Origin of the sequence: Mucilaginibacter sabulilitoris, assembly GCF_034262375.1 — a bacterium.
GTDB lineage: Bacteria > Bacteroidota > Bacteroidia > Sphingobacteriales > Sphingobacteriaceae > Mucilaginibacter > Mucilaginibacter sabulilitoris.
Window position 1 is genome coordinate 1903159 of sequence record NZ_CP139558.1, and the last position, 461373, is coordinate 2364531.

Consider the following 461373-nt stretch of genomic DNA (forward strand, 5'->3'; position numbering starts at 1 on the left):
CATGGTATCAATGTAAACCCCGAAGAGGACGACAAGCAGAATAGATCAAACAAACGCAGCAAACTGCGTGGCTACGTTTATATAGATAAAGTTAATAACCAAATAAGCGGCTACAACCCCGACAGGACAGCCTATAATTTAGGGCCCGAACTCCCCAATTTTAAAGGTTATTTTATCATTAGGTTCGATAAAGCTATTATAGATTATGGCACCTGGAGCGAGGATACTATTTCTAAAGGGTCAGTAAGCCAGTATGGTAAAAATATAGGTGGGTATATCAGCTTCGCTACAAAAAAAAACGAAGTTGTTACAGTAAAAATAGCTACCTCTTTTATCAGTTTAAAGCAAGCCAAACAAAACTTAGATAACGAAATACCCGAGTGGGATTTTGACCGGGTTGTACAAGATACTCGCAGCAAATGGCAAAAAAACCTGGAAAGGATCAAAATAGATGGCGTTACCGATGATCAGAAAGCTATCTTTTATACGGCCATGTATCATACCATGCTGTTTCCGCGCGAATTTTCAGAGTATGGCAAATACTACAGCGCTTTTGATGATAAAATACACAAAGGTGTTTCTTATAACGATTATTCACTGTGGGACACCTTCCGCGCATTACACCCTTTACTCATATTTACACAGCCAGGTCGTGTCAACGATATGATTACATCTATGCTGCAGATGTATAAGGAAGGCGGCTGGCTACCTATGTGGCCAAATCCCGCCGAAACAAACATCATGATAGGCACCCATGCCGACGCCGTAATTGCCGACGCTTACGTAAAGAGTTTTAGGGGATATGATGTAAACCTTGCATACAGCGCCATGCGTAAAAACGCGATGATACCACCGGATAGCGATACCGGCAGACTGGGAGGCGACAGGGATGAATGGCTGGGTTTTGAAGGAAGGATAGGCTTAACCTATTATCATAACTTGGGTTATGTACCGTCGGACAAAGCTAAAGAATCTGTCTCCCGCACCCTGGAATATGCTTTGGATGATTATTGCATAGCACAGGTGGCTAAAAGCTTGGGTAAACGTAATGATTATGATGAACTAATTAAATGGTCTGAAAACTACAAAAACCTGTACAACAAGGAAACCGGCTTTATGACCCCCCGGAAACGTGACGGACAATGGGGCGGGGATATGAAATTCAGTTTTACCGAGGGCAGCCCCTGGACCTACCTGTTTTGCGTGATGCAGGATGTCCCGGGGATGATAAAAATGATGGGTGGCAATGAAAAATTTGCAGCCAAACTCGATCAGAATTTTATAGAGGGGCATTATTCCCATAATAACGAGCCAGGGCATCACTATGTGTATTTATACAACTATTGCGGGCAGCCATGGAAAACGCAGGAATTAGTGAGGCAACAAACACGTAATAACTATTTTAACAGGCCGCAGGGCATTAACGGTAATGACGATTGCGGGCAAATGTCGGCATGGTATATTTTTAGTGTTATGGGCTTTTATCCCGTGACACCGGCATCTGGTATTTATGCCATTGGCGCACCACAGTTTCCTAAAGTTATCATAACCATCAATATAGATCCTCAACCTAAAACCCTTGAAATTATTGCAAACAATATCTCTGAAGCAAATAAATACGTACAATCAGTTACATTTAACGGTAAAGTGTTAAGCGATTTTTTTATTAGTCATAATGAATTAATTAAAGGAGGGAAGCTGGTTTTTTTAATGACGGATAAACCAACAGGTAAAAATGGTAATTGATGGAAGGCAATAACGCAACATGGTATCTGAAAAAGCATGAAAAGTAAACTTCGCTGGATAATTTTAATATTGGTTTTTATTGCCACAGGGTTAAACTTTCTGGACAGACAAGTACTGTCTATTACCATCATAAAAATTCAGAAGGAATTTAACCTGAACAACGTGCAGTACGGCATGATCAACACCAGCTTTCTGATCAGCTACGCGCTCATGTTTACCATAGCGGGCAGGTTAACAGAATTGTATGGCGGTAAGATTGGCCTGGGCTTTTCGGTACTTATATGGTCGGTTGCCAGCAGTTTGCATGGGGTAATAGGTGGCTTTTACCAACTCATTATCGTCAGGTTTTTATTGGGTATGGGCGAGGGAGGCTGCTTCCCCGGTGCAGCCAAAACAGTAAGCGAACTATTCGGCGAAAAAGACAGGGCCTTTGCCAATGGTATAGCCATAGGCGGCTCGGCAATGGGGGCGGTTTTGGCCCCACCGTTAACCATATTAATTTCAAACAGTTTAGGCTGGCGATGGAGTTTTATTATACCGGGCATTATTGGCATTACATGGGTTATAACCTGGGTGTTGATTCCCTGGAAGAATGCGAAGATCGAAACCGCGCCGCTTATTATTAAAGAAAAAGCTTTTTCGTTTGTAGAGATCCTTAAAAACAGAACGGCACAGATCTTTATACTGATGCGATTTTTGCTCGATCCGGTCTTTTATTTTGTCATGTTCTGGATCCCCAAATATCTGAATGAACAACGGAGTGTCTCTTTCGAGGAAATAGGCCATTTGTTATGGATCCCATTTTTGGCGCTGGGGGTATCTAATATGCTCGGCGGCTGGATCTCTGACAGGCTGATTAGGAACCGCATATCCTTAAATAAGGCCCGTAAAGTGGTAATGGGTGTAGCCGCAGCGTTAACGATTTCTGCTGTGTTGGTGCAAAATGTTTCTTCTGTGGCTTTGGCTATCGGTTTAATGAGTGTGCTTTTGTTTGCGCATGGTTTCTGGATCACCAATTACATTACAGCAATAGCAGATGTATTTGGTGCAAGGGGAACCTCGACTGTTGTTGGTCTATCAGGCACCGCAGGCGCTCTTTCCGGCCTGATCATTAATCCATTTATTGGGTGGGTAGTGCAGCATTACTCCTATAGCCCGCTGTGGATCATCTGTGGCCTGTTGTACCCTTTGGCGTTTGTTATCTTTATTGTTTTTGTCCCTAAAATAAGCTCGTTGAAGCTGGCTTCATAAGCCGCCTTTAATTGCGATGTAATAAGAGTTATTGAATATTAAAGTTAGTGCGTTAATAAGTTAAAAATACATTAAACTGAATTATGAGTGAAATAGATAAGCAATTGCTTGCAGAGCCGGTAAAAAATGGCCAGGTGCTTCCCGTTATTAAACGCCGTGTTGAAACCATACCCCGGATAGGTGTATTTGGTGTGGGATATTTTAAATACTGGGCCCAGTTTGAAGGGCTTTATGATCAGTTGATGGAAAAGCAGCATATATTTCTGAAAAAAGTAAGTAAGAATAAAGTAGAGATGATTGACTTTGGTATGGTTGACGATGTATCAGGCGCGTATGAGTTGTTGCCCAAATTAAAGGCCGCCAACCTTGATCTTGTTTTTTGCGACATGCTAACCTATGCCACCTCAAGCACTTTTGGGGTGATCATCAAAAATTTAGACGTACCGATAGTGCTGGTGGCTTTGCAGCCAGACAAAGCCCTTGATTATAGCAATGCTTCGACTCACCTGCAATTATATAACGATGATATTTGCGCCCTGCCTGAGTTTGCAGGCGTAGCGGTACGGATGGGCAAAAAGGTGCCTGAGATGATCATTGGTACGCTGCATGATGACCCGCAGGCCGAAAAAGAAATTGCAGAATATTGCGCCATTGCCCGGGTTTTGCACGACCTTAAAACGGCCCGGATAGGGCATGTAGGGCACCCAATAGAAGCTATGTTGGATATGCATTCGGATGCTACCATGCTCACCGCACATTTTGGTTTGCATATAGTACAATGCGAGGCAAACGAAATTGTGACTAAATATGTCGAAGCAGATCAGGAAGACGTGGAAGCAGAAAAAAGGCGTATCCTTGATTTCTTTGACACACCCGACCCGGTATCTGACCCTATCTCAGAAAAACTAAAACCAGCCGACCTGGAAGTAGCAGCCCGCGTTTCGGTAGCACTGGAAAGCTTTGTTGAAGCGAAAAAGCTGAACGGCTTGGCGTATTACTACGAAGGTGAAGATAACAGCGATATTCGTAAAGTAATGACCAATTTAATTGTGGGTAATTCATTGCTCACGGGCGCAGGTTTCCCTATGTGCGGCGAGTCTGATCTGAAATGCTGTATAGCCATGTTTATTATGGATCGCCTGAGTATCGGTGGCAGTTTTGCCGAGTTTCATCCGGTTGATTTTAACGGGAATTTTATACTGGTTGGACATGATGGGCCGCATAATATTACCATTGCACAGGGAAAACCCGTATTAAGAAGTTTGAAAAAATATCACGGTAAGCCCGGCTTCGGCGCAGGTGTGGAGTTTAAGATAAAAGAAGGCCCTATCACCATGTTAAGCATCACTTCTACTTACGAGGGTAAATTCAAGTTTGTTATTACCGAGGGGGAATCTGTTGAGGGGCCCATCCCACCAACCGGGAATACCAACACCAGGGGCTTTTTTCAACCCGATGTGCGCACATTCCTGAAAAAATGGGTAAAAGAAGGCCCTACGCATCACTTCGCACTGGGTGTAGGTCACCATGCAGAAACGATAAAGAAAATTGGAGATTATCTTAACATTGAATCGGTAATTGTTAAGTAGATCGAATAATTTGCAATAACTTAATTCCTTTGATGTGAGGAACAGAATAATGATGGATAAATTAAAAAGATATATTGTTGCAGGCATATTATGCCTGGCGGTTTTTATTTGCCACAGCCTTAAAGCTCAGGAACTTTCACCGCAGACAGGGATTGATGCTTTAAAAGGAAAGCCTTTTAACAATATAACGCTCGAAGCATCTTTAAAGCCATTTAAAAAAAATGATAAGACTTATATAAAAAGTGTAGTCAAAGAGATGTTTACTCAATGGTATTCGCTGTTAAAACATACCGATACCGTTTCTATAATGCTTTGGACATCTGACGGTTCGGAGATACTGGATTATACGGGCAAGCTACAGCAACCTTTAGAGTGGGCTAAGTATATGGGTAACCCTAATACAAAAAATGCTGTTGGGTCGTTACCGAAAAATCTGTCGCTGCATGAAAGGGCTTACCTTTATATTAATAACCCACCCAATTTCTCATACGGCGATCTTAAGTTCATCGTAAAAATATTAAAAGAGGTAGGCACACACATAACCGGTAAGCCCGTAAGGGTGGGCACCACTTTTGACCCGGGACCGGAGTTTGCCAAATCGGATTTTAAGTATAAAAAGCATCCCGAAATTTTAGCCGGCAGCGCCATGGGCGGGAAATCTTTTGTGAGTTGTTATTCTGTATTAAATGCCGATAATGGACAGTATGCGGGTTTCCCTAAAGGCATCCCGGGCGGTACGCCGTTCGGGACTTTCTTCGGCAGGCAAAGCCAGCACTATTTAAAAGATATTGGTTTTGATTATTTGTGGTTAAGCAACGGGATTGGCTTCGGGATAGAGGGCTGGGCGTCTACAGGGGCCACCTTTGACGGGAAAGCATTTAAATCCGAAGAAATGGCCGGCGTAAAATCAAAGAACCTGAATTTCTGGAAACTGTTTCGTGCCGAATGCCCCACATTTCAAATACAAACCAGGGGTACTAATCTGTCAACCGGTACTGATCTTGCCCGCGACGGTGTAGACCTGCGGGCTATTTACAAGGGGGGCTTTAATATGCTCCCTCCCTGTAATTCGCCATGGGCAGCACTCGATGGAGATTTTGGTATGGAATTGGTTGGTTACATGTCCAGGATCTCCGAGTTGCCCGATTACAGGTACCTCTTCAGGTACTACGTACACGACCCATGGTGGGTAAACAGCCCATGGTTTGATAGGTATGGCGGCGAACCACACGATATCTATATGCCGATGTCTGTTAGCCGGATAGATTCCGCAGGCCATATTACCTTGCCAACCCAACTAAATTTATTAAGTATTGATAACTCTTATGGCAATATGCCAAAAGAAGCGCCTGACGAGGTAATTCCTCATTTGCTAAAAGCGCGTTACGATTCCCCCTCCGCCCCCGGTCCGTTTGTATGGGTTTATCCCTTTGATGAATATCACGATTGGGCTTTAGGACAAACAGACAGGTTGCAGGAAGTGTATTTTGGCGATTGGTTTATCAGGCAGGCCATTAACAATGGCTTCCCGTTAAATACGGTTATATCTACCACATCTTTTAGCCGGTTAATAAAAAATAGACAGGACTATTTTAAGCAATCGGTATTAGTAACTGTTTTCCCTGCGGCTGGCTCCGCGCTCGAAAAACAACTCATCAGTTTTGTAAAAAATGGGGGTAAACTGGTAATATACGGCCCGGCCGATCACGCAGGGAAAGATTTTATAGAACTGCTTAATCTGCAGAACTTAACACCTGTAACCGGCGAATTTCAAATACAATCCGGCCTGCTTAATGATAAACTGGAGCAACCCTATCCGCTGAAGGTGATGCACCAGGCATTGTATTCGGGCGGTGGCATAAGCACGGTTGTGAAAAACAAAGAGAATGTATCTACCCACATATTGGTAAGCTATAAGCAAGGCGAAACCAACCGGGATGTTGCCTGGAGCGTAGCCAACCCAGATTGGAAAAGTGGAAAGGTGGTTTATATCAGGGGAACAAATTCCAGCAGTTTTAAAGGTGGTAAACTACTTACACCCGATGATCCTTCTGTCTGGGCAACGGGGGGTATCTACCTGCGTTATGCGTTGCAGGATCTTGGCTACATGTACCTTCTTGAAAAACAGGATCCCGCCATAACAAGCCCGGTTTTAACCATAGCCCGCAGCAACAACGGTTATTATTTTTCAGGATATGTTCCGTCTACTACGGTAAAGCAACTGTTCAAATTTCCGCAGGGCGCACCTTTGTTAACCGGGTACGAAACTAAAATAGAGGATGGTTACAGTACCTATAATTTGCCTACGGCCTGGCATAAGGAATGCCGTATTTTTGTGGAGCAGAACCGCGGTATAGTATCCGTGAAGGAAGTATATTCCGGCGATAAGGACATCAGCAGAAGGGTTGTGATAAAGGGATTGAAAAATGCGGTATTAAGGGTGTTTCCTGACGAACGTATAACACAGGATCTGTTCAGAGCTTACCTAAATTCGGCCTACCCCTGGAAAACAGGCCAAGTGGTTTTTGAGCGCGGCGAAGAAAAATTCGGGAATAATTACATCATCAAAAACGTAACGGGTACGGTATCGGTTGCTTGGTAATACGCGTCTGTCAACATGAAAAAACTAAGCTTAATAATTTTACTTGCGCTGTGGGCATATAACCTATGCCACGCTCAAATGGCTGATTCGGCCACTTATCTTGGTAATATAAAAACAGAGTTAAACAAAGTGTGGCCAAAAAACAGAACGATTAACCTGGTTTTTCACGGGCATTCGGTACCTGCGGGCTACGCGGCCAACCATGAAGTGCATACGCTGGATGCGTATCCCACTCTGCTGTTGCAGAAACTAAAAGCACAATACCCGTATGCAGTTATAAATATTATTGTAACCGCCGTTGGCGGCGAAACTTCAGTAACCGGGCAAACCCGCTTTGATGCCGACGTATTACCCCATAAACCTGATGTGCTATTTATTGATTACGCGTTGAATGATCGTACCATTGGTCTGGATGCCGCAAAAGCAGCCTGGGAGAAAATGATACAGGAGGCATTAAAACATAACATCAAAGTTATTTTACTGACGTCTAATCCTGATACCAGGGTTAATATTATGGCAACCGATAGCAAAAGTTTATACGCGTATGCGCAACAAATTAGGGCATTAGCAGCTAAATATCATATTGGACTGGCCGATCCGTTTATGGATTTTCAGAAAATATATAAAGAGGCAGGATCAATAAACGATTATATGTTATGGGTTAACCATCCCAATAAAAAAGGCCACACCGTTATTGCTGATGAAATTTTTAAATGGTTTAGTAAATAACCCCGCGACAGCGACTACAGAAAGCTTGTTGCCAGATGGCTATATTGATCTTGACCGATAAGATAATACTCCTAACCTTGTTACGTATGGGGCCGGGCATAATATTGATTTATTCGCCCGGTTTTTTTGAAAAGAACTTTATGTGAATTTTTTATTAGAATAGTATTAATTTCGGTATTCTTCCTACGAGTTATGGAGTAGTTAAAAGTATTAAATCATGGAACCCAAATTTATCAGCATCAGCGATGGTATTATAGAACGGATTAAAAAAGGAGAGCTGCTTCCCGGTGATAAGGTGCCATCAGAAAACGAATTGATCAGTACTTATAAAATAAGTAATACTACCGCGCGAAAATGTCTCTTAGAAATTGAATCAAAAGGTTGGGCCCGCCGGATAAAAGGCAAAGGTACATTTGTGCTTAACCGGACGGTTGAACACCAGTTGTTAAGAACCCTCGGATCGATCGATTCTACCAGGAAGGGTTTTGACGAGAGTTTACGCGCCGAAGGCTTTACCCCTAAAACCGTAATTATAGAAAAAATTATACTTGATGATGGTATTTCTTCAAATATTATGGGGAAGCACTATATTATTGAAGGCCCCGTATTAAAAATTCACCAGCTTAGGTATGCCGATGATATATTAATGAAGGACGAAACCCGGTATATCTCTTTAAAGTTGTGCCCTAAAATTGACAGGCTCCCTTCAGATATCTCTTTTTTTAAAGTATATGAAGATCAATACAAGATCAAGATAACCGATATAAAGCAGACCCTAAGTGTAGATATACTTGACCCGCAACAGGAAATTAACAACTTTGAGATTGATAATCAAATCCCTGTTTTTATACTTGATGGCGTGGTTCTGTGCCAGTCAGAAAAGGTTATAGAGATAGAGCGATCATACTATAGAGGGGATAAATACAAATTCGCGATAATTGCAAACCCCGAATACAATAGTTCTTCATTTTTTGACCTGGATAAGAAATAAACTCCCCCCGTTTATTTAAATCCTTCACCCTTTGGGTCCTCACAATACTTTTATTTAAAGCAAACTGCTTCGTATATAAGCCTGTAAAACGGGCTGTATCCGAAGCGTTTTATTTTGATATCGCTTCACCCTTTTTTTAAGCGGGAAATCTCTGTAATATAACCAACTATAAACGATTACAGTTTTGAAAAAAATTATGAAGAAAAACTTATTAAAAAAGTATTCTGTTTTATCTGTTATTTTTCTGCTGACGTATACGGCCTCATGGGCTGGCACTGTACATTTATCTTGTTTAGCCAGGTTTTCGGCAAATATTAATGCAGATATTATTATAAAAGGTGCCGTTGTGGACGAAGCAGGCGTGGGTATACCCGGCGTTAGTGTGGCTATAAAAGGTACAATTAAGGGGGTGCAAACGGATGTTGCCGGGAAGTTTTCCATCCCGGTATCAGATACCAGTGGCTCAGTATTGGTATTCACTTTTATTGGATACGAGCGGCAGGAAGTAGCGGTGGCTGGCCGAACCAGCATAACCGTTAAGCTTAAACCTAATGTTAGGCAACTAAACGAGGTCGTTGCTATTGGATACGGAGCGATAAAAAGAAAAGACCTTACCGGGTCAGTAAGTTCTGTAAAAGCATCAGATCTCAGGGATATCCCAATTTCATCAGCTGCCGATGCCCTCGCCGGCCGTTTGGCTGGTGTGCAGGTTACCTCATCTGAAGGGGCACCCGGGGCAGAAACAAACATCGTAATACGCGGCGGCGGCTCTATCACGCAAAGTAATGCCCCTTTATATGTAATTGATGGTATCCAGGTTGAAAGCGGGCTTTCGGGATTATCACCGCAAGATATCGAGTCGATAGATGTATTGAAGGATGCCTCTTCAACAGCTATCTATGGCGCCAGGGGTGCCAACGGGGTAATTGTTGTAACCACCAAAGGTGGTAACATCATGAAAACGACTGTTACCTACAACGGAACTTTTGGTTTGAACAAGCTGACCAAGAGCCTGGACGTAATGAACCCATATGAGTTTGTTGTTTATCAATACGAACGGAGTCGCGGCAATCCTGCTGATGAGGAAAGCTTCGGGAACAATTACGGGCATAGTTTTGATACGCTTTCGGTATATCATGATTCGCCGGGGATAAATTGGCAGCACCAAATGTTTGGCCGCAACGCTTTAATGAAAACGCATAACCTGGCCATAACCGGCGGAACGGCGGCTACAAAATTTAACATCAGTCTCACAAAAAATACGCAGGATGGGATCATGTTAAACTCCAATTTCGACAGGAACATCGCCAACATAAAATTTGAACATACTGCCAACACAAAATTAACTACAGGCTTTACCCTTAGGGCATCAGACCAAGCCGTTTTGGGCAGCGGCACAAGCGCCGGCGGCTTTACACAAAGCTCCAGGCTGCGCCAAACTATCAGGTATAAACCTTTAATAAAAAACACACTCTCAATTGATGATTTTGACCAGGCTTATTATAATGAAACAAATGCATTGGGTAACGGCGTGTTTTTGATAAACCCACTTGCCTTAAGTAAGGCCGAATACCAAAACGCGGGCATTACAGCATTTAACCTAGGTGGGTATGTAACCTATAAAGTTATACCATCACTTTCCTTTACTTCAACAGCGAGTTTTGACAGCAATGTATCAGAGACTGATATTTTTGCTGACGTAAACACGCCGCTTTCCATCGGAAGTGGTTTAGGCTTGCCCATTGTCAGTATTTTAAATACCAACAAAAGAACAATTGATTTCTCTAACGTACTAACCTTTTCAAACTCAACCTTTAAAAAAAACGGGTTTAATAAAAACAATGCCTATAGTGTTTTATTAGGGCAGGAAATTTATGAGGTATCCTTACAGCAGGGTGGTAACATACTGCGGGAGTTTCCTGTTGGCATTACTGCCGATAAAGCCCTTGGCCAGTTAAACCTGGGCAAAACAATGTCTGGTTATCCAACCTCGCTAAGGTCAAAAAACCGCCTGCTTTCTTTTTTCTCAAGGCTTAATTATACCTATAAAAACAAATATTTAGCCTCGTTTACCTTAAGGGCGGACGGGTCTTCAAAATTTGCACAAGATCAGCGATGGGGGTATTTTCCGTCGGGTGCCCTTGCATGGCGATTATCTGAAGAGGATTTTATGAAGAAGATTAATTTCATCTCTGAAGCTAAACTCCGTTTAAGCTATGGCCAGTCCGGTAATAACAGGATAGGCGATTTTCTTTACCTGCAGTCGTTTGTAAGTAATGTATTCCCTTATGGGTTAAATGAAACCCTTGTTCCCGGCTATGTGGCTACACAATTAGCAAATGCCAAACTAAAATGGGAAACGACGATATCCAAAAACATTGGGTTAGATCTGGGTTTATTTGGTAACCGGCTCCAACTATCGGTTGATGCTTATCAGAATGATGTGAATGATCTTTTAATTCCGATCCCTATCCCATCAAACTCAGGTTATACTACGCAATTGCAAAACGTGGGAAGCACCCGTAATACCGGGATTGAATTCCAACTGTCAGGGCGTATAGTTTCTACTAAAGATTTTACCTGGAGCAGTAATTTCAACATAGCTTTCAATAAAAACACCATAAAATCTTTAAGCAACGGTATGGACTATTATCTGCAAGGCTCTGGTTGGGGTATTTCAGGGCAGCCCGCAGATTTTATAGTAAAAGTGGGCTCGCCGGTTGGAGCAATGTATGGGTACGTAACGGATGGGTTTTACAAGCCGGATGATTTTAATTACGACCCCGCAACAAAAATTTATAAACTGAAAGATGGTGTGGCAAATAACGCTGCCGTCGCGGGGATACCGCAACCCGGATCTATAAAATTTAAAGACCTCAATGGCGACAACTTGGTTGATTCAAAAAACGACCGGACAATTATTGGCAATAACACCCCGAAGTTTAGTGGGGGCTTAAACCAACAATTCAGGTATAAAAATTTTGATCTAAGCGTGTTTATGAACTTTGTGTATGGAAATAAAATAATGAATGCCAACAAAATTGAGTTTACAAACGGCTATTTACGCAACAATAATATGCTTAATATAATGACAGACCGCTGGCGCACAATTGATGATCAGGGTAATGTTATACAATCTACCACAACGGTAAATGGTGTTGGCGTTGCTACAGGTGAAGCGCCGGAGGTATTAGCGGCAGCAAATAAAGATGCAAAAATATGGCAGCCCATAAAAGGTACCGGTGCATATACCTTACACTCTTGGGCTATTGAAGACGGATCCTTTTTAAGGATCAATAACATCACTTTAGGGTATAGTTTTTCATCAAGGTTACTTGAACGCATCAAGATCAAAAAACTGAGGATCTACGGCACGCTCAATAACGTTGCAGTATTTACCAACTATACCGGTTACGACCCGGAAGTAAGTGTGATCAATAAAACACCGGTCACGCCAGGTGTAGATTATTCGGCTTATCCACGTAACAAGGCTTATTTAGTGGGAGTTAATTTAACACTATAAAATTACGAATATGAAAGTTAAATATATTTTAAAGCGTATCAGTCTGTCTATATTTCTTGTTTTACTAACAGGCCTATTTTCGTGCAAAAAGTATCTGGACCTTAAGCCGCAGTCATCATTTGATGAAAGCTACGTATTTAGTACCGTAACAACAGCTACCAGCGCGGTTATGGGTGTTTATGGCCATTTAGCCGGTCAGGAAGGCTACGGCTCCCGTTTATCAACCATGTACACGGTCGATCAGGACGAGTCGATGAGTTATTCGAACACTTCGGCCGGCGGGGGCGATGGCGGACAGAAGGCATTGGCCCGTTATAATGCTACATCTGAAAATGCAATACTTCTACCCCCGTATAATCAATTATATGCGGGCATTGAAGGAGCCAATATCTGTATAAAAAATATCCCCAAAATGGATACCTATATCAACGGTTCTGCAACAGATCAGGCCGCGTTAAAGCGTCTGTACGGTGAGGTACTAACATTAAGGGCTCAATTCTTTTTCGAACTGATCAGAAACTGGGGTGATGTGATTGCGCCGTTCATGCCATCGATAGACCAGCCTGATCTAACCCTGCCACAAACAAACCGGGACGAGATATATGACCATATTTTGGCCGATCTGAAAACTGCCGAAGACCTTGTGCCCTGGAGGAAAGAAGTAGGCGGAGCCGCAAACGAACGTATCACAAAAGGAGCTGTTAAGGCGATAAGGGCGAAGATAGCTTTATTTAGCGGTGGTTACTCCTTAAGACGCTCTCATACAATGGAGCGCAGGGCGAACTACCTTGATTATTACAAAATAGCCAGGGATGAGTGTGATGAAATAATTAAATCGGGCCAGCACGCTCTAAATCCAACCTTCGAATCGATTTTTAAAACGTACATGGATGCACACCTTATGGAGCCAAACGGCGAAATTTTGTTTGAAGTTGCCATGGCAGGTGGCTTGGGTGCTACAGATAGTCGCCTTACAACTACCGGCCCTACCGTAGGCGTAAACGCAAATGGGGCTTGCAGGATGCTTCCAACTTACTACTATGCGTTTGACTCTCTTGATACCCGCAAGGATGTAACAGTAACCGATTACAGTATTAATTCCAGTAATTTTAAAACCGCACATCCAACAGCAACCATCGGTGTGATCTATGCCGGTAAATTCAGGCAGGACTGGGTTACAAACCCCACAATTGACCCTAAAGTATCAACTTTATTAGCTGGGATAAACTGGCCGGTTATACGCTATTCAGATGTTTTACTCATGTTTGCCGAAGCCGATAACGAGATCAGTGGTGGCGCCTCCCCTGAAGCGGTATCGGCATTTGAAGCGGTGCGTAAGCGTGGCTTTAAAGGGAATGAAGCAAAAATAGGCCTAACCCCAACCGATAAAGATGGTTTCTTTAAGGCGATAATTAATGAAAGATGGCTTGAGTTTGGCGGCGAGGGAATACGTAAATACGACCTTATCCGTTGGAATTTATTGGGAACCAAAATTGCCGAGGCAAAAGCCAACTTATTAAAAATAGTAAATAAGGAAGCTCCTTACCAAAACTTGCCAACCATAAGGTATTACAAAACCTCTTCTACTACTATGGTGTGGTATAATTCTATGTATACGCCCGAGCCGGTACTTCCAACTCCGCCGGCCGGCTATACAAAGGTAAATTGGACAACGGGCCTTTCCCTGGCGTACATTAATACTGTAGCCGATTCATTTACACCCAACCGTGCCGAATTATTGCCATTTCCGTTGGCGGCAATAAACGCAAATCCTAAAATCATTCAAAATTATGGATATTAATTCGGGGTATAGTTGTGAGGTTGTAAACGGGGTGCTTATTTAACCTTTGTTTACTTTCTAAATCTTTCTTTCAATAATAAAACTACAATGCAGCTGATTACAAAAAATATAAGGTCTATGCTTCTCTTGCAAATAGTAGCCCTATCGTTCATTTCGATAACAACATACGGGCAGTTACAGGATACCACGGTCAAAATAATTGTAAATGCAGACCACCCGGATTGGGTATATAAAACAGGACAGGAAGTAACCTTTTCTATAGAGGGGTTCAAAGGGTCGGCCCATTTAAGCGGTACAAAAATTCATTACGAAATTGGCCCCGAGAAAATGGATCCTCAAATATCGGGCGATACCGTGTTTTCAGACGCCCCGATAAGAATTAAGGGCGGAACGATGATTACGCCAGGGTTTTTAAGGTGTACCGTTACAGCCGGAGTTGATGGGAAAAAATACAGTGGGCTGGCTACAGCCGGATTTGATCCTTTAAAGATCCAGGCTACAGCCAAGGCACCGGCAGGTTTTATGGAGTTTTGGAACAAAGCCAAAGCGGAGGCAGCCAAAGTGCCTATGGACGCACAAGTAACATTAATAAAAGAAAAATGTACCGATAAAATAAATGTTTATCTGGTTAATATTCAAAACTACCAGTTACGAACCCGGCTTTACGGAATTTTATGCGTACCTAAAAAAGCGGGTACGTTTCCGGCGGTTTTAGAAGTGCCTGGGGCTGGTGTAAGGGCTTATTCGGCGAATATAGCCATTGCCGAAAGAGATGTAATTAGTTTACAAATTGGGATACACGGTATACCGGTTAATATGAACGGCCCTGTTTACGATAACTTGGCTCAAGGTGCTTTAAGGGGCTATCAGACTTTCAATCTTGACGATAAGGATAACTATTACTACAAACGGGTTTATTTAGGCTGCATCAGGGCGGTAGATTTCATTTTTAGCCTCCCCAAATTCGACGGTAAAAATATAGCGGTATCAGGCGGCAGCCAGGGTGGTGCGCTTGCAATTGTAACGGCAGCTTTAGATAACAGGATTAAGTGCCTGGCTTCATTCTACCCTGCACTTTCAGACTTAACAGGATATTTTAGCAACAGGGCAAGCGGCTGGCCAAATATGTTTAACAAGAAAAACCCTGTTAATATTAAACCGGATAAAATAGAAACAGCATCCTATTATGATGTAGTAAACTTTGCCCGTTTTATAAAAGTCCCGGGGTTTTATTCATGGGGGTTTAATGATTTAACCTGTCCGCCAACATCTACTTATTCCTCCTATAATGTGATAACGGCTCCCAAGCAATTATTTATTGCGAAAGAGAACGGACATATTTCTAATGCGGAACAGCGCGATAAAAAAAACGAATGGATGTTGTCTATCCTATTTTCAAAAAACAAATAGGAATTTGATATCAACTTTCAAATTCATCACGACACCATGCTTAAAAAAAGCGGCCGCGTACAAATTATCAATAACGGATGTTGGAAAATTAGAAATTAGCAAATGAAACATATCAAACAGGTCGGCATCATTATACTATTAAGTATATCAGCATCGCTGAGTTACGCGCAAATTACTTATAATATATTAAACTATGGTGCAGTAAAAAATGATACAGGGAAGTTATCTACCAATGCGATAAACAAAGCTATCATGGTATGTAATGGTAAAGGAGGCGGCAGAGTTGTAATACCAGCTGGCAGTTACAGATCCGGAACTATAATGATGCTTAATAATGTTGAACTTTATTTAGAAAACGGGGCTATCCTGTATGCAAGTACAGATCATAAAGACTTTCCCAAACAAAAGCGACCGGCATACCGGTCTCAAAAAGATGCCGGAGGTTGGTATGCCTTGATATACGCCGAGAGCGCAAATCATATTTCCATTACAGGCAAAGGTACTATTGACGGACAGGGAGCAAGACAGTTGCCGCGCCCTAATCCATTAAACGGCGATTTGGACGGGCGGCCAAGGAGCATTTTATTTATCTCTTGCAATAATGTTACAGTTGAGGGGATAAATATGGTTAGTTCAGGAATATGGAATCAGCACTATTTAAATTGTGAGGATGTTAATGTAAAAGGTATTTATGTTTTTAACCATAGCACGCGTAATAATGACGGAATTGATATTGATGATTGCAGACGGTTCACCTTATCTGATTGTGTTATTGATTCTGACGATGACGGGATCGTTCTAAAAAGCACCGGCAGCGCAGGTTGTGAAGATATAACTATAAGCAACTGCATTGTCAGTAGTTTTTGTAATGCCATTAAATGCGGCACAGAATCAACCGGTGGGTTTAAAAACATCACCGTATCAAACTGTGTTATTAAGCCATCCAGGAATAAAGAAATGCCGCATTATGGGCAGGCTATGGGTGTATCAGGTATCTCGCTCATTATAGTTGATGGCGGTGTGATGAACGGGATCAACATCAATAATATTGTTATCGAAGGCACGCAATGCCCTATTTATGTTAGGCTGGGTAACCGGGCCCGTAAACACATTGATACTGCCCCGCTCCCGGGCATAGGTACCATGAAGAATATCCAAATATCCAATATCAATGCTTATAATACGGGCAATTACGGCTCCTCAATTACAGCGGTAAACGGTGCGGTAATTGAAAATATTACCCTTAATAATATCCAACTCAATAACCAGGGCGGGTTAGAACCGGGTACTTTTATTGAAAGCGCCGCTAATGTTAGCGAAGCCGCCGCTGGATACCCGCAGCCTACGGTATGGGGCAATTTGCCAGGTTATGGTTTATTTATCCGCAACGTGAAAAATATTAACCTTTCGGGGATAATCTTAACTTCATTAGCACCGGAGACCAGGACGCCTGTAATAGCTGTTAATGCTGACAATATCTGGATGAGTAACCTTAAAACAGACCGGTCAAAACAACAAACCGAACTTCAGTTTTCTGGTGTTACAAATTATAGATCAGACGTTGCCTACCAGGTTGAAACTTTACATTAATCAAAAGCCATCTTCAGACATATGCAGAATCGCAGAACTTTTTTAAAGCAGAGCGCGGTATACGTAGCCGCTTTAGGTTTGATCCCCGCATTAGCTAAAGCGGGGATATCGGGTAAGAAAACAATTTTGCTACGCTCATCATGGCAAACCTTTAACATAGGCGATATTGGGCACACTCCTGGTCTGTTGGCTATATTGGAAAAGTATTTGCCTGAGGTAGCGATAAGGTTATGGCCCGGTGATGTTGGCAATGGCGTGCGCGAAATTTTACAAAAGCGCTTTCCCAATGTTAAAATTGTAGAAACCGACCAGGATATTAAAACTGCCTTTAATGAATGCGATTTTCTGTTACATGGTTCAGGGCCGTCATTAGTGGGTAGGGCCGGCTTGAGCAAATGGTTGAAAGAAACCGGGAAGCCTTATGGTATATATAGTATAACCTTCCCCGGGATATACGCGGCAAAGGGCGTACAGGTTAAACCTTTGCCATTGGATGTTGAGTTGATGAATAAGGCGAACTTCGTTTTTTTTAGAGATTCGGTATCCTTAAAATTTGCAAAAGATAATGGCGTTACCTGCTCCATTATGGAATTTGCCCCGGATTCGACCTTTGGAGCCGATATACGTAACGACACGGCCGCAGTAGCTTTTTTAAAAGCTAACGGGTTAGAAGAAGGCAAATTTTTATGCTGCATACCCCGGTTTCGTTTTACTCAGGAATGGCTGGCCAAAGGCAAAAACCGACCGTTTGTGCAAGCGCAGGATGACTACAACGCGTTGATGAAAGAACATGATAACCTACCCTTACGGAAAGCGATAATCGCAGTTGTCCGCCAAACAGAAATGAAAGTTTTGGTTTGTCCCGAAGATGAAACGCAAGTGGCTATAGGTAAGGAAATGATCATAGACCGTTTGCCTGACGATGTAAAAGCTAGGGTGGTTTGGAGAAATAGGTATTGGTTAACGGACGAGGCATTAAGTACTTATACGCGATCGGCAGGATTATTTGGGTTAGAAATGCACTCGCCCATAATATGTATTGGCAATGGTATACCGGCTATTGTTTGTCGTTTTTATGAGCAAACCAGTAAGGGGTATATGTGGCGCGACATTGGCCTTGGCGACTGGCTTTTTGATATGGATATCCCAACCGAGGTTGAAAAAATTGTACCGGCAGTTTTAGCCCTTGCAAAAAAAAATGAAGCAGCCAAAGCCAAGGCAGAAAAGGCCCGTCGGTTTATACACAAATGGCAAAGCGAGACCATGCAAGTATTAAAAAAGAAAATCAATACACTTAAATAAAATAACGGGCACAATAATATAATGAAAGCAACAACGAAATCACAACTCTTTAGATTAGACCTTACGGTGCTTGCCGGCTTAACAATTCTTGTCATATGTTATTGCAGAAAAGATAGGTCACTTCCAAGTGATCAAAAAATAACAGACCAAAAAACGCTTAAGGAGGCTTATCAAAATTATTTCCCAATAGGGGCAGCGGTTGGATACGACGCTTTAATTAACAACCCGCAGGTTGCCTCTTTACTTACCGAACAATATGCAAGCATAACTCCCGAAAACGAATTAAAACCCTTAAGGCTGGAGGCAAAACAAGGTGTGTTTACCTGGGATAACGCAGACGCGATTGTTAACTACGCGGTAAGCCACAACATGAAAGTGCGTGGGCATACCCTGGTTTGGCCATATAAAATGCCGGGATGGATTTATAAGGATGACGATAAACTGGTAAGTAAGGAGGTTTTGCTAAGCAGGTTAAAAGAGTATATTCAAACCGTTGTTAAGCGCTATAAAGGGAAAACATATTGCTGGGATGTTGTAAACGAAGCAATATCTTATATACCACCCGATAAGCTCGACGCCAGAACAGATACCTTATATCAAATAGCAGGAGATGAGTATATTGAAAAAGCGTTTGTTTACGCCCATGAAGCCGACCCGCAGGCAAAGCTGTTTTATAATGATAATGGAGAAGAATGGTCAAAAAAAAGGCATAAGGTATATGCATTTTTGAAAAAAATGAAGCAGAAAGGTATCCCCATAAATGGCGTGGGCTTTCAGGCGCATTGGGGGATAGAAGGCTTGCCCGAGAGCTATTTACGGGAAACTATAAATATGTTTGCCAAAGCGGGATTGGAAGTACAGATCACCGAATTGGATATTTCTATATACCCTAAACGCATTGATGGGAAGATGGTAAGAGCGGCAGACCTTACAGGGTATAGCGACGAATACACCCAAGACTTGCAGCAAAAGCAAGCCGCCATGTTTGATATGATATTTAGGGTGTGCCGCGAAAGCAAGGGAAAGGTAACGGGTTTAACCCTTTGGAGTAGTTACGATTGGCCAAACTATCTTACCCGGACGTATAAAAAAAGGAATTATCCATACCTTTTTGATGACAAGCTTAAACCTAAACAAGCCTTTTATAGAGTAACCAATTTTTGAGGTTGATAAATTTGAAGCATAATTGAAAGTAGATTGTTAACCCTGGCCGAGTTTTCTTGTGGATTTTACATGAAAATAACGCTTTAAAAATGTTACAAAAATGTCTTGTAAAAGTTAATTACAACTTGTAATATTGTTATATATATAATTCTTAACGCTATAAGTGTTATATCATTTTAAGAAAATATATCTAAGGATATGTATAATTGTGCATGTCTTTTTTTATACTAAATTTAACTTAGTGCGTTAAGAATGTAAAATTTCCTTAAAGCATAATTGTAAAATATAAATAAACCTACTTATATAAATTATGAAAATCGAAGACGACGTATTACTGAAATTAATACAGGGAAAAGACAGACGAGCGTATACCCTTTTGTACGAAAAGTATTATAAAACCTTAACTAACCAAGCATCCTATATTTTAAAAGATAAGATGGAAGCAGAGGATCAGGTTCAAAATTTATTTATTGGGATAATTGACGGAAAAATAGGCGTAAACATTAATTCATGTCTAAAGGCATATCTTAAAACCTGCATATACCATAAATGCCTTATGGTTATCAATAAGGATAAAAGAGTGAAAAAACACATAGACTTATATGCAATTTCATGTAACAAAGAAATAGCTTATGACTATTTTCATATAACAGAAACACAGCAGTGTATGGATGAGCTATTGAAAGAACTACCCATGCAAAGGTTGGAAGCTTGTAAACTGGTATATTTGCATCAAAAAAAATACAAGGAAGCGGCTGTCGAAATGGGTATTACCGTAAATTCCGTAAAAACGCATCTACGACTGGCTGCTAAAGGTTTACGTCGTCAATTCGTTGGATCTAAAGAACAGGTAAAGAGCTTGCTTTATGCATAAATTTTTTTTGCATCAAAAAAACTTAGTGCGTTAAGTTATTTTGCTCTCCGATTTTGTTATGTTGAACTCGGTTTCCACTTTTTTATTCCGCGAAAATGGGACATTCTGAAGCTCATGTTATGTTTAATATCTCCTAGGTAACTTCTATTTCAACAGAGCGGCGCTTTGTTAATCTACCCCTTCTTTCTATATTCAGATTTTCTCTTGTCTTGGTAGGGATGTCTGTAGGGTAGTGCCTGATATCAGTACGGGAGATTTATAACCTGATTTTTACTGGGCCTTTTTACCGGTTTCAACCTTCCGTTCATCTAAATATAAGTTAACTTTTACTAACCCAGTTACTAGGATATCGAGCCGGCCAAAAAATAAGCGGCAGGCCGCATGCTTGAGATCGATGTACTTGATCACTCATTATAACCGATAACGGCTATTACGACTTTGATGACGAAGGGTGATTTGATTAAAATGTCAAAATTAGAAAGTCAAAAATCTTACCTATACCTTTTTCCTTTGGACTTTAACCTTTCAGCCTAAATCGTATCTTTGCCGATTATCATTTCTGACTAATGAAAATATCATATAACTGGCTTAAAGAATTTATTGATACAGATAAAACCCCGCAGGAAATTTCAATTATCCTTACCGGTACCGGTTTGGAGGTAGAGAGTTTGGAAAAAGTACAAGCTATCCCCGGTGGCCTTGAAGGATTGGTGATTGGCTATGTAAAAGAAAGTGTTGATCATGCCAATTCTGATCACCTGCATGTAACCAAAGTTGATGTTGGCGGTCCGGAAGATTTGCAGATTGTTTGCGGTGCTGCTAACGTAGCTGCCGGGCAAAAAGTGGTAGTTGCTGTTGTAGGTACTGCCGTTTATCCTGTAACTGGCGAACCTTTTGCCATTAAAAAATCTAAAATACGCGGCGAGGTGTCTGAAGGGATGATCTGCGCCGAAGACGAAATAGGTTTGGGTACCAGTCATGAAGGTATTATGGTACTTGATTCCGATGCTCCGGTTGGCGCTTTGGCTAAAGATTACTTTAAACTGAACGACGATTACATGTACGAGATTGGCTTAACACCAAACCGTGCCGATGCTGCGTCGCACCTGGGTACTGCCCGTGATGTGGCCGCGTTTTTGAAAATAAGTATCACCAAACCCGATGTAAGCGCGTTTAAAGTAGCCAACACCAGCAGAACCGTTGAAGTAATTGTAGAGAACGAACAGGCAAGTCCGCGTTATTCTGGTTTAACCATCAGCGGGCTCGAAGTAAAGGAATCTCCGCAATGTTTAAAGGAAAGACTGGCTGTAATTGGGGTGCGTTCAATCAATAACATTGTTGATGTTACCAATTATGTGCTACACGAGTTAGGACAACCCCTGCACGCCTTTGATGCCGACGAAATAAAAGGCAACAAGGTATTGGTTAAAAATTATCCGGAAGGAACGGTTTTCAAAACATTGGACGATGTAGACCGTACGCTGTCGGAATATGATCTGATGATAGGTAATGCTGAAGAGCCGATGTGTATTGCCGGTGTTTTTGGCGGTGCACAATCGGGTGTTAAGGCATCAACAAAAAGTATTTTCCTGGAGAGCGCTTATTTTAACTCCGTATCTGTTCGTAAAACAGCTAAAAGGCATGGATTAAAAACAGATGCGTCTTTTAGGTTTGAGCGTGGTACCGATCCGGATATGACCGTGTTTGCACTGAAACGTGCCGCGCTGTTAATTCAGCAAGTTGCGGGTGGCGAGGTATCGTCTGAAATAGTTGACATTTACCCAACTCCGGTTGAACCGTTTGCCTTTGACGTGAGTTATAAAAATATCCACAGACTAATAGGCAAGGAAATTCCGCATGCCGAAATCAAAGGCATTATTAAGGCTTTGGATATCCAGGTGGTTAACGAAACAGAAGAAGTACTGTCGCTGAAAGTGCCGCCTTATCGTGTTGATGTAACCCGCGAGGTGGACATTGTTGAAGAAATACTGCGCATTTATGGCTACAACAATATAGAGATACCTACACAGATCAGGGCCTCATTGAATAACTCGCAGCGGCCCGAGAAGGATTTGGTGCAAAACCAGCTTTCAGATCTGCTTACTGCTAACGGTTTTAACGAGATACTGTCGAACTCGTTAACTAAATCGGCTTATTCTGATAACCTGGATACAGCCGTGAAAATTCTGAACCCGCTGAGCAGCGATCTGGATGTGATGCGCCAGACAATGCTTTATTCCGGTCTTGAGGCTATTACCTACAACCAGAACCGTCGTGCCGCCGATTTGAAATTTTATGAGTTCGGCAAAGTTTACAGTGTAAAGGACGATAAGTATAGCGAAGTGCAGCGCTTTTCGATATTCCTTACGGGTGCTAATGCTGCCGAGCAATGGAATCAAAAGCAAAAACCGGTATCATTCTACAACATAAAGGCTATTGTTGATGGTATTCTGGAGCGCCTGAATATTACGGGTTATATATTGGAAGATGCTACCTGCAAAAAAATGGCGTTCGGGCTGCAGTATATGCTTAACGGCAAGCAGATGGTTAAATTTGGCGCGGTAGCAAGTACAGCCTTGAAAAAAGTTGATGTAGATAAAGAAGTATTTTATGCCGACTTTAATTTCGACATGGTATTGGCAGCAATTCGCAAAAATAAGATCGTTTACCAGGAGGTTTCTAAGTTCCCTGCAGTACGGCGCGACTTGTCTATGCTGATAGATAAGAGCATTTCATTTAGCCAGTTAAAGCAAATAGCACAAAGAACAGAACGCAAGTTACTGCAGGAGGTTAGTGTATTTGATGTGTACGAAGGCGACAAACTGCCTGCCGGTAAAAAATCATACGCGCTGAGCTTTATTATACAGGACGTGGAAAAAACGCTCACCGATAAAGCTATTGATGCCATTATGCAGAAATTAATTTATAATTTAGGAAAAGAAGCCGGAGCCGAGATCAGAAAATAATTTTTTATCCCCGGAGTTTGGAATTTCGATTTGGGATTTATTTTTAATTTAGAGTTTAGGATTTAGAAATTAGAGTTTAAAAGAAAATGCCTTCTGTAGCAGAACAGTTAAATAAGATTGTAGACAAGACCGAGCGGTTGATTGAACTTTGTGCTGCCTTACAGGAGGAAAATGATTTGTTAAAACTGGAAAGCGAGGCTTTAACCGTTGCCCTTGATGCCAGCAAAAACAAGACAAAAGAGCTGGAAGAAAAGCTTCGTGTATTGAAACTCGCGAAATCATTTTCGGAAACAAATGAAAAAAGTCTTGACATAAAGCAAAAAATTAACGACTTTGTGCAGGAAATAGATAAGTGTATTGTATTATTGAAGAAATAGTACAAAAAGTGAAAAGCTCAATGGGAGAAATCTCAATAAAAATAAATATTGCTGACAGAGTTTACCCTTTAAAGGTAAACATGGAGGAGGAAGAAATAATACGCAGGGCGGCTAAGCTGATTAATGACCGGATAAAAGAATATCAGGAAAATTACGCGGTGAGGGATAAACAGGATCTGCTTTCAATGGCGGTGTTGCATTATGCTACATCATCATTAAAAGCCGAAAAGAAAGTTACCGTTGAAGATACCGATATAGCCGAAAAAGTTTATCAGCTGGATCATTTGCTGTCTGAATTTTTCTCAAAGTAATAAACGTTCTTTACACATACAGAGCACATTTAAGATTTAGCCGCAGTTAAATTTTAGGTTTCACTATTAAAAACTTAACGCTTCAATATTAAGCGGATCAAAGAGGCATGCGTTACTCTGGTATTAACGTAACCATGGTCCCCAAATATCCGAAATGAGGTTTTTAAATACATGATACTTAAGAATTAGTTGCGGTTTTTTTATATACATAACCTTACACCCTAAAAAAAGAAGATGGACGTATTATTATACATTATTATCGGGCTGCTGGCAGGTGCCATTATTGGCATTGTCATTGGCCGCTTCCTGTTACGGAAGCTTTTTAAAGACCAGGAAACATCGGCACAAAATAAAGTGAAAAAGATATTAAAGGACGCTGAAAACAATGCTGAGATACTGAAAAAAAACAAATTACTCGAAGCCAGAGAGAAGTTTTTACAAATGAAAGCTGAACATGAGCAGGAAGTAAACAATAAAAACAATGCTATTAATCAGCGCGAAAACGGCGTTAAACAAAAGGAGCAGTCATTAAATCAGCGCCTGGAGAACATGAACCGTAAAGAAAGCGAACTGGATAACACCCGTAAAAACCTGGAGAAACAAACCGATATTGTTGTTAAAAAACAGGAGGAGGTTGAACATCTGAAAAATTCACATGTACAGCAACTGGAAACCATCGCTGGTTTATCTGCCGATGATGCCCGTAACCAGTTGGTTGATACCTTGCGTGAAGAGGCCCGTACCAAAGCCATGATCCAGATAAAGGATATTGTTGACGAGGCTAAACTTACCGCTACCAAAGAGGCTAAAAAGATAGTTATACAAACCATTCAACGTACGGCTACCGAAAGCGCTATTGAAAATACGGTTTCTATTTTCAACATCGAAAACGATGAGATCAAAGGCCGTATCATTGGCCGCGAGGGCAGGAATATCCGCGCGCTGGAAGCGGCAACTGGTATTGAAATTATTGTAGACGATACACCAGAGGCCATTATTCTTTCGGGCTTTGACCCGGTTAGGCGCGAAATTGCCCGTTTGGCCATGCACCGCCTTGTAACCGACGGTCGTATACACCCTGCCCGTATTGAGGAGGTTGTTGCCAAAACCAAGAAGCAGATTGAAGAAGAAATTGTAGAAATAGGTGAGCGCACCGTAATTGACCTGGGTATACATGGCTTACACCCTGAGCTGATCCGTATGGTTGGCCGTATGCGTTACCGTTCATCATACGGACAAAACCTGCTGCAGCACTCACGCGAGGTAGCCAATTTCTGCGCTACTATGGCTGCAGAACTTGGCCTGAATGTTAAAATGGCCAAACGCGCTGGGTTGTTACATGATATTGGCAAAGTGCCTGATGACAACCCTGAGTTGCCTCACGCCATTTTGGGTATGCAGCTGGCCGAAAAATATAAGGAGCATCCTGAAGTGTGCAACGCCATTGGCGCTCACCACGATGAAATAGAGATGACCTCTATGTTATCGCCAATTATTCAGGCTTGTGATGCTATTTCAGGTGCCCGTCCGGGAGCACGCCGCGAGGTGGTTGAAAGCTACATCAAACGTTTAAAAGAACTGGAAGAGCTGGCGCTTTCATACCCAGGTGTTGAAAAAACATTTGCTATACAGGCTGGCCGTGAGTTGCGTGTAGTGGTTGAAAGCGAAAAAATAACCGATGCGCAATCGGAGGTTTTAGCGGCAGATATATCAAACCGGATACAAACCGAAATGACCTATCCCGGCCAGATCAAGGTTACCGTGATCAGGGAAACCCGCTCGGTAGCATTTGCTAAATAATATATCAGAGAAAAAAATAACAAACCCTTTCTGTCTTAAAAAACAGAAAGGGTTTTTATATTTACATCAAAATGGCTGCAAATAAACAAACAGGCTCTATTCAAAGTAGTATGCCGTCAAAAAACGGTGGGGCTGGTGATGCCCGCCAGGTTGATGTTTATTTTGCCAAGTATGCCGAAAGCCATCAAAACCATACTAACGAGGCTATTCATTTCATTTGCATTCCGCTTATCGTGTTTAGCTTATTGGGTTTAGTTTGGTCTATTCCTTTTCCCAAACTTGATTTTTTAGGTTCATATGGTGATATGTTTAACTGGGCATCCTTCTTAATTGCCTTTAGTATTTATTACTACCTCAAGCTTTCACCGGTATTATCATACCTGATGTTGTTTATACTGTTTGGCTTTAGCTATGGTATTATTAAGCTGGACGATTGGCACAAAGCCGGCGGCCCGGCTTTATGGCTTGTTTGTTTACTTATATTCTTTATATCGTGGATAGGGCAATTTATCGGACATAAAATTGAAGGTAAAAAGCCATCGTTTTTGGATGATATTAAGTTTTTACTCATCGGACCAATCTACCTGCTCCACCTCATACTTAAAAAGTTAGCTGTTCGCTACTAATAACAGGTTTTACTTAATGTTAACATTGTGGGTTAAATATAATCCTGCGTTAACATGCTGTTAATATTGTAGCCGAACCTTTGTGTTACAAATAAACACACATGAAAAAGCTTTACTTTATCTTTCTCTCCATGCTAATTATTGGGGTTGCACAAGTTGCCAAAGCGCAAATTACAACCTCTTTAGTAAGCGGAAAAGTCACCGATCAAAAAGGCGTAACCCTGCCCGGAGTAACCGTAACCGTACTTAGTACAAGTACCGGAACACGCTACGGAGCACAAACAAACGCTGATGGTCGTTACACAATTGCAAACATTAACCCAGGCGGTCCTTACACCGTTTCTGCCTCTTTCGTTGGGTTTAAAAAAGACGAAAGAACAAACATTACCCTGAGTCTTGGTGCTACCACCTTTAATTTTGCTTTGGCCGATGAAACTACAGCCTTAAAGGAGGTGAAAGTTACAGCCAATGCAGGCGGTACTAAAACAGGTGCAAGTACCCGTATTAACCAAAACCAGATCCGCACTGCGCCTTCTATTAACCGCAGTTTACAGGATTTAACCAGGAACACCCCTCAAAGTAATAATAACTCATTCCAGGGAACAAACTACCGTTATAATAACGTAACCCTTGATGGTGCTATTAATAACGACGCGATTGGTTTTAGCCCATCATTAGGCGGCCAGAACAACGCATCTGGTCAGGTGGGTAGCAGTACCCGTACAAGCCCGGTATCGTTAGACGCGATTCAGGATATACAAGTATTGGTTGCCCCTTATGATATTAAAATTGGTAACGTATTGGGTGGTAGTATCAACGCAGTAACCCGTAGCGGTACCAATGACTTTACCGGTTCGGTATACGGATTTGGCCGTGGCGCGTTTTTGGTAGGTCCTAATAATGCTGCTGCTGCATCTGGTGGTGACGGTTCAAAATTACCATCTGACTTTCATGATTATCAAACCGGTATCCGTGTTGGTTTACCGATCATCAAAAACAAATTATTCTTCTTCACCAACGAGGAAATCGCCCGTCGTGTTGATCCGGTTATCGCAGGTGCTGGTACAAACGGATCATCAAAGATCCTAAGCTTACAGGATGCTCAGAATTTAGCGGCCGCGTTTACTAAATTTTCAGGTTTAGATCCGGGTACTTATAACAATACCACGATCTTCTCAAACTCTAACAAGTTTTTTAACCGTTTAGACTGGAATATCGACGATCACAACCAGTTAACTATTCGTAATAATACCATCACCTCAAAAGCTACTAACTTAGAGCGCGATCAGCAAAACTTCCGTTTTGGAGGTATTGATTATACCTCACATAATAACTCAACATCAACTGTGGCGGAGTTAAAATCAAGGTTTTCAAATAACGTGAGCAATAGCTTAGTATTAGGTTATTCAAACGTTCATGACTACCGCGATCCTAACTCGAACCCTGCTTTGCCGCAAATCGAGATCACAGGCCGTGCCCCTGGTACAACTATATTTATGGGTACCGACCGTGAGGCTGCCATATTTGATATGCACCAGAAAACAGCTGAGTTTACTGACAACTTAACCTGGACTAAAGGCAAACATACCTTTACTTTTGGTACGCACAATGAGTTTTATAATATTACCTACAACTTTGTAAACGCATGGAACGGAAGGCTTGCTTACAGCAGCATTGAAGATTTTATCAACAATAACCCTAACCGTGTGCGTGCTAACTTTAACTATACTGATAACACACGCGACTATATCTTAGCTAACCCATCGGCTCAGTTTAAAGTTAATCTGATGAGCTTATATGGTCAGGATGAAATTCAGTTAACTGATAATTTCAAATTGACCGTAGCATTACGTGCTGATTATGCTGGTGTACCAAACAAACAACCATTGAGCCCAAAAACTACCAATGCTCCGGTTGATCCTAACTATGGTACCACCTATACCTATACCAAACCAAGAGACATCAAACAAAACTATTTGAACAACGTAGAATTTAATCCGCGCGTATCATTTAACTATGATGTAAATGGTGATCAAAGCGTTATTTTACGCGGTGGTAGCGGCTTGTTTACCGGCCGTGTTCCGTTTGCATGGTTTGGTTACGCGTTTTACAACAATGGTGTTACTTATGGTGCTTATGATAACAAATCTTCGTCAAAAGCATTTGTGCCAGGAACAAATCCGGTACAAGCGCCTGCCAACGGTGGTTTAAACTTTGTTAATCAGCAAGGTTTCAATACAACACCCAATGGTTCTACCCAGGTGGATATGATTGACAATAACTTTAAAATGCCACAGGTATGGAGAAGCAGCTTAGCTGTTGATTATACTACTGACGACCAGTGGAAATTTACTGCCGAAGGTATCTATACCAAAGTTATTCATGACTTGAAGTTTCAGCAGGTAAATACTAAGGATAGCGTAACTTATTATCCTTATGATACCCAGCACCAGCAGCCTATATTTATAAACAAAGGTATTAACCCATCATATACCAATGCTTATTTACTGTCAAACACCAGCGAAGGTTACCGTTACAGCGCAACGGTACAGGTAGGTAAATTCACCCAGTTTGATCCAAAGAATGCTTTAAACTTTTCAGTTGCCTATACTTATGGACATTCTAAAGACGTTACCAACGGTATCCGTAACTCAATGGAATCAAACTGGCAGTTAAACCAGGCTTTAAACCCTAATAACCCGGGCCTGGCAAACTCAAACTTTGATATCCGTCACCGCATTGTTTCAAACGTGAACTTTAAGCACGATTGGGATGTGGAACATAACTACACAGCTAACTTTACATTCTTCTTTAGCGCTCAAAGTGGTAACCCATATACCTTTGATACTTACCCGAATGCTATTGACGGAACAGGACAGCAATTGAGCTTAGCTTATATCCCTAACAAAGGCGAAACTGCTAAATTTATTGTTGACCAGGTTGATAAAAAGACTGGTACAGTGATACAAACCGCCGCTCAACAAGTTGCTGCTTTTGACGCATTTATTGATAACAATAAATACTTAAGCAGCCGTCGTGGTCAGTTTACTGAGCGTAATGAAGCTTTTACTCCATGGAATAACCAGCTTGACTTCCGTTTTACTCAAGACTTTAAATTTGGTGGTAAACACAAACAGATGATCACCTTTACTTATGACATCATCAACCTTACCAACTTATTGAACAAAAAATGGGGTCAGTATTATTTCTCGGCCAATACATTTAACTCTTCAGCAAGCGTTGGTTTAACTCCGGTAAGCGCCTTGCCAGGAGCAAATGGCGGTCCTGCTTTTGTTAAGAATGGTAATGTTACAGCTTACCCAACTTACAATTTTACAAACCCAGGTTTACCGTACTCAGTTGATTTGTTTGCTTCGCGCTGGCAAATGCAGTTTGGTGTACGTTACAGCTGGTAATACCGAACAAAACTAAACTAAATACAGCCCTGCCAAATTAACTGGCAGGGCTTTTTATATTTTATAAAAAAGGATTTATTATTATAATTGTTTGTCACGAGGGGCTCCGTATTGCTTTCTAAAATACAGGTAAAAAGGTGCGCCGCTTAAAATAAGCAACAATCCAATCAATGAGGCCTTTGTCTGCGTAATTGCAGTATTGACGATAAGTGTAAGGCAAAATAATATGATAATGTACGGAACTACCGGATAGCCAATAACTTTTGAGGTGATAACTTTTTTTCTTTTCATCTTAACCAGACCCCATGCAGTAAGCGCAAAAAAGGCGTAAGAGGCAAAAATAACAAGATCGGTAATTTGATCAAACGTGCCACTGCACACCAATATGATGCTCCATATTGCAGTATAAAGCAGCGAAATATGCGGTGTGCGGAAGGTAGGATGCACCTGTGCTGCGCCTTTAAAAAAAACATTTTCCTGTGCCATGCGGAAGAACACCCGTGGATTGGAGATTATAGTACCGTTAAGCGCCCCAAAGGTTGATACCATGATCAATACTGCTATGATCACAGATCCGGCTTTACCCATTAAAACACCCGCGACTTCTGCAGCTGCTATTTTATTTGTTCCCAGCGCAGCCAGCCGCGATACAGGTAGCACGTTCATATAGGCGTAGTTAAGCAGCACATATAAAGTCATGGCTATGCCTACGCCTCCAATAATAGCCAGCGGGATATTACGCTTCGGATTTTTGATTTCGCCGGTTACAAACGTAATGTTTATCCACCCATCATAAGCCCAAAGAGCGCTGAGCATAGCGCCAAATAAACCGCTAAATAAGGCTGTACCGCCTGGCGGCAGCGTTTGTATGGTGTTAACGTTACTGTCAGCAACCGGATGATTTGAATACAATAAGCTGGCTATAATTAACAGCAGGATACCCACTATTTTGGCGCTGGTAACAATGTTATTCAAAATGCCGGCCTTGTTTACCCCAATATAGTTTACCCAGGTTAACAGGATTATAGCAAGTACCGCCACTATTTTGACACCCGAATCGGCAAAGGGGAAAACAGCGGTACCTATGCCGATATCCTTAAAGGCATATAAGGGTTCGTAAACAGGAAGCAGGGTATTAACCGATTGCGCAAATACAAAAGCCAGCGCGGCCACGGCTCCCGTGCCTACTATGGTAAAAGTAGTCCACCCGAATAAAAAGGCTATAAAATCACCATAGATCAATCGCAGATACTCGTAAACGCCACCAGTTTGGGTTGTCATGGTGGCCAGCCCAGCATAAGTAAATGCTCCAAGCATTGTAATAACACCCGCAATAATCCACGCCAGCAGAATGTACGTTTCATTATGCAGCGTTTGCGCCATGGGGACAACCTTTTTAAATACTCCCGAACCTATCATAATACCGGCCACCAATAAAATTGCGGTAGGCAAGCCAAGTACCTGCTTTAAATTCGGGGACCCTGTTTTTTTATCGGATAGGTTTTCTGTCATGTTGCGGGAGAATATTGTTACCGCAATATATTCAATTTCAAGCAAAAAGCCCTGCTGGTTTATGGAGGGCACTGAAAAAGTCCAATTAATATGTGAGGTAAAAAGGAGGGCTTAAAAAAATCAATTTGATACGTTGAGAATCGTTTATACGACTCGGCGATGAGACTTGTAGGCCTATAAGACAAGGAAAAGGGGGTGTTCGTGCTTATTGAACAACCCCTTCATTTTTGCCGGATTTTCCGGGACTTTTTCAGTGCCCTCGGTTTATGAGCAGGGCTTTCGCTTAAATGGATGTGGCACACGTTGTGTGTGGCGGGCCATTATTAAAGATTCTTGCCTAATTTTTCTAAAATATCCTGGGGAACTTTTTCAAGATCGAGCACCAGGAAACCATCCAGGCAATCGGCAAACTTAGGGTCGATGTTAAAGCTGATGATCTTGGCATTTAGCGCAATGTATTGGCGCAGCAGTACCGGAACTTTCATGTTACGGGTCTCTACTTCCGATATCAAGTTGTCCAACCCCTTAAAGGTATCTTCGCCGGCCATCAGCAGGTCGGTATCTATCTTGGCAAAATCAACCTTGAATTTTTTACGCGGTTTTACATACTGCGCCATTTCGTGGTCAAAATGATTGCGGTTAATGTAATCAACAATAAGCGATTTGGAGAACTTAGAGAACGAATTACTAATACTCACCGGCCCGATGAGATACCTGTACCTCGGGTTATCAATCAGAAACTTTAAAATACCTTTCCATAGCAAGAATAGCGGCAGGGGTTTGGTCTGGTATTCTTTACGTATCCAGGAACGGCCAAGTTCAAGGCTGCGGCGTAGCACCGGGGTAAACTGGCTTTTAAGCTTAAACAGTTCAGTAATGTAGAAGCCATTTTTACCTACACTGTAAAAAATTTCATCGCCAAGGCCAATTCTGTAAGCGCCTACTATCATTTTAGCTTCAAAATCCCAGATAAACAGGTGATGATAATAAATATCATACTCATCCAGATCAATAGCCTTATTAGTTCCCTCGCCAACCTCTCTGAAGGTTACCTCGCGCAGGCGACCAATTTCGCGTATCACATTGGGTATGGCAGATGTGGGCACTATGAATACTTCATAGTTCTTCTCTGTCCAAATTTTATAATTGTCACGAAGCGGGGCTATTTCCTTGTCCAATACGTCGGCACTAATTTCGGTAGCAACATTTTCCGGCAGCCGTTTTATCTTAAACAGGTTACGCGGACTAAACAATTTCTTTTCTTCCTCCAGCCCGGTGCCAAGCGCATAAGTACGGGCTCGTAAAAAATTGAGCAGTTTGGCGCTGTTGTTATGATCGGGGATATCCTCTACATTAATAGGCTTGCCAATACGAAGCTTAATGGTGTGCCCGTGCTTGTTAAACAATTCAGACGGTAGTTTAGCCGTGCGTAAGGCAGGGTGTATGAGGCTCAGTAAATTAAACAACAGGCCATTGTTGCCATGAAAATAAATAGGTACAACTGGCACCTTGGCCTTGGCTATTATTTTGCCTACCACAGGGTGCCAAAGGCGATCGGTTACCTGTTTTTGTTCAACCTTAAAGGTTGATACTTCACCGGCAGGGAAAATACCTATTGGCGTGCCGTTGTTTAAAAGCTCCAGCGTGTTTTTTAAACCGCTGATGCTTGATGAATGTTCAACGTTTTCAAATGGGTTTACGGCTATAAAGTAATCACTCAGATTGGGGATCTTTTTGAGCAGGAAGTTGGCCATCAGCTTGGCATCGGGCCTCACCATACACAGTATTTTTAACAGCACCATGCCCTCAATACCACCATAAGGGTGGTTGGCAATGGCAACAAAGCTACCGGTTTTAGGTATGTTTCTTAATTCGCGCTCGTCAAACTCAATATCAATACCGCAGCCTTCTAAAATAGCATCAACAAACTCGGGGCCCTGTTTTGGCTGTGCCTGGGCAAAAAGTTCGTTAACCTGGTTTATTTTCATTAGTTCCATCAATAAAGCGGCCAGGCCCGGCATCTTCAACTTATCCAGTTTGGTGGCTTTGGCAAACTCTTCGGTGGTTATTACTTTCATTTATAAAAAGGGTGTTTTAATTAACTTATAAATATCCTGAAATTTTCTTTATTTTAACAATTGATAAATGCTATAAATGAAGGCATATATAAAAAGCCACTTGTCTGTAACCAAAAAAGAATGGAACGGAATGGTAGTATTTATTATTTTAATTGCATTGGTTTTAGCAGCGCCTTACGTTTATCAAACGTTTCGCAAAGATAGGATAATAAACTTTAATGAGTTTGATAAAGCTCTTATCCTAAATAAACCACTTTAAGTGCCCCGGTTCGCATTCGCAAAAAGGCACCCTTGCCACACGAAGGTCATAGGATAAATTTCCATAAAGTCATACACAGCATACCACAATATCGAACCACCTATTAGATTAGGCGCCTAGTTTCAACGCGCTAGAGTACATTTGGTAATCCCTCAATGGGCGAAAATCGAATTGTCTTCTTTCGGTGGGCTGTATACCACATCCTATTCAGCAGTTTAGCACTACTGCATTTTGGCAAAAGAAACACAAGGTGATAAAGGCACTAATAGGTGGATAAATGAATGGATTAAAACATCAGTACAATAGTTTTATATTGTATTCAACGTTCACTACCCGTTAAAAGGTCTTTTAGTATAGAGAATTTACGAACAGAGACTTTGGTTTATGTATATTGTCAATTTAATGCATGTAAATTGTAAGTCTGCCTGTGATTTTATAAGGGCGCTTTGGGAGCCTATAGTTTATCTAATAGCAAAAAAGCCTATGTAGAGATCTCGAATAAAAATGCGAATGGAGCAACCGTGGCTAATGCGGTGCTTTTGTATCTATGAAATAGCTCTGCCTTTTACGCGAGGGCAGATCATCCCTGGTGGGTGCTAATCAATGCCTGCCGAAAGGCGGCATTGATTAGTATTAAGCAAAGACCATGACTTGCGATAGACCAGCTAAATAAATCTGGATAACCTCAATTAGGAACAATTTCTACGCACTACCGGCTAGCAGGGGCAGACGCTTTCCTATGGATTGTTTTCTGAAAGCGTAAGATTTTTATACCTAATACACCAGCTGTCCGGAGAGGTGAGCGTTGAGGCAGGGTTTGTGCGCTATTCGAATGTTTCCGCCGGTTATGCTGAAGAAAAGAACAAATTAACCCAACAACAAGAGTCAAGCGCAAGGCTGATCAACCGATGGGCCAAGTGCATGTACGGGAACAGTTAAGGAATGTACGATAATTTATAGCAGCCGGTCAGCGTTAAAAATCCCAATGCCACTTACCTGCACTGCCGGAGGCTGTATTCAACATATTTCCACGCTGGCTTCTCAATTTGTACACAATTAAGTATCAAAATAGATATTTAATAGTGGTTACGGCCGGTTTTTGATATCTTTTTGGCAATTTTAGCTATCATTCTTGCCAGATAGTGCGCTGGAAAATAATACATGATGAAAATCAGCCAGACAAAAAAAAATTTAAATATTGAAACACTTAGAGGCCTTGCTATAATTTTAATGGTATTAGGTCATGTTATAGGCGGCAGTTCACGTGATGGGCTAAAAGTTGTCGATAATTCGATATGGAGGTTTTCATATTATGCATTGCAATACATCCGAATGCCGTTGTTTACCGTTATTTCCGGCTTTGTTTATGCTTATAAGCCTGTTTCCAGATTTACCTCCAATTCCAAATTCATAGCGGGAAAAATCAATCGCTTATTGATACCCTTAGTTGTTGTGGCAACGCTTTTTTACCTATTGCAATACTTCACCCCCGGAACTAACTTCAAACCCCCACTAAGCCATATCTGGCGTATTTACGTTTACTCCTATGCTCATTTTTGGTATTTACAGGGCATGATGTGCGTATTTCTGGTTATTACCGTTCTTGAAAGCTGTCAAGTATTTAACACGTTAAAATCCGCAATGTTTTGTATGGTGATAGTAGCATTGATCTATATTTTGCTGCCCTGTAAAATTTACTATTTCAGTTTTAACAGGGTTCCATTTTTACTAACATTCTTTATCCTGGGTTTGTCGCTTAAAAGATTTTACGAGTTTATATTAAAAAAAGACATAATTACAATAGCAGCTGTAATATTTATTGTTGCTATAAGTTTTCAGTTGTATTTATTTAATGTGAACGCCGGTGTCAGCATTGCAAATTTTTTAACGTTCTGCGTTGGCTCGACGGCTTGTGTATTATTGATAAGCCTGGGTTATCAGAACAGCAAACTGATCTGGCTTGGCGATTTTTCTTATGCCATTTATCTGTTCCATATTTTGGGTGCTGTAACGGCAAGGGTAATACTGGCCAGGTTGTCAGTACATAATATGCCGATCCAGATCCTTACCGGGTTAATCGCTGCAATAAGCTTTCCAGTTTTGTTGCGGCTATTATGCGGTTCTAACAAGGTATTGTCTGTCGCATTTTTTGGAGATAAGATCAGCAGTAAAAAGAGTCCCCTGCCAAAAAGAAATCCGGAAAACGTACCCGCCAGTCGAATTTTCCCCTATTAAATTAATTTTATCAGACCGAGAAGAAATGTGTCGGATAATTTAACCGCAGTGCCGGGCATAGCATGTTAACAGCTTTAACGGTGTCCGGCAGAAGAAAGACAGGTCCTATTGTGTCTTGCAACCAATATTCGGATTGGCCGAATTTTATTGATGGGAAATTCACCCTTGTTATGATTTGTATCGTTAACGAGTCTGTCCGGGTGAATGCCATAAATAAACATTTTTCGAGTCTCTGCGCAATAATGCCCATTATTCAACAATAATTCGACTGAGTGTATTTGAATATTGTATATCTAAATGTGAAGATATTGTGCAATATATTATTATATTATTACATTACATTTGGTTGAATCTGTAATTAAAATAATAAACCTTGTAAAAAGGTTCGGCCCGATTTTCTGTGATGATGTCGGGCTATTAAAAGAAGAATCTGTTCTTACAGAAAAGTACTTTTATACTTATAATCGTATCCTTAGTTACCCCACAGTTGACACAACCAGCTTTTTAGTAATATGAAAGGCTTATCTAAATCAACTGCTCTGGATATATGAAATAAAGAACGTTATCTTCCAAATAAGGCTAAGCGCTTTATTCTAAATAATTATTTGTTAATGTGTAAAATACCTTGACCTGTTAATTCAATAAAAGTGAATGAAAAATATAACCCTGCACCTGTTTTATTTATCACTATTGTTTTTAGCGGAATTGCTTTATTTGCGCTTAGCAAGGAAGCTGAATATTCAAGCAATACCAAATGAGCGGAGCGCACATTCGCAAAGTACATTAGTTGGCGGAGGCATTATTGTGCCTTTAACGTGCATGCTATATTTTTTCACCTCCGGCTTTCAGTATCCATTTTTTATAACCGGTATTTTGCTGATAGCTACAGTATGCCTGATCGATGATGTAAAGGAAGTCTCTATCGGCTTGAGATTGCTTAGTCAGCTTATTGCTGTATCTCTTGTTTTTTTTCAGTTTAATTTATATATCAACAGCATCTGGTTATTAATAGTTGCCGGCTGTATCATGATCATCTCTCTTAACGCCTATAATTTTCTTGACGGGATTAATGGAACCACCTGCGCTTACAGCCTCATTCTACTGGCTAGTTTGTATTATATCGATCAGTTCAAAGTACATTACATTGATGGGCATTTGCTCGTGTTAACGGCTCTTGCTGTACTCGTTTTTACCTTTTTTAACTTTCGTGTCAGGGCAATTTGTTTTGCAGGTGATGTAGGCAGCGTCAGCATCGCGCTTATAGTTTGCGGTTGTATTTTTAAATTGATCGTGTTAACCCATAATTATATTTTCATCAGTCTTTTACTGGTTTATTACCTCGACGCGGGGAGTACATTTATATTCCGCTGGTTACAGGGGCATAATGTTTTTGAAGCACATAAAAAGCATTTTTATTTATACCTGGTGAACGATTTAAAGTGGCCTCATTTAAAGGTGGCTGGTTTATACGCTGCAGTTCAATTAGTTATAAATATTTTTGTAATAAATGTATTTGATATTAAAGGCAACCGTTCCAATCATTATCACTTGCACTATACCGGTTTGCTCATAGGACTTGCGGCACTGCTAGCAGTATCTATGCGTGTTAAACTGGAAGGAAGGCAGATATATATGAAAAAAAGTATTGACCCGGTAACATCCCGATAAAAAAACAAGCGGTTTAAATATTATTAAGTAAGTAATTATGAAAGTAGCCATTATCGGAGCCGGCCCTACGGGCCTTACTGTAGCGCATCAGCTTATTCGTAATAATATGGAGGTTGATATTTATGATAGTGCTAAAGATGTGGGGGGCTTTGCAAAATCAATCGAGCTTTGGGATCAAACCGTTGAAATCGGCCCCCATTTTTTAAGTATCGGCAAATTTCCGTCGGTCAAAGCGCTCATATTGGAGTCAATTAATGGCAACTATAAAGTGTATAAAAGAAAAACATTTATCCTTACCAAAAACAAAACGTTCATTTACCCTCCATCTGCCGGTGACATTATCAAAAAACTCCATGTTTTTCAACTATGTGCCGCTGCATGGGGCATACTTAAACAAAATCTCTTCCCCGTTAAGAATAACGGAACAGCAGAAACCTTTGTTAAAAATCACCTGGGGGGGTACTTATACAAATATTTTTTTGAAAACTTTTCTATTAAGCTTTGGGGTATGGGCGGAAGCCAGGTTTCAGATGTGTTTGCAAAATCCTTGTTGGGTTTTAAAGGCATTTCCCCAATAAAAACATTGTTCAGCAAAACACTTAAAACTACGGCGACTGAAGATCTCTATATCTATCCCAACGGCGGACTTTCTACCCTTTGGGACGCAATGAAAATGCAAATTGAAGAGCGGGGAGGGCGGTTCCTGCTTGCATCCCGGATAACGTCTTTGTCATGCAGTGAAACAGATCCTAATGTAATTTCACAAATCAATCTGTCAGACGGAACCGTGGCAGCGTATGATTACTTTATATCAACTATTCCGATCGTTCCTTTTTTAAAATATTTGAGTATCGGATTTATTAACAACCATCAGTCATTACCGATTCAATTCCGGAGTGATGTATTGCTTTATATGAAAGTAAAATATGATAGCGTAAAGGATGGTCAGTGCTTTTACATTTATGAAGACGATATTAAAATTACAAGGATTACTAATTTCAATAAGTTCGATGGCCGTAAGGAGGTTCCGTTCGCAATCATATTATTAGAATTCTGGTGCGGTAAGGAAGATAACGTTTGGAAAGCTGAAAAAGACGAATTACTGGATATTGCCAGGGTGCAGCTTGCAAAGACCGGCATTTTTACTGGATTGGAAATTTTAGATGTGCTTTTTAAAAAGATAGAAAGCGCGTTCCTGGTTCCCGATATGGGTTGTTTAAACAACAGGAACTATTTATTTGATCAGCTGTCGCCTTATAAAAACTTAACTGTAGCCGGTAGAACTACTTCTGTTAATTTTAATTATGGAATGGAAAACGCCATTGATGATGGAATTATTTTGGCTAAGGAGTTTATGGCTAGAAAACAACATACATCGGAGGTGGAGGAAATATGAATATTTTAACAATTGACCTGGAAGAATGGTTTCACGTTGTTTTTGAAGGAGACCCCGCGGGGTGGAAAAACAAGGAAAGCCGCGTGATGAAAAATACGGAATTTGTTTTGGATGAGCTTGTAAAAAACGACATAAAAGCCACTTTTTTTACAGTAGGATGGATAGCCAGGGAATATCCTGATTTGGTAAAAAAAATAAATAATGCCGGATTCGAAATAGGATCGCATTCAGATTTCCACAGGGTAGTATATAAGTTTTCAAAAAGCGGATTTAAAGCGGATGTTAAAAGGTCCGTAGAATCATTGGAGGCGCTTATCGGGAAAAAAGTTACAAGTTTTCGTGCACCGTACTTTTCACTTACCAATTCGGTTGCCGGTTATCTGGATACTTTGGTGGAGAATGGTATTGAGATAGACAGTTCTGTTTGTCCTGTTGTAACCAAATATGGCGGGTATAAAAACTTTCCCTCAAATGAACCTTGCCTTATTAAATCAGAACACTTTACAATTAAAGAATTTCCTCTAAGCAGTTACAGGATTTTTAGCAAGCAAATACTATACTCAGGCGGCGGATATTTCAGATTATTCCCTTTTGCACTGATCAAACTATTGTTTAAACAACAACAATATAACATGACCTATTTTCACCCCCACGACTTTGATGGCAGGCAGCCGGCGTTAAATCTTTCGTTAATAGCGGATACACGGCGAAAGATAGGGGCGGCAACTGCCGGTGATAAGTTCAAAAAACTATTGGCTTCGTTTAATTTTACAGATATCAGCGCATCGGATAAGTTAATTAACTGGGACCAGGTTCCGGTTGTGAATTTTTAAAGGATGATGAACAGCAAAATACCCAAAACGGCTATTGTACACGATCTCCTATTGGCTATGGGGGGCGCTGAGAACACGTTGGAATCCATATATAGGATACATCCATCACCAATATTTACGCTTGTTTTAAATAGAAACGGGATAAAGGATTCTTTATTAAGTAAAGCAACCATCATTACCTCATTTATACAGCGGTTTCCGCGTGTGTTAAAAGCATACCGAACCTATTTACCCTTTTACCCCTTAGCCATTGAGCAATTTGATTTGAGGCAATATGACATTATTTTATCATCGTCATTTATAGTTGCTAAAGGAGTTATAACTAATACCGAGCAATTACATATCTGTTACCTGCATAATCCGATAAGGCCTGCCTGGGAGCTATATCAACAATTTTTATCACAATCAAATAACGGTACGGGCCTGAAGGGGCTTTTAACCCGGTTGGTTTTTCATTATTTAAGGCAGTGGGACGTATTATCTGCAACTAGGGTAGATCATTTTATAGCCAATTCAAATTACACAGCCCGGCGAATCAAGAAGATATATAACCGGGATGCTGATGTTATTTATCCGCCGGTTAATGTTGATTTATTTGAGTTGGAAGAGTGCAAAGAAGCGTATTATGTAACAGCGTCAAGATTGGTGTATCATAAACGCATAGATCTGATTGTGAAGGCTTTTGCGCAAAATCCTGATAGAAAACTCATCGTTCTTGGTGATGGTCCGGAACTTAAGAAATTAAAATTAATTGCTACCCCAAATGTTGAACTGATGGGTTTCCAGCCAAAGCATGTGCTGATAAGTTGTCTTCAAAAGGCCAAGGCATTCGTGTTTGCAGCGCAGGAAGATTTCGGGATAGCACCCATAGAGGCCATGGCCTGTGGAACACCTGTGCTGGCTTTTGGAAAAGGCGGTACGCTTGAAACGGTAATACCTGGAGAAACCGGCCTTTTTTTTTATAAGCAAACGGTGGAAAGCATTTGCAATTGTATAGCAGATTTTGAGTCAGGATCGCACATGTTTAGTTCTACAGCGATAAGGGAACATGCTGCTAAATTTAGTGTGAAGCGGTTTGAGCAGGAGTTTACGGAATTAACCAGGCAAAAGATTAATGAGTTTTACGAAAAACAAATTGCCGAAAACCGTCGGCAACACCAAGATTATACCCTCCTTTAAATAAGTGTTATGAGTAATAAGATATGGCTTTCATCGCCTCACATGGGAGAGGCAGAAATTGATTTCATAAAAGGCGCATTCGAAAATAATTGGATAGCACCAGTTGGCCCTCATATAGATGCCTTTGAAAAAGATATTGAAAACTATATCGGAAATGATTGTCATGTAGCTGCTGTAAATAGCGGTACATCTGCTTTGCATTTGGCACTTATTCTGTTGGGGATTGGTCCGGGTGACGAAGTGTTATGTCAATCGATGACTTTTTCAGCGTCAGCCAATCCCATTGTTTATCAGGGCGCTAAAGCAGTGTTTGTTGATAGTGAAGAACAATCATGGAATATTTCACCGTTATTTCTTGAACAGGCGATAAAGGACCGTATCAAAAAGGGGAAGAAACCATCTGCAATAATTGTAGTGCATTTGTATGGCATGCCGGCGGCTATGGCCGAGATCGTCACCATTGCACAGAATTATGAAATACCCCTAATAGAAGATGCGGCGGAGGCTTTGGGCTCATGTTATAAAAAAAGGATGCTTGGAACTTTTGGCGATATGGGTATCTATTCTTTTAATGGCAATAAGATCATTACAACGTCGGCAGGAGGGGCCCTGGTATCAAAAAATAACGTATGGATAGACAGAGCCAAATTTTTAGCTACACAAGCAAAGGACAACTTACCATATTATCAACATTCAACCATCGGCTATAATTACAGGATGAGTAATATATGTGCGGGAATTGGCCGGGGGCAAATTACTAAGATTGAATTGCGCGTAATGCAAAGAAGGAACAATTTCGAATTTTATAAGAAACATCTTTCTGATATCCCTGAGATTAGCTTCCATAAAGAGCCTGATGCAGATTATCACTCAAACAGGTGGTTGAGTACTATTTTAATTGAGCCGGGAACGGTTACAAAAGAGCATATCATCGCCACACTCGCAAAACAAAATATTGAAGCCCGGTGTACCTGGAAACCCATGCATTTACAACCCGTTTTCAAAGATTGCCCATATTATGGCGAAGACATCGCCGAACATGTTTTTGAAAATGGTTTATGTCTCCCATCCGGATCTAATCTTACCGGAGAAGACCGGGAATTAATTGTGAGACAACTCAGAACATGCTTTTTGAATGTGTCAAATGCTGCATTTTATACGCATTATTGAGGGTTTAGGTGATGAAAAAATTATTCAATAATAACGAGATGCTCCCTAAGATGGTAGTCATGCTTATTGACTTAACAATTATCGTGCTGGCTTTTTCAATGTCATTTTTGCTCATACCTCCTGTTTGGCTTATAGAGCCCGAACAGAAGTATTTTCTCATCTACCTGGCATTATATACTGCTATTTCCTTTGTTGTGTTTTATAAGATGAAAATACCGAACAATATGATGCGCTATTCAAACATTCCGGACCTTTTCAAGCTATTTACCGCAGTTTTGATTACTTGTGCTTTCTTTGATGCAGTAGTGCAAGTAATTCTGCTGTTTTACAATATTCCTGCAATTGTTCAATCATTCCTTGTCATCAATATGGCCATATCAAGCATGGCCCTCATTATGTTTAGAATTGGTATAAAAGGTGTTTTTGCGCAGCTTAAAAAACTCCCTGAGGCAAGCGTTATTGGCAATGGTGGCGAAATATTGATTTTTGACATGGGCGAACCGGTAAAAATTATTGATCTCGTAAGAAAGATGATCTCTATGTCAGGAGCCGTCCCGGATCAGGACATCAAAATTATTTTTTCGGGATTAAGGCCAGGGGAAAAGCTATACGAGGAATTGCTAAAAAACGATGAATGTAGTGTTCCGTCCCCTCATGCAAAGATTAGAATCTCTTTAGCGGGGAAAAATCAATGGTACGGTATAAATGAACACATTGCCGACCTGACGCTTCTTGTCAAAGGGAGCGATATTGATATTGTAAGAAAGATCAAAGAGGCCGTCCCCGAGTTCATTAGCAACAATTCGGTTTATGAAGTGCTCGACGCTGAAAATAAAAACATACACACCATCCGTAAGCTCATTTTTAACGCATGAACAGGATATATGATATCATATTTGTGGGGGCAGGTATTTCCTGCACATATACTTTAGTGCATTTATTAAACCATTTCAATATTTCCGTAAAAAATGGCAATAAGCTGAAAATACTCATTGTTGATAAAGACAAAGAGTTTTGGACCGGTATACCATATGGAAACCGGTCCGGTAAAGATTCTTTAATTATAACTCCTTTAAAAGACTTTATTCCAAAAGCTGATAGCGCATTTTTTTTCTCCTGGTTGAAGCAAACCTTTACCAACATTTTGAAAAATGACGAACGGGATGCTTCGATGTTAATGAACATTTGGCTCCAAAAAAACCGAAATGCAATTGAAAGGAATAGCTGGGAGGATTTATATATCCCGAGATATTGGTTTGGACTTTTTATAAAGGAACGTATAACCGGTTTATTGGAGGAGGCCGTAAAAAAAGACCTTATCGAATATGATCTTTTAAATGCCACAATTGATGATATTCAAAAAAACGGTTCTTTTTACGAAGTGATTACTGACGACCCGATGTACGAAATCATTAATAAGTGTAAAAAAGTGGTTTTGTCAATAGGCAGTCCTCCCGAAAAGCTTTTTAATAACAGGGTTAATAATACAGACAAAAGACAACCGCCCATTTTTATCGAAAACATTTATGACAAAGGACTGCCGGCGGCGTTGAAACTTATTCGCGGCGTCTTAGCCGATAGTGATACTAAGCGAAAAAATGTACTCATAATAGGCTCAAACGCCAGTTCATTAGAGCTCATTTACAATCTTGGAGATGAAATTTTGAAGGAGGTCTATAACCTTTATGTTATTTCGTCATCTGGAAGATTTCCAGGCCGTATTAAAGAAGGGATATCCCAGCATGTTTTTATTCCTGAGCACTTAACATCATTAAAAAAACTGGAGGATTTAACTGCCGAACAATTGTTCGCATCCTTCCTCAATGATCTGAAAATTATAGAAAACTGTAAAGTAGATATCGAATATACCTATCTCCCTGTAAACGCTTTGATCGCAGAATTGGTCAATAAATTAAATTCCACTGAGCAGGACAAATTTGTAACAACATACGGTAGGGAGATAGGTAAGTATTATCGAAGGGCAGGAGGTGAATATTCAAACAAAGTGACGAAGTTGCAAAAGTGCCGGAAGATGAAATGTATTCAGGGCGAATTTATAAGCGCTAACGCATCAGGTGTCCAATATAAAAATATTACAGATGCAACAATAATAAACTTAATTCTGCCCTTAACTATTGTTATCAATTGTTCGGGTCCGGGTAATTTGGAAACAGAATCATCAACATCAGCACTTATCGATAACCTCATTAAAAGTGAACTTTGTAAGTTAAACTCATCAAAAAGAGGCTTCAGCGTTAATTCACAATTTGAAGCTGATAAAAACTTTTACGTAATGGGACCTTTATTAGCAGGCAACGTTATCGGTGTTCACAAAATTTGGCATGCTGAAAGTTGTAACCGCATTTTTAATTTAACATTTGATTTGGCCAACCAGTTATTAAAAACGGCATAAGGCTATTGTTAATTCAATTTGAGATGATGTGAAAATTCTTATAAATGGTTTGCTGTTAAACGAAAAGTCTTCCGGGATTCAATATGCTACACAAAATTTATTGCGTGCCCTGAGCGAGAATGATCGTTTGGAACATGATATTGAAGTTTTGGTTTCTGGCAATTATTCAAACTCATGGAAAGAAAGCAAACATTTTAAAACGCATAGATTGCCTTTTAATTCTACTAACAGAATGAAACGGGTTTTTTACGAACATTTTAACCTCGAACGTTATTTCAAAAAAACAAATTCAATCTTTATCACACCACAAACTGCATATTACCTTATTTTTCAGAAGCTCCCACTTTACTGACAGTCCATGATTTGGTAGCATTGGATTATCCCGAATTTTGTAAAAATGAAACCGCAGTTTATCATAAGTTATTTTTGCCGAATTCGATTGCTAAGGCAAAAAAAATAATTGCGGTATCTCATCAGGTCAAAGAAGACATCATAGCGAGATTTAATACCGACCCGTCAAAAATAGAAGTAGTTCACCATGGTGTTGGTAAAGAATTTACAGAGATCAAATCACCCCGAATATTACAAAAGGTAAGTCAAAAATATCAGCTCCCGGAAAAATATATATTATTTGTGGGAAACCTTGAGCCGCGGAAAAACATTGAAAATTTAATCGACGCATTCGTTGAACTTAAGAAGCATCTTGATATTGAACATAAACTCGTTATTGTCGGGGCAGAGGGTTGGAAATTCCACGGCATCTACACCAAGGTTGGGCAACGGAAAATAAATAATGAGATTATATTCACAGGTTATGCCGATCAGGAAGATATGCCAGCTTTGTATTCTTTAGCTGATTTGTTTGTTTTCCCCTCTTTGTATGAGGGTTTTGGATTACCCGTATTGGAAGCGCTGGCATGTAAAACTCCGGTGCTAATTTCAAATAGTGGAGCGCTTCCTGAAGTTGCCGGGAACGTTGTTCCTCAGGTAGACCGCTTAGATCCACGGGATGTCGCGGAAAAAATATTATTATTGATAACCAGTGACGAACTGAAAATAAGGATTGCCAATTATGGGATTGACAGAATAAAACAATTCACTTGGGAACAGTCAGCGCAAAAAACAATTACCGTTTATGATCAACTTTTAATGAATGGAGTTAGTGCTTAATAATTGCAGCGTAGCTTAATTCATGCCTGGATGGACATCATGTAGTTTGTAGTCTTCAGCCTTCAGCCAGCTTTCCTGGTGACTACAACAAAAATCGTTCAGCCAATAAACGGTTTTCATAAATTACCAATTTAATATGCAATATTTTACACATATTTATATACATATTTTACATGCATACTTTTAATGAATATTTTGCGCTTAATTTTAATTGAGATTTGTTCAGCCACTCTTCAAATAAATCAGCCCCCGGGTTTACGGTTGACCGTTAATTAATTATTAATCTATATTGCATTTTGACTTATGAAGCGCAAAACATGTTGTTTATTTATTTGCGGGCTGGTATTCCTGCAAATATTTGAAGGCTGCAAAAAGGATAGCCTGCAAACCCCGTCATCAATTGATGTCCAAAAAACCAGCATGGAAAACCACTCAGGTGCTCTGGCAGATAGCAGCGGGTATACGGTTAGCACCATGATCAGTAACGGGCCTGGTTTAAGGGGTATTTGCACGGCAGACGACGGAACCGTTTATTCCGCGGCAACCGACGATAATAAAATTTATAAAATAAGCCCGCAGGGAGTACTAACGCTGATCGTCAGTTTTCCGCCCAAAATATATCCGCTTGGCTTAAAACTGGCCGCGAACGGATATTTATATAGCATACTGGATAGTAGCAAGTTCTACCGTATTTTAAAAATGACCACAACCGGGGTGATCGTTGCCAAAATGGCCATACATAACGTCAAAGTACATACGCCGAGTGACCTGGCAGTAGGAGATGATGGGACGATCTATATCGCGGATGCAGGCGATCAGCGGATCGTAGCCATTACGCCAGACGGAAAGTCGGGGTCTGTGTTGGCAGGCAGGGCCGGATTCCACCAGGTGGTTGATGGTAAAGGCGATAAAGCCGGTTTAGATGGTTTAGTATCTATAAAATTTTTAAAAGATGGTTACCTAGTAGCAAGCGAACAATTCTCTTCCTACACCGGTTTACGGAAGATAACAAGGGACGGAAATGTAACGACCATTTTTAGTCTGCCTGGCGACGCCCAGAGACAAAGTTATATCAGCGATTTTTCGGCCTCACATCGGGACAAAAACATGAAGGTAACAGCCAAAGAAAACTTTTTTCTGCAAATGACCACATTCACAGCCGGTGAGATTAGAAATAACATCGTGCACCTGAGTGATAAAAATGTAATGACCAATATCACCGGCGAAAACGCAGAAGGAATCACAAACGGACCCGGTGAGAATGCACGATTTGCGAATTTCTTTGGAATGGCTATTTTTGGAACCACGCTTTATATAAGTTGCGGTTCAGTCGACAATCTTCGTAAAATAATCAAAAATTAATTTGTACAGGCGATCGTCACTACTAGTAGCAGGTGTTTTCTAAAAACGACACTTGGTTCCAAAGGATGATCTGCTCATAGAATTGGAACATAATTCCGCCGTTCAGGGTGAACAAATTCCTGACAAATTAGTAAAAAATAAATAATTAAGTCACAACACCGCGAACCTTTAACAGCTGACTCCGCAATATCGATATGCCAAAACCAACCACATCAAGCCAAAATATTTAAAATATCTTATTATTAATAAGTATAATTCTTTATTTCGCCTTATAACTTCGGATAAATTCCCTTATTAGGCTGTCTGTTCATGATAATTATTTACAGGAATTTATCCGAAAATCCTTTAAGATAACCTCATGATACCTGCCATAGTTAAATTTGAGTACTAATGGAAATTATGCTTGTATGGGCACAAAATTCAAAAATTTACAGAGTATTTAAAAGATCCTTTGAAATAAGGATAATTTCTAAAAATGTCGGGATGGTTTCGGTATATGCCAGATAAAGAATAATAACCCCGCTCCGCACACAGCGATAAACCTTTGATCAGGACATAGCTCAATTCCCCCGATACGGTGTGCAAAAAATAATGAGAAGGGTTTCCGTTTATGGTAGCCAGCCAGCCGCCCCTGTAATTGAGATCTAAATATAATTTGCTGCTCATATTAAATGCCGCACTGCCATTGATTCCCCAACCCATCGTGTAATCATAATCCCTGCCGTTCGGCGTAATATACTTATCAGGGGCGGCCCCGAGTATGACCGGGCCCATTCCGAGGGTGGTGTTGATCGTGAGTTTTTTACTCAGATCAAATTCCGATAAAAGGTTTATCCGTACGCTCTGGCCGCTATAGAAAAATGCCGTATTACGAATGTAATCATAGTTTGCAGATAGAACTGCTAAGTGCTCTACAGATCTTGTTGATTCAATTTCCCAACCCGCCAAAGACCCGTAAACACTGACAACGTTAACCTTACTGCTATCATCCTTTCCGATCTCTGTGTTGATCAAAATGTTACTGAACGGTGTTTGATAATCTTCAGTTGGATCGCCATAATAGATCTTTACATGCCCGTACCAGCCGCTATGATACTTGTTGTTTGATTCAATAGACCTGGTCCCCAGATTGAAATCCGCTACTATTTTTGCGGAATCCCGGAGTATCGTGTTCGCTGAAACTTCCCCCCATTTACCATTTAATATCCGTGAAAGCCCGTTCTGTGGATCAATCAAAAAACCCAACACCTCATTTATTTGCCTTTTAACCCCCATACTTTCATTATTAATGATCCGGTTAGACAGACGATATTCCATTTCTCCTAAAACGGTTCCTCCAAAACTGGTGTTGATGAAATCGTTTGGGGCTGGTGCCTGGTTCTCCGCATAAGTCTCCCAAACATAGCTGCCGGCAAAGGTTGCCGCCGCAGATTGCCAGAAATTATAGCCGTTTGCACGGAAAGAATTAAAGAACAGGCTGCCATGATAAGGGTGGCCGAATTGATTTGTTTGGAGCGGGTCGTTGTCGAACCTCCAGCTTCCCAGATTCAAGTTATGTCCGATCGTTTTAAACGATATCTGGGCATAGTCCTTTTTAGTGATATATTGATCAAAAGCCTGAGGGAGTAATTCGGCCAGACCAAACTGTAGTGCAGCATGGCCAAAGCTTTTCGTTCTCAGCAACATATCGGGCATATGAATCCGGGGACTATCTTGTAATGTTTGCTCAATAATGTGTATCTGGCAGTAAGAAACCAAAGTGCTGCTCAATAGGAAGTTGAAAATTAAAAGTGCCGTAAAGATTTTATTTTTAGTATTGAGTAGCCACATTGGATAAAATGTATGTCGGATAATTGTTGTAACATCCATTCAATAATTTGGTTTTCCCAAGGCCTCTTGTATTTGTGCCTGGAAACAATCATCATTCTTAACCGTTATTAGCGTGCTAAGGTGTATATGACAAAACGTTATTTATGGGTCGGGTTATCTATGATACTACTGGTAATATCCACCGGCTGTGGCTTTGTTAAACAACTGGGAAAAAAACCAAAAGGCGAAGCGCGTGCCCGGCTTGACACTTTGCTCAATTACAAAAACGGCAGTTTCGAAAACCTGGCGGAAGACTCAAACGCTTCAGTTAAACACAATCGCTGGCTTTTTCTTCGCAAGCGTCCTAAAACTGTCAGGCCCACTCGTGAGTTGCCGTGGGTTAAAACGGATCTGAAGACGCTTCAGGTTTCCGTACCAACAGTTGTTTGGTTTGGTCATTCCTCCTTGTTGATCAAAACCAGACAAAGCAATATACTAATTGATCCTATTTTCGGTAACCATGCTGGACCGGTACCTGAATTGCTTAAAGCGTTTAACGGGACGACACATTACCATGCTGAAGATATGCCGCCTATCGATGTACTAATCATTTCTCATGACCATTACGACCACCTTGATTATCGTACCCTGAAAAAATTAAAACCTTTTATTAGATTGGCTGTAGTCCCGAAGGGTGTCGGCTCGGATCTGATCTACTGGGGATTTGATCCTAAAAAGATTATTGAGCTCAACTGGAACCAATCGGCAATACTCCCCGGAGACATCCATATAACTGCTACACCTTCGCAACACAAGAGCAACCGCACATTTGGTGCAGAAAATAAAACGCTTTGGGCATCTTATGTAATACAAACGGGTGGGTACAGGTTATTTTACGGTGGGGATGGCGGCTACGGTCCTTATTTTAAAAAGATAGGAAAACATTACGGCCCTTTTGATATAGCTTTTTTAGAATGTGGTCAATACAGTCCGAATTGGCCATGGACACACCTCTGGTTCGGGCAGGCAGCCCAGGCCGCTGTCGATTTACATGCCCGTCTGCTACAACCCATTCACTGGGCCAAGTTCGTCGAGGCCGGTCAGCCCTGGAATGAACCTATCAAAAAATTGTTACCAGCTGCTGAAAAACTGGGTGTTGAGATAAATGTTCCGCGTATAGGAGAACCCTATACCTTAAAAGACCCGCCTAAAAAAGTAGTTTGGTGGGATTTTAAGTAAGAATTACTGGCGTTAGTTACCAATCCGAGGCTGGTGTCTGCTGCATGTCAAACCACAAGGAAGAATTTAGTCATAACCTTAAGCTTGTTACAAAATCTACGTAATATTTTGCCTTGTTCCAGTCCGGTCACAAACTATTTCTGGCTCTCCGCTTTAGAGCAACAGAACCTTATTTTTCTTCAATCTTGAATATGCTTTTTTAAAATGTCGGGACCCAAACTTGTCCTATCGATCTTGCTACTCCATTATGGAAGAGTAAACATTAACTTTTTATTAATAACTAACGGTTATAAGTCAAAGATTCAAACGCATAATTGTTCAGTAAAGTATTGCAAGCACTTAAGGAGGTTATCACAATGTTATAGAACCCTAAAGGCCCGTAAGGGCCACAGCCAATTTTAGAAGTTTCAGGAATTCTTCCGCTGAAATGTTTTCAAAGCCGTCTAGTTCTAATTCGTTCAGATCCTGATAGCATAGCGTCTCGTTTTTGCCAGTTTACTGAATCTAACTTAATTATCTTATTAGTATGCACTTCAATTTGACGAACGGTATCTTGCCCAATGAAATGTAAGTAATACCAAACCTGTGCGGAAGTGATGTCTGCAAACAGGTCAGGATATATAGCCAGCTTTTACTGGTGGCGCTATCCTGAACAGCGTTGCTGTCCTGCAAAAAGTATTTGGCGGAACGACCGAACAAAACCCAGGCGTGCCCTCCAGCTACCAGGACCTGCAGGCGACACCGGATAATGCATTGGTAATGAACCGGGGCTACCCTTCCATGGGAGAGGCTGCCACGGATGATTATTATTTGACGGGGCCCGATTATGACGCTGGTATTGGGACATGTTATAGGGGTACTTCACATGATGGACTAAAGGTTGCTGATGATTCGATATGGAGGTTTTCATATTATGCACTGCAATATATCTGGATGCCGTTATTCGCTGTTATTCCAGGCCTTGTTTATGCTTACAAGTCGGTTTCCAGATTTGCCTCCAATTCCAAATTCATAGCGGGAAAAATAAACCGCTTGTTAATACCATTAGTTGTTGTGACAACGCTTTTTTACCTGTTGCAATACACTTCACTTATGTTTTGTCTTCTGAAAATAAATTCCCCGTCGGTGCACTTATTTCCCACAGCTTATACAAAAGTTAAAAGAGTAACATTTTTGTTTCATTTATATAAAAGCAAGAAAAAATTTATCATAATATTAATGTTTTGTTAACTTAAGCAACTAAAACCTACCTTTTATGATAAAAAACTTACTACTATTAGGGATTCCCCTGTTTTTTTCAGCATCCAACCTATTCGCGCAACGTATAATTAAGGGACAAATAACTGACTCAAGAGATAAACAACCTTTACCTGGCGTATCTGTGTCTTTAAAGGGAACAACATCAGGAACAGTTACTAATAACAATGGCGATTACAACATTACGGTTAATATCGATAACCCTGTCCTGGTTTTTAAATTTGTAGGATACCTTACACAGGAAAAACCGGCAGACAGGGAATCTGTTATCAATGTTCAATTAAGCGAAGATAACAAGCAGCTTAATGAGGTAGTGGTCACCGCTCTTGGTATCAAAAGAGAGCAAAAATCATTAGGGTATTCTACTCAAACGGTAAAAGGTTCCGACTTAACTATAACTAAAGACCAGAATGTCATTGGCGATTTAGCAGGTAAAATTTCCGGAGCGCAGGTGACAGGTTCTTCGGGGGCAAATCTTGGTGGTACGGCAAAAATCAAATTAAGAGGGATTAATTCACTTGACGGTAGTGGTTCTCCTCTAATGGTAGTTGACGGAACTCCAGTTGCACAGGATAACTTTGGCGACGATGAAAATGGTGTAGACAGAGGGAATATTTCCCAGGACATTAACCCCGATGATATTGAAAGCGTAAGTGTTTTGAAAGGCCCGGCCGCCTCTGCCCTGTATGGTTTACGCGGGCAATATGGCGCTATCCTTATCACCACTAAAAAAGGCATTAAAGGAGCCAAAAACGTATCCGTTTCGGTAAACAGTGCTTTTTCTTTTGAGCGTATAGGTAACTTTCAGCCCTTACAAAACATTTATGGCGTAGGGAATAACCAAACCTTCTCCACGCTTGATAACGGTCAAAAATACATCAATGGCAATGACGAAAGCTGGGGCCCCAAGATGGATGGTACACCTGTGAGGATGTTTTACAGCTTTTATCCTGAAGATCTGCAATATGGGCAGCTGACACCATTTGTGCCTCATCCGGACAACATTAAAGATTATTATCAAACTGGCCTTAATATTAATAATGGGGTTACAGTTACCGGAGGCAGCGAAAATGCATCTTACCGCCTTAGCTATAATAATAATTATATTAAAGGCACCATGCCCAATACCTCGTTAACCCGCAACAACTTCGGTTTAAGTACTTCCTTAAACTTAAATGCCAAATTAACGCTGGGTGCAAACGTAAATTACGCCACTAACAGCGCCCAAAGACCAACACAGGGTTATCAGGGATCATTTACCGGCGCACAGCAATGGTTTCAGCGTAATTTAGATATTAATCGCCTGCGCAACTATAAATATTCCGATGGTACTATTCTGAACTGGAATGTGAACCCGAACTCGGCAGGTGTAATTACAAATAATAAACCAAGCGATTGGGATAATCCGTTTTTTGACGCTTACGAGGTTCTTAATAATGACAGCCGACAGCGCGTTTTTGGGGATGTGAACCTGACTTACCAGGTATTGCCCGGATTAAAATTAAGCGGTTTTGTAAGATCAGATTTTTATACCCAGGATATTACCAACAAAACCGCATTCGGCGGCCGTTTGGATGAGGGATATGCTGCAGGTAAATACCAGAATACTGAAAATAATTATGAGTTCTTAGGCCAGTATGATAAAAAATGGGATGATTTCTCATCTAACTTCCTGTTAGGAGCCAACCTGCTCACCCAAAACTACAGCCAGTTATATGCAGCAACTGTAGGTGGCCTGTCAAGTCCCGGAGATTATACCATAGGCGCGTCTGTCAGCAGGCCCATAAGTACTTCTTATCTCAGAAAAAAACAGGTAAGAAGCGCTTACGCAACTGGATCTTTTGGATACAAAGACATTTATTTTTTAGAGGCATCCTTACGTAACGATATATCATCGGCATTGCCGGCTAACAATAATTCTTACTGGTACTCATCAGTATCAGGTAGTTTTGTTTTTAGCGAACTGTTAAAATGGGAACCTTTATCGTTTGGTAAATTAAGAGCGGGATATGCCGTGGCCGGATCAGATCTTGCTCCATATCAAACCCAATATACTTATGAGCTGGGCACCGTTTACCCTGGCATCAACCCCATTACCGTTCCCGAATTATTAAACAATCCGAATATAAAACCGTCCTTTGCTAACTCACTGGAATTGGGTACCGATCTTAAATTTTTTAAGAATCGTTTAGGATTAGCTTTTACTTATTATAATCAGCAAAATAAGAATCAGATTATAAACTTATCCGTTTCCGGGGCGAGCGGCTACGACCAAACTGTTGTTAATGCCGGCTTGATAGAAAACAAAGGCATTGAGGTCTCGCTTACAGGCCGTCCGGTACAATCTAAATTATTTACCTGGGATGCCATATTGAACGTGGCACATAATACGAGTAAAATAAAGGAATTATACCCCGGTGTGAATACCTACCAGTTAGATGTACAAACCTACTCGAGCGTATCTGTTTATTTAAACGCTACGCTGAATAAAGGATTCGGCAATATCGTTGGCCAGGGTTATCAACGCGATCCGGCAACCGGAAAAATTCTGCTGGGTACCGATAATATGCCTCTTTATGATAACAATCATGACTTTGGCAGCGTACTACCAAAGTTTACAGGCGGTTTTCAAAACAATTTTCAGATATGGAAATTTAACCTGAGTGCCATGATCGACTTTCAGGACGGCGGAAAATTTTACAGTTGGTCACAAATGCTCTCTGTAAAATCGGGCCAGTCCGCAGAAACGGCAGTGCTTAATGATAAGGGAGTTAATGTTCGCGAACCGATAGCCAACGGCGGTGGTGTTAAGATAACTGGGATTTCAAAAGCCACCGGTCAGGAAGTTACGGCTTATGTAGATGCAAGAGGTTATTACCGCAATGTGCTGGGTACGCAGGTTACCGAAAACTGGATATATGATGCTTCTTATATTAAACTACGGGAAGTAAGCCTGGGGTATACTTTTGATAAGGGTTTATCAAGAAAATCGCCATTTAAAGCGATTAAAATCGCGCTCATCGCCCGAAATCCATGGATGATCTGGCAAAAAGCACCCAAAGGCGTTGATCCTTCCGAACTATCTTCAGGAAGTAACTCTATCAGTTGGATTGAAAAAGGCGAATTACCAACTGTACGCTCCTATGGCTTAAACTTAAATCTGACATTCTAAGAAATTACACTATGAAAAAGATATTTATTTATCACTGGTTATTGCTGAGTGTTGTTGTATTATTAAGCAATTGCAAAAAGTTCAGCGATTCAGTAACAAAAGACCCTAATAAACCTACGAAAGCCTCAGGTACACAGCTTATTGCCAATGCGGAGCTTACATTACCGACACTTAGTTCATCTCCTTATGGTGTGCATTATCCTCAATATCTGTCAAACACTTCGTTTACAGATAACAGCAGGTATACTACAGTAAATTTTAACTTTTACAGTTTTTATACAGGCCCGTTAAATGACCTGGAAAATGTATTAACTCAGCCACTTGATGCTACCCAGGGTCCAATAGCTAATCAGATAGCTATCGCTAAGATTTTAAAAGCCTACTTTTTCTGGCATATGACAGACCGGTGGGGGCCGCTCCCATATTCAGAGGCTTTAAAGGGCCGTATCAACTTTACACCCAAATATGACAGCCAGCAAGCTATTTATACTGCCGCTTTTAAATTACTTGATGAAGCAAATTCTGGAATAGTTACCACAAACGGCGATATCAAGAATGACATTGTTTATAACGGTGACATAACCAAGTGGAAAAAACTGGGCAACACCATACATCTGTTAATGGCCTTAAGATTATCGAAAGTTGATCCGGGTACCGGCAGTACCGAGTTTAATAAGGCATTAACTCGTGGCATCATGACGGTTAACACAGATAACCTGGCCTATCCGTCAGCAGCCGATCCTGATAATGAAAATTATTGGTATACCTCTTTTACCCGCTTGGGCAGAAACTGGTTTGCTTTAAGTAAACCATTGGTTGATTATATGCTTCCGTTAAATGATCCGCGTTTACCGGTGTTTGGAAATAAAAATAATGCCGGCAATTATGTTGGTTTGGAGTACGGTAAAGCTGTCCCCAATTCAGACGATATCAATAATGTGTCATTATTAGGTTCGTCCCTTCGTCAGCAAACTTCTCCGGTTTACCTAGTTACTTATGCACAGGCATTATTTGCCATGGCCGAAGCGGCTAAACTGGGATGGATAGGCGGCGGTGATGCAACTGCAAAAAACAATTATGACCTGGCCATACAAACTTCTATCGCGCAGTGGACGGGCAGTACAACCGGCGCGGATGCATATCTGGCACAAAGCCAGGTACAATATAATCCGGCAACAGCCATCATGCAGATTGCGTATCAGCGCTGGGTTCATTTGTTTTTACATGGGTATGAAGGTTGGGCCGAATGGAGAAGAACCGGATACCCTGTTCTGACAGCCGCTCCCGGTGCTAATGGCGACCGCATTCCGCGGAGAGAGGGTTACCCCACACAGGAACAGACAAACAACACCGGCAATTACCAGGCGGCTGTTTCGTCGTTTCCATATGGAGGCGCCGACGACTTAAACGCCCGTGTATGGTGGGATAAACAATAATGGCATTAAAAGCAATCATCCTGATCATACACCTTGCGATTAAAATAAACTATTCCGGTAAAATTATTTTACCGGAATAGTTTATGGCTCTAAAATTTCAATAATGAAATCAATAAAAACATGTTGAACGCTAAACGACGGTTTCTCAAATGGCCTGCACAAAAAACCACCATAGTTTTGTTATTGTTAAAAGTTTCTTTTAGCGTTCAGGCCACACCTACGGATAGTTTAACAGTACAACGCGCACAGCAAATTATATACGCGGTTAAGCAAAAGTTCGCGCCTGATAAACGGACAGAAGTTGCCAATATACAACTTATCAGCACCTCGCCTTTAATTTTTGGTGTGGAAACAACAAAACCATCTTTAATTAATGAAATCAGGACAGCCCTGGCAGATTCATCCGTTAATGCCGAAATAAAGGCGGATACCTTGCCGGACAAAGCTTTACATGGGAAAATTTATGGTCTCGCTAATCTGTCCGTTACCAATAACAGGGCAATGCCCGCAAATGCAGCCGAAATGGTGACGCAAATGCTGTTGGGAACCCCCGTTACTGTAATTAAAAAGCAGCGGGGTTACTACCTTGTCCGCACACCTGACGGCTACCTTTCATGGGTTGAAGGCAGCGGCGTGGCGCCAATGGATAAGGTTGCTTTTGAAACCTGGCAAAAGTCTCTCAAGATTATATATACAGCTCAGTATGGGCATGCGTTTGAACAACCAACCAGAGTGGCTTTACCGGTTTCTGATTTGGTGTCCGGCGACATTTTACAAGTAATTGACCAGCAAAAAGGCTTTTATAAGGTGATTTTTCCGGATCAACGGGAGGGTTTTGTCCTTAAAAAGGAAACCGAGAACTTTAATAAGTGGCTGCAGATGCCCAATCCTAATGCCGACCAAATACTGACCGCAGCTAAAACCCTGATCGGTGTCCCGTACTTATGGGGAGGTACCTCCATTAAAGGTGTTGATTGCAGTGGCTTTACCAAATCATGCTATTTTTTAAACGGGATTATTATTCCGCGTGATGCATCGCAGCAGGCTTTGGCAGGCGAAGAGGTTGATATTTATGACGCAGATACCGTGAGTATGGACAAGTGTTTGAAAAATTTAAAGCCCGGCGATCTGCTTTTCTTTTCATCGGGTATGAGCCAGGGTAAACAAGCCAAAATTACGCATACCGCAATTTACATGGATAATGGTCAATTTATACAATCGGCTGGGTTTGTTAAAATAAGCAGCCTTGTGCCGCAAGCTGCCAATAACGATGTGCACAGCCTGAAACGACTGGTAAAAGCCCGCAGAATGCTAACCACTATCGGGAAAGCAGATATATTCAGAGTAAGCAACAATAGCTATTATAATGTTTGTAAAAATTAATGAATTAAAGGCCACAATTTATTGGTCTCGAAAGGCCACTGACCGTTAGGTGACCGCGGCGGCAAAAGCGAAATTAAAAGTTTTAAAAGACGCCGGTATCGCATCTAAGCACCACAAATTGACTTGCACATACTTTTTATTATGATATTAACGTGCTGTTCCTGATGATCAATTCTGTTTTCAATACGTGGGTTACCGCCTTCCAGTCTTTCACGTCTCTTTTGATTTGGTCTATAAGTAGCTCTATTGCTTTGATACCAATTTTTTGAACAGGCTGGGACATGGTAGTCAGTGAGGGTTCAATTAATGAAGAAATGTAATCGTTACTAAATCCGGCAACAGCAATATCCTGTGGTATACGCAGGCCGGCTTTCTTAATAACTTGTATAGCCTCAATTGCAGTCGGATCATTTATTGCAAAAATAGCATTGGGTGGATTTTCTAAATTAAGCAGATGGTTAACATAAATGCTCACTTTGGGTATACTGAGATCATATGGAATGATCCATTGCTCGTTAATTGCGACCTGGTGTTTTTTTAACGCATCCAGATAACCACTTAGTCTTTTTACACTCATGGATAAAGAATCAGGCCCCGCAAGATGCGCAATCTTGTTTTTACCGATTGACAGCAGATGTTCTACTACTTTAAACGCACCATCATAATCATCCACTACAACTTTGGGCACTTTCATTTCATCGCACACTCTATTGAAAAAGACAATGGGGATACCTTTACGCTGGAAAACTTTGAAATGATCATAGTTTCTGGTTTCTTTAGTCATTGAGATCATGATACCGTCAACCTGATTTGCAAGCATGACCCGTGTATTAGCCACTTCTGTTTCGTAACTCTCGTTTGACTGACTGATGATGATATTGTATCCTGCGGCAGTTGCGGCGGTTTGAGCACCAATAATGATCTCGGGAAAGTAGGAACTCGTGAATTCAGGTACAATAACGCCCAATGTGCTGCTTTTTCTCGTGATGAGACTGATCGCATGCATATTGCGCTGATAGTCCATCTTCTCTGCGAGTTCCAGTACAGCCATACGTGTTGTGTGCTTGACATTAGGGTGCCCGATCAGTGCCCGTGATACCGTGCTTTTTGAGATCTTCAGTTCATGGGCTATATCAATAATGGTAGTTTGATGGCTTTTCACATTTATTGGTTTTATTCAAAGTTATGCTTTTTTTGAAAGCTGGGAACATTCCCATAAATTGGGAACGTTCCCAATTTATATATATGAGGTTCTGAGGCCGGGACCAAACCACAAAATATATTTTTGAACTGCCAATGAGCGCTAAACATCAATCTTTTCTGCGACATGAAGGTTGGTGGAATTGCGACAATTGATTCGGAACTGAACCGCTTCAACGCCTAATTAATGATAATACAACCAATTATTAACCTAAAACGTACGGTACACGATGTAAACCTTTATCAGAAAAAATTATGAGAAAAAAATTTTTACAATTAATTATAACCTTGTTTTTATTTGGAAATGCCTTTGCTAAAGATGGGGAAGCAGCCGAGACAACAAATAATAGAGAGGTTGAGACAAAAAATCTTATCAATACACCAGGCAATGTTTTTAAAGCATTCACGGATATCAATTTAACAACAAACGAGCTGAAGATATCCGGAAAGGTGACCGATGAAAAAGGCATACCGCTTCCTGGTGTTAACGTGAAGTTAAAGGGGACGGCCATCGGAGCAACAACAAATGCCGAAGGTATGTATACCTTAACGGTATCTGGACCAGATGCAGTTTTAGTATTCAGCTTCGTGGGATTTGAAACCCAGGAAAAATATGTCGGCAATACGGCCGCTATCAACGTAATTTTAAAAGAAACCAGCAATGGCTTAAATGAGGTTGTCGTTGTGGGTTACGGCACACAAAAACGGACAGACCTGGTAGGCGCGGTTTCAACGATAAGCGGCAAGGTGCTGGAAAGCAGACCACTAACCAACCCACTGGCGGGTTTGCAGGGGACCGCACCAGGACTGGTGATCACGCGAACCTCCGGACAGCCCGGTAAGGAAGGGTATTCGGCACAAATACGCGGTGCATCATCTGTGAACGGATCAAGCGTGCTGATATTGGTAGATGGGGTGGAGCAAACTTCTATTGCCAGCCTAAACCCAAGTGACATCGCGTCTGTTTCGGTTTTAAAGGATGCTTCTGCTGCTGCCATTTACGGTGCGCGCGCAGCGGGAGGGGTAATGCTCGTCACCACCAAAAAAGGAAAGGCCGGCAAAACAACCATTAGTTACAGCGGCATGTACACCCTTAACAAGCCATATAACATGCCTAAGCGCCTCCATTCTTATGAAGAAGCTCAAATGAGAAATGAGGCTAATGCCAATGCGTCAGCGAGTCCGGCTTATACTGACCAGCAAATAGAATGGCTGAAAGACCCCGGTGTGGAATACATGGTTAATGCCGCAACAGGGCAGTATGACTGGTATTATGATTTCAATCAGATCCCTTTCATGACCCGTTCGCTCACGGCTCAGCAAAACCATACGATAGCTGTAAACGGAGGAGATGAAAAAACGCAGTACCTGTTCTCGGGCGGATGGCTTAATCAGAATGGTTTATTTAAAGTTGGTCCCGATGGTACTGACCGTTATAATGCCCGCATCAACATAACTACAAATTTCAACAAATGGCTGAGCCTGGATGCCAGAGTGGGATATGTGCAGCGATCTACTTTATCACCGTCTATGGATGTGGGCGGAGGCAGCGGAATCCTATATAATCTGTACGAAATACGCAGTAATTATCCTATATTCTTTCCGGGGTCTGGTGATACCAAGTATGCTGATGGCGGATCACTTGCCTATCCCAATTTAAAGGACGGCGGCGCTACTAACGAAAGAACCGATGCCTTTAACGGGGTATTCACTTTACAAGCAAAAGACCTGGTTAAGGGCTTGCAGTTAAAAGCTATCTATGCACCATATCTGGATAATTATAACTATAACAGGACACTGCGAACAGTACCTTTATATCAGGTATCGGGCCTTACGACCAATCTTAACCCAACTAATGCGTATTATGTAACTAAGCAAGAAACCTATAGGAGTAATTATCAATTCCTTACCGATTATGACCTGACCATTGCAAATGATCATCATTTCCACGCCCTGGCAGGTTATCAGTTTGAAAATTACAGAATGACCAATGTGGCGGCATCAGCCAGAAATTTGTCATCAAATGACTTGTTTACACTGAATATCGGAGATCCCACCCAATATATCGCCAATGACCAGATTGATACATGGGCTACGCAATCTGTTTTCGGCAGGTTGAGTTATAACTATCGCGAAAAGTATTTTCTGGAAGGTACCGCGCGTAATGATGGCAGCTCGAGACTGGCTCCAGGTTACCGGTATAAATTTTTTCCTTCCCTGTCTGCCGGATGGCGGGTTGCCCAGGAACCCTGGTTTAAAAGAGCCGTGCCTTTTATCAACGAGTTTAAAATCAGAGGGTCCATCGGTAACCTGGGGAACTCGGATTTGAGCAATTTTGGTTATTATGATTATATCGCACTGATTTCACGTTCTACGGCTTATCCATTTAATAACCAGGTTAACTATGGTTATTACAATGCAACACTAGCCTCGCCCTATAAAACATGGGAAAAAATTAACACCAAAGATATCGGTCTGGATATGGCTTTTCTGTCTGACCGCCTAAATATATCCGGCGATTATTACGTCAAACGCAACAGCAATATGCTAGTCCAGGTGAAAACGACGGCCATGATCGGCATCGGTACCTCGCAGTACAATTATGCTGACCTGAAAAACTCGGGTTGGGAGCTCAGAGTTGGCTGGAAGGACCGTATCGGTACGAACTTCAGCTATTGGTTAAACGGCAATCTTTCCAATAACAAAAATGTCGTTACCGCCTACCAGGGCCGCTCCGTGATAGCCGAAGGAGTAAATTCAGTCGTGGAGGGCCTGCCTTTAAATACCATTTGGGGGTATAAAGCCACGGGGCTGTATTCCAATGCTGAAGAAGTGGCTGCGGGACCTTTTGTAAGTAATACCACAGGGCCGGGAGATATCAAATATGCCGATATCAATGGCGATGGCAAGATAAATGCAGGTAAAGGTACCAAGGAAGATCATGGTGATTTGGTTAACCTGGGCAGCACCACCCCGCGTTATACCTATGGATTTGATTTTGGGTTTTCCTTTAAAGGATTCGATTTCAGCGCCTTCTTTCAAGGTGTAGCGAAACGAGAGATGCTCATTAACTCGGCATTTATGCTGCCCTTTGTACAAAGTTGGCGCCAGCCAAATCAGGAACAAACTGATTACTGGACACCTACCCATATGGATGCCCGCTTCCCGCGACTGTATTCGGGCGGAAGTTCCAATACGCTCACTTCTTCCTGGTGGGTTCAAAACGCGGCTTACCTGCGGCTTAAGAATCTGCAGATCGGATACAATCTTCCGTCGAAATGGATACGTAAAGCAGGCCTGCAAGGTGTTCGGATCTATTTTTCCGGGCAGGACCTATGGGAAAACAGCAAAATGTGGCTCAAATATTATGACCCTGAAGAGCCTACCAATGCTTCTACCTCTTACCCTTTTTTCAGGTCCTACGCCATTGGTCTTAACGTGACATTATAAATCATACTTAAAACAAAATATATGATTGCTTTATATACCTTCTTAAAACGGGCAGCATTAAGCGCCCTGCTACTATCAGCACTCACCATAGGGATGGGGTGCAATAAAAAACTGGATCTGAGCCCGGAAACAGCACTTTCTGACGCTTCGTTCTGGAAAACACCCGCCGATTTGCTCAGTGCCTGTACTACATTATATAACTCGCTGCCGGGTATGGCTGCCAACTACCAGGACAACTATTCCGATATTTCCTTTGGTGCGGCCGCCAATACCGTGAGCGACGGTTCCCGCATAGCCCCTGCGACGGCTGCTGAGTGGGCCGATAATTATACCTTGATCAGAAGGAGCAATACCATACTTGAAAAATCTGCGGGTGTAAAAGGCGATGAGGTATTGATCAAAAAGGCTAAGGGTGAAGCCAGCTTTTTCCGGGCCTGGGCATATTTTGAGTTGGTAAAAAGATACGGCGATGTGCCGCTTATCCTCAGAACCTTCGATATACAGGATACACTTGCAACGGCCCACCGGACGCCGAGGGCCCAGGTGATTAAAGCCATTTACAGCGACCTGGACTTCGCAGCTGCTAATTGCCCTGATGCAGCCGCGCAACCGGCGGCCGAATACGGTCGCATTACTGCCGGTGCCGCACTGGCTTTTAAGTCGAGGGTCGCGCTGTTTGAGGGGACGCGGGAGAAGTTTTTTAATTATGGCACACCTACCTCCGATCTTACCATTGCAATTGATGCAGCCGGTAAAGTTATGGCTAATGCCAGATATGGGCTTTATCAGAATGCCTCAAAACCCGACAGCAGCTATTTTTACCTCTTTCAGCTAACAGCCGACGGCGCTGCAAATAAGGAGAATATCCTGGTGAGGTTATACGGACAAGACATGACCAACAGTATCTCCTACACGAATGTTTCCCGCGATCTGGAGCAGGCTTTAATTTCACCAACCCGCACTATGCTTGATTTGTACCTGTATAAAGACGGCTTGCCGATTGGTAAATCCCTTTTGCAACAGGAGCAGACCAACACGACATCTGAATTTGCGAACCGTGATCCACGTGCAGGTATAACCGTATTTAATAGAAGTCTTTGGTATATCTCGGGCAGGTATGTGCCTAATTTTGATTTTACCAAGACTGGCTATAAACTGGCTAAATGGTTTAAAGGAACTGATTGGAACAACAAACGCAGCTTCACTGATTTTGCCATTATCAGGTATGCGGAAGTTTTATTGAATTATGCCGAGGCCCGATATGAGTTAAATGGCTCCATAACCGATGATGATCTTAATCTTACCATCAATAGGATCAGAGCACGTAACGGCGCCGGCGCCATAGCCCCGCTTACCAATGTGTTTGTTAACTCAAACGGGCTTAATATGCGTGATGAGATCAGAAGGGAACGCAGTGTAGAACTGGCATTTGAGGGCTTTCGGTACTGGGACCTTTTAAGATGGAAAACAGCAGAGGTACAATTACCTGCGCAAGTATTGGGTATCAAATACTTCCCGGCAGAAATGAAGATTACTTCACCTTCATTAACAACAGATGGTTACCTGATTACGCAGCCTGCAGCCAAGCGGGCTTTTAATCCAGCTAAAGATTATTTATGGCCTATACCGACGTCGGAGTTGGGTTACAACCCTAATATGGTGCAAAATCCCGGATGGTAAATTATTGGACTTTATAAATTTTGCGGTTTGAGCATCAAAAAGAAAATATTCCTAAACCTTATCATTTTGATAAATACTTCCTTTTTAATGAAGGCTGTAGCTCAATCACCATATCTTATAAAAATAACCGAACAAGCTGTGATGCCTAAGGCCGGATTTTTAGAAATGGGGACTAATAAAGCCGCTAACGGAGATGTGCTTACTTACAATAGCAATTATCTCATCAAGAATAACCAGCCTTGGTACCCGGTGATGGGTGAAATGCATTTTGCCAGGTGCGCGGCCAAAGACTGGGAGGCGTCTATATTAAAAATGAAAAGTTGTGGTATCCATATCATATCCACCTATATCTTCTGGAACTATACTGAAGAAAAGGAGGGCGTTTTTAACTGGTCGGGCAACAATGACCTGAGCGCCTTTTTAGCGCTTTGTAAAAAGCACAATATGTATGTGTGGCTGCGCCCAGGGCCCTGGGTGCATGCGGAGTTACGTAATGGTGGATTTCCCGACTGGCTTTTGAAGAAAAAGATCGGATTGCGTAAAAACGATAGTGCTTACATCGCTTGTGTTAATCGTTTTTTTAAGCAGATAGCCCTGCAGTGCAGCGGTTACTGGTTTAAACGAAACGGAACAATCATAGGCGTTCAGATAGAGAATGAACTTGACTTTCGAAACCAGGAAGCATTTAAACACATGCTGATCTTAAAAAAACTGGCTATCGCGGCAGGCATGGATGTACCTTATTATTCGGCTTTTGGGCAGGGGCCTGATAATCAGACCGCTTTTATGTACATGATGGGCAGCTACCCGGACAGTCCATGGAGCCAGAACACAAAAAAGCTGATCAAACCTGTTTTTTTTATCAAGCCGCTGGAAGCAGACCGGGACATCGGGTCAGATCTTATAGGTAAGGTGGATGGAAAAGTACGGAATACCTACCCCAGACTGAGCGCTGAAATAGGAGGAGGGATGCAGGTAACCTATCACCGCCGCGTGGTGGTAAGTGCCGCTGATATTGCTGCCAACTCATTAACAAAAATTGCTGGTGGGCTCAACGGCATGGGATATTATATGTTCGCGGGCGGACTCAATCCAACGGGCGCAACCTCCATGCAGGAGTCAAGAAGTACTGATTATCCTAACGATGTACCCCTGATTAATTATGACTTTCAGGCACCCATTGGCAGCATGGGTATTCTTAACGACACTTATGATGAGCTGAGATTGCAGCACATGTTTATAAGCGATTTTGGTTCGACACTGGTCACAATGCCCACCTACTTTCCAGAGGGAAGGAAAAACCTGAGCATTTCAACAGATACCGTACAAAGCTCTGCAAGGGTAACCAACAATAGTGGGTTTATATTTCTTTCCAACTATCAGCGGCATGTAAACATGCCTGCAGTCGAAAACTTTAATATGGGGATCGAAGTGGAGCATCATATCAGTTATGTGCCCGAAAAATCGACGACATTTAAAGCAAATAGCTATGCTATATGGCCGTATAATTTAAAAATAGGAAACGCTGTGCTGCATTATGCCACTGCTCAGCCTTTATGCGTATTACATAATAACGGGCATTTAACTTATGTGTTCTTCAGCGAAGATCGTACGGAATTTGCATTTACCCGGGGCTCTGTGAAAAATATTGAACATGTTAATAATGGGATAAATCAAGAGGACAAGGTGTTTTGCCCAGGTAATGACCTTTCATTTTTTGATGTAACAGACGACGAGGGCACCGCTGCCAGGATTATCCTGCTAAGCAAATCCCAGGCGCTGCAATCCTACAAGGTAAAACTTAAACATAAGGAAGTACTGGTGATCAGTAACGGTAATGTGATTACAGATAATAACACGCTGAGTGTCGAAAAAACGGGCAGTGATATGTTGCAAATAAGAACATTCCCCAGTATCGGCCTCCAATCCAAATCTAAGTTATTCACCATAACGAAGGGCACAGACCGCATATTTTCTCACTATCGGCTGACTCCTGTGAAAACAGTAACCGGCAATGTATCCGTGTCGGAAAATAAAACTCTCTATGATACAATCGGAGCCTCGCTCTATAGGGATTCCTTGATACGGCAATACGCACGGCATAAAACTTTTAAGAAAACGCAGCCCGGGCCTTTATATCAATTACGCTTTCATGATTTGCCCGGGCAAAAGAGATATGATATGCAATTTAACGTGAACTATACAGACTTAGTAAGAGACTGGGAGGCGACAATCGCGTACGATGCTGATGTTATGGCCTTGTACAAGGAAAACCGGCTGGTGTATGACCAGTTTAACTACAATGATACCTGCAAAATGAGGTTGAGCCGTTTTACGCAGAAAAAAGCCGGAAAATTACAGGCTCAGCTGCTCCCGAGCCCTGATGGCGCTGATGTGTACGTAGAGGATCAAACGAAAGACGCGCAGGATAAGTTGTGGCAAATGCCTTTGTTAAAAAAGGTAACGCTTAAACCAGTTTACACCTATCAATTATTAATTAAATAATGATCTATAAATGATTGCAGTGACTTTTTATTTAACCTAAATATTATCACAATGAGGAAATTAACAATTTGTTTCGCTTTTATTTTGTCAATGATCGGCATTGTAAATGCCCAGTCTGTAGTTAATCCCGGTTTTGAAACAGGCGCTTTGTCGCCCTGGACGATATGGCAGCCTGCGGGTGGCGGTTTACCACAGCTCATTACAACTAATGTACACACGGGAACCTACGCTGCCCAGGTGGGTACTGGGCGTTGCAGCCTGGAACAGATTGTCACGGGACTAAAACCATGGACACAGTACACCTTGACAGCCTGGGTAAAAGTTTTGAACGTTGGCGACACGGTTACTGTTGGTGTTAAGCTTTTTAGGGGTACTACAGTTGTTGAAGCAAGGCCGTCAAGCACCAGTTATACCAAGTATACATTATCATTTATAACCGGCGGCAGCAATACGAAGGCAACCATTTATTTTTTTAATACAAAAGCTACAGGAACGGCATTTGGTGATGATTTTGAAATCACGGAGAATACGCCGCCTGCGAGAAGCAATTACTATATCGATAATATAAGTGGCAATGATAGCAATACAGGAAAAAGCCCCGTGCTGGCCTGGAAAACAATAACCAAAGTAAACGGCAAGATCTTTTCTCCGGGAGATAGCATATTATTCAAAAATGATGGTACCTGGACCGGTACTTTACATCCACAGGGGGAAGGTGCAACAGGAAAACCTATCGTTATCAGTAATTATGGTAGCGGGGCTGCAAAGCCGCTCTTTAACGGAAACGGCGCTGTAAGGACGGTATATCTAAGCAACCAGCAGTATTTTGAAATTACAAATCTGGAAGTAACGAATAGTGTGAACCCCGGTAGCTCAAAACGTGGTATCGAGGTTGAAAATATTAATCGCGGAAAATTAACACATATCAAAATTTTTAATAATAATGTACATGATGTTTTGGGGGATAATAACAGGGGCCAGGATGGCAGTATTGGCATCATGGTCGTGGTGAGAAAAGGAAGCTCAGGTTTTGTGCCATCCTGGTTTGATACCGTAGCCATTGAAAACAACATTGTTAAAAAAGTAAACCGGACAGCCATTGGTAGCAGCTCTGATTGGCGTTGCCAGGCACAATGGGGCTGTACAACCAACAGTGGTTATTACCCTACTACCAACATGGTGATCAGAAATAATTATGTGGAGGATGCAGGAGGTGACGGGATTGTGCCAATGGTTTGTTATGCAACATTGGTTGAACATAATATCGTGAACGGCGCAAACAAAAACTCAGGGACGGCAAATGCCGGTATGTGGTGCTATTCAGGCAATAAGAACCTCTTTCAATACAATGAAGCGTACAACGTGAAAACGGCCATAGATGGCGAAGGATACGATGTTGATTTCGCCCAGGACAGTACCATATTTCAATACAATTACAGTCATGATAATGATGGCGGGTTTATGTTATTGTGCACCAACATAGCGGGGGCTAATACCAATGCAACCGTACGGTATAATATAAGCCAGAATGACAAATACCGGATCATGATATTAAACGGTAATGTCCAAAATGCGAGGATCTATAACAACACCATGTACCTGCCTACGGGCTCTACTTCCCGGCCCATTGTGATTGACAACTGGGGAGGTGAGTTTCCGAAGGATATCTATATCCAGAATAATATTTTTCAGTTAACGGACGCTAACCAGTGGGTGGCTATGGATTCCATAAGCGGCACCAAAGTATTTGACTATAATATTATCTACGGTGTTCATACAACCGGTGAACCCACCGGCCCTCATAATATTTTTACTGACCCCTTATTAACCGCTCCCGGAACGGGAACAACAGGCGGTATGGTGAGCGGCACGTTAACGTTTGGAAATGTGGATGGATACAAATTACAGGCCGGTTCGCCGGCAATTGGCGCCGGTACAATAATCAGCGGAAACGGCGGTATGGATTACTGGGGGAATGCAGTTGGCACGAGCAGTGCGCCCAATATCGGGGCTTATAATGGGACGCCTGTCTCTCCGCAACTTCGGAAAAATAGCTTTAGAGGCGAGCCTGCATCCAAAAAAGTTCAACTAAACTGGCTTACAGATCATGAAGAGCAGATTTCACATTTTATTTTGGAGCGAAGCATTGATGGCTCGGTCTTTAAAGAACTGACAATGATCCCTGCAAAAGCACGCGCTTTTGATTACGAAAGTCTAGATTATAATCCAGTTGAAGGCAAGGTTTACTATAGACTAAATACTATTAGCAAAGAAAATAAAACGATTTATAGCGAAACGATCCCTGTTAATTATAAAAGCCAGCAATCGGGCTTGCTGTGTTTTCCTAATCCTATAAAAACAGGCCAGCAATTAAGTATATCCTACATATCGACGATATCCGGACCTGCAACTGTATACATCAGAAGCATAATGGGAAACAACATATACCAAAGTAAACTCAATGTTTCAAAAGGGAAAAACGATTCGCAAATTATATTGCCAAACATTCGCTCCGGTAATTATTTGGTACAGATAAGCAATGGAACGGATAAAATTATTGGAAAAGTAAATATAGTTGAATAGGCCCATATACAACATAAATATGAGAGATGTGATAAAGTATTTTCAACTGAGGAGCATTTTGTTGGTGATTTTTTCGCTGCCCTTTTTCAATAACCAGGCAACTGCTGCTGCCGTAGATGAACCTGGAAATATAGTGGCGAGAATAAATGGGGAACCTATTTATGAAGAGGAGTATGAATTTATAAAGCAAGGGTTGAGATCCGACTGCATAACATATTTCGTGAACAAATACGGAACATATGATAGAACAGATTTTTGGGAACATTCATTTAAAGGCGAAATACCAAGGCTCTGGTTAAAAGAGAAAATATTAGAGAAATGTAAGGATCAGAAAGCCCGCCTGAGCGTGATGAATCAGTATGGAATTTTAATAGGTTTTAATTATGAGGTATTTACGGCCAAGTGGAGACAGGAAAATATCGCTCGCGAAAGCGAGGTAAAAAAAGGAGGACTGGTTTATGGCACAATTGATTTTGATCAGCAAACTTATTATTCCTATATCATCAGCAAATCGATATTGGATACCGAGCGCGAAATTGTCAGAAGATCCAATTTTTCTGAAAAGCAATGGAGTGAGTATTATGAAACCATAAAAACAAAGAAGTTCAGAAAATTACCATCCAAAGAAATTGTACTGTACAGGAGAAGTAATGGGATGACTGATTCGTTAAACGTAAAGTTTGAAGCCTCTGGCAGCAAGACGGACGAATTGGAATGGGGTGAGATTTATTCCAGGGCTTTATCGCTTAACAAGGTAGGGCAGTTTAGTGACCGGTTCTGTGATGTTAACAGAAATGACTGCATCATCAAATGTATTTCGATTACAGATAATGGTTTTTTCCCATATCAGGAAGTGATAGACAATGTAAAAATGCTTTATGCAGAAGAGATCATTCACAATTTATCAAAAAGGATGAAAGAACAATGTACTGTTGAGGTTTATGATGAAAACGATAAGCTGAACCTGGTATCAACACATAAACAGCTATGAAAAAATGAGATTTTGTAACACGGTTAAATATATGCTTGGTATAATGGTCTTGAACATTGTTCCACTATTATTATATGCACAACAGGATACTGCTCAGGTAAAAATGAGGGAATTGATAGCCAATAATTTTTTGTTTGCTACGCGGCAATATAAGTTATTGATACGCAACGTGCCTCCCGAAGTTATGCCAAAAACCTATGATGTGCAGAAAAACAAGGTGATTGCAAGTGATATCAAATGGTGGTGTAGTGGTTTTTATCCGGGCACTCTACTGTATCTGTATGAATATTCCAGGGATACGGCTATCATGACCGAAGCTGTTAAACGGTTATCCATACTGGAAAAAGAGAAAACATATACCGGCAATCACGATCTGGGTTTTATGATGTACTGCAGCTTTGGCAATGCTTACCGCCTTACGGGCAATGCTTTGTATAAAGCGGTAATTATGACATCTGCCGGTTCGTTGGCTACCAGGTACCGCCCCTCAGTTAAGGCCATTCAGTCGTGGGATGCCTCCACCAATTTTAAATGCCCTGTGATTATTGATAACATGATGAACCTGGAATTGCTGGAATGGGCAGGCCATAACGGGGGCGATAAACGTTTTGAAGAGATAGCTGCCAACCATGCGAATACCACGCTCCGCAACCACTTCAGACCCAATTACAGTTGTTATCATGTTGTTGACTATGATCCGGCATCCGGGCAGGTAATCAAAAAAAGAACATGGCAGGGATATTCGGATTCATCGTCATGGAGCAGGGGACAAAGCTGGGCATTATATGGATATACTATGATGTACCGCTTCACCAAAAATAAAACCTACCTGCAGCAGGCAAAACAGGTAGCTGATTTTATTTTAAATAACCGCAATATGCCCGCAGATAAGGTGCCCGCGTGGGATTTTGATGCCCCCGATCAGCCTGAACAACCTAAAGATGCCTCAGCCGCCGCAATAATGGCTTCTGCGCTATTAGAACTTGGACAATATACCTACGGAAAAGAGAAGACCCGATACATCAATGTGGCGGAGAAAATGCTCCGCTCATTATCATCTTCAAAATACCGCGCGGCCTATGGCAGTAACGGAGGTTTTTTACTGATGCACAGCACAGGTGCATTGCCTTTTAAAAGTGAAGTAGATGTTCCGTTAACCTATGCTGATTATTACTTTCTGGAAGCCTTGCTTCGTTATCAAAAATGGTACTTATAATTTAATTCCAGTTCATAAATGAACCAATTGAAAAGAAACTTTTGCATTACGATTATATTCTTCACTATAGGAATTGGCTGGAGCGGTACTTTACTGGCTCAAACCAATAATACTGATATTTTTAAGCCGGTTAACCCAACCGGTTTAATGGACCGGCAATACCTGGTTAAATTACTGTATAAAATAGCATATCCGGTTATTCATAACCTGGCCAATAGTACCCTGAAAAAAAATATGCCTCTGGAAATATCGCAAGCCTATAACCTAAAGGCTGCAGAGGTGAGTTATTTAGAAGCAGTAGGCCGCACCGCGGCGGGTGTTGCACCTTGGCTGGCATTGCCTGATGATGGCACAGAGGAGGGAATACTCAGAAGCGGGTTACGTGCCGAGTTATTGAAAGGGTTCAAAAATGCCGTTGATCCTCAAAATGCCGATTATCTTAATTTCAGAAAAGGCAACCAGGCCATAGTTGATGCGGCGTACATGGCCCAGGCATTTCTACGCGCGCCCAAAGCGTTATGGGAACCTTTGGACAGTATAACCAAAAAACGTTTTATTAATGAATTCAAATCGCTGCGTACGCGTACGGGCGCCTATAATAACTGGCTGCTTTTTGCCGGTATTACCGAAGGTTTTCTGTTAAGCATAGGGGAGCAATATGACCCGGCAAGGTTAAATATTGCCTTATATAAAATGAAAGAATGGTATGTTGGGGATGGCTGGTACAGCGACGGGGAAAAATTCAGTATGGATTATTATAACGCTTATGTGATCCATCCGATGTTAGTGGATCTGTTGAGTATTACCAATGCCAGAAGGTTAACAAAAGAAAGTGAGTACGACCAGGCATTAAAAAGGATGGTGCGTTATGCCGAATTTTCTGAGCGGATCATATCCCCCGATGGGTACTATCCGCCAATCGGCCGTTCTGTGACCTATCGTACAGCAGCTTTTCAGGCGCTGGCACAAACTGCACTGATCCATGCATTACCGAAAGATATATCACCTGCCCAGGTGCGTTGTGCCCTCACCAAAGTAACGGATAGGCTATTCAGCGGTAAGCAAAATTTTGATGCCCGCGGCTGGTTGGTACTGGGTTTTAACGGGTCTCAGCGCATGGCGGCTGATGTATATACCTCTACCGGCAGTTTATACATGGCCAGCTTAAGTTTTATCACCCTTGGTTTACCCGCATCAGATCATTTCTGGACAGATCCGCCCACGCCATGGACGGCTGTTAAAGCCTGGAGCGGCATACCTTTGAAAAAAGATTATAAAGTAGAATATTAATCAGGCGATCTACCGGAAAATGATGAACAATTTAAGCATAATAGTAATAATCGTTTCAGCACATTTATTAACCCTGACCACCGTTCAGGCACAGTCTGCGAGCGCGTTTCAGCCGGGAAAAGAATGGCCGGATAATCATGGCATCCACATCAATGCACATGGCGGAGGTGTATTGTGGCACAATGGTAACTATTACTGGTTTGGCGAACACAAAGTGGCTGGTGAAAAAGGTAACAGAGCATATGTCGGTGTACACTGTTATACTTCAAAAGATCTTCATCATTGGGTAGACAGCGGGATTGTGCTTGCTGTCGACGGTGCCCAAAACAGCCCGATTGCCCCGGGAGCTATTATTGAACGGCCCAAGGTCATTTACAACAAAAAAAATAAGCAATTTATCATGTGGTTCCACCTGGAATTAAAAGATCAGGGTTATAAAGCTGCATTGTGCGGTGTTGCCACAAGTAAAAAAATAACTGGTCCTTATGTTTTTCATCATGCCGAAAGACCTGATAAAGGCACCCTGCCCATCAGCTATAAACCGGATACAAATAAAGGAGATAGTATTTTATTAAGGGATAAAGAAAAAGGGCAAATGTCAAGAGATATGAACCTCTTTGTGGATGAAGATAATTCGGCCTATCTTATCTATACATCTGAAGAAAACCGTACGGTACATATTAGTCAGTTATCTGACGATTACTTATCAACCAGAGGGCGATTTGCCCGAGTATTCCCGGATAGGTTTATGGAGGCTGCGGCTATTTTTAAAGCCAATGGGAAGTATTTTTTCGTAGCATCCGGCTGCACCGGATGGGCTCCAAATGCGGCTCGTTCAGCGGTAGCTACTCATATATTCGGCCCTTGGCAAGAGCTGGGTAACCCCTGCGAAGGACCTGATTCGGCACTCACTTTCCATGGACAGAGCACCTTCGTTTTGCCCGTTATGGGGACTAAAAATACATTCATTTTTATGGCGGATAAATGGAACCCGAAAAATGCTATTGATGGCCGGTATTTATGGCTGCCTGTAGTTTTTAAAGCGAATAAATTTAAAGTGATGTGGAGTGAAAGCTGGGAGTTAGAGGACCAAGCAAAACAGAAATCAATTAACAATGAATAAACTGGATTTTATAGTTATGGGCGTTTTTGCCCTTTTAATACTAAGCATTGGAATGGCTTTTACCCATATGGGCAGCAAAAATGGCAATTCCTATTTTGAGGCGGGCGGTGAAACGCCCTGGTGGATTAATGGTTTATCTTTGTTTATCAGCTACTTTTCTGCAGGTACATTTGTGGTATGGGGTTCAATTGCCTATAAGTACGGACTTGTTGCCAATGGCATTCAGCTTACCATGGTCATTGGTGGTTTATTAGTAGCCATATTTGTTGCTGCTAAATGGAAAAAAACAGGCGCGCTAACTGCTGCGGAATACATCGGGCAACGTTTTAATAATAAAACACAGCAGTTTTATACCATTTTAATTATGCTTTACAGCCTGTTATCAACTGCGGCGGTATTGTATCCCGTTGGTAAAATGGTTAATGTGGCAACCGGTCTTAATGTAAATACCTGTATATTAATTATCGGTGGCATCATTATTTTATATACCGCCGCGGGCGGCTTATGGGCGGTACTCGTAACCGACGTGGTTCAGTTTGTTATATTGACTGCTGCGGTTTTTATTGTTATTCCCCTGGCGTTTCGTGAAGTAGGTGGGATACATAATTTTACCGGCAAGGCTCCGGCAGATTTCTTTAAGTTTTTTAATTCCGAATATTCATTTGAGTTCTTCCTGGCTTTTTTGGCCTACCAAACCATTTATATTGGAGGTAACTGGGCTTATGTACAACGTTATACCAGTGTGTCAAACGTTAGAAATTCGCGTAGGGTAGCTTACCTCTTCGCGGGTTTATACCTGATAAGCCCTTTTATATGGATGCTGCCACCTATGATCTATAGGGTGCTGAATCCTGGCTTAACAGGGTTGCAGCCCGAGGGCGCCTATATGATGATTTGCAGCCGGGTTTTGCCTGCAGGTTTGATAGGCCTGGTATTATCAGGCATGATCTCGGCAACGGCCAGCAAAGCCAATACAACCATTAATTTGGTAGCCGTGGTTTTTGCCAATGATGTATTTAAAAAACTGATAAGGCCGGCGGCAACCGAACAGAACGTCATCAATTCGGCACGGATATTCACCGTTTTTTTTGGCATTTTAACTATCGGAATCGCCATGATGGTTCCGCTGGTTGGCGGAATAGTTGAAGTAGTGCTGAGTACGGCATCAATTGCGGGAGGTTCATTATTTGCACCAATTTTATGGTCGCTTTATTCAAAAAAGCAAAATGCGACATCGGTTATTGCTGCGTCTGTTAGTAGTTTGGTAGTCAGCTTGTTTTTTAAAACTATAGCACCGAGATTATTACACATTTCTCTTAATAGGGTTGAGGAAACCGCGTTAGGTGTTGGGCTTCCCGTGCTCGTCCTGCTTGCCGCCGAATTCATGCTGCCGGTTATCGCCGATATCTCTTTGCCGGACAGGCGGCTTGTTGCCGTCGGTACCAAAGAAGACGAGCGGCACCGAAATTCAGCTATCAGCCAGAATGTTTTTGGTATAAAAGTGATTGCCATATCTGTTGGAATTGTCGGTATTGGTGTGCTTGTTTTAGGCACTCTTGCAAAAAACGGCGGTATCGCCATGATCGTAGGAGCAGCTACTGCAGGTGTTTTTTTTCCTGTATGGCGGTCTGCCAGGCGATTACAGAAACAAATTACAGCTTGAAAAATAATATAAGATAAATAATGATAACAGAAAAAGCAGTTCAAAAACGTGTTAACCGTTTGGTTGCGATGTCGGCAGAGCTTGTTGTTGCCGGTGGCGGTATGGCAGGTTGCTGTGCTGCTATAACTGCAGCCAGGCAGGGAATAAAGGTGATATTGGTACAGGACCGTCCTGTATTGGGTGGAAACGCCAGCAGTGAAATCAGGTTGTGGATACTTGGGGCTACCTCACACATGGGGAATAATAATCGTTGGTCGAGAGAAGGTGGGGTAATAGATGAAATCCTGCTGGAGAACCTTTACCGTAACAAAGAAGGTAACACCCTGATACTCGATACCATATTGCTGGAAAAAGTGACGCTTGAACCTAATATTACTTTATTGCTGAATACGGCGGTATATGAGTTGAATAAAAACGACGAACGTAACATTGATCATGTTAAAGCATTTTGCAGTCAAAACTCAACCGACTATAAATTATCTGCAACCTTATTCTGCGATGCTACCGGGGACGGCTCAATAGGTTTTTTAAGCGGAGCATCTTTCAGGATAGGTGCAGAGAGTAAAACAGAATTTAACGAAAACCTTGCACCAGATGAGGCTTATGGCGAACTGTTGGGCCATTCTATTTATTTTTATAGCAAACGGACAAATCATCCTGTGAAATTTGTTCCCCCGGCCTTTGCTCTCAAAAACATCAATGAACTCCCTAAGTATAAAATTTTAAATCCTGAAGATCATGGGTGCAGGCTTTGGTGGATTGAATATGGGGGCAGAAAAGATACGGTTTATGAGACTGAGGAGATTAAGTGGGAGCTATGGAAAATTGTATATGGTATATGGGATTATATTAAAAATTCCGGACAATTTGAAGACGTTGCCAACTTGACCCTGGAATGGGTTGGTACGATTCCCGGTAAACGGGAAAGCAGGCGTTTTGAAGGATTATATATGCTATCGCAAACAGACGTTGTTGAACAAAAGCATTTTGAGGATGCGGTAGCCTTTGGCGGCTGGGCGCTGGATCTTCATCCCGCGGACGGCGTCTATAGTGAGTTACCAAGCTGTAACCAGTATCACAGTAAAGGAATTTATACGATACCGTACCGCTGCTATGTGAGCAAAGATATAGATAACCTGTTTTTTGCAGGGAGAATTATTAGTGCAACGCATGTGGCATTCAGTTCGTCAAGGGTAATGGCCACTTGCGCGCATGGCGCACAGGCAGTGGGTATGGCCGCTGCTTTGTGCATCAAACATAAAGTAAATCCCGCCGGAATCATGAACCCCTTTTTGATTACAGTGCTGCAACAGCAACTCAACCGAACCGGGCAAGGCCTGCCCGGTATTGCTATAAAACACCAATCAAGTATTGACATACCCACCATATATGCGACATCGACATTGGAATTATCCGAAATTTCTGCTGATGGCGACTGGAATATGTTATCGGAATCGGCAGCACAGTTGTTGCCATTAACAGCAGTATATTATCAATTCAGTTTGCCGGTGCTTGCATTACAAGACACCATCCTAAGGGCAGAATTGCGATACAGCCGGAAGGCAGATAACTACACCCCCGATGAAACCCTTGAACTTATTGAAATTCCCATGATGAAAGGGGAACAGCAAATACAACTAAACTTTACAAAGCAATTTCCCCGGACCCAGTATGGCTTTTTGATATTTCATAAAAACGACCGGGTAGCTGTTAAAACAAGCCGTCAATTATTTACCGGAATTACTGCACTTTTTAACGGTAAAAACAAAGCTGTATCTAACAACGGCAAACAGGAAGCGCCAAATGATTCCGGCGTTGAAAGCTTTGAATTCTGGATTCCTAAACGCAGACCCGAAAGACAAAATATAGCCATGAAAATACAACCTGCGTTAAAGGTGTATCAGGCTGAAAACATACTTAGCGGATTTACCCGTCCTTATATACAAACAAATGCCTGGTGCGCTGATCATCGTGATAAATCACCAGCACTTACCTTTAGATGGGGAAAGCCACAATTAATTAGTGCCCTCACTATTTTTTTTGATACTGATTATGATCATGCGCTCGAATCCTCTTTATTTGACCATCCCGAAAGCGTTATTCCTTTTTGCGTCCGGAATTATGCGTTATACGATGGGACTGGAAATATATTATTTGAAAAAACAGGCAATTACCAAACAGTTAACCAAATAAAGTTAATTCAACCTATCATGACCGATATGCTTATATTAAAAGTAAATCATCCATCAGAATATGTCAGTGCCGCGATTTATCACATTGATATCGTATAATTTATGAGTAAGCTCCTTAATGCCGTTATGAATAAGGTTAAGATGATCATATGCCCGCTTGTGCTAAGCTTGCTAATAAGTAGTTTCTGCTATGGCGATGAAGGAATTTTATATATTAAAAAGCATCATTATACCTTGATAATCCGTAAAAATAAATTTGCTTACGCTTTTAAGGATAGTACTGGGAAAATGGTCGCTGATTTCAGTCCAGAATCTGGCGTTAATTTTTCAAGATCAGGAAATAGCCTTTTGTCTTCCTGTGTTTTCGAAAAAACAATTGTTCTTAATGACACGCTTTTTTCCTGTATCCTTCATAATTCAAATGGTTTAAAAGCCAGGGCGAGTTTTCGTTTTTTTGATGATGTTATCAATTTGAAAATAGCAATTGATGATACTGAAGCAGAAAATAAGGAAAAAGATATGCAGTCAAAACCAGCTGGTAATTATACCATTGAAGCCTGTATTGCAGGCATTGGTCCGGCTTATGGACTTGGAGATCATGGCTCCTACGGTGAGGGGATTAATGTATTCGGTTATAGTAACAACAACTTTTTAAACTTGAGCGATGGTACGCGGTTTGTTTCCACATTTGCTATTTTTCCAAAACAGCAATTTGCCCAGGTGTTGTTCGATAATGGGAGTAAACGCGTAGCGATAAACAAACGGGGAACAAGGCTTGGTGCCAATAAGGTAAAGGCAATTAGTATTTATTATTTTTTTGGAACACCTCAAAAGATCTATAGCAACTATGCGTCGGTAAAAAAGAAAGTGGGATATCCTGATGCTAAGCCGAAATTTGATTTTTTTGATTTAGGTTATGAGGCCTTTGGTTCCTTGGGATGGAATGCTGCGCAGGCAACGGTTCAATCAGATGTACAAATGTACCTTGATAAGGGTTATCCTTTAAAATGGGTAGTAGTTGGCTCGGGATTTTGGAAAGGAGACCGAAGCCTGGCAACAGAAGGCGCAACAACAAGTTTCGGAATATGGGATAACTCATTACAGCCTGGCAGGAAGGACAAACTTGCAAATCCCAGGTATCCGGATGTTGCTGCGTTTAAAAAATATTTTTCTGACAGGAACCTCCATTTAATACTTGGCCTGAGGGTAAATTTTAAAGCCTTGCCCGAAAAAGGTGGATTTTACGATCCCGCCAATGATGGGGAATATTCCAGGGAAGGCGCGCAAAGAGGTTTCTTCCTGAAAGATATAAACAATAATCCTGCACTGTTTTCAGCTGTATTTCCTAAGGGGCCGACTTACGTGCTCGATGCTGATAATGTTTCCGCGCTTCAATGGTTCTACGCCGGTGTTAAAAAATGGGGAGTGCAGGGTTATAAAGAAGATACCATGTTGAAAGATGGGGAGAAATTAAACAACGATGCCAAGTGTAACAAGGTCAACGAGTTTCTAATGCAGAAAGGGTATTATGTCATGGTCAGGAATTCCGCCTATTCGGTTCCCGGGGATATCCTGCGGGTCGAAGATACGGAATATGGACATGGCCAGGACAGGCCTGTGATCAACGTACTGAATGATGCGGCCAGCGGAACCCCAAATACTTATCCAGATATCGTTGGAGGTAAATATCTTAAACCGCCACTAAAAGACGATCAGAAGCGTTATTTTCTTAAAAATGCATTTTTCGCAGCGGTATGCCCTGCCATGTCGATGGGTCTGGGCCCATGGCATATCGAAAACCCGGCATATGAAAATGCCATCAAAAAGGCTGCGATGTGGCATCATGAATTTGCGCCCTACCTGTATAGCGCAGCTGTAGAAAGCTATTATACGGGTTTCCCAACTACTATGACACCATTGCCCATCGCATTTCCCAATGATTCAAACACCTACAATATAGCTAATAAAACGAAAAGACAATATTGCTGGATGCTGGGGCCGTCTCTGTTGGCTACACCTATATACGGTGATGACTATGCAACGGCATCAACAAGAAACGTGTATTTACCAAAGGGTAAATGGATTGACTATGAAAGTGGAAGATGTTTTATGGGGCCCACTGTTTTAAATAATTATAAATTCCCTGATGGTAAGATCCCGGCATTTATCGGGGGGAAAGGCGTGCTGGTCAAAAAAAGCGAAGAGTCTGACACCTTTATAGCTACGGTTTATCCTATTAGTAAAGAACAGTCATCTTACAGATTTTATTATCCCGATGGTAAATCCTCCTCTATTATAACGATCATGAATGTAAACTGGGAACGATTAAATATTCAGGTAACGGATATTAATTCAAAAAAGAAGATAGATGCCATGTTTTCCAAAAGATTTCAATCTTACAGTTTCCCTTTGGTAAAGGGGCATAATTATACTGTTAAAAGTGATATCTAATATTAGATTTTTGATTGGTAGTTGGTTATAGATATAATATAAAATGAAATATTGGTTAATTGTAATTTATGCACTGTTTATAACAGCAGTAACGAATGCACAAACAGCATTAAAGCTATCTCCCTTGTTCAGCAATAATATGGTTATTCAGCAAGGCATTAATGCTGCCGTTTTTGGTGACGCAAATATTGGACAAAAAGTTTCCGTGACTTTAGCGGGGCATTATGCCGAAGCAGTCACGGATAGTGCCGGAAGGTGGATAGCAAAAATGCCGGTATTAAAAGCAGGAGGGCCTTACCGGATGAAAGTAAGGGCAGACGGAGTAGAAATTATCCTGAACAATATAATGATTGGAGAGGTGTGGGTTGCATCCGGGCAGTCAAACATGAACTTTAAAATGAACCGGCCGGTATTAAATAGTAAATATGAAATTGAAAAGGCCGATTATCCGAATATAAGGGAGTTTCATGTCGAAGAGTCGGTGAGTAGCACTCCTTTAAAAGATTTAAAAAAAGGAGAATGGAAAATTTGTACGCCAGGTAATGCCACCAATTTTTCTGCTGTAGCTTATTTTTTTGCACGTAAGCTCAGCGAGGTACAACATGTTGCTGTAGGAATTATACATACTTCCTATAGTGGAACACCCATACAGGCCTGGATAAGCGCGGATATGCTGGCTGCCCACCCTGATTTTAGCAAACGTATTCACGAAATCAGGAAAACTAATCCAAACTGGGCCGCTTTACAGGAAAAGGTCGACAGTGTGCGGCAGATTTATTTGAAGGCTGTGCGAACCGATAGTGCGGGCTATAAGCTTGGCGTTTATAAGGAGGTATATGACGACAGCCGATGGAAGAAAGTAAAATACCCGATCTTTGCGTCGAAATTAAATATCCCGGGATATCGCCTGATCTGGGTGCGTAAGGAGTTTAATGTGGGTGCTAAAACTCCGGCGCATGATCTTTATCTGTCATTGGGCGAGGTAAAAATGCAGGACATTACTTATGTGAATGGCATAGAAGTGGGGCGTGATAACAGGGAAGACCAAAGAGTTTACAGAATTCCTGCCAAACTAATAAAGAAGGGGAGGAATACTATTACTATTCGCTGGCTGTCCGAGTGGGGATATGGCAGAATTGGCAATCCTGGAGATCATCCGGCAGTATATTCTGCAGATCATAAATTTAATATTCCGTTAGAAGCAGAATGGGCTATTGATGAAAATATTGAGCCGCCTTTGATAACCTCAACCTCTTTTAGCGGCCAACCAACAAGCCTGTACAACGCCATGATTGCACCGATTGTTAATTATGGCATTAAAGGCATTTTATGGTATCAAGGAGAGGGCAATGCCGGTAATGCGGAACAATACAAATCGTTACTCCCATTGCTTTTGACGGATTGGCGAATCAGGTGGCAGCAAGGGAATCTCCCTTTCCTATTGGTGCAGTTGCCGAATTATAGCTATGGCGGAAATGGTTGGATAACACTTAGGGAAGCACAGTCGCAATTATTGAAATACCCCAATGTTGGCATGGTTATTACCACTGATGTTGGCGACTCGACAGATGTGCATCCCAAAAATAAAAAGCCAGTAGGTGAAAGGCTTTATTTAGCAAGTGCAAAAGTGGCATATGGGAAGGATATTGAATATTTAGGCCCAACCTTTGATGGTTTGGTGTGCCAGGGAGACAGTGCGATGATATCTTTCTCCAATATCAGTAATGGATTAATGGTTAAGGCACAAAGAGAGCTAAAGGGCTTTACAGTTGCGGCTGATGATAAGAAGTTTTATCCTGCAATTGCAAAATTAACTGGTGATCGGGTGATTGTTAGATCTGATTTTGTGAAAAAGCCGGTAGCAGTGCGTTATAACTGGAGCGCAAACCCCGGCGGTAATCTATATGATAAAAACGATCTTCCTGCCGGTCCCTTTAGGACAGATAATTGGTAGTTTAATGGAATTTATCTGTATTTTCTGCTCCCCTGGTATCTCCTTAAGACTCTTGATGATAGTTGTAATATGTCGCGGATTTTATCGCTCGATATTGTGGTTAACTTTAAAGGTCAGGTGCTTTGTCCAATGGCAGCCTGCCGATGTCAATCTGCATGGCTTTATATCCCCCATCTAAAAACGAGCGGTAGCAGTTCAGATCCTTTTTTATGACTACCCGTAAATGCATTTATAATTTTAACTCGTTTACTTTTGGTAAAGGTTAAAGTTTAGTAAACATAATTCACATTTCAAAAAGCTAGTCTAATATAAATAGAGCTTATACAAACAACTCGCTATACTTATATTTAAATACGTAAGGAAGACGGCTACTGGTGTCGGCAATCCCTTACAGCAAAACAATACCTGGCTGCTTATACGGCTTTCTATCGAAAATTAAGTCGGGACGAAGGTTGGCTGCTTCGGAAACTATCCTGTAATTCCCGCTTTACGAGGTTCATATCATTACCTAATATCTCATAAATAGCTTCATACTGCCCGCAAAGATCAAATATGCTTTGGTTATACAGGCCATAAAGTCCTTCCTTTTCTTCACCTTCTGCCTTCATAAGGCGGTCTGCGATATCCAAATTTTTCAGAAATAGTAAATGGGTCATGGTATTGACCGCAATAATATCGTTGCGGGAGAGGGTTACATCAAAGTAAAGCCCGATCAGGTTATGTTTCCAGTTCTCCTCGTTCAGTTTTTGCAGGTGCGTGTCCACTTTTTTGATCTCTTCGTTCAGAAATTTCAAACTTGATTCACTTCGTGCATCATTCCGGTTCTTTCGGTAATTGATATTCTTCTTTAAAATGGCCATCGTCTCCCCGGTCATGAAATAATAACTTTCCGCGATCTCAATTTTCTTACTCCTATATTGATTTTTGACCTCATTATCATATTTTCGTTTGTCACTGACATAAGTAAATAACCCGCTTAAAGCCTGGGTTAGTGTAGCACCTGCCAAACCGGAGAAGGCGCTAACAGCTAGGAGGGTGCTATTATCCGGCATAAAAAATCTTTCCCCAAATATAACGCTTTTGATTGTAAATTGCTAATTTTTTTAGTAAAATGTAAAACAGCATCAATTTAAGACCCAAATCTCGGCATAGAGCCGCTTAACCGATATGCCGGCAGATGTTGGCCATATCAAAAACAACTATGACGTGGTAAGCACGAGCTATGATTTTACCAACCAGCCGGACAGCACCACGGGTGACAAGCGATATCAGGATAAGACACATTTACCAAATGTAAATACAAAGGCGCCCCTCGTATCTGACGTTAAGCAAATAAATGCCATTCCTTAAAATACCATACCAGCAGCGCGATTGTGATTTGATAAATGATATGAGAAATATTACCTACTTGATGAAGGAATTTTGCGTAAAATTGCGCTTTATTTAGTTTTTAAATGATAACTAAGCAGATAAAATCGGCCATTCGTGATATTCCTGACTTTCCTAAGCCAGGGATTATTTTCAAAGACATTACACCTATACTTAAGTACCCGGTTTTGTGCACTAATATCATTGGTGCTTTTGTTGAACAATTAAAGGGTACGCAAATAGATATAATAGCCGGTATAGAAAGCCGCGGCTTTTTGTTCGGGCTTATGCTGGCTACTAAACTGGGTATTCCGTTTGTGCCTATACGCAAAGCGGGTAAGCTACCGTTTACCATAAAGCAAAAAGCGTATAAGCTCGAGTACGGGACAGCTATTATTGAATGCCATACCGATGCTTTTGAACCTGGCCAGCGTGTACTGATCCATGATGATTTGCTCGCTACCGGCGGTACCGTAACAGCAGCAAGTGAACTCATTGCCGAAATGGGGGGGATCATAGCCGGTTTCTCTTTTGTGGTAGAGCTTGGCTTTTTAAAAGGCCGCGAACGTATAGCCCCTATAAGTGATACTTTGGTGATATTAGCACAATACTAAGACGAGATTTTGGGTGTTCGTTTTTGAAGGGGCGAACGCCATCGAACGAGTGCTAACACGATAGTGTAATTAACAACCTGAAGGGAACGTAAAAAAAACATGTAACTGGCTCACTTTCAATATCAATATTTTGTTTTTTGCTCTTGTTAATAAGGCAGTAGAAACATACATAGCTGGACCGAAGAAGAAATTTAAGGTTGTGCTAAAGAATTGATTTGGAGGATTATAATTTAACTAGTGTTGGACTTCATTGAGTTAGGAGTTTAATTTACTGACCGTGTTTGTTTTGCCCCTGGCTCTTTCTTCGCTCAGGTTCCAAAGCTTTGACTGCATTTTTTTGACCGGTTGCAAGTTCGGCACCCTGTCCATCGCAGGTGATTGGCACATAAACATCAAATATTTACTTTTTTCATGTTAAACTGTGGAGATACGGTTCTGCCAATGAAAGCCAGGCTTAACCTGACCTTTGGGGAGGGCTGAATTACCTATTCGCTTTGATCCGGTGGATGACCTCAGCCAGCAGGTCCCTGTCAACAATGTCGCCGCTGGTGACTTCCCAGCTCTATCCGGGTGGCCGGTTCGTCGTTGACCAGTAAGATAAACTGGCCCCCCCATTTCCTCGATGCCGGTATGATAGGTTGTCTGGTTTTTGCCGTACCGGAAACGCAGGTCGATATCTTTTTGGGACGTTGCTGCTTTGGGCAAGGATACGGTTTTCGGTGATCAGGGTTTTGCCGGACATATAATCCTGGATGGAGTCAATGAGTTGCCAGACTTCTGTTTCGGTCAGCTGTTTGCTTGCATATTTCTATTCGAAAAAGCCGATGCCTTTGAAATGGAGCATGCCGAGATATCCTGGACGGTTCTCCCGCTGGGTTTCGAAGTGCTCCATATATTGGTCGCGCATCGCCTCCGCGTCATAGCGGTCGCTGTCTTCCATGGGGTATCCCTGGCAAAGGTGATAGGAGCCGGTCGGCATAAAGGCATCGCCCTGTTCCACTCATACAGGCATTACCTCGATCAGGTTCCAGGAATTATCCTGCCGTTTGATCTCGATGGTTACCGGGTTATTCATGGGGCAAAAATGTAAAAAATTGTTTGTTCTTAGGCTAACTTCTCGGCGTGGTCAAAAGTTTTACCATGGGGATAGGGGTGTGAAAAGGAACTGTCCGATGCTATTTTGAAAAGTCTGGTTAGTCAGGTATAATGCGCTTCAATATGATCGCAGATGCTTTCCAGCAGTTTCCTTCTAAGCGGGTCGCCGGATAATTGCTGCCAATGTCCGGCTTTGTTTTTGACCGTCGCGATCACGAGGCCATCCTGCTCAATGCCGAATTGGTGTTCATTTTCGGTGATGCGGTAGTGGTGCTTGATGCCTGAGATGATGGCATCATAAGGAAAGCTGTGCAGTTCCTCTTCCGGTTCCATACGATCTAAGCAGTTGTAACGGCTTAGTTGTTTGCGATGGTCGGCTGGTTTAAAGCTGGTTCCAGCAGCAGAAAGACCTCAGAGAGGCTTGCGGGTTGGTGATAAAAATGCGCCTTTGTCATTGAACTGCATATAGAAACGGAGCATATGGCCCTTATGCAGCACGTACATAGAGTCTTAAAAACAACTCTAGGGTCAAACATCGGCTAAAAACGGACGATAGCTGTTCGATTTTGATGCAATGCGAGGATTGAATTTTATTTAAGAAACTAATATTCAATGATTTATAAATTGGGCATAATATTTAGTAATATTGGTAATTAATGCCCTTGTAATCACTTATAACACTGGTTATGATCAAGAATTACCTAAAAATTGCCTTTCGTAACTTAAAGAAAGATAAGCAATTTACGCTATTGAATGTGCTTGGCCTCTCTGCGGGTTTAGCTTGTACCTTAATGATTTATTTATGGGTACATGATGAGTTAAGCTACGATAAGGTTTTCGAGGACGATAGCCGGATATATCAGGTTATGGAACACCGTAAAACAGGGGGAACAATAACTTTATCTGATGAATCGTCAGGACTGATGGGGGATGTGTTAAAAGTGCAGGTACCCGATATTGAGTATGCAGCAGCTGTTGCCCCGGCAGATTGGTGGCAAAAATTTACGCTCTCTGCCGGCAATAGAAACTTTAAGGCTACAGGGCAATATGCGGGTAAAGACTATTTTAATATTTTTTCATTTAAGCTGATAGATGGTGAAAAAGGAAGAGTGCTTAATGACAAAAATTCTATTGTTATTTCTGATGAGCTTGCCCGAAAATTATTTGGCACAGCAAACCATGTTATAGGCAAAGACATCCGGTTTCAGCATGATAAGGATTTTTTTGTTTCCGGTGTTTTTGAAAAGACGCCATCCCATTCTTCGCAACAGTTTGATTTTGTATTATCGTTTGAATATCTAGCAGATGTGCAAGGCTGGGTTAAAACCTGGGGCAATACCGGTCCACATACTTTTGTTAAGCTTAAAAAGGAAGCGGATGCTGATCTTGTAAATAAGAAAATCGCCAATATCATTAGGGCCAACAGCGGTGATACTACCCGCAGTGCTTATGCCATGCGTTTTTCTGATAATTACCTGAAAAATACATTCAATCATGGTTCACGAGTGGGCGGGCGGCTTGAATATGTAAAATTGTTTTCGCTCATTGCTATTTTTATATTGCTGATAGCATGTATTAACTTCATGAACCTGTCAACGGCAAAGGCATCCGGCAGGATGAAAGAAGTGGGGATCAAAAAAGTAGTTGGCGCCGCTCGCAGCCAATTGGTGTTGCAGTTCCTCACAGAGTCATTACTCATGGCGACAACCACCATGTTATTTGCTATAGCAATTGCATGGCTGCTGTTACCACAGTTTAATCAATTGACGGGTAAGGATATTGAGCTGACTTTCGACGCACCACTCATCCTGACGCTGGCAGGCATCACCCTCTTTACAGGGCTGGTTTCCGGGAGCTACCCGGCGCTGTACCTGTCGAAATTTAATCCGCTGGCTATTTTAAAAGGGAGGTTGGATTCATCATTCGGAGAGCTGGTCGCTCGTAAGGGCCTTGTGGTATTTCAATTTGGTCTCTCGGTCATACTTATTGTTTCCGTATTAGTAGTATATAAACAAGTACAATTTATACAAAGTACTATGCCTGGTTATAATAAAGATAATGTGATCTGGTTTAATTCAGAAGGCAAACTTGCCGGTAACGAAGAAACGTTTGCTGCCGAATTGAGAAAGGTACCAGGAGTGATAAACGCCAGCTTTACCCAGCATAATATGGTAGGGCGTACTTTTGGCACAAACAACATCAGCTGGGACGGCAAAAACAGCAGAGAATCTGTTTACTTTGAAGGTTTTTTTGGCGGGTTCAACTTTATTGAAACCATGGGAATGCGTATGGCCGCCGGCAGATCTTTTTCATCGGATTTTGGAGCAGAGGGTGGAAAAGCAATATTGAATGAAACAGCGGTTAAAGTCATGCATCTAAAAAATCCGGTAGGAAAAAACGTGAATTTTGGCGACAATAAGCTTCAAATAATTGGTGTAGTTAAGGATTTTCACTTTGAATCATTACATGAAACCGTAAAACCATCTTTCATTGTGTTCGCAAACGGCACAAGTCCATATTATAAAATGATGATCAAAATCAAAGGTGAACATCAAAAAGAAATTATTTCACAAATACAGCACCTTTATGAGGCGTATAACCCAGGGTTCCCTTTTGCCTATAATTTTTTAGATCAGGCTTATCAAAAACAATATGAAACTGAGGTTCGGGTAGCTGTTTTAGCCAAATATTTTTCCGCCCTGGCTATACTCATTTCGTGCCTGGGGCTTTTTGGTCTGGTTGCCTTTACTGCACAAAAACGACGAAAGGAAATAGGCATTCGTAAAGTAATTGGCGCGTCAGTCAACAATATCACGATCATGTTGACTAAAGATTTCCTGAAGCTTGTACTGATAGCCATCCTTATAGCATTCCCGATAGCATGGTTGATCATGAACCAATGGTTGCAAGGCTTTGCCTACCGGATTAGCATTGGGCCCGCTGTATTTTTGATCACATGTTCCTCAATTGTTTTAATAACGCTGGCAACCGTGAGCTTTCAGGCCATAAAAGCCGCTACCGCTAACCCGGTAAAGAGTTTAAGAAGTGAATAACGCCTTGTTCGGCGGTAATTTACTTTCTATTACGTCTGAGCCCACTAAGAATTGTAAGCAGTGGTACTAAAGCCGATTAATTTATTGGCAGTACTACACATGTATGATGGCCGGATATGCAGACGGGTGAGCTTGGACCATACAGAAATAAAACTATCAATTTACCTTGACCGAAAACCTGGCGATGGCCAAATCGCTATTTAAAGTTCCGTCCTTTATCCAGATAATTTTCGGGCACGCGTACCTGCATACCCGCTTTCAATATTTACGAAAGGATACAAAATCAACAGCAAAAGGAGCTAAATCATTGCAATTCAAATTGTTGTATTTTTTTGTGCTTAATACGCTATCGTATACATCGATTCACTACAAAAAGGTGAGTAATTCAGTGCCTACTAAAATGGAATCAATACATACAAAAAACACCTGCGATCAAATTGATTACCGGTGTTTCTTTAAGTTAAAGGATTATGGTCCTATAAATAAAAATCAGGTGCCTGCATATCGAAGTATCGTCTGCGGGCATAATATCGGGCTGGCTATAGGAGGATTAAATGTTTACTGCAACAGAAACGGACAGCGGGTGTTTGAATTTGTAGTTAAAGATTAGTTGTTCAAGCTCATCTCGAACTACTAATCTCTCAAATTAATAATTCACTCCTCAAACTTTTCACCGGGTTAGTCCATGCCGCTTTCACCGCCTGGACTTGCGCCGAAATGGTGTGGTCTCATTCATCATAATCTCCACCTAAAATTGCTCAACCGTAGGGAAAATAGTCAATTCCGGACGGGTCAAATCTATCCGGTTTTGATACAAAATAAAGCTGTGCACGTTCGGTTTCGATACAGTATAAAGGTTGGTTTTTATGTAATTTGTTAAAAATCAATAATTTAAATATTTGGCATGTATTTTACGCTATCAATTTAGTTTTCAAGGCTATTATATCTTATATGTAATACGTACAATATAATACTTATAATTATGCTTAAAAATTATTTCAAAACTGCATGGAGAAATTTATTGAGCAACAGAATTTTTTCTTTCATCAATATAATCGGACTGACTATTGGTTTGTCAAGTTTCCTGCTGATTGCACTTTATGTTTTTGATGAGCTAACTTTCGACCACTTTCATAAAAATACGGATAATATCTATCGTATAGTTGAACGTAAAACTTTTCCGGGCGGTAAAACGGAAAGAGCAACCGGTGCCGGTTTTCAGGTGTCGGAACGGGCAAAAACTGATCTTCCTGAAGTTAAAGATAAAGCACGCCTTGCCATGTGGGGCCGCGCCAATGTAACACCCGCAGATAACCAAGCAAATGTGTTTTATGAAGATTTTATTATAGGCAATCCCGGTTTTTTTACCGTCTTTAGTTTTCATTTATTGTATGGCGATCCCAACAGTGCTTTAACAGCACCCAATTCCGTCATTATTACAGAAGAATCGGCAAAAAAATATTTTGGCACATCAAATGTAGTCGGCAGATCATTGTTGATAGCCGACAGAGATTCTGTGCCTTTTAAAGTGACAGGTGTTTTAAAAAACTTTTCCGCCAATTCAAGTATCTCCTTTAACCTGATGGTGTCAGAAGCTTCTATCCTGAAAAATGAGCGCACGAAAAAATTTGTTGCCGATGACTGGATATCCGGTACTTTTTCAACTTATTTCCTTCTTAACGATAATGCCGAAATAGCCGCGTTAAATACAAAACTCGATCGCCTTATCGCAGCAAACCATAAAAGTTCTCCTGACTTCAAAAGCAATATACAATTACAGGCATTAAAGGATGTTCACTTTTATTCCACCGATATTGAAGGTTATACGGTAAAAAAAGGAAATATATCTTATATATATGTGTTTCTCATCGTTGCATGTTTTATAATTCTTATCGCATGCATCAATTATATGAACCTTTCTACCGCAAGATTCACCAGCAGAGGGAAAGAAATTGCTATACGCAAAATTGCAGGTGCCTCAAGATGGGGGCTTTCAAAACAATTTCTTATAGAAACATTGCTTGCAACTGTTCTTTCTGTGATTCTTGCTGTCGCGCTCGTCAATCTTGTATTACCTGCGTTTAATTTATTTACTGAAAAAGATTTGAGTATCAATCTGCATACTGATTATCGCATCTGGTTAGGTGTTGCAGGCATTATTATTGTTGTTACCCTGGTAGCGGGCCTTTATCCGGCTTTGTTCCAGTCTGGCCTTAACCCGTTATCGTTATTAAAAAGCAAAGTACAATTAAATCGTAGCCATATTTCGTTGCGCCGCGTACTTGTCGTTTTTCAGTTCACTGTTTCGATTATTTTTATTGCAGCTACCATAATTATTTACCGGCAAATGCAATACGTAAATAAAAAGGACATGGGTTTTGATAAAGACAGGTTAGTGGTGATCGATATAAACAGCGGAAAAGTGCGTGGCGCTGCCGAAACAATAAAAAATGAGTTTGAAAAGTTGGCACAGGTTAAATCGGTTACTGTAACTTCAAGAGTCCCGGGTGAGTGGAAAAATATTCCTTCGATAAAAGTTAGTGATAAAATAAATAATGCAGCTTCTGAAAATGATATGTATTTTTTGGGAATTGATAATCAGTTCCTCCCGACTTACAATATCAAATTATTAAAAGGAAGAAATTTCTTCGCACGAGGTAAGGTGGATTCTTCCGCAGTGCTTATTAATGAAACGGCTGCAAAAGAGCTTGGAATAATCAATGTTACAGGACAAACGATAAAGATCCCATTGGTGAGTAATGGCGGTGATTTTGATAAGCTTGATAAGCCTTACGTTGTTACAGTTATAGGCATTGTTAAGGATTTTAATTTTCAGTCATTACATGAGCCGCTTGCTCCAATGGTGCTCGGTTTTCAAAATAATCCAATTCAGAGTATAGATTATTTTACCGTCAAGCTTGCCGGTGGGAATATTGATGGCACAGTAAAACAATTAGATGCAATAATACATCACATAGATCAGGGGCACCTGTTTGAATATCATTTTCTCGACCAGCAATGGGACCTTCTTTACCATAATGATAAAATAAGGCAAACCATATTTTTTGTTATCTCCCTTTTGGCTATAGCGATTGCTGCATTGGGGTTGTTCGGCCTTACCACCTATACGGCAACACAACGTATTAAAGAGATAGGTATTCGTAAAGTGCTAGGAGCAAGTATCAGTACTATTGTAATGATGTTGTCAAAAGATTTCCTGAAGCTTATAATGGTCGCATCCGCAATCGCTTTTCCAATTGCATGGTTGGTGATGAATAAATGGCTGCAAAGCTTTGCCTATAGGATCGATATCAGTTGGTGGATATTTATTTTATCAGCAATGGCAGCGGTTACAATAGCAATGGCTACAATAAGTTTCCAGGCTATAAAAGCGGCGATAGCAAATCCTGTAAAATCATTACGATCCGAATAACAATATCGTATTGTTGAAAATAATTTCAAAAATTGCGTGGGGGAGTCTTGTGTAGATCAACCAAAACCATTGACCCCTGATCGCCAATTTTAGAATCTTTTGTTTTTAATTGATAATCAGAACCCAAAGTGGTCAATACAATTTTAGCAAGAGGGGGCAAGTTAACGCGGATTATCTAAAGTAACCATATTGTCCTGCCATCTAAGTTTTTGTTTGATATAAGGGATGTTTTCTGTCCCTTATCGCAGATGTAGATTTATTTAATAATTAAAAACAAGTATTAATTGCTAAAATTTTTAGAGACAGATCATTTAATAAGAGGAATAGTGGCAGTCTTTGTGTTATAAAAACTGCCACTATTCCGCCACAAAATTAGATTGATAAGCAGGGTTAATAAATTTAGAATTCTTATTAAAATATTGATTTTCAGATACTTAATTTAGTGTGCTATTTAAATCTATGAGGTATGGGGATTCGAAGCTAAAGTCCATAAAATAAACAAATAAATGGTTTTAATCAACTGATTGTCAATAATTTAAACAATATTGTTAAGCATAAAAAAACCGAACTGTTTTAGGTTCGGTTTTATCTCGTGGAGCCGGAGGGAGTTTTTAAACTCGAAACAGTTTGATATATAGTGTTTTACACTAATGATATTTTATAGGTCTCTGAATAGGTCTCTCAATAAAAAAGAAGCCAAAACGCTATGTTTTATATTACAAATATACTGAATTGTGAGATATAATAACTTTTAAGTAAAAAGTATTGTCTTAACACGCCCTTCACTTTTAAACAATAGTTGGCTTACCGATTACGCCGAACTCTGTAGTTATGATACCGAAGGCACCCATATCCATTATCTAGATAGATTTTTTCATATAGTTGTTAAATATTTGAATTTTTCTATGAATATGATTTTACATTTTATAAAACCATATAAATAAAAGTTATATCTATTAGTTTTTTGGCCCGACTCTACCTGTAAATGAGCTTTATCTATTTCTTTAAATGCAACGTATGGGAGATATGCGTCTTAACAACACCTTGTTCCAACAATTTGGCAAGTTCGGTCATATCCTCGCCGTTTGATGCTACCCACAAGCGAATCGTGTGAAGTTTTTAGCCGACGCTTTTTTGATAATATCAGCATTGTCAAAAGACGTGATCAGACTGATCAGCCGTCCTCCATTTTTTAAAAGTTTAATAGAGCGTTCAAGGTGGGCAGGGTCACGTAGGGCATCTATCACAACATCTGCATCGGAAACAAGGTCTTCAAAGATCTGATTTTCGTAGTCAATAAATTCATTCGCTCCCAATCCTAGTACAAAGTCTTTTATTTGCCGCAGATGCCATGCCGATGACATAGGCTCCGAAGTGTCTGGCGATCTGGACCGCGTAATGGCCAACGCCCCCGGCCGTGGCGGTGATAAGCACTTTTTCGCCAGCCTGAACCTTGGCATAGCTAATCAGCGACTGATATAAAAATAAGTTATTAGCTATCCATCGGTTCCAATTAACTCGTTATCTATAGGACAGTTACCACTTTCAATATGAAAATAGGTGATTTTTAAACTAAGCCTTCTTTGATTCAAACGTAGGGTAAACTGTGCTATCTGGTACAGCCAGCTGGCTCTTCGGTTTTTTTATTCTGTTTATCAGATATTTGTCGGCAAATACGCCCGTCAATATAACAAATCCCATTACTGCAAAGTTCAGTGAGCTCGGAATGCCTAAAAGGTTTACCAGATTTTGAATAACCTGCAGCATAGCTGCGCCTATAATAACCCCTATTACAGAACCCTCGCCGCCACGCAGGGAACAACCTCCTAAAACAGCTGCGGCAATACCATAAAGTTCATAGAAATTACCATGCGACGACGGTGCAATTGCATTGGTATAAAAAGCGAGGAGTATACCCGCAATTCCGGCCAGAAGGCCGCTAATCATGTATGCAAGTATAGTTACACCGGTAACATTAACGCCGGAGTATAATGCCGCCTCTTCATTCCTGCCTATCGCAAACATATAACGTCCATATACCGATCGGTGTAAGAAAAGCCAGCTAATAACACCGATAACTGCCAGTAAGATAAAAGGTAGTGGTATGCCCAGTAAATTACCCGTAGCAAAGTACTGCAGACTGGTAAACTGTTCGCCATAACCAAACCCCATGGTTACATCGTTAGAAATAAACCTGGCTATTCCACGGTAAAAAAGCAAACCGCAAAGGGTAACAACAAAAGGCTGTATTTTTGATTTGGCAATCAGTGATCCTTGAAACCAACCGATAAAAATTGATAATGCCAAAATGATGAGCAGGGCAAACGGCCAGGGCATTTTTTCTTTCACCAGCATCATGCTTAACAATACGCCTACCAGGGCGAACACCGATCCTACCGACAGATCTATTCCCCTTGTGATAATAACTATACCACTGCCTATACTGAAAATTCCAAATATGCCAATGAGCCTCGCGGTATTCTGCAGATTTGTGGCACCCAGGAAATTTGGATTTCCTACAGATACCAACACGCAAAGTATGATAAATATAATAAGTATTCCTTTCTCTTTTTTCATTTGTTTAATTGTTGAACATGCCCCACTGCATGAAGCATTATCTTTTCTTCGTTAAAGTCAGGCGGAAATAATTCACCTGTGATTTGCCCTTCATGCATAACCAGCAATCTGTCACTAATATTGATGATCTCCTCAAGGTCTGAGCTAATTACAAGAATCATTACGCCGTTTGCGGATAGGCTTCTCATAATTTCATATATTTCATTTTTTGCGCCCACATCCACGCCCCGGGTTGGTTCGTCAAAAATAATGAGTGCCGGAGTTCGGTTCAGCCACTTACCAATGGCCACTTTTTGCTGATTACCGCCACTCAGGTTCGACAAATTTGAACTGGCCGAGGCTGCTTTTATGTTCAGCATTTTCATTTGCTTTTCGGCACTGTTTTTTTCTTTGTCCCGGTCAATAAATCCAAAAGAAGCATAGTTTTTAAGGTCGGGGAGAGAAATATTTTCAGTCAGACTGAGATCAGTAAATATGCCATGCTTTTTGCGGTCTTCGGGTATTAAAAAAATACCGCTTTCAATGGCATCCCCAACGCTGGTTATTTTTAGAGCTTGTTGCCCCAAAGAAAAATTCCCTGACCGGATTTTCCTGATACCGAATATAGATTCTGCCAATTCAGTTCGCCCGGAACCAATGAGGCCCGATATACCCAGGATTTCACCGGGATGAATATCAAACGTAAGCTCATGCTGTGGATATCGTTCGGTTCGCAATGCGGTTACTGTAAATTTTAATGATGAATCGTCTTTCTTATTGTACGCCCGGTTTGGCTTTTCAATGTCCCGGCCTACCATCAGCCTAACCAGGTTATTGTGTGTAATTTCATCTTTAAACAAAACACCCGAGTTCTGACCGTCTTTTAAAACCACGGCTCTATCAGCAATTTCCATTATTTCATTAAGCCGGTGAGAGATATAAATAATGGTTACTCCTTTTGCCTTCAAATCACGGATGGTTTCAAATAGTTTTTCTGTTTCCTTAAGCGTAAGGCTCGAAGTAGGCTCATCCATAATAAGGATTTTGGCCTTTTGCGAAAGCGCTTTTGCTATTTCGATCAATTGTTGCTGCGCAAGCGAAAGCTCGCTGATCATGGTGGTTGGGGCAATATCAAGGCCTACCATATCAAGCGCTTTTTCAGCATCTTGATAAAGTTTATGGCTATCTACAAGCCTGAACTTGTTCATTGGCTCTCTGCCCAGGAAAAGATTGCCTGCAACATTCAAATTATCAAGCAGGTTAAGTTCCTGATGAATGAGTACAAAGCCCAGGTTCATCGCATCAACTATGGAAAAAATGGAAACAACTTCATCATCAATTGATATTGTACCCAAAGTTGCCCGATGGATACCGCAAAGTATTTTCATCAGGGTAGACTTTCCGGCGCCGTTTTCGCCCATAAGCGCCAAAACTTCTCCTTTATATACCGAAAGTTCAACGTTTTTTAATACAGGCACAATACCAAAGGTTTTATTAATACCGTTCATCTTTAATATTATTTCCTGTGGCTTAAACGCGCTCCCGGTTATTGATTCTGACATAGCAAGTTATCATTATAAGCCTTATTTTTGTCGCAAAGCATTCATTTTATCAATATAGGCACCCACTTTATCCTGTTTGATAATGGTAGCAGGAATGATGATCTGCCCGTTAGCCGGTAAGCTTTTTTTATCGCCCGCCAAATACTTTGCCATCAGGTGTATAGATTGATAACCAAACTCATAGGGTTGCTGCACAACTGTTCCTACAATTTGTCCGTTTTTTACACCCTGTAATGTTTCTTCTTCTTCGTCAAAACACACAATCTTGACATCCTTTAATTTGCCCGATTCTTTAACCGCGTTTAATATGGCAGGGCCGTTGTAACTCCAGAGACCTACAAAACAGTTTACTTCGGGGTTACTAACCAGTGCATCGCTTACGTTTGCTTTCGCCCTTACGCGGTCAATGTTGTCGGTTTTAATACCAGTGATCTCAATATTGCTCCCATTAAGTTCTTCTTTTATCCCCTGAATTCTTTCTTTAGCGTTCTGCGCATCCGCTTTTCCAACAAACAATAAAACTTTACCACCGGATGGGAGGGCCTCTTTAATTAATTTACCTGCCTCATGCCCGGCCCCGATATTGCTTGTGCCAATATAACACAACCGTTTACTATTAGGAATATCGCTATCGGTAATCATAACGGGTATTTTTTGCGCTGTTTGGTCTACAAAAGGGCTCTGGTTAATTGGGTCAAGCGGAGCAATTACCACACCCGCTATGCCATTTACCAAAAGATCATCAACTATCCTTTTCTGTTCTTCAGTAGCGCCATCGGTGGTGTATTTAAACACAACATTGTAGCCGGGCAATTCTGCATCGGCTTTTTTACAACCGGCTTCTGCAAATGTCCAGAAATCGGTTGCAGCGCCCGCAATGAACGCTATGGTAGGTGTTTGATCTCTTTTGCACCCGTTAAAAAGGCAGGAGATAAAAATGATAGCTAATGTAAAAGCCGAGGGTTTGCAATAAATTTTCATAGCTTAAAAATAAAGAAATCCGTTTATTAAAGCTTCAATACTCTGGTGTAACCTTTACAATGATATTTTTTTCGAACGACTCAATTGCAGCCTTGGCCAGTCGTAGCGCACGACGTCCCATTCTGGCGTTAACAGGCGGTTCCTGCCCTGCACGAAAAGCTTTCAGCATATCGTTGAAATGCTTGTCAAACGCGTAATGGAACATCCTGTCCTTATCATTAAAATATCCCGCCTGCCATACTTCGGCGGTTTCATTACCCACTTCCTGAAAGCTATATTTTTTAACGGTATCTTCTACAGTAATACGTGCTTTTGTTCCGTTTATTTCCAGAAAATGGGTTAAAGGATAGGCATATGAGGTATCATAACTGCCGGTCATACCGCCAACTGCCGCATTGCTGAAATGCAGGGAGATGGCGTATGAACTGAAACCCTTGTTCGCAGCATCTGAGGCATGCATGGCGATAGAATCTATTGGCCCGCAAAGATGTTCCAGCATGTCAAAACCATGGCATTGTGTTTCTATAAGGTTTTCCCATTGATGACATTCGGGGCCTTCGCCGCCAAAGCGCCAGGTGGCGTACACAATATTGCCCAGCTTCCCCTCTTTAATAGCCTGGTGAGCCTTTTCAATTGGTAAAGCCCAGCGATGGTTAAAATTGAGGGCGAAAAACAACTTTCTTTTTTCAGCCTCTTCTATCAGCGCGTCGGCCTCTTTCATGTCAAAAACCAACGGTTTCTCTACAAAAAGCGGAACGCCTGCTTTGATAAGGGCCATAGTAGGTTCATAATGATCTTTATTACCTAAGCACACGCTAACTAAATCGGGCTTTTCATTCGCCAGCATTTTATCAATACCGGTATAACTTCTTACGTTAAACTCATTTGCCCGTGCTTGGGTCCTTTCCGGGTTGCGGCCCATTATTGCACAAAAATCAACATCGGGGTGTTCTGCTAATATCCTTGCATGGTGCCATCCCCACCATTCGCCCGTACCTAATAATGCTATTTTAGTTTTCATTATGTTAATATTCAACTATTACTTTTCCTGAATTACGCTCTACAAAAATCCTGAATGCTTCTTCCAGTTCTAAAATGGGATAGGTATGGGTAATAATCTGATCTAAATAGTCCCTGTTTTTCAGGTACAGTTCCAGGTTACCTTTAAGTTCATTATAGCTGAAATATTCGCTGCCCAAAATGGCGCGTTCGGTTGCAATAAGATCGGGAGATATTTTTAGCTGCAGACCTTCACCATGACCAACACAAATTAATGTACCCCGCTGAGCAAGTAAATCCAATGCCGAGCGCCGGGCCACTTCCTTACCGCTGGAATCGATGGCGATATCTACTTCTTTAAAACCATGTTTAGCGGCGCTGTCGGCAAGTGAACCATTATTTAAATTAACAGGCAAGCCGCCAAGCTTCTTTGCAAGGTCAAGGCGATAGTCTACAACATCTGAAATCAGAACCGGGAAATCATTCCCATACATAATCTTCGCCATTGCCAGGATACCAAGTCCGATGGGACCGGCCCCAAGTACAATCATGGATACCGGCGACTGATGAACAAGCTGTGCCCTTTTTATAGCATGGCCGCCGGTGCCCATTATATCAAGCAATAAGGTTCCCTGAGTATATGATACATCATCAGGTATCGGGAAAAAAACATTTTCATTGATCACGCTATATGAACCGTAGCCCCCATCATGAGTAAAACCATAATCAGCTTGTTTGTCAAGGCATTGGTTGGTATTCCCTTGTTTGCAGTTTCTGCATTTGCCGCAATAACCCATTAAAAAAACTATACCACGGGTGCCTGCGCTTGTTGAGGTATTTTCACCGGCTTTTACAACAATTCCGGCAATTTCATGGCCCGGCGATATTTCCGTATTGCCGTTATAAAGGAATGGAAAATCTGAACCGCATAATGAATTGGCCATGTTTTTTAATAGCAACTGACCCGGGCCCGGCTGCGGAACGACTCTTTGTACAAAGTCGATTTTTTGCTTTCCTAAAAATCTTGCGAAATCCGCTTTCTCTGGAATTTCCTGAATTAAATTCTCGTTTGACATAATGTATAAAAAATAATAAGTTTATTACGACAGTCACAATTTGTACAACTGTATTTAAGGTTTATTTGCAGAGGCGGCTTATGCCCCTGTTTAGCAATGTTCTCAAAAATCAAATTTTAAAGAGGCTGTGCTTAATACTTGATTAGCCAGAAATTGAACAGATTTGATAAGTTTATTACTAATCATCAAAATGGATAATTTATACAGAAAACAAAGGTTGTTTTCTAACAAAAAGCGCTTTCTAAAACGTAGTTTTTACTGATGTACTGCTGCACATCTTTCAAATGTTCAAACAATGCGTCAGCATTGCATGTGGACTGGAACTCTTTTGTAAAACCCGGCTGCACAGCTATACAGGTAATACCTGCCGACTTTGCCGAATCAATACCTGTTTTAGTGTCTTCAATAACAATGCAATCCTGGGGTTTGTAGCCAAGCAATTGTATAGCGCGGGTGTAAGGCTCCGGATGTGGTTTGGCATGGCTCACATCGTTGCGGGTTATAATATGCCGGAAAACGTTTTTGATCCGGATCTTTTTTAAGATAACCGCTACTTCGGCTGTTGAACTGGAAGTTACCAGCACCAGCGGGACGTTTAATTGGTTAAAATGTGCAACTATTTCATCGGCGTAAGGCATTTGCTTAATATCTTCCGACTCAAAAGTATCAAGCATCATAGCTTCGCGCTTTTCGGCCATTTCGTCAAGCGTTATATCCAGCCGGTATTTTTCAATAAGCTTTTGAGCATTTACTTTCAAAGCTACGCCTGAATAATATTTCATGTAAACATCGTATTCCAGATGCTTGCCAAACAGGGCTAATAAGGAATTCCAGCATTTATAGTGACATATTTCAGAATCAATGAGGGTTCCGTCAAGATCAAAGAGGATCGCTTTGGTGTGTTTCATCCGCGAGATATAATTAGGTTTATATATAAATTTTAACAACAGCAGCCGGGGAATAATTACCTCCTTTGCCAATTGTTTATAAATTTAAAATTGGGATTTCCCCGAACCTGAAGTATTAACTGGATTGATGAAAAATTGACCGTTATTGACCAGTTTAAAAATTAATGTGCTTTTCTGGTAACGAAGTGCCTTTGATACTCCATCGGTGTAACACCTTTAAGCACTTTAAACTTGCGGTTAAAATAAGATACATTATTGAAACCCGACTCGATACTCACCTGCGAAATTCCCATGTTATTGCCCTGAAGTAACTTGCACGCATAGCCAATTCTTAAATCGATCATAAACTCTGACAAGGTTTTTCGTGTGAATTTTTTGAAGTACCGGCAAAAGGCCGAAGGTGATAAATATGCTATGGAAGCAACCTCATCAAGGGTAAGGTCCCTTTTAAAATTCTCGAGTATATATTCATAAACCTTACTCATCCGGGAGGATTCATCATGATTCAGGTTTTGGATGAAGGCAGGGCTCGACAGTAAAGTATAATCATTGGAAAGTGAAAGTAGGTGTAAAATATCCAGCAGATCGATGATCGTTTCTGTTAAACCTTTAGCGGTAAGGGCCTGTATTCTCTTCGTGAGATCAATCCTTGTCTGTCCGCTAAAAATTATCCCTTGTGATGATAGTTGAAACAGTTCTTTTATTTTTTTAAAAGGTTTCCGGTCAAAAAAACCCGGACCCAAAAAGTTTTCATGAAACTGAATAACAACTTGTTTAATGGCTTCGTTGTCGCTCAATCCTTTTGTGTAAAATGTATGTGGCAGATTTTTTCCGAACATGCAGAGATCTACAGCGCTAAACTCGGTAATGCTATCGCCAACTATACGCCGTCCGGTGCTTTCTAAAATCAGGATAATTTCATACTCAGGATGGGAATGAAAAGGAAAATCATTGTATTTAAAACTTTCTTCCTTAACAACCACAAGATTGTCTGGGCTAATTATGTTTTCACGAAAAATTCTCATAACAATGGTTTATTAGGCGGAGATTGCACTAATATAAGCTTTTCACTGTAAATAATACAGTTCTATTTTTTCAGAAAACACCCCTGATAAAGTGGATTTAACGGTGACAGTTTACATTTTCTGTTTTCGTTATGATACAGTTTCCTATAGCCAGTATGTCAATATCTGTTTTTAAAAAACAGTCAATAGCATCCTGGGGCGAACATACTATAGGCTGGTCACGAATATTAAAGGAAGTATTTACTATAGCCGGGCATCCGGTTATTTTGTAAAACGTAGTAAGCAACTCGTAAAACGATTGATTATCGGGGGCAACGGTTTGGATCCGCGATGATCCGTTAACATGTGTAACTGCCGGAAAAGGTGAGCATATGTACTTAAGCTTTTCAAATCCTATAGCCTCATACATTTCCGCTGATGTTTTCTGATCCAATATATCGGCAACTATCAGCATGTAGGGGCTGCTTTGCTTCAAATCATAATAATGGTGAACTTTATCTGCCAGTATAACAGGAGCAAAAGGCCTGAATGATTCGCGAAACTTAACTTTTTGGTTAATATAACGCTGCATATCCCGTCGCCTGCAATCTCCGAGAATACTCCTTGAGCCAAGCGCACGGGGGCCAAACTCCATCCGGCCGTCAAACCAACCTACTACTTTACCGTTGTCCAAATCGTTAGCTATCCTGTTCAAAAAATCACTGCGTTCATAAACCTGGTATTTGAGGCCATTCTGCCTAATGATTTTCTCCACTTGCGCGGTACTAAAACATGGACCAAGCAATGCTGATTTCATTTTGTCGCCATCTGTTTCGGCTACCGTTCTTTCGTATTTTAAATGTTCATGGTAGACACTATAGGCTGCACCAAGGGCTCCGCCAGCGTCACCGGCTGCCGGCTGTATCCAGAGATTCTGAATAAGCGTTTCTTTAAGAATTTTGCCATTAATAACACAATTGAGCGCTACGCCACCGGCCAGACAAAGGTTGAATATCTGATATTTATTTACGAAGTGGTTTATCATAGAAAGTACAACCTTCCCGGCGACGTGTTGAATGGACGCTGCTATGTCCATGTGAAATTCGGTAATATCGGCCGAAGCGGCGCGGACTGGTGCTTTGAAAAGGTTAGCAAAGCGTGTGTTGAACATGGAAAGGCCCGATACATAATTAAAATACCGCATGTTAAGCCGGAAAGAACCATCGTCTTTCAAGTCAACGAGTTCTTTTAATATTAGGTCTGCATATTTAGCTTTGCCATAGGGCGCAAGGCCCATCACTTTATATTCGTCACTGTTAACTTTAAAACCCAGATAGGCGGTAAAGGCTGAGTAGAGCAGCCCGACCGAGTGGGGAAATCGCATCTCTTCTAATTGAGTGAGCTTATTCCCTTCTCCAATCCATACAGAGGTGGTTGTCCATTCCCCAACGCCATCAATGGATAAAATAAGCGCTTTATAAAAGGGTGATGGAAAAAATGCAGAGGCCGCATGGGCCTGGTGATGCCCGGCAAAGAGCAGCCGCTGGTCTTTTTTTTGCCAGCCTGCAGCGATTTGCATAAGCTTTTCATTAATAGTTCTTTTTTGAAAAAGCTTGTCTTTAACCCAAATGGGCATGGCTTTTAAAAATGACAACAAGCCATATGGGGCAGTGGCTACGTAAGATTCCAGTAAACGCTCAAATTTCAGAAAGGGCTTTTCATAATAAACTACATATGCCACTTCTGCAAGGGAAATGCTGGCCTCATCAAGACAATATTTTATGGCTTGCGACGGGAACCCGGCGTCATTTTTTTTCCTGCTGAATCTTTCTTCCTGTGCAGCGGTAATAATCTGGTCGTTCATGATCAAACACGCGGCGCTGTCATGATAAAATGCCGAAATGCCCAGTATGTACATGCTAAAAAAGCGAATATAGCAATGGCCCTATAGCCGAGCCGTGCGCAAGCACTACTATTAACCCGAGGCTTATCATAATAAAAAACAATGGCCAGAGCCAGTATTTCCGCCGGTATTTCAAAAAGCTTAAAAACTCTATAATTATTTCCATAATCAGTATTGATTTTTCATTGAATAGTGCACGGCAGGTTCCTTCCAGTACGATTTCTTTTTGGGGTCAAAACTCATCTCCAGCAAATTGCGGCCAATCAGTTTAAATACTATTGCCATTGGCGTTATAACCAGCAAATATGCTAAACATAAAACAGCTACAGAACTTACTTTACTCATTTGTTTCCCTATAAACTCCCACAGCAACCGTATACCATTGGCCAACATAGGTCGTAGTAAGTACATCAATATAAATATTGCAGCAAGCCCCCAAAAGTAATGGGCTCCCGTTTTATGCTTCCATTGTAAATAAATACCGGCTGCCAGGCAAATTAATGCCATCTCCCTGCAAAACTTTTTGTTAAGGGTTACCTGTGTCTGCAGGCGTTGTTTTTGCTGTTCCATATTGTCATTTACTATTTTCGGCTAATCTTCTGTATTTCCCTGCCACTTCAGCCGCACCTAATAAACCATAATAGGAAGCCAGCTCTGTGTATGCATTTTTCCTTTGTTCTCTGCGTTCCGTTGTCAAGCCGGTCATTCTTTGGAGCATTTGTTTTACATTTTGCAATTTGGGGTTATTGGGTTGCTGTGTAAGTCCATAATCAATGTAATAAATGGCTTTCGACAAGTGTTTCTGCTTAAGCTCAATGCTGAATAGTTCCTGGGCTAAGTCCATACCCGGCCTTATCCGGAACGCACGGTTTAAATAATTACTTACCCGGACAAGGTCATGTGTTTGTTCACATAATTTTCCGGCAAAGGCGTAAAAGGTCGGGTCTAAAGGGTATTCCAACATAACAGCTTCGGCTACTTTTAGCATTTTTGTACTGTCCTTAACCTGTTGATAATAGGTCATCAATTTGTCCATAGCATCGTTCCACTTTAAGCCGTTAGCAGCCATTTCATATCCTACGGTTTCTTCAGTACCAACAGGACGTGCTAAAACTATGCTTTCATTGAATGGCCATTGTTTCCTGAGCAAGGCAATGGAATATGCCCCAAAACAGGAGTCCGCCAATGTTACGGGCATTTGATCTTTTAGCTTAGTTAAGGTCATTGATCCGGATGCCGGCAGCTTAAACAATGCGAGGCGACTTAATGCCTGAAAAAAAGCTTCTGAAAGTAACGCGTACCCATTTAAATTGGGATGCACATGCTCAAGCATAGTGTTTTTATCGATGATACCATGCGGTGAATGTTGTTCAAAAACCCGGCGGCTGTCAACAAGCGTTACCAGCGGATAGCGCTTACTAATTTGTATGATCTGCCGGTTTATAGCTTCCGGGGCCCGAAAGCGCAACAGGTCAAGCTCCTTTGCCTGGATGAAAGAAGCTTTTGCCTGTGTGAATTTTCCTGACGCATACTCCTCATTTGCGTGCAGAAATACTTGCATTGCGCTTTGCTTTGAATCGCTGATAAAAGGTTTTAAATCTTTTTCGTTACTAACGATAGTGCTTAATAATGCCGGAATACTATGGTTTGACAAAGTTTGACATACGGCATTTATATTTTCAGCAAATTGATTGATGCCGGATTTATAGACTGTTGAATTAACCGGTATATTCTGATCTGCCGCCATTCGTTCCATTAAGGTTTTATGCACATCCGAATAATTGCCATTATGGCTAAAGATGGCATGGTAACCATTGAACAATAATTGAATAAGCCTGTATTGTTTTAACGCAATCAATGCCCTGATAATCGTAGAATTATGACCGAGGTTGCTGGTTGAGGCCGCTCCAAGCGCGCCATAATACTCATTGTGGCCGCAATATATAAGCACAGCGTCTGGTTGGTAAGGTATAAGTTCACGTCCAATGTCGCGAACGGTATAGGAATTAACCGCGGTGAAAGCCAAATTGATTACCTCAAAATCAGTTTCGGGATACAGCTGCAGCAACCGGTATTTAAGCCAGCGGTGAAATGAGCCGTTATGCATGTAAGGAAAGCCTATGGTTGTAGATTCCCCAAGAACAAAGAGGCGTACTGTCCCTTTTGGCTTTTGTTTTTTAAATGACTCAAAATTGCCTATAGTGGCGTTTTCGGTAATGGTGAAATATCTTTCAGAAAGATGCGGGTTGACTACAAAACAATCAGGATGTTGCTCATCCTGTACAAAGAGGTTAAGGTTATGACCATAGCCAAATAAGCGAAGTGCCAGTTCTAAAAGTAACAGTATAATAAAAGGGAATAGTACAGCCACAACTTTGAACAGCCCTATTTTATATGAGCTGCCTGTTGATTTTTTTTGCTTTACTTCTCCTGTCATAATGTTATTTTAAAGGGCTGAAATGATTAAAAAGAGGTGCTGCCACGTCCGCGGCAGCACCATGGTATTAATACCCTGTATTCTGTTTCAAGTTTGGATTAGCATTTAATGCCTGTTGAGGGATAGGAAAAATTATCCTGTAATCGCCATTAGGTTTATGCGAAAGCCAGCTCTTGGTTGTAAAAACACCAAAGCGGATATCGTCTCTCCGGCGATGCGCCTCCCACGGAAACTCGTAACCCAGCTCGTCAAGCATACCTCCAAACTTAACCGGTGTTTGGTTGCCAGGGTCTGTAACGTTATAATTCTGAACGAAGCCATACTTGTAACGACTGTTGCCTTCCAATTGCGCTGCGGTTACAAGTGCTTTTGATGGGTCGGTAAAGTCCCGGGTTCGTACCTGGGTTACGGTCGCAGCGGCGAGGGCACTGTTGCCTGTTCTCAATTGGCATTCTGCCTTCATCAGTAACACCTGGGCATATCTGAAAAATGGAAAATCGTTGCTGAGGTTGCTTAACGCGCCTATTTTAACCTCAAACTTGTTCATTCTAAACCCTTCGGTTTCACTAGTGAATAACCCATCGGGCAGGCGATTGACGAAATTTAGCTGCTGGCCGTTTTTATCATAAGACCCAAGTATTGGTGTAACCCCGTCTAACTTAAACTGCCGGCCCATTAACCAGGTATCCGCCAGGCGGTTATCCGAGGCATTATAGGTATCAATAAATTGCGGAATAGCCTGTGCCGACCCCGAGCCCCACGGAGTAGCCTGCATGTTTACCTTATCTTTTAAAGCGCCATGCCAGGAGAACATTTCAATAAAAAATCCCTGACCCTGGTTTTCATCAAACGGCACCGAAAAAATGATTTCTGTGGAATTTTCATTATCTGTTTTGAAAATGTCCTTATACTTTGCTTCCAGGTTGTATTTACCCGATGCGATGATATCATTGCATTGCGTCAAACATTCCTGCCATTTAGCCTGACCGGTATAAACCTCCGCATTCAGGTATATATTAGCTAAAAGCGCTTTGGCCCCCCACTTGTTGAACCTGCCATACATAAGTTTATCATTGTTCTCGCTGAGGTTGGGTAGGGCGTCGGTAACCTCTTTTACAATAAAATTGTAAATATCGGCACGGGAAGATATTTTAGGAAGCTCTGTGGCTGTGGTTGTTACCAATGGAGCGTTCCCGAAATTATCACATATTAACCAGTAGTAGAATGCCCTTACCACTTTCATTTCGGCAACTAATGATTCTTTGGTGGTTCCGGCAGCCGGGGGTATCACGCCTTTTTCCAGTTGATCGATGATCCGGTTGGAATTGGTTACTCCCGAAAATAGTGTTAGCCACATGCCGTTCATTTGAGGATTTTCAGAGTTCCAGGTATGGAGGTGGATCCGTTTATAGATACCGGCATCTTCCCAGCCCGAACCATTGGCGGGCATTACCAGTTCATCTGAACTCGTCTCTTGTAAAGCATACCAGGTAGTGTGCGAAAACAAATCGCGCAGGTTTGCGTAAGTTATGCCTATTGCGGCATAAGCATTGTTATATTTATATGTTTGTGCCGAAAGATCCGAGAAGGTAACCTCGTTAAGGTTATTCTTACATCCCGAAACTACCATAAGCAAAAGCATAGGGAAAAGGATAAAATATTTAATCTTTTTCATAGCTTAAAATTTAAAAGTTTAAAAATGCTCCAAGTGTATAAGTTGAAGTAGCGGGGTATCTGTTACGGTCGTCAACCCCGGGTGCAAGGCCGAGAATGCCAACTTCGGGGTCAATGCCTTTATACTTGGTGAAAGTTTTCAGGTTTGAACCGGAGGCATATATCCTTACGCTTTTTATATATTTTGTTTTCAGCTGTAAATTATAGCCAAGCGTTACATTGTCAATTTTCCAGTAACTGCCGTTTTCGATATAGTTGCTCACATAGCTTACAGATTGGTCGTCGGCAAGTGGTCGTTTGCCATATACGTTATCATAAGCGGTAACTAAAAGGTTTCCCCTTGTTAACATAACCGGTGCATCATACCATATCCTGGGGGTATTCAGTATCTGAAAACCAAAGGCTCCCCGCATGGTAATATTCAGGTCGAAATTTTTGTAGGAAAAGTTGTTGTTCCAGGCCAGGTAATGTTTGGGTAGGCCGTTGCCGATAATTTGTTTGTCATCTGCCTGGGCGTCAACAATTGGTTTGGGTTTACCATCTTTTCCGAGTATTATCCAATGGCCGGCATCATCAATATCCACACTTTTAAATCCATAAAAATTACCGATTGGCTGCCCGATTTGAACCCGGCTGGTGGGAGTTTGTATTGGCTCGGCCAGGAAACCCGCATCAAAATAACCGCTCGCCAGCTGGAAGTTTTTATCAGAAAGCGAAAGGATCTTGTTCTTGTTGGTTGAATAATTGACCTGCGTGTTCCAGATAAAGTTTTTAGATTGTACTGCGGCAAAATTTAAGCTAATCTCCACACCCTTATTTTCCATCGATGCGGCATTGGCCGTGATGTTGTCATAAAGGTAGGGTGGGGTGGCAACCGGATAGTTGAATAAAAGATCGCTGGTTTTACGGTTGTAATAATCTGCTGTTAATGTTAACCTGTTGTTTAGCAAACCGAGGTCAAGACCCGCGTTAAATTCCTTTTTCCGTTCCCAGCGAAGGTCGGGGTTGGCATTGCTGGATGGATTGATCACTTGTATCCATTGCCCGTTAATATAGGTGTTGGTATTGAAGTTGATCCTGTCTAACGAAAGGTAAGGCGTTGAAGGCTCGGTTCCTGTTATACCATAGCCAGCCCGAAATTTGAGGGAACTGATGGTATTGTTATTCATCAGAAACGATTCTTTTTTGGCATTCCAACCAATTGATGCCGCCGGGAAATTTCCGTACTTATGGTTTGTTCCAAATTTTGAGGAGCCTTCCCTCCTGATGCTTGCCATTAACAGGTATTTGTCCTGGAAGCTATAGTTAAGCCGGAAAAAATAACCTACCAGTTTGTTCTGGCTACGATATGAATTCTCTACTGCCTGCCCGCGGCTCAATGCCTTACCCGATTGCAGGCTGTTATAAGAATAATCGTCTGACGGGAAATCATAATTTTGGGCATAAAAGCTCTGGTTGTCATTTTGCCTCCAGCTGTAACCAGCCAACCCTGTAACCGAATGCCCGCCAAACGTGCGCTTATAGTTGGCTGTTAATTCAACAAGATCTTCTTCATTTCGGGAAGAACCTCTGGCGGCATAGCCATTCTTACCATCATGAAGGGTTGAATAATGCTCCTTGGTTTCAGAGTATCCGGCAAAATTGTTCAGCAGGTCGCGCGAACCCAGCAATTTGATGTCCAAATCGGTGATGGGCGTCAGGGTTATTGAGCCTGAAGTACGTAGGTCTGTATTTTGTTGCATCCCGTCGGAGTTTTTGATGAGGGAAACCGGGTTGGCATAATCTGTTTTATCAACGTGTTCCGCATAGGTACCATCCGGATTTTTTACCGGCTGAGTAGGGTTAAGATAGATAGCATTACGATAAATGTCGCCCCTATAATCGCCTCCGTCAAAACCTTTATAAGTTTGCTCATAGCCATTAATGTTGGCATTCAGTTTAAGCAAGCCATCAAACATACTATGGTTCACTTCAATCCGGGGGTAAATTATTCGGTTGTTTGATTCCTGCATAATGCCGTTCAGGTCTCTGTAGTTGAGGTTTACGATGTAATTTGTTTTTTCATTAGATCCCCTCAGGTCGATATTGTAAACCTTTGAAAGCGGCTTTTGTAAAACCTGGTCGAGCCAGTTGGTGTTCGATCCGTAGTCTGTTGCTCCGGGCTTTTTTTCCTGTACCAATTGCCGGTACTGGTCGGCATTAAAAAACTGCAGGCGTTTGGTAATACGTTGTGTGGTAAAATAGGTATTGATCTCCATGGTAGGAGAAGTAATACCCTTAGATTTCCGGGTTGTGATCAATATTACACCATTGGTACCACGGGTTCCGTAGATAGCCGCCGCCGAACCATCCTTAAGCACATCAATAGATTCGATATCTTCGGGTGCTACTGAAGTTAAACTGCCAGGAACACCGTCAATAATAACCAGAGGCGTTGTGCTGGCATTAAGGGTTGTTATACCACGCAAGTTAACCTGGGCGGTAGCAGTGGGGTTACCATCGGGTGTAACAACCGATAAACCGGCAACTTTGCCCCTGATGAGCTGAGCAGCATCACCTACCGATCCTTTAACAAAGTTCTCGGATTTTACACTGGCTACCGCACTTGTAATTTCGCCCCGACGCTGGGTGCCATAACCGATAACAACTACTTCGTTAAGGCCTTTTGCCTCACCAGTTAACTGAACATTTACAACCGTTTTTCCTGCGGTAAATGCTGCTTCTGTTGTGGTAAAGCCAATAAAGGTGAATACCAGCGTGCCACTGTTTTGTGGCACCCTTAAACTGTACTTTCCATCAACATCGGTAACGGCCCCGGTTTGTGTGCCTTTTAAAATAACGTTAACTCCCGGAAGCGGACTATTATTCACATCCGTTACCTTTCCGGTAATGGTAACGGGATCTATACCGTTATTGCGTTTTAAGTGATCCGGCGCCTTTGTGGCGCCAGCGGTAGCTGTAATTGTTTGTAAGAAAAAGAATGTAGTTAATACAACGACTAAAATCCTTTGAAGTTTTCCAAAAACAGATCGCAGCAATTCACTGTAGAAAAGAATTTTCATACTTTTGAATGTGTGGGTTTATTTGGTTTATAGTTATTAGGATGATTATTGGCTGATTGCCCCGCCCGCCGGGAAATGTTGCAAGCATTTCTCGGCTTCATTTGAGCTGTTAAGTATATCTTTATCGCATACTGCAAAACCTCCTTTCGTTTTAATTTATAACATTTTTAAGTTGAGAGAAATCCCTAAAAAAAGGCAAAAGAACCTCCTTTCAACAGTTTTCTGTTGAGCAATTTTTGCCCGGAGGAGACTGACTTACCCCCTCCGGAACATTTACCGGAATATCTATTTAACCGGTGCGATATGTTTATTTAGTATCTTCATTTATCCACACCTGGTAGGGATTTCCGGCCTGCCGGTTTCCGATTGTATAAAAAGGGATAGCGGTAAATTCAACTTGCTTACCCGATGTGTCTGCGGCCTTGCCGGTAATAACATTTATACCGTTTAACAGATTTGGCTTATAGCTAATGGCAAGTGACGCGTTTGATTTTAACCTATAGTCTTTCAAGCCCGGGTTATCAAGTGATTCAAAACTATAAATAATAGGCCCCGAGGCCAGTGCCAGCTTCCCTTTAACTGTTTGAACAGAATCATTAGTTGTTATTAGTCTTGGCTGCATTGGCAAATCAAGCTCTATCACGTCTCCTTTTTTCCATGATCGTGTGATGGAAGCGTAACCCTTTACCGGTTGAACAGGTACTTGCTGTCCGTTAACCTTTAGCGAAACCCCGCCGTTAACTTTTGAATGATACAGATCAAAAGGATTTTCCTTGCCCTCAGCCCAGCCGGGTATGCGGACATTAATGGCAAACTTTGTAGTGTTTTTAGGTGTTACCTCGATCTTATTGGCTCCTTTCCAGGGGTAACCGGTGGTTTGCTTTAATAAAACGGCTGTACCATTGATGTTAAATGATGCTTCGCTGCCGATAAACAGGTTAACATACAGATGATCGCTGTCATAGGCATAAATATATTGCGGCAGCGCTCCAACCATTTTTAATATCATTGGCGGGCAGCAAGGGCAATCATGCCATGCCCATCGTTTATTACCATTACCAACAAGCGGGTTTTCATAAAAAAAATGATCTCCCGTTAATGAAATGCCCGAAAGTAAATTATTATAAATAACCCTTTCAAATTCATCCATATACTTTCCATCGGCTTTTAGCTCGTTCATTTGTTCGCTAAAAAAGCCCGAACTAATTGACGCGCAGGTTTCCAGATAGGCCGACTCCGGTAAAAAATAATTGGCGCCAAAACGTTCGCCATTGGCAATTGCTCCTTCTCCACCGGTAATAAACATCCGCTTGCCAACCATATTGTTCCAGTAGTTGTTGGCAGTGTTGGCATAACGCGTGTCGCCGGTTTCTAAGGCTGTAGCAGTTACTCCTGTGGCTAATAGTGTTGCACGTACCGCATGCCCTTCTATTGTTTCCTGCTTTAATACAGGCATGTGATCCTGATTATAAGAACTGTCGCTTTTTCTTGCATGCGATCCGTCCTTTTCGCCATAATTACCCCGGTCTTCAATCCAGAATTTCACCATCGCCAGGTAATCGTTCTCATTTACCGGAATAGTCATCTTCTTTTTCAGCGCAGGTTGTTGTTTAAATAACTGATAAACCTTAAGCAGTGCTTCCTCAGGGCCGCCATGACCGGGTATAACATTGCTTTTGGGTGCAGGTCCCATTTGTGTGCATATATAATTACTCATTTTAACAGCCACGTTCAATAACTTGGTTTTTCCGGTGGCTTTGTAATAATGAACACCCGCTTCCATCAACATGCCCGAATTGTAAACATCATGCTGCCATTTATCATCTCCGCCATTTGTCCCCCAACGCTGGTTTGGCCTCATGAGCGTGGTATAGGTATTGATGTAACCGTCCGGATCTGCATTTTGGGCAGCGGCAATGCGAGCTATATAAGCATCAATTTTAGCTTCAAGTATTTTATCAGGATGCTCTGCGAGCAAATCGGCAGCCCCCCTGATTGTTTCGTAAACTAAGCCATCATACCAGGGTGGGCCATCATGTTGTTGCGTATTTTTTTTGCCCTCGGCCACCCAATCAAAATTCTGAAAAGCGTTCCTGGTTCGGCCAAGTTTTTCTTTTTCTTTGATAATATCCGGCCGGTCCGGCTCATACTTGCCTTCCAGCTTATCAAACACATCATAAACCGTAGTTGAGTTCCATACCTTGAATTTAGGACTCCAGAACTGGTCATCTATCCGTACATTCTGAAAACTTACAGGATGAATGGTATGTGTGTCTGTGTTGCTTGTTTGCGCCAGAGCCTGATAACTAAAAAACGTTAGCTGACCGCATAATAATAAAAGGCGATAGCTTTTGATAATGGCCATTTTAAGAAGATTATAAAGGTTAAAAATTGGATGTTTTGAAAAGGATCATACCGTTAAAGCATACCATTTCTATTTAGTGTGCAAATTGAGCTTTATGTAAAATCACTTTTTGCACAATATTAACTTTTTCTTACACTCATTTGATATGTATGTTACTTAATGCCCATATCATGGTGTAAAACAGTAGTTTTAATAATCCGTGAGTAAATCCGGCTATATTGTACTTTATTGAGGTTTTAGTCAAAATTGATTTAAAATATATCAATTGGGTTCAACCACTATATGCGCATGAATAAGAAATTTGAATAATTACCCTTTTTATTTCTTCTACCTAAAATGGCTATAAAGTTGAACCCGTCAAACAAAATATTTTTTATCAGGATGGTAGTGTGTACGCTGTCATTTACCTCAGTAACGGCGCTTGCACAAACGTCGCAGATAACTGTGGATGCTGCTAAGGTATTAAACAAAATCCCGGCGGAAATGTACGGCTCATGTGCAGAAGATGTAAATCATGAAATATACGGCGGTTTGTATGATCAGCGACTGTTTGGCGAAAGCTTTGAAGAACCGGCTCCGGCAAATGGCTTTGCCGGCTGGAGGCAGCTACCTGCAGCATGGAGAATAGGAGGAGGTGGTAATCCATCAAGCGCCGCGCCAGGCTTTAAACTTATTCATAATAACACCTTTATTAAAAATGGAAGTTTTGAAGCAACCATAACATTTGCAGACAGGGCCCGTAACGCGGGTTTGTTGGTGCGGATGAATAATGTTATCCCCGGTAACCCTGCTCCTAACGGATATGCCATTGAAATATCTAAAGGGAGGGGTAGGGTAATTATAAAAAAGTATTTAAACGGTTGGCATGACGTTGCCCGCAGCAGTGTTGAAACGGATATAAATGGAAGTATTTACCTCCGTGTTGAATTGCAAGGCGGACATATTAAGGTATACACTAATAATGAGCAACAACCGGCAGTGGATTTTACAGATACCAAATCGCCAATACTATCTGGTCAGATAGGTATATATGCTAATAACGATGCTTCCGCGTTCAGCAAATGCGCAGTCGTGGTAAGTGGAGTAAGAATAAATTTGCCTTTAACGCCGGCTGTATCAACACGGGTAAGTTTTCAGTGGAACGCCATAAGTAAAAATGCCCGGGCTATTTATCAGCTTGATACTACAACGTCTTTTACCGGCCGGCAGTCGCAGGTTATTCAGTTTGTTAGCGGTAAGGGCAGGGCGGGCATAGCCAATAGCGGACTTAATCACTGGGGTATTGCCGTTAAAAAGGGGCAACAGTTTAATGGATCGATATATCTTAGGTCTGAATCTTTTTCGGGTTCGGTAACCTTAACACTCGAAAGTGCCGATGGAAACATAACCTATGCATCTGCGCAAATACAGCAGGTTGGTAAGTCATGGAAAAAATATGCATTCTCAATTATTGCAACTAAAACAGATAGCAATTCACGCTTTGCAATTTACATTGGCAAAAAAGGCAGGCTCTGGGTTGACCAGGCAACTTTGATGAATGCCCATAATAAAGTTTTCAAGGATTTGCCTTTTCGGGAAGATATTGGGGTAATGATGCAAAAGCAAGGGCTTAACTTTTTACGGTATGGCGGAACAATGGTAAACGCCCCGGAATACCGATGGAAAAATATGATTGGGAAACCGGATCAACGACCACCATACAAAGGGCATTGGTATCCCTACGGCTCAAACGGTTTTGGAATAGAGGAATTTTTAAAATTCTGCGAAGCCTCCAGCTTTGAACCTGCGTTTGCTATAAATGTAGAAGACTCCGCACAGGATATTGCAGACATGGTGGAATATCTTACAGGCGATATAAAGTCAGTCGGAGGTAAAAAACGCGCAGCTGCAGGACACGCTATGTCCTACAAACTCCGATACATTGAGATCGGTAATGAAGAGGTAATTTGGGGCGATAAAAGGGAAGATTACCAACATTATGCAGAGCGGTTTAATGTACTATACAATGCCATACATGCTAAAAATCCTGAAATTAATTTAGTATGCTCGGTATGGTGGCGACCAAAATCGCAAAATATGGAGTTGGTTTTCAATGCTATCAATAGAAAAGCATCTTATTGGGATTTACATACCGACGCTGATGAGGCAAACGCCGGAGCGAAGGTGGATACAAATTTACAAATCATGCATGATTTGTTTAAAAAATGGGATCCCAATACTACCTTAAAATGTGCCATTTTTGAAGAGAACGGTGGACTACATAATTTACAAAGGGCACTTGGCCATGCTACTACCCTCAATGCTGTCAGGAGACATGGAGATTTCGTGCTGACCTCTTGTCCGGCTAATGCCTTGCAGCCCTATCTCCAAAACGATAACGACTGGGATCAGGGGCAGATATTTTTTACCCCGGCCCGGGTTTGGGGAATGCCGCCCTTTTATGCGCAGCAAATGGCATCGGTAAATCACCTTCCGTTAAGAATAGACTCCCAAACAGATGGCCCGCTTGATGTTACAGCCACACGTTCCGATGATGGAAAAACAATGGCTATTCATGTTGTTAACACAGGTAAAGTAAATTTAAAAACAGAAATTAACCTTAAGAACTTCGCTGGCAGAAAAGCTCAAATACAAACAATCACTCTTTCGGGGAACCCTGATGACGAAAATACTCCACAGAAGCCAGAAAAAATAAAATCGATAAAAAAACAAATACTTAACGCTGGCAATAAAATTGAGTATGACTTCCCAGCTTATTCGTATACCATTTTAAGTTTTAAAAACAAGACTTCTCCTGTTTTTTAAAAGACAAGTGAAGATAGCAATATAGATTGCTGCTATGCGAGGAAGCTATTATCAAAAAAAACCACAACGTACGCTTAAGTTGTCATCTATTGATTTTGGCTTTATCCAAATTTGAAGCCCGATAAATCAGAATGTTATGGATAAAGCAGCACAAGAACGGGCAAAAATGTCCGGAATCGTCCCGACACGGACCAGATCGTCACTCAAGGCGATCTTGAAGAATTAAAGGAAGACATGCTTCTGGAATTCAAGCGCATTGTCAAAGATTGCTTTACCGGTCAGCCTGGAAAAAAATGGTTGAAGTCCGCTGAGGTTAAAAAACTGCTCGGCATCTCACACGGCTTTCTTCAGTCATTAAGAGATAGCAGCGTCCTTCCTTTTACCAGGATCGGTGGCTCCATTTATTATGACTACGAGGACATTACGTTTATGATGTCTGCCAACAAAAGCGCTTGAGTTTATTACACACCTGCCGGTTTTGCGTATAGCAGGGCTGGCTTTAAACTGATTATCAATGTTGAAACGAAAGGCTAAACGAATACCTGTTAAGAACGGTCCCAACTCCAAACCTGGTCCGGTCCGTCAAAAAGGCTTCGGCATAGAACTTCCACCGCACAGGCGACTGGTTGAGATCTATTTTGAACAAAAAGAGTGCGGCGGTCAGGCAGGACTGATTCGAGAGTTTAAATACGGTTAAAGTAACTGACTCGGGTTAGAGTTCCTGTAACTCCCTGGAAATTTTTTGAACCAGGTGTTCGTGTTCCGCCTGTTTTTCCTCCTTGATGATATAATGGATAAATTCCCTGATCATTGTTAATAAGTTATCCATGACCTGCAAATGGTGGTGATGTCCGCCCCGACGATGCTAGCCGCCTGACGCTGGATCGCCATGATCTTCCCGCCGATTGAGACCGGTATCCGGCACCACAACTGCTACAGCGTATCGGCAACGCCTGGCTGACATCAGGACAATCATTGCTCTTTGAGATACCCTGTGCACTTGACCCAAATGCTCAAAATGTGTTGATCAATCCCGTGCACGTTGAAATAAAGGACCTCAGCATTGATCTCATCACACCCTTTCGCTTTGATGAGCGGTTACTATGATTATTATAATTATAAATTTTTTTTTCCATCGATAAATTTGGGGTGTAGATTATCCAACACGTTTCCGGTTAGATTGAAATTAAAGCCGAATGTGTCAAGTTTACCTTCTTCTATAGGGATTTCACTATGGGGCTTTGGCTATACTGATTATAGATTTTCCTACGTGGGAAATATCGTATAGTAATGGATATTCAATGCCGTCAACCGAGACAAGTTGGAAGTATCACGGGCGTTTTGGCTGAACTTTCGAAGGTATTTGAGCCGTTCGCAGTGGGGGCAGTTGGTTTGGACCTTTGGGTTTATGTGGGTGGGCCATGGAGATTTGCTAGGGGTTTGATTTTAAATAACTGACGGGCCAATAAAGGAGGCTTAAGCAGCCTCCAATATTCCGATCGCTTCTTCGTTGCCTTGCTGAGCGGCCAGGTCAAACACCGACATTCCGCGACTGTCCAGTATGGTTTTGTCCGCACCATGCTCCAGCAGGATTTTTAACAGGTCGTTCCGGCCGAACATGGCGGCAAACATCAGGGCGGTACCGCCGTTTCCTTGTTGCAGATCAGGATCGGCACCATGTTCCAGCAGCAGTTTTGCAATATTGGGATAGCCTTTAAAACAAACACCCATGAGGGCGGTATTGCCACCAAAATCTGAAGCGTTAACGTTGGCTCCGGCATTCAGCAACAGTTCAGCTGAAGCTATTTGATTGTTATAGCAGGCGATAATGAGAGGTGTATAGCCTTTTTCGTCTTTAGCGTTCAGGTCCGCGCCTTGCGCGATCAGGGTTTGAAGTGCTTCCAGGTCACCGGACCGGGAGGCGCTAATCAATTGCATGATGTTTATTTCCATTAGGCGGGTATCAGTCTTGGTTTTTCCCGTTCCCAGAAACGGTGCTGCTTAATTGCATGGATAAAGCTACTCGTTAGTCTTTTCAGATCGCCGCCCACTATTATGCCTTCGTCGTGCGCTGTTTTTTTGCGAAAATAGGTAGCTTCTAAAACCTGTACGGCGTCTTTATACGCCGCAATGGCTTTGCAATGCTTGAATGCTTCGTTCAGGAAATGCACCGCATTGGCTTCGGCTTCTAAAGCTGCTGCGGCATTTTTGCCGCCTGCTACGTATACCGCGTCAAACAATACGGATGCCGCACCTAAAAAGCTTTGGTCAACCTCGATTTGCTCATTGTTTTCGGCTGTAATAAGGCCTTGCCTCGGTGCAATGACTTCAACCACTGCGCCTTCGGCTTCCAGTGCTTGTTTAACGGTGCTCAGCGAATTCGCATCCACGCCGTCAGCTGCCAGTATAGCGACCTTACGGCTTTTGATCGTGTTTTTAATAGTGTTTGCCATGCTTAGCGCATCCGATTTGGCCAATGAACCATCGATTTGCACGGACTGGTAATCAGCCGGATCACCATCTGCGGGAATACTTTGGTTAGTTGGCAGTTCATCGTCTGCAGGTACATGCAAGCCTAGCCCAAAGGCGACTTGAGCTGCTAATCCTTTATCGATCTGTTTTAGGATACCCAGCATCCTTATGCGGATAGCTACCGTTTTCACTTTACCTAACTCGAAAGTTAGCGCGTCTATCAAATGGTTTTTCTCGGAGTCAGACTGGCTGTTAAAAAATAAGCGGGCCTGGCTGAAGTGGTCAAAGAAGCTCTTGTTGCGCACACGCAGTTTTCGGGCTTCGATGCGTTCGCGGTAGCTGACAAAACCGCCGGCGGTTTCTTTTACTTGCTGCGGGGCGTTATGGCCGAGCGAGTTGGGATTGTAGCTGGTTTTACCTTTATTAATGGTTTGGCGCATAAAGCCATCGCGCTGGTTATTGTAAACCGGTACGATGGGGCGGTTGATCGGGATTTCCTGGAAGTTGGGCCCGCCTAAACGGGTAAGTTGTGTATCGGTGTAGGAAAACAAACGGCCTTGTAATAATGGGTCGTCCGTAAAATCTATGCCTGGAACGATATGGCCTAAGTGGAAAGCGATCTGCTCTGTTTCAGCAAAGAAATTATCCGGGTTTCGGTTCAGGGTCAGTTTACCCACGCGCTGCACGGGCACCAGTTCCTCGGGCACTAGTTTGGTCGGGTCAAGTAGGTCAAAATCATATTTGAACTCATCTTCTTCCGGAATGATTTGCAGTCCCAGTTCCCATTCCGGGAAGGCACCGCTTTCGATAGCATCCCAAAGATCGCGGCGGTGGAAGTCCGGATCTTTACCTGAAATATTCTGCGCTTCGTCCCAGGCTACTGAATGAACTCCTAAGAGTGGTTTCCAGTGAAATTTAACGAAACTGGCTTTGCCCTCCGCATTGATCAGGCGGAAAGTATGTACGCCAAACCCTTCCATCATTCTCAGGCTCCTTGGGATGGCCCGGTCGCTCATCGCCCACATGATCATGTGAGCTGATTCCGGCATCAGCGAAATAAAATCCCAAAAGGTATCGTGGGCTGAAGCCGCCTGCGGGATTTCGTTATCCGGCTCCGGTTTGACGGCGTGGATCAGGTCAGGAAACTTAACGGCATCCTGTATAAAAAATACGGGCATGTTATTGCCTACCAAATCGAAGTTACCCTGCCGGGTGTAAAAACGAACGGCAAAACCGCGCACGTCACGGGCCAGATCGGTCGAACCCCGGGAACCTGCCACGGTGGAAAAGCGTACGAATACCGGTGTTTCTAACCCGGTGTCATTCAGAAATTCTGCTTTAGTATATTCGGAGAGGGGCTTGTAAACTTTGAATACACCATGCGCCCCCGAACCGCGGGCATGTACGACACGCTCAGGAATGCGCTCGTGATCAAAATGGGTGATCTTTTCCCGCAGGATAAAATCTTCCAGCAAGGTAGGCCCGCGGTCGCCGGCTTTTAAAGAATTTTGGTCATTATTAACGGGCAGACCGGTATTGGTATTCATTTGTTCACCGGAAGCATCAGCTGTGTGCGCCGCTAATTGTGTAGTTTTATCATTTTCAGGTTGAGGCGCCAGCTTTTTATCGATGGCTGCTTCGGTTCCGAGTTTGGGTGATGGTTTTGTTTTGGCCATTATGCTTCCTCCGCCGCTTTATAGTTGATGTCGTCCTCCGCCACTTCGGTTAATTTTTCGTCGGCTGCTTTTTCCTCGGTTAGGGTTTGGTACAACAGTTCCGCAACATCGTCCAACCCCAGGGTCTTAGCCAGTTGGGTCAGGCCGCCATAGGTGGCGATCTCATAATGCTCAACTTTTTGGGAAGCCAGTATAATGCCAACATCGCGTGTAGCTGTGCCGGCTTCCGTACTTTCAATGATACCTTCGCCTTCTTTGGACAAGCCTTCCATCGCGTCGCATTTCTGCGCCTGCACTTTTTCGCCTAATATGTCGAATACCTGTTCCAGCCGGCTGACATGGACCTTGGTTTCTTCCAAGTGCTTGCCAATCGCGTTGACCAGGGATTTCGATGTCGCAGCCAGCTGCATCTCAGGCAGCGTTTTTACCAGATGGTTTTCCGCCCAATAGATATCTTTGATGCCGTCTGTAAATAACTCCAATAAGGCCGGTTCAGCCTTCGGTGATGTTTTAGTACTGAATTGAGGTTCCCCTGTTTCCTTGCTCATAAGTAGTGTTGATTGTAATAGATTGTGTTTATTGAAACATACCGCTTGTGCGATTGTTTCTTTTATTTTCTTTTTAATTTAATTTTTAAACTTTGAAATATGATTAGCACCTGCTCCTGGTGATCAGCGCATGTCCCTCATGTCACCCGGATTTGTTACATTTAGCCAAATCTTTACTTTATGAAAAAAATATCTGGCTTGTGTTTAACGGTTGCGCTTTTCAGCATGTGGCATGTTTCGAATGCGCAGCAGAAGCGTTTTGTTGATGTGGCCGGATTGGACCCTTCGGTTAAGCCGGGCGACAATTTCTTTCGCTATGTCAACGGGCGCTGGTATGATACCGTGAAGATCGATAATGACCAGGCCGGTGTGGGTTCTTACTCGTTTTTGAACATTCCGCAAAAACGCCTGCTGCAAAATATCCTGGACAGCGTTTCAAAATCTGAGAATACGATGGGCAGTATCGGACAGCAGGTGGGTGATTTTTATGCTTCCGGCATGGACATGGCAACGATTAACGGCAGAGGTTACGGACCTGTAAAACCTGTTTTAGCTCGTATTGATGCCATTCGTAATGTATCCGGCTTAATGAAATTCCTGGCGGACGAGATGAAAACCGGGAACGGTTCGCTGGTCAGTTTCGGCATTGCTCCCGACAATAAAAACAGCAGCCTCAATATCGCCCACGTTTACCAGGGCGGCACGGGCCTACCCGAAAAAAGCTATTACTTCAAAACCGATTCGGCTACGCTGCATGTACAAGCGGCCTATAAAACCTACCTCCGCGCTTTGTTTCAATTAACCGGCAATAGCCCTGGCACCGCCGCCGAAAACGCGACGATCACCTATGATATTGAAAAGCAACTGGCTGATGCAAGTAAAACAAATATCGAACTGCGCGATGTGCATGCGAATTTTAATAAGGTTGGGGTGACCGGTATCAATAAGATACAAGCAAATATCGCCTGGTCAGATTTTCTAGCCGGAATCGGCGCCACCACAGATTCCATTGATATGGCCCAGCCTGCTTATTATGACAAGCTGAACATGATGCTGAAGTCCGTTGGCCTGAATAGCTGGAAAATCTATTTAAAAGCCGCGACCCTTCAAAATTACGCTGATAAACTCAGTCAATCCTTCGTTGACGCGTCGTTTGCATTTAATAAAGTATTGTCCGGGGAAGATGCACAAAAAACGCGCAGACAGCTCATGACGGCGAATGTCGATGCCTATTTAGGCATGGCTTTAGGGCAACTCTACGTTAAGCGTTATTTTAATGAAGATGCCAAAAAACGCGTATTGAGCCTGGTCAACAACCTGCAAAAAGCTTTTGAGAACCGGATCAACCAGCTGGACTGGATGAGCGACAGCACTAAACAAAAAGCGAAAGAAAAGCTTTATACCATTATCAAAAAGATAGGCTACCCGGATAAGTGGCGAAACTATGATAAGGTACAAATTAACCGAAGCCAGTTCTTTGAAAATATCCTGTCATTAAATAAAAATGATTTCCAATATGAACTCGCCAAGCTGAATAAACCTGTTGACAAAACCGAATGGCAAACCACGCCCGCTACGGTGACTGCTTATTATAATCCGCCGGTTAATGAGATCGTTTTCCCCGCGGGTATTTTACAGTACCCTTATTTTGATTTTATGGCGGATGACGCCATCATTTATGGCGGCATTGGGATGGTGATCGGCCATGAGATGACCCATGCATTTGATGACCAAGGCGCGCAGTACGATAAAGAGGGTAACGTAAAAAACTGGTGGACGAAGGAGGACTTCCGTAAATTTAAGGAAAAGACCACACAGCTGGCTAACTTATACAGTACGTTCACCGTGCTCGATACCGTTCATATCAAAGGCTCCCTGACCTTGGGCGAAAATACCGCCGATAACGGAGGCGTGGCGATCGCTTATGACGCGTTCAAAATGACCGAACAGGGAAAAAGCGCCGATAAGATCGATGGATTTACTCCGGACCAGCGTTTCTTTCTGTCGATAGCCAGGATTTGGCGGGTCAAGACAAGAGATGCCTTTCTTCGTACCTATGTCAACACCAATCCGCATTCGCCAGCGATGTGGCGGGTGAACGGCCCTTTAATGAATTTCGCACCTTTCTACCGGGCATTTAATATACAGCCCGGCGATAAAAACTATAAACCGGAGGAACAAAGAGTAAGGATCTGGTGAAACGGGAAATAGGGTTACATCGCGTTTTTACTATTTTCGCGGCATGAAGAATTTTTTAATAGAGGAGGAGGGGCACAGCCTGAAATTTATTTCCATGAACCGGAGAAAGGTACAGCTGTTCCAGGTCTATGTAACAGTCGACGGACAGCAAAATCGTTTCCACATGCAGGTGGATGAAAGCTCCGGAGCGTTTTACATCACGGATAAGGCGCACTGCCCGCCGGTCTTTCATCAATGCGAAAAGCTGTTCAGCGATGCGATCAAGAACTACGGTGTAGCCGATAAGATGCCGACGTAAAGCTGCTCCGGGGAATGATCAAGTAAAAGTGTTCACAGACCACTACATGGGTGTATAGTAATCTACACTTCTATGAAAAAAAATTTCTTTTTGAGAAATTCAAAACAGGCAAAGTGTGCAAAAAGAAGGGTGCTATTGAATTATTTAATTGGGAGAAGCCGAAGCGCCGGCACCGGAGTAAGACGATCCTTCGTTTTCAGGCCCGGTTGGCATTGTCATTGTGTTAGTGACAGTACCTGCAAAAAACGACATTTGCGGCGATGATAACGGGTATTCACTCTTTAAATCAACCCCAATATGGAACCAACATCTACATCTTTTCTCATTATTGATCAAATCAAACAGTATCTTGAAATAAAGATCAGGTTATTAAAATATGAGGGCATCGATAAAGCAAGCGGAATTATTGCTGAATTGATCACGGATCTGATTGTCGTCGTTCTTGTGTTGCTGGCCTTTCTTTTTTTTTACCGTTACGCTGGCGTTGTTGGCAGGGCACCTCCTTAGGTCTTATTGGGCCGGATTCGGGTGTGTCACGTTGCTTTATGTAATCCTGGTCATAGCGGCAAGGGTGTTAAAATCGACGCTGCAAAATTCATTCATCCGGATGTTGATCCGTAAGACATTTAACACATGAAAGATATTGCCATTTCCAACAGAAGGGAACTCCGGTCGGAAATTCAACGGCTGAGCCTGCTCGATCATGAACATTTGGCAGCGCTCGGAAACCGATTCAGCAGCCCGGCAGCGATCTTTTCGGCTGCTGTGACTTTGTTCCCGAGATCCGCTGCCGCCCGGAGCATGAGAGACCAGGGGCTTTTTGGTCAGGATTTTTTTAGTTTGATATCGCGGTTTTTGATCCCGATAACACTGAATAAGACCTTATTCCGGCGCTCCGGTTTTATGGTGAAGTTGCTGGTCGGCTTGCTTTCCCAGAAAGTGGCGGGATATATAACGGATGACGCGGTTGAAAGAGTAATTAAGCAGGGCGGGTTGTTAATCGGAAAACTTTTCGCGAAAAAGGAACAGGAACCGGGAGACAGATATGAAAATTGAGGACGCGATCACCCGGAAAGCCAAACTCCCTTTCGCGATAAGCTTCAAGGGGCGCAAAATGAGAATTTATCTTGTTCCACAATTGCCATTGGATTTGGAAAAGTTTATCGAGCACCTTAAAGGCCATCGGGTGACGGACAAAACCGCATTATTATTCAGTAGCGATAAGCAGTTTACGGTTAAGGCAATAGCCATTGATAATGGTTGTACAACGATCCTGAATTATCAGGAGTTGGGGGACATCCTCATAAGTTAGCCTGAGATCCGCTATCGATTTACGCGCCGACGGTGCTAGATTTTGTCAAAGGTTTTATTTCTGTTTTTCGTAATTCTTCAAAAAGCTCAATCAGTTTATTCTGCAGACTGATCACTTCTGTTTCCCTGATCATCAATTGATGACTCAGTGTGTCTAGTTTGGAACCGGGTTTTTCCGGATGATCATCATTTTGGGTCAGCATCCGGGCCACAGTTGTTTCAAAAATAGCAGCGATTTGTTCCAGTCTCGACAGGTTGATGTCCGTAACGCCTGTTTCTATTTTGGAAAATGCCGGAATGGAAATATCCAGCCGTTTAGAAACTTCTTCCTGGCTCCAGCCCTTCTCCCGGCGCAGGGCCCGGATGTTTTGTCCGATATTCATAGGTTAATAAATTTCATATTAATTAAGGAATACAAATATAACGATAATTAAGTGCTTTGGCGTAAAATAGGTTACCATAAAAACACTGCTAATATTCGGAACAGGAGGGTACATCTGAATTGCAAACAGAATTTTCATAAAATGATTCCGGTTCGTGCCAACCATTTCCGGGCGTTATTGTTATGGGTATCATGCAAGAAGAAATCGCTAAGACCAAATACAACGACGCCGAGTTAAATGAATTCAGGACACTGATCAAAGGAAAGATCGACATAGCGCGTGAGGAACTTTATGAACTGGCCACCTCGCTGAGCGCCGCAAACTCAAACGGCGATGAGGCAGCCATTGCAGGCAAGACGCTGGAGGACGGTTCGGCCACTTTTGAAAAAGAACAAACTAACCAACTGGCCGCGCGGCAGAAAAAGTTCATCGAGCAGCTGGAGGCCGCCCTGATCAGGATTGAAAACAAGACTTATGGCGTTTGCCGTTCGACCGGCACGCTGATACCGAAAGAACGCCTGCGCGCCGTTCCCCATACCACCCAGAGCATGGAAGCTAAACTTAAACAGGCATAGGCTCCGTCGACTAATGGAAGGGGAATTCTTTGGCGGCACAAGCGGCTTGCAGATCGATCAGCCGAAGCGGAACTTTCCGCCGGAACATAGCCACCTTTCCCGGCTGTCCTATTATGCGCTGCAGGAGAACAGCATCGAGATCAACAGTTCTTTTTATAAAATTCCGCGGGTGAAAACAATAAATCGCTGGGCATCGGAAGCCGGTTCCGGCTTCCGTTTTACTTTTAAACTCTGGAAAGGGATCACGCATCAGAAAAATCTGTTGTTCCGTACGGAAGACGTTCATCATTTTATGGAAGCTATCTGGCTGCCTGAAACGCAACGGGGCTGCCTGCTTGTCCAGTTTCCGCCCAGCCTGCAGGTCAGCGCCAACCCGCAGTTCCTTGAATTGCTGGCTGTTGCTAAAACTTATGACTGGCCCATCGCTGTGGAATTCCGGCATCCATCCTGGTATAAGGATGACATATTTGAATCGTTAAACCAACACCAGGCCACCATGGTATTACAGGATATGCCCAAATCAGCGACGCCCATGGAAATCACCGCTGACCGGCTGGTCTACCTGCGTTTCCATGGTCCGTCCGGTAATTATAAAGGTAGCTATGGGGAAAGCTTCTTATACGAATATGCTTCCTATATTCGGGAATGGCAACAGGAAGGTAAAACTGTTTACGCCTATTTTAATAATACTGCGGGTGCGGCCCTGGAGAACCTGCATTTCCTGAAACGCTGCCTGGCGGAACAAAGTTATTATTGATCAAAAAAAGCAAATAACCATTTCGGTCACAATTATTTCTCATTATGATCAACAATTATTAAAATAATATAGGTAAAAAAATATATAATGTATTTTTAATAAACCAATTTAAATCAATGCCTTATGAAACGCAAACTTGCCTTTGTGGCAGCCCTTGCCATGATGACCTTCCTGTCAAATTGTAAAAAAATCGAGGAGCCAAAACCGGAGTTATCAGCGGTGAGCGACAACGTACTTTTAGCCGTCAACAGTACTGCTAATAAAGTGGTTACCATTGCGGGTGCCGCTAACTTGCCAGGATTTACTGACGGACCGGGAGGTACTGCACGATTTAATACTCCGGAAGGCATACAATTATTAAAAGACGGATCACTGTATGTCGCCGACAGGTTTAATAACGCCATACGAAAAATAGCAGCAAATGGCACGGTATCAACGGTAATGCTTAAACCAGACTCTAATAATTTAGAAATACGGCAACCTGAGTATGTTGGCGAAGACGATAAAAAAAGTATGCACATTATATGCGCGGAAAACAGTGATTTAGATGGGTATAGCGAATCGTGGGTATATAACGCTAATCATGATGTTGTGGCACGGGCATCAGGAACTTACACTGAGGAAGCAAGTTTGGCAAAGGACCCCTATCAGGATTTTTTTTGGTTCAGCAGAGGTTATCAGATCGCGCGGCATATCTCCACCGCACCATATGCAATAGGAGTCGCTCCATATTACAGTGAAAATAAACTTTTCCCTCCCTTAACAGAGCGTGGCAGCAGTTTTCAAGGATTGTTTGTGGGGCGTAATAAAGTGATCTACTTTTCTAACAAAGGCCGGCTCTTTAAACATACCCCAAGTGGAGTAGACGCACAAATACATAAGGATTTATCCCTTGGATCGATTACAAGCATCGTATTAAATGCGGACTGTCAGACCATTTACCTTGCGGCTGATGGTTATATCGAAAGTATAGCAAATGGTAAATTAACAAGACTTGCCGGGCCCAACAGCGCTAATCCTGACGGCCGCGATGGCGTAGGTTTTAAAGCCGATGTTCACGCTTTTAGTTTGGCCCTCGGCGATCATGAAAACACGCTGTATTTTTCCGACACTAAAACACATACGATACGTAAATTGATGTTGAAGTAGCAGCCATTTGGAAACTTTAGAAAAGTATGCAATAATTTTTTTTTCCCTGTTTTTAATTTTAGGTTTTCGGGCATTAAAAAGTTTCATAGGTTGGTTGTAGCTCTATTTGAATAGCGCGGAATAGTTTATTGAAGTACTATATAACTGATGGTACATCATTATCAGAAAAACGCAGTGATCCAGATAGCAAGGGTAGTATTAAAAACAATTAGAAATATTTTTTCAAAAACGAATTGGCATGATGCGAAATTCCCAAAATCAGTAGTTGAATCATTTACAATTGATTCGCCAGAAAACAGGGTGGACGCTGTTAATTAACTGATCATTCTTACAAGTAGAGGACCTTACATAACGGGCTCTCCAACAGCAATAGCTGTTGTCACAACAAGTCCTGTTGCCATTCCCATTTTGTTGCCGGAATGATTTCGCCACTGGCCGTTTCTCTTAATAAACGTGTAGGAGAAATTATACATGCTTATCATAAATACCGCTGACTTCCTGTCCGTAAGATAGAAATAAGTAGGTGCGGCTTTGAAAATGTCCTTAACTCGCGCGAAATAATCTATATTGGATTAAACGCCGTTAGGGTGGCGTGATCCACCGAAGCGGATAATTTTTTTTCCTGATATTGCTCTTTTGTGGACAGCATAAATCGTTCTTTCCCAATGTAATTCTATGGGGTCTAACCGAAATACCATCACTTCAACAAGGTAACAATAGGTCTTTATAGAGAAATTATGAGGTTTTCCTTATTAGAATTCTTTAAATAGCTCCGTTGCCAATATGAGATAAAACGAAAATTAAAGCTTAATAAGATTAATCGAATTTCTTCCGTCAATAATTCTGGCAGTTTGACGGGTCAGTTTGACTCGTCCTAAAAAAAAAAAACTATACACTAAAACTATTAGTGTAAGATGAAAAAAGAGGAAAAATTAATGCAAATGGTTCGCTTGTCGGAACAGGGTCATTTTCAGGTAGCCGTTCGCGACGAGATTATCAAAGCTATTGAGCATGGCGTTGCCAGAAGTGTGTTTACCAAAAAGTATGGTGTAGCCAGAAGTACTTTATCAGACTGGATGCGCGATCATGGATCGCCTGAATATCAGGCAAAGCGTCAGGGAAAGCATTTGAGTAAAGCAGAAAAGGAAACTATTATACGGTTAATTCAGCAAGGGCAGTTAACGAGGCACCAGGCTAGAAAGACTTATGAATTGGGTGGCGATGTTTTAGTCCGGTGGCTAAAGACAGCTTCCAGAAAAAATCCCGATCTTGTCATAGACTCTCGAAATGCGATGAAGAAAAAAGCCACAGAACAGCCCGATACAGCAGATTCTGAAAAACAGGCTTTGAAAAAAGCTCTCCAGGAAGCGCAATTAAAGATTCATGCCCTTAATACGCTGATCGACGTTGCTGAGGAGCAATTTAAAATAGCCATCAGAAAAAAGCCTGGAGCCAAACAGTCATGATAATTAAGCAAGATTATCCCCAGTTAAGCTGGGAGGTTCTTTGCAGGCTGTTTGGCAAGACCCGTCATGCCCATTACGATCATTTATGGAGAGCGCAGAATGATTCTTTGAAAGAAGACGTCATCCTGCAGTTGGTTTATGAGACCAGGGACTCACTTCCCCGTCTGGGAACCCGAAAAATGATACACATGCTGGCTCCCCGGTTAAAATCCCATGGTATTGTTGTAGGCAGGGATTATTTATTTGATTTGCTGGGCGTTCATAAGCTATTGATCCGGCAACGTAAAAAGAAGGCTTATACAACAGATTCCAGGCATTGGATGGATAAATACAATAACCTAGTAAAAGATTTGCCGGTAGCAAGGCCAGAGCAGGTTTGGGTAAGTGATATGACTTATATCAGGGTAATGAATCAATGGGGCTATTTGTCGCTGATCACAGACGCTTTCTCCAGGAAGATTATGGGTTATTGCTTCCGTGACGATATGCTGGCGCAAGGCTGCCTAGAGGCGTTGCAAATGGCTTTAAATAACCGCATATACCATGACCGCCTGCTTATCCATCATTCTGACAGGGGATCACAGTACTGCTCGAAAGACTATGTAAACGTGCTCCTGTTTCACGGTGTACAAATCAGCATGACACAAAACGGAGATCCATATGAGAATGCATTGGCCGAGCGGATGAACGGGATTATTAAAGAAGAGTTCAATCTCTATAGTAGCTCGCTGAACTTTGAACAGACCCGGCAGAAAATAGAAAAAAGTATCAAGACTTATAACGAGGTCAGGCCACATGGCAGTTGTGACTATCTAACGCCAAGTCAGGCGCATACTCAGCAGCATGCACTTAAAAGGCGTTGGAAAAGCTATCAGCGAAAATGGCAAAAAGAAAACCCTGTAGTTAAGGCTGTCTAAATAAACTCGATTGTAGATCATTATTGTTATTCACAAAAAGGAGGTACCGGCAAAAAGAAAAAAAGAAGCAAAAAAAGAAAAACGGGTTGAAATATGGAAAACTCTGTGAGTTTCCCACATTCCAACCCGACAAACAAGCCACTGTTCGTTTATGAATTATATTTACTAACCGAACAGGACAGTACTAATCAGGATTAACAAAATCTGATGTATTGTTCAATCAGGATTAACCTAACAAAATGTATAGTCTTTTCAGGACGGGTCAGTTATCAACAAAACCGAACGGGCCGTTGTCCGGTTTCAGTACATTAATCAATTCAAACAAGATGTTAATTGCTATAAATCAACCTGTTGTAAAAATGGAATAACGATTGACGAAAAAAACTAATTGAACGCATATACTTTTCATATCACGCTGTTTGACCTGCTCTGCCTGGGAGTGATATCTGTCGGACTGACTTTTGCAGTGCTATTGGGATTCTTCAAAAAAATAAACCGGACCGCAAACCGGTTGCTCGCCCTGACACTGGCAATTGTTGTTTTGTGGCTATCCCGACTGGTGACCATTGACACCGGGTTGAGCGTTTGGCTGCCAGGGCAATCTTCACTGGCCCTTGGACCCCTGATCTTTTTTTATATACTTAAAATGACCCGGCCAGCGTATCAATTTCGTTGGCAGGACTTATGGCATTTCTGCCCTTTGTTGCTTCCGTTGGGCGACAAAATATTACAGTTGTTGGCGATTATTTCAGTAATCATTTACTTGTACCGGTCTCGCAGGCTGATCGCAGACCTTCGGCCACGTCTTAAGGCCAATGCGAGTGACTGGTTCTTGTATGAGTGGAGTTGGCTGGACCGCTTACTGGCGGACTTAAGCCGGATGTGGCTATTGTGGGTTCCTTGCGTGGTCGTGGACTATTATTTTGCTGTGCAGACCTATTATCCTTTATATCTCCTCATATCTATCGTGATGATCAGGATGGCGGGGACAGCTTTTTTGAGAGAAGAAGTTCCGGTACCGGTGTTAAAGCCAATATTGCCATCAGAGTTGAAGCAAAAGGGTAAGTGGCTAAAGAAAGTTGTTAAAGAAAACCGCTATTACCAGGACCCAGAGTTAAGTTTGAGTTCATTAGCTGGACGGCTGGAGTTAAGCACTCATGAATTATCCCGTATTGTCAACACTGCGCTTAATAAAAGCTTCCATGATTTTATTCATGAATACCGGGTTGCGGATGTGACCCGGAAAATGCAGGACCCTGCTTACAGCCACATCACGTTGCTGGGGATAGCGTATGAATCCGGTTTCAACTCGAAAAGTAGTTTTAACCGTATATTTAAAGAAATGACAGGAAAAAGCCCGGCGGAATATAAAAAAGAGTTCCCAGTTTATAATCTGGGACGTACGACCCGGATCGCAGCGGTAATTTCGGATCATGAAACCACCCCAACGTGGACTCGTGAAAAATTAAACCGCAATTTTATGTTCAAAAACTATCTCAAGGTTGCTCTGCGTTTCTTGCTAAAAAACCGTTTTTTCAGCCTGATCAATATTATCGGCCTGGCTATCGGCACTTTATGCTGTTTATATATTCTTCTGTATGTGCAAGATCAATATAGCTATGATAAACATCATCGGAATGCAAAGAACATTTATCGGGTCATCACATCGCTAGCACACACGGGTGACGTAAAAAATATGGCCACGGCATCGCCTCCGATAGCACCGGCTATGAAAAATGATTTCCCGGAGATAATACAATATACCCGGGTAGTCCCTACGCTGGGCATCAAAGAGCACCTGCTGACTTATAAGGAAAATGCCTTTTATGAAAGCGATGCTGTCATGGTCGATTCCACATTTTTTGATGTCTTTACTTATCACTTCACCAACGGTTCACCGGTAAACGCGTTATCGGATATCAATACGATCGTTTTGCTAAAGCCGGTGGCGGATAAACTCTTTGGTAACATTGAGCCGGTCGGTAAAGTGATCACAATGGATGATGCCGACGGTAAAAATGATTTCAAGGTCACAGGCGTGGTTGATGAAACCGCCGGAAAGTCACAGCTGTCAGCTAAACTATTCATCAGGCTGAATAAACATGGCTACGGCAGCGATATACTGACAAATAATTCCTGGGCGGGGAATAATTTTACGAATTCGTTTGTAAAACTGCGCGCTGATGTCAACGTGCAGGATTTTGAAAAAAAGCTGCCGGTATTCTTAAATAAATATGGTGCTGATCAGCTAAAAAGCTCGGGAATGAGCAAATCGTTGCATTTGCAGCCGCTCGCCGCCATACATACCACCTCCGGATATGATGCGGAAAGCGGAAAAATTGTCAGCGCCTCCTTTTTGTACGTGTTAATTTTGATCGCCGTGCTGATTCAGCTCATCGCCTGTATTAACTTTATGAACCTGTCCACAGCGAGAGCCTCGAAACGCGCTAAAGAAGTTGGGGTACGAAAAGTGATCGGTGCCGAGAAATATGAGCTGATCACCCAGTTTTTAGGTGAGTCGTTCCTGTTGTCATTTATCGGTATTGCTATTGCTTTGCCGCTGTTGTGGCTGGCGCTGCCTTATTTAAACGAAATTACCGAGGCTAACATTCAATTATCGTTTTTTAGTGATCCCCGATTGTGGTTAATGCTGGTAGTCCTGGTCATTGTTACCGGTCTGGCAGCCGGCAGCTACCCGGCATTTTATATGTCTGCCTTCCGGGCCATCAAAGTGATCAAGGGAGATTTTACCAGCCAGGTTTCCACCCATACCTTACGACGCTCATTGGTGATCTTTCAGTTCGTGGTAGCGATCATCCTGATTACCGGGGTAGTCATTATTTACAGCCAGCTGAACTATATCAAAAACCGCGACCTCGGCTTTGATAAAGATCAGCAGATCATTTTGACATTCCATACCAATGATACCCGCAGGAAAATGGATGTCCTCGCCACTGACCTGAAGCAATTAGCTGAAGTCAGGTCGATATCCAGGAGCAGTAACACTTTAGGCGCCTTGTCTTATTATGACTGGGGCGTACATTTAGCCGGGGGCAACCCGGCGGATGCCGTTGATCAGCAAAATCTGTTCACCGATGAGCAATTTGTCAAAACCATGGGTATCAAGCTGACCAATGGCCGGGAACTAATGGCGGGCGATTCTGGCAAAGTATTGATCAATGAATCGCTGGCGAAACGGTTGACGCTTGATCCGGCTAAGGCGAGGGGTACGATGCTGTTTGCCGAGGATAACCGCAAATATGAAATAGCGGGTGTCGTCAAAGATTTCAATTACAAATCATTGCACGATGAGATACATTCATTTATGATCATTTATGCGCCTAAAGCAGATGAAGTCAACAACCTGATCGTCAATACCAATACAAAAAACCACGGCGCTTTTTTAGCAGCCGTCCAAAAGGTATGGCATAAAGACTTGCCGCAAACCCCCTTCGACTATACGTTCATGAATGAACGCATGCAGAGCGCATACGAGACCGATATCGTCTTATCACAGATTATCAATTCTTTTACCCTGATCGCTATTTTAATTTCCTGCCTGGGCTTATTTGGACTAACTGCCTTCAGCGCCGAACAGCGGAACAAGGAAATCGGTATCCGGAAAGTTTTAGGGGCAAGCGTATCGGGCATCGTACAGTTGCTGTCCAGGGATTTCTTAAAACTCGTGCTCATCGCTTTTATCATCGCCTCGCCAATCGCCTGGTGGGCCATGACCCAATGGCTGCAGGTATTTGTTTACCGGGTAAGCATCAGCTGGTGGATGTTTGCTATAGCCGCATTAGCAGCGCTGGTGATCGCATTGTTCACGGTCAGTTTCCAGGCAATCAAAGCCGCGTTGGCAAACCCGGTAAAAAGTTTGAAAAGCGAATGATAGGATATAATTTGTTTAAATCAATCTATTTAAGATTTTTCCCCATCATCATATTGGAATCATTTAACGAAGGAATTTGGGATGATGAGTTGAAAAGGTCGAAATAAGTACGGGCAGGAGGAATACACTTTGCCCGTTAGGAGCCCTGCCCAAAGCCTGGTTGGAGGTAGAGAAAAATATATACTGCTTAAAGCGCTTTATTGGACTAATACCCCTTTCTCTTCGTGTAAATATTTTTTACACGAAAATGAGCCCCTTATCCGCGAGCTGTTTTTTTCCAATCCTGAATCAGCATATTCGCTGATCATGAAAAGATCCATCTCCTATATCGCCCTAAAGATTTATGGAGGTAAAAACTATGACCAATTTTTGGATTGTATGACATGTGACGACGAGGAACCAAATTCGATATGGAGCCCGCTAAGTGATTACGGATCTACGCATAATGACAAGTCAATATGGAATGAAAATGGCATCTATGGTAGTAAGACAAGTGATTATTCTCCATTTAACATGAATGCGAAGTATCCTCCGCGCATTAAAGATGGAAGCGAAAAATTTATTGGCTATTTAACCATAAATAAGAATAACCCTGATCGACTACAGTTACCCGCTGCTAATATGATTTGCGAGCATAGAGATAGAATTTTGAAGGAAGGTGTCGAACATCATGCTCAAATGTTCAGTAGGGTATATTAATAATGGTGTTTTGATTACCGGTTGTAATGATAAACCAACGAATGTCAACCGTCAGACTTTTTTTAAGGATTGCATAAACTGCATAGGTGATCTGCCATACTGTTTTTTAAATGCCCTTACCTTTAGAGATCTTAGACACAGCAAAAGGCTTGCGTTTGGTTGATGATCTGCTTTATCAAATTGAATACGGTTTCTATTCATGATCCTTTATCGAATAGCTCGCGAACGCTACGCACGCGACCTGAGCGGTAGGGGCGGTTTGCTTTCCGCGGCACGCTGGCATAATCATATGCCTGTACGTTATTCCTCACTGCAATCCTCGGCCTGTATTTTAGAAAAGCTGGTACATTTAGAGCTCGGCGAAATTCACCATGACCTGCAAATGGTGGTGATGTCCGCCCCCGACGATGCTAGCCGCCTGACGTTGGATCGCCATGATCTTCCCGCCGATTGGGACCGGTATCCGGCACCACAACTGCTACAGCGTATCGGCAACGCCTGGCTGACATCAGGACAATCATTGCTCCTTGAGATACCCTGTGCACTTGATCCATATGCTCAAAATGTGTGATCAATCCCATGCACGTAGAAATAAAAGACCTCAGCATTGATCTCATCACCCCTTTCGCTTTGATGAGCGGTTATCATAATCCAACAAAAAAACCTCAAATGTAGCGTTTTAAGGGTTTTAGTGGTGTTTGATACTTTTTATTGGAGCCGGAGTTTTCGTTTTAAGCGCCAATGTTGGTGTTTTTTGTCTGTTTAAATGGGTAGGGTAATTAGTTTTTAAATGAAATAACAAATTTTGTTCCTTCATTTACCTTACTTTCAATAGTGATGTTACCGCCTAAACTGGTAACATGATTATGTACCAGGTATAGGCCAATACCTTTGCTATCGGTATGTTCATGAAATTTTTGGTTGAGCCCAAAAATTCTGTCCTTTACTTTATCAATATCAAAACCCAGCCCCTCATCCCGGAATATTAACTGATTAATACCATTTTTCTGTTGGGAATATATAGTGATAAAGGGAGCCTGGCCAACCTTAACGTATTTGATAGAGTTGGTGATGAGGTTAAGCAGTATACTCTCCAAATAGGTACGGTTAAAGTTTATCTTTCTTACTTCAGAAAAATCAGCAGTAATAATTGTTCCTGAATTTAATATTAAAGTACTTAATGATTTCTTTACATCGTGCAGGCAGTCTTCTAACTCAAGCTCCTCGGTATGTATGTTTAAAATATCCTTGCTGATCAGGTCATCTATATATTTGTTTAGGGTATCTTTTAAATTTTCGGTAGCTGATTTTAGCACGTCTATAAATTCAAGTGTTTCTTCATCTTCAATTTTTGAAACATCAAGCAGGTGAAAAACGGATATGAGGTTACTCACCGGCGACCTGAGATCATGCGAAGTTGTATAGTTAAGCTGCTTCAGGTCTTTATTGATCTTGGTTAAATTGGCCAGCAGCGTATTCCGGTCTTCTTCCAGTTTTTTTTGATAGGTGATGTTTTTGGCAATAGCAAATACCACCTGCTGGCTTTCAACCGGCATGGACGTCCAGGAAAGCCAAACTATTTCACCCTCGTTGGTCACATAACGGTTTTCGAAATTTAACAGCGGGTTATTTTTTAAAAGGTTTTTACGGTGCTCGGCGGTTAATTCCTGGTCATCGGGATGAATAAAGGTGTAAACCGGCCTGGAGTATAATTCTTCAAAGGTATACCCCAGTGTTTTAGAAACAATCGGATTTATTTTTTTGAAATAACCATCGTACCCTGTTACGCATAACAAATCGGCCGACAGATCAAAAAAGAGTTCCAGGTTAAAGTTATCGGTTATAGCCGGATTGTGGTTGACCTTTGAATATTCATCCATAGATAGTTGTTCTTCTTTTTAATCCAGATAAAACAATATAGGAATAATATTTTATTCACCTAAATAAATTATTTAGAGAAAATATCATGGATTTTAAATAATGGTATATCGTTAAATTAGTCACATTTTAATTTATAAGATAACTGCGCATTCTTGTATCGTAGCGATATTTAAATGTTCAATTGCTCCTGATCGTGACGACCGTCATTTTTTGCCCCCGATTATTCACTTACTTTTAAAATGATTTGGGAGGGTACCCTCAAATAAATTTACCCTATAATCTTATCAGTATGCTGTTTAACTCCATTAGTTTTGCTCTTTTTTTGCCGATAGTTTTTGTACTATATTGGTTTATAACCAATAGGAATTTAAAAGCTCAAAACATACTATTGCTTATTGCAAGCTATTTTTTTTATGCCTGTTGGGATTACCGGTTTTTATTCCTGCTGATATTTTCAACCCTGCTTGATTATTATACAGGTCTTAAAATTGCCGCAGCGCAAGATGATAAGCATAAAAAAGCATGGCTTTGGACCAGTATAGGTGTAAATCTTGGCTTTTTGGGCTTCTTTAAATACTATAATTTCTTTTCGGTGTCTTTTGCAGAGGCGGTGGCCCATCTCGGTTTCAGGGTTGACCCATGGACTATTAAAGTGATACTACCTATAGGCATTTCCTTTTACACCTTTCATGGTTTATCCTATGTGATTGATATTTATAAAGGTCGGATAAGGCCCGAAAAAAGCTTTATAGAATACTCCGTATTTGTAAGCTTTTTTCCGTTGCTGGTTGCTGGCCCTATTGAACGCGCCACGCATTTGTTGCCCCAGATAAAAAAGAAACGTTTTTTTGATTATGCAAAGGCTATTGACGGATTACGCCAAATTTTATGGGGCTTATTTAAAAAGATTGTTATAGCCGATCAATGCTCGTATTATGTGAATGTTGTGTTTGGCCACTCCGCTCATTTTTCGGGCGTGGAACATATCATAGCGGCCATTTTATTCGCATTTCAAATTTATTGCGATTTCTCGGGCTACTCAGACATTGCCCTGGGCGTGGCGAGGCTTTTTGGAATTGAGTTATTAAGGAATTTCGCTTTCCCTTATTTTTCGAGAGATATTGCCGAGTTCTGGCGGAGGTGGCATATTTCGCTTTCATCGTGGTTTAAGGATTACCTGTATATACCACTGGGCGGCAGTAAGGGCGGAATGTGGATGAAGATCAGGAACACGTTTATTATATTCCTGGTGAGTGGTTTCTGGCATGGTGCAAACTGGACCTTCATTGTATGGGGAGCCCTCAATGCTTTTTACTTTTTACCGCTTCTTATTTTTAATAAAAACCGTACTAATCTTGAAATTGTAGCCAAAGGCAAACTGTTTCCTACCGGCAGGGAATGTGCAGGTATAGTGGTCACTTTCGCGCTCACCGTGCTGGCCTGGATATTTTTCAGGGCAGCCAGCGTTGGGGATGCTGTTACCTATATTACCGAAATATTTTTAAACCCATTCTTAGCCTACCCAACCGGGTTAAATATGGTGTTGGTACTGTTTCTTTGCTTCTTTATAACAATAGAGTGGTTGGGGCGCGAATATCAGTATGCTTTGGGTTATCCCAACATTGTTTTTCCAAAATTTGTACGCTGGTCATTTTATTATGCGCTTGTATTCGGTATATGGTATTTTGCCGGTCCCGAGCAGCAATTCATTTATTTTCAATTTTAAATTATGAAAAGATTTCTCATTACCGTGCTCATGTTTTTCTCTCCAATAATTATATCAGCTATAGTAATGGAAGTATTGTTGAGGAGAATACCCAATGACTATGAATATAAAAGCCATTACCTGGACAAAAATTCAGATAATATAGATGTACTGGTTTTAGGCTCTTCGCATTCTTATTATGGCATTAACCCGGCGTTTATGAAAAATAAAGCCTTTAACGCCGCCTATGTTTCACAGCCGTTATTTTACGACTGGCAAATAATAAAAAAGTACGATAAACACTGGCACCATTTAAAGGTGATTGTATTACCCATAGATTATTTTTCTTTATACGGAAAGCTTGAGCATAGCGCTGAAAGCTGGCGGGTAAAAGATTATAATATTTATTACGGAATTAACACTGGTAACAGCAGCTATAATTACAACTATAACAGCGAATTGCTGACCAATAAATTAAGGTTAAATATGGCACGAATTAAATCGATGTATGTTAACCACGAAACAGATGTGCTTTGTTCAAACTTAGGGTGGGGAACAGAATACACTTTTAACAAAAGAAAGGACCTGATAAGTTCTGGTAAAATAGCCGCTAAAAGGCACTTTTTTACCGACATGAATGATTTTAATGAAAATGTAGGCATTTTAAAAACAATTATCAGTTATGCACTGCAAAATCACGTTAAGGTTTTGTTATACACCTCGCCTGCATATAAAACCTATGTGCAAAGTTTAAACCGGAACCACCTTAACAAAACTATTAATGTGGTTAAAATGTTGGGTAACGCATATAATAATGTGTTTTACTTTAACTGGCTTAATAATAAAGAATTTTTTGCGACGGATTTTTATGACGCCGACCATTTTGATGAGCGGGGTGCCCAAAAGTTTACACGCGAAATTGACAGTGTGGTTTCTGTCGTCGAAAAAACGGATCATAATCGTTTTTCGCCCCGGCTGTCCTCGTCACACATCCCGGATCAGGGTAATCAAAAATAAATTTTCAGCTATAATTACCATTGATTATCATGTTTAAATAAACTAAACCTTATAAATATACCATATACCAAATTGTACTTCTTTTTAACGGCTTTACTATGAAACATAGCTGATAATTAATCCGTTACTTTGTAGTAACCAACTATAAAAATATGGATTCTATGTTAACTGATACCCCTGCCGGATTCGATTTTTCTATGAATGATAACCAGCGAATGGTAGGGCAAATGGCCAGGGATTTTGCTGAAAAAAATATCAGGCCTTATGTGATGGAATGGGACGAGGCACAGCATTTTCCGCTTGAATTATTTAAAAAACTTGGCGAGCTTGGCATGATGGGGGTAGTTGTACCCGAACAATATGGCGGCTCGGGCTTTGGCTATACCGAATATGTAACCGTAATTTCCGAGATCGCGAAAGTATGCGGTTCTATAGGTTTATCGCTGGCGGCGCATAACTCTTTGTGCACCGGTCATATACTTGCTTTTGGCAACGAAGAACAAAAGCACAAATGGTTACCCAAATTGGCCACTGCCGAATGGCTGGGCGCCTGGGGCCTAACCGAAGCTAATACCGGATCGGACGCGTTGGGCATGGGTACTACGGCTGTACTTGATGGCGACCATTACGTAGTAAATGGCTCAAAAAACTGGATAACGCACGGCAAATCGGGCAACATAGCCGTGGTAATGGTGCGCACCGGCCAAAAAGGCGATTCGCATGGCATATCGACTCTGGTTATTGAAAAAGGCACACCGGGTTTTACGCATGGCAAAAAAGAAAACAAACTGGGCATGCGTGCCTCAGAAACCACCGAACTGATATTTGATAACTGCCGTGTACCTAAAGAAAACCTGCTTGGGGTTGAAGGGGAAGGATTTAAACAGGCCATGAAGGTGCTTGATGGCGGGCGCATTTCTATAGCTGCGTTATCATTAGGTATAGCCAAAGGGGCGTTTGAGGCTGCCGTGGCTTATTCAAAAGAGCGTAAACAATTTGGGCAGGTTATCAGCAATTTTCAGGGTATATCATTTAAGCTGGCCGATATGGCAACAGAAATTGAAGCAGCCGAATTGCTGGTTATGCAGGCTGCCGATTTGAAGAACCGGCAATTGCCGGTGACCAAACAAGCTGCCATGGCCAAATATTATGCATCTGAAGTGGCGGTGCGTACAGCTACCGAAGCTGTACAGATCTTCGGCGGCTACGGTTATACCAAAGATTTTCCGGTAGAAAAATTTTACCGTGACGCCAAGTTGTGTACCATAGGGGAGGGCACAAGCGAAATACAAAAGATAGTAATAAGCAGGGAAGTGCTGCGGGGGTAGGATATAAATTACATTTGATGCGGTGATAGTAACAGCCCAGGCTGAACAAATATTATAATTAGTAGTATATTCGAAGCAATCTAAATCTTTAACAAGTATGTTTCTTGGGGTCCTCACATTTTTAATTTGTTCAATTCCTGCTATGTTGCTTGCTCAGCCTGGGCCTAAAAAAGCTGAAAAAAAGTTAGGTCAAAATCCAATATGCTTTATCGACAGCGTTCGTATTTCCTGACAAGAGTTAATGGCTTATGATGCAAACCAAGTTACATTAGTTAATGTGTTGACAGACTCTGATGCTATTAAAGGTTATGGCACGGAAGGAGTGGACGGTGTTGTACTTATTGAATCTAAAAGTTTCGCCAGAAAACGTTATGTCAGGTTTTTTAGAAAGATTTCCGCTCAATACGATAGTATTTATAATGTAGCAAATACCGATACAGTTTTTCAATATATAGTTAATGACAAGGTGCAAAAAAGGGATTTTGCAGGAAACCTTGCATTGATTGATGAAGCCAATTTTAAATCCTTAGAGATAATTAATGCGGATGAACTAAAACAGAGATATGGGATTACAGATAAGCTTATAGAGATTTTGGTGAGGGCACAACGCCCCGATAATTCATATAATGGAAAGAAAAAGTTTTAAGGATACTTTGAATTTTAAATTTCTGTTTGAAAATCAAATATTTGTGATTAACTTTGCCCTCCCTTGAAAGGAGGTATTTAGGAATTATGATCATTATCAACGTTAAAGAAGGCGAATCATTAGACAAAGCATTGAAACGCTTCAAAAAGAAATTCGAGAAAACAGGCGTATTAAGAGAACTTCGCAGCCGTCAGGCATTCGAAAAAAAATCTGTAACTCGTCGTCATGTTGTTAAACATGCCATCTACAAGCAGAATATGAACTTAGAAACTGTCTAAATCCCTTAAAAGATTTTTTCAAATTTCTTAACACTATATTAAAACTATTTGTACATTCATTGTCTGGATGTTCAAATAGTTTTTATGTTTTTAGAGCGTTTTATCCAATACATTAAATTCGAAAAGCGGTACTCTCCACATACGGTATCTGCCTATGAATCAGATCTGGATCAGTTCATGCTCTTCCTTAATAGCCCCGGTAATGCCGGCATTGTTCCCGAACCAGCTGTTACCCATCCCAACCAGATAAGCTATCATGACATTCGTAACTGGATGGTTGAATTGATAGACCAGAAACTTACGGCCCGCTCTGTAAACCGTAAAATGGCTACCCTGCGCAAATACTTTAAGTTTTTATTGCAGGAGGGTATTATTACTGAAAACCCGACATCAAAAGTACGTTCGCAAAAAATACCAAAAAAGCTACCGGTGGTAGTTGAAGGCGACCACCTTGCCCAAATGCTTGACAGCGACGAAGTATTTGCCGCCGATTTCACCGGCCAGCGCGATAAGCTGGTTGTTGAAATGCTTTTTGGTACCGGCATGCGCCTGGCCGAATTGCTGGGCATTAAAGATCAGGATATTAACGATTATGAGGGTACGCTGAAGGTGCTTGGGAAACGCAATAAAGAGCGTATTATCCCTATTAATACCGAGCTACGTATATTATTGGGAAAATACCTGGAGTTAAAGAAAAATCAAAATTTTGATAACAATTCCGCAACATTAATCGTTACAAGTAAAGGAGCTGATGCTTACCCGAAACTAATATATTCAATAGTGCATAAATACCTCTCCAACATATCAACCCAGGATAAAAGAAGCCCTCACGTACTCAGGCACACGTTTGCAACAAGCTTGTTGAACAACGGGGCCGATTTAAATTCGATCAAAGAACTTTTGGGCCACGCCAATTTAAGTGCCACCCAAATTTATACACACAATTCAGTTGAAAGATTAAAGTCTATTTACAAACAAGCCCATCCAAAGGCGTAATTAAGGAGGAAACATGAAAATTACAGTGCAATCAATTCATTTTACCGCAGACAGGAAACTATTAGATTTTATTCAGAGAAAAGCTGACAAACTCGATACTTTTTATGACCAGATAATTAGTGGCGAGGTTTACTTAAAGCTTGAGAATGTGGAAGATGAGGCAAATAAGATAACGGAAATAAAATTGTTACTCCCCGGCAACCAGATTTTCGCGAAAGAAAAGTGCAAAAGTTTTGAAGAAGCGACAGATTTGGCCATCGAAAGCCTGCGCAAGCAGATAGAAAAGCACAAACAGAAAAAAACAATAGCTGACGCCGCGGCCAAAAAGGCCATCCTGATGGCGGCAGAAGACGATTTATAAGCCCTAAAAAGGCCTTTTTAAGGAAAAAATCGACGGGTTTATAATCCGTCGATTTTTTTTGATAAAAAATTTTGTACAGGTTTAAATTTTTGTAGATTTGCAATCCCTTTCAGAGAGGTGCTGACTGCAGCAAATTTTTGTGAAGATTGTTCTTTAAAATATAAAAAACCTTATTAGTTTTGCCGCTCTGATTTTTAAGACCTGTTAAGGCTTAACAATTAAGAAAGGTAAAATAAATATAAGCCTCCTTAGCTCAGCTGGTAGAGCGACTGACTTGTAATCAGTAGGTCATTGGTTCGATCCCGATAGGAGGCTCTGTTTTTTTCGGAAGCGTAATGTTTAGCTTCAACTTTGGACATTACAAAGCCGAAATTAACAAATGGGGGGATACCAGAGCGGTCAAATGGGACGGACTGTAAATCCGTTGCTTCGGCTACGAAGGTTCGAATCCTTCTCCCCCCACTGGAAGATTCCAGAATAGCTAAATTCTAAATTCTAAAATTGTTTTGGAGTTTAGAGTTTAGTTTTTGGAATTTAAAAAAAGCGGAAGTAGCTCAGTTGGTAGAGCGATAGCCTTCCAAGCTATAGGTCGCGAGTTCGAACCTCGTCTTCCGCTCGGTTGGTTCAAGAAGAAGAATTGTTCATTAGTGCTGAATTGAAAAGACCAATGAACCAGTAAACAAATGAACCAATGACCAAAAGCATAAGCCGACGTAGCTCAGGGGTAGAGCACTTCCTTGGTAAGGAAGAGGTCATGGGTTCAAATCCCATTGTTGGCTCAATAGAATAAAGAATAAAACAGAATACATTTTAAGTATAAAATTAACCTACAAATAATAAAATAAATCATGGCAAAAGAAAAGTTTGACCGCAGTAAACCGCACTTAAACATCGGTACAATCGGTCACGTTGACCACGGCAAAACAACCCTTACTGCAGCTATCACTAAAGTATTAGCTGATGCAGGTTTATCAGAAGCTCGTTCATTTGATTCAATTGACTCAGCTCCTGAAGAAAAAGAGCGTGGTATTACCATCAACACTGCCCACGTTGAATATTCAACTGCTAACCGTCACTATGCTCACGTTGACTGTCCAGGTCACGCGGATTATGTGAAAAACATGGTTACTGGTGCTGCTCAGATGGATGGTGCAATCATTGTTGTTGCTGCAACTGACGGTCCGATGCCTCAAACCCGCGAACACATCCTGTTGGCACGTCAGGTAGGTGTACCTGCACTTGTTGTTTTCATGAACAAGGTTGACATGGTTGATGATCCGGAATTATTAGAATTAGTTGAAATGGAAATTCGTGAATTATTATCATTCTACGAATATCCAGGTGATGATATCCCAGTTATCCAGGGTTCTGCTTTGGGTGGTCTGAACGGCGATCCAAAATGGGTTGGCAAAATTATGGAATTGATGGAAGCTGTTGATAACTACATCCCAATTCCTCCACGTTTAACTGATCTTCCATTCTTGATGCCAGTTGAAGACGTGTTCTCAATCACCGGTCGTGGTACTGTTGCTACCGGTCGTATTGAGCGTGGTGTAATCAACTCTGGCGAGCCAGTTGATATCCTGGGTATGGGTGCTGAGAACTTAAAATCAACCGTAACTGGTGTTGAGATGTTCCGCAAGATCCTTGACCGTGGCGAAGCTGGTGACAACGTAGGTTTATTGTTACGTGGTATTGAAAAAACTGATATCCGTCGTGGTATGGTTATTTGCAAACCAGGTTCAGTAACTCCGCACACCGACTTCAAAGCAGAAGTTTACGTATTATCAAAAGCAGAAGGTGGCCGTCACACTCCATTCTTCAATAAATACCGTCCGCAATTCTATTTCCGTACAACTGACGTAACTGGTGAAATTTCACTGGCCGAAGGTGTAGAAATGGTTATGCCAGGTGATAACGTTACTATCACTGTAAAGTTGATTAACGCTATTGCCATGGAAAAAGGCTTACGTTTCGCTATCCGTGAAGGTGGCAGAACAGTAGGTGCTGGTCAGGTAACTGAAATTTTGAAATAAGAATTTCAAAAAGGTTAATTGGAAACATAAGTTTTACTGTAAAAAGTAAACTTATGTTTTCTTATTATAAAATATACACGGGAATAGTTCAATGGTAGAATAGAGGTCTCCAAAACCTTTGATCAGGGTTCGAATCCTTGTTCCCGTGCATAAGCAAATAACAGAAAATGGCAGGCGTAGCTGAATATATTAAAGAATCATACATCGAGTTAACTCAAAAGGTAACTTGGCCAACCTGGCGCGAATTGCAAAGCAGTGCCATATTGGTATTGGTTGCTTCAATCATCATTGCGATGGTTATTTTAGGTATGGACCAGATTATCAACTTTTTGCTTAAAACGTTTTATCATTCACTAACATAATATCAGGGAAGACAACGATGAGTGATCAATTGAAATGGTATGTAGTGAGGGCCATCAGTGGTAAAGAAAAGAAGGTAAAGCAATATATAGATGCCGAAATTAGTCGTTTGGGCATTACGCATTTAGTACCACAGGTACTTATACCTACTGAAAAGTACTACCAAATGCGCGATGGAAAAAAGATAGCCAAAGAGCGTAACTATTTTCCGGGTTATGTGTTAATGGAAGCTGTACTTGACGGCGAAACAGAACACATTATTAAAAATATAAACAGCGTTATAGGTTTTTTAGGCGATAAGGCCGGAAATGCTATTCCGTTGCGCCAGGCAGAAGTTAACCGTATTTTAGGTAAGGTTGACGAAATGAGCGCTCAGGGCGAAACTATGAACGTACCTTATTATATAGGCGAAAACGTGAAAGTAATGGACGGACCGTTCAACGGCTTTAGCGGTGTTATAGAAGAGGTTAACGAAGAGAAAAAGAAATTAAAAGTAATGGTAAAGATATTCGGGCGCCGTACGCCGCTTGAATTGAATTACATGCAGGTAGAAAAAGAGTAGATTGAGATACGAGATTTTAGATGTGAGACATCGAAAAGTCAAATTGATCAAACTAAACAATAATATAAAAATATACAGGTTTGTAAAAGGGTAAGAGGCTCAAATCTCATATCTGGCATCTCAAATCTAAAAACCTTAAATGTTACTTAGCTTCCACTTACTAACATTGAGTTATAATTAAAGTAAATTAAAATGGCAAAAGAAATCGGTGCGATGGTAAAGCTGCAGGTAAAAGGCGGCGCTGCAAACCCATCACCGCCAATTGGACCTGCTTTAGGTGCAAAAGGTGTGAATATCATGGAGTTTTGCAAGCAGTTTAATGCACGTACCCAGGATAAACCTGGTAAAGTGTTGCCTGTTTTGATTACTGTTTATGTTGATAAATCTTTCGATTTTATCATTAAAACCCCTCCGGTTGCAATCCAGTTACTGGAAGCAACAGGTTTAAAAAGTGGTTCAGCAGAGCCCAACCGTAAAAAGGTTGCCAATGTAAATTGGGATCAGGTTGAAACTATTGCTAAAGATAAAATGGTGGATCTTAACGCATTCACAGTTGAATCAGCCATGAAAATGGTGGCAGGTACTGCCCGTAGTATGGGAATAACCGTATCAGGTACGGCTCCCTGGAATAATTAATTTATATAAAATCAGTTTAAGACAGTGGCTAGATTAACAAAAAATCAGAAAGTGGCACTCTCCAAAATTGAGGCTAATAAATCGTATTCATTAGAAGCTGCATCAGCTTTGGTAAAGGAATTAACCCTTACTAAATTTGATTCATCAGTTGATATAGATGTTCGTTTAGGTGTTGACCCTCGTAAAGCCAATCAAATGGTACGTGGTATTGCAACATTGCCTCATGGAACCGGTAAAACTGTACGTGTACTGGTGCTTTGTACTCCTGATAAGGAACAAGAAGCAAAAGACGCAGGTGCAGATTATGTAGGTTTGGATGATTATATTGCCAAGATTGAAGGTGGATGGACTGATGTTGATATTATCATCACTATGCCAAGTGTTATGGCTAAGGTAGGTCGTTTAGGTCGTATATTAGGCCCTCGTAACCTTATGCCAAACCCTAAATCAGGTACAGTAACTACAGAAGTAGGAAAAGCTGTAACTGAGGTTAAAGGTGGTAAAATCGACTTCAAAGTTGATAAAACAGGTATCATCCATACCTCAATAGGAAAAGCATCTTTCACTGCAGATAAAATTTATGAGAATGCATTAGAGGTATTGCAAACTATCTCAAAATTAAAACCATCTGCAGCAAAAGGAACATATTTCAAGAGTATCCATATCTCTTCAACTATGTCGCCAGGAATTGAAATTGAAACCAAAACAGTAGCGGGGATTTAATCATGAATAAAGAAGAAAAACACGATCTTGTTCTTGCCCTTACTGAGCAGATGAATGAATTTGGTAATTTTTATATTACCGATACTTCAGATCTGACGGTTGCAAAGATCAATGACATCCGTCGTAAATGTTTCGAAAGTGATATTACGATGAAGGTAGCAAAAAATAGCTTGATTAAAAAAGCTATGGAAGCTGCAGGCGGCGATTATACTCCAATATTTGATGTATTAAAAGGTTCATCATCAATTCTTTTCTCAAAATCAGCAACTGCTCCGGCAAAGTTGATCAAACAATTAAGGAAACAAGGTGACAAACCAGTTTTAAAAGCAGCCTATATTGATTCAGCGATATTTATCGGTGATAACCAAATCGATACTTTGATCAAACTAAAATCAAAGGAACAATTGATTGGCGAGATAATTGGATTACTGCAATCACCTGCGAAAAACGTTATTTCAGCCCTACAATCAGGCGGAACTATCATTGCAGGCGTTGTAAAAACATTACAGGAAAGAGGTTAACGAACACCTTATTAAAGTTCGATATTAAAAAACAAAAAGCATTAAAAGTAAAATTTAAATAAAATGGCGGATTTAAAAGCGTTTGCTGAACAGTTGGTAAACTTAACAGTAAAGGAAGTAAACGAATTAGCTCAAATCTTAAAAGATGAGTATGGTATTGAGCCTGCTGCTGCAGCTGTAGCTGTTGCTGCTGCTCCTGCTGGTGGCGATGATGCCCCTGCTGCTGCAGCTGAACAAACTGCATTTGACGTTATCCTGAAAGAAGCAGGTGGCTCAAAATTAGCAGTTGTTAAATTAGTAAAAGACTTAACTGGCTTAGGTTTGAAAGAAGCTAAAGATCTTGTTGATGGCGCACCAAAAGAATTAAAAACTGGTGTATCTAAAGAAGAAGCTCAATCTTTGAAAGCTCAATTAGAAGAAGCTGGAGCAGTAGTTGAGGTTAAATAAGTTAACCCAATAAAAATATAGCATGAGACTCCGACCTGTTTTGGTCGGGGTCTATTGCTGTTTATAAAGGTTTGGAGTGCGGAAATTAGATATGAGTATTGAGATATTAGATTTGAGATTTTTGGCGATTTAATTAAACCGCCAATATCTTAACTATAATTTCAGTCTCAAATCTCACATCTCAAATCTCACATCTACAAAAGTTTATTAATAAACTAAAATTAAAACACCTTGGCAAACAAAAATAATCAAAGAGTAAACTTTGCAACCAGTAGAAAGGTACTTGATTACCCTGATTTCCTGGATGTTCAGTTGCAATCTTTCCAGGAATTTTTTCAATTGGAAACCACCTCAGACAACCGTTATAAAGAAGGGTTGTTTAAAGTATTTGCCGAAAATTTTCCTATTTCAGATTCAAGAAACATCTTTGTTTTAGAGTTTCTTGATTACTTTATTGATCCGCCACGTTATGATATACAAGAGTGTATTGAGCGCGGATTAACTTATAGTGTACCTTTAAAAGCCAAGCTTCGCCTGTCATGTAATGATGAGGAGCACGAAGATTTTGAAACAATTGTACAGGACGTGTACCTGGGAACTATCCCGTACATGACTCCTAAAGGTACATTTGTTATTAATGGTGCAGAGCGCGTAATTGTATCGCAGTTACACCGTTCACCAGGCGTGTTCTTTGGTCAGAGCCGCCACACCAACGGTACAAAATTATACTCGGCCCGTGTTATACCTTTCAAAGGTTCATGGATTGAGTTTGCTACAGACGTTAATAACGTGATGTATGCTTACATTGACCGTAAAAAGAAATTCCCGGTTACCACACTGCTTCGTGCCATTGGTTACGACTCTGATAAGGATATATTAGAGCTGTTTGAACTGGCTGATGAAATAAAGGTGAGCAAATCAGGTCTGAAAAAATATATCGGCCGTAAGCTTGCTGCAAGGGTGCTTAAAAAATGGGTTGAAGATTTCGTGGACGAAGACACCGGTGAAGTGGTATCTATCGACCGTAACGAGATCATCCTTGAGCGTGAAACCGTACTGGAAGATGACCACATTGATATGATCATTGACGCAGGTGTTAAAACCATTATCCTGAACAAGGAAGATGCAGCCACCAGCGGCGATTATACCATTATATACAATACTTTACAGAAAGATACTTCCAACTCGGAGAAAGAAGCGGTTGAGCATATCTACCGTCAGTTACGTAACGCCGAACCACCTGATGAAGAAACAGCACGTGGTATCATTGATCGTTTATTCTTCTCTGATAAAAGATATGACCTGGGCGATGTGGGCCGTTACCGCATTAACCGCAAGCTTAAGTTAACTACTTCTGAAGAAACGAAGGTATTAACCAAGCAGGATATTATTGCCATAGTTAAGTATTTGATCAAACTGATCAACTCTAAAGCTGAGGTGGATGATATTGACCACTTGTCAAACCGTCGTGTTCGTACAGTAGGTGAGCAGTTATATGCTCAGTTTGGTGTTGGTTTGGCCCGTATGGCGCGTACCATACGTGAGCGTATGAACATCCGTGACAACGAGGTGTTTACTCCAACCGACTTGATCAACGCGCGTACATTATCATCAGTGATTAATTCGTTCTTTGGAACAAACCAGCTATCACAGTTTATGGACCAAACCAATCCACTGGCAGAGATTACGCATAAGCGTCGTCTGTCAGCCCTTGGGCCTGGTGGTCTGTCACGTGAGCGTGCCGGTTTCGAGGTTCGTGACGTACACTATACCCACTACGGCAGGTTGTGTACCATTGAAACTCCTGAAGGACCGAACATTGGTTTGATTTCGTCACTTTGCGTACACGCTAAGATCAACAATTTAGGCTTTATCGAAACGCCATACAAACGTGTGGTTGAAGGTAAGGTACAAGTTCAGGAGCCGGTTATTTACCTGTCTGCAGAAGATGAAGACGGTAAAACAATTGGCCAGGCAAACGCGCATTATGATGATAACGGTGTATTTGCAACCCCGCGTGTTAAAGCACGTTTTGAGGGTGACTTCCCGATCATTGAGCCTGAAAGACTTGATTTGATGGACATAGCTCCAAACCAGATCACTTCTATTGCGGCTTCATTAATTCCGTTCCTTGAACATGACGATGCTAACCGTGCATTGATGGGATCGAACATGCAACGCCAGGCCGTACCATTGTTACGTCCGGAAGCGCCAATTGTTGGAACCGGACTGGAAGGTCGTGTTGCCAAAGATTCACGTACACTTATCAATGCCGAAGGCGATGGTGTGGTTGAATATGTTGACGCGAACGAGATCCGTATTAAATATGACCGTGACGAGCTTGACCGCCTGATTTCATTTGACGGCGATTCAAAAAGCTACCGTTTAACCAAGTTTAAGAAAACCAACCAAAGTACTACCATGAACCTTAAGCCTATTGTTAAAAAAGGCCAGAGGGTATCAAAAGGTGAAGTGCTTTGCGAAGGATACGCAACACAGGATGGCGAACTTGCGTTAGGACGTAACCTTAAAGTAGCGTTCATGCCTTGGCAGGGATATAACTTTGAGGATGCGATTGTAATATCTGAGCGTGTTGTATCACAGGATATTTTCACTTCACTTCACGTTGAAGAGTTTGAGCTGGAAGTTCGTGATACCAAACGCGGTGAAGAGGAATTGACACCAGATATCCCTAACGTATCGGAAGAAGCTACCAAAGACCTTGACGAAGACGGAATTATCCGTGTAGGCGCCGAGGTTAAAGAAGGCGATATCCTGATAGGCAAGATCACTCCAAAAGGAGAATCGGACCCATCACCGGAAGAAAAACTGTTACGTGCCATATTTGGTGATAAAGCAGGCGACGTTAAAGATGCGTCACTGAAAACTCCGCCATCTATTGCGGGTGTGGTTATCGATACCAAATTATTCAGCCGTGCTAAAAAGACTTCAAAAGCCGAAGAAAAAGCACAGTTGGAAAAGCTGGATACCAAACATGAAAAAGCCGTAAAAGATCTGAAAAATACTTTAATTGAAAAGTTATTTGAGATCGTTAACGGTAAAACATCACAAGGGGTTTATAACGTTTACAAAGAGCTGCATGTACCAAAAGGTGTAAAATTCACTCAGAAAATATTAGTTGAGCTTAATTACGAAAATATTAACCCAACTAAATGGACAACTGATGATGATAAAAACGATCAGATCAAGATCCTTCTTCACAACTATAACATCAAAGTTAATGAGGAGCTGGGCGCTTATCGTCGTGATAAATTCGCTATCAGTGTGGGTGATGAGCTGCCATCAGGTATAGTTCAAATGGCTAAGGTTTACATCGCTAAAAAGCGTAAGCTTAAAGTGGGTGATAAAATGGCCGGTCGTCACGGTAATAAAGGTATTGTTGCGCGTATTGTACGTGACGAGGATATGCCTTTCCTTGAAGACGGAACACCGGTTGATATTGTGTTGAACCCGCTGGGTGTACCTTCACGTATGAACTTAGGGCAGATTTATGAAACCGTATTAGGCTGGGCCGGTAAAGAGCTTGGTATTAAATTCGCTACGCCGATTTTTGACGGTGCAAGCCATGAAGAAGTGGAAGAGTGGGTTAAAAAGGCAAACTTACCAGAATCAGGCCGTACCTATTTATACAACGGCTTAACAGGCGATCGTTTTGACCAGCAAACTACAGTGGGTATTATATACATGCTGAAACTGGGTCACATGGTTGACGATAAGATGCACGCACGTTCAATTGGGCCATACTCATTAATTACACAACAGCCATTGGGTGGTAAAGCCCAGTTTGGTGGTCAGCGTTTCGGTGAGATGGAGGTTTGGGCACTCGAAGCATTCGGTGCATCAAACATACTGCAGGAAATATTAACCGTTAAATCGGATGATGTTATCGGCCGTGCCAAAACTTACGAAGCCATTGTTAAAGGTGAAAACCTGCCAACACCGTCGGTTCCTGAATCATTCAACGTATTGGTTCACGAATTAAGAGGTTTAGGTTTAGATATCACGCTTGAATAATTATTGAATTATTGAGGGATTGAATTATTGAATAGTTCAGTTCCTCAATTTATAATTCAATAATTCATCCTTCAATAATTAAAAACAAAGGAGACTATGTCTTACAAAAAGGATAATAAAATCAAAAGTAATTTCACCACCATTACCATCAGCCTGGCCTCTCCGGAGTCCATTCTTGAGCGTTCAAGCGGTGAAGTTTTAAAACCAGAAACTATCAACTACAGGACTTATAAACCTGAGCGCGATGGTTTATTCTGCGAACGTATTTTTGGTCCGGTTAAAGATTATGAGTGCCATTGCGGTAAATACAAACGTATCCGTTATAAAGGTATTGTTTGCGACCGTTGCGGTGTTGAAGTAACCGAGAAGAAAGTACGTCGTGAGCGTATGGGCCATATTAACCTTGTAGTTCCTGTTGCGCATATCTGGTACTTCCGTTCGTTGCCTAATAAAATTGGTTACCTGTTAGGTTTACCAACCAAAAGGCTCGACCTGATCATTTACTACGAAAGATATGTAGTTATACAGCCTGGTATTAAAGAAGCAGACGGAATCAACAAAATGGATTTCCTTACTGAAGAAGAATACCTTGACGTATTAGATACCCTTCCGAAAGAAAACCAGTACCTTGACGACAAAGATCCTCAGAAATTTGTGGCCAAAATGGGTGCCGAGGCTCTGGAAGAACTGTTAAAACGCCTTGACCTGGATGAATTATCATTCAGCCTGCGTCACCAGGCCGCAAACGAAACCTCACAGCAACGTAAAAACGAAGCTTTAAAACGTTTACAGGTTGTTGAAGCTTTCCGCGATGCAAAAACCAGGATTGAAAATAACCCCGAGTGGATGATTGTTAAAATCGTTCCGGTTATCCCGCCTGAGCTGCGTCCATTGGTTCCACTGGAAGGTGGCCGTTTTGCTACTTCAGATTTGAATGACCTTTACCGTCGTGTAATTATCCGTAACAACCGTTTAAAACGATTGATCGAGATTAAAGCACCAGAGGTTATTTTACGTAACGAAAAACGTATGTTACAGGAAGCTGTTGACTCGTTATTTGATAACTCACGTAAAGTAAACGCGGTAAAAACCGAAGGTAACCGTGCATTGAAATCACTTTCAGACATCCTGAAAGGAAAGCAAGGCCGTTTCCGTCAAAACTTATTGGGTAAACGTGTGGATTACTCTGCCCGTTCGGTAATTGTTGTAGGTCCTAACCTTAAGTTACACGAGTGCGGTTTACCAAAAGATATGGCTGCCGAGCTGTTTAAACCATTTATCATTCGCAAAATGATTGAGCGGGGTGTGGTTAAAACAGTAAAATCTGCCAAAAAGATCGTTGACCGTAAAGACCCATTAGTTTGGGACATTCTGGAAAACGTATTGAAAGGACACCCGGTATTACTAAACCGTGCGCCTACGCTGCACAGGTTAGGTATCCAGTCGTTCCAGCCAAAATTGGTTGAAGGTAAAGCGATCCAATTGCACCCCTTAACCTGTACTGCCTTCAACGCGGATTTTGACGGTGACCAGATGGCTGTTCACGTACCACTTGGTAACGCGGCAATCCTGGAAGCCCAAATTCTGATGCTTGCATCGCACAACATCCTTAACCCTGCCAACGGAACTCCTATTACCGTTCCGTCTCAGGACATGGTGCTTGGTTTGTACTACATAACCAAAGGCCGTAAAACTGATGAAACCAGGGTGGTTAAAGGACAAGGCTTAACCTTCTACTCTGCAGAAGAAGTAATTATTGCTTACAACGAGAAGAAACTTGACCTGCATGCCTTTATCAAGGTTAAAGCGCTTGCTAAAGAAAAAGATGGCAGCATTGTAAGTAAGATCATTGATACTACAGTAGGCCGCGTATTGTTTAACCAACACGTACCGGTTGAAGTAGGTTATATTAACGAATTGCTTACCAAGAAATCATTGCGTGATATTATTGGTGAGGTTGTTAAAATCACCGGCATGGCCCGTGCAGCCCAGTTCCTTGATGATATTAAGGAATTAGGTTTCAAAATGGCGTTCCAGGGTGGTTTATCATTTAACCTGAAAGATATCAACATTCCTGCTGAAAAAGTTACACTTATCGAAACGGCCTCTAAACAGGTTGAAGAGGTAATGGGTAACTACAACATGGGTTTCATTACCAACAACGAGCGTTACAACCAGATTATCGATATCTGGACACGTATCAACAACCGTTTAACTTCAAACGTGATGGAGATCCTGTCAACCGATAACCAGGGCTTTAACTCGGTGTACATGATGCTTGATTCAGGTGCGCGTGGTTCAAAAGAGCAGATCCGTCAGCTTGCAGGTATGCGTGGTTTGATGGCGAAACCTCAAAAATCAGGTTCAGGTGGTGAGATTATTGAAAACCCGATCCTTTCAAACTTTAAAGAAGGTTTGTCGGTATTGGAGTACTTTATCTCAACTCACGGTGCACGTAAAGGTTTGGCGGATACGGCGTTGAAAACTGCCGATGCCGGTTACTTAACCCGTAGGTTGCATGACGTTGCCCAGGATATGATTGTTGGTGAAGTTGATTGCGGTACTTTAAGAGGTATCTACACAACTGCGCTGAAAGATAATGAGGATATTGTTGAACCATTGTATGATCGTATTTTAGGCCGTACTACTTTACACGATGTTCATGACCCTATCACTAACGAACTGTTAGCGACAGCCGGTCAGGATATTACTGAAGAAGTTGCCAAGAAAATAGAAAACTCTCCGCTTGAAGGCATCGAAATACGTTCGGTATTAACATGCGAAAGCAAACGCGGTGTGTGTGCCTTATGCTATGGCCGTAACCTTGCCAGCGGTAAACGCGTACAAAAAGGTGAGGCTGTAGGTGTAATTGCTGCACAGTCAATCGGTGAGCCGGGTACACAGTTAACCTTGCGTACATTCCACGTGGGTGGTACCGCGTCAAACATTGCTGCAGAATCGCAGATCAATGCCAGGTTTGATGGTATCATTGAATTTGAGAACGTTCGTACCGTTGAATACAATACTGAAGAAGGTAAAGTAGATGTGGTATTAGGCCGTTCTGGTGAGTTCCGGATTATTGAACAAGGAAGCAACAAGGTAATTGTTACCAATAATATTCCATACGGTTCATATCTGTATGTAAAAGATGGCAGCAAGATCGTAAAAGGCGACCGTATCTGTTCATGGGATCCGTACAATGCCGTTATCATATCTGAGTTTGCTGGTTTAACCCAGTTTGAAGCCGTATTAGAAGGCATCACTTTCCGTGAAGAATCTGATGAGCAAACAGGTCACCGCGAAAAAGTAATTATCGATACCAGGGATAAAACTAAAAATCCTTCTATTCAAGTTACCGATACAAAAGGTAACGTTATTAAAGGATACAACATTCCGGTAGGCGCCCACATTGCTGTTGAGGAAGGTGAAAAACTACAAACCGGACAGGTTATTGCTAAAATCCCTCGTTCAACCGGTAAAACCCGGGATATTACAGGTGGTTTACCACGTGTAACCGAGTTGTTTGAAGCACGTAATCCGTCTAACCCGGCTGTAGTAACCGAAATTGATGGTGTGGTAACCTTAGGTGGTGTAAAACGTGGTAACCGCGAAATCACTATCGAATCAAAAGACGGCCAGGTTAAAAAATACCTGGTTCCATTGTCAAAACACATCCTTGTACAGGATAACGACTTTGTGAAAGCGGGTATGCCATTGTCTGATGGTTCAATATCTCCTGCTGATATCCTAGCCATTAAAGGCCCGGCCGCGGTACAGGAATACCTGGTGAATGGTATACAAGAGGTTTACCGTTTACAGGGTGTGAAGATCAATGACAAACACTTTGAAGTTATTGTTCACCAGATGATGCAGAAAGTATCCATTGAGGATGCAGGTGATACCCGTTTCCTTGAGCGAGAAGCTGTTGACAGCTGGGATTTCATGAACGAAAACGATGAGATATTTGATAAAAAGGTTATTGTTGAACCAGGTGATTCAACTACTTTAAAGGCCGGTCAGATTGTATCATTAAGGAAACTGCGCGATGAGAACTCCATGTTGAAACGCAGAGACTTAAAGCTGGTTGAAGTACGTGACGCCATCCCTGCAACTTCAAGCCCGATACTGCAAGGTATCACCAGGGCGTCATTAGGTACCAAATCGTTTATTTCGGCAGCATCATTCCAGGAAACAACCAAAGTACTGAATGAAGCCGCGATAGCAGGTAAAAAAGACCTGATGCTTGGTTTGAAAGAAAACGTTATTGTTGGTCACCTAATCCCTTCAGGTACAGGTTTACGCGAATACGAAAATATCCGTGTAGGCTCACAAGAGGAGTTTGACCGCTTAATGGCTTCAAAAGCCGAAGAAATAGAAGCTTAATCAGGAGTTAAATATTAATTGGAAGGCTCTCCCGTCAAAGGAGGGCCTTTTTTATTGGTATCAAAAAAAATAAAAGATTTGTAACAAAAATGGCAATAATTCCGTTTAATGGTTGTATTTTTGGCATTAAAGTGCAGTTCTATCGGAAAATTCGCAAATTTAAATAATTGTTAATTCTTAATTATTGCAAAAAAATGCACTGAACAAAATGAATACATTATTAACTTAGAATCATGGAAGAGCAATCTGAAAATCAGCTAAACATAGAACTGTCCGAAGAGATAGCCGAAGGAATCTATTCAAATCTCGCGATTATCACGCATTCCAGCTCTGAGTTTGTACTTGACTTTATCAGAGTAATGCCAGGAGTACCGAAAGCCAAGGTTAAATCGCGTATTATATTAACTCCCGAACATGCCAAGCGTTTGCTGACGGCTCTGGAGGACAACCTGCAGAAGTTCGAAGCGCTTAATGGCAAAATCAAAATTCAACAAGATCCATCCGGTTTTCCTATGAATTTTGGTGGTACGATGGGTCAGGCTTGAATTAATAATTTTATATTAAAACACGTATTTAATTAGCAAAAAGGCACTTTAAGTCTGTTATTTTAAATATAATAATAATTTTGTGTTGTTTTTGTGAAAAAGTGTGCATATATTGCACCAATTTAAAAACATACCTAAAAATTATGCAATCTTAATTTTATGAGAAAATACTACCTATTCAATTCATTTTTTATATTGTTCATTTTGCTAATTAGCTCCACTATATTTTCCTGTTCTAGCACTAAAAATATTAAATATTTTCAGGATATTCCTGACTCCGGGCAAATGAAGACAATAGCTAAAGCCGAATATACAGAGCCGGTCATTCAGATTGATGATATTGTGACTATTCTAGTCCAGACTGTAGATCCGCTTGCTACAAATTCAATTACCCTCGGGAATGTTCCTATTCAGAGCACTTCATCCGTCGGTTTAGGGGCTTCCAGTTTAAATCAACAAATTTCTTCTGGTTATTTAGTAAATAAACAAGGATTTGTCGATGTTCCAATTTTAGGTCATATTAAGGTTGTAGGACTTACCACTACCCAAACAAGAGAGTTGGTTCTCGCTGAGGCCTCGAAATACTTTAAAGAACCCACTGTGATCGTAAGGTATGCGAATTTTAAGATTAGTGTAACGGGAGAAGTTGCCAAGCCTGGTCAATATACCACGCCTAATGAACGCGTTAGTGTCCTTGATGCATTAGCGATGGCTGGTGATTTAACGATCTACGGCAAACGTGATAATATATTGTTGGTAAGAGAAAATGCCGATGGCACTAAAAGTCCCTATCGTATTAATCTAAATCGAAGCGATTTAATGAGTTCTGCTTATTTTTATTTGCGTCAAAACGATATCATTTATGTTGAGCCTAACAAATCTAAAGTCGCAGCGACTGACATCAACCAGGCGAAGACTCTCGCGATAATAGGCTCGGCATTGTCTGTATTAATTGTTTTATTCACCAGGATTAATTTTTAAGAAATATGCAAATTGACGCTCCAAGGCATGATGAGGATCATGACCTAAAAGAAGAGGACACGCTTGATATTAAGAATATTATAAGTAAGGTATTTGAGTATTGGTATTTGTTTTTAATTAGTTTAGCGTTTTGTTTGTTCTGCGCGGTTGGATACATAAAGTATGGAACGCCTAAATACAAAATCACGAGTAAAATAACCATTGACGATAATTCAAATTCCCCTTCGAGCAAGTTGTCAAGTGTTAGTTCTATGATGGATCTATCTGATTTATTGTCACTACCAAGTAATGCCTATAACGAAATAGATAACCTTACTTCCAGAAATTTAATGAGGCAGGTTGCCAAGGCGCTTAATTTGAACGTAATTGTTTATAAAAAAGGGTTAATTAAAAGAACAGAGTTATTCAATGAAGAGCCTTTTACTATAAATATATCACCTAAAATAGACTCTTTGGAAGAGCGGTCTTATGATGTAGACATCAAAGGTGATGTAATTCATTTGCACAGTTTTAAAGAGGATCTTGATACGTCTTTTAAATACGGAACGGTGGTACATCTGCAACAATATGACGTGGTTTTTAATGTAAAGCCAAACAAGAAACCTGAGCCTAACGGTTATAAACTCGTCATTAAATCTCTTGATAAAGAAGTTGAAGATTTATCGAAAGATTTTGATGTTAGTTTAACTGATAAACAGAGTACTACACTAGCATTGCAACTTGCATACTCGAATTCAAAAAAGGGAGAAGCGATTTTGCAAACGCTGATGACATTTTATCAGCGATCTAACTTGGAAACTAAAATACAGATTGCTGATAGTACTTTGAAGTTTATTGATAGTCGATTGGGTATCGTTAGTAGGGAACTTTCTGGTATTGAGACCGAATTCCAGGAATTTAAACAAGAGAATAATGTTGCTGATGTTGTTGAGCAAGGGAAGGCACTTGTGGACAATGTAAAGGAGTACTATAATAAGCTTAATGAACAGCAAGTACAGATATCAGTTTTAGATGATATTTCGAAATATATAACGAATCCTACAAACAGAAAAATTATTCCAAGTTCTTTATCGGTCCAAGATCCAGTATTTGGTTTGGCTATTGGAAAATACAATGAGTTATTGTCTCAAAGAGACAAACTTACATTGGCATATAAAGATGATAACCCTATTGTGAAGAATGTTGATGATGAGATTGAGAATGTAAGACAAAGTTTGATTAAAAGCTTTGACGTATACAGGAAATCTTTAAAGATTAGTTTGGATGCTATAAAGGATAAAAATGTTTCTCTAAATAACGAGGTAAAAAGTGTACCAAGGAAGCAAAGGGTTTACTTAGACTATTCTCGTAAACAGAATTTGCAAGAGCAATTGTATCTGTATCTATTGCAAAAGAAAGAGGAAACGGCAATCTCTAAAACTTCTACTATCTCGGCAGCCAGGATAGTTGATCCTGCTAAAAGCGATTATAACCCTTTTAAACCCAATATGCCTGTTATAGTGCTTATGGGGTTATTTGTAGGGTTATTGATTCCCTCTTTATTTTTATATATTAAAGAAGTTTTAAACATTAGGGTGATTACTAAACAAGATGTCGAAAAATTGACATCGATACCTATTGTAGGAGAAATTGGAAGTAATACAGGTGCGAACTCAATTGTATTTACTGCTAATTCGCGGTCCATTATTTCAGAACAATTCCGAAGTCTAAGAACTAATCTCCAGTTTTTACTTTCTGGTGGTAAGTCCCAAGTTATTTTGATTACCTCAAGTATGAGTGGCGAAGGTAAGTCCTTTATCTCGGCCAATCTTGGAGGGATTTTATCTATCAGTGGAAAGAAGACGGTGATCATTGAGCTTGATTTGCGCAAGCCCAAGTTGTCCCATAGTTTAGGCTTAGATAATAGTTTTGGGTTTACGAATTTCGCTGTTTCTCAAAGCGATAATATCGAAGACATAATTAAACCAACAGTATTTGACGAAAACTATTTCGTAATTTCCTCTGGACCAGTCCCTCCAAACCCTTCTGAACTTTTACTCGGTAAAAAGTTAGAATTACTGGTGTTGGAACTTCGAAAAACGTTCGATTTTATCATCATTGACTCCCCACCGGTAGGGCTAGTATCGGATGCGTTACAAATTGAAAAGCTTGTCGATTTAACTCTTTATGTTGTCAGGCAAGAATATACACTTAAAACTCAGCTAAATATTATTAATGACTTAAAGGCAAACGGAAAAATACGGAGACCTTATTTGCTCGTAAATGATATAAAGGCGAAAAAGGCAGGTTATTATGGATATGGTTATGGCTATGGATATGGTTATGGCTATGGATATGGCTATGGTTATGCCGAACGCACGGAAAAAAAATCACGGTTTAGCTTTCTTAAGCGTTAAATTTAATTACGAACTTAAATACACATAAATGAAATTCCTCGTCACCGGAGCTGCGGGCTTTATTGGCTACTCATTGGTTAATCGACTAATTAATGATGGGCACACGATCATAGGATTAGATAACATCAATGACTATTATGACGTAAGATTGAAATTTTCACGGTTGGAAGAGGCCGGTATAGGTCGACAAGCTGCTGAATGGAATAATGAAGTTATCAGTCAAAAATATCCTCTTTATAAGTTTGTTAGGATGAATCTTGAGGACAAAGATGCATTAATTGCACTAGCCGAAAGGGAAAAGTTCGATGTAATTGTTAATCTTGCCGCTCAAGCAGGTGTTAGATACTCCATTGAAAACCCGGATGTGTATGTTCAGTCTAACATAGTTGGTTTCTTAAATATACTTGAAGTTTGTAGGCATTTTAGCGTAAAACATTTGATTTATGCAAGTTCATCGAGTGTTTATGGTTTAAATAAGGAGATGCCTTTTGACGTCGTAAATAATGCGAACCACCCGGTTTCCTTATATGCGGCTAGTAAAAAAGCCAATGAGTTAATGGCTCATACTTATAGCCATTTGTACGATATTCCTACGTCAGGTTTGAGGTTTTTTACTGTTTATGGCCCTTGGGGAAGGCCTGACATGGCGTATTTTCTATTTGCAGACGCAATTAAAAATGGTAAACCTATAAAAGTATTTAATCATGGGAAAATGATGCGCGACTTTACATATATTGATGATATAATCGATGGAATCTTACTGACTGTGGATAATCCGCCAGTTAAAAATAGCCAATGGTCTGCTTTAAATCCCGATCCATCCACATCCTCAGCGCCATATCGTATATATAATATAGGAAATAATACTCCCGTTCAATTGATGAGTTTCATTAGGGAGATAGAAAAGTATATGGAAAAGAAGGCGGTCATGGATTTGATGGATATTCAGGATGGTGATGTCCCTGCTACGTGGGCTAATATTGATGGTCTCGCTGCTTACGGCTACAAACCCCAGACCCCGATAGAAATTGGTCTTCAGAACTTTGTTTATTGGTTTAATAGGTATTATACAAATAGTTAATTTATAATTATATTTAAGTGTAGTGTTAGTTAAGATCAGAAATTTATCATCTAAGCTGCTAAGCAATAAACTTTTTCAAAAAACGATAAAGCTGTCATCACTTTCAATGGCAGCAAATTTTCTCGGATTTTTAATTCCTGTTTACATAGCATATGTCTATGGGATATCAAAGGATACCGACGCATTTTTTTTTAGTTATGGCTTGGTTGTGTTTGGTAGCACAATTTTCTCTGGTGCGGTTAAATCCGTAATTGTGCCCTTCCTGATGGAAAGATTGCCTAATAAGGAAGCCTTAAATAGGTTTTTATCTTCGGTGTTTTATTATTGCTTTGTTTATTTAGGCGCAATTACAGTGTTATCGCTCGTTGTATTGTTGATAATTGATCATTACAGAAATAATAATTTTATCTATTATATCGGGATATCGATGCCGATCTTTTTTTTTACAATCATAAATTCTTTTTTTTACGGTATACTCAATTCGTATGGCCAGTTTTATCTAGCTGAAACATCCCCATTTTCGCGGGCGATAATTATCTATGTAACGATTTTCTTATTTAGTTCAAAGTTGGGACTTAGCGCAGTCATTCTAGGCTATAACCTGGGGGAAATAGCAAAATTTATACATTTGTGGTACATTACCAAATATAGAAATAAGATCGATATATCATTTAAATCAGTGGATTACGATGAAGTTAAGCTTTTTATAAAAGAAGGATCATATCAGGCTATATCAACTACAATATCTTCAGCATCTCCGATTATAGATAAAATTGTTGCCTCTTTTCTAGTTGTAGGTTCATTGTCAATACTTGATTACGGGAATAGACTTTTCATGATTTTTACCGTTATCCTAACTTCTTTCTTAACTATAATTTTATCAAAGTGGTCTGCAGATGTTGTACGGAATAATTTTGATTTTAGAAAAATGAATCAAATTATGGTTATAACATTTTCATTTAGCGTAGTTATTTTTTTAATCACTACAATATTAAAATTTCCTATAGTTAATTTGCTTTATCCTAAAATTAATTCGTCACTTAGAGGAGTTATAGGATCTGTTCTGATTTTAAATATGGCAGCTTTTGTTTTTAATGCTGGAAACCAGATTATCAATAGAGCTACAATAGCTTTTAAGGGCACTAATATTTTAATACAAGTATCGATTGTTAAATCTATAGCAAATGTTGTATTTGACATACTATTCGTTATATACTATGGAGTAATTGGAATTGCTATCTCCACTATAATTGTCAATTTTATGGGCTTTGTAATGAATTATTATCTTTTCGTAAAGCAAAAAAGAAATTATCAAAGGGCAGTTGTTGAGTGATGATAATACTAAATTATAACAATTAAGATATGATAAGGGAATTGATTTATTCCGATTTATACCGATATATTGGTAAACGCAGTTTTTACTTATTGATTAAGTCATTGAAAAATTCTCCTGGATTCAGATATACTTTTTTCTTAAGAATTCAGGCTCATTTTGGAAGACGGTCGTTTATAGGTTTTTTTTCGTATTTATTTTATAGAAAATATTGTTTTAAGTATCAGATACAGATTCCTCCAACTGTTAAAATAGGCAAAGGCTTCATGATGCCTCATTTTGGAGGTATAGTAGTAAATTCCAAGTCTGTTATTGGCAATAACTGTAATATACTGCAAAATGTTACTATAGGAAGAACAAACCGAGGTAGGTTGAATGGTGCACCAGTTATTGGCAATCAAGTCTATATTGGCCCGGGTGCCGTAATTGTTGGTAAAGTTTTGATCGGAGATAATGTTTTAATCGCACCAAATTCATATGTTAATTTCGATGTACCAAAGAATAGCATTGTTTTAGGTAATCCCGCGAAAATATTACCGAATGATAATGCTGTAATGGGCTATATATCAAATGTTGTGTAATTTAGAAATCCATACATAGTATTGAAATGACCAGATTTTGGAATCTTATATACGTATTTGTGCTTTTTCTGAATTTAAGTGAAACTTTTAGGGTTATCTCATATTTCCTCAATCTTGATAGTTTTGCTGTATCGGTGGCCACGTTAGTAACAAATTTTATTTTTATAGGGTTTAGATTCAATTACTTAAAAAGATTATTTAGAATTAAGTTATTTTTTTATTGGATAAACGTGATATTTCTGCTGCCAATAATTTGTATGACAATTAGTTTTGGAGTCGGTAATATGAATGGCAATGATTTTGTTTACTGGATATCATTTGTATCATTATTTGCTTCCTTATTTGTATTAGCCGCAATTTTATCGTTACAAATTCAAATAAAATGGATATATAGACTTTTTTGGTCAGCGGTTACATCGACTATCATAGGTTTTATTCTCAATTACACAAATTTCCAATTGTTTAGAGATATTGGAAAATTATCAGGTAGTACGTTGGCTTATGTTGTGTACGGTTCCAATGATGAAGGAAGAATATTTAGCTTTTTTGTCCACCCTAATATGGCGGCGCTATCAACCGTTTGTTTCTTCGTGTTTTTGCTAACAACGTCTAAAGAACACGTTAAGAAGATAAGGACATATATGTTATATTTAGGATTAATGATTGGAATGATCTTGGTAACCGGTTCCCGTACATCTCTTATAGTAATAGCGATTATCGCAATTATTTATTTGCCAAAGATAATTCGCAGATCCTTGATACGTCGTCATAAATTCAATAATAATCTTGGAAATATCACTATCGTTTTTGGAGGAATTCTAATTGTGTTGTTATTTGTTTTTGGAATTTTTGTTTATATATCACTTTCCCAAAGTCCTATAGATACAACAGGTAGGTTAAGCTTTTTCTTTAGAATATTCAATTCCTCACCAACTGTAAGCACTCAAGACGATAGTTTAGCTGATAGATTAAAAATTCTTGACAGTTACTGGAAGTATATTGAGAAGAATCTTTTGTTTGGACTAGGTCCTCAATTTGCAAGGGATAAGCTTAGCAATGGTGAATTTGAAAATGTTAGTCAGAATGTTTATATCGAAAACACTTTGAACTATGGGATTTTCTATGTTTTGTTTTACATATATGCCTTGGTCAAGACATATCAATTATCCTCTAAGATTGGAAACTTTAAAGATTATATATTTAACCCCTTAAAAGTATTCGTTGTTTTATTAACTCTGATTGGTTTTTCGATAAATGGACTATATACAATCCGGGCCGTGGTGATTTTATTAGGTATTTTGATAGGATTGACCTTAAGAGGATCACTTCAAAAGAATATGAAGAGTCCACAGAAGGCGCTGGTGAATCCTAGTGACGAATTCAGTATTGTGTCTTAACTAATTTGACATAATAGCATTGACATCTATCGGTCGATTAGATAGCATAAAGATCATTATACTTATGAAAAAGAAGATTGTACACTATATTGCGAAGTTGAAGGATGGGGGGGCTCAAACACAACTGGTTCTATTATGCAATCAAATTGACCGTTCGAAATATGAAATAGTTATTGTTTGTTGGGATAAAGAGACATCGATTCCTTTAAGTGATGACATTAAAATAATTTTAGTTTCAAGAGGGGGCATTTATAGTCTTATAAGTTTTTTTAAAGAAATTTACAAATTGACTTTGGAACTTAAGCCAGACATTGTCCAATTATGGATGCCGGAAGTGCTTACGCTTCCCGCAGCATTTGCTGCTAAGCATATGGGTATTCCTATAATTAGTTGCGAAAGGCGATTACCCATTAATACATTAGGTAAACTATGGCTTCGCGACAGGATTAAATACCTTATCCACTGTATCTCCACTGTAATTGTAGCAAATTTTCCGCTTCCAATTAAACGCAAATCCATATTTAATGTAATACTCAAACATAAACGGAATCAAACTATCTATAACGGTTTAGACATTGACGGACTGAAATCTTTACGTAGGCCTTTCATTGCCAAAGGAAGTGCCCCATTCAAACTTGTTTACTCTGGCCGCTTGGTTTCGCAAAAAAATGTAGATGTGCTGATTAGGGCTTGTAAAGGCGTTATTGATCACGGTATTGAAATTGAATTAAAAATATTTGGCAATGGCGATGATGAAAGAGACCTGATTGCTCTTTGTAAGCAGTTGGAATTGGACAATTACGTTAAATTTTTAGGTTATCAAGATAATTGGAAAGAGTTATCTGCAGATTCGCACTGCTTTGTATTACCAAGTAACAGAGAAGGAATGCCAAATGTCCTTTTTGAAGCAATAGCAATAGGATTGCCCATTATATCGACAAATATTGAAGAAATTAATTGTCATTTTACTAGTGGATACGATGCATTATTGGTCGCTCCTAATGACGCGCAAAGTTTGACGGAAGCAATTAGAATGTTAGTAAATGCACCTGAATTGCTATCAGTAATAAGATCTAATGGATTAAAGACCGCGCAAAAGTACACAGTGAAAGCGATGACATTTTCATATGAAATGTTATACGATCAAAAACACTGATATCAATTATATAAATTCAATATGCCATTTCTATGAAGAGAATAAAAGTTTTGGACGTGTTTAGAGGCCTTGCAGCCTTGGGGGTCGTCATCTTTCATTATACAAAATATTATCGAAGCATATTTGATTCAGACGCACCTTTTTTTTCATATGGCTATACTGGTGTTAGCTTTTTTTTCATCATCAGCGGTTTTGTTATCTTTTTAACAGTTAAACAAAGCCGAAGTGCTGGTAACTTCATTTTACGAAGGTTTACTCGTCTATATCCGACTTTTTGGCTTTGTCTACTTATTTCGACTATAGTTGTTAGATCGATTGGACTGCCAGGTAGAGAAGTGTCGTGGCAAGCTTCATTAATCAACATTACTATGATTCCAAAATGTTTTGGGTTTGCAGAGGTCGACGGTGTATATTGGTCATTGTTACCGGAATTTTTCTTTTACTTATTTATGGCAATTATTATATTTACAAAACTTAGTAATAAGTTATTTTTCTGGGTGCTACCATGGCTTACGTTGTGTTTGATTAGGCAATTCATTCATTTCCCGCCAGTAATTAGTTATTTCTTAAATCTCAATTATGGTTTTTATTTCATTTCTGGCATCATGTTTTATCAGATCAAGTTTACGTCGGGTAAAAAGCTCCATTATCATATAATAATCTTTGTTTCGCTACTGATATATTATTTGTCAGCTAAGTCGTTAACAGAAGCAATTTTAATCACTTTATTTTACGCAATTTTTTATCTATTCATCTACGATAAATTAAATTGGCTTGGGAATAAAGTGTTTTATTTCTTAGGTGCTATCTCGTTTCCGCTGTATTTAATTCATCAAAATATAGGATATATTATTATAAATTATTTTAAGAGGTATGACTCCAATTTTCCAATTTATTGGATAATTTTACCTGTTTTAATTAATATATTAATAGCGGCAATAATTTCGAAGTATTTCGAAAAGCCTATTATCAAGGTTTGTAGAAAATATTTCGAACTTAATGCAAATCATCAACTACCGGAAATGCCAAAAGAGGATTTATATAGGAACAAGGCATTTGAAAATTGAATCAGTCGATAACACATCGTTCTAATTGTTTCAACTTATATTTCAGTAACAATCAAAGATATGAAATTACTTTTATTGAGTACGTCTAGCTCAAGAAATGCTGGGGGATTGTATAATAGCGTAAGAAACTTAGGTCAGGCTTTACTTAAGTTAAATCATTACAATCCAACGGTTATTGCTTATAATGATGAGCATAGTGATGTCGACATCGCAGCATATGAACCGTTACCAGTTGTGCAGTATAAAACAATTGGTCCAAAAGGTTTAGCTTTTTCACTCGAGCTAAAAAAGAAATTTAATCATCTTGCGCCAGATATCATTCATCAACAAGGAATATATTTATATTCATCGTTAGTAAATCATAATTATTCAAAGAAACATCGAATTCCCTATTTAATTTCTCCGCGAGGCATGCTCGATCCGTGGATATTAAATAATAACCCTTTGAAAAAAGAAATTGGATTCAAGTTATATGAGCGGAGTAATTTAAAGGGCGCAGCCTGTATCCATGCTTTAGGGATGCCCGAGTATCACGCTATTAGAAAATTTGGATGCGATAATCCCATTGCGGTAATTCCAAATGGCGTCTTTTTACCAAGTCCATTAAATTTAGATAGCTACAGTCCTCCAGCTTGGAAAGCCGATGATGATAGGAAAATTTTATTATTTTTGAGTAGACTGCACCCGAAGAAAGGTTTAGAAAATTTAATGCATGCTGTCAAAATAGATGAGAAGTTCAGAAACAAATGGAAAATAATCATTGCCGGCGAAAGTAACACTAGTGTGTATTTGAATTCACTCATTGAACTTCAAGATAAGCTTCAATTGAAAAATGATATTTTATTTATCGGGGCCCAATATCATGCGGATAAAGACCTTTGTTTTCGATATGCCGATGCGTTCATCTTACCATCTTTTAGTGAGGGAATGCCCATGGCGGTGTTAGAAGCTTGGTCATACAGTCTACCGGCAATTATAACTGAGGAATGTAATTTGCCAGAGGGCTTCGAAGAAGCTGCTGCGATAAAAATTGAACCTAACATAGATAGCATCGTAGACGGGTTAAAAAAATTAAATAACTTTTCAGATATGGAGCTTAAAAGAATAGGCAACAACGGATATAATTTGGTTAGAAACAACTTTACATGGGAAGCTATCGCTCAACAAATGGAAGAAGTCTATAATTGGATACTCGAAAAAGGTCCAAGACCCAATGTCGTAAAAGTTGATTAAGAAATTATTGGCTAAATTAAAATATATTTAAGATGATTTCAAAAGTACAACTGAAAAATTTTGATAGCAACATTGGCTTCAATCGTGGAGCCACTAAATTAAAACTAATCATGTGGTACATGGCCAAAATGCTCTTCTTCAATGCTTTTCCGTTTCCTAACTCGATAAAAAGGAGGATCTTAATATTGTTTGGGGCGAGAATAGGGAAAGGCTTGGTTATAAAACCTAAAGTAAATATTCATATGCCCTGGAAGCTTGAAATAGGTAACGATGTTTGGATCGGTGAGGAAGTATTTATATTGAATTTTGAATATATTACCATTGGCAATAACGTTTGCGTATCTCAACGTGCGTTTTTATGTGGCGGAAATCATGATTTCCGAAATCCGTCAATGCCATATCGGAATGGTCCAATTACACTCGAAGATGGCTCATGGATTGGCGCCAATGTTTTCGTCGGTCCAAGCGTATCCATTGGAACAGATACTGTTGTTTCCGCTGGGTCAGTAGTTACCAAAAGTTTACTTGAAAATGCCATCTATAAAGGGAACCCGTGCCAATATGTAAAGGAGCGTTGGACTACCATTTGAACTGTGAAAGATATATATTCTTGTTCAACGTTTGATATTAAATCCACAAATAAACAAATTGCTCGATAATATGTAAATTAAAGAGCATCATTCGCGTTTTTTAGTCACACCCATACCTTTTACTCTAGTTTTGTCAAAACTTTCAAAATTGTTTATCTTATTATCGTGTGCCTTACCTATTTTAGTATTTTGCTCCTTTAATTTCGTTACATTATTAAGATTATCAAAAACATTATCCTCTACTTGGATAAAAGCACTGCTATTGTCTAAGTAGATTGTATTAATTGAAAAACCATCCGCCCATTTACTTTTAACTATGTCATGTATATAGTTATTATAAATTTTCGTGCCTATTTGATTCCCAAGAGTGTAAATCGCGCCGCCATCATCATGTAGTAACATGACATGATGAATATTATTGTTACTGATGATATTGTTTTTTACGATTGATTGTGTGTCTCCGAAAAAGCCCCCTATTTGTAGACCTGAATATCTGACATATCTAATTTCGTTATGATCAATCAACAGATCCGACACCCCGGTAGCTATAATCCCCATCCCATTAGTGTAATTTATGCCTATCTGTTCAATTAAGTTGTCTTTTAATGTATCCTTTATGCATATTGCCGAGTCAACAAGCGTGCGAGGCTTGAACGAAAAAGTATTTAACACGATTCCGTTAGCGCAGATGTCATGGATGTGGCAGTCAATTATCTTACTAAAATTGACCCCTTTGTCGAAAACTATTCCGTTACCGCCACAGTTGTATATGCCGCAATTGTCGATTTGGAGGTTTTGTACATACTTTGCATCAATTATACCGGGAATATGAATTCTGTTAGAAAGGAATTCAAGCATGACTCCTTGCCCTGCTACATTTCCATATTTATTTGGCAATAACCATGTCGAATAACACATCTGAATGTTATTAATAGAAATATTCTTTAATGGTATATCTGGGGTTCCGGATATTCTTATCAAATTCTCTAAGGTTGGTATGATAATATCGGCACTTGAAATATTTTCATTTAGTCTGGGTTTATAGTATAAAACATTTGAAACATTGTCGAGATACCACTCGCCTTCCGCATCCAAGAACGACAAAGAGTTTTCAAGGTAATATGGTTTAGCCGGATATAGCATGTCATGAGCATTGTGAAGTGCAAATATGTTTTTAGCTTCAGGCTCCTTTATCGAAAGAATAGTGCTATCCCCAAATGGCTTCATTGAGTTGATTCGCAAATGGCTATCGAACCAATGCTGCTTTACGACCATCTCGACATTATTAGGATTATATAAACCAAGTACGTCCGAAGAGTTGATGGAAATTGATCTATCAGCTTTGTTGAAGTGCCTTAACCGAAAATATGGCCCATAATCATTATCATTTTGTCTATTAGGAGTACGGGCTCGAATGGCTATTTTTCCATTTACGTAAATCTGCCGCGTGTCTATTCCTTGAGGCACCGATGCCTTATAAATTCCTTTTTTATACAAAGACCATCCTTTGATAGATATGCCGCCTGATATTACCGGCTCCTCACCTTTGGTCCCTTGAAGTTCTATACGCGATATATTCCCAACGATATAATTATTAAAAACTATTGGCCTTTGTAATTTATACAGACCGCCACTTAATTCAATTGTTACAATTTTTGACTTTGAATTAATGCCTCTCACTTTGTTTGTTAATTGTGATATATTACCAGGGCTCTGTTGGGTAAAATTACCATCACCGTTAGGCGATACATATAGTCTCGTTTGGCCGTGGGAAATGAAGGTCAATACAAATGTATAAATGAATGTGATTATTAAATTCTTCATGATGTTGGTGCAATATGTCGACTCAATAGTTTAATTGTAAAGTAAGCATTGTTAAATGTAGTTTATATGAAGAATCACCTGTATGAGCTGATTTCTAATTGTAGACAAATGATTTTAGCTAATTTATCACTTCTTTTTCGATAATAGATAGTTGATTTCATTAAGTTAAACTAAATGAAATCAAGTTTTTCTTCGTACTAACCATTTCTCGAATTATAATTTATTTATTACTTTTGGTTTCAAATTGCAAAATGATTAATTAATAACCGTTAAAATAAAAAATATGTTAATTGATCTTCGCTATTTTTGAATTAGTAATATCGAATCAACCACGTGAATTTGCTAGAAACTAAGCGATAGTATTTACCGAGAAATTTAAAAAAAACATTGGACTTACCTGAAAAAAAGAGCATTCTCCTTATAAGTCATAATTTTTCTCCGGAACCAACAGGCATCGGGAAATATAACGGAGAGATGATCCATTGGCTCTCAAAAAGAGGTTATGAATGTACAGTTATAACAACTTTTCCATACTATCCATATTGGAAAGTGCAACCGCCTTATAAAAATAGATGGTATAAGAAAGAGTTGATAAATTACCAGGGAAACAGTGGCAATTTAACAATATACCGTTGTCCGTCTTATGTACCCTCAAATCCTACTGGTAGGAAAAGAATTTTACAAGATTTTTCATTTTGGTCATCAATGTTTTGGCGGGTTTTGCAACTTCAATTATCAGGAAAGCAATTCGACCTGATAATAACTGTAGCGCCACCATTTCATTTGGCGTATCTCGGACTGCTGGTAAAAAAAAGCAGCGGGGCAAAATTACTGTATCATGTTCAAGATCTTCAAATTGAGGCAGCTCAGGATTTGAATATGCTCTCAAGTCAAAAATTATTTAATAAGATATATAGAATAGAAAAGGACATCCTTGAAAAAGCAGATTATGTCAGTAGCATCTCTGAAGGAATGATCACCAAGATACAAGCTAAGGTTGAAAAGAAAGTGTTATTTTTTCCTAACTGGGTTGATACATCCTATTTTTTTCCATTGCCGAATCGTGATAACTTGAAAAGTAAATGGGGCTATGCAGGAGATGACTTCGTATGCTTATACTCAGGAGCAATAGGCGAAAAACAGGGTCTTGAAAGTATACTTAATGTTGCGCAGATATTGATCGATAATAAAAAAATCAAATTCATTATTTGTGGTTCTGGACCATATAAAGAAAGGCTGATTGAAACTGCTAATGAAAGAAATTTGGTTAATGTTACTTTTTTGCCAGTGCAAGATAAATCTATTTTCAACGAGTTTTTGAATATGGCCGACTTGCATTTGATTTTACAAAAAGCGAATGCAAGCGATTTGGTGATGCCATCAAAACTTACCACGATTTTAGCCGTCGGGGGAGTGAGTATGGTTACAGCGCCTCCAGCGACGTCATTATTTAATTTAATCAACAAATATGATGTAGGTTACGTAATACATCCGGAAGACGACGAATTATTAGCGACAAAGATAAGGAATGCAAAATCTGGAGCTGATTTTGAGATCAAAGCAGCAAATGCTCGCAACTACGCTCTCAAATATCTTAACATAGATAACGTAATGGATGATTTTGTTAAAAGTGTATTAAAATAATAAAATCAATCTAATAACCGCTTTAAGGTAGTGGTTTTGTATTTTATTGCGAATATTTTGTATATATTTGCAATAAAAGCCCTGTAAATATATCAAATCATTAATAATATAAGATACGCTGCTGCTTATGAAAAAAATCGCCTTAATAACAGGTATAACTGGTCAAGATGGAGCATACTTAACAGAGTTATTGCTTAAAAAAGGTTACGAAGTGCATGGTATAAAACGCCGAAGCTCGTTATTTAATACCGATCGCATCGATCACCTATATCAGGATCCGCATGATACGGAAATTAAGTTAACGCTTCACTACGGAGACTTAAGTGATAGTACCAATCTAATTCGTATAATCCAACAGGTTCAGCCCGATGAAATATATAATTTAGGTGCGATGTCACATGTTAAAGTGAGCTTTGATACACCAGAATATACTGCTAATGCTGATGGCATTGGAACTTTAAGATTGCTTGAGGCAATCCGTATATTAGGACTAAATAAAAAAACGAAGATATATCAAGCCTCAACGTCAGAGCTTTATGGGTTGGTACAGGCCGTGCCACAATCAGAAACTACTCCTTTTTATCCACGTTCTCCGTACGCAGTAGCAAAAATGTATGCTTATTGGATAACGGTGAATTATAGGGAGGCTTATGATATTTATGCTTGTAATGGTATTCTGTTTAACCATGAAAGTCCTTTACGAGGCGAAACATTTGTAACCCGTAAAATTACCCGTGCTACTGCAAAAATAGCGATGGGGTTGCAAGATAAACTTTACCTTGGCAACTTGGATGCACAACGTGATTGGGGACATGCTAAAGATTATGTCGAAGCAATGTATCTAATATTGCAACAGGAAAAACCTACAGATTATGTTATTGCGACTGGCGTTACTACCCGGGTGCGAGAGTTTGTAAGGTTAGCTTTTGCTGAGGTAGGTATCATTATTCAATTTAAAGGTGAAGGCGTAAATGAAGTGGGATATGTAATGAGCTGTAACAATCCTGATTTTCAGGTTGAAATTGGCAAGGAAGTTATTGCCGTAGATGCAAAATATTTTCGTCCTACAGAAGTTGACCTGTTAATAGGTGATCCCACTAAATCCAAAACACAGTTGGGCTGGGAACCCAAATACGATTTGCAGGGTTTAGTCCGTGAAATGGTTGCTGCTGATATTGATTTATTTAGAAGAGAAAAACTCTTGAAGGATTCTGGTTACATTATTAAAAACCAATTCGAATAGCCTTGCCATGGAAAAACATGATAAGATTTATATAGCGGGTCATCGTGGTATGGTTGGATCTGCAATTCTTCGTAAATTGGAAAAAGAGGGCTTTAGCAATTTTGTAATGCGGACTTCTTCAACCCTTGATTTACGCGATCAGAACGCTGTAGCCGCTTTTTTTGCGGACGAAAAACCCAATTATGTTTTTTTAGCCGCAGCCAAAGTTGGTGGCATTGTGGCTAATAATACCTACAGGGCTGAATTTTTATATGACAATTTGCAGATTCAAGCTAATGTTATCCATAATTCATATCTTAATAGCGTAAAAAAGTTGATGTTTTTGGGGTCAAGTTGTATCTATCCTAAAATGGCCCCGCAACCCTTAAGAGAAGATTATTTGTTAACAGGGCCACTTGAAGAAACTAACGAACCTTATGCAATTGCCAAAATAGCAGGCATAAAAATGTGCGATGCATACCGTGCTCAATATGGTTGTAATTATATTTCCGTAATGCCAACCAACTTATATGGCTATAATGATAATTATCATCCGCAAAACTCACATGTTTTACCTGCCCTAATACGCCGTTTCCACGAAGCCAAAGAAAAGGCGATTCCGTTAGTAACGATATGGGGTACAGGATCGCCACGGCGTGAGTTCCTTTTTGCTGATGATTTAGCAGAGGCATGTTACTATCTTATGCAGAATTATAATGAGCCAGGGTTAGTTAATGTTGGTACGGGCGAGGACGTTACTATCAAAGATCTCGCTTTGCTCGTAAAAAAAATCACGAACTTTAAGGGTGATATAAACTTTGACAGCTCAAAACCCGATGGTACACCTAGAAAGTTGATGGATGTATCCAAACTGCATAGTAACGGTTGGAAACACACAATTGAACTAGAAGAAGGCGTTGCTCTAGCTTATAAAGATTTTTTAAATAAATATGTCGCGGCATACTAGGTTTTACAAAAACAATTTACCACATTATAGGGAATATTTGAAATATTAAAGAACAACTTTAAAACTATGACCGCAATTACCAAAATTTGCTGTATTGGAGCTGGATATGTCGGTGGACCGACTATGGCTATGATAGCAAAAAAATGCCCCCACATTGAAGTGACTGTCGTGGATCTTAACGAACAGCGTATTGCTGCCTGGAATGATGTCGACGTAACTAATATTCCTGTATATGAACCGGGACTTAGTGACGTAGTTGCTGAAGCAAGAGGGCGCAATTTGTTTTTTTCCACAGATGTCGAGTCCGCAATTGCCGCAGCTCAAATGATTTTCATATCTGTAAACACGCCAACAAAAACTTATGGTTCAGGTAAGGGACAAGCTGCTGATTTAAAATGGATAGAGTTATGTGCTAGACAAATAGCTCGAGTTGCAAACGATAATAAAATAATAGTTGAAAAATCAACATTACCGGTACGTACAGCAAGTGCAATTAAAGATATTCTTACACATACAGGCAACGGATCGCAGTTTCAGATATTGTCAAATCCCGAGTTTCTTGCGGAGGGTACCGCCGTTGAAGATCTGGATGCTCCAGACCGCGTACTGATAGGCGGCGATAACACTCCGGAAGGCCGAGTAGCCGTCCAGGCTTTAGTAGACGTCTACGCTAATTGGATTCCGAGAGAACGTATTTTAACTACAAACGTTTGGTCATCAGAGTTATCCAAACTTACTGCAAATGCATTTCTTGCCCAGCGCGTATCTTCAATAAACTCATTAACTGAGCTTTGTGAAAAAACGGAAGCTGATATTAATGAAGTAGCAAGGGCCATAGGTACAGATAGCAGAATTGGCCCGAAGTTTCTTAAAGCCTCTGTTGGTTTTGGTGGCTCTTGCTTTCAAAAAGATATTTTAAACTTGGTGTATATTGCTAGAAGCTACGGTTTAAGTGAAGTCGCTGATTATTGGGAACAGGTTATTATTATGAATGATCATCAAAAAAGGAGATTTGCCAATCAGATCATTAAGAATTTGTATAATACGGTAAATGGAAAAAAAATAACTTTTTTGGGATGGGCATTCAAGAAGGATACAAATGATACTAGAGAATCTGCAGCAATTTATGTAGCTGATCATTTACTGCATGAACAGGCTGAAATCGCTGTATATGATCCCAAGGTAATTAAAAATCAGATTTATGCAGATTTGAATTATCTTCAGACTCGGAAAGAGGAAGAGAACAGAAAGGGTGTCGAGGTTATCGAAGATCCTTATAAAGCTTGTGAAGGCGCGCATGCTATTGCTATTTTAACAGAATGGGATGAGTTTAAAAGTTACGACTGGCAGAGGATTTATGATTCCATGTTAAAGCCTGCTAAAATATTCGATGGTCGCAACCTTCTGGACGCAGATAAGCTAAAATCCATAGGATTTCAGGTGAGGTCGATCGGAGGCTAATTTTTATTGTTAAATTGAGAACCACAAGGCAATTTTTTCCCAAATAAAAAGATTGCCTTGTGGATTTTAAAAGCCTACGAAAGTTCTATGCTAATCGCTTGAATTTAGTTTCTGAATTCTAAAATACAATTAAGTTATCAATAGTTATCTGTAAGAGGATTAACGTTGTTTTATGTAATATCCTTGAGCCATTAAATAAGGAAGTCAGAATCATGTTTGACGTGTTTATTTATCGTTTTAGACTGAAGCGTCAATTAAATCAATAAATTACAAGGACTAATATCGAGAGAGTTAATGAGATGATTTCGTTTGCTGATCTTATAAAATCAGCCCTCTTTTATAAATCAACTTTGAGTTGATCAAAGAGACCTCAAAATTATAGGTATTATTATGCGTACAAACAAATGATGGATTACGCGATATTTGGAAATCTTGTCGAATTTTTTTTACTAGTATGTAAAAACCGATCTGATTTTCTTCGTATAAGGAGATAGAATAGCAAGTTTCCAAATTTGTATAAACAATACATCATTAACATGCCTGCAAGAACTAGGCATAAAAACAAGGATCTTTCAAAATGTCGTATTATATTTTTGATATTCATACGAATATTCATAATTGGATAACTAATTTACTTATTTACAATTCGATATTTTTAGGACGCGACTATTTGATTGAAAATTGTGCAATTTGTATAAGCAGTTGTAAAGTATTGTAAAATAATTTGTTAATCCATATCCCGTTATTCAGAAATTAATTGTAGACAGAGGACTTATCGGTATTGCGAGGAAAATGTTTTAGTGATCGGTAATGCTCAGTATTGTGAACGCTCTTTGAGTACCAGTTGAAGATACAAGGGTCGCTATTCTCTCTAGTTACTTAGGCAGCAGATGCATTATTAATGAGCCTACTTCGGTAGCGACAATTCTTTACACACTAAGACTCACGCTATAGAATAAAAGGAGAAGGGTTGAAAATGAAATAATGTAAACACCGAACTTGCAAGCGCTCGAAGTTTCCTCACTTTGAGTGTGTGTCTGCCTACTTGCTGTGATTCTAAAAAGCAATGAAAATCATTCTTGATAAATCAAACACTGTAATTTTTTAATCCCTTTGACTTATTCCAAAGCTAAATTCGTATTGCTCTGGCTATCAAGTACGTCTTCCGCTTAATTGACTGCAATCGATGCAATTCCAATTTAAAGACGTAATCTCTTTTGAGTTGCTTTATGTATAAACACGAAAGGAAAAGTGAGGCTATAGTTTAAAGGTGATTAAAGCTACCTATCGAGTCAAATATGCCTGCTTCAAGTTTTCGTATAAGTTCAAGTCGGCTCTTGACTTGCGTTTTGTGCATCGCGTTTTGCAAATGCGTGGTAACCGTTCTTTCAGCAATAAATAAGCGGTCGCCAATTTGTTTAGATTTCATTCCTGACCTTAATAGTTGTATGATTTCTATTTCTCGGCCTGTCAAATGATATTTTAAACAATTAGTAACAAACAGTTCAGGACGTATACCATTGACTTTCATTTCCATAAATTGATTGTACTCCAATCGGGATCGCTGAACGGACTTCCAAATAAAAAGAATGCTAATTACCAAAACACCGGTGTTGCTGCATAGGACTTCTGCCAACTGACTTTTTTCAACAAATCCCAATACAGCAAGTGAAACCAACGGACTAATTGCAAAATACATGGCTAGTGCTTCAAAGCGCTGTCCCCGGCTATGCTGTGATTTTCGTTTCCTCCATACAGCTCGAAACATTACATACAACAAAATCACGGCATACATAAAGGGCATGATTATTCCGTAAATGATGTCTGCTTTGAGGTCTCCATTAAGGGCATATATAATTACAAAAAACACAACATAGGGTAACATGAGAAATAAGGGAACGCCATATAAAGCATGCCATCGAATTTCGCTTAATTCAAATGCTTTATAGAAATAAAAAGGAAAATAAGAAGCCATTACAAAGCCGGCGCCATAGGCAATCATTAATTGTACAGATACCGAAATAATATTGAATTTGGGATCCGGGAATAAACCACCTGTAATGTTATATAACAACATTAGGCCAAGCAAAATCAGGTGCCATTTTCGGGTTTTGTCTTGAGGTCTAGAAACAAAAAAAATAAACTGGAAGCAAAATAGGATAAATTCGAGGATAATGAAAATAAAGGTGACGATGTGCACCTGCGTTCCGAAAACCAACATAACAACTTATTAATATTTCTTTTTTAAAAAATAAAGCAAATAGCCAAAATCGAGTTGCTTATAAATTTCAAAGTCATTTTTCTTATACCAAGGGATATTTTTCACTGTTGAGGTCTCCAAACATAAGGGTAAATTCATGGACGCTGCTATCCCAATAATATCGGAAAGCAACTCACTTCCTATGCCCTGATGCTGGCTATTCGGATGGACACCAATAAACCATAGATAAAGATGTTCCTCCTTTAACTGTAGTTTTTTTATCGTTGATTCTCTTTTTAGTGGGATGCCTATTCGGGTGAGCCCAACGGCTTTAACAATCAGTTTAATATCCAACCATAGGGTATAAAGGGAATTTCTCTTACCTTTCGGAAATAATAGAAGAGCACACCCCTGTCTATTGTCCGAAAAATACACCTTTCCAAATCGCATACATATATCAAATGAATAGGCCATTAATGCCTTGACTTGTTCTTTGTTGTTTTTATTTTTGATGATGTAATTCACACTTTTATTACCAACAAATGATCTTGTTAAGATGTCAATTGCCATTGGCTTATCTTTTATTGTTGCAGTTATCATAACAGTTAAATAATCAATATTGTGAGTATAATTGATCTTTGTAGATAATTAAAATATAATATTAATTTAATCTATTCTTTATATCTAATTATTGATCAATTAATTAGCTGTATAGGTTAAATATTATTGCATATTACGAAATAATTTAATAAATACAACGACAATATTGATTGACTAAGACTATTATTTATTTTCAATGTAACAATGCTATTGGCTCTATGAATGTGTTACCCGCGAGTTATTTCTATCAGAGGTATATTTAACTCCATCATCTTTAGTCTCCAAGACATCGAGGTCAGTTAGCCGTTTCTTTAGTGGTTTCGAAAATATATGAAATAATTTCTGGCTAAAAATTCGGGCCGTCAACATTATAATATCTGTATCGATGTCGATGCTTCTTAACTTTTTAATAGCCTGTAGGCTGTTGGCATGTCGATGGTCTTTGAAGTAGTACAATTATGAAGTTACCGTCTAACTCCAGCTCCAAACCCGTAAACGAATAAGCTAGTTTAACTTAGTTACTACACTACTACAACTGATACGTATTCACTACCAAGGCGTTAACTTGGAATAGGTAAACTATTAATTGAGCAAATCAAATGATCACTGTCTTTTTATCGCGGCGATCAGGCAGCCGTAACGAGGTTATGTCAATGGGGCAGCTGAAGCGTTCCTAGCCTAGCACGGCGGCGAGAAATAGTTGAAAGATCGATGGATGATCGTTTTCGGGAATTAAGGCCACCGCTATTGGTTCCATGCGCGATGGCAAGAACCTAATCGGTGAAAACCCATTATTCCTGCAATCAATGCGCGGCCTTGCCGATTCCTCGCTGGAAAAGGACCCGTGGGTAGGACGGAAACTGGCATCTGATATGGTTCATATGCAGGTTAACCGGATATTTGCCTTCAGGCAGCGCAGGCACGAAGCTTTTATCTGGCACAGCCTGTTGAAACTGGTAGTTACGGCCGAAAAGTGCGGTTAAACAGTTTGGCAACCGAAAGTGTCAGCCGCAACTGACGAGCAGTTTGTTCAGGTTGGCCATCAATTGTTCCCGGTATTGTCGGTCAATAGGAATAATAATTCCGTTGCTCACATGGATAGCAATGGCATAGCCATTGATCGCCTGTTGCGGAAATAGGGGCAGATCGTTCTGTTACTTGTTAAGGTGGCTGACTTGCTTTTATAAGAGCTGAAATCTTTGTTTCATCACAAGACTCATTGGGCTAATGCGCAAGGGATAGCCTGATCGCGTTTCCTGAAATATCGGAATTAAGCACCTTTTCCAACCATCAAATTTGTATTAGGTAATTTGGCGTAAATAATATCTCCATTTTACGTATTGTCTTAACGCCTGGTAGCCACGACCTTTGTTACGTCTGGATTGAAGCAATCTATTGTGCATGAATTAAAGTAAAGGCAAAATGGAAAGAGTTTTAAGTAAACTGCAGGAATTTATTATTAAGCATATTCAACCGAATCATCTGATGGAACAGGAAGTTTTACCTGCATCTTTGGAGCACTGGCATTCACTGTGGTCAAATGAACGCGAAATCATCAGGAAGGATTTTACAGATCATTTAACAGTCAATAATGACCACAATGTAGCCTTGCTCACCGGGCTTATAACGTTAGCGGATCTGGTGTGTGTTTATCTGACGCGGAATGGCAAAATCTGGCAAAGGAGTCATGATGCCAAACGAATCAAGTTATTTTATCAAGGCATCAGTCGCGATCTTCAAACGTTTATTGAATTGCTATCAGGTTTTGATCCAATGGCTTTCCATTTAGCACCTTTTCTAATAATCGAGCTGCCATCGGCTAAACAGACGTTAAAATTCAAATATCAACAGTTGGAAAAGCATCTAACCAACTTTAATATTGACCATCCCCTTTCTACCATGCTGATAAAAACCATTAAAGGGTATATCCGGAGGCCGTCCCTTACCAGGCGGGAGCATGAGTATTTAACCCAGCTGATGATTGCTGTATTGGCGTTATCCATAACTGATATCCCAACATTGAAAAAGACACTGTTTCACTACAACTTTAATCCGCCTGAGTTTTTTACCTATTGGATACATGAGTGGGATCAATTGCTTGATGAAGAGCCTGGTTTATATGAACAAATGGAATTACTTATCATGGAACAAGATCGTTTGTCCAATTTAAGGGTTCGTCATCAAGCCGGCCTGCTGCTTAGTGACGAATCCTTAAACGTTGAACTTGGCCGATACCTTCAGGAAAAAAGACAAATGGTTATGGACCTGATTAACTTGCGAAGGGCCAGGTTACAAGAAAATGAATTGGTAAAGCTGGCACGGCGAATAAAGATCAATATGTCAGTTGCGCAATTAGGTCTATTCATCCGATTGCAGTTGGAGAAGGGAATTCTTTTGAAAGACAATGTTGGGAAATTGTTCAACTTTTACGCTACGCACTTTTATACACCGCAAACAGATAGTATTTCTCCGCAAAGCCTGCAAAAGAAATCGACCGAAATTGAATATGCGACTGCTCAAAAATTGAAGAGCCTGCTGATCAGTATGATCAATTGGCTAAATGAAAACTTTAATTAAGACATCATCACCACACTGATCGCCACCTACTCCGATTGTAGAATTGCTTTTGACTAATAAGCCTTGGGCTTTCTAAAAGTTCTCCTATTCGTTGCTTGTGCGATAATTGTAATCCTACCTTTGTTCGAACCGATATTTTATAGACTTATTTAGTTCAAAAATATAGTTATTGTTGTTGTCACTGTGGTGATGCTGGAAACTCGACAGCGTTTCTGGTATCTCCACAGTTTAGCCGCTTGTACAGGTCTGGCGTTATACCTCCCAATGCTTCATGCGGTCTATTGTAATTGTAATCTTCCATCCATTCATCAGCTAAAACCTGTACTTGGTTAATATCTCTGGATAGGTAAGCGTCCAGTAGATTCTCGCGGAACGTCCTATTGAACCGTTCGATGTAACCATTCTGCATGGGCTTTCCCGGCTGCGTGTACTGTACTTTTATACCCTTGCTTTCACACCAATCCTTGAATTCCTCACTGATAAACTCAGGTCCATTATCTACCCTGATGCAACTTGGCTTACCTCGTTCATGAATGGTTCGTTCCAGGATCTCAGTTTTCCGCATGGCAGGCATCGTATAAGCTGCTTCCACAGCGATAGCTTCCCGATTATAGTCATCGATGATATTTGGTGTTCGGAACCTTCTTTTGTTCATCAGCACATCACACATGAAGTCTATAGACCAGGTACCGCCAGCCTGATTAGGTACGCTCCATGGCACTTTAACCCTGGCTGGCACACGTCTGCGAACTTTACGTCGCTTGTTCATGCCCAACAATAAGTACAAATACAGATCCTGCCCCTCAGTTGGATGTCGCTCGGACAACTCCAACAACTTATCGTAGCTTTCCCTTCACAGACGGTTTGCTCTGTTCGCATGCGGCTAGCTGAAGAATACTAACAATTAGATATGATTATTTTATTAAAGTATTTGTTTGGAATTATAAATAATTATATTTGAGGAAACCTAACAGACTTAATATGATGACCTTATCACCTGACAAACTTCCCAAAAAACATCTTCATCGAGGCTTACTATTTAATCCGACTCTTCATCGAAGAAGCCAGCTTTAACACATACATCCCAGTTTAACAGTACAGTAATTCAACGAATATTAACAGTATCATCGTGCTGGTATTATCTCTTTGTTTCTGCGTTGCGACCGAAAACTTTGCCTAATTACAACTGAAGTTCGAACCATATCATGAAAAAAGGTTATTTAACCATTGTAACGATCCTTATCTTTTTACAATCAGCTCGTGCCCAATGGACACTTAGCGGAACCAACATCTCAACAAATCCGACGTCCGGTAATGTGCAGATCGGTCTAACGTCCCCGACGATAATCAATGCCTCGTCGGTCTTGTTTCCTTCAGCGATCCCTAAGCTGGAAATCCTAACCGGCACAGATGGTGCCGCTGCTTATTCAGAGATGATAACGCTCCGACATACCGGGATCGGCTCGGGGGCGCTTTCCAGGCAGCTCGGAATGTTATTCAAACTTTCCAATGAAGGGAACACCCAGGAATCAAATAAGATGGGGGGAATAATGGTGGAAAGTAGCAGCGCTTGGGCAAATCATATTTCGCTGAGCCTGATTACGGCCGGCGCCAAGAGACTGACTATTGATGAAACGGGTAATGTCGGTGTTGGAACCAATGATCCCTGGGCCAAATTAACGGTATATGCTTCATCGGTATTAGGCGGTAGCCCTAAGGATTCCGTTTTATTAAGCTCTGTTAGCGGCAGAGGGGGAGCCTCAAATACGTTTAAAAATAACATATGGCTGGTGAGGAATTCTGCTGGCAGTGATTGGACGTCAACCAATCTGCATGACGGCATAGCTGTTGACGGTTCGTTCGGGAGTCCTCAAACAGATACCAAGACCTGGTGGGAACGGAACCCTTATAAAGATATTCAATCCTGGGGCAATGCAGCAAATACCTACCTGTCAATAAACAAGGGGAATGTCGGCGTAGGAGTTATAGATACTAAAGGATATAAATTGGCGGTCAACGGTGGCGTCATCGCCACTGCGGTTACGGTTAAACTGAATTCAGATTGGCCGGATTATGTATTCAAAAGAGATTATAAGCTTCCTTCATTAGCAGCAGTTAAAACCTATATCGATCAACACCAGCACTTACCAGAAATTCCATCAGAGCAGGAAATAGTCAAAAAAGGACTTGATCTGGGAGAGATGAATAAAGTACTGGTGAAAAAAGTGGAAGAGCTGACTTTGTATTTACTGGAACAAAAAGAAGAAACCGCGAAACAAGCACAGTTACAGGAAGCACGAATTAAACATCTGGAGGAACGGCTAAATCAATTGGTTCATTCAAAAAATGAATAAAGCCATAATCCATACGCAAATAGATTTCTACACCTTAACCAACTGAAGAAACAAATAATCTTAACCCTATTATGAAATTTTTTTACTTAATCATCGGAATCATATTATTAGCCAGTTATGATGGGTACTCGCAGAACTCTTTCCCAGCGACCGGCAATGTTGGCATTGGAACCTCAAACCCACAAACCTCACTGGATGTGCAACATATCGGTACCGGAAATACAGGAGCCATTGTCAGTATCCAGGGATTTGACGATAATGGAGGTGCTGGTGGCTATCTGCGGCTGGTCAAATCAAGAGGAACTACCGTGGGGACATTTACGACCACAGCCCTTGGCGACGGCTTCGGTACCGTCGATTTCATGGGCGTAACTGCCGGTAATGTGATTGGGTATGGTGCCCGTATTGTAGGCAGACAGGACGGAACAGCGGGCAATACTTATATTCCCGGCAAACTCTCCTTTTTTACAGGAAATCTGTCCGATGCGCTTGTCGAACAGATGACGATAACTTCATCGGGTAACGTGGGTATCGGAGCACCAGCACCAATTGCTGACTTTCAGATAGGAAACGGGTCGGTTGCATTATCATTTGGCAGTGCCAACAGCGCCAATTTACATTATGGGACCAGCTATATAGGTTTTAATGCAGCGCGAGCGAGTACGGGTTGGACCGTTGCAGGTAATGGAGTGAACAATGGCGGCGGAGTTATTTACAGTGACGTATTTGGCAACATCTATATGGCTCCCATTGCTTCCAATGGTGCGGGCGTTCAAACACTCGCCGATCTGGATATCAAAAGTAATATTGCTTTTAGTATTACTCCTGCTGGTGTGGTACGAGCCAAACAGATCAAAGTAGAAACGACCAACTGGCCGGACTATGTTTTTAAAAAGGATTATCAATTACCATCATTAACAGATGTCAAAGCCTACATTGATCAAAATCAACATTTACCGGAAATTCCATCAGAGCAGGAAATAGCCAAAGACGGATTGAACCTTGGCGAGATGAATAAACTGTTGATGAAGAAAGTGGAAGAGTTGACCTTGTATCTGATCGAGAAAGATAAAGAGAAAACAGAACAGGAACAGACCAACAAGGTGTTGACCGCTCAGATCAGTGAACTGAAAACACGACTGGACTCGCTTTCCAAAGTACTTCAGGACAAGCAGCAATAAAATGCGGAGCTGATTAAACCAATTACCAATAAACCTAAATTACTAATATTGCTATGAAATATTTTTGGTTAATAATAATCTGCATTGCTGCTTGTATGATTTCTCAACAGCAAGCAAAAGGACAAACGCCACCACCTTCTTACATACCTAATGTAATCCCCCCTTCGCCAAATGCTGCGACATTGATGAAGTTCGTTGATGTCCCGGTTAGTCCTTATACAGGGACAGCGGATGTTTCGGTTCCCATTTATACCATTAAAACAAAAGGGATCGAGGTCCCCATCAGCTTAGCCTATCATACAGGAGGGATAAGATTAGCGGAAGAAGCAGGCAGTACCGGATTAGGCTGGGCACTTAATGCCGGGGGGATGATTTCCAGAACGATCAACGATAAGGATGATATGGGAGGGAAATATTTTGGCACTGATGTACCCCAGCCCGCCGGAGATCTTTCAGAATATCAGCCGGCAAATAACCATCTCAATGAGCCGCTTGAAATCAATGTAAATAAATATATCACGAAATTTGATTGCAGTTACATGGTAAATTTTGGCCCTGGGCTGGGAGTTGGATATAACTTTTTGACGCCTTTCGGTGGCGGTCTTAACGATTATATTTATGACCTGGAGCCGGATACTTATAGTTATAATTTTGCGGGTAAATCCGGGAAATTCATCATAACCCGTGATAAGCGGATTGTCCTGGAAAAGCAGGATAATATCAAAGTTCAGTTTATTCAAAATACCCAGGATCAAACAACCTGCACATTTGTCATTACAGATGAGGAAGGGAACAAATTCTACTTTAATGATATTGAAAGGGTAGGTTCGGCTACACTTGCCCAATTAAGCCCCAGTTCCTGGCACCTGTCAAAAATCGTAACCCAGCAGAATGAAACCATTCAGTTCTTATATGAAGCCAGTGGTACCACTACAACTATACCTGCCAACTATCAGTTATACAATTACTTTTGCACCGAGAGCCTGATTAACAGTAACGCGGCTGCTACAAATTATCAGAATATTACGCTGAAGACCATTGACTTCCCGACGGGGCAGTTGCAGTTTGTATCTGATTTCAGCCGTACTGACCTGGCAGGTGCCAACAAGTTAAATGCAATAAAACTATACGCTAAAACAAACTCAGGCTTAAAATATTTAAATGAACGTGATTTATATTATTCCTATTTTAATCCTAATACAAGTGGATCAGAGCGGTTGAGATTAGATAGTATCAAGGAAATTTCCGGAAGCAATTCACTTAAACCTTATGCATTTGATTATAATCTGCCAACGAATGGAGACTACAGTAAACATTCCTATAGTATAGATCACTGGGGTTTTTATAATGGAGCGGGAAATACCATATTGATACCAAGTGTAAATGTGTTATTTGAGTCGCCTTCTATACAGTCTCAGATTTTTACATTCAACGGTGCTAACAGAGAGCCTTCACCTTTCGGAGTACAACAGGTTTACGCCTTGCAAAAAATAACGTATCCGACAGGCGGGAGTTCTGTGATCGATTATGAACCAAATACTTATGATGAGCGCCAATCTACCCTGGGTCAGCAGCAGGAAAATCCAAATGTGGTACTTACAACTGTCGATACCGTATTAAATATCAGATCCTCAAGCAGCGGGACGATCGACTTCAGTAAGATATTTCCGATAATCCCTAATGGCCAATCCGGCACTAATGCGACGTTAACAGTGGCTTTCGTATCTAATTACAGCACTGGCTGGCCTTATCAGGACAGGGCTGGCTATAACCGCTGCTATTTTGAATTTGTCGGACAACATATTGATTTATCCAGTTCAAACCTGACCTGCGGAGGGCCTGTCTGTAGTATTGCCATTCCGCTAAATATTCAGGCACCGGTTAATGTTCCCTATCAGTGGACTGCTTATTATGATTCTTCCGCTATCCCACCTGCCGACTTTTCAGAGATTCATGTGACGGTGCAGTTCCAGGCTTCCAAAACGGCGGTAAACAACAACAATCCCACGCTTACCGGCGGAGGACTAAGAGTCCATACGCTTACGGATTACACTTCATCAGGAGTAGTTGCAAAGAAAAGGGCCTGGGATTATCACTATGGATCATCTGGTCAATACACTTATGGCAAACTCATGTCTACTCCTTCTTATGTTCATAAAGAGCTCGCTGCCACATCGGAGGGAGGATCTTGTTTGGGGTTGGTATTGTACAGCAGTAGTAACACGAATTTGACCAGTGCGATACAGGGAAATATTGTCGGTTACAGTCAGGTCACTGAATTTACCATTAATCCGCTGAACAGCCTTGATAACGGTAAGATTGTTTACAATTATGTCAATAACATTGATTCGCTTATAAATTACGGAGGACTAAGATATCCGGGTATTCCCAATATGGGCGACAATCTCAATGGGTCATTATTATCAAAAATAACTTACCGAAATACGGGTGGCCAGTATTTCAAAGTCAACGAATCACATAATTACGCACATGTAACTAACCGGATAGTTTACTACAGCGCAAAATATCGTGATAAGCAAGGGGGATCAACGGGCAATTGTGATGGACAAACGGGAACAACCAATGCCGGAATAGCAGAGTTTTTTCCATCGATCAAGTCAGAACGTGTGCTGCAGGATTCTACCCAGGAGATCACCTACGATAATGATACCACTAAATATATAGTGAGCAGCAGTAAAATGTTTTACGACAACCCGGTGCATTATCAACTAACCCGCCAGGTTACTACGGATAGCAGGGGAAACAAACACGTGAGCAAAGTCACCTATCCGCAGGATTATATCGTTTCAGGAGGGCTGACCAACAATACGATCCTGGATACGCTGATCCGGCGCAATATGCTTGCTGAAACGATCGAAAAACGGGACAGCATCTTTTACCGCGGAGTGGCGACCGGACTTGTTGATGCCGCATCCTTTACCAAGTATAAACAGTTAAACACCGGAACGGTCGTGCCTGATAAAATGTACAAGCTGGATGTTGTCAAACCCGTGAACGACTTTCAGGGGATGATGGTCAGTGGTAATACCATCAGCCAGGACAGCCGTTACCGGCAGCTGATTAATTTTGACGGCTATGATCATGTGGGCAATGTTTCGCAATACACGGTAACGGATAAACCGCCTGTCTCCATTATCTGGGATTATAAAAGAGTGTCCCCCATTGCGCAGGTGAGCAACGCGGATTCCCTGTCGGTGGCCTATACCAGTTTTGAGGCAGATGGTATGGGACACTGGAGCGTGGCATCTGCAACAAGAGTCACCACAAACGCTCTAAGCGGCGCAAACGCCTATAATCTGGGCAACGGTTCCATCAGCAAATCCGGTCTGACGGCAACGAACAACTATATCGTATCCTACTGGACAACAAACACCGGCCCCTTAACTATTGCAGGAACCATGAGCGGTTACCCGGTAAAAGGAGCTACGAATAAAGGCTGGACCTACTATGAACACCAAATAACCGGAGTTTCTACGGTTACAGTGTCGGGAACCGGCAATATTGACGAGCTTAGGTTGTATCCGGCAGGCGGACAGATGACGACCTATACTTATGACCCGTTAGTCGGAGTGACAAGTTTAACCGATGCAAAAAACCAGGTCAGCTACTATGAGTATGATGGTTTCCAGCGATTGCGTGATGTAAGGGACCAGGATGGGAACATCGTGAAACATGTAGACTATCATTACCAGGGACAATAAGCAGATCAATAACCTAAAGAACCTTCATCATATGATCATCAATCATCATTATAAATACCTGCTTGCTGTATGGAGTATATTACTCTGGACCTTAGGTGCAGTGGCACAAACAGAGGTAACTACGCCAATGACAGGTACACCCTCGGCAGGAGAATATTATAGCACCAGCAGCATCACGTTAAGTCCGAACTTTAGTTTTACAGCTACAGCGGGGAATAGCTTTCATGCCTATATCCAGAGTATAGATTGTCAGCCGCTGAATCTGAGCCTTAGCGTAAACCAAAATTATATCCTGACCTCGGTACCCCTTATCGGAGGTTTTACCAGTAACGGGTCCGGGGTAAACACGGGAAGCTTCGCAAACCGAAGCACCTGCGAGCTGATGCAGAGCGTAACCTATTTTGACGGTTTGGGACGGCCTTTACAATCCATACAGATCAAAGGCTCCCCGGACGGGCGCGATATCGTGCAGCCTGTGGCGTATGATCCTTACGGTAGGGAAGCTATAAAATATCTCCCCTATGCCGCGGTCTCAAGCAGCAGCAACGGAAGCTATAAGGGAACCGCAATGGCGGACCAGTCCTCGTTTTATATCAGCCCTTCTGGAAGTACCTGGAAGGCACCGGGCGTCGTGGTCATTCCTGCAGTCGGCGGAACTTCGCCGACATTTGCCCAAACGGTCTTTGAACCTTCCCCGCTGAACCGGATAATCGAACAGGGGGCGCAAGGCGCGGACTGGCAGCCTGCCGCAGGTCATACGGTCAAACAGGTATACACGATAAACAATATCAATGCGCTGACGGATACCGGGAACACAAGATTGGCAGCGATGTATATTGCCACAGCTAATGCTAATGGCAGCCGGAGCTTAACAAGGGCAGCCGGAGCCGCGGGCAATTACCCGGCCGGTCAGCTGTATGTAACCATAAGCAAGGATGAGAACTGGAAGAGCGGCCGGGGAGGTACGACGGAAGAATATAAGGATAAGGAAGGGCACGTGGTACTCAAACGTACATTCAACTATACCGGGACGACACTACAGATCTTGTCGACGTATTATGTATACGATGAATTGGGGAACCTGGCCTATGTGCTTCCTCCGGGAACCAACCCTGACGGAACAGGTGTCCCCACTACAGTGAGTAGCCTGGGTTATAGTTACCGTTATGATGAGCGAAACCGGCTGACACAAAAAAAGATCCCCGGAAAAGGCTGGGAGTTTACAGTCTATAATAAACTGGACCAACCGGTACTCACCCAGGATAGTACCCAAAGAACGGCCAACCAGTGGACAACAACTAAATATGATGCGCTTGGCCGGGTGATCATTACCGGGCTATGGAACGCGGGCTCGGTTATTCCTTTAACCACCTTGCAGGGCAGCATCTATGGAGGGAGCCAGTGGGATATTAGGAATACCGCAGATAATACGACCGGGTATACCATCACGAGCTATCCCGCACTGAGCAAGACATTGACGGTGAACTATTATGATGACTATAGTGGCATTCCGAATATTCCGGGGGACTTTGTGGTAACGGGGAACAGTACAATGACACGGGGACTGCTGACAGCGACCAGGACAGCGGTGCTCAATACCATTACCAGCGCGACCCCGGATTATCTCTGGACAGCACATTATTATGACGATCAGGGCCGGAACACCGTATCCTACCAGCAGCATGATTTGGGCGGGACGGTGAGCCCTTATAACTACGACGTGGTCAATACGAGCTATAATTTTACCAATAAGCCGGACAGTGTCCGTCGCCAACATTATACCAAGACTACGGCAGGTACGGCCAAACAATTAGCAGTAACAGTAGATAACCAGTATCGTTATGACCATATGGGCAGGAAATTGAGTACCTGGGAGCAGCTTACTAATCCCGGGCAGCCGGCGGGTACAAGGACACTCATCTCCCAAGCGGAATATAATGAGATCGGCCAATTGTATAAAAAACACCTGCACAGTACGGATAGCGTAACGTTCCGGCAGGATATCACCTATGCGTATAATGAAAGGGGTTGGCTGCTGAAGAGCACGTCGCCTTTATTCTCCGAGCAATTGTATTACAATACCGGAACGAACAAGCAGTATAATGGTAATATTGCCTACCAGTTCTGGGGAGCAGGATCAACGCTGGATAAAAACTACACTTATGGCTATGATCAGCTGAACCGGCTGACTTCAGGAAATTCGACACTGGGTAACAATGAAAATAGTATTACCTATGATAATATGGGTAATATCACAGCGTTGAAGCGGTATGGCACCAGCTCATTGATTGATCAGTTGAGTTATACTTATGCTACAAATAGCGTCAAACTGGCCAGCGTCAATGATGCGACCACGAGCGATGCGGGCCAAAAACAGGGCACGACGAGTTATACCTATGACGGCAACGGTAACCTGAAATCAGACAACAGCAAAGGTATCACCAGTATTACGTATAACCTGCTGAACCTGCCGCAGGTGATCACGGGCAAGAGCACGACGTATACCTACGATGCCACGGGGCAGAAGCTCAGCCGGGTAATCGGCACGGACCGGACCGACTACATAGGGGGCATCCAATATGAAAACGGCACGATCAGCTTTATTCAGACAGAGGAAGGCAGGGCATTGCCGAACGGAGGTACGAACTATAACTATGAATACACGTTAGCAGACCATTTGGGTAACAGCCGGGTGAACTTTGACACTGCCACGGGTACGGCTAGGCTGGTACAAACGGACGATTATTATCCTTTCGGGATGGATATTAAATCGGGTACGATACCAAGCGTGAAAAATAACTATCTTTATAATAGAAAGGAATTGCAGGAAAACTTGGGATTATATGATTACGGTGCACGTTTCTACGACCCTGTGATAGCAAGATGGACAACCGTTGATCCGTTGGCGGAGAAAGGAAGAAGGTGGTCACCTTACGCTTATGTATTCAATAATCCAATGCGTTTTATCGACCCAGACGGTATGTGGGGTGATATTTATAATCTAAATGGAACTCACGTTGGTAATGATGGTGTAAAAGACGATAAGGTTTATGTTCAAAAGAATAAAGACGATACCCAATTAACAAAGGAACAGTCTCTTGCGGCTGAAAAGTCTGGTGCAGTTCAAAAATTAGACATTGGTGAAAAAGAACTTGAACATTTTGCAGCTAATGTATATAATGAAACGCCGGGACTTGGTAAGACGGAAAGTGATAAAGTTGCCAGCGCAATGGTAAATAGGGCAAAATCACATAAACAAAGCATTATGGTGATGCTGAATAACGTAATGTTTAATGGTGATAGTGAGGAAAAGAAGATGTCAGAAACATGGAGAAATACAGATTCGAAAGGTAAATATCCAGGACACAAGTTCCCGATAAGGAACGTTGCAACGAATAATTATCGTGAATTCATGAATACCTCGGTAGATGGCAGAAATAGCGTGTCCGCTTTCAAAACTGCCGTTAGATCTACAGTAATTCAGTTTACTTTTGGCGTTGACTTAGTTAATGGAGCTGACTCTTGGCGAGGTGATGGGCAGCATAATCATTATTCAACAGGGAATTAACATGAAAAATATAATCTTAATCTGTATGCTTTTTACATTGGCTAAAAGCGGAGAAGTAAGCAGTTTGCCAACAATCGATAATAGTAAAAAACCGAATTATAGCATGATCGTTGATAGTAGCTCTATTATCAACGGTCTCTATAAAAATCTTAAAGTCATTCCTTCGATCGATGGGTACGCATTCGGCTATAAACACACTTACGATCCCAAAAGTAAAATCATAAAAATTGTGTGTGCAAAAAAAATTGGTGACACCAATGTGGAATATGATGTGGAGTTGAAAGATACCAATGGTGTGTACACTCGAAATTCCTTTTCCATAGGGGATGATTATAAATACATCACGAGTTATTTCCTTTTAGACGGCATAAAACTATCACTTAATAAAGTGCATGCATTGAATAGTGAAGACGATTTTTTAACCCAGATTAGCAACATTTGGAGTAGCGGTAATACCGTCCCAACCATAAAGGTTTACAAACCAGCAAAAAATAAAATCGTTCTGATAAAAGGAATAGACACTTTTTGTAATGGACATAATTGTACAGATTATGTAGTTTATATATTACAAAAAGAGAATGGTAAGGGAAGCATAAATGCTATACATTTTGATGGAACAAACGGTTGTTATGACTTTAATAACTTCAAACTGTTTTATAGTTCAAAGGATGTTACTCCAGCCATTTTGGTACCTAAAAATAGCCGTCCTGTTAAATCAAAACATGATGTTGATACGTACAAAATCCACTTTGAAGGTATAAAAAGATGAAAAGCTTAAGCCTAATAATATTGCTAAGCATTGCTTGTACCGCAGGAGCGCAAACAGCAAAACAGGACAGCGCTCACCGCGCATATCACTTGCAGCATAAGAAAGACCCTAAGCAGCATAACCCTTATGCGTTTGCGGACAGTGCAAAAGGCAAAAAGCCAGCAACAAAACCAAAGAAAAAAACAAACTGATATCAAATGACAAAGCCCCTGAAAAGGGGCTTTGCTCGTTAATAAGTGTCTTTACTTAACAAGTTCCTGAATATGCCTCTTGGTGATAAAAGCATCGATAAATGTCTTCACAAGATGTTTGTCCTCCGGACTAAATAACTCCACTTCTTTAAACTGTTTGAGCAACTCCCGGTCGGTCAGTTGCACCGTTACTGAAGCATCGTTCACATCATCATTTACAGGTAATCGGTCGTAGTATCTAATGCTTTAGCCAGCTTAGAAAGCATGTCAGCTGCGGGCTTGGCCTTGCCTGTCTCATAGCGGCCAATCGGTACATAGGAGTTCAGGTGATCTTTTGTTAAGCAATCAAAAGCGGGAGAAGCGGGAGCTGTCAAGGGAACGTGGAATAAATGGGTGGTGTGTAAAAGGCTGCGTGGGTTTATGCCGAGAAAGTCCCTTTACTGCTTTCACTTCGGAGACTACCTTTGCGGTAACAGATGATCAGCTTAACCCGGTAACCACCATGAAAAACGGGCTAATCATCCACCGGCACCACCGGAAAAACCAACATCCCCTCGGCCTTGCAAAAGCAAAATCAACGCTTATCTTTACAGTACAAATCGTTCTTTATAACGCCCAAAAAGCGCAAACAGAAAACCTGGAAAACCGTGAAATAAGTGTAGTAACCAGTACGATTATGGCGCGCGCTTTTACGACCCAGTAATTGCAAGGTGGACAAGTGATGATCCGTTGGTGGAGAAGATGCGAAGGTAATCACCATATAATTATGGGTTTAATAATCCGATTAGGATGGTCGATCCAGATGGGATGGCACCAAATCCCATTTATGGCACAGACGGCTCGTTGTTAGGCACCGATGATAAGGGATTACAGGGACAAGCTATAGTTATGAAGAAAAAGGACTTTAAACAGGGAATGAATCATAATGAGGCAGTAAAAAATAGCACCTATAAAGAGGGAGATCCCAATTACGGATTTGATAGTAAAGATGCTGCAAATAAATATGCCACTAACTCCGTTACCTTAAAAGATCGACCTGACTATGATGGTTTTCTAACCAAATCCGAGACTGATGCTTGGTGGAAGGGGAAATCTGAAGATCCATTATTTGTAGACGAGAGCAAAATAAATCTTCCGGGCGTAACTACCGCATCATTCGGGAATCAAGATGGTGGCACATTTTCTAAAAACTTTGTTTGGAATTTAGGAGGCGAGGACGGCTTGACCACTACAGGGAAGGTATACAGATCGTTAAATTTGACCCTATTGGATTCAAAAACAGGGGCTGTGATGATTGGAAATGAAAACAAGGTAGATACGTATAAATTCGACATGCAAAAAAATAGACCACTAAGAAATATTGTTACCTGGGCGGGTAGACCCGGCGGGTCAAATGACGGAAAAGATTTCGTTATTAAGGGTTATGGGCATGCGACTGTACCAATTGAAAAATAACGATATGAAAAAAGCGTTAAAACTATTATCTATTGTATTAATTTCAGGAATCTTATATTTAATATATAATGACCTTGCCTTCGAGCCATTAAATAAAGCTGATTTTGCAAAAATATTCGTTGGATACAATGGCAAAACAAAACTTGTCTGTAAAAAAGACTTCATCGGCATTACTACAAGTGGAGATTTTTTTGAGCTTTATGTGTATTCTGTTGATGACGTCATGGTTAATAATAACTACCCTCAGTTTAGTAATTGGGAGAATAGTACTGTCACCAAGGAAACGACTATTGGGAAATGGCAGAACTGTCCTATCAATAAAGATGTTGTAAAACTGTATAGATTCACTATAGGGGCCAATAATCTTAATACTTCCGATTGCGCCATCTCATTTAAAAACGAGATACTAAATCCCCGAAATTTCTACAGTTATATATCAATTAGCGACACAGAACAATATTTTCTTCTTTATTCATCAGCGACAAACAAGCTTTACTATATACGCCGAAAAGAGTAGTGTATAAAGCAGATCGTGTACCTAAGTTATAGTTAACATAACAACTTACAAGCCCTATGAATTGAAAGAAGAGGCTGTCTTCAAAAGGGCAGCTTCTTTTGTTATAGGATGCTTTTTTGTGTATCTTAAAGACATGGGAGGCAAGGTAGTCTTTAAGGCATATGATCCGGACCAGTTAACGTTTTTACCGTATAAACTGGAAGAGTTGGTACCGTCAGGTCATCCGGTACGGATAGTTAAACAGGTGGTTGACGCGGTCGATGTCAAGCCACTCAACCGGAAGTACAAAGGCGGCGGCGCGTCGAGTTTTCATCCCCGGCTAATGCTGAAGCCGCTGGTTTATGGTTATCTGACCAATACTTATTTTTCACGTAAACTGGAAGACCAGGCGGCACAAAACGTACACTTTATGTGGCTATTGGGCATGAAGAAGCCTGACCATAATACGATCAACCGTTTCCGTAGCGAAAAGCTATCAGGGGTACTAAAGCAGATATTCTCACAGATCGTACTGTTGTTACAACAGGAAGGTATCGTATCGTTGAAGGAGGCCGTTTTTATTGATGGTGCCAAGATAGAATCAGCGGCGAACAAGTACACCCTTGTATGGGGCAAAAACATCAAGGTGAATAAAGAGAATATGAAAACCCAGCTTGATGAACTATGGGATTATGCGCAAAGTATTGCTGCTGAAGAACTCAAAGACACCGCACCGCTGGAATACAGCGAGATCAACCCGGCGAAAGTAAAGGAAACCATCGCAAAGATCAACGCGGCATTGGAGGATAAGGAAGACGTGGCGGGGAAAGTAAAACAAAAGCTGAACTATGCAAAAAAGCATTGGCCGGAGAACCTGGCCAAATATGATGAACAGGAAAAGTTATTGGCAGGGCGCAACAGCATGTCAAAGACGGACCCGGATGCCACGTTCATGCGGATGAAAGAAGATCATATGCTGAACGGTCAACCTAAACCTGTTTATAACGTGCAGATATCCACCCAGCCAAGCCGGGCTTTGTTATTTTGCTATACACAGACAGCACTGCCGAGTAGGATATGAAGATCATGGATTACCAGCGCGAAATGAGCGTGGGGCTGATAGATCAGTTTGCAGAAAAGAAAGTACGGGAACAGCTTAAAAACGTGCAGTGGATGTTAAAGCCTGTCAGCGTTAAAAAAACCTTACGCTCCTTACCTGCAACTGCCGGAAGACGTCTTTAAGCCACGCCGCACCATGTTATTGCTTCCCTGTTTACCGAAACCATTACTTACTACCACCAGTATCAACGGGAACTGAATTAAAAATGATCATCGAATTGTTCAATGAGCCATCACAAGTAGAAATAGTGTCCATTAAAAAGAAAAATCGCGTCTGATTAAAAAAATAAAAATTTTTATTCCGGTAAAGCCCGAGTTAACTGTCGTGTCTTATAAACCGGGCTATGCCGGTTACTGAATATGGACAAGAAAGAAGTAAAGGAGTGGTCCCGAAACTACATCCGGGGAAAGCTGACCGAGAAACAAAAAGCTATGTTCGAAGCCTGGTACCTCGATACCGGCGAGGACGCCGTATTACCACCTGATGAGCGGATCGAACAGTTGCGCCGGGAAATATTCCAGGATCTGCCTCGCGACGACGGAAGGAGATCGCCTGGCAGCTTTCTCATGGCGGCAGCCGCAGTCACTTTGGTCATGGTTTCCCTGGTCCTCCAGGTCGTATTCCACAAAGGGAACCTGACCGATGGTGATAGTCACCAGAACATACTACCCGGCGGTAGCCGGGCAGTGCTTACACTCGCAAACGGCGAAAAGATCGATCTTGCCCAGGCGGCGACCGGCCGCCTGGAGGCCGGTCGCGGTATTATCAAAAAGGCACCCGGACAACTCGAATACTTCGATGATGGCCATAGGTACACGGATGGCCAGGCTGGGGAGGATAGGATAGCCACTCCCGCAGGGGGCATCTGGCAGCTCCGGCTGCCGGATGGCACGCAGGTCTGGCTTAATAATTCATCTTCGCTCACCTATCCCAACACTTTTGAAGGACAAAAACAGAGAACGGTTAAACTGGAGGGAGAGGCTTACTTTGAAGTTTCCAAAGATAAGGCGCACCCTTTTGTCGTCAAAAGTGCTGGCCAGGAGGTGAAAGTTCTTGGAACACATTTCAATATTAAAGCCTTCAAGGAGGATCAATCTACCAGGACGACCCTTTTGGAGGGCCGGGTTGTGGTCAGCAGCGAACGAAGCCCGCTAACGAAACAGTTAATCCCTGGCGAGCAAGCGCTTTTGAGCAAAGGTCAAATGATCGTCAGCGCTGTGAGTACCGAACAGGTTACGGCCTGGAAAAATGGTTATTTCCGGTTTGAAAATACTCCTGTTGAGCAGGTAATGCGTGAGCTGTCCAGGTGGTATGGGATCGATGTCCGCTATGAAGGGCCTCTTTCCCATGAAAGACTGACAGGCAGGATCTCCCGCTCCAAGAATATCAGCAAGGTGCTGATGGCCTTAGCGGCAACACAGACAGTACACTTTAGAGTCGAAGGGAGGAGGGTGACCATAATGAAGTAAAACCAATCCATAAGAATCAGTTAATTAATTAGCCAGGAAACCGGGTCCGACCCCGGTGACCTGGCTTAAGCTGGCATCTTAAAAATCAAAAATTATTAACTCCTGCGCTGCTTCCGGCCCCTGTCGAAAATAAGCCCGTTGCAACGCTGCCAAACTTCAACAACGAATGTACAGTTTTTACAAAGAAAAATTGGTACGGCCCTGCCGCCGTGCCTCATTGGTCCTCAAGGCCTTCCTGCTCGCGGCCATATTAATGGTGATCCTCAATATGCAGGTTAGTGCCAGCCCAATGACTCAAAAAGTTACTTTAGCCGAAAAGAACAGCGCACTGCTGTCTGTAATGGAAAAGATCAGCACGCAAACTGGTTTCGATTTCATTTTGCCGGATGGCGTAATACCGTTTGCCAAACCCGTGACGATCACTGTCCAACAGGAGGAGCTCGCCCAGGTCCTCAAAAAAATATTTGATGAACAGCCGCTCAATTATGAATTGCAGGAAAAGATCGTAGTGATATCCCGTAAAATGCCTGCCGTGGCGCAAAAGCTAGGAACCGCCCCGAAAGCGTCTGTAAGGGTAAGCGGAGAAATCCTTGATTCTACCGGCAAGGGCCTGAGTTCGGCAACCGTTCAGATCAGGGCCCGGGGCACTGTTACCTATTCCGATGAGCACGGACGGTTCGCCATTAACGCCGAGCCGGGCGATCAGGTTTCGGTTTCCTTTGTTGGATATCAGACTTTTACTTTTACCGTTCTGGAAAATATGCCTTTTCAAAGCATCAGGTTGAAAGCGGCAACTGCTGCCATAGCAGAGGTCGCCGTCGTATCTACCGGATATCAGAACCTGCCCAAAGAACGGGCGACAGGTTCGTTCGCCCAATTAAACAATGAACTGATCAACCGCCGTGTAGGCACGGATATCGTGAGCAGGCTTGAGGGAGTTACTCCCGGACTATTATTCAACCGCAATACGAGCGGCGCTTCACGAGGCAATAACGACATCAGCATCAGAGGAACGAATACTCTTTTTTCCAATAGTCAGCCCCTGATCGTTTTGGATGGTTTTCCCTTCGACGGCGATATCAGCAACATCAATCCTAACGATATTGAAAACATCACCATTTTGAAGGACGCGGCGGCAGCAAGCATTTGGGGCGTGAGGTCGGGAAATGGCGTGATCGTATTGAATAGCAAAAAAGGGAAACGAAATGAAAAACTCTCCGTCGAACTCAACGCCAACCTGACGGCATCCGCCAAACCCGACCTGTTTTATAATCCCAGCTATCTGAATTCCTCAGACTACATCGATATCGAACAAAGATTGTTCAAAACCGGATTCTTTGACGGACAGATCGGCGACCCGCTCCAGGTTACTTCGCCGGTCGTTAACATCCTGGCAGCGCAACGCGAGGGGAGTTTGTCCGCGGCTGACGCCGACGCGCAGATCAATGCGCTGCGGAAACAGGATACCCGCAGCCAGCTGGATAAATATTTTTACCGACGTGGTTTCCTCCAGCAGTATAGCACGAACCTCCGCGGCGGGGGGGATAAAAGTGATTATTACTTTTCCGCAGGCGAGGACCATAATGCTGCGACATTGACAGGGAATGACAACAACCGGATCACGCTGAATGCGAACTATAATTTCTATCCCTTAAAAAACCTGCAGCTTTCGGCTGCGGTTAACTATATACAGACTAAGGCCAACGCCAACAGCACTGCTGCCAATATTACTGCAGGCGGGCGTTACGTCAATTTTAGTTTTCCTTACGAATCTTTTGCGGATGGAAACGCCAATGCACTGCCTATAGTAAAGGGTATGAACTACGAATTTGCAAAAGGTGCGCAGCAACAGGGCTACCTCGACTGGCTTTATCGTCCACTGGAGGAACTCAGGAATGCAGATAATACCAGTTCTTCTGTCGAAAACCGGATCAATGCAAGCGCGCAATACCGGTTGATTCCCGGACTGGATCTCTCCCTGAAATACCAGTTTGAAAAACAAATCACCAACGCCGATAATTATTACAGCCAGGCGACCTATTACACCCGCAATCTGATCAACGAGTACGCGCAACCCAGCGGCGACGCTACTTTTACGTACCCGGTTCCCAATACAGGGATATTGCAGCAATCGGACGGCGTATTGACCTCCCATCATGCGCGGGGGCAAATCAGTTTTGACCGGGAGGTTTCAAACGGGCACCGGGTGACCGCAATCATCGGCGCCGAAGTCAGCTCAGCTATCACCGAAAGTCGGGGCGAAACAGTCTACGGTTATGACAAAAATACGCGAACAAGCTTTGCGCAGATTGACTATGCCAATTATTTTAACCTGAACCCGGAAAGCGGTGCCGCGCAGATCCCGACGAACCTTGGTTTCGAAAAATTCACCGATCATTATATTTCGTATTTCGGAAACGCCGCCTATTCCTACCTGGACCGGTATTCTTTTTCTGTCAGCGGCAGGATCGACCGCTCCAATCTTTTTGGGGTTTCCACAAATCAAAAATCAGTACCATTATATTCAACCGGCCTTGCCTGGGATGTCAGCAAGGAACAATTCTACCATATTTCCTGGCTTCCCAATCTTAAAGTGCGCGCGACCTACGGTTATAATGCCAATGTGAATAAAAGCGCGTCCGCGATCACAACGCTGGAGCAGCAAAGCAATGCTTACTACTCGGGTGTACCCTATAATATCATCAACAGCCCGGGTAACCCCGAACTACGCTGGGAGAAAGTTCGCATTGCTAACTTCGGGATGGACTATAGCCTGAAAAACAACCTGCTATCGGGTAGTTTCGAATATTACACCAAACGGGGAATCGACTTGTTCGGGACCTCACCATTAGCGCCCTCGGCTGGTTTTACGACGTTTTTCGGGAATACCGCCAATACCGCCGGGCACGGTTTTGATTTCGTGCTGAACACGCGGAATATCTACCGGAACGATTTGAAATGGGTGAGTAACCTTTTGCTTAGCTATGTCATCGATAAAGTCACGGTGTATGACAGCCCTGCATCGGCCCTGACCTACCTGGCCTCCGGCAGCGGGAACGGCGGGACGATCACCCCATTCGTAGGTCAGCCGATCTACGGCATATACAGTTTCAGGTCGGGCCCGTTGACCCATGATACCGGAGACCCACAGGGTTACATCGACGGCCAGCTCAGCACCGACTACAAAAATATCATTTCAAAGACAGGAATAGCTGATCTCTATTATAACGGGCCATCGAGGCCGACCACGTTCGGCTCGTTGAGGAATACTTTTAGTTACAAAAACTGGACGCTGTCCGCCAACATCATTTTTAAGCTTAACTATTATTTCCGCAGGACGTCTACTGGCTTGTCTTACGACCAGATCGCCTATGGGCTGGTGAACAGCGATTACGCAAAGCGCTGGCAGAACCCGGGTGATGAGGCTCATACAAACGTTCCTTCCATATTGATGCCGCCCTCCAGCGCTGACCGTTATACTTTCTATCAATATTCGGAGGCGCTCGTTGATAAAGGGGATCATATCCGGCTGCAGGATATCCGCCTTGCCTATGCCTTTAGGCCGTTTGGCGGCAATACCCCGGTATTTAAAAGGCTGGAGGTCTTCAGTTATCTAAATAATCTGGGCATTCTTTGGCGTGCCAACAAAGACCACCTCGATCCGGATCTGTATGCTGGCGCATACCCGCTTCCGCGAACATTATCTATTGGATTTAACGCTCGATTCTAAACCATGAGAAAAACAATCACCGGCCCTTTGTTCGGGTGCATCGTATGCATCATAGGCCTAATTTTAAACGGGTGTAAGAAACAGGATGATTTCTTAAACACCAAACCTAACCAAGCCCTGAAAACGCCAACCACACTGGCGGACCTGAAAGGCCTGTTACAGAATGAAGACGTCTTTAACAGCCAGCCCGACCCCGGGCTGGGTGAGATTGCTTCGGATGATTTCCTGATCGAGGACGCCGTGTTCCCCACATTATCATCCACGGACCGGAATTCCTATACCTGGGCAAAAGAGGTATTCGATGCGACAACTACCCAATCCTCGGACTGGAACTCACCTTACCAGATGGTTTACTACGCCAATGTGGTGCTGGATGCATCGCCAGGCATTACCCCATCGGTCGGCGAAAAAGCTTCGTATGAACAGATTAAGGCAAGCGCATTATTTTATCGGGCATGGGCTTTCTATGGATTATTGCAAACTTTCGCCCTGCCTTATGATAAGGCCAGGGCAGCGGAACAACCGGGGATTCCCTTGCGGCTGAGTTCCGACCTCAATACGCACCCGGGCAGGTCGAGCATTGCGGAATGTTATGCAAAAGTTCTAAGTGACCTGAAAACAGCGCTGCCTGCTTTACCGGTTACGCCGGTGTACAAGACTGCTCCTTCACAACCTGCGGTGAACGCCCTGCTGGCCCGGATCAGCCTGGCCATGGGGGATTATACGGCTGCGCTGACTTACGCAAATGCCTGCCTGTCGCAGTTTTCTACGCTAACAGATTACAACACGCTGAACAAGCCGACGACGACCGCTATTGATATCAGTTACTTGTCGGAGGATATTTACCATTCCAATATGGTAGGGCATGTCGTGTACAGTGTGCGCCGGGACAGTTATATCGACCCTGAGTTGTATAACAGCTATGACCCGAACGACCTGCGCAAAACCAAATTCTTTACGATCCTCGACGGCCTGCCACAATACCCGCGGTTCGTCGGTTCATACGATTACAAAGGCTTGAAGTATGACGGCCTGGCCGTGGACGAAATTTACCTGATCAAAGCGGAATGCCAGGCGAGGGCCGCTGATCCGGCAGGCGCAATGGCTTCGTTAAATACGCTCCTTCAAACGAGATGGAAGACCGGGACATTTGTACCTTATACCGCTGTAAGTGCCGACGACGCGCTGGTGCAGGTGCTGAAGGAAAGGCAGAAGGAATTGCTGTTACGTGGCCTGCGCTGGACAGATCTTCGCCGCCTCAACCTCGAAAGCCGGTTTGCGGTTACACTCCGGCGGAAGGTGAACGGCGTAAGTTATACGCTGCTGCCGAACGACCCCAAATATGCATTCCCTATCCCCGATATTGAGATTCAATTGGGAGGGCTACCCCAAAAACCAAGATAACCAGGAGGATTGTATCATGAAAAAAATAATATTCTTCATTTTGATATGGATACTTACTGCTGTTCAACTGTTCGCAGTTGAACACTTGGCTTTGATTAGCGTGAGCACGGATTTCTTAAAAGATGGAGATACGGTCACTGTTACTGTTTTTCCTTATGCCGGGCGGTTAGCTTACTTCAAATCTTCATTTACTGTTCCCGCAAAGGGTAACTGCTTTACACTGGAAATTCCCGTGTACGATAAACCACAATTCATCCTGATCCGGTTCAATAAGCCCGAAAAGCCAGACATCGGTCCCTTGATCCTTTTTCCCGGAGATGACCTGCAGGTTAGTATTCAGACCGGTAAAATTAACTTTAATGGCCAGTCTGCGCAACGGTTTTATGTGCAGCAGCAGTTGGAAGCCGTGTCGGCAGGCTTCAGGAACCAATTTAGAATAATTTACGCCCCGGATGCCTTGGCCATGTCCTTTGCCCGGATCGATTCCTGTGCTGCAATCTGCCTTCGCTTATTGGAAAGAAGGAAAGGGGACATTGGCGAATCTGCATTTACGCTGCTGAGAAACGATAGGATTGCCGAAGCGATCACCACCAAACTGGGATATGTGACCTACGCATGCTTGCATAAAGCCGAACAGGTACAGCATGATTATATCGCCGCCTTCCGGAAATACGCAAAGCCTTTTAATGGCTATCCTACATTTGTTGCCGTGGATAGTTCAGACAAGCCGACTTCAAAGTTCGCGGTCGAATTGATTTATCAGCAATACCTGGTCGATTCCTGTATCCTTGCCCGAAGAAAATTCAACCTGCATGATTGTTATGTATATGAATCCAGGAATTTCAAAGGCGAAATGCGGCAGCAATTGCTAACTGAGCTTTTTATGCTCAAAAGGAACAGCCCGGAACTCTCCCTGACTGATATTGACGGTGCGCTGGGCTATGTAAGCAATCCCGGGTTCCGGAAGGTGCTCGAAAAAATGAGGGAATTAAATACAGTGGGCGGAATGGCTCCTGAATTTATTCTCAGAGATGATAATAACAAAGAAGTTAAATTGAGTGACCTTCGTGGTAAACTGGTGGTCCTGGATTTCTGGTTTACGGGCTGCGGTGCCTGTAAAGCATTGGCACCGGCGCTTTATACGCTGGAAAAGAAATATGCTGGCCATCCTGTCGTGTTTCTTTCGGTTTCCATAGATAAATCGCGGGAGCATTGGCTGGCCACGCTAAAAACCAATCAGTATACTTCACCATTGGCTGTCAAATTATATACTGAAGGAAGAGGCGACCAGCACCCGGTCATCAGAGATTTCGATGTCCATGGCTACCCGACCATCATTATACTTGATAGAAAAGGAAGGTTTTGCCCGAAGCCGGAATTGAATGAGCAAGGTTTGTCAGAAATGATAGACCGGTTTCTTTGAAGCACAAGACCATCTGCCGGTTTCCGGCAGATGGTTGTGTTTATTAAAGTGTAACAAACACGTGGTCAGTAGCGTCGTGGCCCGCAGGGATCTGGTTGTCACTTGGTGCCGTGGTGGTCGAAATCTGGCACACGCGGCTGGTCACTGTTAAACATTGCGCAGTGCTCGGGTTGGGAACGGTTTTGGTCCAGTGAAAACCGTTACCGGCAGTTTGCCTTGCATAGTAGGTTGTTGCCAATGGTTTCGGACTTTGCGCAAATGCACTGCCTAAGCCTGTTAACGCTGCAATGGCCATCAGGCCCATTCTGATTTTTTTCATGGTTTTTAATGTTTAGAAATGTTCACGGATTTTACCACAGGACCCGTATTAACCTGATTTCGCGCGCGAGAAATATCTTGTGCCTTTAAGGCTTTTGTTTCCGAGTTGAATGTTTTGGCGCGCGGTAGTATCTCAGGCACATCCAGGCCAGGAACACATAGGCCAGATTGAGGACAGAGTGGAGACCCCAGCCGAGTGATTTGATCACGCCGCCGCAGGCACAGGGCGCCTTTGGAAACAAGTGAAGCCATGCCGCACCAACATATAAAGTAAAAACGGTCATCATCGCCAGGAATGCAAAAAGCCCTGTAACGCGTGTCCTGTCAATGACCATCAATGCCGCAACGAGGATTTCAGATCCGGGCAGTAAATAGGTCATTGGTGCTGTCAACCACCCCGGCATATGCTGGAAGCGCATGGATATTTCAAAATCCTTAAAGTCCAGTATTTTACTGAAGCCGGTGTACAGGAACAGGAGTACCAACAGGCCGGTTATGATCTCGTATGTCAATTCTTTTTTCATGATTTATTTGATAAGATGATAGGGGAAGGGAATTTCATGCGGATGCGAGAACCGAAGCAGGAAATGTAATACACCAGCGTTCCCTGACCAGAAATCCGCTGTTGGTTCGAGTTGCGTGCCGTCGAGCCAATAACATAAGTTTTCATCGCGATAACAGCTGTTAAGCAGTACGGCCTCGATCGCGCTTGCACGATTGTACCACTCTTGGTCGCCGAAAACCCGGAAGGCTTCGAGGTAGATTTCGCCGAGCCCGGCGAGACCGTTGCCAAACGAACAATAATTGCTGGTAATATGCGGCGGGTGAAAAGAAAGAACGTCTGATGCGATCTTCTTGTATTCTGGATCCCCCAGTACTTCGTATGCTTTGATGAATGAGAGCGCAACCCCTGAAAAACCGTGTTCGAGCCAGGGATCGATAGTTTTGTTTTCCGCGCTGACCGACCAGGTTTGCCGGTTGTTTTCTGACCTGCGTTTTTTTGTGAGCCAGATTAATGCGGCATGAATCCGTATTTTCAATTCTTCGGAACCATATTTCGTATAACAGGACAGTAAAAAGTAGGTAACGCCAGCAACGCCGTGTGAAAAACCGGTGACCTGGTACCTCTTTCCGTTGGGAGACCCAGGTGCTGTTGTCCAGGAGCCATCTTTGTGCTGCAGAGCCGATATGCGGCTGATGACATCTGCAAGCTGGAGCGGATCCGGCATTACCGCAGGGTTATCCATGAGGTAAAGTAATTTTAGTCCCTTTCCCGCAAGGCCGTTTGAAATTGACGCAGTATTTAACCTGTCGTCATCCGCCGACGGAACAGCCTTACTCACGAAATCGAGCATCAGCTTGCTACTGTCGCTTTTTATTTGGGATAATTCAACGGCAAACAAGAGCAGGTCAAGCTCAGACATTTCGATTACATCCGGGTATTTTAGCCGCGCAACTATGCCTTCAACCAGGGACCTGTCCCCGCCCTGCGAAGAAGCATATCTGTTGAGTAATACCAGGATGGTTAATTCTGCAACGCCTAAGGTTGGTATTAAAGTGGATAGTGTTTTGGCTCCATCGAATAATACGTTTTCAAGGGAAGCTGATTTAGTCGCCGAAAATTGAATTGCTCCTGCGGGTTGGTTCGTCTTCAGGATGGTATCGTAAAGCTCCAAAGTAAGACTGATGTCTTTTAGGGAGCTCCGACACTCGGGATCTCTGTCCAAACACGACACGATCATGGATATCATTGTACGAGACTCGATGAACCTGGCAAGATTCACCTCCAACAACCTGGTATTCCTGTGGTTTAGTTTATTTGGCAAAACGCCCGTAAAGACAAAGATTAATAATGCGCCAAAGCTATAAATGTCATCTTTCTTTGAAGGCGACTCGCCTGCCGCTTGTTCCGGCGACATATAACCAGGGGTACCTAAAGTAAAGTGCGGCTCGGGTGCGCCATTTCGTAAATCATAACATAATTCAATATCAATAGCGAATACCTGTCCTGCTTCGGTAACGATAAAGTTCGCTGCGGTCACATCCCGGTGTACAAATCCTTCCTGGTGGAATATTTCCAGTATCCTGGCTACCTGTAACAGATAATTGATCATCATTCTTTTGTTTTCAACCGGCATCGAGCGCCATGTTCTGCCCTCGCTCAATTGGGCCGCTATCTGAGTGAGGGATATGGATTCTTTATACTCCATCGCAAAAAAACCGTCACCATAAAGTTCGAAATACGCTATCGGCTTAGGGAGGATTCCCATGCCAGCAAATTGCTGATGGATCCGGTATTGCCACTTTAAGCGGTCTGTCGCATCCCGGCCGCAATTGTCAAAGCTTTGGTAGTACCTTCCCTGTTTCACTATGCACCATTGCATATTGTAAATGCTGTTAATTTTCAAAGCTTTTACTACATTGCCCTTCGGATCTCTCTTCAATGTTTCGATCGGAATATATTGCCTGTTAAGGAGGCGGCTTTCTTTGCAGGCTTTGAGCGGCCTGATATGTTGGAATGGCCAGGACAGGCGATTGGCTTTCAATACCTCAATTATAGCATCCGCAATAGCCGACCCATAGAAGATCGATTTTGTGGTCTGGCCGGAATTGATATCTTCGAACAGAGACCCCAAACCGACCGCAATTACACTGGTCAGGTGATAGGCGCAAGGCATTGAAGGGCCGATCACTTCCTTGGTAAGGTTCTCCAGTTTGTTAAATAGTCCTGCTAAATCATCGTCAGGGTTAAGATAGATGGAGATGACTTTGGCAGTGAGGTGAAAACAAGTCGCCCCGCCCAGGATGTCGTTGTGTTGTTCAGCGTCCGCAGGTATAGCAAATGACAGGCGCTCCGTTTTCAGGAATTCCAGGATTGATCTGATGGCCGAATCAAATTGCTGGCGGATGATTGATATATGGATAAGCCAGCCCTCAATGTCGTTCGCTGAGCCGACGAGCAGGTAGGGTGGGATATGCGAAAATGAAATATTTTGTTCCCGGAGGTAAATGGAATATCCGGGCTCCGATTTTCCGGAAGTATTGATCGCTGTATGCAGTGGTTCCGCTGCTGATCCATTTTCTTTGACCGATGCATGTTCCATTTCCGTCGCTTGTTTAAGAATTATCTCTTTACAAGCAAAGGAACAGGGTTTTAGAATGCGAAAACAGTGGGAAAAGGGTGGTAAACCCGTGGCAAAAAAAATGTCAAATAGGTATGATGCAAGTGGTGATTCTCATTTTTACGCGTTATTTAGCTTGCGACCAGGAGTTTTACTATCCGGCGAGCTATCACTTTTTACAACCCCAAAAATGAAATTTTTCGTCAGCACCCCCAGTCGTTATTATAGTTCCAGGACAGGAGTATTTGAATCAGGAGCAATCATGACAATAATCATCCCGCAGACGTATACGTGCCACCTGTTTGTTATCTTTCTTAACAATTGTGTCGGTTAACATCCCGGTGTATATAAAAGTTTCATCACGCAGCTGTCCCGACATCAGCAGAGAAGTCAGTGCAATTAAGATTAAACATAGACCATTTTATATATATACTCGCGTATTTTTCCACTTAGCAAGTTTACAGTCTTAAAGACCATGCAGAAGCGTCTGCCGCTAGGCCCGTTCATGACAGCACCCGTAATTGTGCTGGTAGTAGCGATATAAACATATATAAATTTTAATTCTACATTTATGTCGTTAGAAAAGAAAGAGAAATATCTGGCTACTGTAAAGGATCTGCGATCTGAAAATTTCGGCAGAAACTGGCCTTTTCTTATCCTTTCTGAAAAGCTGCCCGATGGTCAGGTGTACCGTGAATATCCAGATGGCCATATCGAATTACAAGAGGTGTTGGCAAATGGCCCAAACTTTGAATACAAGTTTATCCGGTATTAAATTCCGTTGAAGCTGACTTGGTTCTTCAGGAATGTGGGTTATTATAAATTAATTTGATTGGCGATTTCACCAACTTTCAGTCGTTTATCTTAAAAGTCGGAATTTTGTTGTGCAGAACTCGGGCAAAGAGCCGCACCGAAAAATGCTGCTGGAAGTTTTCGATCAGCATAATGCAGACCTAGCAAAACTGGTAGGGAAAGACTTTTTAAAAGCAATGCTGACAGAACAATACAGTCAGAAGCCGTGTTTCAGGCTTTATAAAGCATAGATTTAACACTCGGCCGGATTCCGGCGCGAGGGCGAATTCCGAACAAAGCCAGCCCGCTGTAGCGCTTTCCGCGAACGCTATGGTCAGCCCTTTTTGAGCAAGCAGCTTGCTGCATATTAAAATCTTTTCTTCTGCCATAACTTGTATTGATTAGTTACCGGTCTGCATATGCGGTGCATCAACGGGTTTTGATTCCGGTGAGCCCTTTTGCCGCAGGAAAATGGTTAACACGACAATCGACAGCACGGAAAGGAATTCGCTCTGCCAGTTCTGAAACGTTTCGAACCAGAAGTTGGGCTCACCTAAATAAGCGAGCACGCTCATGGCGGCCTTTCCCTTGATCTGCTGTTCCACATTATGATCAACCCAACTGCCATACAAATGAAATCCCCAACTGATAAAAAATAGCAGGAAGAAAGTGATCGATAATGAGTTGCTGTAAAGCTTCAGCAGCCAGCCGCCTTTCTTAACAGGTCCGGGCGCGTCTTTTGATGGCTTCGGTTCGCGGTCAACCTCTTCCGCTTCATCCAGACTTTTTGATTCGGCAGAGCCCTGTTGTCTCAGCCCAACGGTAAGCAAAACATACAACGCCATTTGTAAAAATTCACTTTGGAAATTTTCAAAGGTCGAAGAAATGAAATGTCCCGTTGTAAGATAGCTGCCAAAAGCCAGTTCCTGAACGTGCTCATCCTGTAGCTCCTGGTTATGTTCTTTCCAGCCGGTAAACGCCTGCGCAAACAGGGTGATCACAAAAAGGGTAAGAAAGACAAGGCTCAGGCCATTTCGGTAAAGAAATCCCGCTTTTGTCATGGTTGTATAGGTTTGCATTGATAACCGAATTTACAACCAAAAGGTTTTGAATTTAATTAGAACGATAATATTTCCACCCGCCATCATCCCTTACATGACTCAGATATTCTATGATTTCGTTAGCCTCACCGGGACTTAGTTCGCGGCTTCCATCTGCGGTATAAGTAAAAAGTGAGCCCGGTTTTTCAAAGGTGATAAAGCCGTAATAATTGGGATCCGTGTTAGGCTCCAGATGCAGGGTTGTTCTTTACTTCGTGCAGGATAGGGCGAACCGTCTCCGCTATCAGCGTAAATACTAAGTGTAGCTAATGATCTCGTGGCCATTGAAATGCGCCAGTGTGTCGGGAATGATCATCAGACGCTTGTTGTTTTCCAGGGTGACAAATAACGGTGACATATAAATACTTTAAACCTGATCAGACGGCTCCGAACGGAGCCTTTAAACGTGCTTTATAAGCAAAAACAATTATTCTAAAACGAATGTTTTCTATTTTTATAAATCACCCCGTCAACAAAGTGGATTAAATGAAAGCAAAGAAAAAATCATTATTGCGTTAGGGTACCCGGCGGGCGGGCCGCCTTATCAGTTCTTTTTGATATCACTTTACGGGACAGCGTTTTCTTGGTGAACACCACTCCATTATATCCCTGTGGGAAAAGCATATGATACCTTTTTTCGGTCACTTGTACAAGGCCATCATTTTGATAAGATCGCTATCATTTTTTCCGGTTACGGTACTGATAAGACAAAAGATATCAAGATGCGTGGAAAAATGGTGCCTGCATAATCCCACAAGACCAGCGATCGGCGGGCCAATCCAGCATGCCTGATAACGTGATCGAATCCGGGTACGCAAAGCAAATTTAATCTCCCAAACCAGATGCCCAAAGCTATTTTAGCTTTGTGTGAATAATTGAAAGTAAGTTTAGACAGGTTACCAAACACATATTATAAAATCAATAGCAGCTCGTATGAAAAAAAAGAAAAATCTATTTGAACGTTTTGCCAACTGGGCCACGATAGCGACCGGAAGTTCAGGTGCATTTCTCATCGCTGTCGCGGTGATTGTAGTATGGCTGATTAGCGGACCCGTTTTTAAGTATTCAGAAACCTGGCAGCTGATCATCAATACCGGAACAACTATTATCACTTTTTGATGGTCTTTCTTATTCAGAACTCACAGAACAAAGACTCAAAAGCTATTCATTTAAAATTGAATGAACTGCTTGCCTCACATGAAGGTACCAGTAACCGTATGGTAAATATTGAAAACCTTAGCGAAGTAGAATTGGATCAGCGGCATAAATTTTATGTACAGGTTTCCGCGTTAGCTCAAAAAGAGAATGATCTCACCAGGACCCATTCAATTGATGCGGCTAATGAAAATCATCGAAGAAAGGTCGGACGGCTTAAGAAGAAAGCTTAAATCCTTTGCTAGTATCCGATTATTGGAAGATAAGCAAAGATGTTAATGAACGATAACCAATATCAATAAAATTGTTAAAAATCCTAAAAGTAAAGTAATTATAGCGGAACTTATGGTCAACGTAATATCATCGCAATAACTCCTGCCAGTAACTTCAACAGACTTAACACTTTTCTATTGTTCCTGTCATGGGACGATTGCCAACCGAGGGATCTATGGCTTTTTGATGAAGTTAGAAAACTACCGCTGCGTTAAGACTAAGAAGACCCCTTGAACGACGAAATGTATTTGTTCGCCGGGCCTGTAAAAGGCAATGCGTCTGGTGATAAGCTGCCGGAAAACAAAACCCATCTGCTTGGGAGCTTTATGTCCGAAGCCGTCCGTGGCCGGGTTTTCAGCATCTCCGAGTAAGCTTATATGGCCGTATTGATAGAACCTATCCGGAACCAGATATTTAACGGAACATTAATTCATTTATCCTGTTAAGCATATATGAAAAATCCATTTAAAAAAGAAGATCATACTGGACTGATCGTAGGCATCGGTGTTGGTGCTGCAGCAGGGATTGCATTAGGTTGGTTATTTCTAACTAATGCAGGGGCACAATACCGGAGGCAGATCAGTACAAAATTGAAAGAGGGCGTAAGCGATGCTGCGGCTGAATTGATCGATAAAAAAACGATCTTTCCAAAGAAGGCCGCCAAGGTGGCCACTGATGCGGTGATCAAAGACTAAACGCAAATGAGAAAAGAAAAAACCATTATCGCGGTCACCGCTGCCGCCGGTCTGGCCGGAATTGCTTATGCGCTTTGGCCCAAAAGGAAAGTTCCAGCCGGCACTATCGTGGACCCCTTTGATCAAGAACGTTATCTGGGAATATGGCATGAAGTTGCCCGCCTTCCGAGTATTATTGAAAAAGACCTACACGATGTCAAAGAGGAGTACATCCGTAACCCGGACGGCACGATCAAAGTGATCACCCGTGCGTTTAATAAGGTCAAAAATAAACCGGTAGAAGCGACAGGTACGATGAAGGCCAGGGCAGCCAGGCCCGCGGACAACTAGAAGTCGCTTACTTTTTGCCCATCTTCCTCGATTATAATATACTCGACATCGACGAACATTATAAGTTTGCCCTGGTATCGGGCAGCGGAATGGGATATTTATGGCTGCTCTCCCGGGAAAGCAGTATGCCCGAGGAAATGGAACAGCGCTTCCTGCAAAGGCAATCGCCCTGGGTTTTGACATCAACCAACTGGAATGGATGGGCTATTAGTAAATAGCTGATTATTTGAACAAGCTTAGTACCCGCTTCCCACCGGCTAACGCAATTACCATTATTAAGCCGGCAGCCAAACCTAAAAGGAACTCGGCGAGAATCGATGGAAATTTAGAAAATAAACGATGTAAGTATTCGATATTATGCAGGAATATTCCACATGCAACCAGGATCAGTGCGATGGTTCCTACAAAACCTAATAACTTGATGATTACCGGGAGGGCTTTCACCAATACTCCATCCATCCGGACGATCAGAGCAACGATTCCATATACCCCGATCGTTGCCAGAATTGCGACTGCCGTAACTGTAAGGATTTGGAGCGGCAAAGTTTTTTCTAGAACCGTTCCCAACGCGATAATAGCTATCTCTATTCGACAGGATAAAGTCGGTGGTGACAGCAGCTTTTGACTTTCGCGTTCTCAGCGGCGGCATCCATTTCCTGGTGAGCTACAATACCCTGATGTTCAACTTTTGACCGGTGAAAGAGGTATTCGATAATTTTCTCAACGCCTTCAAACGCCAGATAAAGACCGCCCAAAACCAAAATGATCTTTATAGCCACGGGAAAAAAGGCGTTTAATAGTAAAGCAATTGGTACAATGATCACCTTATTTACCAGAGAGCCTTTAGTGATCGACTGGCGGCAGAGTTACATGATATAAAGGGTGGAGTCCTGATTTCGTTTTACGGGCACAGGCTGTTGCGCCATTTCCATTAAATTACGTTCGATGGTATTGGAAAGCGTAGTCATAGGTGTGTCTGTCGGCTTGTTTTCGAAGGGGTCCTGCATTAATATGGCAGTTCGTTCAATAGCTATAAAAAGAACCGGAACCATTGTGGCCAAACAGATCTCAATTGCCCAGTGATGATCATCCAGACCAAATGGGAAGATTGTTGTCAGCACATAAATCAAAAAATGGATCAAAACACTGTAAGCGCATGGAAATACAGTGTTTTTTTCTATCACTGCTGCTTTCATGATTAAATAGATTATGATTTACTGAATTTAACTTTAAATTAAACAGCTCTGACTAAAACAAGTTTTGCAGATTTACCTTATTATTACGATGAGGATGTTTAATAATGAATGCAAGCCCATTTGTAGTTAAGAAAATCTTTTAATTTATTTAAACTTTAACAAAACAGTGTTGTTAATTTATTTAACTTTAAGTTATATCTTCATTGTTGATCTTATAAATCCAAAGCATACTTGCCCTGTTCGGTTGGATGAACGCAATGAGGAATTGAGTTCTAATCAGAAAGATACCCGTATCATTTTTATTAACATTTAATCATAAACAGATCAATCATGGAAAACACAGCAGAATTAACCTATTCAACCGAGTTATTATCGGCCAAAGCCGATTTGGTACGTAAATAGTGCCTGATTTCCACAACAGAAGCCACATCCGGACACCCGACATCCTGTTTGTCGGCAGCCGATATACAGTTTTGTTTGACAAATATTTCACCTATGATCTGGCTCATTCGCTTAATCTTTATAATGCCCCTTTGTATTATCAAAAGGGCATGTAGCCCCGCTGCTGTACAGCCTGCTTGCATTAGCCGGAGCCTACCCACCCGAAAAATTAAAGACACTCAGAAGGCCAGCAACCAATTGGTCAGAACCAGTACGATACCTGCGGCCACCGTAGAAAAGAACGGGGACGCGCCGACGATGCCACGGGCAGTAACTGCACCGAGCATGATCGATGATATGATCAAGAGCAGACTTCTTACCGAACATACGCATGCCGCCGAATCGGACTAGCACCAGCATGATCAAAAACATGACAAAGGCGCGCAGGGCCATCTGTAAAGGGAGCAGATGCTCATCTACTCCCCCACCAATTAATGATATCCATAAAGTAAGGTCTAATGATAATCTATCGTATTAATTCAAGTGGGCTGTATCACAGACCATCACTTGATTTCCTTGCTAATGGTTTCCACATGTTGCAGATGCTTTTTGAGAACGGGTAATGTCTTATCGATAAAGGTCAGCAGATCGGGGTCTTTTACCTTTGAGCGTGCATCCTCAAATTCTTTTACATCTTTCTGGTGATCTTTCAGCATGGCCTCGATATAAGCCTTATCAAAATCCTTCCCGGATTTTTCGCTTAGATCTGCTTTAAGTTTTTGTTCATCTTCTCCAGGTGCGGCCGGTAACGTTATATTCTTGGAGGTTGCCAGGGCTTTGAGCTCATCATTGGCTTTGGAATGGTCGGCAACCATCATCGCGCCAAATGATTTGACCCTGGCATCTTTGGATTTTTCCTGAGCCAGCTGCCCCAGTTCTACTTCGGCCATACCGCCATTGGCTGCCTTTACCGCAAATTGGCTGTCTTCTTCAGCGGTTGAAGAAGCTACCTTGCTTGATCCACTATCAATTTTAGCAGTGTTGACACTATCTGCAGCCGCCGTACTGTCTTTGGTTGTCGGGCCGGAACAACCGGAACCTACCCATATCAGGGCTAGTCCCATAAAAGGAAAGAACTTTTTCATAAGCTTAGTTTGGTATTGTTGGTTGTATGTTATGTGTACAACAGCCTTATGTTAATTTGGTTGTGATAAAAATCATTTTGGATAGAACTGCAAAGGTTTCTCCGGTAAACAAAAAGGAACAGGGGCTGTTTACTACAATGTGCCGGAACGGATGAAACCCTGTTATAAATAACGCCAACAAATGGAGAACCTGACAGCCTTATTAAATGAATGCGCAGAACAGCTCGCCGGGCGGAAGCTCACACTTGCCTTCGCCGAAAGCGCGACCGGGGGAAAGCTATCCTACGCTTTTTCCCAAACAGTTTATGCGGGTGAGATACTGAAAGGTGGCCTGGTTTGTTACGATGCCTGCTTAAAAGAAGATATCCTGGGGATCGATAAAGAAATGATCGAAACTTTTACACCCGAATCCGAAGAGATCACCCGTGAAATGGCGATCAAGCTAAAAAAAATCATGGACGCTGATATAATTGTGGCTGTTACCGGTCTGACCACCGAAGGCGGTAGTGAAGCGCCGGGAAAACCTGTGGGTACCATGTTTTACTGCGTTTATTTTGAAGGTCAGACCCATGACCGGAAGAAGATATTTACCGGCACGCCGGCAGAGATCGTCGACCTGACCATTGAACAGGTAGCCAAAACGATCCTGCAAATCCTGAACTGATCACTATAAATACAGAACTCTTGACGAAAACAAAAAATACCAAACAGAAGAAACGTTCGCCACTGGTTAAATTTCTGCGCGTACTCGGTCCGGGTCTGGTGACCGGCGCCAGCGATGACGATCCATCCGGTATTGTGACCTATTCCCAGGCAGGGGCACAATTTGGTTTACAAACACTTTGGACAGCACTGATCACTTTCCCGCTGATGGCTGCTGTGCAAGGCATGTGCGCCCGCATCGGTCTGGTCACTTCACAGGGTCTAACCGTGACTTTGAGAGAACATTACCCCAAATGGATATTGTATGGAGTCCTGCTCTTTACCTTCCCTGCTATAACGCTTAATATTGGTGCGGATATTCAGGGCATGGGCGCCGTAGGTCATATGCTCTATCCCAGGATTCCGGCTCCGGTGTACAGCGTGATCCTGACTGCTATCCTGATGTATATTATCATCCGTTTTCCTTATCAGAAGATTGCAGCTATCCTCAAATGGCTGTGTCTGTCTCTGCTTTTGTATATCATCGTACCCTTCCTGGTTAAACAGGATTGGCTGCAGGTTGCCAAACATACTTTTATACCGACTATAAAAATGGACAAGGATTTTCTGTCTATACTGGTAGCGATCCTCGGAACTACGATTTCTCCGTATCTTTTCTTCTGGCAAACAACCATGGAGGCCGAAGATCTGGCGCATGGTCAAAAGAGTTATATCGTCAACAATACGGTGCTCAGCAATATGAAGATCGATGTCAATTCGGGAATGCTGCTCTCCAACCTGGTCATGTTCTTTATGATCCTGACCACGGGAAGTGTGCTGTTCTCCGGAGGCGTTCACAAGATCGATACCGTAGATCAGGCTGCCAAAGCGTTACAGCCACTGGCGGGTAACCTGACCTATGCCATTTTCGCCCTGGGTGTTTTAGGTACAGGTATGCTGGCTATACCGGTACTCGCGGGGGCACAATCCTATATGCTGGCTGAAACCCTGGGCTGGAAAGCTGGCTTAGATAAAAAGTTCGGCCAGGCCAAATCATTCTATGTATCGATCATCGTATCCCTGCTGGTAGGCCTTTCGCTTGATTTCTTCAAGGTCAGTCCGGTAAAAACTTTATTATATACCGCAATTGTCTATGGACTTACAGCTCCTGTCCTGATCGCTATGCTGCTACATATCGGCAATAATAAAAAGATCATGAAGGAGCATACCAATTCCAGGCTTTCCAATACCCTGGGTATAATGACTCTGCTTTTAATGACTGCGGCTGCTGCTGCATTGATCTATTTTCTAATTGTATGACTAAGTCACTAAGTGAGCATATATATAGCCAAAACCAAAAACCTTACACTGCCTGCCAGGATGCAGAACTTAAAGCCTTTGCAGCTAAAACAGCGCCGGTCGTTGAAATGCACCTGAACGAGATTAAGAAGATCAATCAAGGATTGTAATAATTGTGTTGTGTAGTAGTTTTCCTGGAAGGCCGCTTACGAAGAGGCTTTCTGGTGAATTGGGAACAGCTTGGAAAATTCATCTTTATTTAGTTACATGAAAAAACATACGTTCTTTTATCGTAATGGATTGAGCCTGGTCTTCCTGACATTATTTTTGGTGACATTGGTGGCGCAGACTTTGACCGGCTGGAAAACGCATAATCAGGAATTACAGGATGAACATACGCTAACCCTTGATTTTCGCACTTACCTGGGCACGGGGCACTTTATATCTGCAACGTTTAAGAACTTTCAAAGCGAATTTTTACAAACGGCCTTATATGTTTTGCTCACAGTATCTTAAGGCAACAGGACTCCGCCGAATCTAAGTCTCGCTGAAACAGAAGAAGTAGATCGCGAACCCGGGCGCCGGGCAGATGCACCAGGCTTTGTAAAAAAGGGAGGATGGTTGCTCAAGCTTTATAGTCATTCTCTATCATTGACATTCTTTATACTTTTTTTTTATTAGCTGGGGGGGGGACATTTATATGGTAGTCGGCTTGATCACAATGCCGAACAATTGATCAAAGGTCTTCCACAGGTGAACCTGATGCATTATTTTCTCCAGCCTAACTTTTGGTTTGAAACTTTTCAGAACTGGAAAAGCGAGTTTCTGTTCGTATTGTCCATTGTCGTTTTGACTATTTTTCTGCGTCAGAAAGCCTCACCAGAATCTAAGCCAGTAGATGCGTCCCATCTGGAAACTGGAAAATGATTTACGTTTTACTATTATAAAATATAGTTTATGAAATTCTATGTGTTATGATTCAGGATTTGCCTGATTAACATATATGCTTGGGAGAGGTGGCAGCCCATTGCACTACCTTCGCCTATTATACTTAAAGTTTCGATGAAAATAAGGCCTATGGTCAATCCCCAACAGGCATTTAGGCATAAGATTGGAGAAAGCTTTCGGCCGTCGAGATCAGCACAAGGCACGATATAACATTCGGCCTTGCAGGCGATTTTTCCACTGGTCTGAACGGCCACCGAACCATTGTTAATCAAGATCCAATTTGCGGGCGGCATTCAGGCAGGCATTCTTGTAAAGAGAAATATCTGTAGGCGGCTAAGCAAGCCGGCGACCTGTCGAATGGTCATTCTCAAACTTTGATAGATCATTATCAAATTTCTGAGGAGGCACAATACTTGGTCTGTATTTGATCCTACATTTCCAATAAAGTATCCTGATCAATGCAAATGGCGATGGAACGATAGCCTCCTCCTTCGGGCGGTAGTTTACAAATTTGCTTAGGCTGTTTTTGACAACGAAGCGACAATCACCAGCTTAAATAGCGACTTTCTTTAAATTTTTATATGATACGTTTTCGCGATCTACTTCAGATTGAACTTAGTCGCCAATTTAAATCGAATTCTCGTTGATTTGATATCGCATCCGAACGCGATTGTACAGTGTCCATATTAAATATAACTAATTTATAAAGCAAATGGCCATATTATGATGAGCCATCTTATTGGCATAACTCTTATCTGCATTTTGGAAGTTTACATCCCGCATCTTACTTAACCGCCTCGCCTTCAAATACCCAAAACAATATCTTTTTTTTGCTGTTGTAAATCGATGAGCTATATTGAACCTGAACATATTTTAATTATCGATGATGATGAGATCAACAACTTTATTGCCGAACGGCTCATTAAAAGGGTATCAAAAGATACCAGAATCACAATTTGCCGCAATGGTCATGATGCGTTGGTACAGTTATCGACGATTCAAGAAAAAGAAGGTATTTGGCCGAAGTTTATATTTCTTGACCTGACGATGAGCGTCATGGACGGGTGGGAATTTCTAGAGTCATATAGGAAGCTGAATGAAGATCAAACTAATGACACCCGGGTAGTTATCGTAACTTCTTCCGTGTTCAGGCATGACATGGATAGGGCGCGTGAACATCCGGTTGAAAGTGAATATATTATCAAGCCGCTTACCTCGGAGCGTCTGTTTAAACTCTTTGCCACTTAGGTTAGTTATTGTCGGAAAAACTCCCGGATAACCGCACCGGGAGATTCCCTACTTTAATTTAACAATTATGACAGCATTGAATACGAGTGAGTAATTTTTTAAGTTGCAAATAAAAATGGCCTTTACTATAAAAGGCAAAAACAATCCTGACAATCAACACGGATAAATCTTATTTTAATATGAATGATCTCGCCCTGCAAGTAGTCCTAAAAAATGCGATCAGGACCGCGGACTATTATCAGAACGTCTTAGGATTTGAACTGCTCAGCTTTTTTCCTCTAAGATCACCCGTGTCTATGTCATCCTGAAACGCAATGGCTATCCCATCCATTTTGGCGGCGCGATAAGACACCCCCTGCATTACAACCGAGACCTGCGCTCCGGCACGCCGATTTTTTGATCTGGGTATCCGAGATCGAAGCCTGTTACCAGGAAGTCACCGCTAGAGGGGTTAAAATAGGCCAGGAGATCACCCAACGCCCGCGGGTCATCATCGAAGACTGCGACGGTCACTGGCTGCACGTTTGCGATTAACGCGTTTTCTTTTGCTGGTAAGCCTTTTGAAGCGCGCTTTCCTTTTTTCAAGTTTCTGCATTTTTCTCCTGAATTTCTTTGGCTATTCAAATGCCGAACAGTCTTTCAAGTCACCTTGGTCGGCTTGTAAAAGTCCTCAAATGATATCGGCTCATTGATATAGCCCGCTCCGGTTTTCTTTTTTACCATGATTAACGCAAAACAAGGAGGGGGTGTCCAATATTTCAATAGCAGTTTGCTAAAACTTCGGGTTGTAAAATTTGTTAACTTATTATTAAAACAAATATATCGACCTATGAGCATCAGAGGAAGTAAAGTGGAAAGGAATTCCGTATCGAATCAGCCCCACGAAATCAAATACGAAGCGCACAAAGAAGGCGTAAGCCAAAAAGAGATCAAAGGCGCCAAAAAATCAGCCGGCAACCAGCGCAGGAACATAGAAAAGAAAGTGAAATAATGAGCCGTGCATTTGTGAAAGAAAGCGATGCTGACCAGCTCAAAGATGTAGCAGCTAACATGGCTTCGCTGCTCTTTTTTTTGAAACGTGAGAGTGGTGGCCCGATACACGAACTGCACACTCGCTTCAGCGATGAACGTCAAAAAGAAGTCCATGAAATGAGCGACGGACTCGGCTATATGCTTAATGATGATGGTCAATGGCAGGTGGTATTAGATTAGACAATCATGAACGAACAGAAAAAGCCAAAGGAGCAAACCGATGAGCTCGGCAGTGATCTGGAAACAGGTGAGGAAGTCAATGCTACTATTGAACAGCAGGGCGATGATGCCGCAGCCGGCATACCGCGCGACACCGATGCGGCCAGCCACGAGCAAGAAAAAAATGACGATAACCAGGAACTGCAAGGCGCGCCTTAAATCCCTGTCTGATCTGGTAAAAGCCATGTCGGAAAGACCAAGCTTGCTCAATGCAAGCAGTTTTTCGTAGTGCTGTGGTTTTTGCCGGCCTGGTTTACCGGGCGGTTTTTATAGCGTGTAATTGATTTATGCCAGCATCCAAAACCCCGATCTATACTGCACTGGCCGCTAACCTGGCCATTGCCGCCATCAAGCTGGCCGCAGCCGCCTTTACTGGCAGCTCTGCTATGGTCTCAGAAGGTGTGCACTCGCTGGTTGATACCAGTAACGAGGTGTTGTTACTCCTGGGTTTAAAGCGAAGCCAGCGGCCGCCGGATGAACAGCGCCCGTTCGGTTACGGCAAGGAACTCTATTTCTGGGCTTTTATCGTCTCCTTATTATTTTTTCTGTTGGGCGGCATCGTTTCGATCTATGAGGGCATCGATCACCTTCGGCATCCTGAATCGGCCCGGCATCTGGTCTGGAACTATGCCGTATTGGGTGCTGCTTTGATATTCGACGGCATTTCATTTATCACCGCCCTCAAAGAATTCAACCGCCAGCGCGGCGCAACGCCGTTCTGGCAGGCCGTGAAACGCAGTAAAGACCCGTCGACTTTCGTGGTATTGTTTGAAGATGCGGCCGATGTGATCGGCCTGCTGATAGCCTTTACGGGTATTTTGCTGAGCCAGCTGCTGGCCAACACGCTGATCGACGGCATGGCCTCGCTGCTGATCGGCTTGCTACTCACACTCGTGGCGATCTTACTGGTTCGCGAAAGCCGCAGCTTACTTATGGGCGAAACTGCCGACCCGGCGGAACTTAAAGCGATCAGAGAACTCCTGGAAAAAGAAGCCGCCATTCAGCAGATCAAAGAAACGCGTTCCATGCATCTCGGCCCGGAAGAGATCATATTGCTGTTGCGCATAAAATTTGAACCCGAAAAAAACGTCGATCAAGCCGCTAACGAGATCAAACGCCTTCGGACGCGCTTACAAATGGCTTATCCGCATTACCGGCAGGTATTTATTGAACCTGTTTAATGAAACATTATGAAAAAACACTCATTGTCATACATTATTAACTACTATAACAGATCATTCCGAAAAAATGAAAAAATACATATATAGCGTACTGGCAGTTATCGTCCTGCTTGCTGCGTGTAAAAAGGAGAATTCAAATAAATCATCAAACCCATCAGGGAAGTTGAACCACGTGACATCAATGTTGGTTTTGCTCATCAACTGGAGTTTTTAATGTCGTAAATAAGTTAAAAATAAATCGTATTGGAACGACGGCAACAATTGATTCTTCGCTGAAAAATGTGGTCGATGTCATATATGTTGATGTTTATGATGCAAGTGGAAATTCTATCATTACAACAAAGCAATTGCCGTCAGATGCAACAAATTTCGGAAAAGTTTCATTTTCGCTGCCTGCAGGGAATTACACCGTAGTGTTTGCAGGTTTGACATTCAGTAACGCGGGACAATTGTCTAATCTAAATTTGCTGTACTCGAGAGTTATTTCCGGCGGTAATTATGATTCATATTGAAGATGCCTTCTTTAAAAAAATAAATCTGACCTTAGGATCGTCAGGTACTTTTCAAAACCAAAATGTAGACCTGGATAGGATGGTATCCGAAATTACAGTAAATATAGAGGATGCTATACCTCAAAATGTAAAATTTCTATGCGTACAAATATCTGATGATAATTTCCAAGGCCGTTTGCCCAACCATTACAGATATTTAATGTTTTAAGCGGAGCGCCTGTTATGGCCAATAATTTTGGCACTATAGGGATTTTTACACCTCCTACCGTGCCGGTAAAAACAGGCGTTAAGAATATGCAGTTCAGTAGGTTTATGCTCGATACCAATAGGACGTTTGCAATCAGGCTACTTGCTGTAAATACACTTCAGGCAAGCAATTATAACGGATATGGCTTTGCCGGCGACTTCAACATTCAAACCGGGCGCCAGACTTTGGTATCAGGTCAATTATTTGGAGGTGCTCGTCTTCCGTCTGGCAACGGTTTCCATGTAAGTATAAACCCCACATGGGATACGAAGACGAACAATATATCATTTTAACCGTTCTGATATAAGAATGGTAAAAATGAATGTGATGTTGTTGATTTATCGTTGATATTTCGCAATGAAGAGTTTTACAGCTAATGTCAAGTGACGACCATACCTAGATAGTAGATTTGTTTTAACGAAATTTGATAAAGTAATCAATCGTTTAATGCTGAAAATCGATTTTGTAGCATTAAATGATTGATTTAGCATCGTTATTTATTTTAGGTACAGAAAAAAATAACTGTGAAGTCCAGCTTGTTTTAATGTCCGGAGAGTTAAACTACCCCCAACTATATATCGAGTATTTACAAACTCATACGCTTACGAACAAGTTTTTTGATATATCTTTCGTAAGATTGCATACCAACTCTGGTACCATTGTGTTTATGAGAAAAAGTGATGGGCAGGTTTATAAATGCAAATTCATTATCAAGCAACATACAAGAGATGCTGGCTTTGATATTACCTTAGTCTTATAGGCCATCGTTTCCGGTATATTTACAACGGTTGAATCAAAGTATCACATTTAATAACCTCCGAAACAGATTCGTTTTACGAGAAAATGAGGGGGCCTACTGGAGATAACTTGATAACCTTCACCCCTGTGAATTATTTATCGAATTTATTAATAAAGACATTGTTAGAAGGCAATTTAAAAACGCAATATCTTTATGTGCTTGGGCTATCCGAAAGACTGCTCACCTATTCCTGGCGCGCCAGAATGAATTTAATGCTTTTAAACTAATGCCGGCGCAGGTCTCTGCTGCTATTCTTTTCGCGGCTAATCAAATTAGCAGTTAATGGCTTTTTCCGTATCTAACCCTAACCTGGCTTGGTCAGACCGCCTGGGTGAGCTGTTTTTTGATGGCAGAAAGTAGCTGTTGCGGCTTAAAGGGTTTTAATAAACAATCTGCGAACCCACTTTCCAATAATTCAGTTAACATGTGCTGATCAACTAACGATGCCGTGAACGCGATAACCGGAATTTGAGGATACATATTTTTAATGTGCGATATTGCAGTAAATCCACTCATTATGGGCATTTCAAGATCCATTAAAATAATATCGTAGGCAGAATTGTTTAACAGAGTTTCGATGGCGTGTTTACCGTTAACACTACAGGATGTTATCGCTTTCAGGCTTGTTAAGATCTTTTTGGCGACCATCATATTGATCTCGTTGTCCTCTACTAATAAGATTTTAATGCCCGAAAGGTCTTGCGGTATGAAATTTCCCAATTCACCAGGGGCAGGCATCGGAAGGTCCGCTCTTTCAAATTTAATGTTGAAGCTAAATTGACTTCCTTTGTTTTTTTCGCTTTGAAGGGTGATCGAACTGTTCATTAATTTTAGTAAGCGAACACAAATCGTTAATCCCAGACCTGTTCCTATGTTTTTGTTATGGTCTCTGTCATAGATTTGCTCAAAACTTTCAAAAACCTTAAGCTGATCATCGGGTGCAATACCGATTCCGGTGTCTTTGACTACAAATTTAATTTCCATCGTCTTAACATTAAAGTTGACGCACTGGGCATCAATTGAAATGTTTCCTTTTTTTGTGAATTTTATGGCGTTTGATAGTAAATTATTGAAAACTTGAATCAACCGCAGGTCGTCAGCATACATTATGGTGTCGAGCTTTGGATCGATACGGATGATGAGATCGAGACCTTTCTCATGAATGGTAGAGGTGAAGGGAATGCCAATATTGGTTAATAATTGGTACATATTCACCTTTACAGGGTGGATTTCTAACTTATCTGCCTCGATCCTATTGAAGTCCAGAATGTTATTTACTTGTTGCAGCATGTGATCTGAACAGTATACCAACGTTTGGAAATATTCGTCTTTATATAGCCTGTGGTCTTGCTTGAGTAAATTTAAGGTGCCGACAATGCCATTTAGCGGCGTTCGTAATTCATGGCCCATAGTAGAAAGGAACCTCGTTCTCGAATCAATTGCCACTTTACTTTGATTTAACAGTTCATGTATATATTTTTTTTCGAAAATAATATAAAAAGAAGCGAAAATGATTGTCATGATAATCGCGGTAAATCTATTGACGATTGCAAGATGTCCGGCCTCCTGAGCATTAAAGGCCTCCAAAGGACTCTTCTGAAATCCCAAAAATATGCAGATGCTAAAGGATACAATGATCAGCAGGATATAAACCAGCGGCTCCCATAGCTTCGAGTCTTTAAAGTCTATTAGTATTGGAATGGCCACCATCAAGGGGAAAAAGTATAAATATTGTTCGGTTTGTATGCCTTCAAGGCATACCAGCAACACGAGTAAGGCGCAAACAGTCGATATAATGGCAATTTTTAAATTGTTGATCGCCTGCTGGTATTTCAATATCAAAAACATCAGAATGGCAATGCAAAAGCAGGTTACCAGGAATGCTGAAACGGATAAACCCAGGTATTGGTCATAAATTGCGAGCGCAAAGCCGGTGCCTAATGTAGCAATACCCAGTTGGTACGCTCTTTTCGGCGCATTTTTAATATCAAAAAGTGCGTGCAAGTAAGATTTACTATTAGTTGGTGCGGACGCTTGATTGGGAGCGTTTTTCATATTGATTTGCTAAGGAAATCCAAGTTTAAAATAGCATGTCGACAGAAAAAGGTTCTGGGTCTTTTAATATATGCCGGTTTACTTATCATCATTTTACACGGCTGAGACTTCTTTTTTATTTCCTGTTTTATAATGTGACCTATGATGAAGTACTGAAAAAGGTGGAACACTCGTTGTGAGCCAGATATTTCCTCCGATTACGCTATGATGACCGATAAGGGTTTGACCACCTAAAATCGTAGCCCCTGAATAAACAATAATATGATCTTCCAATGTCGGATGTCGCTTGGTGTGTGCCATACTTTTATTCACACTTAATGCGCCAAGTGTTACCCCCTGGTACAATTTAACATGCTGGCCTATTTGGCAACTTTCCCCGATGACAATTCCAGTTCCGTGATCGATATGAAAATATGGGCCAATAGTAGCTGCGGGATGAATATCAATTCCCGTTTTGGAATGAGCGTACTCTGTAATAATGCGGGGTAGAAGATTGACGCCTAAGGTATTTAATGCATGTGCTACTCTATAAAGGGATATGGCAAAAAAACCTGGATAAGCCCTGATTACCTCAAACTCACTATTTGCTGCAGGGTCGCCGTCAAAGATAGCCTTCACATCGCTTTTCATCAAGTTGTAAAGTACCGGCAGATTCTCGAAAAATATACAGGCAATGAGTGCTTCATCCTCCTGAGCGTTTCCAACTATCTTAATCATCCGTTGCAAATCACTTTGAAGTGCTGTAAACTCGTTCTCAACATGTTGGACGCATCTAAAGTTAGTATTCTTTTGCTCGGGAAATAGCAAAGCGATCATACGGTTAACCCAGTTCGTGATTTCGCTGTTATCGGGTACGGATTTGCCTGAATGATGTTTATTGAAAATATACTGAGAAAATGGTAGGGCCATAAGAGATGCTATTTTAACGCTCGCTTTTCGTTATCGCGGAACTGCTTATTAATTGGTTTTTTAGTTGGTTTAGTGTTGTCCGATCGGCACTGATATCTTCAGATTTAACAGTCTTGTAAAGTAGACTTGACAAAAGGATAGTGTTTGTCATTCCCTTGCCCGTCAAAGCTGACCGATGAACTTAGAAGATAAATCACGGTAGTTTCAAGCACCCGTTTTTTCGTCTGCTGAAAATATTTAAAGAAATTCCAACCCTTAAAATCCAGTCTATTAAAATCCATTAAGATAATCTCGGGCAGGAGTTCCCCCATTTGTAGATTTTTTTCCACTGACTTAGTTACCACCTGACCATTTGAAGTAAATTGTGGATATTCAAATTGCCTACAACGTTTATTTAGTACCTTTGCAACGGAATAATATGACGGATTCCCGTCAATCATTAGTAATCTCATCTGCTTATTATCTAAGCTGTCTAGGCAAATATGATGCCCCAGATTTATTGATCACTACACTGAAGAGCAAGGATTTAACCATTACTTAAAAAGTAAATTAGCAGATGGATCTGGCGCGAAAAACAAGGGTTGGGCGAAAATGCTATAAGCGCGAAACAGGCTTTAGGTAATGTCAGATTTGGAGCAAATGGTGAATAATACTGATGACCTCAAACGGTAGAAAATGCAACTAACTGCAGCTCTTCAGGAATTGGTATCAGGTTTGAGATGGCAGCAGAGGCATAACGTAAAAAAGCACTATTCAACCTTCAGGTCTTCATTAATTTCAACATGAAACAAAATATCAAAAAACTAATGTCCTTTTTTAACAAATGTTCACTATTGGTGCATTTTAAAAGAAGTCAAATCAAAGGAAGTAGTTTTTTCAGAGCACGCATACGCGCAAAATTTCCTGCCAGTATATGTATATCCTCATCGAGGATTGAAAATACCTCGTTGACGGTTTACGGCAGGGAAAACCAAGTGATTTTCGATAATGCTTATGTCGCCGGTTCGACTATCAGCATTGAAGGAAATAATAACCGCGTTTACTTGGCCGAGGGGGTCATGTTCAGAGATTCCACATTGCTTATCAGAGGGGAACACTTGGTTGTAGAAATAGGTGCAGGCACCACATTTGGCGGGATCAGGATAGTTAATGCAGGTCGGGATAATAAAATCGTGATCGGTTCGAACTGTTTATTTTCAGATCATATTGAGTTATGGGCCAGCGATACACACCCTATCTTCAATCTGGAGGGAGAACTCATCAACCCCGAACGTTCGGTCACCATAGGCAACAATGTATGGGTCGGCAGCAAAGTAATTATCTTGAAAGGGGTTACGATTGATAACGGAAGTATTATCGGAATGGGCTCCGTAGTGACCAAGTATGTACCTTCAAATGTGATCAGCGCGGGTTATCCTAGTAAAACAATCAAAGAAAACGTGTCCTGGAAACTTGAATAATAGCGTATTCCGGGACCGTTTATGATAGATGTTATTCGATCGTCCTTATTTCGCCCAAATGCCTTTCTCTTTTTCTTTCATGATCAGGTTCACCTGGTAAGTCAAAAAGATATTGATGATCACTACCAGAATGATATTGGCCAGAACAGTGCCATATAACCCCACCCGCGCAATCAGATAGATTGATAATGGAATATTCAGTAATGCGGTGCTAATAACAAGAATTAATTGTATTCTTAATTTACCGATGCCGTTCAGCGCGCTTGAATAAATGCCCTGCCATGTGGTTGTCATCACATATACCGTCATTGCTAAAGAAAGCTGGAATGGAATATGCACGGTGTTACCGATCCATGCCCTGTAAAATAATGGCGAGCCCGCCAAAAGTACTACAGCAAGACCGCTGATATAAAGCCATTGCTGCCTTGTCTTGCCGATAGATTCCCTGATCCAGATCATGTCCTTTTTGGCATAAGCGTCGGTGAATGCACTCCAGTAAGGGGTCAATATAATTACAAAAATAACTTGTATCAGTGAAAAATACTTATATGCAAGGTTGAAAACTGTGACATCCTGTGGACCCAGGTTACGAGAAATCAGAATGTTGTCGGTTTGGAACAGCACGATAGCGCCAACCTGTATAAAGAAGAAAATACCACCGGTATTTAACAGACTCCTGGCACTCGAAAGATCGATATAACGAAACTTCGGTTTATAGCTTTTTAATGATGTATTAAAAAAATAAAAGTTGGCGATCAAAAAAACAATAACCGGCGACGCACTGACGCCAGCTACCAACAAGAACAAACTGCCTTTGGTGAAAACCGTAAGTAAATAGATGACAACCAGTGTCAATACTTGTCCGAAAAGTGCGATAAGCGATGCTTTGAAAGGCTGATGAGACGCCGTTAAAACACTGTTCACAGGTTGCAGGAAAAACTGCACACAAAACGCGCCAAGCGTGAGAATAATAATGGGCCAGATATCGTAGTTGACTGCATTTTTAATGTTCAGCATTTGATTCCAGTCAAAAAATGATCCCGTAAGAAAAAACAAGAGAAAAGTAACGGCTGCTATTAAAAAAAGAATGGCATAGGTAGTACTGATGTACCTGGCAATATTTTCGGTTTCATTAAGCGCCAATGAATGAGCCATCTTATTTCTTAGGCCATTGCTCAGACCGATATCAAATGTATTGATCCAGCTGACCATAGAACTGATGGTAAGCCATATGCCATACTGCCCCGCGTTGATATAATGGATAGTTAAAGGAATGACAACAAAACCGACGAGAACGCTTGCCCCTTTGATTAAAAAAGAATAAATAATGTTCTTTTTTAGTTTGAGCGTGCGTTCGTGGCCAACGGTCCAGAAGTTTTGTGCCTTACTTTTAAATGATGTCAACATATTTTCTTTATGAATATTGCAGATTTCCGCGTGTAAATCTGAATAGGGTTAAATTATAAATTGTAAAATCGGACAAGCTCTTCTGCATTTTTATCCATTGAGAAGTTTTTCTTAACAAATTCCCTGGCCGCAGCTTTCGTAACAGAAGTATCAATTTCACCCTGAGCTATTTTTTTCAGCAATGTCGTATAAGCTTGAATATTGCTGACGTCGATAACATAACCGTTCGTTTCATGGATCACCATATTATTCAAACCAGGTGCGTCATTGACTATAACCAAGCCGTTATAGTACATGGCTTCCAAAAGGGCTATAGAAAGGCCTTCAAATAAAGAAGGCATTAAATAGACATCTGCTGCCATCAGCAATTCCGGAATGTCCTTGCGGTTTCCTTTGAAATAAATATTTGAATGGGGGCCCAGAGCGGCAGCTTTGGACTTTTCTGTATTTTCATCCGCACCTGTACCAACATGTAAATAATATACATTTAGTCCATTATTCTGTCGCAACTGGGGAATCAGGTCTATAATGAAGTTATGATTCTTTATTGGAGAACAGCCACCTATGGAAATAAGAACAAATGTCTCCTCGGGAATATTTAACTCCCGTCGTTTAGCTGCACGCACCTGCTCCCGTTCCGATAAAAGTTTAGGATTCAGGCTTATCCAATTATTAATGATGGTAGTAGGGTTGCGGAACAGTTTGCGTTCATTGGCCTCTACTGCTGCGCCGATAGCATGACCTTTTACGCCCAGGAGTGATGCCAACCGACGATGAAAGGTGCGTTTCAACCTTACCCAGCCTTTGAATGTCCAGTTATTATGATAACTTCTCACAATGTTCTGATGTCCGGTGAGCCGCAGAGCGATAACTTTCCAAAGATACATATCTTCCGTATGGATATGTACAATGTCGAACTTCGCTTTCCTGAAATAGCGGTAAAACCTGAGCATGGAAGCAATTTTTCCATTTGATCCTACCGAATCAATGGCATATCCTTTTTCAAGCATCTGCAATTCAAATTTACCTTTGCGTAGTTCGCATGCCAAAAGGGTGACGTTGATGTGGTTCTTTCTGAATATGTCTGATGCTTGGTAAAGCATGATTTCTGCACCCGAAAATTCTATGCTGTGCAGGATATGAACTGCCTTTTGTGATTTCATCAAAAAAAATGATTAATTATTATAGGTTAAAGTAGCTAATTAGCCTTGGCCCATCGGCTGTACATAGCATTAAATAGGTGTTTTGATCGTTTGTCTTTTACTCTTTATAAATGGTTTTTCGACGAATATCCAGGATAAGAGCGCAAGGACATAAGTTAAGGCTACTAACTCAAATACATTCGTGTAGGAATACAGCTTTTCCTGCACGATAACGGTAAGTAATAAACCGTGATAAATATAAATGCCGTAAGAAATGTCATTATTACGAAGTAGTTTTTGAGCTATGCCCGGCGCAGTGTAAGCCAGCGAGATCACGCAAAAGCTTAAAATGATATGCTTGATGGTCGCAAAAAATAAGTGATCGGTGCCATCCGGAAAGCATAAGCTATAAGCAACGTAACCGATTACCCAAAAATGAGCTTTGTTATAAATAAAGCGGGTTTTGAAAATTTGAAGGCGTTGAAAAATGACTCCGATTAAAAAAAGATAAAAGTACGGTATAAATGTGTAACCGGCAGCTTTACGAAACAGAGGACTGGGAAACTTAACAATATAGAACAAAATATGTAAGAACAGGAATAATAGAAATATACCAAAAAAGCCATAATCTATTCTTTTTTGTGGAATCAAGGTATAAATCAATGGCAGAAGCAGATAAAACTGAAGCTCTATAGGAATAGACCACAGACTGCCGTTGTAAGAGCCAAAACCGTAATTGGATAAAAAACCGGGAGTATAGATCATACCAGCAAGCTGGGATGGGAACCAGAATATCGCATTTTTATTGAAAAAGCTGACCCCTGTTAAGGAAATTACCAGGATGGTAATGAAAATACAAGCCCATAATCCCGGGAAAATGCGTAACGCACGATTATACAGATAGCCACGAAAACTCGCATTCCTTTCGTAGGATGCGGAAATCAGGTACCCGCTGATGACGAAAAAAACAGGAACACCAGGAAAAAGATATAAGATCTTATGCCCTAATCCTGAAATGGAAAGATCCGAGTGCTGAAAATAATGATCTACGATCACTTGGGTTGCTGCTAATAGTCGCAACAAGTCGAAGTTGTTGACCTTAAATTTTCTGGTGTCTTGCATAGAAAGTAATCATAATCGATGGTCACACTCTTTGCAATTACTGTGCAAAATATCCGTAATAAGATTTTTAAGTGCAAATTCAAGGCTTCCCTGCGCATTACAAGCACTTAATTAAGAATTAAATAACCAGCATTTAAGGTAGATGGATGTTTTCGAAAAACTGAGGCCTTTTTGATGTTGACATTTGTACCCAAAGCGGGAATAAATATCAACATCATCCCCAAATAGACCTCAGTAAGACGAAAAATGATTCGAATAACCAAAAAAGAGCGATAAATATGCTGCCAAACTCGAGTTTGTAACAACATTTTTAAATAATATTTATTGAATAGAATGCATATTTTTTTATGATAAGGTAATAATATTATATTTTTAATATAAATTATTGGTTAAATTTTAAAAAAAATTCATTTAGGGGAGTTTTAATTATTATTTTGCAAAAAATACATTATTTCGGTATTTTAAACATTTGAACAATTAAATGCGAGCGTTTATACATTACCCCCTTATGAAAAAAAACTATTTTTTACTCATGTTATTCGTAACGTTGTTTTCCTGTAAAAAGGATATGATGTTTACTACTGTCCCGTCAAAAGATTCATTTACTTCGATGACAACCAACACCACCACTGTTGCGGTTTCACAGGACACAATTCCACCGGCAACGGCTGTCAACGTTAAAACCTTTGGTGCCGTTGGCGACGGTGTGCACGACGACACCAAAGCTATCCAAAATGCTATCAACGGTAAAAATGTTCTGGTACTTACAAAAGGGACCTATATTATCAATAAAACTTTGGCTATGCGGAGTGGTGTCAGCATTTATGGGACAAATGGCGCTGCGATCAAAGCGGGACCCGCCATGAGTGGTACCTTACTAGTGTCAGGACGCTATTTTTCTCTGAACTCTGTATCAGGGAGCGCTGTTGTGAATTTGAAATTCCTGCCCTCAACAAAAAGCTTTACTCCTGGCGCATGGGCAAACAGTGTCTTTTATATATCCAACAGCCCTAAAAACTCCTTTAAATATAATACGATCAATTTTACACAGGCATATAAAAACGCTGGTATCGAAGGCTTTTGGGTGTCTGGTACCGGTAGCACTAATAATTTCATCGGCTATAATAAGTTATACACCGTAGGTATGGAATATGCAGAGTCAGGTGCCAGCAATAATATCATTATTGGCAATACCATTCAGAATTCCCATTCCAACGGTTTAAGCGCACATGGGAACACCGCGGTTTATTGTAAAGGAAACCAGGTTATCAATAATACCATAATCAATGCAGGCCATATGGGCATCGAAGATTGGGGCAATATGGATGGAACGATCTTAAAAGGAAATGTCGTATCTGGTACAGGTAAAAGTCCAACCCAGAATTCAGATGGCATGGGTATATCTCTGGTGGGCGTCAATACAGTTGCGGTTCTGAATACCATCAGTGATGCCAAGCTTATGTACATGGAGATTGGCGGTAATCATAATCTCCGTATAGATAGTAACCTGATCAATGATGCGGCAAGCCTGATTCCCGGTATTGTCGTGAATTTCAGAAGTGCTACTCCGGCAAATGCCAAAACCGCATCTTCCAAAATCGGATACAATACGATTAATAATTGCTGGGAAGGTATTTCCGTTGAAGGTGACTTTACCCCGGCTGCGACCATTATCGGTAACCGGGTGAACAATTCCAAATATATAGCGATCAATGTCAACAGCAATTCCTCATTTAATGTAAACGTAAGTAATAATAGTATTACTTATTCAAAGCCGAATGTACAGGCAAGAAATGCGATTGTGTTTTACACCAGCAAATTATCGGCCACGCAGATTGCAACAGAAAACAATAATACCATTACATATACTACCGGTGCGAACGGCGGTTCCATGCGGGAGATTGCTTTACTGGTAGCGCTCAATAACATGAATTTAACGGGTAATAAGGTGGTTGGAAACAATATCAAAGCGGGTGGTGTTAAAATCAGCGCAATCTCCGCTAATGGAAATAAGTTTTCAGGAATGACGCTCCTTAATAATAGTTTTAGTGGTGCTTTGGTTGAATTGGCAGGTATTACTTTTAAAACGAATACGAACAACGTTACGCTATAGTTCAATCAGCATCTCTGGATTTTATAACAAAGCGGTATACGATTCAAAATGCCGGCGATCACATCGCCGGCATTTTGCGCTACTACCACTAGCGACGGGGACTTTACGCTGCACGCTGCATCCATAAACATACAAACACGAGTTACGTTAACTCCGTAACGCTGGCCAGCACCATGCTAATTACGATTTAGCCCGGGAAGCCCATCGGAATTTCGGCGGGCTTTAATATTCTTTAGTTCATTGGGCCCATTGATTAATGACAAGTTGGGTAATTACCGTTGGGCTAAATATTCCCCAATTCTCATGTTGTCCAATTAATTCCTCAATTGAGTGGGAGGAATCCTGCCATCTCCGCTACTTTTTGTCTGTTTTTTTGAAATAAATGCAAATTTAAGTTATGGTTCAATTATTGCAAACCGACTGCGAATACGGAAATTGTTAACCGTGACAGCTGAAAGCTTTAACCGATACAATAGGCAAAGGCTCCTCCGGTACGATTAACTTTTTCGAATAAATTGATATTACACTGAAATCATGAAATCAAGCGTTACGAAATTACTTCTATTTATCACCATCTTATTTTGCTTTTCCTGCGGTTCTTACAAAAATGTGCCTTATTTCCAAGATTTAGATCATGCGAAAAATACAGAGGAGGCCATCAACAATTTTGCAGTTCTAAAAATCCAAACTAATGACCTGATCGGTATCCATGTAACGAGCCTGAATCCGGAAGCCGCTATGGTATTTAATTCTGGTCAGGGAAGCGGCAATGATGCTTCGATTAATAATAATCAGGTTTATGGTTACCGTGTCAACGGTAATGGCGAAATTAAATTACCGCTGGTGGGGAATATGAAAGTAGCCGGTATGACTACCGAGCAAGTGGCCCAGCAGCTGAACAGTGATTTAACAACCTACCTGAAAAAACCGATTGTAAGCGTCCGCTTATTGAATTTTAAAATTTCGGTTATTGGCGATGTATTGAAGCCCGACGCTTATACCGTTCAAAATGAACATATCAATATTTACGAAGCATTAAGCCTTGCCGGTGATCTTAATATTACAGCCAAACGTAAAACCGTGTTTCTAATAAGGGAACAGAACGGTAAACGGGAATATTTCCCTATTGATTTAACAAAAAAGGAAGTATTTAATCAACCTTACTACTATTTGCAAAATAACGACATCCTGTATGTGGAACCTGATAAGTCAAAATACTCCAGCGTAGACAGAGGATATAGAAATACGTCCTTATTGTTATCTGGCCTTTCCGCCATTGCCATTGTCGTATCTGCATTACTAATCCAAAATCGTTAAAAGTTATGCCTATTAATAAAACACAACAGGCTCTCACCAGTCGTCAGGCAAGAGGTGATGACGATAGTATTGATTTTAAACATATTTTTCGCCAGTATTTTGGCCATTGGCCACTGTATCTGATTTGTTTAACAATTGCTCTGGCAGCAGCCTTTGCTTTTTTTAAAATTAAAAAGCCTGTATTTGATGTCAAAGCAACAATGTTAATGCAGGATGATAGCAAGGAAAAACCTAACGAAGATAAATCAGCACTACAGGAGCTTGATCTGGTCAACCCGCCTAAAATTGTGGAAAACGAGATAGAGGTCTTTAAGTCCCGTAGTCTGATCAAATCTGTTGTTGATCATCTTCAGTTATGGGTTAATTACCAGTCGGTAGATGGGCTGATAAAAAATGACCTGTATGGCATGAGTCCAATCACTTTTAATTTGTACAAGAGTGAGGGAACTATTCCAAGCCAAGTACTGATCGTCAAAATCCTTAACTCGGACGCTTACTGTATTACCGATGAAAATAAAAAAGTGACCAACCACCGTTTCCGCGATACGATTGCAGATAGAATGGGTTCCTGGAATATATCGCCTACGGCACATCTGACTCAATACATTGGTAAGACGGTAAATGTTATTCTCGGTGATCGGGAGGCTACGATTCTGAGCTACCAAAATGGAGTGGAGGTTTCTATGCCTGATAAATTAGCCTCTGTGATTGAACTTTCTACCACCGATCTAAATGCTAAACGTGGAGAAGACTTTCTGAACAATCTTATTTTCTATTATAAACAGGCTGAACTGATAGAAAAAAATAACCTAACCAAAAGTACCATCGATTTTATAGACAAACGTCTCGATTCTTTGGTGGGCGAACTTAATTCTGCGGAAGGCAAGGTGGAGGGTTACCGGAGCAGTAAAGGACTGACCGACCTGAACGCGCAGTCACAGGTATATTTGCAGAGTGTACAATCAAACGAAGCGAAATCCAATGAGGTAAGCATACAGCTTAGTATTCTTAACGGATTGGAACGCTATGTAAATTCAAACACAGACATCGGAACGCCATCCGTTATCGGCATTTCAGACCCAACACTGGTTGGTTTGATACAAAAGCTTTCTGACCTGCAATTGGAAAAAACTAAATTGCTGGCGACGCTTCCGGAACAAAACCCCGCTTTTGACCCATTAAATAAGCAAATTACTTCCACTAAGCAACATGTAAAGGAAAGCTTGCAGAATATAAAATCTTCGTTACTAGCTACGAAACGGGAGCTGCAGTCGTTTAAAACGACCTCGCAATCTTCCATTTCCAATATTCCGGGCCAGGAACGTCAGCTTGTTGGGTTAAAACGTCAGCAATCTATTAAGGAAAACCTGTACACGTACTTGTTACAAAAGCGTGAACAAATCTCGCTGAGCTACGCTTCGTCGTTGTCAAGCGCGCGTTTACTGGATGTGGCTTATTCGCTTCCTCAAAAGAAATCCAAACGCTACATTCCATTTGCCGCGGCTTTACTTTTAGGACTAATTATCCCTACAGGTTTTGTTTATGTTAAGGGGCTTGCAAAAGATACGGTCAATAAAAGAAAAGAGATCGAAGTGGCTACCTCTCTACCGATACTTGCAGAAATAAGTTTTACAAAGCTGAATCATGTGATTGTAACTGAAAAAGAAAATCAACAAATCAGCTTTGCACTTATCGAACAATTCAGACATCTGCGTACCCAATTGAATATCCTGCGTAGTAGTGAAAAGAGCGGACAAATAGTCCTGATCTCTTCAAGTATTACTAAAGAAGGTAAGAGCTTTGTTAGCAGTAACTTAGCTGTATCCTTGGCTCGTTCAGGAAAAAAAACCATTTTGCTGGAAATGGATATCTATAAGCCTAAGATCAGCAGCGCATTTGGTTTGGGAAAAGGAGTCGGCTTGACGGACTATCTGATGGGATCGATCAAACGTGATCAGTTGATACAGGAAATTCCTGCCCATCCGAATTTACGTCTGATCAGCAGCGGTACCTATGTTGATTCTTTTGCCGAGTTATTAGACCAAAGCAGATTTAGCCACTTGATTGACGAACTCAAGATGGAATACGATTATATATTTTTAGATACGCCGCCATTGCATTCGATCAATGATGCGAATATCCTGGCGCAATATTCAGACACAACTTTATTTGTTGTACGTCATGGCTACACGCCTAAATCCATGCTCGCTTTTATTAGAAAACTCGATGTCAATCATAATTTGCCCAATATGCAAATCATTTTTAACGGGTTAAAAGATGGCAGAGACGGCACTGGTTACAAATATGAAAGCTATTATTCCCATAAGGATATGGCGTAGTAAAGCTAGCTGTAATTTTGAAGCCAATAGCAGGGCAGGGTCAATGATTCTTTGGTGAGTAAGTAAGATGCATATGAGTTAACGGCCTTAGATGCAAACAACAGGTGATCAGGATGAAATCCAGCCGATTATTGTAATTAATTTATGTATTATTTTCTCGCATTTTTGTTCATGTTAATCTCAGCTAAGGGGAGCTTTTTTTCCTTCTTTGAGATTAACTATTTATTAATGGACATTTTATTTATCTGGGTAGGGATAAGCTACGATCGGTTCAAACGGTCAGATATTCGCTTATTCGTTAAGTTTTGCTTGCTCTATGTCGGATTTATAGGTTTAAGATTTCTCTGTCTGAATAATGTATCGATAGCATTTTTTATGAGCGATCTTGTCTTTTTGTTTAAATACATCCTGCTGTCATTTTTATACTGTGCTGTACTTAAAGAAGAAGCCTTAAACTACCTGGTCAAAATTACGATTATTGGGGCAGGTATATCTATCTTCTTTTATTTCATTCAACTCATTAACGGAGACATCGTGTTCTTTATTGGGAGTCTTATACACCTCCCGCCCAGGACTTCGAATCCCGACTATACCAATTTTCTGATCTTTACATTTGACAGAAACCACAGCGTCCGAAATTCAGGCTTCGCCTGGGAACCGGGGGCTTTTGGGTGCCTCTTGAACATGGCACTGCTGATGTATTTTTTTTCCAAAAAATTCGTCTTTGACAAGAACGTGTTGCTCCTGATACTTGCAATTATAACTACCTTATCGACGACGTCTTATATAGCGCTGATGGTCAATCTGCTGATTTACTATCGGGGTAATGGCGGTAAATTCAGCAAGGTATTCCTATTTGCAGCTCCAGTAATCGCGGTAGCAGCCGTCAAGGTCCCATTCCTTTTTGGTAAAATTATTGAACTTTATAAACAGGATCTGCATGACGTAGAACATATGGAAACCCTGGGGACGTTTTATTTGAAACACGGTGGGCAGTTGCCATTAAATCGATTCGGAAGCGTCATCTATATTTATCGTTTGTTTGGAGAGAAATTAGTATGGGGGATATCCAATATGTATCAGGATGCGGTCACGCAACTGGCCAATGTGAATATATCTAATGGGATCATCGATTTCATTGCGAAATTCGGTCTTATCGGTTTGTTCTACTTAATATACCGCTATGCGATGCTTTTCAAGAAGTTTGTATCCGGCAACGAGCTGGTGGTTTATGCTGTCCTTGTTGTGCTCATTCTGAGTTTTGGAGAGCCTATATTGATATGGCAAAACGTGCTCGCGTTTTTCTTTCTTTATCACTACAGTAGACCTGCCGATGAGCTTGACGTTGAAGATACCAGTGTTGTTGAACAACAGCTTTGCTGAAATGAAATATTATCAACTTATATTAAAAAATAGAAAGTGCCTGAAAAAAAAATAAAAATCGCGACTTTATGCTGCTGCTATAACCGCATTGCCAAAACAACGGTTTTTCTTGAAAGTCTGCTTAATCAATCAATGCCTGAAAATTGTGCTATTGATTATTTTCTGCTGGACGATGCCTCGCCCGATAGGACAGGAGCACGTGTCAAAGCCATGTTTCCCCAAATTAATGTGGTGCAGGGTTCTGGCTCCCTATTTTGGGCCGGAGGGATGAGAACGCTATGGGAGCATGTTCTGCGACAAGAGGACTATGATTTTTACTTACTGCTTAATGATGATGTAGTTCTGTCCACAGATGCATTGCGAAGGTTGCTCGCGGCATACAATCAGGCTGATGGGAGTGGTCATATTTTGTTGGGTACTGTACTTGATCCAACCAAGGGAACGATAACCTATGGCGGACGTAAAATCAAGAACTTTACCACCGGTTCTACGTTTGTTCAGCAACCGGATGCTGAGCAGTTAAAAACATGTGAGATCGGTAACGCCAATATTATGCTTGTGGATCGCGCTACAGTAAAAAAAATAGGCATCTTAACCGATGTTTACACGCATGGCTTTGCTGATTTTGACTATACTTATACCGCAGTTAAAAATGGCTTGAAGGTTTGGGTAGCACCTGGATACTACGGGCATTGCGAGAACGATCATGGCGTCACCTGGTTATCGGGTAAGGTTTCACTGAAAAAGCGTATTGAACACTTGTATAGTCCCAAAGGATTGGCGTTCAAAGAATATCGCATTTATATTCAGCGGAATTTTTCGTTCATGTTGCCTGCGGCTTATTTCAAGTTATGGCTGAAAACATTATTTCCCGCCGTTTACGATACGTTTAAAAAAGAACACGCCTGATTGGTCGGCATTTCTTAAATCGATATGAATACTTAGGTTTTCCTTCCCGGAAAACCTTTTTTGCTTTCCAAACTGGCCATCCAGGCCTCGCACCGAAAGAAACCAAAAGAAAAAGAGAAATTAATTGTTAATGCAGAATAGTCTACCTAACAGCAATTACCCTAAAAAGTGCAGAAAATGGTGTTTAGGGAGTTTTATCCGGTCATTATTGCCGGTATCCCGCCAATAATGTGCTATTCGGTGTTTTAATAGTCTAAGGCACCAATCATGAGGGCTTTAAAATATTTAAACATTTGCTTTTGACAATTTGATGTGTGCTTAAACATTGTTTTAGCTTTGTGGTGATCATTTTATAGAGTTTCAGCAAAATGCAGCGATTAGTTTTTCCCGCAAATGCAGTAGTGAGGAGCAACAAATCTGTAATCGTATAGTGGCGGTAAACATCCGGACCTTAGCTATCCATACCACAATTTTAGGTGATTAGCTATTGCTTATTTCCCCAGATTTAAATCTTTTATGCTTAGCATAGTCGTATTTTCTGTTGCCTTCAGATACCCAAGTAACACAGGTGCCTGTAGCTATAAAAATGGAACAGGAAATAAGTTTAAAAAGATAATAGCCTACTTTTTGGCACTCTAAGCTCTGTGGTAAATAATCCACAAGATAGGAACAAATGACCCCGTTCGGCAGAAATTGAAATTTATATTCCCGTCAATAATTCTGTTTGTAACATGAATTTTACTATTTTTTTGGAGCAAGTCCTCTTTTAATCATATTCCAATTGATGAAATAACGGACATCTTACGTTATGCGGCAGGAAAAGAAGCCGGTCCGCAAAATTTCGGTGCGTGAATTGAGTTTTACCGCGAATTATACATATAAATTAATTCATGGTGAAAAGCTGGATTAAACGGAATTGGTACCGGTATCGATATAAAGGAGCACATCTGCAATTGGGTAAGGGCGTCCTACTTGACATGAACTGTCAGTTTGAAGGTTGGAATGTAATCGGCAAAAACTGTGAGATATCAACCTCTATTATAGGAAAAGCCACCTATATTAGTGCAAATGCCATCATAAGATATACACACATCGGACGTTTTTGCTCCATAGGCAGTAATCTTCAAACTGGCTTAGGGAATCATCCCACTCGCGACTTTGTATCCACACACCCAGCCTTTTTCTCATTGTTTAAGCAGGCAGGGTTTAGTTTTGTGACGGAAAGTCTATTTAAAGAGAATAAATTTGTCAATGAAGATGAGCGGTGCATTGTGCGCATCGGTAATGATGTCTGGATTGGGAATAACGTCACGATTTTAGACGGATTAACGATAGGAGACGGGGCAGTAATCGGCACAGGCGCCGTGGTAACCCAAAACGTTGAACCATATGCCATCGTAACCGGTTTGCCTGCAAAAGTCAGGAAGTATCGGTTCGCACCCGCAGAGATTGAGCGGTTACTCACTATAAAATGGTGGAGCTGGGATATGGAGAAAATTCAAACCAATAGTCACCTGTTTAAAGACGTCACTTCCTTTATCAAAAGAATATAGCGGTTATTGTCAATAACGTAAAAAAATATTTTTATAAAACGGAGTGGATTTGCACCCCATAGAGGTGATTAGTCCTTCCGTTCCGGGGTAGGAAAGGTATGGTTCTTTTTCAGCGCGTCTAACTGCGTTTCCAGCGCCTTAATCATAAAATCATCACTTACATTAGATATGTAATTAACCATATTATCCCCGTCCGGCTGGAAAACTATTAATGCGAAACCGCAGTTGGGTATTTCCCCTTTCAGATTGTCGGCCAGGTCCCTCATTTTTTCAGCGTCTATTTTATTCATCATTAATTCAGTATCCATAATAAGGGTTCGATTCCAATTCCTATTCCATGATTTGCCCAAAACAATCACTGTTCATGCAAGCTTTCGCGTTTTACGTGAAATAAACCATAAAGTTACCACCGCACAAATATTATTATTTTTTGGCTTACTTTTTGCCAAGTGCCTAAACGTTATAAAAACGTTTTCCTTGCCTGTAAGTATTGAAAATTAGCGATACGATTACAGGGAAAGAATAACAAACCATCTGATAAATATAAAAGATTTTAGTAACAATCTTATTGTTTATATCAAATTTATTATATGGGTTAGTGCCATCAGCTTGGAGGTCTATTCGATTATAAATCAACCAGCGGTAAGTTACAAAGCAATGAAAATTAATATTGTTCGATTTTTAAAAAATATCTCAAATCCAAGTTAAGCTTAAATATCTCAGCCTCTATGTCACAATCTTATCTACTCAACAAAGAAATATTAGTCAATATCGAACAATATAGAGATAAATTCGAAACACTCCCATTGTTAAAGTTACCAACCGGAGCATCTGTCACGGGAACTGCTCAAAAAGGTATTGGAGAACAAGAATTAGTAGTAGGCGAGGATGTGTTTAAAACGCTTACTTTTTTAGCTGAGGAGCAAGATTGCGGCATAGACCTCATATTACTCGCAGCTTATAAAATCTTGCTGCAACGATATTCGGCTCAGGAAGACCTTTTTATCACCCAAATCGGATTACGTAATCAGCATGAAGGCGATTATGCCTTAAAATGTGGTTTTCATGCGATCAGGAGCTTTATCAGTGGAGAGACAACCTGCCTTGAGGTTATTCAGCAGTTGAAGGCTACGCGGTTAGATACACAATACGCTAATAATTTGAGATTTGATGACCTGCAGCTTATTTTGTCAAACTTCAACATTGATAAAGATGTATTCCGGGCTTTATTTGGTTTCGATCAAACCGGCGATGTGACGTCGCGCAGCGAGCTAAAAGCACTTATTGATATTTATTTTGAAAGTTTTTATCTAGGGCTATTTTTTAATGAATCAATCACCGGGATTTCCGGATCATTGTGCTACAACACCGCTTATTTTGATCCTGCCTTTATCTCTAAATTCATCGGGCATCTTAGTCAGCTACTGGAGTTAATGGCCGCCAACCCAAATCAAGAAATCGGGGAATACCAATTGCTCTCCGCAGAGGAATGGGAAAGAATTATTGTGGAATTCAATAATACTGCAACCCCATACCCGAAAGAAAAGCTACTATTTTCGCTCTTTGAAGAGCGCGCCGACACGCATCCAGATGCCATCGCATTAATTCAGGGCAAGCGTACCCTGACTTATCAACAACTGAATCAACAAGCCAATCGTCTGGCCCACTCACTTATTGAGAAGGGGGTGCTTCCAGGTGATAATGTAGGCATACTGGCAGAAAGGGATTTCAGTATGATCGTTGGAATGCTGGGAATCCTGAAAGCCGGTGGGGCCTATGTTCCGGTTGACCCGGATTATCCGATTGAGCGGCAGGAATATATCTTTAATCAATCGGTGCTAAAACTAATTATTGCTGACAACAACTATCCGCTCAAGTCGATGATTGATGCCAGCAAATTTATAATAATTGATTTCAATGCCGTCGATAATGGCAAGATGACTAACCCGAACGTAAAGGTCAGCAGCCAGCAACTCGCTTATACGATTTACACTTCCGGTTCAACTGGTAAACCAAAAGGTGTGATGATCGAACACCATTCTGCTGTTAATCTGATCCTTTGGGTTAACAAAACCTTTCATGTAGACGCTACGGACAGGCTGTTGTTCATTACTTCCATGTGTTTCGACCTTTCTGTTTATGATATATTCGGAATATTATCAGCCGGTGGCCAGATTGTTATCGCCCGCCAGGATCAGATACGTGACGTAAAACAGCTTCAGCGCATGTTAGTGGATTATCAGATTACATTTTGGGATTCAGTTCCTACAACGCTGGATTATTTAATTTTGAATCTGGATACCGAAGAGCAGGGGTATCGTTATTCCGGCCTGAAGACCGTATTTCTAAGTGGTGACTGGATCCCACTGAGTTTGCCGGAGCGGATTAAAAAATATATGACAGCGGCCAATGTTATCAGCCTTGGCGGTGCAACAGAAGGTACTGTATGGTCAAACTTTTTTCCCGTGACTGCAACGTCGGATCAATGGAACAGTATTCCCTATGGTAAACCGATAGCCAACAATTTATTTTATATTTTGAATAAACAATTGCAGCCGGTTCCCTTTGGTGTGGTTGGAGATTTATACATTGGTGGTGTTGGCGTGGCCCGTGGGTATGCTAATGATCCGGATAAAACTGCAGCAGCGTTTGTGCCTGATCCATTTAATAAAACTTTGGGGGGTATGATGTACCGCACTGGTGATCTGGGTAAAATGATGCCTGACCTGAATATGGAATTTATTGGCCGAGTAGATAATCAGGTAAAGATACAAGGATTTAGAATTGAGTTGGGGGAAATTGAAAACGTATTGAAAGGTTGTCATCTTATATGTAATGCGGTGGTCCTGGCCAAGGATGATCAGCAGGGAAAAAAAAGACTGATTGCCTACGTGATGCCTGAAGGCGGCAAATTCAATAAGGAGGCCGTTATGGATTATTTGCGGGTCAAGCTTCCAGGATATATGATACCTTCGGTTTGGGTGGAAATGGAAATTTTGCCATTAACTTCCAACGGAAAGATTGACCGAAAATCCCTGCCTGATGTTCATCCACAAGATGTAGTCACCGCAGAGGCCAGACCGGCTACCGAAACAGAATTAATTTTACAATCCATTTGGCAGGAATGCATGGGGATAGCCAGGATAGCTTTAAATGCCAATTTTTTTGAGTTGGGCGGCCATTCGCTTAAAGCCGTTCAGATATTGTCTAAGTTTGAGAAACGTACTGGTAAAGGGTTTCAGATCTCTGTGCTTTTTAAACATCCAGATATAGAATCTCTGGCCAGATTTATTGATGACGATGATCAGGATATTGTATTTACGTCCCTTATCCCCATTAAACCTTCCGGATCCAAAGCTCCTCTGTATATTATTCATGGAGAAGGCCTTAACGTGCTTAATTTCAGCGAGCTGGCGAATTGTATAGACAAGGATCAACCCATTTATGGTTTGCAGGCCAAGGGACTGAATGGCATCGATGAGCCGTTCGATTCTATCCCGGACATTGCTGCACATTATCTGGAGGAAATTTTGCGACATAATCCTGATGGCCCTTATATTTTAGCTGGTTATTCATTTGGTGGTTATGTAGCGGTGGAAATGAACCGTCAGCTTTCCGTCTTGGGCAAAAAGGTAAGCATGCTGATCATGTTTGACACGAATGCCGAAAAAACAGAATATAAAGACTGGTACAAACTATTTCCGAAAAAAGTTAAAAGAAATATTCCTAAGCTGCTGACTTTTATCAGAAATTCAGTTACTCAACCGGTAAATACCTTTAAAAACCAATCGCAACAAGCCGCGAAAAAACGCTTGGCTAAAGAATCAGAAAAGTTTTACCAGCAAATTGGTATTATCAAAGAAAAGCATCTTGCGGCATTCCGTAAATACCAACTTAAACCATTCGATAATAAGGTTTATTTATTTCGGGCAGATATCTGCGTTCATTACGTCAATGACGAGCAATATCTGGGATGGAAAAAATATGCCCGGAATGGTGTTGAGGTTCTCCAGGTCCCCGGTGATCACCTTTCCATGCTCGAAAATCCTAATGTGAGCATACTGGCAGATATTTTGGAAAGAACATTGACACAATATAGTCAGACCAACCCGGATCTGCATTAATTAAACTAAACAATTAAAATTTCAATGACTATTGTATCCCTGACTAAAGAAAATTTAGCCGACTGTATAAAAGTTTTTTTAAAAGCTTATAACGGGGCGCCTTGGAATTATCTATGGACCGCAGAAAAGGCTTCTCTGTACCTTACCGAGTATATTACTTCCTCTAATTTTATAGGATTTATTTTATATGATGATAATGTCGCTGTTGGCGCCATGCTTGGACACTTCAAGACCTGGTGGACGAACGACCAGCTCATGATTGATGAATTTTTTATTGCGTCAGAAAAGCAGCGTAAAGGATACGGGAAACGTCTGATGCAATTTTGCAGCGACAAGGCCAAGGAACGAGGTGCGGAGTTAATTGTGCTGATGACAAATAAGTATATGCCGGCGTATCAGTTTTATAATAAAATAAACTATACCACCACTGAGCAATACGTATTTATGTTTAAACAACTTTAAATGATTTGCTGGCCATCAACCATAATATTACCCCAATAAATTTTATATGAAACCTAAGAGCTTTATTCAAAATATAGATCTTTTCAACTGTAAATTCATTCTCAGAGATAAGCGATTTCTCTGGCTGGATTACGATAAAGGAATTAGTATTATCCTTGTCGCCTATGGACATTGTTTTTTTATGCTTTTGGATCATGGCATCAATATGTCAGCGTATCCATATTTTAACTATATAGGAACATTTTTGTACGGTTTCCGGATGCCGCTGTTTTTTATCGTGTCCGGAATACTAATTTCCAATAGTTTGCGTAAGCGGGGTTTGCAGGCTTATCTGCTCAACCGGGTCAATAATATTTTGTTCCCTTTGATGATGTGGGGAGGGATACAAATTTCACTTGCCCTGATATCTGCACGTTACACCAATGCAGATATTACCCCTGCAAGTTATCTGAATTTAATCATCAACCCACGGCAAACGGGTCATTTCTGGTATCTTAATGCGCTGTTTTTTATTGGTGTGATTTATTCCTTGCTTAAAACAAAATTAAAACTTACTTCCGCTATCCAGTTGCTCATTGGTCTTGTATTTTTTTCCATCGCAGGATATATTAATATTCATGACCTGCAGGCAGGACTACTCACCGATATCTGCCAGTTTTATTTATTTTTCGCGATGGGGGATACCATATCTAATATATTTCTGAATGAGCGCTTTGTGAAGCGTTATACGTCATGGAAAGTTTTTCTGCCGTTACTGGCACTTTTTATCATCATTCAATACAAGTTCACAGAACTGAACCTACATGGCGGGAAGGACGGAATCAACTTTGTCGAGCATAAACTACCTTGGTTTTATTTATTTGAGGCACTAATAGGTTGCTCGCTATCTGTTAGTCTTTCGTTTTTACTGCAGAAATATAAAGTGCTATCCTTTTTGAGGGTTATCGGTTACCATTCGCTCTATATTTATTGTATGCAGATCATTGTTATGAACATTATGAGGATCATCTTCATCAGCATATTAAAAATTGCTAATGTTCCTCTGCTGTTTGCTTTAATATGGACATCGGGAATTGTGATACCGATGTTGTTCTATAACATTGCGCTTAAACTTAATGCCTGGTGGTTGTTTACACTCCACAAACCACAGGATCATTATGATTTTGCCAAAGCAACAAGGACCAATTTAGCGATGGCTGAACGGTAATAAGCGATCTGCGAAGTTACGCCCTGCGACAGGCTGCCGTAATGCGGATGATGACTATGACTTAGTGCTGTTTACATAAAGGGTAAAATACGGCACTAACATTAGAACAAACAAAACAGGCAACCGGCTCTGATTGGGCTGGTTATGGCCAATGCAATGTGGTATTAACGAATTTGCAAGATCATTAATCATTATAAATAATTAGAAATGAGTGAATATTACAAGACTATCAACAGAATGATCAATGTTTTGATGGATTATTTCGTGCTGAATATATCATGGATGGTGGTCTACAACCTGTCTCATCACGCATTTTATCCCTGGATGCCGGATAAGTCACCATTGAACCTGATTTTAATCTTGAACCTATTGTGGCTTTTGGCATCCAACGTGGTTGGGCTTTATCGGCATTCCCAGCGTGGCCCCCTGCTCGTTAAACCGATCAAAACTCTCATACTGTATATTTTTTTGACATGTTATGTCCTGATCGTTATCAATAATGAGGAGATCTACCACATTGATAAGGAGTCGTTGTTTTATGCCACAACATTGTTTGGTTGTCTCCTTTGGCTGGGCAAGTACTGCCTTTACAAGACGGCAGGTAGTTCATTAATGATTTACGGGGAAACAAGGAAAGCCATTATGTTAACGGAGGGCAAAAACGGGATGGATTTTTACAATCGTTTTGAAAAAGAAATGATCGGTTATGAATTGCTCGGCTTGTTTGATGATACCAAGCCGGCTGCTGAAGGATTTGTGTATTTAGGTAAGATCGATGCCTGCATGACTTACGTCATAGAACATAAAGTTGACGAGATATTCTGTGCCCTGGATCCCACTAAAAGAAGTACATTGGAAAGCCTGATTAAGGAAGCTGGTAGGAATATGGTCAGGTTTAGGCTTGTTCCTCAGCACTTCGATTACCTTCAAATACTCCTTCCTGATTCCTTGATTAAAGGGAATGCGCTTTCGTTAAGGTATGAGCCCCTGGAGAATATTTTTAATCGCATAGCTAAAAGGATTTTTGATCTCATTTTTTCACTGTTAGTTATCGTATTGGTATTGAGTTGGCTTTTCCCGATTATATATATTTTAATCAAAATGGAATCACCGGGGCCGGTCTTCTTTGTACAACCGAGGTCAGGCAGAGATAATACTACTTTCAGCTGTTTTAAGTTCAGGAGCATGCGTGTAAATGCACATGCTGATCATTTACAGGCCACCAAGGACGATTCAAGGATCACCAGGATCGGCGCTTTTCTTCGCAAAACCAGCCTCGATGAAATGCCTCAGTTTTTCAATGTCTTGTTAGGGGATATGTCCGTTGTAGGCCCCAGACCGCATATGCTTAAACACACGGAGGAATATGCCAATCTGATTGATCATTTTATGGTACGCCATTTTATTAAGCCGGGTATCACCGGATGGGCTCAAATCAATGGTCTCAGGGGGGAGACGAAACTGCTGGACGCTATGCGTGCCAGGGTAGAGGCTGACATCTGGTATATGCAGAACTGGAGTTTCGATCTGGATCTTAAAATTATATTTTCAACATTTTTTAAAACTATTAAAGGGGATAAATATGCGTTTTAGTAACGGCTATTTTAAAAAAGCGGGACAAGACATAGTCATCACCGCAAAAAGGACCGGATTGTCAACGAGATTAATCCTGAAGTAATATGAGAAAAATTCTTTTATCGGCCTTTGCCTGTGAACCTGACAAAGGATCAGAACAGGGAAATGGATGGAACTGGGCTAAGGGTTTGGCAGAAAAAGGTTATGTGGTGCATTGTCTTACCAGAAGTGTTAACCGGCCAAGTATCGAAACTCATCCGCCAATCGACAATCTTCATTTCCATTATGTCGCCATGCCGCTGGGAACTGAGGCGCTGTATCTAATGACACAGGCATCCATTTATCTGCATTACATGTTGTGGCAATATCTGGCTTACAAGAAAGGGAAATCCCTACACCGGGCAATGAAATTTGAACTTGCTCACCACGTAACCTGGGGCAGCCTGCAAATGGGGTCGTTTTTATACAGACTCCGGATACCGTTTATATTTGGTCCTGCCGGTGGAGGTCAACAGGCACCGGAAAACTTCAGAAGATACTTCCTTAATCATTGGAATTCTGAACTGAAAAGAGAAAAGGTGAGCAACTGGATGATTAAATATAATCCGGCATGTAAAAAAATGCTTAAAAAAGCAGATGTAGTATTGGTGTCCAATCAGGAAACATTAGCTATGGCCAAAGCTATAGGAGCAAAAAACTGCCAGATTTCATTGGATATGGCTTTACCTGAGAGCTTTTTTCCTGAACAATTTAAACAAAAGAAGACGGTTGATGGTCATCTAAAATTATTATGGGTCGGCAGGTTTATGCCCAGAAAGGGACTTTTACTGGTGTTGGACGTTATGCAGCAACTAAAAGATCTTCCGGAGATTACATTAACAATAGTTGGCTATGGAGAAATGGAGGAGATCATCTCCGCGAAGATAAAAGAGTATGCATTGGAGGATACCGTGAAGATGGTCGGCCATGTACTTTATGAACAAGTAAGGCTATTTTATGATATGCACGATATATTCTTCTTTACCTCACTGAGAGACTCCGGCCCAGCGCAATTACTCGAAGCGCAAGCGTTTGGTATGCCGATCATTACGCTGAATTTGCATGGTCAATCCCAAGTAGTTACAGACCGGACAGGTATCAGGTGCGATGCCAGTTCGCCGGAAATCGCTATTCCGGAGTTGAAAAAAGCCATCATCCATTTACATCATCATCCGCAAATTGTGAGTGAAATGAGTATAGCCGCCAGTGAGTTTGCCCGCAAACAAACCATGTCGGAAAAAATCAGCAACATCGTCAACAGCTACTACCCTGTGTAGTGCGAGGCGAAGGTAACAGATGGCTGCAGAACATTTAATAAGTATTACAGGATTTTCAAACATAAAGTTTTCATCAATTGAGGGTATTAATTTTACATAATGATTTACGGGTATATTGGAAGCGAAGACTTACTTTTTTACGGAGCTTCCTTAAATCCCGTGATATTGACCTTTATGTGATCGAATTGTTCGGCAAAGGCTCGCCTTATGTTTTTGATCCATATGATAACAAAGAGGTCTGGTGGAACTGTTTATTTCCTGATCACAGGGATAATGAACTTTCCAAAGCTATGATTAAAGAGGTTTTGTTTTCCAAATTAGCTGAAATCAATCCAGATGTGATCGTTGCCGGATCAATTGTGTTTTATTCGGGAGCACTTGGTTTGAGGTGGGCCAAAAATAATAACAAGAAATTTATCATGTTTGATGACGCGAAGCCGTCAAATGTCAAACGAAATGCTCTTGTTCAGCAGGTTAAAGATACGATAACGAATCAAATTGATGCACTGTGGCTACCATCTAAGGATTATGAGGAGGAATATGCTGCTTTGTATAGTACAGCTTCCATTCACTTCTTTTATGGCTACAACTGTATTGATAATGACTTATTCAAGTTTAAACAGCAAAAGCGATTTAATAACCGTAAAATAATTTGTGTGGCCAGGCTAGTCCCCATAAAGAATCTTGACAACCTGCTCAAAGCATGGAAAACAGTCGAGGAGAAGAGTGATCTGGATACGCTTGTCATACTTGGAGACGGAACCTTAAATTCACAATTGACCGGTTTACGGGATGAGCTGGGATTGAAAAGGGTGGAGTTTGTCGGTGCTATTCCGAATGACCTTATACCGCAATATCTGTTTGATTCAGATGCCTTTATTTTGCCAAGCTGGTCGGAGAGTTGGGGCCTTGTGGTTAATGAAGCCATGGCTGCCGGATTGCCGGTGCTATTGAGTAATAAAGTAAATGCTGCGGAGACACTGCTAATCGATGGGCTGAACGGCTATAGTTTTCCACCTTCCGATATTCAGGCGATGAGCGAAAAAATTATTCAATTTGTTCAGCTGTCGACGGAACTAAAAGAAAAAATGTCCGCAACCTCTCTTGAAATAATAGACTCGTTAAACTATGAAAACATGGGCAACCAATTGTTATCTACTTTGCTGTTATTGAAGGCGATGCCTGTAAAAAAGAAAAGCTTTATAGCAAACTTCCTGATTAATTTTTGGGATGGCCGCTACAACACTCAGGGATGGGATACTGTTGGCGTTTAATGTAAATCAATAACTAACAACACTAAAACAGATATGAGCTTTGCTCCAATTATACTTTTTACTTATAAACGTGTTGCACCGTTAAAAGCAACCATAGCCGCGTTACAACAAAATTTTTTAGCCCCTGATTCCTTGCTGTATATCTTTTCAGATGGTCCACGTAACGAAAGTGACAAAATGCTCGTTGATGAGGTTCGCGATTATCTCCAGGGGGTTTCTGGTTTTAAGAGCGTGACCATCCGGGAGGCTGCAGAAAATAAAGGACTTGCCCGTTCCATTATTGAAGGGACATCTGAGCTAATTCAACAATTTGGGAAAGTGATAGTACTGGAGGACGACTTGCTGACGACACCAAACTTCCTCGATTTTATGAATAATGCGTTGAATGTTTATGCGGATCATCCCCAAGTTTTTTCCATCTCGGGCTACAGTTTTCATCTGAAACCGAAATCTTCAGGTAATCCTCCCGAAGCCTATTTTTTGAACAGAGGATGGTCATGGGGATGGGCTACTTGGGCAGACCGCTGGGTAAACGTAGACTGGCAAATGAAAGAGTATGATCAGTTTAAAAACGATAATCAGGCAAGGAAGCAATTTGCCAAAGGTGGTTCTGACCTAAACAGTATGCTCGACAAACAGATGACCGGTCAGCTGGACTCCTGGGCTATCCGATGGTTTTTTAATCAGTACAAGCAGAATGGATTAACATTATATCCCCGGCTATCAAAAATCTACAACAATGGTTTTGATCAGTTCGCCACGCATACCAACGGGTCATCATCACGCTACATTCCTTCCTTGGATACCCAACACTTAACGAATTTTATTTTACCGGGATTGCCGGTACTCAATAACCATTACCAAAAACAGTTTCAACGAAAAATGGGTATTGCATCCAGGATAAAATCAAAAATTGAGACACTATTTATACGCTACTTTAAATGAATAATTTAATCAAGGTTTTAAAAAAGTGCAGAGACCTATATTTATCCCGGATACAATGGCGTAAATACAAGATAGGTAAGAATTTTCATGCAGGAAAAGGAGTACGCATATGGGCAAAGAAAACGTTGGTTATCGGCGATAATTTTTATATCGGGCGCTATTCGCAGATTGAATCTGATGTGATGATCGGCAATGACGTTATATTCGGAAATCATGTTGCCATTGTTGGCCGCTATGATCATCATTATCAACAGATTGGTACTGCTATTCGATTTTCCAGCCAAATTAGAGACCAGGACTATAACTGGCGTGGCATGGATTCGGTTACCATTATCGAAGATGAGGTGTGGGTCGGGTTCGGCGCAATTATCATGAGTGGGGTTAGAATTGGCACCGGAAGTATTATTGCCGCAGGTTCGGTGATTACCAAGGATGTAGAACCTTATACCATTACCGGAGGATCTCCGGCAAAGAAGATCAAGGACAGGTTTAATTCCCCTGAAGATACGCAAGCTCATCGCAGAACCTATTTCAATCTGCATTCGCATAACCATCAATCGGATATGCCCGTCTAAATTTTCTTGACACAATCCTGCCCCCTTACCGAAAAGTAAACAGAAAAGCCGCTTTCAGCGGTTTTTTACATTAATGGCTTAATAAAACGACAACACCGTTTTAGAAACACGGAGTATAGCACAACAACAGAAAATCTTTATTTTTATCCAGTTTTATTCAAGTCGTTATGATGCTGCTTCGGAAAATAAATGGTTATCGCCTTAACATTGCCCTTAGAACTCTTCCTCTAATTTCCGGACACGTTTAAAAAAAGTACTCTTTATTCAAACCTAACCTGTTAATACTTGTTAAAGCATCTAATCAAAAAATGATACCACTAAATGTAATCGCCAACGCGGATGACTTTGGGTTCAATTCCTCAGTTAATAAGGCCATTTTATATTGCTTCGAAGAGCGACTAATCAATAGTACATCGCTAATGGTCAATTGTGAAGGTTTCGAAGAAGCCATACAACTTACACTGAGGCACGAAAGCATCATCAATGTAGGTCTGCACACCAATTTAGCGGAAGGCAAGCCGTTGACTAATTTCTCCAATAAAACCTTCCTTACTGAAAATGGCGAATGGAATATTGATCAAACGGGAAAGAAAATCAAATTCCTTGATTCTCAAACGAGAGCATCTTTTCATCGGGAGATAGAAGCTCAAATTAATCGCGCGTTGGAAGCCGGCATCCGGCTTACGCATCTCGATGCACATCTGCATTTGCATACCTTACCTGGCTTTAGCGCGATTTTTTTAGCATTGGCACGGCAGTATCAGCTTAAATTACGGTTGGCTCAATCGTTTAATGAAGGGAATTTTTTTAAGTTTTTTTTCAGAAGGTTTTTAAATAAAAAAATCATCGCCGCCGGCTGCAACTATGCAGACAAATTTCAAACCATAGATTTTTATATTGCAAACCACCAATTACAACCTCAGGATCAGCGTGTGGAAATTATGTTACACCCGGATTTTCTGAGTGGGGACCAGCTGACGGATCACTACCACCCCTCTGATATCACCAACTGGATTTCCTTTTTACAAGGTCGGAAATAGATGACAAGGGTAAATAATCCCCAATGCTGGGAATTATTTTACACGGAGAAAATTAGGTGTTTTGTTTTAATACAGTAATGATTGCAATAAGATCAATTAACGCCTCGTTTTTTAACTATAAAGCTAGGAAAAAATAACCATTACTTAAGTTTTCCTTTTTATGAATTAGGCTTAATAATTGTACAGATGAGTCGTTGCCGAACCTTAATAAGTATCCGGCAAACGTTAATTCAAATTACAAAAGTCGATGCAAAAATTCTCTACCGTGCCACTGTCTGATTATTCAATTCTTAGCTGCCAGCTAGATGAACTTAAATTTGATTCCAAATGCGTAATTAATACGGTTAACCAATATTCTTATGTTATCGCAGAAAAGGACAAGGAATTCAAAGACGCTCTGAGTAACTCAGATATTCTGCTTCCTGATGGTGTTGGTATAGTAGCCGCCGTAAAATTTCTAAATAAACAAGATATAAAAAAAATAGCAGGGGCGGACGTTCATAGCTATTTTTTAAATAAATTAAATGCTGTAAATGGGAGCTGTTTTTATCTGGGATCTTCTGAGGTGACCCTGGCGAAAATAAAAGAGAAAATGAGCCGTGAATTTCCGAACATTCGTGTAGGAACCTATTCACCTCCATTCAAATCTTCATTTTCCAAAGAAGATACAGATAAAATGGTAGAAGTTGTTAATCAATTTAGACCCGATGTGTTGTTTGTCGGTATGACCGCCCCCAAACAGGAGGTTTGGACACACCTTAACAAAGACAGGCTCGAAGTAGGAGCCATTTGCGCTATTGGCGCGGTGTTTGACTTTTACGCGGAAACGATTTCCCGCCCATCTAAATTTTGGATAGACCTGGGTTTGGAATGGTTTATCAGGTTAGTAAAAGAACCCAGACGAATGGCCAAACGTTACGTCGTTTACGGTCCGGCTTTTGTGTGGATGCTGCTCAGATCGAAATTGAATCAATCTTTATTAAAAGGGGCTCAGGCCTAACGCTTTCATTTAATGGGGCATCCCAATCCCGGTGATCTCTTGCCGGACAGTGCGCCCTATAGCTTCACTGGTTGGGATTCAAATTACCTCTAAAAGCTGGAGGATAATACTAACACTCGTCTAATATTTAAATAAATCTAACTTTCTAAATGAAAAAAGTAGCATTGATCACAGGGATAACTGGACAAGATGGTGCCTATCTGACCGAATTATTGCTTTCTAAAGGATATGTGGTGCATGGTATCAAACGCAGGAGCTCACTATTTAACACCGATCGCATAGATCACCTGTACCAGGATCCTCATGATGAGGATCAGCGTTTGATTTTACATTACGGTGACTTGAGCGACAGCACGAACTTAATTCGGATTGTACAACAAGTTCAGCCTGATGAGATCTATAACCTGGGAGCGATGTCCCATGTAAAGGTAAGTTTTGATACACCGGAATATACGGCCAATGCAGATGGCATCGGAACGTTAAGGTTACTGGAAGCCATCAGGATACTGGGACTTACTAAAAAAACTAAAATTTATCAAGCCTCTACATCGGAATTGTACGGTCTTGTTCAAGCCGTTCCTCAATCTGAAACTACTCCTTTTTACCCGCGCTCGCCATATGCTGTAGCTAAGATGTACGCTTACTGGATAACGGTGAATTATCGCGAAGCTTATGGAATTTATGCCTGTAACGGCATCCTTTTCAATCACGAAAGTCCTCTGCGTGGCGAGACTTTTGTAACCCGCAAGATTACACGTGCTGCCTCCAAAATTGCCATGAGTTTACAGGATAAATTATACTTAGGAAATCTTGATGCTCAGCGAGACTGGGGGCATGCGAAGGATTATGTGGAAGCGATGTATCTGATTTTGCAACAGGAAAAACCGGAGGATTACGTAATCGCAACAGGAGTAACCACGAAAGTTCGCGAGTTCGTGCGCATGGCGTTTGCTGAAGTAGGGATTACGATAAGGTTTGAAGGTGAAGGCGTCAATGAAAAAGGCTATGTAGAATATTGTGCTTCTCCGGATTTTCAAATCGAGATTGGCAAAGAAGTTATCGCCATCGATCCTAAATATTTCAGGCCTACAGAAGTGGACCTGCTGATCGGTGATCCCACCAAATCAAATACTAGGCTGGGCTGGAAACCTAAATATGATTTACAAGCATTGGTTAAAGACATGATGGCGGCTGATGTTGAGTCGTTCAGAAAAGAACTTTTGCTGAAGGAAGCCGGTTATTATGTTAAAAATCAATTCGAATAGACATCATGGAAAAAAAATCCAGGATTTATATTGCCGGACACCGCGGAATGGTAGGATCCGCATTGTTTCGTAAACTGACCAATGAAGGCTATGAAAATTTGATTTTCAGAGATTCATCTGCACTAGATTTAAGAGATCACTATCAGGTAAGCCAGTTTTTTTTGGAACAAAAGCCTGACTACGTATTTCTGGCAGCGGCAAAAGTGGGTGGGATTATCGCAAATAATACCTATCGGGCGGAGTTTTTATACGAAAATCTGCAAATACAGAATAACGTGATCCATTCCAGCTATCAGAATGGTGTAAAGAAACTCATGTTTTTAGGTTCCAGTTGTATCTATCCCAAACTGGCACCTCAACCGCTCAAGGAAGAATACTTACTTTCCGGGTATCTGGAACCAACGAATGAGCCCTATGCCATTGCCAAGATTGCCGGCATTAAATTATGTGACGCTTACAGAGATCAATACGGCTGTAATTATATATCAGTAATGCCCACCAATCTTTATGGTTATAACGATAATTATCATCCTGAAAATTCACATGTCTTACCTGCTTTGATCCGCCGCTTTCACGAAGCAAAGCATGCCGGCTTGCCGGAAGTGACCATATGGGGAACGGGTGAACCCAAACGGGAATTTCTATTTGCTGATGATTTGGCTGACGCTTGTTATCATCTGATGCAAAACTATGATGAGAGCGGATTAGTTAACATCGGTACAGGAGAAGATATTACCATAAAAGAGTTGGCATACCTGATAAAAGAGGTGACGGCATATGAAGGACAAATTAATTTTGACCACAGTAAACCAGATGGAACGCCCAGAAAATTAATGGATGTTACCAAGCTCCACAACCAGGGCTGGAAACATGTTGTTGAATTGAAAGATGGCATTGCTATAGCTTATCAGGATTTTAAAAATAAGTATGCTGAACCTGTTCATGAAGATGCTTGATTGACTGGACATATTCTGGTAGAAACGGAGAATGGCAAAGTTCGTCTCAGGTACATAGTTAATAAATCAAACAAGGTCTACATCGAAGGATACAGACCTTGTTTATATTGAAAGTTAGTTAGTTTCTTGATTTGATCGTAGCAACTTGACCATTCAAAACATTTCCGGATATTTTGAGCCCGGTAACACTGGCGCCAGTGGTGCTAAGGATCCTTAAACTTTTGTCCTTAGAAAGTATGGCGTTACCGGTGATCGTAGAATTATTGGTTCCAATTAACCATACGGTTTCTCGCGGTGTCGGCGTTAATGCTATTTGAGGATAAGTGAACTTGTTATTTTTTATCAATAATCGTTGCCCAGTCAAATCCTTTTGTCGGGTAAAAGCCAGAATTGCAAGTCTTGATTGTCCGGTCGAGCTATCGAAAATGAATTTATTGGCTAATACTTCGACCTGGTAATTTCCAGCGTCGCTGTCAATATCTATTCCGCGGTCTCTGGGATTAACAAGCGTATTCGAATCTACAAGCAGCTTGGTTATAAAGTTTCCAAAAACCTGGATACCTTCTGTTGTTCCCTGTATCGAGTTGTGATGGATAGAACTAAACCCGATGGTCGTATCCCCGTCACTCGCCGGGCTTGTGAAATTTGAAATAATCCCGATTGCTTTAAATTGCGAATCGATGATCCGATTATTAGTGATCAGCATATGTCCGGCGCCGCGGGACTCGATGTAGTATAAGCGGGCATCCCGGACTATATTGTCTTTGACAATCGTGTTAGTACCCACAGCAGAAATTCCCATCCCTTCGTGCTGTTGACTGGGGCTTTTCCCTGTACCGGTAATCCGATTACCGGATATGACAGATCCATAGCAGTTACCCCAATCTTCGATACCTATAAAGCCCGCATCAGTAATAATATTCTGTGTAATAATATTCTGATTACAATTTTTTTTTCCATTGCCGTGACCGCTGAGGGCATTGGAATGGGCGTTGATGATCAAGTTGCCTTTGATAAGCCCAGTACTTGAGCCGTTTTCGGCATACTCAATGCCTGCGGTGTATAAAGTATTGAAAAGGATTCGGTTGCCTGAGGAATTTTCGCCGGTTATCCATACACCTTCAGCACCTTTGGGTGCGTAGGCCTGGTTAAGATTAAAGGTGCATTGCTCAATAGTGATGTCTCTGCAATTTTTTAAAACGACCACCGCGTTAGCCCAATTACTCAACTGAAAATCGCCACTACTTTCAAATTTAACATGTGTCAATCTATTTTTTGCTCCATCTTCATACTTCAGAAAAGTATTATTAGTCAATAAGGTTCCGGACATGTTAGTACCATTCTTTAATGTGCCACCCTCAATATCTACACCAGGTGGCACTGCTAAGGTTCTGTTAATAACCAAAGTTCTGGTCAAATGAATTATTTTGGGAGCAGTATTGAGTAGTAACTGAAGGGAGTCCGTATCATCTTTTTGTATCTGAAGCGTCGTGGCTTTCGCATCTGTAAATTGAACAATAACGTACAAAAATAACAATAATGTGGCGGAGTAACTTTTAGTCTGTTTAAAAAAGAGTATCATATAATATGTATGGATAGGAAAACCTATGATAGCGTTAAATTCGTCCATAAATCAATAAAACAAGCCAGTTGGAGAAAATCGGCTGCGCCGGAGCTGCAATAGGATGATTTTCTGATTTCTCGCTAACTATTAAACAACTGCAAAGCAACCATGGAATTGGGTTTGCTAAGAATAATGTAATTACGAGTAATTTATGTCTCATTTATACCGGCATATGAGGAAAAAAATCCACAATGAAAGTGCTAATCATTTTATAAACTTAGTGATAGCAAGAAATAATATTGTTAAATCAAATAGATTATTTCGCATTTCTCCTGTGTAAGTAGCCAGCTACAGCTATCCTTCGCGTTTTGAAATGATTTTGAGTCAGAATAGTTGCGCAATTCTTCAGCCAATGTTTTCGGCAAGGGTTTTGAGTAGCAGAGGAAGTACTAACAATCAGCAATGAGCATAACACAGCAATGAGGCAAGCACAGGAAATAACGCCTCCATCGTACGAAACAATACAGGAAGGACTCCAACCACTTTTTTTTGATAATCTGAATCGCATTTATTGCGCGAAATCTCATTTACTGGAAAGGCTTTCTGAGGTCGTGGAATTTGTCGCTTTTGCAGACTTGAAATTCGCTATGCTAGGAACGCTCGATGAGCTCGAAAATCAGTTGTCCAGAATGGATGAGCTTTACCAGTTGCTGGGCCTTGAATATTCTTTCAGCAGCTGTAGCGGAATCATTTCGGTATTCGAAAACGCTTTTTCGGCGATCGACCTTAAGCACGACAATATGGTGGCTCGCGATTTATCTATATTTTGCTATTTGCTTAAGGTAGAAAGCATTGAATTGGCGTCATTTCAAATGCTGGAAGTTCTATCCGGTCAGTTGAAGGATGATCGAATAAAACAAATATTAGAGGAAAATTTTGAGGAATCAAAAGCCGATAAAGCACTAATGCTGATGATTGCCACTAAATATGTGAGGGACATCGGTATGCGAGTTGATGCGCATTAGCTCGTTCCAAAAGAAATAGCTGGAATAAATTAAAGTATAATTTAAAATTCAATATCTACGATAGAAATATATGACTACATCTACTTATCTTACTCGTATGCTGGTAGCCGGTTTAGGTTGTCTGATCCTTAGCAGCTGCAGCAAAATAGGACTCGCTCCTGTTCCAAATGAAAGTGTGCCTTTATCTCCTGGCCAGGTACACGTTATTCCTAATTATGACGTTAACGATACGGCGCTCACTAACAAAGGCTGGATCAAATCTTTTGAGGATAACTTTAACGGCGATCTGTCGCAATGGCGGGTACTGAATGGAGGCGTCCAAAAGGAATTAGCCTGTTACCAGGCCGCGAATCTCAAAATCTCAGGTGGTTATCTAACCATAAGTGCAAAAAAAGAAACAGTTACTGGCCCTGAAATAGTAGGTGCTGATCCCGTTAAATCCTTTGATTATTCCTCTGGTTGGATAGTTAGCAAAGCACAGATTTCAATTAATGCGACTACTCCGGTGATTAGGATCGTGGCCAGGTTAAAAGTGGCACCAGGCAATGGGCTAACATCGCTTCTTTATAGTTTTGGCGGAAACTGGCCTACCAATGGGGAAATCGATTTTTTAGAAGTGAAAGGTTCCGATAAGGATGAATTGCTATCAGACTATCAGTATGGCCAGGTGCCCTTGCAGGATTTAGTCAAAAATGGCTTGAGCACAACCGTCACAGACGGAGATTTGTCAGCCGCTTTTCACGTTTATGAATTCGAATGGAGTCAAACCTCGATTAGAACGTACATTGACGGCAAATTAGTTGAGACGAAAACTCAAGGAGGTTATATTCCGGCCATGTTCGGTAAAATGCAATCCTTGTCGTTAAGCTTGCCGGTAGGAGGATTGTATTATAATAATTTACAGCCGGCTAATGTTGTGCCAGGTGCAATGGTAGTGGATTATGTGAAAATATTCAGCTCTTCAAAGCCTCTTTAGTCCATGCTACCCCATTTTGGAGTAGTTCGCTTAAGATGAACCATAGGATGAAAAACAGGCCGAAATCCTCTCGCAGTATTTCGGCCCTACATCTACCTATAAAAAACAGCTCTTTTAGAAAGGCGAAAAGGATAATTCAAAAGCAGCGCCATTTTGAAAATATATCTTAAATGGCGATTTAGACGGTGATCAACATAGATTTCGAGGAAAATACTTCCCAATTAAAGGCAATCATTTGCCCCATTCTATTACATGATGGTTTTGCCTTGGCTCAAATAAACATGGCTCATCGTATTCATGCTGAAATAATAGTCAGGCATGATGTATTCCATAGATTAATATAGGGCATCAGACTATTGAATAATTCAGTAGCCATATGTGCTTAGTTCTGCTGGGGCCTGAACTGAACCCTCAACATGAAGTCCACAAGTTATGGGTTGACCAGTTTTTTTGTATTGCAAACATTTAAAATCCATGTTTAAAAATCATTTATAACCGGCTTTCCTTCACTGAACTTCGTCTATATCCATCATAAAGATGTTTGATAAAAGTTTGTTGTTTCTAATAGTTTATTCGGCGCCAACTGAAAGCTGGGTAACCAAGCTCATGGGATAGGCTGTCACGAGATTTGTTTTGAAATCGTAATAGAATACAAAATTTTTACTTTTTGCAATATAAAAAGCTTACGCTCGAAACATGATTAACCTTATCTGCGACAATTTCATATCTATTGCGCGTGTGGGATTCCAAATGCTCAAATATTTAAACCACCCTTGAAAAAGCCCTGAAAAGCGGCTTTGAAAATCGGAAGCAAATAGGATTCGGTAGGGAAGTAGGCAATTCATGATATAGCCCAATTAAAGCGATAGGATGTACGCTGACTCAAACTATGAACAGAATAGGAATTGCATAATGGCTTTCCCCAATCCTTTGTTGTTAGCAGCATTTTGAGTGGCTAATTCCGCTCTCTTTTCCTTTAATACCGAGTCTGGTACCATAAATTTATTTTATTTATATGGTAATCAGGAATGTTATTTGGGTTATCATTGGTTATCGTACTATACCATACATCAACAAAATATCCAACTATGATATAAATGTAGCCACAAATAAATCAAATATGGTTTGGGGCAGAAGCTCAGTTATTTCCAAAAAGGAAAATATATCCAAATTGAAATTTAAATAATACATATACTGCTTGGCTGCACCTTATATTAAAATAATAACCGTAATAAGGAGTAGCAGTGCGATTTGGAACTTAGGTCGGTTTTCGAGTTTTCTGTTGCCATGTCGAGCTTAGTTCAAATGGATCTCTACAAGATAGCAGCAAGACTTTACCAATATACCGCCATTGATGATTGTAGCGGGTTTAAAATTATTGAGCTGTATCCAAGCCGCAACGCCACCAACACATTAAAATTTCTCGAAACTGTCATTGAGCAAATGCCATTTCCGATTCAACGTACCCAGACGGACCGAGGCCTGGAATTCTTTGCCTATTCATTTAAGGTAAGATTAATGGAATATGGTATCAGTTCCAAACCTGTGAAACCACGTTCACCGCACCTCAATGACAAGGCGGAAAGGACGCAAAGAACAGATCTGGATGAGTTTTATTCTACGATAGATATCGAAGATCCGGATCTGCCTAATTTGCTTTCACAATGGCAATTCCACTATAATTGGTTTAGATGTTATAGTTCACTTAATGGTAAAACACCAATGGATATGGTTACCTCAATGTCGCTAAAACGCCGTTATCAGAAGAAGTCGAAGCAATGTATGACCCCAACAAAGACAGAATAAAAGTGCAAAATTATTGGTTGACTGTCAGTAAATAAGTGAAACGATGTCTCTAAATCTCACACCTAAGGATATTTACGTAGTTATTAATTAGGTTCTGTGCATGAAATACCTTCATGATATTATCAAGCTTTAGCTTTCAAGATCTTCATTAATTCACTATTTAGATATAATTTTTCTTTTCCAACATATTCACTTATTAAAAAACCAGCCTTTTCTAAATCGTTTAGATAATTACCGACTGTTTTCAGGTTTCCTATTCCTGCAGCTATTAAGAATGATCTTTTTGTATATGGCAATTTAAACAACACCTCCATCAAATCTTTAGAATAAATTTTAGGCAGTTGCTTTTGTATCGCGGCGCCCATTTCAGACATTAGTCTTTCAATTTGGGAAATTTGTTCCCGACCCTTTATAGCCGTACTTTCCACCATAGCAAGTATATAAATTATCCAAGTCTCCCAATCCGCTTTCTCTGTAACTAGACGCAGGCCCGTATAGTATTCGGATTTGTGCTTAATGATATAATCGCTCATATACAGCGCTGGAAGCTTAAGCAGACTTGTTAATTTTAAATACAGTAATAAGATAATACGGCCAGTTCTGCCGTTACCGTCAATGAAGGGATGAATAGCTTCAAACTGGTAATGAATGAGTGCCAGTTTAATCAACGGATCTATTTGATCATCCGCATGTATAAAATCCTCTAAGGCCTTGAGCTTATCTCTTATAATATTTTCACCTTCAGGCGGTGTATAAACCACCTTCCCGGTTGTTGGATTTGTTAATTTTGTCCCGGGTGTATTTCTTATGCCAGACGTATTTTCCTTTATTATCTGCATTATAGAGATAAAAAGGTTGGTATTAAGCACTGGGCGATACTGTAACTGTTCAAAGCCGTGCCATAAAGCATCCTTATAGTGAATAACCTCTTTGGTTGCATGGTCTTCAATTTTTTTATCAGAGATAGATGCTTTAAATAACTCGTCTTGCGTAGTTATAATATTCTCAATGGCAGAGCTTGCCTGTGCTTCTTGCAGATTGATCGTATCTACAAATAAGGTTGGATTTGGCAGGTTGGTTACAGCTCCCTTCAGCTCGGCTAGCGCCCTACTTGCTTTAATGGTCTTTTTCAGAATATTTACTGTTTCAATTTCCTGTTTTGGCGGTAATGGTGGTAAATCATTAAAGGGTTTTTCAGGATCGTATACCATAATTGTCGAAAGTAAGTTTTACACTCGTGTATATTTCAAGAGTAAATATAGGTATTTTTTACTCTTGTTTAATTTTCGAGCGTAAAATTTACCCTCATTGTGGATTACCTTTAAAAACCCTAAAGCCCAACTTTTATAAAAAAACATGCTGACATAACCTTTGGCACAAGTCATATAGACAGCAATGGAAATATTTCGGGGCAAAGAATTTACTGTAAACCCGTAGTAAAGACTTTGGCTTTAAGAATAAAGTCAATAAAACGAACATTAAGCCGATTAAAAATGAATATTGGCTCAAAAATTAGTTAAATTTGAGCCGAATAATTAACCTAATCGGCTCATTATGTACAATTGGCAACTTTTAGAATGGCCTAACTTTGTTTATGAAGTAAAGGAAATCCAACCGTTAATCTTGGCATTTGCGCAGGAAACAGGAGAGGTAAGCGGTGTGATTCAAGGACTACCTGACGACTTAAAGCAAGAAACTCTCCTTCAGCTCATGTTGTCTGAAGCGGTTAAAACCTCTGAAATTGAGGGCGAGTATATCAGCCGTGAGGATGTAATGTCATCTATTAGAAATAATCTCGGCCTGAATGAAACGCTCATTAACGTAAAGGATCAACGGGCGGGAGGGGTGACTCAATTACTACTAGATGTACGGAAATCGTTTGATCGGCCGCTAAGTTTGGGTATGCTCCAAGCTTGGCACGAAATGTTGATGACCGGCGCACGTAACATTAATCCTGGCGAATGGAGAATAGGGGTCGAGCCTATGCAGATAGTTTCAGGTGCGTACGGCCGAGAGATCATACATTATGAAGCACCACCATCTTCCGATGTTCCTAAAGAAATGGAGAGGTTTGTTCAATGGTACAATAAAGCTACTTTTCCACTGAAAGGGGAAGTTGCCGAAGCGGTACTCAAGTCGGCTGTGGCGCATCTGTATTTTGAATCTATACATCCTTTTGAAGATGGTAATGGTCGTATAGGACGCGCTATCTCAGAGAAAGCGTTGTCACAATCTATCGGACGACCTGTTATGCTCAGCCTTTCTAAAATCATTGAACACGATAAAGCGACCTATTACGCCGCCTTAAAGGAAGCACAGCGGTCATTGGATATCACCGCTTGGATTAATTATTTCGCTTCTGTAATTCTGGAAGCCCAACGTGATGCAAAGGCCATGGTGCAGTTTACGTTGAGGAAATCTCAATTTTTCGACCGATATAAGCATCAGCTTAATGAGCGACAATTGAAAGCTGTCAATAAGATCCTCGAAAAAGGCGCCGATGGCTTCGAAGGAGGGATGACAGCTAAGAAATATATTGGCATTACTAAAACCTCTAAAGCTACCGCTACTCGTGACCTGCAAGAGCTCCAAGCCATGGGCGTTTTAGTTCAGGAGGGGGCGGGAAGGTCAATACGATATCAGTTGAATTTAGTTTAGGTTTTAGGAATAGGCTTTCTTATTACAAGCGTTGAGGTGGGGGTAACACTTTGTATGGAGGAATAGGGAACTGTTGTAGTGGCGAAAAGTCACCTTTAAATACATCCAATTCAAATAAGTCGCCGTTATCATCGACATTAATAGCAAAGCTAACTGGAACTTCGTCTATATCCAATATTGAGATGTTAGCTATTCCTTTGTGGAATTTCCGCATTTTTCCGTCATTGTATAAGAACTTAAGACTCCCCATGCCCCCATCATCCATTTCTTGGACAGTACTTTTAGATATATCTTGGGTATAATCCTTATTAAGAGAGTTATCTCTTAGCATAAATACAATTAGATCTTGTTCTTCTTTTTTTAGATTTCTCATATAATTTATTTAGGAATAGTAATTCTTCCAACGTTAATTACACCATTTCGCAATTTCATCGCTTTGCAGGTAACCTCAACTCCATTAACGGTTATTGTGTCCTAATGGTTAACTTTCCAGTAGTCATTTGACTAACCACGGTTGGCAAATCATTTTTTTATGGCCGTTTGAACTGCTTTTATTTCAGATGGAATCAAACCCGCTTATTAAAGATATCTAATAGCATGCGAAATTTTGATTAGTTACGTTGCACGTTGTCATTAGCTATCTAAATTTGAATACTGCATATGACGCCCAATGCACTGTACTCTTTTACTATTTCCGTTGCCAACGTTAAATCACTAAACCGCAAGTTCCTGGCAAACTGGTAAGCGATATTACCGTTATAGTATTTGGTTGCCCCGGTATTGTAACGCAGTTCCTCGGCAAAAAGCGGCGAACTGTTCGTCTTCAGCCAGCCGCGTTCATTGTAGGCGTAAGTGATATCCTGCCGAAAGTTTACGCTATCCGTGCTGTGCAGGTGCTTTTTCCACAACTGGCCAGTCTCGTTATAATCCATTTGAGATATCAGCGTGCGGGTGTCTGCTGTCTGACCGCCATTAGTAATCTGCTCCCAGGTTTTTACCTTCCTGCCCATATGGTCATAGATATACTGATTATCTACTGTCACTGCCGGTGTCGCAGTATTAGCTGATGTCCAGTGCTTACGCTGTGTTCTGGTGATCTGGTCGTTGAGGTTATACTTTATGGTTTCTACGTCGTAGTTTGCTGTATTCAGGGCGCCCCCCAGATAATGACGCTCGGTCGTTTGTCCCCGTCTGCCTTTGATAGTGCTATTCTATTTCTAAATCGCAAAATTAGAGACGGTTAACAAATATACAAAATAACAGGCATCTAAATTTGCACATTTAATAAAAGGATTATAAGTACTGCTGTATAACGTTAATAATAATAGAACAATATTGCGCTCCTTTTAAATGTGCATAAAATTATTTTTGGTGCTAAGGATTTTAGTTTAAACTTGTCAAAATTTGACAAGTAATGGCAAACCAGTTCGGCACCAGGATCAGGCAGCTCCGCGAAGACGGCAGGCTCTTACAAAAGCAGGTAGCTGACCGGCTACATATAGACTCACCGATGTTAAGTAAGATCGAAAGCGGCGATCGCAAAGCTAAAAAAGAACAGGTTAATCAGTTCGCTTTGGCATTGCAAGCAGACAGTGAAGAATTGCTGACCCTATGGCTGGCGGATCATTTGCTGGACGTGGTGGCCGGAGAGCAACTGGGCCTTAAAGCAATCACGCTAGCGGGTGCCCAAATTAAAAATCATTTAAAAGATAATTTAACACTGGCAAATGGCTTATAATGTTACCCATACTAAAGAAGAATGCCGTTTGCAGTTGCAACAGCTGGTGGAAGCGTTTGTTGCCCAGTATGATGCATATAGTAAAAATACCTATAACGAGGCGCAGTTGCGCGTGGATTTTATCAGCCCACTACTGAAGACATTCGGCTGGGATATCGATAACGAATCTGCCCAAACGCAGTTCATGCGTGATGTCATCCAAGAGGAGGCCATAGAGGTTGTCGAAGCTGATATCTTAGCCAAAAAAAATCCGGACTATACGTTGCGTGTACAAGGTACCAGGAAAGTTTTCGTGGAAGCTAAAAAAGTAGCAGTAGATATTGAGCATTCTGCCGGGTCGGCTTTCCAGGCACGCCGTTATGGTTGGAGTGCGAACTTAGGGGTTACGATTTTAACGAATTTTGATAGGCTGGTAGTTTATGACTGCCGCTACCAGCCCAATAGCACGGATCAACCTTCTGTTGCGCGATATCGCATTTTTCGGCATACAGACTTTCTGGCAAACCTTGATGTTCTTTACGACCTGCTTTCCTATTCTTCGATATCAGCGGGCTTTTTGGATGAATATTTTTCACTGAGTGTACCAGAACTTACCACTTTTGATGAGGTGTTCTTGGGTCAAATAGAAAAATGGCGCCTACAGCTGGCGGGAAACATCATCACCAGTAACCCTGGACTGGATGAGGAAACGGTTAATATCCTGGTGCAGCGTTTGCTGAACCGGATCGTATTCCTGCGTATTTGCGAAGACCGCGATATTGAAAAATACGAGACCTTGAAAAAGGTAAAAAACTATGACGAACTGAAAGTGGTTTTCTTGAGTTCTGATCAAAAATATAATTCCGGCCTGTTCGATTTCATCGACGATCAGCTCTCTTTGCGGATCAATCTGGATGCAGCTATCCTGGTGGGGATTTTTAACGAACTCTATTACCCGGAAAGTCCTTATGATTTCTCCGTGGTGGATCCAGCCATACTTGGACAGATATATGAACGCTACTTAGGTAGTCGAATTTCGGTTACCGCGCCAGGTCAGATCACACTGGTAGAAGAACCAGAAGTAGCGGCATCCAGCGGCGTAGTGCCGACACCTAAACTGGTGGTGCGACAATTGATCCGTGAAACACTAGAGCCCTTGTTTAAAGGCAAAACATTGGCCGAAATAGAGCACCTGAAGATCGCGGACATCTGCTGCGGCTCGGGTACCTTCCTAGTTGCGCTTTACGATTACTTGCTAGAAAAGATCACGCTGGCCTTGATTGCCACGGGCGACCCTGACCATGAACTTTTGGCTTTGGACAAAACAGGCTCATATAGCCTGACTTTAAAAGGGCGACACGCGGTACTTCTTAACCATATTTACGGGGTGGATATTAATCCCTACGCGGTTGAAGTAACCAAGTTTAGCCTATTCCTTAAATTATTAGAGCAGGAGGATTCAGGATCGGTGAATCACTTTTTAGCTCATCATGGTAAAAAGGTGTTACCTTCACTGGACGGCCATATCAAAACCGGTAACTCGCTGGTAGATGATAGCTATTTTACTTTCGACCTAACCGCCATTAACAATGATGACCTGCTATATAAGGTCAAGCCTTTTAACTGGTCGACGGAGTTTCCTTTCTTAGCTGGATCAGGCGGCTTCGACGCGATCATTGGCAACCCACCTTATGTCCGTATCCAGCATATGGTGAAGTACCTGGCGGAAGAAATCAAATTCTACCAGCACGCTGTGGCGGGCTATACGGTGGCCCAGTCGGATACTTTTGATAAATACTATTTGTTTATCCAGCGGGCCGTACAACTGCTGTTGCCTTCCGGCCGATTAGGTTATATTGTGCCCAATAAATTCTTTATCGTAAAAGGCGGCCGAGCGCTACGCCGTTTTATAACAAGCAACAGCGAACTGGCTAAGATCATCCACTTTGGGGTAACGCAGGTTTTCCCGCAGCGCAGCACTTATACCGCGATCGTTGTTTTGGGGCCGACCGGCAATGATCAGTTTGAATTTAAGCGGATCAAACACCTGGCGAAGGAATTATACTCTGGCCGCACCACTTATAAAACTTATGAAAAAGGAAATTTTGGGGAAGAACCCTGGATTTTCTTGGCGGAGGAAACCCAGGAGGTCTTTAATAAACTATATGCGGCCGGCACCGTTCCACTGAACAGCGTGGCGGAGATTACCGTGGGACTACAAACCAGCGCCGACAAGATCTATATTTTCCAACCAATTGCAGAAACAGCGGCAACCTACAGCTTCCATAAAGGCGGCGTTACTTATGAAGTAGAAAAGGCGATCTGTAAATCCTGTCTTTACGACTTGAGTTTTGGGCTGTTTGACATTGTACAGGGTAATGCCCAGATGATCTTTCCCTATATAATTGCGGACAAGGCGGAAGTATTCAACGAAGCTTATTTCGAAGCCAATTACCCGCTGGCTTGGACTTACCTTTTCCTGCATAAAGCGGCATTGGAAAAAAGAAGCATCAACGGTTCTAAAGAGCCGAAGTGGTACCAGTTCGGACGTTCACAAAGCCTTACCAAGTTTCATGCGAACAATAAGCTGATCTGGCCAGTATTATCAAAAGAAGCCAGTTATGTGTTTGACGAGGCGAACATCCAGTTCACCGGTGGCGGCAACGGTCCTTACTATTCCCTACTGAGCAGCACAGGTTATTCGCCATTATATTTCATGGCAATACTGGCTCATCCTTTATTCGAAGGCATGATCAAGTCGGGTGCTAGTGAATTCCGAGGCGCTTATTATTCGCATGGTAAGCAGTTTATGGAGCGCTTACCTATTCGTGCAATAAATTTCGCAGATGCGGCGGAACTCAAACTGCATGACGACGTGATAGCGACAGTCAAGCAAGTGATTAGCACGAAAAAGAGTTATCAAGATATGCAGAACCCAGCCAGGAAAGTAGTGCTGCGGCGAAAACTGGAGTTTTTAGAAACAGGCCTGCTGGAACAGGTGAATCAATTATACGGAATCACAGTATCTGATATCAACACAGCGCTTAGTGACCAGATTTTTATAACAGATTTTGAAGAATAACGCGATGGAACCCATCATAGTAGAAGAAAATATTGATTCCCGTAAGCTGCGCGGCGGTTATTATACACCCCAGCCGATCGCTGATTTTATTTGTAAATGGGCGATCACGGAACCGGCTGTGCGTGTTTTGGAGCCCAGCTGTGGGGACGGCAATTTCGTTGAGGCCGTTATCCAAAGGCTATTGGAGATTGGTGTACCGAAAAATGAATTGTTTGGGCGGATTAAGGGAGTAGAATTATTAGCCGTGGAAGCGCAAAAGTCTAAGGCACGTGCCGCTAATTATGGACTGAATTCAACAACGATCACCAATGCAGATTTCTTTAGCTTTTTGGCAGCCAACCCGGCCGAACGGTTTGACGTGGTGGTGGGTAACCCGCCCTTTATTCGTTACCAGAATTTTCCTGAAGAACACCGCAGCCTGGCTATATACATGATGCAGGAAATGGGCCTGAATCCAAATAAACTGACAAATATCTGGGTACCGTTCCTGGTTCTGTCGGCAGGTCGTTTAAATCCTGGTGGGAAATTAGGCATGGTGATCCCGGCTGAGCTTTTCCAAGTGAAATACGCGGCTGAGACGCGTGTTTTCTTGTCTCGCTTCTTTGAAAGAGTAACCATTGTGACTTTTAAGAAATTGGTGTTCAAAGATATTCAACAAGAGGTGGTACTGTTACTTTGCGAAAAAGAAGTGGCGGGTGATAACGGTATACGTGTGGTTGAGGTTACTTCGCTGGAAGAACTGGAAACCCTGGATATAGAGGCAGTTCAAAATGGCGACGTTAAAATACTGGAACATAATACGGAGAAATGGACAAAATACTTTTTAGACGAAGCGGAGATCCACTTGCTGCGGCGGTTCAAAACTGATCCGCGCATCCAGCTGGCGGGTGAATTAATGATTACAAACGTAGGCCTGGTGACAGGGATCAACGAATTCTTTATGATCACGCAGCAAACCGCCGAACAATGGGGTATCCTGCCTTATACTAAAAGAGTGGTCAGCCGTTCGGCGCATTTTCGCGGCATTAAATTTACGGAACAGGATTTCTTGGAAAATGCGGCCGCGGAAATAGATAGCTTTTTATTCCTGCCGCCGGATGAAGATTTCGATAAATTGCCACCAACCTGCCAGGCTTATATCCGTTTCGGAGAATCTAAGAATTATCATAAAGGTTATAAATGCAAAATCAGGAAACGCTGGTATATTACACCCTCGGTTTATGAACCAGGAGGTTTTGCCTTGAGGCAGGTAGGGGATTATCCTAAGCTGATCGTTAATGAGACTAATGCCTCTTCCACAGATACGATCCACCGCGTGCGTTTCCAGCCGAAAGTTGATCCTAAAAAAGTCGCCCTTTCATTTTTGAACTCCCTTACTTTCGCTTTCTCTGAGATCACGGGGCGAAGTTATGGTGGCGGTGTCCTTACCTTTGAGCCAACGGAGATCGGGGAAATTCCATTACCGCTATTAGTGCATGACCGTGTTGATTTTGAAAAGGTAGACGGCTTGATCCGAGAACGACGTATTGAAGAGGTTATGGATTTAATAGATAGGGAATTATTGATCAAGCAATTGAAATTCACTGCTGCAGAAGTAAAACAGTTCCGCAGCATCTGGAAAAAGCTTTCCGGCCGTAGGCTGAACAGGAAATAAATATTATTTAGCGGGCTGAGAAGTTTTGTAATTATTTATTTAGGTATTTAACTTATATGGTTATTATTTTTATTCAAATTGTTCCTCAACAACATGTCAATCCCGGATTATCGACGCGAAAGATTTAGTTAATTCATGAATTTTTTTAATTTTGGTCAATAATATATATTGTTTTAATATTAACAATATTTAATTTAATATTTCTTTTTAGTCAAGAGCTTCATTTGCTTTGCATTTTTATAAACTATGAGTAAAAAATTATTTTTCCTTTCAACAATATCTTTTTCACTATTTCTTATATTTTCTGGCTGTAAAAAAGGAAAAGATATTTCAAAGGAATCACCGAAAGCCGATTTTCTTTTTCGCAATATAAATTCGGAAAGCTTTAAAGTTGGAACCAATGATACGTTGGTATTGGCTAATGCTTCAAAAGGTTTCAATGCTGTACGTTGGAACCTCGGGAATGGAACAATCGCAACAGGCAAAAATGTTTTATGCAGCTTCTCGAAACCAGGAACATACACTGTTACTTTAACCGTAAAGTCTGAAAATGGAGATTCCTCTGCAATTCAAAAGAAGATCGTCGTTGCTGATAGAATCCTGAAAAAGATCATTATCAAGTCAGTTTTTTGGGACACAAAATCTGATGATATCGACAACTTCAATTATTTATGGCCGGCAGACAACAAGGCAGACCTTAATATTAAACTTCAAAGTTATACACAAGGAGATGTCATACAGCATGGTATACTGATAAATTCCCCCGTGCTTTACGCAAGTAGTCCAATTAAAAATGTATCAAATAAAACTGAGATACCTTTAGAAATTTCTGTCGCAAAAAGGGTCGTGCTGGATAAGAAGATGATCATGGACAGAAGTCTTGTTCTTTCATTAATTGCCAAAGATACGGCCGGAAAGGAATATGATATTATGTCAAATCGCGACTTTGGTAGTTCATGGCAAATTGAGAGGGAAGATATTGATAACAATATCTTTGTTGTTTCATGCAAACTTTTTAGCGTTATTGAACTTATCGGCGGTTATGATGAATAATATGTAAAATAAATATCCCTGGAGCAAATTATAACTATTTTTCGAGTACTCGAGATAAGATGGATTTTTTTGACAGCTTTCGGCAACTGGATGGTTCAATTAAAAATCTGTCGATTCTAAAAAATAACTTTGATTCAAAACTGGAGACGGACAAAAAACTGACTATTTACCCGGTATGCATCCTGAATGATAAAATCTACGATTTCGCGATGATGAAGATTACTTTCAGTCAAAAATGGGAAGAGAAAGAGGGCAATTCTCTAACCTAATTGTCAAACCTCTAGTTATCCTTCAGATTGAGGAGTTGGAAGCACTGGTTTACAAACTGGAACTGAATCACAAGAAAAAAGACATATGGGAAGTCTTTAATGCCTATTGCCGAGTAAAGAAGGAGGGTCCAGCCTTCAGCTTAGCAGGACTTGATCGCATAAATTGGATTATCCTGTAGAGATTAGAAAGGAACTTCAAGGTTATATGGATGTTTATAAAACATAAATGCGATACTGCTGGCAATTGTATTAACTGGCCTAAGGATATTTACGTAGTTATTAATTAGGTTCTGTGCATGAAATACCTTCATGATGTTATCAAGCTTTAGCTTTCAAGATCTTCATTAATTCACTATTTAGATATAATTTTTCTTTTCCAACGTATTCACTTATTAAAAAACCAGCCTTTTCTAAATCGTTTAGATAATTACCGACTGTTTTCAGGTTTCCTATTCCTGCAGCTATTAAGAATGATCTTTGTATATGGCAATTTAAGATTACGTGGCATATAAATTAAATATCTCACAAAGTTCTTATAGCAAAATTGAATTAGGATACGTTCAGCTTACACTGGATCGCTTTTTCTGCGTTTGCAGAATATTGATATTGATATGGCAGCGCTTTTAACGGGAATTCAGATTGACGAGATTCAAAATAAGAACATCGCTGACAAATATTTAGCTGCTTAATTGGAAAATATGAAGCCATTGACCACACTATTCTGAACTCTCACGTTTGGAAAATCGGAATGACTATAGTTTTTTACAAAATCAGTAAGATGTTAAAAAGCAATTGGCCTTTTTTGGGGAGTATGATGTGTTTTAGTACAATAATCATAAAAACCAAATATCTTTTGTCCCCAATGTTTCTGAGGATCGTTTTTTCTCAAAAAATAGCACGTTAGATTTAACGCCTTGAGAGTCATAACAGATGCATTTTCTGGTACGATATCAAAGGGTGGTGCATCGTGGATCCATATTTCCTGACCTGAAACCCTGGCGTGCAGGAAGTCCCTGGTTAAAAGTAATATTGAAGCAAATGCACTTGAAGTGAAAGGAGCTTCCTGATTTGTAAAACCTGAACATGATCATTCTCTGATCATGAGAAGTAATTTGAACCCTGTCATTTTATTCAGTGTTTTTCTATTATTTTTAATATCTGCCCCTATAAACTAAAATCACTTATTGCTTTCGCCTATATTTACCGAAACATTTGCGAACGTTTCTTATTTATTTTTATATTACCGTATCATTGTAAAAATCGCCTCCACTTGCCCTCGTTGAATTATCATTCACTTGATGATAATCGATATTTAAACAAAATCTTTCAGGGAATAGATGATGGGTGTTAACGTATCTGTGTAAGGTTCTCATTGGTATGAGATCTTAATGGGGTAGCTGTCAATTACAATTCTTTTGATGAGTTGGTGTTGTTCTAAATCTTTAAGTTCCTTCGCCAAAGAAAGGCCCAAAGTACAGTAATAGTTCCATGTTAATAGTGGTCAACATAATTTCGGACAACCCTACCGGTGGTCATAACTCATTTCGCGCTTTACCTGCCATTTGCCGTTCTTGTTTTCCCAAACTTCGGTAAACTTTGCAGTGGCTTCCAATTCTTCCTTGCCATTAACCGTCCCATAAAACTTGTGTACGCCAATGGCTAATGCGCCAAAACTACCTAAACGGTAAACTTCCAGGCTGCCCTTGACCAACTCCCGCCTTGATGAATGAACTGGATCGGTAAAATTCCTTTTAAACGCGGCCAGGTTGTGCGTATAATCAGTTAAGCCGCTCCGGTCGTCATAAAATTCCAGGTCGGGAGAGAAGAAGCCCATTAATCCTTCGAGATTACGTTTATTGTAGGCGGAGAACATAGCGCTATCTAATTCGGCTACTATTTGATATAGTGGATCAGGTTTTGGAACCATATTGCTTTGCTGCTGCGCAGCCGCTGGCAATGCGAATGCAACATTCAGTGCGACCGAACCAGCACAGATAAATAAAGATTTCATATTCGTTTTTTTTAATTGAGATCATCGCAGGAAACCAAAGGTTACATCGATTAGGTTTGTGGCCTGTATTTTTTTCTCATTTTTCTGTACATCACGATTCCTGCCAAAAGAATGACTAATCCTGTCACCATTCTTACTACGTAATATTCATCCCGTTGTCTGTAAGGTGCTTTGGTAAGCGAATTAGGTTGCATATACAAATAGCCATTTTTATTGTCGAGCACCAGGTTGAACCTTTTCAGCAGATCGCTACCCAGGATCATATTTAGCCCTTCTCCACCCATGTTCCGTGTTTTATATTCAAATTCTGAAAGCCGGTAATTGCCAATACTCAGCTTTGGCTTCATCGCCCCATCCAAACCAATCATAGCTGCTAGTTCGTTCACGATCCGGTAAGGAATAGGCACGTCAGTGCTATTTAGAATGGATGTGCGGGCGCCAGTATCAAACATCACCCAACCTGTTTGGGTTTTGCCGCGGATGGTAAGATTTACCGTAATGTACGGTATCACACCGCCATCAAGAATAACGTCGTGACGGGAATAAGCGGTTATTTGAGGCGGTAGGGTGTCATGAACGACTAATATTTTCTTGTCATAGTTGACCTCCAGTATTTTGTCTTTGAACAAGGAGTTGCCGATGAGAAGGTCTTCATGATCCTTCATGTTATTGGCTACAGCAATGCTTACGCTGTCCCAGACCAGGTTTCCAATTTGCAGGAAATTCTTACTGGCGAAGGGCACTTGGTTCACCCCATCCGAATTGGTAAGGGTAACTTGCCCATTAAAGTTCATCTTTACTTTCTTAACAGAAGTTTTATTGATGAGGATTCCTCCTGCACCCAAGTCAAGCTGTATATTGGTGACCTCAGCGTCATTTAGTTTTGCATTAACGTATACTTTATGATTGTCCCCCAAAGTAAAGGGGATGGTGTCTGGTCCGGCGCCTGTAGTTTTTCGCATGGAAGCATTAAAATTGTTGTACCTGGCTGAAATTCGTGTAAAACAACTGTCCTTTCCGTTCAGCAAAATAATGAAATCATACTCTTTTCCATAGGTGACATCGAATGCAATAGAATCCAGGTCTGTAATGAAGCTAATAGTATGTGCTTTTTCAGGAATCTCTGCATAATAGTAGTCCGGTTTTCTTTCGGGCATGATAGCCCAATAGCCTTTTTTGAAGTGCTTTCCGTCCCTGATACTGGCGGTTTTAGATGAAGCCCGTACAACGGGCGGGTCGCTTTGAGCAAAGGCAAATTGTCCTGATGTTAAAAGGAGAGCAATTGCAAATCCACATGTTATAGTAAGCATCCGGTTGATTACTCTTGACGGGCTCATTTATTGGCTTTTAATGATTAGACAGGAAGACTGTCATCAGGTTACAATTTCATTTGATAGGATTTTTCGATACACGACAGTGTCTCTTCTCTTGGTACTATTCTGGATCTTTGGCCAGTTCCACCAGTATGTTGACCAGCTCCTTTTCCAGGTCATTTCGGTTAGCCAGGCTATTGGTGAGGATCACCAGGCCTGCATTAAGCTGCGGGAAACAATCCAATGAACTGCGGGAACCGCCCGTACCACCGCCATGTTCTAATATGCGATAGCCTTTCGAGCTACTGTGGATAAACCAATTCAGGGCCATGCCCTCCAGATCGGTACCGAAAGTTCGTTGATGGGAAAGCCTAATAGCCGGATTAGTCTCGGCATTGTTAGCCTTGATGTAATTGACCAGATCGGCAGTTGTAGATCTTAAAGCCCCCATCGCGGGTACTTCCCCCAAATCCCAAAGAGGCACCGATTGCCTTTGTGCGTTATGCGGCCACCCGACCCGGCTGGCCGGAAGTGATGCGATTTCGATACGGGTATCTCTCATGTGGTAAGGTTTCAGGATGTTTTTTGACACCAGCGAAAAGTAGTCCTGCCCATATGCGTCTTCCAGTATTGCCCCCAATAAAGCAACCGCCATATTAGAATAGGAGTGAATTTTGCCGGGAAGTGTATCCATTTTCATTTGACGCAGGCCTTCATACAAAAGCTGCCGGGAGTAATTGGATAAGGGATTGAGTGAATCATAGGTGGGGCGTTCCCACATATTTGGAAATATTCGCGTGATTCTTGAGGTATGGTTAGCCAAGTCTTTAATATGTATAGGCGTGCCTTTATAGCTTAAATTGGGAAAAGAACCTTTTAGATATTTCCTGATGTCATCTTCCAGGTTGATCTTCTTGTCCAGTATGGCCCGGGCCAGGATGATCCCCGTAAAAGATTTTGTCATGGAACCGATCTCATAGATGGTTTTATTATCGGGTCGCTGCCCGTTACCCGCCTTTGTCTCCCCGTAATTGTAAAAATATGGTTTGCCGTCCTGCACCAAGGCTATGGAAAGCCCCACAGCTTTTTTATCCTGAAAATACCGCTGAACGCTGTTATCGACTAGCGAATCCAGCCGCGAACGAAGCAGGTTATCTGATGATACCGCCCGGATCTGCCCGGTACAGGCCAGACTGTTCAGGCAAAAGGCCGGAACCAGGAGTATAAAACTAAAAGGTTTATTTATACGCAGTGTTGGTATTGTCATAACCACATAACTTTTATTGATAAAGATTCCCTCATCGATCTGTTTAACTGCGAACGCCTCATTGATCATGCAGAACTGGAGAAAAGAATCAATATCATTCTAATACTGCAAGAGTATTAAGTAGCAGCAAAGCTTACGGAAAAAAACATGTGAACTGCACCCTGGGCTTTCCTGCTGCACTATTAAAGCAGAACGTGATTGCCTATCTTTAGAAATGCAAAAATGATGCAGCTAACTATTAAGTGATCCGAGTACAAAATAGCACGTGGTATGAAATAGACGAATAAAAGGGAAACTATTAACAACGCTAACGAGTACCAGTTTAAATTTTTTAAAAATGAAGGTTTAGGCTTTTTATTGTTCATGCACTAAATATATGTTTTGAGGTTTGGTTTTTCAGCCCTCGCTACCAGAAGTTTATAATTTCGGAAAAATATGCTTGTAGTCTCTGACTACCGAATATAAATTACAAAAGCCGCTCTAGTTTCCTAAAGCGGCTTTGTAGCCCGACGAGAATATCGTAGAGATTGTATTATCTAATATTTCAGTTACTTATATCGAAATAATAACAGCTGCGCACCGAATTACGCACCGCAAGTTTAATGGACTTTTAAGGTTTTTAATGGAAGAGATCGAAGGTGGATGGGTCATGGGCATTGTTCATAACTGGCTCATTTTCAACATGTTACAATGTTAATTCTCAAGTACTTTACGAATCACGCAATGGAAAAATGATTCTAAATCGTTAAAACAAATATAAGATAAATTAGAATTACAGTGTAGTTAATATATGGTTATTCAATTTTCTTCTTTAAAATAAACTTTATAAAAATTCATCACTTTTCCATCATCAAAACCTTTTTCAATAAGTTCTTTATCACCATAACAAGCTGATAATTGCCTGCCTGATTGTTTCATTTTTTACCTGCCTGATTTAAATAAATGTTAAATATTTTGACAAAAACGAAAATACATGAATAATCATAATTATATTGCACACTTATTAATAACAATATAATGCAACAAGGAACAGTAAAATTTTTTAATGAAGTCAAAGGTTTCGGATTTATCACACCAAATACTGGTGGCAACGAGATATTCGTTCATTCCACAGGCCTGATCGACAATGTTCGTGAGAACAGCGTGGTTAGTTATGATATTGAAGAAGGCAGTAAGGGCCCGAATGCAGTAAATGTAAAAATAGCTTAATACACTATATCATCATTGTAAAAGCATCCTCCTACTCTGAGGATGCTTTTTTTTTACACTTAATGCATAACATAGCCCGGGAAAGCGTTTTTGTATAAATCAATACGGTTTTTTTTGCGATCAATAAAGTGACAAGTCACCTTGGAAGTAGCCCCTCGGACCTACCGCCGTGCAGTCGACAAGGACGACGCGAAATTTGCCGTAGCGGCAGCTAATGGCGGCATAGCAGAAGTTGAGCTCGGCACGCTCGCCCAGCAGAAAGCTGTCAACCAAAAAGTTAAAGATTTCGGAGGTATGATGGTCAGCGACCATAGTAAAGCCAACGAGGAAATGAAGGCACTTGCAAAATCCAAAGGGATCACCTTACCAACAAAGATTGATAGTGACGAACAAAAGGTGAAAGATAATCTTTCTTCAAAATCAGGCGCGGACTTCGATAAAGCCTATGTTGATAATATGATCGAAGATCACAAAAACGACATCAAAGAATTTGAGGATGCCACTAAAAACCTGAAGGACCCGGATTTGAAAGCATTTGCGGTGAAGACACTACCAACCTTAAAAATGCACCTCGAGGCGATCCAAAAGATCCATGATACCATGAAATAAAGCACACACTTATGAAGCGGGCCGCCTTTGCCAGGGCGGCCTTTTTTATTTTCCTGCGGTAGTTCGAAGGTCTGCAGCGTTGCTGACAAGCTTTTGATATGCTAATAGGAGACCAATTGTTCCAGTATCGCACTGATGGAAAAATGCGCGCCGCACACGAACTCATCTGCCGCCCCATAGTACATCGTCAAGCGGTCACCATCAGCCAGGTGCCCGTTGGTAAAAACTACATGCCCAAAAAAGCCGCTTAATTCATATGGTTCCGTAGGCACCATAATGGGTTCAACGGTACGTGAAATGATCTTCGAAGGATTATCCAAATCCATCAGGAAAGCACCCAGGCAATACTGGTGCTCTGTATTTGCACCGTGATAAATCGCCAGCCAACCCCGCCCGGTACGGATCGGTGCCGCCCCGGCACCGACGCGTGCGCTGTCCCAAAGGCTGGGCCGGGTTTTGATCAGGCATTGATGGTTCCCCCATTGCTTGCCGTCGGAAGATTCGGCCAGCCAGATATAATTACCGCCAATCTCTTTGCTGCTCGGCCGGTGCAGGCAATAATACTTACCGTTGATGGTTTCTTCAAAGATGGCGCAGTCTTTATTATGCGGCGGCAGGATCATGCCCGCATTTTCAAAGTATTGCCAATCTCTGGTGGTTTGCAAACCTACGCCAACACCACTATCGGATACTGCGGTATAGGTAAGATAATAAGTATCGCCTATCTGGCTCACCCGGCAATCTTCGATGCCGAATCGTTCCAGGTAGCCCTGTCCAAACATGGGAGCATAGTCTCCCGGCTCGGTGAAATGCACACCATCATCACTGGATAATAAGCGTAAATGTGAGATTGTGGTCAGGTAATCCAGGCCTTTATAACTGATTACCCGGGCATCGATGGCGATTAGGTCGGGATCGTTTAATGGTACTTCGATGATCTCGGTATTCCCAGTCGCGTTCAGGGCGGGGAAAAACAGTACACCTTCCTTTTGCACAACCCCTTCTGCTACCCTGACCAGAAGCCATATTTTCCCCCCGTAACGGAATACGCCCGGATTCAGCAGACTAATGATTTGTAAACCACCAGCGCTGGGCGCAAGGTCTTTAGGTAATAACAAAGGATTTTCCGGGAAACGCTGGGCCAGGTCCATCCTGCTTTTTCCCGGCTCATTGATGATCTGTAACATGATTTGTTCTTTTTAAGATTTGATAACCGATCCCGGCGAAGACTGCAAAGACAAGGTGAGCCGGAACGAGTTGCAGGTAATATTTATTAAAACTTAACGAAGGTGGCAGCGGATGCAATTTAAATGTGGTTTTCCAGACTGCTACTGCCAGCAAGCCACTTAAGCCACCCAACCAAAGGTTCGTTTTCAGATCAGGTTTTAATTTTCCGCGCCGCCAAAGCTCCACATAGACTAGTGCAAAAAGCAGACCTACCCCATAATGACCGAGCCAGCCTAAAGCCAGGCTCCGCTGCTTGTCCAGTTTCGGAATGAGACGGCCAGCCAGTTGTCCGAGGCGCTCCGGTTCGCTGAAGTTTTCGCCATCGGCCAGCGAAATGAGGTAGCTGAACAGGGTCATGAAAGTTGTACCGGTAATTCCACTGGCTAATATTTCCTTAGTTTTCATCGCTGCTGATCTTGATTAGGTTTTTGGTTGCCGGTCCTGTCAATACATTTCCGTCAATATCATAACGTGCACCGTGACAGGGACAGTCCCAGCTTTTTTCTTCGCCGTTCCAGTTCACGATACACGCGGCATGAGTGCAAACCGGGCTGAGCGCGTGGATAATTCCTTGTTTATCCCGGTAGGCCGCGATCTTTTCACCGTCTACCTCAACGACCTTGCCGGTACCCGGCTGTAATCTTTTTAAGGAATCGGTTTCATGTATACCTACGCGATCAGCTACAAAATGATAGGCGACATCTGCATTCTCTTTAACAAATTCGGTGAAACCATCTATCGGTTTAATGCGGGAAGGATTGAACAAGTCCCGGTATCTATTGGGCCGTCTCCTGACCAAGTCGCTGAGTATTTTGCCGGCGATACTGCCCAGCATCATCCCGTTACCGTTATAGCCGGTTGCGCAGTAAATACCATCCGCCGCCAGCGGCATCTGTCCGATATAAGGAAGGCCATCCACAGGTACATAATATTGTGATGACCAGCGGTATTTAACCGACGACACGTTATAATATTTCCGGATGTATTTTTCCAGATCGGCAAAGGCTTTTTCCGGGTCGGCATGGCCCGCCTTATGATCATTACCACCGGCGATCAAAAGTTTTTCACTGTCAATTACCTGTGTCCGGAAATAATGATAAGGCTCCTGCATATCGTAAACCAAGGCATCCGGATAAGTATCCGTTTTTAATTTCAGGCCCAGTACATAACTGCGGTAAGGGGCGCACTCAAAATTGAATAGATTGATATTGGGCGGCATATGCGTAGCGTAAATCACCGTTTTAGCCCTGATAACACCTGCTGGCAAATGCGCGATATGTACGCCATTATCAGTTTCGATATCGGTTACCAACGTATTTTCCAAAACTATACCACCTGCTTCCAAGTATGCTTTTTGTAAACCCTGCAAATATTTTAACGGGTGAAACTGTGCCTGCCTATCGAAAACCAGGGCCTTTAAATATGCTACCGGTGTCGGCGCTTCTTCCGTATAGTTTACAGGCACGCCTACTTTTAAGGCGCCGTTGTAGATATCGTCGAGCTGTTTGGCCTCATCCCCGGTTTCTGCATACAGGTAGCCAGAATTGATTTCGTAATCGCAATCAATCTGGTAAGTATCAATATTGGATTTAATGGTCCTGAAACCTTCGTTGATCGCATCCGCGAAAAGTTGCGCTCCTTCTTCGCCGAAAGCGCTCGCTGCTTCCGCATAAGTAGTATCCGCGAAGGTATTGATGTGGGCGCTGGTCCCGCCGGTAGTTCCAAATCCCAGGTTATGCGCTTCGGCGATCACTACTTTTTTTCCTGCTTTCTGAAGGAACAGTGCCGTGGTAATACCGGTGATGCCACCACCTACGATCAGCGCATCATAAATGACGGTGGTATCAAATAAAGCTTTCGAAATTATAGTCGCTGCGCCATACTGCCATGGAGCCCGCAGTGCTCCGTCGCGGGCTAATACGGTATTCGTTGTCTTTCCCATAATTCTATTACAAAAATCAGTATCAATCTGTTTGGCGATAGCTTACCTATTTATCGAACAAATCCTCCGTTATACCCGATCTTTATAATTCAGCAACAATGGATGTCAGGGCTTACTCGTCCAGGCTAATATCTAATTGTTAAAAAATGTTAAAGCTTTTGGAAATTTTTTGGCTGCTTTTTTTCTTTGAGCCGTCAATTTTTAAACATCAAACCAATTATCGTAAAAGCATTTTTTGAAAGCTATCATTTAAATTTTAGTTGTTAGATCATGTTACTCCAATTATCAAATCCCCTCTTCAGCGCAACGCGCATGTTTACATTTATTTTATTATTGATGGCATCGGCCTTTGCATCACAGGCGCAGCAGCAGCCGGTCACATGGCCGGCCGGCAAATCAGGCTTTACTGCCAAACTGATGAACATTGAGGCGGCCACCAGCGAGACCTTCCGTTACAACACCACCCTGCATAACGGTTCGGCGAGTGCCAAGATCTACGAACTCAAAACCGATCTCCCTTTTGGCTGGATGATCGCCTATAAAGTAGACGGCAGCCAGGTTACTTCTATCAATATGGATGCGGGAAAAACGCAGGATATTGCCATCGAGATCAATGCCACTGCTACCGCCTCCCCGAAAAAATACAAGATTCCAATCAAAGCCGTATCCGGTTCCGACACGCTATCGCTGAACCTGGAAGCCGTAATAAAAGGCTCCTACAGCCTGGTACTAAGCACACCAACCGGAAGATTGAGCGACGAAGTAACCTCCGGCAGTCAAAAAGAATTGCAGCTGACCGTCAAAAACACCGGCACGCTGCCGTTGAACGACCTCCAGGTTACCGCACAATTGCCTACCGGTTGGGAATCTACCTTTGAACCCGCCAGTATCAAACAACTGGAAGCAGGGAAAACCATCGATGTTAAAGCGACTGTAAAAGTGCCGGACAAAACCATTGCCGGGGACTATGCTGCTAATTTTACGGCAACTAATAGCAATACCAACTCACAGATCGCTTTCCGGCTAGCAGTCAAAACATCCTTGCTTTCCGGCTGGATCGGCGTTTTGGTCATCCTGCTGGCCATCGGCATCGTTTATTATCTCATTCGTAAATATGGCAGAAGATAAAACAGCCAATCCATTTTTTACCAATGAAAGATCCTATTATACAATTAAAGGGTTTAACCAAGCACTATGGTGCTGTTAAAGCCGTTGATGATCTGAACCTTGATATTCAGAAAGGCGAAATCTTCGGGCTGCTGGGACCTAATGGAGCAGGCAAAACCACGACCATATTGATGATGCTCGGGCTTACCGACCCTACGAGCGGTACTGCCTTTGTTTGCGGGCATAACGCTACCAGCAGTCCGATACAGGTGAAGCGAAAAGTGGGTTATATGCCTGATAATGTTGGTTTTTATGATAACATGACCGCATTGGAAAATCTCGTGTATATCGGCAGACTGAACGGCGTACCGGAAAATGAACTAAAAAAGCGTTCGGCCGAAGTGCTGGAAATTGTAGGCCTTGCTGTAGACCAACATAAGAAGACTTCGGCTTTCTCGCGCGGTATGAAACAGCGCTTGGGCCTGGCCGATGTACTCATCAAAAAACCCAATGTTATCATTTTGGATGAGCCTACACTCGGTATTGATCCGACCGGCGTGAGAGAGTTTTTGGCGCTGATCAAACAGCTGAGCCGGCAGCAGGGGCTTACTGTTTTGCTTTCTTCGCATCACTTACACCATGTACAGCAGGTCTGCGACAGGGTAGGTATTTTTGTCGGCGGAAAATTACTCGCACAGGGAGATATCAGTGCCCTGTCCGCCCAACTATTCGGCACCGACAGCCATGTCACTTCGATCAGGGTAGCACAAGCCGTTTCACGACCCTGGCCGCTGGAACCGGAACTCCAATCATGGGAAGCCATTACCCGGATCAGTATCCATGAAAACGAATTGGAATTTACCAGCAAAAGGGACCTGACTGCCGCGCTGGTTCGTTTCCTGGTTGAAAAAGGTTGCGACGTGATTGGCGTAAACCCAAAAAATTACGGCCTGGACGATATCTATCAGAAATATTTTGAATCCAACAGTACAAAAAATACAAACCATGAAAAGTCAATCTTCTGACCCGAGGCCATTTCGTGTCATGGTTCACAAGGGAATAGCGGATCATATACGCAGTTGGCGCTTCGCCATATTGATTGCACTCATCGTGCTTACTTTTATTGCTTCGATGTACGTATCATTGGCCAACATCAAATCAGCGACAGGCAATACAAAAGATCCTGATCATTTATTTTTATACCTGAAGCTGTTAACAACCACCGATAATTCTATCCCGCCATTTCATGTATTCCTGAGTTTTCTGGCACCTTTGCTGGGCATCAGTTTAGGGTTTGATGCGGTCAATTCAGAGCAGAACAGCGGCACCTTGACCCGTCTGATGGCGCAACCCATCTACCGGGATAATTTGCTGCTGGCCAAATTTGTAAGCGCACTGGTGATCGTCAGCGGCTTATTTACCGCATTGGCTTTGCTGATGATCGGCGGCGGATTAGTACTGACTGGTGTACGCATGGAGCCGCAGGAACTGCTTCGCATACTAGCGTTTATTGTGATCACGATTGCTTACGTGGCTTTTTGGTTAAGCCTATCTATTATGCTTTCTATTGTGTTTAAGCAAGCGGCAACTTCCGCACTTACGGCCATCGGGATCTGGTTGTTCTTTACGATATTTTACCAGATTGTCATTACCCTTATTGTCAAGTCCTTCTTACCTGATCCGGCTTATCTTAGCCAGACCGAAATCATTAGTTATAACGATCTGATTTTGAATCTGCAACGCATCGCCGCGAATCAGCTTTACTCAGATGCCGTTACCACCTTGCTAATGCCGTCGGTTCGCAGTCTTGGTCCTGTAACCATGGAGCAAATGGCGGGCGCCATACCGGCTCCGCTGCCGTTTAAGGAAAGTGTCATGATCGTATGGCCGCAAGTAAGCGGTTTAATGGCATCAACAGTAGGATGTTTTGCGCTGGCTTATTACTTTTTCATGCGGCGTGAGATACGTAGTTAATAAAACGATGATGCGCTATCTTTGGGCATCAGGAACAGATCGTAGCAACTACTGGCATAAAATCACATAAGTAATATGCGACCTGATATTAAAATTCGTGAATCTATTTATCGGAACGTGTGTTGATGGATTCCCAAACATGCTTAACATCTCAGAGCTTTCTGACCATAGTTAATAAAGCTTCTTACTATCACAAACATCCACAATGGTTACCAATTTGTTTTTTTCGATCTATAATGTAATCTTGTCACAAGTCAAATTAAGAACACCGTATAATGAATCATGGTACGGCCTTTTTTGTGATGTTAAAATTGTTAGGGTTTTCAACATTTTGTATCTTCGTAAAGTAAAATTTGCGAATAAAAATAATCTGCATCAAAAAATGGTTGGTAATTCGGTGCGCAGCCAATTTTAAATCACATAAAATATTGAAAGTCAATTGGTTATGAATTATATTCGATTCTCCTATGGAAGATACTGATGAGCTTTGGGTGGTCTTTGGGGTCAAAACAATACTTATCACAACGATCTTCGTACCAGCTTTTCACCAATTCCTCCAACCCGCATATATAGCTATACTGCTTCCCCTTCAACCATCTTGTCGCCATCAACTAATTTCGAAACGCTATTTCCGGTTCCTCCACACCTTTATATTCATGAACTACTGATCCAGGCCTGGCTACAAGCAAATTCCCGCAGCTGCTTATTGAAAGTCTAAATGGATTAACGCAATTCCGGGATTGATCAATGATCCGAAACCACTACCGCCTTTTGCGGCGTACCGGCTTTCCGTTTTTTGATGGTCATTAGTACCAGTGGGATACATAGCGCATTCATTATCGCCAGCAGTAAGAACGCATCCATGTAACTGAGCAGAAAGGTCTGGCGCACCACGGTGTTTTCCAAGCTGCCGATGGCCTGTTGCATGGCCCGCAAATAAGTCGCCCCGTGCGCCATGAGGTTGCGGACGAAACTCTCCAGCCGCATTTGCGTAGCCGGGTCAGCGGCTGTTACGTGAGTAACAAGTGCAGTGCGGTTGACTGCTGCCCGGTTAGCGATATAGGTATTAATAAGAGCGATACCGAAAGAACCGCCCATCTGCCGCATCATGTTATTAAGCGCTGCACCCTGCGGAATATCCTGTGGTTTCAGTTCGGAAACGGCCAGGGCGGTTAGCGGTACAATAAGTAGTGCGGCGCCGAGTCCGCGAAATATCAGCGGAATAAAGAAATAGGCACTTCCTGTCTCCAAATTGGATCTCGACATCAAAAAACCGAAAATAGCCGAAAACAAAAAACCTGTAATGATGAGATACTGAGGCCGCAGCCCACTTTGCAGCATACGCCCCAGAAACGGCGAGATCATAGCGGCCATCAGTGTACCCGGCAGCAGCATGGTACCGGTTTGAAAAGCAGAATAGCCGATAATGCGCTGCGCATAAAGCGGAAAGACAAATACTGCACTGAACAGACCAAAACCCAATACGAAGGTCATGATCGCGGAGATGGACAGTGTGGTGCTTTTTAAAACCCGGAAATTGATCACCGGATGTTCTGTGGTCAGTTCCCACCAAACGAGTACGGTCAAAGAAATAGCCGAAAGAACGCTTAATACGATAATATAGGTAGCCGCGAACCAGTCATCCGTTTCGCCCCGTTCCAATACCACCTGCAAGGCACCTACACCAATAGCCAGTAAAAAAATGCCCAGCCAGTCGATTCGCCGGTTATCTGAAGATCCTTTGGTAGGCCGCAAATAAATAAAGGATAAGAGTGCCGCCATCAGGCCGATCGGGATATTTACATAAAAGATCCACTGCCAGCTCAGGTTATCTACGATATAACCGCCCATCACCGGGCCGATGGAGGGGCCGATGATGATACCCAGACTGAATATCCCGCTGGCCAGCCCACGTTCTTTAGGCGGGAAGGTCTCGAACAAAATCGCCTGTGAAGTAGATAACAGTGCGCCACCGCCGACGCCCTGTATAAAACGAAAAGCAACCAATTCCCACAAACTGTTTGAGAATCCGCACATGGCCGAGGCCAGCGTAAACAACAAAATGGAGCCGATATAATATTGCTTCCGGCCGATCTTTTCGGCCAGGAAACTGGTCATCGGGATAATGATCACATTAGCAATGGCGTAAGAAGTGATCACCCAGGCGGTATCTTCCAGTGAGGCGCCCAGGTTGCCGCTCATCGTATTGATCGATACGTTAACGATAGTGGTATCGATGAGTTCGATGATAGTTGAGGTGATGATCGTAATAACGATGATCCATTTTCTGAATCCGGTTTCCATGCCGCAAAATTACTGGCGACGAGATCTGAACTGTTTATAGTATTCAAACAGGAATCTATAATATTCAAACATTGATCATTAGTTATATCATACTATCGTCATTTTGATTTATAATAATCAAATATAAGACAAAGACCATGTTTATATTTACGGTATGGAACCGATAGAAACCCTCGCCGACTTTTACCGTCGTCACCCGGTGGATGAGCAAACTGAATTTGCCGAGAACAACACCGGCCAGGGACATTTTAATGTCTTCCGGCGCGAACCTTGTCTGAACCGTTCCCCCTTTGGGCGTCGTGATTTTTATAAGGTTGCGCTAGTGATCGGGAAAGGTAAGATGGTCTATGCGGATAAGGAAGTGGTGATCCAGTGTCAGGCACTTGTGTTTTCCAGCCCGGCCGTTCCATCGGCCTGGGAAACAGGTGGTGGCCCGCAGACCGGTTATTTTTGCCTGTTCACCCAGGCTTTTATCGAATCCGATGATTACAAAGGTCGGCTGCCGGAATTTCCCCTGTTCCAGCCGGATAAAGGCCATGTACTGGAACTGGACGACCAGCAGTTAATACTGATCTCCGGCCTGCTCGAACGAATGCGAACAGTGATGGCTGCTGACTACCGCGCCAAATATGATATGCTGCGCAGTTATTTGCGGATACTCATGCATGAAGCGCTGAACCTGCTGCCAGTGGTACCGGTGGAAAGTCATGCCGGGGCGCCAGCCCGCATTACCGCGCAATTTTTAGCCTTGCTGGAAAGGCAGTTCCCAATCGACTCACCCGGACAGGCCATGGCTTTACGCACACCTGCCGAATTTGCTGAAGGGCTGGCGGTCCATACCAACCATTTGAACCGGTCCGTTAAAATGATCACTGGTCGTACCACGACCCTGCTGATCGCAGACCGCATCATCAAAGAAGCGCAGGCGCTGCTCCAACACACTGATTGGAGCATAGCTCAGATAGCCGCCGGACTGGGCTTCGGGGAACCGGCTTATTTTACGAATTTCTTTAAGAAATACACAGGGGCAGCGCCGGCGCGTACACGGCTCTCAGCCTGAATAAACGCTTTAGCTGATATTTAGATCATTGAATGATTTAGATATTTCTGACGTATCGAAGCCTGCGATTTGGGGAAAGATATAGTAATTTATTAGTTGGCATAATTTTCATTATTTGATACCTTAAAAGCTACCATCATCTGTGACTATATGAAAAGAAACACATTTCTTCAAATGCTCATGGGAACAACGGCATTGGTTACCGTGTCGATGAACGGGCTGGGTAAAGGCTTGACCAAGTTCAGGGTCAAAGCCGGCTTTAAAGTCGACACGGGCAAAGACCGTTTTAAAAAAACGATCACGCTCATGGAAGGCGATACTTTCTTTACCAAAGTCTCGACGAAAGATACCGATGGCGATATTTACGTCTACGAATCGACGCGATCCAAAGAAGGCGGCCCCGCCCATCATTACTACTTCAGCCAGGATGAATGGTGGTATATTTTACAGGGGGAATTCCTGATCAAGACCGGCGAGACGACCTATCATGCCAAAGCGGGCGACAGTGTTTTCGGCCCCAGAATGGTGCCGCACAGTTTCGCAAAGATCGGCGAAGGCGATGGACGGTTACTACAGTTTTTCCAGCCGGCCGGAAAGATGGAAGAATTTTTCACCAAGGTCAGCCTGGGTGCGGCTAAAGGGATGACGGAAGCAGAGCAAGACAAATTCCGGGAAGCACATGGCTTCAAACGGGTAGGACCTGCGATACAGAATTTTAAGAAAATATGATGAATATAAAACACCTGTTGCTTGGCTTATTGATGATCATCTCGTTTTCGTTTGCCGCGGCGCAGAAAATAGATACGGCGAAAAATAATCCGGCTATCCGCCAGCTCGTCAAGAACTATGAGCTAGCCTGGAACTCGCATGATCCAAAGGCATTGGCTGCCAATTACCGGGAGGACGCCACCTGGGTCAACTGGTTTGGCGCTAAGTACACGGGAAGGCAAGATATCGAAGATCACTACCGCACGACGTACGAAAGTTACTTTAAGATCAGCCATTATTATACTCGTGCCGTGGAAGACATCCGCTATCTCATGCCCGATATCGCTATCGTACATGTACGGACAGGACTGACGGATGATACGCGCTACCCCGGCCAGACATTTGAATTTCGCAGGATGATGGTCGTCACCCGTGCGAATGGCCTGTGGCTGATCCAGGCGGGCCAGAACGCCAAGCTGGAAAAAGGGATCAAGTGATTTTATTGACATTTGTCACAGTGATTTATAGATAAATGTCCTCTTTCCTCCATTGGAAACACTTCAATTTTGTGCTACAAAGGATAACACAAAATGAAGTTAAAAAATAAAGTGGCTGTTATTACCGGGGGTAATAGCGGAATAGGTTTCGGGATCGCCGAAGCATTGAAGAACGAAGGTGCAAAAGGTGCGATCACCGGCAGGAACCAGGCAACCCTTGACAGCGCGGTAAGAGAATTGGGCGAAGGTTATATCGGTATTAAAGGTGATGTAACTAACCTCGACGACCTCGAAAATATCTATAAAGTTACAGCGGAACGATTCGGTAAGATCGACACGCTGGTTGTGAATGCCGGTGGGATCGTTGACGGCCAGCCGATGGCAGGCATTAACGAAGTAACCGAAGAAAATTACGATCTGTACATGGACCTGAACCTGAAAAGCACTTACTTTTCCGTAAAAAAAGCATTACCCTACCTGAACGACGGCGCATCGGTCATCCTGATCGGCTCGACCGCCGCACACCGCGCGGCACCGGGCATGACCATTTACGCTGCTGCTAAAGCTGCCGTAATCTCACTCGCCAAAGGATTATCACTGGACCTGCTATCCAGAAGGATCCGGGTGAATACGCTGTCGCCCGGTTCGATCGACACCCCGGTATTCGGAAAGATCGTACCGGAGGAACACGTGGCGAGTGTTAAAAAAATGTGGGTCGATATCATACCGGTAGGAAGAATGGGCTCACCGGCGGACATGGGTAAAGCGGCTGCTTTCTTGGCTTCGGACGACTCGGCATTTATCGTGGGCACGGAACTGATCGCCGACGGTGGTATGACGAATATCAGCCTGATGAAATGATCGATAACGGGAGCGTCATTTCTGCACCCTAATAACCATCTAACCTTTAAATATGGCGGCATTTGAATAGCTTTGTTAAAAAGCCGTTCGAATGTCGCCAACGTTTATAGACTATCTTCAGGAAAAAGGTACGCTCACGCGGGAAGACCTGGAATTGATCGCCACTGCTTCGATATCAAAACGCGTACGAAAAGGTCAATACCTGCTTGAGGAAGGCGAGGTAAGTGATTTTGTCGGATTTGTTGTTAAAGGCAGTTTCCGTTTATTCCGTATGGGGGATGACCAGGAGGAACATATGATGCGGTTTGCCATAGAGAACTGGTGGGTTTCTGACTTTATCAGCTTCATGTCCGGTCAGCCCTCCAATTGTTATCTCGAAGCGCTGGAGGACAGTGAGATCATCCGCTTTTCCAAAGAAAAATGGGAGGAACTGCTTGCCGCTTCACCGAACTTCAGGCGGATCATCGAAGCGCTGACGGCCAAAAATTTTGAGGCGCATCAGAACAGGATCTTCAGTAACATCAGCGATCCGGCGGAAGTTCGCTATGAAAAATTCGTGCAGCAATATCCGAACCTGTACAACCGCATCCCTTTGTATATGATCGCCTCTTTCCTGGGCCTGACCCGGGAAACCCTGAGCCGGGTCAGGAAGCAGGCCGTTAAGCGAAGCCAGGTGGCTTCTTAGGTATGACGGATAACGCACCCGATCATAGCTACCATGGTTTCGGCTAAACCAAACATGGATTTGGATAAATCTTTCTCACCGTAACGGCGGTTCTTTGTATCGACAAAAAGAACCAACATGAAAGTATTCGTTACCGGAGCCTCTGGCTTCGTAGGTACTGCCGTTGTGCAGGAACTAATAAAGGCCGGCTACCAGGTATTGGGACTGGCACGTTCGGAAGCATCGGCAGCTAAGTTAAAATCGGCCGGGGCTGAAGTGCATTACGGCGACCTGGAAGATCTGGATAGCCTAAGTAAAGGCACAGCTGAAAGTAACGGGGTGATCCATTGCGGTTTCATCCACGATTTTACCCGTTTTGCAGAAGTTTGCGCGGTCGATGAGCGGGCCATAGCAACGATAGCCAGTGTGCTGGCCGGTTCAGACCGCCCGCTCATCGTTACTTCAGGTACGGCCCTGGTGAGTCCCGGTAGTCTGGCCACTGAAAACATGCCATCACCATTTAACCCGGCCTGGCCCCGTGCTTCGGAACGTGCAGCGGAAGCTGCCGCAGCCATGGGCGTACGGGCAGCTGTCGTACGTTTGCCGCCTTCAGTGCATGGGGATGAGGACAAACACGGATTTATTCCTATCCTGGTGAATCTGGCGCGGGAAAAAGGTTTCTCTGCCTATATCGGCGACGGTCAGAATCGCTGGAACGCCGGTCACCGGTTAGATGCCGCGTTATTGTACCGTTTAGCATTGGAGCAAGCCACGCCGGGCGCACGATTTCACGCTAACACGGAAGAAGGTATTACCGTTAAAAGCATTGCTGAGACCATTGGGGCCCAATTGAACCTGCCGGTCAAATCCATTACCCCTGAAGAAGCAGCCGGGCATTTCGGCTGGTTTGCCCACATGGCGGCGATCGATTGCCCGACTTCGAGCAGGTGGACGCAGGAATACCTGAACTGGCAGCCATCACATCCTTTCCTGTTAACGGATATCGAAAACGGCATTTATACTTACTGAAATGAAGCTCATCGTAACCGGTTCTTTAGGGAACATCAGCCAACCGCTGACGGAAATGCTGGTAGCCCAGGGACATGACGTCACTGTAATGAGCAGTGACGTGAAAAAGAAAGCAGCCATTGAAGCCCTGGGCGCTTCGGCTGCTACCGGCTCTATTGCCGATGTTGATTTCCTGACAGCCACCTTTCAGGGAGCTGATGCGGTCTACGCCATGATCCCACTCAGTTTTACCGAGCCCGACCTGGGCGAGTACCTGCGCCGGATGGCCAAAAACTACGTGCAAGCTTTAAAGGCAACCCAGGTCAAGCGCGTGGTCGTGATGAGCGGGTGGGTCGCCGACCTGGTCAAAATCGAAAACGTGGAAAACGAATTTGACGACCTGGAGGTCTCCACCACCTTCATGCGCCCCGGATCATTTTACACGAACTTCTATCAGAGTATCGACCTAATCAAAGGCAAAGGCCTGATGGGTAAACTGCTTACGTTGCGTTACTCCGGCCTTTGGCCGTTAATGACCGGGAAGACCGGCCTGCTGATGGGCAATTGTGGCGGGGATGACCGGATCATTTTTGTCTCGCCCAAAGATATTGCCGGGGCAGTTGCAGAAGAAATTGTGTTGATGCCGGTGCAAAACACCATCCGGTATGTGGGCAGCGAGGAACTGACCTGTAACGAAGCCGCCGGGATTATCGGAACGGCGATAGGCAAGCCCTGGCTGAAATGGATCTTGCTGAGCGATAAAGCGATGCTACAGGGATTAAAGATGGCGAAAGTACCGGAAAAACTGGCCGAAACTCTGGTAGAAATGCAGGCGGCCATGCACAGCGGTGAACCGCTGGAAAACTTCCATCGTAGTAACCCGAAAATGGGCAAGGTCAAACTCGCGGATTTTGCCAAGGAGTTTGCCCGGGTATACCATGCAAAATAAGTACCTTGTGCTATGAGCAGTTCAACGCCTTTCCGTTTCAGCACCATCAGTGATTATCACCGTGCCGCTGGCTTGCCCCAACCGGCGCATCCGCTGATCAGTATTGTCAGGATGGAAGATATAAGTCTGCCGATTGCCGAGGTACCTTTCAGCCTGGTGGGTGACTTTTACTGGATCTCGATGAAGAAAATGCAGCACATTAAATTCAGGTATGGCCAGCAAACCAGCGACTTTGACGACGGCGTATTGTTCTTTATGTCGCCCGGTCAATTATTTGGCGTGGAAAGCGTGGAGCATGCAGCGGACTTAAAAAAGCCCGAAGGATGGATGATCCTGATCCACCCTGACTTTCTGTGGAACACGCCGCTCGCCAAAAACATCAAACAGTATGAGTTCTTCAGCTATTCCGTGAACGAGGCGCTGTACCTTTCCGAAAAGGAGGAGGTGATGCTTACCGCAATCGTAAACCAGATCGAACAGGAATACAACGGCGCTATTGACCGCTTCAGCCAAAGCGTGATCATTGCGCAATTAGAGTTATTATTGACCTATTCGGAGCGTTTCTATCAGCGGCAATTTATCACCCGAAAAAAAGCCAGTCATGAGCTATTGACACGTTTGGAAGATTATCTGGATAGTTATTTTAATAGCGGTACGTTAGCGAAGCACGGCATGCCCAGCGTAATGCATATCGCAGAAATATTGAACATATCACCTGGTTATCTCAGCAGCCTCCTCAAGTCGCTGACCGGCCAGAACACGCAGCAACACCTGCACCATAAACTGATCGAGTTGGCCAAGGAAAAACTTTCCACTACCAGTTTGTCGGTCAGCGAAATCGCATATGAACTCGGCTTTGAGCACCTGCAATCCTTCAGTAAATTATTCAAGACCAAAACCAATTTATCGCCGCTGGAATTTCGGCATTCGTTCAATTGAAGAATTAAGGCAACATTATTGCTTAGCAAAAAAGTCCGGCGGGTATAACCCTGTCCGTGCGACTGAGCGATATCCTGGATCCGTTTGAACGATTCTGCATTCATTGGCGGCGGCAAAAACTGACCTGCTGCGACCGGCTCGCCAATTTCTTCAAAAAAATCTTCCAGGCCCGCGGGAACTACGGTGCAAAGCATTTGAGCCATTTTATCGCTGACATTTTTAAAGTAGTGCACCACCCCGCCCTTGGGTATCAGGACGAAAGCCCCTTTCCGGGCAGTGTAAGCCCCGGCTTCCGAATGAACTTCCACTTCGCCGTCAACAACGTAAAAAGTTTCAAAAAAGTCCGCATGCGAATGCGGACCGGGGCCGTTTTGCGGCGGTACCAGCATTTCGATGGTCGAAAAGGCGCCGCCGGTTTGCTGTCCTGACACCAGTACGCGATAATTACCGCCTACGACCGCTAATATTTTACCGCCATCAGGATCGACTACGGATGGCATTGCTTTTATGTTTTCCATAAGCTGTGTTTAAAAAGTTTTTTGATTTGGTTTAGTGATCAATAACAAAAGGCCAAACAGAGCACAGATCAAAATAGCAATAATATGCGGCATCGCCTGCATCACACCATTATAAGGCTTGCTTAGCACCACCAGCATATCGTTTACCGGTATGATTGTTCCCGCTAATAAAGTTATGCTGACAGCCTGTCTTTGGTTCAATAGCACAAAAGCACAGAGCAGTATGCCGGAAAAGATATCGCGGATACCTTTGATATAGTGAAAAGAGTAATCACCGCCTGCATTGTACTGAATACCGAAACCGGCGATAGCCGCTTCAGGTGCGAAAAAGAAACGGGCGCCCAAGAAGATCATGCCCGCACCCAGCAGGCAAGCCATGGTATAAGCAATTTTTGTTGTCATGATTTTTAATATTTAATGATGACACAAAGTTCCATATCAAAGGTCCGGCGTTCATGCACCTGGGTTAACAAATCATTTTTGGCTGAAAATTCTTTTGCGAATACGGCTGAGCGATTGGGGCTTGACGCCGACATAAGAGGCAATATGGTATTGTGAGACTCGTTGCAGCAGGTCAGGATGTTCGCTCACCAGTTTTTGATACCGATTTTCGGGACTATCGGTGTATAAAGAGGTCACCGCATGCAGCAATTGGGCAAATACCTGCTCGATCACCAGCCGCCCAAACCGTTCGCCGCCAGTGACAGACTGATAAAAAACCTGCAGGTCGGTATGAGAGATCTGCCACAGCGCGCAATCTTCCAGTGCCTGGATGATCTTGGTAGACGGGGTCTGCGGCAGGAAACTTTCGTAATTACAAACGAAGTTGCACTCCTGTCCAAAATCATAGGTTTTCTCCTCGCCGTCAGCATTGATATAATAACGGACCAGGCCTTTTTCGATGAAACCCGCGTGTTTACACACCTGTCCGTCCGCCAGGAAGAAGTCGCCCTTTTTGAGTACTTTTTTTTTAAACAGCCGGCCGATCACGGCTTCCTCCTCCTCGCCGAGGTGGATCAAAGATCGTATACTGCTGATCAGGGCTTCGGGCATCATTTCTTCTTTTGGGTGAAGTTAATCTTTTTTGACAACATCCTTTTGGTTACAAGCTTGCGCTTTATCATCCGGCTTTTTCTGGGTACGATACTCAAGTTTGCCAGCAGGATCGGCGCCAAAGCGATGGAGGGAAGACAGAAGTGAAGATCGTTACCATCCTGTTGATGGCTGTATCCGCCATCCTCAGCGTCAAACATGGCTGGGATGCTTTCCGTCCGGCATCATCCGGGCAGCTTAAAATGATGGCTGTCCTGGGTATCAACCCCGGCCTCCTGCCTTACCTGAGGTACTGCCCATCAGCATTGGCCTGCTGCTGCTTTTCCCGCAGACATTTTTATCAGCAACCTCCTAAATGCCATCGTCATCTTACTGCCAATTTTCAAGGGTGTTAAGAATTAAAATGGCGATCTTGTTATCGTACATATCAGTTTTTTTAAATCGATCAATTGAGTTCAGCGGCTATCTCAATATGGCAACGTTCATATGGTCTATCGTGTCCGGCAACCTTTTTGGAGCCCGGTTTAATATAAAGACTCCCGGAACGCCGGCGGCGACAGGCGCGTTTCGCTGGTCCGTTGAAGATTAACTCTGGGCGGTATAAGTTATCCTGCTTTTTTTATCCGTTTCTCCAGGCATCGGTGCCACTTCATATTGGTTATTCCAGGCTTTGATGCTTTCCAGGATCGGCAAAAAAGCCAGGCCTTTCTCAGACAATTGATATTCGACCCGGGGCGGCAGTTCCTTATAAGCGATTCTTTCCAATAGACCGTCTTCTTCCAGTTCTTTGAGTTGTTCGGTCAGTACCTTCCTGGAAATGTGCGGTACGATGGAATCCAGCTGACCAAAACGAATGGTACGGGTGCCGATCACATTGATGATGATCGGTTTCCATTTATTGCCGATCGTGCCGATCGCTCTGGTGAAGGGGCAATTCGAAGCACAAAATCTTTCGTCTCTCATTTTCTCAAATTTTTGTAGTTACCTGGCCGTAACCAGAATAAGTCCTGTTAGTTACAAATATAAACCAACAATGGTAACTTTGGGAAACAAATTTAAAATTTCATTAGAAATGAGCAAATTAACAAATAAAGTAGCCGTAATTACAGGCGGTAACAGCGGCATTGGATTGGGCATTGCCCTGGAATTTAAGCAGGAAGGTGCAAAGGGCGTGATCGTCGGAAGAAATCCGGAAACCTTAGCTGCCGCTATGGCGAAACTGGGGGATGATTTTATCGCCATTAACGCCGATGTAACTCAGGTGGCTGACCTGGACAGAATATTTGCAGCTGCCGTTGAAAAATTTGGCAAGATAGACATCATTGTCGCCAATGCGGGTGCCGGGGCGGTAGGAACGGTGGCAACGACCAGCGAAGCCGACTTCGGCCAGGCCATTGACCTGAACCTGAAAAGTGTTTACTTCACGGTGCAAAAAGCACTGCCGTATATGAATGAGGGTGGTTCGATCATTCTGATCGGGTCGAATGCGGCACACCGGGCCTATGCGAATTTTACGCTGTATGGCGCTGCAAAAGCAGCAGTGATCTATTTAGCCAAAGGATTTTCAAGCGACCTTTTGGATAGAAAGATTAGGGCAAATGTGATCACACCAGGCACCACAGATACACCGGCATTTGACAAGTTTGTTCCGGCAGAAAAAATGGAAGCGGTCAAAAAACACTTTGCTGATCAAATGCCGATCGGCCGGATCGGGCAACCAGCTGATATTGGTAAAACAGCGGTTTTTCTGGCGTCCGATGACTCCTCGTTTATGCTAGGCGCCGAACTCCTGGTAGATGGCGGCATGACCTATTTAACAAAATAATTAAAAATCTCAAAAATGAACAATTCATCAAACAGCGCAGCAAAAAGCTACGCCATTATCGGCTTTGGCAAGATCGGCAGGGCCCTGGCCAAAGCTTTCGCCCGTAAAGGCATCCAAGTAGCCGTCGCTACTACGCGTACCCCGGAAAGTATTACCTCCGAAGCCGCCGCTATCGGAACCGGGATCATTCCTGCAACACTCGCGGATGCCATCAAGGCGGATGTCATCTTTTTGGCGGTGCGTTTTGAGTCGCACCAGGACGTTGCCAAGGCGCTGCCCAACTGGCAGGGTAAGATCATCGTCGATGTGACCAATGCTTATGGCGTGCCACCCGAAAAGCTACGAGGGCTGCCTTCTGCCCAATTTGTAGCGCAGGCTTTCACCGGTGGGAAACTCGTCAAAGGTTTCAACCATTTGGGCGCTGCTATCCTTGAACAGGATCCGGCCGTACATGGGGGCCGCAGGGCCGTGTTCCTGGCGAGCGACAATGACAACGCGTGTGCAGAAATTACTGCGCTGGCGGAAGCGCTCGGTTTTGCGCCAGTCAAACTGGGCGGGCTGTCGGAAGGCGGGCTACTGGTACACGCGCATGGAAATACCTGGGGTCAACTGATCTTCCAGGACTTGGTCAAGTTCAAATCTTAAATAATAAAACAATGAGCAAATTAGCAAACAAAGTAGCGGTCGTGACCGGTGCTTCCAAAGGAATAGGTGCAGCGATAGCCAAACACTTCGCGGCAGCCGGCGCAAAGGTAGTGGTGAACTATGCCACTAGTAAAGAAGGTGCAGACAAAGTAGTTAAGGAGATCACAGATAACGGCGGCACGGCCATCGCAGTCCAGGCGGATGTATCCAACGAAGGCGATGTGACCCGGCTGTTTGAAGAAACCGATCGGGCTTTCGGAGGCCTGGATATTTTAGTCAACAACGCGGTCGCTCAAGGTTATGGAGCTATTAAACAAATAGCTGTAGATGCTTTTCATCAAAGCTTCTATGTCAATGTGCTGGGTCCTATCCTGACGATCCAGGCAGCTTTGAAACTATTTGGTGATCAGGGGGGCAATATCATCAATATCAGTTCGGGTGCCAGCAAAATGCCGCTACCGGGAGCATCCTTGTATTCAGCGACCAAAGCGGCCTTAGATGCCTTCACCATTGCCTTGTCAAAAGAACTGGGTGCGCAAAACGTTCGCATTAATTCGATTTTACCGGGCGCTACTGAAACGGAAGGAGCTATCGCAGCGGGGGTAACTGCCGGCAGTGCGTACGAAAAAATGTTTATTGCCAATACACCGCTGGGCCGCCGGGGCCAGCCCGAAGACATCGCGAAAGCTGCCGTCTTCCTGGCTTCCGATGATGCCGCCTGGATCACGGGAGAGCAGATTTCCGTTTCGGGGGGTATGTATGGATTTTAATGAGGAATATGTTTCCTGGTATCCGCAGGTAACCTGATCTGCTAACGTTATTATTTTCGATTGCAAAACTGCACAAGGTCCGGTCGTGATGACCGGATCTAACGAAAACGGATCGCTCAGGGATATTAGCCGACAACAGGCAGAGAGCCGCCGTCAATAGCGTAGTTGTGATCAGCGCGAAAGGCTATGTAACAACCGCCTGCCGGGATCTGAAAAGTAATCCCGGCACATCAGGCCGGCGAGTTGCCGCGCCCGGGTATACCGCGACTTGGCACATACGGAAGCAGTGTCTTCATAAGCGTTGCGGATACGTGCTGACGGATTGAACAGGAAAGGCGCTTGACCGGATGTTGAAGATAGATGATCCAGAAAACTTTTATTCATCTTAGGTTATTGGTTTACGGTTTTGCCATGTTGAGGGCAATAGCCCAGCTGTAAATGTTCGGCTCAAATGAGATCGGCCAGTGAGAACGTACCAGGAATCCCTCAGGTATTGGCCAGCAGATCGAAGCACTCGTCGTCCTCTTTCTTGCTGGCAAATAAAATATTTTAACTTTCTAAATTTGTATTTAACCTATCTTTAGTCATCAGAAATACCCATTGCTTATTATGCAAGTTACCGGCGAAGACGACTTAAGTCCCATCATACTTCATGCACCTGTAGGTGTTTGCCTGCTCCATGCAGAAAGCCTGATCATCGAAATGGCGAATCTCCATTTGCTCAGACTGATCGGCAAGCCGGGTGAGAACCTGTCAGGAAGATCTTATCAGGAGATTTAAAGTTGCCACGCCGAATGACGAGCCGGGCCTGAAAGCGGCGGCAGCAGGCAGGCCGCATGAGGATCATAAGGGAGCGTTCATACAAATACAACGAGGAGCTGGCTGCTATCAATGAAGAATTGGCCGCTACGAACGAAGAATACCTAGCCGCCAATGAAGAACTAGGCGCTGCCAACGAAGAACTGGCCACGACCAATGAGGAATTACTGGAGGCCGAGGAAAATATACGACGGAGCGAAAAGCTTTTTCGCTCTATCGCTTTGAACATTCCCGGGTCGCTCATCATCGTGATTGACCGGAACCACCGCTATGTGACTATTGAAGGCGATATTATGGAAAAGATGGGTTATGATCGCCACCGTTACGAAGGTAAACATCCGGCAGAGATTTCACCAGAACGCTATGAAGCCTCCAAATCTTTATATGATAGGGTTTTGGCCGGCGAAAAGTTTTCGGTGGAACGGAAGGCCGAAACCAGTGAGTACTATCTGATCCATTTCGTGCCGCTTAAAAACGACGATGATCTGGTAGAATCAGCGCTCATCATTGCCCTGGATATTAACGAGATCAAACAAGCGGAAGAAAAAAGTGCGAAACTCGCAGCCATCGTGGAAACTACGGATGATGCCATCATCAGCAAAACAACGGAAAGCGTGGTCACCAGCTGGAACGCCGCGGCCGAATGGATGTTTGGCTATATAGCGGAAGAAATGATCGGGCAAACTATTTACAAGATCATTCCGGAAGACCGGGAGGATGAGGAACCGCGCATTCTGGCGCGTTTAAGGACCGGCAAACGGGTCGATCACTTTGAGACCAAAAGACTGACCAAAGACGGACAGCTATTGGACGTCTATCTCACGATCTCCCGGTTATGGACAAGCAGGAACAGATCATCGGTTTGTCGAAGATCGCGCGGGATATCACCGCTCAAAAACAGGAAGAACAACGTAAAAATGACTTTATCGGTATGGTGAGCCATGAACTCAAAACACCGCTGACCTCGCTGACTGCCATTATCCAGATGGCGCAAAGAAAACTTTTGCAGCACGAAGAGCCGTTCCTTTCCGAGGCCATGGAAAAGGCGAACTTTCAGGCCCGGCGGATGGCCGCTATGATCAACGGTTTTCTTAATCTATCGCGGCTCGAAGCGGGTAAATTATTAATTGAGAAACAAACATTTGACCTGGACCGATTACTGCGGGACATATTGGAGGAGACCCGGTTAACAGTGACCAGTCATGTTTTCAGTCTGGAAGAATGCGACCATATTACCGTTCACGCTGATCGGGACAAAATCAGCTCTGTCATTTCCAACCTCATCAGCAATGCGGTAAAATATTCGTCAAAAAGTCGTTTGATCGATATCCGTTGCAAACTCCAGAATAAAGTGGTGATCGTAAGTGTAAAAGACGAGGGCATGGGTATTCAGTCGGAAGATCTCGCGCACATCTTTGACAGGTATTACCGGGTTGAAACCAGCCGTACCCGTCATATTTCAGGTTTCGGTATCGGCCTTTACCTGAGCGCTGAGATCATCAAAAGACACGGAGGTGAAATCTGGGCGGAAAGCGAGTTAGACAAAGGCACTATTTTTTATTTCTCACTACCTATTAAATAGATAAGCGTTGTTAGCAGCAACGTTTGGACGGCAACCGTGGCGCTCAAACGAGCTAATGAATTGAAGTTCGGGTACCAGTTGTTACTTATTAAGGGGGGCCAAGCAGTTTTGGGCATTGCAATGTTATTTCAGTGATTACGGACAATATCCGCCATCCGCCGGCCTATACCCTTTTGTAGTCTTTCGATCAGTTCTCTTTTCGCATCGGTCATGACATTAAATTTGGGGCCATAAAGCCATGCTGATATTTTAGCATTTTGCAAATTATTTCAACATCTGTTTGATGAACGCCTGGTTAAGTTAAATAACACAAAATTTGCACGTAACCTATAATACGGAATCCAGCGTCGGTTTGCAGGTCATTTTAAATTATGACTCCTGATATAGTTGTATCTCTTCCGTTTTTTGCAGGTCCCAGAGCCAGTTTTGAATATAAGTGTACAGATTCTTTTGTTCCGGGCCGGGTTTTAATTCACCAAGGGAGCCAAACACAATAAGGCCGAGCGCGATACAATGCGCCATTTCCAGCCGCATCAGCAAGCCCATGCTGTAGCCGGCAATGAAGTTTTGCCGGGCATTGGAAGCAATTTCTACATGGTGGTCAACCTTCTTTCTCGAAAGTACAAATTGCTGGTCATCCGCATAAAAGATGGCATCGTTCGCCGAATAGATCAGGAGATTGGCGATATCCATGGTTCTGAAGATCGAAAAATACTTCTTTTTCAGATCCGGAAAAGACCGTTCCCCCATTGGCGTATCCGGCGCTACACCATTTAATACGCCCCATAATTTAACCGCTTCGTTTTCATCCAGCGCGAGGGTCGCTTTTCCGTGGCGTGAAAATGCACTAATGATATCAGGGCTTCATCCACCTCGAAAGAAAATTTCCCCATGGGATTGCCCAGATAAAAAATGTACTGCAGCCCGGTTTTACCGAGCGGCTTAATGACATTGATCAGCAGTTCATTCCACAGAACGGAAGCTCCCCTTAGTGTTGCCCAGTCATCAAAGGCGATAGTGTGGCAATTGTTGAATAACGATCGAAGCGCTTCAGTGATCTTATCATCCTTTAAAAATTCCTGCGGGTGGTTTCCGGCTGTGGTAACCTGGAGCCGCGAAAGTGGCTCCAGGTCATAGCTGGCATTTAAAGTCAGGCTGCGAATGCCTAAAATGTTTAAAATACCCGGCAGCGGTAACTCCCTGATACCGAAAGCGCTTAATGTTGGACCTAAACTGCTGACATACACCTGCTGCTGATCATCAAAACCAGGTATCGCGGCCAGCAGCTCCGTTAATACCGGGCCCACATTTTTGATTTCCATGTTGTAAGTTGCCATACGCTATCAGTCTTTAGACCCTTCCTCGAAGGGCTGCTCAACCATTCTTAATGCGTCGTCGGCGTATTCGCTGCCTTCGCTTAAGCTTTCCTCATTAGGATCGAAATCTTTTAACGCGTTATCGCCGGTTTGACCGTTCTCTTTTGCTTTCGGGTCGCCGTGCGACCCGAATAAAAAATTCATCATCATCATTTTGCTTTTTAATTAAGTGCCAGGGCCGATTCTTTCACCACCTGCCATCTTCCGGCCGAGTATTCCCAGAACACGGTAAAGAATTTCCTGTTCAATTTCCCGTCAAGCACCAATTCACGGGTGATCACTACCATACCTGTACGCTCATCGCACACCGCGTAATGATATGCCGTTTTGGAAGAAAGAGGTGGTACATTTGCATCTTTATTGCCCTGCACAAAGCTCATGAGCTGCTCCTTGTTCATGGTATCAACCACGCCGTCCTGATCTACTTTAACGATGAGCAAGTTATCCGAATAAGCTTCCTTCACATAAGGCATGTTAAAATGGGTGGCCTGCTCAATGAGTTCCCGGGTCAATTCTATTAACTGTTCGCTGTTCATTCTTTAATTTTTTATAGGTGTTACATTTAGGCCTCTAACTTTTGCTGGCTAAGCCATTTTTCAAAAGTGACCGTTCCCAATTTTGCCTCTCCGGCCGGTACTAATGCCGTCTCACTTACCGCTCCGCCGTAGTATTCAAATTTACCGGTAGATACCACCTTATGCGGATCATTTGTAAATTGCAGGTAACGTGCAACCATTTCATACATCGTTGCGCGATCCGGACCGGCTATTTCTACGATGCCATTAACAGGAGCGGCCAGCGCAGCTTCGGCAACAAACAAAGCCACATCATCTGAAGCAATGGGCTGGAATTTTACACTGGAAACATGTACTTCATCCCCTTTTGCAGCCTGGCTGGCTATACCTGGTATAAATTCCAGGAATTGTGTGCTCCGGATGATCGTGTAGGGTACTTTTGATCGTTTGATCAGGTCTTCCTGGACTTTTTTTGCCCGCATGTAGCCGATGGTTTGCATCAGGTCCGTTCCTACGATTGAAAGCGCCAGATGATGCTTTACCCCTGCGTTGATCTCTGCTGCCAGCAAATTGCGCCCGGATGTTTCAAAAAAATCCAGTACAGCCTGGTCTTCCCAGGAAGGTGCATTGGCCAGGTCAATAACAACTTCTGTATGATTCATTGCTTCGGCTAAACCTTCGCCGGTAATGGTGTTAATGCCGGTAGATGGAGAGGCGGCGATGACCTGATGTCCCGAACCGCGAAGATGTGCTACTACTTTGGTTCCGATGAGGCCTGAGCCTCCAATGACTACGATTTTCATGAGTTTGATTGATTAATGTTTTTGCATTAACAATTCAAATCAGATGCCATTCAAATAAATAATTACAAATCAGACAGATAAGTAAATTTGGGGCATTTGTTTTTCACTATATTTAGTGAAATTACTACTTGTCTCACTTAATTTAGGGAACGATGATCAGCTGAAATAGTCACTCTTGGTGATACCCAATTTTTTTATTTTAGAATGAAGCGTATTGCCGGGAATCTGCAAAATCTCGGCGGCGCCGCCCACGCCGGAAATTTTGCCGGAGCAGCGTTTCAATATTTCAATGATATAACTGCGTTCCACCTCTTCCAGCGGGCGGTTCAAAAGATGTGTCGATCCCGGCTGATCAATAGTCGTATTTTGTGGCAGGTGCACCTCCTGCAAAACGTCACCGGTGGTTAGCAGGATGCTGCGTTCTATTAAATGCTCCAGCTCACGCACGTTGCCCGGCCAGGTATAACTGCGCAATTGCTGCAGCACTTTTGGTGCGACCTTTCTGATCTTACGTCCGGTATTCCTGCTGTACTTTTGTACAAAAAAGTGGGTAAGCGCTTCGATATCCTCCGGCCGCTCGCGTAACGCAGGCAGGCTGACCGGGAATACATTCAGGCGGAAATACAGATCCGCGCGAAAACGGCCGGCCTTTACTTCTTCTTCCAGGTTGCGGTTAGTGGCGGCTATTAAACGAACATCTACCTTGATGGTTTGTTTACCCCCCAAACGTTCCAGTTCGCGCTCCTGGATCACGCGCAACAATTTGGCCTGTGCCTCGGGCGGCAGTTCGCCAACTTCATCCAGGAACAGCGTGCTGTTATTCGCCAGTTCGAATTTACCGATCCGGCGGTCAATAGCGCCGGTAAAAGACCCCCGCTCATGACCAAATAATTCGCTTTCTATTAAATTAGCCGGTAAGGCAGCACAGTTTACCTTTACCATTAATTTTTGATGACGCGGCGAGGCATTATGAATGGCCCTTGCGATCAGTTCCTTTCCGGTGCCTGTTTCGCCCAGTATCAAAACGGTAGTGTTGGACTCCGACACCAGCGACAGGAGCCGGTACACTTTCTGCATTTGCTCACCATTACCAATGATCTCGGTAAAGTTATAAATGGTTTTGATCTGCTCTTTCAGATAATCGTTCTCTACCTCCAATTGCTTTTTATAAGCCAGCAATTTTTCATTGGCCTGTATATTCGCAATGGCTGTGGATATCTGGGCGCAAATACCCTTGAGCATCAGCTTGCTTAACCGGTCGGCCAGCAGCCAGATGGTGCCGATATTTTTGTTCCCGACCCGCAGCGGCATGCCATATACATTTTTTAAGCCGGTGGTTTCCCAAAGTTTTGCGTAGTTATTGCCGCTTTTTAATTCTTCTTCTATATTAAAAATAATACCGTCTTCGCTGGACAGCACTTCTGCCGTATAAACATCGTCGACGGTGACCCGGTTATCCCGTAATTCAGCGAAATGTGCTTTTGTGTGCGCAAACAATTCCTCATCATACATAAAGGGCGACAAGTGGCGGTCATCCTCATCGATCACCCGGATCATGGATAACTTCGTTTGCAGAATTTTGTCCAGGACCCTGGAAATAGCCGCCTGCAGATCAGATTTTGTCCTTACTCGCGCAATATCACTACTGAAATCAAGTAGAAAGGCCTGTTCATCCTGCTTTTTAATGATCTGCTCGCTGGCGATAATATTGGCCATAGCGACGGAGACCTGGGAACAAAGGCCTTGCAGCAGGCGGATATTGATCTCGCGGATGTCCAGAAATAAAATTCCGAGATCCGTATCACCGTTACGCAAACGGATGCCTACGATCTCCTTGAATCCTATCGTCTGCCAGTATCGTAAATAGGCTGAGGTGATGCCCCGTTGTATTTCTCTGTCTATGTTAAACAATAGCGGGATGGGGCTATTCAAAACGCGGTCCTGAAGCCCGTCATTGATGGGACACGTCGCCTCGTCCGACCCGATCAATCTCTCCGGCCCGTTCGTTTGATTGAGACCGTAAACATAGGGACCTGTGGTGGTGCCGTCTTCATTGATGCTGCGAATGACAAAGCCCCCCTGCGGGTTTATTTTTCGCAATACCGTGCTAACGGCCAAAGCCAGCTCTGCTTTTGTTCTTACTGTTGCGATGTCATTACTAAGATCGAGGAGAACAGATTTTTCCTGTTCCTTTTTAAAGATCTCTTCATTTTTGATAATGTTGGAAACCGCGCTTGCCAACTGGGGTGCAATTCCTTTCATTACATCCCGGAATTCCTCGCTGAAGCTGTCAGGCTGATCGGAATACAGATGAATGAAACCCATTGGTTTTCCCGCGTTCATCAGTTTGGTCATCAGGAGCTTCCTGGCACCTCTCTCATAATTAGCGCGCAGAAAAGCAGGGTTTTGTGGTTGGTCCATCACATCTTCTAGTAAAAAGGATATGGGTTCCGCAGCTTGCAATGCCGTCTGCATAAATGGCTCGTTCAAAGAAAAATGAGTGCTGACCAGTTCCGGATAGTCTCCACGCGAGCGGAGGGGCGATTCATGATCGAGCAGGAAAGCGGCATAGGTTTCATCTTCACGATCAATGAGGGTAATGATCGTATGCGTAAAATAGAACAGGCTTTTGATCCGTTTTGAAAAAAGAGTAATGAGGTCATTTTTATCCCAAACCCCGGTGATATCATTGCCCAGCTCCGACAGTATCCTTCTTTCTTGTTCAAGCATAGCGAGAGAAGGAACTGAAAACCCAGGATCCATATTTTTTACCCTTTTCATGACGCGTTATGGCATAACTTGTTTGAACCGGCAAGTTATGGAAAATAAAGGTGGGTTACTGATGTAATGAAGCGGTCAAATTAAATAACGAAACGATCCCGCGCAGGATGTTGCCGATGCTATTGTAAAGCTGATCGGTACAGGGAAAGGTAAAAGACCTTTCAGGACAGTTGTTGACCCGATCACAGGGAAACATATCGATGTGGCTAACCAGGCAATTGCAAAACAGTTCGCAAAAGGATTGACCATATTCGGGATGGGAGAATTGTTAGCTTAATTCATGGGCAGATCTATAACGGCAGTAGTTTTACAAAAGTCATTTAATTAATATGGAAATGATCGAATTGTATCTACTGCCGTCATTAATTTATGGCGCCCTCATTTTACTTTCATTTTCTTCAAATCCAATTTTATCCTTGCGGCAGTTTCTATTTTCATTTTGTCTTTCACTTTCTTTAGTGTAGATCAGTGTGGTCTTTATACTTTTATAACCGAGCATTTTTGACACGGTCAGCAATTCTGTCCCCAATGGATAAACCAAACTTGATTGACCCCATTTGACCAATTTCAAAATGACCAGTTTTAGTGCCTGCGTTCAAGCTTTTAGGACAAGAAAGCAATTGGCGAAGAGGGGGTAGTGCTATTATTTATCCATATCAGGTCTGCTTTTATCATTAGTCTCTGCTTTGCAAACGCCCCGCCAATGGCCCGATTTCAGTCCCCGCATCAGGATCGCGCTATAGAAGACGCGCTGAAATATTGGTGATTTTTGACAATTTTGAGAGGTGATTTAAACAAAAAACCCCTCAAATCGCTTGATTTGAAGGGTTTTACACATTTTGTGAATGTATTTGGCGGAATGATATTATCCATCAATACGTTAAAAATTATTTCTGTTCAGGCTAACGCGCTTGCCGGCCCAAATAGAACTCGATTCAAGCAATCTATCATACTTAATTTCTTCATTGGTAGATAGTTGCTGCTATTGTCCTGCAAATTCAATGAGTTGATACGAATATTCCCTTGAACCCTTAATTTTGAATTTTATCACTAATAAGGACCGAGGTTCCCGATTTAATAAATCTGAAATCCGTGCAGCGTTTCTTACTAAGTCTCTCACAGCCATTGGCATTTGCGCGAATATCTCTTTGGCAGTATGCGGCTCTTTCAAAAAATGGCTATTAAGAATTTTATCTAGAGCATCAGCTAAGCCATGGTCTACAAATTTCCGAGGTGCCCCAACCTTTTTTCTTTCGGCTATAAGTACTTTAGTACTTTCGGGTAATTCGTTGAAAGCTGGTAAAGGATATTTCGGGTTCCCAAATTCATAGTAAGTCAAGCCGAAAACTCTACCTATTTTTTCAGCTGTTATAAGTACCATTCCTTTCTTTCCATCAATAATATCTTGAATATCAACTGAACTCATCCTAATAAGTTTGGCTAAGTCCGTGTGACTAAGCTTAAAATGGAGCAAATATCGTTTTACTTGTTTTCCAAAATTGATTGAAATGTAAGAGTATTCTATGGGCACGACTAAATGAATTTAAAACGAAAAAAGCATTTGCTTTTTTCGTTTATTGTTTTTACATTTGTTTTGTATTAAAAGCGACAAATAGGTGAGGCATGAATGCATGTTTCACGAAACGAAGTCTCTCACACATAAAACCGCCAAGTTTTGCCCTGTGAGATGGACCGTGAGTTCGCCCTTATGGCTGTAATATTTTATCTTCGCGATATTATTCCAGTCGGGCGAGCCCTACGTAAGCCATTTTGAGGGGCAAGCTCCATCTGAAAAGTTGGAGTTAGGTTACTTGGCGGTACCGTTGCTCAAGATGCAGTAGGGTTCGCCCGTTTGGTATATCAAACTCAAACTCTTTACTGCACCCTTGCGCTGGAGGCTCGTTTTAAACATAATAAAACAATGAAAACGAGAAAAAATAGCCAACACCAATGCCTGCCAAAAGCCGCCTGGTTCTTTGGTTTTCCTTCTGTTTTCTATTTTTCTGCCTTAACTGATCCGCATTGCCGGTCTGTTATAAAGAACGTACACAAGCCGCCCGAATAATTGCGTTTGCAATTACTTACCAGATGTTATTTAAGGTAATATGGCTTTCAAAAAAATTGAAAGTTCATAGGGCATGAGATTGTATTGTCTCAAAAATAGCCAAAAACTTCATCGTTTTCCAATAGGATGATTAATGTATTTAATCAAAACGGGAAAGTTATGCCCATTCATTAGTGAGTTTGAAAGCTTTCGGCTTTGATCGCCAACCTTAAATATTCCATCTGCAATAAACCGACCTTAAAACAAGCTTCGTGAACAATAGAGAAGTGGAGGAAAGATGGCCCATGTAAATTATAGCATATTGTCAGATTCTGAAATTTGTACCCGGATTAAGCAATCTGATCACCTGGCCTACACAGAAATTTACCATCGGTACTTTGATCCTATTTTTCGACATGCATTCAAAAAATTACGCGATGAGGATGCTGCCAAGGATATTGTTCAGGACGTTTTCACCAATTTATGGTTAAAACGGTCGGCTTATAATATCGAGTCAAATCCGGCGGGCTACCTATACACCTCAGTACGAAATGGGATTTTCAATTTCTGGGCAAAAAAGGAGATCAGAAGCAGCTATTGGGATTCATGCGCCGATGATCATTACATCGATCGGTATACAAATGCGTCAACGGATTATAAAATTAGGGAGCAACAACTGGCAGCGTATATCGAGCGGCAGCTAATGGGTTTTTCTCCACGAATGCGTGAGATTTTTAAGTTGAGTCGAAAGGATCATTTATCGCATCGGGAAATTGCCGAACAGCTCAATACAACTGAAGCCAATGTTTCTAAACAAGTTGGAAATGCTTTAAAGATATTACGTGCGAAAATTGGTACCATGATTTTTTTGTTCCTAATAGTCCTGACCTGCTTTATTCTTATCGGTAGTTGCTTAAGCCATTGTTCTTTATCCTTACCAGGTTGTTAGATATTCTATAAGAAATGGGGGTTGTTGTTAATCTCAGGGATTTTGGCAAGTATGACCCAGATCAGGTATTGCGGGTGTTTTTCAGGTTGTTTGATTCCGCAACGATAGAATCGAGCTTGTGGAAAGTTTTTGCAGCGATAATCAAAGCCAATGAGAAGGAGCAAGGGTCTGGTCAAATTAGTATCGATGAGATTGCCGCCGTATTTGATGAATTAATTGCGTTAACAAAAGCTGTTGAGTTGTTGCTTGCAGCGCCGCCGGAGCGTTGCCCGGTTTGCAAACGGATAGAAATCAATGGTGGAGAAGCTGGATAGAACTTATAGTGAATTTGATATTGATCTACAACAGAGTTTATAGTAATTGTGTCCTAAATTATTCTAATAAATAATGGTTAATCCTGAGCATATCGAATTTCTTGACAAGGTCTTTGTAAGAACACCTTATTTGGAATCGTCTGCCTATAAGGTCGGGAAGCTTCGGGATGTGCTTAAAACAAACGTTTTTAAGAATGCGATTTGGCTTGCCTCAACGGAGTTCTATAATGAGCTTGCTAAAAAGAATTTCGATTTCGAATTGTTGACCAAAAAAGAGCAGCTCACGGCATTGAAATTCTACAATAGGATGAGCTTCAGAGGTACGCCATTTGGCGTGTTTTCATCATTCGGGCTTGCCGACTGGAATGCTGATCAGCGGAAACAATATGCCGACAGCAAACAGCCGATATTGCATTTACTTCCTGCTGTTCAGTTTGAGCAGCAGCACTTGCAGTCTGATTCTTTGACAGCAGATACATTAATTGCAATTAATCCGACCCTGTACCAGTTGAGTTCCGGCTGGCGATATTCACGATATGAGGAAGATCAAAAGGGCAAATTATTATTTTCGGTTTACTTGCTTGAGTATGATCCGGCAGATGAATTGCTCCTTGCCTATCTGCAAGAAAAACCATTGCCCTTAAACGAGCTTAGTAGCTATTTGATCGAACTGACCGATTGCACGCGCGATGAGGCAACTGATCATATGGCCAGACTCGTCAATGAGCAGGTGCTGATTACCATCAATGCTTTGTCTCTGTTAAAAGGTAAATGGTTAAATAAATATTGCACCGTACCATACGATCAAGACCTGAATTTGCCGGAATTTGTTTCCGCTACAGATCCTGATTTACCAAAACCTGACGACGGCAAATTGTTATATGCTGGTATGGAAATGGAGGAGTCTGCGAGCTTATCCGCCGAGTGGCAACAGGAAATTATGGAAGCGCTAAAGGCCCTTGATTTATTGGCCCCTGTTCCGCCAAAAAATAACCTGGATAAATTTAGGGAAGCATTTGAACTGAAGTTTGGCGAAAGGCATGTGCCGCTTTTAGAAGCCCTTGATCCGGACCTTGGTGTTCTGTTTGATGAAGAACAACCGACAGACGAGCATGAATTAATAAAAGGCCTGGAATTTAAACAAGAACCGAAAGTAAATGATCAGATAATCTGGTCGCCAGTTCATAGGTTGTTAATGAAGGTCTGGCTTCAGAATAGCAGAAGAACCGAATGGGAGTCTGTGGCGTTAACAATGAATGATATCTCCGGTTTGCCTGGTAATAATTTGCAGTTTCCGCCGTCGACCAGTGTTTTTTGCGCTTTGGGAGAAAATAAGATTGTTTTTCAAAATATCGGAGGGGCGACGGCCAACGCACTAACCGGGCGGTTTTCAGCATTCAGTGATGATTTCGATGCTTTTTGTAAAGCTACTGCTAAACAGGAATCTGAAGCGAATCCAACTGTTTTGTTTGCCGAAATTGAACAGCTTAGTCATCGAAAAATTGATAATATAAACAGGCGCAGGCAAATATATGAGCATGTTATACCACTAAATGTTTTCCCAGCCGAAAGCGCTATTTTACCTAGGGACATTGACGTGCTGGTTAGGAGGAATGAAATTGTCCTTATTCACAGGCCTACGGGCAAACGTATTGTTCCCCGGTTGCCAACGGCATTTAATTATCATCATAATGAGATGCCTTTGTTCCGGTTTTTGTGCGCATTGCAATATAAATCGATTCGCGCAAATTTTGATTTTGATCCGGAAAAGATTTTTCCAGGGTTGAATTTCTATCCAAGAATAGCATACGGACGGTGTGTTATTAGTCTTGCCCGCTGGTATGTAAGTGAAGTTGACATAAAGATGCTAATGCAGCGACCGTTGTCCATAAGCCGGCTTCATTTGTTTTGCAGGGAAAGGGGAATCCCTCCGATGATCTCAGTAGGCAGGGGAGATCAGCAACTATTTTTTGATCTGTCTAATGATGAAGAAGCAATATTTTTTTTGGAGGCGCTCAACGATCAGTCTAAAACTGTAGTCACCGAATTTATTGCACCAGATGATAGTCAGGCGAAAAAAGGTGGGAGGCACAATTCGCAGTTTATAGTTTCATTGCGAAATACCCAATTTGTTTATCAACCTGTAGCCGCAGTTGTACAATCTGGATCAACTATCAGGGATTTTCAACCGGGTTCTGAATGGGTATATCTTAAAATCTATGCGACTTATCAAAGCATGGAGCGTATCCTGTCGGAAACGCTTATCCCATGGGCTATCCGGAATAGGGACCGTTTAAAGCAATGGTTCTTCATACGGTATTATGATACGGGTAGCCATCTCCGGTTTCGAGTAAAGGTCGACTTAGCAATAGTGAAGGATGTGCAATTTGATCTTCAATCAATTTTCAGCCCGCTCATGGCATCGGGAATGATCCAAAAAACATATTTCGATACCTACCAGCGCGAAATAGAACGATATTCTGCCAGGCTAATGGAAGATGTCGAGTGGGCATTTTTTAAGGGGAGTGCGTTAGTTGGGATAAGGATAATTGCGAAAACGAATGGGAGGGAAGACGATTTGGTTTGGCCCATTGTCCATTGTTTCCGAATCGTTTCCATATTTTTTGAAAATGATTTAGAACAAATTAGCCAATTGTGCGAATGGGTTGCAGCTGCGTTTTTTAATGAGCATGGCAGCGGAAAAAACCTGAAACGGTCAATGGATGATCGATACCGCGAACTACGTCCGGATTTATTGAAGGCAATGGAGTCTGCTATTGATGACGATTATTTAGAATTTGATACGGCGATTAGGCTGCTTTCAAAAAAATCCGTCGATTTAAGCTCACTGGCCCGCCAAAGGCTGATTGCCGATATAATTCACATGGAGATCAATCGAATTTTCATTAGTGAGCAGCGCATGCATGAGGCTTTTATTTGGCATTGTTTATCAAAAAAGGTGGTAACACAACTAAAAAGGCAATTGCAGGTTGACGTAACATTTATAAGCGGCCGGTGATGGTTAGATGATGAAGGTCTGTCATAAACTGTTCTTTATATTGACGTCCGATCGGGATAACTTTTTCGTTCTTTAATATTATCTGACCTTTGTCGACTGCATGAACCTGGTTGAGGTTTATGATATAGGACCGGTGAACTCTTGAAAAAATGTCGGTGGGAAGCCAGGCCTGGACATCTATAAGTTTGTTCATTGCGGTTGTTTGGCCGAAAGAAGTTGTAATGTGAACAATGTTATCGTCGCTTTCAATAAAAACGATATCAGGCAAGTCAATTCGAACGTACTTTCCTTTGGTTTCGGTGCGTACGAAAAAGAAATCTCGGGACGACGGAGTTAGGGTATTAGTTGAAGCCTTTTTTATAGCGTCGAGAAAACGATCATAGGAAAATGGTTTTAAAAGGTAGTCAACTGCCGATAAGTCGAAAGCTTCAGGCCCGTAATTTCGAAAAGAAGAAATTATAATGATCTGGCTTTTTGAAGCAATGAGCCTTGCAAATTCCAGGCCGTTCATTCCTGGCATTTCTATATCGAGAAAGGTAAGCTGCGGTGGATTGGATGAATTGTAGACGTATATGGCATCTACTGGATCTGTAAATGTTGAATGCAGAACCAAAAATTTCGTTCTTTGAATGTATGCAGAAAGTAAGGTAATTGCTGGCGGTTCATCGTCAATTATTGTTACGTTCATAGGTTAAATTTATATTAAGTTCCAGGCTAAAAAGGTCACCGGCCTCTGTTATCTGAAGTTCGTAATTATTGGGATAAGCGTAATCAAGCCGAAGTCTGGTATTGTTGAGGCCGACATGTGTATTCTCGTTGTCATTGCCGCGCGCTTTGGGGACATTCTGAGTAATATAACGCAAATGTCCATCTGGGTTTATCGTTATCTCAAGGCTGTGCGGCGGAACCCTTAGATCACCGTGTTTGAACATGTTTTCAGTTAGGGTGATTAAGACCAATGGAATGATAGAAAACTCAGCCGGGTGACCAACGATATTGAACTCTAATTCAAAGGTTTTTTGGAATCGATAGGAATTTAATTTAATAAGATTCCTCAGCTGTAAGAGTTCATCTTTCAATGGTACCCGACCCTTAGGGTCTGCTTTCTTGTAGCTAAAACGCATTATATCGGAAAGCAATAGAATTACTTTCGAATCTTGGGGTGAGTTTATATAAACCGAACTATAAATCGCATTTAGCGTATTGAATAATAAATGTGGATTGATTTGTTGTTTAAGGAAAGCGTTTTGAGCTTCAGCATATTCGAATTTTAGTTCGGCATTGGCTTTCTCTGTTATGGCGTTTTTGAATAATGCTTCATTTGCGTTTCGCCGGAATCGGCCAAGATTGAAAGCTGACCACACGACGGTCGAGAGAATTAGATAATATAAGCTTCGAAACACATTAAGACCTAAATAAGTTTTGAAAGTTGGCCAAAACTGCTCTTTAGGCTCTGAATTAATAAGGGTAAAATAATCTAATCCGCCTTTAAGTATGGTAACCGCAGCCATTTCTATAATGATGAGCGTTATAAGGCTGCCGTATCGTTGATTTTGACCATTTACGCAATGATTAAGTATTAAAAAATGGGTATAAAATAAAGAGATGTTACATCCATAATACACAAAATAATTGAAGAACGGAGTAGGAACATGATTAAGGACGGCTAAAAAAAACAATTCATATGTTATATACAGAAACCAATATATAAAGTGATATTTTATATAGTGAAAACTCCTGTTAATATGATTTCTCATGATATAAAATGTTGTTTACCGTCCCATAAATGCCGTTTTCAATCTTTGAATTAAAATAAGTAAATAAATATTAATATTAAATTATGTAATTATGAAAACTAAAAAACCAAAATTGCAAAAACCACAAGTCTCAAAACTTTTTAAGAACAGTAGGCCAGCCTGGGATGGTGTTAAAACTACGTCAGGAGTTACTGATCCTACAACGTATTGCACTACGATAATTTCGTCGACGCATATCGTTTAATTATTTATTCAGATGCTAAAAAATGAGCTTACTATATTATCCTCAGTTTTAACCCAGCACCTCGGTGGGCAAGCTGGCGCAAATAGAAAACGTTCCATAGATTTTAGCAAAGTCATTTTGAAAAGCTGCAGTCGGGCCATGGAAGAATGGTCGATTGCGGCTTTTTCTGACCATTCCGAAGAATCGCTAAGTCGATATTTTAATTTTCATTTCAACTTTTTAAATGGGTTAATAGCTGAAAAGTGGCAAGTTTCTCAATGCGAGGGTCTAAATGATTTATGTCAGCTATTGGAGCATTTATTAGCGTATTACCATAAGTTTATCGATAAGGAGCAGCTTGTAACTATTGGCTTCATAGCGTTTCGAATGAATCCATTTCGTGTAAAATATGAGCAATTTATAGATCACCTTAACCAAATGAGCGTTGATGATTTACTGGCAAAGTATCTTATGGAGAGTTTATCTCCTATGTACACTGTCCAGCCAACCGAACCATTGAAATTATCTGATTTATTTTATCGCGAGGAGCTTATATCTGAGCTTGCCAATAAACGGATTCACCCTGAACTAATGAGGGCCGAGAGCCTAATCTCAACATTAATCTCTTTCAATTTTAACCACACTCACTTCCTAACCTATTTACGAAAAAGGGCTTTAAATGGCATTCAGCAAGTTCCGCCGGCAGATTATTCAAAATATTTCGGAGGGCTGATGTCCTGTGTACCGACGATTGATTTAACTAACAGCCGTCGGTATGACGCCAACTGGCCACACATTAGTTCAATGTATAAAGATTGGTTAAGCGACTATGGTACGCTCTTGACTTTGACAATGCCGCGCCATGAAGATACTTTGATCGTAACTAAGGTCCCATTAACGGTTTCAGTTAAGCAGTTGGCTTGCATGATCCGGACATTTTATGAATCCGGTTTTTATGGTAATATTAGCTTGACGGCAATATTTGATCATGCTGCAACTGTTTTTACGACCAAAAGACAAGAGCATATTTCTGCCGAAAGTATTAGCAATGCCTATTACGCCATCTCTCAATCTTCTGCTTTGAAAGTAACCAGAATGTTGAGCCATGCCATAGATTTCCTCAAACCCTACTGTTTCCCTGGGTAGGTTGCAACAAGTGCAAGATACCGCGCTCGGTCAAAAAATCGACCAATTCCCCAAACCAGACGTAGTTGAAATTCTCGTTGGCCAGCAGGTCCTTAGGCGCAGTATTTAAAATCTCTTTTAACGTTTCGAATCCCATTGTTGTGCTGCCTTCTTTAAAGAATGTGCTTGCGGGTAAATCATTTATAGGCGTTGATAAAACCTCCGGATTCTGCATTATAGTTGATTTTATTGGCTATTGTTTGTCCGCCGAATAGCAAAACGGAAACTTGTTTCGTGATTTTTCATCAAATAATGGGGTTCGATATTTTCATTTGGTTAGAAAATGCCACGTTCCCAAATTAAAGAATTATTTTAAAATATTCCAAATTTGGAATAGAAATTTTCAGCTAATTGATTTCTTTTTGTCTTTATGCCGGCCCAGTATAAAGACAAGGAATCTTTAGCGTTGATTAGGGAGAAGCTTTGGGAAAGGGCCAAGTCTTCCGGCATCACTTTGGCAGACGTTCAGGATCGTACTAATTTCAGTTACAGCCAGGTTTACAGGCTGCTTCGCGGCAAAAACAATTTTTCATTTAGCCATTTTATCGCCGTATGCAAAGCACTCGAGGTACAGCCGCTTGATATTCTGAATTTTGAAATTTCACTTCCGAAATACCCTCCGGTGCGTAGGGTAAGAAAACAAAATTCGTAATCTAACCGCCTTTGTTACGGTACGTTTAACCATTCGATAAGAACCATATATTTTTTGTCGCAAGCAAATATTTGATGGTCGAACGCAGCTATCGGAATGTAAGGTATCCCCGCATTTGAAACGCCGCCCGGGTGTCTCAATATGGCTGATGTTTTATTAACCTTAAATATTTCCGTCTTCTAGCATCTCTTGTGATTTTCGGTTATATATAATGACCTACTACGGCATTTTCTTAATCAGCCTGCAAAATCCCAGCCCTTTGTTCTCCAAATCGTGGTAGTGTGCACTCATCTTATGAACCTTCATAAGAAATTTTAACAAAATTTGATGCCGGCTAGAAATGCCTGAGCTAGTTATATGCTATTGATTAATAATGTTTTAATACTTGAAGTCCCCCGGGGGTGAAATGAATATTTTACCCCCTTTCCCTGTTTGCCTATGGCAATAAATCCTTGTTTTGCCTCCATGAAACTGTAAAGAACAATCTGACAGCGATGTCGATATCAAGTTCTAACAGAGTCGACTGCGGTCATCAGGCCGTCAGGCGCGGTAACCGAAATTTACCATGGTTCTTTGACGTATAGGGACAAAGCATTATCCGGCGGAAAACCGGAAATTCCGTGAAGGTGAGCGTAAAGTCGCAACAGGCCGAAGGCACGGAGGCAGACAAAAGTCCGGATCATAGGATCTGAGGTGGGTAGTCCCGAAAATATAAACCGGCAGAAACGACATTAACGGGCTCGATACCCGCTGCCGGTACCAAATGATGCCACATTCGTCAATGTAAAGATTATAATTTCCCCCGATAATTCTAGCCGGTAGTAGATCTGTTTACGACAATGCTTCGCCGCCGGTTTTTTAAGTAAAAGTTATCTGTTATCTCTGAATTATGCATAGCAAAAAGCTTAAAGAGCAAAGTGATCTCGTCGATCAACTAAGCATCCGGATGACTATTCCGTTTTCAACCGAAGGGCTTAGCAACTAAATAGCGGTAAGTTTTTGGATATGCCAGTGATCTTTCCTAGAATGCACATAATCGTGATCTCCGGTAGCGCTACGGCGTTTGTAAAGTGGATCACATCATGGACCCGAACTGGCGTATTCGCTTACCAAACTCGTTTACGTAAAAAGCTTTGGTCTTTTTTTGTGTAACTCCGATTTTATCTCATGGAGACAACGATTCGTATCCAGTTCTCATCAGTGGATGGCGCGGGCCATCAAGAAAAAAGCCGCAGTGTGCGGCTCATTATCGATTAATCATAAAAGATTTCCCTAAAAGCTAGTTCGCATTCTGCCCGGATATTTGGCGGTAATTCTGAACCCGGAACAAATTCCAGTAATACGCGGTTAAGTTCCTTATAATCGACAAGGATATGGTTCTTTAGCAGATCGTGCTCTTGATTGATAGTCTCTCCATACCTGGATTCAAACCAGTAATAATGTTTCGCTTCAATGTAATCCATCGCTTTCTGGAAAATCTGAACGTCTTTTATAAATTCCTGCTCCATGGCCGCAATTAATTATTGGTTAAAGTGATCAACATCTATGCCAACGAAAGTATAAGATTACAATAGTTGTGCAATTTATGTAAAAACTGTGCAATCCGATTACCTATTTAGCATTTTTTTACAGTCTGATTACCTGTCAATGTCCTGTTTTGCTCATCTCCATTTACATTTTGTGGACAATTATTATACCCTTTGTTGCGATTCGTATGACAAATTTTATCGATGTTCAGGTACTTCGGGACAGCATATCTCTTGTTGAGCTGTTAGCTCGTCTTGGGTATGAGCCGTTTAAAAAATCAGGCAAGGAACTGATGTATTTCAGTATGTTACGTTCAGCAGAGAACACGCCGTCATTATGCGTTAATGAGGAACTGGGTGTATGGTATGATCATGGTACAGGCAAAGGTGGGACCATGATAGAATTCGCAAAAGCATACTGGCAGGGGCTTTCCTTTGTGGAGATTTTGGACAGGATCAGACAGGCAGCCGATCTGTCAATCGATAACGCTTCCAGAAAGACCTCACCGGAAAGAAACCGCGATCAGCGCCCCCGTGCACCTGTAAAAATTCCGCATTACCTAGTCGAGCAGGTCAAAGACCTTGGAAATAATCCTGCCATCACCGCTTATCTGCAATACCGGAATATATGGCATGTTGCTGGTAATCAGCTGAAAGAAGTATATTATTATGTAGAGGATGAAAAGAAAAACAGAAAACAGTTCTTTGCAGCCGGCTGGCAGAATGAAAATGGCGGTTGGGAAGTCCGAAACAAATATTTCAAAGGCTGCCTGGGCAGAAAAGGAATGTCTTTTATTGGTACTAAAGACCAACGCGATCTGGTCCTTTTTGAAGGCTATGTGAATTATCTTAGCTGGCTAACGGAACATCAGAAAAAGGCGCCAAAAAATATCCTGGTACTCAACTCGCTGTCCTTTTTAACTGCAGCCATTGAACGCAGTCGTCATTTTGAACATGTTGAAGTCTATTTCGACCACGACCCGGCAGGCATACAGGCTACGGAGAAGTTGCTGAAAACATTGCCCCATGCCACCGATCAATCGGGCATTTATCAGCAATACAATGATTATAACGAAAAACTGATGACTGAGGGGGTAGATACCAGCAGGTTATGGTCAAATGGGGCCAATGCGTTACAATCAAGTCCGGATTCTGACCGGTGCATATAAGATCCGGCAATCTTTCAACGTAATTAACCCGTCACCACCATGGATATCGATGATGAAAATTTTGCTGTTACCGATCATAACAAGCGTATGGTACAGGTTACCACACGACTAACCGTTACCGAATATCAGCAGTTGGTTAGCCTGTCCGAGCAATTCCATGTTAACAGGAGTGTACTTGTCCGGTTCAGTTTACTTGAGCAGAACCAAAAGATCGTAACACAGGTAAAGGGGATTTTGGAGGTACTGGACCGCCTGGGACCCGCTATTGGCCTTTCCGCAGAGACGATCGCCCGTTCAGCCAAGCAGGCAGCCGGTTGGGATCAAGGCTTAAATGAGTTACTGGGAAAGCATATTTCCCTTCAACAACAGCTGGAGCAGCATATGCGCAAGCTGATAAAATTAATGGGTAATTGATGTTATGGCGATAGTGAAAATTTTAAAGAGCGCGCAGAGCTTCAAAGGGGTACGTTACAACACCGACAAGGTAGAATTGGACCGTGGTGAGTTGATGCTGGTTAACAATTTTGAGGCACTACAGGCCATCGGGTTGGTACAACCAGGCGATTATGTCAATTACTTGAATGCCGTTACGAACCGAAACCGCCTCATCAAATCGCTCCAGTTTCACGCGATCATTTCTTGCAAAGCAAGGGAAAAAAACAAACAGGAACTGACGGAATTGGCGCAAAAATGGCTGGATCAAATGGGATACGCTAAAAATCCTTATTTACTGATTTATCACAAGGATACTAAAAATAATCATATTCATATGATCTCTTCCAGGGTCGATAAACAAGGCAAGTTGATCGATTTTGGTTTTACCTATATCAAAGCGGTCGAAATTTTAAACAGGTTGACTGACCACCATGAAAAGCTTGAGGCAGAAAGGGACGTAGCGCTGGCGCTCTCCTATGAATTTTCTCTGAAACATCAATTTGAATTGATCATGCGGTCTTTAGGCTACACTTGTTCTCGGAAAGAAAATAAACTGGTGCTTTACAAATTTGGACGAAGACTTGCCGAGGTGGAAGATCAAAGGATCGATGAACGGACGGCGGCATATAAAAACAATCCGCAGCGGCAGCTTGCCATAAGCATCATTATTAATACCCACAAAAAAACCTTGGATGCCGGGCTGTATAAAAATAAAAGCTTTCACTGGCTGCCCGCCAGACAAAGGATCTTTACATCAACGCTGGCAACAACACTTTATCAAAGACTAGGGATACAATTTTTTTTTCATCAAAAAGCAGGGTGTAAACCCTCCGACTTCACCATCATTGATCACCCTTCGGCCAGCGTTTTCCGTAGCGATGAGATCATGACACTGGATGAATTGGTTATGCCGTTAAGCCAAATGAATTCACCTCAGGCGCCGCTCTCATGGCAGCCGGATGCCCGGACCCTGGCCTGGGATCAGCGGGAATGGATGGCCCTGCATATCGATATTGCGGATGATGTGGATGATGAGGCCGTTTACGGTAAAAACAGAAAACGCAAAAGTAATGACAAATTAAAAGCAATAAGCAGATGATTATATTAATTGGAAATCAGAAAGGAGGAACTGGTAAAAGTACATTGGTATTGCTCCTGGCTAATTATTTGACCCATGTAAAAAAGCGCAAGGTAAGGGTTATAGACATGGACGATCAGCAGCAACTGGTCGCTAAGGCCGAGCGTGCAAAGATACTGGAAAATATGCCCCCTTACCCCGTCATCCCAGCGCTCGGGGAGGTTAATCTTTCGCTGAATTTTTTAGCAAAACATCAGGGAGAGATCATACTGATTGATCTGCCCCCAAAGTTGGCGGATGGGCTGATTCCGTTACTTACCCGCGCTGCCATTGTTTTCTGTCCTTTTTCTTATGATGAGTTTTCGGTTTCCCCAACTTTGCTTTTTGCTATTGTTATCCGGAAAATCAATCCCGGTTTACCTTTGGTTTTCATACCTAATCGTATCAAAACATCTGTGCACTATGAAACCAAACTCGAGGTGGACAAGGCGCTCCAATCGTTTGGCGGTGTGACACCTGCATTGGCTGACAAAGTAGATTTTCAGCGCATCACCACCTTTCATACACCGATGAGCCTGCATGCCCTAACCTTGCCTATACTGGAACTTATCTATGAGCATTATATCCTCAAATACGAAAAATAAGCTTACGGGCAAACCGCCCTTGCCCATAAATGCGCAGCCATAATCTCTGGCGATTGCAAGTAACGAGGCAAAACCAGTGCGTCACTGTGCTGCCAATTCCCAACGGATACTGACTTTATCTGAGGCTTTGCCACAATAATGATTACCTAAAACAAAACCAATTATGAACTGGGATCAATTTTTCCAGGCCATCGTGGCCGTTTACCTGTTATATTATATCCTGATGATTGTTTTTGACATGTTGCATGATAAGCGCATGATGAAAGACGAAAGCTACGTACAGGAACTTTACCTCTCAGCGGAAGATCCGCCGCGGGAGGTTAGCTTGTTAGCTATGGACGAAGTCAAAGATGGTCCTGATTCCGCCATTGGGCAGACAGCATTGCCAGCGGTGTCAGCAGCTGCAGGGCAGCCGCAGCGTGCGGGCAATGTCAGTATGAGCCAACTAATGGAGCTGTCAAAGGCGGATCTGATAGCACATACCAAACATATCCCTTATTAAAAGAACTTATGGACAGACCAGTATTGCGGTTCTTAGGGATCTTCTTTTTGCTGATGATATCTTTTTCAGGCTTTGCCCAACCTGGGATCAATGAATTTAACCAGGTCAGAACAACTGTCCGCCAATGGTATTTTGGCCTTTCTGATCTGGCAGCGATCATGGGGGCAATCAGCGGAATGATAGGTGGTCTTCGGGTATATGTCTGCTGGCAGACAGGCAGGCATCACATTGACGCCCAGGTCATGGGCTGGTTATTCGCCTGTATTTTCCTTTCCATCATTAGCGTTGTCCTGCGGACGCTGTTCGGCATATGATTACGATTGAACGCTTATACGTATTTACCCTTTAACATTTTATGCAATGAAAGAAAAGATCAACAAGTTGCTCACATGGATCGTGCTTGCAGCAGTTTTATTACCCCAGCGCAATGTTTATGCGGACGGGACAACCGGCATTAATGCAGCGACATCGTCGTTGACGGCTTATGTAGATCCGGTATCTACGCTGATTCTGGCTATCGGGGCTGTAGTAGGTCTGATCGGAGGAATCCGCGTATACATCAAATGGAATGCTGGTGATCAGGATATCAACAAGGAACTGATGTCATGGGGCGGCTCTTGCTTATTTTTGGTATTGGTTTCTGTTGTGATCAAAGCCTTTTTCGGCGTATGATGAAGACATCATACCCGGTGTATAAGGGCCTGCAACAGCCGCTGGTCTACCGTGGCTTTAAAGGGCGGTTCATCGCCTGGGGTATAGCATCCCTGGTAATAGGTTTGGTTACCGGCGGTCTGATCGGAACATTAACCTCCATGTATTTCGGCGGCTTTCTGACCATTTTACTCATCGTCGGGGGGCTGGGATTAACGTTTCAAAGACAAAAGGCCGGTCTTTATGCCAAAAGCCGGGCTACCGGCGTATTTATTCATCCCGTAAAACTCAAATTGAGATATGGCCAGCAACCGCAAAAAAAAGGAATTTAAATTACCTTATCTGGCAGTGGTCGACGAGATACTGTACGGCGAAAACGGGGATTTGTCTATGACCTTCAGCATCCGTAATCCAGTTATTCGATATGCAGCGGATACAGCATCCTATTATGCATATCATCATTTGCTAGGAAATTTGATTAAAATACTTGGCGAGGGCTATATCCTGCAGAAAGAAGATATTTTTTTCAGGTCTTCATATCAAGGCAAATGTAATGGGGAATTTCTTCAGCAGAAATATAATGAACATTTTGAAGGCAGGGTTTACACGCAGATTCGTACCTATCTGACCGTCACCAGGCGGGTAAAAAGAGACGCCTTCTATGTTTATGACCCAAAGGTTTTGACAGCATTCAGACGACACCAAGAAAAGATCATGGACCTGCTCAAGGATGCAGATTTAGAACCACAAATACTCTCTCAACAGCAGATAAACCGGCTAATGGCCCAAACCCTGGGCATGGAATTTACTGGACAGCCACCTGTTTGGGATAATCTAATTTGCGGTGAGCGTCAGATTGACATGGGTTCGAAAGCAATACGCAGCATCAGCCTGGTGGACACCGATGAGATCAACCTGCCGGCGCAGGTGAGTACTTACAAGTTCAAGGATCATGACAAAGGCATCTTTCAGGAGCTTCCGGAAGACAATCTGGCCTTTCTATATCAGGTGCCTGATTATTGCTGCATGATTTACAACCAGGTGATCGAAATACCCCCGCAGCAGGCGACGCTGCATAAGCTTCAGCTCAAACGTAAACGACATTCCGGGGTGCCGGATCCTGCTAATAACCTGTGTGTAGCAGATATCGATCAATTGCTCGTCGAGGTGGCCCGTGATGGCCAGCCGGTGGTCAATGTTCATTATAATCTGGTGATTTGTGCAGAATCTGCCTTGTTAGATAAAGCGGCCAATTTTGTTGAAGCCTCACTTTTCCAACAAGGCATTGTACCAAACCGGAATGCCTACAATCAGTTGGAATTGTTCCAGGCGGCGCTACCGGGTAATGCAGTGGCGCTCAAAAAATATGATTGGTTGCTGACCACTTGTGATGCGGCCCTGTGCTATTTCTTTAAAGAGCGGCTGCCGGAAAGCGAGATTTCGGATTTTGTGATTCGTTTTACTGACCGCCAGGGCATACCCATATGTATAGACCCTTCGGATCTGGCGATGCAATCCGGGCGTATCAGCAACCGTTCAAAGTTTTGCTTGGGCGGGTCAGGTACGGGAAAATCCTTTTTTATGTGCGCACTGTTGGAGCAATATATGCTTTACAACATGGATGTGGTCATCATAGACACCGGTCATTCTTATTCGGGGCTCTGTGCTTATTATCAGGGTAAATATATTACCTGGACGGAAAATAATCCTATTACGATGAATCCGTTCGCCATTAGCGCGGCGGAGTTCAATATTGAAAAAAAGGACTTCCTGTGCACCTTAGTAGGTCTGCTTTGGAAAGGCGCCGATGGAACGCTGAATAGCGTGGAGTATGATGTGATTTCGCAGGTGATCAACAGCTATTATTTTACCTATTTCAATACCAGTTTGCGGTCAGGTGGCCTGAGCTTTGATACATTTTATGAATTCGCCGTCAAACAAATACCACAAATCAAGGAAGAGGAACAGGTACCTTTCGACCTGGATGAATTTCGTTATGTGCTTAAAAAGTTCTATAAAGGCGGTGAGTATCAGGCCGTGTTAAACGAGGCCGCAGATGATTCGTTAATGGGTGAACGCTTTATCGTCTTTGAAATCGATAACATCAAAGAAAACCGGGTTCTTTTTCCTGTGGTAACGCTTATCATTATGGATGTATTCCTTCAAAAGATGCGGCACCGTGAGTTTCAGCGGAAGGCTTTGATTGTCGAGGAAGCATGGAAGGCAGTTTCCTCACCACTTATGGCAGACTATCTGCTTTATCTTTACAAGACGGTTCGCAAGTTTTGGGGAGAGGCTATCGTGGTCACCCAGGAGCTTGGTGACATTCTCGGTAATGCCGTCATCAAGGACAGTATTCTAGCCAATTCGGACACTATTTGCCTGCTTGATCAGGGGAAGTTCCGGCAGAATTACGCAGAAGTCGCCAAACTGCTGTCTTTGTCGAAAATCGAGGAGCAAAAGATTTTTACCATCAATCAATTGGACAACCGAGCGGGTAGGGGCCGCTTTAAAGAAGTATACATCAAAAGAGGAACCGTTGGCGAAGTTTACGGAGTAGAAGTTTCCATTTACCAATACCTTACCTATACCACCGAAAAGCCTGAAAAGCTAGCCTTACAAACCTACGTAAAAGCCCACGGAAGCTATCAGGCAGCCCTGGAGGCTTTTGTATCCGACATGCAGCAAAGCGGTTTAACACTGGACGCTTTTGTGACGGGCCTTAATCAGGCCAAAACGCTGCAGCACGGATGAACTATAAATATATGCTTAGTGCTGATGCGGAACATGAGGCTTATAGCTATTTGCTGAAGCCTTTACCCGCCTACAATCTGCGCGTTATCTGGCCTGGTAAAGTCACCAAAATACGCTGGCTGCCACCTGGGTATAGGTAGGGTATGGCCTTGTTCAACATTTTTAAATCTCAGATCATGAAAAAAAATGAGGTGTTATTTATTTGCTGTTGTTTGACCTGTTCAGCAGCAGCTGGTCAGGCGATTTATGCTGATCCGACGACAGCCGCTGCCATGAGCCTGCATTCATCGGTCATTAACGCACAGCTTAACAAAACTAACGACAAACTGACGATGATCGGCCGGGGCCAACTGGCCGTTACCGGGCAGCTAACCGCAGTCAATGACGTGCAACAAATTATCTATAAAGGACTGAGTGAAGTGGCGTCGGCTCTCCGTTCCCTTTTGGCGATAAAAGACATAGCGGATATCGGTGGGGATATCATAACAGATATCCAAAAGGCTACCGCCATTGCCCGGACGAATCCTGCACTGCTCCTTTTTGCCGAAAATAGCGCCCGGGAATTTAAAAACAGGACGACCAATCTTGCTGCTGAAGTCGGTTCTTTTATACTAGCTGGTGGCCATCATAATCTGATGGACAGTGGGGAACGGGCTAAATTACTCAACAGGATTGTAAGCGAAATGATGATTATCCGAGGAGTAGTTTACGGGATGTACCGTTCGATGTACTGGGCCAGGGAGCGTGGTATTTTTAATTCACTCGATCCGTATGCCGGCTTTGTCAATACCGATAATTCAATCGCCGATGATATCCTTGGCAATAGTAAACTGATCATTCCATGAGAGTCTTTTTTGTTCTTTTAATCATACTGACAGAATCAATCTGTAGCGGTTTTGCCCAGGTCAATGTACCCTTGTTGCATCAGCTGGTAGCGGAAAGTCAATCCGAGCACAGCAAACAGGAGGAGGCTAGAAATAAACAAGCCTTGGTTTGGGCTAATGAGGACGTCAACCGGTTGGCGATGATCCGGCTGCAACAGGGGTACCGAACATTGCAGGACCGTTTTCATACGCTTAGCATAGTTATCGGTGCGGCACAGATTGGCTTGCAGGCTGCCCCTATTATTGCGGAGATCACCCGGCAGCAGCGGCTGATCATCGGCATGGCTGAAAATAGCCCCACACTGATTGCCCTGGTTTATAACGTAGAAGCCGATCTGACGGGCCGGGCATACCTGCTCGGTAATTATCTATATGGGTTGTTACTCAGTATAGGCGATCTGAATCAAATGAAGGCCAGTGACCGCAGGATTCTAATGGCACATGTGTTGACTGAATTACGCCGGATCGAAGGAACATCCCAAGGGCTGGTCACGATCATGCGAGATGCTGCTATCGGCAAGGTGCTGGCAGCAGATAGTCCATTCCCCGTGTACGTCAATTCTGATAAACAAATCGGCAGTACTATTCTAAACAAAGCGGCCAACTTCAAACTTACCGCCCCATGAAGCAGCTTATCCTGTTTTTTTGTTGTTTGCCCGCCGTGGTGCAAGCGCAGTCGATCATTTTTGATAAAGGGCATTTTGCCGCCGTCAATGAGAATGCTGCTGCCAGGGAAACTGCAGAAATGACTCATTTTCACTATCTAACGGTTATACGTGACCGACTGGATGACATTAACCTGGATATGACATCCGTAGTGTTGGTTCAGCAAATGGTCAAAAATTCCCTTACCAAGGTCGACGATGCACTCAAAAACGGGCAGGACCTCGTTCAGATCAGCCAAATCGTTAATGAATTAATTACAGCGGGAAATGAGATGATCGATGCAGCACAAGCGGATCCCTTATTACTCGTATTTACTGAACAAGTTGCCGGGCAGCTTAAGGCCCGGGCGATCAATCTGGTTACTGAGGTGTCCGGTTTTATTTTAAAAGAACAGGACGAAATACTGATGGATTTTGAAAAGCGGGATGCGCTGCTCCGAAAAATAATTGGCGAACTCAAAGTCATGCGGGCGCTGGCCTACAGTATGAACCGCTCGATATACTGGGCCCGGCAGCAGAGTCTGTGGAAGGCTGTTGATCCATTTCGGGATTTTGTAAACCAGGATACCAGACTGACCGATGAAATTATTTCGAAGCTCACCTCTAATAAATAACGACATGAAAAAATCAAGTTTGATATTTCTGCTGTTGATCGCGATCAACGGCCTGGCCCGCGCACAGAAAAAGATCAATGATGAGTCCATCCGATATCAGCAGGAGCGAATGGTGTTCAAACAGTGGGACCAGAATAAGTTTAAACCTTCGCCCGGTTTTCTTGGCCTCAACCCGCTTTACTGGCTCACGTGGGCCTGGCATAGGGATTATCATAAGCATGACCTCAGACCACTAAGTCCCCTTGGACCGCAAACCCTGCGGCTGGCTTTAGCGGCCGGGTTGCAAAATACGGAGCAAGCATATAAACTGCAGACCGACACGCTTCGAAATATGGCGCTAACGCAAGTAACGGCCTATTCGGGACTCGTCAGCGATGCCGATCCTTTATGGTTGTTGTATTACAGGCACCAATTTCAACCTTTGCTTTACCAAAACGACGCCAGACTGCTGGACGGATTGGCGCAACAGGAAAAAGATTATGTCATCCGCAGCAAGTTACTGGATTGGTACTTGCAAGAAAGTCACGCACTGGCTGAAAGACTGAATGCTGCCAGGACAACCACCCTTGAACGAGGTGCCCGCATCATTACCTACCAACGTTTGCTGGACGAATACCGGATACTACAGGCCGGTTGGGAGGCAAAAAAGCAAACTGCAAGACAATTTATAGAGCTATCTGAAAGTAGCGATAAACTTAAAAAACGGCATATATCCCTATCTGCTTCCCAGGTCACAAGGTCTGATGTACAGATTGCAACAGACATTCTCAGCCATAGTAAACTCTAATACCTTTTTTATGCGATTTTTAAACACCACAACTTCTCTTGCCGCAGGAGCCTATGCAGTGCCGGTTTCAGATTCTTTTAAAGACACCTTTAATTTTCTTCAGGGCAACGGTGTATACGAGGAAGGAATGATGCATTTTCTTAAACAAATGAAAAATACTGTCTGGACGCATTATGACGTCTTCACTAACGACGCCCAGGCGCTTTCCTGCATTTTCATGCTGATCTTTTTTGCTATCAAATCCTATGAGATGATGTCCGGAGATAAAAAGCTGGAGATCATGCCCCTGCTGCGGCCATTCTCCCTGGTCATGATCATCCTCTGGTGGTCGCCTTTTACCCGTGTGGTGGCTTACCCTACAGACCTGATAGCGCTTCGTACCGAATCCCTGTTCGATGGCAATCAGACTGCTGTAAACGACCTCCGAATACAACGGGCTAGCCTGATGGCCACCGTCGCCGATCAGCTGCTCACCGTTGAGGCCCAAACCGAGACGGCCAAGAAAGAGGCGGATACCTGGTACGAAAATGCCTGGCAATCGGTCAGTTCATCGGTCAAGGAAGGCTTCGCTGATATCTGGAATCCTATTGTCGAAATGCGCAATCGCTTGCAGGTGAATCTGCAGTTGTTGTTCACCTCGCTCCTGGAAACACTGGCCTTGTGGCTTCTGCGCATCTGCGTATATGTGATCTTTATGATCCAGATCATTTTTTCCACCATACTGATCATTTTAGGTCCCTTTGCGGTAGCAGTCAGCATTCTGCCGGCTTTCAGGGATTCTTTCAGCACCTGGGTAGCGCGTTTCGTTTCGGTCAACCTATATTCCGGAGTAGCCTATCTGGTCATGTATGTGGCTTCGCTGTTTCAGCAGTATGCCATGGAGGCAGAGATTAGCCGTTACCGGGAACTGGTAGGCACCACTGGCGCCAATCTGGAAAAGCTCGGTTGGTTCGCGGGTAATGGCATCCTGTCTTTTGGTATCGTGATCATCACTTTTATCATTGGGGCCCTGACCATGCTCACCGTTCCCAGTATCTCCACCTGGATCGTATCTACTTCGGGTATTACCTCGGCGACCTCTACCATGGGCCGGGGTGCCTCCCAGCTCTCACGCATGATGACCCGCATACTGATAAAGGGTTAATTCTTATAATCAAATCCACGTTTATGATCATCAAAAACATTGAATCCAAAATCAGGCTGGCGACTTTTTTGTCGGCCGGCAGTTTGATTACTTTAATCCTGGTTGCACTGATCGTTAGCTTTTTTGCCTATAAGCAGGTTAGTAACGCCCGAAAAACGATATACATACTGGATGAGCACAGCCAGCCTTTACTGGCCAGGCAAACCGATGTGGCCATGAACCGGGCCGTGGAGTACCGATCGGATATCGCCCGTTTTCATTCGCTGTTCTTTACCCTGACGCCAGATGATAAGTTTATCGAAAATCAGATGAAACAAGCCATGTATCTGGTTGATGAGAGCGGAGCGCTCGAATACAACAACCTGAAAGAAAAAGGTTTTTTTAATTCGGTGATGTCTTCCAGTGCGGTCTTGACGATCCGGATGGATTCTATATATCTGGATAAGGCGCGCAAATACTTTCGTTATTACGCCACCCAGCGAATCGACAGGAGGAGTTCAACGATAACCCGTTCGCTGGTGACCGAAGGCTACCTGAGGGATTTGGAGGTAAGATCCGATAATAACCCTCATGCTGTACTGATCACCCGTTGGAAAACATTGGAAAATAAAGACCTTGAAAATGTCCAGAAAAACACCTTTTAAAAACCGCCTTATTCATGCTCGTGCGCAGGGTATGGCATTTATCCTTTATAGTAAGCGCGGGACAGCTCACATCGCCAGGCTGCTGGATGTCTATCCGAGGCTGAGCTATGCTGCCATGCTTTTTTGCATCGCATTATCGGTGGTGATTATGCTTTTTTTTCGCCACAACCTGCAAAATCCACAGGCAGAAAAAATACAGCAGGAGCCATCCGCCGGCTTTCCGACCGGGCTGGGCCAACTGCTGGCAACGGGGAGGGACATAAAGGAGCTTCTGGAGCTGAAAAAAAAGATTGATGAATTACTGGCTAAAGATAGCCTAAGCGCAGAGGACAGCCTGCTGCTGCGCCAGGCCAGACGTAAACTCCAGAATACCCACCATCAAATCAAAAAAATACCATGACGATCAGCTTTAAAAAAAACAAATATATCATCCCGATCATTTCCTTGCCCTTTCTGTGTATCTTTTTTTACGTATATAAAAGCAGCCTGGGTAGGCCTAAAACCGAAGTTCCTGCGGTGGACTCTTTGCAAACTGCGGTTGCCGGCGTTTCTTCCGAGGTCAGCGCCCGGCCATTGAGCGATAAGCTGGATGCCTTGCGCCAAAAGTACGGGCAATCGGATGGCTATACCGCGCTAAACGATATTCAGGAGCAACCAGTCGTCAGACCAGACCTGGACTCATCTTATAACGATCGGGAAAAAAAGATGCTGGACTCCATCCGGCGAGCCGTAGATTGGAAATACAAAAATGATCCTTTAAAAACCCGGTCTGGACCCGGTGGTTTTCCAAATATTTCGGTGCCGCAAGCTTACCAGCGGCAAGATGAAGCGCTGGCCGTTGCCCTAGCCAGCATCAACCGGTCGCCTGTTCACGGTGATGGCCCTCCACGAACCCGGCAGGCCACTGATCCGATGCAGCTGTTTCGCCAGCAAATGGCATTGGTGGACAGCATGGGCAAAGCTGCCGACACCCAAGCAAGGGGCGAGCCCGGCAGCCTAAAAGCGACGCACAAAGACCCGCAGATGGCCACTGTTGGCGAAAAACCGCTGCCAGTAGTCAAAGCTTCAGCAGCATCGCCGGTATTCAACACCGTGGTCGCCGCCCAGCAGGAATGTTTGATCACGGCGATCGTTGATCAGGACATCACCGGCTATGCGGGCTCCAGGCTAAGAGTGCGCCTGTTGGAGGATATGATGGCCGGGCGGTTCCTGATCAGGCATGGCACTTATCTCTATGCTCAGGTTACCGGGTTTAGCGGGCAACGGGTCACCCTCTCTATCACCACCATCATGCAAGGCAGCCATATCCTTCCGGTAAAATTAGAGGTGTATGATAATGATGGCTTGCCCGGATTATATGTACCGGCGTCCGCTTTTCGCGAATTCACCAAGGAATTAGGCGGGGATGCTGGCAATGTCAACTTGCAGCAACAGGCAGAAAATAACAGTCAATTGGTGATGAGCGTTGTTCAGAAAATGTTCCAGTCTACGACTACCGCTGTCAATAAGCTGATCCGTCAGAACAAGGCTAAACTGAAATATAATACGCAGGTCTATCTGGTCGATCCGGCGGATTTGCGGAATGAATAGTTTTATTTATAAATCCTTTATCAGCTTCCGATGAAAACAAAGATTTTACTATTGGCGGCACTGCTTTCAACTGCTGCCAAGCTTTTTGCTCAAAATGCGATGGCTACTTTGGCTGGCAATCTGCCTGAGGTCCGCATCAGCGGCAACATTTCCCTTCATTTTCTATCACCAGAGCCTATAGCCTATGTGGATATTTCTGCTGCTGGCATCGCCGGAGATTTGCCGGTTAAAAATATATTGCGCATTAAAATCATGCCGGATTCACTGCGCCATTTCTCTAATAATCAGCGTATAGCCGTCGTTACCGTTGTCGGACAAAGCTTTATAGCACAGTACCAACTGCGTCTGGACGCCTTTCCCGGCGCATCCGATATTTGTACCCAGATCAACATATTGCCCGAACAAATGCGGCCGGTAGATATATCCGGAGTCGGGTTAACCACTTCCCAGCTGAAAGCAAAGGCGCTAGCCATGATTGCCGATCACCACTACAACGTCATCCGAAAGGCAAAAGCTTACGGGATTCAAGCAAAATTAATCCATATCGGCACCGTAGGGGACTTTGTATTTCTAGACCTACGCTTTGACAATGCAACTCATCTCGCTTACAACATGGATGAGCTCCGTTTTAAAATCGAGGATAAAAAGATTGGAAAAGCAACCAATGCCCAGTCCATCGAACTTCCACCGCTGTGGCAACTTTATCCCTCGGCTGATTTTAAAAAAAATTACAGGAACGTCTATGTCCTGAAAAAAGCAATTTTTCCCGAAAACAAGGTGCTGAATATAGCGCTGACCGAAAAGCAGATTTCCGGTAGGGAAATTACGCTGCCGGTCAAATATGGCGATATCCTGAAAGCCGATACCTTCTAGCTGGTTGCTGAGCGGCAAAAGAATAAAAACGCGTAAAACGAAACTTATGGCTGGTAGCATTGTCAACTGCGGCGGTGTCCATGCTCAACCGGAAAACGACAAGAAGACCATTTTTACAATTAAAAAAAGTTTTTATGGAGGAATCGAAGCAACAGCAGGCGCTGTACCGTCTTTTGCAATTTGTAATTTACCTGACCCTGGCGCTGGATATCTTTTTATTTGTGTACGCCCATAAAAAGCACATTTTGGAAGTGGCTGCGCACTATAGGCTCGCTTTTTTTTTGCAGCGTATAAAACACATGTTTGTTTTCAAAAGCGCCCTGAACAGTAAATTGCTTATACTGCTGCTCATCTGTCTGATTGCAGTCGGTACCCTTAGCCGGAAAGACAAAGACATTAAACCCCGCCAGGCAATTATTTATCCACTTTCGTCCGGACTGTTCCTTTTTTTTGGCAGTTTATGGTTTTGCGGCAAAAACGGAGAGCTGGTTTTACCGCTGACGAGCTGGTATGATATAGGTTACAGCTGCTCTGCTTTGAGCGGCGCAATTCTCATTCATTTGGCTATGGACAATATATCCAAAATCATCAGCTCCGCTGTGGGCAAAGATAAATGGAACCTGGAGCAAGAGTCATTTATGCAGTCTAAGCGAGTGCGTCTTAGCCCGGCATCGGTTAATATACCCATGTTGTTTTATTATCGCCATAAGATACATCAGGGATGGATTAACCTGGATAACATTTTCAGGGGAACGTTGCTGATCGGTACCCCCGGCGCAGGAAAGTCTTTCGGCGTTGTCGCGCCATTTATCCGGCAGCTGATGGCTAAGGAGTTTACACTTTGCGTGTACGATTTTAAGTATCCGGACCTCGCGCGGATCACCTATTATCACTACCTGCTGGCCCGGAAACAACATCCAGGAAAACATCCGGCGTTTCATGTCATCAACCTCAACGAAGTAGAAAGAAGCCGGCGAATTAACCCTTTGCGCCGGGACTTTATCCAAACCCTTGCCGAGGCGCTGGAAACTGCGGAGGGTTTAGTGGAGGCGCTCAAGAAAGGCGACAAATCCGGCGGCGGCAGTGATCAGTTTTTCACCCAATCGGCGATCAACTTTCTGGCCGCCTGCATTTACTTTTTCAGTAGGTACGCGGACGGTAAATATTCCACGCTGCCGCATGTGTTGGCATTTTTAAATTGCTCGTACGAAGAGATCTTTAATGCCTTGTTTTCCGAACCGGAATTAGGTTCGCTGCTTTCTCCCTTTACCAACGCTTATAAGGCCAAGGCCTTTAATCAACTAGAGGGCCAGATTGGCACGCTGAAAATATTTATCAGCCGGATGGCTACCAAAGAAACCTTTTGGGTTTTCTCGGGAGATGACTTCAACCTGAAAATCAGCGATCCGCAACAGCCGGGCATATTGGTGCTGGCTAACGATCCGGGCACCCAGAACATCAATTCGGCATGCTATTCTCTGGTGATTAACCGGTTGTGCCGGCTAATCAATTCCAGAGGTAATCTGCCTTGCGGACTGATCATCGATGAGCTGCCCACGCTCTTTATACACCGGATCGAAAACCTGATCGCAACAGCGCGCAGCAACAAAGTGGCTGTGCTCATAGGATTACAGGAGCTGCCGCAGTTTCACCAGCAATACGGAAAGGAAACGGCAACCACCATTGCTGCGGTTGTAGGCAATATACTGTCAGGCGCGGTACGAAACAAGGAAACACTGGAATGGTTAGAGCGCTTATTTGGTAAGGTAAAACAAACAGGAGAAAGCCTGAGTATTGACCGCACAAAAACATCGGTGTCTATCAGTGAAAAAATGGAGCCCTTGATTCCGGCGGGGAAAATTGCGGCCCTGAAAGCGGGAGAATTGGTAGGGTTGATAGCAGGCGGACGCTCATCGTCTTACAATGGTAAATTTGAATCATCTGCAGTCAACTGTAGGGTCAACCTGGATTTGAAAGCCATTGCACAGGAGGAGCGGCAGTATCAGCCAACACCCGTCTTTTATAACTTTCTGGGGAAAAAGGAGCAGGTCCTGCAGCGTAATTTTCAACGCATCAACCAAGAGGTTGAAAGCATCATTGCCACTTTTGCACCGGCTAAAGCAACAATGTATTGATCTTGGGAGCCCAATAAACATTAAACCATGAAGAACATGATGGACAACTTGCAACACAAACCGGTCATCGTTAATCCTGACCTGAAGGCTGACCCCTTGCATATGCAGGGAAAGATTGGCCACATCGCCTCGGTCAATCTGCAGAGAGATGATTTTTTTGTAGATTTTGACACCGGTTTAACCGGCCTTTATAGCTCCAGCGCGCTGCTGGTATTACGGTCCCATGGCCAGATCTATCAACAAGCAATGAACCGCGGGCAGCGGCTGGAGAAAGATGAGTTCAAGGATTTGCTGCGTGTCAGTTTGCTCTTGCAGTCTGGCGGGCATCCCCATGATGCATTCAATGCCTTAAAACTTATTCTTTTTAGTCCAAAGTTATTACAGCTAGCGACGCAAACCCTGCAGGACCAGCTTCATTTAGTTCCCTCAGCGGATAGAAAACGGAATACTGATAGGGTTTCCGGTTTCGACAGATAAACAGTTTGAGCCACCGGCAATGATCTTTAGTACCATACAAACCATTCTTTTCTGTCTTCTGTGGGGACCGTTGTCTGCTGTTCCCTATCGTTTCATTAAAATCCAACAATCATGAGAAATATCGACCCGCTGCAATCCCTGCAGCAAAAATTGACTTTGGTATCTGCGGGACATCAAGTTATGCTTACGCCCGATGAAGCAATGCTTTATGGCGTAAGCGAAGCAGATCAATTAACCGAACAAAGTATACAGGAGACGGAGGATGGCGAATGATAAAACAAAACCGCTGCATGTTCAGGTCGCAGAAAAGCTCATCGAACAATTAAAAGCAGGGACAGCGCCTTGGCAGCAGCCCTGGAACACCGACCGCAGGCCTGCATTTGAATTGCCTTATAACGCCGTAACCGGCAACCGGTATCGAGGTATCAATTCCATTTCGCTGTTGCTTGGCGGACATCAGGATCCGCGCTGGGCTACTTTTAATCAGGCATCAGCACAGGGCTGGCAAGTCAGAAAAGGCGAAAAGGGCAGCATGATCCAATTTATCAAGCTCAACGATTGGATAACAAAAAGGGATGAACATGGTAAACAAGTATTGGGCGAGGAAGGAACGCCCACAAAAATGGCCATTCATCTTTCCCGGCCCATTGTCACCAGCGCCTGGGTTTTTAATGCGCAGCAGATCGATGGCATTCCACCATTACAACAGCAGGATAACAGGCAAACCGGCTGGGAGCCGGCCGAAAGGACTGAAAAGCTTGTCAGCCATACAGGAGCTTCTATCGGTCACCGGCAAGGCGATCAGGCATTTTATGACCCCGTTGATGATCAGATCACGATGCCTTTTAAGCAACAGTTCGATAGCGCGGATAAATATTACGCTACGCTGTTGCATGAACTCGGGCATTGGACCGGACACGGCAGCCGCCTGGACCGCAGCATGCTTCATAAATTCGGCAGCCAGGCTTATGCTCGGGAAGAACTCCGGGCAGAAATAGCGTCCATGCTGATTGGGCAGGAATTACAAATAGGACATGATCCCGCTCAGCATATCGCCTACGTGGATGACTGGATCAAAATTTTAAGCAACTCACCCTTCGAGATCCATTTGGCAGCAGCTGATGCGGAAAAGATCTTTAATTATCTGTTGTCCTTTGAACAAAAAAGAAAACTGGAGGTGTCCGGCGCTCAACAGGATAACTTATCCCTTAGGCGGCCTGCCGGGTCTGACAAATATTTATTCGTAAATGAAGAAATTACTTATCAGGATTCTATTTATAAAGTTGAAGGCCATTTAAAGCAAGGTCGTTTGCGTATGAGGAACCTGACTACTGGAAATAGTTTTGTACTGTCCAGATCAGACCTGTTGTACGATTCATTGGTAAAGGTCAAGCAGGGCATGGGAGCCGCCACGCAACAGGCCGGTCCCCTGATGGAGCAAAAGGACCTGCCGGGTGAATCATATCGGTTAAACAGATAAAGGTCAATTGCTCTTCACTACCGGATTAGCGTAAAGGAAAGGACTGTACCTTGCCGATCCGAAAAAGCGGGTTTGGTTGTTAGCGAAAAGATCGAGATAGTCAGGCAGATTAAAACGCGGCTCAATAGAATAAGAACACCAACTGATCCCAGCAGCAATATTGATCAACATCGTAAAGGCAGAAACGTTATGTCCCTTTTTTCAGCGATCAACACACTGGAATTGAACTCCCGGGTGTTATCTTTTTTTTACCCCTATTTGCAGGATTTGCGGGTAAATGTTAGCCATCTGCCCGGCCAGGAAAATCAGCCGCGGCAACCGCAGGTACCAGCTGTAAGGCCCCTTTGGACGGCTGGCAGTGGATATCCGATCATGATCAGTGATTTATATCTTTTTGATTCTCCGTTGCAGGCAGTTTGTTTTGCGCAATGCATCATCAATTGCCTGGCCCAACCGGACCAGGTCATTTTGGCCGCTTTGGGTCCTTGTCCGCAACAAGCTCAGCTGCAACAGCTTACAGTCCGGTATCCTAACGCAAGAATTCATACCATATTTCCCCGGGATGTTATCGGTGCGATCGCTGATTGCCAGATCGCCCTTTGGTCGGCTGGGATGGATGGCAGGTTTAGCTTCCGGTGCGGTAGCGTAACTTTTAACTCAGCGCAGAGGAGTGATGCATTTTACGAACACGGTTTTTCCCTTTCCAAATTTAAAGTAAGGCTGAGACTTAATACCGCTGTCTGTGCGCATAAGCCTAAAGGTAACTTTCACTCTTTTTTACAGCTGTTTCAAGTTCGTCAACAACAGCAATTTGGACACTAACAAGGATGAGTAAGTCGACTATGGTTATGCATAATCTGAGTTAATAGCGCTATGAATTATCATTGACCACCTAAAGATGACCCTGGGTTTGAACTGCCGCTGACCTGATCAGGCAAGGCATCGTATTGTTTACATCGAAACAGTTGTCAAAAGGAGCGCTAACGAAAGTGAATTTTATAACGGTTATCAGCAAATGCTCATTTGCGTTTACTACTTTTTTTAGGCAGTTTCTAGCAAAAAGGCATATCAAATCCAATCCTGTTTTCCGACCAAAAGGGTACGTTGAGGGTAACAAGCGCTTTTCATATTTTGTCACCCCGAAAGCATTTGCCATTTATTATCAACTATTTGTAGGGGATTTTCAATTATTGAAGCTTACATTACTAGTCTCCAGTAATAGCTGTTATTACATTAATTCAGTTTTATTATTAGCTTATACGCCAGAGAGCTCAATGGTTAAACCAACCGCTTGAATGAAATTGAATTTCAATCATAATCTAAGGCTCATCATATTTCTACATGTACGGTGGTTGAATATCATAATAACATGGTACGGAGATTAGCCATGTTTAAGGTAATTGAATAGATATCGTTTATCCAAAGTGCATTTGGTTAAGCAAGTATTAAGCACAAGGGTCGGATTTCTGAAGCCACGTACATCGGCCTTAACCGGAACGATATCAATCGATCCAGGAACAAATAATTACTATATATGAAAAATATATCAGCAGGAGACACAAAACATCGTTCGGGACTTTCGATAAAGCGAAGTCGGAAATGGTCGGCCGAAAGATCAGGGAAAGTGAAAAGTAGATTACGATGTCTCATTGCCTAATGTTTTAGGTATATTATAAATACGATGACGTAAATTGTAGTGATGATGAGGTAAATTATAAGTAATTCTGAAGTAATGAAAAATGATTTGGGCACAAACTCCTTGTCAAAAGATTTGTTGTTTGAAAAGTACCCAAATTCAATATGTAACACTAAACATGACAAAAACATGAGAATGAAAAGTATTGATAAGAACATGGAGAAAGCTAAGGCTATAGGTGCCTACGCAGTGGGCGCTAGGGCAATAGGCGCGGGTGTAACGGGAGCTCTAGCCTTGGGATGCATTGCGATCGGGTCAATCGCTATTGGTGCGTTTTATTTAGGTCGTTTATCCGTTAAAAAGGCCTCGTTTCACGATATGCGTATTGATAAGCTAACTATAGAGGACCTGGAAATTATAAACACTAAGATCAATGTTGAAGGGGGCACCAATGGAGCAGAAAGCTAAAGGGCCAGAGAAAAACGTTGAAAATGAAATCTGCCTGTGCTTTTAACGCCTACGTAAGCTTTTTCAAGAGCTGCCTATTTAGATTAGCATCAGCTTTGGCATATATTTCAGTAGTTTGTACAGATACGTGTCCGAGGAATGTCCCTTATGTAAACCAGGTTTATTCCAGCCTGAAAACCCGCGCTATAAATCTTATTTAAAAACACCTTTAATAAACATCAATAATGACTTTTTTCCAACTCTATAGAAAGTCATATCTATTAATCAATTATTTACCTTAACCCTTCGGACATTCCACAAAGTGCGAAGAATAAAGATCAAAAAAGTGATCGATTCGGATTGCCGTCATCTCGCAAAACAACTGTACTCTGAGTATCTTACGGACATGTATGCGCCTGATGAACTGCAAGAACAGTTAAGGAGCCTTTTCAGGCAAAAGGATAATTTACCAAAGTACGCAAACTAAAAGCCGGATCAAGGCTGAATTGTTCTACTATGGTATTAAAATCCCTTTGCAATAAGATGCGCCAAGGTGGACATGGGACCATTTCAGGAATAGGGCTATTAGAAGGTATGCTGCGGACAGGAAACCTTGTAACGGTTATTAAGCAGAATTCCCAGGACAATTTCGTGGGTACCATTGCTGACCGTCCTTAATTCCGATGTGGTAAAATCGTAAGAATAGCCTATGTTTACAAAGGAACTCAGATTGACGCCAACCAGCGCCGCAAACGAATCATTTCGCCGGTAAGAGCCACCCAGCCATAGTTTATCCTGGAAAGATAATTTCATATTGATATCAAAAGTTGTGGGAACGGGTTTGATGATTTTAACTAGTACCGAGGGCAAAAGGGTAACGTCGTCCGATAAGAATACTTTAAAGCCGCCGGTCAAGAAATAATGCGGAACCGTTTTATTCTGATACGCATTATCTTTGCTGGTGATATATAGGTTCTGAGGCAGTAGCTGCTGCACGGAAAGGCCAATAAAGTAATCTGAAGCATATGCCCAGACCCCAACACCCAAATCCGGTTTCCACTGGTTATTATCCAGGTTGTACAATACCGGATCTAAGGGATCTACAAGATTAAGCTGTGACTGATTGAGTACATGGTGACTAAAACCTGCCGACACGCCCACAGCCAGGTTCAGCCTGGCGGTTAATCCCAGGTGGTAGGCATACGTGGCATCGATATTGGTTTGGGAAATAGGCCCGGTTTTGTCCGATACGATGGTCAGGCCAATACCATGATGGGGTTCAGCTGCCTGATATTGCTGAGTATAGAGCCTGCTGGATGGGTTGACCCCTCCGGCTGCGGGAAGCGCTGTGGCGTCGCCCTGCAGAAAGTTATCTCCAATCGGCGCATTTATCGTCAGATATCCTGTTACCGGAGCGCCTTCCAGGCCTGTCCACTGGCTTCGGTAACCTGCCCTGACATCGGTATAATTCTCGATGCCGGATAAGGCAGGGTTTAGCAGATAATTATTAAATACATACTGGGTGTATTGCGGCCTTTGTTGAGCGAAGGTCAGGGATGTAAAAGCGGTGAGTGTAAAGATAATAAGATACGTCGTGTTTTTCATGATTTATCTAAGGTAACAGCCGGTGTTTTCCGCATTTTAAAATGCTTTTTTCTATTATCGTAGAATGGTTACCGGTCCGGAAATAACCTGGTTATTAACGTTCGTGTTGATGACATAATAATAAGTGCCCGGTGGCAGCGTCTGCCCGTTAAAAGTTCCATCCCAGGGTACAGCATAGCCAATAGAATGGTATAATTTTGCACCATAGCGGTTAAAGACGTCGATTACCGCGTCCTGGTAGGCGACCAGTCCCTTAATCTCCCAAAAATCATTGATTCCGTCACTATTTGGTGTAAAGGTATTCGGAACGGTGAGCTCTGGTGATACTTTAATAAATACCTTATCCTGGCTTACGCAGCCCCTGCTGTCCGTTACCTGAAGGGTATAGGTTCTATCCACCTGCCCGGTAATCACCGGGTTTTTGATTTTGGGATCATTGATCGCAATATTGGGAGACCATAAATATTGTACATTATCATCGCTCACAGTCGGATTTAAGGTGATTATCCGATCCTTGAGTACATACCGGATCTGGCCGGCATTTACGGAAGGGGGAGGAATAAAGGTTACCTGGAGCTCATCTGTGGGCGTGTAACAGACCGCGTCAGCCCCAGTGGCAAGTAAGGTCAATATCACCGATCCGCGCCGGGCATCTTCCGCGCTGGGGATGTAGGAAGCATCCAGCTGATCTGCCGATGGGCTGAATGTTCCGTTACCTGAGCTGCTCCAATGGCTGCCGCCGGCAACCAGCAGTTTGCCCTCTAATGGAACGGCGGCATCCTGGGAGCAGACCTTTCGATCGGCGCCTGCATCCGCGGCTGGCGAGAGGCCGAACGTTATCGTCATATCCGAGGCATCGATCACGCAATCATCCTTGCTGGTAGAAGATAGCGTCAGCGTGAGCGCGCTCAGTTTTCTATCCTGCGCCGAGGGCATATAGCGTGCGTTTAAGTCGTTATTTGCCGGTAAAAAAGTACCGGTTCCACTACTTTTCCATATACCCGTTGTCGTGCCGCCAGATACCTTCCCAGCTAACTGTACAGCAGGAGCAGTAGTACAAACCAATTGGTCAAGTCCAGCATCAGCCTTAGGCGGTTGGTTGACGGCCACTATCGTCGATCCAGCCGCGCTGGTGCAACCGTTAACGGTAACATATAGGTTATAGGACCCTGCAGCCGCAGCAGTCACCTGATTGATGTCAGGATTCTGCAAGGTCGATGTAAAACCGTTTGGCCCTGTCCAAAGGTAACTGGCCTTCTGAACCAGTGCTGTACGTAACAGGATACTGCTGCCCAAACAGACCGGAGAGTTGCTATTGGCTACAGGGGTTTTGGGCTGGGGATTTACCGTAACCGAATAGGTAAACGGATCACCCTGGCAGCCGTAAGCAATCGGCGTGATGATATAAGTAACATTTACCGGACTTTTTCCGGTGTTGATTAACGTTTCGTTGATCGCCGATGACGTTTGATCGGTGACCGCCGGATTGCTGATGTTTGCTACAGCCGCCCTTCTCCAACTGAAAGTAGCGGAGGGAATATTGGCTTGTATGGTGTAATTCTGGGGCGATCCGCTGCAGGCGACACCCTTGTTATCGCTGGTTACTTTGATGGTGGGGTTTACCGTAACAATAAGCTGGGAAGGAACACCCGGGCAGTTGATGGTTTTATAATTGAACGTATAAGTCACATCAACCGGCGCATTGGTGCTATTAAATAAGGTTTCCCGTATGGTACTGGCAGCCTGACCGGTCACTGCAGCGTTGAGGATACCTGCTGCTGCCGTCCTGCCCCAGTTGAAGCTGGTACCCTGCGCGTTGAAAGTGATCGGATAATTGGTACTGGTCGTGTTGCAGATCGTTCTTGCAGCCGGCCCTTCAAGAACGGGCGTTGGATAAACCGTAACGACATAGCTGAAAGTAGGCCCGGGGCAGTTACCTGCAAAAGGCGTGATCAGGTAGGTGACGTCCAGCGGTCCGCTGACAGTGTCGATTAAGGTCTCATTGATATTTGCCGAAGTTTGACCACTGACGGCGGGGTTACTGATGCCTTCCACTGCCGGACGACTCCAGGAAAAAGTGGTCCCGGGAAGATCTGCCGTCATCTGATAGTTTAATGCATTGCCGCTGCAGATCGTTTCCTGCGGCACGCTGGTAACGCTGGGCAAGGGATTTACCTGTACATCAGCCCGGGTTCTCGCACTGGCGCAACCCAGCGTGGTCACCTGTACGTAGTAACTTGTGTTGGCGTTCAGTGCCGTAGTGACCAGCGTGTCTTTCAAAGATAATAAGTTCCCACCGGCAGGCGCATCGTACCATCGGTATTTACCGCCCGCAGGGCTGCTTGCAATCAAGGTAGCCTGTTGACCTTTACAAACGCTCAGTCCCTGAACCTGAGGCGCCTCAGGGATCGGATTTACCATAACGGCGACTTTCGTCCTGGCACTGGTCTGTCCGCTGGCTTTGGTCTCCACGTAATAAGTGGTACTGGCTGTCAGCGGTGGCGTGGTATAATCTCCGCCGGTGAACAGTAATGTTCCTCCGGTGGGCGCATCATACCAACTGTATGTACCGCCGGGCGCGGTTGCCGAGAGGTGCGCGCTGTTACCCAGGCAGACCGATTGCCCCGAAGCGGTGGGAGCGGCCGGAGGGGACTGAAAATGGATGGTCACCCGATCAGATTTGGCCCCGCAGGCATTCCCGGGTTCATTTGAGGTCAGCACCAGTACGGCTGTCCGCTCTCCGGCCCCCGGTGTGTAAACAGTGCTTAATTGGGTTTTGTCCGTAAATGTACCCGTTCCTCCTTTCCATTCACCGCCTGACGCCCCGCTGATACTGCCTGTCAGGCTTACCGGCGTTCCGGCAGGCACGGTGCGGCCGCTGCCGGCACTGACGCGCACGCGCTCGTCGATCCTGACCTGGGCGGTTGCTATTGCTGGTGGCGCTCCATTGCCAATCACAATGGTATTGGTTACCCGGTAGGTTCCGGGTTTACTTGCGCTCAGATCAATTTCACCGCTGCTCACACTCGCAAAAACAAGTCCGGAAGGGCTGGCCGTGAAAACGCCGGCGCTTGTTCCCGGTGAGAAAAAAGGTAAGGGATTGATGCCGTCCTGACAGTAAGGTCCGTTGTAAGAAAAATGGGGATCAGGATGGTCTCCAATCGTCACCACGGCGCTATAGGTACCACCGCAGGGGTTGTTACTGGTTATGGTAATGGTATATCTCCCCGGCGCGGTATGAGAGAGGTCGATTTCGCCCGTGGCAGTATCAACAAAAGTAAGGCCTGAAGGGGCTGAAGTAAATACCCCCCCAGCGGAGCTGCGGATGGTCGGCTTGGGGTCAGTGCCTGAAGTACCAAACGTTCCGGAAGCATATTGAAATCTGATTTCATCAGCGGGGTTAACGTTCGCCGTCACCGGAACTCTTGCACTGCTACAGCCGCCTGCGGTACTTTGAACATAATAGGTTGCCGTACTAGATAAGGCTGGGATTTGAAAATTCGGTCCGGTAGCTACCAATTGCCCTCCGGACGGAGCATCGTACCAACTCAGCGAGCTTCCTGCAGGCGCATTTGCTGATAGCCTGGCCGGTGATCCCTGGCAAACCGAAGTTCCCGTAGCGGTAGGCGCTGGGGGCAACGGATTAACTGTAACGGTTACCGGAGTGCGGAGACTCGCGCAATCGTTGACCGAGGTTTGCACATAATAGGTTTGGCTCGATTGCAATGCTGGGGTGACATAGGTTGGGGCATTCGACAGTAAATTACCACCACTTGCTTTATCATACCAGGCATATTCATCACCTGCACCCGAAGCGGTGAGCGAAGCGCGCTCTCCCGCGCAGATCGTTGCCGGCGACGCCGTGGGCGCCTCGGCAGGGGCCAGCACCGTCACCGGTACCGCTGTTCTTGAGCTGGTGCATCCCGCTAGGGTAGCTTGTACGTAATAGGTTTTGCTGGAGGTAAGCAAAGGAGTAGTAAAACTGGCTGTTGCAGCCAGTAAATTACCACCCGCCGCAGCGTCATACCAGGCCAAGGCAGCGCCGGGATCAGCTGTTGCTGTTAGTGTAGTAACGTTACCGAAGCAAATAACGGACCCGGAAGCTGATGGCGCAGCAGGTTGGGGGCTGACAACCACGTTGACCGCCGAGCGGGAGCTGGAACAATTCCCATTGGTGCTCGATACGTAATAGGTCATCGAGCGGGTCAAAGCAGGTGTATGGTAGCTCAGCCCGGTCGCCAGCAGATGACCTTGTTCCGGTGCATCGAACCATTGGTAATTCGCCGAGGCCGCAGTGGAAGCCTTCAGGATTATGCTTGTTCCATAACAGGTGGCAACGGTTTGCGAAGCCGGCGGAGCGGGAATCTGGTTTACGGTTACCGCCACCGGCGTCCGGTCGCTCACGCAATCTCCAAGCGTGGTTTGAACATAATAAGTGGTCGTTGCGGTAAGGACAGGTGTGGTGAAATCCGGACTTGATATGAGTGGTGTTCCCCCGCTGGGTGCATCATACCAGTTGATGATACCAGAGGGCACCTCGGCATGCAAAGTAGCTACCGATCCAGTGCAGATCGTAGTACCGGTAGCTACTGGTGGCTTGGGTGGCGTACCGACCCTAGCCGTTACCGGAAGTCTTCCGCTAAGGCAGCCGCTGACAATGCCTTCCACATAAAAAGTAGTCGTTTTAAGTAGCGCCGGAATTGTAAAGGTGGGGCCGGTGCCGACCTGGTTACCGCCGGCTGGTGCGTCATACCAGATGTAGCTATCACCACCGCTGGCCGATAAGGTAGCTGCGCTTCCTACGCATACTGTAGCTCCGCTTACCGATGGCTTTGCGGCAACAGTTACGGTGACTGCTGTGCGCGGGCTGGTACACCCGCCAACGGTGGTCTGCACATAGAAAGTTGTACTGCTGGAAATGGGCGGCGTGGTATAGGTATTGCCACTCGTTAAAAAGTTACCGCCCTCAGGCGCATCATACCATTGGTAACTGCCGCCAGGACCGGTAGCAGATAAGGTAGCTACATTACCCTGACAAACTGTTTGCCCGGCTGCCGATGGCGGCCGGGGGGTAAGGGAAACCAGAATATTGATGCTCTTGGTTACCGGCTGACAGCCGGGCGTTTTGTCGCTGACCGAAACGGTATAAGTACCTTCTTTATTAACGCTGATAGATGGGCTCGTTTCCCCCGTACTCCAGACATAAGTGTACGGACCGATGCCATCAGAAGCATTAGCTGTTAACGTTACACTATAGCCCGAGCAGATCGTTGTTCCCGAGGAGACAATATTTACTTTAAGTGTGCATGGCTGGCTTTGCGCCCGAAAGGTGATCAGTAAAAAAATAAATATAAAAAAACGCGTATTCATAAACCACCTTTTGTTTGTAGTCTCTATGTCTATGATAAAGTAAAGGTTGATTTAATAGCCTGCCGCATGGCTGGGTGTCTTAGGACTATTAGCAAAATACCTCAGACAATCGGGGAAACTATTCAAGTTCTCCCTTATACGGAAAAGAAGCAAAATGGTTAGCTGGCCTATTAATTTTATGTTTAGGTGAATAGTATGTGATTGTAAATGAGTCGATTTTAATGATTTTTCGGAGCTGGTGAAAGGGCTGCGGTAATCCCCACTTGTCGGTTTGAGCTCAAACCTTATTTTTTGTCAACCCAAAGCCTAAACTCATACTGGCTCAAAATGGGGCTAGCTTGATTTTTTAGCTATGCCGGCTTTATATTCCAATCAAAATTAATTAACTTCTGTTTTAATGGCGCGGGGTTAAAGTATCATTTATCGTTTCTTAAAAATAATAATTTAAAGTACTTTTGCAAACTATTAATATTGCTTATTGGAGTTATATGATAATACTCTAATAGAATTGACCTATGATTAAACATAACTTTTTATCTTTTATATTTCTCCTGTTCTTGTGTTTCGGAGCGATAAAGCATACTACTGCACAAACGAATCTTCAAAACATCGCCTCTGTTAACGTCGATGATCTTTCCGATCAGCAAATCACCCAGTTGTTGCAACAGGCACAAAATGCGGGATTAAGCGATGTGCAAATTTTACAACAGGCTCAATCCCGAGGCATGTCCAATATCCAGATACAAAAATTGCAGATCAGGATAAAAGATATACGAAGCAAACAGCCGGGAAGTGATGGTAAATCCCGCGATACCATCATCATGACCTCCAGAAAACCTTCTTATAGGGTTGATACCTTGGATACGACCGCTGTTCAAAGGGATTTGTTTGAAAATTTAAAACCTAAAATATTCGGAGCCGAGATATTTAAAAATAAAAACAACAGTTTTGAACCAAATTTGAAGCTGGCAACCCCGGTTAATTACATCGTTGGTCCCGATGACGAGCTTAATATCAATGTTTACGGGAGTTCTGTTGTGAACTGGAAATTGGATGTGTCCCCTGAGGGCAATATCAACATTCCGGGCGTTGGCATTTTGAATGTAGGAGGTAAGACGATAGAAAACGCAACATCGTTGATCAAAAGCAAGCTTGCGGCTAATAATTATGCAATAGGGAGAGGAACGTCAGTTAAAGTGAGTCTGGGTAATATCCGGAGCATAAAAGTGATCATGGTCGGACAACTTGCAAAACCAGGAACTTATACCTTGTCATCGCTTTCTACTGTCTTTAACGCCCTTTACACCGCAGGCGGTCCTACAGAAAATGGCAGCTTACGCCAGATCGAGGTTATCCGAGATAACCATATCATCAGGCATCTGGACGTTTATGATTTCCTGGTTAAAGGTAGTCAGAAGGATAATATTACTTTGCAGGATCAGGATATTGTACGTGTTCCTTCTTATAGGACCAGGGTTGAACTATCGGGTGAGGTGAAAATTCCGGCACTTTTTGAAGTTTTGTCCGGTGAAAGTCTGCAGGATATTATAGGGTATGCGGGAGGATTTACAGATAGCGCCTATACGGCACGAATAAAAATATCTCAGATCAACGACCAGCAGCGCAGGTTAACCGATGTGGTAGAAGCAGATTATAAAAATTATATTCCGTTGCGTGGTGATAAATATTTTATACAATCCATTCTAAACCGGTTTGAGAACCGGGTTGTTATTACCGGAGCGGTATTCAGGCCAGGCGATTATGAATTGCAAAAAGGATTAACCCTTTCAAAATTAATCGATAACGCAGCAGGTCTTAAGGAAGACGCCTTTATGGATCGGGGGACGATTACCAGGTTAAAGCCGGATAATCAGAAGGAATTGATATCCTTCAGTGTCAAGGACGTCATGAGTAACAAGATTTCTATCCCACTACAAAGGGAGGATAGCGTCTATGTCGCCTCGATTTTTGATTTGCGTAACAAATACCTCATCACCATTAACGGGTCGGTGAGAAAACCCGGAACGATGGCCTTTTCAGAAAGTATGAAGGTGGAAGACCTCATCCTCAAGGCCGGAGGTTTCGCCGAAGGGGCAAGTCCTAAACGAATAGAGGTCGCCCGCAGGATAAATAATTCAGACCCGCATTCTAAAAGCAGCAAGGTAGCAGAGGTATTCAGTGTGGACGTCGATAGTCAACTTAAATTAGACAACATCAATTTTGAATTGATGCCTTATGATATCGTATCCGTTTACACGCTGCCGGGATACCAAAAGCAAAGAACCGTAAAAATAGAAGGAGAGGTGCTTTATCCCGGATCATATACGATCATTAAGAAAAATGAAAAGATTTCAGACTTAGTCGCCCGTGCTGGAGGCCTTACCGCTTCGGCAGACGTGGGAGGCGGTTCATTGAAAAGAGATAATATTGCCATTTTAGGTGTTGACAAAACTAAAACGGATACCTTGGCTGTCGAAAAGGAAAGACTTGAACAGTTCAGACGTTTAAAAAGAGATAATAAAGATTTAGATTCAACGGCAATAAAGAACGAGCAGCCAAGAAACAATTATGTGGGTATCGACCTGACCAAAATTTTAAAATCGCCCGGTTCCAAAATAGACCTTTTGCTGGAGGATGGGGATGTGGTACGAATCCCAAAGCAACAGCAGGTTGTTCGGGTAAATGGAGAGGTACTTTATCCGAGTGCTGTGGTTTATACGAATTCAAAATCGTTTAATGATTACGTTTCTAACGCCGGTGGATATTCTCCAAAATCGCTCCGGCGCGGAGCTTATGTCGTATATCCGAATGGCACCGTTAAAGGTACCCGGAAATTTTTGTTTTTTAACGTCCATCCATCTGTAAAACCTGGGAGTGAAATTTATGTACCGTTGAAACCAGTGAGTACGACAAATACAGCCCAAACAATATTAGGATTTACTACGGGATTGGCATCACTAGGAGCCATTATATTGGGTATATTGAGTTTAAATAAATAAGTGTTTAATACAATAGAATAATAGCGGATCAATGGGACAGGCTAGTGATGAGAAAATCAATGCTGATAATGAGCAATTGTCATTAAAGGATTTGATTTTGAAAATAGGTAAATGGTGGCAATATTTATTGTCTAAATGGGTAACCATCCTCATTGCAGGCATTATTGGAGGAGCAATAGGGCTAACCTATGCCTATTTGAAAAAGCCGATTTATAAAGCAGAATTAAGTTTCGCGCTTGATGATGATAAATCATCGAGTGGGGGATTTGGTTCAGCTTTAGGTTTAGCTAGCCAATTTGGAATTGATCTGGGCGGAGGTAACGGTGGTGGGGCTTTTTCGGGCGACAATCTTTTAGCATTGATGAAGTCACGTTCGATGACAGAGAAAGCCCTTTTATCTACAATAACACTAAATGGCAAACAGGAAACGCTTGTTGAATATTATATCTCCTTCAATAAAATACGAAAGACCTGGCAACCTAGTCAAAAATTGAAAAATATTGTTTTTTTACCGAATGCAGATCGTTCGAAATTTTCTTTGCAGCAGGATAGCATTTTAGGCGCGTTTTATCATGCAATAAGTAAAAGCCATTTAACCGTGGATAAAGCAGATAAGAAATTAACCATTATCAGTGTGAAAGTAAGCTCAGAGAATGAGTTATTCGCGAAATATTTTACAGAAATACTTGTCAAAACAGTATCTAATTTTTATGTTGAAACTAAAACCAAAAAGTCAGTCCAAAACGTCAATATATTACAGCGCCAAACTGATTCTGTTCGAAGGGAATTGAACGCTGCCATCAACGGTGTGGCGTCCTCATCGGACCTAAATCCCAATCCTAACCCCGCGTTACAAATATTGAGAGCTCCCGCTATGCGGCGCCAGGTAGATGTACAAGCAAATCAGGCTATTTTAACACAATTGGTCGCAAACCTTGAAATCTCTAAAGTTTCTTTGAGAAAAGAAACTCCACTGATACAAATCATCGATAGACCAATCTTGCCGCTTGAAAAAGAAGCGCTTGGCAAAGTGCAAGGCTTAATAATAGGTGGATTTTTAGGTAGTTTGTTGTTAATTATTTTCATTTCTGCCAGGAAATTCTTTAAGATATTACTTAGTTAAATCATTTACATATCTTTTTTACTTTCTCGAAAAATAAAACTAACCTTCGATGGTAATAATTTTTTAATTTCAACTTTGTCTTAGATCAATGACCTTTAAAAACCAATTAACTTAATTGCTTATACCTTTGATTATATGTTCAAAAAAATTTACCGAAGATTTTATATCCTTTACGATAAACAAATAGATGCAAGTGGCCTGGCAATTTTTAGAGTTTCGTTTTCCTGTGTTTTATTGTTTGAGATATTACAAATGTTTTATTTCAGGCATCTTATCTTTGATAAGATACCATACTTGGTCCGGGGTGAAATTGAAATGTGGCCATTGTTCTTGTTTTGGATCCTTTCAGTATTATTCATTATTTTTGGCTTGTTTACCAGAATTGCCACTATCGTCAATTATATACTGACAACAGGGATTTTTGGTGCAACCTCTTCTTACGAATACCATATGTTCTATTCCTATCAGATCATAAGTTTTTTATTTATGTTCTTACCGATCTCTCGAGTTTTTTCAATTGATCGTCTATTACTTAAATTAAAATATTCTAATACGAATGTTCTCTATAACCCTTCACGAACCGTTTCTGTTTTAGCTTATTACCTTATCATACTGTTTGGTATTGGATTCGTTTATTTTGATTCCGTGTTTTTTAAACTAGCTTCACCTCTTTGGATGAAAGGTTTGGGATTATGGTTGCCTTCTTCGCTACCACAAACCGTTTTTTTTAATATTTCTCCTTTGCTGAATCTTAAATATGTGGTTATTGGTCTTGGTTATATCACATTGCTATTTGAAGCGATTTTTATATTTGTATTCTGGAGAAAAAAATGGAGAGTTCCAATAATGTTGACTGGAATCGGCTTGCATTTCGGAATATTAGTTTGTTACCCGATTCCCTTTTTTGCGTTGGGTATGTCTTGCATTTATTTATTATTGGTTCCAGTAAGATATTGGCATAAACTTTTTTACTCTTATCAGAGTCCCAAAAGGATGCTCAAGTTTTTTTATGATGCAGAGTGCCCTATTTGTAACCGGACGAAGATAATATTGAATCATTTGGATTTTAGGAATCGTATCGATTTTCTTTCTGTACAAGAACATGCTGCAAAAGAGCCTGCTTTTGAGAATTTCTCGGCTGAAATACTTTTAAATGATGTCCATTCCGTAAGTCAAAATGGCAAGGTTCGCACTGGTCTTGATACTTACATTCTTGCTTTCAATGCAATTTGGTATTTGAAACCCTTGTCATGGTTCCTGCGCCTGGCCGGAGTTTATCATATCGGAAAATATATTTATAACTATGTTGCCATCAATAGGGCGACCGAGCGTTGCAGTCAGGAGGGTTGCGGTTACGTACCACAAGTATTGCCCAAAGTTGATGCTGAGAGAAAAATATTTGTAAATGTCACTTTAAAGGATTTTAAAGTGAAGGCACTGTTTACAGGAATTATAATGTTGATCTTCCTGCAATTGATCGTTACTTACAACTCTCCTTTGCTTGTAGATCTTCGAGATCGGCTAAGAATAAACAACGTTAAGCTGATTAAGGTATCTGAACGTTTAGCTGAACAGATAGCAGATATCTCTAGATTTTTATTGGGAATTACGCATCATGGTTTATTTGTAGATGCGCATTTTAATGGGTATAATCAGGTGATAGCCGTAGTGTATAAATTACCTTCCGGCCAAGAGCAATGGTTACCAATTTTTAATCCGGATGGTACGCCGGGAAAATATCTACTTGGTCCCCTTTGGGCAAAATGGAGCTTTAGAGTAAACGGGCCATTAATCAACCAGAAAGAATTATATGATGGGATCAGAGATTTTACTGCATTCTGGGCATATAAACACCATATCAGTTTGAATGATGCCGTATTTGAAATCAGAATCAAGCAAAACGCAAATCCTAAGAAGTGGGAGTATGATTTTTTAAATAAGCAATTGCAAAACCCCTGGTTAGTTGTTGGCACAGCTGTTTGGAGAAATAATGAATTTTCTCCAAATATAAAAGATATCGAAAAATATAATGGGATTCAATGATTGAAAAAGAGGCATTAATAGTAGGAATTAATAGTTTTTTAGGTAGAGCCATTTACGAATTAATCAAGGAACAATATTCAATCACAGGAGTGTACCATTCAAATACTGAGAATATTCCTGCCGATATCGAGATAATCCAGGTTGATGATATAAAAAAATTAAAAAATCGCTCTTTTAAACATATTTATTTGATTAGCTCAAGCGTTCCTGATGGAGTGGAAGATGATCAAAAGCTATTTTTAGCCAATATTATTTTACCACACACGATTAGTACTTTATTTCCTGAATCACGTATATTATTTTGTTCGAGCGTATCTGTTTATGAAAATCTTGCTGCAAATACAATTATTTCCAACGCTGACATGCCTTCTCCAAGGTCCAAATACGCACTTAGTAAGTTGTGGGGAGAACGAACAATTGAAAACCATGCTTCTTTTGCTATAATTAGGATTTCGTCAATGTATGGAGTTGGTATGAAAACTACTACATTTGTGCCCAAGATAATTGAAAATGTGATTGAAACTAAAAAAATTAATTTACTTGGAGAAGGTCGAAGAATGCAAAACTACATACATGTAGAAGACGTTGCTCGTATTGCAGTAGGGTTGGCGCAGACTTCAGAAAATATTATGCTTTTGGCCGTGGCGAATCAATCTTATTCTAATAAGGAGATTGCTGAAATGATCCTAAACATCACTCCTGGTCAACTTAGTTTTGCGGGAAAGGATGATTCTAAATCACATATCTACGATAATACGGATACACATACAATATTAAAGGATATCAATTTTAAAGATATCAAAGCGGGTTTAGAAGAACTAGTGGCATGGATCAAAAAAAAGTGTTAGTAACAGGGATAGGCGGAAACGTTGGTCAAGGGATAATCAGGAACATCAGAACTACAAACTTTCCAATTGAAGTAATTGGATGTAATGTGTTAGCGTTTTCAGCGGGTAATCATCTTTGCGACAGGTTCTATCAAACGCCGTATGCTTATGATAAGGATTATATTCCAACCATTATCGATATTGTAAAAAGAGAAAAAATAGACTTAATCATTCCATCGACCGATTACGAAGTTTATTTTCTGGCTAAATTAAAAACACAAATCCCTTGCGCTATAGCTGCCTCTGACTGGGAAACTACCGGGATTTATCTGGACAAATACCAAACATTTCTGCATCATACGAAGTACGACATTCCTTTTGCACCAGCTTTTTTGCCCAGCGAGTATAATGGTGGGTTTAAGGAGTTTATAGTGAAACCGAGAGAAGGACGCGGTTCAAGGGGATTACATATAAATCCTGTGTCCTTAGACGGATTTTCTGATGAATATATGGTTCAGCAACTATATAAAGGAAGGGAGATTACTACTGCGTTTTATGTAAATCAAAACAACGACCTGCATGGTTTTATTACTTTACAGCGAGAATTGGAAAATGGCGCAACAAATGAATGTCGTGTAGATCGTAGCTATGATCAAGAGCTTGAAAGAATTCTGAAGAATATGATTAATCATGCCAGGATCAGGGGCAGCGCGAATTTACAATCTATAGTTACTGAAGGGGGCGATATCGTTCCTTTCGAGGTAAACTGCCGTATTTCCGGCACGAATTCAATCCGGGCGAATTTTGGATTTGAGGATGTTAAATATACTCTTGAGGATTTTCTTTATCACATACCCTTGTCTAGGCCCCAAGTGAAAAACGGTATTGCGATAAGAATTATGATGGATGTTATTTATCCTGATCAGACGGACAAGTCGAAGCTGTCTGATAACTCTGTTTTAAGTTATATTTATTGAAGTAAATGCAAAAAAAAAAATATGAAGTTTTATTATTGGATGCCGCCAATACTATAATTTATAAACCTGATCTGATACCATCTTTTTTAAGTGTTTTAAAAAAAAACGGTTTTGACGCGGATGAAATTCAATTAAGAAAAAATCACAAACTACTATCAGAGGTTATTCATTTTCCCGATGTGACTTCAAAAGAGTTTTACTGCATGTTCAACAATGAGGTAATGTTGTCAATGGGCATAGTTTCTTCAAAGCAACTATTGGACGATATTTTTGCTAACTGCTCTTATCTGCCATGGCGACCATTTCAAGACACCCATGTTTTAAAGACTTTATCTATAAAAAAGGCAATTCTTTCCAATTTCAATGCTTCTATAAATATAAAAATAAATAATATTTTTGGAGACCATCTGTTTGATAGTATTATCGGCTCAGAAAAAGAAGGTATAGGTAAACCAAACATTGAATTCTATAAACGAGCTTTGGACGTTTTAAATGTTGACCCTGAAAAAATTTTATACGTCGGGGATTCGATTAAACTGGATGTTGTTCCTGCACGATCTATAGGCATTGAAACATATCTGATCGATAGAGACAGAAATTTTCTGCAGTTTAATAAGAGAATTGATTCGCTTGCCGACTTAATTGAGATAATTAAATAACATGAAAAAATTAGCCATAATTGGTTCTGGAGACCTCGGCCAGCAAATTGCTTATTATGCTGTCCAAGATAGACAGTTCAAAATCGAAGGTTTTTTTGATGATTTAAAAAATACCGATAACCTCGTAAATCAGATTCCAGTTTTGGGAGGCATCAAAGATATTTTTTCTGTTTTTGAACAGGGAAGATTTGATGAATTATTAATAGGTATTGGCTATAAGCATATGGCATTGCGAAGCGATCTGTATACGCGATTTCAAAATATAATACCTTTTGCCCGGCTCATCCATTCTAGTTGTTCTATTGATCAGTCATCTATTATTAAGGAAGGAGTAGTTATATATCCAGGTTGTATTATTGACCATCATGTTACAATAGAGCCTAATGTGTTAATAAATATCGGATGTTGTATTGCCCATGATACGCAAATTGGTATGAATTCATTCCTTTCGCCCCGAGTGGCTGTTGCGGGATTTGTTAGCATTGGGCCTAATTGTATTTTAGGAATCAACGCGACGATCATCGATAATATCAGGATAGCAAAACAAACCCAAATTGGAGGGGGCGCAGTAGTTATTAAACACATAGAAGCCAGTGGTTTGTATGTAGGAAATCCTGTTAAATTTATTAGATGATACGAGGACATAATTTTAGAAAAACGGTATATTTTAATGGGTTAACTGAATTAAGAGCGGTTGCGGCAATTGCCGTTGTGGTCTATCATATCGAATTATATAAATTCGGCCAGCACGAACCAACACTATTTACCGTTCCTTTCCTCGGTCAATTTATGGATGGATTAGGTCCTAACGCCGTTTTTTTGTTTTTTGTTTTATCGGGTTTCTTGATTACCTATTTGTTATTAGAAGAAAAGGCAAATACAGGTACGATAGGAATAAGAAAATTCTATGTGAGAAGAATTCTTCGAATATGGCCGCTATATTATATAATAATAGGAATTTCTTTTTTTATCGTACCATTGACATATAATCATTCATTTTGGATACATGAAATCAATTATCAGGAACGTATTGGAAAATTGAATTATGGAGGAAATTTAGTTTTATGTTTGTTTTTTCTTTCTAATCTGGCTATGCTAATTTACAAACCTATCGTTGGTGCTGCCCATTCCTGGTCAGTAAGTGCGGAAGAGCAATTCTATTTTTTTTGGCCAGCGATCGTGATGGCTTTCGATCGATATATTTTGGCGGCCTTGCTTTCAATTGCGATCTTGAAACCATTATTGCTAATATTATTAATCCACTTATTTAAATCTTCTTCGCCGGGGCTTATGGTATTTATTACATTTTTGGATGGTATGAAATTTGAATACATGGCTATAGGAGGCATATTAGCTTATATTTTTCAGAATAAAAAAGATATTGCCGATAAGTTCTTCCGATCAACGCGGCTTTTTGGGGCTGCCATCATTATTCTTTCTATATCTTTGTTTTTTTATAGGTTTACTTATATAAATGCTTTATTATTTGCACTGATAATTGGATTTGTTATCCATTCAGATTGGAATAGTCCAATTTTAAAGAAGCTGGGTGAAGTGTCATATGGTATTTATATGTATCACCCAATTATGATGTACATATCCTTCGCTGCAGCTCACAACCTGTTGAAAAAGCCTAATTCGCTGTGGGCTTTAATTCTAGAATATTTATTGGTTTTTATTTTAACCTACCTGGTCAGCCTCGTTTCATATCGGTGGATTGAATCCTATTTTCTGAAATTAAAATCAAAGTTTTCCGTTATTCATTCCCAATCGACTTTAAACAGTCTTTGAAATTGATATTATAATATGATACCATTTAATAAACCATTCCTTACTGGAAACGAAACCGATTATATTCGATTAGCTGTCGAATCAGGAAAGATTTCCGGTGATGGGGACTATACAAAAAAATGTCACCTTTTTTTTGAGCAGAAATTTGGATTTAAAAAAGCATTGCTAACAACGTCTTGCACGGATGCCTTGGAAATGGCTGCTATCCTCATCGATATCGAGCCAGGTGATGAAGTTATAGTACCTTCTTATACTTTTGTAAGTACCGTTAATGCTTTTGTTTTACGGGGAGCTAAAATCATATTTGCGGATAGCGAGCAAACAAACCCTAATCTCGATGCTACAAAGATCGAAGCATTAATAACTTCCAAAACCAAGGCAATTGTGCCAGTGCACTATGCCGGAGTCGCGTGTGATATGGATAAAATAATGGAGATCGCGGAAAAATATGACCTCTTTGTAATTGAAGACGCAGCGCAGGCTATTGACAGTTATTATAAAGGAAGACCGTTAGGAGGTATTGGACACATGGCTGCTTTTTCCTTTCATGAAACGAAAAATATTATTTCCGGAGAAGGCGGCATGCTGGTCATCAATGATGATAGATTTGTTAACCGGGCAGAAATCATTCGGGAGAAAGGCACTAACAGGTCTGCCTTCTTCAGGGGTGATGTTGACAAATATGGATGGGTGGATATTGGTTCTTCTTTTTTGCCGTCTGAGATCATTGCGGCATTTTTATATGCTCAGATTGAGAACCTTGATGATATTCAGGTAAAACGGAAACATATATGGAACCATTATTATCAGGGTTTGGTTGAGCAAGCGAATTCCGGCTCTTTCGGCTTACCGGTTATTCCCAAATATGCCTTCAACAATGCACATATGTTTTACCTGGTTTGTAATACACTGCAGCAAAGGACTGATCTCATTCAGCATTTAAGAAATGATGGTATATATGCGGTATTTCATTACCTGAGTTTGCATAAAAGTAGTTATTATGCGGCTAAGCATGGTACGAGGGATTTACCACAAACTGATAATTTTGCAAACCTGCTTTTGAGATTGCCATTTTATTATGAATTAACAGATGACCAGCTTAACCAGGTAATTCAGTCAGTTAACTCTTTTTATAAATGATCAAATCTGCGATTAATAAGTTGCAATCATATTTAAGTCAGGGACACGAAAGGACAATACAGGCTAAACTGAATATAATTGGGACATTTTTTCTCAAAGGATTAAGTATTTTACTTAGTCTGTTGATTGTCCCGATGACCATTAACTATATATCACCATATCAGTATGGTATATGGATTACGCTTTCATCCATAGTCGGTTGGCTTAGCTTTTTTGATATTGGTTTTGGAAACGGCCTGAGAAACAAATTTGTAGAAGCCATAACCAAAGGCGAAAAAGAATTAGCCAGAATTTATGTAAGCACAACTTATGCCATCTTAACGATAATAATAATAATAATATATATAATTACTGCTGTTGCGACCTGTTTTATTGATTGGAGTAAATTTCTAAACGCGCCCAGTACAATGGCACCCGAGTTAACGAGTGTGGTTTTAATTGTATTGACGACTTTTGCCTTGCAATTTATTTTAAGTTTAATCAGTACTATATTAAATGCGCTGCAAAAACCCGTGATGTCCTCTTTATATAGCACCCTAAGCCAGGTACTGGTATTAATTGGGATATTATTTTTGATTAAAACCACCAAAGGTTCCTTGCTTTATTTAAGTTTAATAATCGGGGGCGCAAATATATTTGTTTTAATTGTGGGCTCGATTTGGTTCTACACGCATGAACTCAAAGAGTATACGCCGAATTGGTATTTTGTAAAATTTAGATATGCAAAGGATTTGATGGGTTTGGGTATTAAGTTTTTTTTCATACAGATTATTGCATTGGTGTATTACGAAACAAATAATATCATTATTACAAAGGTATTAAATCCTATAAACGTAACGGTGTATAACATCTCTTTTAAGTATATGTCTGTAATTGGTATGTTTTTTACCATTATCATTACACCATTTTGGAGCGCCTTCTCAGAAGCAAAAATATTGGACGATTATGGTTGGATGAAAAGTGTAGTAGCAAAGTTAAGATTGGTATTTTATTTGCTATCGGCGGGGACAGTTTTAATGGTAATGGTTTCACCTTATGCCTATAAGCTTTGGCTAGGTAATTCGGTAACTATTCCGTTCTTATTAACGCTGTTAATGGGCTTCTGGCAGATTTTCAATATTTGGAATTCTTTGCATTCGACTTTAATTTACGGTTTGGGTAAAATTAAATTACAATTAATCGGATCTTTGTCGGTTGGAATAATAAATTTACCTATTACCATTTTTTTTTGTTATAAATGGCAGTTAAACGGGGTCATCATTGCTCAGGTCCTGATGTCGGCTTCAATATCCTGGGTGGGAGCTTTGCAGCTAAAAAAGTTATTAGATAAATCAGCTCATGGGATTTGGAACAGATAAGAAGTTAAATATTTTATTAATTTCCAGCGGAACACCAACAGATCATTCACCTAAAATGGCGTTGGATATGGTCAAATCGTTGGAATTGGGTGGGCACCAGGTTGACCTGTTATTAAAGTATCCGGTAAACGACGGTCCGGTAAATGTCTTGTCCGTTTACTCCGAGTCTGATTTGTATAAACTAAGAATATACAACTCCATAAATAACAGGATTTCGCGATTCAAGGGTATTTTTGAGCCGGAGAAAATCAAGCCAGTAGCGAAATATCATTTTATTGATCGTAATGAAGATACGCCGCCTGTAAAGTCATCACTGATTCTAAAAAAGATTCACGTAAAATACGATCTTGTATTGGTTTTTTTCTGGCAAGGGATGCTTACCTCTAGGTCAATTTTGGACATTTACAACAAACTGAAAGTCCCTATATTTTTAATTTCGGCAGATATGTTCCCAATGACTGGTGGCTGCAGTTATTTTTGGGATTGCCGTAATTTTGAAAATTCATGTGGTACATGCCCCGCTATCGGCTCTGAATTTGAAAACGATATCACCAAAAAGATTTTTTCCTACAAAAAGGATGTTTTCAATAATATTAATTGTGTTTTTTTAGGAAACAGTTGGATGATTAATCATGCTATAAAAAGTAAATTGTTTAAAAATGTTGATACCATTTTTCCAGTGATAAATGAGAACATATTTAAGCCACAGAATAAGCAAGTTCTTAAGCAACAATTTAAGTTGAAAGATAAGATCGTTTTATTTGCAGGTGCCGTCAATGTAAATGAAGAAAGGAAGGGTTTCAAATATCTGGTAGAATCCTTGCAATTGTTGTCAGAGAAAGTTAGTGCATCGGTAAGGAAGGATATCGTTTTGGTTATTGCGGGAGATTCGAGTATAGATTTGCAAGCTTATTTTAGTTTTGAGACATTAAAAACCGGCCAACTTTCATACGATATCCTTGCACTATATTATGCAATGGCTGATATTTATTTAAGTCCTACCATTCAGGATGCAGGACCGATGATGGTAAATCAGGCTTTAATGTGCGGCACACCCGTTGTCGCTTTTAATATTGGTACGGCATGCGATCTGGTCAATGACGATACAGGATATCTTGCTAAATACAAAGATGCCAGCGACTTTTGTCATGGGATTTTGAGACTATTGGAGTTAAAGAATGAGGAAAAAAAGACCTTGTCCGAAAAGTGTTGTGAAACTTCACTAAATAAATCATCTTATAAAGCTTTTGAGAATAAAATTTTGGAAGTTTACGTTAATTTGCTTGATAAGCAAATCAATCATTAATGGATTTCCATTATGGCTAAAACTTCGTTTCGCATTATTATGATAAAAACGCTATATAGCATTTATAACCAAGTTAGTCAATGGATATATATTCGCTGGAGTCACTATGCTACGGTATTTTATTTTCATATAAACAATGTTATTCGGGGCAATTTTACATCGATCGGCGTGCCGTTGCTGGAAATTCATCAGGATGGAAAATGCGAATTTGGTGGGGGGGTGGTTATGGTTAATAATGCTAAATTTGCAACACTCGGAAAAAGCAACAGATGTAAGTTTGTGGTATCATCCGGTGCAAAGCTTTTAATTGGTAATAAAGTTGCTATGAGCAATACAACGATAGTCGCCACATTATCAGTGACTTTAGGGGATAATATTTTACTTGGAGGGGGAGTGACAATTGTCGATACAGATTTTCACTCTTTAAATCCTGCTCATTGGCATACGATGGCTGATTATGATTATATGCAAAAATCTCCAGTGGTAATTAAAGATAATGTTTTTATCGGAATGAATGCAGTTATTTTAAAAGGGGTTACTATCGGCTCAAATGTCATTATCGGAGCTGGCTCGGTAATTTCAAAGGATATCCCGGATAATCAGGTGTGGGCAGGTAATCCAGCTCGGTTTATCAAAAATTGCATCATTCGCAACTGAACAAACATGGACGTAGTTGTTATTTTTAATGGTTTAGGAAACCAGATGTCTCAATATGCATTTTATTTGCAAAAAAAAAGTGTTAATAAGTCAACCTACCTCATTGATTTTTGTAGCAGCCAGAATCACAATGGCATGGAACTGCATCGTGTATTTGATATTGATCTTAAGGTAACTTTATTCCAAAGGTTTCTGATGGTATTGTTTAAAATACTAATAGTTGAAAAATATAAAATAATTGTTAAGCCCTTGAGGTCTCTACTTAGGTTTTTTAATTGTAATGTAATTTATGAGAACTTTAATTATAGCTTTAATAGCTCCTATTTATTGCCATCCAAAGGAATTACATTTTATTATGGGGGATGGCATTCTGAAAAATATTTTTTATCAGTTAAGGATAAAATTGTCAAGGAGTTCGAATTTCTTAAACCCATTGACCCTGAGAATGTTGATTATATTCACAGCATAAGCAAACATAATAGTATAGGTATCCATATTAGACGGGGAGATTATCTGGATGCGGATAATTTTAACCTTTTTGGAGATGTTTGTAACAAGGCATACTTTGAAGCGGCTATTGATTTGATTGAAAACAAATTGAATAATCCTCATTTTTTTGTCTTTTCTAATGACATGTCCTGGGTGAAAGCTAACCTTTTCATGAACAAGGTGACTTATATTACTTGTAATAATGGTAAGAATTCATGGAAAGATATGTATTTAATGTCCCTGTGTAAGCATAACATTATTTCGAATAGCACATTTAGCTGGTGGGGAGCGTGGCTCAATAAGAACGTAGATAAGCTCGTTATATCTCCAAAGAGATATTTAAAGAAAGACAAATTTACCGACTTCTATCCTGAATCATGGACTAAATTAGCTGATTATTGAATAAGCGTTCATCTATGACCCAAACCGATTGTAAATAGAATCAACACCTCGTTGGGACGAGGCGTTGTTATGGTGTCCCATGTACACATTTGAATAGCCTCCTGTATTTTGCGGATGATTTACAAAAGAGATGCTTTCACTAAACGCATTGAAATGGGTGTTGAAGCAAAGCCATAAATATAATTAAATATGAAAGATGTAATATTTACCATTTGCGCCAAGAACTATTTGGCACAGGCACTCGCACTGAAGACTTCTTTAAAGCAAACCAACCCCGACAGAGATTTTTATATATTTATCGCTGATAGCCAGGGCGGCATCGAAGATATAGAGGTTGTCTTTCCGCATGAATCCTGGATCCCTGAATGGCGTAACATGGCTTTTAAATATAATGTGATCGAATATTCTACGAGTATTAAGCCATTTTGTATAAAATACCTATTTCAAAATTATCAAAAGATAGTCTTTATAGATCCAGATACTTATGCTACGGATAGTTTTGACCAAATATTTGATGCCTTGGATACAAAAGATATAATGATCACACCGCATTATAGCGAAATGCAGGAGGACTACACCGGAGCGGTACCAGAAGAGGAAATTCTATTTGTGGGTATTTACAATTTAGGTTTCCTGGCCATAAAAAATTCAGATATTGGTAAGAAGATCGTGGCCTGGTGGATGAACCGACTAGAGGATAAGTGTTATGCTGATAAGTATGACGCCCTGCATGTTGACCAAAAATGGTTTGATTTTATCCCTGCATTTTTCCCAGATAATGTATTAATTTCTCATCACTTTGGAATAAACACTGCTATCTGGAATTTGCATGAACGGGAGTTGATCGCAAGAGAAGATAAATATTTTGTTATTAACAAAGTAACTCGAAATGAATTTCCGTTGTTGTTTTTCCATTTTTCGGGTTTTAACCCTAAAAACCCTACAATAATCAATAGAAGGCACCCGGATTATAATGTGGAATCGTTCCCAACATTTAAATTGTTGTTTAAAGCGTACACAGACAGTGTTTTGGATAATGATTTCGAAAGGTTTACTCACATCCCTTACGGGTTTAATACTTTCCTTGATGGAGAAAAAATTACACCGCTTCATAGGCGTTTATTTCGAGAGATCGGACAAAGTATTAAATGTAAGAATCCATTTGATACGAAAGACGCAATGTATCTGATATTAAAAGAAAATAAATTTTTAACCGGTATAAAGATCATAGATTCAACTTTTTCAAACCCCAATATTATACGTACCAGAGACAGGGAAATCAAAATGGGGATATCTTTTCTAAAGTTTATTAAAAGAATCCTTGGGATCAAATACTATTACTACATGCTTGTGTTCTTTGGCGAGTATCATAGGTTGGAAAGACAGACTTTGTTACTAAAGGAAGAAAGCGTAAACAAGTATCGTTGATAAATAAGGTCATGGATAGTTTGAAAATTGATAAAAGTGTCGTCATATGCGCGTTAGCAAGAGATTGCGCTAATGCATTAACTGGAAATATAGCCAGAATAGAAGAATTAAGAACATCATTTAGGACCTCAGAAGTAGTTGTTATTGAGAACGACAGTCAAGACAATACAAAGGAGTTATTATTTGATTGGAAACGGGAGGGATCCCGGATAAATATCCTATCAAAGGACGATTTTTACCGCAGTCCGGAAGGAAAAGATAAATCCGATGTTATACCAGGCACCAGCATGGATCGAATCTCCAGAATGTCCATTTGTAGAAATAACTACCTTAATTGGATTAAAAATAACCGTAAAACCTTTGATTATGTGTTGATGATTGATATTGATGTAGAAGACTTTTCAATTAAGGGAATTCTGGAATCAATCAAGGCGGCTCCCAGTGATTGGGGAGGACTGTTCGCCAATGGTTACACTGATTCAAAAGTAGCCGGATTCAAATTTTATAAAATTTTTCATGATGTATATGCTTTTTTAGACAAAATGCCTTCCTCAAAACCTTATTTGACTTTTGCCCAGATGTTTAGAAATAGTAAGTTAATCAATAAAAAACTAAAGGAAAATGCATATGTTCCTGTCGTTTCTGGTTTTGGTGGATTAGGAATTTACAAATTCGAGGCTATTATGAATCTGCAATATAAATCCGTAAACAACGAAGACATTTTAATGGAAGCCGTTTGTGAGCATATTCCATTTAATATTTCTGTTATCAATAGGGGTTATCAAAATTATATTTGTGAGAAGATGAAAGTGTATTATGGTGAAAGCAAAAATTTAATGGTACTAAGAAATCTGTTGCCTTTGCCTATTTTTAAATTTCTAGCTTTTATGATTACTTTTAAAAAGTTAAAGGCATAAAAATTCCGTTGAACCGATAGAATTGGCCATATTCTTCTAGTCTGTTTTTCTAATGATTTACATTGTCATCTTTTTTTTTCTTGCTTTTACTTCCCTGTTGGATTTGGTTGTAACTTCTAAGGTTATCCGCTATGGTTTTCTTTTGTGCACTTTTATAATTCTTGCGATTGTAGCGGGTATGCGTTGGGAAGTAGGACCGGATTGGGAGTCCTATCATTCATTCTTTGTTGATTATGAGCAATATAGGGACGGCGTTTATATAAACATGCTCGAACCGGGCTATACCTTTTTGAATGGGCTTATTAAAGCTATAGGAGGTAACTATACCACCTTTCTTTTTTTTATTGCGATCTTAACAATTGGTTTGAAATATTCAATCTTTACCAGACACCCGAGAATTACATTTGTAGTTATATTTTTTTATTACTGTTATTACTTAGCTGATGTCGCATCAACAAGGCAGTTTACCTCTTTATCTATCACTTTGTTGTCCTCGATTTTCATCATTAAACGACGGCCGGTTTTATTTGTTTTATGTGTGATCTTAGCAACTAGCATACACATCTCCTCAATTGCTTTTTTAGCTGCTTACTGGATTTATCATAAAAATTTCTCTAAAAGAACGTTGGCTATAGTTCTATGCGGAACTTTTGTACTTGGCTTTCTAAATGTGTCCGGTTTGATGCTGGGGAAAGTGATCGGTTTGTTAGGTTCCTCTTCAATCTACGCCGAGAAATTATTAAAATATAGCGAATCTGGCGTTGACTCCACTGTAGGAAACCCCTACATCAGCTTCTTGCTGGGAGCGCTTAAACGAGCTGTTATTATTCCCTTTCTTTTTTATTATCGCGAGAGAATAGATTCTAAAGATCATGACATCTATAGAGGTTATCTTAACTTATTAATAATGGGAAATGCAATATACTTTCTGTTTATCATAAGCTTCCCGGAAGTTACGAGACTCTCAGTGAGTTACTTGTACTTCGAAATTTTTCTTTTAGGTTTCGCACTAATTTCCATTAAAGATCGAAATCTAAAAATGGTAGTCTTTTTGCTAATGATTCTATTCGGTGGCTTTCGATTATATAGCTTTATGGCTCCATATATGAATTTGTACATACCTTATAAGACATTTATTAACTAACCTTATGGTATACTTTTGTGAAATTAATAAAACTGGTTTAGAGCATGTAATGATTAATAACTGTTTATTGAACATGGTGTCGAAAACTTATCCGACGGATGAATTGAATGTATGGATTGATAAAACACATTTTGATCACTATCAAAATGTGTCGTTAAATTTAAAAGTCAATTATAAAAAGGTAATCCAGCCGGAGAAATCAAACAAGATAAAATGGGTGCTAAAATTACTTTCGGAAATGGCAATGATAAGCCAAGTTGTATATTCTGCAAATAAAAATAATGCAAAGGCCGTTTTTTTTTCTTCTCTTTCTCCTGTAGGAAATCTCTACCTTTCACTGATTATTCCTCTTGCAAATAATAGCATCAAATTTGTAATAGCATTACATGGTGAGTTGGAACTATCAAAATCGAATAATTGGCATAAACGAATTGAAAATATTTATGGGAAAGCTTTGAGAAGCTCTTTCAACAAGCCTATTAAGAACAGGAAATTCCTGATTTTAAGTAGGATCATTTATAATAATATTTTAAAGCTCAGTTTATTAAAACCTTTTCAAATGATGTTCATTGAACATCCGTACATTTTTACCGACATCGCGTTGGAACAGCTTGGTTTGGGAAATACAAGCCCAATAATTTTTGGACATTTGGGTGTCGCCAAATTTGCTAAACAATCACAATTGTTTTTTAAACTTGCAGAAGCAATGAAAGAATATGTAATAAACGGCGTGGTGCATTTTGTTGTTGTCGGACCCATATTTGAGGAGATTAAGCCCTATGTAAATGAATTTGTGTCTTATAATGAAACTGCTGACTTTATTTCCAGGGATGACTATAAGGTCAAAGCATCGAGCCTGAATTATTCTGTTTTTTTCTATGACGAAGAATCTTATGAATTAACAAGTAGTGGAGCGCTAATGGATGCTATCGCATACGAAAAGCCAATTATCGGTCTTAGAATAAAATTGCTTGAGACACTATTTGATGTACATTCTTGTGCGCCTGGCTATATATTTACTGATGTTGAAAACTTGTTCAATTCAATGAAGCGTATTATCGAAGAGCATGATCTTAATTATGCGAATTTAGTAGACTGCATAAAATCAAAAAAGGCACTATTTAGTACCGATGCTCAGTTTCCATCCTTCAAACTCCAAATGGAAGAATTTTTTGTCTCCTAAAAATGGAACAGTTAGTAACAATTGCCATACCTGTTTTTAATGCGGAGAAAACCATAGCGTTAGCGATTAAATCCGTTTTAAAACAATCTTATAAAAATTGGGAATTAATTATTATAAATGATGGATCCAAGGACCGTTCTATTAAAATCATACATGAATTTTTAGACCATAGAATTAGAATAGTAGATGACAATATAAACAGGGGATTGATAAATCGATTAAATTCTATTCCCACAATGGCAAATGGTAAATATATTGCCAGAATGGATGCCGATGATATAATGCATCCTGAAAGAATCGCAAAGCAAGTTTATTATATGGAATCAAATCCAGATATTGATGTTGTTGATTGTGCTATTTATACCATAGATGATGTCAATCAAGTTAAAGGCATTAGGAATATGGAGGATTTACCCAAAACGAAAGATGCACTATTATTCCATTGTATGTTTACTCATCCGGCAATTTTAGGTAAAAAAGAATGGTTTATTAAATACCCATATGACTATAATTATTACCGAGCAGAAGATTACGAGCTGTGGTTAAGGGCCTATGATGATTCCAAATATGGCAGAGTAAAACTACCTTTACTTTTTTATAGGGAGGGAAATGTTAACATTTCCAATTATATAAATAGCATGAAAAGTGTTCGGAAAATAATCCGATGTTACGGTCCCGCTTTAGTGTCGCCTTTTGATAATAAAGTAGCCATTTTTAAATCTTATATCAAACAATTAACCTATCTGATTTTTGGCTTATTTAAGGCGCAGGGACTATTGGTATCTAGAAGGAACTCTAAGTTAAGTTTGGATGAGCAAAAACGTTCGGCCATTATAATTGTTGGTGTAATAAACTATAAATAATTCAATAAGAAACATGAAACAGGTTATCCATGCAATTAGGCTATTGCTAGCGTTAGTTCTTTTAGATAAGGATGTGTTCGCTTATCCGTCTAAAATACAGTCTGACGGCCAGATTGTTTCGGTCAAGACTTTTGGAGTTAAAGGTGACGGGCAGAGTGATGATGCCGAAGCGTTGGAAAAGGCGATGATCTACTGCATAAAGAATAATCGCATTTGCTTTATGCCCAAAACGAAAAACTTTTATAATATAGCCTCCACAATAAGAGTCTCTATAGAGCCGGGGCAGTCATTGCGTATCGTCTCCAATGGAGCAGTAATTAAACCGCTAATGCCCCCAATAAATAGCAGCGCCTATAATCTTACACTTTATAAGGAACACATATTTTTGTCTATCGGTAAACAAATAGATATTTTAAAGGAGGAAAGCTTTAATAAAAGTGAAAATACCAGCGTTAAAATCAAAGGCCTAGTTTTCGATGGAATTAATTTAAAAGAACATTTTGCGACTACAACATTTGATACTGATATATTTATCGGGCTTCAGATATTGGCGGAAAATGTAGAGGTAGATAAATGTCTTTTCAGAAACATTTATGGCTATGGAGTAAGAGTGCATAATGTTAAATACTCTACGATCACGAATTGCAAATTTGATAATGTAGGCGGCCGAGGAGCAACTTCCTTTGCTCAGAAGATCGATAGAGATGCTTTTGGTGATGGAATTTATCATGCTCTTGTTAAGTCTGGGGGAATTATAAAAATAAACAATTGTATTATTAGAGGGAAGAAAGCACAAAATAAAAGGAGCCGAGTTGCCATTACTTTTGAATACTCAACACAGCCTTATAAGATATTTCTTTCAAATCTCGAAATTTCCGGTTTTGCTAAGTGTATACATATTGAGGAGGTATCCCCAACAATTGTTCATGTGGATCATGTTAAAATGAGCGATTTTAATTTTGGTATAGCCAATGTTTTAAATGATAAATCGGCCATATATTTTAATAATACCCGTCTGTATACCGGTTTTTCGGACGGTAATGATGCTGGCGATGCGTTAGCCTTCTTGAATTATCAAAGTAAAGCGAAAATTTATGTTGACAGTTCTATTCTTGATTTCAATGGTAGGCAACAAGCATACCAAAGCGCTGTTGGGTTGGCAGAGGTTCAAAATTCAACTATTAATGGTCACAAGACCAATTTCTTTTTTGCGGGCGGAAATACTGTCTTTTCAAATTGCACCTTTGTCGACTTTGGTGGCACTGGAATATCATTTTTGGGTGATAGCCACGTTAATTATCAAATAATAAGAAGCGATGTAAGAAAAAGTTCATCTATTCATGCAAGAGGTCAGAAACTTAAACTAAGTATAAACAATGCTGGTATAAATTGAGAATGGCACTGAAAATGCCCATCCTGTTAGTTCTCATAAAAATGAATGGTTCAGTAAATGGTAAAATCGAAACGCGCCTAACCCGGGTCCAACATTTTAGATTTAAGCGAGGGAGATGCCGCGCTCACTGGTGAGGAAGAACTAAATAAAAAAAGAAAAGTTTGATGTGCAAATTGCATGGGAAGTTTCCTAGTCAAAGTTGTAGTTACGGTTTTCAAAACAGCGTTGTATCAATATCATTATTGCGTAGTATGCCTTACTAGCATAAATTACTAAAAGTTATATAAGAGTGAATATGTTTGGAAAGTTAAGTTGGATTCTCTTTAAAATTATCGGATTATGAGATTAGTATTAATAATCACCGACTATGGAAGCTTCAATAACTTTTTATCAGAGGTCGCCGTCGAACTCCTCAAACAAGGAAATGATGTGCATGTAATATGTTCGGGATTAAAAATCTATAACTATCAGGATAAATATCCATATGAAAGTATGGGAATAGTATTTCATTTCCTTAATTTTCCCCGTTCATTTAATCTGCTTAGTCAATTAACAGCTTCAAAGGCAATAGGTAAGAAAGTCTATGAGATTAACCCAGACTTAGTAAATGTTCATTTCACTACGGGAATATTTACTACTGTAATATGGAAAAAGTTGCCTTTTTTTACGATAGGCACAATTCATGGGCTTGGATATCCTGTTATCCAAGGTAGATTGATGCGAAAAATATTCAAATTTGTCGAGAAAATATGCTTTAAAAGGGTTGATCAAATTTATTTACTCAATAATCTTGACTTTAATTTGGTGAAAGCGTTACATCCAATGAAAGCCTTTAAATATAATTCTTATGGGGTGGGGTGCGATTTGGAAAAGTTCAATCCCGATAAGATCAACCCATCATTGAGGAGGGATTCAAGAAATAGTCTATCAATAAATGCTGATGATTTTGTTTTGGCATTTACCGGAAGGTTTGTAACTTTTAAAGGCTTTGACATATTGGTTAAAGCTATGATTTCAATTATTAAGGATGCTGGATTACAGGATATTCGGTTATTATTGATTGGAGGAGAGGACCCGGCACATAAAAGTGGGCTTAGCGATGAGGAAGAATATTTTTATAAAAACCACCCTCAAATAATTCCTATTGGTTTCACAGGAGAGGTGGAGCAATATTTAGCCATGACCGATTTATTTGTCTTTCCAAGTTTCAAAGAAGGGATGCCAGTTTGCATTATGGAAGCATTATCAATGGGGATACCAGTAATAACTTCTGATTCCAGGGGATGTAATGACCTGATAAGTGATCATTTTAATGGGTTATTGCTTAGTAACCCACCGTCTGTAGAAGAAACCCAAGCTGCAATCTTAAAGCTGTACTATGATCGTATTCTCCTGAAGAACCTTTCTTCAAATGCTTTAATAAACAGAAATCAACTAAGCCGCGATACTTATGCTCAAGAGCAAATCTCTATTTATAAAAAGATTTTAAGCATATCTACGCAAGTTATTTCTGATAGCGATTAATAGTTAAAAATTCGATATCATCAGTTATAATAATCAACTTCCATCAACAATTAGATAAAACTAATCGCTTCGCTTTTAAAGTCCGTTCTATGAATAAAAAAACCATAATTATAGGATCGACAGGATTCGTTGGCCAGAATCTCGCCTCCTACTTAAAAAGTAAGGGCCATTCTTATACTTGCATTTTACGTGATCAATTGAATAATGGTCCGGGGCCTTTTTTTGATCCAGATACTACGATTGTTTATCTGGCAGGAAAGGCACATGATCTAAAAAAAGTATCTGACCCGGAGGAATATTACAAAATAAATTTTGAACTTACGAAGAAAATATATAACTTTTTTTTAGCATCTAATGCTAAGAAGTTCATATTTATCAGCTCAATAAAAGCAGTTGCTGACAGCGTTCAAGGAATCTTAGACGAAACCTTTAAACCAAATCCGATAACAGATTATGGCAAGTCAAAATTAATGGCTGAAGAGTATATAAAACGTCAGCCCTTATCAGAGGGGAAATCGTTTTATATCCTTCGTCCTTGTATGATTCATGGACCTGGTAATAAAGGTAATCTAAATTTATTATATAAATTTGTAAAACTAGGAGTTCCTTATCCCCTTGCCGACTTCGAAAACAAAAGGTCTTTTTTAAGTGTTGAAAATTTATGTTTTATCATTTACCATTTAATTATAAGTAACTGTATCGAATCCGGAATTTACAACGTATCTGATGATGCGGCTTTATCAACTAATGACGTGGTTTCGATATTAGGCCAGTCTCTAAATATTAAAACAAGATTATGGAAGATACCTAAAAATATAGTGCTGTTTTTTGCCAAAGCTGGGGATTTGCTACATTTACCTTTAACAAGTGAGCGGTTAAATAAACTCACGGAGAGTTATGTGGTAAGTAATAAAAAGATAAAACATGCTCTTAACCAAGAATTGCCGCTTTCATCTGTTGAAGGGCTAAAAATTACCGCCGGTTCATTTAATCGAAAATAATTTTGAAGCGAAGCGGTTAAATATTAATTATTATATGAATTTTTTGACATTGTTAATTATTTTTTTTGTTCTATTCACAATCGAACTTGGATATTTTAAACTTGCCTTTAAGTACAGAATCATTGATCACCCTAATCACCGCAGTTCACACGCCAAAATAACGATACGAGGGGGGGGGATGATTTTTAGTATGGCTCTTTTATTAAGTCCTTTGTATTATAATTGGGAATATGGATATTTTCTTCTAGGACTTTTTCTTATCAGTTTGGTTAGCTTCATTGATGATATAAAGCCAGTCAGCCATAAGATAAGAATTCTATTTCATCTCACGGCTGCTGCATTATTATTCTATCAAACAGGAATATTTCATCTCCCCTTATATTGGGCCATTTTAGGATTTATATTTGTTATTGGTTCTATCAATGCAGTCAATTTCATGGATGGCATTAATGGCATCACTGGTAGCTTTGGTTTGGTAACCTTGAGTACGCTTTATTATATAAATAAAAGTATTGTCGTGTTTACCGCCGAATATTTCCTTATTTTACCAATTCTGGGGTTACTTGTTTTTGTTTTTTTTAACTTTCGAAAAAAAGCCAAATGTTTTGCGGGAGATGTGGGAAGTGTTAGTTTGGGTTTTATCGTACTTTTTTTTCTTATCGAGCTGATCTTAAAAACAAATAATCTCAATTACCTGTTTTTATTGCTAGTATATGGGCTAGATACCATTTCAACAATTATTTTTAGAATAATAAGAAAGGAAAATATTTTCGAAGCCCACCGAAATCATTTTTATCAATTTTTAGTAAATAAAAAGAGGGTTCCTCACTTAGTGGTTGCAGGATCTTACACAATTGCACAAGGAATTGTGAATTTAATTGTGATAAACATTCTGCCACTGTCAATCGTTAATTTGTCGTTAGTAATGGTCGCAACCATGTCGGCATTTATATTGATTCGCATAAATATGGAAGGACAATATGAAATTTTAAATGTTAAAACATGAATTATTTAATATCTAAAACGATATAGTTTGTTATTTTTGCAAACCATATATGATTTATTGTAAAGTACAATCGGCTAAATATTATTCATTATCAGCATCGTTCGTCGCTGACAACAATAAAGTGCTTTCTATTCATAATAATTAACTTTATATGCCGCTTAAGTAATATTCGATTCATAACAAAACTTTTAATTACCTAGCATGAACAATACAACTGCCATAATCTGTGTAATAGCCTGCAACAACTCTCGATCATGAGATTATTATGTACATATTTGTGATGTCGTTTCCTGTTCTTTTTTATTAATATCTATAGCCTATGATATCATCTGCTTTGTTCTATCGATTAAATATCGTACCGCGTTGGATCATTTTTACGCTTGATCTGATTATTGGCTTTCTGTCTTTGACGTTGTCCTTTGCGATTAAATATAATTTTGATTTTTCCAACTTAAATTATGTCGATTTTAGCCGAAATGCGCTGATAATTACTGTCTTAAATGCAGTGGTTTTTTTTGCTGTAAAAACTTACTCAGGGATCATTCGATACACCAGCGTACAGGACTCTTTTAGGATTTTTCTATCGGTACTAGGTAGTAATAGCTCGTTTTTTTTGATCAACCTGGTTGCTGTAGCATCTTCAAGGCCAAGTTTAATTGCCACCAGTATATTGATTACTAATGCTTTTGCGTGCTTTTTATTGATGATTACTTATAGAATCCTGGTAAAATATTCTTTCTTGTATGTTAAAAACCTGAAATTAGATAAGCGGAGAGTGATTATCTACGGTGCGGGTGAGGCCGGCGTAGCTACCAAACGAACCTTAGATCATGATTATAAAGTAAATAAAAATATTATCGCTTTCGTTGATGACGACCTGAGAAAAGTTGGGAAAACAATCGATGGGGTCAAGATATTAAATGCAAAAGATTTGCCTATATTGGTCAAGGAGCACCAATTGGACGAGATTATTTTCGCTTCCTACACCATTCCGCTTGAAGATAAAAATACAATAGTAGATATATGTCTTGAAAATGATATTCAAGTTTTAAACATTCCCCCGCACGAAGTTTGGCGCAGTGGCAGATTACAGCCCGCCCAAATTCAAAATATTAATATAGAAGATCTTTTAAACAGAAAATCGATAGAGATTGATATTACCGGCATACAAAACGAATTGAAGGGTAAAAGAATACTAATAACCGGTGCGGCTGGTTCCATAGGAAGTGAGATTGTAAGACAATTATTAAAGTTTGACACTGGTCTGATCATTATGTGCGACCAAGCGGAAACCGCCCTACATCATTTGTACCTGGAGGTCCAGGAGATGCATGCAGAGATGAACTTTCATGCCTTTATAGGTGATGTAAAAGATGAAAAGAGGATGCAGGACCTTTTTGAAACGTATAAGCCACAGTATGTATATCATGCTGCTGCTTATAAGCATGTTCCGCTCATGGAAGATAATCCTGCTGAGGCTATTAAAACTAATGTCTTAGGTACTAAGACAATTGCTGATCTTTCAGTAAAACACGGCGTACAAAAGTTTGTCATGATATCTACGGATAAGGCTGTTAATCCGACCAATGTGATGGGGGCTTCTAAGCGTATCGCTGAGATATACGTTCAGACTCTTAATAAAGCCATATTTAACAAAGATTTTAAATTTACCAACGGCCTAAGCCAGCTCAACCTCACCAGATCTGATACGCGTTTTATAACTACACGCTTTGGGAATGTTTTGGGATCAAACGGCTCAGTTATCCCACGCTTTAAACAGCAAATAGAAAAAGGGGGACCTGTAACGGTGACACATCCTGAAATAACCCGTTTTTTTATGACGATTCCCGAGGCATGTCGGTTGGTACTGGAGGCCGGATGTATGGGTAAAGGAGGGGAAATATTTATATTCGATATGGGTAAACCCATTAGGATTATCGAATTGGCGCGACGAATGATACGACTTGCAGGCCTAGTGCCGGATAAAGATATCAAAATTGAATTCACCGGATTAAGGCCCGGCGAGAAATTGTATGAGGAATTGCTTAACGACAGTGAAAATACGATGCCAACCCATCACGAGAAAATCATGATTGGAAAGGTAAGAGAATACATATTCGTGGAGACTGAAAAGCAGATCTATAATTTAATACATCATGCTAAGAGTAATGATGATCAGCAAGTAGTAAGGTCGATGAAACAAATCGTACACGAATTTAAAAGTAAGAACTCTATCTTTGAGGAATTAGATTTCATAGCTAAAGTTAGTTAAATGAAAAAAAGTCTACTTAGTCTAGTTTTTCTTATCCTTTTCCTGTCTTGTAAGCAGCATGTTCAAAGTGAGATCGATATTTATAATAACGACTTTGAAACAAATGATTTGACGAATATAAAGGGCGGCCTTATTGATCAATTTAATAGTTCGAAGGTGTTAGGGCGATATAATAACGGAGATTTTATATTGTCGCTAAACAATCTGCCGCAACATGATCTAATCATAGTTTCTTTTGACTTATATATCCATGATAACTGGCGAGGTGAATTACTGCCGGATGGACCAGCGATATGGCAAATGCGAATCGACGGGGGGCCATATATCAACACAACCTTCTCTAATTTAGCCTGTCCGGTGGGAAATATTTGTCCGCCTCAGTCATACCCAGACAACTACCCTAACAATAATCATAATCCCCGATCCGGCGCATACAGAACGGACCTTCCTGGCGTGTGTAGCATGAAAAGTGAATCGAACGGGACAACCATGTATAAAATAACCAAAACTTTTAAACATTCTGGAAAGACGTTATCACTGGAATGTTTGGATAAGCTTGATCAAAAGGATTATCCTGATCCAAAATGCGAGAAAAGCTGGTCAGTAGATAATATCGATATCAAAGCTATCACTTTATGAGGACTATTAAAATCGGTTTTTTTGCGATAGCGTTATTGGTAATGTCGCGTTTGGTTGTTCATGGACAATCTTTACCGGTTGGTACAGTGGCTTTGGAAGATTACTATAGAAGAGGCCAGTTGCTTGGTAACACTGATTCTAGCGTTTCCTTTATGGTGCGTCCGCTTTTCCCTAGTTATATAAAGAACCACAGTGATGCGTTTTATCCCGACAGTACAGAAAAACGATATAATTTATTGCGTGCAGACGGGGCTTTTCAATCTGCAGATGGCAAATTAAAGGGGAGTTTTTTACCCCTTAATTTTCAAACTCAGTTCAATTCAGACCATCCTTACGGCTGGAATGATGGTGCCATGATACCAGCTAAGGGACTTCAGACGTTCGTTAGCGCAGGCATATTTATGCAATATGGACCCTTAACAATTCAGTTTAGGCCAGAGTTTGTTTCCGCTGTCAATCCCAAATTCGACACTTTTAACGGAGGACATTATGATGTTATCTTTGCCCGTTACTATGACATTTACAACAATATTGATTTGCCTGTGAGGTTCGGTCCCAGCGCTTATAACAGAGCTTTTTGGGGCCAAAGCAGCATCAGGTTAAATTATAAAACATTTTCTTTCGGGCTGTCAACAGAGAATCTATGGTGGGGGCCTGGAATAAGGAATTCCTTATTAATGAGCAATTCAGCACCTGGTTTTAAGCATTTGACCTTGAATACCTTGCGGCCGATAAAAACACCCCTTGGCTTCTTTGAAGGTCAACTCATAGCGGGAAGGCTCGAAAACTCGGGGTTTCCGCCGTTAGTACCTGACCATGTTTTTTTTGGGACTAACTTATACGTTCCCAAACCAACCGATTGGAGGTATCTTTCGGGGATTATTGTGACCTGGCAACCAAAATGGATTCCGGGCCTATTTTTAGGATTTGATCAAAGTTCGCAAATCTATGGAAAAAATCTAAACGGGCTAAAGGATTACTTGCCATTTTTTTCGCCAATCAAGTCATCCACAGCGCCAGACAATCCGTTGGACCAAAAAGATCAGCGAAGCTCGCTGTTTATGCGCTGGCTCTGGACAGCGGAACATGCGGAAATTTATTTTGAATGGGGACATAATAATTCCTCTGCTGATTTGACGCAGTCCCTATTATCGCCAGACAAGTCGCGAGCTTATATTTGGGGGCTTAGAAAAGTATTGCCGTTTAATAGATCTAGGGATGAAAATATCATGATAGGTGTAGAAGTAGCTACCCTACAGGAAAATGATGTCAATAATATTTTAAATGGAACAGAGTGGTATGTCAGCAAAAGCATTCCGCAAGGATATACCAACAGAGGAGAGGGTTTAGGTGCTGGGATCGGCCCTGGGGCAAATTTGCAATCGTTGGATATCAGCTGGGTTAAAGGGCTAAAAAGGCTCGGTTTACAGATCGAACGCTATGCGCATAATAATGATTTTTATTATTATGCCTTTACCGACAGCAAAGATTTTAGGCGGCACTGGGTAGACCTGAGTTTAGCACTTGATGGGGAGTGGAATTACAAGAACCTGATTTTTAATGCCAAAATACAGGGTATCCGTGCTATAAACTATCAATGGTATTTAACGCAAGGCCCTGCTGATCCATATTTCGTTAACGGAATAAATGCATATAATTTACAGATACAGGCTGGAGTCACGTACAGGTTTTAAACACAATATCTAAATGAAAAGGATATTTTTAGTAATAAGTTTTGTGTGTAACACAGTTGGGGCGTTATTACCTGGGAAGGCCTATGCTCAGTCACTTCCAGTGGGTACACCTGTTTTGGACGATTATTATAGAAGAACACAACTACTCGGGAAAATAGACTCTAGCTTGTCCTTTACCGCCCGACCTATATTTCCTACCGCCAAATTAAATATTCACGATGTTTATGATCCGGACAGCAGTTTAAAACGTGATCACTGGGTTAATGCAGGCCCTGTTATTTTTGCGAAAGGACATGGAATTTTGCAAATTCTTCCTTTAAGCTGGCAACAACAATTTAATTCAAACCATCCCTATGGCTGGAATGATGGGGCAATGATTCCGGCTAAGGGTTACCAGACGATGGTCAGTGGCGGATTTTTTTTTCGATATGGTCCTTTAACCATCCAGTTACGACCGGAATTTGTCTATGCAGCAAATAGCCCATTTAACGGGTATGCGAGCGATCACACCGGTCAGGATTTAATAAGTTATTATTACTATCATAATATGATAGATGCGCCTGAGCGCCTTGCAAACGGGGTTTATAATAAGGCATTTTGGGGGCAAAGTAGTATCCGTTTAACCTTTGGTCCGGTTTCATTTGGTTTGTCCAATGAGAATTTATGGTGGGGACCAGGTATCCGAAATGCATTAATTTTAAGTAACAATGCTCCAGGATTTAAGCATTTGACAATAAATACTGTACGTCCAATAAGAAGCTATATCGGATCATTTGAAGGACAGATTATAGCCGGACGCTTGGATAACTCTGATCTACCCCCATTGGCGATCACTTCCTTAACTAATGGGGTGAATTTGTTTATTCCAAAAAGAGAAGAGTGGCGATATTTTACCGGGTTTAATATCAATTATCATCCGAGATGGATTCCAGGTCTTACTTTAGGTCTTATACGTACATTTGATGCTTACCACGGGGATGTCAAAGGATTTAGCGGTTATATTCCCTTTTTTACACCTTATCAAAAGATTAATACTAACGATGGGGATCCATTTCCTAGAGATCAATATACGTCAGTATATGCCAGATGGTTATTTAGCAAAGCCCAAGCTGAAGTTTATTTTGATTATGCACTTAATGATAACTCTTATAATTTAAGAGATTTTATCGGATCTCCGGACCACTCACGCGCTTATGTGTTTGGTCTGAGGAAGATGCTCCCTTTTGGTGCAAATAAGGAGGAGCATCTTTTATTCAGTGCTGAAATAACTCAGCTGTCACAAACCCCGGATAGGCTGGTTAGGGATGGGGGAGGGTATTACATCCATGCCGGGGTCACTCAGGGCCATACCCATGATGGGCAGGTTCTCGGAGCGGGTACAGGCGGTGGGGGGAACCTGCAATCTTTAGATTTAAGTTGGATTTCCGGGCTAAAAAAACTGGGGATCAGTTTAGAACGCTATGAACATGACGTTGATTTCTATAGAATTGCCTTTCCTGATATTAATGGTAATAGCAGAAAATGGGTAGATTTTGCATTTGCTTTAAATGGGGAATGGAATTACAAAAATCTAATATTCAATGCCAAGCTGCAAGAAATTAAGTCTCTAAACTATGAATGGATATTGAAAGATTATGTTCCCGACCAGTATTATATACCACATAACAATGTCTATAACCTTCATGCGGAACTCGGTGTAACTTTTAGGTTTTAGGCTTTTTTCTGGTTAGTAAAGCATATAAGCTAAAGAGTATCCCTGAAAGCAAAAAACCTGTTACGATAGCCACGGAATATTTTAATTTATTCTTTTTTAATGGCAGTTCCGGCTCATCAACGATTTGAACGGTCGGTGTTTCCTGGGCAAGCATTGTTTTACTGGACTCCAGGCTTTTTACAGTCTCTGAATAAATGGTCGTTAATACAATTTTATCTCGTTCTCGTACCTCCACATCCGCGCCGGCCGCTGTATAGGCTGGGTTAATGTCTAATAAGCTTTGGTTAGCAGATGACAGCGCGTAAGTTTTACGATTTAAAATCACACCGATGCTATCGGCCCGGTGTTGCAAGCGCTCTACATTGCTTCTCAATCTCTTGGTTTTCGTACTAATATAAAAGTCTGTAGATTGCTTGATTATCCGGTTGCAAAAAAGCAGCGCCAGCTTCTCATCTTTCATCGTCGCATTCACCTCAAAAAAACTGAGCTTTTTATCGGGTTTCGCAATACCAAAATCCCCTGACAAGATCAGGGTGGTCATCTCATGCAGCAGGCTGTCCTGTAACCTTGTATTGTGTATCCCATTTAACGGAAAATGAATGATTTTACCATCAGGGCTATATTTCAGCCATTTTTTATTAAGTTTATTGACCGCAGCATAACGGTCGGCCAGCGTTTGGGTCGCGTCGTATGCTGATACCAGTGTCGCTTTGATCAGTTTAGTGCTTTTAATCAACTCTTCTACGTTATCGCCCTCCAGCACTCCGCTACCGCCTCCCAGCCCATCCAAGTTAAAGCCAAACTGACCTGCAAGAGCTGACAAGCCTCCTGCACTTCCTGCCGATTTGGAATCGTCTACAACAAAAGTCAATCTCGCCGTGTAGCTCGGTGTCCATAACCATGCGGTCAAAGCACCCAGCAGCGCGCCTGCAATTAACACTATGGCGAGCGCTTTTTTAAATTGCAATATGTATTTAACATCCGCTAGGCGATCGTCAAGCAGTTTTTTAAAAGAAAATTCCGGCTCGTAAGGATATGGTGGGTTTTCCTGAATCATTTTATTTATGTAAAATAGCAACCAAGCTTACGATTGCAGTCAGCACTGCAGCCAGACCGCTGATATCTCCAAGACCTATTTTTAACCTATTATCCGGTGTTTTTTCAGGAACGACAATCTTGCTTCCGGGTTTTACGGACGGATAATTGCGAAAAAACAAAAAATGCCTGACCGGCTGGTTTAATCCATCCGGATACTTGATATAGGCGCCTTTTAACCGAGCATTTTCAGTTGTACCAGCCGCCGCATTGATATAGTACTTGAAACTGCGCCCCGCATAACTGATATATTGTGGATTATTTACCGCGCCGCTTACCTCTACGTAGGAGATCACTCGCGGCACGTAAACACTATCTCCTGGTAACATGATCATGTTTTTATTGATACCCGGCTCATGACTGGTAGATGTTAGGTCAAGATTTACCCGTACACCTTTGCGGTAAACCTGAGCATTCTCTAGAGATCCGTAAGGGGTTATGCCCCCTGCTCTTTTTAAAAAATCAAGGGCCGTTTCATCTCTTTTCTGAACAGCATAATCTCCGGGGAAAACGACCTCTCCCTTGATTTTTACATTGCCCAGTGACCTGTAATTCACCAGACGCGGAACATATACGAAATCCATCGGCTGAAGTTCTATATTACTTTCGCCTTCCGTCATATTATTCATATCTATGGTAAAAGTTTGTACCAACTGATTAGCAACGCTGTCTGACTGATTTTTAATGGTCCTGGACACCTCGACATGGTGATCGGCAGCTTCGTCCGCGAATCCTCCAGCCATCGCGATGGCATCAGCCAATCGAAGGCCTTTACGGTACGTAAAGATAGAGGGATTACGTACGTAACCATTAACGGTTACCTTTTGATTAGAGGTGAACACTTCGCGATCCAGAATAACAACAGAATCTTCGCGCAGCAAGGGAATATCGTTCTTACCGCTAGTGATATCGACTGGTTTAAAAGAGATAAAGTCTTTTTCCAGATTAGGGAGTGTTCTTTTGATATATCCTCGCTCCATATAGGCCTCCGGTTTTAAACCCTGGGCGTTCTTTAATAGCTGGGCCAGCGTAAAACCTGCAGTCAGCTCATAGATGCCCGGACGATAAACGGCTCCCTCTAGCACAATTCTATTGGTGTATCGATCAGTTATAGCGCCGATCGTTACCTGATCGCCGTTGTGAGGAATAAAGTTTGAGAATAAATTTGACGGCACATCTTTGACCTCTCTTTCAAGTGTATTGATCTGGTCGATCTTTGCAGTACCTTTATACGCACTATCAGTGTAACCGCCTGCATAGCGGATCAGGTCTTCTAATGGCTCATCATCTTTAAGTTCGTAAATAGCCGGTCTCTTGACCTCTCCCCGAATGCCAACCCGCTTTTTGTACACGGGGATTCGGATCACATCCTGATCTTCCAGCCTGATATTGCCGTCTAACAGACCTTGCTCTAGAAAGCTGTAAAAGTCGACTGTTTTAAAAACCTTGTTGTTTCGTATCAGTTCAATATTTCTTAATGAGCCGTTTGCGTTGGGACCACCAGAATTATAAAGGGCATTAAAAAGCGTTGAAAGAGACGAAAGGGTATAAGAGCCAGGCGTTTTAACCTCTCCAACAATGGTGATTTTAATACTCCGGGTATTTCCGAGATTTACCGTTAAATGGGTTTGTCCCGAATTCAAGGCCGGATAAACCTTGGTCATTTTGCTTTTGATAAGCCCTGTAGCCTGTTCAATGGTGAATCCGTTTACATACACAATCCCAGCATAGGGGATTTGTAGATTACCCTCTGGGCTTACTTTTGAGCGAATAGAAGTCTCGTTCAGACCCGTTACCAGTACGATAACCTCATCCCCAGGCCCGAGCACATATCCTTTTGGAGTGGCGAGCGAAAAATTAGGCTCAAATTTTATCGCCGATTGGTTAAAAAAATCGCTTCCGTAGGTCGCCAGCACATTTGGTGCCGGAACAGGAGGCTTAGGTCTAACGGGCTTGGGAGTAATAACAGAATCGTCAATATCTCTTGTAAAATCTGTTTTCGTTTTTTCCGCGGCCGGTGGTTTTACGGTAGCTTTTTTGTCCAGACCCAATAAAGTTACCCGGTCCTTGAAAGCCTGTACCTCCGCTGCGGGCATGCCTTTTTGAATCATCAATTTATAAGCCTCCTGTTCGGAAACGCCCGAACCCTGTAACTTTTTCCATGCCTGGGTTATTTGTTCATCACTCAGCTGGCTTACTTTGACGTTTTGAATCTCGCTCATAGATATTTCCTGAGCCATCACGGGAATGAAAAAAAAGGTTAACGCGAAAAATAAAATATAGAGCGGGTATTTGATATGCATGAAATTTGTCTTAAACTCAATCCTGCAAATATAAAATATTAAATCGGTCAAAAACTATTGCTGTATAAAAGCAATTTAGGCCTGATTATTTCTATTTGAAGTTCAAAGGGCTTTTGTTCCCATAAAAGACCTTTTTACAAAAACCGTCTGCATCGAGATCAAATGACTCATAACCAGGGAATAAGTTTTTGCAAACCCCGATAATGCTTCTCATTGTTGATCAGCTGATTAATATGCAACTGTGCATTTTTGCCCATTTCTAAGATCTGGTCTTCGTTTTCGTAAAGCAACTTGATTTTTTCAGCAAGTTGTTCCGCATTTCCGGGCTCAAATAATAACCCGGTATGGTTGTCAATGACCATTTCGGGTATCGCACCAATGGCCGAGCCAATGACAGGTTTACTTAAAGCCATGGCCTCAACCACCGTAAATCCCAATACCTCATACCATTCGGAGGCACAAACTAAAAATTCGGCGCCGTTGACGATTTGCAAAGTTTCCTGTTTGCTTTTTTTTCCTAAAAAGCTAACCTGATGTAGGTGATGTTGTATTTTGAATGCCTTTAATTCTTCCTCTTGCGTTCCATCCCCGATAATTTTTAATTGAATTTCGGGATGAGACAACATGGCCTTTAAAACGGTGTGCGCTCCTTTAATTTTTTCCAAACGGCCGACAAAAACAATATATTTCTGCTCAGTTCTAGGGGTCAGCCTGGCAGTTTCGATTTCAGTATAGTCATAGCCATGATATAATTGTACCAATTTATCCTTGCAAAAATTAAATGATTTGAATTTTTCGTACATGAATACGGATGTACATACATAGTGATCAACGTAAGCATAATAATTCAGGTAGCTGTGCACATAATTTTCCAGCGCAGCTACCGCGCTGGCAAGTACAGAGCCTTTTTTACAGGTATGGGTTATGCAGTTGTAGAAAGCGCCGCCGTAACATTTTTCGCAAACCAGACCTTGGCTGATAAACGTGCTGTCCGGGCAAAGCGGCGTATATTCGTGAAAGGTCCAGATGATGGGTATATTTTTTTCTTTAAGAATTTTTAAGATCGTTGGGGTAATGTAATGATGAATAACATTAATATGGGCCATGTCTATTTTAACAACAGACAGCAGCCGTTCTAAATTCCTTTGAGCCTCAAAAGAATAAATACTCTTCATCACAACCTGAAGCCCGGAAACAAAGCTTCGTTTAACCTTTTTATAATCAATGTTCTCTATAAAATACTCATCATAAGCCGTAGGTGTGTTTCTGTCATCCTTCATCGAAAACGGAATAACCTGGTGTCCGTGTTGCTCATAAAGCCTGCAAATGTTTTCTACATAAGTAAAATCCCCACCACTGGGATACCACGTCCAGTTAACCACAAGAATATTCATTGAAGGAGAAGTACGTTATATAATAAAATAGCCATCTTGTTCAACTGATAATATCAAAACAAACAAAATCCAAAGATGCTTGTATTAATTTAAATTTTGATATTTAAATCATAAATCTTTAATGAGCATATGATGAAGACAATGAATAATATGATGAGAATCTATACAGGTTAAGTATTATTTTCTTTAGTTTGTAGTTAGATTAATAAATAATCTTGCTATCCTTTGATTGCGCTATAGCGTTTAGCAGTGATAACTAATTTTAGTGATAAGTGTTCTTCAAGGAAGAACATGCTGATAGTATAACAAAAAAAGTTAATTTTGTGGGTTGAAATCTATTAAAACACATTTTTCTTATCGCTATTGAATGACTAATAAAGTCACTATGATAGCTTCGAATTTTATATGAAGAAAAAAATTTACGTTGCTGGAGCGGGGGGAATGCTAGGTCAGGCTTTCTACCGCATATTTAAAGATGACTACGAAATCAAGTGTACCGATAAGGATGTAAATGAAAACTGGCTAGGTTTTTTAGATTTTCGCGATTTTAAAAATTACAAAAAGGATGTAGAAGCTTTTAAACCTGATTACCTTTTTCATTTGGGCGCTTATACAGATCTGGAGTTTTGTGAACTTAACGCAGATGATACCTATCTTACCAATATGACATCTGTAGAAAATGCTGTATACATCGCCAATGAACTTGATATTCCTTTGCTGTATATCAGTACTGCTGGAATATTTGATGGTAAAAAAGATTTTTACGATGACTGGGATGAGCCCAATCCGCTTGGGCATTATGCACGTTCTAAATATATGGGTGAACGGTTTGTTCGCGAAAATGCAAGAAGATTCATCATTTGCCGCGCCGGATGGATGATGGGAGGCGGGCCTGAAAAAGATAAGAAATTTGTCAATAAACTCATTAAGCAATTGAAAAGTGGGAAACGGGACCTGTATATTGTAAATGACAAAGACGGGACGCCTACTTATACGGTTGATTTTGCAAAAAATGTTAAGTTGCTGCTCGAAAAAGAATACTGGGGATTATATAATATGGTCTGTGGCGGTGAGACATCCAGGATAGGCGTAGCATTAGAACTGATCAAAATATTAGGTTTGGAAGGTCAGGTCACCTGTCACGAAGTTGACTCGAATTATTTTCAGAATACTTATTTTGCCCCCAGACCCCCGTCAGAACGCTTAAAGAACAAAAAGTTGGAATTGCGAAATTTGAATATCATGCAGGACTGGAAAGTTGCCTTAAGGGAATATATCCGAGACTATTATGCGGATTTGATCATGTCAGAAGTGCAACAGCCTTTAAAAGAAGAAATTATCATTACCTGATCACTTAATCGATGCGTATCGCTGCCTTTGGTTTCAGATCAGTTCCCCCTGCAAAAGGTGCTGCGGGCGCGGATAAATTTGCGATAGAACTATTTCCCCGACTTGTTGCAAGGGGACATCGTGTTGTTGCTTATAATCGCAGATACCCTGATGCCTTTGTGAATGTTAAAGATTACAAAGGCGTTCAGATCAAAACGATCCGTACGACTTCTGCAAAGGGACTGGATACTTTATGGCATTCTTTTAGAAGCACGCTGGATATTATCCTGCACAATACGGCAGATATTGTCCATATACAAAACGGCGGCAACAGTATTTGGGCGCTTCCCTTACGTCTGTTTGGAAAAAAAGTATTCATTAGCCAGGATGGTGTAGACTGGAAGAGAGAGAAGTGGCCCTGGTATGGTAAACTCTATTTGAAGTTATCAGCATATATCACGGCCTACCTACCCAACGAGGTCATATTCGATAACGTCATCGCTAAAAAACTTTTTGAGACTAAATTTAACAGGAAATATAAATTTATTCCCTTCGGAAGTGAAGTAGAAATGGCTGTTGAGCGGGAAGGTCTGTTTGAGGAGTATGGGATTCAAAAAGGAGGCTACTATTTATTTGTGGGCCGGTTTATTCCTGACAAGGGATTGCACTACCTGATCCCTGCTTTTAATAATTCCATTTCGAAGAAAAAACTGGTGCTGATCGGTGGTTCTCCTAATCCATCACCCTACGAAAAACAATTGCATGATATGGCAGGGGATAATGTACTTTTCCCGGGTTATGTTTATGGAAATGATGTAAATACCTTAATTTCCAATGCCTACTGTTATATCCAGCCATCTGATGTTGAAGGATTATCCCCTATCGTTCTTACGGTAATGGGACTGAATGTGCCATTGATCGTCAGTGATATTGAAGAAAATGAGTATGCTGTAGAGGATACTGCACGTAAGTTTAAAAAGGGCAACGCTGCTTCTTTGACCGAGGAGATTAATTTTTGTGAACTTGAACATACCCAGATGTTGTCTTTAGCTAAAAAAGCTCAGCTGCGTGCATTGGGCGAGTTTAATTGGGAAAAAGTGGCAGATGAACATGTTGAACTTTTTATTAGATAATGGTTTGGCGATGTCCATAGCTAACATTTAATTTAAAATTTGTAAGATGTTTATCAGCAAGGCTTATCTGCTCTTTAACTGATGTATAACTCCTCCCAATATTGGGGGCTTCTATGCAAGGCCGCTTTTGGCGATCCATTTTATTCACTTTTAGCTCTGTGATGGTAAGAAAAAAAGAGTTGTAAAATTGTAAATGATCTATTTACTGGTATGTATTCCGTCAAGCTTACTCTTTTTATCATGCTACTATCACGCAAAATATAGAAGACTTTTTAATACCGGACGTATTTCAGAAATCTTAAAAGCTCATATGAAATCAAACTTGTGTATAACGCTGGCTATACTTTCGTTTGTTCTATTCATGATTGCTTGGGAATGTTCTTAATGTCAAATTACGTGCTTTAATCCTCTATATTGTCTTACATACACCCTTAGGTGCAGTGACGACATTTCAAAACTGCGGAATTTAGACATCAATCAGTGTCAACTAGTGATCCGGCACTATTATTGTGACTTAATGGTGATGACGCCTCTAAAACCTTCCTAAAATTGTCATTGTTTTAATTGGTAATTAACGGTCTGTTTAAAGTAAAACTTATGTTGGTCTTACTAATTGCACTAATGGGTAGTGCTGTTGTGGGTTACTTGGTAGCCGATAACACAAGTGAGGATGAATGTTAAATGTTTCACCTCCTTAAATAATTTTGTTAAAAATTTAATTATACTGTGAGCATGAGAATATCTGAAAGCTATGTCAGCAAGCTGATAAAGGCTATATAGTGTGCTGATCAGGATGGACAAGGGTCCTAAAAACAATCAATCAAAGACAAGAAATATAGCCATCTGCGGTAAATGAAGTTAAATGTGGTTTTTGCTAGCAGTTCTAAATAAAGTTATTAATTCATCAGCAGTTTTCTTCCATGAAAAATTCAGTAAGCGCTGTTGCCCTTTAGAGATCAATGACTTTCGCAACGGCTCATCCTTTAATAACATTAAAATTTTTTTCGGCAAATCGTCTGGCTTGAAAGGGTCAAATGACAAAACCGCGTTTCCGCCAACTTCCACCAGGCAGGTGTTATCGGCAACGATGACAGGCAAATCATAACGGAACGCCTCCAGAATTGGTATTCCAAAACCCTCATTAAGGGATGGGAAAACATATATCAAAGCGTTTTTATAAATGACGGACAATGCATGATCAGGCAGATAACCGGTGATAATGACATCTTCAGCAAGATTAGCCCTTGCAATGCTGCTTAAAATAAGTCTGTAATCATTATCCTTTTCGCTGGTCGGCGTGGGCCCTGCCAATAGTAATTTCAGACCTGGATACCCTGTGCTTTTTATCTTGTGAAATGCATTGATCAGGGCAGGGATATTTTTCCTTTTAAACATGGAGCCCACATGCAGGATATAGCTAGCTGGTGTAATGAGCAGTGATGTCAAAAGTTGACTTTCCTCAACAGACTTCTCGTGATCATTTAAAGTTTTCGGGCCTTCATGGATAACAATTAATTTGTCGTTAGGTAGCCCGGTGAAGTGATTGATCTGTTTTTTTGCGTAAGCCGTAGGAGTAACAACAAATGAAGATCTGCGAGCTGCCGGGATTGCCGTTTTTTTGTAAATCCATAACCAGAACTTTCCATAATCCTGCGGGCTTTCAAAGAAGAACGCATCGTGGAATACGGGAATGGTTTGATAGCCTAAGTGTATCAGGGGAACAAAATTATCAGTGCAAAATAGGATATCGGTGCCTTTGAGCCAAGCATAAATGGGCAATATTATTTGTTTCCAGAGTTGATACCTGAGGTGTTCTACCCATTTAAGCAGTTTGTTATTCCCTATGTAAACCGGTAAAAAGGTGTCCAGGAAATAAAACTGTAAATCATGACCATTCATTTCTTTAAACACTTTGCATATCTCCTCCAGATAAGTACGCGTACCGGTTCTTGCTAAACGAAGGTCCCTGATATCGACTGCTATAACCAGTGGCTTTGACATACTCATTTGGTTTCCCTGCTTCTGACTACTTTCGCCGGAATGCCAGCGACGATAGAATTAGGCGGAATGGATCTGGATACGACACTACTGGCGGCTATCACACAGCCATCCCCAATGTGCACTCCTGCCAAAATAGTTACTCCCGCGCCAATCCAGCAATCGTTTCCGATGATAACAGGAACTTTGGTAATACCCTGTTCTTTTATCGTTTGATGAAGATCGGAGAAATTGTGATTTTCCGAAAAAATCTGAACGTTGGGTCCCATAATAACGTCTTTACCGATCTGGATGCCACCTTGTCCGGCAAAGTAAGCCCTGGCGCTGATTCCGGTCCTATCACCTATATAAATACCTTTGCCCTTATGAGCAATAACTCCTGTCGCAAATAATATAGAATCCCTTGCAATGGAGACATGATCCCCCAAGGTAATGCCTTCGGCCGATAGCGCATTAATGCTCACATTATCCTCCAGAATCAAGTTTTTTCCGGCGCTCAACAGGTACCCATGTCGCACTTTTACATTTTTGCCAATGAAAACAAATCCTCGAGACCGTTTCAGAAATAACTTCAACCAAAATCCTCTTAGGATCTGTAAAGCCCTGTCAAAGCTAATGATAAACAGATCCCTTGCAGAGTATTTGGTGTCCCAACGATAATTGGGATCATTCTTTAATCTTCTTATTAGTTTCTCAATAATCATTTACAGGAAGCGTTTGATTGGTTCTGAGTTGCATGATCATGCTGATCAAAAGACCTGATAAAAACCAGTTCATGTACGAAATATAAGAAGATGATTCTACTTCGGATGTCATTAACGGAATTAAAAAACTGATCTTTAAGAGTAAAACAACCATGCATAATTTTCTTTCTTTTCCCTTTAGGCGGTTGAGCCATTTAAATCCTGTTCCGATGAACATCATATAAATAGACAAGTATAAAACCAATGCAATAATACCGGTCTGTACGCCAATAATGATGAACTGGTTTTCACCACCCACATTCTCACCCAAACTGCCCCCGATTCTTCCGGAGGATCCGAGCCCAAGGCCCAAAGGATGTTCGATGATGGCTATGATCCCCTCTGCCCATTGAACCAGGTGACCGACACTGGAAGGATCGCTGAAATCTACGGTGTTCATCGCAACTGTAAGTAGGTTATTATTGGTCTGTTCAAATTTGGTAAATAAATAAATGAAATAAACAATCACCAGGCATCCGGCAGCGTGTATAGTATATGTAATATACTTTCTTTTGGTAATCAGTGCGTACACGTAGATGACAAAGAAATAACTGATTAGAGGCGCTCTGGAGATGGCGAAAATGATAGAAAGAATAGTTGAGCCAAATGCCAAAATTCCCATACTGTTAATGGTTAATTTGTTGTCATCAGCCGTGTAAAGGCCAATGATTACCGAAAGGGCAAGCAAGGTGGCTGCGGCATGCTCCAAGGGGCTGGTAAAAAAGCTGGCAAAGCGTGGTGTCCCTCCATCAGATTCAAAAGTCCAATTGAGGCCAAAATGACCTCCCGGCTCGAAGTTAAAAAAGTAATAACTGTAATCAGCAAATCCGGTGAAAGTTTGCAGTTGACGCCCGATCATTAATTCCCCTACGAGTACCAAACCCACAGCTATGGTTAATAGAATGATAAAATTGAAATATTTACCAATATAGATCCTCCGAGGGTCCATCAACCTGGCCGCAAAATAAACAACGATATAAAAAGAGTTACTTTTAAAGGCGACTAACCTCGCTGATAAGCTTTGTTCTCCAATGGGCAATATAGCGTAAATTACCAGATAGGCAAAATAGGCAAAAATTACATAATCGATCAAATGCAACCGGGGCCGGTATTTTAAAGTGGCTATATTTGAAATAAGCAGGCAAATAATGAGTACTTCTTTAAATCCCTGCATTAGCGGAATGATGTCTTTCAGGCCCAATGTAAAGGCAACAGACATAGCCGTATAGTACATAGATAGTCCAAAGATCATAAATACAAGCACGCCTTGAGCGTTCCCCTTCAGAACGTCTCTTAATGATACAATAAATGATATAACATAGATCAGTAGAAAAATGAACATCCTGGAGGTTAATTTATTTATTTTCCGGCCAAATTAGGCGATTTGAGGTAAAAAAGCCTTCTTTCAATCCTTTAATTAATTGCCTTGCTTTCTCATGCCTGCCGCGGAACTTAAAGTATATTAGCAACGCGGTATAATAAAGGCCATTAAAAACGAAGTTTATGGGATAAAACAGCGGAGTGCCATACTTCCGCAGAAGCCAGAGGTGGTTTCTCGAAACGTAATAATGAATCACTGGACTCAAGGCGCCTTCCTTGGTTGAGTTGACTTTCGCTGAAACCCCAGCTGCATGGTATATTTTACAGGAAATTAAATAATGGAGCTGATGTCCCCGCTGGCGCAGCCGGAAGGAGAGATCCACATCCTCGTAATATAAAAAGAACTGCTTATTAAATAGCCCGGTCTCCACCAAAGCCGTATTTCGAATCAACATACAGCAACCCGTCAACCACTCCGCAGTTTGATACGCAGGTACCTGAGATTGGTCAGGAATCCTGGTGTCAGAAAAGGTTCTGCCCAGAACAGCGCTGAATCGCCCATTCCCGTTCCAGATCTGCCCGTGATTATGCATCCAATAAATAGCAGGCTGCGCGGCGGCGGCCTCGGGATGTTGCTGTAAGTGCTGATACAGTTTAGTTATTATATCTTCCTCGACCAGTGTATCTGTATTGATGATCAGCGAATAACTGTAGCCGATATTCAGGCTGTAGATCAGAGCCCGGTTGTTTCCTTCGGAGAAGCCCAGGTTTTCTTGGTTGTCGATGTACATCAGCTCAGGAAATTTGGCACGTAATGTCTCCAAAGAGCCATCGGTCGAACCATTATCGGCAACTATGATATCGAACAAACTTTGATCACAATTTCGTTTTAATGAGGAAATGCAATCTGCTGTATACTCAGCAGTATTCCAATTGACCAAGATAACGGCAACAGGCTTACGCATGGTGTAAGGAGGTTTTTTTTATAGTATATTCATACATTAGCAGGCCACATATTTCCAGGATCAGGGTAAAGGAGGCAAATAAAATATACCAGCCGAAATTTATCAATGTAAAAGCTAAGAGAAGGGATATACCTAATAATATGAGCGCTATAAGAAATATATATCGTGTATTGTTTTTCAAAAGCTGATCGATAACATTCAAAAAATTAATTGCTGCAATGGTTGGGACCAGAGACATGATTCTTAAAAAAACGACGGCAGTATGATCTCTTTGTCCGGATATTACATAAATAATAAAGTCGGCTAATGCAAAAATACTGATAGACCCTATAAAGAATATCGCACTTATCAGCCATTTCATTTTCTTTCTGTACAAACGCCAAATGCGGGTACCTTGCTGATATAGTTGCACGGATTTTGGGTACACGGCATTAGAAATAGATATGATCAGCATCCTGCAAGTTTGTACCACCTTGTCGCACAAGGCATAAGCGCCAAGCCATTCCGGATTGCCTAAATGTCCTAACGCGAAAATCATAATAGACTGTTGAAATTGAACGGAAATATTATTCGCCGTGAGGTAAAAATTATCTTTACAAAGTTTCAGCAGTTCGGATTTTGTAGGAAAACTAAATACTAGTTTAAATTCTTTGATAGCATATATCAATAATCCGATATATGTTATCACGCTGGCCGAACCCAAAATGAAATTAACCCAGCCGGCATCCCTGGAACTTTTGATGAATATAAGTAATGATAAAATAGAGATTACTTTGGTAACAACATTGGAAACATTATATATTTTTAGTCGTTCGGTTCCAATAAATAAAAACAACGGATTTAGTATTTCCGCGATTACCAGGGGTGTCGCCAAAATGATCAAGCTATAATATTTCATTCCGTTCCATTGAAGGCCGAAAAGAAAGATCAGATATATTAGAAATATCATCGATCTGATCCATATGGCGTTGTAAAACACGGCACTCAGCTTTACTTGGTCTTTCGTGTGGAGTACCACGTCTCTAACGCCGGTCTGATTGATGCCATAGTTGATGATCACGCCAGCTAATGTGGCAAAAGTATTGGCTAGCGTCACGAAGCCGAATGCTTCAATACCTATTTTTCTGGTAATAATGGGGAATATAAGCATCAGCAACAATATGTTGGAAAGCTGGATGCTGCTTAAGTTGAGAAAGTTGGAAAGGATATTGGTTTCCCTTAATTTTTGATAAATGTCTATTATTCTTTGTTTCAACTTTGGCCGATTGATTGAAACGCGAATTTAGCTTATTTTAATGATAACCCTGACGGATTATATAACACCAATTGTTTTCTTTTAAGCAGTTTTTTATATTTTTTGCAGTCGCGGAAATTGAATAGATGTTTTAACTTAGCGGCGCAATAAAACCCTGAGTTATTTGCAGAAGCTCATAATTAAATGACGGAGATTGATTTGATCCGTCGTCTATCTACATAAAAAATCCTACAGATGAATAAAAACAATTATGCGATCATAATGGCGGGAGGGATTGGGAGCCGTTTCTGGCCAATCAGCCGATCATCCCACCCCAAGCAGTTTATAGATATATTGGGCACAGGCAAAACGCTGATACAAAACACCTACGAAAGGTTCCTGAAAGTTTGCCCGCAGGAGAACATCTATATAGTAACGAATGAAAACTATACCAAACTGGTTAAAAGCCAGCTACCGGAGTTAACCGACCAGCAGATACTGACCGAACCGGTCATGCGTAATACAGCCCCCTGTGTGGCCTATGGCTGTTTTAAAATAGAACGCCTTAACCCCAATGCCGTTATTGTGGTAGCCCCCTCAGACCAGCAGATCCTGGATGAGGAAGCCTTTGTAAGCGCCATTGACAAATCGCTGCAGACAGCGGCCGAAAATGACTGCCTGATCACCCTGGGTATCAAACCCTCGCGGCCGGATACGGGCTATGGCTATATCCAGTACACCGACCAGGTGATCCACCATGATTTTCATAAGGTAAAAACCTTTACCGAGAAACCCACGCTGGAGATAGCCAAAACGTTTTTACAAAGCGGGGATTTTTTATGGAACGCGGGGATCTTTGTATGGTCGGCCGAGGCGATCGTGAAGGCCTTTGGCCAGCATTTACCCGAAATGCACGAGATATTTGCCGATGCCCGTCCGGTTTATAACACCGAAGAGGAGAAAGCCTATATCCATAAAGCCTACCAGCAATGCATCAATATTTCGATAGACTATGGTGTAATGGAAAAGGCAGACAATGTGTATGTACTGCCCTCGGAGTTTGGCTGGAGCGACCTGGGTACCTGGGCCTCCATTTATGACCTGGCCGACAAGGATTATGTAGGCAATGCGGTGATCCCATCAGAAAAAGTGATCATGTACGATTCCTCGAACTGTATGGTAAATGTACCGGGCGAAAAGCTGGTGATATTGCAGGGGCTGCATGACTACATCGTGGTAGAATCAAACAACACCCTGCTGGTATGCCCTCGCGACCAGGAACAGAATGTAAAACAAGTAGTGGCCGATGTGAAAAGCAAATTCGGTACTAAATATATTTAAGTTTGGGTATTTGAGCCTTATGCAGCTGAAGTAAGGTTTACTACAAACGATATTATGGACAAAAATAGTAAAATATATATAGCAGGCCACAATGGGATGGTTGGCTCGGCAATAACAGCCAAGCTTCGCGAAAATGGTTTCGATAACCTGTTGCTCAGAAGTTCTAAAGAGCTCGATCTGCGAAACCAGCAGGCGGTAGCTGATTTTTTTGAACAAGAAAAGCCAGATTACGTTTTTTTAGCCGCTGCAAAAGTTGGCGGGATAGTAGCCAATAATACTTACCGCGCCGACTTTTTATATGATAACCTCATCATGGAGTGTAATATCATACACTCGGCCTATGTTACAGACGTAAAAAAGTTGATGTTTTTGGGTAGCTCCTGCATTTATCCTAAACTGGCCCCCCAACCTTTAAAAGAGGAATACCTGCTTACAGGTCCGTTGGAATACACTAACGAGCCTTATGCTATAGCAAAAATTGCCGGTATAAAGCTTTGCGAAAATTACCGCGAACAATACGGTTGTAACTTTATCAGTGTAATGCCAACTAATTTGTATGGTACCGGCGATAATTATCATTCCACTAATTCGCATGTTTTGCCGGCACTGATCCGTAGGTTTCATGAAGCAAAGCTCAATGGCGAAAAAACAGTTACCATATGGGGTACCGGTAACCCAAAAAGGGAGTTTCTTTATGCAGATGACCTGGCCGAAGCTTGCTTGTTCTTAATGGAGAGTTACAACGAAAAAGAACTGATCAATGTAGGTACGGGCGAAGATCTGAGCATTGCTGAACTAGCAAACCTTGTAAAAAATGTCGTTGGCTTTGAAGGCGAACTATTTTTTGATACCTCAAAGCCCGATGGCACGCCGCGTAAATTAATGGATGTAAGTAAATTACATAACCTGGGCTGGAAACATCACACGGCTTTAACAGAAGGCATTTTATTAGCCTATCACGATTTTATAGATAAGCATACCTTTAATCACGAAAGATAAGGATTTATCATTTTTAAAAAATATCTGATAGTTTTGTAAAAAGTACCAGCTTATCTAGCTTGCGTATTGAAAAATAATCCGAAATATGACCATAACCTCCACCCCGATTGACGGGCTTATTGTTTTAACGCCACGTATTTTCAACGATGACCGGGGCTATTTTTTCGAATCGTTTAATGAAAATTCTTTTAAAGATTTTGCTGGTTATCCGGTTCATTTTGTACAGGACAACCAGTCATTTTCAACTAAAGGAGTATTGCGTGGCCTTCATTTTCAAAAAGGCCAGCATGCCCAATCCAAATTGGTTAGAGTAACACAAGGCGAAGTATTAGATGTCGCAGTCGATCTGCGTAAAGGTTCGGCTACCTACGGGCAACACTACAGCATACGGTTGTCTGCCGACAATCATCAGCAGTTTTTTATCCCGAGGGGATTTGCGCATGGGTTTATTGTATTAAGCGATACTGCCATTTTTCAATACAAGTGCGATAATTATTATAATAAACAATCAGAAGGCGGATTGCATTATGCCGATACCGATTTGGCTATTGATTGGATTTTGCCTTATGATGAACTGCTGGTTTCGGATAAGGACAAAGAATTGCCATTTTTGAAAGATGCCCCTGATTTTGAATTTTAATATAAAGAAACCAAACACACTACCAATATGCAAAATATCATAGTTTTCGGGGCTTCCGGACAATTAGGACATTGCTTAAAAGCTGTTGCCGCATCAAAACAGATCAACAATATTTTTTTTCCACCCGAAGGTGAAGCCAATATTTTGGATGCTGATGCGCTGTCAAAATTGTTTGAGCAATATAAACCTGCCTATGCCATTAACTGCGCAGCTTATACCGCGGTTGACAAAGCTGAAGATGATATTGATATAGCAAGGAAAATAAACCGTACAGGCGCTGCCAACCTTGCAGCACAATGTAAAAACCACGATACGGTATTAGTACACATATCAACAGATTTTGTTTTTAAAGGTGATAAGCCCTATCCGCTTGTTGAAAGCGATGTAGCCGAACCTATTAGCGTATACGGGCTTACCAAGCTGGAAGGTGAACAGGATATTGTTGACATACTGCCCCGTCATTATATTTTACGTACTAGCTGGTTATATTCTGAGTATGGCAACAACTTTGTAAAAACAATGCTCAAATTGGGTGCTGATCGTGAGGAGCTGAAAATTATTGCCGATCAGATAGGCTCGCCAACTTATGGCATCGACCTCGCTGCGGCTATCTTGGATATCATAACATCGGACAGTGAGCGTTTCGGCATTTACCACTACAGCAATGAAGGCGTAACCTCATGGTATGATTTTGCTAAAGGCATATTTGACCTTGTAGGAAGCAAAGTAAAAGTTTATCCTATACGTACAAGTGAATACCCAACCAAGGCAACACGTCCGGCATTTTCGGTAATGGATAAGGCAAAAATCAAAAGCACGTTCAATATCCAGATACCTTACTGGCGCGATAGCCTCATCGTTTGTTTAGAGAGATTAAAATAAGTACTATAATCAATACTCTTCAACTTTTAGGATTTCATAAAAGCCCTCTGATTTTAATTCCCGGAGATGGATAAGTTAATATTTGATGATATTAAGGGGCACTGAAGCCATCTGAAACAATACAACCAAGCGGCTGAACGGTGTAATCCACGGCGCTCATCGTTAATCTGAGTTTTTTAGAAGGGAAATCGGTATCAAGTTAATGATTGTGATAGTTAGAACTGATCGATCAGGTTTAAATATTCCAACGATGTTATGATCATTTAAAGCAGGAGCGGATAAATAAGTATTAATGTTCTGTGATCGGTAAAATGCGTTATTATCGACTTTGCTTGTAGGTTATGAATAAAAAATAATTATTTTTAAAAATCTATAATATAAGTTATTTATGAAAGGAATTATTTTAGCCGGTGGATCAGGTACCAGGCTATATCCCATTACCAGGGCAATAAGCAAACAGTTAATGCCTATTTATGATAAACCGATGATCTATTATCCACTATCGGTATTAATGCAAGCCGATATCAGGGAAATATTGATTATCACTACTGCTGAGGATAATGATGGGTTTAAACGCTTGCTCGGTGACGGAACTGAACTAGGCTGCAAATTTGAATATGCAATACAAGAAAAACCTAACGGGCTCGCGCAAGCGTTTGTAATTGGAGAAAAGTTTATAGGCGAGGATAAAGTGGCCTTGATCCTCGGAGATAATATATTTTATGGTACAGGTTTTAGCGAACTCATCAGAGGCTTTAATGATGTGGATGGCGCGGCCATTTTCGCTTATCATGTGGCTGATCCGGAAAGATATGGGGTTGTTGAATTTGATAATAATTTTAAAGCTTTATCTATTGAGGAGAAACCGACTAAACCAAAGTCAAGATTTGCGGTACCAGGATTATATTTCTATGATAATAGTGTTATACAGATTGCTAAAGATCTTAAACCCTCAACTCGTGGAGAATATGAAATTACAGATGTAAATAAATATTACTTGGAACAGGGTAATTTGCATGTTGGAGTGATGGATAAAGGTACAGCGTGGCTTGATACCGGAACTTTTGATTCCTTAAGCGACGCGACCGAATACGTACGTGTGATCGAAAAGCGCCAATCATATAAAATTGGTTGTATTGAGGAGGTGGCTTATCGTGGCGGTTTTATCAATGACGATCAATTGAAATTATTAATAGATAAATATTTAAAAAGCGGTTACGGCAAATATCTGCAAGGCTTATTGCCATAGTTCAAACGTATCCAGACCTGTGATTTACTAGCCTTTAAGCCCTGTAGGCTAGGAAATCATTTCCCATAAAAATTGATCATTTACAATTCGTCATCACCACAAGCGACGCTGACTTTTATCAGCGATTGAGCCTAACCCAGGATGGACTTGCAATCAGTTACCATAACCTCCGTAAAAAGAACGGAAAGGCAGGAATGATTCTATATGGAGAAACATTAACAAAAATTTTACGTATAAGTCGTTTTAGACATGAAAACTGGAGCAAGGCCTTATCTTTTAGCATTAGCTGTTGTAATCATAATTGCCGCAGTGATTTTAACCTTTGCGCTGTCCTATCCTAATATTCGTGCATTAAGCATATTTGATTTTTAAAAACTCTTAAATCCAGGATCATCTTTGTTAACCCCGGAATTATATTACCGGAAGTTCAAGTTAAAATTAAATAATGTTCAAAATTGAACGCGAGGTGCTGAAAATCACCAATTCTATTTTGTCATTCACAATAATCAGCGTAAAATCCAGACGGAATTTTGTGAGTTAATATTACGAAATCGATTGAATGGTTAACAAACATAGGTAATATAAAATACGATTCAAAAGGTGTGAAATAAGCGTTGTAACAAGTTCGAATTCTGAGTTAGTATTGCAAATTTTTCAAATGAATTGACCAATAAGATATCAAAAAAAGGCCCGGTTCCTTCAAAAAGGACCGGGCTTAATTTCTGGGTTTGGGCTTTAGTTTATACCAATATGGTCCCTGCGGCTACGGTTTCGTTAGTAGCCTCATCAACCAGGATCAATGAACCTGTGATACGGTTTTTCCTGTATTCATCAAAAACTACGGGCTGGGTAGTACGTAAACGCACGCGGGCCATCTCGTTCATTTTAATATCGCCGGCATTTTCAAGCTTTTCCATCGTGTTAATGTCGAGCTTATAATTAACTTCTTTAATAATAGCCATCACTTCGCGGGTAGTATTTTTTAAGTGGTATTTAGCCCCCAGACGCGGGCCTTTTGATCCCATCCAGCAAAGCATCACATCAATATCCTGGCTTACCACGGGCTCACTGTCGTCTTTTATGATCATATCGCCGCGACTGATATCAATATCATCCTCTAAAGTGATAGAAACAGACATTGGCGCGAAAGCTTCGTCTACCGGGCCTGCAAAAGTATCGATAGATTTGATAGCCGACGTTAATCCCGAAGGCAATACGGTTATTTTATCGCCTGGTTTAAATATACCACCGGCTATACGGCCTGCATATCCCCTGTAATCATGATATTCTTCTGCATGTGGGCGTATCACGGTTTGTACCGGGAAACGTGCATCGGCATGGTTTTCATCGCTGCCAATATGGATGGTTTCCAGTGTATGCAGCAGGCTTTCGCCTTTATACCACGGCATGTTTACTGAATCGTTCACTACGTTATCGCCTTCCAGCGCACTGACAGGCACATAGCGAATATCATTTACATCAATTTTGCCGGCAAACGCATGATATTGTTCTACAACCTTGTTAAACGCTTCTTCAGAATAATCAACCAGGTCCATTTTGTTAATGCAAACAATAATATGCGGTATCCTTAACAGCGATGCTATGAAAGAGTGCCTGCAGGTTTGTTCTACAACACCCTTACGCACATCAATCAGTACAATGGCCAGGTTGGCAGTAGATGCACCTGTAACCATATTACGGGTATATTGGATATGACCTGGGGTATCGGCAATTATAAATTTGCGTTTTGGCGTGGCAAAGTAACGGTATGCTACATCAATGGTAATACCCTGTTCGCGCTCAGAACGTAAACCATCAGTAAGTAAAGACAAGTCGATATGTTGTAGCCCCTTCCTTTCGCTCGATTGCTTTACGGCTGCCATCTGATCTTCAAAGATTGATTTGGAATCGTATAATAATCTGCCGATGAGCGTGCTTTTTCCGTCATCTACACTACCGGCTGTTGTAAAACGTAATAGTTCCATAATTTAAGTCTCATTAGTATCAAATAGCTTGTATCAAGATTTTTAAAAACGATAATGCCGCTTTATGAAGCTGCCTTGATACTAGCTACTTGAATCCTTCTTTAAAAATAACCTTGTTTTTTCCTGTCTTCCATTGAAGTATCAGAGCGTTTATCGTCACTTCTGTTACCACGTTCGGTGCTGCGGGTGGCCGACACTTCAGCTACAATTTTTTCAAGTGTATCTGCATCAGATTCGATGCCGCCGGTAATGGTAATGTCACCAAGGGTGCGGAAACGCATCAGCTTGTTCTCAATTTTTTCACCATCGCGCAATACCAGGAACTCGGATGCCGGCAGCCAGGTGCCATCGCGGTAAACGGCCTCACGGTTGTGGGCAAAATAAAGCGAAGGGATAGCAATATTTTCCTGCAATATGTAGTTCCATATATCCATTTCGGTCCAGTTACTGATAGGGAACACTCTGAAGTGCTCACCCATTCTTTTACGGCCGTTAAATATATTCCAAAGCTCGGGGCGTTGGTTTTTAGGGTCCCACTGGCCAAACTCATCACGGTGCGAAAAGAAGCGTTCCTTTGAACGTGCTTTTTCCTCATCGCGACGGGCACCTCCAATAGCAGCATCAATTTTATTACCTTCAATTGCATCAAGCAGTGTAACTATCTGCAGTTCATTACGGCTGGCGTTAATACCACTTTCTTCAACCGCACGGCCTTTATCAATAGCCTCCTGTACCGAGCCAACAATAAGCTGTACACCCAGATCATCAACCAGTTTATCCCTGAATGCCATTGTTTCGGGGAAGTTATGCCCGGTATCAATATGTATAAGCGGCATAGGGATTTTGGCAGGCCAAAAGGCCTTACGTGCCAGGTGGGTTACAACTATGGAATCTTTTCCGCCCGAAAACAGAATGGCAGGACGATCAAATTGGGCCACAACTTCCCTGATAACATAAATGGCCTCTGATTCTAATTCCTGCAGATGAGTAAGATAATATTTGTGCATGTTAAATAAAAACCCGCTAAATCCACCTAAATAGTAGTATTTAGCAATCAAACTGCAATATTAGCAATTTATACGCATTAAATTGGTATTTAATCTATGTTTTCCTGATTTTCTATCATGTTCATCATCTGGCTGATCACATCTGCGTCGCTGGCCTGGAACCAATGGAAAGAACTGTCTTTGCGGAACCAGGTGAGCTGCCGCTTGGCAAAACGCCTGGTGTTTTGTTTTATCATTTCAATTGCTTTTTCAAGGCTGGTTTTTCCGTCAAAATAATCAAACAATTCAGTATAGCCCACGGTGTTTAGAGCGTTTAAATGACGGTGGGGGAGCAGGGCTTTTACTTCGGCCAGCAGACCTTGTTGTATCATAACATCTACACGCTCGTTTATGCGGTTGTACAGCACTTCGCGCGGGAGGTTAAGGGCCAGTTTAATAATACGAAACGGACGCTTGTTCACTGTGGCCTGCCGGTATGATGAAATGGGTTTACCCGAGCTCTCAAAAACCTCCAGCGCCCTGATAATACGCTGAGGGTTTCCCAAATCTACTTCATTGTAATAATCCGGATCTGCCAGTTTTAACTTTTGCTGCAGGCTGGCAATGCCAGTTTCTTCCAATTCACGGTTTAGTTTTTCGCGTATAGCCGGATCAGTAGTGGGTAGTTCGTCAAAACCTTCGCAAATGGCTTTAATGTATAAACCAGAGCCGCCTGCCAAAACAACATGATGATGGGTTTTAAAAAGTTCATCAAGCAATGCAAGCCCCTGTTTTTCAAAATCACCTACCGAAAAGGGTTCGGCAATCGAGTGTGAATCAATAAAGTAATGTTTTACGGCTGCCAGTTCTGCCGCGTTTGGTTTGGCGGTACCAATAGCCATCTCCCTGAAAAACTGCCTTGAATCGGCCGATACCACAACGGTATTAAAGTGTTTAGCCAGCTCAATTGCCGCCGCTGTTTTACCCACGGCTGTAGGGCCTGCAACAACAATAAGGGTTTTCATGGCTTGGGTCATGATTTAACAAAAGAGCTTATAAAAAATGTCATTGCGAGCGTAGCGTGGCAATCTCCTTATGCTAATCAGCACACGGGTAATTAAACAAGCGTGCTAACTGTCCTGAAGAGATTGCCACGCTACGCTCGCAATGACATTTTAATTATTTAAAATAGTGATCTATTTAATAATCATCACCGCCGCCACGATGTGGCTTGTCGTCATCATCAAAGCCTTCGTCGTCGGCAAATTCGTTCCCAAATTCATCGTCCTCTTCTTCTTCCTCCTCGTGTTTTTCTTCCGGTAGTTCATCTACTTCAGTATCTGTTACTTCAGAAAAATCTTCAGTATCTTCCGGGTTGAAAGCCATTTCGTTCAGGAAGTCAAAGTCTTCACTGGTTGGTGGTATAATGGTGGGATTAAATACGTTGCCAAATTGTTTAGGCGCTTCACCAACCGATTTTATAACAGCAGGGTAAACGGTGCCCGCTGTTTCATCCAGAATGATCTTCATCAGTTCCACATGAAAATCAAACGGGCGGTCGAAATTAAAGGTATAGTAAAACTTCTGATGCGGGTCATCAATAAAACTCAGCAGCTTTACATTGCTCATTAGTGATACACCACGGTCAATTCTTTTTTGGTTGGGCAAATAGGTAATTTCCTCACCTTTTGTCCATTGATCATTACTGATATAAAAAGAAGACGAAAACTCCGGATTATATCCGGTTGACTGGTGTATTGCGCGGTGAAGATCCTCGAAGGTTTGATTTGATTTTACATCAATCTCTCTTATCACATCATCATAATCCTCGAAAGTAACCCTAAACCTGTATAGTGCCATTTTATTAGTAAATTTTGGGGACAAAAATAATCTTTTAATTCAATTTTGTGCTGCCACAACTTTTAAGCCAATTTCCAAACCCTTGGCAATTGTAAATTGAATGGCAGCTTCACGATTGTTAGGAATTTCGCCTTCAAGTATGGCTTCGCGTATCTGATTTTTAATAATGCCTACTTCCCGGCCTTCTTTTATACCAAAAAGTTGCATAATATCGATCCCGGTAACGGGAGGCTGCCAATTTCTGATGCTGTCGCGCTCTTCAACATCTTTTAATTTTTGTTGAACAAGCTCAAAATTGTTACGATATTTTTTAACCTTATATTCGTTTTTGGTAGTTATGTCTGCTTTACACAACAGCATAAGTGCCTCTATGTCATCCCCAGCCTCAAAAAGCAGCCTGCGTACTGCCGAATCGGTAACGATGGATTGCGATAACACAATTGGTCGTAAATGCAGCTGTACCAGTTTTTGCACCTGCTTCATTTTTTCGTTCAGCGGTAGTTTTAACTGGGCAAATATTTTAGGAACCATGCGGGCGCCACGATCTTCATGGCCATGAAACGTCCAGCCGTGACCGGCTTCAAAGCGCTTGGTGGCAGGTTTGGCAATATCATGCAATATGGCAGCCCAGCGCAACCACAGGTCGGTAGTGGTTTCGCTGATATTATCGAGTACCTGCAAAGTGTGGTAAAAATTATCTTTATGACCTTTACCGTCAATATAATCAACCCCGTAAAGGTTGGTCATCTGTGGGAATATTTTATGCAGCAGGCCGGTATCAAACAAATAATTAAAGCCTATAGATGGCACTGGCGACAGGATGATCTTATTAAGTTCATCCGTTATCCGTTCCTGCGAGATAATATTGATACGGTCGGCATTGTTTTTAATAGCATCCACTGCAATATCATCAATCCTGAAATTTAGCTGTGAGGCAAATCTGATGGCCCGCATCATGCGTAATGGATCGTCAGAAAAGGTTTCGGCCGGGTTGAGGGGCGTCCTGATCAGCTTTTTCTCCAGATCGGCAACGCCACCAAATGGGTCAAGTAATTCGCCAAAAGTGTCGGGATGCAGGGATATGGCCAGTGCATTGATAGTAAAATCGCGGCGTTTCTGATCGTCTTGCAGGGTGCCGTTCTCCACAATGGGTTTGCGCGAATCACGGCGATATGACTCTTTGCGGGCACCGACAAACTCAATCTCCAGATCATGGTATTTAAGCGACGCGGTACCGAAATTTTTGTATACAGCAACTTTTACCTTAAGTTTTGCCGCCACGGTTTCGGCAAAGGTTATGCCATTGCCTATAATAACAATGTCGATATCCTTTGACGGGCGGTGTAAAAAAATATCGCGTACAAAGCCCCCGATAGCATAAACCTGCTGATCATGCTCGGCTGCAAGTTTTGATATGATAGAAAATATGGGATGCTGCAGGTGGGCTTTCATGAGTTTTAATAAATGCTAAGCTCTAAAACCTAAATTCTGATTTTTAAGCTTTAAAACAAAGTGCAAAGGTAATGCTAAATTTTAAGCTCTAAATTCTAAAACAAAAAAATGAGTTTTGGTAAATGAATGATAATTATTACTGGTGCTATTCTTAAGACAAAATACTTTTTATACTTTCCGGAAATGAATATTTACTAATTTTGTTAGTATTTGCGTTTGGAATACGAGAACACTTGTTGTACTAAGCGCTTTTTCAGGACTTGTTGGTGTCTTACTCCCCATTGATGACCAGCAATTTGAACTGTAAAAATAATAATTTGTATTTTATTTAATGATAGTAGTAAAGAAGCTGTTGAAACAATTTGTTTGGATCACTACTGAAAGAGATTTAATAACCTTGGCAGGCCAAAGGGTGAGATATAAAAAACCTTACAGGGGCCGGACGTTGTTTTGATAAACCAACTTTGTCTGGCAATAAGCAAACATAACGATATTACGGCCTATGCCAATAGTCGAGTAGGTAAATACCGAATTGTTAGGAGTATCGCTGAAAATAGTGCTTGTGCAAATAATTGGAAATTTGTTTGTAACAAAAAAGAATTTTTGTATAGATATATAATATAATATTTATCTTCGTGATTATTATGTTATTGGGATAATATCCGTGAGATACCTTAAACCTTTTCCGAACAAACGCCTGAAAGCTTATACCATGTCAGAGATCCTGGTGGTGCTGATCATTATCGGTATACTTTCTTTTCTTGCCCTGCCTTACTTGTTGTCCGTGGTGACCCGGGCCAAGTCGACGGAAGCCAAACTGCAACTGGAACACCTGCAGACTCTGGAAAAAAGCTATTTTTACGAGTACTCCAAATATACCACAGATTTTGATGAGCTGGGATTTGTCCAGGAGAAGCTGGTCACTGACGGTCAGGACGCCCGGGCCAATTACCGGATCGAGATCACCAGCGCGAACAACACCGGGTTTACCGCCCGCGCCACCGCCGTGGTGGACTTTAACGGCAACGGTACCTTCAATGTGTGGGAGATCAATGAAAACAAGGTTCTGAAAGAAGTTACCAAAGATTGACGTGCAGCTGATTTTACAAATTCTGGTGTTGTCTTTACTGGCCCTGGTCTGGATACAGGACCTCCGGTACCGTGCGGTTTCCTGGGTCATTTTTCCTTTATTATTGGCTGGAATTGCGGCGCTCCGGTTGCTGTCAGGGGAATTGATTGCGGAAGTATGGCCGCAGCTACTGGTCAATGTCAGCGTGCTGGCAGTCATATTGTTACTCCTTACCCTGTATGTACTGATCAAAAACCGGCAACTGGTCAGGATCACCGATCATTACCTGGGAAGCGGGGATATATTGTTCTTCCTGGTGACTGCCTGTTGTCTGTCTGTATTAAACTTCCTGTTCTTTTTTGTGAGCAGCCTGGCCAGTGCCGGGCTGATACAACTGGTATGGTGGCGGATAAATAAAAATCGGCAGATCCCCCTGGCAGGCATACAGGCCCTGTTATTGATCTTTTTGTTGGCCGGCGACTGGTGGTATTTCCACCAGGGTGTAACCGATGATGGCTGGCTGCTGCAATTATATACACCATGGAACCGGAACTGACAGACCCCATTGTGCTGCGGACCGCGCACCTGCATATGCTTTCCCGGGAACAGGCTTGGCATTACCGCGTATTGCCCAAACAGGCTGCTCCCGGCATGTTGGAACTTTACTGCGAAGAACAGGCCGATATGGAAGCCCTGAAGGAAGAGCTGGAGATCATATCCGGTCTGGAGATCCGTTTGTTCCCGGTTGGGGAAGAGGTAGTTTCCCGCCTGCTGTCCCAATATTATATGCAGGAATCGGCTGCCGCAGGCCAGGTATTGACCCCTGTGAACCAGAATGCGGAGGACTTTTTGATCCAGCTCATCCGGGAAGCCAAAAACCTGAAGAGCAGTGATATTCATATCGAGCGTTATGAAAAAAAATGCCGGGTGAGGATACGGATCGACGGGAACATGGTAGAACGCCACCTGCTCAAAAGCGAAAATTACCCCGCATTGATCAACAAGATCAAGATCAAAGCGGAACTCGATATCGCCGAAAAACGGCTCCCGCAGGATGGCAGGATCAACTTTAGCCACCAGCAATACCAGTTTGATATCCGCGTATCGGTGCTGCCGACGCTTTACGGGGAAAAGGTGGTGCTGAGGTTGCTGAATAATGATGCCGCGGGGATTGAACTGGACAGTTTGGGCTTTGGTGCCACCGACCTGGCCAACTACCTGCAGGGTGCCAAACGGCCAAATGGCTTGTTGCTGATCAGCGGACCCACCGGGTCCGGTAAAACGACCACGCTTTATGCCACGCTGAAACTGCTGAACAAAGAAACCAGGAATATCCTGACGATAGAAGATCCTGTTGAATACACGTTGGAAGGGGTCAACCAGGTGCAATTGCGGGAATCTATCGGGCTGACGTTCGGAGCCGCGCTCCGGACGTTCCTGCGGCAGGATCCGGATGTGATCATGGTCGGGGAGATCCGTGATCCGGAAACCGCAGGTATGGCGATCCGGGCAGCGCTTACCGGTCACCTCGTATTATCCACCATCCACACCAATTCCGCCTGGGGCATCGTTTCGCGCCTCATCGATATGGGTGTCCCTGCCTTTCAGGTGGCCGATACGCTGAATACCGCGGCCGCGCAGCGGCTGATCCGGTTGTTGTGCCCACATTGTAAAGTGCGGAAGGCGTTTAGCGACACGCTTTATCCGGGGCAGTTTAAACCCTATTACGAGGTCAGCCATCATTATGTAGCCGGGGGGTGTGAGCAGTGCTATCACACCGGGTACAAGGGACGCAAGGCCGTATACGAAGTGATTCCGGTCGACCTGGAACTGGCCCGTGAGATCAAATCGGGCAATGCGCAGATCACCGAACTGCTTAACGCGCGCGGTATACGGACGCTAGCCGAAAATGCCTTCCGTATTTTTAGCGAGGGCGATACCACTTTAGAGGAGATTTATCCGCTGTTATTTAATTATTAATTGCCTATGCACAAAATATTTACATGTATTTTATGGATATTGCTGGTGCTGAGCACCAGAGACCTGCTGGCGCAGCAACCCGACCGGGCACAGGCGGTTCAGCAGAAACTGGACAATGCGGCTAGTCTGGTGCCCGGGCTGAAGCAAAAGGTTCAGCTGATGGTCACCGGGGTATCCATACAGCAGTACCTGGGGGCGCTCTCCCGTGCCAACGATTTGAGCATCAGCGCTGATCCCTCGCTCAACTTTCTGGTAAACGATACGTTTAACGGGGTAACCGCGGAGAATATCCTGGTACTGCTGGCGCAGAAATACGACCTGGACATTTCGGTGGTAGGTTCTATTATTTATGTCACGCCCTACCGGGATCCGAACCGACTATTGAAGCCGCCGCCAAAGGAAATTAAAGTAAAGTACGCCGCTCCGGGAAACCTGCTTTCCCTGGAACTGGATAATGACAGCCTGCCCGCTGTAGCCAGGAAAATTACGGAGGTATCTGGCAAAAACGTGATCGTACCGGGTGTGCTGCAGGGGAAGCGTGTCAGCGCGTTTATCCGGGAAGCGCCTTTTGAGACCGCGATGGAAAAGCTCGCCTACGGTAATGAGCTCAAGATGGTCCGGACTACGGATGATTTTTATGTCTTCCAGCCGCTCGGAGAAAACGAGGAGCTGTACGTCAACGGCGACCACCATACCGGCGTACGAAAGGCTTTCCGGCCTTCCGGTCCTTCTGCGACCCCGGCCGGCATGAACGGCCTTTTTGTCCGGGTGATGAACGGGCAGAAGCTGATCTCCGTCGACGCGGTTAACGCACCCATACTCGACCTGGTGAAACAGGCCTCACAGGAAACCGGCAAAAGCTACTCCCTGTATTCCGATATAAAGGGCGTGATTACGATGCATGTCAGCGATGTCAGTTATGATACTTTCCTCGACCTCGTATTTAAAAGCACGGAATTTACCTTTCATACCGAAAAAGGGGTTTACCTGATCGGGGACCGCAAACTGGAAGGTTTGCGTACTTTTAAGGCGGTGCATCTGGAGAACCGGACGATCGATACCGTTGTATCCATGATCCCGGCTGACTGGAAGCGGGGGATGGAGATCAGGGAGTTCCGGGATCAGAATACCATTATGCTGTCCGGCTCCGCCGCCCAGATCAATGAAGTGGAGACTTTTATCAAGCAACTGGATCAACTGGTACCGGTTGTACTCATCGAAGTGATTATGGTGGACGTCCATAAGACGCGTACGGTATCCACCGGTATTTCCGCCGGGGTATCGGACAGTGTCAAAACAGGTGGAACCGTGTTATCCGGTCTGAACTATACTTTCGGGTCCAAGCCGCTGAACGACTTTTTAGGCAGTATGAGTAAATTCACTTCCCTGAACCTGGGCCATGTGACGCCGAATTTTTACCTGACCCTGAGCGCGCTGGAAGCGAAGAACAATATTGATATCCGTTCGGTACCCAAAATGGCTACCCTGAACGGGCATTCCGCCAAGCTGAGCATGGGTAATAAACGTTATTATAAAAATACCACGCAGAACCTGGTGCCTTTTACGACAAGCGCCCAAACCATCTTTACAAATGTGTTCCAGGAAGTGAACGCAGACCTGTCGGTGAATATCAAACCGATCGTTTCCGGGAATGACCAGGTCACGTTGGGCATTACTGTTAATATTTCCGATTTTACCTCTTTTCCGACAGACGGGTCGCCGCCGCCGCAGTCTACGAATAAATTTGAGACCAGCCTGCGGGTACATAGTGACGATACCATCGTGCTCGGGGGACTGGAACGGACCGAAACGGATGAAAGCGCTTCGGGGATACCTTTGCTGTCCCGGATCCCGGTGCTCAAATGGCTGTTCAGCAGCCGGAGCAAGACCAACGCAAAAGTGCTGACGGTACTCTTTATCAAATCAACCATTATCCGCTAACCATGCCGCTGCTGGAAAGTTACTATAGCATCAACCATGCGGTCGGGATCAGCGTCACGACGGACCGGGGCGGAATCGTTCAACTGGACGGCTGCCAGGTGATGGTGAAAAACAAGGAACTGCACCTGGAGAAGAAGGTTCCGGCCATTGACGGTGTGGAAGAACTGGCTAAACGATTTGACACCAGCCTGCCGGTAGCGCTGAATATTTCCGGGAAGGGGATTTTATACAAACAGCTCCCGGGAGTAAATAGCATAGGGCCGGATGAATTTTCGAATCTGGTGCCCAACGCGGTATGGGCCGATTTTTATGTGCAGCATTTTCGTTCCGGGGACCTGTCTTTCGCCGCGATCATTCGCCGCTCGGAGGCGGATGCCTGGATAAACGCGTTAAGCAGTCAGGGTTTCCGGGTACTGATGCTCAGCCTGGGACCGTTCCCGGCACAACATATTTTACCACAGCTGAATGTCTATAACGAGGAAGTGGTCTTCAATGGGAACCGGATCTCCCGGGATGCGTCGCTGAACTGGACGGCCTTCCGTTACGAGGAACCCGAACTGGCACCGGCGCCTTTCCCGCTAAAGCTGGAGAACGAGCCGGTTGATCAAAGACTGATCATCCCTTATGCATCGGTATTCCAGTTGGTGCTGTCCACCAGGTTCGATCCGGTCCGGGCCGGTGTGCCCGCCCTGGAAACAACCTTTAACCAGGTGCTGGAAATGAAAAAGATCCGGGTGAAGGCGTTTGCGGTGCTGCTGGTCTGCTTTGTGGCTTTGCTCTGTAACTTCCTCGTCTTTTCCTGGCTGGAACAAGCCACTGAAAAACTGGCCGGTCAGGTCAGCAGCAGCGCGCAAAATACGAACGAAAGAGAGCGGCTCATCACCCGGGTGAATAAAAAAGAACATCTGCTCCGGGAACTGGGCTGGGATGGGGGCGGCAGGAAAAGTATCCGGGTGGACGATATCGCTTCGCTGCTGCCGCCGGAGATTATATGGCAGGAAGTCGCGGTCAACCCCGTCGATGAAAGGGAAAGCCGGGATAAGCGCGCGCTGAAGTTTGCCGACCGGCGCATTGTGGTTAAAGGGATATGCCCGCAGATTATCCCCGTGAATGAGTGGATCGCCCGGGTCAGGAGCCGTAAATGGGTTAAGGATGTCCAGCTGCAGAGCTATGATTATAATAATGAACTAAACACCGGGGTGTTTACCCTTTTCATTACCTACTGATATGTGGAAATACTGGCCTTTTCGAAAAGATTACCTGGTGTATATAGGTGGCGTACTGCTGTTATTGATTTGCTACGAACTGGCCTTTTCCAGGACCATGGCGGACTGGCATCATTACAAGGAGTTGAACAGGGAACTGGCGGCTGGGAACGACCTGAGCTATCAGCCGGGCTATATGACGCGAAAATCGAGGAACCTGGAGCAGACGCTGTCGCTTTACCGTTCTGATACGGCGCTGTTCCGGAGCAACACCATCAGCGTGATCGCGAGCCTGGCGGAAAAGCAGCATGTCCGGCTTACCGGCGTCCCGGCAGATGCGGATATCTTTCATACCGACCGCGCCATGCTGCAAAAGCTGCGGTTTACCGGTGACTTCTTTTCATTGAACCGGTTCCTGTACCAGTTGGAATCGACCCCGGGTATCGGAGTACCCAGGTCGTTGGTCTACCGGGCAGAGCGTAAACAAGCTTCTTCAGTACCAGGGACGCCTGTTCTGGAAGTTTTACTCGAGATTAGCAGGTGATCCGACCTCTAAAGTAAATTTAGTTTGCGTTTTGTGAAAGACAAGTACCGGGTATTTATACAATCGGTACGGGAGGAATGGCAGAATGTTTCGTAGACGTAAAGTTGGTTTTCGCATCAGCGTTATTAAGTTGTGCTCATTGCTTGATATTGGCACATAACCATCCATCCGGTAATCTGAATTCAAGTGAGCATGATATCAACATGACCAGACGAATTAAAGAAACTGGAAGAGTTTTAGATATTCAGGTGTTAGATCATATCATTGTAACAACAGATGGGTATTCTTCATTTACTGATAGTGGGTTATTGTAACCTATTTAATCATGTAAATAGACTGATGGCTAAAACAGGATGGCAAAGCAACACAGGCACCAATGCGTCAAACTTCAATGTTTTGGCTGTAGGGTTCTTTGCAAATGGTGGTTATGATAGCAAAGGCACAGATGTAGTATTTTTCACCACATCCATATTACCTGATTATAATGTTCCTACATACTTTAATATCTATCAACAAGATGGCGAACCCGATGCAATTGTTACAGATATCATTGGAGCAACCAACGAAAGAGGTTCCTTACGTTTCGTAAAGGACAACTAAGCTGACTTCTTAAAAGGTACAGAATCAAAATCATATAAGAGCTTACCAATCAGGTAGGCTCTTTCCCCATACTTCGATTTCGCCGGGCGTTCTCAAGACATTATATTAGCTGCATGATTATTAGAATCTAAACGTATGTTGAAGCTGTATAAAAAAGATAATGAAGCTATCCACTATTGGGAAACATGGGACAAGGATGATAAAACAGGTATCATTCATTGGGGAGTCATCGGTCAAGATGGACAAAGTGTCGAAGTTCATTCCGGCTTGTTCTCAACCTTTCGTAAGAAGATTCAAAGTACCATAGACCAAAAAATAAAGGAAGGGTATGAGCAGATAGATACAGATGATCACTACACGCTTTTAATTGAGTATTTGGTTGACGGCATGGGAACATCTGAAAATCCCGAAAAGAGAACTAGGCTTCAACATAAAATGGATCATGTTTTAGGATGGACGGGACTCGAACTATACCAATATCGATAACATTTTCAATGAGTTATACTTTTTAAAATGCCAAAGGTAACCGATTAGTTAACCGAATACTTTGGTTGCTTTTGTAAGAACTATTACAACACCAATATAGTTGAATTTATTGGATATCCCAAATTATCCTGCAAATTTCTATCTGAACAGATCTTCAAGTTTGATATCGTTTTGTACTAACCCGATTTTGTAACTGTTATCTTGTGTACCGAATGTGGTGACCATTACAATAAATATAGTCTTGGGACTTTTGGTCCTGTTCGCGAATACATCTCTTTTATTAATCAGTTCTGCGGCATAACCTTTATCTATTGAAAAGGGCGAGTTCGAGAACTTCATTTCGCAAATACTGATGCAGAAATCCTTACGGTCAAACAGCAGATCTATCTGTGCCCCGGGCTGGCCTTTGCCGGGAACGTACCGCCATGCAGACTCTTCTGTATAAACTCCTGCTATACCAAGTGCTGCTTTAATTTCTTTTGTATGTCTCAGGCATACGCTTTCGAATGCCGTTCCACTCCAGCTTCGCCATGAGGGAGAGGCAGATAATTTGATCCATGTTCCCGCTCCTGTTGCCCGGCTATTTTCCATGAATTTAAGGTAGAACCTCGAGTATTCATCCGACAGTTTATAAATGCTGTCCCTTGTGTTTTTCTCAAATGGAAGATAGGCCGAAATAAATCCTGATTCGGTTAGCTCTTCTAAAAGTAAAGTGGTTGTCCCTCCGGTAGACAGGCCACATTCAGAAATAATTTCTTTCCTTGTTAGTCCTGCCGGCTTAGCACCAAGTGCCCGTACAATAGAAATGTGCTTATCTGCTTCTGTAAACAAAGACTGATAAAGATTGCCGAATTCTTTTTGCAATGCCCCGTCTTTGGTAAAACAGATACGGTCTATATTCTGGGCTGCGCTCTGCCCTGTTAAAATCTCTTTTAAATATTGAGGGATACCGCCTAAAGCCATATACAATTGCACCACCTGATAATGATCCAGATTGACATTATTATACTTCAGGTATTCAGCTGTCTCGGTGAGGCTGAATGGAAGCAACCGGATTTTTCGGGTGATTCTGTTATGTAAGCCGCCTTTATTATTGACTACTTTTTGTATCATCCAGGATGCCGCTGACCCACAGATAGTGAAGATCAGGTTATTTTGCTTTGTTCCCCAGGAGTTCCAGAAAAACTCAAAGGCGGGGAGAAATCCCGATTTTGCTGAACTAAGCCAGGGAAATTCATCGAGAAAAATGACACATTTGTTTTTGTCCAAAAAAGGTTCAGCATAATTCCTGAGCATTTGAAATGCTTGTCCCCAATTGGAAGGAACGGCAATGGGAACAGATACCTTCATTACATCTGCTAAAGTGTCCCGGAAATTAGTTAGCTGATCTTTTAATGTTGCATTATGGACCCCGGAAAATTCGAATATGATATGTTTAGCAAAAGTCTTGCGGATAAGATAGGTCTTTCCTACCCGCCTTCTGCCATAAACCGCGATCAATTCTGCTTCCTTAGTTTTCAATGTTCTTTCCAGAATAAGCTTTTCCTCTTTTCTTCCGATGATTTCTTTCATAATCTAAGTCGTTAAAACCTTGGTTTTACTTTTATATCCAGCCACAACCATGCAAATATAGCCATTTGTGGCTGGATATAAAAAATCATAATCAGCCACAAGTTTAATTATGGCCATAGTTATGGCTGAGTATGATACAAGGTTCGGGGAATAAAAAGGTAATGGATTTTTTAACAAAAAATCTAAATAAAGGGCTATATTCCAGTTTGCTTGGTATTGTGAGTATCAATATTTGAATTTTCTTTAAACTGGCCGCTAATCCCGATAGGGTATAAAATGAGTATAATTATATGCAATAACCCCGATAGGGTATAATTAATAAATAAAAAGTAAGCACAATCCCGATAGGGTATAATTAATAAATTTTACTTATATTTGTACCCGAAAGGGTATAAATATGTTGTCAGAATATTTAAAGAAAAAAAGGAAATCACTAAATCTCACACAGGAAGACCTGGCATCCAAAGCGGGAGTCGGACTTAGGGTTGTTCGTGAGATGGAACAGGGAAAACCAACACTGCGGATGGATAAAGTGAATCAGGTGTTGATGTTATTTGGCGCAGAACTCGGAGTGGTATTAAAAGTAAAAAATGATGAGTAGGAAAGGTTTGGTGTATTTTCAGGACACGCTGGCTGGTGTGCTTGCGGAAACTGACGATGGTTACGAATTTACTTACCAGGCGGATTATTTAGAGAAGAGGAACGCAAAGCCGGTGAGCTTAACGCTGCCATTGTCAACCCAGAAATATGAAAGTAAAGTATTGTTTGCTTTTTTTGATGGCTTGATACCTGAAGGTTGGTTGCTGGATCTGGCAACAACACACTGGAAGGTCAAAAGCAATGACCGGTTTGAATTATTACTATTAACATGCAGGGATGCAATCGGAGCTGTAACGGTTATTCCCGAAATAGATTAAGCTATGGCAAATTGTTGGTTTTGTTATCAGGATGTAGGTGCATCGTCTTATCATGAGAAATGTTCAAGACGATTCTTTGGTGTGACTAAAGTACCGGAGCTGGAATTGAACAATAAACTTTTGAAAACTTTGGCCGAACAGACTATCAATGAAAGGATCGCTGTGACCGGAGTTCAGCCTAAGCTTTCTGTTACCCTGGAAAAGACGAAGGGACAGAACCGTCTGACTATAGTAGGACTTTGGGGAGAATACATACTTAAACCACAGCATCCTGATTTTCCGGAAATGCCGCAATCAGAAGATCTGACTATGCATTTGGCAAGCCTATTTAAAATGCCAACTTGTGATCATACTTTAATGGAGGCGTCAGACGGTAGTTTGGTTTATCTTGCCAAGCGATTTGATCGGGTAAAAGGCCATAAAGTTCACATGGAAGATTTTTGCCAGCTTTCTGAATTTTTAACGGAAAATAAATACAAGGGCTCTTACGAAAAGATCGGTAAGCTTATTCTGAAATATTGCACTCAAACTGGTTTTGATGCACTGACTTATTTTGAACTGGTGTTATTTTCTTTTTTGACAGGGAACAATGATATGCACCTGAAAAACTTTTCTGTACTATATACGGACGAGGGGGTAAGTCTAAGTCCTGCCTATGACCTGCTCAATGTAAATCTTGTTAATCCACAGGACGATGAAGAGCTGGCGCTGACAATGAATGGTAAAAAGAAAAGAATTAGATTATCTGACTTTGATGTATTGGCTAGAAGCATGAATATACCTGAAACCGCCGTTAGGAATACGTATAACAAATTTTCCTCCGGTAATAAGGAGGTTGGTAAGATGATTGAAGCATCATTCCTGAGCCCCGAAAAAAAGGCACTATACCTGGAAATTTGGGATAAAAAGCAACATTTGTTTGGATAAAAAGTAAGGGCTTATGATAAAAGAGTGGTTAGAAACTTACAGGCCCTCCAGCCAGGAGGAAGCAAAGGACGCATTGCGGGAAATCATGCAGGAGATCCCGCTGGTAGGTCTGTATCGCGCCGGATTTTTTGAAAAGGCAGCGTTCCACGGTGGCACTGCTTTGAAAATATTTTATGGATTAGATCGATTCAGAAGACCTCGACTTTTCACTATTAGCGGCTGAACCTGAGTTTCTTTAAATAAATACCAGGAGCGTTATAATGTCATTGCCTCTCAATAGTTTCAGCGGATATTGGCTATGTATATTGTCAATTGTGGTTATGTAAATTGGAAGTTTGTCCTATGTAAATTGCAAGTTTGTCAATATCTGCCGATGACTAAAGGACAAGGATTTTTCATTTTTGAAATCAAGGCACTGTATTCAAAAGCCACCAAAACATCAGTAGTACCGAAATGCTTGTCAATTTTATTGATCAGGCACAGCCAGATTTGTACCATAATCTTTCAAATTATGGCAACAGAAATTATCACAAAAGAAGACCTGAACGAGTTCAGGGAACGGCTGTTAAGCGACATTAAATCCCTTCTGGCAGGGAACCCTGTTCAGGAAAATACCAGGTGGCTAAAAAGCTACCCGGTAAAGAACATGCTAAGAATATCTCCGGGAACATTGCAGAACCTGAGAGTAAACGGCACGATCAGTTACACAAAGATCGGCGGTATTCTGTATTATAAATACGATGACATCCAGCGATTACTTGACGGCAACCGGATAAAAAAATAACCCTGCAGGTACTGTCATTTAAAATACCATTCAATATTTACACATCTAATGCGATCAGTCTGCCGCTGTCAAAAGTACCGTGTTCATTGTGGTGAACATAGCCGAGCTGGTTTGTCACAAGTTTCGTTTTTCCAATCAGAAAGTCATCGGTTGCAGCATGATTATGACCATATACCCAGTAGTCGGCACCACATGATTCAATAAATCCATCCAGGTTGGTCGCAAAAGCTTCATTCAGCGGGCTGCCGAGATATTTAGCAGGATAATTCTGAAACGTAGGCAGGTGATGGGTGACAATGACATGCTTTTCATCCTCTTTGCGGTTACCTTGAAACGCGGAATGCAGGAATGCTATGGATTCAGCATGCATCTGGTTATACTGTTCCACTGACAGCCGCTGTCCCTCAAATTTGATTAAATGAAAATCCATCAGACCTCGTTCAATATTCCATGCCTTCGATGCCGAAATATCAGACCACAGGGTCGTAAAATGCAGACGGATATTTTCCAGCCTGATGGTGCAGTTATTGAGCATGGTTACATTTGGCCGGATAGCTTCCCTAAATGCACCTGATTTGTTCGCCATATCGGAATTGTAATATTCGTGATTACCCGGAACCCAGTAAGTGTAATGATTGTAAGAATTATGACATGAATATTTTATTAAAGTATTTGTTTGGAATTATAAATAATTATATTTGAGGAAACCTAACAGACTTTATATGATGACCTTATCACCTGACAAGCTTCCCAAAAAACATCTTCATCGGGGTTTACTATTTAATCCGACTCTTCATCGAAGAAGCCAGCTTTAACACATACATCCCAGTTTAACAGTACAGTTCATTCAACGAATATTAACAGTATCATAGTGCTGGTATTATCTCTTTGTTTCTGCATTGCGACCGAAAACATTGCCTAATCACAATTGAAGTTCGAACCATATCATGAAAAAAGGTTATTTAACTATTGTAACAATCCTTATCTTTTTACAATCAGCTCGTGCCCAATGGACCCTGAGTGGAACCAATGTCTCTAACAGTCCCGTTACAAGCAACGTGCAGATCGGTTTAACAACCCCGACTGTAATCAATAGTTCCGTTGATTTATTTCCTTCGGCGATCCCCAAGCTGGAGATTCTGACAGCTAACAACGGCAGCACTGCTTATTCAGAACTAATAACCCTCCGTCATACAGGAGTAAGTCAGGATGCACTTTCGCGACAACTGGGAATGCTTTTCAAACTTTCGAACGAAGCAAACACAGGCGAATCCGGCAAAATGGGCGGCATGATGTTGGAAAGCAGCAGCGCATGGGCCAATCACATATCCCTGAGTTTGATCACAGCCAATGCGAGAAGGATGACCATTGATGAAAACGGTTACGTAGGTATCAATTTAACAAACCCGACAGCCCGTTTAAGTGTGAACAGTGGCCTGAGCGCACCAACAACTATCAATCTTGCCAATAGTATCGTGATTGGATCAGGCAATGCGAATGCAAGCTATAAATATCTCGGTCAGTTTGGCTTTCTTTCCAATGATGCAGATTTCAGCGCTCCAAAAATAGTAGCCTACATTTCCGGGGAAGCTACGGAAGTTTATACAGATGATACGAAAACGGGTTCAGTCATGAGATTTTTTACCGGCGATAACGGCGGCAGTAATCCGGTAGAAAGAATGGTGATCGATAACCGCGGCTATGTAGGAATCGGTACCGCGACGCCTAAAGAGACCCTATCGGTGAATGGTAACATCCGTGCTAAACAAATCAAAGTAGAGATTACGAACTGGCCGGATTATGTTTTCCAAAAGGGTTATCAATTGCCATCATTACAAGAAGTCAAAACCTACATCGATCAAAACCAACACCTACCGGAAATTCCATCCGAAGAACAAATTACGAAACAAGGGCTAAACCTGGGCGAAATGAATAAACTGCTGATGAAAAAAGTGGAAGAACTGACACTTTATTTGATCGAAAAAGATAAAACCGAACAGGAGCAAAAGGAAATAAACAATAAACAATCGATAGAAATACAGCGGCAGAAAGATGAAGCCGCGAAACAAGCACAATTACAGGACGCACGAATCAAACATCTGGAGGAACGGCTTAATCAATTCATTCATTTGAAAAAGGAATGAAGCCAGAATCCATACGCAAATAAATTCTACACCTTAACCAACCGAGTAAACAACCAAACCTATCATGAAATTTTTTTACTTAATCATCGGAATCATCGTATTAACCAGTTATAATGGGTATGCGCAAAACTTATTTCCGGCCACCGGAAATGTAGGCATAGGAACATCAGACCCGCAAACTCCCCTTGATGTGCAGCGCGTCGGATCCGGAAGTACCGGAGCTATTATCAGTGCGCAGGGATTTGCAAATGCCGGGGGTGCTGGTGGCTACCTTCGGCTGGTCAAATCAAGAGGAACAGCACTAGGGTCATTTGTGACGACAGCCTCCGGTGATGCTTTTGGGACAGTTGATTTTATGGGCGTAAATTCAGGAAGTGTTATTGGATACGGAGCCCGTATCATCGGTTACCAGGACGGGGCGGCAAATAGTACTTACCTACCCGGAAAACTTTCCTTTTTTACAGGTAATGCGTCCAATGCCCTGACCGAGCGGATGACCATTACTTCTTCCGGTAATGTGGGTATCGGGGCACCAGCACCAATTTCTGTTTTCCAGGTTGGAAATGGATCTTCTACCTTCTCTGTTGGCAGTGCTAACAGCGTTAATTTGCATTATGGAACGAGCTATATCGGGTTCAATGCAGCCAGAAACAATGGAAATTGGACAGTCTCAACAAATAGTGTGAGCAACGGTGGCGGAGTTATTTACAGTGATGTGTTTGGTAATATATACATGGTTCCTATTGCTTCCAATGGTACAGAGCCCCAAACACTAACCGATCAGGATATTAAAAGCATGATCGCTTTCAGCATTACTCCTACAGGCGTAGTACGAGCCAAACAGATCAAAGTAGAGACAACTAACTGGCCGGATTATGTTTTCCAAAGGGAATATCAATTGCCATCATTACAAGAAGTCAAAACTTACATCGATCAACACCAACATTTACCAGAAGTGCCTTCAGAAGAACAAATTACAAAAGAAGGTTTGAATTTAGGCGAGATGAATAAACTGTTGATGAAGAAAGTGGAAGAATTGACGCTGTATTTGATCGAGAAAGATAAAAAGGAAACAGAACAGGAACAAACCAATAAGACATTGACCGCTCAGATCAGTGAACTGAGAACGCGGTTAGAATCGCTTTCCAAAGTACTTCAGGACAAGCAGCAATAAAATGCGGGACTGATTAAACCAATTACCAATAAACCTAAATTACTAATATTACTATGAAATATTTATGGTTAACGATAATCTGCATTGCAGTCTTCGTTGTTCCTCGACAGAAAGCAAATGCGCAAACCCAGCCACCTCCCTATGTCCCCAATGTTGTTCCGCCTTCACCGGACGCCGCTGCGTTGATGAAATTTGTAGATGTACCGGTCAGTCCTTACACCGGTACAGCGGACGTAAACATTCCGATTTATACCATTCATGCCAAAGGAATAGATATTCCGATCAGCCTTGGATATCACACGGGAGGTATCAGGCTTGATGAGGAGGCAAGCTGGGTTGGTTTGGGCTGGGCATTGAATGCAGGTGGTATGATCTCCAGGACAATCAATGATAAAGACGACCTCGGCGGCATGTATTTTAATCAACCTGTTCCCCAGCTTCAGGGGGACATTTCAGATCACCAACCGGCAGAGTGTGCAGGACTGCAAAATGCAGGATTTAAGTATATCGTCAATTTTTTCGATAGTTATAACGTTAATTTCTTAACCGGCCCAGGCAATGCTGAAACGGGAGGGGACTTTTACCAACCCTTCAATAGTGCCGGGCCGAATCAACCCTTCGACCTCGAGCCTGATAGCTACAGCTATAATGTTCTCGGAATGAGTGGCAAGTTTATCATCAAAAGAGATAAGACAATTGTCCAGGAAAAGCAGGATAATACCAGGATCCAAATTGCCAATAACGGGCCGACGGATGCAACCATCTATTTTATCATCACCGATAATAAAGGAATTAAGTATTATTTTGAGCAGACGCAGGCGGTTCTGCCGACATCAGCATCTGGGGGGACACCATCCTCCTGGTTCCTTACGAAAATCGTAACCCAACAAAATGATGTGATCAGCTTCAACTATAGCGGTTCGGGCTTTGTCACTACCCCGACCCTCAAAACCCAGAGTTACCGGCCTTATTTATCGTTCGGAAACCAGTATACGGAAAGCAGTAACACCGGTACGCAGTATAATAATGTAAACCTGCAAAACATTACTTACAACGGCGGACAGGTCACTTTTACCTCCGATAACGTCCGAAATGATCTGAGCGGAGCTTATAAATTAAATGCGGTCAACATATACGCCAAAAATACGACAGGCTTAAAACTTTTAAAATCCCACAATTTATATTATTCTTACTTCGTTGCGCTGGGTGCACAAGGTGGAACTACGGAGGCTAACCGGTTACGTCTGGACAGCATTAAGGAAGTGTCCGGCTCCCAGACGATAAAACCTTATGTTTTTTCTTATAATTTTGATAGCCAGGCAAGCAATGTACAGTTGACCAAACGTTCCTATAATATGGATCACTGGGGCTTTTACAATGGTGCTGCAAATTCGGTACTTATTCCATCAGCCTCAGTTTATTATAACAATATGGTAGATGCGCCCGGTGTGGTCAATTACAGCGGTGCCAACCGTGATCCCTCTTTTCCTTCTACGCAAACATTTTCTTTGCAGAAAATCACCTATCCAACGGGTGGAAGCACCGTCATGGAATATGAAGCCAATGATTATAATTACCGCAGGTCACTGCAGTCGGGACAGGAATTTCTGCCGCAGACGCTGGTTCATGTCGATACGATGATAACGCCAAACGCGAGCACTTCGGGAACAATTGATGTCTCCAAAATTTTTCCCTTAATAAATCCAGGGGTACAAGGTTATAATTTTAATATCACTGTTACTTTTCGCGCTTCTAACTTTAGTACTGGATGGTCACAACAAGATTTAAATACCTTCAACAAGCTTGGCTTTATTGTTAATGGTGATCAAACAGACCTTTCTTCTGCTCCCTGTTCGGGTATTGGCGCCTGTATTGTTCGCACACGTTTTTATCAACTAGCGATCGGCCAGGTTGCATCCAGAACACCTATCCCCTGGTCTTTCTATTACGATTCCTCCGCCATACCACCAGGTGATATCGGTGATGCGTTTATCCGTTTTTCGTACGACATTTTAAAAAGCACACCTGAAACAAACCCTGTATTGCCTGCCGGGGGAATACGCATTAAATCATTAACAGACTATTCTTCTGATGGAACTGTCGCCAAGAAACGCACTTGGAATTACCACTATGGCGACAACAACGAATTGACCAATGGCTTGCTGATGTCATTCCCTGCCTATGTCAGAGAAGAAATTGTTCACGTCGATTATGGTGGAGTTGCCGGAGAGTTTTTGCTGCACCAATTGGTGATGTTCGGAACGACAAACACACCACTGACCAGCGGAACTTCTGGCAACGTGGTAGGATACAGTCAGGTAACCGAAACCACCATTGACCCATCAAACAGCGTGGATAATGGCAAAGTGGTTTACAACTACGTGAACATTCCGGATTCAGTTATTGCCTACAATAAGCTGAGGTTTCCGGGAATGAACAATGTGCGTCATAGCCTGAATGGTTCTCTATTGTCTCAACTCACCTACCGAAAAGTGGGAAACGCCTATGCAAAAGTCAAAGAAATCAACAATTTCTATCACACGGCTAACCGGAAGTCCTATTATAGCGCCAAGTATCAGACTAACTTGCTTGCTAATCATAGAGGAAGCTGCGATTCCGCAATTGCAGGGGTTCCAAATGCTGGATTTGCAGAATTTTATCCATCGATCATCTCCGAGAAAGTGTTGCAGGATTCTACCCAGGAGATCACCTACGATAATGATACCACTAAATATATAGTGAGCAGCAGTAAAATGTTTTACGACAACCCGGCGCATTATCAACTAACCCGCCAGGTTACTACGGATAGCAGGGGAAACAAACACGTGAGCAAAGTCACCTATCCGCAGGATTATATCGTTTCAGGAGGGCTGACCAACAATACGATCCTGGATACGCTGATCCGGCGCAATATGCTTGCTGAAACGATCGAAAAACGGGACAGCATCTTTTACCGCGGAGTGGCGACCGGACTTGTTGATGCCGCATCCTTTACCAAGTATAAACAGTTAAACACCGGAACGGTCGTGCCTGATAAAATGTACAAGCTGGATGTTGTCAAACCCGTGAACGACTTTCAGGGGATGATGGTCAGTGGTAATACCATCAGCCAGGACAGCCGTTACCGGCAGCTGATTAATTTTGACGGCTATGATCATGTGGGCAATGTTTCGCAATACACGGTAACGGATAAACCGCCTGTCTCCATTATCTGGGATTATAAAAGAGTGTCCCCCATTGCGCAGGTGAGCAACGCGGATTCCCTGTCGGTGGCCTATACCAGTTTTGAGGCAGATGGTATGGGACACTGGAGCGTGGCATCTGCAACAAGAGTCACCACAAACGCTCTAAGCGGCGCAAACGCCTATAATCTGGGCAACGGTTCCATCAGCAAATCCGGTCTGACGGCAACGAACAACTATATCGTATCCTACTGGACAACAAACACCGGCCCCTTAACTATTGCAGGAACCATGAGCGGTTACCCGGTAAAAGGAGCTACGAATAAAGGCTGGACCTACTATGAACACCAAATAACCGGAGTTTCTACGGTTACAGTGTCGGGAACCGGCAATATTGACGAGCTTAGGTTGTATCCGGCAGGCGGACAGATGACGACCTATACTTATGACCCGTTAGTCGGAGTGACAAGTTTAACCGATGCAAAAAACCAGGTCAGCTACTATGAGTATGATGGTTTCCAGCGATTGCGTGATGTAAGGGACCAGGATGGGAACATCGTGAAACATGTAGACTATCATTACCAGGGACAATAAGCAGATCAATAACCTAAAGAACCTTCATCATATGATCATCAATCATCATTATAAATACCTGCTTGCTGTATGGAGTATATTACTCTGGACCTTAGGTGCAGTGGCACAAACAGAGGTAACTACGCCAATGACAGGTACACCCTCGGCAGGAGAATATTATAGCACCAGCAGCATCACGTTAAGTCCGAACTTTAGTTTTACAGCTACAGCGGGGAATAGCTTTCATGCCTATATCCAGAGTATAGATTGTCAGCCGCTGAATCTGAGCCTTAGCGTAAACCAAAATTATATCCTGACCTCGGTACCCCTTATCGGAGGTTTTACCAGTAACGGGTCCGGGGTAAACACGGGAAGCTTCGCAAACCGAAGCACCTGCGAGCTGATGCAGAGCGTAACCTATTTTGACGGTTTGGGACGGCCTTTACAATCCATACAGATCAAAGGCTCCCCGGACGGGCGCGATATCGTGCAGCCTGTGGCGTATGATCCTTACGGTAGGGAAGCTATAAAATATCTCCCCTATGCCGCGGTCTCAAGCAGCAGCAACGGAAGCTATAAGGGAACCGCAATGGCGGACCAGTCCTCGTTTTATATCAGCCCTTCTGGAAGTACCTGGAAGGCACCGGGCGTCGTGGTCATTCCTGCAGTCGGCGGAACTTCGCCGACATTTGCCCAAACGGTCTTTGAACCTTCCCCGCTGAACCGGATAATCGAACAGGGGGCGCAAGGCGCGGACTGGCAGCCTGCCGCAGGTCATACGGTCAAACAGGTATACACGATAAACAATATCAATGCGCTGACGGATACCGGGAACACAAGATTGGCAGCGATGTATATTGCCACAGCTAATGCCAATGGCAGTCGGAGTTTAACAAGGGCTGTGGGAGCTGCGGGTAATTACCCGGCCGGTCAGCTGTATGTAACCATAAGCAAAGATGAGAATTGGAAGAGCGGCCGGGGAGGTACGACGGAAGAATATAAGGATAAGGAAGGGCACGTGGTACTCAAACGTACATTCAACTATACCGGGACGACACTAGAGATCTTGTCGACGTATTATGTATACGATGAATTGGGAAACCTGGCCTATGTGCTTCCTCCGGGAACCAACCCTGACGGAACAGGTGTCCCCACTACAGTGAGTAGCCTGGGTTATAGTTACCGTTATGATGAGCGAAACCGGCTGACACAAAAAAAGATCCCCGGAAAAGGCTGGGAGTTTACAGTCTATAATAAACTGGACCAACCGGTACTCACCCAGGATAGTACCCAAAGAACGGCCAACCAGTGGACAACAACTAAATATGATGCGCTTGGCCGGGTGATCATTACCGGGCTATGGAACGCGGGTTCGGTTATTCCTTTAGCAACTCTGCAGGGCAGCATCTATGGAGGAATTCAGTGGGATGTACGGAATACCGCAGATAATACGACCGGGTATGCCATCACGAGCTATCCCGCACTGAGCAAGACATTGACGGTGAACTATTATGATGACTATAGCAGCATTCCGAATATTCCGGGGGACTTTGTGGTAACGGGGAACAGTGCAATGACACGGGGACTGCTTACAGCGACCAGGACAGCGGTGCTCAATACCATTACCAGCGCGACCCCGGATTATCTCTGGACAGCACATTATTATGACGATCAGGGCCGGAACACCGTATCCTACCAGCAGCATGATTTGGGCGGGACGGTGAGCCCTTATAACTACGACGTGGTCAATACGAGCTATAATTTTACCAATAAGCCGGACAGTGTCCGTCGCCAACATTATACCAAGACTACGGCAGGTACGGCCAAACAATTAGCAGTAACAGTAGATAACCAGTATCGTTATGACCATATGGGCAGGAAATTGAGTACCTGGGAGCAGCTTACTAATCCCGGGCAGCCGGCGGGTACAAGGACACTCATCTCCCAAGCGGAATATAATGAGATCGGCCAATTGTATAAAAAACACCTGCACAGTACGGATAGCGTAACGTTCCGGCAGGATATCACCTATGCGTATAATGAAAGGGGTTGGCTGCTTAAGAGCACGTCGCCTTTATTCTCCGAGCAATTGTATTACAATACCGGAACGAACAAGCAGTATAATGGTAATATTGCCTACCAGTTCTGGGGAGCAGGATCAACGCTGGATAAAAACTACACTTATGGCTATGATCAGCTGAACCGGCTAACTTCAGGGAATTCGACACTGGGTAACAATGAGAACAGTATTACCTATGATAATATGGGTAATATCACAGCGTTGAAGCGGTATGGCACCAGCTCACTGATTGATCAGTTGAGTTATACTTATGCTACAAATAGCGTCAAACTAGCCAGCGTCAATGATGCGACCACGAGCGATGCGGGCCAAAAACAGGGCACGACGAGTTATACCTATGACGGCAACGGTAACCTGAAATCAGACAACAGCAAAGGTATCACCAGTATTACGTATAACCTGCTGAACCTGCCGCAGGTGATCACGGGTAAGAGCACGACGTATACCTACGATGCCACGGGGCAGAAGCTCAGCCGGGTAATCGGCACGGACCGGACCGACTACATAGGGGGCATCCAATATGAAAACGGCACGATCAGCTTTATTCAGACAGAGGAAGGCAGGGCATTGCCGAACGGAGGTACGAACTATAACTATGAATATACGTTAGCCGATCACCTGGGGAATAGTAGGGTGAACTTTGACACTGCCACCGGTACGGCTAGGCTGGTACAAACGGACGATTATTATCCTTTCGGTATGGATATTAAATCGGGTACGATACCAAGCGTGAAAAATAACTATCTTTATAATAGAAAGGAATTGCAGGAAAACTTGGGATTATATGATTATGGGGCGCGGTTCTATGACCCTGTAATTGCGAGGTGGAATACGATTGATCCTAAGGCAGAAAAGTCGAGAAGATGGAGCCCGTATAATTATGTCGTCGATAATCCAATGAGGTATATTGATCCCGATGGAATGTTTTTTGACGATTATAAAATGAATAAGGATGGTGATATTCAATTAGTGAAAAAAACCGATGATAAAACTGATAGAATAGTCAAAACAGACTCCAAGGGTAATGTAAAAACAAATAGTAAAGGCGAGGCAAAGACCGCAATCGGTGGCATTGAAAAAGGCATTTTAAAAGACGGTATTAATTTTCAGAAAAATAGTAATGTAATTGCTGTTGGTGGAAAAGGCGAAGCAACCGTCGAAGGAGTTAAATCTTTTACTTTGCAGCTTTCAGAGTATGTTGGAAAAGAAATTAAAGGATTCTCGTATTCATCTAACGGTTCTGGAAATGCTACAGATATGCTGTTAGGAGCTTATCAAAATAATAACTATACGACATCTTATGGTTCAATTGGTGGGCTTATAAAAAAATATGGAGATAGTTTTTCTTTTAATAATGTGTTACAAGATTTTCACACTCATCCTGACGGGAAATTAGGAGCAACTGAATCTGCACCCGAACTTTCACAGGACGTTACGGGTATGCGAAGTGATAAGCCACAAATCCCCAATGCAAGTTTTATTATATTGTATAGAATTCCAGGCCAGACAGTACCAGCAGAATACGATTATACCCATAATTAAACACATAAAAATAAGGAGATGAAGAGATTATTAATTATTTGTACTGTGCTGTGTATTTCAACAAATATTCTTTATGCCCAGAATAAAACAATTAAAGGAAGGGTAGTTGATGATCATTTGGAAACTTTGCCATACGTATCTATTGTCATAAATGACACAGTTAAAGTTGGTAAAACAGATTTAAATGGTTTTTTTCAAATAGACATCCCTATTTCAGTGAAAAAAATATCATTTGAATCTGTCGGATTAGATATAGCAACTATAGAGCTTGTAGATAAATGTAATGAAGTGGAGGTTGTAATGATGTTAAGGGGTACTTATGATTTTACAACTACAAAGAGAGTAGATAAACTTCGAATGAAAACATTCAAGAAACTACCCCAATTACATAAGGAAGCATTTGAGAAAGGTATATTCAAAACGGATAAAGCTTGCTATGCACAAGAGTTTATCCCTTACTATAAGAAAACACGAAAGTGATAATCCGTATGCGTTTGCGGATAGCGCAAAAGGGAAAAAGCCAGCGGCAAAGCAAAAGAAAAAAGCAAACTGATATTAAATGACAAAGCCCCTGAAAAGGGGCTTTTGTTATGTATGGGCGTATGTCTTTTGGGTTTTGGTGTCCCTTAAAATTGTATCGATCAGGAAGAAAAGCTTTTCTTTAATAGCCGGGTTCAAATCCTCAATATCCCGCATACGCTGTATGGTCTTTTTATCGAACTGATCGTTGATGCCTTCGCCAGCAAGATAATCCAGAGATACTTCAAAGGCTTCTGCGATCTTCTTAGCCGCCTCTATTGAGGGTACGGCTTCCTCACGCTCGTACTTACCGATCATTACCCTGGAAACACCGCTTTTGGAAGCTAAGTCACTTTGTGACCAACCTTTTGTACCCCGCAATCCGGCAATGATCTTTCCTATATTCATTTTTCTTATCAGATACTTTTATAGCTCACGAAAGAATTTACTGTTGAAGATATTTACGATTGGATATTTAACAAAGAGACTGATAGTCTTTTAAATATGTCAGACAAAGCACTCCATCTATCTACTACTCGAAACAAAAACAATCTTACAGGAAGGCAAAACTTCAATTATATTTTCAGCACTCACGAAAACATCAATTCACAATGGGATTATATTTACTCTAAGTTTCCTGCTTTGTTAATGTATTTGGTCGAAGTAGTTGATGCCTTAATTTTCTCTACGCTAAAACTTGAGGATGATCTATACATTGAAAGAAGAACTACTAGGGCCAATTATCTAAATGCTCATTATAAGAAAGAGTGAGAAAATAATTATTCAGCAAAGTTAAGTGTGAGTCTGGAATACTAGGCAAGGAATTTCCGGCATAAACACAACCTTACGCATTACCTCACATTTATTCCGTTCCTCCTTGCATTTAATTCAGCCTTGCACTTGTTGGGGCACCATAATTATTTATTCACTTAACAATTAGAATTATGGAAATGCAAAACATGCTTCAATGTGCAGAAATTCAGTTAACCTACAGACCTGTTATTAAGGCTCAACACAGACCCAAATTTGAAACGGGTAGGCAAGCTTATGAATTATTATTATCGTCCTGGGATAGTGGTAAAATCGAGTTTATAGAACAATTTAAGTTAATGTTACTAAGTAGATCGAATAAAGTGCTTGGTATTTACAAGGTGGGTACAGGAGGAATGGCAGGGTGTTTTGTAGATGTAAAGTTGGTGTTTGCATCAGCGTTACTAAGCTGTGCTCATAGCTTGATCTTAGCTCATAACCATCCGCCAGGTAATTTAAAACCGAGTGAGCATGATATCAACATGACCAGACGAATTAAAGAGGCTGGAAGGGTCTTAGATATTCAAGTATTAGATCATATCATCGTAACAACAGATGGATATTATTCATTTGCTGATGAAGGTATCATCTAAATACAAATCGTTATATTAGCAATTCAGTTCAGTAATTTATTCACAAGGTCATCTTGTTTGCATATAGTTTGCACAGACATATATATGGGCTTAAAATAGGCTTTAGCGTGATGGAAACGAAATAAAGACCTCAAGCTTACAAGCAGAGGGTCACTGGTTCGAACCCAGTAACTCCCACTTTTTAAACCCTTCAGATCCAATGCTGAGGAGCTTTTATTTCACAGGGATTGAGAACATTAGAAGTATTGCCATAGTTTGGACGTTAGAACCATTTATTGAAAAGTATTGCTCATCTGGAACATGGGCAGGTACATGGCCACCATGATAATGCCAACGATCAGGCCTAACAGCAGGGTAAAGACGGGCTGCATGACGCTGTTTAGGGTCGTAGTCTGATACTCTACTTCTTTGAGGTACTGTTCCGACAGCCGTCCAAAGAAGACATCCAGTTTATTGCCCTCTTCAGCGATTTTGAGCTGCATGATGAGCTTGGCGGGGTAGATCTTAAAGTCCCGGAGGCTCTCGTGCAGCGAGCGTCCTTTCAGGATATCATTTTCCACCTGTCCGAGCGAGGATTCGATGGGATAGTAACCGATCATCTTCCGGCTGAGCATAATGGCCCTCAGTAAGGGAATGTGCGCGCTGAGGAGCAGGCGCATCGAATTGCAGAAACGGGCGAGGTAGACCTTTTTAACCAGGTTACCCACGACCGGTATGCGCAGGATCACTTCAGCCGTTGTCTTCCGGAAACGGGCTGAATTACGAAAATACCAAAGCAGGCCGCCAAGAATTGTGGCTACAATCAGAAAAGGCAAAAAGGCGTTTTGTACCACCTTCGACAGGTCCAGGATCTGCTTAGTGATCCAGGGCAGCTCGCCGCCAAAACGGGTGAATACATCACTGAACATGGGGACCACGAATTTCAGCATAAAGAATACCGCACCAACGGAGGTGCTCAGCACGATGCAGGGATAGGTCAACGCGGAAACTACCTTGCGCCGCTGCTGGATCTTGTTCTGGTAAAAGCGGGCGAGGTCTTCCAGCACCTCGGTCAGCTGGGCGGTTTCCTCGCCGATCTCCAGGCTGAAGACCTCGTACAGGGAGAATTTTTCACTTTGGCGGAGCGCCTCGGACAACGGGATGCCCTTCAGCACCCTGTCCTGAATGGCTTGGAACAGCTGCCTGTCCTTTTCGGTTTCCTGCCCGCTGGTGATCAGCTCGATGCTGTTTTTTAGGTCGATACCGGCCCGGAGCAGGGAACTCAGTTCGAGGTATAGGTATTCCTTTTTTTTATCGCTCAGCTCCCTGCTCCCAAAACTGATGTCCCTGCTCATCAGGTTTTGGAAACTGTTCGAAGCAGCTTTGGGCGAAGCGGGAACGGTCTTTTTGCGTTCGTACCGGCTGAGGTCAATGGATGGCATCTGTACTGGATTGAAAAAGGTTTTCGGAACTGTATAATTTATGGTAATGATACGGAATTTTTGTCTTTTGCAGCCAAATGATAAGCCGCAGGTCATCTACACGGCTGCCCGTATCTGTTGCGCTACTATCCACCCGCTCCTCAAAACCCGTAACCGGGGATTCCGAGCGTACATAAAAGGTGTCTGTAAGCCTTTTGGTGCGGGTAATGTAATCCTGGCGGAACTCATAATCCGTCACGACGCTGTCCGTCCGGAAGATCAGGTGCTGATCTGTGCGGGTGATCAGCCTGGCCTGCACAAAATCCTTTTTCAGCAGTCTGTCCAGTTGCAATACCGTCTGCATGTCTTTGCTTTTAGCCGAAAAGGACAGGTAAGACCGGCTGATGATCAGGTAAGCGGAATAGCTAAAGCCGATCAGGATGGCCACCACGATCATGACGATGATCGTTTCCATGATCGTAAAGGAGCGAAGTTTAGCGGTCCTTATTTTCATTGCTGATGATTTGTTGTACTGCTGCTAACTGCTTCCCGCTTTCATCGTAAGCGGTCAGCTTGATTTGACTCAGCCCGGGGCCCCGCCCGAACGGGGTGATCTTTTGTTCGATCCGGAGGTCTTCCACCCGGATAGAGCGGTCGCTATTACCCGGGTCTTTTGCTGCCTGCAGCAACAGGTCCTGCAGTACAGCCTGCGCCCGGACCTTCCTTACGGAAAGGGAAAGACGGGTAACATTAGTGAAAATCATCATCGCTATGCCGAATACGAGCACGATGATGACCATCGCAATGACCGATTCCATCAGGCTCGAGCCGGATAGCCTGCCACAGAGTTTTATTTTTATTCCAGCCATTGCAGTATGCGTTGCGGGCCGCCTGCCGATGGGCTCAGCGGGCTGCTCAGGTAATAAGGAGAAAGCGCCTTTGCATCCATACGGACATTGATCAGGTAATTCTCGTATGCCGTAAAACCGTTCTGGTACAGAAACCGGGAGGTCATCGTACCGCCAAGGATGCTTACCCCTTCCTTCAGGGAAAGGATGCCTTGGGAATAAACCTGGCCGGAAATCAGGACGTGTTTTGACAAACTGATCACCGCAGGCAATTTAGATTGCTGTTTCTCATAAGTAAAGACCAGTCCTTCGCAGCTGCTGTTCTCCCCAAGACTTAGCTTTTCGGGTAAGCCGATGGCTGACGAGCTATCGCGGAAGATCCCCAGGCAGGAGGGATAGCTGAAATGACAATCCTGACCAACGCTGAGCGAATCCGTGGCATACAGCTGGCAGTTGCCTCGAAAGCCACTTTTCACGCTGATAGCCCTGGCTACCACGATCACATTACGCAGTGATGCCGTGTTGTCGATAGTTACGGTTGTATCCGAATAAAGGATGATGTTACCGCTGAGGCGAGTATTTTGCAGCATGACAGCCTCCTTGTCCAATCGAATTACCCATGTTGGGGATTTGAATGACCGGGTGGTCTCCGCCTGGCGCGACAAACCCTGGGTTGCGGTTAAAGGCTGCCGGAAAAGACGTGCGATCAGTTCCAGCCGCTCGCCGGATAGTTGTGGCAACTGTCTTTCGCTATCGCGGATATGTCCTTTGACGAGCTGCTCATCGCCGTTATAGGACTGGTTATCCACGTAAGCCGTTTTGACCCCGGCTTTGGGCAGCCGCGCGTCGCCGACCAGGCTGGTTTTGCCGCTGAGGGAAAGGGGGCGGTCTTCGTCGATCAGGTAGACTACCGGCCAGCTGGCCGAATCCACCGTGCTGGCGATACTAAACATGCGCAACATTGTGTCCCGGTGATCAAAGGTTTTAACCATACCGATATCAAATGCACCCCAAGGATATTTTTGGAGCATGGCCGAGTCCGAACCGTTCCCGAACAAGGACAGGCGCTGCGGTAGCTGGTAGCTGGTATCCTGGTTGTTGAGCAGGATATGGATACCCGAATCCATGTTGTTCTGCAACCGGTCATGGCGGAATTTAAGCTGGTACTGTGCCTGGTAAAAATAAGCTGCGGCGATCAGCGCCGAACAGGTGATGCCGATGACAAGTGCGATAATGATCACGATATATAATGCGGAGGCTTTGAGCATATCGGTATATCAGGGCGCCGGTTTGGCGGCAGGTGCTTTGCCCTTTTTGAAGATATGGATCCGCTTTAGAAAATTTCCTTTTTTTGCAGGTATAAGCTTTCCGGCTTTGTAGCGCAGGGTTTTAACCGAATCCGTACCCATGTTGTAAGTAATGGAACCATCCTGCAGGTTATGCCTATAATATCCCGAAGTGGTGATTTTTCCATTCGCACCGTACAATTGGAATGGGCCGGTTTGTTCGCCCTGCTTCCAGGTGACCAGGCGCTTCATACTACCGGTTTCATGCCATTCTTTCCATTGGCCGTCCTTCAGGCCTTCCGCAAATGTCCCCTGGGTCCGCAGGTTCTTGTCCAGGTAATATTCCTCGTAGTTGCCATGAAGGAGGCGCCCGCTGTAGCCCCCTTGTGTCTGGCGGATGCCGCCGCTGCCGTACCAATAGTACAGGCGGTCAGGCCGTGCTTTGAACGTGGCGGATATCGTCAGGATACCGGCGCGAATCATCCGGTCCGTGTCATTGATGCGTACCTGGCTCGTACCATAATCGGGGATTTTCTGCGCCCGCAGCAGGAAAGGGTAAAACAGGAACAGGGCGAGGACCAGGTATTTCATAGCGCGGTTGGGTTAATCGGTATAAATTTATGATGTCCCTGGTAATTGACGCTGACGGAATCACGCAGGTTGCGGAGCAGTTTTACCGCTCCCGAGCTTTCACCTTCAGCGAGCATGACCGGCTTTCCGTTCACCATCAGGATGGCGATCAGTTTTTTGGATCCCGGGTTACGGATATAACCGCGATAGCTGATCCCGTCCCAGTTGATTACCGGCCGGGTTGGTTGCGGGAGGCTGACCGGGTGCACCAGTTTTTTTACCGGTATCTCGGTGGTATCTCTTAGTTTTATCTGTCCGAACGGGTCACGGTACCCGGTGTGGAGATGCGCCGTGTCCCTTGCAAGGGTATGGTCGTCATAGACTTCGCGGGGCCTTGTTGCCGGTATGGGCGGCTCGCCGTCGTCACTGGCGGCAGCAGCAAGCCGGTAGATGATCGCCCCCCAGATGATCACGACCAGCAGCCCCAGTAGATAATTGATCTTTTTTCCTTTCATTACATTATTGCAGGGTGAAACTCCGGATCGCACTGGCCTTGCCTTCATTTCCGGCAGCGTCTACGGCGCTTACCTGCCAGTAAACCCGGTCGCCGCTGTTGCCGGTATTAAAAGTATAGCTCGTCACGGTAAGCGACAGCGGAAACGTATCATAAAGCGTGCTCTGGTCGCTTTTATAGATGTATAACTTGTAAGTAACGGCCGAGGTCGTTTTGTTCCAGGACAAGGCGACTGGCCTGTTGAGCGTGGTGTTATCCCCGGGCTGGATAAGGGTGACGTTTCCCGGCGGGGTCGAATCAAAACTGAGCTGGCTGATGGCAGACCATTTGGACTGGCTGGAATCATTTTCCGCCCGGACACGCCACTGGTATACCTGGTCTTTTGGAAGCTTGAATGCAAACTGCTGCCCAGGGATGACCTGGTCGCTGACGAGGGTACTTTCACTGGCGAAGCTGTTCGTATCGACCTGCAGGTGATAACGGGTGGCCTTATACAGGCTTCCCCATTTAAAAGTAACCGCGCTTTGGGTGGTTACGGTATTATTCGCCGGTGAGGACAGCAGTACGGTCTGGTTGGTCAGCGTGGAAGCCAGGATGGTCAGCTCACGGGGAGCGGTATACCCGGTTTGACTAGAACCGTTTTCCGCCCGTACACGCCACTGGTAGGTCCCAGGATCCAGGGTTTGTGAAAATTTGGTGCCGCGGATCAGGGTATCCTGCACCAGGCTGCCGATAGAATCAAATGTCGGGGTCACCACCTGCAGGCGGTAATACAGCGCATCCTCCAGGCCTTCCCACCAGAAGTTCGCGGTATAGCTGGTGCTTTGATAATGATCAGCAGGGGCGTTCAACTGCATGGTCCGTTTGCTGATGGATGGTTCAATAAATTCCTTGCAGGAGGGTAAGATCTCCGCCAGCAAAAGCAGGGTAAACAGCAAAAGTGGTAAAAGTTTAAGTTTCATTCGCTGCCAAAATAAATATTGGCTCTCAAAAATAATATTTATATATTTAATAAGGGCTAAGAAAGAAAAAAATACCGTGCAGGAGGCGCAGAGAAATCCCTCAATAGTTATAAGCAGATTGTCGACGGCCGGATTAGGTATTCAATAAAACATTATCAAATCAGCATTCACCGGTAAATACTTTCCGAACAGGAAATATTCAACATGAGCTTATGCGGGATGAATAGCATACTAGTAAAATGGACTGATTAACTTTGTATTTGATTGAAAGCCACGAAAGGAAAAAAAGTGTGGCAGGTGCCAATCAGGCAACACAATAAATAAATTATATCTGGAATCTAAAGTCATATTGTTTTTTTAACGCAATAAAAATTTAAAACAAACTTATAGGTTATTTTCACATCGAGTCCCATATCGGTAACTGGCTAATCATTTAAACGTGATAACTATTTCCAGGTCGTACCGGTTAACCGGACCATATTATCCTTTTCCAACACTTCTCCCGCCGGCGAGAGAATAATATCTTTCCCGGATATCTTATCGTCAAAGTAAGAGATGGTATCGGCGAATAGCTTATCTGAACCGGCTTTTTTATACGAAGCGTCCTTATCAAAAACAGCTTTCACTTTTTTATTTCCCCAGATCTTTTGCCTAGCACATTTCGGATAAAAGTAATATCGAGTTTATAGAACAATTTAAATTGATGTTGTTAAGCAGGTCGAATAAAGTACTTGGGATTTATACATTGAGTATAGGAGGATGGCAGGTTGTTTTGTAAATGTAAGATTGGTGTTTGCATTAGCGTTACTAAGTTGTGCTCATAGTTTGATTTTGCACATAACCATCTCGTAATTTGAAACCAAGTGAGCAAGATATTACCGTCTGCACTGGTTCGTTCCGATAGATTTCAACAGTGGCAGGAGGGATGTCATTCTGCTACCTGCGTATAAACTCAAAGGTACCATCAGGTGCCAGCTTCATGATGGTCGACGGGTTTTTAATCTCCTTGCTATGCTGATCGATATCAACAACATAGTCAACTCCATCAATTACCTCCTGGTCAATTTGCGAAAAATATTGCGGCGATGGTTTACCACTGATATTTGCCGATGTTGACACCAAAGGTTTGCGTAAACGCTGTATCAATTGCTGACAAAACTGATTGCCGGTAACCCGTATGGCAATACTGCCATCAACAGCTATTAAAGCAGGCGAAACATTTTTAGCCCCCGGCATTACCAGGGTAAGCGGATTTTCTGCATATTCAATTAAGTCATAAGCCAAAGGGTTAACATCGCTCACATAGCTTTCCAGCTTGTTTTCGGTGTCAAGCAAAATGATCATACTTTTGGCTTCATCGCGCTGTTTAAGGCGGTAAATTTTTTGTACGGCCTCTGTATTGGTAGCATCACAGCCAATACCCCAAATGGTATCGGTAGGGTACAGAATAATTCCGCCTTCCTGCAATACTTTTAATGCTTTGGCAACTTCATCTTTAAGCATGGTTCAAATATAAGCTTAGCGTATTTATAATTTGCAATTCATCCAGCAGTTCCATGCATTTGGGTACACCGTAAAGTTTACAGGTGTTGCGTACGCACGGTTCGCAGGTTAATTTGCCATAACGCTGTATGGTTAAATTTTGTTTGTTGTAAGGTGCGGTGTTGTATTCGTTTCCCGCACCAAAAAGTACGATAACCGGCGTACCAACACTGTTGGCCAAATGAGCCGGTCCTGAGTCTGTTGTTAAAAGTGCGGTGCTTTGCGCCATCAGATTGCATAAACCAGGCAAATCTGTTTTACCGGCGTGGTTTTCCAGCTGGTCAGGATTTTCGGCACCTGTAATGAATTGGTCAACAAATGCCTCTTCTTTTGGCGAACCAATAAGGCAAAAAATAGTATTTGGAAACGCTTTCGTTAATTTATTAAGTAAAGTCCGGCCTTTATGCAATGGCATCCGGCGCGATTCGGCTTCGGAATTAAAATTAATCAATACCCGGTTTTCTTGTTTGAAGCCTGATATTGAAGTGTTTAATTTAACCTGCCTGTTGACTATCGTTTTATTGGTGAATTGTTCAAGCAGCGAGATATATTCATCAACACGATGGAGGTTAGCAGGCTTTTTATACGAGTTGGTAAGCAGAAAGAAACCACCCTCTTTGCCAAAACCTATCTTTTTTTTTGCCGATGTGGCCCAACCCATAACCACCGATGAGAGCGATTGAGGAAGGTTAAAGAACATATCGTATTTTTCGGTGCGCAGTTTTTTACCAAAACGGTAAACACCACTTAAACCACTATGTTCCTGTTTTGAAAACGGATGGATGTGTGTTAAGCCCGGGATGAGCCCCGCTATATTGCTCAACTCTTTTTTGATAATCACATCAACCTGGGCATCAGGATAAAGCTGCTTTACTGCCGCAATGAAAGCTGTACTCATTACTACATCGCCAAGCCAGTTAGGCAGCCTTATCAGTATCTTCATTTTAGTTTTGAGTATGAGTAGTTAGTTTTGAGTTGTGTGTGTTGTAAGTTTTTCAAATACTCACCACTCATAACCCACTACTCAAAACTTATTTAAACCGCTACATTGTTTTCCCTCAATGCATCATTCAGGGAAGTCTTTTTATCGGTTGATTCCTTGCGGGTGCCGATAATAAGGGCGCAAGGTACCTGGTAGTCGCCGGCAGGGAATTTTTTGGTGTATGAACCTGGTATAACTACCGAACGGGCAGGTACACGGCCCTTGTATTCAACCGGTGTTGAGCCTGTTACGTCAATAATTTTGGTTGATGCGGTTAAAACCACATTAGCGCCTAATACCGCTTCATGCTCCACATGCACACCTTCTACTACAATGGCGCGTGAACCGATAAAACAGTTGTCTTCAATAATAACAGGAGCAGCCTGCAATGGCTCAAGTACACCGCCAATGCCCACGCCGCCGCTTAAATGTACATGTTTGCCAATTTGCGCGCATGAACCTACGGTGGCCCAGGTATCAACCATGGTGCCTTCATCAACATAGGCGCCAATATTTACATAAGATGGCATCATGATAACACCTTTGGCCAAAAACGCACCATAACGGGCAATGCCATGAGGTACCACGCGCACACCGGCTGCTTTGTAATCGGTTTTTAGTTTCATTTTATCATGAAACACAAAAGGGCCAACCTTAATTTCGCTCATTTCGCGGGTAGGAAAGTATAACACTACCGCTTTTTTTATCCATTCGTTTACATGCCAGCGTGAACCAATAGGCTCAGCCACGCGAATCTCGCCTTTGTCTAACCGTTCAATAACGGCTTCAATGGCATTAGTATATTCATTAAAGTTTAGTAGATTCCTGTCTTCCCAGGCATCTTCAATCAGTTTTTTCAGATCTTGCATTGGTAAAATTAAACTTTTGGCAAATTAAAGGAATTTTAAGGAGAATTAGCTTAAAGTGTTAATTCTTTGCTTTTAGGCGGCTGATTAATAATTAGTTTTCCTGAAACAAATAATTAACTTAATTTGCGGCCAAATTACATAAAACCACACAGGGAAATATTAATCTCAAATGTTCAATCAAGAAAGTTATGACCGCCATGGCGAATGGTATAATCAACATTTTCCAACAGAAGCGGATAAAGTAACTTATTTTAAAAAAGCAAAAGCACTTGAAGCTGATAATGTTGCTATATGGCTGCAAAGCCTGTTTTTTAAATGCTTAAACCCTTTATTAAATAACGCAAACCAGCGGTGGTTAACTGTTGGCGATGCTTACGGTTTTGACGCGCAGTATATTATATCAAAAGGCAGCAGCGCGGTTGCTACCGATTTGAATGCCGATTTTTTAGCTGTAGCAAAAAGCGAAGGGATAATTGAAGAATACGCTGCCGAAAATGCAGAACGCCTGTCTTTTGGGGATAACAGCTTTGATTTTGTACTTTGTAAAGAATCATATCATCATTTTCCGCGTCCTTATGCGGCATTGTATGAAATGATGAGGGTGGCGCAAACCGGCATTATGATCATAGAGCCGCAAGATCCGGTTTCAAAAATGCCACTGATATTGTTTTTAAACAATATACTGGCAAAGGCTCCGGGATTGCTGAATAAAGTTTGGAAAAACAGGTTCTCGTTTGAGCCGGTAGGGAATTTTGTGTACAAAGTTTCGGAAAGGGAGTTTGAAAAGTTTGCAGCCGGACTTGGGTTGCCGCTTGTGGCATTTAAAAATTTAAACCCTAACTTTTATTTTAAAGGAGCCGACAACTTAAAAACCAGCAGTAAGGATACTAAATTCTTAAAATTGAAAGCTAAAAAGAAGCTATTAGATATTTTGGTAAGCCTGAAGCTGATTCCCGGACAGGTACTATCAACAATTGTATTTAAGCGGGTACCCGATCAGAATGTTATTGATGGATTAAAAAAGGATGGCTACCATTTGGTATACATTCCTAAAAATCCGTACACTAATGCATAATTAATTATCCGGTTTTATAGTAAACCCCTGTTTCAAGATGCTTTAATCGCTACGCTTGAACAGGGGTTTGTAATTATCGGAAATCTATAACTGCGCAATTATACCAGAGGTTTTTCTTTGTATTCGTCGCTTATGTTTACCCGTAAGCGCTTCATGGGCAATAGCTCAGATTCATAAACTTTTTTATTCCCGTCGCCCATGGCTATTTCAACGTCTCTTATATCCCGCACCAGGCGCTGCAAGCCTTGTGGTTCTACTGAAGCCGCATGGTCAGATCCCCACATGGCCCGGTCAAGCGTGAAATGACGTTCAACAAAAGTGGCTCCCATGGTAACGGCGGCTACGGTTGTAGCTAACCCGGTTTCATGGCCAGAATAACCAATCGGAATACCTGGATATTTAGCTTCCAGTGTTTGTATCATTTTTAGATTCAGCTCCTGTGGAATGCAGGGATAGGCGGAGGTAGAATGTGCTATAAACAGCGGATAATTTTTATCGAAAGCGTCGATAAAATTCATAGTATGTTCTATCTCTTTCATCGTTGACATACCCGTTGACAGCATTAAAGGTTTGCCGGTTTCCAAAATGCGTTTTATCAGATCAAGGTCGGTTAATGATGCCGAAGCTAATTTGTACAATACCGTATCAAACCGTTCCATGAAATCAACCGATGGAACATCCCAGGCAGATACAAACCAGTCTATCCCCAGTTTTTTGCAGTACTGATCAATAGTGGCATATTCAGCTATTCCAAACTCTGTTTTACGCTTATAGTCGATATAAGAAATTCGTCCCCAGGGGGTATCCCGCATAACTTCCCATTGATCTTTTGGAACACAGATCTCTGGTGTCCTTTTTTGAAATTTAACCGCATCGGCTTTTGCTGCTACGGCTTCATCTATCAGTTTTTTCGCGGTTTCTAGTGATCCGTTATGATTAATACCAATTTCGGCTATAATATAGCTTGGCTGGCCCTTACCAATTACGCGCCCGTTGTTAAGGATAATGGAACTGTTTTTAGCATTCGCGAAAAAGGAATCATTTTTTGATTCGATAATCATTTCCACAAATTCACGGAAACAGCCTTCGCCACCATTTAATGAACATACCACGTCTGCGATAGCTTTGATATTGGGGAGGGCATCAGCAGGGCAGGCGGTTAAACCCGCTATTTTCATTACTTCCAGATCATTATAATCATCGCCTATATAAGCTATTTGCTGCGGTTGCAGATTTAGCCGGTTACAAATTTCTGTAAAAGCCGCGGGTTTATCCTTAATACTTAAATGAAGTTCAGTTATCTGCAGTTTTTCGGCTCTCTTTATTAATGAGGCCGAAGCTTCACCTGTTACAATTGCAGTATCCACATCGGCATGTTTACGCAATCTTTCTACACCCATGCCATCCCGCATGTTGAATTTTTTAAGGTTTTCACCCTCAATACCGTAGTAAACCCCTCCGTCTGTTAATACCCCGTCGCAATCGGTTATCAATAATTTGATATTTGCCGCTTTTTGTTTTATAACGTCATTCATAGTTTTTATGTGAATTAAATTATGGAAGCCTGATATGCCATATTAGGCAATATTGAAATGATGATTTGAACCAAGGTTTATTTTTGGATGAATGTCTTTTTTATCTGTTTTGCCGCTTACAAAACAGGCTTATTGTCATTCAATAAATGTAAAACCGTAGCTTTTACATAAAGCAAAGTTTGAGTTATCAAATTATTAAGTAACATGTATTGACTTTAAAGATATTATTAACATAAACGGAGTGTTAATATGATGGGTGTATTTTTACAAAAACAGTCGATTTCTAAATTAATTAATCGTTAAGATTTTATAATTTTGGAGTTGATTTTAGCTATGCCCGAAAAAGAAAAACTCAGAATAGATAAATACCTGTGGGCCATAAGAATTTTTAAAACCCGCACCCTGGCATCTGATGCTTGTAAGGCGGGACGTGTAAAGCTGGATAATAAAAATATCAAGGCATCATACGAAGTGAAAGTTGGCGACACCTATCAGGTAGCAAAAGGTATTGAACGTAAGGTAATACGCGTAACCGGCCTGCTCGAAAACCGGGTTGATGCCAAAAAAGCTGTAGATTATTATCTTGATATAACACCCGTTGAGCAAACCCAGGCTTTTAAATCCATGTTTCATGCGCCTATTTTAAAGAGGGACAGGGGAGCGGGCCGCCCAACCAAGCTCGATCGCAGGGAAATTGACGATTTAAAGGATAATTTTTTTGAAACCGAAGAGGAGGAAGAGTAGATAGATTCAAAGATTCTTCGATTTGAAAATGCGTATTGGTCATTTTCAAATCCTCAGATTAACCCATTTTCAAATTATATCAATAATCTGTCTTGTTCTCTATAGTTTCCCAAAGTTTAAAGGCCGACAACGCTTCGTCGCGCAGTAATTGTATAAACGATAATTTACGGTTTGACATCGGGCTTTCCAGTTCGTTGTAAATAAAATGATCGTCGAAACCAATGGCAGCGGCATCGGCTTTGGTATTAGCATAGTAAACTTTATCAATACGTGCCCAGTAAATTGCGCCCAGGCACATAGGGCAGGGTTCGCAACTGGTATAAATTTCGCAGCCGCTTAGGTCATAAGTGCCTAGTTCCTGACAAGCTAATCTAATTACAGAAACCTCGGCATGGGCAGTGGGGTCGTTTGTGGGCACCACACGATTGGCGCTGCGGGCTACAATCATACCATCCTTAACAATAACGGCACCAAAGGGGCCGCCCATGGCTTGCTTTACATTATGTTCAGACAGTTCAATAGCTATCCGCATAAATTTTTCATGTGCCGTATTTTCCATATTCCCCTAAATTAAAAAACCTCAACGATAGTTGAGGTTTTTATAGATTAATATTTTATGATTTTTTATTGCTGCCTGACCTGGTACTTGTCAGGGGAATTTTTAATTATTTCTTCTCTTTAGCGTAAGCGTCGTTAAGCCTTTTAATTACGTCGGTAGTAACGTCCAACGTTGCATCGCCATATAATACAGTTGGGTTAGCTTTTGAATAAGTTAATACCAGTTTATAGCCTTTTTCCTTAGCGTAAGCTTTTGTGAAATCGGAGATTTTATCATACAGTTTAGCGGCTTCGCCTGCCTGGTCATTTTGAAACTGGGCAGTAGCATTTTGCTGATAGCCTTGTAATTCCTGCTGCTTGCGTTGTAAACGCTGCTCTGTAGCCTGGCGCTGATCGGCCGGTAATGTAGCGGCGTTCTTTTGATATTCTGCAACTTCGCGCTGAAAAGCCTGCCCTTTGGCAGCAAGATCGCCCTGGGCCGATTTACCTTTATCATCAAGGCGTTTGTTTACATCCTTTGCGTACTCATATTTGCTGTATAAAGTATCAGAGTTGATATAAACAATGGTTTCTTTACTGTCACTTGGCGACGATGCGGCAGCAGCAGGTTTGTCGGCAGTTTTATTTTGATTGCAGGCGGCTATGCTTCCGGCAATTAATATCCCTAATGTGAATTTTGTTAAAATTGAAGCCGTAGTTTTCATCTAATTAATTGATTTTTTCGTGTTTATGTTTGCTGTGCGATTTATAAAATAGCACTTTCATTTACTTCTCTATTAAATTTTAGCTTGCAATTATAGTGTTTTGTATTCTTCGGAACGAAACATTATTTGTTTTAAGTAAAATTTTGACAAAGATAAACTTTCGTTTCAAGTATCCTAATCAGATATGAATGTGCAGGCTCCAAACAGATATAAGACACAAATTAAAAATAAATGATTTTATCTATCCACACTGTGCTTTTTATCAACAACTAATCGTTAATTACGAGTTAATTTCGTATTTTTGAAGGTTGTTGTATTAAATAAATATGAGCGAAGAAAATCAGGACAGATCCAATTATTCAGCAGATAATATACAGGTATTAGAAGGTTTAGAGGCGGTACGTAAGCGTCCGTCCATGTATATCGGTGACACAGGCGTTAAAGGTCTGCACCACCTGGTATATGAAGTAGTTGATAACTCCATCGACGAAGCCCTGGCCGGCTACTGTGATACCATAAAAGTAATTATACATTCAGGAAACTCCATTACCGTTGAGGATAACGGTCGCGGTATCCCTACCGGTATCAATACCAAGGAGGGTAAATCGGCGCTGGAGATAGTGATGACCGTTTTACATGCCGGCGGTAAATTTGACAAAGACACTTATAAAGTATCGGGTGGTTTGCACGGTGTAGGTGTGAGCTGCGTTAACGCGTTGTCTACCCATGTTAAAACCGTAGTACACCGCGAAGGAAAAATATTTACCCAGGAGTACGAAAGAGGTAAGCCATTATTTGATGTTAAGGAAATAGGCGTATCCGAGCGTACCGGTACTATACAAACTTTTCAGCCCGATCCGGAAATATTTCAGTTTACTACTGAATATAAGTATGAAACACTTGCCGGCCGTTTACGCGAGCTTGCATTTTTAAATAAAGGTATCCGCCTTACTTTAACCGACGAACGTTTCCCTAATGAGGATGGTAGCTTCCCAACCGAGGAATTTTATTCAGAAGGTGGCTTGCGCGAGTTTGTGAAGTTTTTAGATGGCACACGTGCTTCTATTATTCCCGAACCGATTTACCTGGATGGGGTAAAGAACGGCATACCTGTTGAGCTTGCCTTTCAATATAATGATACTTACTCCGAAAACGTATTTTCTTATGTAAATAACATTAATACCATTGAAGGCGGTACCCACGTGGCCGGCTTCCGCAGGGGGTTAACCCGTACTTTGAAAACATACGCCGATAAATCGGGCTTGCTTAAGAACATGAAAATTGAAATTACGGGCGATGACTTCCGCGAGGGGTTGACGGCCGTAGTTTCTGTAAAAGTTCAGGAGCCGCAGTTTGAAGGGCAAACCAAAACCAAGTTAGGCAATAACGAGGTAATGGGGGCTGTTGATATGGCAGTTGGTGAAATTTTGGGCAACTTCCTTGAAGAAAATCCCAAGGAAGCAAGACTGATTGTTAACAAGGTAATACTTGCTGCAACGGCGCGTGCCGCTGCCCGCAAAGCCCGTGAAATGGTACAGCGCAAAAGCGTAATGACAGGCTCTGGCTTACCCGGTAAATTGTCTGATTGTGCTAATAATGACCCTTCATTGTGCGAATTGTTCCTGGTGGAAGGTGACTCGGCGGGTGGTACCGCCAAACAGGGCCGCGACCGCGAATACCAGGCTATTTTACCTTTAAGAGGTAAAATCCTGAACGTAGAAAAAGCCATGGAGCACAAGATATACGAGAACGAGGAGATTAAGAACATGTTTACCGGTTTGGGTGTTAGCCGTGGTACTGCAGAGGATGACAAGGCGCTTAACCTTACCAGGCTGCGTTACCACAAGATCATCATCATGACGGATGCCGATGTAGATGGTTCGCACATTACTACCCTGATTCTTACTTTCTTTTTCCGTTATATGAAAGAGCTGGTTGAAGCCGGTTATGTTTATATCGCTTCGCCGCCATTGTACCAGGTTAAAAAAGGTAAAGAATCTGAGTATTGCTGGAATGATGTACAGCGCGATGCCGCCATACAGCGTTTAAAGGGGGCCGGTAAAGAAGATAGTGTACACGTACAACGTTACAAAGGTTTGGGTGAAATGAATGATATCCAGCTTTGGGATACTACTATGAACCCTGCCACACGTACCCTCAAACGTGCTACCATTGAAAACGCCGCTGAATGTGATCATACCTTCAGCATGCTGATGGGTGATGAAGTTGCACCCCGTCGTGAATTTATTGAGCGCAACGCCAAATACGCCAAAATTGATACATAAGATTCTGAGCGAGATAAGAGAAAGGCCGCAGTGTGAACACTACGGCCTTTTTTATGATATGAAGTTTTAATAATATATCAATTATTTAAATAGTCGCCCAGGGCTTTAAGATAGTTGTCATCAATATCACTGCTGCTATTGTCTGCTATGAATTTATCTACTTTATCACTCTGGCTGGAGAAGATTGTTTTAAGTGTCTTTTTCTTTAATGACAGTTTTTGAGGAGCACCCTGTTTCATCACTACATAATAATTGCTTTTATCAATATAGGCATCATAATTATGACCGGTAGACATCATTCCATTAGTTGAAAAGTTGGCTTTTTCATACATTGTACCTAAGTCTTTGTATATGTTCACGTTTTTACCAGCTGTAATTACCTCTACATAATGGTTTTTATTTATAGCAGGTACATTTTCAAAAACTAAAGGAATGTGTTTGTTATCAAACAAAGTAAAGGTTTTTATCTGATCTCTGTTAACTTCTATCGCGGTGCTCTTGTTTGAGGTCATCAGCAAGCCGCCTTCAATTTTATCATAATTAAAAAGGTAATGTTTATCCTGAACTATTACGCCTTTATTGTCAACAACATAACCGTGCATCCAGTCATTAAACAAATAACGGCTGCCCCGAACCTCACCCGAGCTCGATTTTGGCGAAATCATAGCTAAAACGTCTATCATTTGCGTGTGAGATTCAAAAAGTGGGTTATTCGCATTATCAAAACTTAGTGTTTTGCTGGTATTGGCCGACTCCCCTGCCGTTAATACAACGTTTATATCTTTAGCATTATCAACCTTTGTGATAGTACTTTTGTACCCTGCGCATGTTATCTCCAAAGTAGAGGCGGGGGCAGTATTCAGTTTAAAGGTACCCAACGAATCGGTATAAGTTGCGTTTTGGGTTTTCTGGTCACTTACAAAAGCAAGGGATATAGGTTGGCCATGTTCGTTTTTTACAGTGCCGGTTGTTTCAATACTTTGTGCGAAGCTGACTTTTACTAAAAAAGCAAAAGCCAAATAGAGTATAAGTTTTCTCATGATTTAATAATTGTGATATACTAATTTAGTACATAATTATAAAATGAGCTAAATACATATTAAAATTTTACAAATAATATTTTAGAGGAAGTAACACGTGTAATAAACAGTTGAATGAACGTTTAGTTAACGTTTGCTAAAACGTGGCTTTTTTAATTTTAACGCCTGTTTGTCATAATCAATAATGGCTTTGTATTTCATTAAAATATCACCCCCTAAAACACCCAGCACCTGTGGGTGCCCCATTTGGCTATAGGCCAGGTTGATGGTAGAGAGGTCTAGAACAGCTACTTCAAAATCGGCTATAGGCAAATCGCCGATGAACATGCCGCTAATAATTGCCGTGAATGATTCCATGCTGTTAGTACCCAGACCGGTTGATAACCTGTCGCTGGCAAGTATATCGGTAGTTGCATTTGCTTCAAAAAGCATAGTGCGGTCAAACGCTGTTTTTGAGGCGCCGGTATCCAGTACTACAATGAAGGCTTTCCCAAATAGTGTAATTTCAAGCAGGGGATGAAAGCCATCGTCGTGCAGGTCAATAATCTGGAGCGGTATAGTAGTAGTCATTGGATAATGATAGTGATTTTATTCAATTATTCGGGCAAACAGCAGCCTCAATAAATATTTTCTTACAGCCTGATGTTATTTCAATATGTAAAGTTCTTTACAATATATGTAAAGCAGATTGGGCATGAGAGTACACATATTATATATCTATATTTATTTCGGAACAGGTTTAACCTGATACCTGTTTTTTAGTATTAATACCCGTTATAAATTTTATTTGCTTAATAAATGAATATGGAAAGAGAAATGATAAGGGATATTGTTGCCTGGGATATTGTAAACTGGTCAAAGGCAATTAAGCATTGGCAAAATACGGTTCCGGTTTTAAACAAAGGTTACGAATGTCTTGAATTGGGATCAAGTAAAGGCGGAATGTCTTTGTGGCTTGCATTGAACGGCAATAAAGTACTATGCACAGATCTGAACGGCCCGGAAGAAGCCGCATACCAAATTCATGAAAAATACAACTGTTCATCAAAAATAACATATGGCTCTATGGATGCCACTAATATTCCGCACGAGAATAAGTTTGATGTGGTTATTTTTAAATCCATTATTGGGGGAATCCCGCAGGACAAAGCAAAAACGCTGACCGAGATCCATAAAGCACTTAAGCCCGGCGGTAAACTATTATTCGCCGAAAATTTAGAGGCCACCCGTTTACATAAAATACTCCGTAAAAACTTTGGTACAAAAGGATGGGATTACCTAAGGATGGATGAAATAAACGAAGTTTTTGCTGCTTATAATAAAGTTACCTATACCACTGCCGGTTTTTTTGGCTGTATGGGCAGAAATGAATGGCAACGAAACTTTTTAGGCAATGTTGATACCATGCTGAACTGGATTATCCCCAACAGGAGTAAATATATATTAATAGGTGTTGCCGAAAAATAGATAAATCTTAACCTAATCAACTATAAATCCCGGTACAAAACGAAAGGCAGCATTTACGCTGCTTTTTTAGTTTATGTTATATCAAAACGGATATCCGATAGCCAGGTTAAACACCGCATAGCGCGAGTTAAAGCCCCAGCGCTGTCCTTCCGGTAAATACGGCGTGCGGAGCGGATAACCCATATCTGTACGTAATACCAATACCGAAAGGTCAAAGCGCAAACCAAAACCTGCATCAACCGCAAAATTATTCAGGAAGTTTTTATTGAAGGCAGCTCCGGGACGTCCGCCATTATGTAGCAGCCAAATGTTACCGGCATCCACAAATAATGCACCACGCACAATACTGAATAGTTTTGGCCGATACTCCACATTTGCTTCAATTTTTATATCGCCAGATTCATCCGGCAGAAAATCGCCTGATGCGATAAGCGCTCTTGGATCGTATGAACCGGGACCTAACGAACGAGCCTGAAAACCACGTAAACTGTTTGGTCCGCCTATGAAAAACTGCTGGCTGTAAGGCAGCTGCGTAGAGTTACCATAAGGTAAACCGACGCCTACTATTAATCTGCTGGCAAAGGTGCTGTTTGGTCCGGTTTTGTGAAAATACCTGATCTCATTTTCCAGTTTTACATATTGATTAAATATGGTGCCAAAAAGTGTTTTTGCTTTACCCGCCGTAGTATCGGCACCGGTAATTAAACCATAAATGTTATTTGATAAGCTTATTTTACCATTGTAGTATAGCGTATTGGTGCGGTAGTCTTCAGTAGTATTGGTAAAAGTATAACCGTAGCTTGGGCCTAAAGTAAACTGCTTATCAATGACATGCTGTAGCGCAGGATTTCGCGGTGTGCCAGGAGGCTTGTTTACATTGTTTATACTGTCTAAATAAAGCTTTGATACGCTTTGCGGGTTAACAAAAGTTACATTCAGTATATTGAGTTCATGCGTACGGTGAACATTCTCTTTCCACTGGTAACCGAATGACGCATTAAATGAATTTAGCGTGTATAGTTTTTGGCGGTTAACCAGCGTATACCCCAAAGTTAAGTTAGTATGCGGTATGTACGCATTATCAGCCTTGGGATATATAGGGCTTATAAACCGCGGCCATGAAATTGTTGTTTGTATACCGGCCTGGTAAACATTAAAACCGTTGTTGTTGCCGCCCACCTGTACGTCGGTGCTACCAAAAAGCGTTACTTTTAAAGCTTCACCTCCTTTAAACGCATTACGGTTTAGCCAGTTAAGGTTTATCTGTGTACCCGTATAATTTGCCGATGTGGTGCGGCCCAGTAATTCCAGTTGTAGTGATTTCTTTTTATAAGGTGTTAAAAAGTAATATACATCCAACTTGGATGAATCTGCAGATACATCTTCAAACCGGTTCTTCACAAACTTATAGGGCCCTAAGTTTACAAAGCGGTTCAGGGAATTATTATGCGCAGTACGGTTGTACACTTCGCCCGGACGCATTAAAACGGTATTGGCAAAAATATAATTGTTAACTGTTTTTCTTTTTTCTACTACATTGTACCAGCGATATGGCTGCGCTATATCCAGATTAAGGGAAGTATCGCGCAGCGTATAGCTTGGATACACATAAATTTTGTTGATGGTATATATAGTTTTTGCCCTGTCGGCCACTTCATTTTTAACGGCCACAAATATATCAACGTGATGGTCTGCTATGGTGCTGTCTACCCTCATGATCAGGTCTTCGGGTGCAAAATAATAAAAGCCCTCTTCCTTTAAACGAGCGTCTATACGTATGCGCTCGTTTTTAATAACATCGAGATTGTAGTTGTTACCGGGTTTTAAAAACGTTTGGGCTGCAGTACCTGCCACAGCGGTATCAATAGTTCCTTTACCGGGAGGGAATATCACCTTTCTTATTCTGTAAGCCGGTCCCGGTAAAGCGGTGTATACCGCCTTGGCAGTTTTGCTTTTGGGCTTACTTATCGTATCACCAGTTACCTGGGCCTGAAAATAGCTTTCGTTCTGCAGCCTGTTTTGCACTATGCTGCTGTTTTTTTCCAGATCAACAGCGCTTGCCAAAACAGGGGGCTCGCCAAATTTGGTGTTGAGCCAGTGAGCAAAACCCTTTGTTTTTTTTGTACGGGTTTTATTGTATATCCATAATTTTATCCTTAAGCCCAGTATAGCTCCATTAGGCTTAGGGCGTAATAAGGTTTGTAGCTCTTCACTTAAAGCTTTGGCATCACTCTTTTTAATGGCTGTATCCCGAACTTTCACCTCGCCGCCTGTATAAAGTTTCTGACCCGGAAGCAGGTACTTTGTATTACTGCAGGCGCTTAGCAAGGCAGACACTATCAATATATATATAAAGTGTTTGAACATAAGCTTAATTTGTAGTAGTTTGTTGTTTTTTCTCCGGTTGTCTTTGTTCTTCAGTCTTTATCGCATCATCGTGAGCTTTCGCGGCATCATCCTGGGCTTTTTTCTTTGCCTTTTCCTGTTCCTTATAGCGCTGGCGTAATTGGCGTTCTTCTCTCGTGCGTTTGCGGAATATTTCCTTAAAACGATTATAATCAACAGTAAGGGTGAACCCTAAGCCAGTTTCAATGATCTGGCCCTGTATTACTATAAATTCATCGCGGCGGTAAGCACGCAGGGCATACCGGCCGTCTTTACTCAGTTTATAATTTACAGATACATCGCCGGCAATGTTACTGGCTTTTTGCCCTTGCTGGTTACCTTCCAGGTTAAAATTGTTACCTACGCTTACGGTAAGCCTGTCGTTCAGGAAACGTTTGGATATGCCTACATTAAGGTCCGTTCGGTTGGTTGCAGTGCCCGATGAATAATCTTCGCCCGATGTTAACCCGAAGTTCAGGTCTACGCCTTCTATCAGGTTACCGGCCAACCGGTTTAGCTGATCTGATAGCAGACTGCTCACACTGTTACGCACAATGCCTTCAACACTGGTTCCGGCTCCCTGGCTTTGTAGCGGGTTATCGCCAATAAAATGCCCCAACACCAGTACGCCCAGCACCTGTTTGTTCATTTCGTTTGGATCTTGCCGAACTTGTGCCAGGCGGGTATTTACGGTATTGGTAACATCGCTTGATACGGTGTAGTTGCTATCAGGTAATATAATATCAAAGCTGATATCGGGTGTAAGCAGCTGGTTTTTAAGTTTAAGGTTTACGTTAAACGGCAGCTTTTGCTTATACATCGTCGAGTTTGTCGCATCTATTTGGTTTTCTACCAGATCGATAGGTGGAACGTTGGCTACGTAAATAGCAGTAAGGTCAATATTGGCGCTGGTTGGGTCGCCGGTCCAAACAATGGTACTGCCTTGCTTAAAGTTAAATTTGCGTTTTACGGTTGCATATGATAATTCATACGAACCCGAATTTACTACGTAAGTACCGGTGAGGTTAGTTTTGCCACTTGGGTCAATACCACCGTTTAAGTTCGCTTCGCCTTTCAGGTGAACCACGTCGCCATTGCTTTCATCAATCACGATGGTAAAGGCGGCGTTTTTATTTACAATGATATTTGCCGATACATCCATACCGGTAACATCTGATTTTTTTAATGAATCGAGCTGTTTGGCCAGCAGGATGGAATCCAGTTTCGGAGCGTTCTGATCAATAAATTCTACTACGCCTTTACGGTCTTCCACACTTGGGTCGGTAGTGGGCAGTACTATTGTCATATCAGTTTTTTCGTTAACTGTCAAGTTGGCATCCACAACAGGCTTGTCCATATTGCCGCGTATTTTAACACGTGTATCCATGAACAATTTGCCGTAGTATAACTTGTTATCAGCTTGGGTAGAATTCATTACCCTGAAGTTCCGGGCATTAATATCCAGCCCGAAAGCAAAATCGGTGTAGGTTTTGGTGAAAATGCTACCGCTAATAACCGCTTTGTTATTAGTTGAGTCAACCAGTGTAAAATCATTAAAACGGATACCTTCATCGTTAAAGGTGATGCTTTCCTGCGGCATGCGGAAGTAGGAGTTGAGCATAGCCACATTAAAGCCAACCTTATTAAAATGGATATCGCCCCGCACGGCGGGCGCCGTGGTGGTTCCTGCTATTTTTAACTGCCCTGTAATATTACCCGATGAGTTGCGCAAACTGCCGAAGCTAAAGCCCTCAATGCTCTTCATGCTCAGGTTTACAATGTTCAGGTTCATATCAAACCTGCTTTCGGGGCTGGTGTAATACATGCCAGTCAGATCAACCTGGTTGCCTTTGCCGGTTATGCTCATGCTGGCAGCATAGGCGTTTTCGGTTTGATTATTTACCTTCAGTGCAATATTACCTACCGTATCACCTTTAAAATTAAAGTCGTGCACATCAATCGCCGCTGTAAATAGGGGGGATTTTTGCAAATTACTGATCTCGGCTTTGCCATCAATAACACCGCCCACTAGCAGCGAATCCTGCTTAGCCATTTTAGTAAGGGCCTCTATCCGGAAGTTATTAAAGTTTACTGTAATTGGCGCATTAAATTCCTGCGGGTTACTGTTAACGCTAAGCACCTGGTTGGCATTGGTAATCGTAAAATTATGAGCCAGTATGCCTTTAGGGCCATATTGCAAATAATTATCAGCGTTAGCGGTCCAGGGTAAATAATCGAGCAACAGGCCGTCTTTTGCAAAGCTAAACTGGTACTGATTGGGCAGAATACTGAACAAGCCAGCAATACGATAACGTTCTTTTTTCTCAGCATCGCGCACCTGCAAACTTATATCCAGTTTATTATCCTGCGCCTTACCCGAAAGGCTTGTATATAAAAGCTCCAAGGATGAACCCACCCTGATCTTATCAACACCGAAATTATAATTTAAGGCATTGTTAGCGGTATTGATATCTAGTTTAACATTGTCTACCGTATTGGTACCATAAACAACTTTTGGTGCTGAGCCATTTACTACCAGCTCACCACTTTGGCTGTTAAAGCTGCCTTTAAGCTGTACCGGGTCAAGCTCTTTCAGGTCGGGTACAAACTGGGTAAGCAGTGGGGTTTTAACCAGCTTTGCATCAAATACAAATTGCTGTGGTGAGTATCGAGTAGTGAGTGGTGGGTGGTCAGTTGTGGGTTTATTTTTTTGATTGACTTTTAACTTTTGACTTTTAACAGTTGCTTGCTGCCCGCCGGCAATGGCGGTATTAAAATACTTATTAACTACATCCTGCATGGCATCGCCTATTTGGGTAAGCTTGTATTTGCCGGCCATGTGGGCTGTCATGATGGGCGTTTTTAAGCGCAATGTGCTGCTGTCGGCATTAGCGGTCGATTTCAGGCTTACGGTATCCAGTTGTATACGCTGACCTTTATTAACCACCAGCAGGTCGGTTGCGAGTATATCGGCATTCAGGTAGTCAGGATCGGCAGTGGGTACATTAGCTATCAGTTTGCCATGAAAGCGCATATCGTCCTTCACAAAATTCAGCTTCTGCAGATTGATGCTATCTATTAATAAAGTACCGTTAACTGATGGATACTTCTTATTTAAGTTAGCCTTAGCATCTACATTGAAATTAATATTGGGGTCTTTCATGCGGGCAAGTATGGTATAATTGCCATTGCTTGAAGTGCCTTTCATGACCAGGTTTTGATAAGTATATCCTTTTACGTATGCTTTTTTGAGATTGCCGTTAAACCGTATGCTGGCCTTTTTAGGATCAAGGCTTACGCCTTTCAAATCGGCACTCATGGTAATTTTACCAACCATTTGCGGTTGCTTGGTTAGGGCTCCTACATTAAGGTCATTGGCTTTAATGCTGGCGGTATAACGTTCAGCCCCTTTGTGTTTACCATTTTTCATGGCTGCAATCAGGTCGACAGTACCGTAGCTGCTGCGCAGGCCCATTTTGGTATCAAAATCGGTCATGCCGCCTTTGAATGTGCCTTTCAGGTTCATCTTTTCGGGGATGCTTACGTTGGGAGGGATGCTACCTGCCGGTGCAAGTTTGGCAATATCTGTACGACTGGTTGTGAAATCGGCGATGTTAATATCAAAGTAGGCCTTGTTTACATCGGGCAGGCCTTTCATTTTGGCCGATGCTTTAATGTGGGTACTGCTTAGTCCGGTTACTTCCAGATTAGGGATTTCGAGGTTATTTACCTGTCCGCGTACCTTGCCGTTTATTTTAAAAACAGTACCCGGCGAACTTTTGAAAGGCTCCATAGTAGCCATAGTTGGCATCAGCAATAAAACGTCTTTTAAACCCAAACGGCTCCCATCCAGATTGGCGTTTATACCCAGCGCGCCAATGTTTTTGGTAATTGCATCGATAGACGGGTAGCGCACTTGTACTGATTTTTGCAGCACGGTTTGTGGCGTTTCCAGCAACAGGTCGTTCATGTACGCATTAGTTGGCCCGTAAAAAAATACTGTGTGGAATTTGTTGATCTTTAGGCCGCTTTTTTCATTAAAAGAGAAAGAGTTTATTTTGCCCGAAATGGTATCGGGACTGTAAGAAATATTTTCGGCTTCGGCGTTGAGGTTGCGCATATCCATGTGCCCGAAATCAAGTCCTTTAGGTATGGCTTTCTGCGCTTCGTTATCAAATTTTATATTGTCATTGGTAAAGCTCACCTTACCCAGGGTCACCGCCCATTTTGAAGTTTGCGGAAATGACATCAGGGTATCCAGCTTTTTGGCGGTTTTTGTAATGGCTTTTTGCACCGTTTTTGGTTTGGCCAGGCTTAAAGCGGCTTTGGTATCATTCAGTTCGATGCTTTGGATGCCTACCTTTTGGTTTTTAAGGTCTACCTTATCCATATTAACCAAAAACTTGTTTAGGTTAACATTGGCGGTCATTTCGCTGCTCTGGTAGTCTACCTTTATTTTTGAAACATCTATAACCCCCAGATTAAGATCCATATTGAGAGGAGTGGTGGCTGTATCAACAGCAGCTGCCTGCGCTATTGATGAACCTGCCGGGGTTTGAATGATACGAGCGTTAACATCAGACAGAGTGATACGAGGTATGGTAAACTTCATTTTATCCATATCAAAATCCTTAATACGGGTATCAAAGTGCCCAAGTAAAAAACGTACGTCGTTGCCAGTGGTAAGATCCTTGTATTTGATATTGATCCTGTCGAGGATGATCTTATCCAGCGAGAACTTCATGGTTGATGTGGTATCCTCTGGTTTTACCTCTTTCTTTTGTTCGCCCACAAAGGCTTTGATGATATAATCGAAGTTAAAAACACTATCTGCCCCGCGGCTTACATTGGCGGTAATACCCTGCAGGTTTATTTCGTTAATTTCTACTTTATTATGGAGAAGTTTAAAAAGACTGATATCTACCTTTAAATTATCGCCGGCAATCAGGGTGTCTTTTTTCTGGTCTTCGAAATAAACGTCCTGCAATACCAGGAGCTTGGGCAGGCCAAGGCTGATGTGGCCAATTTGTACTTTGGTATGAATTTTTCCCTGTAAAAAATTTACTGCTTTGTCTTTGGCGAAATTCTGTACAGCAGGAACCTGTATTAAAATAACTACAAGCAACACCAGAAATATGACACTTGCGATTATCCAGAGTATTGTTTTTAGGGCTATTCGTCCAAATTTTTTCAATTGTATACGTTTTTCAAGGGTGATGTCGTTTATACACTTAGTTTATCAAATAACATGCTACTTATTGGTTCTGCTAAGATGTATTGTTTAGCGGTAAATGTCCTTAACAATAGTGGATCGGCTGCTATTTATTCTGTTCGCTTCTTATATAGTTACGCAATAAATATATCGTTTGTTTTTTCAACATATAATAACGCAAAGTTGTTTTTTAATAACTTTGTATTCTACCAGATTTTGTTGAAAAGGATTAATTATGCCAGATTTTTCTCACTTACACGTACACACCCAGTTTTCCTTACTTGACGGTGCCGCCGATATATCAAAGCTGTATAAAAAGGCTGCTGCCGATGGGATGAAAGCGCTGGCCATAACCGATCATGGCAACATGTTCGGGGTGTTTAAGTTTGTTGCCGAAGCCGGTAAACATAATGTAAAACCCATTGTAGGCTGCGAATTTTACGTAGTAGAAGACCGCCATAAAAAGCAATTCACCAAAGAGAAAAAGGACGTACGCCGCCACCAGCTGATGCTGGCCAAAAACCCCGAAGGCTATAAAAACCTGGTGAAACTGTGCTCTTTGGGTTATATGGAAGGCTTGTACAGCAAATGGCCGCGTATTGATAAAGAACTGATATTAAAATATCATAAAGGCTTAATAGCTACCACCTGTTGCATTGGCGCATCGGTACCGCAGGCTATATTAAGAGAAACCCCTGAAAAGGCTGAAGAAGAATTTAAATGGTGGCTTGATCTGTTTGGCGAAGATTTTTATATCGAACTACAGCGCCATGATATCCCGGAGCAAACTACTATTAATAATGTATTGCTTACCTATGCTAAAAAATATAATGTAAAGGTAATATGCTCCAATGATTCACATTATGTAGATCAGCAGGACTCCAACGCGCACGATATTTTGCTTTGTGTAAATACCGGCGATATGCAGAGCACCCCAATAGCTACTGATGAAGAAGGTGGCCGGGGCTATCGTTTCGGGTTCCCGAATGACCAGTTTTATTTTAAAACACAGGCCGAAATGGGCAGTCTGTTTAACGACGTTCCTGAATCATTGGATAATACCAACGAGATTGTGGATAAGGTGGAAGTGCTGAAACTGAAGCGTGATATCCTGTTGCCCAACTTTGTTATCCCTGATGAATTTAAGATTCACAATACCCCTGATGCCGATACGCTTAACCAGTGGGAATATTTAAAACATTTAACGTTTACCGGTGCTAAAGAGCGCTATATAGATATTTCGCCGGAGACGGAAGAACGTATCAATTTTGAGCTGTTCACTATACGTACCATGGGTTTTGCCGGTTACTTCCTGATTGTGGCCGACTTTATTAAGCATGGCCGGGATATCGGTGTATTTATTGGTCCGGGTCGTGGTTCGGCAGCCGGATCGGTGGTGGCCTATTGTACGGGGATCACCAATATCGATCCGATGAAATATAATCTCTTGTTCGAGAGGTTCCTTAACCCGGATCGTAAATCAATGCCCGATATTGATACCGACTTTGACGATGCCGGCCGCCAAAAAGTTATTGACTATGTGGTAGAAAAATATGGCAAAAACCAGGTAGCACAGATTATTACCTATGGTTCAATGGCTGCCCGCACCAGTATACAGGACGTTGGGCGTGTACTGGATATTCCGCTATCTGAAATGACCGCTATTAAAAAGCTGGTTCCTGATACTTTGGGTATTACTTTAAAGGAAGCTATTGAACAGGTACCCGAGCTAAAAGAAATATTAAACGGAAACGATTTACGTGCCCAGGTATTGCGCGAGGCCGAAAAGCTGGAAGGCTCGGTACGTAATACCGGTGTACATGCTGCAGGCATCATCATTGCTCCTTATGACCTTACGGATATTGTTCCGGTGGCTACCGCTAAGGACTCTGACCTGTTGGTTACCCAGTATGACGGCCGTGTGATTGAGGATGCAGGCGTTATTAAGATGGACTTTTTGGGTCTTAAAACCCTTACTATTATTAAGGACGCGCTGAGGATGATCAAGCAAAATCACGGCGTAAGCATTGATATTGATTACATTCCGCTTGATGACCAGGAAACTTATGAACTTTATCAACGTGGAGATACCAACGGTACTTTCCAGTTTGAAAGTGATGGTATGCAAATGTACCTGCGCGACCTGAAGCCAGATAAGTTTGAAGACTTAATTGCTATGAACGCACTGTACCGCCCGGGGCCGATAGAGTACATACCCAACTTTATTAAACGTAAACACGGGCAGGAACCTATTGTATTTGACCTTGCGGATATGGAGGAGTACCTGGGCGAAACCTACGGTATTACCGTGTACCAGGAACAGGTGATGCTTTTATCGCAAAAACTGGCCGGCTTTAGTAAAGGCGATGCCGATGTTTTGCGTAAGGCCATGGGTAAAAAGCAAATTGAGGTATTGAATAAAATGGAGGCCCAGTTTATGGACGGAGCCATTGCGAAAGGGCACCCCAAAGACAAGCTTACCAAAATATGGACAGACTGGAAGGCTTTTGCTCAATACGCCTTCAATAAATCGCATTCTACCTGTTATGCTTTTGTGGCATATCAAACTGCTTATTTAAAGGCGCATTACCCATCCGAATACATGGCAGCGGTTTTAAATAACCAGAACAATATGGAGAAGATAACCTTTTTCATGGAAGAATGCCGCCGGATGAACGTAGAGGTTTTGGGACCGGATATCAACGAATCGGACATGTCGTTCTCTGTAAATAAAAGGGGGCAGGTGCGTTTTGGATTGACTGGTGTTAAAGGTGTGGGCGATAAAGCGGTAGAGAGCATTATCGAAGAGCGTGATGCCAATGGACCTTACAATTCTTTATATGATTTCGCGCGTCGTTCCAATACCCGCAGTGTAAACCGTAAATCGTACGAAAACCTGGTTTATGGCGGCGCTTTTGATGAGTTTGGTACAAAACGGGCGCAGTTTTTTGCTAAAACAGAATTAGGTGTTTTAACCGGTGTTGAACGCCTTATTAAATATGCAAATGATTACCAGAATGTGCAAAGCAGTTCACAATCGTCGTTATTCGGCGGTTCGGTAGCATCTTATGTGCCTGAGCCGGCCATGCCCGAGGTAGAAGAATGGCCGCTGATAGAAAAACTGAAGTACGAAAAAACGGTAATTGGTATTTATTTAACCGGCCACCCGCTTGATAATTATAAAGTTGAACTCGAAAGGTTTTGCAACAGCACTATCAGCGATCTGAAGCTGATGCAAAAAGCACGCTCTGGCGAAGGCGGTGAGGATATTATGGGCGCCTTTAACGAGCTTCGTAAACGAGGCGAGATCAGAATAGGTGGTTTGGTTGGAAATGTACAGCATAAGATGACTAAAACAGGGAAACCCTTTGGTACTTTTGTACTGGAGGATTATAACGAGTCGTACGAGTTTGTATTGTTTGGCGAAGATTATGTTAAATTCCGCAACCTGATGATGGATGGTTATTTTCTGCACCTGAAAGGGAATATCGAAGAAAAATTCCGTCAGAAGGATAACTGGGACCTGCGTATACAGGTAATGAGCCTGCTCTCTGAAATGCGCGATAAAATGACCAAGTCGTTAACCGTATGCATTGATATGCATAGTTTGAACAGCAAACTATTGGACGATATACAGCATGCCATTAATGAAAACAATCAGAAATACCCGGTGCAAAACTGCAAACTGCGTTTCCAGATCAAAGACCGCGAAGAAGCCATGCTGGTTGAGCTGGCCTCCAAAAATTTCAGGGTAAACCCCAGTGATGACCTGATGGCTGATATTTTTAATTTAACCAATATGCAGCCAGTGCTCAATTAATGCACCTGAATTAAAAGGTTTTTATAAATGTGTTACGCTGCCCGCATCTCCCGTGGGCAGCGTTATAATACTGAGGGTATCACAATTTCGCACTTATACATTTTGGTATACAACCTTGCCCATGTAACCCATTATCTCTCAGATTTAGTGGATATTGCTGGCGATTAAATAATGGACGGGCTATTATTTGCATAAACAAGAACATTAAGACCGATTGATTATGCTTTTATGGCCCCGTTACACGCACTAAGTATCCTTAACATTACAATTTAGTTCAGTGCGTTGCCGGTGTCAGAAAGAATAGTTCGGCTATTAGTATCCATCGTTCTTAATGAATTTTTGAACTGATTTTAAGCTCATTTACCTATAAGTGGTTGGGCTTAATCAAATATTACTTACCAACAGATGAATAAAGCGGAAATAAAGAGCCTTACCGGCATTAGAGGTGTAGCTGCAGTATATGTTATTATATTTCATTGGTATAACCACCTGTTTCACACACAACCGGTCGTGTCCTTTACGCCTATGGGTCAGATAGGGCATAACTTTATTAAACATGGATATTTAGCGGTAGACTTATTTTTCTCATTGAGTGCGTTTGTTTTGTGCATAGCATCTTACAAACTGTTTTCAGAAAAACCGACTTTTGAGAATTATAAAATGTTTATTATCAAGCGATTTTTCAGACTTTTTCCTGTATATATAGTTTTAACTTTCTTGTATTCTCTCTGGTTTGACAAGTCAAGTTTAACGAACCTTTTAATCAACCTCACTTTGTTTCAGGGCATTATTCCTTCACACAGTGGCTCAATAGTTCCGCCGGGATGGTCTTTGACAAATGAGTGGGTTATCTGTTTTGTATTTCCGTTTTTTCTTTATTATGCGGTGAAGTTCAGAAAGAATGCCTGGATGCTTGTTGTTATGGCGGTGGCTATTATAATACTGATCAGTTTTGTGCGAGCACACGCATTAAACTGGAGTAACTCTGCTGTTTTGGATAAGGTTAAAGGCTTTAATCCAAATATTGGTTATACCCGTGGCCCTTCAAGTTTCGGGCGAACAATAGCCTCTTTCTTCCTGGGTATATTTGCTTTTCTGGTTTACAAATTTAAAGATCACCAGGGGCCTTACTTTAAATATTTAGGCTATCTAAGCGCGCCGATATTAGTTTTACTTTTTGTTAAGAGTGCTGACGTTGCAGTTGTTCTTTTAATGCCCATTCTTATTCTTTATGTAACGCAAGCTAATTTTTTAAACAGGTTTTTATCCTCAAAGCCGGTTCATTTTGCAGGGGCAATTTCCTATTCTTTGTATTTGAGCCATTTTTTCTTCATAAATACTTATGATAGTGTGGCTGCATTACTAAAAATTGACAGCCGATTATTTAGCTTATCGTACGTATTAATTGCAACTTTTGTATTTAGTACAATTACCTACTATTGTATAGAAAAACCGGGGATTGCACTATTTAAGCCTAAGCCCAAACATAAAACCGCAACTAACATCGATTTACTTTCTGAACAAAATAAAGCCCCTGCCGGTCTCAAGACTTCTTAATAGGTAATATTGATCTTTCGATGTTTCCTGCATTACACAATAGTTTGATTTTCTTAATTTTCTGACCAAATTATTCAATTGGTCAGAAAATTAAGAATGTTAATAAAATCTGCTATAAGTAACTGTCAGGCCAATGTTTGGTGGATAAATTATATCAATATAATTGTCACAATGTCAGGTCGCACTTGTGGCAAGCTATTTGAATAGTATATATTTGTAATACAAATTGTAATACACAAAATTTAAAAAATAGAAATCATGGCTTTAGAAATAACTGATGCGAACTTTGACGAACTTGTACTGAAATCAGACAAACCCGTACTTATTGACTTTTGGGCAGAATGGTGTGGCCCATGTAGAATGGTAGGTCCGGTAGTTGAAGACATCGCAAAAGAATACGAAGGAAAAGCTGTTGTGGGTAAAGTTAACGTTGATAACAACCCAGGCATATCAACAAAATTTGGTATCCGTAATATCCCTGCTTTATTATTCTTTAAAAATGGCGAAATTGTGGATAAACAAATTGGCGCTGTTCCAAAATCAGTATTAACTGATAAATTGGTTAAACAATTAGTTTAATTAACAAAGGCAAAAATTAAGCTTATTTAAGAGCTTAGTCCACCATATTTATTACCTTAAAAGCGTCACCAATTTGGTGACGCTTTTTTTATGCATTATATTAGCCTTATGCCCAAATTAAATGACGATCAGCAAATAAGGCACCTGGCCAATCTCGAGCTGCTTGCCCGCCAGGTGGTTGAAGGCTTTATAACCGGGTTGCATCAAAGTCCTTTTCATGGCTTTTCTGTAGAGTTTGCAGAACACCGTTTGTATAATAATGGCGAATCTGTAAAAAATATAGACTGGAAGCTACTTGCCCGTACCGAAAAAATGTTTGTAAAGCAGTTTGAGGAAGAGACCAATTTACGTTGTTATTTATTACTGGATACTTCATCATCTATGAACTTTCCGGAAAAAGGATTAAATAAGCTTCAGTTCTCAATCTATGCTATAGCCTCGTTAATGCACCTGTTTAAAAAGCAGCGCGATGCCTTTGGTTTGTGCCTGTTTTCGAATAAAATTGATTGGCTCAGCGCCGCAAAATCCACTTCGGCGCATTTATTTCATTTGTATGCGGAGCTCGAAAAAATGTACAATAACCCGCGCGTAAACACAGTTACCAATATAACTGATGTTTTGCACCATATTGCCCAGGAAATTCACCAGCGCAGCATGGTAATCATTTTTAGCGATATGCTGGAAAATAACCTGGATACCGATAAGTTACAATCGCTATTCGCGGCTATTCAGCATTTAAAGTTCAATAAGCATGAAGTGATCATTTTTAATGTTCATGATAAGCAAAAGGAACTCGATTTTAACTTCGATAATCGCCCCCATCATTTTGTTGATATAGAAAGCGGGGCCGAGATTAAAGTACATCCTGGTAAAGTTCGTGATGCTTACCGGGCATCATTAGCAACATACCGTCATGAACTGGAGCTCAAATGTGCCCAATACCACATAGATTTAGTTGATGCCGATATACACGAAGGATATAACCAGATTCTGAAAACTTATCTGGTAAAGCGGAATAAAATGATATAAATAAAAAAGGCTACTTTTTAAAATAGCCTTCTTAATAGGGGTAACACTTACTAAAACTAAACAAAGAAATATAATCAAGATGAAGTTTTAATGAAGTTAGCCCTCATGATTAAAGGTTAGTTTTACGATAGTGCCTTTATCCTTAATCGAGCTTATTTTAACTTTAATATTATGGAAAGCGGTGATACTCTTTACAATAGCCAGCCCTAGGCCATAACTTTCCTTTTCGTCGGTGTCAAATTTTTCAAAACGGTTAAACGCGTTTTCTATTTGTCGCTCATCCATGCCGGCACCGGTGTCTGCAATTATTATAGAATAAATATCATCGGCAAGCTCGTCATTAATGGTAATTGTACCTTTTATGTTGTTGTATTTTATGGAGTTGTTAATAATGTTGTACAGTAGTGTATGTATTAGCGGCCGGTTACCTTTTATAGAATAAATGTATTTGATATGATTTGTAAATTTTAACTCCTTTTCGTCCATCCGGTCTTCCAGTTCCTCATGTATTTCTTTAATAACACCGGCTATCATCACCATATCTGTTTTATCAAACTGGTTGTTTTCAACTTTTGATATCAGCAGTAAACTGTTAATGATAGATTTTAAACGGTTTAAAGTTTTAAGCGAAGCATGCATTTTATTTTCACTGCCTTCGCTCAGGTCCTCCTGCAGTAATATATTTTCGAGACGGGAACTGATGATGGAGATTGGCGTAAGCAACTCATGCGATACATTGGCAATAAATTGTTTCTCCAGTATAAACAGGTTTGATATCTTTTTCATCAGAGAGCTGATGCTGTCATCAAGCATTTCAAAATCCTGGGTGGTGGTTTTTACCTTTTCGTAATCAAAGTTCATGGGGTCGTTTACTTTGATTAGTTTCCGGTCTATTATTTTATAAAATGGCGCAAGCAAAAATTTGGTGAATATCAGGTCGCTAACCAGGGTGAGGGCCAGGGCAATTACCAAAACCACGAGGGTGAATTTTTTGATGATAGATTTTAACTCTTCTACCGATTCAATGGCCACCCCAATTTCAAGCCGGTAAGTATGCTCTTTAAAATTAAAATAATGTGATAGTATCCGATAGGTTTGCTCATTCTGGTCGGCGCCACGGGTTTCGGTGGTGAATTTTACTTCGCTGGTGGTTTTCGGATTGTATTTAGCAGGCCTTATAATTATAAATTCTTCCTTTAAAATATTATAATCAGTATATACTTTCTGGCTGTTTAAATAGTGACTTATTTCATTCGATGAAAGATCCCTTAGCGTTTCTCTCTTATCGTTCTCCAGCCGTACCTCAATATGGTTATAGGATATTTTTTCAATAGAAAGCAGGATAAGCAAACCGGTAAATAAAATAATAGCCACCTTGGTTAAGGTGTTATATAGGGCCAGTTTTACCTGTAGTTTCATGTAGGCTGATAATATAATTTAAATATTGATACGGTAACCAATACTCCTCACGGTTTCAAACCAGTCAATAGGGATATACTGTGAAAGCTTTTTACGCAGGTTTTTAACATGAACATCAACAAAGTTCGAGTCGGAATTTATTTCCAATACATCGCCCCAAACATGTTCAGTTAGATTGGTGCGTGATATTACCCGGTTTTTGTTTAAAACCAGGTAGTTAAATATTTCAAATTCCTTTTTGGTAAGGGCAATGCGTTCATCATTATACATTACGGTGCGGTTTTGTATATTAACCCGCAGGCCCTTAATATGAATATCATTACTTTCCAGCCGGTGTTTGCGACGTGTTATAGCATGCATTCGCGCTAAAAGCTCATTTAATGAAAACGGCTTGGCCAGGTAATCATCCGCCCCTTGTTCTAAACCCATAACCCGGTCGTCAACAGCCCCGCGCGCGGTGAGTATAATAACGGCATCTTCGCGTTTATCAAGGCCTTTCAGCATTTTCAAAAGTTCAAAACCATCCCCGTCGGGCAAACCGAGGTCAAGCAGTATAAAATCATAGTTATTTACAAATATTTTTTCTTCTGC

Annotated in this window: 386 protein-coding genes, 5 tRNA genes and 4 pseudogenes (2 of these 395 cut by a window edge); 279 read left to right on the forward strand and 116 right to left on the reverse strand. The window is 41.9% G+C overall.

Annotation, left to right across the window (positions count from 1 at the left end):
* From SNE25_RS08190 to SNE25_RS08280, 19 genes are all read left to right on the forward strand, one after another.
* A protein-coding gene (locus SNE25_RS08190; RefSeq protein ID WP_321564611.1) for a GH92 family glycosyl hydrolase crosses the window boundary here: on the forward strand, positions 1–1746 show its 3' portion. Its footprint begins 504 nt before the window's first position; only the last 1746 of its 2250 coding nucleotides appear in the window; its start codon lies off the left edge, out of view; the stop codon is at positions 1744–1746.
* Positions 1747–1782: 36 nt separating this feature from the next.
* Positions 1783–2997 (forward strand): MFS transporter, encoded by a 1215-nt coding sequence (locus SNE25_RS08195; RefSeq protein WP_321564612.1) that lies wholly within the window; start codon positions 1783–1785, stop codon positions 2995–2997.
* Between the two features lie 83 nt (positions 2998–3080).
* Positions 3081–4586, forward strand: a complete 1506-nt coding sequence (locus SNE25_RS08200; RefSeq protein ID WP_321564613.1) for an L-fucose/L-arabinose isomerase family protein — start codon at positions 3081–3083, stop codon at positions 4584–4586.
* A gap of 34 nt (positions 4587–4620) precedes the next feature.
* The gene (locus SNE25_RS08205) at positions 4621–7188 is read left to right on the forward strand and encodes a hypothetical protein (protein ID WP_321564614.1); all 2568 of its coding nucleotides are present in this window, start codon (positions 4621–4623) and stop codon (positions 7186–7188) included.
* 15 nt (positions 7189–7203) lie between these two features.
* On the forward strand, positions 7204–7917 hold the full coding sequence (locus SNE25_RS08210; protein WP_321564615.1) for an SGNH/GDSL hydrolase family protein: 714 nt from the start codon (positions 7204–7206) through the stop codon (positions 7915–7917).
* Positions 7918–8134: 217 nt separating this feature from the next.
* Positions 8135–8908: a GntR family transcriptional regulator gene (locus SNE25_RS08215; protein ID WP_321564616.1), complete on the forward strand. Its 774-nt coding sequence runs from the start codon at positions 8135–8137 to the stop codon at positions 8906–8908.
* 196 nt (positions 8909–9104) lie between these two features.
* The gene (locus SNE25_RS08220; protein ID WP_321564617.1) at positions 9105–12431 is read left to right on the forward strand and encodes a SusC/RagA family TonB-linked outer membrane protein; all 3327 of its coding nucleotides are present in this window, start codon (positions 9105–9107) and stop codon (positions 12429–12431) included.
* A gap of 10 nt (positions 12432–12441) precedes the next feature.
* Entirely contained in the window at positions 12442–14232 is a 1791-nt protein-coding gene (locus SNE25_RS08225) for a RagB/SusD family nutrient uptake outer membrane protein (protein ID WP_321564618.1), read from the forward strand.
* A gap of 117 nt (positions 14233–14349) precedes the next feature.
* Positions 14350–15642: an acetylxylan esterase gene (locus SNE25_RS08230; RefSeq protein ID WP_321564619.1), complete on the forward strand. Its 1293-nt coding sequence runs from the start codon at positions 14350–14352 to the stop codon at positions 15640–15642.
* Between the two features lie 102 nt (positions 15643–15744).
* Entirely contained in the window at positions 15745–17232 is a 1488-nt protein-coding gene (locus SNE25_RS08235; RefSeq protein ID WP_321564620.1) for a glycoside hydrolase family 28 protein, read from the forward strand.
* Between the two features lie 21 nt (positions 17233–17253).
* A complete protein-coding gene (locus tag SNE25_RS08240) occupies positions 17254–18534 on the forward strand; it encodes a polysaccharide pyruvyl transferase family protein (RefSeq protein WP_321564621.1) in 1281 nt (426 codons plus the stop codon).
* A 21-nt stretch (positions 18535–18555) separates the two neighbouring features.
* Entirely contained in the window at positions 18556–19698 is a 1143-nt protein-coding gene (locus SNE25_RS08245) for an endo-1,4-beta-xylanase (protein WP_321564622.1), read from the forward strand.
* Positions 19699–20008: 310 nt separating this feature from the next.
* On the forward strand, positions 20009–20572 hold the full coding sequence (locus SNE25_RS08250) for an RNA polymerase sigma factor (RefSeq protein ID WP_321564623.1): 564 nt from the start codon (positions 20009–20011) through the stop codon (positions 20570–20572).
* 566 nt (positions 20573–21138) lie between these two features.
* A complete protein-coding gene (pheT, locus tag SNE25_RS08255) occupies positions 21139–23538 on the forward strand; it encodes a phenylalanine--tRNA ligase subunit beta (RefSeq protein ID WP_321564624.1) in 2400 nt (799 codons plus the stop codon).
* 86 nt (positions 23539–23624) lie between these two features.
* Entirely contained in the window at positions 23625–23915 is a 291-nt protein-coding gene (locus SNE25_RS08260) for a hypothetical protein (RefSeq protein WP_076374860.1), read from the forward strand.
* Between the two features lie 20 nt (positions 23916–23935).
* Positions 23936–24226: a cell division protein ZapA gene (locus SNE25_RS08265; RefSeq protein WP_090473157.1), complete on the forward strand. Its 291-nt coding sequence runs from the start codon at positions 23936–23938 to the stop codon at positions 24224–24226.
* Between the two features lie 234 nt (positions 24227–24460).
* Positions 24461–26026, forward strand: coding sequence for a ribonuclease Y (gene rny, locus SNE25_RS08270; protein WP_321564625.1), 1566 nt, complete (start codon positions 24461–24463; stop codon positions 26024–26026).
* 110 nt (positions 26027–26136) lie between these two features.
* Positions 26137–26652 carry an Mpo1 family 2-hydroxy fatty acid dioxygenase gene (locus SNE25_RS08275; protein WP_407667038.1) on the forward strand — a complete coding sequence of 172 codons (516 nt, stop codon included), beginning with the start codon at positions 26137–26139 and terminating at the stop codon, positions 26650–26652.
* 101 nt (positions 26653–26753) lie between these two features.
* Positions 26754–30068: a TonB-dependent receptor gene (locus SNE25_RS08280; protein WP_321564627.1), complete on the forward strand. Its 3315-nt coding sequence runs from the start codon at positions 26754–26756 to the stop codon at positions 30066–30068.
* An 81-nt stretch (positions 30069–30149) separates the two neighbouring features.
* Here the strand turns inward: SNE25_RS08280 and SNE25_RS08285 are convergent, their stop codons facing one another.
* Entirely contained in the window at positions 30150–31580 is a 1431-nt protein-coding gene (locus SNE25_RS08285; protein ID WP_321564628.1) for an APC family permease, read from the reverse strand.
* Positions 31581–31903: 323 nt separating this feature from the next.
* A complete protein-coding gene (locus SNE25_RS08290) occupies positions 31904–33658 on the reverse strand; it encodes a lysophospholipid acyltransferase family protein (protein WP_321564629.1) in 1755 nt (584 codons plus the stop codon).
* A 76-nt stretch (positions 33659–33734) separates the two neighbouring features.
* On the opposite strand from SNE25_RS08290, the gene SNE25_RS08295 reads away from it, so the two are divergent.
* From SNE25_RS08295 to SNE25_RS08350, 12 genes are all read left to right on the forward strand, one after another.
* Positions 33735–33917 (forward strand): hypothetical protein, encoded by a 183-nt coding sequence (locus tag SNE25_RS08295; protein ID WP_321564630.1) that lies wholly within the window; start codon positions 33735–33737, stop codon positions 33915–33917.
* 1161 nt (positions 33918–35078) lie between these two features.
* Positions 35079–36152 carry an acyltransferase family protein gene (locus tag SNE25_RS08300; RefSeq protein ID WP_321564631.1) on the forward strand — a complete coding sequence of 358 codons (1074 nt, stop codon included), beginning with the start codon at positions 35079–35081 and terminating at the stop codon, positions 36150–36152.
* Between the two features lie 651 nt (positions 36153–36803).
* Positions 36804–37820: an MraY family glycosyltransferase gene (locus SNE25_RS08305; RefSeq protein ID WP_321564632.1), complete on the forward strand. Its 1017-nt coding sequence runs from the start codon at positions 36804–36806 to the stop codon at positions 37818–37820.
* Positions 37821–37857: 37 nt separating this feature from the next.
* Positions 37858–39216, forward strand: coding sequence for a protoporphyrinogen/coproporphyrinogen oxidase (locus SNE25_RS08310; RefSeq protein WP_321564633.1), 1359 nt, complete (start codon positions 37858–37860; stop codon positions 39214–39216).
* Entirely contained in the window at positions 39213–40049 is an 837-nt protein-coding gene (locus SNE25_RS08315) for a polysaccharide deacetylase family protein (RefSeq protein WP_321564634.1), read from the forward strand. Before SNE25_RS08310 ends, SNE25_RS08315 begins: the two co-directional genes overlap by 4 nt.
* Positions 40050–40052: 3 nt before the next feature.
* Positions 40053–41228: a glycosyltransferase gene (locus tag SNE25_RS08320; protein WP_321564635.1), complete on the forward strand. Its 1176-nt coding sequence runs from the start codon at positions 40053–40055 to the stop codon at positions 41226–41228.
* A 9-nt stretch (positions 41229–41237) separates the two neighbouring features.
* Positions 41238–42398 carry a DegT/DnrJ/EryC1/StrS family aminotransferase gene (locus SNE25_RS08325; RefSeq protein WP_321564636.1) on the forward strand — a complete coding sequence of 387 codons (1161 nt, stop codon included), beginning with the start codon at positions 41238–41240 and terminating at the stop codon, positions 42396–42398.
* A gap of 11 nt (positions 42399–42409) precedes the next feature.
* Positions 42410–43273 (forward strand): polysaccharide biosynthesis protein, encoded by an 864-nt coding sequence (locus SNE25_RS31840; RefSeq protein WP_407666999.1) that lies wholly within the window; start codon positions 42410–42412, stop codon positions 43271–43273.
* Positions 43270–44811: an FAD/NAD(P)-binding protein gene (locus SNE25_RS08335; protein ID WP_321564637.1), complete on the forward strand. Its 1542-nt coding sequence runs from the start codon at positions 43270–43272 to the stop codon at positions 44809–44811. Before SNE25_RS31840 ends, SNE25_RS08335 begins: the two co-directional genes overlap by 4 nt.
* Positions 44812–44839: 28 nt before the next feature.
* Positions 44840–45163, forward strand: coding sequence for a glycosyltransferase family protein (locus SNE25_RS08340; protein WP_321564638.1), 324 nt, complete (start codon positions 44840–44842; stop codon positions 45161–45163).
* Positions 45127–45981: a glycosyltransferase family 4 protein gene (locus SNE25_RS08345; RefSeq protein WP_321566214.1), complete on the forward strand. Its 855-nt coding sequence runs from the start codon at positions 45127–45129 to the stop codon at positions 45979–45981. The genes SNE25_RS08340 and SNE25_RS08345 overlap by 37 nt, the downstream gene beginning before the upstream one ends.
* Positions 45982–46284: 303 nt before the next feature.
* Positions 46285–47343, forward strand: a complete 1059-nt coding sequence (locus SNE25_RS08350; protein WP_321564639.1) for an NHL repeat-containing protein — start codon at positions 46285–46287, stop codon at positions 47341–47343.
* Positions 47344–47763: 420 nt separating this feature from the next.
* Here SNE25_RS08350 and SNE25_RS08355 read toward each other — a convergent pair whose 3' ends face one another.
* A complete protein-coding gene (locus SNE25_RS08355) occupies positions 47764–49029 on the reverse strand; it encodes a DUF3943 domain-containing protein (RefSeq protein WP_321564640.1) in 1266 nt (421 codons plus the stop codon).
* Between the two features lie 270 nt (positions 49030–49299).
* Between SNE25_RS08355 and SNE25_RS08360 the strand changes: the two genes are divergently transcribed.
* The 4 genes from SNE25_RS08360 to SNE25_RS08375 all read left to right on the forward strand — a co-directional run bounded on the left by SNE25_RS08360 (position 49300) and on the right by SNE25_RS08375 (position 57639).
* Positions 49300–50391, forward strand: coding sequence for an MBL fold metallo-hydrolase (locus SNE25_RS08360; RefSeq protein WP_321564641.1), 1092 nt, complete (start codon positions 49300–49302; stop codon positions 50389–50391).
* Positions 50392–51646: 1255 nt separating this feature from the next.
* Entirely contained in the window at positions 51647–54820 is a 3174-nt protein-coding gene (locus SNE25_RS08365; RefSeq protein WP_321564642.1) for a SusC/RagA family TonB-linked outer membrane protein, read from the forward strand.
* A gap of 11 nt (positions 54821–54831) precedes the next feature.
* Entirely contained in the window at positions 54832–56256 is a 1425-nt protein-coding gene (locus SNE25_RS08370; RefSeq protein ID WP_321564643.1) for a SusD/RagB family nutrient-binding outer membrane lipoprotein, read from the forward strand.
* 120 nt (positions 56257–56376) lie between these two features.
* A complete protein-coding gene (locus SNE25_RS08375; protein WP_321564644.1) occupies positions 56377–57639 on the forward strand; it encodes a C40 family peptidase in 1263 nt (420 codons plus the stop codon).
* Positions 57640–57778: 139 nt separating this feature from the next.
* On the opposite strand, the gene SNE25_RS08380 is transcribed toward SNE25_RS08375, so the two are convergent.
* Complete coding sequence (locus tag SNE25_RS08380; RefSeq protein ID WP_321564645.1) at positions 57779–58801, reverse strand: LacI family DNA-binding transcriptional regulator; 1023 nt, start codon at positions 58799–58801, stop codon at positions 57779–57781.
* 293 nt (positions 58802–59094) lie between these two features.
* Between SNE25_RS08380 and SNE25_RS08385 the strand changes: the two genes are divergently transcribed.
* The 12 genes from SNE25_RS08385 (at position 59095) to SNE25_RS08440 (ending at position 81937) form a co-directional block, all read left to right on the forward strand.
* Entirely contained in the window at positions 59095–62289 is a 3195-nt protein-coding gene (locus SNE25_RS08385) for a SusC/RagA family TonB-linked outer membrane protein (protein WP_321564646.1), read from the forward strand.
* Between the two features lie 21 nt (positions 62290–62310).
* Entirely contained in the window at positions 62311–63969 is a 1659-nt protein-coding gene (locus tag SNE25_RS08390) for a RagB/SusD family nutrient uptake outer membrane protein (protein ID WP_321564647.1), read from the forward strand.
* Between the two features lie 66 nt (positions 63970–64035).
* Positions 64036–66474: a beta-galactosidase gene (locus tag SNE25_RS08395; protein ID WP_321564648.1), complete on the forward strand. Its 2439-nt coding sequence runs from the start codon at positions 64036–64038 to the stop codon at positions 66472–66474.
* 51 nt (positions 66475–66525) lie between these two features.
* Positions 66526–69057, forward strand: a complete 2532-nt coding sequence (locus SNE25_RS08400) for a carbohydrate binding domain-containing protein (protein ID WP_321564649.1) — start codon at positions 66526–66528, stop codon at positions 69055–69057.
* Between the two features lie 19 nt (positions 69058–69076).
* On the forward strand, positions 69077–70048 hold the full coding sequence (locus SNE25_RS08405) for a hypothetical protein (protein WP_321564650.1): 972 nt from the start codon (positions 69077–69079) through the stop codon (positions 70046–70048).
* A gap of 43 nt (positions 70049–70091) precedes the next feature.
* Complete coding sequence (locus SNE25_RS08410) at positions 70092–71264, forward strand: glycoside hydrolase family 88 protein (protein WP_321564651.1); 1173 nt, start codon at positions 70092–70094, stop codon at positions 71262–71264.
* An 18-nt stretch (positions 71265–71282) separates the two neighbouring features.
* A complete protein-coding gene (locus SNE25_RS08415; RefSeq protein WP_321564652.1) occupies positions 71283–72554 on the forward strand; it encodes a DUF2264 domain-containing protein in 1272 nt (423 codons plus the stop codon).
* A gap of 19 nt (positions 72555–72573) precedes the next feature.
* Positions 72574–73677, forward strand: coding sequence for a glycoside hydrolase family 43 protein (locus tag SNE25_RS08420; RefSeq protein ID WP_321564653.1), 1104 nt, complete (start codon positions 72574–72576; stop codon positions 73675–73677).
* Positions 73670–75340, forward strand: coding sequence for a sodium:solute symporter family protein (locus tag SNE25_RS08425; protein ID WP_321564654.1), 1671 nt, complete (start codon positions 73670–73672; stop codon positions 75338–75340). The genes SNE25_RS08420 and SNE25_RS08425 overlap by 8 nt, the downstream gene beginning before the upstream one ends.
* Before the next feature lie 20 nt (positions 75341–75360).
* A complete protein-coding gene (locus tag SNE25_RS08430) occupies positions 75361–77631 on the forward strand; it encodes an FAD-dependent oxidoreductase (protein WP_321564655.1) in 2271 nt (756 codons plus the stop codon).
* Between the two features lie 3 nt (positions 77632–77634).
* A complete protein-coding gene (locus tag SNE25_RS08435; protein WP_321564656.1) occupies positions 77635–79983 on the forward strand; it encodes a glycoside hydrolase family 31 protein in 2349 nt (782 codons plus the stop codon).
* A gap of 43 nt (positions 79984–80026) precedes the next feature.
* Positions 80027–81937: a sialate O-acetylesterase gene (locus SNE25_RS08440; protein ID WP_321564657.1), complete on the forward strand. Its 1911-nt coding sequence runs from the start codon at positions 80027–80029 to the stop codon at positions 81935–81937.
* A gap of 106 nt (positions 81938–82043) precedes the next feature.
* Here SNE25_RS08440 and SNE25_RS08445 read toward each other — a convergent pair whose 3' ends face one another.
* Both SNE25_RS08445 and SNE25_RS08450 read right to left on the reverse strand, forming a co-directional pair.
* The gene (locus SNE25_RS08445; protein ID WP_321564658.1) at positions 82044–82166 is read right to left on the reverse strand and encodes a hypothetical protein; all 123 of its coding nucleotides are present in this window, start codon (positions 82164–82166) and stop codon (positions 82044–82046) included.
* A 196-nt stretch (positions 82167–82362) separates the two neighbouring features.
* Positions 82363–82989: a hypothetical protein gene (locus SNE25_RS08450; RefSeq protein ID WP_321564659.1), complete on the reverse strand. Its 627-nt coding sequence runs from the start codon at positions 82987–82989 to the stop codon at positions 82363–82365.
* A 115-nt stretch (positions 82990–83104) separates the two neighbouring features.
* On the opposite strand from SNE25_RS08450, the gene SNE25_RS08455 reads away from it, so the two are divergent.
* The 3 genes from SNE25_RS08455 (at position 83105) to SNE25_RS08465 (ending at position 85009) form a co-directional block, all read left to right on the forward strand.
* Positions 83105–83287 carry a hypothetical protein gene (locus SNE25_RS08455; RefSeq protein WP_321564660.1) on the forward strand — a complete coding sequence of 61 codons (183 nt, stop codon included), beginning with the start codon at positions 83105–83107 and terminating at the stop codon, positions 83285–83287.
* A 104-nt stretch (positions 83288–83391) separates the two neighbouring features.
* Positions 83392–83919 (forward strand): adenine phosphoribosyltransferase, encoded by a 528-nt coding sequence (locus tag SNE25_RS08460; RefSeq protein ID WP_321564661.1) that lies wholly within the window; start codon positions 83392–83394, stop codon positions 83917–83919.
* A gap of 697 nt (positions 83920–84616) precedes the next feature.
* Positions 84617–85009, forward strand: a complete 393-nt coding sequence (locus SNE25_RS08465; RefSeq protein WP_321564662.1) for a hypothetical protein — start codon at positions 84617–84619, stop codon at positions 85007–85009.
* Positions 85010–85116: 107 nt separating this feature from the next.
* On the opposite strand, the gene SNE25_RS08470 is transcribed toward SNE25_RS08465, so the two are convergent.
* Positions 85117–85347 (reverse strand): hypothetical protein, encoded by a 231-nt coding sequence (locus SNE25_RS08470; protein WP_321564663.1) that lies wholly within the window; start codon positions 85345–85347, stop codon positions 85117–85119.
* A 353-nt stretch (positions 85348–85700) separates the two neighbouring features.
* Here SNE25_RS08470 and SNE25_RS08475 point away from each other — a divergent pair, with 353 nt between their 5' ends.
* The 3 genes from SNE25_RS08475 to SNE25_RS08485 all read left to right on the forward strand — a co-directional run bounded on the left by SNE25_RS08475 (position 85701) and on the right by SNE25_RS08485 (position 91500).
* Positions 85701–88067, forward strand: a complete 2367-nt coding sequence (locus SNE25_RS08475) for an ABC transporter permease (protein ID WP_321564664.1) — start codon at positions 85701–85703, stop codon at positions 88065–88067.
* A 166-nt stretch (positions 88068–88233) separates the two neighbouring features.
* Complete coding sequence (locus SNE25_RS08480) at positions 88234–88677, forward strand: hypothetical protein (protein WP_321564665.1); 444 nt, start codon at positions 88234–88236, stop codon at positions 88675–88677.
* 372 nt (positions 88678–89049) lie between these two features.
* Positions 89050–91500, forward strand: a complete 2451-nt coding sequence (locus SNE25_RS08485) for an ABC transporter permease (protein WP_321564666.1) — start codon at positions 89050–89052, stop codon at positions 91498–91500.
* Positions 91501–92591: 1091 nt separating this feature from the next.
* On the opposite strand, the gene SNE25_RS08490 is transcribed toward SNE25_RS08485, so the two are convergent.
* From SNE25_RS08490 to SNE25_RS08560, 15 genes are all read right to left on the reverse strand, one after another.
* Complete coding sequence (locus tag SNE25_RS08490) at positions 92592–92960, reverse strand: zinc-binding dehydrogenase (protein WP_321564667.1); 369 nt, start codon at positions 92958–92960, stop codon at positions 92592–92594.
* Between the two features lie 112 nt (positions 92961–93072).
* Positions 93073–94077: an ABC transporter permease gene (locus tag SNE25_RS08495; protein ID WP_321564668.1), complete on the reverse strand. Its 1005-nt coding sequence runs from the start codon at positions 94075–94077 to the stop codon at positions 93073–93075.
* Entirely contained in the window at positions 94074–95618 is a 1545-nt protein-coding gene (locus SNE25_RS08500) for a sugar ABC transporter ATP-binding protein (RefSeq protein WP_321564669.1), read from the reverse strand. Before SNE25_RS08500 ends, SNE25_RS08495 begins: the two co-directional genes overlap by 4 nt.
* 21 nt (positions 95619–95639) lie before the next feature.
* Positions 95640–96599 carry a sugar-binding protein gene (locus SNE25_RS08505; RefSeq protein ID WP_321564670.1) on the reverse strand — a complete coding sequence of 320 codons (960 nt, stop codon included), beginning with the start codon at positions 96597–96599 and terminating at the stop codon, positions 95640–95642.
* Between the two features lie 34 nt (positions 96600–96633).
* A complete protein-coding gene (locus tag SNE25_RS08510; protein ID WP_321564671.1) occupies positions 96634–97620 on the reverse strand; it encodes a Gfo/Idh/MocA family protein in 987 nt (328 codons plus the stop codon).
* A 4-nt stretch (positions 97621–97624) separates the two neighbouring features.
* The gene (locus tag SNE25_RS08515) at positions 97625–98674 is read right to left on the reverse strand and encodes an alcohol dehydrogenase catalytic domain-containing protein (RefSeq protein WP_321564672.1); all 1050 of its coding nucleotides are present in this window, start codon (positions 98672–98674) and stop codon (positions 97625–97627) included.
* A 224-nt stretch (positions 98675–98898) separates the two neighbouring features.
* Complete coding sequence (locus SNE25_RS08520; RefSeq protein ID WP_321564673.1) at positions 98899–99582, reverse strand: HAD family hydrolase; 684 nt, start codon at positions 99580–99582, stop codon at positions 98899–98901.
* 161 nt (positions 99583–99743) lie between these two features.
* Positions 99744–100607 (reverse strand): AraC family transcriptional regulator, encoded by an 864-nt coding sequence (locus SNE25_RS08525; RefSeq protein WP_321564674.1) that lies wholly within the window; start codon positions 100605–100607, stop codon positions 99744–99746.
* Between the two features lie 97 nt (positions 100608–100704).
* Complete coding sequence (locus SNE25_RS08530) at positions 100705–102504, reverse strand: carbamoyltransferase family protein (RefSeq protein ID WP_321564675.1); 1800 nt, start codon at positions 102502–102504, stop codon at positions 100705–100707.
* A gap of 1 nt (position 102505) precedes the next feature.
* Positions 102506–102655, reverse strand: coding sequence for a DUF5989 family protein (locus SNE25_RS08535; protein ID WP_321564676.1), 150 nt, complete (start codon positions 102653–102655; stop codon positions 102506–102508).
* A gap of 2 nt (positions 102656–102657) precedes the next feature.
* Positions 102658–103059: a hypothetical protein gene (locus SNE25_RS08540; RefSeq protein ID WP_321564677.1), complete on the reverse strand. Its 402-nt coding sequence runs from the start codon at positions 103057–103059 to the stop codon at positions 102658–102660.
* A gap of 4 nt (positions 103060–103063) precedes the next feature.
* Entirely contained in the window at positions 103064–104926 is a 1863-nt protein-coding gene (locus tag SNE25_RS08545) for a hypothetical protein (RefSeq protein WP_321564678.1), read from the reverse strand.
* A 67-nt stretch (positions 104927–104993) separates the two neighbouring features.
* On the reverse strand, positions 104994–106601 hold the full coding sequence (locus SNE25_RS08550; RefSeq protein WP_321564679.1) for a RagB/SusD family nutrient uptake outer membrane protein: 1608 nt from the start codon (positions 106599–106601) through the stop codon (positions 104994–104996).
* Between the two features lie 10 nt (positions 106602–106611).
* Positions 106612–109662, reverse strand: a complete 3051-nt coding sequence (locus tag SNE25_RS08555) for a SusC/RagA family TonB-linked outer membrane protein (RefSeq protein ID WP_321564680.1) — start codon at positions 109660–109662, stop codon at positions 106612–106614.
* 307 nt (positions 109663–109969) lie between these two features.
* Complete coding sequence (locus SNE25_RS08560; RefSeq protein ID WP_321564681.1) at positions 109970–112027, reverse strand: glycoside hydrolase family 127 protein; 2058 nt, start codon at positions 112025–112027, stop codon at positions 109970–109972.
* A 336-nt stretch (positions 112028–112363) separates the two neighbouring features.
* On the opposite strand from SNE25_RS08560, the gene SNE25_RS08565 reads away from it, so the two are divergent.
* Positions 112364–114832 carry an alpha-L-arabinofuranosidase C-terminal domain-containing protein gene (locus SNE25_RS08565; protein WP_321564682.1) on the forward strand — a complete coding sequence of 823 codons (2469 nt, stop codon included), beginning with the start codon at positions 112364–112366 and terminating at the stop codon, positions 114830–114832.
* Positions 114833–115066: 234 nt separating this feature from the next.
* Positions 115067–115288, forward strand: a complete 222-nt coding sequence (locus tag SNE25_RS08570; RefSeq protein WP_321564683.1) for a helix-turn-helix domain-containing protein — start codon at positions 115067–115069, stop codon at positions 115286–115288.
* 1020 nt (positions 115289–116308) lie between these two features.
* Here the strand turns inward: SNE25_RS08570 and SNE25_RS08575 are convergent.
* Genes SNE25_RS08575 through SNE25_RS08585 form a run of 3 tightly spaced genes read right to left on the reverse strand, consistent with a single transcriptional unit; the run spans position 116309 to position 119528 of the window.
* Complete coding sequence (locus SNE25_RS08575; protein WP_321564684.1) at positions 116309–116785, reverse strand: ankyrin repeat domain-containing protein; 477 nt, start codon at positions 116783–116785, stop codon at positions 116309–116311.
* Entirely contained in the window at positions 116785–118980 is a 2196-nt protein-coding gene (locus SNE25_RS08580; protein ID WP_321564685.1) for a catalase, read from the reverse strand. Before SNE25_RS08580 ends, SNE25_RS08575 begins: the two co-directional genes overlap by 1 nt.
* Positions 118980–119528, reverse strand: coding sequence for a YciE/YciF ferroxidase family protein (locus SNE25_RS08585; protein WP_321564686.1), 549 nt, complete (start codon positions 119526–119528; stop codon positions 118980–118982). Before SNE25_RS08585 ends, SNE25_RS08580 begins: the two co-directional genes overlap by 1 nt.
* A 180-nt stretch (positions 119529–119708) precedes the next feature.
* On the opposite strand from SNE25_RS08585, the gene SNE25_RS08590 reads away from it, so the two are divergent.
* The 5 genes from SNE25_RS08590 to SNE25_RS08610 all read left to right on the forward strand — a co-directional run bounded on the left by SNE25_RS08590 (position 119709) and on the right by SNE25_RS08610 (position 123337).
* Positions 119709–121727, forward strand: a complete 2019-nt coding sequence (locus tag SNE25_RS08590) for a M13 family metallopeptidase (protein WP_321564687.1) — start codon at positions 119709–119711, stop codon at positions 121725–121727.
* 43 nt (positions 121728–121770) lie between these two features.
* A complete protein-coding gene (locus SNE25_RS08595; RefSeq protein WP_321564688.1) occupies positions 121771–122025 on the forward strand; it encodes a hypothetical protein in 255 nt (84 codons plus the stop codon).
* A 297-nt stretch (positions 122026–122322) separates the two neighbouring features.
* Complete coding sequence (locus SNE25_RS08600) at positions 122323–122532, forward strand: hypothetical protein (protein ID WP_321564689.1); 210 nt, start codon at positions 122323–122325, stop codon at positions 122530–122532.
* A 126-nt stretch (positions 122533–122658) separates the two neighbouring features.
* Complete coding sequence (locus SNE25_RS08605) at positions 122659–123081, forward strand: hypothetical protein (RefSeq protein ID WP_321564690.1); 423 nt, start codon at positions 122659–122661, stop codon at positions 123079–123081.
* Complete coding sequence (locus SNE25_RS08610; protein ID WP_321564691.1) at positions 123071–123337, forward strand: hypothetical protein; 267 nt, start codon at positions 123071–123073, stop codon at positions 123335–123337. The genes SNE25_RS08605 and SNE25_RS08610 overlap by 11 nt, the downstream gene beginning before the upstream one ends.
* 19 nt (positions 123338–123356) lie before the next feature.
* On the opposite strand, the gene SNE25_RS08615 is transcribed toward SNE25_RS08610, so the two are convergent.
* Complete coding sequence (locus tag SNE25_RS08615) at positions 123357–123719, reverse strand: helix-turn-helix domain-containing protein (RefSeq protein ID WP_321564692.1); 363 nt, start codon at positions 123717–123719, stop codon at positions 123357–123359.
* A 191-nt stretch (positions 123720–123910) separates the two neighbouring features.
* Between SNE25_RS08615 and SNE25_RS08620 the strand changes: the two genes are divergently transcribed.
* The 9 genes from SNE25_RS08620 to SNE25_RS08655 all read left to right on the forward strand — a co-directional run bounded on the left by SNE25_RS08620 (position 123911) and on the right by SNE25_RS08655 (position 133745).
* Entirely contained in the window at positions 123911–124294 is a 384-nt protein-coding gene (locus tag SNE25_RS08620; RefSeq protein WP_321564693.1) for a TraR/DksA family transcriptional regulator, read from the forward strand.
* Between the two features lie 13 nt (positions 124295–124307).
* On the forward strand, positions 124308–125051 hold the full coding sequence (locus SNE25_RS08625) for a DUF72 domain-containing protein (protein ID WP_321564694.1): 744 nt from the start codon (positions 124308–124310) through the stop codon (positions 125049–125051).
* Positions 125052–125174: 123 nt separating this feature from the next.
* Positions 125175–126200: an NHL repeat-containing protein gene (locus SNE25_RS08630; protein ID WP_321564695.1), complete on the forward strand. Its 1026-nt coding sequence runs from the start codon at positions 125175–125177 to the stop codon at positions 126198–126200.
* A 914-nt stretch (positions 126201–127114) separates the two neighbouring features.
* Positions 127115–127666, forward strand: a complete 552-nt coding sequence (locus tag SNE25_RS08635) for a hypothetical protein (protein WP_321564696.1) — start codon at positions 127115–127117, stop codon at positions 127664–127666.
* Entirely contained in the window at positions 127663–128583 is a 921-nt protein-coding gene (locus tag SNE25_RS08640) for an IS3 family transposase (protein ID WP_321564697.1), read from the forward strand. The genes SNE25_RS08635 and SNE25_RS08640 overlap by 4 nt, the downstream gene beginning before the upstream one ends.
* Positions 128584–128971: 388 nt before the next feature.
* Positions 128972–132475 (forward strand): FtsX-like permease family protein, encoded by a 3504-nt coding sequence (locus tag SNE25_RS08645; RefSeq protein ID WP_321564698.1) that lies wholly within the window; start codon positions 128972–128974, stop codon positions 132473–132475.
* 129 nt (positions 132476–132604) lie between these two features.
* Positions 132605–133174 (forward strand): hypothetical protein, encoded by a 570-nt coding sequence (locus SNE25_RS08650; RefSeq protein ID WP_321564699.1) that lies wholly within the window; start codon positions 132605–132607, stop codon positions 133172–133174.
* 110 nt (positions 133175–133284) lie between these two features.
* The gene (locus SNE25_RS31845) at positions 133285–133377 is read left to right on the forward strand and encodes an antitoxin Xre/MbcA/ParS toxin-binding domain-containing protein (RefSeq protein WP_407667001.1); all 93 of its coding nucleotides are present in this window, start codon (positions 133285–133287) and stop codon (positions 133375–133377) included.
* Positions 133374–133745 (forward strand): RES family NAD+ phosphorylase, encoded by a 372-nt coding sequence (locus SNE25_RS08655; RefSeq protein WP_321564700.1) that lies wholly within the window; start codon positions 133374–133376, stop codon positions 133743–133745. The genes SNE25_RS31845 and SNE25_RS08655 overlap by 4 nt, the downstream gene beginning before the upstream one ends.
* Positions 133746–133953: 208 nt before the next feature.
* Here SNE25_RS08655 and SNE25_RS08660 read toward each other — a convergent pair whose 3' ends face one another.
* Positions 133954–135054 carry a PAS domain-containing sensor histidine kinase gene (locus SNE25_RS08660; RefSeq protein WP_321564701.1) on the reverse strand — a complete coding sequence of 367 codons (1101 nt, stop codon included), beginning with the start codon at positions 135052–135054 and terminating at the stop codon, positions 133954–133956.
* 290 nt (positions 135055–135344) lie between these two features.
* On the opposite strand from SNE25_RS08660, the gene SNE25_RS08665 reads away from it, so the two are divergent.
* The 32 genes from SNE25_RS08665 to SNE25_RS08820 all read left to right on the forward strand — a co-directional run bounded on the left by SNE25_RS08665 (position 135345) and on the right by SNE25_RS08820 (position 167449).
* The gene (locus tag SNE25_RS08665; RefSeq protein ID WP_321564702.1) at positions 135345–136781 is read left to right on the forward strand and encodes an MBOAT family O-acyltransferase; all 1437 of its coding nucleotides are present in this window, start codon (positions 135345–135347) and stop codon (positions 136779–136781) included.
* Positions 136782–136784: 3 nt separating this feature from the next.
* On the forward strand, positions 136785–137777 hold the full coding sequence (locus SNE25_RS08670; RefSeq protein WP_321564703.1) for a hypothetical protein: 993 nt from the start codon (positions 136785–136787) through the stop codon (positions 137775–137777).
* A 152-nt stretch (positions 137778–137929) separates the two neighbouring features.
* The gene (locus SNE25_RS08675) at positions 137930–139105 is read left to right on the forward strand and encodes an acyl-CoA dehydrogenase (RefSeq protein ID WP_407667002.1); all 1176 of its coding nucleotides are present in this window, start codon (positions 137930–137932) and stop codon (positions 139103–139105) included.
* A gap of 241 nt (positions 139106–139346) precedes the next feature.
* On the forward strand, positions 139347–139751 hold the full coding sequence (locus tag SNE25_RS08680) for a hypothetical protein (RefSeq protein WP_321564704.1): 405 nt from the start codon (positions 139347–139349) through the stop codon (positions 139749–139751).
* 86 nt (positions 139752–139837) lie between these two features.
* A complete protein-coding gene (gene rpsU / locus SNE25_RS08685; RefSeq protein ID WP_183568293.1) occupies positions 139838–140029 on the forward strand; it encodes a 30S ribosomal protein S21 in 192 nt (63 codons plus the stop codon).
* Positions 140030–140077: 48 nt separating this feature from the next.
* Positions 140078–141025, forward strand: coding sequence for a tyrosine-type recombinase/integrase (locus SNE25_RS08690; protein ID WP_321564705.1), 948 nt, complete (start codon positions 140078–140080; stop codon positions 141023–141025).
* Positions 141026–141038: 13 nt separating this feature from the next.
* Positions 141039–141386 (forward strand): ribosome hibernation-promoting factor, HPF/YfiA family, encoded by a 348-nt coding sequence (gene hpf, locus SNE25_RS08695; RefSeq protein ID WP_321564706.1) that lies wholly within the window; start codon positions 141039–141041, stop codon positions 141384–141386.
* A 242-nt stretch (positions 141387–141628) separates the two neighbouring features.
* Positions 141629–141701, forward strand: a tRNA-Thr gene (locus SNE25_RS08700).
* A gap of 66 nt (positions 141702–141767) precedes the next feature.
* Positions 141768–141848: transfer RNA gene (locus tag SNE25_RS08705), tRNA-Tyr, on the forward strand.
* An 81-nt stretch (positions 141849–141929) separates the two neighbouring features.
* Positions 141930–142002 (forward strand) — tRNA-Gly (locus SNE25_RS08710).
* Positions 142003–142093: 91 nt separating this feature from the next.
* A tRNA-Thr gene (locus SNE25_RS08715) sits at positions 142094–142165 on the forward strand.
* A gap of 69 nt (positions 142166–142234) precedes the next feature.
* A complete protein-coding gene (gene tuf, locus SNE25_RS08720) occupies positions 142235–143422 on the forward strand; it encodes an elongation factor Tu (RefSeq protein WP_321564707.1) in 1188 nt (395 codons plus the stop codon).
* A 77-nt stretch (positions 143423–143499) separates the two neighbouring features.
* Positions 143500–143570 (forward strand) — tRNA-Trp (locus tag SNE25_RS08725).
* 19 nt (positions 143571–143589) lie between these two features.
* Complete coding sequence (gene secE / locus SNE25_RS08730) at positions 143590–143784, forward strand: preprotein translocase subunit SecE (RefSeq protein ID WP_321564708.1); 195 nt, start codon at positions 143590–143592, stop codon at positions 143782–143784.
* A gap of 17 nt (positions 143785–143801) precedes the next feature.
* Positions 143802–144344, forward strand: a complete 543-nt coding sequence (nusG, locus tag SNE25_RS08735) for a transcription termination/antitermination protein NusG (protein WP_076374894.1) — start codon at positions 143802–143804, stop codon at positions 144342–144344.
* Between the two features lie 192 nt (positions 144345–144536).
* A complete protein-coding gene (gene rplK, locus SNE25_RS08740; RefSeq protein ID WP_321564709.1) occupies positions 144537–144980 on the forward strand; it encodes a 50S ribosomal protein L11 in 444 nt (147 codons plus the stop codon).
* A 24-nt stretch (positions 144981–145004) separates the two neighbouring features.
* Positions 145005–145703 (forward strand): 50S ribosomal protein L1, encoded by a 699-nt coding sequence (rplA, locus tag SNE25_RS08745; RefSeq protein ID WP_321564710.1) that lies wholly within the window; start codon positions 145005–145007, stop codon positions 145701–145703.
* A 2-nt stretch (positions 145704–145705) separates the two neighbouring features.
* Positions 145706–146224 carry a 50S ribosomal protein L10 gene (gene rplJ, locus SNE25_RS08750; protein ID WP_321564711.1) on the forward strand — a complete coding sequence of 173 codons (519 nt, stop codon included), beginning with the start codon at positions 145706–145708 and terminating at the stop codon, positions 146222–146224.
* A gap of 63 nt (positions 146225–146287) precedes the next feature.
* The gene (gene rplL, locus SNE25_RS08755; protein ID WP_321564712.1) at positions 146288–146671 is read left to right on the forward strand and encodes a 50S ribosomal protein L7/L12; all 384 of its coding nucleotides are present in this window, start codon (positions 146288–146290) and stop codon (positions 146669–146671) included.
* Between the two features lie 231 nt (positions 146672–146902).
* Entirely contained in the window at positions 146903–150706 is a 3804-nt protein-coding gene (gene rpoB / locus SNE25_RS08760; RefSeq protein ID WP_321564713.1) for a DNA-directed RNA polymerase subunit beta, read from the forward strand.
* A gap of 96 nt (positions 150707–150802) precedes the next feature.
* Complete coding sequence (gene rpoC / locus SNE25_RS08765; protein WP_321564714.1) at positions 150803–155089, forward strand: DNA-directed RNA polymerase subunit beta'; 4287 nt, start codon at positions 150803–150805, stop codon at positions 155087–155089.
* Positions 155090–155322: 233 nt separating this feature from the next.
* Positions 155323–155634, forward strand: a complete 312-nt coding sequence (locus SNE25_RS08770; protein WP_321564715.1) for a DUF3467 domain-containing protein — start codon at positions 155323–155325, stop codon at positions 155632–155634.
* 159 nt (positions 155635–155793) lie between these two features.
* On the forward strand, positions 155794–156615 hold the full coding sequence (locus SNE25_RS08775; RefSeq protein ID WP_321564716.1) for a polysaccharide biosynthesis/export family protein: 822 nt from the start codon (positions 155794–155796) through the stop codon (positions 156613–156615).
* Between the two features lie 5 nt (positions 156616–156620).
* Positions 156621–159011, forward strand: a complete 2391-nt coding sequence (locus tag SNE25_RS08780; RefSeq protein WP_321564717.1) for a GumC family protein — start codon at positions 156621–156623, stop codon at positions 159009–159011.
* 28 nt (positions 159012–159039) lie between these two features.
* Positions 159040–160092: an NAD-dependent epimerase gene (locus tag SNE25_RS08785; RefSeq protein ID WP_321564718.1), complete on the forward strand. Its 1053-nt coding sequence runs from the start codon at positions 159040–159042 to the stop codon at positions 160090–160092.
* A 106-nt stretch (positions 160093–160198) separates the two neighbouring features.
* Positions 160199–161425 (forward strand): lipid II flippase MurJ, encoded by a 1227-nt coding sequence (locus SNE25_RS08790; protein ID WP_321564719.1) that lies wholly within the window; start codon positions 160199–160201, stop codon positions 161423–161425.
* Positions 161426–161454: 29 nt separating this feature from the next.
* Positions 161455–162006, forward strand: a complete 552-nt coding sequence (locus SNE25_RS08795) for a serine O-acetyltransferase (RefSeq protein ID WP_321564720.1) — start codon at positions 161455–161457, stop codon at positions 162004–162006.
* A 257-nt stretch (positions 162007–162263) separates the two neighbouring features.
* Positions 162264–163403, forward strand: coding sequence for an O-antigen ligase family protein (locus tag SNE25_RS08800; RefSeq protein ID WP_321564721.1), 1140 nt, complete (start codon positions 162264–162266; stop codon positions 163401–163403).
* 64 nt (positions 163404–163467) lie between these two features.
* The gene (locus SNE25_RS08805; RefSeq protein WP_321564722.1) at positions 163468–164559 is read left to right on the forward strand and encodes a glycosyltransferase; all 1092 of its coding nucleotides are present in this window, start codon (positions 163468–163470) and stop codon (positions 164557–164559) included.
* Positions 164560–164591: 32 nt separating this feature from the next.
* Entirely contained in the window at positions 164592–165626 is a 1035-nt protein-coding gene (locus tag SNE25_RS08810) for an acyltransferase family protein (protein WP_321564723.1), read from the forward strand.
* A gap of 60 nt (positions 165627–165686) precedes the next feature.
* A complete protein-coding gene (locus SNE25_RS08815; RefSeq protein WP_321564724.1) occupies positions 165687–166859 on the forward strand; it encodes a glycosyltransferase in 1173 nt (390 codons plus the stop codon).
* A 32-nt stretch (positions 166860–166891) separates the two neighbouring features.
* The gene (locus tag SNE25_RS08820) at positions 166892–167449 is read left to right on the forward strand and encodes a WcaF family extracellular polysaccharide biosynthesis acetyltransferase (RefSeq protein WP_321564725.1); all 558 of its coding nucleotides are present in this window, start codon (positions 166892–166894) and stop codon (positions 167447–167449) included.
* Between the two features lie 87 nt (positions 167450–167536).
* Here the strand turns inward: SNE25_RS08820 and SNE25_RS08825 are convergent, their stop codons facing one another.
* Positions 167537–169273 carry a hypothetical protein gene (locus SNE25_RS08825; RefSeq protein ID WP_321564726.1) on the reverse strand — a complete coding sequence of 579 codons (1737 nt, stop codon included), beginning with the start codon at positions 169271–169273 and terminating at the stop codon, positions 167537–167539.
* A 387-nt stretch (positions 169274–169660) separates the two neighbouring features.
* Between SNE25_RS08825 and SNE25_RS08830 the strand changes: the two genes are divergently transcribed.
* The 4 genes from SNE25_RS08830 (at position 169661) to SNE25_RS08845 (ending at position 174567) form a co-directional block, all read left to right on the forward strand.
* Positions 169661–170917 carry a WcaI family glycosyltransferase gene (locus SNE25_RS08830; protein WP_321564727.1) on the forward strand — a complete coding sequence of 419 codons (1257 nt, stop codon included), beginning with the start codon at positions 169661–169663 and terminating at the stop codon, positions 170915–170917.
* Positions 170918–171044: 127 nt separating this feature from the next.
* Positions 171045–172160, forward strand: a complete 1116-nt coding sequence (gmd, locus tag SNE25_RS08835; RefSeq protein ID WP_321564728.1) for a GDP-mannose 4,6-dehydratase — start codon at positions 171045–171047, stop codon at positions 172158–172160.
* Between the two features lie 7 nt (positions 172161–172167).
* Entirely contained in the window at positions 172168–173106 is a 939-nt protein-coding gene (locus SNE25_RS08840; RefSeq protein ID WP_321564729.1) for a GDP-L-fucose synthase family protein, read from the forward strand.
* 66 nt (positions 173107–173172) lie between these two features.
* Positions 173173–174567 carry a UDP-glucose 6-dehydrogenase gene (locus SNE25_RS08845; RefSeq protein WP_321564730.1) on the forward strand — a complete coding sequence of 465 codons (1395 nt, stop codon included), beginning with the start codon at positions 173173–173175 and terminating at the stop codon, positions 174565–174567.
* 1264 nt (positions 174568–175831) lie between these two features.
* Here SNE25_RS08845 and SNE25_RS08850 read toward each other — a convergent pair.
* Together SNE25_RS08850 and SNE25_RS08855 are read right to left on the reverse strand one after the other, a co-directional pair.
* Positions 175832–176788, reverse strand: a complete 957-nt coding sequence (locus tag SNE25_RS08850; RefSeq protein WP_321564731.1) for a helix-turn-helix transcriptional regulator — start codon at positions 176786–176788, stop codon at positions 175832–175834.
* A 9-nt stretch (positions 176789–176797) separates the two neighbouring features.
* Positions 176798–177367, reverse strand: coding sequence for a GNAT family N-acetyltransferase (locus tag SNE25_RS08855; RefSeq protein ID WP_321564732.1), 570 nt, complete (start codon positions 177365–177367; stop codon positions 176798–176800).
* 755 nt (positions 177368–178122) lie between these two features.
* Here SNE25_RS08855 and SNE25_RS08860 point away from each other — a divergent pair.
* The 3 genes from SNE25_RS08860 to SNE25_RS08870 all read left to right on the forward strand — a co-directional run bounded on the left by SNE25_RS08860 (position 178123) and on the right by SNE25_RS08870 (position 179944).
* Positions 178123–178350 carry a hypothetical protein gene (locus tag SNE25_RS08860; protein WP_321564733.1) on the forward strand — a complete coding sequence of 76 codons (228 nt, stop codon included), beginning with the start codon at positions 178123–178125 and terminating at the stop codon, positions 178348–178350.
* An 18-nt stretch (positions 178351–178368) separates the two neighbouring features.
* On the forward strand, positions 178369–178506 hold the full coding sequence (locus tag SNE25_RS08865) for a hypothetical protein (protein WP_321564734.1): 138 nt from the start codon (positions 178369–178371) through the stop codon (positions 178504–178506).
* Positions 178507–178789: 283 nt separating this feature from the next.
* A complete protein-coding gene (locus SNE25_RS08870; RefSeq protein WP_321564735.1) occupies positions 178790–179944 on the forward strand; it encodes a hypothetical protein in 1155 nt (384 codons plus the stop codon).
* Between the two features lie 178 nt (positions 179945–180122).
* On the opposite strand, the gene SNE25_RS08875 is transcribed toward SNE25_RS08870, so the two are convergent.
* Positions 180123–180713, reverse strand: coding sequence for an integrase core domain-containing protein (locus tag SNE25_RS08875; protein WP_321564736.1), 591 nt, complete (start codon positions 180711–180713; stop codon positions 180123–180125).
* Between the two features lie 436 nt (positions 180714–181149).
* Here SNE25_RS08875 and SNE25_RS08880 point away from each other — a divergent pair, with 436 nt between their 5' ends.
* The 6 genes from SNE25_RS08880 (at position 181150) to SNE25_RS08905 (ending at position 191729) form a co-directional block, all read left to right on the forward strand.
* Positions 181150–182298 (forward strand): hypothetical protein, encoded by a 1149-nt coding sequence (locus SNE25_RS08880; RefSeq protein ID WP_321564737.1) that lies wholly within the window; start codon positions 181150–181152, stop codon positions 182296–182298.
* A gap of 71 nt (positions 182299–182369) precedes the next feature.
* A complete protein-coding gene (locus tag SNE25_RS08885; protein ID WP_321564738.1) occupies positions 182370–183479 on the forward strand; it encodes a hypothetical protein in 1110 nt (369 codons plus the stop codon).
* A gap of 185 nt (positions 183480–183664) precedes the next feature.
* Positions 183665–187201 carry an RHS repeat domain-containing protein gene (locus tag SNE25_RS08890; protein WP_321564739.1) on the forward strand — a complete coding sequence of 1179 codons (3537 nt, stop codon included), beginning with the start codon at positions 183665–183667 and terminating at the stop codon, positions 187199–187201.
* A 31-nt stretch (positions 187202–187232) separates the two neighbouring features.
* Positions 187233–190769 (forward strand): DUF6443 domain-containing protein, encoded by a 3537-nt coding sequence (locus tag SNE25_RS08895; protein ID WP_321564740.1) that lies wholly within the window; start codon positions 187233–187235, stop codon positions 190767–190769.
* A 1-nt stretch (position 190770) separates the two neighbouring features.
* Positions 190771–191538 (forward strand): hypothetical protein, encoded by a 768-nt coding sequence (locus SNE25_RS08900; protein WP_321564741.1) that lies wholly within the window; start codon positions 190771–190773, stop codon positions 191536–191538.
* Positions 191535–191729: a hypothetical protein gene (locus SNE25_RS08905; RefSeq protein WP_321564742.1), complete on the forward strand. Its 195-nt coding sequence runs from the start codon at positions 191535–191537 to the stop codon at positions 191727–191729. Before SNE25_RS08900 ends, SNE25_RS08905 begins: the two co-directional genes overlap by 4 nt.
* Positions 191730–191944: 215 nt before the next feature.
* On the opposite strand, the gene SNE25_RS08910 is transcribed toward SNE25_RS08905, so the two are convergent.
* Positions 191945–192103, reverse strand: a complete 159-nt coding sequence (locus SNE25_RS08910; RefSeq protein WP_321564743.1) for a helix-turn-helix domain-containing protein — start codon at positions 192101–192103, stop codon at positions 191945–191947.
* A 38-nt stretch (positions 192104–192141) separates the two neighbouring features.
* On the opposite strand from SNE25_RS08910, the gene SNE25_RS08915 reads away from it, so the two are divergent.
* The 9 genes and pseudogenes from SNE25_RS08915 (at position 192142) to SNE25_RS08955 (ending at position 202826) form a co-directional block, all read left to right on the forward strand.
* Positions 192142–192432, forward strand: a complete 291-nt coding sequence (locus SNE25_RS08915) for a hypothetical protein (protein WP_321564744.1) — start codon at positions 192142–192144, stop codon at positions 192430–192432.
* 86 nt (positions 192433–192518) lie between these two features.
* Complete coding sequence (locus SNE25_RS08920) at positions 192519–193184, forward strand: hypothetical protein (protein ID WP_321564745.1); 666 nt, start codon at positions 192519–192521, stop codon at positions 193182–193184.
* Positions 193185–193188: 4 nt separating this feature from the next.
* On the forward strand, positions 193189–193701 hold the full coding sequence (locus tag SNE25_RS08925; RefSeq protein ID WP_321564746.1) for a hypothetical protein: 513 nt from the start codon (positions 193189–193191) through the stop codon (positions 193699–193701).
* Between the two features lie 133 nt (positions 193702–193834).
* Positions 193835–194197: pseudogene (locus SNE25_RS31850) on the forward strand (transposase); the annotation flags it as partial.
* Positions 194198–194757: 560 nt separating this feature from the next.
* On the forward strand, positions 194758–194922 hold the full coding sequence (locus SNE25_RS08935; protein ID WP_321564748.1) for a hypothetical protein: 165 nt from the start codon (positions 194758–194760) through the stop codon (positions 194920–194922).
* A gap of 237 nt (positions 194923–195159) precedes the next feature.
* Positions 195160–196269, forward strand: coding sequence for a FecR family protein (locus SNE25_RS08940; protein ID WP_321564749.1), 1110 nt, complete (start codon positions 195160–195162; stop codon positions 196267–196269).
* 166 nt (positions 196270–196435) lie between these two features.
* The gene (locus tag SNE25_RS08945; protein ID WP_321564750.1) at positions 196436–199999 is read left to right on the forward strand and encodes a SusC/RagA family TonB-linked outer membrane protein; all 3564 of its coding nucleotides are present in this window, start codon (positions 196436–196438) and stop codon (positions 199997–199999) included.
* A 3-nt stretch (positions 200000–200002) separates the two neighbouring features.
* Positions 200003–201403 carry a RagB/SusD family nutrient uptake outer membrane protein gene (locus SNE25_RS08950; RefSeq protein ID WP_321564751.1) on the forward strand — a complete coding sequence of 467 codons (1401 nt, stop codon included), beginning with the start codon at positions 200003–200005 and terminating at the stop codon, positions 201401–201403.
* A gap of 16 nt (positions 201404–201419) precedes the next feature.
* A complete protein-coding gene (locus SNE25_RS08955; protein ID WP_321564752.1) occupies positions 201420–202826 on the forward strand; it encodes a TlpA family protein disulfide reductase in 1407 nt (468 codons plus the stop codon).
* A gap of 43 nt (positions 202827–202869) precedes the next feature.
* Here the strand turns inward: SNE25_RS08955 and SNE25_RS08960 are convergent, their stop codons facing one another.
* From SNE25_RS08960 to SNE25_RS08970, 3 genes are all read right to left on the reverse strand, one after another.
* Complete coding sequence (locus tag SNE25_RS08960) at positions 202870–203145, reverse strand: hypothetical protein (protein WP_321564753.1); 276 nt, start codon at positions 203143–203145, stop codon at positions 202870–202872.
* Positions 203146–203230: 85 nt separating this feature from the next.
* On the reverse strand, positions 203231–203668 hold the full coding sequence (locus tag SNE25_RS08965) for a MauE/DoxX family redox-associated membrane protein (protein ID WP_321564754.1): 438 nt from the start codon (positions 203666–203668) through the stop codon (positions 203231–203233).
* 3 nt (positions 203669–203671) lie between these two features.
* Positions 203672–206248 (reverse strand): lanthionine synthetase LanC family protein, encoded by a 2577-nt coding sequence (locus SNE25_RS08970; protein WP_321564755.1) that lies wholly within the window; start codon positions 206246–206248, stop codon positions 203672–203674.
* A 589-nt stretch (positions 206249–206837) separates the two neighbouring features.
* Between SNE25_RS08970 and SNE25_RS08975 the strand changes: the two genes are divergently transcribed.
* Positions 206838–207041 (forward strand): RNA-binding protein, encoded by a 204-nt coding sequence (locus SNE25_RS08975; RefSeq protein WP_321564756.1) that lies wholly within the window; start codon positions 206838–206840, stop codon positions 207039–207041.
* A 205-nt stretch (positions 207042–207246) separates the two neighbouring features.
* Here SNE25_RS08975 and SNE25_RS08980 read toward each other — a convergent pair whose 3' ends face one another.
* Both SNE25_RS08980 and SNE25_RS08985 read right to left on the reverse strand, forming a co-directional pair.
* Positions 207247–207447, reverse strand: coding sequence for a CinA family protein (locus SNE25_RS08980; RefSeq protein WP_321564757.1), 201 nt, complete (start codon positions 207445–207447; stop codon positions 207247–207249).
* Between the two features lie 12 nt (positions 207448–207459).
* Entirely contained in the window at positions 207460–208119 is a 660-nt protein-coding gene (locus tag SNE25_RS08985; RefSeq protein ID WP_321564758.1) for a DUF6766 family protein, read from the reverse strand.
* Between the two features lie 972 nt (positions 208120–209091).
* On the opposite strand from SNE25_RS08985, the pseudogene SNE25_RS08990 reads away from it, so the two are divergent.
* The 4 genes and pseudogenes from SNE25_RS08990 to SNE25_RS09005 all read left to right on the forward strand — a co-directional run bounded on the left by SNE25_RS08990 (position 209092) and on the right by SNE25_RS09005 (position 210829).
* Positions 209092–209546, forward strand: a pseudogene (locus tag SNE25_RS08990) (low affinity iron permease family protein).
* Between the two features lie 492 nt (positions 209547–210038).
* The gene (locus SNE25_RS08995) at positions 210039–210281 is read left to right on the forward strand and encodes a hypothetical protein (protein WP_321564759.1); all 243 of its coding nucleotides are present in this window, start codon (positions 210039–210041) and stop codon (positions 210279–210281) included.
* Between the two features lie 6 nt (positions 210282–210287).
* Positions 210288–210611, forward strand: a complete 324-nt coding sequence (locus SNE25_RS09000) for a lipocalin family protein (RefSeq protein ID WP_321564760.1) — start codon at positions 210288–210290, stop codon at positions 210609–210611.
* A gap of 14 nt (positions 210612–210625) precedes the next feature.
* A complete protein-coding gene (locus SNE25_RS09005; protein WP_321564761.1) occupies positions 210626–210829 on the forward strand; it encodes a lipocalin family protein in 204 nt (67 codons plus the stop codon).
* Positions 210830–210833: 4 nt separating this feature from the next.
* Here SNE25_RS09005 and SNE25_RS09010 read toward each other — a convergent pair whose 3' ends face one another.
* The 5 genes from SNE25_RS09010 to SNE25_RS09030 form a co-directional block, all read right to left on the reverse strand.
* Positions 210834–211178, reverse strand: a complete 345-nt coding sequence (locus tag SNE25_RS09010; RefSeq protein WP_321564762.1) for a DUF808 family protein — start codon at positions 211176–211178, stop codon at positions 210834–210836.
* A gap of 17 nt (positions 211179–211195) precedes the next feature.
* Positions 211196–211435, reverse strand: coding sequence for a DUF808 family protein (locus SNE25_RS09015; protein WP_321564763.1), 240 nt, complete (start codon positions 211433–211435; stop codon positions 211196–211198).
* Positions 211436–211477: 42 nt separating this feature from the next.
* Positions 211478–211807, reverse strand: a complete 330-nt coding sequence (locus SNE25_RS09020) for a bestrophin family protein (RefSeq protein ID WP_321564764.1) — start codon at positions 211805–211807, stop codon at positions 211478–211480.
* Between the two features lie 353 nt (positions 211808–212160).
* On the reverse strand, positions 212161–212316 hold the full coding sequence (locus SNE25_RS09025) for a hypothetical protein (protein WP_321564765.1): 156 nt from the start codon (positions 212314–212316) through the stop codon (positions 212161–212163).
* Between the two features lie 435 nt (positions 212317–212751).
* A complete protein-coding gene (locus SNE25_RS09030) occupies positions 212752–213333 on the reverse strand; it encodes a DUF4142 domain-containing protein (RefSeq protein WP_321564766.1) in 582 nt (193 codons plus the stop codon).
* 181 nt (positions 213334–213514) lie between these two features.
* Between SNE25_RS09030 and SNE25_RS09035 the strand changes: the two genes are divergently transcribed.
* From SNE25_RS09035 to SNE25_RS09055, 5 genes and pseudogenes are all read left to right on the forward strand, one after another.
* Positions 213515–213997 (forward strand): CinA family protein, encoded by a 483-nt coding sequence (locus tag SNE25_RS09035; RefSeq protein ID WP_321564767.1) that lies wholly within the window; start codon positions 213515–213517, stop codon positions 213995–213997.
* A 20-nt stretch (positions 213998–214017) separates the two neighbouring features.
* Entirely contained in the window at positions 214018–215295 is a 1278-nt protein-coding gene (locus SNE25_RS09040; RefSeq protein ID WP_321564768.1) for an NRAMP family divalent metal transporter, read from the forward strand.
* Positions 215292–215444: a hypothetical protein gene (locus SNE25_RS09045; RefSeq protein WP_321564769.1), complete on the forward strand. Its 153-nt coding sequence runs from the start codon at positions 215292–215294 to the stop codon at positions 215442–215444. Before SNE25_RS09040 ends, SNE25_RS09045 begins: the two co-directional genes overlap by 4 nt.
* A gap of 97 nt (positions 215445–215541) precedes the next feature.
* A pseudogene (locus tag SNE25_RS09050) lies at positions 215542–216201 on the forward strand (DUF6766 family protein).
* Positions 216202–217068: 867 nt separating this feature from the next.
* Positions 217069–217470 (forward strand): response regulator, encoded by a 402-nt coding sequence (locus SNE25_RS09055; RefSeq protein ID WP_321564770.1) that lies wholly within the window; start codon positions 217069–217071, stop codon positions 217468–217470.
* A 360-nt stretch (positions 217471–217830) separates the two neighbouring features.
* Here the strand turns inward: SNE25_RS09055 and SNE25_RS09060 are convergent, their stop codons facing one another.
* A complete protein-coding gene (locus SNE25_RS09060; RefSeq protein ID WP_321564771.1) occupies positions 217831–218055 on the reverse strand; it encodes a hypothetical protein in 225 nt (74 codons plus the stop codon).
* A 244-nt stretch (positions 218056–218299) separates the two neighbouring features.
* Here SNE25_RS09060 and SNE25_RS09065 point away from each other — a divergent pair, with 244 nt between their 5' ends.
* The 6 genes from SNE25_RS09065 (at position 218300) to SNE25_RS09090 (ending at position 220954) form a co-directional block, all read left to right on the forward strand.
* Complete coding sequence (locus SNE25_RS09065; protein WP_321564772.1) at positions 218300–218461, forward strand: DUF3606 domain-containing protein; 162 nt, start codon at positions 218300–218302, stop codon at positions 218459–218461.
* Positions 218461–218682 carry a hypothetical protein gene (locus tag SNE25_RS09070; protein ID WP_321564773.1) on the forward strand — a complete coding sequence of 74 codons (222 nt, stop codon included), beginning with the start codon at positions 218461–218463 and terminating at the stop codon, positions 218680–218682. Before SNE25_RS09065 ends, SNE25_RS09070 begins: the two co-directional genes overlap by 1 nt.
* 6 nt (positions 218683–218688) lie before the next feature.
* Positions 218689–218880, forward strand: coding sequence for a hypothetical protein (locus tag SNE25_RS09075; protein WP_321564774.1), 192 nt, complete (start codon positions 218689–218691; stop codon positions 218878–218880).
* Between the two features lie 128 nt (positions 218881–219008).
* Positions 219009–219902, forward strand: a complete 894-nt coding sequence (locus SNE25_RS09080) for a cation diffusion facilitator family transporter (protein ID WP_321564775.1) — start codon at positions 219009–219011, stop codon at positions 219900–219902.
* A 67-nt stretch (positions 219903–219969) separates the two neighbouring features.
* Complete coding sequence (locus SNE25_RS09085; RefSeq protein WP_321564776.1) at positions 219970–220116, forward strand: hypothetical protein; 147 nt, start codon at positions 219970–219972, stop codon at positions 220114–220116.
* Positions 220117–220636: 520 nt separating this feature from the next.
* The gene (locus tag SNE25_RS09090; protein ID WP_321564777.1) at positions 220637–220954 is read left to right on the forward strand and encodes a hypothetical protein; all 318 of its coding nucleotides are present in this window, start codon (positions 220637–220639) and stop codon (positions 220952–220954) included.
* An 824-nt stretch (positions 220955–221778) separates the two neighbouring features.
* Here the strand turns inward: SNE25_RS09090 and SNE25_RS09095 are convergent.
* The 3 genes from SNE25_RS09095 to SNE25_RS09105 form a co-directional block, all read right to left on the reverse strand.
* Positions 221779–223515 carry an ATP-binding response regulator gene (locus tag SNE25_RS09095; protein ID WP_321564778.1) on the reverse strand — a complete coding sequence of 579 codons (1737 nt, stop codon included), beginning with the start codon at positions 223513–223515 and terminating at the stop codon, positions 221779–221781.
* Between the two features lie 93 nt (positions 223516–223608).
* Positions 223609–224424, reverse strand: a complete 816-nt coding sequence (locus tag SNE25_RS09100) for a serine O-acetyltransferase (protein ID WP_321564779.1) — start codon at positions 224422–224424, stop codon at positions 223609–223611.
* A gap of 104 nt (positions 224425–224528) precedes the next feature.
* Complete coding sequence (locus tag SNE25_RS09105) at positions 224529–224876, reverse strand: hypothetical protein (RefSeq protein ID WP_321564780.1); 348 nt, start codon at positions 224874–224876, stop codon at positions 224529–224531.
* Positions 224877–225206: 330 nt separating this feature from the next.
* Between SNE25_RS09105 and SNE25_RS09110 the strand changes: the two genes are divergently transcribed.
* Positions 225207–225884, forward strand: coding sequence for a DapH/DapD/GlmU-related protein (locus SNE25_RS09110; RefSeq protein ID WP_321564781.1), 678 nt, complete (start codon positions 225207–225209; stop codon positions 225882–225884).
* Between the two features lie 45 nt (positions 225885–225929).
* Here the strand turns inward: SNE25_RS09110 and SNE25_RS09115 are convergent, their stop codons facing one another.
* The 3 genes from SNE25_RS09115 to SNE25_RS09125 all read right to left on the reverse strand — a co-directional run bounded on the left by SNE25_RS09115 (position 225930) and on the right by SNE25_RS09125 (position 229555).
* A complete protein-coding gene (locus tag SNE25_RS09115) occupies positions 225930–227291 on the reverse strand; it encodes a lipopolysaccharide biosynthesis protein (protein ID WP_321564782.1) in 1362 nt (453 codons plus the stop codon).
* A 53-nt stretch (positions 227292–227344) separates the two neighbouring features.
* Entirely contained in the window at positions 227345–228454 is a 1110-nt protein-coding gene (locus tag SNE25_RS09120; RefSeq protein ID WP_321564783.1) for a glycosyltransferase family 4 protein, read from the reverse strand.
* Between the two features lie 69 nt (positions 228455–228523).
* On the reverse strand, positions 228524–229555 hold the full coding sequence (locus tag SNE25_RS09125; protein ID WP_321564784.1) for an acyltransferase family protein: 1032 nt from the start codon (positions 229553–229555) through the stop codon (positions 228524–228526).
* A gap of 508 nt (positions 229556–230063) precedes the next feature.
* On the opposite strand from SNE25_RS09125, the gene SNE25_RS09130 reads away from it, so the two are divergent.
* The 6 genes from SNE25_RS09130 (at position 230064) to SNE25_RS09155 (ending at position 239169) form a co-directional block, all read left to right on the forward strand.
* Positions 230064–231668 carry a glycosyl hydrolase family 28-related protein gene (locus SNE25_RS09130; protein WP_321564785.1) on the forward strand — a complete coding sequence of 535 codons (1605 nt, stop codon included), beginning with the start codon at positions 230064–230066 and terminating at the stop codon, positions 231666–231668.
* A gap of 534 nt (positions 231669–232202) precedes the next feature.
* Positions 232203–232985 (forward strand): polysaccharide biosynthesis/export family protein, encoded by a 783-nt coding sequence (locus SNE25_RS09135; RefSeq protein ID WP_321564786.1) that lies wholly within the window; start codon positions 232203–232205, stop codon positions 232983–232985.
* Positions 232986–232990: 5 nt separating this feature from the next.
* The gene (locus SNE25_RS09140) at positions 232991–235324 is read left to right on the forward strand and encodes a GumC family protein (protein ID WP_321564787.1); all 2334 of its coding nucleotides are present in this window, start codon (positions 232991–232993) and stop codon (positions 235322–235324) included.
* A 375-nt stretch (positions 235325–235699) separates the two neighbouring features.
* On the forward strand, positions 235700–236707 hold the full coding sequence (locus SNE25_RS09145; protein WP_321564788.1) for a hypothetical protein: 1008 nt from the start codon (positions 235700–235702) through the stop codon (positions 236705–236707).
* Between the two features lie 36 nt (positions 236708–236743).
* Positions 236744–237616: a glycosyltransferase family 2 protein gene (locus SNE25_RS09150; RefSeq protein WP_321564789.1), complete on the forward strand. Its 873-nt coding sequence runs from the start codon at positions 236744–236746 to the stop codon at positions 237614–237616.
* A gap of 890 nt (positions 237617–238506) precedes the next feature.
* Positions 238507–239169, forward strand: a complete 663-nt coding sequence (locus SNE25_RS09155) for a CatB-related O-acetyltransferase (protein WP_321564790.1) — start codon at positions 238507–238509, stop codon at positions 239167–239169.
* A 68-nt stretch (positions 239170–239237) separates the two neighbouring features.
* Here SNE25_RS09155 and SNE25_RS09160 read toward each other — a convergent pair whose 3' ends face one another.
* On the reverse strand, positions 239238–239477 hold the full coding sequence (locus SNE25_RS09160; protein ID WP_321564791.1) for a hypothetical protein: 240 nt from the start codon (positions 239475–239477) through the stop codon (positions 239238–239240).
* Positions 239478–239897: 420 nt separating this feature from the next.
* Here SNE25_RS09160 and SNE25_RS09165 point away from each other — a divergent pair, with 420 nt between their 5' ends.
* From SNE25_RS09165 to SNE25_RS09220, 12 genes are all read left to right on the forward strand, one after another.
* Entirely contained in the window at positions 239898–243293 is a 3396-nt protein-coding gene (locus tag SNE25_RS09165) for a non-ribosomal peptide synthetase (RefSeq protein ID WP_321564792.1), read from the forward strand.
* A gap of 24 nt (positions 243294–243317) precedes the next feature.
* Positions 243318–243755, forward strand: a complete 438-nt coding sequence (locus SNE25_RS09170) for a GNAT family N-acetyltransferase (RefSeq protein WP_321564793.1) — start codon at positions 243318–243320, stop codon at positions 243753–243755.
* Between the two features lie 46 nt (positions 243756–243801).
* The gene (locus tag SNE25_RS09175; protein ID WP_321564794.1) at positions 243802–244962 is read left to right on the forward strand and encodes an acyltransferase; all 1161 of its coding nucleotides are present in this window, start codon (positions 243802–243804) and stop codon (positions 244960–244962) included.
* A gap of 207 nt (positions 244963–245169) precedes the next feature.
* Entirely contained in the window at positions 245170–246555 is a 1386-nt protein-coding gene (locus SNE25_RS09180) for an undecaprenyl-phosphate glucose phosphotransferase (RefSeq protein ID WP_321564795.1), read from the forward strand.
* A gap of 86 nt (positions 246556–246641) precedes the next feature.
* Positions 246642–247853: a glycosyltransferase family 4 protein gene (locus tag SNE25_RS09185; protein WP_321564796.1), complete on the forward strand. Its 1212-nt coding sequence runs from the start codon at positions 246642–246644 to the stop codon at positions 247851–247853.
* Between the two features lie 290 nt (positions 247854–248143).
* Positions 248144–249127, forward strand: coding sequence for a glycosyltransferase (locus SNE25_RS09190; RefSeq protein WP_321564797.1), 984 nt, complete (start codon positions 248144–248146; stop codon positions 249125–249127).
* Positions 249128–249160: 33 nt separating this feature from the next.
* Positions 249161–250072 carry a glycosyltransferase family protein gene (locus tag SNE25_RS09195; protein WP_321564798.1) on the forward strand — a complete coding sequence of 304 codons (912 nt, stop codon included), beginning with the start codon at positions 249161–249163 and terminating at the stop codon, positions 250070–250072.
* Positions 250069–250647 (forward strand): acyltransferase, encoded by a 579-nt coding sequence (locus SNE25_RS09200; RefSeq protein ID WP_321564799.1) that lies wholly within the window; start codon positions 250069–250071, stop codon positions 250645–250647. Before SNE25_RS09195 ends, SNE25_RS09200 begins: the two co-directional genes overlap by 4 nt.
* Positions 250648–250955: 308 nt before the next feature.
* Entirely contained in the window at positions 250956–251687 is a 732-nt protein-coding gene (locus SNE25_RS09205; RefSeq protein ID WP_321564800.1) for a carbohydrate deacetylase, read from the forward strand.
* Between the two features lie 247 nt (positions 251688–251934).
* Positions 251935–252687, forward strand: coding sequence for a WecB/TagA/CpsF family glycosyltransferase (locus SNE25_RS09210; RefSeq protein ID WP_321564801.1), 753 nt, complete (start codon positions 251935–251937; stop codon positions 252685–252687).
* A gap of 149 nt (positions 252688–252836) precedes the next feature.
* A complete protein-coding gene (gene gmd / locus SNE25_RS09215; RefSeq protein WP_321564802.1) occupies positions 252837–253952 on the forward strand; it encodes a GDP-mannose 4,6-dehydratase in 1116 nt (371 codons plus the stop codon).
* Between the two features lie 5 nt (positions 253953–253957).
* Positions 253958–254908 (forward strand): GDP-L-fucose synthase family protein, encoded by a 951-nt coding sequence (locus SNE25_RS09220; protein ID WP_321564803.1) that lies wholly within the window; start codon positions 253958–253960, stop codon positions 254906–254908.
* 118 nt (positions 254909–255026) lie between these two features.
* Here the strand turns inward: SNE25_RS09220 and SNE25_RS09225 are convergent, their stop codons facing one another.
* Positions 255027–256325, reverse strand: coding sequence for a right-handed parallel beta-helix repeat-containing protein (locus tag SNE25_RS09225; protein WP_321564804.1), 1299 nt, complete (start codon positions 256323–256325; stop codon positions 255027–255029).
* Positions 256326–256951: 626 nt separating this feature from the next.
* Here SNE25_RS09225 and SNE25_RS09230 point away from each other — a divergent pair.
* The 3 genes from SNE25_RS09230 to SNE25_RS09240 all read left to right on the forward strand — a co-directional run bounded on the left by SNE25_RS09230 (position 256952) and on the right by SNE25_RS09240 (position 260279).
* The gene (locus SNE25_RS09230) at positions 256952–257497 is read left to right on the forward strand and encodes a DUF892 family protein (RefSeq protein ID WP_321564805.1); all 546 of its coding nucleotides are present in this window, start codon (positions 256952–256954) and stop codon (positions 257495–257497) included.
* 70 nt (positions 257498–257567) lie between these two features.
* On the forward strand, positions 257568–258473 hold the full coding sequence (locus SNE25_RS09235) for a glycoside hydrolase family 16 protein (protein WP_321564806.1): 906 nt from the start codon (positions 257568–257570) through the stop codon (positions 258471–258473).
* 1305 nt (positions 258474–259778) lie between these two features.
* Positions 259779–260279, forward strand: a complete 501-nt coding sequence (locus SNE25_RS09240) for a DDE-type integrase/transposase/recombinase (RefSeq protein ID WP_321564807.1) — start codon at positions 259779–259781, stop codon at positions 260277–260279.
* 122 nt (positions 260280–260401) lie between these two features.
* Here SNE25_RS09240 and SNE25_RS09245 read toward each other — a convergent pair whose 3' ends face one another.
* The gene (locus SNE25_RS09245) at positions 260402–261490 is read right to left on the reverse strand and encodes a Fic family protein (RefSeq protein ID WP_321564808.1); all 1089 of its coding nucleotides are present in this window, start codon (positions 261488–261490) and stop codon (positions 260402–260404) included.
* 343 nt (positions 261491–261833) lie between these two features.
* On the opposite strand from SNE25_RS09245, the gene SNE25_RS09250 reads away from it, so the two are divergent.
* The gene (locus SNE25_RS09250) at positions 261834–262937 is read left to right on the forward strand and encodes a Fic family protein (protein ID WP_321564809.1); all 1104 of its coding nucleotides are present in this window, start codon (positions 261834–261836) and stop codon (positions 262935–262937) included.
* Between the two features lie 22 nt (positions 262938–262959).
* Here SNE25_RS09250 and SNE25_RS09255 read toward each other — a convergent pair whose 3' ends face one another.
* Both SNE25_RS09255 and SNE25_RS09260 read right to left on the reverse strand, forming a co-directional pair.
* On the reverse strand, positions 262960–263310 hold the full coding sequence (locus SNE25_RS09255) for a DUF6984 family protein (RefSeq protein ID WP_321564810.1): 351 nt from the start codon (positions 263308–263310) through the stop codon (positions 262960–262962).
* Positions 263311–263578: 268 nt separating this feature from the next.
* Complete coding sequence (locus tag SNE25_RS09260) at positions 263579–263980, reverse strand: hypothetical protein (RefSeq protein WP_321564811.1); 402 nt, start codon at positions 263978–263980, stop codon at positions 263579–263581.
* A 371-nt stretch (positions 263981–264351) separates the two neighbouring features.
* Here SNE25_RS09260 and SNE25_RS09265 point away from each other — a divergent pair, with 371 nt between their 5' ends.
* From SNE25_RS09265 to SNE25_RS09285, 5 genes are all read left to right on the forward strand, one after another.
* Positions 264352–264675, forward strand: coding sequence for a helix-turn-helix domain-containing protein (locus SNE25_RS09265; protein WP_321564812.1), 324 nt, complete (start codon positions 264352–264354; stop codon positions 264673–264675).
* Positions 264665–267736 carry an Eco57I restriction-modification methylase domain-containing protein gene (locus tag SNE25_RS09270; RefSeq protein ID WP_321564813.1) on the forward strand — a complete coding sequence of 1024 codons (3072 nt, stop codon included), beginning with the start codon at positions 264665–264667 and terminating at the stop codon, positions 267734–267736. The genes SNE25_RS09265 and SNE25_RS09270 overlap by 11 nt, the downstream gene beginning before the upstream one ends.
* 4 nt (positions 267737–267740) lie before the next feature.
* The gene (locus SNE25_RS09275; RefSeq protein ID WP_321564814.1) at positions 267741–269390 is read left to right on the forward strand and encodes a class I SAM-dependent methyltransferase; all 1650 of its coding nucleotides are present in this window, start codon (positions 267741–267743) and stop codon (positions 269388–269390) included.
* Between the two features lie 246 nt (positions 269391–269636).
* Positions 269637–270443, forward strand: a complete 807-nt coding sequence (locus SNE25_RS09280) for a PKD domain-containing protein (RefSeq protein WP_321564815.1) — start codon at positions 269637–269639, stop codon at positions 270441–270443.
* A gap of 59 nt (positions 270444–270502) precedes the next feature.
* Positions 270503–270712, forward strand: a complete 210-nt coding sequence (locus SNE25_RS09285; RefSeq protein ID WP_321564816.1) for a hypothetical protein — start codon at positions 270503–270505, stop codon at positions 270710–270712.
* Between the two features lie 318 nt (positions 270713–271030).
* On the opposite strand, the gene SNE25_RS31855 is transcribed toward SNE25_RS09285, so the two are convergent.
* The 5 genes from SNE25_RS31855 to SNE25_RS09305 form a co-directional block, all read right to left on the reverse strand.
* Entirely contained in the window at positions 271031–271222 is a 192-nt protein-coding gene (locus SNE25_RS31855) for a hypothetical protein (RefSeq protein WP_407667039.1), read from the reverse strand.
* An 859-nt stretch (positions 271223–272081) separates the two neighbouring features.
* Positions 272082–272183 (reverse strand): winged helix-turn-helix transcriptional regulator, encoded by a 102-nt coding sequence (locus SNE25_RS09290; protein ID WP_321564817.1) that lies wholly within the window; start codon positions 272181–272183, stop codon positions 272082–272084.
* A gap of 51 nt (positions 272184–272234) precedes the next feature.
* Positions 272235–272723: a nuclear transport factor 2 family protein gene (locus tag SNE25_RS09295; protein ID WP_321564818.1), complete on the reverse strand. Its 489-nt coding sequence runs from the start codon at positions 272721–272723 to the stop codon at positions 272235–272237.
* Positions 272724–272773: 50 nt separating this feature from the next.
* Positions 272774–274060 carry an aspartyl protease family protein gene (locus SNE25_RS09300; RefSeq protein ID WP_321564819.1) on the reverse strand — a complete coding sequence of 429 codons (1287 nt, stop codon included), beginning with the start codon at positions 274058–274060 and terminating at the stop codon, positions 272774–272776.
* Between the two features lie 97 nt (positions 274061–274157).
* Entirely contained in the window at positions 274158–275303 is a 1146-nt protein-coding gene (locus tag SNE25_RS09305; protein WP_321564820.1) for a serine hydrolase domain-containing protein, read from the reverse strand.
* A gap of 1017 nt (positions 275304–276320) precedes the next feature.
* Here SNE25_RS09305 and SNE25_RS09310 point away from each other — a divergent pair.
* Together SNE25_RS09310 and SNE25_RS09315 are read left to right on the forward strand one after the other, a co-directional pair.
* Positions 276321–276512: a cold-shock protein gene (locus SNE25_RS09310; protein WP_321564821.1), complete on the forward strand. Its 192-nt coding sequence runs from the start codon at positions 276321–276323 to the stop codon at positions 276510–276512.
* 141 nt (positions 276513–276653) lie between these two features.
* Entirely contained in the window at positions 276654–277121 is a 468-nt protein-coding gene (locus tag SNE25_RS09315) for a DUF4142 domain-containing protein (RefSeq protein ID WP_321564822.1), read from the forward strand.
* Between the two features lie 101 nt (positions 277122–277222).
* Here SNE25_RS09315 and SNE25_RS09320 read toward each other — a convergent pair whose 3' ends face one another.
* The 3 genes from SNE25_RS09320 to SNE25_RS09330 are packed head-to-tail and all read right to left on the reverse strand — an operon-like array spanning position 277223 to position 280290.
* Positions 277223–278308, reverse strand: coding sequence for a glycoside hydrolase family 130 protein (locus tag SNE25_RS09320; protein ID WP_321564823.1), 1086 nt, complete (start codon positions 278306–278308; stop codon positions 277223–277225).
* Positions 278289–278753 carry a hypothetical protein gene (locus tag SNE25_RS09325; RefSeq protein ID WP_321564824.1) on the reverse strand — a complete coding sequence of 155 codons (465 nt, stop codon included), beginning with the start codon at positions 278751–278753 and terminating at the stop codon, positions 278289–278291. The genes SNE25_RS09320 and SNE25_RS09325 overlap by 20 nt, the downstream gene beginning before the upstream one ends.
* Positions 278743–280290, reverse strand: a complete 1548-nt coding sequence (locus tag SNE25_RS09330) for an FAD-dependent oxidoreductase (protein ID WP_321564825.1) — start codon at positions 280288–280290, stop codon at positions 278743–278745. Before SNE25_RS09330 ends, SNE25_RS09325 begins: the two co-directional genes overlap by 11 nt.
* A gap of 270 nt (positions 280291–280560) precedes the next feature.
* On the opposite strand from SNE25_RS09330, the gene SNE25_RS09335 reads away from it, so the two are divergent.
* From SNE25_RS09335 to SNE25_RS09345, 3 genes are read left to right on the forward strand one after another with little or no spacing between them, the layout of a single operon-like run.
* A complete protein-coding gene (locus SNE25_RS09335) occupies positions 280561–281418 on the forward strand; it encodes a COG1470 family protein (protein WP_321564826.1) in 858 nt (285 codons plus the stop codon).
* Between the two features lie 23 nt (positions 281419–281441).
* Positions 281442–282422: an ABC transporter ATP-binding protein gene (locus tag SNE25_RS09340; RefSeq protein WP_321564827.1), complete on the forward strand. Its 981-nt coding sequence runs from the start codon at positions 281442–281444 to the stop codon at positions 282420–282422.
* Entirely contained in the window at positions 282403–283371 is a 969-nt protein-coding gene (locus SNE25_RS09345; RefSeq protein ID WP_321564828.1) for an ABC transporter permease, read from the forward strand. Before SNE25_RS09340 ends, SNE25_RS09345 begins: the two co-directional genes overlap by 20 nt.
* Positions 283372–284115: 744 nt before the next feature.
* Here SNE25_RS09345 and SNE25_RS09350 read toward each other — a convergent pair.
* On the reverse strand, positions 284116–285675 hold the full coding sequence (locus SNE25_RS09350) for a DHA2 family efflux MFS transporter permease subunit (protein WP_321564829.1): 1560 nt from the start codon (positions 285673–285675) through the stop codon (positions 284116–284118).
* 154 nt (positions 285676–285829) lie between these two features.
* Between SNE25_RS09350 and SNE25_RS09355 the strand changes: the two genes are divergently transcribed.
* From SNE25_RS09355 to SNE25_RS09390, 8 genes are all read left to right on the forward strand, one after another.
* The gene (locus tag SNE25_RS09355) at positions 285830–286735 is read left to right on the forward strand and encodes a helix-turn-helix domain-containing protein (RefSeq protein WP_321564830.1); all 906 of its coding nucleotides are present in this window, start codon (positions 285830–285832) and stop codon (positions 286733–286735) included.
* A gap of 150 nt (positions 286736–286885) precedes the next feature.
* A complete protein-coding gene (locus SNE25_RS09360) occupies positions 286886–287464 on the forward strand; it encodes a cupin domain-containing protein (RefSeq protein ID WP_321564831.1) in 579 nt (192 codons plus the stop codon).
* Positions 287461–287940, forward strand: coding sequence for an SgcJ/EcaC family oxidoreductase (locus SNE25_RS09365; RefSeq protein ID WP_321564832.1), 480 nt, complete (start codon positions 287461–287463; stop codon positions 287938–287940). Before SNE25_RS09360 ends, SNE25_RS09365 begins: the two co-directional genes overlap by 4 nt.
* 93 nt (positions 287941–288033) lie before the next feature.
* Entirely contained in the window at positions 288034–288801 is a 768-nt protein-coding gene (locus SNE25_RS09370) for an SDR family oxidoreductase (protein ID WP_321564833.1), read from the forward strand.
* Positions 288802–288892: 91 nt separating this feature from the next.
* A complete protein-coding gene (locus tag SNE25_RS09375; protein ID WP_321564834.1) occupies positions 288893–289486 on the forward strand; it encodes a Crp/Fnr family transcriptional regulator in 594 nt (197 codons plus the stop codon).
* A gap of 117 nt (positions 289487–289603) precedes the next feature.
* Positions 289604–290494 carry an SDR family oxidoreductase gene (locus SNE25_RS09380; protein WP_321564835.1) on the forward strand — a complete coding sequence of 297 codons (891 nt, stop codon included), beginning with the start codon at positions 289604–289606 and terminating at the stop codon, positions 290492–290494.
* A gap of 1 nt (position 290495) precedes the next feature.
* Complete coding sequence (locus SNE25_RS09385; protein WP_321564836.1) at positions 290496–291422, forward strand: NAD(P)H-binding protein; 927 nt, start codon at positions 290496–290498, stop codon at positions 291420–291422.
* 12 nt (positions 291423–291434) lie between these two features.
* Positions 291435–292361 carry a helix-turn-helix domain-containing protein gene (locus SNE25_RS09390; protein WP_321564837.1) on the forward strand — a complete coding sequence of 309 codons (927 nt, stop codon included), beginning with the start codon at positions 291435–291437 and terminating at the stop codon, positions 292359–292361.
* Positions 292362–292486: 125 nt separating this feature from the next.
* Here the strand turns inward: SNE25_RS09390 and SNE25_RS09395 are convergent.
* The 3 genes and pseudogenes from SNE25_RS09395 to SNE25_RS09405 all read right to left on the reverse strand — a co-directional run.
* A pseudogene (locus SNE25_RS09395) lies at positions 292487–292879 on the reverse strand (cupin domain-containing protein); the annotation flags it as partial.
* A gap of 9 nt (positions 292880–292888) precedes the next feature.
* On the reverse strand, positions 292889–293281 hold the full coding sequence (locus SNE25_RS09400; protein WP_321564838.1) for a DUF4267 domain-containing protein: 393 nt from the start codon (positions 293279–293281) through the stop codon (positions 292889–292891).
* Between the two features lie 72 nt (positions 293282–293353).
* Positions 293354–293935 (reverse strand): Crp/Fnr family transcriptional regulator, encoded by a 582-nt coding sequence (locus tag SNE25_RS09405; protein WP_321564839.1) that lies wholly within the window; start codon positions 293933–293935, stop codon positions 293354–293356.
* 140 nt (positions 293936–294075) lie between these two features.
* Here SNE25_RS09405 and SNE25_RS09410 point away from each other — a divergent pair, with 140 nt between their 5' ends.
* A complete protein-coding gene (locus SNE25_RS09410; RefSeq protein WP_321564840.1) occupies positions 294076–294327 on the forward strand; it encodes a hypothetical protein in 252 nt (83 codons plus the stop codon).
* Positions 294328–294517: 190 nt separating this feature from the next.
* Here SNE25_RS09410 and SNE25_RS09415 read toward each other — a convergent pair whose 3' ends face one another.
* Positions 294518–294895 carry a winged helix-turn-helix transcriptional regulator gene (locus tag SNE25_RS09415; RefSeq protein WP_321564841.1) on the reverse strand — a complete coding sequence of 126 codons (378 nt, stop codon included), beginning with the start codon at positions 294893–294895 and terminating at the stop codon, positions 294518–294520.
* A gap of 109 nt (positions 294896–295004) precedes the next feature.
* On the opposite strand from SNE25_RS09415, the gene SNE25_RS09420 reads away from it, so the two are divergent.
* The 6 genes from SNE25_RS09420 to SNE25_RS09445 all read left to right on the forward strand — a co-directional run bounded on the left by SNE25_RS09420 (position 295005) and on the right by SNE25_RS09445 (position 299573).
* Positions 295005–295757, forward strand: coding sequence for an SDR family NAD(P)-dependent oxidoreductase (locus tag SNE25_RS09420; protein ID WP_321564842.1), 753 nt, complete (start codon positions 295005–295007; stop codon positions 295755–295757).
* Between the two features lie 15 nt (positions 295758–295772).
* Positions 295773–296402 carry an NADPH-dependent F420 reductase gene (locus tag SNE25_RS09425; RefSeq protein WP_321564843.1) on the forward strand — a complete coding sequence of 210 codons (630 nt, stop codon included), beginning with the start codon at positions 295773–295775 and terminating at the stop codon, positions 296400–296402.
* A gap of 11 nt (positions 296403–296413) precedes the next feature.
* Positions 296414–297172: an SDR family NAD(P)-dependent oxidoreductase gene (locus SNE25_RS09430; RefSeq protein WP_321564844.1), complete on the forward strand. Its 759-nt coding sequence runs from the start codon at positions 296414–296416 to the stop codon at positions 297170–297172.
* A gap of 609 nt (positions 297173–297781) precedes the next feature.
* Entirely contained in the window at positions 297782–297952 is a 171-nt protein-coding gene (locus SNE25_RS09435; RefSeq protein WP_321564845.1) for a hypothetical protein, read from the forward strand.
* A gap of 56 nt (positions 297953–298008) precedes the next feature.
* Positions 298009–298929 (forward strand): PAS domain-containing protein, encoded by a 921-nt coding sequence (locus tag SNE25_RS09440; protein ID WP_321564846.1) that lies wholly within the window; start codon positions 298009–298011, stop codon positions 298927–298929.
* On the forward strand, positions 298854–299573 hold the full coding sequence (locus SNE25_RS09445; RefSeq protein ID WP_321564847.1) for a sensor histidine kinase: 720 nt from the start codon (positions 298854–298856) through the stop codon (positions 299571–299573). Before SNE25_RS09440 ends, SNE25_RS09445 begins: the two co-directional genes overlap by 76 nt.
* Before the next feature lie 369 nt (positions 299574–299942).
* Here the strand turns inward: SNE25_RS09445 and SNE25_RS09450 are convergent, their stop codons facing one another.
* The 7 genes from SNE25_RS09450 to SNE25_RS09480 form a co-directional block, all read right to left on the reverse strand.
* Positions 299943–300323, reverse strand: coding sequence for a hypothetical protein (locus SNE25_RS09450; protein ID WP_321564848.1), 381 nt, complete (start codon positions 300321–300323; stop codon positions 299943–299945).
* 23 nt (positions 300324–300346) lie between these two features.
* Positions 300347–300910, reverse strand: coding sequence for a hypothetical protein (locus SNE25_RS09455; protein ID WP_321564849.1), 564 nt, complete (start codon positions 300908–300910; stop codon positions 300347–300349).
* Between the two features lie 6 nt (positions 300911–300916).
* A complete protein-coding gene (locus tag SNE25_RS09460) occupies positions 300917–301102 on the reverse strand; it encodes a hypothetical protein (protein ID WP_321564850.1) in 186 nt (61 codons plus the stop codon).
* A gap of 8 nt (positions 301103–301110) precedes the next feature.
* A complete protein-coding gene (locus SNE25_RS09465; RefSeq protein ID WP_321564851.1) occupies positions 301111–301485 on the reverse strand; it encodes a hypothetical protein in 375 nt (124 codons plus the stop codon).
* A 26-nt stretch (positions 301486–301511) separates the two neighbouring features.
* Positions 301512–302267, reverse strand: a complete 756-nt coding sequence (locus SNE25_RS09470; RefSeq protein ID WP_321564852.1) for an SDR family oxidoreductase — start codon at positions 302265–302267, stop codon at positions 301512–301514.
* A gap of 156 nt (positions 302268–302423) precedes the next feature.
* Positions 302424–305048, reverse strand: coding sequence for a sigma-54-dependent Fis family transcriptional regulator (locus SNE25_RS09475; protein WP_321564853.1), 2625 nt, complete (start codon positions 305046–305048; stop codon positions 302424–302426).
* A gap of 982 nt (positions 305049–306030) precedes the next feature.
* Positions 306031–306474 (reverse strand): hypothetical protein, encoded by a 444-nt coding sequence (locus tag SNE25_RS09480; RefSeq protein WP_321564854.1) that lies wholly within the window; start codon positions 306472–306474, stop codon positions 306031–306033.
* 495 nt (positions 306475–306969) lie between these two features.
* Between SNE25_RS09480 and SNE25_RS09485 the strand changes: the two genes are divergently transcribed.
* The 4 genes from SNE25_RS09485 to SNE25_RS09500 all read left to right on the forward strand — a co-directional run bounded on the left by SNE25_RS09485 (position 306970) and on the right by SNE25_RS09500 (position 311374).
* Positions 306970–307113: a hypothetical protein gene (locus tag SNE25_RS09485; protein ID WP_321564855.1), complete on the forward strand. Its 144-nt coding sequence runs from the start codon at positions 306970–306972 to the stop codon at positions 307111–307113.
* Between the two features lie 301 nt (positions 307114–307414).
* Positions 307415–308041: an RNA polymerase sigma factor gene (locus SNE25_RS09490; protein ID WP_321564856.1), complete on the forward strand. Its 627-nt coding sequence runs from the start codon at positions 307415–307417 to the stop codon at positions 308039–308041.
* Between the two features lie 14 nt (positions 308042–308055).
* On the forward strand, positions 308056–308355 hold the full coding sequence (locus SNE25_RS09495; protein WP_321564857.1) for a hypothetical protein: 300 nt from the start codon (positions 308056–308058) through the stop codon (positions 308353–308355).
* 73 nt (positions 308356–308428) lie between these two features.
* Positions 308429–311374, forward strand: coding sequence for a lantibiotic dehydratase (locus SNE25_RS09500; protein WP_321564858.1), 2946 nt, complete (start codon positions 308429–308431; stop codon positions 311372–311374).
* Here the strand turns inward: SNE25_RS09500 and SNE25_RS09505 are convergent.
* Both SNE25_RS09505 and SNE25_RS09510 read right to left on the reverse strand, forming a co-directional pair.
* A complete protein-coding gene (locus SNE25_RS09505) occupies positions 311358–312062 on the reverse strand; it encodes a LytR/AlgR family response regulator transcription factor (RefSeq protein ID WP_321564859.1) in 705 nt (234 codons plus the stop codon). The genes SNE25_RS09500 and SNE25_RS09505 overlap by 17 nt on opposite strands.
* A complete protein-coding gene (locus SNE25_RS09510; protein ID WP_321564860.1) occupies positions 312043–312885 on the reverse strand; it encodes a sensor histidine kinase in 843 nt (280 codons plus the stop codon). Before SNE25_RS09510 ends, SNE25_RS09505 begins: the two co-directional genes overlap by 20 nt.
* Before the next feature lie 502 nt (positions 312886–313387).
* Here SNE25_RS09510 and SNE25_RS09515 point away from each other — a divergent pair.
* Complete coding sequence (locus SNE25_RS09515) at positions 313388–314500, forward strand: hypothetical protein (protein ID WP_321564861.1); 1113 nt, start codon at positions 313388–313390, stop codon at positions 314498–314500.
* On the opposite strand, the gene SNE25_RS09520 is transcribed toward SNE25_RS09515, so the two are convergent.
* Positions 314475–314714: a hypothetical protein gene (locus SNE25_RS09520; protein WP_321564862.1), complete on the reverse strand. Its 240-nt coding sequence runs from the start codon at positions 314712–314714 to the stop codon at positions 314475–314477. The genes SNE25_RS09515 and SNE25_RS09520 overlap by 26 nt on opposite strands.
* Before the next feature lie 195 nt (positions 314715–314909).
* Between SNE25_RS09520 and SNE25_RS09525 the strand changes: the two genes are divergently transcribed.
* Positions 314910–315191, forward strand: coding sequence for a helix-turn-helix domain-containing protein (locus SNE25_RS09525; protein WP_321564863.1), 282 nt, complete (start codon positions 314910–314912; stop codon positions 315189–315191).
* Positions 315192–316444: 1253 nt separating this feature from the next.
* Here the strand turns inward: SNE25_RS09525 and SNE25_RS09530 are convergent.
* Positions 316445–316699 carry a hypothetical protein gene (locus SNE25_RS09530; protein WP_321564864.1) on the reverse strand — a complete coding sequence of 85 codons (255 nt, stop codon included), beginning with the start codon at positions 316697–316699 and terminating at the stop codon, positions 316445–316447.
* A 206-nt stretch (positions 316700–316905) separates the two neighbouring features.
* On the opposite strand from SNE25_RS09530, the gene SNE25_RS09535 reads away from it, so the two are divergent.
* The 25 genes from SNE25_RS09535 to SNE25_RS09655 all read left to right on the forward strand — a co-directional run bounded on the left by SNE25_RS09535 (position 316906) and on the right by SNE25_RS09655 (position 337347).
* Positions 316906–317886, forward strand: coding sequence for a toprim domain-containing protein (locus SNE25_RS09535; protein ID WP_321564865.1), 981 nt, complete (start codon positions 316906–316908; stop codon positions 317884–317886).
* Positions 317887–317925: 39 nt separating this feature from the next.
* Positions 317926–318300, forward strand: coding sequence for a hypothetical protein (locus SNE25_RS09540; protein WP_321564866.1), 375 nt, complete (start codon positions 317926–317928; stop codon positions 318298–318300).
* Between the two features lie 4 nt (positions 318301–318304).
* Positions 318305–319420 carry a relaxase/mobilization nuclease domain-containing protein gene (locus SNE25_RS09545; protein WP_321564867.1) on the forward strand — a complete coding sequence of 372 codons (1116 nt, stop codon included), beginning with the start codon at positions 318305–318307 and terminating at the stop codon, positions 319418–319420.
* Positions 319417–320043, forward strand: coding sequence for a ParA family protein (locus SNE25_RS09550; protein ID WP_321564868.1), 627 nt, complete (start codon positions 319417–319419; stop codon positions 320041–320043). The genes SNE25_RS09545 and SNE25_RS09550 overlap by 4 nt, the downstream gene beginning before the upstream one ends.
* 163 nt (positions 320044–320206) lie before the next feature.
* Entirely contained in the window at positions 320207–320545 is a 339-nt protein-coding gene (locus tag SNE25_RS09555; protein WP_321564869.1) for a hypothetical protein, read from the forward strand.
* An 8-nt stretch (positions 320546–320553) separates the two neighbouring features.
* The gene (locus SNE25_RS09560) at positions 320554–320859 is read left to right on the forward strand and encodes a DUF4134 family protein (RefSeq protein ID WP_321564870.1); all 306 of its coding nucleotides are present in this window, start codon (positions 320554–320556) and stop codon (positions 320857–320859) included.
* Between the two features lie 46 nt (positions 320860–320905).
* Positions 320906–321217 carry a DUF4134 domain-containing protein gene (locus SNE25_RS09565; RefSeq protein WP_321564871.1) on the forward strand — a complete coding sequence of 104 codons (312 nt, stop codon included), beginning with the start codon at positions 320906–320908 and terminating at the stop codon, positions 321215–321217.
* Entirely contained in the window at positions 321214–321528 is a 315-nt protein-coding gene (locus SNE25_RS09570) for a DUF4133 domain-containing protein (protein WP_321564872.1), read from the forward strand. The genes SNE25_RS09565 and SNE25_RS09570 overlap by 4 nt, the downstream gene beginning before the upstream one ends.
* Positions 321497–323950 carry a TraG family conjugative transposon ATPase gene (locus tag SNE25_RS09575; protein ID WP_321564873.1) on the forward strand — a complete coding sequence of 818 codons (2454 nt, stop codon included), beginning with the start codon at positions 321497–321499 and terminating at the stop codon, positions 323948–323950. Before SNE25_RS09570 ends, SNE25_RS09575 begins: the two co-directional genes overlap by 32 nt.
* Positions 323951–324126: 176 nt before the next feature.
* The gene (locus tag SNE25_RS09580; RefSeq protein WP_321564874.1) at positions 324127–324795 is read left to right on the forward strand and encodes a hypothetical protein; all 669 of its coding nucleotides are present in this window, start codon (positions 324127–324129) and stop codon (positions 324793–324795) included.
* Positions 324792–325460 carry a hypothetical protein gene (locus tag SNE25_RS09585; RefSeq protein ID WP_321564875.1) on the forward strand — a complete coding sequence of 223 codons (669 nt, stop codon included), beginning with the start codon at positions 324792–324794 and terminating at the stop codon, positions 325458–325460. The genes SNE25_RS09580 and SNE25_RS09585 overlap by 4 nt, the downstream gene beginning before the upstream one ends.
* A complete protein-coding gene (locus SNE25_RS09590; protein ID WP_321564876.1) occupies positions 325457–326113 on the forward strand; it encodes a hypothetical protein in 657 nt (218 codons plus the stop codon). Before SNE25_RS09585 ends, SNE25_RS09590 begins: the two co-directional genes overlap by 4 nt.
* Positions 326114–326117: 4 nt before the next feature.
* On the forward strand, positions 326118–326900 hold the full coding sequence (locus SNE25_RS09595; RefSeq protein ID WP_321564877.1) for a hypothetical protein: 783 nt from the start codon (positions 326118–326120) through the stop codon (positions 326898–326900).
* 10 nt (positions 326901–326910) lie between these two features.
* The gene (locus tag SNE25_RS09600) at positions 326911–328044 is read left to right on the forward strand and encodes a plasmid transfer protein (protein ID WP_321564878.1); all 1134 of its coding nucleotides are present in this window, start codon (positions 326911–326913) and stop codon (positions 328042–328044) included.
* A 23-nt stretch (positions 328045–328067) separates the two neighbouring features.
* Positions 328068–328688: a conjugative transposon protein TraK gene (traK, locus tag SNE25_RS09605; RefSeq protein WP_321564879.1), complete on the forward strand. Its 621-nt coding sequence runs from the start codon at positions 328068–328070 to the stop codon at positions 328686–328688.
* Positions 328666–329088 (forward strand): hypothetical protein, encoded by a 423-nt coding sequence (locus SNE25_RS09610; protein ID WP_321564880.1) that lies wholly within the window; start codon positions 328666–328668, stop codon positions 329086–329088. Before traK ends, SNE25_RS09610 begins: the two co-directional genes overlap by 23 nt.
* Positions 329085–330278, forward strand: a complete 1194-nt coding sequence (locus tag SNE25_RS09615) for a conjugative transposon protein TraM (protein ID WP_321564881.1) — start codon at positions 329085–329087, stop codon at positions 330276–330278. The genes SNE25_RS09610 and SNE25_RS09615 overlap by 4 nt, the downstream gene beginning before the upstream one ends.
* Positions 330279–330308: 30 nt before the next feature.
* Positions 330309–331151, forward strand: coding sequence for a conjugative transposon protein TraN (gene traN, locus SNE25_RS09620; RefSeq protein ID WP_321564882.1), 843 nt, complete (start codon positions 330309–330311; stop codon positions 331149–331151).
* Positions 331152–331197: 46 nt separating this feature from the next.
* A complete protein-coding gene (locus SNE25_RS09625; protein WP_321566273.1) occupies positions 331198–331386 on the forward strand; it encodes a hypothetical protein in 189 nt (62 codons plus the stop codon).
* The gene (locus SNE25_RS09630) at positions 331325–333286 is read left to right on the forward strand and encodes a type IV secretory system conjugative DNA transfer family protein (RefSeq protein ID WP_321566216.1); all 1962 of its coding nucleotides are present in this window, start codon (positions 331325–331327) and stop codon (positions 333284–333286) included. The genes SNE25_RS09625 and SNE25_RS09630 overlap by 62 nt, the downstream gene beginning before the upstream one ends.
* Before the next feature lie 27 nt (positions 333287–333313).
* Complete coding sequence (locus SNE25_RS09635) at positions 333314–333763, forward strand: hypothetical protein (RefSeq protein ID WP_321564883.1); 450 nt, start codon at positions 333314–333316, stop codon at positions 333761–333763.
* A 111-nt stretch (positions 333764–333874) separates the two neighbouring features.
* Positions 333875–334036, forward strand: a complete 162-nt coding sequence (locus tag SNE25_RS09640) for a hypothetical protein (RefSeq protein ID WP_321564884.1) — start codon at positions 333875–333877, stop codon at positions 334034–334036.
* Positions 334026–335243: an ArdC family protein gene (locus tag SNE25_RS09645; RefSeq protein WP_321564885.1), complete on the forward strand. Its 1218-nt coding sequence runs from the start codon at positions 334026–334028 to the stop codon at positions 335241–335243. The genes SNE25_RS09640 and SNE25_RS09645 overlap by 11 nt, the downstream gene beginning before the upstream one ends.
* A gap of 72 nt (positions 335244–335315) precedes the next feature.
* Positions 335316–336065 carry a hypothetical protein gene (locus SNE25_RS09650; RefSeq protein WP_321564886.1) on the forward strand — a complete coding sequence of 250 codons (750 nt, stop codon included), beginning with the start codon at positions 335316–335318 and terminating at the stop codon, positions 336063–336065.
* 1003 nt (positions 336066–337068) lie between these two features.
* Positions 337069–337347 (forward strand): hypothetical protein, encoded by a 279-nt coding sequence (locus SNE25_RS09655; RefSeq protein ID WP_321564887.1) that lies wholly within the window; start codon positions 337069–337071, stop codon positions 337345–337347.
* A 564-nt stretch (positions 337348–337911) separates the two neighbouring features.
* Here the strand turns inward: SNE25_RS09655 and SNE25_RS09660 are convergent.
* Entirely contained in the window at positions 337912–338931 is a 1020-nt protein-coding gene (locus SNE25_RS09660; RefSeq protein ID WP_321564888.1) for a PorP/SprF family type IX secretion system membrane protein, read from the reverse strand.
* 54 nt (positions 338932–338985) lie between these two features.
* Positions 338986–344301, reverse strand: a complete 5316-nt coding sequence (locus tag SNE25_RS09665; RefSeq protein WP_321564889.1) for an Ig-like domain-containing protein — start codon at positions 344299–344301, stop codon at positions 338986–338988.
* Positions 344302–344816: 515 nt separating this feature from the next.
* On the opposite strand from SNE25_RS09665, the gene SNE25_RS09670 reads away from it, so the two are divergent.
* From SNE25_RS09670 to SNE25_RS09795, 26 genes are all read left to right on the forward strand, one after another.
* The gene (locus SNE25_RS09670; protein ID WP_321564890.1) at positions 344817–347300 is read left to right on the forward strand and encodes an SLBB domain-containing protein; all 2484 of its coding nucleotides are present in this window, start codon (positions 344817–344819) and stop codon (positions 347298–347300) included.
* A gap of 31 nt (positions 347301–347331) precedes the next feature.
* Positions 347332–348423: a lipopolysaccharide biosynthesis protein gene (locus tag SNE25_RS09675; RefSeq protein WP_321564891.1), complete on the forward strand. Its 1092-nt coding sequence runs from the start codon at positions 347332–347334 to the stop codon at positions 348421–348423.
* Between the two features lie 135 nt (positions 348424–348558).
* The gene (locus SNE25_RS09680) at positions 348559–350466 is read left to right on the forward strand and encodes a DCC1-like thiol-disulfide oxidoreductase family protein (protein WP_321564892.1); all 1908 of its coding nucleotides are present in this window, start codon (positions 348559–348561) and stop codon (positions 350464–350466) included.
* Entirely contained in the window at positions 350463–351314 is an 852-nt protein-coding gene (locus SNE25_RS09685; RefSeq protein WP_321564893.1) for an NAD-dependent epimerase/dehydratase family protein, read from the forward strand. Before SNE25_RS09680 ends, SNE25_RS09685 begins: the two co-directional genes overlap by 4 nt.
* Positions 351293–352270 (forward strand): ATP-grasp domain-containing protein, encoded by a 978-nt coding sequence (locus tag SNE25_RS09690; protein WP_321564894.1) that lies wholly within the window; start codon positions 351293–351295, stop codon positions 352268–352270. The genes SNE25_RS09685 and SNE25_RS09690 overlap by 22 nt, the downstream gene beginning before the upstream one ends.
* Before the next feature lie 5 nt (positions 352271–352275).
* Complete coding sequence (locus SNE25_RS09695; RefSeq protein ID WP_321564895.1) at positions 352276–352929, forward strand: HAD family hydrolase; 654 nt, start codon at positions 352276–352278, stop codon at positions 352927–352929.
* A gap of 1 nt (position 352930) precedes the next feature.
* On the forward strand, positions 352931–353563 hold the full coding sequence (locus SNE25_RS09700) for an acetyltransferase (protein WP_321564896.1): 633 nt from the start codon (positions 352931–352933) through the stop codon (positions 353561–353563).
* A complete protein-coding gene (locus SNE25_RS09705) occupies positions 353560–354720 on the forward strand; it encodes an acyltransferase family protein (RefSeq protein WP_321564897.1) in 1161 nt (386 codons plus the stop codon). The genes SNE25_RS09700 and SNE25_RS09705 overlap by 4 nt, the downstream gene beginning before the upstream one ends.
* A 15-nt stretch (positions 354721–354735) precedes the next feature.
* Positions 354736–355860, forward strand: coding sequence for a dTDP-4-amino-4,6-dideoxygalactose transaminase (gene rffA, locus SNE25_RS09710; protein ID WP_321564898.1), 1125 nt, complete (start codon positions 354736–354738; stop codon positions 355858–355860).
* Positions 355857–357218, forward strand: a complete 1362-nt coding sequence (locus SNE25_RS09715) for a lipopolysaccharide biosynthesis protein (protein WP_321564899.1) — start codon at positions 355857–355859, stop codon at positions 357216–357218. The genes rffA and SNE25_RS09715 overlap by 4 nt, the downstream gene beginning before the upstream one ends.
* Positions 357199–358524 carry a glycosyltransferase gene (locus SNE25_RS09720; protein ID WP_321564900.1) on the forward strand — a complete coding sequence of 442 codons (1326 nt, stop codon included), beginning with the start codon at positions 357199–357201 and terminating at the stop codon, positions 358522–358524. Before SNE25_RS09715 ends, SNE25_RS09720 begins: the two co-directional genes overlap by 20 nt.
* 12 nt (positions 358525–358536) lie before the next feature.
* On the forward strand, positions 358537–359181 hold the full coding sequence (locus SNE25_RS09725) for an acyltransferase (RefSeq protein WP_321564901.1): 645 nt from the start codon (positions 358537–358539) through the stop codon (positions 359179–359181).
* 6 nt (positions 359182–359187) lie between these two features.
* The gene (locus SNE25_RS09730) at positions 359188–360072 is read left to right on the forward strand and encodes an alpha-1,2-fucosyltransferase (RefSeq protein ID WP_321564902.1); all 885 of its coding nucleotides are present in this window, start codon (positions 359188–359190) and stop codon (positions 360070–360072) included.
* A 189-nt stretch (positions 360073–360261) separates the two neighbouring features.
* Positions 360262–361500, forward strand: a complete 1239-nt coding sequence (locus tag SNE25_RS09735) for a hypothetical protein (RefSeq protein WP_321564903.1) — start codon at positions 360262–360264, stop codon at positions 361498–361500.
* 11 nt (positions 361501–361511) lie between these two features.
* Positions 361512–362417: a hypothetical protein gene (locus SNE25_RS09740; RefSeq protein ID WP_321564904.1), complete on the forward strand. Its 906-nt coding sequence runs from the start codon at positions 361512–361514 to the stop codon at positions 362415–362417.
* 52 nt (positions 362418–362469) lie between these two features.
* Positions 362470–363561: an EpsG family protein gene (locus SNE25_RS09745; RefSeq protein WP_321564905.1), complete on the forward strand. Its 1092-nt coding sequence runs from the start codon at positions 362470–362472 to the stop codon at positions 363559–363561.
* 73 nt (positions 363562–363634) lie between these two features.
* Positions 363635–364744 (forward strand): hypothetical protein, encoded by a 1110-nt coding sequence (locus SNE25_RS09750; protein WP_321564906.1) that lies wholly within the window; start codon positions 363635–363637, stop codon positions 364742–364744.
* A gap of 2 nt (positions 364745–364746) precedes the next feature.
* Entirely contained in the window at positions 364747–365607 is an 861-nt protein-coding gene (locus SNE25_RS09755) for a glycosyltransferase (RefSeq protein WP_321564907.1), read from the forward strand.
* Between the two features lie 13 nt (positions 365608–365620).
* The gene (locus tag SNE25_RS09760) at positions 365621–367000 is read left to right on the forward strand and encodes a hypothetical protein (RefSeq protein ID WP_321564908.1); all 1380 of its coding nucleotides are present in this window, start codon (positions 365621–365623) and stop codon (positions 366998–367000) included.
* 339 nt (positions 367001–367339) lie between these two features.
* The gene (locus tag SNE25_RS09765; RefSeq protein WP_321564909.1) at positions 367340–368524 is read left to right on the forward strand and encodes a glycosyltransferase; all 1185 of its coding nucleotides are present in this window, start codon (positions 367340–367342) and stop codon (positions 368522–368524) included.
* 89 nt (positions 368525–368613) lie between these two features.
* Positions 368614–369525 carry an NAD-dependent epimerase/dehydratase family protein gene (locus SNE25_RS09770; protein WP_321564910.1) on the forward strand — a complete coding sequence of 304 codons (912 nt, stop codon included), beginning with the start codon at positions 368614–368616 and terminating at the stop codon, positions 369523–369525.
* Between the two features lie 34 nt (positions 369526–369559).
* The gene (locus tag SNE25_RS09775) at positions 369560–370531 is read left to right on the forward strand and encodes an MraY family glycosyltransferase (protein WP_321564911.1); all 972 of its coding nucleotides are present in this window, start codon (positions 369560–369562) and stop codon (positions 370529–370531) included.
* A gap of 319 nt (positions 370532–370850) precedes the next feature.
* Entirely contained in the window at positions 370851–372803 is a 1953-nt protein-coding gene (locus tag SNE25_RS09780) for a polysaccharide biosynthesis protein (RefSeq protein WP_321564912.1), read from the forward strand.
* Entirely contained in the window at positions 372804–373442 is a 639-nt protein-coding gene (locus SNE25_RS09785) for a hypothetical protein (RefSeq protein ID WP_321564913.1), read from the forward strand.
* A complete protein-coding gene (locus tag SNE25_RS09790; RefSeq protein WP_321564914.1) occupies positions 373439–375136 on the forward strand; it encodes a capsule assembly Wzi family protein in 1698 nt (565 codons plus the stop codon). Before SNE25_RS09785 ends, SNE25_RS09790 begins: the two co-directional genes overlap by 4 nt.
* Before the next feature lie 13 nt (positions 375137–375149).
* Entirely contained in the window at positions 375150–376850 is a 1701-nt protein-coding gene (locus SNE25_RS09795) for a capsule assembly Wzi family protein (protein WP_321564915.1), read from the forward strand.
* Here SNE25_RS09795 and SNE25_RS09800 read toward each other — a convergent pair.
* The 3 genes from SNE25_RS09800 to SNE25_RS09810 form a co-directional block, all read right to left on the reverse strand.
* Positions 376840–377907 (reverse strand): hypothetical protein, encoded by a 1068-nt coding sequence (locus tag SNE25_RS09800; protein ID WP_321564916.1) that lies wholly within the window; start codon positions 377905–377907, stop codon positions 376840–376842. The two genes, SNE25_RS09795 and SNE25_RS09800, sit on opposite strands and share 11 nt — an antisense overlap.
* A gap of 1 nt (position 377908) precedes the next feature.
* On the reverse strand, positions 377909–380167 hold the full coding sequence (locus SNE25_RS09805; protein WP_321564917.1) for an SLBB domain-containing protein: 2259 nt from the start codon (positions 380165–380167) through the stop codon (positions 377909–377911).
* Positions 380168–380415: 248 nt separating this feature from the next.
* Complete coding sequence (locus tag SNE25_RS09810; protein ID WP_321564918.1) at positions 380416–381642, reverse strand: glycosyltransferase family 4 protein; 1227 nt, start codon at positions 381640–381642, stop codon at positions 380416–380418.
* Positions 381643–382047: 405 nt separating this feature from the next.
* Here SNE25_RS09810 and SNE25_RS09815 point away from each other — a divergent pair, with 405 nt between their 5' ends.
* Together SNE25_RS09815 and SNE25_RS09820 are read left to right on the forward strand one after the other, a co-directional pair.
* Positions 382048–382992 (forward strand): SDR family oxidoreductase, encoded by a 945-nt coding sequence (locus SNE25_RS09815; protein ID WP_321564919.1) that lies wholly within the window; start codon positions 382048–382050, stop codon positions 382990–382992.
* Between the two features lie 11 nt (positions 382993–383003).
* Positions 383004–384104 carry a glycosyltransferase gene (locus SNE25_RS09820; protein ID WP_321564920.1) on the forward strand — a complete coding sequence of 367 codons (1101 nt, stop codon included), beginning with the start codon at positions 383004–383006 and terminating at the stop codon, positions 384102–384104.
* A gap of 858 nt (positions 384105–384962) precedes the next feature.
* Here SNE25_RS09820 and SNE25_RS09825 read toward each other — a convergent pair.
* The 5 genes from SNE25_RS09825 to SNE25_RS09845 all read right to left on the reverse strand — a co-directional run bounded on the left by SNE25_RS09825 (position 384963) and on the right by SNE25_RS09845 (position 390385).
* On the reverse strand, positions 384963–386015 hold the full coding sequence (locus tag SNE25_RS09825) for a glycosyltransferase family 4 protein (protein ID WP_321564921.1): 1053 nt from the start codon (positions 386013–386015) through the stop codon (positions 384963–384965).
* A gap of 92 nt (positions 386016–386107) precedes the next feature.
* Positions 386108–386806 carry an acyltransferase gene (locus tag SNE25_RS09830; protein ID WP_321564922.1) on the reverse strand — a complete coding sequence of 233 codons (699 nt, stop codon included), beginning with the start codon at positions 386804–386806 and terminating at the stop codon, positions 386108–386110.
* Positions 386796–388187: an O-antigen ligase family protein gene (locus SNE25_RS09835; protein WP_321564923.1), complete on the reverse strand. Its 1392-nt coding sequence runs from the start codon at positions 388185–388187 to the stop codon at positions 386796–386798. Before SNE25_RS09835 ends, SNE25_RS09830 begins: the two co-directional genes overlap by 11 nt.
* 13 nt (positions 388188–388200) lie before the next feature.
* Complete coding sequence (locus SNE25_RS09840; protein WP_321564924.1) at positions 388201–389130, reverse strand: glycosyltransferase family 2 protein; 930 nt, start codon at positions 389128–389130, stop codon at positions 388201–388203.
* Positions 389123–390385, reverse strand: coding sequence for an oligosaccharide flippase family protein (locus tag SNE25_RS09845; RefSeq protein WP_321564925.1), 1263 nt, complete (start codon positions 390383–390385; stop codon positions 389123–389125). Before SNE25_RS09845 ends, SNE25_RS09840 begins: the two co-directional genes overlap by 8 nt.
* Positions 390386–390619: 234 nt before the next feature.
* Between SNE25_RS09845 and SNE25_RS09850 the strand changes: the two genes are divergently transcribed.
* The 5 genes from SNE25_RS09850 to rfbA all read left to right on the forward strand — a co-directional run bounded on the left by SNE25_RS09850 (position 390620) and on the right by rfbA (position 395475).
* Positions 390620–391705 (forward strand): mannose-1-phosphate guanylyltransferase, encoded by a 1086-nt coding sequence (locus SNE25_RS09850; protein WP_321564926.1) that lies wholly within the window; start codon positions 390620–390622, stop codon positions 391703–391705.
* Between the two features lie 54 nt (positions 391706–391759).
* Positions 391760–392704, forward strand: a complete 945-nt coding sequence (fcl, locus tag SNE25_RS09855) for a GDP-L-fucose synthase (protein WP_321564927.1) — start codon at positions 391760–391762, stop codon at positions 392702–392704.
* Between the two features lie 85 nt (positions 392705–392789).
* Positions 392790–393344 (forward strand): dTDP-4-dehydrorhamnose 3,5-epimerase, encoded by a 555-nt coding sequence (gene rfbC / locus SNE25_RS09860; RefSeq protein ID WP_321564928.1) that lies wholly within the window; start codon positions 392790–392792, stop codon positions 393342–393344.
* Positions 393345–393371: 27 nt separating this feature from the next.
* Positions 393372–394226 (forward strand): dTDP-4-dehydrorhamnose reductase, encoded by an 855-nt coding sequence (rfbD, locus tag SNE25_RS09865; protein WP_321564929.1) that lies wholly within the window; start codon positions 393372–393374, stop codon positions 394224–394226.
* Between the two features lie 388 nt (positions 394227–394614).
* Positions 394615–395475 (forward strand): glucose-1-phosphate thymidylyltransferase RfbA, encoded by an 861-nt coding sequence (rfbA, locus tag SNE25_RS09870; RefSeq protein WP_321564930.1) that lies wholly within the window; start codon positions 394615–394617, stop codon positions 395473–395475.
* A 740-nt stretch (positions 395476–396215) separates the two neighbouring features.
* On the opposite strand, the gene cysN is transcribed toward rfbA, so the two are convergent.
* The 5 genes from cysN to SNE25_RS09895 form a co-directional block, all read right to left on the reverse strand.
* A complete protein-coding gene (gene cysN / locus SNE25_RS09875) occupies positions 396216–397460 on the reverse strand; it encodes a sulfate adenylyltransferase subunit CysN (protein WP_321564931.1) in 1245 nt (414 codons plus the stop codon).
* A gap of 101 nt (positions 397461–397561) precedes the next feature.
* A complete protein-coding gene (gene cysD, locus SNE25_RS09880) occupies positions 397562–398467 on the reverse strand; it encodes a sulfate adenylyltransferase subunit CysD (RefSeq protein WP_321564932.1) in 906 nt (301 codons plus the stop codon).
* Between the two features lie 89 nt (positions 398468–398556).
* Positions 398557–399471, reverse strand: coding sequence for a tRNA (adenosine(37)-N6)-dimethylallyltransferase MiaA (gene miaA, locus SNE25_RS09885; RefSeq protein WP_321564933.1), 915 nt, complete (start codon positions 399469–399471; stop codon positions 398557–398559).
* Between the two features lie 175 nt (positions 399472–399646).
* Positions 399647–400306, reverse strand: coding sequence for an IS1096 element passenger TnpR family protein (locus tag SNE25_RS09890; protein ID WP_321564934.1), 660 nt, complete (start codon positions 400304–400306; stop codon positions 399647–399649).
* 39 nt (positions 400307–400345) lie between these two features.
* Positions 400346–401758 (reverse strand): CCA tRNA nucleotidyltransferase, encoded by a 1413-nt coding sequence (locus tag SNE25_RS09895; protein ID WP_321564935.1) that lies wholly within the window; start codon positions 401756–401758, stop codon positions 400346–400348.
* 664 nt (positions 401759–402422) lie between these two features.
* Between SNE25_RS09895 and SNE25_RS09900 the strand changes: the two genes are divergently transcribed.
* The 9 genes from SNE25_RS09900 (at position 402423) to SNE25_RS09935 (ending at position 409583) form a co-directional block, all read left to right on the forward strand.
* Complete coding sequence (locus SNE25_RS09900; protein WP_321564936.1) at positions 402423–402848, forward strand: type IV pilin protein; 426 nt, start codon at positions 402423–402425, stop codon at positions 402846–402848.
* A gap of 1 nt (position 402849) precedes the next feature.
* Complete coding sequence (locus SNE25_RS09905; protein WP_321564937.1) at positions 402850–403383, forward strand: hypothetical protein; 534 nt, start codon at positions 402850–402852, stop codon at positions 403381–403383.
* Positions 403368–404807, forward strand: coding sequence for a GspE/PulE family protein (locus SNE25_RS09910; protein ID WP_321564938.1), 1440 nt, complete (start codon positions 403368–403370; stop codon positions 404805–404807). The genes SNE25_RS09905 and SNE25_RS09910 overlap by 16 nt, the downstream gene beginning before the upstream one ends.
* 6 nt (positions 404808–404813) lie before the next feature.
* Positions 404814–406748: a type II secretion system protein GspD gene (locus tag SNE25_RS09915; protein ID WP_321564939.1), complete on the forward strand. Its 1935-nt coding sequence runs from the start codon at positions 404814–404816 to the stop codon at positions 406746–406748.
* 2 nt (positions 406749–406750) lie between these two features.
* Positions 406751–407974: a hypothetical protein gene (locus SNE25_RS09920; RefSeq protein ID WP_321564940.1), complete on the forward strand. Its 1224-nt coding sequence runs from the start codon at positions 406751–406753 to the stop codon at positions 407972–407974.
* A gap of 1 nt (position 407975) precedes the next feature.
* Complete coding sequence (locus SNE25_RS09925; RefSeq protein WP_321564941.1) at positions 407976–408497, forward strand: hypothetical protein; 522 nt, start codon at positions 407976–407978, stop codon at positions 408495–408497.
* A gap of 62 nt (positions 408498–408559) precedes the next feature.
* Positions 408560–408811 carry a JAB domain-containing protein gene (locus tag SNE25_RS31860; RefSeq protein ID WP_407667040.1) on the forward strand — a complete coding sequence of 84 codons (252 nt, stop codon included), beginning with the start codon at positions 408560–408562 and terminating at the stop codon, positions 408809–408811.
* 25 nt (positions 408812–408836) lie between these two features.
* Entirely contained in the window at positions 408837–409097 is a 261-nt protein-coding gene (locus SNE25_RS09930) for a hypothetical protein (RefSeq protein ID WP_321564942.1), read from the forward strand.
* A 135-nt stretch (positions 409098–409232) separates the two neighbouring features.
* The gene (locus tag SNE25_RS09935; protein ID WP_321564943.1) at positions 409233–409583 is read left to right on the forward strand and encodes a hypothetical protein; all 351 of its coding nucleotides are present in this window, start codon (positions 409233–409235) and stop codon (positions 409581–409583) included.
* Between the two features lie 138 nt (positions 409584–409721).
* Here SNE25_RS09935 and SNE25_RS09940 read toward each other — a convergent pair whose 3' ends face one another.
* The gene (locus SNE25_RS09940; RefSeq protein ID WP_321564944.1) at positions 409722–411155 is read right to left on the reverse strand and encodes an AAA family ATPase; all 1434 of its coding nucleotides are present in this window, start codon (positions 411153–411155) and stop codon (positions 409722–409724) included.
* 397 nt (positions 411156–411552) lie between these two features.
* On the opposite strand from SNE25_RS09940, the gene SNE25_RS09945 reads away from it, so the two are divergent.
* From SNE25_RS09945 to SNE25_RS09965, 5 genes are all read left to right on the forward strand, one after another.
* Positions 411553–411756: a helix-turn-helix transcriptional regulator gene (locus SNE25_RS09945; protein WP_090463249.1), complete on the forward strand. Its 204-nt coding sequence runs from the start codon at positions 411553–411555 to the stop codon at positions 411754–411756.
* Entirely contained in the window at positions 411746–412072 is a 327-nt protein-coding gene (locus tag SNE25_RS09950; protein WP_321564945.1) for a HipA N-terminal domain-containing protein, read from the forward strand. The genes SNE25_RS09945 and SNE25_RS09950 overlap by 11 nt, the downstream gene beginning before the upstream one ends.
* Before the next feature lie 3 nt (positions 412073–412075).
* Positions 412076–412999 carry a HipA domain-containing protein gene (locus tag SNE25_RS09955; protein WP_321564946.1) on the forward strand — a complete coding sequence of 308 codons (924 nt, stop codon included), beginning with the start codon at positions 412076–412078 and terminating at the stop codon, positions 412997–412999.
* A gap of 13 nt (positions 413000–413012) precedes the next feature.
* Positions 413013–413222 (forward strand): hypothetical protein, encoded by a 210-nt coding sequence (locus SNE25_RS09960; RefSeq protein ID WP_321564947.1) that lies wholly within the window; start codon positions 413013–413015, stop codon positions 413220–413222.
* Positions 413223–413510: 288 nt separating this feature from the next.
* A complete protein-coding gene (locus tag SNE25_RS09965) occupies positions 413511–413783 on the forward strand; it encodes a helix-turn-helix domain-containing protein (protein WP_321564948.1) in 273 nt (90 codons plus the stop codon).
* A gap of 37 nt (positions 413784–413820) precedes the next feature.
* Here the strand turns inward: SNE25_RS09965 and SNE25_RS09970 are convergent, their stop codons facing one another.
* Positions 413821–414447, reverse strand: a complete 627-nt coding sequence (locus SNE25_RS09970; protein WP_321566217.1) for a metallophosphoesterase — start codon at positions 414445–414447, stop codon at positions 413821–413823.
* 283 nt (positions 414448–414730) lie between these two features.
* On the opposite strand from SNE25_RS09970, the gene SNE25_RS09975 reads away from it, so the two are divergent.
* From SNE25_RS09975 to SNE25_RS09995, 5 genes are all read left to right on the forward strand, one after another.
* A complete protein-coding gene (locus SNE25_RS09975) occupies positions 414731–415927 on the forward strand; it encodes a hypothetical protein (protein WP_321564949.1) in 1197 nt (398 codons plus the stop codon).
* Between the two features lie 64 nt (positions 415928–415991).
* A complete protein-coding gene (locus SNE25_RS09980) occupies positions 415992–417101 on the forward strand; it encodes a hypothetical protein (RefSeq protein ID WP_321564950.1) in 1110 nt (369 codons plus the stop codon).
* Positions 417102–417286: 185 nt separating this feature from the next.
* A complete protein-coding gene (locus tag SNE25_RS09985) occupies positions 417287–420877 on the forward strand; it encodes an RHS repeat domain-containing protein (protein WP_321564951.1) in 3591 nt (1196 codons plus the stop codon).
* 31 nt (positions 420878–420908) lie between these two features.
* Complete coding sequence (locus tag SNE25_RS09990) at positions 420909–424478, forward strand: DUF6443 domain-containing protein (RefSeq protein WP_321564952.1); 3570 nt, start codon at positions 420909–420911, stop codon at positions 424476–424478.
* An 18-nt stretch (positions 424479–424496) separates the two neighbouring features.
* Positions 424497–424958: a peptidase associated/transthyretin-like domain-containing protein gene (locus SNE25_RS09995; RefSeq protein WP_321564953.1), complete on the forward strand. Its 462-nt coding sequence runs from the start codon at positions 424497–424499 to the stop codon at positions 424956–424958.
* Positions 424959–425066: 108 nt separating this feature from the next.
* On the opposite strand, the gene SNE25_RS10000 is transcribed toward SNE25_RS09995, so the two are convergent.
* Entirely contained in the window at positions 425067–425405 is a 339-nt protein-coding gene (locus SNE25_RS10000) for a helix-turn-helix domain-containing protein (protein WP_321564954.1), read from the reverse strand.
* Between the two features lie 536 nt (positions 425406–425941).
* Here SNE25_RS10000 and SNE25_RS10005 point away from each other — a divergent pair.
* Entirely contained in the window at positions 425942–426400 is a 459-nt protein-coding gene (locus tag SNE25_RS10005; protein ID WP_321564955.1) for a JAB domain-containing protein, read from the forward strand.
* Positions 426401–426672: 272 nt separating this feature from the next.
* Here the strand turns inward: SNE25_RS10005 and SNE25_RS10010 are convergent, their stop codons facing one another.
* From SNE25_RS10010 to SNE25_RS10060, 11 genes are all read right to left on the reverse strand, one after another.
* Positions 426673–427821, reverse strand: a complete 1149-nt coding sequence (locus SNE25_RS10010; RefSeq protein WP_321564956.1) for a type II secretion system F family protein — start codon at positions 427819–427821, stop codon at positions 426673–426675.
* Positions 427808–428314: a PulJ/GspJ family protein gene (locus tag SNE25_RS10015; protein WP_321564957.1), complete on the reverse strand. Its 507-nt coding sequence runs from the start codon at positions 428312–428314 to the stop codon at positions 427808–427810. The genes SNE25_RS10010 and SNE25_RS10015 overlap by 14 nt, the downstream gene beginning before the upstream one ends.
* Positions 428295–428669: a hypothetical protein gene (locus SNE25_RS10020; RefSeq protein ID WP_321564958.1), complete on the reverse strand. Its 375-nt coding sequence runs from the start codon at positions 428667–428669 to the stop codon at positions 428295–428297. Before SNE25_RS10020 ends, SNE25_RS10015 begins: the two co-directional genes overlap by 20 nt.
* Positions 428657–429916 carry a hypothetical protein gene (locus tag SNE25_RS10025; RefSeq protein ID WP_321564959.1) on the reverse strand — a complete coding sequence of 420 codons (1260 nt, stop codon included), beginning with the start codon at positions 429914–429916 and terminating at the stop codon, positions 428657–428659. Before SNE25_RS10025 ends, SNE25_RS10020 begins: the two co-directional genes overlap by 13 nt.
* Positions 429917–429925: 9 nt before the next feature.
* Entirely contained in the window at positions 429926–430525 is a 600-nt protein-coding gene (locus tag SNE25_RS10030; protein ID WP_321564960.1) for a toxin-antitoxin system YwqK family antitoxin, read from the reverse strand.
* The gene (locus tag SNE25_RS10035) at positions 430522–431019 is read right to left on the reverse strand and encodes a hypothetical protein (protein ID WP_321564961.1); all 498 of its coding nucleotides are present in this window, start codon (positions 431017–431019) and stop codon (positions 430522–430524) included. Before SNE25_RS10035 ends, SNE25_RS10030 begins: the two co-directional genes overlap by 4 nt.
* Before the next feature lie 4 nt (positions 431020–431023).
* On the reverse strand, positions 431024–431980 hold the full coding sequence (locus tag SNE25_RS10040; RefSeq protein ID WP_321564962.1) for a hypothetical protein: 957 nt from the start codon (positions 431978–431980) through the stop codon (positions 431024–431026).
* Positions 431981–432426: 446 nt separating this feature from the next.
* Complete coding sequence (locus SNE25_RS10045; RefSeq protein WP_321564963.1) at positions 432427–432606, reverse strand: hypothetical protein; 180 nt, start codon at positions 432604–432606, stop codon at positions 432427–432429.
* 310 nt (positions 432607–432916) lie between these two features.
* Complete coding sequence (locus SNE25_RS10050; RefSeq protein WP_321564964.1) at positions 432917–433483, reverse strand: L-threonylcarbamoyladenylate synthase; 567 nt, start codon at positions 433481–433483, stop codon at positions 432917–432919.
* Positions 433476–434465, reverse strand: a complete 990-nt coding sequence (locus SNE25_RS10055) for a glycosyltransferase family 9 protein (RefSeq protein WP_321564965.1) — start codon at positions 434463–434465, stop codon at positions 433476–433478. The genes SNE25_RS10050 and SNE25_RS10055 overlap by 8 nt, the downstream gene beginning before the upstream one ends.
* Before the next feature lie 92 nt (positions 434466–434557).
* Positions 434558–435373, reverse strand: coding sequence for a 2,3,4,5-tetrahydropyridine-2,6-dicarboxylate N-succinyltransferase (locus SNE25_RS10060; protein WP_321564966.1), 816 nt, complete (start codon positions 435371–435373; stop codon positions 434558–434560).
* A gap of 169 nt (positions 435374–435542) precedes the next feature.
* On the opposite strand from SNE25_RS10060, the gene SNE25_RS10065 reads away from it, so the two are divergent.
* Positions 435543–436448 (forward strand): class I SAM-dependent methyltransferase, encoded by a 906-nt coding sequence (locus tag SNE25_RS10065; protein WP_321564967.1) that lies wholly within the window; start codon positions 435543–435545, stop codon positions 436446–436448.
* 98 nt (positions 436449–436546) lie between these two features.
* On the opposite strand, the gene SNE25_RS10070 is transcribed toward SNE25_RS10065, so the two are convergent.
* A complete protein-coding gene (locus SNE25_RS10070) occupies positions 436547–437983 on the reverse strand; it encodes an N-acetylneuraminate synthase family protein (protein ID WP_321564968.1) in 1437 nt (478 codons plus the stop codon).
* A gap of 333 nt (positions 437984–438316) precedes the next feature.
* On the opposite strand from SNE25_RS10070, the gene SNE25_RS10075 reads away from it, so the two are divergent.
* Positions 438317–438727: an RNA-binding S4 domain-containing protein gene (locus SNE25_RS10075; RefSeq protein WP_321566218.1), complete on the forward strand. Its 411-nt coding sequence runs from the start codon at positions 438317–438319 to the stop codon at positions 438725–438727.
* A gap of 79 nt (positions 438728–438806) precedes the next feature.
* Here SNE25_RS10075 and SNE25_RS10080 read toward each other — a convergent pair whose 3' ends face one another.
* Together SNE25_RS10080 and SNE25_RS10085 are read right to left on the reverse strand one after the other, a co-directional pair.
* Entirely contained in the window at positions 438807–439286 is a 480-nt protein-coding gene (locus SNE25_RS10080) for a nucleoside deaminase (RefSeq protein WP_321564969.1), read from the reverse strand.
* Positions 439287–439392: 106 nt separating this feature from the next.
* Entirely contained in the window at positions 439393–439989 is a 597-nt protein-coding gene (locus tag SNE25_RS10085; RefSeq protein ID WP_321564970.1) for an OmpH family outer membrane protein, read from the reverse strand.
* 326 nt (positions 439990–440315) lie between these two features.
* Here SNE25_RS10085 and gyrB point away from each other — a divergent pair, with 326 nt between their 5' ends.
* Complete coding sequence (gyrB, locus tag SNE25_RS10090; protein ID WP_321564971.1) at positions 440316–442274, forward strand: DNA topoisomerase (ATP-hydrolyzing) subunit B; 1959 nt, start codon at positions 440316–440318, stop codon at positions 442272–442274.
* Positions 442275–442351: 77 nt separating this feature from the next.
* Here gyrB and SNE25_RS10095 read toward each other — a convergent pair whose 3' ends face one another.
* Both SNE25_RS10095 and SNE25_RS10100 read right to left on the reverse strand, forming a co-directional pair.
* Positions 442352–443314, reverse strand: a complete 963-nt coding sequence (locus tag SNE25_RS10095) for a carboxypeptidase-like regulatory domain-containing protein (RefSeq protein WP_321564972.1) — start codon at positions 443312–443314, stop codon at positions 442352–442354.
* Between the two features lie 126 nt (positions 443315–443440).
* Positions 443441–443884 (reverse strand): aspartyl protease family protein, encoded by a 444-nt coding sequence (locus SNE25_RS10100; RefSeq protein ID WP_321564973.1) that lies wholly within the window; start codon positions 443882–443884, stop codon positions 443441–443443.
* A 234-nt stretch (positions 443885–444118) separates the two neighbouring features.
* On the opposite strand from SNE25_RS10100, the gene SNE25_RS10105 reads away from it, so the two are divergent.
* The gene (locus SNE25_RS10105; protein WP_321564974.1) at positions 444119–444781 is read left to right on the forward strand and encodes a class I SAM-dependent methyltransferase; all 663 of its coding nucleotides are present in this window, start codon (positions 444119–444121) and stop codon (positions 444779–444781) included.
* Positions 444782–444862: 81 nt separating this feature from the next.
* On the opposite strand, the gene tamL is transcribed toward SNE25_RS10105, so the two are convergent.
* The gene (gene tamL, locus SNE25_RS10110) at positions 444863–447148 is read right to left on the reverse strand and encodes a translocation and assembly module lipoprotein TamL (protein ID WP_321564975.1); all 2286 of its coding nucleotides are present in this window, start codon (positions 447146–447148) and stop codon (positions 444863–444865) included.
* A 4-nt stretch (positions 447149–447152) separates the two neighbouring features.
* A complete protein-coding gene (locus SNE25_RS10115) occupies positions 447153–452360 on the reverse strand; it encodes a translocation/assembly module TamB domain-containing protein (RefSeq protein WP_321564976.1) in 5208 nt (1735 codons plus the stop codon).
* 253 nt (positions 452361–452613) lie between these two features.
* Between SNE25_RS10115 and dnaE the strand changes: the two genes are divergently transcribed.
* The 4 genes from dnaE to SNE25_RS10135 all read left to right on the forward strand — a co-directional run bounded on the left by dnaE (position 452614) and on the right by SNE25_RS10135 (position 459363).
* A complete protein-coding gene (gene dnaE, locus SNE25_RS10120; RefSeq protein WP_321564977.1) occupies positions 452614–456198 on the forward strand; it encodes a DNA polymerase III subunit alpha in 3585 nt (1194 codons plus the stop codon).
* A 405-nt stretch (positions 456199–456603) separates the two neighbouring features.
* Entirely contained in the window at positions 456604–457755 is a 1152-nt protein-coding gene (locus tag SNE25_RS10125; protein WP_321564978.1) for an acyltransferase family protein, read from the forward strand.
* A 258-nt stretch (positions 457756–458013) separates the two neighbouring features.
* Positions 458014–458334 carry a thioredoxin gene (gene trxA / locus SNE25_RS10130; protein WP_321564979.1) on the forward strand — a complete coding sequence of 107 codons (321 nt, stop codon included), beginning with the start codon at positions 458014–458016 and terminating at the stop codon, positions 458332–458334.
* 108 nt (positions 458335–458442) lie between these two features.
* Entirely contained in the window at positions 458443–459363 is a 921-nt protein-coding gene (locus SNE25_RS10135) for a DUF58 domain-containing protein (protein ID WP_321564980.1), read from the forward strand.
* A 96-nt stretch (positions 459364–459459) separates the two neighbouring features.
* On the opposite strand, the gene SNE25_RS10140 is transcribed toward SNE25_RS10135, so the two are convergent.
* Positions 459460–460782, reverse strand: coding sequence for a sensor histidine kinase (locus SNE25_RS10140; protein ID WP_321564981.1), 1323 nt, complete (start codon positions 460780–460782; stop codon positions 459460–459462).
* Between the two features lie 18 nt (positions 460783–460800).
* Positions 460801–461373: the 3' portion of a response regulator transcription factor gene (locus tag SNE25_RS10145; protein WP_321564982.1), read on the reverse strand. It continues 105 nt past the right edge of the window; 573 of the gene's 678 nt are visible here — the last part of the coding sequence; its start codon lies off the right edge, out of view; it ends in the stop codon at positions 460801–460803.

What these genes read in the sequence shown, in the direction of transcription:
- SNE25_RS08630 (WP_321564695.1), top strand. Translation starts at nt 125,175, where the DNA reads ATGAAACGCAAACTTGCCTTTGTGGCAGCCCTTGCCATGATGACCTTC.
- SNE25_RS09345 (WP_321564828.1), top strand. Translation starts at nt 282,403, where the DNA reads ATGAAAAGTCAATCTTCTGACCCGAGGCCATTTCGTGTCATGGTTCAC.
- SNE25_RS09960 (WP_321564947.1), top strand. Translation starts at nt 413,013, where the DNA reads ATGATAAAAGAGTGGTTAGAAACTTACAGGCCCTCCAGCCAGGAGGAA.
- SNE25_RS09640 (WP_321564884.1), top strand. Translation starts at nt 333,875, where the DNA reads ATGAGAAATATCGACCCGCTGCAATCCCTGCAGCAAAAATTGACTTTG.
- SNE25_RS08880 (WP_321564737.1), top strand. Translation starts at nt 181,150, where the DNA reads ATGAAAAAAGGTTATTTAACCATTGTAACGATCCTTATCTTTTTACAA.
- SNE25_RS09830 (WP_321564922.1), bottom strand. Translation starts at nt 386,806, where the DNA reads ATGATTATTGAGAAACTAATAAGAAGATTAAAGAATGATCCCAATTAT.
- fcl (WP_321564927.1), top strand. Translation starts at nt 391,760, where the DNA reads ATGGACAAAAATAGTAAAATATATATAGCAGGCCACAATGGGATGGTT.
- SNE25_RS09205 (WP_321564800.1), top strand. Translation starts at nt 250,956, where the DNA reads ATGATACCACTAAATGTAATCGCCAACGCGGATGACTTTGGGTTCAAT.
- rplL (WP_321564712.1), top strand. Translation starts at nt 146,288, where the DNA reads ATGGCGGATTTAAAAGCGTTTGCTGAACAGTTGGTAAACTTAACAGTA.
- SNE25_RS08825 (WP_321564726.1), bottom strand. Translation starts at nt 169,273, where the DNA reads ATGAAGAATTTAATAATCACATTCATTTATACATTTGTATTGACCTTC.
- SNE25_RS08280 (WP_321564627.1), top strand. Translation starts at nt 26,754, where the DNA reads ATGAAAAAGCTTTACTTTATCTTTCTCTCCATGCTAATTATTGGGGTT.
- SNE25_RS08975 (WP_321564756.1), top strand. Translation starts at nt 206,838, where the DNA reads ATGTCGTTAGAAAAGAAAGAGAAATATCTGGCTACTGTAAAGGATCTG.
- SNE25_RS10140 (WP_321564981.1), bottom strand. Translation starts at nt 460,782, where the DNA reads ATGAAACTACAGGTAAAACTGGCCCTATATAACACCTTAACCAAGGTG.
- SNE25_RS08585 (WP_321564686.1), bottom strand. Translation starts at nt 119,528, where the DNA reads ATGAGCAAGGAAACAGGGGAACCTCAATTCAGTACTAAAACATCACCG.
- SNE25_RS09045 (WP_321564769.1), top strand. Translation starts at nt 215,292, where the DNA reads ATGACTAAGTCACTAAGTGAGCATATATATAGCCAAAACCAAAAACCT.
- SNE25_RS08795 (WP_321564720.1), top strand. Translation starts at nt 161,455, where the DNA reads ATGATAAGGGAATTGATTTATTCCGATTTATACCGATATATTGGTAAA.
- rfbA (WP_321564930.1), top strand. Translation starts at nt 394,615, where the DNA reads ATGAAAGGAATTATTTTAGCCGGTGGATCAGGTACCAGGCTATATCCC.
- SNE25_RS09535 (WP_321564865.1), top strand. Translation starts at nt 316,906, where the DNA reads ATGACAAATTTTATCGATGTTCAGGTACTTCGGGACAGCATATCTCTT.
- SNE25_RS09120 (WP_321564783.1), bottom strand. Translation starts at nt 228,454, where the DNA reads ATGAAATCACAAAAGGCAGTTCATATCCTGCACAGCATAGAATTTTCG.
- SNE25_RS10035 (WP_321564961.1), bottom strand. Translation starts at nt 431,019, where the DNA reads ATGAAAGGAAAAAAGATCAATTATCTACTGGGGCTGCTGGTCGTGATC.
- SNE25_RS08295 (WP_321564630.1), top strand. Translation starts at nt 33,735, where the DNA reads ATGAAGGCATATATAAAAAGCCACTTGTCTGTAACCAAAAAAGAATGG.
- SNE25_RS10060 (WP_321564966.1), bottom strand. Translation starts at nt 435,373, where the DNA reads ATGCAAGATCTGAAAAAACTGATTGAAGATGCCTGGGAAGACAGGAAT.
- SNE25_RS08660 (WP_321564701.1), bottom strand. Translation starts at nt 135,054, where the DNA reads ATGGATGAATATTCAAAGGTCAACCACAATCCGGCTATAACCGATAAC.
- SNE25_RS09575 (WP_321564873.1), top strand. Translation starts at nt 321,497, where the DNA reads ATGGCCAGCAACCGCAAAAAAAAGGAATTTAAATTACCTTATCTGGCA.
- SNE25_RS09820 (WP_321564920.1), top strand. Translation starts at nt 383,004, where the DNA reads ATGCGTATCGCTGCCTTTGGTTTCAGATCAGTTCCCCCTGCAAAAGGT.
- SNE25_RS31840 (WP_407666999.1), top strand. Translation starts at nt 42,410, where the DNA reads ATGAAAAAATTATTCAATAATAACGAGATGCTCCCTAAGATGGTAGTC.
- SNE25_RS08540 (WP_321564677.1), bottom strand. Translation starts at nt 103,059, where the DNA reads ATGGAACAGCAAAAACAACGCCTGCAGACACAGGTAACCCTTAACAAA.
- SNE25_RS09965 (WP_321564948.1), top strand. Translation starts at nt 413,511, where the DNA reads ATGGCAACAGAAATTATCACAAAAGAAGACCTGAACGAGTTCAGGGAA.
- SNE25_RS09910 (WP_321564938.1), top strand. Translation starts at nt 403,368, where the DNA reads ATGGAACCGGAACTGACAGACCCCATTGTGCTGCGGACCGCGCACCTG.
- SNE25_RS09510 (WP_321564860.1), bottom strand. Translation starts at nt 312,885, where the DNA reads ATGGCTGCGGTTACCATACTTAAAGGCGGATTAGATTATTTTACCCTT.
- SNE25_RS09125 (WP_321564784.1), bottom strand. Translation starts at nt 229,555, where the DNA reads ATGCAAGACACCAGAAAATTTAAGGTCAACAACTTCGACTTGTTGCGA.
- SNE25_RS09415 (WP_321564841.1), bottom strand. Translation starts at nt 294,895, where the DNA reads ATGAGAGACGAAAGATTTTGTGCTTCGAATTGCCCCTTCACCAGAGCG.
- SNE25_RS08595 (WP_321564688.1), top strand. Translation starts at nt 121,771, where the DNA reads ATGAAGAATTTTTTAATAGAGGAGGAGGGGCACAGCCTGAAATTTATT.
- SNE25_RS10015 (WP_321564957.1), bottom strand. Translation starts at nt 428,314, where the DNA reads ATGAAAATAAGGACCGCTAAACTTCGCTCCTTTACGATCATGGAAACG.
- SNE25_RS09775 (WP_321564911.1), top strand. Translation starts at nt 369,560, where the DNA reads ATGAATTTTTTGACATTGTTAATTATTTTTTTTGTTCTATTCACAATC.
- trxA (WP_321564979.1), top strand. Translation starts at nt 458,014, where the DNA reads ATGGCTTTAGAAATAACTGATGCGAACTTTGACGAACTTGTACTGAAA.
- SNE25_RS10105 (WP_321564974.1), top strand. Translation starts at nt 444,119, where the DNA reads ATGGAAAGAGAAATGATAAGGGATATTGTTGCCTGGGATATTGTAAAC.
- SNE25_RS08555 (WP_321564680.1), bottom strand. Translation starts at nt 109,662, where the DNA reads ATGAAAATTCTTTTCTACAGTGAATTGCTGCGATCTGTTTTTGGAAAA.
- SNE25_RS09425 (WP_321564843.1), top strand. Translation starts at nt 295,773, where the DNA reads ATGAACAATTCATCAAACAGCGCAGCAAAAAGCTACGCCATTATCGGC.
- SNE25_RS10100 (WP_321564973.1), bottom strand. Translation starts at nt 443,884, where the DNA reads ATGACTACTACTATACCGCTCCAGATTATTGACCTGCACGACGATGGC.
- SNE25_RS09660 (WP_321564888.1), bottom strand. Translation starts at nt 338,931, where the DNA reads ATGAAAAACACGACGTATCTTATTATCTTTACACTCACCGCTTTTACA.
- SNE25_RS09250 (WP_321564809.1), top strand. Translation starts at nt 261,834, where the DNA reads ATGTACAATTGGCAACTTTTAGAATGGCCTAACTTTGTTTATGAAGTA.
- SNE25_RS09265 (WP_321564812.1), top strand. Translation starts at nt 264,352, where the DNA reads ATGGCAAACCAGTTCGGCACCAGGATCAGGCAGCTCCGCGAAGACGGC.
- SNE25_RS09175 (WP_321564794.1), top strand. Translation starts at nt 243,802, where the DNA reads ATGAAACCTAAGAGCTTTATTCAAAATATAGATCTTTTCAACTGTAAA.
- SNE25_RS08675 (WP_407667002.1), top strand. Translation starts at nt 137,930, where the DNA reads ATGGATTCTATGTTAACTGATACCCCTGCCGGATTCGATTTTTCTATG.
- SNE25_RS08415 (WP_321564652.1), top strand. Translation starts at nt 71,283, where the DNA reads ATGAACCAATTGAAAAGAAACTTTTGCATTACGATTATATTCTTCACT.
- SNE25_RS08250 (WP_321564623.1), top strand. Translation starts at nt 20,009, where the DNA reads ATGAAAATCGAAGACGACGTATTACTGAAATTAATACAGGGAAAAGAC.
- SNE25_RS09155 (WP_321564790.1), top strand. Translation starts at nt 238,507, where the DNA reads ATGGTGAAAAGCTGGATTAAACGGAATTGGTACCGGTATCGATATAAA.
- SNE25_RS09370 (WP_321564833.1), top strand. Translation starts at nt 288,034, where the DNA reads ATGAAGTTAAAAAATAAAGTGGCTGTTATTACCGGGGGTAATAGCGGA.
- SNE25_RS08620 (WP_321564693.1), top strand. Translation starts at nt 123,911, where the DNA reads ATGCAAGAAGAAATCGCTAAGACCAAATACAACGACGCCGAGTTAAAT.
- SNE25_RS08855 (WP_321564732.1), bottom strand. Translation starts at nt 177,367, where the DNA reads ATGATAACTGCAACAATAAAAGATAAGCCAATGGCAATTGACATCTTA.
- SNE25_RS09585 (WP_321564875.1), top strand. Translation starts at nt 324,792, where the DNA reads ATGAGAGTCTTTTTTGTTCTTTTAATCATACTGACAGAATCAATCTGT.
- SNE25_RS09405 (WP_321564839.1), bottom strand. Translation starts at nt 293,935, where the DNA reads ATGATGCCCGAAGCCCTGATCAGCAGTATACGATCTTTGATCCACCTC.
- SNE25_RS10075 (WP_321566218.1), top strand. Translation starts at nt 438,317, where the DNA reads ATGCCCGAAAAAGAAAAACTCAGAATAGATAAATACCTGTGGGCCATA.
- SNE25_RS08800 (WP_321564721.1), top strand. Translation starts at nt 162,264, where the DNA reads ATGACAATTAGTTTTGGAGTCGGTAATATGAATGGCAATGATTTTGTT.
- SNE25_RS08665 (WP_321564702.1), top strand. Translation starts at nt 135,345, where the DNA reads ATGCTGTTTAACTCCATTAGTTTTGCTCTTTTTTTGCCGATAGTTTTT.
- SNE25_RS08580 (WP_321564685.1), bottom strand. Translation starts at nt 118,980, where the DNA reads ATGGCCAAAACAAAACCATCACCCAAACTCGGAACCGAAGCAGCCATC.
- SNE25_RS09025 (WP_321564765.1), bottom strand. Translation starts at nt 212,316, where the DNA reads ATGAGCCAGATCATAGGTGAAATATTTGTCAAACAAAACTGTATATCG.
- SNE25_RS09375 (WP_321564834.1), top strand. Translation starts at nt 288,893, where the DNA reads ATGTCGCCAACGTTTATAGACTATCTTCAGGAAAAAGGTACGCTCACG.
- cysD (WP_321564932.1), bottom strand. Translation starts at nt 398,467, where the DNA reads ATGCACAAATATTATCTTACTCATCTGCAGGAATTAGAATCAGAGGCC.
- tamL (WP_321564975.1), bottom strand. Translation starts at nt 447,148, where the DNA reads ATGTTCAAACACTTTATATATATATTGATAGTGTCTGCCTTGCTAAGC.
- SNE25_RS10000 (WP_321564954.1), bottom strand. Translation starts at nt 425,405, where the DNA reads ATGAATATAGGAAAGATCATTGCCGGATTGCGGGGTACAAAAGGTTGG.
- SNE25_RS09130 (WP_321564785.1), top strand. Translation starts at nt 230,064, where the DNA reads ATGAAAAAAAACTATTTTTTACTCATGTTATTCGTAACGTTGTTTTCC.
- SNE25_RS09355 (WP_321564830.1), top strand. Translation starts at nt 285,830, where the DNA reads ATGGAACCGATAGAAACCCTCGCCGACTTTTACCGTCGTCACCCGGTG.
- SNE25_RS08590 (WP_321564687.1), top strand. Translation starts at nt 119,709, where the DNA reads ATGAAAAAAATATCTGGCTTGTGTTTAACGGTTGCGCTTTTCAGCATG.
- SNE25_RS09070 (WP_321564773.1), top strand. Translation starts at nt 218,461, where the DNA reads ATGAGCCGTGCATTTGTGAAAGAAAGCGATGCTGACCAGCTCAAAGAT.
- SNE25_RS08815 (WP_321564724.1), top strand. Translation starts at nt 165,687, where the DNA reads ATGAAATTACTTTTATTGAGTACGTCTAGCTCAAGAAATGCTGGGGGA.
- pheT (WP_321564624.1), top strand. Translation starts at nt 21,139, where the DNA reads ATGAAAATATCATATAACTGGCTTAAAGAATTTATTGATACAGATAAA.
- SNE25_RS08445 (WP_321564658.1), bottom strand. Translation starts at nt 82,166, where the DNA reads ATGCATTTACGGGTAGTCATAAAAAAGGATCTGAACTGCTACCGCTCG.
- SNE25_RS09555 (WP_321564869.1), top strand. Translation starts at nt 320,207, where the DNA reads ATGAACTGGGATCAATTTTTCCAGGCCATCGTGGCCGTTTACCTGTTA.
- SNE25_RS08230 (WP_321564619.1), top strand. Translation starts at nt 14,350, where the DNA reads ATGCTTCTCTTGCAAATAGTAGCCCTATCGTTCATTTCGATAACAACA.
- SNE25_RS09475 (WP_321564853.1), bottom strand. Translation starts at nt 305,048, where the DNA reads ATGAAAAGGGTAAAAAATATGGATCCTGGGTTTTCAGTTCCTTCTCTC.
- SNE25_RS09795 (WP_321564915.1), top strand. Translation starts at nt 375,150, where the DNA reads ATGAAAAGGATATTTTTAGTAATAAGTTTTGTGTGTAACACAGTTGGG.
- tuf (WP_321564707.1), top strand. Translation starts at nt 142,235, where the DNA reads ATGGCAAAAGAAAAGTTTGACCGCAGTAAACCGCACTTAAACATCGGT.
- SNE25_RS09695 (WP_321564895.1), top strand. Translation starts at nt 352,276, where the DNA reads ATGCAAAAAAAAAAATATGAAGTTTTATTATTGGATGCCGCCAATACT.
- SNE25_RS08785 (WP_321564718.1), top strand. Translation starts at nt 159,040, where the DNA reads ATGAAATTCCTCGTCACCGGAGCTGCGGGCTTTATTGGCTACTCATTG.
- SNE25_RS09725 (WP_321564901.1), top strand. Translation starts at nt 358,537, where the DNA reads ATGGCTAAAACTTCGTTTCGCATTATTATGATAAAAACGCTATATAGC.
- SNE25_RS09975 (WP_321564949.1), top strand. Translation starts at nt 414,731, where the DNA reads ATGAAAAAAGGTTATTTAACTATTGTAACAATCCTTATCTTTTTACAA.
- SNE25_RS09295 (WP_321564818.1), bottom strand. Translation starts at nt 272,723, where the DNA reads ATGAAATCTTTATTTATCTGTGCTGGTTCGGTCGCACTGAATGTTGCA.
- SNE25_RS08370 (WP_321564643.1), top strand. Translation starts at nt 54,832, where the DNA reads ATGAAAAAGATATTTATTTATCACTGGTTATTGCTGAGTGTTGTTGTA.
- SNE25_RS08385 (WP_321564646.1), top strand. Translation starts at nt 59,095, where the DNA reads ATGAGAAAAAAATTTTTACAATTAATTATAACCTTGTTTTTATTTGGA.
- SNE25_RS08215 (WP_321564616.1), top strand. Translation starts at nt 8,135, where the DNA reads ATGGAACCCAAATTTATCAGCATCAGCGATGGTATTATAGAACGGATT.
- SNE25_RS08845 (WP_321564730.1), top strand. Translation starts at nt 173,173, where the DNA reads ATGACCGCAATTACCAAAATTTGCTGTATTGGAGCTGGATATGTCGGT.
- SNE25_RS08410 (WP_321564651.1), top strand. Translation starts at nt 70,092, where the DNA reads ATGGTCTTGAACATTGTTCCACTATTATTATATGCACAACAGGATACT.
- SNE25_RS09145 (WP_321564788.1), top strand. Translation starts at nt 235,700, where the DNA reads ATGAGCGATCTTGTCTTTTTGTTTAAATACATCCTGCTGTCATTTTTA.
- SNE25_RS09240 (WP_321564807.1), top strand. Translation starts at nt 259,779, where the DNA reads ATGGATCTCTACAAGATAGCAGCAAGACTTTACCAATATACCGCCATT.
- SNE25_RS09805 (WP_321564917.1), bottom strand. Translation starts at nt 380,167, where the DNA reads ATGAGCGAGATTCAAAACGTCAAAGTAAGCCAGCTGAGTGATGAACAA.
- SNE25_RS09360 (WP_321564831.1), top strand. Translation starts at nt 286,886, where the DNA reads ATGAAAAGAAACACATTTCTTCAAATGCTCATGGGAACAACGGCATTG.
- SNE25_RS09715 (WP_321564899.1), top strand. Translation starts at nt 355,857, where the DNA reads ATGATCAAATCTGCGATTAATAAGTTGCAATCATATTTAAGTCAGGGA.
- SNE25_RS08840 (WP_321564729.1), top strand. Translation starts at nt 172,168, where the DNA reads ATGGAAAAACATGATAAGATTTATATAGCGGGTCATCGTGGTATGGTT.
- SNE25_RS08320 (WP_321564635.1), top strand. Translation starts at nt 40,053, where the DNA reads ATGATGAACAGCAAAATACCCAAAACGGCTATTGTACACGATCTCCTA.
- SNE25_RS10135 (WP_321564980.1), top strand. Translation starts at nt 458,443, where the DNA reads ATGCCCAAATTAAATGACGATCAGCAAATAAGGCACCTGGCCAATCTC.
- SNE25_RS09430 (WP_321564844.1), top strand. Translation starts at nt 296,414, where the DNA reads ATGAGCAAATTAGCAAACAAAGTAGCGGTCGTGACCGGTGCTTCCAAA.
- SNE25_RS08985 (WP_321564758.1), bottom strand. Translation starts at nt 208,119, where the DNA reads ATGACAAAAGCGGGATTTCTTTACCGAAATGGCCTGAGCCTTGTCTTT.
- SNE25_RS08980 (WP_321564757.1), bottom strand. Translation starts at nt 207,447, where the DNA reads ATGGCAGAAGAAAAGATTTTAATATGCAGCAAGCTGCTTGCTCAAAAA.
- SNE25_RS08550 (WP_321564679.1), bottom strand. Translation starts at nt 106,601, where the DNA reads ATGAAAAAGATTAAATATTTTATCCTTTTCCCTATGCTTTTGCTTATG.
- SNE25_RS08310 (WP_321564633.1), top strand. Translation starts at nt 37,858, where the DNA reads ATGAAAGTAGCCATTATCGGAGCCGGCCCTACGGGCCTTACTGTAGCG.
- SNE25_RS09480 (WP_321564854.1), bottom strand. Translation starts at nt 306,474, where the DNA reads ATGAGTTCAGTTGATATTCAAGATATTATTGATGGAAAGAAAGGAATG.
- gmd (WP_321564802.1), top strand. Translation starts at nt 252,837, where the DNA reads ATGAAAAAAGTAGCATTGATCACAGGGATAACTGGACAAGATGGTGCC.
- SNE25_RS08530 (WP_321564675.1), bottom strand. Translation starts at nt 102,504, where the DNA reads ATGTACATACTGGGCATTTCGGCATTTTATCATGACAGCGCCGCGTGT.
- gmd (WP_321564728.1), top strand. Translation starts at nt 171,045, where the DNA reads ATGAAAAAAATCGCCTTAATAACAGGTATAACTGGTCAAGATGGAGCA.
- SNE25_RS09195 (WP_321564798.1), top strand. Translation starts at nt 249,161, where the DNA reads ATGAGCTTTGCTCCAATTATACTTTTTACTTATAAACGTGTTGCACCG.
- SNE25_RS08240 (WP_321564621.1), top strand. Translation starts at nt 17,254, where the DNA reads ATGCAGAATCGCAGAACTTTTTTAAAGCAGAGCGCGGTATACGTAGCC.
- SNE25_RS08460 (WP_321564661.1), top strand. Translation starts at nt 83,392, where the DNA reads ATGATAACTAAGCAGATAAAATCGGCCATTCGTGATATTCCTGACTTT.
- SNE25_RS09525 (WP_321564863.1), top strand. Translation starts at nt 314,910, where the DNA reads ATGCCGGCCCAGTATAAAGACAAGGAATCTTTAGCGTTGATTAGGGAG.
- SNE25_RS09770 (WP_321564910.1), top strand. Translation starts at nt 368,614, where the DNA reads ATGAATAAAAAAACCATAATTATAGGATCGACAGGATTCGTTGGCCAG.
- SNE25_RS08805 (WP_321564722.1), top strand. Translation starts at nt 163,468, where the DNA reads ATGAAAAAGAAGATTGTACACTATATTGCGAAGTTGAAGGATGGGGGG.
- SNE25_RS09615 (WP_321564881.1), top strand. Translation starts at nt 329,085, where the DNA reads ATGACGATCAGCTTTAAAAAAAACAAATATATCATCCCGATCATTTCC.
- SNE25_RS31845 (WP_407667001.1), top strand. Translation starts at nt 133,285, where the DNA reads ATGCCCTTACCTTTAGAGATCTTAGACACAGCAAAAGGCTTGCGTTTG.
- SNE25_RS08220 (WP_321564617.1), top strand. Translation starts at nt 9,105, where the DNA reads ATGAAGAAAAACTTATTAAAAAAGTATTCTGTTTTATCTGTTATTTTT.
- SNE25_RS09780 (WP_321564912.1), top strand. Translation starts at nt 370,851, where the DNA reads ATGATATCATCTGCTTTGTTCTATCGATTAAATATCGTACCGCGTTGG.
- SNE25_RS09645 (WP_321564885.1), top strand. Translation starts at nt 334,026, where the DNA reads ATGGCGAATGATAAAACAAAACCGCTGCATGTTCAGGTCGCAGAAAAG.
- SNE25_RS08820 (WP_321564725.1), top strand. Translation starts at nt 166,892, where the DNA reads ATGATTTCAAAAGTACAACTGAAAAATTTTGATAGCAACATTGGCTTC.
- SNE25_RS08360 (WP_321564641.1), top strand. Translation starts at nt 49,300, where the DNA reads ATGACAAAACGTTATTTATGGGTCGGGTTATCTATGATACTACTGGTA.
- nusG (WP_076374894.1), top strand. Translation starts at nt 143,802, where the DNA reads ATGAGTGATCAATTGAAATGGTATGTAGTGAGGGCCATCAGTGGTAAA.
- SNE25_RS09700 (WP_321564896.1), top strand. Translation starts at nt 352,931, where the DNA reads ATGAAAAAATTAGCCATAATTGGTTCTGGAGACCTCGGCCAGCAAATT.
- SNE25_RS08925 (WP_321564746.1), top strand. Translation starts at nt 193,189, where the DNA reads ATGAAAAAAGCGTTAAAACTATTATCTATTGTATTAATTTCAGGAATC.
- SNE25_RS09325 (WP_321564824.1), bottom strand. Translation starts at nt 278,753, where the DNA reads ATGAAAACTAAGGAAATATTAGCCAGTGGAATTACCGGTACAACTTTC.
- SNE25_RS08490 (WP_321564667.1), bottom strand. Translation starts at nt 92,960, where the DNA reads ATGCCAAGGTTCAGGCTGGCGAAAAAGTGCTTATCACCGCCACGGCCG.
- SNE25_RS09380 (WP_321564835.1), top strand. Translation starts at nt 289,604, where the DNA reads ATGAAAGTATTCGTTACCGGAGCCTCTGGCTTCGTAGGTACTGCCGTT.
- SNE25_RS08610 (WP_321564691.1), top strand. Translation starts at nt 123,071, where the DNA reads ATGAAAATTGAGGACGCGATCACCCGGAAAGCCAAACTCCCTTTCGCG.
- SNE25_RS08775 (WP_321564716.1), top strand. Translation starts at nt 155,794, where the DNA reads ATGAGAAAATACTACCTATTCAATTCATTTTTTATATTGTTCATTTTG.
- SNE25_RS09165 (WP_321564792.1), top strand. Translation starts at nt 239,898, where the DNA reads ATGTCACAATCTTATCTACTCAACAAAGAAATATTAGTCAATATCGAA.
- SNE25_RS09085 (WP_321564776.1), top strand. Translation starts at nt 219,970, where the DNA reads ATGAAAAAATACATATATAGCGTACTGGCAGTTATCGTCCTGCTTGCT.
- SNE25_RS09600 (WP_321564878.1), top strand. Translation starts at nt 326,911, where the DNA reads ATGCGATTTTTAAACACCACAACTTCTCTTGCCGCAGGAGCCTATGCA.
- SNE25_RS09530 (WP_321564864.1), bottom strand. Translation starts at nt 316,699, where the DNA reads ATGGAGCAGGAATTTATAAAAGACGTTCAGATTTTCCAGAAAGCGATG.
- SNE25_RS10020 (WP_321564958.1), bottom strand. Translation starts at nt 428,669, where the DNA reads ATGGCTGGAATAAAAATAAAACTCTGTGGCAGGCTATCCGGCTCGAGC.
- SNE25_RS08935 (WP_321564748.1), top strand. Translation starts at nt 194,758, where the DNA reads ATGAAGATCATGGATTACCAGCGCGAAATGAGCGTGGGGCTGATAGAT.
- SNE25_RS08970 (WP_321564755.1), bottom strand. Translation starts at nt 206,248, where the DNA reads ATGGAACATGCATCGGTCAAAGAAAATGGATCAGCAGCGGAACCACTG.
- SNE25_RS09080 (WP_321564775.1), top strand. Translation starts at nt 219,009, where the DNA reads ATGCCAGCATCCAAAACCCCGATCTATACTGCACTGGCCGCTAACCTG.
- SNE25_RS09470 (WP_321564852.1), bottom strand. Translation starts at nt 302,267, where the DNA reads ATGAAAATCGTAGTCATTGGAGGCTCAGGCCTCATCGGAACCAAAGTA.
- SNE25_RS09985 (WP_321564951.1), top strand. Translation starts at nt 417,287, where the DNA reads ATGAAATTTGTAGATGTACCGGTCAGTCCTTACACCGGTACAGCGGAC.
- SNE25_RS09340 (WP_321564827.1), top strand. Translation starts at nt 281,442, where the DNA reads ATGAAAGATCCTATTATACAATTAAAGGGTTTAACCAAGCACTATGGT.
- SNE25_RS08780 (WP_321564717.1), top strand. Translation starts at nt 156,621, where the DNA reads ATGCAAATTGACGCTCCAAGGCATGATGAGGATCATGACCTAAAAGAA.
- SNE25_RS08670 (WP_321564703.1), top strand. Translation starts at nt 136,785, where the DNA reads ATGAAAAGATTTCTCATTACCGTGCTCATGTTTTTCTCTCCAATAATT.
- SNE25_RS09000 (WP_321564760.1), top strand. Translation starts at nt 210,288, where the DNA reads ATGAGAAAAGAAAAAACCATTATCGCGGTCACCGCTGCCGCCGGTCTG.
- SNE25_RS08940 (WP_321564749.1), top strand. Translation starts at nt 195,160, where the DNA reads ATGGACAAGAAAGAAGTAAAGGAGTGGTCCCGAAACTACATCCGGGGA.
- rffA (WP_321564898.1), top strand. Translation starts at nt 354,736, where the DNA reads ATGATACCATTTAATAAACCATTCCTTACTGGAAACGAAACCGATTAT.
- SNE25_RS09020 (WP_321564764.1), bottom strand. Translation starts at nt 211,807, where the DNA reads ATGAAAGCAGCAGTGATAGAAAAAAACACTGTATTTCCATGCGCTTAC.
- SNE25_RS08535 (WP_321564676.1), bottom strand. Translation starts at nt 102,655, where the DNA reads ATGGAAATAATTATAGAGTTTTTAAGCTTTTTGAAATACCGGCGGAAA.
- SNE25_RS09285 (WP_321564816.1), top strand. Translation starts at nt 270,503, where the DNA reads ATGGATTTTTTTGACAGCTTTCGGCAACTGGATGGTTCAATTAAAAAT.
- SNE25_RS09765 (WP_321564909.1), top strand. Translation starts at nt 367,340, where the DNA reads ATGAGATTAGTATTAATAATCACCGACTATGGAAGCTTCAATAACTTT.
- SNE25_RS09300 (WP_321564819.1), bottom strand. Translation starts at nt 274,060, where the DNA reads ATGAGCCCGTCAAGAGTAATCAACCGGATGCTTACTATAACATGTGGA.
- SNE25_RS08900 (WP_321564741.1), top strand. Translation starts at nt 190,771, where the DNA reads ATGAAAAATATAATCTTAATCTGTATGCTTTTTACATTGGCTAAAAGC.
- SNE25_RS09950 (WP_321564945.1), top strand. Translation starts at nt 411,746, where the DNA reads ATGATGAGTAGGAAAGGTTTGGTGTATTTTCAGGACACGCTGGCTGGT.
- SNE25_RS08260 (WP_076374860.1), top strand. Translation starts at nt 23,625, where the DNA reads ATGCCTTCTGTAGCAGAACAGTTAAATAAGATTGTAGACAAGACCGAG.
- SNE25_RS09210 (WP_321564801.1), top strand. Translation starts at nt 251,935, where the DNA reads ATGCAAAAATTCTCTACCGTGCCACTGTCTGATTATTCAATTCTTAGC.
- SNE25_RS08325 (WP_321564636.1), top strand. Translation starts at nt 41,238, where the DNA reads ATGAGTAATAAGATATGGCTTTCATCGCCTCACATGGGAGAGGCAGAA.
- SNE25_RS08955 (WP_321564752.1), top strand. Translation starts at nt 201,420, where the DNA reads ATGAAAAAAATAATATTCTTCATTTTGATATGGATACTTACTGCTGTT.
- SNE25_RS08945 (WP_321564750.1), top strand. Translation starts at nt 196,436, where the DNA reads ATGTACAGTTTTTACAAAGAAAAATTGGTACGGCCCTGCCGCCGTGCC.
- SNE25_RS09580 (WP_321564874.1), top strand. Translation starts at nt 324,127, where the DNA reads ATGAAAAAAAATGAGGTGTTATTTATTTGCTGTTGTTTGACCTGTTCA.
- SNE25_RS09835 (WP_321564923.1), bottom strand. Translation starts at nt 388,187, where the DNA reads ATGTTCATTTTTCTACTGATCTATGTTATATCATTTATTGTATCATTA.
- SNE25_RS09460 (WP_321564850.1), bottom strand. Translation starts at nt 301,102, where the DNA reads ATGATGATGATGAATTTTTTATTCGGGTCGCACGGCGACCCGAAAGCA.
- SNE25_RS10050 (WP_321564964.1), bottom strand. Translation starts at nt 433,483, where the DNA reads ATGCTTAAAGATGAAGTTGCCAAAGCATTAAAAGTATTGCAGGAAGGC.
- rfbC (WP_321564928.1), top strand. Translation starts at nt 392,790, where the DNA reads ATGACCATAACCTCCACCCCGATTGACGGGCTTATTGTTTTAACGCCA.
- SNE25_RS09055 (WP_321564770.1), top strand. Translation starts at nt 217,069, where the DNA reads ATGAGCTATATTGAACCTGAACATATTTTAATTATCGATGATGATGAG.
- traN (WP_321564882.1), top strand. Translation starts at nt 330,309, where the DNA reads ATGAAAACAAAGATTTTACTATTGGCGGCACTGCTTTCAACTGCTGCC.
- SNE25_RS08355 (WP_321564640.1), bottom strand. Translation starts at nt 49,029, where the DNA reads ATGTTGCTGAGAACGAAAAGCTTTGGCCATGCTGCACTACAGTTTGGT.
- SNE25_RS10005 (WP_321564955.1), top strand. Translation starts at nt 425,942, where the DNA reads ATGGAAATGCAAAACATGCTTCAATGTGCAGAAATTCAGTTAACCTAC.
- SNE25_RS08450 (WP_321564659.1), bottom strand. Translation starts at nt 82,989, where the DNA reads ATGCCGGATAATAGCACCCTCCTAGCTGTTAGCGCCTTCTCCGGTTTG.
- SNE25_RS08405 (WP_321564650.1), top strand. Translation starts at nt 69,077, where the DNA reads ATGAGAGATGTGATAAAGTATTTTCAACTGAGGAGCATTTTGTTGGTG.
- traK (WP_321564879.1), top strand. Translation starts at nt 328,068, where the DNA reads ATGATCATCAAAAACATTGAATCCAAAATCAGGCTGGCGACTTTTTTG.
- SNE25_RS09720 (WP_321564900.1), top strand. Translation starts at nt 357,199, where the DNA reads ATGGGATTTGGAACAGATAAGAAGTTAAATATTTTATTAATTTCCAGC.
- SNE25_RS09990 (WP_321564952.1), top strand. Translation starts at nt 420,909, where the DNA reads ATGATCATCAATCATCATTATAAATACCTGCTTGCTGTATGGAGTATA.
- SNE25_RS08570 (WP_321564683.1), top strand. Translation starts at nt 115,067, where the DNA reads ATGCTTCTGGAATTCAAGCGCATTGTCAAAGATTGCTTTACCGGTCAG.
- hpf (WP_321564706.1), top strand. Translation starts at nt 141,039, where the DNA reads ATGAAAATTACAGTGCAATCAATTCATTTTACCGCAGACAGGAAACTA.
- dnaE (WP_321564977.1), top strand. Translation starts at nt 452,614, where the DNA reads ATGCCAGATTTTTCTCACTTACACGTACACACCCAGTTTTCCTTACTT.
- SNE25_RS09610 (WP_321564880.1), top strand. Translation starts at nt 328,666, where the DNA reads ATGTCCAGAAAAACACCTTTTAAAAACCGCCTTATTCATGCTCGTGCG.
- SNE25_RS09705 (WP_321564897.1), top strand. Translation starts at nt 353,560, where the DNA reads ATGATACGAGGACATAATTTTAGAAAAACGGTATATTTTAATGGGTTA.
- SNE25_RS09435 (WP_321564845.1), top strand. Translation starts at nt 297,782, where the DNA reads ATGCAAGTTACCGGCGAAGACGACTTAAGTCCCATCATACTTCATGCA.
- SNE25_RS08995 (WP_321564759.1), top strand. Translation starts at nt 210,039, where the DNA reads ATGAAAAATCCATTTAAAAAAGAAGATCATACTGGACTGATCGTAGGC.
- SNE25_RS09550 (WP_321564868.1), top strand. Translation starts at nt 319,417, where the DNA reads ATGATTATATTAATTGGAAATCAGAAAGGAGGAACTGGTAAAAGTACA.
- gyrB (WP_321564971.1), top strand. Translation starts at nt 440,316, where the DNA reads ATGAGCGAAGAAAATCAGGACAGATCCAATTATTCAGCAGATAATATA.
- SNE25_RS09635 (WP_321564883.1), top strand. Translation starts at nt 333,314, where the DNA reads ATGAAGAACATGATGGACAACTTGCAACACAAACCGGTCATCGTTAAT.
- SNE25_RS09500 (WP_321564858.1), top strand. Translation starts at nt 308,429, where the DNA reads ATGGTTAATCCTGAGCATATCGAATTTCTTGACAAGGTCTTTGTAAGA.
- SNE25_RS09105 (WP_321564780.1), bottom strand. Translation starts at nt 224,876, where the DNA reads ATGAGATTACTAATGATTGACGGGAATCCGTCATATTATTCCGTTGCA.
- SNE25_RS09840 (WP_321564924.1), bottom strand. Translation starts at nt 389,130, where the DNA reads ATGCGTAAGCCTGTTGCCGTTATCTTGGTCAATTGGAATACTGCTGAG.
- SNE25_RS09980 (WP_321564950.1), top strand. Translation starts at nt 415,992, where the DNA reads ATGAAATTTTTTTACTTAATCATCGGAATCATCGTATTAACCAGTTAT.
- SNE25_RS10055 (WP_321564965.1), bottom strand. Translation starts at nt 434,465, where the DNA reads ATGAAGATACTGATAAGGCTGCCTAACTGGCTTGGCGATGTAGTAATG.
- SNE25_RS08275 (WP_407667038.1), top strand. Translation starts at nt 26,137, where the DNA reads ATGCCGTCAAAAAACGGTGGGGCTGGTGATGCCCGCCAGGTTGATGTT.
- SNE25_RS09665 (WP_321564889.1), bottom strand. Translation starts at nt 344,301, where the DNA reads ATGAATACGCGTTTTTTTATATTTATTTTTTTACTGATCACCTTTCGG.
- SNE25_RS08860 (WP_321564733.1), top strand. Translation starts at nt 178,123, where the DNA reads ATGCGCGATGGCAAGAACCTAATCGGTGAAAACCCATTATTCCTGCAA.
- SNE25_RS09565 (WP_321564871.1), top strand. Translation starts at nt 320,906, where the DNA reads ATGAAAGAAAAGATCAACAAGTTGCTCACATGGATCGTGCTTGCAGCA.
- SNE25_RS09755 (WP_321564907.1), top strand. Translation starts at nt 364,747, where the DNA reads ATGGAACAGTTAGTAACAATTGCCATACCTGTTTTTAATGCGGAGAAA.
- SNE25_RS08210 (WP_321564615.1), top strand. Translation starts at nt 7,204, where the DNA reads ATGAAAAAACTAAGCTTAATAATTTTACTTGCGCTGTGGGCATATAAC.
- SNE25_RS09915 (WP_321564939.1), top strand. Translation starts at nt 404,814, where the DNA reads ATGCACAAAATATTTACATGTATTTTATGGATATTGCTGGTGCTGAGC.
- cysN (WP_321564931.1), bottom strand. Translation starts at nt 397,460, where the DNA reads ATGGAACTATTACGTTTTACAACAGCCGGTAGTGTAGATGACGGAAAA.
- SNE25_RS08600 (WP_321564689.1), top strand. Translation starts at nt 122,323, where the DNA reads ATGGAACCAACATCTACATCTTTTCTCATTATTGATCAAATCAAACAG.
- SNE25_RS09385 (WP_321564836.1), top strand. Translation starts at nt 290,496, where the DNA reads ATGAAGCTCATCGTAACCGGTTCTTTAGGGAACATCAGCCAACCGCTG.
- SNE25_RS09890 (WP_321564934.1), bottom strand. Translation starts at nt 400,306, where the DNA reads ATGGCACTATACAGGTTTAGGGTTACTTTCGAGGATTATGATGATGTG.
- SNE25_RS09540 (WP_321564866.1), top strand. Translation starts at nt 317,926, where the DNA reads ATGGATATCGATGATGAAAATTTTGCTGTTACCGATCATAACAAGCGT.
- SNE25_RS08965 (WP_321564754.1), bottom strand. Translation starts at nt 203,668, where the DNA reads ATGAAAAAAGAATTGACATACGAGATCATAACCGGCCTGTTGGTACTC.
- rny (WP_321564625.1), top strand. Translation starts at nt 24,461, where the DNA reads ATGGACGTATTATTATACATTATTATCGGGCTGCTGGCAGGTGCCATT.
- SNE25_RS09220 (WP_321564803.1), top strand. Translation starts at nt 253,958, where the DNA reads ATGGAAAAAAAATCCAGGATTTATATTGCCGGACACCGCGGAATGGTA.
- SNE25_RS08430 (WP_321564655.1), top strand. Translation starts at nt 75,361, where the DNA reads ATGATAACAGAAAAAGCAGTTCAAAAACGTGTTAACCGTTTGGTTGCG.
- SNE25_RS10010 (WP_321564956.1), bottom strand. Translation starts at nt 427,821, where the DNA reads ATGCCATCCATTGACCTCAGCCGGTACGAACGCAAAAAGACCGTTCCC.
- SNE25_RS09995 (WP_321564953.1), top strand. Translation starts at nt 424,497, where the DNA reads ATGAAGAGATTATTAATTATTTGTACTGTGCTGTGTATTTCAACAAAT.
- SNE25_RS09090 (WP_321564777.1), top strand. Translation starts at nt 220,637, where the DNA reads ATGGCCAATAATTTTGGCACTATAGGGATTTTTACACCTCCTACCGTG.
- SNE25_RS08655 (WP_321564700.1), top strand. Translation starts at nt 133,374, where the DNA reads ATGATCCTTTATCGAATAGCTCGCGAACGCTACGCACGCGACCTGAGC.
- SNE25_RS09515 (WP_321564861.1), top strand. Translation starts at nt 313,388, where the DNA reads ATGCTAAAAAATGAGCTTACTATATTATCCTCAGTTTTAACCCAGCAC.
- SNE25_RS09255 (WP_321564810.1), bottom strand. Translation starts at nt 263,310, where the DNA reads ATGAGAAATCTAAAAAAAGAAGAACAAGATCTAATTGTATTTATGCTA.
- miaA (WP_321564933.1), bottom strand. Translation starts at nt 399,471, where the DNA reads ATGAAAACCCTTATTGTTGTTGCAGGCCCTACAGCCGTGGGTAAAACA.
- SNE25_RS08525 (WP_321564674.1), bottom strand. Translation starts at nt 100,607, where the DNA reads ATGAGAATTTTTCGTGAAAACATAATTAGCCCAGACAATCTTGTGGTT.
- SNE25_RS08200 (WP_321564613.1), top strand. Translation starts at nt 3,081, where the DNA reads ATGAGTGAAATAGATAAGCAATTGCTTGCAGAGCCGGTAAAAAATGGC.
- SNE25_RS09735 (WP_321564903.1), top strand. Translation starts at nt 360,262, where the DNA reads ATGAAAGATGTAATATTTACCATTTGCGCCAAGAACTATTTGGCACAG.
- SNE25_RS09745 (WP_321564905.1), top strand. Translation starts at nt 362,470, where the DNA reads ATGATTTACATTGTCATCTTTTTTTTTCTTGCTTTTACTTCCCTGTTG.
- SNE25_RS08545 (WP_321564678.1), bottom strand. Translation starts at nt 104,926, where the DNA reads ATGACAGGAGAAGTAAAGCAAAAAAAATCAACAGGCAGCTCATATAAA.
- SNE25_RS09110 (WP_321564781.1), top strand. Translation starts at nt 225,207, where the DNA reads ATGAAACAAAATATCAAAAAACTAATGTCCTTTTTTAACAAATGTTCA.
- SNE25_RS08510 (WP_321564671.1), bottom strand. Translation starts at nt 97,620, where the DNA reads ATGAAAACTAAAATAGCATTATTAGGTACGGGCGAATGGTGGGGATGG.
- SNE25_RS09310 (WP_321564821.1), top strand. Translation starts at nt 276,321, where the DNA reads ATGCAACAAGGAACAGTAAAATTTTTTAATGAAGTCAAAGGTTTCGGA.
- SNE25_RS08365 (WP_321564642.1), top strand. Translation starts at nt 51,647, where the DNA reads ATGATAAAAAACTTACTACTATTAGGGATTCCCCTGTTTTTTTCAGCA.
- SNE25_RS08790 (WP_321564719.1), top strand. Translation starts at nt 160,199, where the DNA reads ATGGCAGCAAATTTTCTCGGATTTTTAATTCCTGTTTACATAGCATAT.
- SNE25_RS10125 (WP_321564978.1), top strand. Translation starts at nt 456,604, where the DNA reads ATGAATAAAGCGGAAATAAAGAGCCTTACCGGCATTAGAGGTGTAGCT.
- SNE25_RS09730 (WP_321564902.1), top strand. Translation starts at nt 359,188, where the DNA reads ATGGACGTAGTTGTTATTTTTAATGGTTTAGGAAACCAGATGTCTCAA.
- rpoC (WP_321564714.1), top strand. Translation starts at nt 150,803, where the DNA reads ATGTCTTACAAAAAGGATAATAAAATCAAAAGTAATTTCACCACCATT.
- SNE25_RS09100 (WP_321564779.1), bottom strand. Translation starts at nt 224,424, where the DNA reads ATGGCCCTACCATTTTCTCAGTATATTTTCAATAAACATCATTCAGGC.
- SNE25_RS09140 (WP_321564787.1), top strand. Translation starts at nt 232,991, where the DNA reads ATGCCTATTAATAAAACACAACAGGCTCTCACCAGTCGTCAGGCAAGA.
- SNE25_RS09305 (WP_321564820.1), bottom strand. Translation starts at nt 275,303, where the DNA reads ATGACAATACCAACACTGCGTATAAATAAACCTTTTAGTTTTATACTC.
- SNE25_RS09440 (WP_321564846.1), top strand. Translation starts at nt 298,009, where the DNA reads ATGAGGATCATAAGGGAGCGTTCATACAAATACAACGAGGAGCTGGCT.
- SNE25_RS10040 (WP_321564962.1), bottom strand. Translation starts at nt 431,980, where the DNA reads ATGAAACTTAAACTTTTACCACTTTTGCTGTTTACCCTGCTTTTGCTG.
- SNE25_RS08350 (WP_321564639.1), top strand. Translation starts at nt 46,285, where the DNA reads ATGAAGCGCAAAACATGTTGTTTATTTATTTGCGGGCTGGTATTCCTG.
- SNE25_RS08875 (WP_321564736.1), bottom strand. Translation starts at nt 180,713, where the DNA reads ATGAACAAGCGACGTAAAGTTCGCAGACGTGTGCCAGCCAGGGTTAAA.
- SNE25_RS08290 (WP_321564629.1), bottom strand. Translation starts at nt 33,658, where the DNA reads ATGAAAGTAATAACCACCGAAGAGTTTGCCAAAGCCACCAAACTGGAT.
- SNE25_RS08495 (WP_321564668.1), bottom strand. Translation starts at nt 94,077, where the DNA reads ATGAAAAAAGAGAAAGGAATACTTATTATATTTATCATACTTTGCGTG.
- SNE25_RS08300 (WP_321564631.1), top strand. Translation starts at nt 35,079, where the DNA reads ATGATGAAAATCAGCCAGACAAAAAAAAATTTAAATATTGAAACACTT.
- SNE25_RS09330 (WP_321564825.1), bottom strand. Translation starts at nt 280,290, where the DNA reads ATGGGAAAGACAACGAATACCGTATTAGCCCGCGACGGAGCACTGCGG.
- SNE25_RS09545 (WP_321564867.1), top strand. Translation starts at nt 318,305, where the DNA reads ATGGCGATAGTGAAAATTTTAAAGAGCGCGCAGAGCTTCAAAGGGGTA.
- SNE25_RS08505 (WP_321564670.1), bottom strand. Translation starts at nt 96,599, where the DNA reads ATGAAAATTTATTGCAAACCCTCGGCTTTTACATTAGCTATCATTTTT.
- SNE25_RS08425 (WP_321564654.1), top strand. Translation starts at nt 73,670, where the DNA reads ATGAATAAACTGGATTTTATAGTTATGGGCGTTTTTGCCCTTTTAATA.
- SNE25_RS09750 (WP_321564906.1), top strand. Translation starts at nt 363,635, where the DNA reads ATGGTGTCGAAAACTTATCCGACGGATGAATTGAATGTATGGATTGAT.
- rfbD (WP_321564929.1), top strand. Translation starts at nt 393,372, where the DNA reads ATGCAAAATATCATAGTTTTCGGGGCTTCCGGACAATTAGGACATTGC.
- SNE25_RS08520 (WP_321564673.1), bottom strand. Translation starts at nt 99,582, where the DNA reads ATGAAACACACCAAAGCGATCCTCTTTGATCTTGACGGAACCCTCATT.
- SNE25_RS09685 (WP_321564893.1), top strand. Translation starts at nt 350,463, where the DNA reads ATGATTGAAAAAGAGGCATTAATAGTAGGAATTAATAGTTTTTTAGGT.
- SNE25_RS10070 (WP_321564968.1), bottom strand. Translation starts at nt 437,983, where the DNA reads ATGAATGACGTTATAAAACAAAAAGCGGCAAATATCAAATTATTGATA.
- SNE25_RS09450 (WP_321564848.1), bottom strand. Translation starts at nt 300,323, where the DNA reads ATGGGGGAACGGTCTTTTCCGGATCTGAAAAAGAAGTATTTTTCGATC.
- SNE25_RS09065 (WP_321564772.1), top strand. Translation starts at nt 218,300, where the DNA reads ATGAGCATCAGAGGAAGTAAAGTGGAAAGGAATTCCGTATCGAATCAG.
- SNE25_RS09335 (WP_321564826.1), top strand. Translation starts at nt 280,561, where the DNA reads ATGTTACTCCAATTATCAAATCCCCTCTTCAGCGCAACGCGCATGTTT.
- SNE25_RS09030 (WP_321564766.1), bottom strand. Translation starts at nt 213,333, where the DNA reads ATGAAAAAGTTCTTTCCTTTTATGGGACTAGCCCTGATATGGGTAGGT.
- SNE25_RS08920 (WP_321564745.1), top strand. Translation starts at nt 192,519, where the DNA reads ATGGTCGATCCAGATGGGATGGCACCAAATCCCATTTATGGCACAGAC.
- SNE25_RS09280 (WP_321564815.1), top strand. Translation starts at nt 269,637, where the DNA reads ATGAGTAAAAAATTATTTTTCCTTTCAACAATATCTTTTTCACTATTT.
- SNE25_RS08470 (WP_321564663.1), bottom strand. Translation starts at nt 85,347, where the DNA reads ATGGAACCGGAAGAGGAACTGCACAGCTTTCCTTATGATGCCATCATC.
- rplK (WP_321564709.1), top strand. Translation starts at nt 144,537, where the DNA reads ATGGCAAAAGAAATCGGTGCGATGGTAAAGCTGCAGGTAAAAGGCGGC.
- SNE25_RS09400 (WP_321564838.1), bottom strand. Translation starts at nt 293,281, where the DNA reads ATGACAACAAAAATTGCTTATACCATGGCTTGCCTGCTGGGTGCGGGC.
- SNE25_RS09935 (WP_321564943.1), top strand. Translation starts at nt 409,233, where the DNA reads ATGTTGAAGCTGTATAAAAAAGATAATGAAGCTATCCACTATTGGGAA.
- SNE25_RS09595 (WP_321564877.1), top strand. Translation starts at nt 326,118, where the DNA reads ATGAAAAAATCAAGTTTGATATTTCTGCTGTTGATCGCGATCAACGGC.
- SNE25_RS09505 (WP_321564859.1), bottom strand. Translation starts at nt 312,062, where the DNA reads ATGAACGTAACAATAATTGACGATGAACCGCCAGCAATTACCTTACTT.
- SNE25_RS10030 (WP_321564960.1), bottom strand. Translation starts at nt 430,525, where the DNA reads ATGAAATACCTGGTCCTCGCCCTGTTCCTGTTTTACCCTTTCCTGCTG.
- SNE25_RS08635 (WP_321564696.1), top strand. Translation starts at nt 127,115, where the DNA reads ATGAAAAAAGAGGAAAAATTAATGCAAATGGTTCGCTTGTCGGAACAG.
- SNE25_RS09920 (WP_321564940.1), top strand. Translation starts at nt 406,751, where the DNA reads ATGCCGCTGCTGGAAAGTTACTATAGCATCAACCATGCGGTCGGGATC.
- SNE25_RS08565 (WP_321564682.1), top strand. Translation starts at nt 112,364, where the DNA reads ATGGCTATAAAGTTGAACCCGTCAAACAAAATATTTTTTATCAGGATG.
- SNE25_RS09465 (WP_321564851.1), bottom strand. Translation starts at nt 301,485, where the DNA reads ATGAACAGCGAACAGTTAATAGAATTGACCCGGGAACTCATTGAGCAG.
- SNE25_RS09675 (WP_321564891.1), top strand. Translation starts at nt 347,332, where the DNA reads ATGGGACAGGCTAGTGATGAGAAAATCAATGCTGATAATGAGCAATTG.
- rplJ (WP_321564711.1), top strand. Translation starts at nt 145,706, where the DNA reads ATGAATAAAGAAGAAAAACACGATCTTGTTCTTGCCCTTACTGAGCAG.
- SNE25_RS08950 (WP_321564751.1), top strand. Translation starts at nt 200,003, where the DNA reads ATGAGAAAAACAATCACCGGCCCTTTGTTCGGGTGCATCGTATGCATC.
- SNE25_RS08870 (WP_321564735.1), top strand. Translation starts at nt 178,790, where the DNA reads ATGGAAAGAGTTTTAAGTAAACTGCAGGAATTTATTATTAAGCATATT.
- SNE25_RS09760 (WP_321564908.1), top strand. Translation starts at nt 365,621, where the DNA reads ATGAAACAGGTTATCCATGCAATTAGGCTATTGCTAGCGTTAGTTCTT.
- SNE25_RS08265 (WP_090473157.1), top strand. Translation starts at nt 23,936, where the DNA reads ATGGGAGAAATCTCAATAAAAATAAATATTGCTGACAGAGTTTACCCT.
- secE (WP_321564708.1), top strand. Translation starts at nt 143,590, where the DNA reads ATGGCAGGCGTAGCTGAATATATTAAAGAATCATACATCGAGTTAACT.
- SNE25_RS08560 (WP_321564681.1), bottom strand. Translation starts at nt 112,027, where the DNA reads ATGGCCATTATCAAAAGCTATCGCCTTTTATTATTATGCGGTCAGCTA.
- SNE25_RS08485 (WP_321564666.1), top strand. Translation starts at nt 89,050, where the DNA reads ATGCTTAAAAATTATTTCAAAACTGCATGGAGAAATTTATTGAGCAAC.
- SNE25_RS09135 (WP_321564786.1), top strand. Translation starts at nt 232,203, where the DNA reads ATGAAATCAAGCGTTACGAAATTACTTCTATTTATCACCATCTTATTT.
- SNE25_RS08905 (WP_321564742.1), top strand. Translation starts at nt 191,535, where the DNA reads ATGAAAAGCTTAAGCCTAATAATATTGCTAAGCATTGCTTGTACCGCA.
- SNE25_RS09560 (WP_321564870.1), top strand. Translation starts at nt 320,554, where the DNA reads ATGGACAGACCAGTATTGCGGTTCTTAGGGATCTTCTTTTTGCTGATG.
- SNE25_RS09230 (WP_321564805.1), top strand. Translation starts at nt 256,952, where the DNA reads ATGAGGCAAGCACAGGAAATAACGCCTCCATCGTACGAAACAATACAG.
- SNE25_RS08195 (WP_321564612.1), top strand. Translation starts at nt 1,783, where the DNA reads ATGAAAAGTAAACTTCGCTGGATAATTTTAATATTGGTTTTTATTGCC.
- SNE25_RS08680 (WP_321564704.1), top strand. Translation starts at nt 139,347, where the DNA reads ATGGCTTATGATGCAAACCAAGTTACATTAGTTAATGTGTTGACAGAC.
- SNE25_RS09680 (WP_321564892.1), top strand. Translation starts at nt 348,559, where the DNA reads ATGTTCAAAAAAATTTACCGAAGATTTTATATCCTTTACGATAAACAA.
- rpsU (WP_183568293.1), top strand. Translation starts at nt 139,838, where the DNA reads ATGATCATTATCAACGTTAAAGAAGGCGAATCATTAGACAAAGCATTG.
- SNE25_RS08810 (WP_321564723.1), top strand. Translation starts at nt 164,592, where the DNA reads ATGAAGAGAATAAAAGTTTTGGACGTGTTTAGAGGCCTTGCAGCCTTG.
- SNE25_RS08245 (WP_321564622.1), top strand. Translation starts at nt 18,556, where the DNA reads ATGAAAGCAACAACGAAATCACAACTCTTTAGATTAGACCTTACGGTG.
- SNE25_RS09455 (WP_321564849.1), bottom strand. Translation starts at nt 300,910, where the DNA reads ATGGCAACTTACAACATGGAAATCAAAAATGTGGGCCCGGTATTAACG.
- SNE25_RS09075 (WP_321564774.1), top strand. Translation starts at nt 218,689, where the DNA reads ATGAACGAACAGAAAAAGCCAAAGGAGCAAACCGATGAGCTCGGCAGT.
- SNE25_RS09180 (WP_321564795.1), top strand. Translation starts at nt 245,170, where the DNA reads ATGAGTGAATATTACAAGACTATCAACAGAATGATCAATGTTTTGATG.
- SNE25_RS08285 (WP_321564628.1), bottom strand. Translation starts at nt 31,580, where the DNA reads ATGACAGAAAACCTATCCGATAAAAAAACAGGGTCCCCGAATTTAAAG.
- SNE25_RS08885 (WP_321564738.1), top strand. Translation starts at nt 182,370, where the DNA reads ATGAAATTTTTTTACTTAATCATCGGAATCATATTATTAGCCAGTTAT.
- SNE25_RS08455 (WP_321564660.1), top strand. Translation starts at nt 83,105, where the DNA reads ATGCCGGCAGATGTTGGCCATATCAAAAACAACTATGACGTGGTAAGC.
- SNE25_RS09655 (WP_321564887.1), top strand. Translation starts at nt 337,069, where the DNA reads ATGAGAATGAAAAGTATTGATAAGAACATGGAGAAAGCTAAGGCTATA.
- SNE25_RS09170 (WP_321564793.1), top strand. Translation starts at nt 243,318, where the DNA reads ATGACTATTGTATCCCTGACTAAAGAAAATTTAGCCGACTGTATAAAA.
- SNE25_RS08500 (WP_321564669.1), bottom strand. Translation starts at nt 95,618, where the DNA reads ATGTCAGAATCAATAACCGGGAGCGCGTTTAAGCCACAGGAAATAATA.
- SNE25_RS08890 (WP_321564739.1), top strand. Translation starts at nt 183,665, where the DNA reads ATGAAGTTCGTTGATGTCCCGGTTAGTCCTTATACAGGGACAGCGGAT.
- SNE25_RS09160 (WP_321564791.1), bottom strand. Translation starts at nt 239,477, where the DNA reads ATGGATACTGAATTAATGATGAATAAAATAGACGCTGAAAAAATGAGG.
- SNE25_RS09800 (WP_321564916.1), bottom strand. Translation starts at nt 377,907, where the DNA reads ATGATTCAGGAAAACCCACCATATCCTTACGAGCCGGAATTTTCTTTT.
- SNE25_RS08515 (WP_321564672.1), bottom strand. Translation starts at nt 98,674, where the DNA reads ATGTCAAACGAGAATTTAATTCAGGAAATTCCAGAGAAAGCGGATTTC.
- SNE25_RS08625 (WP_321564694.1), top strand. Translation starts at nt 124,308, where the DNA reads ATGGAAGGGGAATTCTTTGGCGGCACAAGCGGCTTGCAGATCGATCAG.
- SNE25_RS09925 (WP_321564941.1), top strand. Translation starts at nt 407,976, where the DNA reads ATGTGGAAATACTGGCCTTTTCGAAAAGATTACCTGGTGTATATAGGT.
- SNE25_RS10085 (WP_321564970.1), bottom strand. Translation starts at nt 439,989, where the DNA reads ATGAAAACTACGGCTTCAATTTTAACAAAATTCACATTAGGGATATTA.
- SNE25_RS09850 (WP_321564926.1), top strand. Translation starts at nt 390,620, where the DNA reads ATGAATAAAAACAATTATGCGATCATAATGGCGGGAGGGATTGGGAGC.
- SNE25_RS09570 (WP_321564872.1), top strand. Translation starts at nt 321,214, where the DNA reads ATGATGAAGACATCATACCCGGTGTATAAGGGCCTGCAACAGCCGCTG.
- SNE25_RS09420 (WP_321564842.1), top strand. Translation starts at nt 295,005, where the DNA reads ATGAGCAAATTAACAAATAAAGTAGCCGTAATTACAGGCGGTAACAGC.
- SNE25_RS09815 (WP_321564919.1), top strand. Translation starts at nt 382,048, where the DNA reads ATGAAGAAAAAAATTTACGTTGCTGGAGCGGGGGGAATGCTAGGTCAG.
- SNE25_RS08895 (WP_321564740.1), top strand. Translation starts at nt 187,233, where the DNA reads ATGATCATCAATCATCATTATAAATACCTGCTTGCTGTATGGAGTATA.
- SNE25_RS08225 (WP_321564618.1), top strand. Translation starts at nt 12,442, where the DNA reads ATGAAAGTTAAATATATTTTAAAGCGTATCAGTCTGTCTATATTTCTT.
- SNE25_RS09190 (WP_321564797.1), top strand. Translation starts at nt 248,144, where the DNA reads ATGATTAAAGAGGTTTTGTTTTCCAAATTAGCTGAAATCAATCCAGAT.
- SNE25_RS09930 (WP_321564942.1), top strand. Translation starts at nt 408,837, where the DNA reads ATGGCTAAAACAGGATGGCAAAGCAACACAGGCACCAATGCGTCAAAC.
- SNE25_RS09275 (WP_321564814.1), top strand. Translation starts at nt 267,741, where the DNA reads ATGGAACCCATCATAGTAGAAGAAAATATTGATTCCCGTAAGCTGCGC.
- SNE25_RS08475 (WP_321564664.1), top strand. Translation starts at nt 85,701, where the DNA reads ATGATCAAGAATTACCTAAAAATTGCCTTTCGTAACTTAAAGAAAGAT.
- SNE25_RS09955 (WP_321564946.1), top strand. Translation starts at nt 412,076, where the DNA reads ATGGCAAATTGTTGGTTTTGTTATCAGGATGTAGGTGCATCGTCTTAT.
- SNE25_RS09270 (WP_321564813.1), top strand. Translation starts at nt 264,665, where the DNA reads ATGGCTTATAATGTTACCCATACTAAAGAAGAATGCCGTTTGCAGTTG.
- SNE25_RS08960 (WP_321564753.1), bottom strand. Translation starts at nt 203,145, where the DNA reads ATGAAAAAAATCAGAATGGGCCTGATGGCCATTGCAGCGTTAACAGGC.
- SNE25_RS08420 (WP_321564653.1), top strand. Translation starts at nt 72,574, where the DNA reads ATGATGAACAATTTAAGCATAATAGTAATAATCGTTTCAGCACATTTA.
- SNE25_RS09320 (WP_321564823.1), bottom strand. Translation starts at nt 278,308, where the DNA reads ATGTTACAGATCATCAATGAGCCGGGAAAAAGCAGGATGGACCTGGCC.
- SNE25_RS08435 (WP_321564656.1), top strand. Translation starts at nt 77,635, where the DNA reads ATGAGTAAGCTCCTTAATGCCGTTATGAATAAGGTTAAGATGATCATA.
- SNE25_RS08440 (WP_321564657.1), top strand. Translation starts at nt 80,027, where the DNA reads ATGAAATATTGGTTAATTGTAATTTATGCACTGTTTATAACAGCAGTA.
- SNE25_RS09625 (WP_321566273.1), top strand. Translation starts at nt 331,198, where the DNA reads ATGGCTGGTAGCATTGTCAACTGCGGCGGTGTCCATGCTCAACCGGAA.
- SNE25_RS09690 (WP_321564894.1), top strand. Translation starts at nt 351,293, where the DNA reads ATGGATCAAAAAAAAGTGTTAGTAACAGGGATAGGCGGAAACGTTGGT.
- SNE25_RS09790 (WP_321564914.1), top strand. Translation starts at nt 373,439, where the DNA reads ATGAGGACTATTAAAATCGGTTTTTTTGCGATAGCGTTATTGGTAATG.
- SNE25_RS09590 (WP_321564876.1), top strand. Translation starts at nt 325,457, where the DNA reads ATGAAGCAGCTTATCCTGTTTTTTTGTTGTTTGCCCGCCGTGGTGCAA.
- SNE25_RS09485 (WP_321564855.1), top strand. Translation starts at nt 306,970, where the DNA reads ATGAAAACGAGAAAAAATAGCCAACACCAATGCCTGCCAAAAGCCGCC.
- SNE25_RS09235 (WP_321564806.1), top strand. Translation starts at nt 257,568, where the DNA reads ATGACTACATCTACTTATCTTACTCGTATGCTGGTAGCCGGTTTAGGT.
- SNE25_RS09670 (WP_321564890.1), top strand. Translation starts at nt 344,817, where the DNA reads ATGATTAAACATAACTTTTTATCTTTTATATTTCTCCTGTTCTTGTGT.
- SNE25_RS09495 (WP_321564857.1), top strand. Translation starts at nt 308,056, where the DNA reads ATGGGGGTTGTTGTTAATCTCAGGGATTTTGGCAAGTATGACCCAGAT.
- SNE25_RS09115 (WP_321564782.1), bottom strand. Translation starts at nt 227,291, where the DNA reads ATGTTGACATCATTTAAAAGTAAGGCACAAAACTTCTGGACCGTTGGC.
- SNE25_RS10080 (WP_321564969.1), bottom strand. Translation starts at nt 439,286, where the DNA reads ATGGAAAATACGGCACATGAAAAATTTATGCGGATAGCTATTGAACTG.
- SNE25_RS08305 (WP_321564632.1), top strand. Translation starts at nt 36,804, where the DNA reads ATGAAAAATATAACCCTGCACCTGTTTTATTTATCACTATTGTTTTTA.
- SNE25_RS08235 (WP_321564620.1), top strand. Translation starts at nt 15,745, where the DNA reads ATGAAACATATCAAACAGGTCGGCATCATTATACTATTAAGTATATCA.
- SNE25_RS08335 (WP_321564637.1), top strand. Translation starts at nt 43,270, where the DNA reads ATGAACAGGATATATGATATCATATTTGTGGGGGCAGGTATTTCCTGC.
- SNE25_RS09940 (WP_321564944.1), bottom strand. Translation starts at nt 411,155, where the DNA reads ATGAAAGAAATCATCGGAAGAAAAGAGGAAAAGCTTATTCTGGAAAGA.
- SNE25_RS10065 (WP_321564967.1), top strand. Translation starts at nt 435,543, where the DNA reads ATGTTCAATCAAGAAAGTTATGACCGCCATGGCGAATGGTATAATCAA.
- SNE25_RS09185 (WP_321564796.1), top strand. Translation starts at nt 246,642, where the DNA reads ATGAGAAAAATTCTTTTATCGGCCTTTGCCTGTGAACCTGACAAAGGA.
- SNE25_RS09035 (WP_321564767.1), top strand. Translation starts at nt 213,515, where the DNA reads ATGGAGAACCTGACAGCCTTATTAAATGAATGCGCAGAACAGCTCGCC.
- SNE25_RS08400 (WP_321564649.1), top strand. Translation starts at nt 66,526, where the DNA reads ATGAGGAAATTAACAATTTGTTTCGCTTTTATTTTGTCAATGATCGGC.
- SNE25_RS09945 (WP_090463249.1), top strand. Translation starts at nt 411,553, where the DNA reads ATGTTGTCAGAATATTTAAAGAAAAAAAGGAAATCACTAAATCTCACA.
- SNE25_RS10095 (WP_321564972.1), bottom strand. Translation starts at nt 443,314, where the DNA reads ATGAGAAAACTTATACTCTATTTGGCTTTTGCTTTTTTAGTAAAAGTC.
- SNE25_RS09365 (WP_321564832.1), top strand. Translation starts at nt 287,461, where the DNA reads ATGATGAATATAAAACACCTGTTGCTTGGCTTATTGATGATCATCTCG.
- SNE25_RS09895 (WP_321564935.1), bottom strand. Translation starts at nt 401,758, where the DNA reads ATGAAAGCCCACCTGCAGCATCCCATATTTTCTATCATATCAAAACTT.
- SNE25_RS10025 (WP_321564959.1), bottom strand. Translation starts at nt 429,916, where the DNA reads ATGCTCAAAGCCTCCGCATTATATATCGTGATCATTATCGCACTTGTC.
- SNE25_RS09390 (WP_321564837.1), top strand. Translation starts at nt 291,435, where the DNA reads ATGAGCAGTTCAACGCCTTTCCGTTTCAGCACCATCAGTGATTATCAC.
- SNE25_RS08390 (WP_321564647.1), top strand. Translation starts at nt 62,311, where the DNA reads ATGATTGCTTTATATACCTTCTTAAAACGGGCAGCATTAAGCGCCCTG.
- SNE25_RS09200 (WP_321564799.1), top strand. Translation starts at nt 250,069, where the DNA reads ATGAATAATTTAATCAAGGTTTTAAAAAAGTGCAGAGACCTATATTTA.
- SNE25_RS08315 (WP_321564634.1), top strand. Translation starts at nt 39,213, where the DNA reads ATGAATATTTTAACAATTGACCTGGAAGAATGGTTTCACGTTGTTTTT.
- SNE25_RS09810 (WP_321564918.1), bottom strand. Translation starts at nt 381,642, where the DNA reads ATGAATATTCTTGTGGTTAACTGGACGTGGTATCCCAGTGGTGGGGAT.
- SNE25_RS09095 (WP_321564778.1), bottom strand. Translation starts at nt 223,515, where the DNA reads ATGAAAAACGCTCCCAATCAAGCGTCCGCACCAACTAATAGTAAATCT.
- SNE25_RS08575 (WP_321564684.1), bottom strand. Translation starts at nt 116,785, where the DNA reads ATGGAAATAAACATCATGCAATTGATTAGCGCCTCCCGGTCCGGTGAC.
- SNE25_RS09350 (WP_321564829.1), bottom strand. Translation starts at nt 285,675, where the DNA reads ATGGAAACCGGATTCAGAAAATGGATCATCGTTATTACGATCATCACC.
- SNE25_RS09785 (WP_321564913.1), top strand. Translation starts at nt 372,804, where the DNA reads ATGAAAAAAAGTCTACTTAGTCTAGTTTTTCTTATCCTTTTCCTGTCT.
- SNE25_RS08850 (WP_321564731.1), bottom strand. Translation starts at nt 176,788, where the DNA reads ATGTTGGTTTTCGGAACGCAGGTGCACATCGTCACCTTTATTTTCATT.
- SNE25_RS09520 (WP_321564862.1), bottom strand. Translation starts at nt 314,714, where the DNA reads ATGCAGAATCCGGAGGTTTTATCAACGCCTATAAATGATTTACCCGCA.
- SNE25_RS09740 (WP_321564904.1), top strand. Translation starts at nt 361,512, where the DNA reads ATGGATAGTTTGAAAATTGATAAAAGTGTCGTCATATGCGCGTTAGCA.
- SNE25_RS09245 (WP_321564808.1), bottom strand. Translation starts at nt 261,490, where the DNA reads ATGGTATACGATCCTGAAAAACCCTTTAATGATTTACCACCATTACCG.
- SNE25_RS08375 (WP_321564644.1), top strand. Translation starts at nt 56,377, where the DNA reads ATGTTGAACGCTAAACGACGGTTTCTCAAATGGCCTGCACAAAAAACC.
- SNE25_RS08770 (WP_321564715.1), top strand. Translation starts at nt 155,323, where the DNA reads ATGGAAGAGCAATCTGAAAATCAGCTAAACATAGAACTGTCCGAAGAG.
- SNE25_RS08605 (WP_321564690.1), top strand. Translation starts at nt 122,659, where the DNA reads ATGAAAGATATTGCCATTTCCAACAGAAGGGAACTCCGGTCGGAAATT.
- SNE25_RS08615 (WP_321564692.1), bottom strand. Translation starts at nt 123,719, where the DNA reads ATGAATATCGGACAAAACATCCGGGCCCTGCGCCGGGAGAAGGGCTGG.
- SNE25_RS08640 (WP_321564697.1), top strand. Translation starts at nt 127,663, where the DNA reads ATGATAATTAAGCAAGATTATCCCCAGTTAAGCTGGGAGGTTCTTTGC.